The 461,373-nt window shown below is 63.0% G+C and carries 357 protein-coding genes, 10 tRNA genes, 5 pseudogenes and 1 riboswitch (2 of these 373 only partly in view); of the genes and pseudogenes, 253 read left to right on the top strand and 119 right to left on the bottom strand.

From position 1 onward, the window contains the following. Window positions 1-570: the beginning of a magnesium transporter MgtE N-terminal domain-containing protein gene (locus LA343_RS09460; RefSeq protein ID WP_025403087.1), read on the bottom strand. 762 nt of this gene lie to the left of the window's left edge; 570 of the gene's 1,332 nt are visible here — the first part of the coding sequence; the start codon lies at window positions 568-570; its stop codon lies off the left edge, out of view. Between the two features lie 133 nt (window positions 571-703). Here LA343_RS09460 and LA343_RS09455 point away from each other — a divergent pair, with 133 nt between their 5' ends. Both LA343_RS09455 and LA343_RS09450 read left to right on the top strand, forming a co-directional pair. Beyond that, window positions 704-913, top strand: coding sequence for a hypothetical protein (locus LA343_RS09455; protein WP_224208528.1), 210 nt, complete (start codon window positions 704-706; stop codon window positions 911-913). Between the two features lie 158 nt (window positions 914-1,071). After that, window positions 1,072-1,665, top strand: coding sequence for a hypothetical protein (locus LA343_RS09450; protein ID WP_025403085.1), 594 nt, complete (start codon window positions 1,072-1,074; stop codon window positions 1,663-1,665). 100 nt (window positions 1,666-1,765) lie between these two features. Here the strand turns inward: LA343_RS09450 and LA343_RS09445 are convergent, their stop codons facing one another. The 3 genes from LA343_RS09445 to LA343_RS09435 all read right to left on the bottom strand — a co-directional run bounded on the left by LA343_RS09445 (window position 1,766) and on the right by LA343_RS09435 (window position 9,983). Continuing rightward, entirely contained in the window at window positions 1,766-5,488 is a 3,723-nt protein-coding gene (locus LA343_RS09445; RefSeq protein ID WP_025403084.1) for a multifunctional oxoglutarate decarboxylase/oxoglutarate dehydrogenase thiamine pyrophosphate-binding subunit/dihydrolipoyllysine-residue succinyltransferase subunit, read from the bottom strand. A 220-nt stretch (window positions 5,489-5,708) separates the two neighbouring features. Continuing rightward, on the bottom strand, window positions 5,709-9,203 hold the full coding sequence (locus LA343_RS09440) for an ABC transporter ATP-binding protein (protein WP_052337568.1): 3,495 nt from the start codon (window positions 9,201-9,203) through the stop codon (window positions 5,709-5,711). Window positions 9,204-9,230: 27 nt separating this feature from the next. Next, window positions 9,231-9,983: a hypothetical protein gene (locus tag LA343_RS09435; protein ID WP_025403082.1), complete on the bottom strand. Its 753-nt coding sequence runs from the start codon at window positions 9,981-9,983 to the stop codon at window positions 9,231-9,233. Window positions 9,984-10,036: 53 nt separating this feature from the next. Between LA343_RS09435 and LA343_RS09430 the strand changes: the two genes are divergently transcribed. Both LA343_RS09430 and LA343_RS09425 read left to right on the top strand, forming a co-directional pair. Continuing rightward, the gene (locus LA343_RS09430) at window positions 10,037-11,551 is read left to right on the top strand and encodes a carboxylesterase/lipase family protein (protein ID WP_039911490.1); all 1,515 of its coding nucleotides are present in this window, start codon (window positions 10,037-10,039) and stop codon (window positions 11,549-11,551) included. Between the two features lie 206 nt (window positions 11,552-11,757). Beyond that, on the top strand, window positions 11,758-12,606 hold the full coding sequence (locus LA343_RS09425) for a hypothetical protein (protein ID WP_025403080.1): 849 nt from the start codon (window positions 11,758-11,760) through the stop codon (window positions 12,604-12,606). On the opposite strand, the gene LA343_RS09420 is transcribed toward LA343_RS09425, so the two are convergent. Next, complete coding sequence (locus LA343_RS09420; protein ID WP_025403079.1) at window positions 12,603-13,025, bottom strand: hypothetical protein; 423 nt, start codon at window positions 13,023-13,025, stop codon at window positions 12,603-12,605. The genes LA343_RS09425 and LA343_RS09420 overlap by 4 nt on opposite strands. Before the next feature lie 234 nt (window positions 13,026-13,259). Between LA343_RS09420 and LA343_RS09415 the strand changes: the two genes are divergently transcribed. Next, a complete protein-coding gene (locus LA343_RS09415) occupies window positions 13,260-14,564 on the top strand; it encodes an NAD(P)/FAD-dependent oxidoreductase (RefSeq protein WP_025403078.1) in 1,305 nt (434 codons plus the stop codon). Window positions 14,565-14,675: 111 nt separating this feature from the next. Then, window positions 14,676-16,889 carry a DEAD/DEAH box helicase gene (locus tag LA343_RS09410; RefSeq protein WP_025403077.1) on the top strand — a complete coding sequence of 738 codons (2,214 nt, stop codon included), beginning with the start codon at window positions 14,676-14,678 and terminating at the stop codon, window positions 16,887-16,889. 111 nt (window positions 16,890-17,000) lie between these two features. Here the strand turns inward: LA343_RS09410 and LA343_RS09405 are convergent, their stop codons facing one another. The 3 genes from LA343_RS09405 to putP form a co-directional block, all read right to left on the bottom strand. Beyond that, complete coding sequence (locus LA343_RS09405; RefSeq protein ID WP_025403076.1) at window positions 17,001-17,486, bottom strand: hypothetical protein; 486 nt, start codon at window positions 17,484-17,486, stop codon at window positions 17,001-17,003. Between the two features lie 152 nt (window positions 17,487-17,638). Then, the gene (locus LA343_RS09400; RefSeq protein WP_025403075.1) at window positions 17,639-18,280 is read right to left on the bottom strand and encodes an HNH endonuclease family protein; all 642 of its coding nucleotides are present in this window, start codon (window positions 18,278-18,280) and stop codon (window positions 17,639-17,641) included. 68 nt (window positions 18,281-18,348) lie between these two features. After that, complete coding sequence (gene putP, locus LA343_RS09395; protein WP_025403074.1) at window positions 18,349-19,923, bottom strand: sodium/proline symporter PutP; 1,575 nt, start codon at window positions 19,921-19,923, stop codon at window positions 18,349-18,351. A gap of 270 nt (window positions 19,924-20,193) precedes the next feature. On the opposite strand from putP, the gene LA343_RS09390 reads away from it, so the two are divergent. From LA343_RS09390 to LA343_RS09375, 4 genes are read left to right on the top strand one after another with little or no spacing between them, the layout of a single operon-like run. Beyond that, window positions 20,194-23,424 carry a DEAD/DEAH box helicase gene (locus LA343_RS09390; protein ID WP_025403073.1) on the top strand — a complete coding sequence of 1,077 codons (3,231 nt, stop codon included), beginning with the start codon at window positions 20,194-20,196 and terminating at the stop codon, window positions 23,422-23,424. Window positions 23,425-23,426: 2 nt separating this feature from the next. Beyond that, window positions 23,427-24,668 carry an SWIM zinc finger family protein gene (locus tag LA343_RS09385; RefSeq protein WP_025403072.1) on the top strand — a complete coding sequence of 414 codons (1,242 nt, stop codon included), beginning with the start codon at window positions 23,427-23,429 and terminating at the stop codon, window positions 24,666-24,668. Next, the gene (locus LA343_RS09380) at window positions 24,665-25,888 is read left to right on the top strand and encodes a metallophosphoesterase family protein (protein ID WP_025403071.1); all 1,224 of its coding nucleotides are present in this window, start codon (window positions 24,665-24,667) and stop codon (window positions 25,886-25,888) included. The genes LA343_RS09385 and LA343_RS09380 overlap by 4 nt, the downstream gene beginning before the upstream one ends. A gap of 57 nt (window positions 25,889-25,945) precedes the next feature. Then, window positions 25,946-28,846, top strand: a complete 2,901-nt coding sequence (locus LA343_RS09375) for an AAA family ATPase (RefSeq protein WP_025403070.1) — start codon at window positions 25,946-25,948, stop codon at window positions 28,844-28,846. An 80-nt stretch (window positions 28,847-28,926) separates the two neighbouring features. Here LA343_RS09375 and LA343_RS09370 read toward each other — a convergent pair. Beyond that, window positions 28,927-29,002: transfer RNA gene (locus tag LA343_RS09370), tRNA-Arg, on the bottom strand. Window positions 29,003-29,279: 277 nt separating this feature from the next. Between LA343_RS09370 and argS the strand changes: the two genes are divergently transcribed. The 5 genes from argS (at window position 29,280) to thrB (ending at window position 35,882) form a co-directional block, all read left to right on the top strand. Continuing rightward, window positions 29,280-30,950 carry an arginine--tRNA ligase gene (gene argS / locus LA343_RS09365; RefSeq protein WP_025403069.1) on the top strand — a complete coding sequence of 557 codons (1,671 nt, stop codon included), beginning with the start codon at window positions 29,280-29,282 and terminating at the stop codon, window positions 30,948-30,950. A gap of 4 nt (window positions 30,951-30,954) precedes the next feature. Next, a complete protein-coding gene (lysA, locus tag LA343_RS09360; protein WP_025403068.1) occupies window positions 30,955-32,352 on the top strand; it encodes a diaminopimelate decarboxylase in 1,398 nt (465 codons plus the stop codon). A gap of 93 nt (window positions 32,353-32,445) precedes the next feature. Next, window positions 32,446-33,780 carry a homoserine dehydrogenase gene (locus LA343_RS09355; protein WP_025403067.1) on the top strand — a complete coding sequence of 445 codons (1,335 nt, stop codon included), beginning with the start codon at window positions 32,446-32,448 and terminating at the stop codon, window positions 33,778-33,780. Between the two features lie 147 nt (window positions 33,781-33,927). Continuing rightward, the gene (gene thrC / locus LA343_RS09350) at window positions 33,928-34,959 is read left to right on the top strand and encodes a threonine synthase (RefSeq protein ID WP_052337669.1); all 1,032 of its coding nucleotides are present in this window, start codon (window positions 33,928-33,930) and stop codon (window positions 34,957-34,959) included. Then, window positions 34,956-35,882 carry a homoserine kinase gene (gene thrB, locus LA343_RS09345; protein WP_025403065.1) on the top strand — a complete coding sequence of 309 codons (927 nt, stop codon included), beginning with the start codon at window positions 34,956-34,958 and terminating at the stop codon, window positions 35,880-35,882. Before thrC ends, thrB begins: the two co-directional genes overlap by 4 nt. 6 nt (window positions 35,883-35,888) lie before the next feature. Here the strand turns inward: thrB and LA343_RS09340 are convergent, their stop codons facing one another. Both LA343_RS09340 and LA343_RS09335 read right to left on the bottom strand, forming a co-directional pair. Next, window positions 35,889-36,590, bottom strand: a complete 702-nt coding sequence (locus tag LA343_RS09340) for a DedA family protein (RefSeq protein ID WP_052337567.1) — start codon at window positions 36,588-36,590, stop codon at window positions 35,889-35,891. A 126-nt stretch (window positions 36,591-36,716) separates the two neighbouring features. Next, window positions 36,717-38,465 carry a long-chain fatty-acid--CoA ligase gene (locus tag LA343_RS09335; protein WP_025403063.1) on the bottom strand — a complete coding sequence of 583 codons (1,749 nt, stop codon included), beginning with the start codon at window positions 38,463-38,465 and terminating at the stop codon, window positions 36,717-36,719. Window positions 38,466-38,760: 295 nt separating this feature from the next. On the opposite strand from LA343_RS09335, the gene rho reads away from it, so the two are divergent. The 17 genes from rho (at window position 38,761) to LA343_RS09250 (ending at window position 55,099) form a co-directional block, all read left to right on the top strand. Beyond that, a complete protein-coding gene (gene rho / locus LA343_RS09330; protein WP_025403062.1) occupies window positions 38,761-40,611 on the top strand; it encodes a transcription termination factor Rho in 1,851 nt (616 codons plus the stop codon). A 2-nt stretch (window positions 40,612-40,613) separates the two neighbouring features. Next, window positions 40,614-41,690, top strand: coding sequence for a peptide chain release factor 1 (gene prfA, locus LA343_RS09325; protein WP_025403061.1), 1,077 nt, complete (start codon window positions 40,614-40,616; stop codon window positions 41,688-41,690). 4 nt (window positions 41,691-41,694) lie between these two features. Then, complete coding sequence (locus LA343_RS09320) at window positions 41,695-42,723, top strand: N5-glutamine methyltransferase family protein (protein ID WP_224207497.1); 1,029 nt, start codon at window positions 41,695-41,697, stop codon at window positions 42,721-42,723. Between the two features lie 63 nt (window positions 42,724-42,786). Further along, a complete protein-coding gene (locus tag LA343_RS09315) occupies window positions 42,787-43,446 on the top strand; it encodes an L-threonylcarbamoyladenylate synthase (protein ID WP_025403059.1) in 660 nt (219 codons plus the stop codon). Between the two features lie 110 nt (window positions 43,447-43,556). Next, on the top strand, window positions 43,557-44,720 hold the full coding sequence (locus tag LA343_RS09310) for an MraY family glycosyltransferase (RefSeq protein ID WP_025403058.1): 1,164 nt from the start codon (window positions 43,557-43,559) through the stop codon (window positions 44,718-44,720). A gap of 4 nt (window positions 44,721-44,724) precedes the next feature. Further along, window positions 44,725-45,192 (top strand): Cg1360 family ATP-synthase-associated protein, encoded by a 468-nt coding sequence (locus LA343_RS09305; protein WP_025403057.1) that lies wholly within the window; start codon window positions 44,725-44,727, stop codon window positions 45,190-45,192. A 485-nt stretch (window positions 45,193-45,677) separates the two neighbouring features. Next, window positions 45,678-46,478: a F0F1 ATP synthase subunit A gene (atpB, locus tag LA343_RS09300; RefSeq protein ID WP_025403056.1), complete on the top strand. Its 801-nt coding sequence runs from the start codon at window positions 45,678-45,680 to the stop codon at window positions 46,476-46,478. 97 nt (window positions 46,479-46,575) lie between these two features. Next, on the top strand, window positions 46,576-46,821 hold the full coding sequence (locus LA343_RS09295; protein WP_025403055.1) for an ATP synthase F0 subunit C: 246 nt from the start codon (window positions 46,576-46,578) through the stop codon (window positions 46,819-46,821). Window positions 46,822-46,875: 54 nt separating this feature from the next. Further along, window positions 46,876-47,436 carry a F0F1 ATP synthase subunit B gene (locus tag LA343_RS09290; RefSeq protein WP_025403054.1) on the top strand — a complete coding sequence of 187 codons (561 nt, stop codon included), beginning with the start codon at window positions 46,876-46,878 and terminating at the stop codon, window positions 47,434-47,436. Window positions 47,437-47,441: 5 nt separating this feature from the next. Further along, complete coding sequence (locus LA343_RS09285; RefSeq protein WP_025403053.1) at window positions 47,442-48,260, top strand: F0F1 ATP synthase subunit delta; 819 nt, start codon at window positions 47,442-47,444, stop codon at window positions 48,258-48,260. Between the two features lie 54 nt (window positions 48,261-48,314). Continuing rightward, a complete protein-coding gene (atpA, locus tag LA343_RS09280; protein ID WP_025403052.1) occupies window positions 48,315-49,952 on the top strand; it encodes a F0F1 ATP synthase subunit alpha in 1,638 nt (545 codons plus the stop codon). Window positions 49,953-50,010: 58 nt separating this feature from the next. Further along, on the top strand, window positions 50,011-50,991 hold the full coding sequence (locus LA343_RS09275) for a F0F1 ATP synthase subunit gamma (RefSeq protein ID WP_025403051.1): 981 nt from the start codon (window positions 50,011-50,013) through the stop codon (window positions 50,989-50,991). Window positions 50,992-50,993: 2 nt separating this feature from the next. After that, window positions 50,994-52,439 (top strand): F0F1 ATP synthase subunit beta, encoded by a 1,446-nt coding sequence (gene atpD, locus LA343_RS09270; protein WP_025403050.1) that lies wholly within the window; start codon window positions 50,994-50,996, stop codon window positions 52,437-52,439. A 13-nt stretch (window positions 52,440-52,452) separates the two neighbouring features. Next, window positions 52,453-52,827 (top strand): F0F1 ATP synthase subunit epsilon, encoded by a 375-nt coding sequence (locus LA343_RS09265; RefSeq protein ID WP_025403049.1) that lies wholly within the window; start codon window positions 52,453-52,455, stop codon window positions 52,825-52,827. Window positions 52,828-53,067: 240 nt separating this feature from the next. Beyond that, entirely contained in the window at window positions 53,068-53,511 is a 444-nt protein-coding gene (locus LA343_RS09260) for a DUF2550 domain-containing protein (RefSeq protein ID WP_025403048.1), read from the top strand. A gap of 18 nt (window positions 53,512-53,529) precedes the next feature. After that, complete coding sequence (nucS, locus tag LA343_RS09255) at window positions 53,530-54,255, top strand: endonuclease NucS (RefSeq protein ID WP_025403047.1); 726 nt, start codon at window positions 53,530-53,532, stop codon at window positions 54,253-54,255. A gap of 10 nt (window positions 54,256-54,265) precedes the next feature. Next, a complete protein-coding gene (locus tag LA343_RS09250) occupies window positions 54,266-55,099 on the top strand; it encodes a tetratricopeptide repeat protein (RefSeq protein ID WP_025403046.1) in 834 nt (277 codons plus the stop codon). A gap of 6 nt (window positions 55,100-55,105) precedes the next feature. Here LA343_RS09250 and glgB read toward each other — a convergent pair whose 3' ends face one another. Together glgB and LA343_RS09240 are read right to left on the bottom strand one after the other, a co-directional pair. Continuing rightward, the gene (gene glgB, locus LA343_RS09245) at window positions 55,106-57,271 is read right to left on the bottom strand and encodes a 1,4-alpha-glucan branching protein GlgB (RefSeq protein WP_025403045.1); all 2,166 of its coding nucleotides are present in this window, start codon (window positions 57,269-57,271) and stop codon (window positions 55,106-55,108) included. Between the two features lie 11 nt (window positions 57,272-57,282). Then, on the bottom strand, window positions 57,283-59,301 hold the full coding sequence (locus LA343_RS09240) for an alpha-1,4-glucan--maltose-1-phosphate maltosyltransferase (RefSeq protein ID WP_025403044.1): 2,019 nt from the start codon (window positions 59,299-59,301) through the stop codon (window positions 57,283-57,285). 73 nt (window positions 59,302-59,374) lie between these two features. Here LA343_RS09240 and LA343_RS09235 point away from each other — a divergent pair, with 73 nt between their 5' ends. From LA343_RS09235 to LA343_RS09200, 8 genes are all read left to right on the top strand, one after another. Continuing rightward, the gene (locus LA343_RS09235; protein ID WP_039910950.1) at window positions 59,375-60,250 is read left to right on the top strand and encodes an ABC transporter ATP-binding protein; all 876 of its coding nucleotides are present in this window, start codon (window positions 59,375-59,377) and stop codon (window positions 60,248-60,250) included. A 97-nt stretch (window positions 60,251-60,347) separates the two neighbouring features. Then, entirely contained in the window at window positions 60,348-61,286 is a 939-nt protein-coding gene (locus LA343_RS09230; protein WP_039910949.1) for an NUDIX hydrolase, read from the top strand. A 24-nt stretch (window positions 61,287-61,310) separates the two neighbouring features. Beyond that, window positions 61,311-62,519, top strand: a complete 1,209-nt coding sequence (locus LA343_RS09225; RefSeq protein ID WP_025403041.1) for a THUMP-like domain-containing protein — start codon at window positions 61,311-61,313, stop codon at window positions 62,517-62,519. A 178-nt stretch (window positions 62,520-62,697) separates the two neighbouring features. Continuing rightward, window positions 62,698-63,486, top strand: coding sequence for an electron transfer flavoprotein subunit beta/FixA family protein (locus LA343_RS09220; protein WP_025403040.1), 789 nt, complete (start codon window positions 62,698-62,700; stop codon window positions 63,484-63,486). A gap of 30 nt (window positions 63,487-63,516) precedes the next feature. After that, window positions 63,517-64,470 carry an electron transfer flavoprotein subunit alpha/FixB family protein gene (locus tag LA343_RS09215; protein WP_025403039.1) on the top strand — a complete coding sequence of 318 codons (954 nt, stop codon included), beginning with the start codon at window positions 63,517-63,519 and terminating at the stop codon, window positions 64,468-64,470. A 1,026-nt stretch (window positions 64,471-65,496) separates the two neighbouring features. Continuing rightward, a complete protein-coding gene (locus LA343_RS09210; protein ID WP_039910948.1) occupies window positions 65,497-66,678 on the top strand; it encodes a cysteine desulfurase family protein in 1,182 nt (393 codons plus the stop codon). 29 nt (window positions 66,679-66,707) lie between these two features. After that, window positions 66,708-67,940, top strand: coding sequence for a tRNA 2-thiouridine(34) synthase MnmA (gene mnmA / locus LA343_RS09205; RefSeq protein WP_025403036.1), 1,233 nt, complete (start codon window positions 66,708-66,710; stop codon window positions 67,938-67,940). Between the two features lie 161 nt (window positions 67,941-68,101). Next, window positions 68,102-69,019: a hypothetical protein gene (locus tag LA343_RS09200; RefSeq protein WP_224209150.1), complete on the top strand. Its 918-nt coding sequence runs from the start codon at window positions 68,102-68,104 to the stop codon at window positions 69,017-69,019. A 29-nt stretch (window positions 69,020-69,048) separates the two neighbouring features. Here LA343_RS09200 and LA343_RS09195 read toward each other — a convergent pair whose 3' ends face one another. Beyond that, entirely contained in the window at window positions 69,049-69,798 is a 750-nt protein-coding gene (locus LA343_RS09195; protein ID WP_025403034.1) for a hypothetical protein, read from the bottom strand. A 222-nt stretch (window positions 69,799-70,020) separates the two neighbouring features. Here LA343_RS09195 and LA343_RS09190 point away from each other — a divergent pair, with 222 nt between their 5' ends. The 3 genes from LA343_RS09190 (at window position 70,021) to LA343_RS09180 (ending at window position 72,361) form a co-directional block, all read left to right on the top strand. Continuing rightward, a complete protein-coding gene (locus LA343_RS09190; RefSeq protein WP_025403033.1) occupies window positions 70,021-70,575 on the top strand; it encodes a thiol-disulfide oxidoreductase DCC family protein in 555 nt (184 codons plus the stop codon). Between the two features lie 227 nt (window positions 70,576-70,802). Beyond that, the gene (locus LA343_RS09185) at window positions 70,803-71,813 is read left to right on the top strand and encodes a formamidase (protein ID WP_025403032.1); all 1,011 of its coding nucleotides are present in this window, start codon (window positions 70,803-70,805) and stop codon (window positions 71,811-71,813) included. A gap of 242 nt (window positions 71,814-72,055) precedes the next feature. Next, entirely contained in the window at window positions 72,056-72,361 is a 306-nt protein-coding gene (locus LA343_RS09180; RefSeq protein WP_025403031.1) for a hypothetical protein, read from the top strand. Between the two features lie 16 nt (window positions 72,362-72,377). Here LA343_RS09180 and LA343_RS09175 read toward each other — a convergent pair whose 3' ends face one another. Genes LA343_RS09175 through LA343_RS09160 form a run of 4 tightly spaced genes read right to left on the bottom strand, consistent with a single transcriptional unit; the run spans window position 72,378 to window position 89,024 of the window. Next, entirely contained in the window at window positions 72,378-74,804 is a 2,427-nt protein-coding gene (locus LA343_RS09175) for a 3'-5' exonuclease (RefSeq protein ID WP_025403030.1), read from the bottom strand. Between the two features lie 38 nt (window positions 74,805-74,842). Next, window positions 74,843-81,406, bottom strand: coding sequence for a DEAD/DEAH box helicase (locus LA343_RS09170; protein WP_025403029.1), 6,564 nt, complete (start codon window positions 81,404-81,406; stop codon window positions 74,843-74,845). A gap of 9 nt (window positions 81,407-81,415) precedes the next feature. Beyond that, entirely contained in the window at window positions 81,416-85,981 is a 4,566-nt protein-coding gene (locus LA343_RS09165; protein ID WP_025403028.1) for an Eco57I restriction-modification methylase domain-containing protein, read from the bottom strand. Between the two features lie 34 nt (window positions 85,982-86,015). Beyond that, on the bottom strand, window positions 86,016-89,024 hold the full coding sequence (locus LA343_RS09160; RefSeq protein WP_025403027.1) for a DEAD/DEAH box helicase: 3,009 nt from the start codon (window positions 89,022-89,024) through the stop codon (window positions 86,016-86,018). A gap of 332 nt (window positions 89,025-89,356) precedes the next feature. Between LA343_RS09160 and LA343_RS09155 the strand changes: the two genes are divergently transcribed. Next, complete coding sequence (locus LA343_RS09155) at window positions 89,357-90,010, top strand: DUF421 domain-containing protein (protein ID WP_224209149.1); 654 nt, start codon at window positions 89,357-89,359, stop codon at window positions 90,008-90,010. A 35-nt stretch (window positions 90,011-90,045) separates the two neighbouring features. On the opposite strand, the gene LA343_RS09150 is transcribed toward LA343_RS09155, so the two are convergent. From LA343_RS09150 to ligA, 4 genes are all read right to left on the bottom strand, one after another. Beyond that, complete coding sequence (locus tag LA343_RS09150) at window positions 90,046-90,996, bottom strand: hypothetical protein (protein ID WP_025403025.1); 951 nt, start codon at window positions 90,994-90,996, stop codon at window positions 90,046-90,048. A gap of 303 nt (window positions 90,997-91,299) precedes the next feature. After that, window positions 91,300-92,589 carry a hypothetical protein gene (locus LA343_RS09145; protein WP_144084498.1) on the bottom strand — a complete coding sequence of 430 codons (1,290 nt, stop codon included), beginning with the start codon at window positions 92,587-92,589 and terminating at the stop codon, window positions 91,300-91,302. A gap of 679 nt (window positions 92,590-93,268) precedes the next feature. Continuing rightward, on the bottom strand, window positions 93,269-94,099 hold the full coding sequence (locus LA343_RS09140; protein ID WP_025403023.1) for an aldo/keto reductase: 831 nt from the start codon (window positions 94,097-94,099) through the stop codon (window positions 93,269-93,271). Between the two features lie 115 nt (window positions 94,100-94,214). After that, window positions 94,215-96,287 carry an NAD-dependent DNA ligase LigA gene (gene ligA, locus LA343_RS09135; protein ID WP_039910947.1) on the bottom strand — a complete coding sequence of 691 codons (2,073 nt, stop codon included), beginning with the start codon at window positions 96,285-96,287 and terminating at the stop codon, window positions 94,215-94,217. A 311-nt stretch (window positions 96,288-96,598) separates the two neighbouring features. Here ligA and LA343_RS09130 point away from each other — a divergent pair, with 311 nt between their 5' ends. From LA343_RS09130 to LA343_RS09105, 6 genes are all read left to right on the top strand, one after another. Further along, window positions 96,599-98,458: an HNH endonuclease signature motif containing protein gene (locus LA343_RS09130; protein WP_025403022.1), complete on the top strand. Its 1,860-nt coding sequence runs from the start codon at window positions 96,599-96,601 to the stop codon at window positions 98,456-98,458. Between the two features lie 717 nt (window positions 98,459-99,175). Next, window positions 99,176-100,948: an acetyl/propionyl/methylcrotonyl-CoA carboxylase subunit alpha gene (locus LA343_RS09125; RefSeq protein WP_025403021.1), complete on the top strand. Its 1,773-nt coding sequence runs from the start codon at window positions 99,176-99,178 to the stop codon at window positions 100,946-100,948. A gap of 113 nt (window positions 100,949-101,061) precedes the next feature. Then, complete coding sequence (locus LA343_RS09120; protein ID WP_025403020.1) at window positions 101,062-102,750, top strand: acyl-CoA carboxylase subunit beta; 1,689 nt, start codon at window positions 101,062-101,064, stop codon at window positions 102,748-102,750. A 122-nt stretch (window positions 102,751-102,872) separates the two neighbouring features. Next, a complete protein-coding gene (locus LA343_RS09115; protein WP_025403019.1) occupies window positions 102,873-112,415 on the top strand; it encodes a type I polyketide synthase in 9,543 nt (3,180 codons plus the stop codon). Then, complete coding sequence (gene acpS / locus LA343_RS09110) at window positions 112,415-112,930, top strand: holo-ACP synthase AcpS (protein ID WP_025403018.1); 516 nt, start codon at window positions 112,415-112,417, stop codon at window positions 112,928-112,930. Before LA343_RS09115 ends, acpS begins: the two co-directional genes overlap by 1 nt. Before the next feature lie 512 nt (window positions 112,931-113,442). Further along, the gene (locus LA343_RS09105; protein ID WP_182840945.1) at window positions 113,443-113,580 is read left to right on the top strand and encodes a hypothetical protein; all 138 of its coding nucleotides are present in this window, start codon (window positions 113,443-113,445) and stop codon (window positions 113,578-113,580) included. Between the two features lie 19 nt (window positions 113,581-113,599). Here the strand turns inward: LA343_RS09105 and LA343_RS09100 are convergent, their stop codons facing one another. From LA343_RS09100 to LA343_RS09080, 5 genes are all read right to left on the bottom strand, one after another. Beyond that, window positions 113,600-114,217 (bottom strand): response regulator transcription factor, encoded by a 618-nt coding sequence (locus LA343_RS09100; RefSeq protein WP_025403017.1) that lies wholly within the window; start codon window positions 114,215-114,217, stop codon window positions 113,600-113,602. Then, complete coding sequence (locus tag LA343_RS09095) at window positions 114,214-115,473, bottom strand: sensor histidine kinase (RefSeq protein ID WP_025403016.1); 1,260 nt, start codon at window positions 115,471-115,473, stop codon at window positions 114,214-114,216. Before LA343_RS09095 ends, LA343_RS09100 begins: the two co-directional genes overlap by 4 nt. A 13-nt stretch (window positions 115,474-115,486) precedes the next feature. Beyond that, a complete protein-coding gene (locus tag LA343_RS09090; RefSeq protein ID WP_025403015.1) occupies window positions 115,487-116,242 on the bottom strand; it encodes a hypothetical protein in 756 nt (251 codons plus the stop codon). Window positions 116,243-116,323: 81 nt separating this feature from the next. After that, on the bottom strand, window positions 116,324-117,352 hold the full coding sequence (locus tag LA343_RS09085) for an ABC transporter ATP-binding protein (RefSeq protein WP_025403014.1): 1,029 nt from the start codon (window positions 117,350-117,352) through the stop codon (window positions 116,324-116,326). A gap of 104 nt (window positions 117,353-117,456) precedes the next feature. After that, window positions 117,457-117,993, bottom strand: a complete 537-nt coding sequence (locus LA343_RS09080) for a hypothetical protein (RefSeq protein ID WP_144084497.1) — start codon at window positions 117,991-117,993, stop codon at window positions 117,457-117,459. Window positions 117,994-118,149: 156 nt separating this feature from the next. Between LA343_RS09080 and LA343_RS09075 the strand changes: the two genes are divergently transcribed. Further along, window positions 118,150-118,854 (top strand): 3'-5' exonuclease, encoded by a 705-nt coding sequence (locus LA343_RS09075; protein WP_025403012.1) that lies wholly within the window; start codon window positions 118,150-118,152, stop codon window positions 118,852-118,854. Window positions 118,855-118,913: 59 nt separating this feature from the next. Beyond that, on the top strand, window positions 118,914-120,446 hold the full coding sequence (ilvA, locus tag LA343_RS09070; protein ID WP_025403011.1) for a threonine ammonia-lyase, biosynthetic: 1,533 nt from the start codon (window positions 118,914-118,916) through the stop codon (window positions 120,444-120,446). 6 nt (window positions 120,447-120,452) lie between these two features. Here ilvA and LA343_RS09065 read toward each other — a convergent pair whose 3' ends face one another. Further along, window positions 120,453-121,118 carry an ACT domain-containing protein gene (locus LA343_RS09065; protein WP_025403010.1) on the bottom strand — a complete coding sequence of 222 codons (666 nt, stop codon included), beginning with the start codon at window positions 121,116-121,118 and terminating at the stop codon, window positions 120,453-120,455. 62 nt (window positions 121,119-121,180) lie between these two features. Between LA343_RS09065 and gatC the strand changes: the two genes are divergently transcribed. The 8 genes from gatC to LA343_RS09025 all read left to right on the top strand — a co-directional run bounded on the left by gatC (window position 121,181) and on the right by LA343_RS09025 (window position 129,494). Beyond that, window positions 121,181-121,486, top strand: a complete 306-nt coding sequence (gatC, locus tag LA343_RS09060) for an Asp-tRNA(Asn)/Glu-tRNA(Gln) amidotransferase subunit GatC (RefSeq protein ID WP_025403009.1) — start codon at window positions 121,181-121,183, stop codon at window positions 121,484-121,486. A gap of 79 nt (window positions 121,487-121,565) precedes the next feature. Beyond that, the gene (gatA, locus tag LA343_RS09055; RefSeq protein WP_025403008.1) at window positions 121,566-123,071 is read left to right on the top strand and encodes an Asp-tRNA(Asn)/Glu-tRNA(Gln) amidotransferase subunit GatA; all 1,506 of its coding nucleotides are present in this window, start codon (window positions 121,566-121,568) and stop codon (window positions 123,069-123,071) included. A 126-nt stretch (window positions 123,072-123,197) separates the two neighbouring features. Next, window positions 123,198-123,872: an NUDIX domain-containing protein gene (locus LA343_RS09050; RefSeq protein WP_144084496.1), complete on the top strand. Its 675-nt coding sequence runs from the start codon at window positions 123,198-123,200 to the stop codon at window positions 123,870-123,872. Next, a complete protein-coding gene (locus LA343_RS09045; protein WP_025403006.1) occupies window positions 123,869-125,278 on the top strand; it encodes a DHA2 family efflux MFS transporter permease subunit in 1,410 nt (469 codons plus the stop codon). The genes LA343_RS09050 and LA343_RS09045 overlap by 4 nt, the downstream gene beginning before the upstream one ends. A gap of 315 nt (window positions 125,279-125,593) precedes the next feature. Beyond that, the gene (locus tag LA343_RS09040) at window positions 125,594-125,938 is read left to right on the top strand and encodes a FeoA family protein (protein WP_224207535.1); all 345 of its coding nucleotides are present in this window, start codon (window positions 125,594-125,596) and stop codon (window positions 125,936-125,938) included. A 100-nt stretch (window positions 125,939-126,038) separates the two neighbouring features. Then, entirely contained in the window at window positions 126,039-128,036 is a 1,998-nt protein-coding gene (gene feoB, locus LA343_RS09035) for a ferrous iron transport protein B (protein WP_052337664.1), read from the top strand. 90 nt (window positions 128,037-128,126) lie between these two features. Then, window positions 128,127-128,420: a FeoC-like transcriptional regulator gene (locus LA343_RS09030; protein ID WP_081737333.1), complete on the top strand. Its 294-nt coding sequence runs from the start codon at window positions 128,127-128,129 to the stop codon at window positions 128,418-128,420. Window positions 128,421-128,465: 45 nt separating this feature from the next. Next, the gene (locus tag LA343_RS09025) at window positions 128,466-129,494 is read left to right on the top strand and encodes an ATP-dependent 6-phosphofructokinase (protein WP_025403003.1); all 1,029 of its coding nucleotides are present in this window, start codon (window positions 128,466-128,468) and stop codon (window positions 129,492-129,494) included. On the opposite strand, the gene LA343_RS09020 is transcribed toward LA343_RS09025, so the two are convergent. Both LA343_RS09020 and LA343_RS09015 read right to left on the bottom strand, forming a co-directional pair. Further along, window positions 129,491-130,234 carry an anti-sigma factor gene (locus LA343_RS09020; protein ID WP_081737332.1) on the bottom strand — a complete coding sequence of 248 codons (744 nt, stop codon included), beginning with the start codon at window positions 130,232-130,234 and terminating at the stop codon, window positions 129,491-129,493. The two genes, LA343_RS09025 and LA343_RS09020, sit on opposite strands and share 4 nt — an antisense overlap. Beyond that, window positions 130,227-130,787 (bottom strand): sigma-70 family RNA polymerase sigma factor, encoded by a 561-nt coding sequence (locus LA343_RS09015; protein ID WP_025403001.1) that lies wholly within the window; start codon window positions 130,785-130,787, stop codon window positions 130,227-130,229. Before LA343_RS09015 ends, LA343_RS09020 begins: the two co-directional genes overlap by 8 nt. Before the next feature lie 295 nt (window positions 130,788-131,082). Between LA343_RS09015 and LA343_RS09010 the strand changes: the two genes are divergently transcribed. Continuing rightward, window positions 131,083-131,775 (top strand): fasciclin domain-containing protein, encoded by a 693-nt coding sequence (locus LA343_RS09010; RefSeq protein WP_025403000.1) that lies wholly within the window; start codon window positions 131,083-131,085, stop codon window positions 131,773-131,775. A gap of 81 nt (window positions 131,776-131,856) precedes the next feature. On the opposite strand, the gene LA343_RS09005 is transcribed toward LA343_RS09010, so the two are convergent. Beyond that, entirely contained in the window at window positions 131,857-132,789 is a 933-nt protein-coding gene (locus LA343_RS09005) for a DUF4261 domain-containing protein (RefSeq protein WP_025402999.1), read from the bottom strand. A 117-nt stretch (window positions 132,790-132,906) separates the two neighbouring features. Here LA343_RS09005 and LA343_RS09000 point away from each other — a divergent pair, with 117 nt between their 5' ends. The 4 genes from LA343_RS09000 (at window position 132,907) to LA343_RS08980 (ending at window position 138,935) form a co-directional block, all read left to right on the top strand. Further along, window positions 132,907-133,896, top strand: a complete 990-nt coding sequence (locus LA343_RS09000; RefSeq protein WP_025402998.1) for a bile acid:sodium symporter — start codon at window positions 132,907-132,909, stop codon at window positions 133,894-133,896. 69 nt (window positions 133,897-133,965) lie between these two features. Next, the gene (gene gatB / locus LA343_RS08995) at window positions 133,966-135,483 is read left to right on the top strand and encodes an Asp-tRNA(Asn)/Glu-tRNA(Gln) amidotransferase subunit GatB (RefSeq protein ID WP_025402997.1); all 1,518 of its coding nucleotides are present in this window, start codon (window positions 133,966-133,968) and stop codon (window positions 135,481-135,483) included. A gap of 48 nt (window positions 135,484-135,531) precedes the next feature. Further along, window positions 135,532-137,118: an ABC transporter transmembrane domain-containing protein gene (locus LA343_RS11790; protein WP_025402996.1), complete on the top strand. Its 1,587-nt coding sequence runs from the start codon at window positions 135,532-135,534 to the stop codon at window positions 137,116-137,118. Continuing rightward, window positions 137,115-138,935, top strand: coding sequence for an ABC transporter ATP-binding protein (locus tag LA343_RS08980; RefSeq protein WP_025402995.1), 1,821 nt, complete (start codon window positions 137,115-137,117; stop codon window positions 138,933-138,935). Before LA343_RS11790 ends, LA343_RS08980 begins: the two co-directional genes overlap by 4 nt. Here LA343_RS08980 and LA343_RS08975 read toward each other — a convergent pair. Continuing rightward, a complete protein-coding gene (locus tag LA343_RS08975; protein ID WP_025402994.1) occupies window positions 138,932-140,002 on the bottom strand; it encodes a glutathione S-transferase family protein in 1,071 nt (356 codons plus the stop codon). The genes LA343_RS08980 and LA343_RS08975 overlap by 4 nt on opposite strands. 834 nt (window positions 140,003-140,836) lie before the next feature. On the opposite strand from LA343_RS08975, the gene LA343_RS08970 reads away from it, so the two are divergent. Beyond that, complete coding sequence (locus LA343_RS08970) at window positions 140,837-142,351, top strand: DoxX family membrane protein (protein ID WP_025402993.1); 1,515 nt, start codon at window positions 140,837-140,839, stop codon at window positions 142,349-142,351. A gap of 21 nt (window positions 142,352-142,372) precedes the next feature. Here LA343_RS08970 and LA343_RS08965 read toward each other — a convergent pair whose 3' ends face one another. The 3 genes from LA343_RS08965 to LA343_RS08955 all read right to left on the bottom strand — a co-directional run bounded on the left by LA343_RS08965 (window position 142,373) and on the right by LA343_RS08955 (window position 144,988). Further along, a complete protein-coding gene (locus LA343_RS08965; protein WP_039910942.1) occupies window positions 142,373-143,164 on the bottom strand; it encodes an ABC transporter permease subunit in 792 nt (263 codons plus the stop codon). Beyond that, a complete protein-coding gene (locus LA343_RS08960) occupies window positions 143,161-144,126 on the bottom strand; it encodes an ABC transporter ATP-binding protein (RefSeq protein ID WP_025402991.1) in 966 nt (321 codons plus the stop codon). Before LA343_RS08960 ends, LA343_RS08965 begins: the two co-directional genes overlap by 4 nt. A gap of 175 nt (window positions 144,127-144,301) precedes the next feature. After that, on the bottom strand, window positions 144,302-144,988 hold the full coding sequence (locus tag LA343_RS08955; RefSeq protein ID WP_224209148.1) for a LysE/ArgO family amino acid transporter: 687 nt from the start codon (window positions 144,986-144,988) through the stop codon (window positions 144,302-144,304). A gap of 127 nt (window positions 144,989-145,115) precedes the next feature. Here LA343_RS08955 and LA343_RS08950 point away from each other — a divergent pair, with 127 nt between their 5' ends. Beyond that, the gene (locus LA343_RS08950) at window positions 145,116-146,027 is read left to right on the top strand and encodes an ArgP/LysG family DNA-binding transcriptional regulator (RefSeq protein ID WP_025402989.1); all 912 of its coding nucleotides are present in this window, start codon (window positions 145,116-145,118) and stop codon (window positions 146,025-146,027) included. A 60-nt stretch (window positions 146,028-146,087) separates the two neighbouring features. On the opposite strand, the gene ilvD is transcribed toward LA343_RS08950, so the two are convergent. The 3 genes from ilvD to LA343_RS08935 form a co-directional block, all read right to left on the bottom strand. Next, on the bottom strand, window positions 146,088-147,944 hold the full coding sequence (ilvD, locus tag LA343_RS08945; RefSeq protein ID WP_039910941.1) for a dihydroxy-acid dehydratase: 1,857 nt from the start codon (window positions 147,942-147,944) through the stop codon (window positions 146,088-146,090). A 4-nt stretch (window positions 147,945-147,948) separates the two neighbouring features. After that, a complete protein-coding gene (locus LA343_RS08940) occupies window positions 147,949-148,557 on the bottom strand; it encodes a PH domain-containing protein (protein ID WP_025402987.1) in 609 nt (202 codons plus the stop codon). Between the two features lie 93 nt (window positions 148,558-148,650). Continuing rightward, a complete protein-coding gene (locus LA343_RS08935; protein WP_025402986.1) occupies window positions 148,651-150,474 on the bottom strand; it encodes a mechanosensitive ion channel family protein in 1,824 nt (607 codons plus the stop codon). Window positions 150,475-150,938: 464 nt separating this feature from the next. On the opposite strand from LA343_RS08935, the gene LA343_RS08930 reads away from it, so the two are divergent. From LA343_RS08930 to ilvC, 3 genes are all read left to right on the top strand, one after another. Continuing rightward, window positions 150,939-152,801: an acetolactate synthase large subunit gene (locus LA343_RS08930; RefSeq protein WP_025402985.1), complete on the top strand. Its 1,863-nt coding sequence runs from the start codon at window positions 150,939-150,941 to the stop codon at window positions 152,799-152,801. After that, window positions 152,801-153,307, top strand: coding sequence for an acetolactate synthase small subunit (gene ilvN / locus LA343_RS08925; RefSeq protein WP_025402984.1), 507 nt, complete (start codon window positions 152,801-152,803; stop codon window positions 153,305-153,307). The genes LA343_RS08930 and ilvN overlap by 1 nt, the downstream gene beginning before the upstream one ends. A 121-nt stretch (window positions 153,308-153,428) precedes the next feature. Further along, window positions 153,429-154,445, top strand: a complete 1,017-nt coding sequence (gene ilvC, locus LA343_RS08920) for a ketol-acid reductoisomerase (protein WP_025402983.1) — start codon at window positions 153,429-153,431, stop codon at window positions 154,443-154,445. Between the two features lie 467 nt (window positions 154,446-154,912). Here the strand turns inward: ilvC and LA343_RS08915 are convergent, their stop codons facing one another. Then, window positions 154,913-155,398 (bottom strand): VanZ family protein, encoded by a 486-nt coding sequence (locus tag LA343_RS08915; RefSeq protein ID WP_052337662.1) that lies wholly within the window; start codon window positions 155,396-155,398, stop codon window positions 154,913-154,915. Between the two features lie 327 nt (window positions 155,399-155,725). Here LA343_RS08915 and LA343_RS08910 point away from each other — a divergent pair, with 327 nt between their 5' ends. Together LA343_RS08910 and serA are read left to right on the top strand one after the other, a co-directional pair. Further along, entirely contained in the window at window positions 155,726-156,955 is a 1,230-nt protein-coding gene (locus LA343_RS08910) for a GTP-binding protein (RefSeq protein WP_025402981.1), read from the top strand. Between the two features lie 100 nt (window positions 156,956-157,055). Continuing rightward, window positions 157,056-158,645 (top strand): phosphoglycerate dehydrogenase, encoded by a 1,590-nt coding sequence (gene serA, locus LA343_RS08905; protein ID WP_025402980.1) that lies wholly within the window; start codon window positions 157,056-157,058, stop codon window positions 158,643-158,645. Window positions 158,646-158,725: 80 nt separating this feature from the next. Here the strand turns inward: serA and efeB are convergent, their stop codons facing one another. Both efeB and efeO read right to left on the bottom strand, forming a co-directional pair. After that, window positions 158,726-159,982, bottom strand: coding sequence for an iron uptake transporter deferrochelatase/peroxidase subunit (gene efeB / locus LA343_RS08900; protein WP_025402979.1), 1,257 nt, complete (start codon window positions 159,980-159,982; stop codon window positions 158,726-158,728). Window positions 159,983-160,009: 27 nt separating this feature from the next. Then, entirely contained in the window at window positions 160,010-161,206 is a 1,197-nt protein-coding gene (efeO, locus tag LA343_RS08895; RefSeq protein ID WP_025402978.1) for an iron uptake system protein EfeO, read from the bottom strand. Window positions 161,207-161,477: 271 nt separating this feature from the next. On the opposite strand from efeO, the gene LA343_RS08890 reads away from it, so the two are divergent. Further along, the gene (locus LA343_RS08890) at window positions 161,478-162,497 is read left to right on the top strand and encodes a 3-isopropylmalate dehydrogenase (RefSeq protein WP_025402977.1); all 1,020 of its coding nucleotides are present in this window, start codon (window positions 161,478-161,480) and stop codon (window positions 162,495-162,497) included. 66 nt (window positions 162,498-162,563) lie between these two features. Here the strand turns inward: LA343_RS08890 and LA343_RS08885 are convergent, their stop codons facing one another. From LA343_RS08885 to LA343_RS08865, 5 genes are all read right to left on the bottom strand, one after another. Beyond that, window positions 162,564-164,084, bottom strand: a complete 1,521-nt coding sequence (locus LA343_RS08885; protein ID WP_025402976.1) for an alkaline phosphatase D family protein — start codon at window positions 164,082-164,084, stop codon at window positions 162,564-162,566. A gap of 326 nt (window positions 164,085-164,410) precedes the next feature. After that, complete coding sequence (locus LA343_RS08880) at window positions 164,411-165,982, bottom strand: hypothetical protein (protein WP_025402975.1); 1,572 nt, start codon at window positions 165,980-165,982, stop codon at window positions 164,411-164,413. Window positions 165,983-166,077: 95 nt separating this feature from the next. Continuing rightward, complete coding sequence (locus LA343_RS08875; protein ID WP_025402974.1) at window positions 166,078-167,076, bottom strand: ornithine cyclodeaminase family protein; 999 nt, start codon at window positions 167,074-167,076, stop codon at window positions 166,078-166,080. A 9-nt stretch (window positions 167,077-167,085) separates the two neighbouring features. After that, window positions 167,086-169,164: an NADPH-dependent 2,4-dienoyl-CoA reductase gene (locus LA343_RS08870; protein WP_224209147.1), complete on the bottom strand. Its 2,079-nt coding sequence runs from the start codon at window positions 169,162-169,164 to the stop codon at window positions 167,086-167,088. A gap of 52 nt (window positions 169,165-169,216) precedes the next feature. Beyond that, window positions 169,217-169,750 carry a PadR family transcriptional regulator gene (locus tag LA343_RS08865; protein WP_039910938.1) on the bottom strand — a complete coding sequence of 178 codons (534 nt, stop codon included), beginning with the start codon at window positions 169,748-169,750 and terminating at the stop codon, window positions 169,217-169,219. A 175-nt stretch (window positions 169,751-169,925) separates the two neighbouring features. On the opposite strand from LA343_RS08865, the gene LA343_RS08860 reads away from it, so the two are divergent. From LA343_RS08860 to LA343_RS08845, 4 genes are read left to right on the top strand one after another with little or no spacing between them, the layout of a single operon-like run. Then, complete coding sequence (locus tag LA343_RS08860) at window positions 169,926-171,806, top strand: DUF294 nucleotidyltransferase-like domain-containing protein (protein ID WP_025402972.1); 1,881 nt, start codon at window positions 169,926-169,928, stop codon at window positions 171,804-171,806. Further along, window positions 171,807-172,478, top strand: coding sequence for an exonuclease domain-containing protein (locus LA343_RS08855; protein ID WP_039910937.1), 672 nt, complete (start codon window positions 171,807-171,809; stop codon window positions 172,476-172,478). 30 nt (window positions 172,479-172,508) lie between these two features. Next, on the top strand, window positions 172,509-173,315 hold the full coding sequence (locus LA343_RS08850; protein WP_025402970.1) for a fumarylacetoacetate hydrolase family protein: 807 nt from the start codon (window positions 172,509-172,511) through the stop codon (window positions 173,313-173,315). Window positions 173,316-173,328: 13 nt separating this feature from the next. Continuing rightward, window positions 173,329-174,891, top strand: a complete 1,563-nt coding sequence (locus tag LA343_RS08845) for a PucR family transcriptional regulator (RefSeq protein WP_025402969.1) — start codon at window positions 173,329-173,331, stop codon at window positions 174,889-174,891. Here the strand turns inward: LA343_RS08845 and LA343_RS08840 are convergent. Further along, on the bottom strand, window positions 174,888-176,345 hold the full coding sequence (locus LA343_RS08840) for an aldehyde dehydrogenase family protein (protein WP_025402968.1): 1,458 nt from the start codon (window positions 176,343-176,345) through the stop codon (window positions 174,888-174,890). The two genes, LA343_RS08845 and LA343_RS08840, sit on opposite strands and share 4 nt — an antisense overlap. Before the next feature lie 73 nt (window positions 176,346-176,418). Next, window positions 176,419-177,753, bottom strand: a complete 1,335-nt coding sequence (gene gabT / locus LA343_RS08835; RefSeq protein ID WP_224209247.1) for a 4-aminobutyrate--2-oxoglutarate transaminase — start codon at window positions 177,751-177,753, stop codon at window positions 176,419-176,421. A gap of 293 nt (window positions 177,754-178,046) precedes the next feature. Here gabT and LA343_RS08830 point away from each other — a divergent pair, with 293 nt between their 5' ends. From LA343_RS08830 to LA343_RS08820, 3 genes are all read left to right on the top strand, one after another. Beyond that, window positions 178,047-179,570 (top strand): amino acid permease, encoded by a 1,524-nt coding sequence (locus tag LA343_RS08830; protein ID WP_182840948.1) that lies wholly within the window; start codon window positions 178,047-178,049, stop codon window positions 179,568-179,570. 265 nt (window positions 179,571-179,835) lie between these two features. After that, window positions 179,836-180,432 (top strand): hypothetical protein, encoded by a 597-nt coding sequence (locus LA343_RS08825; protein ID WP_144084494.1) that lies wholly within the window; start codon window positions 179,836-179,838, stop codon window positions 180,430-180,432. Between the two features lie 214 nt (window positions 180,433-180,646). Beyond that, window positions 180,647-182,179, top strand: coding sequence for a hypothetical protein (locus LA343_RS08820; protein ID WP_025402964.1), 1,533 nt, complete (start codon window positions 180,647-180,649; stop codon window positions 182,177-182,179). Window positions 182,180-182,243: 64 nt separating this feature from the next. Here the strand turns inward: LA343_RS08820 and LA343_RS08815 are convergent, their stop codons facing one another. Together LA343_RS08815 and LA343_RS08810 are read right to left on the bottom strand one after the other, a co-directional pair. Further along, window positions 182,244-183,386, bottom strand: a complete 1,143-nt coding sequence (locus LA343_RS08815; protein ID WP_025402963.1) for an isochorismate synthase — start codon at window positions 183,384-183,386, stop codon at window positions 182,244-182,246. A 48-nt stretch (window positions 183,387-183,434) separates the two neighbouring features. After that, entirely contained in the window at window positions 183,435-184,217 is a 783-nt protein-coding gene (locus LA343_RS08810) for an SDR family oxidoreductase (RefSeq protein WP_224209146.1), read from the bottom strand. 51 nt (window positions 184,218-184,268) lie between these two features. Here LA343_RS08810 and LA343_RS08805 point away from each other — a divergent pair, with 51 nt between their 5' ends. The 6 genes from LA343_RS08805 (at window position 184,269) to LA343_RS08780 (ending at window position 187,978) form a co-directional block, all read left to right on the top strand. Next, the gene (locus LA343_RS08805) at window positions 184,269-185,087 is read left to right on the top strand and encodes a TIM barrel protein (protein ID WP_025402961.1); all 819 of its coding nucleotides are present in this window, start codon (window positions 184,269-184,271) and stop codon (window positions 185,085-185,087) included. A gap of 24 nt (window positions 185,088-185,111) precedes the next feature. Beyond that, on the top strand, window positions 185,112-186,602 hold the full coding sequence (gene gltX, locus LA343_RS08800; protein WP_025402960.1) for a glutamate--tRNA ligase: 1,491 nt from the start codon (window positions 185,112-185,114) through the stop codon (window positions 186,600-186,602). Window positions 186,603-186,746: 144 nt separating this feature from the next. Further along, a tRNA-Gln gene (locus LA343_RS08795) sits at window positions 186,747-186,818 on the top strand. 1 nt (window position 186,819) lies between these two features. Further along, a tRNA-Glu gene (locus tag LA343_RS08790) sits at window positions 186,820-186,892 on the top strand. A 33-nt stretch (window positions 186,893-186,925) separates the two neighbouring features. Next, window positions 186,926-187,573, top strand: a complete 648-nt coding sequence (locus tag LA343_RS11785) for a TetR/AcrR family transcriptional regulator (RefSeq protein ID WP_025402959.1) — start codon at window positions 186,926-186,928, stop codon at window positions 187,571-187,573. A gap of 45 nt (window positions 187,574-187,618) precedes the next feature. After that, entirely contained in the window at window positions 187,619-187,978 is a 360-nt protein-coding gene (locus LA343_RS08780; protein WP_025402958.1) for a hypothetical protein, read from the top strand. 25 nt (window positions 187,979-188,003) lie between these two features. Here LA343_RS08780 and LA343_RS08775 read toward each other — a convergent pair whose 3' ends face one another. From LA343_RS08775 to kdpF, 6 genes are all read right to left on the bottom strand, one after another. Next, window positions 188,004-188,681, bottom strand: coding sequence for a response regulator transcription factor (locus tag LA343_RS08775; RefSeq protein WP_039911463.1), 678 nt, complete (start codon window positions 188,679-188,681; stop codon window positions 188,004-188,006). A 165-nt stretch (window positions 188,682-188,846) separates the two neighbouring features. After that, window positions 188,847-191,456, bottom strand: a complete 2,610-nt coding sequence (locus LA343_RS08770; RefSeq protein ID WP_039910931.1) for an ATP-binding protein — start codon at window positions 191,454-191,456, stop codon at window positions 188,847-188,849. A gap of 131 nt (window positions 191,457-191,587) precedes the next feature. Further along, the gene (kdpC, locus tag LA343_RS08765; RefSeq protein ID WP_039910930.1) at window positions 191,588-192,187 is read right to left on the bottom strand and encodes a K(+)-transporting ATPase subunit C; all 600 of its coding nucleotides are present in this window, start codon (window positions 192,185-192,187) and stop codon (window positions 191,588-191,590) included. 28 nt (window positions 192,188-192,215) lie between these two features. Next, a complete protein-coding gene (gene kdpB / locus LA343_RS08760; protein ID WP_025402955.1) occupies window positions 192,216-194,309 on the bottom strand; it encodes a potassium-transporting ATPase subunit KdpB in 2,094 nt (697 codons plus the stop codon). After that, window positions 194,306-195,958 carry a potassium-transporting ATPase subunit KdpA gene (kdpA, locus tag LA343_RS08755; RefSeq protein WP_025402954.1) on the bottom strand — a complete coding sequence of 551 codons (1,653 nt, stop codon included), beginning with the start codon at window positions 195,956-195,958 and terminating at the stop codon, window positions 194,306-194,308. The genes kdpB and kdpA overlap by 4 nt, the downstream gene beginning before the upstream one ends. Next, the gene (gene kdpF, locus LA343_RS11865; protein WP_025402953.1) at window positions 195,955-196,047 is read right to left on the bottom strand and encodes a K(+)-transporting ATPase subunit F; all 93 of its coding nucleotides are present in this window, start codon (window positions 196,045-196,047) and stop codon (window positions 195,955-195,957) included. Before kdpF ends, kdpA begins: the two co-directional genes overlap by 4 nt. Before the next feature lie 261 nt (window positions 196,048-196,308). Here kdpF and LA343_RS08745 point away from each other — a divergent pair. Continuing rightward, window positions 196,309-196,381 (top strand) — tRNA-Glu (locus tag LA343_RS08745). A gap of 239 nt (window positions 196,382-196,620) precedes the next feature. Here LA343_RS08745 and LA343_RS08740 read toward each other — a convergent pair. After that, window positions 196,621-198,465 (bottom strand): HNH endonuclease signature motif containing protein, encoded by a 1,845-nt coding sequence (locus tag LA343_RS08740; protein ID WP_025402952.1) that lies wholly within the window; start codon window positions 198,463-198,465, stop codon window positions 196,621-196,623. A gap of 402 nt (window positions 198,466-198,867) precedes the next feature. Between LA343_RS08740 and LA343_RS08735 the strand changes: the two genes are divergently transcribed. After that, window positions 198,868-199,503, top strand: coding sequence for a GNAT family N-acetyltransferase (locus tag LA343_RS08735; RefSeq protein WP_025402951.1), 636 nt, complete (start codon window positions 198,868-198,870; stop codon window positions 199,501-199,503). A gap of 32 nt (window positions 199,504-199,535) precedes the next feature. Here LA343_RS08735 and LA343_RS08730 read toward each other — a convergent pair. The 6 genes and pseudogenes from LA343_RS08730 to LA343_RS08705 all read right to left on the bottom strand — a co-directional run bounded on the left by LA343_RS08730 (window position 199,536) and on the right by LA343_RS08705 (window position 202,178). Beyond that, window positions 199,536-199,795, bottom strand: a pseudogene (locus tag LA343_RS08730) (Txe/YoeB family addiction module toxin). A 51-nt stretch (window positions 199,796-199,846) separates the two neighbouring features. Continuing rightward, the gene (locus tag LA343_RS08725) at window positions 199,847-200,050 is read right to left on the bottom strand and encodes a type II toxin-antitoxin system Phd/YefM family antitoxin (RefSeq protein ID WP_263436683.1); all 204 of its coding nucleotides are present in this window, start codon (window positions 200,048-200,050) and stop codon (window positions 199,847-199,849) included. 54 nt (window positions 200,051-200,104) lie between these two features. After that, window positions 200,105-200,578 carry a hypothetical protein gene (locus LA343_RS08720; RefSeq protein ID WP_025402950.1) on the bottom strand — a complete coding sequence of 158 codons (474 nt, stop codon included), beginning with the start codon at window positions 200,576-200,578 and terminating at the stop codon, window positions 200,105-200,107. Next, on the bottom strand, window positions 200,575-200,787 hold the full coding sequence (locus tag LA343_RS08715; protein WP_025402949.1) for a helix-turn-helix transcriptional regulator: 213 nt from the start codon (window positions 200,785-200,787) through the stop codon (window positions 200,575-200,577). Before LA343_RS08715 ends, LA343_RS08720 begins: the two co-directional genes overlap by 4 nt. A gap of 111 nt (window positions 200,788-200,898) precedes the next feature. Next, window positions 200,899-201,609 carry a phosphatase PAP2 family protein gene (locus LA343_RS08710; protein WP_025402948.1) on the bottom strand — a complete coding sequence of 237 codons (711 nt, stop codon included), beginning with the start codon at window positions 201,607-201,609 and terminating at the stop codon, window positions 200,899-200,901. A 77-nt stretch (window positions 201,610-201,686) separates the two neighbouring features. Beyond that, window positions 201,687-202,178, bottom strand: coding sequence for a hypothetical protein (locus LA343_RS08705; RefSeq protein ID WP_025402947.1), 492 nt, complete (start codon window positions 202,176-202,178; stop codon window positions 201,687-201,689). A 17-nt stretch (window positions 202,179-202,195) separates the two neighbouring features. Next, window positions 202,196-202,313: riboswitch (SAM riboswitch) on the bottom strand. A 172-nt stretch (window positions 202,314-202,485) separates the two neighbouring features. Between LA343_RS08705 and LA343_RS08700 the strand changes: the two genes are divergently transcribed. Together LA343_RS08700 and LA343_RS08695 are read left to right on the top strand one after the other, a co-directional pair. Then, on the top strand, window positions 202,486-203,844 hold the full coding sequence (locus LA343_RS08700) for a hypothetical protein (RefSeq protein WP_025402946.1): 1,359 nt from the start codon (window positions 202,486-202,488) through the stop codon (window positions 203,842-203,844). Between the two features lie 201 nt (window positions 203,845-204,045). After that, window positions 204,046-204,189: pseudogene (locus LA343_RS08695) on the top strand (carboxymuconolactone decarboxylase family protein); the annotation flags it as partial. A 14-nt stretch (window positions 204,190-204,203) separates the two neighbouring features. Here the strand turns inward: LA343_RS08695 and LA343_RS08690 are convergent. Beyond that, window positions 204,204-205,520: an ISL3 family transposase gene (locus LA343_RS08690; RefSeq protein ID WP_025401756.1), complete on the bottom strand. Its 1,317-nt coding sequence runs from the start codon at window positions 205,518-205,520 to the stop codon at window positions 204,204-204,206. A 129-nt stretch (window positions 205,521-205,649) separates the two neighbouring features. On the opposite strand from LA343_RS08690, the pseudogene LA343_RS08685 reads away from it, so the two are divergent. After that, a pseudogene (locus tag LA343_RS08685) lies at window positions 205,650-205,901 on the top strand (carboxymuconolactone decarboxylase family protein); the annotation flags it as partial. On the opposite strand, the gene LA343_RS08680 reads toward LA343_RS08685, so the two are convergent. Beyond that, complete coding sequence (locus LA343_RS08680) at window positions 205,814-207,070, bottom strand: YihY/virulence factor BrkB family protein (protein WP_081737328.1); 1,257 nt, start codon at window positions 207,068-207,070, stop codon at window positions 205,814-205,816. The pseudogene LA343_RS08685 and the gene LA343_RS08680 sit on opposite strands and share 88 nt — an antisense overlap. Window positions 207,071-207,212: 142 nt before the next feature. Here LA343_RS08680 and LA343_RS08675 point away from each other — a divergent pair, with 142 nt between their 5' ends. Beyond that, window positions 207,213-208,808, top strand: coding sequence for a peptide MFS transporter (locus LA343_RS08675; RefSeq protein ID WP_052337562.1), 1,596 nt, complete (start codon window positions 207,213-207,215; stop codon window positions 208,806-208,808). A gap of 18 nt (window positions 208,809-208,826) precedes the next feature. On the opposite strand, the gene LA343_RS08670 is transcribed toward LA343_RS08675, so the two are convergent. Further along, window positions 208,827-209,918, bottom strand: a complete 1,092-nt coding sequence (locus LA343_RS08670) for a M24 family metallopeptidase (RefSeq protein WP_025402942.1) — start codon at window positions 209,916-209,918, stop codon at window positions 208,827-208,829. Between the two features lie 92 nt (window positions 209,919-210,010). Between LA343_RS08670 and LA343_RS08665 the strand changes: the two genes are divergently transcribed. After that, window positions 210,011-211,528 (top strand): peptide MFS transporter, encoded by a 1,518-nt coding sequence (locus LA343_RS08665; protein ID WP_052337561.1) that lies wholly within the window; start codon window positions 210,011-210,013, stop codon window positions 211,526-211,528. A 52-nt stretch (window positions 211,529-211,580) separates the two neighbouring features. Here the strand turns inward: LA343_RS08665 and LA343_RS08660 are convergent, their stop codons facing one another. Then, window positions 211,581-212,303 carry an IclR family transcriptional regulator gene (locus tag LA343_RS08660; RefSeq protein ID WP_025402940.1) on the bottom strand — a complete coding sequence of 241 codons (723 nt, stop codon included), beginning with the start codon at window positions 212,301-212,303 and terminating at the stop codon, window positions 211,581-211,583. A 50-nt stretch (window positions 212,304-212,353) separates the two neighbouring features. On the opposite strand from LA343_RS08660, the gene leuC reads away from it, so the two are divergent. Both leuC and leuD read left to right on the top strand, forming a co-directional pair. Beyond that, entirely contained in the window at window positions 212,354-213,775 is a 1,422-nt protein-coding gene (gene leuC, locus LA343_RS08655) for a 3-isopropylmalate dehydratase large subunit (RefSeq protein WP_025402939.1), read from the top strand. 64 nt (window positions 213,776-213,839) lie between these two features. Next, window positions 213,840-214,436 carry a 3-isopropylmalate dehydratase small subunit gene (gene leuD / locus LA343_RS08650; protein WP_025402938.1) on the top strand — a complete coding sequence of 199 codons (597 nt, stop codon included), beginning with the start codon at window positions 213,840-213,842 and terminating at the stop codon, window positions 214,434-214,436. A 33-nt stretch (window positions 214,437-214,469) separates the two neighbouring features. Here the strand turns inward: leuD and LA343_RS08645 are convergent, their stop codons facing one another. After that, window positions 214,470-215,519 carry an NUDIX hydrolase gene (locus tag LA343_RS08645; RefSeq protein ID WP_025402937.1) on the bottom strand — a complete coding sequence of 350 codons (1,050 nt, stop codon included), beginning with the start codon at window positions 215,517-215,519 and terminating at the stop codon, window positions 214,470-214,472. Window positions 215,520-215,717: 198 nt separating this feature from the next. On the opposite strand from LA343_RS08645, the gene LA343_RS08640 reads away from it, so the two are divergent. Continuing rightward, entirely contained in the window at window positions 215,718-216,722 is a 1,005-nt protein-coding gene (locus LA343_RS08640) for an NAD(P)H-dependent glycerol-3-phosphate dehydrogenase (protein WP_025402936.1), read from the top strand. A gap of 68 nt (window positions 216,723-216,790) precedes the next feature. Continuing rightward, window positions 216,791-217,885, top strand: a complete 1,095-nt coding sequence (locus LA343_RS08635; RefSeq protein ID WP_025402935.1) for a D-alanine--D-alanine ligase family protein — start codon at window positions 216,791-216,793, stop codon at window positions 217,883-217,885. Window positions 217,886-217,984: 99 nt separating this feature from the next. Here LA343_RS08635 and LA343_RS08630 read toward each other — a convergent pair whose 3' ends face one another. Continuing rightward, window positions 217,985-218,953, bottom strand: coding sequence for a DUF3515 domain-containing protein (locus tag LA343_RS08630; RefSeq protein WP_025402934.1), 969 nt, complete (start codon window positions 218,951-218,953; stop codon window positions 217,985-217,987). Window positions 218,954-219,087: 134 nt separating this feature from the next. On the opposite strand from LA343_RS08630, the gene LA343_RS08625 reads away from it, so the two are divergent. From LA343_RS08625 to lysX, 15 genes are all read left to right on the top strand, one after another. Then, on the top strand, window positions 219,088-220,071 hold the full coding sequence (locus tag LA343_RS08625) for a thiamine-phosphate kinase (protein WP_025402933.1): 984 nt from the start codon (window positions 219,088-219,090) through the stop codon (window positions 220,069-220,071). Window positions 220,072-220,163: 92 nt separating this feature from the next. Further along, on the top strand, window positions 220,164-220,826 hold the full coding sequence (locus LA343_RS08620) for a uracil-DNA glycosylase (RefSeq protein WP_025402932.1): 663 nt from the start codon (window positions 220,164-220,166) through the stop codon (window positions 220,824-220,826). A 10-nt stretch (window positions 220,827-220,836) separates the two neighbouring features. Beyond that, complete coding sequence (locus tag LA343_RS08615; RefSeq protein WP_025402931.1) at window positions 220,837-222,345, top strand: DAK2 domain-containing protein; 1,509 nt, start codon at window positions 220,837-220,839, stop codon at window positions 222,343-222,345. 3 nt (window positions 222,346-222,348) lie between these two features. Beyond that, a complete protein-coding gene (locus tag LA343_RS08610; protein ID WP_025402930.1) occupies window positions 222,349-224,526 on the top strand; it encodes an ATP-dependent DNA helicase RecG in 2,178 nt (725 codons plus the stop codon). An 88-nt stretch (window positions 224,527-224,614) separates the two neighbouring features. Further along, window positions 224,615-224,857 (top strand): acyl-CoA carboxylase biotin carboxyl carrier protein subunit, encoded by a 243-nt coding sequence (locus LA343_RS08605; RefSeq protein WP_025402929.1) that lies wholly within the window; start codon window positions 224,615-224,617, stop codon window positions 224,855-224,857. Then, a complete protein-coding gene (gene rsmD, locus LA343_RS08600) occupies window positions 224,854-225,420 on the top strand; it encodes a 16S rRNA (guanine(966)-N(2))-methyltransferase RsmD (RefSeq protein WP_025402928.1) in 567 nt (188 codons plus the stop codon). Before LA343_RS08605 ends, rsmD begins: the two co-directional genes overlap by 4 nt. 125 nt (window positions 225,421-225,545) lie before the next feature. Next, window positions 225,546-226,028 carry a pantetheine-phosphate adenylyltransferase gene (gene coaD, locus LA343_RS08595; protein WP_025402927.1) on the top strand — a complete coding sequence of 161 codons (483 nt, stop codon included), beginning with the start codon at window positions 225,546-225,548 and terminating at the stop codon, window positions 226,026-226,028. Between the two features lie 120 nt (window positions 226,029-226,148). After that, entirely contained in the window at window positions 226,149-226,895 is a 747-nt protein-coding gene (locus LA343_RS08590; RefSeq protein WP_025402926.1) for a DivIVA domain-containing protein, read from the top strand. A gap of 4 nt (window positions 226,896-226,899) precedes the next feature. Next, window positions 226,900-227,481 carry a YceD family protein gene (locus LA343_RS08585; protein WP_025402925.1) on the top strand — a complete coding sequence of 194 codons (582 nt, stop codon included), beginning with the start codon at window positions 226,900-226,902 and terminating at the stop codon, window positions 227,479-227,481. After that, window positions 227,471-228,208: a ribonuclease III gene (gene rnc, locus LA343_RS08580; RefSeq protein WP_025402924.1), complete on the top strand. Its 738-nt coding sequence runs from the start codon at window positions 227,471-227,473 to the stop codon at window positions 228,206-228,208. The genes LA343_RS08585 and rnc overlap by 11 nt, the downstream gene beginning before the upstream one ends. Further along, window positions 228,201-229,079: a bifunctional DNA-formamidopyrimidine glycosylase/DNA-(apurinic or apyrimidinic site) lyase gene (gene mutM, locus LA343_RS08575; protein WP_025402923.1), complete on the top strand. Its 879-nt coding sequence runs from the start codon at window positions 228,201-228,203 to the stop codon at window positions 229,077-229,079. Before rnc ends, mutM begins: the two co-directional genes overlap by 8 nt. 174 nt (window positions 229,080-229,253) lie before the next feature. After that, the gene (locus LA343_RS08570; protein WP_025402922.1) at window positions 229,254-230,714 is read left to right on the top strand and encodes an alanine/glycine:cation symporter family protein; all 1,461 of its coding nucleotides are present in this window, start codon (window positions 229,254-229,256) and stop codon (window positions 230,712-230,714) included. Window positions 230,715-230,785: 71 nt separating this feature from the next. Continuing rightward, window positions 230,786-234,295 (top strand): chromosome segregation protein SMC, encoded by a 3,510-nt coding sequence (smc, locus tag LA343_RS08565; RefSeq protein ID WP_025402921.1) that lies wholly within the window; start codon window positions 230,786-230,788, stop codon window positions 234,293-234,295. 9 nt (window positions 234,296-234,304) lie between these two features. Beyond that, window positions 234,305-237,811, top strand: a complete 3,507-nt coding sequence (locus tag LA343_RS08560) for a hypothetical protein (RefSeq protein WP_025402920.1) — start codon at window positions 234,305-234,307, stop codon at window positions 237,809-237,811. 3 nt (window positions 237,812-237,814) lie between these two features. Then, window positions 237,815-240,952 carry a bifunctional lysylphosphatidylglycerol synthetase/lysine--tRNA ligase LysX gene (gene lysX, locus LA343_RS08555; protein ID WP_025402919.1) on the top strand — a complete coding sequence of 1,046 codons (3,138 nt, stop codon included), beginning with the start codon at window positions 237,815-237,817 and terminating at the stop codon, window positions 240,950-240,952. Between the two features lie 61 nt (window positions 240,953-241,013). On the opposite strand, the gene LA343_RS08550 is transcribed toward lysX, so the two are convergent. Further along, a complete protein-coding gene (locus tag LA343_RS08550) occupies window positions 241,014-242,336 on the bottom strand; it encodes an alpha/beta hydrolase (RefSeq protein WP_025402918.1) in 1,323 nt (440 codons plus the stop codon). 91 nt (window positions 242,337-242,427) lie between these two features. Here LA343_RS08550 and ftsY point away from each other — a divergent pair, with 91 nt between their 5' ends. The 3 genes from ftsY (at window position 242,428) to ffh (ending at window position 247,433) form a co-directional block, all read left to right on the top strand. Continuing rightward, window positions 242,428-244,044 (top strand): signal recognition particle-docking protein FtsY, encoded by a 1,617-nt coding sequence (gene ftsY / locus LA343_RS08545; RefSeq protein WP_025402917.1) that lies wholly within the window; start codon window positions 242,428-242,430, stop codon window positions 244,042-244,044. Between the two features lie 395 nt (window positions 244,045-244,439). Beyond that, window positions 244,440-245,759, top strand: coding sequence for an ammonium transporter (locus LA343_RS08540; RefSeq protein ID WP_025402916.1), 1,320 nt, complete (start codon window positions 244,440-244,442; stop codon window positions 245,757-245,759). An 84-nt stretch (window positions 245,760-245,843) separates the two neighbouring features. Further along, window positions 245,844-247,433 (top strand): signal recognition particle protein, encoded by a 1,590-nt coding sequence (gene ffh, locus LA343_RS08535; protein WP_025402915.1) that lies wholly within the window; start codon window positions 245,844-245,846, stop codon window positions 247,431-247,433. A 27-nt stretch (window positions 247,434-247,460) separates the two neighbouring features. Here ffh and LA343_RS08530 read toward each other — a convergent pair whose 3' ends face one another. Next, window positions 247,461-248,225 carry a hypothetical protein gene (locus LA343_RS08530; RefSeq protein WP_144084493.1) on the bottom strand — a complete coding sequence of 255 codons (765 nt, stop codon included), beginning with the start codon at window positions 248,223-248,225 and terminating at the stop codon, window positions 247,461-247,463. Between the two features lie 185 nt (window positions 248,226-248,410). Here LA343_RS08530 and rpsP point away from each other — a divergent pair, with 185 nt between their 5' ends. Then, entirely contained in the window at window positions 248,411-248,905 is a 495-nt protein-coding gene (gene rpsP / locus LA343_RS08525) for a 30S ribosomal protein S16 (protein WP_025402913.1), read from the top strand. Between the two features lie 110 nt (window positions 248,906-249,015). Here rpsP and arsB read toward each other — a convergent pair whose 3' ends face one another. Continuing rightward, entirely contained in the window at window positions 249,016-250,119 is a 1,104-nt protein-coding gene (arsB, locus tag LA343_RS08520; protein WP_025402912.1) for an ACR3 family arsenite efflux transporter, read from the bottom strand. A gap of 137 nt (window positions 250,120-250,256) precedes the next feature. On the opposite strand from arsB, the gene LA343_RS08515 reads away from it, so the two are divergent. From LA343_RS08515 to trmD, 4 genes are all read left to right on the top strand, one after another. Next, complete coding sequence (locus LA343_RS08515; RefSeq protein WP_025402911.1) at window positions 250,257-250,589, top strand: ArsR/SmtB family transcription factor; 333 nt, start codon at window positions 250,257-250,259, stop codon at window positions 250,587-250,589. Between the two features lie 129 nt (window positions 250,590-250,718). Further along, a complete protein-coding gene (gene gdhA / locus LA343_RS08510; protein WP_025402910.1) occupies window positions 250,719-252,062 on the top strand; it encodes an NADP-specific glutamate dehydrogenase in 1,344 nt (447 codons plus the stop codon). 121 nt (window positions 252,063-252,183) lie between these two features. Beyond that, on the top strand, window positions 252,184-252,765 hold the full coding sequence (gene rimM, locus LA343_RS08505; protein ID WP_025402909.1) for a ribosome maturation factor RimM: 582 nt from the start codon (window positions 252,184-252,186) through the stop codon (window positions 252,763-252,765). Between the two features lie 3 nt (window positions 252,766-252,768). Then, window positions 252,769-253,641, top strand: a complete 873-nt coding sequence (trmD, locus tag LA343_RS08500; RefSeq protein WP_025402908.1) for a tRNA (guanosine(37)-N1)-methyltransferase TrmD — start codon at window positions 252,769-252,771, stop codon at window positions 253,639-253,641. Window positions 253,642-253,665: 24 nt separating this feature from the next. Here trmD and betA read toward each other — a convergent pair whose 3' ends face one another. Beyond that, a complete protein-coding gene (betA, locus tag LA343_RS08495; protein WP_025402907.1) occupies window positions 253,666-255,462 on the bottom strand; it encodes a choline dehydrogenase in 1,797 nt (598 codons plus the stop codon). Window positions 255,463-255,859: 397 nt separating this feature from the next. Between betA and betT (LA343_RS08490) the strand changes: the two genes are divergently transcribed. The 12 genes from betT (LA343_RS08490) (at window position 255,860) to LA343_RS08435 (ending at window position 272,003) form a co-directional block, all read left to right on the top strand. Continuing rightward, the gene (gene betT, locus LA343_RS08490; RefSeq protein ID WP_025402906.1) at window positions 255,860-258,070 is read left to right on the top strand and encodes a choline BCCT transporter BetT; all 2,211 of its coding nucleotides are present in this window, start codon (window positions 255,860-255,862) and stop codon (window positions 258,068-258,070) included. A 106-nt stretch (window positions 258,071-258,176) separates the two neighbouring features. Beyond that, the gene (locus tag LA343_RS08485; RefSeq protein ID WP_039910927.1) at window positions 258,177-259,763 is read left to right on the top strand and encodes an aldehyde dehydrogenase family protein; all 1,587 of its coding nucleotides are present in this window, start codon (window positions 258,177-258,179) and stop codon (window positions 259,761-259,763) included. A 201-nt stretch (window positions 259,764-259,964) separates the two neighbouring features. After that, entirely contained in the window at window positions 259,965-262,166 is a 2,202-nt protein-coding gene (betT, locus tag LA343_RS08480) for a choline BCCT transporter BetT (protein ID WP_052337560.1), read from the top strand. A 53-nt stretch (window positions 262,167-262,219) separates the two neighbouring features. Further along, window positions 262,220-264,676 (top strand): Tex family protein, encoded by a 2,457-nt coding sequence (locus LA343_RS08475; RefSeq protein ID WP_025402904.1) that lies wholly within the window; start codon window positions 262,220-262,222, stop codon window positions 264,674-264,676. Between the two features lie 151 nt (window positions 264,677-264,827). Beyond that, window positions 264,828-265,169, top strand: a complete 342-nt coding sequence (gene rplS / locus LA343_RS08470) for a 50S ribosomal protein L19 (protein WP_025402903.1) — start codon at window positions 264,828-264,830, stop codon at window positions 265,167-265,169. A 237-nt stretch (window positions 265,170-265,406) separates the two neighbouring features. After that, window positions 265,407-266,213 carry a signal peptidase I gene (gene lepB / locus LA343_RS08465; protein ID WP_039911453.1) on the top strand — a complete coding sequence of 269 codons (807 nt, stop codon included), beginning with the start codon at window positions 265,407-265,409 and terminating at the stop codon, window positions 266,211-266,213. A 134-nt stretch (window positions 266,214-266,347) separates the two neighbouring features. After that, window positions 266,348-266,971 (top strand): ribonuclease HII, encoded by a 624-nt coding sequence (locus LA343_RS08460; RefSeq protein ID WP_039911452.1) that lies wholly within the window; start codon window positions 266,348-266,350, stop codon window positions 266,969-266,971. Window positions 266,972-266,989: 18 nt separating this feature from the next. Then, window positions 266,990-267,298, top strand: coding sequence for a DUF2469 domain-containing protein (locus LA343_RS08455; protein WP_025402900.1), 309 nt, complete (start codon window positions 266,990-266,992; stop codon window positions 267,296-267,298). A gap of 203 nt (window positions 267,299-267,501) precedes the next feature. Then, the gene (locus LA343_RS08450) at window positions 267,502-267,879 is read left to right on the top strand and encodes a YraN family protein (RefSeq protein ID WP_119664772.1); all 378 of its coding nucleotides are present in this window, start codon (window positions 267,502-267,504) and stop codon (window positions 267,877-267,879) included. A 6-nt stretch (window positions 267,880-267,885) separates the two neighbouring features. Beyond that, complete coding sequence (locus tag LA343_RS08445; RefSeq protein WP_025402898.1) at window positions 267,886-269,550, top strand: YifB family Mg chelatase-like AAA ATPase; 1,665 nt, start codon at window positions 267,886-267,888, stop codon at window positions 269,548-269,550. Window positions 269,551-269,652: 102 nt separating this feature from the next. Then, complete coding sequence (dprA, locus tag LA343_RS08440) at window positions 269,653-270,954, top strand: DNA-processing protein DprA (protein ID WP_081737327.1); 1,302 nt, start codon at window positions 269,653-269,655, stop codon at window positions 270,952-270,954. Between the two features lie 92 nt (window positions 270,955-271,046). After that, the gene (locus LA343_RS08435; RefSeq protein ID WP_025402896.1) at window positions 271,047-272,003 is read left to right on the top strand and encodes a tyrosine recombinase XerC; all 957 of its coding nucleotides are present in this window, start codon (window positions 271,047-271,049) and stop codon (window positions 272,001-272,003) included. Here the strand turns inward: LA343_RS08435 and LA343_RS08430 are convergent. Beyond that, complete coding sequence (locus tag LA343_RS08430; protein WP_081737423.1) at window positions 272,000-272,674, bottom strand: M23 family metallopeptidase; 675 nt, start codon at window positions 272,672-272,674, stop codon at window positions 272,000-272,002. The genes LA343_RS08435 and LA343_RS08430 overlap by 4 nt on opposite strands. A 578-nt stretch (window positions 272,675-273,252) precedes the next feature. Here LA343_RS08430 and rpsB point away from each other — a divergent pair. From rpsB to LA343_RS08405, 5 genes are all read left to right on the top strand, one after another. Beyond that, window positions 273,253-274,104: a 30S ribosomal protein S2 gene (gene rpsB, locus LA343_RS08425; RefSeq protein WP_025402894.1), complete on the top strand. Its 852-nt coding sequence runs from the start codon at window positions 273,253-273,255 to the stop codon at window positions 274,102-274,104. Between the two features lie 176 nt (window positions 274,105-274,280). Further along, window positions 274,281-275,099, top strand: a complete 819-nt coding sequence (gene tsf / locus LA343_RS08420; protein ID WP_025402893.1) for a translation elongation factor Ts — start codon at window positions 274,281-274,283, stop codon at window positions 275,097-275,099. Between the two features lie 260 nt (window positions 275,100-275,359). After that, window positions 275,360-276,079 carry a UMP kinase gene (gene pyrH, locus LA343_RS08415; RefSeq protein WP_052337657.1) on the top strand — a complete coding sequence of 240 codons (720 nt, stop codon included), beginning with the start codon at window positions 275,360-275,362 and terminating at the stop codon, window positions 276,077-276,079. A 136-nt stretch (window positions 276,080-276,215) separates the two neighbouring features. Continuing rightward, window positions 276,216-276,773: a ribosome recycling factor gene (gene frr / locus LA343_RS08410; RefSeq protein WP_025402891.1), complete on the top strand. Its 558-nt coding sequence runs from the start codon at window positions 276,216-276,218 to the stop codon at window positions 276,771-276,773. A 120-nt stretch (window positions 276,774-276,893) separates the two neighbouring features. Further along, window positions 276,894-277,745 (top strand): phosphatidate cytidylyltransferase, encoded by an 852-nt coding sequence (locus tag LA343_RS08405; protein WP_025402890.1) that lies wholly within the window; start codon window positions 276,894-276,896, stop codon window positions 277,743-277,745. 33 nt (window positions 277,746-277,778) lie between these two features. On the opposite strand, the gene LA343_RS08400 is transcribed toward LA343_RS08405, so the two are convergent. After that, the gene (locus tag LA343_RS08400; protein WP_025402889.1) at window positions 277,779-278,147 is read right to left on the bottom strand and encodes a LapA family protein; all 369 of its coding nucleotides are present in this window, start codon (window positions 278,145-278,147) and stop codon (window positions 277,779-277,781) included. A gap of 218 nt (window positions 278,148-278,365) precedes the next feature. Here LA343_RS08400 and rlmN point away from each other — a divergent pair, with 218 nt between their 5' ends. Both rlmN and LA343_RS08390 read left to right on the top strand, forming a co-directional pair. Then, window positions 278,366-279,478 (top strand): dual-specificity RNA methyltransferase RlmN, encoded by a 1,113-nt coding sequence (gene rlmN, locus LA343_RS08395; protein WP_025402888.1) that lies wholly within the window; start codon window positions 278,366-278,368, stop codon window positions 279,476-279,478. 246 nt (window positions 279,479-279,724) lie between these two features. Further along, window positions 279,725-280,453, top strand: a complete 729-nt coding sequence (locus LA343_RS08390) for a VIT1/CCC1 transporter family protein (protein ID WP_025402887.1) — start codon at window positions 279,725-279,727, stop codon at window positions 280,451-280,453. A gap of 123 nt (window positions 280,454-280,576) precedes the next feature. Here LA343_RS08390 and LA343_RS08385 read toward each other — a convergent pair whose 3' ends face one another. Further along, window positions 280,577-280,990, bottom strand: a complete 414-nt coding sequence (locus LA343_RS08385) for a DUF2631 domain-containing protein (protein WP_025402886.1) — start codon at window positions 280,988-280,990, stop codon at window positions 280,577-280,579. Between the two features lie 199 nt (window positions 280,991-281,189). On the opposite strand from LA343_RS08385, the gene dxr reads away from it, so the two are divergent. The 3 genes from dxr (at window position 281,190) to ispG (ending at window position 284,930) form a co-directional block, all read left to right on the top strand. Further along, window positions 281,190-282,380, top strand: coding sequence for a 1-deoxy-D-xylulose-5-phosphate reductoisomerase (gene dxr, locus LA343_RS08380; RefSeq protein ID WP_025402885.1), 1,191 nt, complete (start codon window positions 281,190-281,192; stop codon window positions 282,378-282,380). Further along, window positions 282,365-283,600: a M50 family metallopeptidase gene (locus tag LA343_RS08375; protein WP_025402884.1), complete on the top strand. Its 1,236-nt coding sequence runs from the start codon at window positions 282,365-282,367 to the stop codon at window positions 283,598-283,600. The genes dxr and LA343_RS08375 overlap by 16 nt, the downstream gene beginning before the upstream one ends. Window positions 283,601-283,769: 169 nt before the next feature. After that, the gene (ispG, locus tag LA343_RS08370; protein ID WP_025402883.1) at window positions 283,770-284,930 is read left to right on the top strand and encodes a flavodoxin-dependent (E)-4-hydroxy-3-methylbut-2-enyl-diphosphate synthase; all 1,161 of its coding nucleotides are present in this window, start codon (window positions 283,770-283,772) and stop codon (window positions 284,928-284,930) included. Window positions 284,931-284,935: 5 nt separating this feature from the next. Here the strand turns inward: ispG and LA343_RS08365 are convergent, their stop codons facing one another. Beyond that, the gene (locus LA343_RS08365; protein ID WP_081737325.1) at window positions 284,936-285,712 is read right to left on the bottom strand and encodes an ABC transporter ATP-binding protein; all 777 of its coding nucleotides are present in this window, start codon (window positions 285,710-285,712) and stop codon (window positions 284,936-284,938) included. Between the two features lie 93 nt (window positions 285,713-285,805). Then, complete coding sequence (locus LA343_RS08360; RefSeq protein ID WP_025402881.1) at window positions 285,806-286,795, bottom strand: ABC transporter permease; 990 nt, start codon at window positions 286,793-286,795, stop codon at window positions 285,806-285,808. 79 nt (window positions 286,796-286,874) lie between these two features. On the opposite strand from LA343_RS08360, the gene LA343_RS08355 reads away from it, so the two are divergent. Genes LA343_RS08355 through LA343_RS08330 form a run of 6 tightly spaced genes read left to right on the top strand, consistent with a single transcriptional unit; the run spans window position 286,875 to window position 293,160 of the window. Next, window positions 286,875-288,263, top strand: a complete 1,389-nt coding sequence (locus LA343_RS08355; protein WP_025402880.1) for a sensor histidine kinase — start codon at window positions 286,875-286,877, stop codon at window positions 288,261-288,263. Next, on the top strand, window positions 288,264-288,902 hold the full coding sequence (locus tag LA343_RS08350) for a LuxR C-terminal-related transcriptional regulator (protein WP_025402879.1): 639 nt from the start codon (window positions 288,264-288,266) through the stop codon (window positions 288,900-288,902). It begins immediately after the preceding gene. Between the two features lie 22 nt (window positions 288,903-288,924). After that, on the top strand, window positions 288,925-290,778 hold the full coding sequence (locus tag LA343_RS08345; RefSeq protein ID WP_025402878.1) for a penicillin-binding transpeptidase domain-containing protein: 1,854 nt from the start codon (window positions 288,925-288,927) through the stop codon (window positions 290,776-290,778). 19 nt (window positions 290,779-290,797) lie between these two features. Beyond that, a complete protein-coding gene (map, locus tag LA343_RS08340) occupies window positions 290,798-291,664 on the top strand; it encodes a type I methionyl aminopeptidase (RefSeq protein ID WP_025402877.1) in 867 nt (288 codons plus the stop codon). Between the two features lie 39 nt (window positions 291,665-291,703). Continuing rightward, on the top strand, window positions 291,704-292,372 hold the full coding sequence (locus tag LA343_RS08335; protein ID WP_224207584.1) for a carboxymuconolactone decarboxylase family protein: 669 nt from the start codon (window positions 291,704-291,706) through the stop codon (window positions 292,370-292,372). Next, window positions 292,369-293,160, top strand: coding sequence for a DUF5808 domain-containing protein (locus LA343_RS08330; RefSeq protein ID WP_025402875.1), 792 nt, complete (start codon window positions 292,369-292,371; stop codon window positions 293,158-293,160). Before LA343_RS08335 ends, LA343_RS08330 begins: the two co-directional genes overlap by 4 nt. 51 nt (window positions 293,161-293,211) lie before the next feature. Here the strand turns inward: LA343_RS08330 and LA343_RS08325 are convergent, their stop codons facing one another. The 3 genes from LA343_RS08325 to LA343_RS08315 form a co-directional block, all read right to left on the bottom strand. After that, complete coding sequence (locus LA343_RS08325) at window positions 293,212-294,069, bottom strand: SDR family oxidoreductase (RefSeq protein WP_025402874.1); 858 nt, start codon at window positions 294,067-294,069, stop codon at window positions 293,212-293,214. 72 nt (window positions 294,070-294,141) lie between these two features. After that, window positions 294,142-295,641, bottom strand: a complete 1,500-nt coding sequence (gene mtr / locus LA343_RS08320) for a mycothione reductase (RefSeq protein ID WP_025402873.1) — start codon at window positions 295,639-295,641, stop codon at window positions 294,142-294,144. 91 nt (window positions 295,642-295,732) lie between these two features. Further along, window positions 295,733-296,911: an alpha/beta hydrolase gene (locus tag LA343_RS08315; protein ID WP_025402872.1), complete on the bottom strand. Its 1,179-nt coding sequence runs from the start codon at window positions 296,909-296,911 to the stop codon at window positions 295,733-295,735. 293 nt (window positions 296,912-297,204) lie between these two features. On the opposite strand from LA343_RS08315, the gene mqo reads away from it, so the two are divergent. Beyond that, on the top strand, window positions 297,205-298,680 hold the full coding sequence (gene mqo, locus LA343_RS08310) for a malate dehydrogenase (quinone) (RefSeq protein WP_025402871.1): 1,476 nt from the start codon (window positions 297,205-297,207) through the stop codon (window positions 298,678-298,680). Between the two features lie 16 nt (window positions 298,681-298,696). Here mqo and LA343_RS08305 read toward each other — a convergent pair whose 3' ends face one another. Continuing rightward, complete coding sequence (locus LA343_RS08305; RefSeq protein WP_025402870.1) at window positions 298,697-300,241, bottom strand: protein adenylyltransferase SelO; 1,545 nt, start codon at window positions 300,239-300,241, stop codon at window positions 298,697-298,699. Between the two features lie 35 nt (window positions 300,242-300,276). Between LA343_RS08305 and cobA the strand changes: the two genes are divergently transcribed. Further along, window positions 300,277-301,098 (top strand): uroporphyrinogen-III C-methyltransferase, encoded by an 822-nt coding sequence (gene cobA / locus LA343_RS08300; protein WP_081737421.1) that lies wholly within the window; start codon window positions 300,277-300,279, stop codon window positions 301,096-301,098. Here the strand turns inward: cobA and yaaA are convergent. Then, the gene (gene yaaA / locus LA343_RS08295) at window positions 301,095-301,886 is read right to left on the bottom strand and encodes a peroxide stress protein YaaA (RefSeq protein WP_039910924.1); all 792 of its coding nucleotides are present in this window, start codon (window positions 301,884-301,886) and stop codon (window positions 301,095-301,097) included. The genes cobA and yaaA overlap by 4 nt on opposite strands. A 110-nt stretch (window positions 301,887-301,996) precedes the next feature. Here yaaA and LA343_RS08290 point away from each other — a divergent pair, with 110 nt between their 5' ends. Continuing rightward, entirely contained in the window at window positions 301,997-303,778 is a 1,782-nt protein-coding gene (locus tag LA343_RS08290; RefSeq protein WP_025402867.1) for a proline--tRNA ligase, read from the top strand. A gap of 62 nt (window positions 303,779-303,840) precedes the next feature. Here the strand turns inward: LA343_RS08290 and LA343_RS08285 are convergent, their stop codons facing one another. Continuing rightward, window positions 303,841-304,956 (bottom strand): DUF4439 domain-containing protein, encoded by a 1,116-nt coding sequence (locus LA343_RS08285; protein ID WP_081737324.1) that lies wholly within the window; start codon window positions 304,954-304,956, stop codon window positions 303,841-303,843. A 67-nt stretch (window positions 304,957-305,023) separates the two neighbouring features. On the opposite strand from LA343_RS08285, the gene rimP reads away from it, so the two are divergent. From rimP to LA343_RS08245, 8 genes are all read left to right on the top strand, one after another. Next, window positions 305,024-305,566, top strand: a complete 543-nt coding sequence (gene rimP / locus LA343_RS08280) for a ribosome maturation factor RimP (protein WP_025402865.1) — start codon at window positions 305,024-305,026, stop codon at window positions 305,564-305,566. Between the two features lie 123 nt (window positions 305,567-305,689). Then, complete coding sequence (nusA, locus tag LA343_RS08275; protein WP_025402864.1) at window positions 305,690-306,688, top strand: transcription termination factor NusA; 999 nt, start codon at window positions 305,690-305,692, stop codon at window positions 306,686-306,688. A 168-nt stretch (window positions 306,689-306,856) separates the two neighbouring features. Then, window positions 306,857-307,186: a YlxR family protein gene (locus LA343_RS08270; RefSeq protein WP_025402863.1), complete on the top strand. Its 330-nt coding sequence runs from the start codon at window positions 306,857-306,859 to the stop codon at window positions 307,184-307,186. A gap of 178 nt (window positions 307,187-307,364) precedes the next feature. Next, on the top strand, window positions 307,365-310,463 hold the full coding sequence (gene infB / locus LA343_RS08265) for a translation initiation factor IF-2 (protein ID WP_025402862.1): 3,099 nt from the start codon (window positions 307,365-307,367) through the stop codon (window positions 310,461-310,463). A gap of 286 nt (window positions 310,464-310,749) precedes the next feature. Continuing rightward, window positions 310,750-311,241, top strand: a complete 492-nt coding sequence (rbfA, locus tag LA343_RS08260) for a 30S ribosome-binding factor RbfA (protein ID WP_025402861.1) — start codon at window positions 310,750-310,752, stop codon at window positions 311,239-311,241. A gap of 118 nt (window positions 311,242-311,359) precedes the next feature. Continuing rightward, window positions 311,360-312,640, top strand: a complete 1,281-nt coding sequence (locus LA343_RS08255; RefSeq protein ID WP_039911437.1) for an MATE family efflux transporter — start codon at window positions 311,360-311,362, stop codon at window positions 312,638-312,640. A 357-nt stretch (window positions 312,641-312,997) separates the two neighbouring features. Continuing rightward, a complete protein-coding gene (locus LA343_RS08250) occupies window positions 312,998-313,888 on the top strand; it encodes a metallophosphoesterase family protein (RefSeq protein ID WP_081737419.1) in 891 nt (296 codons plus the stop codon). An 11-nt stretch (window positions 313,889-313,899) separates the two neighbouring features. Further along, window positions 313,900-314,616 (top strand): 4'-phosphopantetheinyl transferase family protein, encoded by a 717-nt coding sequence (locus LA343_RS08245; RefSeq protein ID WP_025402858.1) that lies wholly within the window; start codon window positions 313,900-313,902, stop codon window positions 314,614-314,616. Here the strand turns inward: LA343_RS08245 and truB are convergent. Then, a complete protein-coding gene (gene truB, locus LA343_RS08240; RefSeq protein WP_039910923.1) occupies window positions 314,613-315,563 on the bottom strand; it encodes a tRNA pseudouridine(55) synthase TruB in 951 nt (316 codons plus the stop codon). The genes LA343_RS08245 and truB overlap by 4 nt on opposite strands. A 165-nt stretch (window positions 315,564-315,728) precedes the next feature. Between truB and LA343_RS08235 the strand changes: the two genes are divergently transcribed. Then, on the top strand, window positions 315,729-316,733 hold the full coding sequence (locus LA343_RS08235) for a bifunctional riboflavin kinase/FAD synthetase (protein ID WP_025402856.1): 1,005 nt from the start codon (window positions 315,729-315,731) through the stop codon (window positions 316,731-316,733). 241 nt (window positions 316,734-316,974) lie between these two features. Next, entirely contained in the window at window positions 316,975-317,244 is a 270-nt protein-coding gene (gene rpsO / locus LA343_RS08230) for a 30S ribosomal protein S15 (RefSeq protein ID WP_025402855.1), read from the top strand. A 259-nt stretch (window positions 317,245-317,503) separates the two neighbouring features. Here rpsO and LA343_RS08225 read toward each other — a convergent pair whose 3' ends face one another. Continuing rightward, entirely contained in the window at window positions 317,504-319,405 is a 1,902-nt protein-coding gene (locus LA343_RS08225) for an HNH endonuclease signature motif containing protein (protein WP_025402854.1), read from the bottom strand. Window positions 319,406-319,931: 526 nt separating this feature from the next. On the opposite strand from LA343_RS08225, the gene LA343_RS08220 reads away from it, so the two are divergent. The 3 genes from LA343_RS08220 to LA343_RS08210 are packed head-to-tail and all read left to right on the top strand — an operon-like array spanning window position 319,932 to window position 325,022. After that, window positions 319,932-322,085 carry a hydantoinase/oxoprolinase family protein gene (locus LA343_RS08220; RefSeq protein WP_025402853.1) on the top strand — a complete coding sequence of 718 codons (2,154 nt, stop codon included), beginning with the start codon at window positions 319,932-319,934 and terminating at the stop codon, window positions 322,083-322,085. A 41-nt stretch (window positions 322,086-322,126) separates the two neighbouring features. Beyond that, window positions 322,127-324,466 carry a hydantoinase B/oxoprolinase family protein gene (locus LA343_RS08215; protein WP_052337556.1) on the top strand — a complete coding sequence of 780 codons (2,340 nt, stop codon included), beginning with the start codon at window positions 322,127-322,129 and terminating at the stop codon, window positions 324,464-324,466. Window positions 324,467-324,518: 52 nt separating this feature from the next. Then, on the top strand, window positions 324,519-325,022 hold the full coding sequence (locus tag LA343_RS08210; RefSeq protein WP_025402851.1) for an acetone carboxylase subunit gamma: 504 nt from the start codon (window positions 324,519-324,521) through the stop codon (window positions 325,020-325,022). 86 nt (window positions 325,023-325,108) lie between these two features. On the opposite strand, the gene LA343_RS08205 is transcribed toward LA343_RS08210, so the two are convergent. Further along, window positions 325,109-327,514, bottom strand: coding sequence for a helix-turn-helix transcriptional regulator (locus LA343_RS08205; RefSeq protein ID WP_144084491.1), 2,406 nt, complete (start codon window positions 327,512-327,514; stop codon window positions 325,109-325,111). A 517-nt stretch (window positions 327,515-328,031) separates the two neighbouring features. On the opposite strand from LA343_RS08205, the gene LA343_RS08200 reads away from it, so the two are divergent. From LA343_RS08200 to LA343_RS08130, 15 genes are all read left to right on the top strand, one after another. Then, on the top strand, window positions 328,032-330,329 hold the full coding sequence (locus tag LA343_RS08200) for a polyribonucleotide nucleotidyltransferase (protein ID WP_025402849.1): 2,298 nt from the start codon (window positions 328,032-328,034) through the stop codon (window positions 330,327-330,329). A 193-nt stretch (window positions 330,330-330,522) separates the two neighbouring features. Further along, on the top strand, window positions 330,523-331,287 hold the full coding sequence (gene dapB / locus LA343_RS08195; protein WP_025402848.1) for a 4-hydroxy-tetrahydrodipicolinate reductase: 765 nt from the start codon (window positions 330,523-330,525) through the stop codon (window positions 331,285-331,287). A gap of 2 nt (window positions 331,288-331,289) precedes the next feature. Beyond that, the gene (gene thyX / locus LA343_RS08190; RefSeq protein ID WP_025402847.1) at window positions 331,290-332,042 is read left to right on the top strand and encodes an FAD-dependent thymidylate synthase; all 753 of its coding nucleotides are present in this window, start codon (window positions 331,290-331,292) and stop codon (window positions 332,040-332,042) included. Between the two features lie 162 nt (window positions 332,043-332,204). Next, window positions 332,205-333,107, top strand: a complete 903-nt coding sequence (dapA, locus tag LA343_RS08185) for a 4-hydroxy-tetrahydrodipicolinate synthase (protein WP_025402846.1) — start codon at window positions 332,205-332,207, stop codon at window positions 333,105-333,107. Between the two features lie 7 nt (window positions 333,108-333,114). Further along, window positions 333,115-335,373 carry a ribonuclease J gene (locus LA343_RS08180; RefSeq protein ID WP_025402845.1) on the top strand — a complete coding sequence of 753 codons (2,259 nt, stop codon included), beginning with the start codon at window positions 333,115-333,117 and terminating at the stop codon, window positions 335,371-335,373. Window positions 335,374-335,394: 21 nt separating this feature from the next. Beyond that, window positions 335,395-336,132, top strand: coding sequence for a TIGR03085 family metal-binding protein (locus LA343_RS08175; RefSeq protein WP_081737418.1), 738 nt, complete (start codon window positions 335,395-335,397; stop codon window positions 336,130-336,132). A gap of 81 nt (window positions 336,133-336,213) precedes the next feature. Then, window positions 336,214-339,444 (top strand): FtsK/SpoIIIE family DNA translocase, encoded by a 3,231-nt coding sequence (locus LA343_RS08170; protein WP_025402843.1) that lies wholly within the window; start codon window positions 336,214-336,216, stop codon window positions 339,442-339,444. A 211-nt stretch (window positions 339,445-339,655) separates the two neighbouring features. Next, window positions 339,656-340,711, top strand: a complete 1,056-nt coding sequence (locus tag LA343_RS08165; RefSeq protein ID WP_025402842.1) for a TerC family protein — start codon at window positions 339,656-339,658, stop codon at window positions 340,709-340,711. A 154-nt stretch (window positions 340,712-340,865) separates the two neighbouring features. Continuing rightward, window positions 340,866-341,420, top strand: coding sequence for a CDP-diacylglycerol--glycerol-3-phosphate 3-phosphatidyltransferase (gene pgsA, locus LA343_RS08160; protein WP_025402841.1), 555 nt, complete (start codon window positions 340,866-340,868; stop codon window positions 341,418-341,420). 3 nt (window positions 341,421-341,423) lie between these two features. Beyond that, window positions 341,424-341,981 carry a CinA family protein gene (locus tag LA343_RS08155; protein WP_025402840.1) on the top strand — a complete coding sequence of 186 codons (558 nt, stop codon included), beginning with the start codon at window positions 341,424-341,426 and terminating at the stop codon, window positions 341,979-341,981. 71 nt (window positions 341,982-342,052) lie between these two features. Beyond that, the gene (locus LA343_RS08150) at window positions 342,053-342,409 is read left to right on the top strand and encodes a helix-turn-helix domain-containing protein (protein ID WP_025402839.1); all 357 of its coding nucleotides are present in this window, start codon (window positions 342,053-342,055) and stop codon (window positions 342,407-342,409) included. Window positions 342,410-342,576: 167 nt separating this feature from the next. Next, the gene (locus tag LA343_RS08145) at window positions 342,577-343,437 is read left to right on the top strand and encodes a PspA/IM30 family protein (protein ID WP_025402838.1); all 861 of its coding nucleotides are present in this window, start codon (window positions 342,577-342,579) and stop codon (window positions 343,435-343,437) included. A gap of 102 nt (window positions 343,438-343,539) precedes the next feature. Then, window positions 343,540-343,746 (top strand): DUF3046 domain-containing protein, encoded by a 207-nt coding sequence (locus LA343_RS08140; RefSeq protein WP_025402837.1) that lies wholly within the window; start codon window positions 343,540-343,542, stop codon window positions 343,744-343,746. A 263-nt stretch (window positions 343,747-344,009) separates the two neighbouring features. Beyond that, on the top strand, window positions 344,010-345,125 hold the full coding sequence (gene recA / locus LA343_RS08135) for a recombinase RecA (protein WP_025402836.1): 1,116 nt from the start codon (window positions 344,010-344,012) through the stop codon (window positions 345,123-345,125). Further along, window positions 345,118-345,741 carry a regulatory protein RecX gene (locus LA343_RS08130; RefSeq protein ID WP_025402835.1) on the top strand — a complete coding sequence of 208 codons (624 nt, stop codon included), beginning with the start codon at window positions 345,118-345,120 and terminating at the stop codon, window positions 345,739-345,741. Before recA ends, LA343_RS08130 begins: the two co-directional genes overlap by 8 nt. Here the strand turns inward: LA343_RS08130 and LA343_RS08125 are convergent. The 5 genes from LA343_RS08125 to LA343_RS08105 form a co-directional block, all read right to left on the bottom strand. After that, window positions 345,738-346,190 (bottom strand): DUF6918 family protein, encoded by a 453-nt coding sequence (locus tag LA343_RS08125; RefSeq protein ID WP_025402834.1) that lies wholly within the window; start codon window positions 346,188-346,190, stop codon window positions 345,738-345,740. The two genes, LA343_RS08130 and LA343_RS08125, sit on opposite strands and share 4 nt — an antisense overlap. A gap of 133 nt (window positions 346,191-346,323) precedes the next feature. After that, a complete protein-coding gene (locus LA343_RS08120) occupies window positions 346,324-347,262 on the bottom strand; it encodes an amino acid ABC transporter permease (RefSeq protein WP_025402833.1) in 939 nt (312 codons plus the stop codon). Next, a complete protein-coding gene (locus LA343_RS08115; protein ID WP_025402832.1) occupies window positions 347,262-347,948 on the bottom strand; it encodes an amino acid ABC transporter permease in 687 nt (228 codons plus the stop codon). Before LA343_RS08115 ends, LA343_RS08120 begins: the two co-directional genes overlap by 1 nt. 39 nt (window positions 347,949-347,987) lie before the next feature. Beyond that, the gene (locus LA343_RS08110) at window positions 347,988-348,878 is read right to left on the bottom strand and encodes a glutamate ABC transporter substrate-binding protein (RefSeq protein WP_025402831.1); all 891 of its coding nucleotides are present in this window, start codon (window positions 348,876-348,878) and stop codon (window positions 347,988-347,990) included. Between the two features lie 88 nt (window positions 348,879-348,966). Continuing rightward, a complete protein-coding gene (locus LA343_RS08105; protein ID WP_039911428.1) occupies window positions 348,967-349,695 on the bottom strand; it encodes an amino acid ABC transporter ATP-binding protein in 729 nt (242 codons plus the stop codon). 120 nt (window positions 349,696-349,815) lie between these two features. Between LA343_RS08105 and miaB the strand changes: the two genes are divergently transcribed. Then, window positions 349,816-351,366, top strand: a complete 1,551-nt coding sequence (gene miaB, locus LA343_RS08100) for a tRNA (N6-isopentenyl adenosine(37)-C2)-methylthiotransferase MiaB (protein WP_025402829.1) — start codon at window positions 349,816-349,818, stop codon at window positions 351,364-351,366. Then, the gene (locus tag LA343_RS08095) at window positions 351,359-352,129 is read left to right on the top strand and encodes an Rv2732c family membrane protein (RefSeq protein WP_025402828.1); all 771 of its coding nucleotides are present in this window, start codon (window positions 351,359-351,361) and stop codon (window positions 352,127-352,129) included. The genes miaB and LA343_RS08095 overlap by 8 nt, the downstream gene beginning before the upstream one ends. A gap of 58 nt (window positions 352,130-352,187) precedes the next feature. Here the strand turns inward: LA343_RS08095 and LA343_RS08090 are convergent, their stop codons facing one another. Beyond that, complete coding sequence (locus LA343_RS08090; RefSeq protein WP_025402827.1) at window positions 352,188-353,621, bottom strand: DUF349 domain-containing protein; 1,434 nt, start codon at window positions 353,619-353,621, stop codon at window positions 352,188-352,190. A 205-nt stretch (window positions 353,622-353,826) separates the two neighbouring features. Here LA343_RS08090 and miaA point away from each other — a divergent pair, with 205 nt between their 5' ends. Further along, the gene (miaA, locus tag LA343_RS08085; RefSeq protein WP_025402826.1) at window positions 353,827-354,756 is read left to right on the top strand and encodes a tRNA (adenosine(37)-N6)-dimethylallyltransferase MiaA; all 930 of its coding nucleotides are present in this window, start codon (window positions 353,827-353,829) and stop codon (window positions 354,754-354,756) included. Between the two features lie 100 nt (window positions 354,757-354,856). Continuing rightward, window positions 354,857-355,780, top strand: coding sequence for a diaminopimelate epimerase (gene dapF, locus LA343_RS08080; RefSeq protein WP_052337656.1), 924 nt, complete (start codon window positions 354,857-354,859; stop codon window positions 355,778-355,780). Between the two features lie 32 nt (window positions 355,781-355,812). Here the strand turns inward: dapF and LA343_RS08075 are convergent, their stop codons facing one another. Continuing rightward, entirely contained in the window at window positions 355,813-356,637 is an 825-nt protein-coding gene (locus LA343_RS08075) for a hypothetical protein (protein WP_025402824.1), read from the bottom strand. A 71-nt stretch (window positions 356,638-356,708) separates the two neighbouring features. Here LA343_RS08075 and hflX point away from each other — a divergent pair, with 71 nt between their 5' ends. Then, window positions 356,709-358,214 carry a GTPase HflX gene (gene hflX / locus LA343_RS08070; RefSeq protein WP_025402823.1) on the top strand — a complete coding sequence of 502 codons (1,506 nt, stop codon included), beginning with the start codon at window positions 356,709-356,711 and terminating at the stop codon, window positions 358,212-358,214. A 24-nt stretch (window positions 358,215-358,238) separates the two neighbouring features. Next, window positions 358,239-359,588: a uracil-xanthine permease family protein gene (locus LA343_RS08065; protein ID WP_025402822.1), complete on the top strand. Its 1,350-nt coding sequence runs from the start codon at window positions 358,239-358,241 to the stop codon at window positions 359,586-359,588. Window positions 359,589-359,620: 32 nt separating this feature from the next. Here the strand turns inward: LA343_RS08065 and LA343_RS08060 are convergent, their stop codons facing one another. Together LA343_RS08060 and lexA are read right to left on the bottom strand one after the other, a co-directional pair. Next, window positions 359,621-360,475 (bottom strand): DeoR/GlpR family DNA-binding transcription regulator, encoded by an 855-nt coding sequence (locus LA343_RS08060; protein ID WP_025402821.1) that lies wholly within the window; start codon window positions 360,473-360,475, stop codon window positions 359,621-359,623. Window positions 360,476-360,660: 185 nt separating this feature from the next. Then, entirely contained in the window at window positions 360,661-361,452 is a 792-nt protein-coding gene (lexA, locus tag LA343_RS08055) for a transcriptional repressor LexA (protein ID WP_039911423.1), read from the bottom strand. A 668-nt stretch (window positions 361,453-362,120) separates the two neighbouring features. Between lexA and LA343_RS08050 the strand changes: the two genes are divergently transcribed. Both LA343_RS08050 and nrdR read left to right on the top strand, forming a co-directional pair. Further along, a complete protein-coding gene (locus tag LA343_RS08050) occupies window positions 362,121-362,429 on the top strand; it encodes a hypothetical protein (RefSeq protein WP_144084490.1) in 309 nt (102 codons plus the stop codon). Between the two features lie 85 nt (window positions 362,430-362,514). Further along, the gene (gene nrdR, locus LA343_RS08045) at window positions 362,515-363,042 is read left to right on the top strand and encodes a transcriptional regulator NrdR (protein WP_025402820.1); all 528 of its coding nucleotides are present in this window, start codon (window positions 362,515-362,517) and stop codon (window positions 363,040-363,042) included. Between the two features lie 16 nt (window positions 363,043-363,058). Here the strand turns inward: nrdR and hrpA are convergent, their stop codons facing one another. Next, window positions 363,059-367,141, bottom strand: coding sequence for an ATP-dependent RNA helicase HrpA (gene hrpA / locus LA343_RS08040; RefSeq protein ID WP_025402819.1), 4,083 nt, complete (start codon window positions 367,139-367,141; stop codon window positions 363,059-363,061). Between the two features lie 198 nt (window positions 367,142-367,339). Here hrpA and LA343_RS08035 point away from each other — a divergent pair, with 198 nt between their 5' ends. After that, complete coding sequence (locus LA343_RS08035) at window positions 367,340-369,343, top strand: neutral/alkaline non-lysosomal ceramidase N-terminal domain-containing protein (RefSeq protein WP_025402818.1); 2,004 nt, start codon at window positions 367,340-367,342, stop codon at window positions 369,341-369,343. 281 nt (window positions 369,344-369,624) lie between these two features. Continuing rightward, a complete protein-coding gene (locus LA343_RS08030) occupies window positions 369,625-370,596 on the top strand; it encodes a hydrogen peroxide-inducible genes activator (RefSeq protein ID WP_025402817.1) in 972 nt (323 codons plus the stop codon). Between the two features lie 32 nt (window positions 370,597-370,628). Here LA343_RS08030 and LA343_RS08025 read toward each other — a convergent pair whose 3' ends face one another. Both LA343_RS08025 and LA343_RS08020 read right to left on the bottom strand, forming a co-directional pair. After that, the gene (locus LA343_RS08025; protein ID WP_025402816.1) at window positions 370,629-373,184 is read right to left on the bottom strand and encodes a DEAD/DEAH box helicase; all 2,556 of its coding nucleotides are present in this window, start codon (window positions 373,182-373,184) and stop codon (window positions 370,629-370,631) included. Window positions 373,185-373,188: 4 nt separating this feature from the next. Next, window positions 373,189-374,292 (bottom strand): PAC2 family protein, encoded by a 1,104-nt coding sequence (locus tag LA343_RS08020; protein WP_025402815.1) that lies wholly within the window; start codon window positions 374,290-374,292, stop codon window positions 373,189-373,191. On the opposite strand from LA343_RS08020, the gene LA343_RS08015 reads away from it, so the two are divergent. Further along, window positions 374,271-375,971, top strand: coding sequence for a DUF4192 domain-containing protein (locus tag LA343_RS08015; RefSeq protein ID WP_081737320.1), 1,701 nt, complete (start codon window positions 374,271-374,273; stop codon window positions 375,969-375,971). The two genes, LA343_RS08020 and LA343_RS08015, sit on opposite strands and share 22 nt — an antisense overlap. Here LA343_RS08015 and galE read toward each other — a convergent pair. The 6 genes from galE to LA343_RS07985 all read right to left on the bottom strand — a co-directional run bounded on the left by galE (window position 375,928) and on the right by LA343_RS07985 (window position 381,821). Beyond that, the gene (gene galE, locus LA343_RS08010) at window positions 375,928-376,959 is read right to left on the bottom strand and encodes a UDP-glucose 4-epimerase GalE (RefSeq protein ID WP_052337554.1); all 1,032 of its coding nucleotides are present in this window, start codon (window positions 376,957-376,959) and stop codon (window positions 375,928-375,930) included. The two genes, LA343_RS08015 and galE, sit on opposite strands and share 44 nt — an antisense overlap. Before the next feature lie 54 nt (window positions 376,960-377,013). Then, window positions 377,014-377,736 carry an iron-dependent transcriptional repressor DtxR gene (locus tag LA343_RS08005; RefSeq protein ID WP_025402812.1) on the bottom strand — a complete coding sequence of 241 codons (723 nt, stop codon included), beginning with the start codon at window positions 377,734-377,736 and terminating at the stop codon, window positions 377,014-377,016. A gap of 147 nt (window positions 377,737-377,883) precedes the next feature. Next, window positions 377,884-378,921 carry a sigma-70 family RNA polymerase sigma factor gene (locus tag LA343_RS08000; protein ID WP_025402811.1) on the bottom strand — a complete coding sequence of 346 codons (1,038 nt, stop codon included), beginning with the start codon at window positions 378,919-378,921 and terminating at the stop codon, window positions 377,884-377,886. A gap of 168 nt (window positions 378,922-379,089) precedes the next feature. Continuing rightward, window positions 379,090-379,539, bottom strand: a complete 450-nt coding sequence (dtd, locus tag LA343_RS07995) for a D-aminoacyl-tRNA deacylase (protein ID WP_025402810.1) — start codon at window positions 379,537-379,539, stop codon at window positions 379,090-379,092. Window positions 379,540-379,659: 120 nt separating this feature from the next. Beyond that, entirely contained in the window at window positions 379,660-381,303 is a 1,644-nt protein-coding gene (locus LA343_RS07990; protein WP_025402809.1) for a DUF7782 domain-containing protein, read from the bottom strand. A gap of 5 nt (window positions 381,304-381,308) precedes the next feature. Then, window positions 381,309-381,821: a DUF3099 domain-containing protein gene (locus LA343_RS07985; RefSeq protein ID WP_224207596.1), complete on the bottom strand. Its 513-nt coding sequence runs from the start codon at window positions 381,819-381,821 to the stop codon at window positions 381,309-381,311. A gap of 59 nt (window positions 381,822-381,880) precedes the next feature. On the opposite strand from LA343_RS07985, the gene LA343_RS07980 reads away from it, so the two are divergent. The 3 genes from LA343_RS07980 (at window position 381,881) to LA343_RS07970 (ending at window position 384,457) form a co-directional block, all read left to right on the top strand. After that, the gene (locus LA343_RS07980) at window positions 381,881-382,123 is read left to right on the top strand and encodes a DUF3039 domain-containing protein (RefSeq protein WP_025402807.1); all 243 of its coding nucleotides are present in this window, start codon (window positions 381,881-381,883) and stop codon (window positions 382,121-382,123) included. 90 nt (window positions 382,124-382,213) lie between these two features. Continuing rightward, a complete protein-coding gene (locus LA343_RS07975; protein WP_025402806.1) occupies window positions 382,214-383,923 on the top strand; it encodes a DEAD/DEAH box helicase in 1,710 nt (569 codons plus the stop codon). Window positions 383,924-384,064: 141 nt separating this feature from the next. Then, window positions 384,065-384,457: a hypothetical protein gene (locus LA343_RS07970; RefSeq protein ID WP_025402805.1), complete on the top strand. Its 393-nt coding sequence runs from the start codon at window positions 384,065-384,067 to the stop codon at window positions 384,455-384,457. A gap of 156 nt (window positions 384,458-384,613) precedes the next feature. Here the strand turns inward: LA343_RS07970 and LA343_RS07965 are convergent, their stop codons facing one another. Both LA343_RS07965 and ppgK read right to left on the bottom strand, forming a co-directional pair. Next, the gene (locus LA343_RS07965; protein ID WP_025402804.1) at window positions 384,614-386,491 is read right to left on the bottom strand and encodes an RNA polymerase sigma factor; all 1,878 of its coding nucleotides are present in this window, start codon (window positions 386,489-386,491) and stop codon (window positions 384,614-384,616) included. A gap of 241 nt (window positions 386,492-386,732) precedes the next feature. Continuing rightward, entirely contained in the window at window positions 386,733-387,572 is an 840-nt protein-coding gene (gene ppgK / locus LA343_RS07960) for a polyphosphate--glucose phosphotransferase (protein WP_081737417.1), read from the bottom strand. Between the two features lie 239 nt (window positions 387,573-387,811). Between ppgK and LA343_RS07955 the strand changes: the two genes are divergently transcribed. After that, entirely contained in the window at window positions 387,812-388,864 is a 1,053-nt protein-coding gene (locus LA343_RS07955; protein WP_224209145.1) for an inositol monophosphatase family protein, read from the top strand. 146 nt (window positions 388,865-389,010) lie between these two features. After that, on the top strand, window positions 389,011-389,307 hold the full coding sequence (locus tag LA343_RS07950; protein WP_025402802.1) for a DUF4193 domain-containing protein: 297 nt from the start codon (window positions 389,011-389,013) through the stop codon (window positions 389,305-389,307). 20 nt (window positions 389,308-389,327) lie between these two features. Here the strand turns inward: LA343_RS07950 and LA343_RS07945 are convergent, their stop codons facing one another. Continuing rightward, a complete protein-coding gene (locus LA343_RS07945; protein WP_025402801.1) occupies window positions 389,328-389,822 on the bottom strand; it encodes a DUF3093 domain-containing protein in 495 nt (164 codons plus the stop codon). Between the two features lie 161 nt (window positions 389,823-389,983). Here LA343_RS07945 and dut point away from each other — a divergent pair, with 161 nt between their 5' ends. The 5 genes from dut to dxs all read left to right on the top strand — a co-directional run bounded on the left by dut (window position 389,984) and on the right by dxs (window position 395,828). Beyond that, on the top strand, window positions 389,984-390,442 hold the full coding sequence (gene dut / locus LA343_RS07940) for a dUTP diphosphatase (RefSeq protein ID WP_025402800.1): 459 nt from the start codon (window positions 389,984-389,986) through the stop codon (window positions 390,440-390,442). Between the two features lie 182 nt (window positions 390,443-390,624). Continuing rightward, window positions 390,625-391,407 carry a DUF3710 domain-containing protein gene (locus tag LA343_RS07935; RefSeq protein WP_025402799.1) on the top strand — a complete coding sequence of 261 codons (783 nt, stop codon included), beginning with the start codon at window positions 390,625-390,627 and terminating at the stop codon, window positions 391,405-391,407. Between the two features lie 56 nt (window positions 391,408-391,463). After that, on the top strand, window positions 391,464-392,120 hold the full coding sequence (locus LA343_RS07930; RefSeq protein WP_052337655.1) for a DUF3159 domain-containing protein: 657 nt from the start codon (window positions 391,464-391,466) through the stop codon (window positions 392,118-392,120). A gap of 44 nt (window positions 392,121-392,164) precedes the next feature. Beyond that, on the top strand, window positions 392,165-393,667 hold the full coding sequence (locus LA343_RS07925) for a class I SAM-dependent RNA methyltransferase (protein WP_025402797.1): 1,503 nt from the start codon (window positions 392,165-392,167) through the stop codon (window positions 393,665-393,667). Between the two features lie 235 nt (window positions 393,668-393,902). Further along, window positions 393,903-395,828, top strand: coding sequence for a 1-deoxy-D-xylulose-5-phosphate synthase (gene dxs / locus LA343_RS07920; protein ID WP_025402796.1), 1,926 nt, complete (start codon window positions 393,903-393,905; stop codon window positions 395,826-395,828). Window positions 395,829-395,873: 45 nt separating this feature from the next. On the opposite strand, the gene LA343_RS07915 is transcribed toward dxs, so the two are convergent. Beyond that, window positions 395,874-396,494: a DUF3000 domain-containing protein gene (locus LA343_RS07915; RefSeq protein ID WP_025402795.1), complete on the bottom strand. Its 621-nt coding sequence runs from the start codon at window positions 396,492-396,494 to the stop codon at window positions 395,874-395,876. 72 nt (window positions 396,495-396,566) lie between these two features. Here LA343_RS07915 and hemE point away from each other — a divergent pair, with 72 nt between their 5' ends. The 3 genes from hemE to hemQ all read left to right on the top strand — a co-directional run bounded on the left by hemE (window position 396,567) and on the right by hemQ (window position 400,133). Beyond that, a complete protein-coding gene (gene hemE / locus LA343_RS07910) occupies window positions 396,567-397,730 on the top strand; it encodes a uroporphyrinogen decarboxylase (protein ID WP_025402794.1) in 1,164 nt (387 codons plus the stop codon). Window positions 397,731-397,828: 98 nt separating this feature from the next. Beyond that, on the top strand, window positions 397,829-399,274 hold the full coding sequence (hemG, locus tag LA343_RS07905) for a protoporphyrinogen oxidase (protein WP_039911406.1): 1,446 nt from the start codon (window positions 397,829-397,831) through the stop codon (window positions 399,272-399,274). Window positions 399,275-399,425: 151 nt separating this feature from the next. After that, window positions 399,426-400,133 carry a hydrogen peroxide-dependent heme synthase gene (gene hemQ / locus LA343_RS07900; protein ID WP_025402792.1) on the top strand — a complete coding sequence of 236 codons (708 nt, stop codon included), beginning with the start codon at window positions 399,426-399,428 and terminating at the stop codon, window positions 400,131-400,133. A 54-nt stretch (window positions 400,134-400,187) separates the two neighbouring features. On the opposite strand, the gene msrB is transcribed toward hemQ, so the two are convergent. The 7 genes from msrB to LA343_RS07865 all read right to left on the bottom strand — a co-directional run bounded on the left by msrB (window position 400,188) and on the right by LA343_RS07865 (window position 402,715). Further along, window positions 400,188-400,607: a peptide-methionine (R)-S-oxide reductase MsrB gene (gene msrB, locus LA343_RS07895; RefSeq protein WP_025402791.1), complete on the bottom strand. Its 420-nt coding sequence runs from the start codon at window positions 400,605-400,607 to the stop codon at window positions 400,188-400,190. A gap of 167 nt (window positions 400,608-400,774) precedes the next feature. Further along, window positions 400,775-402,058: a glycosyltransferase family 87 protein gene (locus LA343_RS07890; RefSeq protein ID WP_025402790.1), complete on the bottom strand. Its 1,284-nt coding sequence runs from the start codon at window positions 402,056-402,058 to the stop codon at window positions 400,775-400,777. A 133-nt stretch (window positions 402,059-402,191) separates the two neighbouring features. Then, window positions 402,192-402,267: transfer RNA gene (locus LA343_RS07885), tRNA-Gly, on the bottom strand. A 3-nt stretch (window positions 402,268-402,270) separates the two neighbouring features. After that, window positions 402,271-402,342 (bottom strand) — tRNA-Cys (locus LA343_RS07880). Window positions 402,343-402,396: 54 nt separating this feature from the next. Beyond that, window positions 402,397-402,472, bottom strand: a tRNA-Gly gene (locus LA343_RS07875). A 35-nt stretch (window positions 402,473-402,507) separates the two neighbouring features. Beyond that, window positions 402,508-402,579 (bottom strand) — tRNA-Val (locus LA343_RS07870). Window positions 402,580-402,639: 60 nt separating this feature from the next. Further along, window positions 402,640-402,715, bottom strand: a tRNA-Gly gene (locus tag LA343_RS07865). Window positions 402,716-402,856: 141 nt separating this feature from the next. Here LA343_RS07865 and LA343_RS07860 point away from each other — a divergent pair. The 15 genes from LA343_RS07860 (at window position 402,857) to LA343_RS07790 (ending at window position 415,885) form a co-directional block, all read left to right on the top strand. Further along, window positions 402,857-402,928 (top strand) — tRNA-Val (locus tag LA343_RS07860). Between the two features lie 212 nt (window positions 402,929-403,140). After that, window positions 403,141-403,740, top strand: coding sequence for a copper resistance CopC family protein (locus LA343_RS07855; protein WP_025402789.1), 600 nt, complete (start codon window positions 403,141-403,143; stop codon window positions 403,738-403,740). Between the two features lie 23 nt (window positions 403,741-403,763). Then, entirely contained in the window at window positions 403,764-404,072 is a 309-nt protein-coding gene (locus LA343_RS07850; RefSeq protein WP_052337551.1) for a hypothetical protein, read from the top strand. A 113-nt stretch (window positions 404,073-404,185) separates the two neighbouring features. After that, window positions 404,186-404,848, top strand: a complete 663-nt coding sequence (locus LA343_RS07845; RefSeq protein WP_025402787.1) for a copper chaperone PCu(A)C — start codon at window positions 404,186-404,188, stop codon at window positions 404,846-404,848. A 3-nt stretch (window positions 404,849-404,851) separates the two neighbouring features. Further along, the gene (locus LA343_RS07840; protein WP_025402786.1) at window positions 404,852-406,060 is read left to right on the top strand and encodes a Dyp-type peroxidase; all 1,209 of its coding nucleotides are present in this window, start codon (window positions 404,852-404,854) and stop codon (window positions 406,058-406,060) included. A 146-nt stretch (window positions 406,061-406,206) separates the two neighbouring features. Further along, window positions 406,207-408,201, top strand: coding sequence for a threonine--tRNA ligase (thrS, locus tag LA343_RS07835; RefSeq protein WP_025402785.1), 1,995 nt, complete (start codon window positions 406,207-406,209; stop codon window positions 408,199-408,201). A gap of 128 nt (window positions 408,202-408,329) precedes the next feature. Next, on the top strand, window positions 408,330-408,893 hold the full coding sequence (locus LA343_RS07830; protein WP_039911401.1) for an HIT family protein: 564 nt from the start codon (window positions 408,330-408,332) through the stop codon (window positions 408,891-408,893). A 73-nt stretch (window positions 408,894-408,966) separates the two neighbouring features. Next, the gene (pgsA, locus tag LA343_RS07825; RefSeq protein WP_025402783.1) at window positions 408,967-409,638 is read left to right on the top strand and encodes a phosphatidylinositol phosphate synthase; all 672 of its coding nucleotides are present in this window, start codon (window positions 408,967-408,969) and stop codon (window positions 409,636-409,638) included. Between the two features lie 36 nt (window positions 409,639-409,674). Beyond that, a complete protein-coding gene (locus LA343_RS07820; RefSeq protein WP_025402782.1) occupies window positions 409,675-410,679 on the top strand; it encodes a phosphatidylinositol mannoside acyltransferase in 1,005 nt (334 codons plus the stop codon). Window positions 410,680-410,696: 17 nt separating this feature from the next. Continuing rightward, window positions 410,697-411,851 (top strand): glycosyltransferase family 4 protein, encoded by a 1,155-nt coding sequence (locus LA343_RS07815; RefSeq protein ID WP_025402781.1) that lies wholly within the window; start codon window positions 410,697-410,699, stop codon window positions 411,849-411,851. Next, window positions 411,848-412,327 carry a hypothetical protein gene (locus LA343_RS07810; RefSeq protein WP_025402780.1) on the top strand — a complete coding sequence of 160 codons (480 nt, stop codon included), beginning with the start codon at window positions 411,848-411,850 and terminating at the stop codon, window positions 412,325-412,327. Before LA343_RS07815 ends, LA343_RS07810 begins: the two co-directional genes overlap by 4 nt. A gap of 132 nt (window positions 412,328-412,459) precedes the next feature. Continuing rightward, on the top strand, window positions 412,460-413,362 hold the full coding sequence (gene pdxS, locus LA343_RS07805; protein WP_025402779.1) for a pyridoxal 5'-phosphate synthase lyase subunit PdxS: 903 nt from the start codon (window positions 412,460-412,462) through the stop codon (window positions 413,360-413,362). A gap of 141 nt (window positions 413,363-413,503) precedes the next feature. Further along, a complete protein-coding gene (locus LA343_RS07800) occupies window positions 413,504-414,397 on the top strand; it encodes an acyl-CoA thioesterase (protein WP_025402778.1) in 894 nt (297 codons plus the stop codon). A gap of 77 nt (window positions 414,398-414,474) precedes the next feature. After that, entirely contained in the window at window positions 414,475-415,083 is a 609-nt protein-coding gene (gene pdxT, locus LA343_RS07795; protein WP_025402777.1) for a pyridoxal 5'-phosphate synthase glutaminase subunit PdxT, read from the top strand. A 49-nt stretch (window positions 415,084-415,132) separates the two neighbouring features. Then, window positions 415,133-415,885, top strand: a complete 753-nt coding sequence (locus tag LA343_RS07790; RefSeq protein ID WP_025402776.1) for a YebC/PmpR family DNA-binding transcriptional regulator — start codon at window positions 415,133-415,135, stop codon at window positions 415,883-415,885. A gap of 83 nt (window positions 415,886-415,968) precedes the next feature. On the opposite strand, the gene LA343_RS07785 is transcribed toward LA343_RS07790, so the two are convergent. After that, window positions 415,969-416,433 (bottom strand): DUF3817 domain-containing protein, encoded by a 465-nt coding sequence (locus LA343_RS07785; RefSeq protein WP_025402775.1) that lies wholly within the window; start codon window positions 416,431-416,433, stop codon window positions 415,969-415,971. A 90-nt stretch (window positions 416,434-416,523) separates the two neighbouring features. Between LA343_RS07785 and ruvC the strand changes: the two genes are divergently transcribed. The 9 genes from ruvC to LA343_RS07740 all read left to right on the top strand — a co-directional run bounded on the left by ruvC (window position 416,524) and on the right by LA343_RS07740 (window position 427,267). Next, on the top strand, window positions 416,524-417,090 hold the full coding sequence (gene ruvC / locus LA343_RS07780; RefSeq protein WP_081737317.1) for a crossover junction endodeoxyribonuclease RuvC: 567 nt from the start codon (window positions 416,524-416,526) through the stop codon (window positions 417,088-417,090). Beyond that, entirely contained in the window at window positions 417,087-417,716 is a 630-nt protein-coding gene (ruvA, locus tag LA343_RS07775) for a Holliday junction branch migration protein RuvA (RefSeq protein ID WP_025402773.1), read from the top strand. The genes ruvC and ruvA overlap by 4 nt, the downstream gene beginning before the upstream one ends. A 128-nt stretch (window positions 417,717-417,844) precedes the next feature. Next, window positions 417,845-418,903, top strand: coding sequence for a Holliday junction branch migration DNA helicase RuvB (gene ruvB / locus LA343_RS07770; protein ID WP_025402772.1), 1,059 nt, complete (start codon window positions 417,845-417,847; stop codon window positions 418,901-418,903). A gap of 64 nt (window positions 418,904-418,967) precedes the next feature. Further along, window positions 418,968-419,354, top strand: coding sequence for a preprotein translocase subunit YajC (gene yajC, locus LA343_RS07765; protein WP_025402771.1), 387 nt, complete (start codon window positions 418,968-418,970; stop codon window positions 419,352-419,354). Between the two features lie 150 nt (window positions 419,355-419,504). Then, window positions 419,505-421,352 carry a protein translocase subunit SecD gene (gene secD, locus LA343_RS07760; protein ID WP_025402770.1) on the top strand — a complete coding sequence of 616 codons (1,848 nt, stop codon included), beginning with the start codon at window positions 419,505-419,507 and terminating at the stop codon, window positions 421,350-421,352. Continuing rightward, on the top strand, window positions 421,352-422,620 hold the full coding sequence (secF, locus tag LA343_RS07755; RefSeq protein WP_025402769.1) for a protein translocase subunit SecF: 1,269 nt from the start codon (window positions 421,352-421,354) through the stop codon (window positions 422,618-422,620). The genes secD and secF overlap by 1 nt, the downstream gene beginning before the upstream one ends. A gap of 11 nt (window positions 422,621-422,631) precedes the next feature. After that, window positions 422,632-424,272: an ABC transporter substrate-binding protein gene (locus LA343_RS07750; RefSeq protein WP_081737416.1), complete on the top strand. Its 1,641-nt coding sequence runs from the start codon at window positions 422,632-422,634 to the stop codon at window positions 424,270-424,272. A gap of 136 nt (window positions 424,273-424,408) precedes the next feature. Continuing rightward, window positions 424,409-424,984: an adenine phosphoribosyltransferase gene (locus LA343_RS07745; RefSeq protein ID WP_025402767.1), complete on the top strand. Its 576-nt coding sequence runs from the start codon at window positions 424,409-424,411 to the stop codon at window positions 424,982-424,984. A 3-nt stretch (window positions 424,985-424,987) separates the two neighbouring features. Then, window positions 424,988-427,267, top strand: a complete 2,280-nt coding sequence (locus tag LA343_RS07740) for a RelA/SpoT family protein (RefSeq protein ID WP_025402766.1) — start codon at window positions 424,988-424,990, stop codon at window positions 427,265-427,267. Here LA343_RS07740 and LA343_RS07735 read toward each other — a convergent pair. Next, complete coding sequence (locus LA343_RS07735; protein WP_039910917.1) at window positions 427,264-428,139, bottom strand: peptidylprolyl isomerase; 876 nt, start codon at window positions 428,137-428,139, stop codon at window positions 427,264-427,266. The two genes, LA343_RS07740 and LA343_RS07735, sit on opposite strands and share 4 nt — an antisense overlap. Before the next feature lie 92 nt (window positions 428,140-428,231). On the opposite strand from LA343_RS07735, the gene LA343_RS07730 reads away from it, so the two are divergent. From LA343_RS07730 to LA343_RS07715, 4 genes are all read left to right on the top strand, one after another. Next, window positions 428,232-429,005 carry an MBL fold metallo-hydrolase gene (locus LA343_RS07730; RefSeq protein WP_025402764.1) on the top strand — a complete coding sequence of 258 codons (774 nt, stop codon included), beginning with the start codon at window positions 428,232-428,234 and terminating at the stop codon, window positions 429,003-429,005. Window positions 429,006-429,020: 15 nt separating this feature from the next. Continuing rightward, complete coding sequence (hisS, locus tag LA343_RS07725; RefSeq protein WP_025402763.1) at window positions 429,021-430,313, top strand: histidine--tRNA ligase; 1,293 nt, start codon at window positions 429,021-429,023, stop codon at window positions 430,311-430,313. A gap of 230 nt (window positions 430,314-430,543) precedes the next feature. Then, window positions 430,544-432,712, top strand: coding sequence for a bifunctional metallophosphatase/5'-nucleotidase (locus LA343_RS07720; protein WP_025402762.1), 2,169 nt, complete (start codon window positions 430,544-430,546; stop codon window positions 432,710-432,712). Between the two features lie 58 nt (window positions 432,713-432,770). Beyond that, window positions 432,771-435,632, top strand: coding sequence for an ExeM/NucH family extracellular endonuclease (locus LA343_RS07715; protein ID WP_081737315.1), 2,862 nt, complete (start codon window positions 432,771-432,773; stop codon window positions 435,630-435,632). On the opposite strand, the gene ypfJ is transcribed toward LA343_RS07715, so the two are convergent. Beyond that, window positions 435,629-436,597: a KPN_02809 family neutral zinc metallopeptidase gene (gene ypfJ, locus LA343_RS07710; protein ID WP_025402760.1), complete on the bottom strand. Its 969-nt coding sequence runs from the start codon at window positions 436,595-436,597 to the stop codon at window positions 435,629-435,631. The genes LA343_RS07715 and ypfJ overlap by 4 nt on opposite strands. Window positions 436,598-436,841: 244 nt before the next feature. Between ypfJ and aspS the strand changes: the two genes are divergently transcribed. From aspS to pyrF, 22 genes and pseudogenes are all read left to right on the top strand, one after another. After that, complete coding sequence (gene aspS, locus LA343_RS07705) at window positions 436,842-438,683, top strand: aspartate--tRNA ligase (RefSeq protein WP_025402759.1); 1,842 nt, start codon at window positions 436,842-436,844, stop codon at window positions 438,681-438,683. 32 nt (window positions 438,684-438,715) lie between these two features. Then, a complete protein-coding gene (locus LA343_RS07700) occupies window positions 438,716-439,924 on the top strand; it encodes a phosphotransferase (RefSeq protein WP_025402758.1) in 1,209 nt (402 codons plus the stop codon). Further along, window positions 439,917-441,287: a replication-associated recombination protein A gene (locus LA343_RS07695; protein ID WP_025402757.1), complete on the top strand. Its 1,371-nt coding sequence runs from the start codon at window positions 439,917-439,919 to the stop codon at window positions 441,285-441,287. Before LA343_RS07700 ends, LA343_RS07695 begins: the two co-directional genes overlap by 8 nt. Before the next feature lie 93 nt (window positions 441,288-441,380). Then, window positions 441,381-444,044, top strand: coding sequence for an alanine--tRNA ligase (alaS, locus tag LA343_RS07690; protein WP_025402756.1), 2,664 nt, complete (start codon window positions 441,381-441,383; stop codon window positions 444,042-444,044). 76 nt (window positions 444,045-444,120) lie between these two features. Continuing rightward, on the top strand, window positions 444,121-444,603 hold the full coding sequence (ruvX, locus tag LA343_RS07685) for a Holliday junction resolvase RuvX (protein WP_025402755.1): 483 nt from the start codon (window positions 444,121-444,123) through the stop codon (window positions 444,601-444,603). Window positions 444,604-444,718: 115 nt separating this feature from the next. Next, window positions 444,719-445,873: an endolytic transglycosylase MltG gene (gene mltG, locus LA343_RS07680; protein WP_052337548.1), complete on the top strand. Its 1,155-nt coding sequence runs from the start codon at window positions 444,719-444,721 to the stop codon at window positions 445,871-445,873. 19 nt (window positions 445,874-445,892) lie between these two features. Next, window positions 445,893-446,786 carry a shikimate dehydrogenase gene (locus LA343_RS07675; RefSeq protein ID WP_025402753.1) on the top strand — a complete coding sequence of 298 codons (894 nt, stop codon included), beginning with the start codon at window positions 445,893-445,895 and terminating at the stop codon, window positions 446,784-446,786. A 100-nt stretch (window positions 446,787-446,886) separates the two neighbouring features. Next, on the top strand, window positions 446,887-447,342 hold the full coding sequence (locus tag LA343_RS07670; RefSeq protein ID WP_025402752.1) for a hypothetical protein: 456 nt from the start codon (window positions 446,887-446,889) through the stop codon (window positions 447,340-447,342). Between the two features lie 30 nt (window positions 447,343-447,372). Beyond that, window positions 447,373-448,617 carry a chorismate synthase gene (aroC, locus tag LA343_RS07665; protein ID WP_025402751.1) on the top strand — a complete coding sequence of 415 codons (1,245 nt, stop codon included), beginning with the start codon at window positions 447,373-447,375 and terminating at the stop codon, window positions 448,615-448,617. A 10-nt stretch (window positions 448,618-448,627) separates the two neighbouring features. After that, window positions 448,628-449,167, top strand: coding sequence for a shikimate kinase (locus LA343_RS07660; protein WP_025402750.1), 540 nt, complete (start codon window positions 448,628-448,630; stop codon window positions 449,165-449,167). Then, complete coding sequence (gene aroB, locus LA343_RS07655; protein ID WP_025402749.1) at window positions 449,157-450,251, top strand: 3-dehydroquinate synthase; 1,095 nt, start codon at window positions 449,157-449,159, stop codon at window positions 450,249-450,251. Before LA343_RS07660 ends, aroB begins: the two co-directional genes overlap by 11 nt. Before the next feature lie 37 nt (window positions 450,252-450,288). Continuing rightward, the gene (gene aroQ / locus LA343_RS07650) at window positions 450,289-450,756 is read left to right on the top strand and encodes a type II 3-dehydroquinate dehydratase (protein ID WP_052337547.1); all 468 of its coding nucleotides are present in this window, start codon (window positions 450,289-450,291) and stop codon (window positions 450,754-450,756) included. Window positions 450,757-450,776: 20 nt separating this feature from the next. After that, window positions 450,777-451,925, top strand: a complete 1,149-nt coding sequence (locus LA343_RS07645) for a M24 family metallopeptidase (protein WP_025402747.1) — start codon at window positions 450,777-450,779, stop codon at window positions 451,923-451,925. Window positions 451,926-452,127: 202 nt separating this feature from the next. Next, a complete protein-coding gene (efp, locus tag LA343_RS07640; RefSeq protein ID WP_025402746.1) occupies window positions 452,128-452,691 on the top strand; it encodes an elongation factor P in 564 nt (187 codons plus the stop codon). Further along, a pseudogene (locus LA343_RS11860) lies at window positions 452,684-452,779 on the top strand (hypothetical protein); the annotation flags it as partial. The gene efp and the pseudogene LA343_RS11860, both read left to right, overlap by 8 nt. Window positions 452,780-452,805: 26 nt before the next feature. Then, window positions 452,806-453,273, top strand: a pseudogene (gene nusB / locus LA343_RS07630) (transcription antitermination factor NusB); the annotation flags it as partial. A 330-nt stretch (window positions 453,274-453,603) separates the two neighbouring features. Further along, entirely contained in the window at window positions 453,604-454,167 is a 564-nt protein-coding gene (gene pyrR, locus LA343_RS07625; protein WP_025402744.1) for a bifunctional pyr operon transcriptional regulator/uracil phosphoribosyltransferase PyrR, read from the top strand. 5 nt (window positions 454,168-454,172) lie between these two features. Continuing rightward, window positions 454,173-455,135 (top strand): aspartate carbamoyltransferase catalytic subunit, encoded by a 963-nt coding sequence (locus LA343_RS07620; protein ID WP_025402743.1) that lies wholly within the window; start codon window positions 454,173-454,175, stop codon window positions 455,133-455,135. Window positions 455,136-455,238: 103 nt separating this feature from the next. Then, the gene (locus LA343_RS07615) at window positions 455,239-456,627 is read left to right on the top strand and encodes a dihydroorotase (RefSeq protein ID WP_025402742.1); all 1,389 of its coding nucleotides are present in this window, start codon (window positions 455,239-455,241) and stop codon (window positions 456,625-456,627) included. Between the two features lie 92 nt (window positions 456,628-456,719). Continuing rightward, window positions 456,720-457,880: a glutamine-hydrolyzing carbamoyl-phosphate synthase small subunit gene (gene carA, locus LA343_RS07610; RefSeq protein WP_025402741.1), complete on the top strand. Its 1,161-nt coding sequence runs from the start codon at window positions 456,720-456,722 to the stop codon at window positions 457,878-457,880. 62 nt (window positions 457,881-457,942) lie between these two features. After that, window positions 457,943-461,272 (top strand): carbamoyl-phosphate synthase large subunit, encoded by a 3,330-nt coding sequence (gene carB, locus LA343_RS07605; RefSeq protein ID WP_025402740.1) that lies wholly within the window; start codon window positions 457,943-457,945, stop codon window positions 461,270-461,272. Beyond that, window positions 461,269-461,373, top strand: the start of a protein-coding gene (gene pyrF, locus LA343_RS07600) for an orotidine-5'-phosphate decarboxylase (RefSeq protein ID WP_025402739.1). Its footprint extends 846 nt past the window's final position; 105 of the gene's 951 nt are visible here — the first part of the coding sequence; its start codon is at window positions 461,269-461,271; its stop codon lies off the right edge, out of view. The genes carB and pyrF overlap by 4 nt, the downstream gene beginning before the upstream one ends.

Below are 461,373 nucleotides of genomic sequence, written 5' to 3'. Positions count from 1 at the left end.
GCTCAGGGCATTGGCCACGTCGGCGCTGCGCATCGTTTTGAAGCTGGCGATGAGCTCGGCGTTTTGGTCCACGGCGCCCGTGCCGGAGGCGTGAAGGCCCTGGATGTGCTCCAGCGGCAGCACCACCATGTTTGTTCGGCGGCCTAGGCGGCCACGCTGTGCCACGGCGACGTTGCGGATGCCCCATTCGCGCGTGCGTCCACGGCTGAGCTCCACGTCGATGATTTCCACGGCCTTGCCGTGCAGCTCGGGGTGTTTGGGATCGTCCGTGTGCACCTTCGCGCCCACGAGGTCATCCATCACGCTGAGCTCGCCGGAGCGGGACTTAAACGGGCGGAGGTTGACCGAGCTGGACACGGTGGTCACCTCCGTGGAGGTGATGTTCGCGATGCGGAGCATGGGCAGGAAGATCTTGCGTTTGTTGGAGATCTCCACCACAAGGCCCAGGGCAGTGGCCTTGTCGCCGTTGATGGTGACCACGACATCGCGCACGCGTCCCACGGTTTCGCCGTCAGGTCCTAGCATCACCAGCCCTGCTAGTCGGCCTGCATACACACGGTTATTCGTCATGGTTTATTAGGTTACTTTATGGTTCCAGATTCGCACCTCAGAGGTGCGCTGCAGGGGCTGTGGGCACACGTGGGCCGGGAGCGGATGCTTGTCGCAGGCTCGATCGCCCGGTTCGGTGGGTAAGATGTGTCGCATGCGAGTTTTGGGACGTCTCATTGCCGGGGGCCTGGTTGGCTTCGCCGTGATCCTCTTTGCGATCGGCCATTCGCAGTGGCCGGCGCACGCGGTGGCGGCCGTGGTGTCGGTTCTGGCGGTGGTGTTGGGATCCCGCCGGGGAGCCGGGTTGTGGAACGTGGTCCCCCTCATCGCACTGGTCGTGGTGTTTTTCGTGTCGTGGTTCTAGCGCTCAGCGGTGGTTGCTGTCGCTTGATATTCGACGCCCAACCGCGCCCACATCATCACTCCGCCTGTCGGGCAACCAGGTGGGGTGTCACGACAGCCGAACGACGGTAGAACAACGGCGCAATAGCTCAGAGACAACGATAGGAGATCAAGGAGACAATGAACCTCAAGCGCACACTCACCGCGAGCGTCCTTGCTTTGGGGGCCGTGGCGGTGAGCGCCGGGGTCGGGGCTTGTGCTTCCGCACCGGAACAGGAGCTGGTGCTAGGGGTGCCCGAGATCTCCGCGGGGGGCGTGCCGATGCCCGAGTCGGTGGAGGCGAAGTTGGAGAAGCGCTATCACGATGCGCTGGAGAGCCCGGACGTTGCCGTGGCCACGGAGACCATCGCCCCGTCCGAGCGCGTGGACGATATCAGAGGGGGAGCGGTGGACGTCACCTTCGGCTGCGTGGGCGAGCTCCTCGAGCAGCTGGACGCCACGAAGGCCGACCAGCTCAAACAGCTGTATGCGCAGAAGAAGAACCCGGATCCGGCGAAGTGGCGAGATATCGTGCACTCCTCAATGCTGGGCTCGCTTCCTGCGGACGTGGGTGCCTCCGATCCGGGGATTTCCCAGCCGTGCCCGAGTGATGGCCTGCCGCAGAACCTCGTTGCGCTGTACAACAAGGAGGCCATCGACCGTTGGGACCGCACTGATTTGAACAACATCGCAGGTGGGGTGACGGATAAGATGATCGGCGTTAAGAAAGACTAAGACGCGTAGAGGGCCCCGGTATTTTACCGGGGCCCTCGCTCGTGGTGCTTGCAGCGCTCACCGCGCTTACCGCGCTCGGTGGAGCGCGGGAAGTTGAGGCTTACTTCTCGAATGCTTCCTCGAGCAGCTGCTTCTGCTCGAGCTGGTGCACCTTCGCAACACCCGTTGCCGTGGAGGACTGGGCGCGGCGGGAGACGCGCTTCAGCTTCAGGCCGGGGATAACCTCAGGCAGCTGCAGTGCCAGGAAGGGCCAGGGGCCCTGGTTGGCGGGCTCGTCCTGAACCCAACGCACCTCAGCGTTCGGGTAGTTATCCAGGGCATCCTTGATGCGGTTGTGGGGGATGGGGTGCAGCATCTCCACGCGGACGATGGCAACATCATCGCGCTTGTCAGCCTGACGCTTCTTCTCCAGATCCCAGTAGATCTTGCCGGAGCACATGAGGACGTACTTGATGTCCTCGTTCTTGCCGGACTGGTTCGGATCGTCAATGACGGACTGGAACTTCTTCACCTCGGTGAAGTCTTCCACGGAGGAGACCGCAGCCTTGTTGCGCAGCATCGACTTCGGGGTGAAGACGATCAGCGGGCGCTTGAGGCTACCCAGTGCGTGGCGGCGCAGCAGGTGGAAGTAGTTTGCCGGGGTGGAAGGCTGAGCGATCGTCCAGGTGCCCTCGGCGGACATCATGAGGAAGCGCTCGATGCGGGCCGAGGAGTGGTCCGGGCCCTGGCCTTCGTAGCCGTGCGGGAGCAGCAGCACGAGGCTGGAGATCTGGCCCCACTTGGCCTCACCGGAGGAGATGTACTCGTCGATGATCGTCTGGCCGCCGTTGGCGAAGTCGCCGAATTGTGCCTCCCAAGCAACGAGAGCATCCTGGTTACCCACGGAGTAGCCGTACTCGAAGCCAATGCCTGCGAACTCGGTCAGCGGGGTGTTGTAGGCATCGAAGCGGCCACCCTTGCCGGCCTCCTCAGCAAGCACCTGCAGCGGGTTGTAGATGTCGTGATCCTCGTGATCGAAGAGCACGGCGTGGCGCTGGGTGAAGGTACCGCGCAGGGAATCCTCACCGGCCAGGCGCACCAGCTTGCCGCCCTCGACGAGGGAGCCGAAGGCCAGCAGCTCGGCAAAGCCCCAGTCGATGTGACCCTTGCGGGACATCTCGTGGCGGCGCTTGATCACCGGAGCCACACGCGGGTGCGGGGTGAAGTAATCCGGCACGTCGAAGAACAGATCGCCGATCTTCTCGACTAGCTCGCGGTTGACCGAGGTGTCCAGACCGTGCGGCAGCTCCTGGGAGCTGGTGATGCCGCTCTGCTCCTTGGGCTTGGCACCCTTTTCCGCCTCGCGCACTTCGTTAAACACAGCCTCCAGCTGATCGTGGAAGTCACGCTTGACCTTCTCAGCGTCCTCTTCGGACAGGTCACCGCGGCCGATGAGAGCCTCGGTGTACTGGTCACGAGAGGTGGGCAGGTCGGTGATGATCTTGTACATCAGCGGCTGGGTCATCGACGGATCGTCGGCCTCGTTGTGACCGCGGCGGCGGTAGGTGAAAAGGTCGATGAACACGTCCTTGCCGAAGCGGTTGCGGTAGTCCACAGCCAGCTGAGCAACCCACACCACGGCCTCCGGGTCGTCGCCGTTGACGTGGAACACGGGGCAGTCAAAGCCCTTGGCGAGGTCGGTGGCGTAGTAGGTGGAACGGCCGGCATCCGGCGTAGTGGTGAAGCCGATCTGGTTGTTGACCACGATGTGAACAGTGCCGCCCACGGAGTAGGCGTTCAGCTTGCTCATGTTGATGGTTTCCTGAACCACACCCAGGCCGGCGAACGCCGCATCGCCGTGCAGCAGCAGCGGCATGACGGTGTGGTGGCCACCCAGCAGATCGTCCTTGGCGCGGGCGATACCTTCCATCACCGGGTTGACAGCCTCTAGGTGGGAGGGGTTGGCAGCCAGGGTGATGTCGATTTCGCCGTCGCCGAACATCTGGTGGTAGTGGCCCTTCTGGCCCAAGTGGTACTTCACGTCGCCGGAACCACCAGCGGCGCCCGGGTCGGGGTTGCCCTCGAACTCGGTGAAGATCTTGGAGTAGGGCTTGCCCACAACGTTCGCCAGAACGTTGAGGCGGCCACGGTGAGCCATACCGATGACGACCTCGTCGAGGCCTGCGCCGGCGGCGCGGTCGATGGCGGCATCCATCATCGGGATGAGGGTCTCAGCACCCTCCAGGGAGAAGCGCTTCTGGCCCACGTACTTGGTCTGCAGGAAGTTCTCGAACGCCTCGGCGGAGTTGAGCTTCTGCAAGATGTACTTCTGCTCGGCCTGGGTGAATTTCGGCTGGCCACCCTCGATGCGCTCCTGGAGCCACAGACGCTCCTCGGAGTCCATCACGTGGGTGTATTCCGAACCGACCTTGAGGGTGTAGGCCTTGCGCAGAGTCTTGAGGACCTCGCGCAGGGTCATGGTTTCGCGTCCTGCGAAACCGCCAACGTGGAAGGTGCGGTCGAAGTCCCACAGGGTCAGGCCGTGGGTCTCGATGTTGAGGTCAGAGTGATCCGGGCGGGGCAGACCAGGCTGAACCCAGTGCAGCGGGTTGATGTCCGCGATGAGGTGACCGCGGGAGCGGTAGGACTCGATGAGCTGCATAACGCGGGTGGACTTGTCCACGCCGATGTTCGGCAGATCCTGCGACCAACGCACGGGTGCGTAGGGCACGCGCATGGCCTGGAAGATCTCATCCCAGAACTCGTCGTTGATGAGCAGGCGGCTCATCGTGCGCAGGAACTCGCCGGACTCTGCGCCCTGGATGATGCGGTGATCGTAGGTCGAGGTGATGGTCACCAGCTTGCCGATGCCCATTTCGCCCAGGCGATCCTCGGATGCACCGGCGAACTCTGCCGGGTAATCCATAGATCCGACGCCAATAATCGCGCCCTGGCCCTTAGTCAGGCGAGGGACTGAGAGACGGGTGCCGATGCCACCGGGGTTAGTCAGCGAGATCGTCACGCCGGAGAAATCGTCCATCGTGAGCTTGCCCTCGCGGCCACGGCGGACGACGTCCTCGTACTTGTCCACGAACTGGTCGAAGCTAAGGGTCTCGGATTCCTTAATGGCGGCAACCACGAGGGAGCGGTTGCCGTTCTTGCCGACCAGGTCGATGGCCAGGCCCAGGTTGATGTGCTCCGGGGTCACCAGGGTGGGCTTGTTGTCCACCAAGGCGTAGGAGTTGTTCATATCCGGGTGGGCCTTGACGGCCTTCACCAGTGCCCAACCGATGATGTGGGTGAAGCTAATCTTGCCACCGCCGCGAGCCTTGAGGGTCTCGTTGATCATCGAGCGGTTCTCGAACATCAGCTTGGCGGGCATGTCGCGCACGGAGGTCGCGGTGGGGATCTCCAGCGAGATGTCCATGTTCTTCACGACGGCCTTGGCGGCACCACGAATGGGGTGTTCGCCAGGTTCGGGAGCCTCGACGGGTGCCTTGGGTGCGGGCGGGGCGTTGCGCTTCGGTGTGGGGTTCACCCGATTCTCCTTCTTGGTGTTCTCAGCATTCTGGGCATTCTGGGAACCACGAGCGCTGGTGCCCTTGGTGCTGGCACCCCGGGTTGCGCTGGAGTTTGCCTTCGATGCCCGTGCTTCGGCTGCCTTCTTAGGTGCCGGAGCCTCAGGAGCTGCGGAAACGATATCGCCGGACGAATCGCTTTCAGCGGGTGCGTTGTTAGCAAAGTACTTACGCCAGTCTGCGTCCACAGACTCGGGGTCTGCCTTATACTGCTGGTACATCTGGTCGACCAGCCATTCGTTTTGACCGAAATTCGCGCTGCTCACAGCAGGTCCTCGCCTCTTTTCTTCATGACTTCAGTCTCGCCGTCCCACCCTACTACAAACGCGCACGCGACTGATGGTGCGGTCGCGGCGTGCGGTGAGCTCCGAGAAGCCCGATGAGCTCCGCTGTGCTCCGCTGAGCACCGAGGCGCTCCGATGCGCTAGGTGAGGTGGCACTGAGTGTCGTTTTTGTGTGTGTAGTTTTTCTGACTTGATCTTTTATCTACGTTACGTCGGATTCCGCTATCGTGCTCGAACCGGTGTTGTCCGTTGCTTTCCACAATCGCGCGTACTCCCCATTTCGTTCCACCAACTCCGCGTGCGTTCCAGTTTCGACGATCTGGCCGTGCTCCATCACCACGATGTGGTCGGCAGTCTGGGCAGTCTTGAGCGTGTGAGCCACGATGAGGGCCGTGCGCCCCTGCGCCGCCGCCCGCAGCGCCGCGATGACGGTCTCCTCCTCCTCGTCGGAGAGGTGGGCCGTGGCTTCGTCGAGGAGCATCACCGCTGGTTGGATCAGTTCCGCGCGAGCCAGGGCAACGATGTGCTGCTGGCCGGCCGACAGGGCTGGGTGCCCAGGCCCCACTGGTGCGTCGACGCCTCCGGGTATCGTGCTGATGACCGCGCTCCCGCCGATCCGATCGATGGCGGCGAGGATGTCGTCCCTGGCGGCGTCGGGTCGACCATAAGCGATGTTGCTGGCAACAGTGCCCGCGAATAGGTGTGGCTCCTGCGGGGCGGTGCCGATGCGGCCGCGCCAGCTGGGGACGGTGAATCTTCTGATTGTAGATCCATCGGCGGTGACGCGGCCGGACTGCGGATCCATGAAACGGGCGACGAGGCGCACGACGGTGGACTTACCCGCGCCTGTTGCCCCCACAATGGCGGTGACGCCAGTGAAGGTGTGCGTGAGGTCGATGGTGGGTCGGCTCATTGAGGGTATCTCGGTCGCGGCAGACTCAGCAGGCTCAGCAGATTCAGGAGAGTTCCCGCCGTAGCTAAAGCGCACGCCATCGAAGCTGATAGCGGGCTGGGAGCCCACCCGATCGGTCGTGGCCGGCACCGCGCCGGGTTCCGACACGACGGACGGGGAGTGGGAGAGGAACTCCTCGATGCGCTCCACGCTTACGCTTGCCTGCTGGAACTGATCGAAGATCTGCGAGAGCTGCTGGATCGGCCCGAAGAACATTGTGAGGTACAGGCTGAACGCGATGACCGCACCCTGGGTCGTGTCGCCGCGGGCCACCAGCGAGGTCCCCACGGCCAGGATCGTGGCCTGCGCGAGCTGAGTGAGCAGGTTCACGCCGGGGAAGTACAGGCTCACGGCCGACTGAGCCAGCGTGCGCAGCCGCACGTAGCCGGCGGATTGTGTACGCAGCCGCCGCTCCACCACGGGGCCGTAGTTATAAGCCTGGGTGGTCGGCAAAGCCGTCAGAGCCTCCTGGAAGGTGGCGTTGACTTCCGAGACTTGGGCGCGGGCGCGTCGATACAGCCGCGAGGAAATCCGCCGGAAGATCCACGTGGCGATGACGATGGCCGGCACGAAGGCCAAGACGATGGCCGTGAGCGTGAGGTCAGTGGCGAAGAGCATGACGGTGATGCCCACCAGCATCGTAACCGACGCGATCGTTTGAGACAGCCCCGATTGCAAGAACGACGACAACGTGTCGATGTCCGTGGTCAGGCGCGTCATGATCTTGCCCGCAGGCCGCGATTGGAACCAGGTGAGATCCATCGACTGCATGTGCCGGAACATCCGCGTGCGCAGCGCGAAGAGGAGCCGCTCGCCGGTGAGGGTGGTGAGGATCGCGTTGGCGCTCATCGCCGCCCAGCTCACGAGCACCACGCCCAGGGCGATGAGGCAGGTGGTGACGAGAACCCGGACGTTACCCGCGGACACGCCTGCGTCGAGGGCATGGCGCACAAACGCGGGTAGGGCAATGTCCGCCGCGGAGGACAGCAGCAATGTGCCCACCACGAGCGCAATGAGCACCGGCGCCATCCGCAGCAGCGCCCGCAGGCTGAACCTGCCCTCGAACTCATCCACGCGCGGGTCGATGCTGTACGCCGGGGCAGTGGGGATCCAGTCGGTCGGCACTGCAGTCTTAAAACTGGCCGCGGCTTCCTGCTCTTGCTCCTCTGCCTGCTCCTGCAACGGAGCCGCAGGTAGGTCAATGAACCGATCGATGTCCCACCCGGCAGGGGTATCGCGGTGACTGATGTACACCACCGTCGGCCGGCCCACTTCCGCCCGAAGATTCCGCAAAATCCGCTGCTCGGTGGTGGAGTCGATGGCTGAGGTGGCGTCGTCGAAAACAATAAAACCAGGGGAACGCAGCAACGCCCGCGCCAGTGCGATGCGCTGCCGCTGACCACCCGAGAGGGTGAGCCCGCGCGGGCCCACGACCGTGCCGAGGCCACCGGCCTCCGTGATGAACTCATCGGCGCAGGCCAGGCGGGCGGCGCGCCAGACTTCGTCGTCGGTGGCGGGGTAGCCCAGGCGGATGTTCTCGGCGATGGTGGCGGAAAACAGGAATGGCTGGTCGAACACGAGCACCGGGCGGTCCTCGGGGCGCAGGTCGAGCAGCGGGGTGCCGTCGGGGAGGGTGAGGTGGGCGGCGTCGTTCGCATCTACCCCCGAGATGGCGTGGGCGAAGCGTGTTTTACCCGACGCCACCGGCCCGCGAACCATCACCGATTCGCCGGCCGTGATGTCGACCTCGATCGGCGGGGTGCCGGGGGCGACCGGAACGGTCCCACGGATGCCGTAGGCCCCGGAGCGCTGTTCGGTTCCGACCGGGCGCGGCGGCGCATCGATGAGCTCGAAGACGCGATCCACGCTCGGCGCGGTGGTGTGCAGCGACACGAGCATGCCCGCGGCCAGGCGGCTGAGCCTTGCCAACATCGTCACGTACGTGGCGACCGCGAGGAACTCACCGGCGGAGATGCGTCCGTGGAACACCAGCCAGCCACCCACCGCAATCGTGGCGACCATCGCGATGTTGGGGATGGAGGACAGCGCGGGCTGGAACCTTGCAGTCAGCCGGGCGACGAGCATATTGATGGAAAACTGCGTGCGCGCCAGGGCGGTGTAGGTGGCCTGCTCGCGCGGCTCCTGGGCGAAGCTCTTGACGACGTGGGCGCCGGTGACGACTTGCTCGACCTCCGAGGCGACCTCGGCGGCCTGCTGTTTCGACCAGCGGGATGGCTCGTACAACGCGGTGCGGGAGAGGTAGGCGACCCACAGCAAAATGGGGATGTGCAGGCTCACCACGATGGCGATGGGCCAGGACATCCACCAGATCACGCCGAGGATGAGCACGAGCTCCAGCACGGATCCGGACATCAGCGGCAACATGACCAGCGTGGTGTTGATCTGGTTGAGATCGGAGATGGACCGGGAGATCACCTGACCGGTGGCCAGGGTGCCACTGGATGAGTTCACCGAATTGTTGACGCCCGAAAACATCCGCATCCGCAGCATGTGCTGGGCCCGCACGGAAAACGTACCGGAGAGGAAGCGACGGCCGCCCTGAAAGAAGAACCGCGCGACTGCGGCGGCGATGAGGCCGGTGATGGCGCCGTTGCGGCCGTCGAGGGCACCGCCCGCGAAGAGAGGAAGGGCGATCTCCACCGCGGGCATGAGAACAGAAAACACCACGACCGCGGCGAAGATCCATGGGTGCCTCGCGGCGGCGAGGGCGACGATTCTGCGCACGGCGTGGTGTGTGGTGGGCGGGTGGTGTTAGTTGGTGGACTCGGTGGACTCGCTGGCCCCGGTGCGGTTCAGCTCGTCGACGAAGGCGTGAACCTGCTTGATCATTCCATCCGCGATAGTACGGTTGGCCTTGCCACCGAGGACGGCGCCGATGCCGAAGGGGAGCAGCTTGCCGAAAATCGACCGGCCGAAGCGGCGGCGAACCTGCTTGAAGGCGAAGCGGCCGAGGATGCTGTTGACCTGGACCATGTCCTTGCCCTTGACCTTGGTGAGGCCGCGGAGGGACTTCACGCCGGCGAGGGCGTTTTCCTCCGTGAGGGCGCTGATAAGGTCCTTGCCGGTGGCGCCGGAAACGGCGATGAGCACGATGGTCTTGCGGTGCTCCTCGTCCGAGATGTCCAGGCCGTGCAGCTTGGCGGAAGCCAGGGCATACAAGGAGCACACCTCGAGCAGAGCGACGGACTCACCGGCGATGCCTGCCAGAGACATCATGGTGCCGATGCCGGGAACGGCGGCGAGGCCGCCGGTGCCCACGCCGGAGCCGGTGGCGATGGTGCGGAAGCGCTTGTCCAGGGCCTCCTGGTGCTCGAACACGGACTTACCCGGGTTCTTGTCCTGCAGCTTCTTAACGTAGGACTCGATGACGGGAGCTTGAACCTTCACCGCGCGGTCGACACCAGTGAAGAAGCGGCCTGCGATGGGGCCACTGGGGTAGGACGACCTATCGGTGAGGTCACGACTGGACTGATCGTCCTTTTCTTTCTTTGAGAACAAAGCCATAGGCGCACAATAGAGCACGACTGCGAAAAACATTTAGTTTTACACTGGTGAGCGTGAGTACAGCAGATCCCCTCGAAGTCGAGACAGATGGCGGCACTCTCGCCGGAGTCCGCGTCAATGGGGTTCGCACGTGGCGCGGAGTTCCCTACGGAACCGCCGAACGCTGGAAGCGCCCGGTCCGTGTGCAGTGGAAGGGAGTGTGGCCTGCCGAGGACTATGGGCCCGTGGCTCCCCAGACCACGTACACTTGGAAAGACGAGGTTGTGGGCAACGAAGACTGCCTTAACCTGGATGTGGTGCGGCCGGATACCGATGAACAACTGCCGGTTGTGGTGTATCTGCACGGCGGGGGATTTTTCGCCGGGGCATCACACACTGCTGTGCTGCGGGGATTTAACTTCTCTAAGGAACTCAACGTTGTCTACGTTGCGGTGAACTTTCGCCTTGGGGTGCTGGGGTACCTAGACATGAGTGCGCTGGGCGCTGGCGATTCGGACACGTGCGAGCCGAACCCTGCTGTGCACGATCACCTCGCCGCGCTGCGGTGGGTACAGCGCAACATCGCGGAGTTCGGAGGGGACCCGGATAACGTCACCGTGATGGGGGAATCGGCCGGCGGTTCCGCTGCCGCGGTGCTCATGGCGGTTCCGGAAGCGGAGGGGCTGTTCCACCGGGCGATTGTGCAGTCGGCGCCGGTGATGACCGTTCATTCACCCGAGCAGTCCACCGTGTGGGCGAGGAAGCTGGCTCAGTACGCAGGGCTTGTCCCTAGGACGTGCTCGATCGCCGACCTTCGAGCATTGCCGGTGTCCGACCTGGTGCGCGCAGGCCAGCAGATGCTCTGGCGCGGCGGGGGCTTACGCGAGCTCAACCCGTGCTTCGGCACGGCTGTGGATGGCAAGACCCTGCCGGAGGGGCCGCTGCACCAATTTCAACACGGCCACCAGCACAAGATGCCGCTGCTCATTGGCACGAATAACGATGAACTATCGGCGGCGCAGATGCTGTATCTCACGAAGTCGACGAGGGCGCGGGCGGCGCGAACGATGCTCAACGCGCACGATCCCGTGCTGGCCTCCGAGATTGAGCGGGCGTATGGCGACTTGGGTGAGCGCGGCTCGTTCGCGCTGATGCTCACCGATGCGATCTTCTGGGCACAGTCGGTGCGACTGGCCGAGCTGCACAGCACGACCGGTGCGGGGGTGTGGATGTACCGGTTCGATTACGCCCCGGCGCTGCTGCGCAAGCTGGGCGTGGGGGCCATGCACTCGATGGAGCTATCGGCGCTGTTTGGGGATTCGCAATCGTCGAAGGCGCGGATCTTGCTGGGTAAGGAGCAAAACATTGTGACCACCCACATGCAAAGTGCGTGGCGGGACTTCGTGTGGGGCCAAGATCCCGGATGGCAGCATTACCACGCGCTGAGCCGGGCTACGCGAATCTTCGAGTTGGAGCCGCACACAGTCAATGATCCGCGCCGGGAGTTTCGCCTGTTGTGGAAGGATTTCGCGATGCGTGGCTGGGTGGGTGAGGAAAGCTCGATTGCCATGCCGCGGCCGGGGCGTTAGCCGACTGGCACGTGCGTTGCTGAGTGTGTGGCTGAGCATGTACTTGAGTGTGTGCCTGAAAGGGATGTGTACCAGCAGTGACAGCTTGCCCGCACCGGGTTAGCATTGCGTCCACACGCAGAATCGGGCGCAACACAGTAGCCTGAAGGCGTACCGTTAGTCAGCCAATCATGAGCAGGGGAAGACCCCCAAGAGGAGACACTAGCGTGGGATTTTACGAAGATCTGGCAGAAGCTTTGGATCGGGAGGGGATCGAATCCCGCGTGAACGACGATATTTTGTTCGTTCCCATCGCTCCTGAACTGGAAGTGCAGTTTCATGAGATTGACGCGCCGGGCATGGCTCCTAGCCTGGCCGCCGCCAATGTTTTTCTCGCGAGCCCTGATGATGACCTCGAGGATGATCACGAGCCTGCGTTCGTGAGCGTGGTGTTCTCCGTCGATGCTGCGGTGGCTGAGGTTGCCAAGCACGTCACGACGGATCAGATCGTCACTGTGCTCCACGAACTCCTCGAGGGGAACGACGAGCGCGTGGCTGACCTGGAGTTCTCTCAGGATCCGGTGGAGCCATTGCTGGTCCACGCGGAGGTGGGAACGTCCTCGAGCCTGGAGGTTCAGCTGGTCGCAGCCGATACCGTTCCCGAGGCTCACGTGACCTTCACGACGTTTGGTCAGGAGTTCGAGGACATCGTTGATCAGGCGATCAGCGAGATCTGGGACGACGATTCGGATGTGTCGGAGTACGACCGCGAAGTCATCCTGCGCAACGTTGTTTTCGACGCCGCAGAGACCACCAGTGAAGTTCTGGAACTGGGGACGTTTACTGACTTTGACCAGCTCTTCGATGTCATCGCCGCCGCCCAGGTCTTGGCGGAGCAGTGGGAGGAAATGCTCGTACCACTGGACGATTACTTCGACGAGGACGATGACGACTTCGACCCTGAGTTTGACCCCGAGCTTGATGATGACTTCGACGTCGACGAAGAAGACGACGACCGAGACAGCGGTGACTGGGACAACGACGATGACGAGTTCGAGGAAGAGGCCCGGCGCTAGGCTGCCCAATCCTCCTCGGAGGGATTTCGGCGAAGATCGCTACTGCTCATGAGCGCATTCCAAGTGCTTTCACGCGCTTGATCGTCGGTGGCCACCCACGCGCCCCTAGTGATGTCCGCAAGCATCCACCGCGCCTGCTCCCGCAGCCACTGAGGGTACTCGGCGGTCAGGGTCACCAAGAACAGGTCATCATCCGGCGGGGGAGTGTGTGCCAGCCGCTCCCACATGAGTGGTGAGATTCGGCGGCGCGAGACATGCACAACGAGTTTCTCCCCGCCTACGGAGAGCTCGAGGCTTGGTGCCCGCCATCCCGGGGTGATGCGGATGCGACTGCGCGGGTGGCGCAGCATGGCGGTGGCTTGCGCAGCCATGGTGGCGAGGTCTTTGAGGTGATAGGTGGCGGAATTGAGCTGAGCCATTGGGGCTACTCCCTTCGGATGTGGAACCTTGTTCGCGCCTCACGCTAGACACCAGTGTGGACACACACGTTCGATAACAACCGAGTTTAGAACAAAAATTCGAAAGCGTTTTTACGAACCGTGCATTATCTCCATGCGATAGCATGTTTTCGTTGCCGAGTAGACGGCTGAGTACAACAGGTCAGTGAACGAATCGATGTGCACCGCAGTCGTGCGCGGGGAGAGCGAAGTCAGATGAGCGACGTTGCGGTAATCGGCGGCGGACTAGCAGGATTGGCAGCAGCTCGAACGCTGCGCCGCGCGGGCTACCGATGCACGGTGTTCGAAGCCGCGGACACCGTTGGTGGCCGCATCCGCTCTGAAAAATTCGACGACATCACCGTGGACAACGGCCTGCAGCTCATGAACGCTTGGTACCCCGCGGTCAAGGAACTCCTCCAGCCCGGCGAGTACGCAGCCCTTAACCTCAAGCCGTTCAGACCTGCGTTCCAGACGCTCACGGACAAGGGACTCGCGATGTTCTGCGATCCCATCCGCGCCCCGCACCTCATCCCGCCCTTCATGCGCTCAAAGTTCGGCTCGGCGCTCTCTGTCCGCGATATGTTCGGCATGCGCAAGTGGATGACCTCCGAGATTAAGCACCGCTCCAGCCTAGAGATGCGCAAGATCCGCCCGTCTCGGGTAGCTCGAGATGTCTCCGTCTCCGAATCTCTCGACGATTTCGGCATCAACCGCCAGATGCGCAAGCTCGTCCTCGATCCGCTGATCGAGGCCTTCCTCTTCGACCCGCACGGTGAGTCGTCGGCGATTTTCGCCAAGTGGATGCTCGCTTCTCTGCTGCGCGGCACTTTGGCCGTCCCGGATAACGGCATGGGTGAACTGAGCGCCACGATGGGCCGCATCCCGGGCGCTCGCATTGAGCTTAACTCCGAGGTTACGAACGTGAAGGATTCCACCGATGGTGTGGATATCCACGTCGGTGGCAGTGGACTCATCGAGCGCTTCCCCTATGCGATCGTCGCCGTGGATCCGGCGGTGGAATCCCGGTTCGTCTCGCTGCCGCAGCCGGCGTCGAATGATGTGGCGACCTGGTGGTTCGTCAGCGATGATCCCATTAGCGACAATCCCATGATCGTGGTCGATGGCGCCCGCCGCACCCCGATCTCGGCGGCAACTGAGCTGACCGCAGCCGCGCCGTCGTACGCACCCGAGCGGCACCTTGTGGCTGCGAACGTGGTGGCGAAGAAGGAAGCCGAGCTGCCCTCGGACGAGGACATGAAGGGGCATCTGGGCACCCTGTTTGGCGTGGACTCTTCCGGTTGGGAGCTGGTCACGCGCCAGTTTATCGCCGACGCCATTCCGGTCATTCCACCTCAGCGGCGCACGCCTGCTGGCAAGCTTCTTCACGCGGGGGAGTTCATCGGTGAGCGCACGGTGGTGGCGGGTTCGCAGCATGCGACTCCCACGATCGACGGGGCGTTGCGCAGCGGTCAGCAGGCGGCGAAGGCGATCATCAAGCGGCTAGAGAATACTGAGTAGCGCCGGCGTAGCGCTGAGGTAGTGCCGACGGGTTCTTCTGCGGGGTCGATTGCGGCCGCGCCACACCGGTGGAGTCGCTTTATTCGTTCGCTGGGCGTAGGCTGGTTCGCAATGAGTGATACTGAAAACGTCACCGGCGACGTAAACATGCCGGTTAATGACGAGTCGGTATCTCAGAATGAACTGCAGGGAGAGGGAAGCGCGAACGCCCCTCTTGATGTGACTGATGTGCTGGGGGAGAACCCCCAAGTGACTGGTGAGGCAGTGGAGTCTGAGAACGCCGAAACGCAAGTTCCAGAGACAGAAGAAGAAGACAACAACGGGGGTGAGACTCAGCGCGTGAATGACAGCGTAGCTGAGGAGACCAACGGACCATCATTCGATGGCCTCGGTCTGCCAGACAACGTTCTTGAGGCCGTCAAGAAGGTCGGCTTCGAGGTACCCTCCCCGATTCAAGCAGAGACCATTCCGGTGCTCATGGAAGGCCACGACGTGGTCGGCCTTGCGCAGACCGGTACCGGCAAGACCGCGGCGTTTGCGCTGCCGATCTTGTCCCGCATTGACGTATCGAAGCGTCACCCGCAGGCACTCGTGCTTGCCCCGACCCGCGAGCTAGCGCTGCAGGTCGCAGAGAGCTTCCAATCCTTCTCCGAGCACCTCGGAGGCGTGCATGTGCTGCCGATCTACGGCGGCCAGGCTTACGGCGTGCAGCTGTCCGGGCTGCGCCGCGGCGCCCACATCGTCGTGGGTACTCCGGGCCGCGTTATTGACCACCTGAAGAAGGGCAGCCTGGATATCTCCGAGCTGCGCTTCATGGTGCTCGATGAGGCCGACGAGATGCTCAACATGGGCTTCCAGGAAGACGTTGAGCGCATTCTGGAAGACACCCCCGCAGAGAAGCAGGTAGCCCTGTTCTCCGCAACGATGCCTGCGGGTATCCGCCGCCTGTCGAAGCAGTACCTCAAGGATCCGCAGGAGATCACGGTCAAGGCTTCCCAGCGCACCAGCGAGAACATCGAGCAGGATTACCTGCTGGTGAATCACCGCAACAAGCTGGACGCACTGACCCGCATCCTCGAGGTCACTGAGTTCGAGGCGATGATCATGTTCGTGCGCACGAAGAACGAGACCGAGGAGCTGGCCGAGCGCCTGCGTGCCCGCGGTTTCAATGCTGCTGCGATCAATGGCGACATCCCGCAGAACCTCCGTGAGCGCACCGTTGACCAGCTCAAGGACGGCCGGTTGGACATCCTCGTGGCGACCGACGTGGCCGCTCGCGGCTTGGATGTGGATCGCATCACGCACGTGTTCAACTACGACATTCCGCACGATACGGAAAGCTACGTGCACCGCATCGGTCGCACCGGCCGCGCTGGACGTTCCGGCCGGGCGATCCTGTTCGTGACGCCGCGCGAGCGCCGTCTGCTCAAGGCCATCGAGAAGGCAACGAAGTCTCGCCTCAACGAAATTGAGCTGCCGACCGTCGAAGCCGTCAATGAGGCCCGCAAGGAGAAGTTCCGCGACACCCTCACGGAATCCCTGGGCGACGAACAGCTGGGCGTGTTCCGTCAGCTCGTGAAGGACTACGGCGAGCACAATGACGTGGAGATGGCAGACATCGCCGCAGCATTGGCAGCGCAGATCCAGGCTGGCGAGGACTTCCTCATGAAGGAGCAGCCCAAGGCTGAGCGCCCACGCCGTAACCGCGAGGATCGCTACGGCGATGACAACCGCTCCGGCGGCGGCGCCTACAAGCCCTTTGACGAGCGCTTCAACAAGGAGGCTCCGAAGGTCACGGACCGCAACGGCAATGAGCTCGCTGTTTACCGGTTATCCGTGGGGCACCGCCAGCGCGTGCGTCCGGGTGCCATCGTGGGTGCCTTGGCCAACGAGGGCGGGTTGAACTCGCGCGACTTCGGCCGCATCAATATCTTCGCCGAGCACTCCCTGGTGGAGCTTCCCGCAGATCTGCCGAAGGAAGTGTTCCAGGCGCTCGATCAGACTCGCGTGTCCGGCCAGCTCATCAATATTGAGCCTGATCCGGGTGCACCGGAGGGCCGACCGGGTTCGCACAAGCGTCGCAACGATCGCCACGACAGGCACGACCGCCATGACCGCGGTGACCGTCGAGATCGCCGGGATGACCGCGGAGGCCGTGATTACCGTGGCGACCGTGGGGATCGTGGCGGCTTCCGTGGCCGTGGTCACGACCGGGATGATCGGGGAGGCCGCGGCGGTGGTTTCCGCAGCAACTCTCGCTCTCAGCGGGGCGATCACCGAGGCGACAACCGCGGTGGGGTTCGCGGAGGCCGTAAGAACTACTAAATAGTTTCTGCTGAAAGCGCACAGCAGAGGGCGGGGTGGGCACGATCGTTATCGTGCCCACCCCGCCTTTCGTATGGAATTGTTAAGGGTGGTTGGTAAAGGCTGCGTGTTTTAGAAGAACATCAGGATGGCCGTGATGAGCCACAGCAGGTTGAAGATACCGCCGAACATTGCAGCCTGACCGGGAATCTTGGAGACATCGCTGCCCTTGGCCTTGTCGACCTCCTTGGCGGATGCCGGGGCATCGCCATTGGGCACTGCGTTGAGGGCCACCAGACCCACACGCTGGCGGGGGATCACGAGGGCAACGAGCAGACCCCAGGCCACGATGCTGAGAACCAACGCAGCGTGGAACTGGCCCTCCTTCGCGGCACCGTCAACGGTGAACATGGCGATCAGGCCAAGAACCGGCACCAGCAGGGAAATGAAGCCATAGGTGCGGGTCAAGCGGGTAGCCAGCTGCAGGGCGCCGAGCTGGGAGGCGTCTCCGGACTGGGCCTTGCGGAACAGCGGAGCGTAGAGGGACGTAGCAATGGCGACCGGGCCGATCAACAGGATGGCGGCGATCACGTGGAGAGCAACAATAAAATGAGCCATACCCATAACCATTCCAAAAAGTATAGGGTTTTGCAGCTTCCCCACGCCGAGGGGAGCCTTTTGGTCGCCGTGTGGCTGGGGCACATCGTGGGTTTGAGCTCATCCGGCTGATCTAGCTAACCCGGCTGACCCCACGCCTCAGCGCGCCGCCCCTATATCCCGCAGGACGTCCGCGCAGCCTCCATGTCCGCCCGCGGCAACATGAGGTGATAGTCGGCCACCACGCGTACGAACGCAGTGGAGTAGGCGCACACGTCGTAGGTAGGCAACCATTCGGACAGCGTGGCGTCTGACTTCTCGCGGTTGACCGCAGACGAGGTGACAATCAAGTTGCGATCCAAATCGTTGGCAAACTCCATTCTGGTGCGCTGATCCCACGACCACGCACCCAAGTCCCACGCCGCGGCCAAGGGCACCAAGTGGTCGATGTCCACGGCATCGGCACGGATCGTCTCGCCCGTGTACGGGTCAGGTGCGGTCGCCTCCGGCGGGGGAGGCGCACACCCTGACCCGCCAAACAGCTCGCGGAGTTCGTGCTGTCTGCTCGTACACATCATTCCATCCCGCACGCGGTGGCCCCACCCGTGGCCGAAGCGCTCCCGGGAATACCCCAACACGCGAACGCGCATATCGATGAGCTGAACCCTGTCGAGGTCTTCGGACAGCTGAGCTGCGAGCACCTGGTGGGGGCGGCTGGAGGGGGAGCGTTGTGGCGTCGAGAAAAAGAAGAGAACGAAGAGAACAATGAGGGCGGCCACGAAGGCCACAAAAGGGGAAAAGAAAACCCGCCGCATGCAGCCTTAGACTGCAGCGACGGGAAGAAGGTTCACACCCTCTTAGGGAAGGGCGTGGGAACTGAGGGTTACACCTTTTCGGCGGCTTCCTCGAAGTCCATGTTCTTCTTTGAAGCGACCTTGGACAGCTTGGCTGCCTGGTCGAAGGTGTCGGTGATCTCCTTGGACGGAGCCTTGGTCATGTTGGTCACGATGACCATGGCCAGGATGTTCAGCAGAACACCCGGGATCATCTCGTACAGACCCCATGGCTTGTCCATGAGACCGAACTGCGGCAGGCCACCCCACAGGAAGGCAACCACAGCGCCGGTGATGAGGCCGGCGGCCGCACCAGGAGCGTTGAGCTTGCGCCAGTACAGCGCCGCCACGATGACCGGGCCGAAGGAGGAACCGAAGCCGGCCCATGCGAACTGAACCAGCGACAGGATGCCGGAATCTGGGTTCAGGGCGATGATGCCCGCGATGAGGGCAACAATCAGCACGGAGATTCGGGAGAGGTTCTTCAACCGGGCGTCGGATGCGTTGCGGTTGAACAGGCCCTTGTAGATGTCCTCGATGAGGGCGGAGGAGACCACGAGAAGCTGAGAGGAGATCGTGGACATGATCGCCGCGAGAACCGCGGTGAGCACCAGACCAGCCAGCAGCGGGTGGAACAGGATGCGACCCATGTCGAGGAAGATCGTCTCGAATTTGTTGGTATCGACGATGGCGATGGACTCGTCCATGCCGAAGAATGCCGGGCCGATGATGGACACCATCACAGCGCCGACGAGGCACAGGAACATCCAGCTGATGCCGTAACGCATACCCGCGCGGGCATCGGAGGGGCTGCGCAGCGCCATGAAGCGCACCACGATGTGCGGCTGGCCGAAGTAGCCCAGGCCCCAAGCGAGGTTGGAGATGATGGTGACGAAGGAAACGCCTGTGATCAGGGAGAACCAGTGCGGGTTCGGCTGGATCTTGCCAACGCCGTAGGTGTTTTCCAGCTGGTAAGTCCAGATCGCACCCGGATCGTCCATGGTCAGCAACGCCACGACCGGCACGGTCAGCAGGGCGATGAACATGATGCAGCCCTGAACGGTATCGGTGAAGGATACGGCCAGGAAGCCACCGATGAAGGTGTACGTCACGGTCACGGCGGCGATCACGATCATGCCGGTGAGGTAGTCCGCGCCGAAGGTGGACTGGAAGTAGCGGCCACCAGCAACCATGCCGGAGGAGACGTAGAAGGTGAAGAACACCAGGATGATCAGGCCGGCGGCAACGCGCAGCACGTGGCTGCGGTCGTTGAAGCGGTTCTCCAGGAACGACGGGATGGTGATGGAGTTGTTCGCCACCTCCGTGTAGGAGCGCAACCGCGGTGCGGTGATCATCCAGTTGGCGGCAGCACCGATGAGCAGGCCGATGGCCATCCAGATCTCGGAGAATCCGAGCATGTACAGTGCGCCGGGCAGACCCATGAGGAGCCAGCCGGACATGTCAGAGGCGCCTGCGGACATTGCTGCCACGAAGGGGTGCAGGTTGCGGCCACCGAGCATGTAGTCTTCGTACTCGTCAGTCTGCTTATAGCTGTAGAGGCCAATCAATAGCATGGCGATCAGGTAGATCACCATGGCTATGACAAACCATGTTTGATCGGTCAAGTGTGTCCACTCCTCTTAGGTTTCAGCTTGATCAGTCAGCATGATGGTGGAAACGCGCTACCACCAAAGCCGTGTGTGGCCTGGTGTGGCCATGTGGCTGCAATCGCTGCTGGGCGATCGAGCGCCACAAGGCATGCATGTGGTGCGCGCAACATCAAGTCACAACGATAGCGAATGTGTCACGGAGTGCAACGGGTATAGGTAAGAAAAAGTGAATGTTCGATTTTTTTTGGGGTGGGGTTGTCCGGTCGAGGTGGTAGAAACACAGTCATGGATTACAGTCACCAACTTCACGTTGTGGTGCCCGTGCGGGGTGGGGTTCAGCTGTGGGTGGAACGTGTCGAGGGTCGGCAGGTGATTACCGGCCCCGGTGATCTGAAAAAGGGGGATTTGCCTGCGGTTTGTCTCAACGTTGTGCGGGGTAGGCCGTGGCGCGTGCGCGGAAAAGTAGATGTGGCCACGCCGAAGGGTGTGATCAAGACGCTGCCGGTGCCCACGGTGGCACTCACTCCGGAGGATGCGATTCCCATCCTCGGTAAATTATGTGAGTATGCGAATGGCTACGCCGGAGCTGTGCCAGGGCTCAGCCCGGAAGTAGTTTTTCTGTTAGATCTATTCCGATTCGTCGATGACACCGTGCGCGCCGGGCGCGTGATGCTGCGCATGGAACATGTCGACGGACAATGGTTCCCGCACTGGACACTCTCCACGGCCGGCGACCACCACTTGGTGGTGCAGAAGTTCCGCGACTCGGTGCCTGAGGTACTGGTGCGCAACGGCGGGGCAGACGTGGTCGAGCGCTTCGCCGACGAGTTCGCACATTGGTTAGCGGTGAGCTACTTGCGCCGCGCCGAGGGAGAACGCGGGGACGTGTCCTCCGCGTTCATCCGCAGCCTTGTCACGGGCGCACCCGCGCGCCGCATGAACCCGGACACGGTGGTCAAACTCAATCAATGGCGCGAATCCGCCCGCATCGCTGCGAGCCAGATCGTCTTCGTTCTTTCTTCTCCTGACGACGCCATTACGTTGTCTACCCTCGAGCCCGATGAGGTAACCCCAGCGGATGTCTCGTGGCGGTTGGACATCGCCATGTCCGTCAACGATGGGCCCGTGGAGCCCGTCATTCCCGCGGAGGTGCGGCGAGAAGATAAAGAGCGCATCGACAAAGCCCTGCGCGAGGCGCGCCGGGCATGGCCGGAGCTGGGCGAACACTTCGAGGCCGTGGATGGGTGGCTCAACACGGGTGTGTGGTTCCCGCCGCCGAATGTCATCACGGGCTCAGGGATGAAAGACCGCGTCTTGAGCATTGGCATGGACATGGACTTTGTCGTGGAGTTCCTCGACAAAGGCGTGCGGGAATTGCAGAAGGCCGGATTCCGGGTGATGGTGCCGCGGGCGTGGGCGCGGGTGAAGCCGGATGTCACGGTGACCGCCACTCCCGTGGGGCAAGGGTCGGGTAGTTCCAAGGTGGGGCTGGACCAGCTCGTGGATTTCTCGTGGAACGTGAGCGTGGGCGGCGAGCGGCTGGATGAGTCCGCGCGCCAGGACTTATTGAATACAGCCACAAGAATCGTGCGGCTCAACGGCACCTTCGTCTTTGTTGACGATGCAGCACTGGCCGGGGCGCGACGGTGGTTCCGCGATGTTGCTGAGGCCGTGAATGAAGGTAAAGGTAGCAAAGGTAAGGGAGAGGGCGGCGGTGATGGTGGAGGTGACGCCGAGGCGATCGTTGACGAGCTGATGGGTGGCAGTGGCCAGGTCACGCTGCGGGACATCATGGAGGCCGACGCCTTGAGCGCGGCCGACCGTGGACACCACGATCATGACTTCAGCTTGGTTGCCGAGGGCTGGGCTTCCCGGATTCTTGGGGAGGGCCCGCAGATCGACCCGCCGCGGCCTGTGGAGGTGCCGGCCACGGTGGTCACGCGGTTGCGGGATCACCAGCGGCGCGGCCTGAACTGGCTGGTGTGGATGCACGAGCACGGCCTGGGTGCAGTGTTGGCCGATGACATGGGACTCGGCAAGACCCTCCAGGTCCTGGCCCTAGTGGCCTGGGAACGCGAGCAGAACGAGGTAGCAGGGCCGACGTTGGTCATCGCTCCCACGACGGTGGTGCAGGCGTGGAAAGACGAGGCAGCCCTGCACACGCCGAGCTTGCGCGTGCACGTGGATCACGGCAGTAGCCGACCACGCCCCGCTGATTTCCTGCGGCTCATCGACGGCACGGAGGACGAGCCACCCGTGGACATCGTGGTGACCACCTACGGCACAGTGCATCGCAATCAAGAGCGCTACTGGGCGGTGGCGTGGGGCCGTATCGTCGCCGACGAAGCCCAGGCGATCAAGAACCCCAATGCGAAACAGTCCCGGGCCGTTCGCAACATTCCCGCCAAGCACCACCTCGCACTCACGGGCACGCCCGTTGAGAATCGCTTGGCGGACTTGTTCGCCATCATGGACTTCGCCAACCCTGGGATCCTTGGGTCCCACTCGGCCTTCCAGCACCGGCTCGCCGTGCCCATTGAGCGGCACGGCGATGACTACGCGCGCCAGCGACTGCAGCGGTTGGTCCAGCCGTTCATCCTGCGCCGGTTGAAGACTGATGCCGCGGTGGGTCTGAATCTGCCGGAGAAAAGCACCATCGTGGAGAAAGTGCCGCTATCGCGCGAGCAGGCTGCACTGTACGAGGCCTATGTTCATGACCTTGAGGAGAGGTTGTCTCGGCGGAAGGAAAAGCGCCGCGGTGCGATTCTGGGTGCGCTGGTTCGCTTCAAACAAATCTGTGACCATCCAGCCTTGTTTGCCGGCGATGGTAGCCCGCTGATGAAGAACGGCCGGCACCGGTCCATGAAGGTCAAGCGCATCTTCGAGATCGTCAACGAGGCCCTGCTGGAGGGGCGGCGCGTGCTGTTGTTCACGCAGTTCCCGTCCTTCGGCAGACTGCTCATCCCAGAGATGGAGCGCGAGTTCGCCATGGACATTCCCATGCTGCATGGTGGTTTGAGCAGGGCGCAGCGCACGCGGCTCGTGGAAGAATTCCAATCGGAGAACGGCCCGAAGGTCATGGTGTTGTCCGTACGCGCTGGCGGCACCGGCATTACGCTGACCAAGGCGTCGGTCGTAGTGCACATGGACCGGTGGTGGAACCCGGCTGTGGAGGATCAAGCCACCGACCGTGCGTACCGCATTGGCCAGGAGAAGGACGTAACTGTGTACAAGCTCGTCGCCCAAGGCACTATCGACGAGCACATCCACGACATCATCTCGGGCAAGCGTGAATTGGCCGGTGACATCGTGGGAATGGGCGAGGGGTGGATTGCCAACTTGGACGACGATGATCTCTCTGAGCTCATTCACCTGCGCGTGGCCTCGAAGGTGCACCAAACTCAGAAGAGAAGGAGCCGGTTCAGTGATACGGATGTGGCTCCGGACGCAGCTCCGGATGCAGCTCCAGGAGCGTCCGCAGAGCCAGACGCTACCGCCGAGGAGGAGGATGAATAGCCATGAGTGACCGCACACCGCCCGGCAACGGGGACGATAAGCGCACCACGGCGGGCCAGCGGAAGCAGTCCGGGCAGCGCAGCACCCGGTGGGGTGACAACGTTGTCATGGCCGATTTCGGTTCACGGCGGCGCGCCGAGCATCGAGCGCAGCAGCGCGGGGCATCCGGCGAGGATGTTGGTGGCGGAGTGCACCAACGGGCCACCGAGCGCGAGAGCTGGGCGGCCTCGGTCCTCATGGAGGCCATCGCCTCCGGGACGGATTCCGGTCGCTTGGCGCGCGGCAGGGAATACTACCGAGCCGACCGGGTGGTGAGCCTCGAGCTCGATACCAACGTGGCGGCCGCGTTCGTCTCCGGCACGCAGTTGGAGCCGTTTAGCGTAACTATTCGCCTGTCGCCGCTGGGGCAGAAGGCCCGCGCGGAACTCTTCGGCGAGTTCGTCTCGGATACCTCCCACGTGCGCTCGTTGCTGGCGGGCAGCGCGCCGGGTCTGGAGCTCGCGGATCGTTTGTTTTCCGCCCAGCATGTGTCGCGGGTGACGTGCACCTGCCCGGACAAGACTCCAATCTGTAAGCATGTTGTCGCGGTGGCTTACGCCGTGGCTGAGCGCATGACGGAAGACCCCATGCGCATCATCCGCTGGCGTGGTCTGGACCCGGATGCCATCCTGCAGCCACTCCGGGATTACAACGGGCCGGGAGTGGTTCCGCTGACTACTGGCTTGCTCGGCCGGGTGTCCGATGATTCTGCGGGGAACGGTGATCCCGCTGGAGCCAATGGCACTGGTTCTGCCGGTTCCTCCGTCACCGACATCTCTGGCCACTCTGGCGGTTCCGACCACTCCGGCGATGCGTCCGCCTTGTCTCTTAGCGACAGTGAACCGGATCTGGTTGACCAGAAGGACTTCTGGGGAGACCCCGATGCACGCGTGACGTGGTCCCCGCTGGCACCCGAGTCGGGTTTGGAAAAGGGCCGGCGCCAAGACCTCATGAACGCTCTGCGCGGCGTGAGCTGGTCCACCGTCGACCAAGTGAAAACTCTGCACGAGCTGGAGCTGTGCTACGAGGACCTCATGGATGCCGATCCCTTATTCGAACACCCCGCTGCATCCGAACAGTCGTTGTCCACCCGCGCTGCTACTACTGAAGAGGACAGCAGCGACAGCGAGCGCAGTAACAACAGCGACCACAGCGACTACAGCACTGACGTAGAAAGCGACGACCCCGAAGAGGACCACCGATGACAGATTCCACCACCGTCCGAATCTTGCACACCTCAGACTGGCAGTTGGGCATGACGCGATGGTTCCTCGAAGGCGAGGCCCAAGCCCGCTTCACCGAGGACCGCATCCAAGCCGTGGGTACGCTGCTGCAGATCGCCGAGGATAAGCAGTGCGATGCAGTGGTCGTTGCCGGGGATGTCTTCGATGACAACTTGCTTGCCCCTAGCGTGTTCTCCCGCACCATCCAACAGCTCGCCAACGCGAAGGTTCCGGTGTTCCTGCTGCCCGGCAACCACGACCCGCTCGACGCTTCCAGTGTGTATCACCGGGATAACCTTCTTCAGCTCGACGCCATCACGGTCCTTGATGACTCCAGCGTTCATGAGGTACCGCCTCGGGCTGGTGGCCTCCCGGTCGAAATCGTCGGCGCCCCGTTGACCTCGAAATCCGCCGATGAGGACCTCGTGGCCAAAGCGCTGCGAAACCTCGATCCCATCACGGATGCCCGAGCCCGTGTGATCGTGGGACACGGTGCCGTGAGTAGCTTCGGCGGCTCCGATGCCTTCGACGTCATCGATATCCCCACTGCCACCCAGGCTTGCCGCGACCGGATTGCGGACTATGTAGCGCTGGGTGATACGCACTCCACTCAGGCGCTGAATAGTGATGAAACAGTGTGGTACTCCGGTAGCCACGAGGTCACCGACTTCCGCGAACAAGACGGTGGGGGAGAGAACAACTCGGGCAACGTGCTGCTCGTCGAGATCACCGTTGATGCCGACCGTCCAGAGCGTCAGGCGACAGTGGCGACCACCCAGATTCCGGTCGGGACATGGACGTTCCAAGCAGTGGATGCGCAGGTGAACTCCTTGGACGATGTCAACGCATTCCTCGACGATCTACGCCAACTACCCAATCACAGCACCACCGTGATCAAGTACGGACTGACGGGAACGCTCTCCATCGCAGCGGCGGCAGCACTCGATGAGGGCATTGACGAGCTCAAGCCCGGGTTCGCCGCCCTCTATCCGAGGCACAGCCGCACAGACGTGCAGGTCATTCCGGATGACGAGGAATTCTCCGAGGGGTTGCTAGGCCAAGGCTTCGTGGGCCAGGCAGCGCGTGAACTCCGTGACATGGCCCAGTCGGAATCCTCCGGGGGAGATGCGGAACAAGCCCGCATCGCCCAAGACGCCCTGCGCCTGCTGCTCCGGCTCAGCCACAAAGCCAGCAATTCCTAGCACCCCAACCTTTGTCTTAGCTCCCGAGAACTCTTTTTCCGAGAGGACGCGCTTCCCATGACCCACAGCACCCGACCTGATCACTTTGCCCACCAGACTCACACTGCAGCTGCAGGGCTGTGTCTCAACAGGCTCGAGGTCAGTAACTTTGCCGGTATCTCGCATGCAGTGCTGGAACCGCAGACTCGTGGCGTCACCGTGATCCACGGTCCCAACGAGGCTGGAAAGTCCAGTTTGCTCCAAGCCTTTGAACTGCTGCTGAGCGACACCAAGCCGAAGACGACCGCCAAGTCAGTGGCAAAGTTCTTTCCCGTGGGGGAGGACGTCAAGCCGGTGATCACGGCCGATCTGACCATCGGCCAGTACGAACTGCGCTACCAAAAGTCGTTTCAAGACAAGCGCGTGACGTTGAACATCACGTCCCCACGGGTGGAAAACCTCGTGTCGGATGATGCCATGCGTCGATTCGCCGAGATCATGGAGCAGCACGTCGATACCGATCTGCGGTCTGCGCTGTTCGTGGAGCAGGGCAGGGACGTCAGCAAGATTGACCTCACCGGCATCGCCACGCTCACCGAGGCACTGCACAGCGCAGATGGAGATGGTCCCGAACGCGGGGATCTAGCGCCTGTCTCGACTCAGGTGAGCGAGGGAGTGGCCGCTGAACTCGTCAAGCTCGTGGACCGCGAAGATTTCTCTTACCGGGATCGCACGAAATCCCGCCGACCCAAGGGCGACTTGAAGAAAGCTCTGGATAATGCCGAACACGCGGCCGACGTGTTGTTTGAAGCAGAGCGCGTTTACGCAGACGCCCAAAAGGCGATCTCAGACTTGGACCGGTTCTACACTCGCCGAAACGACATTCGGGCAGAAAAACCGGAGGCGCACCGAGCGGTGGAACAGTGCCAGGAGGCGCTCAAGGAGGCCCAGCAGCGTGCCACGGCCTTGGATACCGCAACCCAAAAGCTGCGCAGCGTGCAGATGGAGCTCGACCTGCAGGAAGAAAAGCTCATCCGGCGGCAGGAGAACGCGGCGAAGCTCGAAGCCGTGACTCAGCAGGCCCAGACCGCGCGGGAGACGATGGACGCGGCGGTAGCAGAAGCGGCAGCGGAAGCCGATAAGCGGGAGGCCGCGACGGCCGAGTGGCAGGCTGCCCAAGCGGAAGCCCAGCTTGCCCAGGCGGTGTACGAGGTCGTGGGAATGACCGAAGACGTCCGCGCTTTGGCGGCACAGCACGAGGAACTCGGTGCCCAGCGCGAGTCGGTCACCAAGATCTACAAGGAGATATCGGAAAAGAAGCGCCAGGTTGATAACGATCCCGCGACGGAGCAGAACGTGGCCGCTGCGCGCGACGCCGTTGCCAAGCTGCACGAGGAACAACGAGTCCGCGAAGCGGTATCCACCAGCGTGCGCGTCGATGGGCCGGCCGGATCAACCTTCACCCACGATGGCCGCGAGGTTGATCTGGGCGATAAGGGAACCCAGCTGCAGCTCACCCAGCACACCACGCTTGGTCTGGGGGACTACCAGGTGACGATTTCCCCTGCCAGAGATCAGTCAGCGCAGGACTCATCGGTGGAACAAGCGGCAGCGGCGTGCGTTCGGGCTTTCCGCGTGTTCCGGCCAACCGGTGTGGACATCGATGCCGACAGCAGCGATGGTGATCTTCGCGAAGCCCTGACCACCATCGCGGAGTTGGCGGAAAACCGCGCGGCCATGGAGGACGAGATCCGCGCCCTGGAATCCCGTGCCACGTCGATGACGGGCGGGCGCACCCAGGATCAGCTCAAGCAGGCTGAGACCCAAGCTCTATCTGCCCTCACCGAGGCTCAGCGAACCGCTGCTGCCCAGGCTGAAGCAGTGGTGGATCGTGCAGACAAGGCAGAGGCCGCAGGGGCGGAAGTCGATACCACCGTGGCGAGCTTTGTTGCCGATTTGCGCCAGGCTGGGGGAGAGGACGACGCACTCGTTGCGGTTCTCACCGAAAAGGATTCAAGCTTGCCGGAGGCAGCCACAGTGAAAAGGTGGCGTACCGCATCTTCGGAGGCAGCCCAAGCTGCCGGTGATCGTCGTGAGAAGGTTCTGGCATCCCCGGCCACCACCACCGCAGCGCAGGCCACGGCACGGTGCGAGAGCTTCGAGGAACGGCGCGACGAGCTGGCGCGGGAACTGGCAGCCGAACGCGAACAGGTCAGCGACGATGATCTCGCCGCAGCGGTCGCCAAGGCCGAACAAGACGTTGCCCAGGCCAGCGTCACGTGGGAGGACGAGGTGCGTCGCAATGAAGGCCAGGATGACCTCGAAACCGTGAAGCTGAGCCTCCAGGGCGCGGAAAGCAGGGTCGCTGGACTGCTCAATGAGGAGCACCAGCTCGATATCAATATCGCCAAGACCACTGAGAATCTCGGCAACGCAACCAACGCTGCCGATACTTTGGCAGAGGCGCGCAGCGAGAACGAGCGGGCGCAGCGCACCTTGGCCCGCATCACCCGGCAGGCCGATGCAGCCGCCCTGCTGTGCGAGGTCCTCCTGCAGGCCCGGCAGGAAGCGAAAGAACGCTACTCTGCCCCCTACCGTAAGGAGCTGGAAAGCCTGGCCCGCCTCGTGTTCGGCACCGCCATTGATGTGGATGTGGATGACAATTTCCAGGTCTCGAACCGCTCCGCCGATGGCAAGAACCTGGTCAAGGATCAGCTGTCCGGTGGCGCGAAGGAACAGCTGGAGATCCTGCAGTTGCTCGCCACAGCACGGTTGGTGGGCGAGGGGGAGTCCGTACCCATCTTCCTCGACGACGTCCTGGGCTTCAGCGACGAGCAGCGCGCGGAGAAGATGAACCTCGTGCTGGGCAAACTGGGGCAGCGCAACCAGATTGTCATTTTCACCTGCGACCGGCAGCGCTTCGATCGCATCCCCGGAGCCCAGACCGTCGCTATCGACACCGTGACGGGTGTGGAATAGCTCGGTTGGGCGTCAGAAAAAGAAAAAGAGAATAAGCAAAAAGGCCACCCTGCCTGGGCAGGGTGGCCGATCGATGTGCGTGGTGCCCCCGGCGAGATTCGAACTCACGACCCCTGGTACCGGAAACCAGTGCTCTATCCCCTGAGCTACGGAGGCAATGCAACAAGCCGTACCAAACCGAACAGTTCTGAACACAGCTAAACAGGGCTGAACAGCAATGAACAGTGTCGAATCGGTACGAAGTGAGAGTGTAGCACCGTCTCAAAGATCGCTGACAATCGGCAGCGCGAAAGCGAGTGCCCGGCACCCGTCGCGCCCCGTGAGCTGCAGAAGAGCTGGGGGCGCGCTGGAGTGGGCCAAGAGCCGGGCCAAGAACAGGGCGGGAGCAGGGCTAGAGCAGGGGAATGTCTCAGCGACTGTTATTGTGTAGCACGTGACTCCTGCAGAACTTTCAACCCTCATCGCCACCGAAGCCCGCGCCACCCTCGAGGCGCATGACCTGGACGCATCCGTCGTGCCAGACGCACCCACGGTCGAGCGCCCGCGCAACCCTGAGCACGGGGATTACGCCACCAATATCGCCATGCAGGTGGCGAAAAAGGCCGGAACCAACCCGCGCGAATTCGCCACCTGGCTCGCCGAGAAGCTCGCGGCCAGCGATGGCATCGACGAAGCCTCGGTCGCAGGCCCCGGCTTCATCAACATCCGCCTCGCCGCGGCCGCTCAGGGCAAGATCGTCGAGGAGATCCTCGCTGCAGGCACCAACTTTGGCTCCGGCGATGAGTACGCAGGCAAGAAGATCAACCTGGAGTTCGTCTCCGCCAACCCCACTGGCCCGATCCACCTCGGTGGCACCCGCTGGGCCGCCGTCGGCGATTCCCTGGGCCGCATCCTTACCGCCCGCGGTGCCGACGTCACCCGGGAGTACTACTTCAACGACCACGGCGCCCAGATCGACCGCTTCGCCCGGTCGCTGCTCGCCGCCGCCCACGGCGAGCCCACGCCGGAAGACGGATACGGCGGAGCCTACATTCACGACATTGCCGCTCAGGTCGTCGCCGACAACCCCACCTGGGAGGGCCTGCGCGCCGAAGACGCACAGGAGCTGTTCCGCGCCGAGGGCGTGAAGCTGATGTTCAAGCACATCATGGACACCCTCGCGGAGTTCGGCACCGAGTTCGATGTGTACTTCCACGAAAACTCCCTGTTTGAATCGGGCGCCGTGGATCGCGCCATCGAGAAGATCAAGGCCAGCGGCAACCTCTACGAAGCAGACGGCGCGTGGTGGCTGCGCTCCACCGAGTTCGGCGATGACAAGGACCGCGTGGTCATTAAGTCCGATGGCAACGCCGCGTACATCGCAGGCGACATCGCCTACATCGAGGACAAGATCGAGCGTGGCCATGACCTGTGCATCTACATGCTGGGTGCCGACCACCACGGCTACATCGCCCGCTTGCGCGCCGCCGCAGCGGCCATGGGATACGACCCGAACCAGGTGGAAGTCCTCATCGGCCAGATGGTCAACCTCGTCAAGGACGGCCACGCCGTGCGCATGTCCAAGCGCGCAGGCACCGTCATCACCCTCGACGACCTCGTCGAGGCCATCGGCGTGGATGCCGCCCGCTACGCACTGATCCGCAGCTCCGTGGACTCCTCCCTGGATATTGACATGGACCTGTGGGCCTCCCAGTCCAACGACAACCCCGTGTTCTACGTCCAGTACGGCCACGCCCGCCTGTGCTCGATCGCACGCAAGGCTAAGGAAGCTGACGTGACCTACGAAGGCGCCGACCTGTCGCTGCTCACTCACGACCGCGAGGGCGACCTCATCCGCACCCTCGGCGAATTCCCCAGCGTGGTTGCCACCGCCGCCGAGCTGCGCGAACCGCACCGCGTGGCCCGCTACGCCGAGCAGCTGGCCGGCACGTTCCACCGGTTCTACGATTCGTGCCAGATCCTGCCCAAGGCCAACCAGGACTCCGAGCCCACCGCCGAGGAGCAGGCCGTGTTCTCCGCACGCCTCGCCCTGGCTCGCGCCACCCGCCAGACCCTCGAGAACGCCCTGGGTCTGTTGGGCGTCTCCGCACCCGAGAGGATGTAACCGGATGGATCCGGAGACCCACCTGCCGCAGGTCCCGCTGCGCACCCGCACCGCGAATACGGAAGAGTTCAACTCCATCCCCGGCCACGTCTATCCCGCGTCTACCGCGCGTCGTGTGGATGGCGCCGTGGAGATCGGGGGAGTCACGCTCACCGATCTCGCCGAGGAGTTCGGAACGCCCGCCTTCGTCCTCGACGAGGACGAGTTCCGCACCCGCTGCCGCACGATGGCCGAGGCCTTCGGAGGCGGCGAGCGCGTCCACTACGCCTCCAAGGCGTTCCTTTCCCGCACCGTCGCCCGGTGGATTGCCGAGGAGGGGCTGTCGCTGGATGTTGCCTCCCAGGGAGAGCTCGAGGTCGCCCTCGCCGCCGACTTCCCGGCCGAGCGCATCACCGTGCACGGTAACAACAAGTCCCGTGCCTTCCTCACCCTCGCCGTGCGTTCCGGGGTGGAACTTGTTGTGGTCGATTCCCTCCAGGAGATCGAAAATCTCGCTGAGGTCGCCGAGGAGTTGGACCAGACCCAGGACGTGCTCGTTCGCGTCACCCCCGGCGTGCATGTGGACACCCACGAGTTCATCGCCACGAGCCACGAGGATCAGAAGTTCGGCTTCTCCCTGGCTTCCGGCGCCGCTGAGCACGCCGCACTGGCCTGCGCCGCTGCCGAGGGGATTCGCCTGCGTGGCCTGCATTGCCACGTTGGTTCCCAGGTCTTCGACGCCGCCGGTTTCGCCCTCGCGGGCGAGCGCATGCTGGGTCTGTGGTCGCGCTTGTTGGAGATGGTCGATCCGTCCGACGCCCCTACGTTCGACATCCTCGACTTGGGCGGCGGGTATGGCATTCCGTACATGCCCGATCAGGAAGCGCTCGATGTCTCCGCCGTGGCGTCCGATCTGCGCGCCAAGGTGGCCGAGGCCGCCGAGGAAGCGGGTGTGCCGACCCCCACCCTCAACGTGGAACCGGGCCGTGCCATCGCCGGTCCGTCCATGGTGACCATTTACCGTGTCGGCACGGTCAAGGACGTGGAGGTTTCCGCCACCCAGGCACGCCGGTACATCTCCGTCGATGGTGGCATGAGCGACAACATCCGCCCGGCCCTGTACCAAGCTGAATACGATTGCCGCATCGTCAACCGCCAGGTGGAGGGCGAGCTGTTGCCCTCCCGCGTGGTGGGTTCTCACTGCGAGTCCGGCGACATCCTCGTCAACGATGTGCTCATTCCGGCTGATGTGCGCCCCGGCGATCTGCTCATGCTGGGTGCCACGGGCGCGTACTGCTATTCCATGGCGTCGCGCTACAACATGATGGCCAGGCCCCCGGTGATCGTCGTGTCCCAGGGCTCGGCTCGGGTTATGATTCGCCGGGAAACCCTAAGCGACATTCTGGCGCTGGAGAACTTCTAGCCCATACCCACCCGGTGTCCCAGCGGTCGAGCTGGTGAACCGCATAGTCTACAATGGGCAAAACTCGCACTTGAAACACAACTTTGGAGCGTTATGACTGAGACCGCACAAGCTGCTTTCAAACCCGGCAAGGGTGCTGGCTCGACCGTGGGCGTGGCCCTGCTGGGCATGGGTACGGTCGGAGCAGAGGTGCTGCGCCTGCTCGGTGAGCGGAGCGACGAGTTCACCGCCCGCATCGGCGGCCCCCTCGAGGTTCGGGGAATTGCAGTCGGCGATCTGAGCAAGCCCCGCCCCGGCGTGGACCGCGACCTCCTCACCGATGATGCCCTCGGCCTGGTGAAGCGGGACGATATCGACCTCGTCATCGAGGTTATCGGCGGCATTGATTACCCACGCCAGGTGGTCCTCGCCGCCCTGCGCGCTGGCAAGTCCGTGGTGACGGCCAACAAGGCCCTCATCGCCGCCCACGCAGACGATCTCGCCGCCGCCGCGGACGAGTCCGGTGTGGATCTGTTCTTCGAAGCCGCCGTGGCTGCAGCCATCCCGGTGGTCGGCCCGCTGCGCCGCTCCCTGGCCGGTGACAAGGTTAACCAAGTCATGGGCATCGTCAACGGCACCACGAACTTCATCCTCGATGCGATGTACCACCGCGGCGCCAGCTACGAGGAGATGCTCGCTGAGGCAACCGAGCTGGGCTACGCGGAGGCCGATCCGTCTGCGGACGTCGACGGTTACGATGCCGCCAGCAAGGCCGCCATCCTGGCCTCACTGGCGTTCCACACGCGCGTGTCTGGCGAGAACGTCCACACTGAGGGCATCCGCGACATCAGCGTGGAGGATATCGACGCCGCTAAGGCCGCAAACTCCACCATTAAGCTCCTCGCGATCTGCGAGCGTCTTGTCGACGACGAGGGCAAGGAATCCGTCTCGGCTCGCGTGTACCCGGCTCTGGTGCCGACCAGCCACCCGCTGGCCAGCGTGTCCGAGTCCTACAACGCCGTGTTCGTCGAGGCCGAGTCCGCAGGTCGCCTCATGTTCTACGGCAACGGCGCAGGTGGTGGCCCCACCGCATCTGCTGTGCTGGGTGACGTTGTGGCCGTGGCCCGCAACATCGTCCACGGCGGTCGCGGCCCCGGCGAGTCTACCTACGCCGAGCTGCCCATCGCCGATTTCGGCGACGTCTCCACGCGCTACCACGTAGACATGCAGGTCGATGACCGCACGGGTGTGCTGGCCGAGGTCGCCTCGGTGTTCGCGGAGCAGGGTGTGTCCCTGAAGACCGTGCGCCAGGAAGAGCTGCGCGATGGCGCCCGCCTGGTCGTTATCACCCACAGCGCCCGCGAGGCGGACCTGGAGAACACCGTGGACAAGCTCAAGCAACTCGATGCGGTCATGGCCATTAACTCCGTGATCCGCATGGAGGGCTAGCGGATCGGTGCCCTGGGGTGCCGGCGTGCAAGAATAAGAACGAGAATTTCAACCCTAAACCCCTAGAATCCCTAAGACTAGGACAAGCGAGTAAGGCGAATCGTGAGCAACAACAAGGTGCTAACGCACTGGACCGGTCTGATCAACATGTACCGCGAGCGGATGCCGTTCGCGAAGGATTGGGAGCCCATCACCCTCAACGAGGGCGGCACGCCGCTGCTGCGGGCTAACCACATCTCCGAGCTCACGGACTGTGACGTGTACTTGAAGATCGAGGGCGCCAACCCCACCGGTTCCTTCAAGGACCGTGGCATGACCGTGGCCGTAACCGACGCGTATCACAAGGGCCAGAAGGTGCTCATGTGCGCCTCGACCGGTAACACGTCGGCCTCCGCTGCGGCCTACGCCGCCCGCGCGGGCCTGAAGTGCGCTGTGCTCATCCCCGAGGGCAAGATCGCCCAGGGCAAGCTGGCGCAGGCCGTGATGCACGGCGCCCAGATCATCCAGGTGCGCGGCAACTTCGACGACTGCCTGGAGATGGTGCGCAAGACCACCACCGAGTTCCCCGAGATCGCACTGGTGAACTCCGTCAACCCGATGCGCATCGAGGGCCAGAAGACGGCCGCCTTCGAGATCGTCGATTGTTTGGGCGACGCCCCCGATATCCACGCGCTGCCGGTGGGCAACGCGGGCAACATCACCGCGTACTGGAAGGGCTACAGCGAGTACGCCGAGGACGGTGTCTCCACCCAGCGCCCGATGATGCTCGGCGTGCAGGCCGCAGGCGCGGCTCCGCTGGTCCACGGCGAGCCCGTGCTGGAGCCGGAGACCATCGCCACCGCCATTCGCATCGGTAACCCGGCTTCCTGGCAGCAGGCGGTTGCCGCCAAGGAGGAGTCCGGCGGTAACTTCCGTGCCCAGACCGATGAGCAGATCCTCAAGGCATACCACCTGGTGGCGTCGAAGGAAGGTGTCTTCGTGGAGCCAGCATCGGCATCGTCGGTGGCAGGCTTCCTGGACGCACACTCTAAGGGCGAGATCAAGGCCGGTTCGCGCGTGGTGTGCACCGTCACCGGCCACGGCCTGAAGGATCCGACGACCGCGCTGGCCGAGATGCCGGAGCCGACCGTCACCGATGTGGATACCCACGCGATCGCTGAGGCGCTGGGGCTGGAATGAGCGTAGAGATCCCGGTCGGCCGGAAGGCCAGCGTCAAGGTACCCGCATCGTCGGCGAACCTGGGTCCCGGGTTCGACACTCTCGGCCTGGCTTTGAGCCTGTACGACCACGTTGAGGTTGAGGTTGTGGAGTCCGGCCTGGAGGTTGTGGTCTCCGGCGAGGGCGAAGGCGAAGTCCCCCTAGACGAGCGTCACCTAGTGGTCAAGGCTCTGCGCGCGGCGTTGAAGGCCGCGGACGTTACCGCTCCGGGACTGCGCGTGGTGTGCACCAATGCCATCCCGCAGTCTCGCGGCATGGGGTCGTCGGCGTCGGCGGCCGCCGCAGGCGTGGCGGCGGCCAATGGCCTGGCTGATTTTGCGCTGGATAATGACACGATGGTGCAGCTCGCATCGACGTTCGAGGGGCACCCAGATAACGCTGCGGCGTCTATCCTCGGCGCAGGCATCGTGAGCTGGACGAACACCCCCATCGACGGACGCACGGCCCCGCAGTACTTCGCCCGGCGCATCGAGGTGCACCCGGATATCAAGGCCACGGCGTTCATCCCCGATTTCCACGCCTCCACGGAGGCCGTGCGGCGGGTGCTGCCCTCGGACATCAGCCACTTGGATGCGCGTTTCAATGTGTCGCGCACGGCGGTCATGACGGTGGCGCTGCGTGATGATCCCTCGCTGCTGTGGGAGGGCACGCGGGACCGGATGCACCAGACCTACCGCGCCGAGGTGCTGCCAGTAACCGCGGAGTGGGTCAATCGACTGCGCAACCTGGGGTACCCGGCGTATCTCTCCGGCGCCGGTCCCACCATCATGGTGCTGTCCACCAACCCGGTGGAGCGTTCGCTGGTGGAGGAAGCTCAGGGGCGCGGCATGAAGGTGCTGGAGCTCGATGTTGCGGGCCCCGTCACCGTAGAAGTCAGCGGCTAGCTCGCGCTAGTTCTCACCAACGGTTCGTGCTTGTTGTGCTTGGGCGCGGCGCTCCTCGCGGGCGTCGCGCCGTTTTGCTTGCCAGCCCTTCGCCACGCCGTACACGCCCGGGATGACGGACAGGGCCACGATACCCAGGAAGATAGCCTCGATGTTGTTGCGCACGAAGTCGATGCCACCTAGCAGGGACCCCAGGTAGACCACGCCGGAGCCCCACAGCACGCCACCGATGACGTTAAAGGTGATGAAGGTGCGGAACTTCATGCCCGCCATACCCGCGACCAGCGGGGCATAGGTGCGCACGATGGGCACGAAGCGACAAATGATGATCGTGACGGGCCCGTATTTGTCGAAGAAATCCTCGGTTTGCTTGAGGTAGGCCTGCTTGAAGAACCGTCCGTCTGGGCGGTTGCGCAGCCGGGGGTGGAAGGTGTGGCCGATCCAGTAGCCGACCTGATCGCCGAGAATCGCGGCGATGGGCGCTGCGACGAGGACTACCCACAGCGGGGCGAAACCATCGGGCTGGGAGGCCAGCAGACCGGCGGTGAACAGCAGCGAATCGCCGGGCAGGAAGGGGAACAGCAGACCCGATTCGATAAAGACCATGATGAACATGGCGGGTAGCACGGCGGCGCCGAAGGGACCGTTCTCCGAGAGCAGTTGGATGGGATCGGTCCACGCGGGACCCATGGCCATGATGGTTGTCATGTCCGAGAACATTACTCGGGTAGACAACGATCGAACGAGTTGAGATAGTCTGCCCTGCGATCTTCATGGAGACTTCTTAGCTACCTCGGTCTGCGCTGACAGCAGATTGCCAGCCTGCGCACGCACCTAGAGCTTAATGATCTCGAACTCCCCGCGCTGATAGTGCTTCCGCAGGTCTTTCTTGTCGAACTTGTCCACGCTGGTCTTGTCCACATAATCCACGAACGTCCAGTATTCCGGCAGCATCCACCGCGGCACCTTCGTTCCGAGGTGCCGGGCCAGCTCAGCGGCCATCTCCGGCGTGCGCGGCGCGCCTTCCTGCATGTGCACCACAGCCAGAGGGCGTTGGCCCCATTTCTCGTCCGGAATGCCGATGACCGCGGCCTCCACCACGGCGGCCGGTTCCATGAGGTAGTTCTCCAGCACCGCCGAGTAGATCCATTCGCCACCGGAACGGATGAGGTCTGCCTTGCGGTCGTGAATGGTCAGATAGCCGTCGCGGTTGACGGTGGCGATGTCGCCGGTGCGCAGCCACCCGTCCTCGGTGAACCGGTCGTGTGCATCATCCACGTCGTCGCCGCGGAACACGGAGGCTTCGCCGGACTCGTCTTCTGGGATGTCCTGGGAGGGGGAGTGGTAGTAGCGGCACGTCACCGTGTTGCCGCGCACGTGGAGTTCTCCGGAGTTGCGGTCGTTGGCGTCGAGTACCGTGCCGTCGTCGTCCACGATGCGGTATTCCAGGCCCACCTGGAACCGGCCCTGCGACATGCGGTAGCGTGCCCGCGCCTCGCCGTCCACTCCCGCGGGTGGGTGTGCCACGGTGCCGATGGAGGCCGTTTCGGTCATGCCCCAGCAGTGGATCATGTCCACACCGAAGCGTTCCTCCCACGCAGCAATGAGCGCCTGCGATACGGGCGAGCCGCCCGCGTAGATCTCCCGCAGGCTCATCTTCTTCGGTTCGTTGTGCCCGTAGTAGACCATCAGGCTCGTCCACACTGCCGGCGAGCCGTGTGCCTGCTGTGGCATGGCGCTGGCGATGACGTGCGCCAGATGCTCCGGGCTGGTGCTGCGCCCGGTGAACACCATCGGTGCGCCGGACATGAATGCGGCCAGCGGCACGCCCCAGCTCAGCACGTGGTAGATCGGCACGCAGCACAGGAATGTGGTGCCGTTGCGGATGCCGAAACTATCGGCGGTCCGCAGGTCTAGGGAGTGCAGCCACAGTGAGCGGTGCGAGTACACGACGGCCTTCGGCGCGCCCTCGGTGCCGGTGGAATAGCACATCGCGGCCGGGGAGGTCTCGGGCAGCTGCGGCCAGTCGTAGACGCAGCTGCGCCCGTCCATCGCCGCTTCGTAGCTTTCCACGGCGGGGGCCACAGCGCTTGTGCTTTCCTTCCCGTAGATGTCTGCCACGACGTCGCGTACGTGGCCCAGCTTGCGCATCGACGGGCCAGTCACCACCAGCGCCTCCACGGACGGGCACTGGGGCAGCAGCGGTACGAGTTGCTCCGCGTAGGCGGGGTCCATGACGAGCACCTTCGGCTGCGCATGGTTGATGATGTGCGTGATCTGATCGTCCATGAGCAGCCGGTTGATGGGGTTGAATACCGCGCCCATGGAGGCCACGCTGAGCATCGTTTCCAGATGTTCCGTGCAGTTAGATAGCAGCGTGCCCACGCGGTCGCCGATCTCCACGCCGAATTCGTCCGCGAGGGCGTTGGCAAACGCCGCCGCGCGCGTCGCGATCTCGCCGAACGTGGTGTTGTCCGCGTGGTCGTCGAAGTAGGTGGATACCACCGTGTTGCGGTGTGTGTTGGCTCCGTATTGCAGGATGCGCGCTACGGAGAGGGGGATCTCCTGCATCGTGGACTTCATGACTTCTCAGCCTACCGTGGGTGGTGCTATTGTTAATTACATCTTCGTAAAACCCGCTCGTTCGGGTTTGAGTATCGGAGTTTCGTTGCGGGGTATGATTCGTCTCGGTTGCTAGTTTTTTTGCCCGACGCCCCTACGTGCTCCACAGCCGTACCGCCCGTTCGTGGGTTGCTGGCGTGGGGTATCTCGTGAAAAGAACATTCTCAATAATCCATGCTTTTTACACCGTGTGTGTCGCCTGCCGGAAAGTTCCTGGCAGCCGCGAACCGGGGAGTGTAAACGTGAAAGGACTTTCGTGAGCCTGTCCGATATTTTGGCTCGGGGCCAAGCCAATGGCCTTGCATCCTTGAAGTTGCCAGAGCTGCGCCAGATCGCCGCCGCCCAAGGATTGAGGGGAACCTCCGGGCTGCGCAAGGGGGATCTCATCGCAGCTATCGAATCCGCTGGTACCGGCGGGGGAGCGCCTCGTCAGAAGCCCAAGCAGGAGCCGAAGCAGGAGTCTCGCCAGGGCGACTCCAGCAATGCCGCTGATGCTGGGCATGCAGATTCCGCAGGGGATCAGCCAGATCGCCAGCAGCAGGAGCGCCAGGACCGTCAGGAGCGCCGCGAGCGCCACCGGAACCCGAACAATCGTGGTGACCGCTCGAATGACCGTGGTGGGGATGCCGACGTAGCGGCGTCGAACGATAACGATAATTCCGGCAACTCCAGTAACTCCAATAACTCCGAGAACAACGGCGAGCGCAACAACGATCGCAATAACGACCGCAACAATGATCGCGGCCATGATCGCAATGGGGAGCGCGGCAATCGTCGCAACCGCAGGAACCGTCGCAACCGCCGCGGGCGCGGCCGTGACCGGGATAACAACCGCAATGATCAGCGGGACAGCAACCGCGATAACCGCGATAACCGGGACAACCGGGACAATAACCGCGACAACAATAACGATCGCGACAACCAGGCCTCGGAGAACCTCGCGCCGGTCGCGGGCATCCTCGACTTCGCGGACGCCAACACGGCCTTCATCCGCACCACCGGCTACCACGCCGGAAGCACGGACGTTTACGTGCCGATCAACACCGTGCGCAAGTACGGCATGCGCCACGGCGATGCGATCACCGGCACCATCAAGCCGCGCAACAATAACAACAACAATCAGGGTGGCGGCCGCGGGCGGAACCGCCAGAATTACACGCCGATCCACCAGGTCGAGACCGTCAACGGCCTCACCCCGGAGCAGGCTGCTCAGCGCCCGCACTTCTCCAAGCTCACCCCGCTGTACCCGAACCAGCGCCTGCGCCTGGAGACTGAGCCGAAGATCCTCACCACGCGCGTGATCGACCTCATCATGCCGATCGGCAAGGGCCAGCGTGCGCTCATCGTCTCCCCGCCGAAGGCCGGTAAGACCACGATCCTGCAGGACATCGCCAACGCGATCGCCACGAATAACCCGGAGTGCTACCTCATGGTCGTGCTCGTGGACGAGCGCCCCGAAGAGGTTACGGACATGCAGCGCAGCGTCCACGGCGAGGTTATTTCCTCCACGTTTGACCGCCCGCCGGGAGAGCACACCGCCGTGGCCGAGCTCGCCGTGGAGCGCGCTAAGCGCCTCGTGGAGCAGGGCAAGGACGTGGTGCTGTTGCTGGACTCCATCACCCGCCTGGGCCGTGCGTACAACAACAGCTCGCCGGCTTCCGGACGCATCCTGTCCGGTGGTGTGGACTCCAACGCGCTGTACCCGCCGAAACGTTTCCTCGGTGCGGCCCGCAACATTGAAAACGGTGGCTCGCTGACGATCATCGCCACCGCCATGGTGGAGACCGGCTCGGCCGGCGACACCGTGATCTTCGAGGAATTCAAGGGCACCGGCAACGCGGAGCTCAAGCTCGATCGCAAGATCGCGGAGCGCCGCGTGTTCCCGGCCGTGGATGTCAACCCCTCCGGCACCCGCAAGGACGAGCTGCTGCTCGGCCCGGAGGAGGCGCGCATCATGCACAAGCTGCGCCGCATCCTGTCCGCCCTGGATTCTCAGGCCGCCATCGATCTGCTCATCAAGCAGCTGCGCAAGAACAAGACCAACCGCGAGTTCATGATGCAGGTCGCATCCTCCGCTCCGTTGGCCGGTGAGGACGAGGAGGACTAATCATGGCTGATACCCCATCAATGATCGACGACATCCTGGCCGAGTACCAGGGCCTGGAAATGCAGCTCAGCGACCCCGAGCTGCACAATGACCCGTCGGCTGCGCGCAAGGTGGGCAAGCGATTCTCCGAGTTGCAGCCCATCATCCAGACCTACGATCGCCTGCAGCAGGCCCGCGAGGATCACGAAGCTGCCCAGGAAATGGCCAGCGAGGACAAGGAATTCGCGGACGAGGCCAAGCGCCTGGAGCAGGAGATCCCCGAGCTGGAAGAAAAGCTCACCGATCTGCTGGCTCCGCGCGACCCGCACGATGGCGATGACATCGTCATGGAAATCAAGTCCGGTGCCGGCGGCGAGGAAGCCGCCCTGTTCGCGGGCGAGCTGGCGCGCATGTACCAGCGCTATGCCGAGCGCCACGGATTCTCCACGGAAATCCTGGGCCTCAACGAAACAGACCTCGGTGGCGTGAAGGACATGACCCTGTCCATCCGCTCGAAGCAGCCCAGCCGCGACGGCGCCTGGTCTGAGTTCAAGTTCGAAGGCGGCGTGCACCGCGTGCAGCGCGTGCCCGTGACCGAGTCGCAGGGCCGCATCCAGACCTCCGCCGCCGGTGTGCTCGTCTACCCGGAGCCGGATGAGGTCGAGGACGTGGAGATCGACGACAAGGACATCCGCGTGGACGTCTACCGCTCCTCCGGTAAGGGCGGCCAGGGCGTGAACACCACGGACTCCGCCGTGCGCATCACTCACCTGCCCACCGGCGTGGTCGTGACCTGCCAGAAGGAACGCTCCCAAATCCAGAACAAGGCGCGCGCCATGCAGGTGCTGGCGGCTCGCCTGCAGCAGATGAAGGAAGAGGAAGCGGAAGCCGAGGCCGCAGAGGGTCGCGCGGCACAGATCCGCACGATGGATCGTTCCGAACGCATCCGCACCTACAACTTCCCCGAATCTCGCGTGTCTGATCACCGCATCGGTTACAAAGCCAACAACCTCGACGCCGTACTCGGCGGTGACCTCGAGGCCCTGTTCGCGGCGCTCAAGGACGCAGAGCGCGCGCGGCGGCTGGAGGCGGAGGGCTAGGCCTTTGAGCCCCGAACACACCGATCAGACTGATAGCACTGAGATCACAGAGCTCACTGATATCACAGTGTCCCAGGCCACTCGGGCGGGGGCGAGCCTTCTCGCCGCCGCTGGGGTGGCCTCGGCCGATGTGGAGGCGCGCCTGCTCATGCGCTACGCGCTGGCCAGCGCCGACTCGGCGCCGCTGAGCCCCGTCAGCGCCACCGCGCTGTTCATGGCCGCGGATGACCCGGCGCCCGATACCTTCGAGCCCTGGCTGCAGCGCCGCGTGCGCCGCGAACCCCTGCAGCACATCGTGGGCTCCGCACCCTTCGACGGCCTGGACTTCTTCAGCGCCCCTGGTGCGTTCATCCCACGCCCGGAAACCGAACTCCTCGTGGAATGGGCAGCCGAGCAGGCCTTCGAGCTGGTGCGCTACCAGCGGGCGTCGGCGTTGCGGGCCTCGCTGTTTAGCGACTCAGTGACGATCGTGGATATCTGCAGTGGACCCGGGACCATCGCGCTCGCGGTGGCGCACCGACTAGCGCCCCTGGTGGACGAGGGGATTCGGGTGGGCGTCGTCGGATTAGAAAAATCCCCCGAGGCCATCGACTTGGCGAACAAGAATGCGGCCGCGCTGCCGATCGACCCGCGCGTTGACGTGCGCTTCCTGCCGTTCGACGTGGCACACCCGCTGCGCGCGGGCAAGAAGGCGCTGGTCGGAACGGCCGACGTGGTGGTCAGCAACCCGCCCTACGTGCCCGCCGATGCCGACGTGAGCCCCGAAGTCCACGCCGACCCGCCCGAGGCGGTGTTCTCCGGCGACGACGGGCTCGAGCTCATGCCGAAGGTTGTGGAGCTGGCGGCGCTGCTATCGGCCCCGCATAGCGCAGTGGGCATCGAACACGATGATTCCAACGGCGAGGGCGTGCAGAAGCTCATGCACGAGGCAGGCATGATCGATGTGCAGCAGCACGATGATCTTGCCGGGCGCCCGCGTTTCGTGTCTGCCCATGTGCAGCGTGATCCCGCCTACATCCCGCCGCAGGTCTAAAGTAGACACAGGTAAAAATAGAACCGGCTAGCTTTCCCACCAAGCTTCCACGAAAGGTCACGAATGTCCCAGACAGTCGACGCCACCGATCCGCAGTCGCGCGAGCACGCCATCGACACCGCCGTGGACGCGGTCAAGGCGGGCCGACTCGTTGTTATGCCCACCGATACCCTCTACGGAATCGGTTGCGACGCCTTCGACAACGAGGCCGTCAACGCATTGCTGCGCGCCAAGGGGCGCGGCCCGGACATGCCGGTGCCGGTGCTCGTGGGCAGCTGGACCACCATCGAGGGCCTGGTGCGGGAATACACCTACAACATGCGCCGGCTCGTGGAGGCCTTCTGGCCCGGCGGGCTGTCCATGGTGGTGAACCAGGCGCCAAGCCTGCCGTGGAACTTGGGGGATACCCGTGGCACCGTGATGCTGCGGATGCCGATGCACCCCGTGGCCATTGAGCTGCTGCAGCGCACCGGCCCGATGGCCGTCTCGAGCGCCAATATTTCCGGCCAGGCCCCGGCGACGAATGTCCAGATGGCGAAGGATCAATTGGGCTCGGACGTGAATACGTACATTGATGGGGGAGAAGCCACCGTGGGCGTGGCCTCGACCATCGTGGATCTGGCTTCCGGTCGGCCCCGCATCTTGCGCGAAGGGGCGATCTCTGCGGAGAAGATCAGCCAGGTGCTGGGCATCAGCTCAGCAGAATTGCGGGGGCAGGTCTAAGGCCACCGCCCATGTCCATATCCGTCCTCTCCGATGCAGCGCACACTGCTGGTGCGGCTGGCACTGTTAGCGTGCCGAGTGCGGCTAGCACATCCAGCGCTGCCGACACCATGCTGCTGGCCCAGCCCAGCATCGGTGCCGGTGTGCCGCTGCGCGAGCTGGCGCTGGTGATCCTCATCGGCTGCACCGTGACCTATCTTGTCACGGGTGTAGTGCGCAGCCTCGTCGTGCGCTACGGTCGCATCGCCGCCCCCCGCGAGCGCGACGTGCACACCGTGCCTATCCCGCGTCTCGGCGGTGTGGCGATGTTCACCGGCTTCATCGTGGCCGTGGTGGTGGCCGGGCAGTTCCCGGCTTTGACGAGGGGTTTTCCACCAGTCACGCCTGATATGACCGCGGTCATCTCCGCGGCGTTCATCATCGTGGTGGTCGGTGTGGTTGACGACCTTTACGATATCTCGTGGGTCCTCAAGCTCGGCGGGCAGGTCATCGGTGCCATCACCATGAGTTTGCTCGGATTGAGCTGGTACCTGCTGTACGTCCCCGTGGGAGGCGGCACCACGCTCATTCTCGACCAAGTACAGTCCACGATCTTGACCACGGTGCTGACCGTCGCGATCGTTAACGCCATGAACTTCGTCGACGGTCTGGATGGCCTGGCCGCCGGGCTGGGGCTCATCGCCGCTGGCACAATCTTGGTCTATTCGATGACCATCCTCCACGATCAGGGCGGCACCGTCTCCGCGTATCCGCCGGCGATCATCTCGGCGGGACTGGCAGGAGTGTGCGCGGGCTTCTTGCCGCACAACTTCTCGCCGGCGCGGATCTTCATGGGAGATAGCGGGTCCATGCTCATCGGCCTGTTGCTATCTGCCGCGTGCGTGTCTGCCTCGGGTCGCATCAACATGTCCCTGTACGGCACGGCTGACGTCTTCGCTCTGCTGTCTCCCGTCATCGTGGTGATGGCGGCGCTGTCCATCCCCATGCTGGACCTGCTCATGGCCGTGGTGCGCCGCGTCCGCCGGGGCGAGAGTCCCTTCGCACCGGACAAGCAGCACTTGCACCACCGATTGCTGCAGATCGGGCATTCCCAGCGCCGCGTGGTGCTGGTGATGTACAGCTGGGTGATCGTGGTCGCCTTCGGTGCGGTGGGCTCCACGGTGTTGCCACCGGGAGTTACGGCGGTGGCCTTCGGAACCCTCATTCTGTTGGCCCTCGTTGGCACTGTGGTACCGCTGTGGCGGGAAAACAAGAACACCTCGGGTAGGCTGTGAGACCGTGACTGAGAGCCAGAACCCCCAAACCCGCCCGACCACGCCCGGCCCGGAGATCAACGATGTCTCCAAGGTGGACGATCATCAGTGGCCGCTCAAGCGCGCGGCACGCAATGGCACGATCGTCGTGGGCCTGATCATCTTCGCCTCGCTCGTGGTGTGGGGAGCCGTGGCCGATGGGGAGGGCCTGTGGGGCGCCCTGATCGGCGGGGCCATCGGTGGCGGCTTCATGCTGGCTACGGTGGTAGTGATCCTGGTGACGTCGAATACCAGCCCCACCACGACGATGGCCGTGGTGCTGGGAAGCTGGCTGCTCAAGGCCGCGGTGGTGCTCATCGCCCTGCTGGCGCTGAAGAACCTGGAGTTCTACAACCACGCTGCCCTGGCGACCACGGTGATCCTGACCCTTATTGGCGCTCTCGCCACGGAGATTTATGCGGTGACCAAGGGTCAGCGCCTCTACGTGGGTTAGTAGCCCCAAGGTTAGTAGCCCCGACGCCCACAGCCTGCGAATTCAGGCAGGCCGGTGGGGGACTCGAGGTGGGGAAGACAATCAAAGGACACAACGGTCGGGGGTGATTGGGGGGAAGATCACACTATGGGTCAACGGCGGGTGCTGGGGATGTTTGCGCAGTTCATAGCGGGTGGAGGGGGCAACGTTAGGGGAGGAAACGCACATTTGTCTCCGTAGGGCCGTTGGAACGCCCGCTGAAAGGGGGAGATCGCTGGGAGTTGCTTGGCAGCTAGACCCGTAAAGCTGATAATGTTCTTTAGGGCCACAATGCACTCTGCCAGTTTCCTGGCAAAACGGGTGCATACAGAAGGCGCCTACCGGCTCCACCAGGACGTGCGACGGAGTCCAAGGGTCGGTAAACAAGTACCTCCATCGCACCGCTGACTTTTCAAGTTCACGCGGCCCAATCACGGGAGAGAACGCTGAGCGTAACAACCTTGGCCATGAAGGGCGAGTTTCACGTCCCTTCATTGGAACACGAATTCTTCCCGGGGCAACTGGATCCGAACAACCTCTGGTTGGACAACTTCGCAGGTGGTGCGTTCGCTCTAGACCGCATCATGCTGATCCGCATCCTGATGATGGCGCTGGTCGCAGCGTTCTTCTTCTTCGCGATGCGGAAGCCGAAGCTGATCCCACGAGGTGTACAAAACGTTGCGGAAATCGCACTCGATTTCGTGAGGATCCACATCGCGGAGGATATTTTGGGGAAGAAGGAAGGGCGTCGTTTCCTTCCGATCATCACAGCGATCTTCTTCAGCGTGCTGGCCGTCAACCTTCCGACGATCATCCCGTTCCTGAACATCTCGCCATCCGCCCGCATCGGCTTCCCGCTGACGCTGGCCGTGATCGCATACGTGGTGTTCATCTACGCGGGTGTGAAGCGTTACGGCTTCGGCAAGTTCGTGAAGTCCTCGCTGGTGATCCCAGGGCTACCACCATTTCTTCACATCATCGTGGTGCCCATTGAGTTCGTCTCCACATTCATCCTTCGTCCGCTTACGTTGACCATCCGTCTGATGGCCAACATGCTGGCCGGACACCTCATCCTCGTCATGCTGTTCGCTGCTACGAACTTCTTCTTCTGGCAGCTGAATGGTTGGACCTTGCTGGCTGGCGGCACGCTGCTCTTCGCCGTTGCATTCACCTTCTTCGAGCTCATGGTTATCGTTCTGCAGGCATACATCTTTGCCCTGCTGACTGCCGTGTACATCGAGCTGTCCCTGCACGCTGACGAGCACTAGCCACCGGGTACCCAGAAAAACTCATGCACAATACGATCAAAGAGAACAAACGGACATAACCCCCTTTGATCGTTTCCAGAAAGGTAATGGAAAACAAATGAACGACATCCTCGTACTTGCTCAGGAAACCACCACCGCCCTGACCGGCCTGGGCGCTGTCGGCTACGGCCTGGCTGCCATCGGCCCCGGCATCGGCGTGGGCCTGGTTGCCGGCAAGACCGCTGAAGCTATGGCTCGTCAGCCCGAGATGGCTGGCCAGCTGCGCACCACCATGTTCCTGGGCATCGCCTTCACCGAGGCCCTGGCCCTGATTGGTCTGGTCGCTGGCTTCCTGTTCGCTTAATCTGCGGCGTTTCACTAAAGAACAACACCCGCACACGAGCGAAAGCTGGAGACTATGACGAACCTATTTTTCATGGCAGCTGAGAAACTGCCAATGGAGGAGCAGATTAACCCTCTGCTCCCTCCGCTGTATGACATCGTCTGGTCCATCATTCCCTTCGCAGTAGTCCTGATCGTCTTCTGGAAGGCAGTCCTTCCGAAGTTCCAGGAAGTGCTGAATCAGCGCGAGGACCAGATTGAGGGCGGCATCCAGCGTGCCGAGGCAGCTCAGGCTGAAGCTAAGGCTGCGCTTGAAAAGTACAACGCCCAGCTCGCTGAGGCCCGCACTGAGGCCGCACAGATCCGTGATGACGCACGTTCCCAGGGACAGAAGATCATCGCTGATATGAAGGCTCAGGCTACCGAAGAGTCTGCACGCATCGTCGAGTCCGGCAATAAGCAGCTCGAGGCACAGCGTGCAGCTGTTGTCTCCGACCTGCGTAAGGAGATGGGGGAGAACTCCATCAACCTGGCTGAGCGCCTGCTGGGCGAGCAGCTGTCGGATGACGTCAAGCGTTCGGGCACTATCGATAACTTCCTTGCTGGCTTGGACAACGTCAGCAGCGCTAGGAAGTGATCGGTATGCACGCAGCGAGCCGAGAGGCACTTGAGCGCCTCGTCGAAACCCTGAACAAGGGACTGAACGAGTCCGCCGAGCAGGTGGGTACCGGAGCCACCACTGGCACCGAGCTCTTCGAATTTGTCGACGTGCTCGACCGTGAGCGCGCCCTTCGGGTTGCGCTCGTTGACTCCGCGAAGTCTGCCGACCAGCGCGTATCCTTGGTTAAGGAATTGCTGGCTGGGAAGGTATCGAACTCCACCGAGGAGATCGTGTCCGCTGCTGTGTCCCAGAATTGGTCAAACTCCCGTGACTTCCGCAACGGACTTGTGAAGCTGGGCCGCGTGGCTCTGCTTCGTTCCGCTGAGGGACAGGGCCAGCTTGACCGGGTTCAGGACGAATTGTTCCGCCTCGCACGCATCGTGGAGAACGAGCCTCAGCTCGAGCTCCTCCTGGCTGATCGTTCGGCATCCGTGGATGCCCGCCGCGATCTGCTGGCCAAGGTGCTGTACGGCAAGGTCACGGCAACGACTGAAGCGCTGGCACTGCAGGCCATTGGCCGTTTGCGCCAGCGTCCAGTCGAAGCACTTGATTCTCTGACCGATGAGGTCGCTGCATTGGAAGGCCGCGAGGTTGCTCGCGTCCGCTCCGCAGCTCCTCTGGGCGAACAGCAGCAGTCCCTTCTGGCTGACAAGCTGGAAAAGATTTACGGTCGCAAGATCGCTGTACACACTGAGGTTGATTCCAGCCTCCTCGGTGGTGCCGTGATCCGCGTCGGCGACGAAGTGATCGATGGAAGCACCGCAGGCAAACTGCAGCGCTTGCGTCGTTCCCTCGCCTAAGCAGACCACAGACAAGTCGTAAAGCTGGAAGACGAAACCGAGAGCAGGAAGAACATGGCGGAGCTGACGATCTCCTCCGATGAGATCCGTAGCGCGATTGCGAACTACACCTCGAGCTACTCCCCGGAGGCCTCCCGTGAGGAGGTCGGCGTGGTCACGACGGCAGCGGACGGCATTGCCCAGGTGAGCGGCATGCCTTCTGTGATGGCCAATGAGCTGCTCGAGTTCCCAGGCGGCGTGATTGGCGTCGCACAGAACCTCGACACCGACCACGTCGGCGTCGTGATCCTGGGTAACTACGAGTTGCTCAAGGAGGGCGACGAGGTCAAGAGGACCGGCGAGGTCCTGTCCATTCCGGTTGGGGATAAGTTCCTCGGCCGCGTTATCAACCCACTGGGTCAGGCCATCGACGGCTTGGGCGACATTGAAGCTGAAGAGGAGCGCGTCCTCGAGCTTCAGGCCCCATCCGTTCTGATGCGTCAGCCCGTCGAAGAGCCCATGCAGACCGGCATCAAGGCTATCGACGCAATGACCCCCATCGGCCGTGGTCAGCGTCAGCTGATCATTGGTGACCGCAAGACCGGTAAGACCTTGGTCTGCATCGATACCATTCTGAACCAGCGCGATAACTGGGAGTCCGGCGACGAGAAGAAGCAGGTTCGCTGCATCTACGTCGCAATTGGTCAAAAGGGCTCCACCATCGCGTCCATCCGTAAGACCCTCGAGGACAACGGCGCTCTGGAGTACACCACCATCGTGGCTGCTCCGGCATCTGACTCCGCGGGCTTCAAGTGGCTGGCACCCTTCGCCGGCGCTGCACTGGGTCAGCACTGGATGTACCAGGGCAAGCACGTTCTGGTGATCTACGATGATCTGACCAAGCAGGCCGAGGCATACCGTGCCATCTCCCTGCTGCTGCGTCGCCCACCGGGCCGCGAGGCTTACCCCGGTGACGTCTTCTACCTGCACTCCCGTCTGCTGGAGCGTGCTGCGAAGCTGTCCGACGATCTGGGCGGCGGTTCCCTGACCGCACTGCCGATCATCGAGACCAAGGCAAACGACGTTTCCGCCTTCATCCCGACCAACGTTATCTCCATTACCGACGGCCAGGTCTTCCTGGAGTCCGACCTGTTCAACCAGGGCGTCCGGCCTGCAATTAACGTTGGTGTGTCCGTCTCCCGTGTGGGTGGTGCCGCACAGACCAAGGGTATGAAGAAGGTTTCCGGTTCTCTGCGTCTGGACCTGGCCGCATACCGCGACCTCGAAGCATTCGCTGCCTTCGCGTCCGACCTGGACCCCGCTTCCAAGGCTCAGCTGGAGCGCGGTAAGCGCCTCGTCGAGCTGCTGAAGCAGACCGAGACTAAGCCGCAGTCCGTCGAGGATCAGATGGTGTCCATCTACCTCGCCGGCGAGGGCGAATTCGATGATGTTCCGGTTGAGGACATCCGCCGCTTCGAGAAGGAGCTGTGGGAGTACCTGCACGCCAACGCATCCGGCGTGTACGACCAGATTGCTGGCGGCAAGCCCTTCGACGATGAGTCCAAGGAAGCCCTGGCGAAGAACGTTGACGAATTCAAGCGCACCTTCCAGACCACGGACGGCTCGCCCGTCATCAACGAGCCCGAGGCTCGTCCGCTTGGAGACGACGAAGTTTCCAAGTCGCAGATCACTGTCTCCCGCAAGTCCAAGTAACCCGCGGAAGGTAAGTGAGCACAATGACCATTAACGGACAAGTTAGGAGGCGATAGCGATGGCCAGTCTTCGCGAACTGAGGACACGTATTAAGTCCGTGAACTCAACCAAGAAGATCACCAAGGCGCAGGAGCTCATCGCCACCTCGAGGATCACGAAGGCCCAGGCCCGCGTGGATGCCGCTCAGCCGTACGCTGACGAAATCACTGCGGTGGTTCAGCGTCTGGCTTCCGCTAGCACCTTGGATCACAAGATGCTGCAGGAACCGGAAGACGCTTCTCGCGCAGCTATCCTCGTGGTTTCGAGTGACCGTGGCATGTGCGGTGGCTACAATAACAACGTCTTCAAGAAGACGGCAGAGCTGCGTAAGCGTCTGCAGAACCAGGGCAAGGAAGTTGTCCTGTACGTCTCCGGTAACAAGGGACTCAGCTACTACAACTTCCGTGGCGAGGACATCGCTGGATCGTGGACCGGGTACTCCCAGGACCCCGAGTACAGCGCAACGCACGATCTTCGCCGCCACTTGATCGAAGGCTTCTTGGCCGGATCCGAGGGCCACGCTGAGTGGCGCGAGGGTCTGAACGTGCCGGAAGGCGAGAGCATCCAGGGCTTCGACGAGGTGCACATCGTGTACACCAAGTTTGAGTCCATGCTGTCGCAGACCGCTGAGGCACACCGCGTGCTGCCGATCGAGATGGTTGTGGAACACGAGAAGCTGGAGCTGGGCGATGACATGGTCTCCGACAAGGTGGACCACGTTGGCGCCGAGGTCGAGTTCGAGCCCGATGCAGATTCCCTGCTGAAGGCACTGCTGCCGCAGTATGTTTCCCGTGGCATCTTCGCAGCAATGCTGGAATCTGCAGCATCTGAGTCCGCCGCCCGCCGTACCGCTATGAGCGCCGCTACGGACAATGCCACCGACCTGGTCAAGCAGCTTTCGCGAGTTGCTAACCAGGCACGCCAGGCACAGATTACCCAGGAAATCACAGAGATCGTCGGTGGCGCTTCCGCGCTCGCCGATAGCGGAGAAAGTGACTAATTATGACTACAGCAATTCAGGAGCAGCCCAACGCTGCACCGGCTGTTGCGGGCCGCGTCGTGCGAGTCATCGGCCCAGTCGTCGATGTGGAGTTCCCACGCGGTGAGCAGCCGGCTCTGTTTAACGCCCTGACCGTCGAGGTCACCCTCGAAGCAGTGGCAAAGACCATCACCCTTGAGGTGGCACAGCACCTCGGTGACAACCTCGTGCGCGCTGTGTCCATGGCCCCCACCGACGGCCTCGTCCGCGGTGCTGAGGTCAAGGACACCGGCAAGCCGATTTCCGTGCCCGTCGGTGACGTCGTGAAGGGCCACGTGTTCAACGCCCTGGGCGACTGCCTCGACGAGCCGGGCTTGGGCCGCGACGGCGAGCAGTGGGGCATCCACCGCGAGCCGCCGGCATTCGACCAGCTGGAAGGTAAGACCGAGATCCTGGAGACGGGCATCAAGGTCATCGACCTGCTGACCCCATACGTGAAGGGCGGCAAGATCGGCCTGTTCGGCGGTGCAGGTGTGGGCAAGACGGTGCTGATCCAGGAGATGATTACCCGTATCGCCCGCGAGTTCTCCGGTACCTCTGTGTTCGCCGGTGTTGGTGAGCGTACCCGTGAGGGTACGGACCTCTTCCTCGAGATGGAGGAGATGGGCGTGCTGCAAGACACCGCGCTTGTCTTCGGCCAGATGGATGAGCCCCCAGGAGTCCGTATGCGCGTGGCTCTGTCCGGCCTGACCATGGCGGAGTACTTCCGCGATGTTCAGAACCAGGACGTGCTGCTGTTCATCGACAACATCTTCCGTTTCACCCAGGCTGGTTCTGAGGTTTCGACCCTGCTGGGTCGTATGCCTTCTGCCGTGGGCTACCAGCCCACCCTGGCTGACGAGATGGGTGTTCTGCAGGAGCGCATTACCTCCACCAAGGGTCGTTCCATTACGTCTCTGCAGGCCGTGTACGTGCCCGCCGACGACTACACCGACCCGGCTCCGGCGACCACCTTCGCCCACCTGGATGCGACCACCGAGCTTGACCGCTCCATCGCATCGAAGGGTATTTACCCCGCTGTGAACCCGCTGACCTCTACCTCTCGTATCCTCGAGCCGGGTATCGTCGGCGAGCGTCACTACGAGGTTGCCCAGCGCGTGATCAACATTCTGCAGAAGAACAAGGAACTGCAGGACATCATCGCCATCCTGGGTATGGACGAGCTGTCGGAAGAAGACAAGATCACCGTTCAGCGCGCACGTCGTCTGGAGCGCTTCCTGGGCCAGAACTTCTTCGTTGCGGAGAAGTTCACCGGCATCCCGGGCTCCTACGTGCCGCTGGAGGACACGATCGACGCCTTCGAGCGCATCTGCGACGGCGAGTTCGACCACTACCCAGAGCAGGCCTTCAACGGTCTCGGTGGCCTGGACGATGTCGAAGCCGCTTACAAGAAGATGAGCGACAAGTAGAGGGAGTAGGCACATGGCTGAGATTGCCGCGCAACTGGTTTCCGTGGAGCGGGCGCTGTGGACTGGTACCGCAACGTCTGTGACCGCGCAGACCACTGAAGGCGAGATCGGCGTGCTCCCCGGTCACGAGCCCCTTCTCGGCCAGCTGGTCGAGAACGGTGTGGTGACCATTCGGACAAACGATGGCGAGAAGCTGGTGGCAGCCGTGCAGGGTGGTTTCCTGTCCGTCTCCAGCGACAAGATCACCATTCTGGCGGACTCTGCTTCGTGGGCCCGTGAGGTCGACGTTGCGGATGCCCAGTCCCGTGCTGAATCCGCTGAGGATGAGCGGGACAAGGCTCTGGCTGAGTCCGAATTGCGCGCTGTGAAGCGACTCGAAAGCAACTAGGAGCACTTCGCTCCTGGCGCTTCGGGTATCAACCGATAAACCCACACAACCTCCCCGCATACCTCTTTCGCAAGAGGGGCGGGGAGGTTGTGTGTTTTGGTCACCCCATATCAGCCTTCCCTCAATTGGAAGATCTGTCAGCAACTTGTAGATTGAAGAGATACACCTCAAGACTCAAGACTCCGCCCTTCGGCGCCGCACCGAGCGTCCGAAGCATGACCGAGGGAATGGTAGGGCAGTATGACGTGGCTGTGGTATCTCCTCCTCGCGCTGGTCTGCGCGGCAATGCTGTCTGCCGCCTGGCGCTTTTTCACACTGCGTTCGCGCGGATTTCCCGTGGTGATCCGGAGCCTGCCCAATCCCGATGGTCGGCACTGGCGCCACGGGGTTTTGATTTATAGCGACCGTTCCGCCAGGCTCTACAAGCTCCGCAGCCTCCGCCTGGACTCGGACGTTGTCCTCACGCGCCTCGGGCTGTCCATCGACGGCCGCCGCCAGATGACCGCCCGCGAGGCGCATTTCCTGGAGCCTGATCTCCACATCGTGCAGCTCGATCACCGTGGTCGGAAGTGGGAGATGGCCGTGGATTCCAGCGGCGATACCGCCCTTGTGGCGTGGCTCGAGTCCGCGCCGTCCGCCCGCCGCGATAGCAATAGCGCGTATAACCATCCTCGCCCGATGTAGCGTGTAACCTCTATTCCCATGCGTTTAGTCATCGCCAGTTGCAGTGTGGATTATGTCGGGCGTCTCGAGGCGCACTTGCCTAAGGCCGACCGACTCATCATGGTCAAAGCCGATGGATCGGTCTCGATTCACGCCGACGACCGCGCCTACAAGCCCCTGAATTGGATGACCCCTCCCTGCACCCTCACGGTGGTCTCCCCGGAGGATGATCTTACGTCCGACGCCACCCTGATCTACCCCGAACTCGATAACGATGGGGTGAAACAGTTGTGGATCGTCGAGAACACGAAAGGTGAGCAGCTTCGCATCCAGATCTTCGCTATCCACTCGGACACGTCTCACGAGCTGGGGGAGGACCCGGGCTTGGTCAAGGACGGCGTGGAGTCTCACCTCCAGGAGCTCCTTGCCGAGCAAATTGAGCTGCTGGGGGAGGGCTACACGTTGGTGCGCCGCGAGTACCCCACGGCGATCGGGCCGGTGGATATCTTGTCGAAGGATTCCACGGGTGCGACGGTCGCGGTGGAGATCAAGCGCCGCGGCGGCATCGACGGTGTGGAGCAGCTGACCCGCTACGTGGAGCTGCTTAATCGCGATGAGCTCCTTGCCCCTGTGACGGGTGTGTTCGCCGCCCAGGAGATCAAGCCGCAGGCCCGCACGCTGGCTGAGGATCGTGGCATCCGTTGCGTCACCCTGGACTATGAGGCTATGCGGGGCACGGACTCCTCGGAGTTCCGACTCTTCTAGGATGGGGGACATGAGTAATCAACCTTCCGCCCCTTCCCGCTTCGCCGCCGGTGCCATTGACCTAGGTCAGGTCAAGGCGAAGGCAGAGACTGAGTCTTCTTTGCCGGATCGCGTGGCAACCATTAGCCCCAGCACCTTTGAGCAGGACGTGGTGATCCGCTCCACCCAGGTGCCGGTGATTATCCTCCTGGGCTCGGCTCGTTCCGAGGCCTCGGAAAATATGCGCATGGCTTTCGAATCGCTCGTGGCGCAGTCGGAGTCCATCGAGTGGCTGTTCCGCTACGCCGATGTGGATTCCACTCCGGAGGTCGCCCAGGCCTTCGGTGTGCAGGCCATCCCAACGGTCATCGCGCTGGCCAATGGTCGGCCGATGACGAACTTCGAGGGCGGTCAGCCGACGGATCAGCTGCAGCAGTGGGTTGCGGCGGTTGTGCAGGCTACCGCGGGCAAACTGCAGGGGCTGCAGGCTGAGGAGGCCTCTGATCCTCGTCTGGACGCTGCAGCAGACAAGCTGGCCGCCGAGGACTACGACGGCGCCATCGCGGATTACGATGCCATCTTGTCCGCAGAGCCCGGCAATGCCGACGCACGCTCTGCACGCGCCAATGCCATGCTTATGCGCCGTGCGGCTCAGGAGGGGGACAATCCTTTCGCGGAGGCCGACCAGCTCATCCTGCAGGGCGATAAGACCGCAGCGTTCGACACGCTCATCGACAAGATTGCAGCGAGGGGCTCGGACGCGGCAGCCGCCAAGGAGCGCCTGCTCGAGCTGTTCACTCTCTTCGAGGCCGGGGACTCGGAAGTCATCGCGGCCCGCACGAAGATGGCCTCGGCCCTTTTCTAAACCGCGCTAGCTGTTCGCCACGAACCACCGCGCGCTGTGCGCCGGGATCGTCATCGCCGCGCTGGCGCCGAACCCGTGGGAGCTGATCTGCTCGGCCACAAGGTCCACTCCGGTCTCCCGGTCGGCTCCTTCAAACGTGTGCGAGTCGGTGTTGAGCACCTCTTTCCACGTCCCGGCCTGGGGGAGGCCGATGCGGTAGTTCTCGTGGGTGGAACCCGAGAAGTTGATGACGCATGCGAGGTTCTGCCCCTGGTGGCGTCGAATAAAGGAAAGAACGTTGTTGGTCGCATCATCGTTGGCGATCCACTGAAAACCATCGGGCGTGTGATCGTCGGCGAGAGCAGGCAGAGACGTGTACAGGTGGTTGAGCGTGCGCGTCAGCGACTGCAGGCCGCGGTGGTATTCGCCCTCCCAGCCCTCGAGGTTGTCCCAGTCCAAGCCCTTGGACTCGTTCCACTCCTGGACCTGGCCGAACTCCTGGCCCTGGAACAGCAGCTTCTTACCGGGGTGCGCCCACATGTACGCCAGGTAGGTGCGCACCATCGCCGCGCGATCCCAGCTGGAATCGGTGGGCATGCGCGACCACAGCGTGCCCTTGCCGTGGACCACTTCATCGTGGCTGATCGGCAGCACGTACTTCTCCGAGTAGGCGTACACCATGGAGAACGTGATCTCGTTGTGGTGGTGGCCGCGGTGGATCGGATCGCGCTGGATGTACTCCAGCGAATCGTGCATCCAACCCATGTTCCACTTGTAGCTAAAGCCCAGGCCGTTCGGGTCGGTCACGCCGGGCCAGGAGGTCGATTCCTCCGCGATGGTCACGGCTCCGGGGCAGGTGGCGTGGACGGTGCGGTTCATCTCCTGCAGGAAGTTCACTGCTTCCAGGTTCTCGCGGCCGCCGTGGATGTTGGGCAGCCAATCGTCGCGGGAGTAGTCGAGGTAGAGCATGGAAGCCACGGCGTCCACGCGCAGGCCGTCGATGTGGAACTCCTGGCACCAGTACAGCGCGTTGGCCACGAGGAAGTTGCGCACCTCGTTGCGGCCGAAGTCGAACACGTAGGTGCCCCAGTCGGGCTGCTCACCGCGGCGCGGGTCGGGGTGCTCGTAGCAGGCCTCGCCATCGAAGCGGCCGAGCGCCCAGGCATCCTTGGGGAAGTGGCCGGGCACCCAGTCCATGATCACGCCCACGCCGGCCTTGTGGAGGCTGTCGATGAGGAAACGCAGGTCGTCCGGGCTGCCGAAGCGGTTGTTCGGCGCATAGTAGCTGGTGACCTGGTAGCCCCACGAGGGCTCAAACGGGTGCTCGGAGATGCCCATGAGCTCCACGTGGGTAAAACCCATCTCCGTGACATACTCGGTGAGCTGCTCGGCGAGCTCACGGTAGGAAAGACCCTTGCGCCAGGAGCCCAGGTGCAGCTCGTAGATGCTCATGGGGCTGGTCGGTTCCTCCGACGCCGCCAGGGGCGCGAACCGCGATCGCGTCCGCATCCAGGCATTATCCGCCCATTCGAACTGCGTGGGGGCCGCGATGATGGAGGCGGTGTTCGGCGCCGGCTCGGCGAGCTGTGCCATGGGATCGGCCTTGTCCAGGTGCACGCCATCGCCGGTGGTGATGGAGTACTTGTAGCGCTGGCCGGGCTGCGCTGTGGGGATCCACAACTCCCAGATGCCGGAGGAGCCGAGGGCGCGCATGGGGTGCTGGTGGGGGTTCCAGCCGTTGAAGTCGCCGATCACGGCTACGCCCGCGGCGTGGGGAGCCCACACGGCGAAGGCCACGCCGCCGCCATCGTCCTTCGAGAGCGGATGCGCGCCCAGGACTTCCCAGAGGCGCTGGTGCGTGCCCTCGCCGATGAGGTGCAGGTCTACCTCGCCGACCGTGGGCAGGCGGCGGTAGGGGTCGGCGACCGTGGAGGTGGAGCCATCGTCCCAGGTGACGGTGTAGGTGTACTGATCCACGAACGTGTCCGTGGTGAGCTGGAAGATCCCGTTGCCCACTTGCTCCATGGGCTCTGCGGCGCGGCCGTTGATACTCACGGCCACGGAGCGCGCCCCGAACTGGATGGTGGTGATGACGGTGGATCCATCATCGGTCTCGTGCGCACCGAGCACGTCGTGGGGTGCGTGGTGGCGGCGCTGCTCTAACCGTTGGACATCGTTGGGATTCAGGGTCATACCTTTTAATTCTACGCGCGGGGATCGTATTCGTCGGTGCGGAACTGTGTGGCCTCGCGCTCGTTGTCAGCCACGGTGGGCAGCTGGAAGATGTGCGCCACCTGGAAGTCGGGGTCGAGGCGAACGTAATTGCGCTCCGACCACTCGTAGGTGTTGCCGGACGGCAAGTCGGTCACGTCGTAGGTTGCCCCGGGGAGCTGGCCGATGGCCTCCGGGTTTACGATGACCTCGCCCTCGGTGATGCTGCGGGAATCGAGGTTGACCACGACGAGCACTGCGTTGCCGGTGACCCCATCGATCTTGGAGTAGGCCAGCAGGTTGTCGTTGGTGGTCTCGTGGATGTGCAGGTTGCGCTGCTGCTGCAAAGCGGGGTTGGCACGGCGCCACTCGTTGAGGCTGGTGATCCAGGGAGCCAGGGTGTCCTCGGTGTCGAAGTCACGCGGGCGCAGCTGGTACTTCTCGGAATCCAGGTACTCCTCGGATCCGGCGTGGATGGGCTCGTACTCGTAGAGCTCGTAACCGGAGTACACGCCCCACAGCGGGGAGATCGTGGCAGCCAGTGCGGCGCGGATGGCGAACATGGCCTTGCCGCCGGTCTGGAGGGATTCGTGGAGGATGTCCGGGGTGTTGACGAAGAGATTGGGGCGGAACACGTCCGCGTAATCGGCAACGTCCTGGGCAAACTCCTCCAGCTCCTCCTTGGTGGTCTTCCACGTGAAGTAGCTGTAGGACTGGGTGAACCCTGCCTTGGCCAGGCCGTACAGACGCGGCGGCCGGGTGAAGGCCTCGGCGAGGAAAACCACGTCCGGGTCGGTCTCGTGGACCGTGGCGATGAGCCACGCCCAGAAGTTGGTGGGCTTGGTGTGCGGATTATCCACGCGGAAGATGCGCACGCCACGGTCGATCCACACGCGAATGACGCGCAGGATCTCGTGGTACAGACCGTCCGGATCGGTATCGAAGTTCAGCGGGTAGATGTCCTGGTACTTCTTCGGCGGGTTCTCCGCATAGGCGATGGAACCATCCGGCAGCACGCTGAACCACTCGGGGTGAGCCTTGGCCCACGGGTGGTCCGGCGCGCATTGCAGGGCGAAGTCCAGCGCCACCTTGAGGCCCTGATCCTCGGCGGCAGCCACGAACTCCTCGAAGTCCTCCACGGTTCCCAGCAATGGGTTTACGGCATCGTGGCCGCCGTCCTCGGAGCCGATGGCCCACGGGGAGCCGACATCATCCGGGGTGGGGGTCAGCGTGTTGTTCTTACCCTTGCGGTTGATCGTGCCGATCGGGTGGATCGGCGGCAAGTAGACCACGTCGAAGCCCATGCCTGCGATGCGCGGCAGTTCCTTCTGTGCGGTGGCAAAGGTGCCGTGGACCGGCTCGCCGTTGTCATCCACACCACCGGTCGAGCGGGGGAAGAACTCGTACCAGGATCCCACGCCGCTGGCGGTGGGCTCGACAAGGATCTCGTATTCCTCGCCGCGGGTGAGCAGGTCGCGCACCGGGCGCTTGTGCAAGGCCTTGGCGACCTCGGGGGACAGGGCGGTGGCGATGCGCTCGTCCACGCTCAGCGACTCATCACGCAACTGCTCGATGGTGGTCTTCAGCAGGTCGCGGTGGGAACGGGAGGTCTTTTCCAGCGCGCGCTCGAAGAAACGGGCACCGGATTCCAGGTCGTTGGCCAGCGCCTCCGCGTCTTGGCCTGCGGCGACCTTCTTCTGGATAGCGTTGAACCACGTGGCGGCCGGGTCCGACCAGGCGTCGACACGAAAAGTCCACAGGCCAGGCACGTCGGGAACAAAAACGGCGTGCCGGCGATCCACCTCAACCGGGTCGGGGGTCATGGTGATCTTCGCGCGACCGCCCTTGGCGCCAGCGGGGCGGCGCACCACGAGGGTCGCGGAGATGGCATCGTGACCCTCGCGCCACACCGTGGCTGAGATCGGAAATGCCTGGCCCACGAGGGCCTTGGCGGGGGTGGCCCCGTGGGAAATGACGGGATGGACGTTGTCAATGCCAAGACGGCCGGTCATGCTGATGACGCTCCTCAAATGCAGTGTCTGTCTGCAGTGTCTGTCACCCCATAGCTTAGGTGAAACTGGCACTATGGGTGGGGTGAGCGACGACGTGACAAACCTGATTTCTGCCCCCGCTTCGCAGGCTGCGGCCGCCGAAGACCTCATCATCGACATGCGCGGCGTGTCCGTGGTCCGCGAGGGCCGCGAGATCCTCGCGCCGCTGGATTGGCAGGTGGAGCTGGACGAGCGTTGGATCATCATCGGACCCAACGGAGCGGGCAAGACCACCCTCATGCGCCTCGCCAGCGCGCAGATGTTCCCCACCACGGGCACGGTCACGCTCGTGGGGGAGCAGATGGGCAAAGTGGATCTGCGCGAGATCCGCACCGCCATCGGCATGAGCTCCTCAGCGCTGGCACACCGCGTGCCCGGAGACGAGCTGGTCAAGGACATCGTCATCTCCGCCGGCTACGACGTGCTGGGCCGCTGGCGCGAGGAATACGACAGCATGGACGAAGAGCGCGCCATCGACACCCTGGAATCCATCGGCGCCTACCACCTCGCCGAGCAGACCTGGGGGACCTTGAGCGAAGGCGAGCGCAAGCGCACCCTCATTGCCCGCGCGCTCATGACCGACCCGGAGCTGCTGCTGCTCGACGAGCCGGGTGCCGGGCTGGACCTGGGCGGGCGCGAGGATCTCGTGGGCCTACTGTCTGACTTGGCGGACGATCCGGACTCCCCGGCTATCGTCATGATCACCCACCACGTGGAGGAGATCCCGCCGGGATTCACACACGGCATGTTGCTGGACGAAGGGCACGTGGTGGCGCAGGGAATGTTGGAGGACATCATGACGTCCGACAACCTCACCCGCACCTTCCACCAGCCGATTGAGGTCACGCAGGACGACGGCCGGTGGTTCGCGCGCCGCACGCGCCGTGGAGGAAGTCACCGATCGCGGTAGACTTTCTCAAGTATGGCGCTGCGGAGTGTGGTGGCGTCGAGAAAAAAGATAAAGACAGACGCAGAACGCAGACACAGACACAGCAGGAAGGATCACGATGGCTTCGCCAGACACCAGCGGTTCACCCGGCTCTGGGCGCTTGGGGCCGGTCGCGCCACGGCACGCCTCCACGGTGATCCTGCTGCGCGATACCCTCTCCGGCATCGAGGTCTACGTGCAAGAACGCGCCTCCACGATGGCGTTTTGCGCCGAAATGACCGTGTTCCCCGGCGGCGGCGTGGATTCCCGCGACATGCCCGGCGATGTTGATGGCGACGGCCACGATTCCCCCGACCTGCGCTGGCAGGGCCCAGACGTGAAGTGGTGGGCCAGCCGTCTGCAGAAGTCCGAGTCCATGGCTCGCGCGCTCGTGTGCGCTGCCGTGCGCGAAACCTTCGAGGAGGCCGGCACCCTGCTGGCCGGCTACGAGGACGGCTCGCTGGTGGGCAACACCGTCCCGTTCCAGACCGAGCGGCATCAGCTGGAGAATCACGAGCTCAGCTTCTCCGATTTCATGGACCAGCACGAGTTGGTGCTGCGCTCCGACCTGCTGCGCCCCTGGGCGAACTGGGTCACCCCGAAGGAGCAGCCGATCCGCTACGACACGGCCTTCTTCGTGGCGAACATGCCGGAGGGTCAGCAGACCCTCGCCGACACCCGCGAGGCCACCTCGACCGGTTGGTTCCGCCCCTCCACGCTGCTGGACGGCTGGCGCTCGCGGAAGATCTCGCTCATGCCGCCGACGTGGGCGCAGTTGAAGCTGCTGGATACGTTCCGCACGGTCGACGAGGTGCTGGATTTCAGCTCGAGCTTGTCGGTCGATCCGGTGCTGGAGGAGCCCGTCGACGAGCCCTACATGGCCGAGTATTACCTCATGGAGACGCAGATGTACGGCGCCCCGCGCCGCCAGTTCGCGCCGGGCATGAAGTTTGCGGTGGATCCGGCTGACCTGCCCGCGCACCCCTTCGAGAACCGCCCGGGTTCCTACCTGCAATAGCCTGTAATAGCCTGTACTAACCGCATGTCGTTAACCGCATCCGAGCTGAGTTTTGTCCTGGCTCATCCTTCCTCTTTATCCGACGCCGCCAGCCTCCCCCTGACCAAGAAATCCATGGTCGCGGATGTCGCGCATCTCAAGGAGACCTACGGCGATAACGCCCGGGCGCTGGTGGAGGTGGCACTGGCGCGTCGCTCGGCGGCGGCGAAGTTCAGCGCTGCGCGGGCGGAGCAGTGGATCATGGACTCCGATTCCGTGCAGCAGGCCACGCCGCAGGTCGTGGCGGAGTTCCGCGCTGCGCACTTGCTGTCGCTGGGGGTGCGGGATGTCGTGGACGTGACGTGCTCGGTGGGCACGGAGTTGGCGGCGCTTGCGGCACCGGCGGCACCGGCGGCGCGGGTGAGTGTGGGCGCCGGGTTCCAGCGGATCATCGGCGGGGACCTCGACCCGCAGCGTGTCCGCATGGCGCGACACAACGTGCCCGACGTTCCCACCATCGTCATGGACGCACTGCACCCCGCCCTGAGCACAAGCGTTCTCGCGCCGGGCACCGTGGTGCTCGCGGACCCAGCCCGGCGCACATCCTCCGGGCGCGTGACAAAACTCAGCGACCTGCGCCCCCGCCTGGAGGACCTCGCGGCGGTCTACAGCGAGCAGGGGATTGACACCGCCATCAAGTGCGCCCCCGGCATCGATTACACGGAGTTCGACGGGCAAGTAGACGTGGTCTCCGTCGACGGGAACGTCAAAGAAGCGTGCCTTTACACCCCCGGGTTATCCCAGTGCGGACGGCGGGCGGTGATGCTGGGGGTGGCGTCGGGACAACAAGAAATTATCGACGACCACATGCCCGAACAGGACAAAGTCGCTGAGGTCGGGAAATACATTGTGGATCCCGACGGGGCGGTGGTGCGCGCGGGGCTCGTGCGGCACTACGCGGCGAAGTATGGGCTGTGGCAGCTGGACGAGCGGATTGCCTACCTGACGGGGCCTGCGGTGCCACCGGGGCGGCGCGGATTCGAGGTGCTCGAGCAGGTGCCGTTCAAGCACGTGCGCAAGGCACTGGTGGCGCGGGGGATCGGTGCGGTGGAGATTCTCGTGCGCGGCGTGGACATTAATCCGGACGAGGTGCGCAAGAAGTGGAAGCTCAAGGGGAGCGAGGAGGCGTCTGTGGTGGTGACGCGGATAGGGGACAAGGCGTGGGCGTTTATCTGCCGGGCGGTGCGGGGCTAGGTTGGAGGCGCTGGGGTGGGGAGCAGATGTGGGAATGTGGGGCGCTTGGGTGGGACGCAGATGTGGGGCGCTTATGTGGGGGTAGTTCTAAAACAATAAAGGCCGGATTGTGGTTGAGGTCACGTATAGCCGGTAGGATGGGCGCTGAATAACATCACCCAAGCAGGAAGGCCAACGAATGTCGAACATCGTTGTTCTGGTCAAGCAGGTGCCGGACACCTACTCCGAGCGCAAGCTCACCGATGATGACTACACCCTGGATCGCGACAGCGCAGACGCTGTGCTGGACGAGATCAACGAAAACGCTGTGGAAGCTGCACTGCAGCTCAAGGAAGCAGATTCCTCCCGCAACGTGATCGTGCTGAGCGTCGGCCCGAGCCGCGCCACCGAGGCACTGCGCAAGGCACTGTCCCTCGGCGCAGACGAGGCCAAGCTGGTCATTGACGATGCCCTGGCTGGCTCCGACGTTCTGGGTACCGCATGGACCCTGTCCAACGCGCTGAACCAGATCGAGGACATCGAGCTGATCATCTGCGGTAACGCATCCACCGACGGCGGCTCCGGCGCAGTGCCCGGCCTGCTGTCCGAGTACCGCCAGATCCCGGCTCTGACCCACATGGAAGAGATCAACCTCGAAGACGGCAAGGTCACCGGCAAGCGCGTGACCGACGAGGGCGTGTTTGGCCTGGAGGCCCCGACCCCCGCGATCGTCTCCGTGACCGAGAAGTCCAACACCCCGCGCTTCGCTGCCTTCAAGGGCATCATGGCTGCCAAGAAGAAGACCATCGAGGAGCTGTCCCTGTCCGACATCGGCGTGGACGCTGCCAACGTTGGCCTGGAAAACGCAACCACCTCGGTGTCCGGGGTTACCCCGAAGCCGCCGAAGAGCGCTGGCGAAATCATCACCGACGAGGGAGACGGCGGCACCAAGCTGGTCGAGTTCCTTGTCAAGGAAAAGCTGGTCTAGAAGCTGGTTGAAGGGAAGAGGGAAAAGAATATGACCAACGTATTGGTACTTGTCGAGCACGGCGAGGGCGAACTGAAGAGCCCCACCGCAGAGCTCATCACCGCTGCCCGCACCTTCGGCACCGTCGGTGCCGTGGTGGTTGGTGCCCCCGGCACCGCCGAGAAGCTGCAGGGCGCATTGGCCGAGGCTGGCGCTGAGACCATCTACGCCGCCGAGTCCGATCAAGCAGAGAACCTGCTGATCACCCCGTCCGTGGACGCGCTGTCCGGCCTGGCAGCTCACCTGCAGGTTCCGGTTGTCGTGGCCGCCACCGCAACCGGCAACGAGATCGCCGGTCGCGTGGGCGCCCGCGTTGCTTCCGGCGTGCTGTACGACGTCTCCGAGCTCGGCGAGGGCAACACCGCCAAGATCGGCATCTTCGGTGGCGAGTACACCGTGGATGCTTCCGCTGCTGGCGCATCCCCGGTGTTCACCTGGCGTCCGGGCTCCATCGACCCCGAGCCGCAGTCCGCTGCTGGCGAGGTGCAGGCCGTGGAGCTGCCCGAGGCCGGCCCGACCGCTGTGACCATCACCAGCTTCTCCCCGGCTGAGCAGGGCGACCGCCCCGAGCTCACCGAGGCTAAGATCGTGGTCTCCGGTGGCCGCGGCGTTGGTGGCTCCGAGGGCTTCGCCGACGTGGTCGAGCCCCTGGCCGACGTTCTGGGTGGCGCCGTGGGTGCTTCCCGCGCCGCCGTGGACGCCGACTACTACCCGGGCAAGTTCCAGGTGGGCCAGACCGGTCAGACGGTCTCCCCGAACCTGTACATCGCCCTGGGCATCTCTGGTGCCATTCAGCACAAGGCAGGTATGCAGACCTCCAAGACCATCGTTGCTGTGAACAAGGACGAAGAGGCTTCCATCTTCGAGATCGCAGACTTCGGTGTTGTGGGCGACCTGTTCAACGTTGCACCGCAGGCAACTGAGGAACTGAAGAACCGCAAGTAAATCTGGGGCCCTGGGGCCTTGGGTATCCGGGTTCCCTGGTTCTTCCTGGGGCCCTGGGTTCCTGGATCCCCGGGTTCCCTGGTTTCGTGGGCGCCGGTGCTGACCTCCCGTTTCGGTGGGAAGGTCAGCACCGGCTTTTGCATGCTCGGGTGCGTGGATGTTCGGGTGCGTGGATGTTTGGATGCCCGGGTGCGCGGATGCTCGGGTGCGGACTCCAATGAAAACCCATCGGGCCCAGGTACCCTCGGACCGGTGCCCTTGCGGCTCCTGTTCGGCCCCCGACCGACACCACCCTGTGGCCGCGAACCCGACTTCGCGGCTGTCCGAAGTTTTGTCAAGGCAGCGCGTTGAAATTTGCCCAAAAAATGTCTCTGAGCATTGACCAAAATCGACTCTAAGCCTTGACTAGAATCCAGGCATGAGAATCGTATGAGAAGTGCCCCCGCGCAGGAACCCCTCGCCTACGTAGAAGCCGTCCTCAACCGGGTCCGCCTCATCCCCGAATCCAACTTCACCCGCTACGGCGGATAGGGTGACCGATTCTCGCTTGCTCCAATCGATGCCGTCCACAGTATCTCCGCGAAACACATTGGTACGTCGGGGTTCGACGCTACAACGGCCTTCACAGACTTCGGCATTGACTCGGCCGATGATCTCCGCTCGTGGAGCGGGGGCGTAGGAAATCTGCCTCGTGATAGCAGTGCATTCGCACAGGCCAAGGGGGCATAGACAAAGTTCTACGGCTTGGGCATCGACCTTCGTGCATTCGATCACGCCGTGTGGTTGTTCGAGCAAAGCGCTTAGATAGGTACCCTCGCCCGTGCCGTATTTCGCAAGACGGCGATTCTTAGAAAATAGAGCCATGGGGTCACTGGAACGTTTATGGACATCGGTAGAAACACTGAATGACCATGGATTCGAGTCTCGGAGACCGCTGCCCTAGCCACCAACACCAACTACACCACCCAACCCACCAACCCCGCCACCAACACAACCCCCGCCACCCCGCCAACTACACTTGAACCAATGAGCCCGCGCCTCTACATCGACAACGCCGCCTCCCAACCCCTCCGCCCCGAAGCACAGGAGGCCATGGCCCGTGCCGCTGACCTGCTCAACCCCGCCGGCCAGTACGCCTCCGGCCGCAACGCCCGCCGCGCCCTCGAAGACGCCCGCGAGCAGATCGCCGAACTCCTCGGCGCCGACCCCGCGGAGGTCATCTTCACCGGCTCCGGCACCGAGGCCGACAACATCGCAGTTCAGGGCCTCGCGTTCGGCTCCAAGGCCCACCGCGGCGCCACCGTGATCGCTAGCTCGGACATCGAACACCCTGCCGTCATGGAGGCCGTCGACTGGCTCACCTCAGGACCCATGGGGTTTGGTTTTCGGCGTTTGCTTCTTCCCGTCGACGCCACCAGCCGTGTCCCCGCCCAGCAATGGATCAGAGCTCACGGCAGCACCACCGCCCAGCCAGCGCACATCGCCCTGCTGACCTGCATGTGGGCGAACAACGAGACGGGCGCGCTCCAGCCCGTCCACGAGCTCGCGCAGTTCGCCCGCGAGCACGGCATCCCCTTCCACACCGATGCTGTCCAGGCTGTCGGGCACATCCCGGTGGACTTCCACGCACTCGGCGCGTCCACCCTCGCCGCCAGCGCCCACAAGTTCGGCGGCCCCAAGTCCACCGGGATCCTGCTGGCCCGCCGCGATGCGGACATCCTCAGCCCAGTACGCGGCGGTGGGCAAGAGCGAAAGCTGCGCTCCGGTACGGTCAACGTGCAGGGGGCTGTGGGCAGTGCGGCCGCTTTGGCGTCGGCGATAAAGGAGATGGAACAAGCAACCGCGACCCAGACCGCGGCGCGCGAGCGGCTGCGAGCTGCGGTGGAGAGCATCGAGGGCGCGCGTATCTGGACGCCGCGGGAGCACAGCCTGCCGGGACACCTGCACGTGAGCTTCCCGGGCGCGGAAGGGGATTCGCTCATCATGCTGCTGGATGCGGCGGGGGTGGATGCCTCCACGGGGTCGGCGTGCAGTGCGGGCGTGAACCGCGCGAGCCACGTGCTCACCGCGATGGGCGTGCCGGTGGATGTGGCGCGCGGGGCGCTGCGGCTGACGATCGGGGCGGACATTACGAATGAGCAGGTGGATTACCTCGCTGGCATCCTCCCGCGCGTGGTGGAGCAGGCCCGGGCGGCCGGAATGGCATAGCACCCCCGCACCCGAGTAGGGTGCATCTCATGCGAGTTGTAGCAGCTATGAGTGGAGGAGTGGACTCGGCGGTGGCGGCCGCCCGCGCGTTGGAAGCCGGGCACGAGGTCATCGGCGTGCACCTTGCGCTGTCGCGATCCCCGGAGGCCGTGCGCGCGGGCTCGCGCGGCTGCTGCTCTTTGGAGGATTCCGCGGATGCCCGTCGCGTGGCCGATAAGCTGGGCATTCCGTTCTACGTGTGGGATTTCTCGGACCGGTTCGCCGCGGATGTGGTCGATGACTTCGTGGATTCCTATGCCATCGGCGAAACGCCGAATCCGTGCCTGCGCTGCAACGAGAAGATCAAGTTTGAGGCTCTGCTGGACCGTTCCATCGCTCTGGGCTTCGATGCCGTGGTGACCGGGCACTATGCGCGCCTGCACGATGGGGTGATGCGCCGCGGGGTGGATGCGAACAAGGACCAGTCGTACGTGCTGGGCGTGCTCACCGATGAGCAATTGGCGCATTGCATGTTCCCAGTCGGTGACACGGTGAAGCCGGAGATCCGCGACGAGGCCAAGGAGCACGGCTTCGGCGTGGCGACCAAGCCCGATTCGCACGATATTTGCTTCATCCCGGACGGCCAGACCCAGGCGTTTTTGGGGAAGAGGATCGGCCTGCGACCTGGCATGATGAAGGATCAGGACGGCTCCGTGGTCGCCGAGCACGATGGCGCGTACGGCTTCACCATCGGCCAGCGCAAGGGCCTGGGGCTTCCGCGCGAAGGTCTGGATGGGAAGCCTCGTTACGTGACGGATATCGACGCCGCAACGGGGACCGTCACCATTGGTCAACGCGAAGATTTAAGGACTGGCTCCATCACGGCCGATCGGCTGAAGCGCCTCGATCCGGCTGTTCATGGCCGCGAGTTCTCGTGCGACGTGCAGGTGCGCGCGCACGGGGGCGTGGTTCCGGCGATCGCGCGCCTCGTGGACGATCCGGACCCGGTCACGCCCGCGGGGCGGGAGAAGAAGCCGGGGGAGGCGCCGTGGCGCTTGGAGCTGGAGCTGCTGGAGCCCCTCGAGGGTGTGGCGCGCGGCCAGGCGGCGGTGGTGTACCAGCCGGATCCGGAGGGGGATATTCTGCTGGGCTCGGGCACGATCCGCGCGACGGGTCCGTGGGATGCGTCGCGGCAGGACGCGCAGGCTGAGCACGCTGGACAGGACGCGCAGGCTGAGCGCGCCGGGGTGCCGCAGGCGCAGCGCGTGCAGCAGGGGAACTAGCGGTGCGACTCGGCTGGTGGGAGAACACTGTCACGAACCACGCGGATGTGCGGTCGGCCTTTGCGTCTGCGCTCACCCGTTCGGTCGACGTGGACGAGGACATCGGTGCACCCCCGAACGTGAGTGTGGTTCGGCTGCGTGGGGGCGTCGGGAGAGAAAAGTTGGCTACCACCCTGGCCATGGCGCAGGTTCCGGTGCGGGCGAACGCGCGGGGCTGGGAGCTGACGGCTCACCCGAGTCTGGAATCGCGGCGCACGGCTGGGTGGCTGCGGGAGGTCTCGGACGCTGCCGAGGAGATGCTGCCCGGGCGGGTGGATCGGCTCATGGTGCACGTCGATGGGCCGTGGAGCGTGGGCGCGAGCGTGGAGTACCGCGGGCATGCGATGATTGAGGACCGCCCGGCGTTTCGGGACATGGCGCTGCACCTGGGCGAGGGCGTGCGTGAGTTCGCGCGGTTGGGGGAGCGGATCGGTGCGGACGTGGTGCTGGCGGTGCACGAACCGCGGGTGGTTGAGGTGCTGCGTGGTCTGGAGGGGGCCACGGAGTTCGACCCGGTGCGGGCTGTGGACCGGGAGATCGTGGCGGGGGTGTGGCAGCGGTTCCTAGATCAGGTCGGGGTAGGCGCGGATGCCGGCGTGACCGCCGCGGTGCTGGATTGCGAAGGCTTCGTGCCGGAGGAAGTCGCGGACGTGCTGCCGGGCATCGGTGCTGGGGGTGGCGGGTTTGCGCGCGTCGTGGTTCCGTCCGCGCAGTTGGACAGCGCCGCGGGGAAGGACCTCATCGGCGGGCTGCTGGGGCAGTTGATCCCGCAAGGAAGGGGGATCGGCTGGGCGGATTCGCGCGCTGGTGGCGGAAGTGGCGGCGGCGCTGGCGCCGGCACTGGCGGCGCCGACGTAACTCAAGACGCCGAAGATATCGCCAAGGCGGTGCTGCGGCAGTGGTCGCAGTGGACCCTGCCGGCAGATGCGCTGCCTGGGGCGGTGGACGTCGTCGTGCCCGAGGCAACCCGCACCATCGCCGAAGCCAGTATGGCGGCGGCGAGCTCGCGGCTTGTGGCGTCGCTCCTGTGGAAAAACTAGGAGCAACGCCACATCTGACCATGCACTGACTAGGTGCGGGTGGGGGTGGTGTCGCCTTCGGCGGGGATGAGGCGGTCCCCGGCTTCGGTGAGGACGAGGCCCTCGGTGTCGACGTAGCGGCTGAACTCGGTCGGGTCGTTGAGGCGGCTGCTGACGCCGAAGAACTCAGCGGTGATGGTCATTTCCAGCTCGTCGATGCCGAGCTTGTCGGTGTCCTCGGAGAGGTGGATACGGAAATCCGTGACCCATCCGCGCTGGTCAGTGACCTCGACGGAGACCTTGTCGTAGCGGTAACGCACGCCGTCGAAGGCGATGCAGGCGGCGATGGGCTTGGCGAAGCCTTCGCCCTCGAACTTCTTGCCGGTGAGGTTGCGCAGCTCGCGGGTGTCCAGCGGGATGCTGCCGACGGTGACCTTCAGCGCGGGGTTCGCATCGGAGGCGTCCACGGAGGAGCGGTCGCAGTCGGCGTCGAGGTAGAGGTACAGGGAGGGCTCGCCCTCGGTGGTGACTTCCTCTACGACAGCTGCCGACCAAGTGGCGTTCGCGGGCTCGAAGAGCTGCTCGGTGAGGTCGATGGCGAGATCCTCGTGCTTGTCGCCGTGGCGGAGCTTGTGGACCTTGCCGGCGCCGGTGCCGGGCTCGTGGTGGCCGAGGTGGTGGTCGTGGTGCTCGTGGTGGCCGAGGTGGTGGTCGTGGTGCTCGCGGTGGTGGTCGCTGTGGCCGACCTGCTCGTGGCGCACGTGGTTGGTCTCGTGCTCGTTGTGGTCATGGTGAGTCATGGGAATCCTCCTTGGCGATGACTACGGATTATTCGCTGTTTTTTCGTTGTGGTTGCGTTAGACCGGTCGTGCAACCGGTAGGAAAAACTCCTATATCCAGGGTAGGCGAAATTGCAGCAGCACGTCGGTGGGGTGGGGAGCGCACAGGGTGATGGGTGCTAGTTTGAGGAGTGCTAGCCATAGCGCTGGGCAGATTCGTGAACCGTTGGTATGGAGGGCCGCATGGACATCGCAGGAATTGGGCAGAGCTCCGCTGCAGGGTTGCCGCTCTCGGCCGACCGGCGCGGCGTATCTGGGGGTTCTTTTATCTCCGACGCCAAACCCTCAGCCGTGTTTTTCTTCGACGGCGATTGTGGGTTCTGCCAGTGGTCCGCGGAGCACTTGCGGCGGATTTGCGCTGGTGCAGGTGGCGATTCTGCGCCGATGAGGATTGAACCGGCGTGGAAGGATGCTGCGCCTTCTGACGTCGCGCCCCACATCGAGCGGTTCGCCGTCTATCGCCCGGCGTGGGATGAGAGCCCCGAAAGTGCTGAGAGCGCCGAGGGTGCTGAGAGCGCCGAAGATGCTGGTGAGGCCCGCCCTACCGTTTACTTGGGACACAAGGCCATTGGAACCGCCTTGCGACGCCACGGACGCACGAAGCTGTGGCGGCTGGCAGGGCGGGTGATGTGCTTCCGTCCGATATCCCCGCTGTTCAGGGCGGTGTATCGCCTGGTGGCGAACAATCGGCATTGGCTGGGGCCGCTCGTTGGTGTGGAGGCATGCACGGTGCGCTAGGAAGCGCGGTCCGCGGAGAACAGCACAGAGGCTGGAACCGTTTCTTTTCAGAACGCGCACATTCGGCAGATCCATCGATGGGCCTGGGTATAGAAGACGTTTTTTTACTCAGAGGTGCTTTCTGCGTGCGATTGCAAATTCATAATCTCGAAACATGGTGTTAAGAACACTGATACAGTTCCGGATAAATATAGGAAACAACAGCTTCCCAATCTAGGAGTTTCACTATGAGTAGCACCGGTAGCGTTTCTGCCTCTCCCGATGGTCTTTTGACCGCCCTAATTCAGTATCCAGTACCGGTTGTCAATGGCCCAGACGATATCAAGATTAACGTCGACAAAATCTGCGAGACCGTGGCAAATACCAAAGCTGGATACCCAGATCTCGACCTCATTGTCTTCCCTGAGTACTCATCGTCAGGACTCAATACGAAGATCTGGTCCTACGACGAAATGCTCATTGGTCTCGACTCCCCCTATGTAGATCAGTTCAAAAAGGCATGTATCGAAAACGATGTGTGGGGCGTCTTTTCCATCATGGAGCCGAACGAAGAACCGGGAAATGCACCCTACAACACAGCAATCATCATTGATAATGAAGGTAAAATCGCGCTTCATTACAGGAAGCTTCAACCTTGGGTTCCTATCGAGCCTTGGCAGCCCGGAAATCTTGGAATGCCGGTTTGTGATGGCCCGAAGGGGTCCAAGCTAGCAGTGTGTATCTGTCACGATGGAATGTTCCCAGAACTTGCACGCGAAGCAGCTTACAAGGGAGCGAACGTCTACATTCGAATCTCTGGCTACTCAACTCAAGTCAATGATCAGTGGATTCTGACAAATCAGTCCAATGCTTGGCAGAACCTGATGTACACCTTGAGCGTCAACCTTGCTGGGTACGACAACGTCTTTTATTACTTCGGTGAAGGAACCGTGTGTAACTACGATGGCACGGTTTTGGCCCAAGGGCACCGAAATCCGTGGGAGATTGTTACCTCTGAGGTATTTCCAGCTACTGCCGATTCGGCGAGGAAGAACTGGGCACTTGAGAACAACATCTTCAATCTCGGGTGCCGGGGTTACGTGGCTGTTCCCGGAGGGGAAAAGGAAAACTATCTCACATGGGTCAAGGATCTTGCTGAAGGTAACTACAAGTTGCCTTGGGATGGTGAAGTACGTGTCCGAGATGGTTGGAAATACTACCCGGAAGGCGGCAAGTACGGGCCCATGCCGAAGGGCTGACTCGAAGAGTGGCCCTGTTGTGGTTTCACCAACAGGGGGGCGTGAACTGCCGCTGTGTTCGGCCGGGTAGCAGAGCGGTCAAAGATGAAATTCGTTGAATAACTGTTGAGTCGCATCCGGCTTAACGCTGACTAGAATTTGACTGAATACCGACGGCAGATCCGCCCAAAACCCACCACCGAACCCGGGAGACCCACGTGCCACAACGCCCCGCACAGCGCTCAGACTGGAAGTGCCAGCCGATGCCGAAACAGCACACGCAGTTCACACTCGAGCGCACCTTCGCTGACGACGAGCTTGCATCCCTCCGCCTCGGGCTGGTCCCGCGTGACATGGACGACCGCTGGTTCGTTTTCCAGGAGGAAGATTGCGTTTACTTGCATCGTTCGTGGACCGGCGACTGCATTTTCCTTCTTCATCTCGACGCCACCAACCAGCGTCACACCGTCACCGTTAACGCGGATCCCAAGCAATTCAAGCGCACGGAACCCGAGGAGGCGGAAATGCTGCTTACGGGCGTGTTGCAGAACCTCGTGTTCCGTCGCTGAGGCGCCGTCTTCTCCGTTAGGCTCCCTCGACTTCCGGCAGCAGCGGCGAGGCCTTGCTGCTCATCGTCACCACCAGCTCGTCACGCGCGCGCGATGCCGCCACATACAGCAGCGCCCGTTCACGCTGCAGCGCGTCCTTTTGCTCCGCCTCCGGCTGCGCGGCGTAGCCGCCCACGCGAGGCATTGCCTTTTCCGAGACCGACGCCAAGATCACGTGCGTGAACTCCATGCCCTTCGCATTGTGCATGGTCATCACTGACACATTCGCATTGAGTGAGCTGAGGCCGGCTCGTTGCGTCGTCACCTCAATATCGTGGGATTGCAGGTGGTCGGCAAGTGCGTTTACCCCACGGCGGGAGCGGGTCAACACGCCGATGTGTACCGACGGCAGATCGGCGCCGAGCCAGCCCTTCACGATCCGGGTGATCTCCTCGTATTCGTCCTGCGACGTCGCCGCATGCACCACCTGCGGCAGCGGACCCGTGCGCACCGAACGGTAGCCGGTCAAGGAATCCACGTCACCGCTCGAATCCACCCATTCTGAATTTTCCAGGATGGCCGACGCATACGCCAAGTTTTGCGCCGTCGTACGGTAGTTCAGGCGGAGGCGGCGGGTTGCCCTGCCCCGGGTGACGATCCCGTAGTGGGAGAGCGTCAGGCGATTACCGTAAATCCGCTGGTGGGAGTCCTCGGCAAGGAAGATGTCGTTGGGGCCAGGGGCCACGGACGCGCGGATGAACCGCCAATGTCCGGCGTGGAAATCCTGGGCCTCGTCGATGAGGATGTGGTCGAAGAACGGTTGATTCCGTGCCTCCAAGATATGCGCGGCCACCACCGCCATGGCCGGGAACGTCAGCGAGGACTTCAAGGTGCACTTGCGGATGAACGACTGCACGATCTCCCACACGATCTTGCGCTCGCTACGGCCCAGCGGGGTGCCTCGGCCCGCCCGCGAGACCCGCAGGTACTCCTTCTTCTCCGTGATGGAGTTGGTGAGGATCACATCGTTGAACTCGTCTTCGAGGAACTTGGGGTGGCGCTTGTCGTCGGGCAGGCCCTCGCCGTTGAGGCTGGCGGCTTCCTCCCAGAGGTCCTGCGCCGGCTTGCCCTGCAGGACATTCGGCTGGAAGAAGGTGGTGATCCCCAGTGCATCCTTCAAGGCTTGCTGCAGTTCGACCCGATGGGCGTACCGGATGAAGCGGTTGATGGTGGCGTCGATACCAGCGATCCACATGCCAGGCGCGCCGGGTTGCGATGCTTCGGTGTACATCGGGTCGAGCAGCGACATTTGGGCCTTGAGCTGGTTGGCCAAGTCCCTGGTGAATGTCGTGAGGAAGATGCGGGGCTCGCGGGACTCGACGGTGTTCGGTCCGGATTTCGGATCAGCCTTCGCCTTACCTTTGTCGGCCAGGTACTTCGCGCGGTGCAGCAGCACGACAGTCTTGCCGGTGCCCGCGCCGCCAAGGACGCGTGCGGATCCCTGATGTTCGCCGAACGCGGCGGCCCGCTGCGAGGGGTGCAGGTAGGTGCGCCACTCCGCGAAGGTGCCGTGCTCCAGGATCTTCTTGAGGTCTTCTTCGCTGGGGTCGATCCACTGGTCGGACTTGCGGACGGTTTCGATGATCGCATCCGAGTCTGCGCTGACCTCCCGGTCGGGTTCTGCGCGGGAGACGTGCAGGTCGAGGTCCTCGATGACTTCGTCGATGGACATGCCTGCGACGAGCCCGAGTACGGCGTCGCGCTCCCATTCCAGGCAGGTGGAGAGGGCGGCATCGAGGTCGTTTTCGTCGGTGGCGCCTTCGACGTCTGCCACGACCGTTGGGGACAGTCCCAGTTCGGTGAGCAGATCGTCCCTGGTGATGCCCCTTTCCCGGAGGATGTCGCGGGGCGGTGGGGTGGGAATCGCCACCTTGGTGGTTTCGACTGCCGCTGCCGACGCATCGCCAGCCGTGCCAGCCGTGCCAGCCGTGTCAGCCGCGGAAGCCGCGGAAGCCTCAGCCGCCCGCTGCTGCTCCTCATACATCTGCTGCGCCAGCAAGTCCGCCGCGCGCTTCTTGGCGCGAGCGTCGACCAGCGCGTCGAACTCGGCTTTGCTCATCTTCGCGCCGCCGACATTTTCCGTAGTGTCGACCGTCACGGCACCGTTCGTCCGGTCGAGGTTCACCGTGGCTTTGCGTGCGTAGTCGATCGCATCATCGTGATTCATGATCGCGATGAGCAGGAACTGGCGTTCCTTCGTACCATCCAGCTCCGCAAGCACTGCGCGGTATTTGTCGTTGACGCGGCCTGTCCGCATGCGCGGGTCGGCCATGTTCTTCATCGGCTCGATGTGCAGCGAAGGATTGCTGGGGTTGTCCTGCAGCTTGCGGATGAACTCAAACGCCTGCTTTTCCAGCCCGGGGTGGGCCTTGAAATTCCTGCTGATAATAACGTTGCCGTGCATAGCCTCGCCCTTCGTCGTATTGCCAATTGGTTATCGTGTTACTCGCCTGTGCCTAATCGCCGCAGCACCTCGGGCACCCTGTCACCTTCTTGGTCCCCGTCTTCGCCGCCGACCTCGGAGACTTCCACGGCCACCCACGGTTCGCTGAGTTGGTCGCCGTCGCCGTCGAACACCAGCGCCACGAGCTCGCCAGCACTGCCGCCAGCATCAACACCGTCGCCAGCACCTTCGCCAGCCGCACGCCACGTCACAATCGTCGCCACGCCATTAACCTCCGCGCCCACGTCATCCGGCGGCCGCACCCCAGCCTCCGCAAGCACGCGGATAGCCGCGGTGACGTCCTCTTCGTCGTCGAACTCGGTGAGCGCGTCGTCCCACATATCTGCCAGATCCGGGTGGGTCTTGTGCTCGACGCCACCACGGTCCCCACCAGCATCCCGCTCCGGGACTTCCACGGCGTCCTTCGCGGCGTCTTTGACAGTGCCCTCCGCAGCGCCCTCCGCAGCGCCGGTGGAACGCACATCAACTGTCGCCCGCGTGGGGTCCAGCAGCACCAGGTTGCTGAGCTGCAGGAACTCGTTCCAGATCTCCCTGTTGCTGCCACCGGAGCTCACTAGGAAGTCCATTTCCAAGTGATTGTTCACGTTGCGCAGGTCGATGGATGGCCCCATGAACCTCGGGCCTTGTTGTGCCATGGAGGCCATGGTGTGCAGCGCGGAGATGCCGCCCAGCTGCCGCCACGGGGCGGTGGGGCGCCTCAGCATCTCCAGCAGCTGCGTCATGGGATCGCGCAGCAGCAGCTCGTGGTCGGTGTCCTGAATGGTGAACAGGGTGTTGATGCGCTGCCGGTTCGCGTGATCGAACCATCGGGGTGCGCGCCCCGATCCGGCGCCGCGTGCCGTGTCTTTCCTGGCCTGCAGATCCTGCATGGTCATGGACCACGGCTCGATGCCTTCCTCGGTGAGGCGCTTGCGCTTGGCCATGTCGCTGGCCACGGAGTTGTTGTACTGGCTGGCGTGGAATTGGTATCCGTCCAGATACACGGCCAGTTTGTTCACGCTGGCGTTGTCCGTCTCGAAGTAGAAGTCCGGGCGGGTGAAGCCGAAGTCTTTTTGTTCTTGCATGAACCATTGGTGCGACGAGCCGGGGAAGCTGATCGTCCACCGCGCGTAATTGCCCATGGTTTGCTCGGTCACCGTGGCGTCCATCTTCTTGAGATCGGCGCGGAGCTGTTCGAGGAACATCACTTCTAGCTGCGTGCGGTCGGAGAGTTCGGGAGCGGTGGAGGTCAGCCGCTTGTCCCAAACGTCCTCGGCGGTCAGCGGGTCCGAATCGACCTCTGGGTGGAGGTCGTCGAGCAGGATCTTCGCGATGGCGGACATTGCCGATTCGCGGGAGGTCTTGTCCACGTCACTGCCCGCGGTAAACGGCAGCAGGCACTCCGGGCACGCCAGGCGTTGGTCGTGCTGGCAGGAGCATTCCGCCAGCTTCGTGTAGGCCTTCACCAGCAGCCGGCGGATATCTTTCGATGAGGTGAATTGCGCCAGGTAGCCGGTGCCGCCGGGGATCGTGTCGTGTAGCAGAAGCATGGGGCTGACCTTGCCGTGCGTGCTGGCGTAGACCCGTGCCACGTCGAGGTGGTCGGGGTTGCCGCCGAGTGCCAGTTTGAATCCCATGCGCACGGCGGCGATGAGGCTCGTGGTGGCGTTGTCGTCTGCCGCAGAAATGCTCGCGGGCAGGTGCATGAGCACGCCTTGGGTGGTGAGCCGCCGGCCGAGCGCGAACTCGATGGCGTCTTCCTCATCCGCGGTGCGCAGGCTGCACCACGGCTTGTGGTCCTGCCACCGGTTCGCCCCGGCTTCGGAGTCTTTGTATCCACATTCGCGGCACACGCGGAACAGTGGCGCTTCCACGTCCTCGCCGCACAGTGTTTCGCGCACGCCGCCGACCGCGCGCCCCAGGTTGAGCCAGCGCATCTCCACGGATGGGACGTAGCGGATGCCGAAGCCGGTGCCGGTGAGGAACCAGCTTTCGCCGTAGCCGTTGTCCGGCACCACCATGGATAGCGCTTGTTCGAAGCGCACGGACGAGCGGTCATCGCGCGCGTCTGTGATCGCCGAGCGGGAGTAGTCCACGGACGCGTAGACCTTGGACATTTCCACGACCTTTTTCACCTGTGCCGCATCGGCGAAACGCGGCTCGCCACAGGTGGGGCAGGGCTCGGGTGTGCTCTCTGGGCCTTCTACCCGCGAGTAGGAGCAGGTGGGGCACAGCCGCCACGTCTGCACTGCGGATTTTTCCGGCCCCAGCTCCACCGAGTCGACGGTGGCGGCGATGCCCTGCACGTAGAAGGTCGCATCGGGCGCCAGCTCGAACAGGGCGGAGGAGATGCCGCGCGAGTACTCCCGCGCGCTCGTTTCGATCTGCCCCGTGTCGGCATCCGTCCTGGAAATGGACAGGTGAAACTCCACGGATTCATCGAGCAGCGTGAAGTTAGGCAGCAGCCCCCAGCGTTCGAGCGCGGCGATCCAGTATTCGTCCTCGAATTCCTTGCGCAGCTGCTTGGTGAGGAACCCCCACGCGGCCCTGGTGCTGCGCAGTTGTTGTTCCATCTCTTCGTCGAAAGTGCCGCCGCCATCGGCCGCGGCCTTTTCCAGGTCATCGAGGATGGTGCCGACTGCCGCGCGGCGGTCCTTAATGAGCTGGCGGTTGGCGTGCCAGTCCTGCTTGCTTTTTTCTATCGACGCCGCCGCGTGTCCGTTCGCCCATGTGCGTAGTTCGTCCGTAACGGCGTCGGACGCGAAGGGCGACAACGAGGTGATGAAGGCATCGAGCAATTCGTCCACACCCTTACCCAGCCGGGCGATGAGGGCGTTGATGACGGTCGATTCGCTCGTGGGGTGCGTGCCGAACACGGATGTTGCGCGGTGGGTGGGGATGCCGAGGGCGGCGAAGTCCATCGTGTCCACCACGTAGGCGAGGAACTGGCGGTGCAGGATCTCGCGGGCGGAGAGGAACGCGGCCGGCGGTTGGACCACACCATTAATCGTGTCTAGGGGGCGTTCCAGGCGGGCCAGCGCCTTGCCGCGTCCGCGGATCACGGCGATGACCAGCGAGTTACCGGTCAAGCGGCCCGCGCGGCCCACGCGCTGCACGTAGGAGGCCACGGTGTCCGGCAGGGAGGCGAGCATGACGGTGGAGAGGTCGCCGATGTCGATGCCCATTTCCAGGGTCGGGGTGGCCACCAACACGTTCGGGGCGTTGGGGGCCTGGGACTCGGCGGGGGCTTTGAACTGGTCTTCGATCTCTAGCCGCTCGGCGGGGTCCAGCAGTCCGGTGTGCTCGCGGGCGATGACAGTGCGCGAATCCCGGGAGCCGTACAGGCTGCGGTAGTAGTTGTCGGGGTTGTTGACGATCTCGAAGTGTCCCTCACAGCCCAGGGAATGGCAGGGCGTGCCGGCGAGGATCTCCCGGCCGCGGTGGTCCACGCCGAAGCGGCGGTGGCACACGCTACATTCCAGGATCTGCGGGTGGTCCTCTTGCTGGATGAGGATGCGCTGCGGGCGCAAGAAGTACATCGTTGCCCCGGAGTTGCTGGTCAACGTGTCGAGGATGTTGTTGTTGGCCAGGGCGCGGAACAGTGCGGTCACCAGGTGCGAGGCCTGGTGGGTGGGCACGGACAGGTGGGAGGCAGTCCAGCGGGCGAACCAACCGCGCGGGTCGCCCACCGGCAGGGTGGAGGCGGACAGCCTCTTGTTCTTGAGCTGCTTGCCGTCGCGGGGGAAGTGCGGGGCGCCGCCGATGGGGAACTTCGGCACACCCTTGGCTGCGGCTTCGCGGCGGTGGAGCATGTAGGAGTTGCCGTCGTCCTGGATGAAGGTGTGGAGCAGGTCGGCGTAGATGCCGCCGGATAGGCGCATGTATTCCAGCACGCCGCGGGCCCAGGCCAGGGGAGTGCCGGAACCGGCGAGGGTCTCGCCGGTGGCCGGGTCCTTGTCGAGGAACAGAACGTCCAGGTTGCTGGCGGCCTCGGTGGCCAGCTCGGCGAGCTCTGACTCGTCCACGTCCACGCCCACGGAGAGCGTGCCGGTGGAGACTAGGGATCGGGTTAGGTCGGCGCGGTCGCCGAACTCCAGGGCAATGTCGAGTTCCAGCACGCGGGCGAGCTTGTGCTCGGCGTCCTCGCGCTGCGCCGTGGTGGCGGCGGGGTCCCAGAAGGGCTCAAAGCGCTTGTTTTCCGTGACCCAAGGTGGCAGGAGCTCGAAGCGGGCGCGGTCGGGTACCGCATCGTTATTGGCCGAGGCGATGAGCAGAGCCGGCAGCTTATCTAAGGTGGTGCGCCCGCCCGCCATTGCTCGGGTGACGGCGTTGGTGCGCCCACGGAAGGCGAAGGTGCGGGCGCGGGATTGCATGAAGCCCGCGCGGTGGGCGGCATCCTGCACCGAGTCGGTGAACACGAGGGACTTCTTCTCGGAGGCATCCAACTCATCCATGCCGAACAAGTTGGAGACGGCCACAGACAGCAGCGTGGCCACCGAGGAGCCGAGGTAGCGGATAGCATCGCTTTCGCCGCAGGAAGGGCACACGTCCTGGCGTGCCTTTTCGTCGGCGGTATCGGGGGAGTAGGTGAGCACGGGCACCACGCCGCCCAGGTCCTCGGATTCCTCGTCCGGCTGCGTGGTGGTCAGCGCGGAGTTGGGCAAATCCAGCCAGGCCAGGATGGAATCGTCATCGGCCACGCGGGTGTGGCCGGTGCGGGCCTCGCTGGAGGCATCGATGAGCGGGCGCTGCAGGGAGGGTTTGCGAAGTCCCTGGTAGCGGATCTTTTTCACGTTGGTTTCCACGAACTCATCGCCGGGCTGCATGGCCGTCATCCAACCGGAGCGCCCGCAGTTGCGGCAGTAGCAGGCGGGCAGCCAGTTGCCGGTGGCGGTGCCGTTGTCTGACCAGCGGAACATCTCCGGGCCGGTCACATCCAGTTCCACGGCGCGGTCGATGCGGGAGACTTCGCGGACCCACAGGTGCGTTTCCACCCCGGGGAACTTCTTGCCCTCGCGGCCGTGCAGAGCGCCGAAGGTCGCGCGCAGGTACGCGATCTCGCTGAAGGTGTGCGCCAGGAATGTCACGGCGCCCTCGCCGAGCTGGCGGCGCTGCTCGTCGGTGAACACGATTCTTTCCAGGGTGCGCGCCGGGTCGCCCGAACCACCCGTGCCACCTGCGCCGCCGACGCCAGCTGTACCGGTGAGCGCCGCCGATGCGCTGGCATCGCCGAGAGCGACAGGTCGGAGGGTGGTGCGCAGGACGGTGAGGATCCACTCGTTGTTGGCGGCAGCCGCCACGGCCTCGTCGATGCTCGGCGTGGCGGTGGGCAGGCCGAATAGCTTGTCGCACAGCACGCGGTGCACGGTGTCGCTGTGCGCATCCGCCTCGCCGTCCCCGGCTCCGGCCCCCGCCTCGCCGTCCCCGTCCCCGGATCCGGCCACGGCCTCGCCGGCACCGGCACCAGCCCCAGTCCCGGCCTCAATCGCCGCGTTGATCTCCTGGATCAGCGCCACATCCGGCGCACCGGTCGGCTCCGCCGTGATCCCGGTGAACTCCGCCATCGCCTCCCGCCACTGCGGAATGGTCAGCATCGTCTCGCGCACCACCGCGCCGGGCTCCAACGGCTCGCCGAAGATGGTGTGCGCGAAGTCGAGCATCTCGCTCGGCGTGTCTCCGCCGCTGTTGTCCCCCAGGGTGGCGGACGTTGCCACCGGCGTGATGCGCCCGAGGGGTCGGGTGCTGTCGGCGTCGGAGAGAAAACCTTCCGGCTGCAGAGCCTTGATGGTCAGGCCCATGCGCCGTAGTAGCAGCGCCACGTCGGTGCCTTGGGCGCCGTCGTAGGTGTGGAACTCGTCGAGGACCACGTATTGCAGGGAGGTGGCGGAGCGCTCCCACAGCGGGCGGTCCTCGCCGCGCAGCAGCAGCTGGTCCAGCATCTTGTAGTTGGTCAACAGGATGTCCGGTGGGGCATCGCGCATGGTGTCGCGGTCGGTGATGAGCCCCGCGTCGCTGACGGTCTGGCGGGCGGTGGTGCTAGCCTCGCCGGTGTACAGTCCGGCGCGGATGCCGCGGAGTTTCGGGTCCGTGGTGAGCAGCTCGGCTAGGCGCGCGGCTTGGTCGTTGGCCAGGGCGTTCATGGGGTAGAGGATCAGGGCTTTGATCCCGGTTGTGCCGGTGGTGCGCAGGCAGTGGTCGATGATGGGGTAGAGGAAGGATTCGGTTTTACCCGAGCCCGTGCCCGTGACCACCAGGGTGGGTTCTGGCCTGCGGGGTTGTCCTTTTTCGCTCGACGCCAACCTCCGGAATGCCTCGGCCTGGTGCCGATACGGTGTGAATCCCTCGGGCAACCACCCCAGTGCGTCCTCCCAGTCGGTGGCTGGTGCGTAGGGCAGGCGCGTGCGCACGTAGGGGCCGTGGAACATGCCGCCTTCGGGGTCGGTGAGGAAGTCCTTGAGGCTGGTGGCGGTGGTGTTCTCGGCCAGGGAGAAGCTGGTGGCGAGGTATTCGCTCAAGCCGCCGACGACGTGTCCGGAGGCGTGGGTGGGGATGAGGCTGGGCATGGGTTTTCCTTACAGCTCCTGGGCGAAGCGAGCGTAGGCCTCGCGCAGGTCGGCTTCGCGATCCAAGGGGGCGAAGGGGTACTCGAAGGTGTACGTTGCTTCCGATTGTGGGTGGGTCCAGGTGCGCTCGGCCTCGGTGAGCTGTTGGCCGGGCTTGAGCTTGGCCTCGAGCTTCACGATATCCTTGGGGACTTTGCGGCCGTTCGCGTCGTAGAGGTCCTCCTGGTCGTAGCGGCGCATGACGGGGAACTGGGTGCGGTAGATCATGCACAGCTCGTCGGCGGTCACGCCGAGGGAGAGGGCCACGATCGCGTCGATCTCGTTCTGGGCGTGCCAGCGCTCCTTGGCGTTGCGCAATGGCGTATTGGGGGTCCACTGCTCGCCGGTGATCTGCTCCCACAGCGGCGCGTAGGCGCGGGTGAGGCAGTTCAGGCGCAGGTAGTTGCGGGCGGCGGTTGGCCAGAGGGCGTTCTCGGTGCCGAGGGGGAGGGATTCAAAAACTGGTCCGTAGATGTTAGCGAGACCTTTCGAGCGCAGGAAAAAGTCGACAAGGAAGGAACTGGAGGTCGCTGCTCCCGACAAAGAATGCGCATTCTCCACTGGGCCAGCAGAATGTATACCGTTTGCGTGGCATGCCTTCGGTGGGAGAAGTGCCGGATATAACGTTCGAAAACCAGTGTTTGCGGCCATTGTTCTCCACGCGACGCGAAAATGATCGGTAACTGGGGTTCGCCCCGCTGTCGTCACCCAATAGCCGTAGGAAGTCTTGTAGTCTACTTTATCTTGATTCGGCAGATAGGCCGTGGCAGGGATGAAATCTTCGGAGCATTCTTCGATGTCAACCCCAGACCAGTCCTTGCTTGATCGCATGCTTTCATTGGGCTGCTTAATCATTGGGGTGGAGACACCGAGGTGGGTCCCCTGCAGGATAACGTCAGACCACGACTCTGCGTGCTGCCAGGAGGTATCGAAGTAACCTTTCTTCTTGTCGATCGACTCGTCCCACCCGCGGGAAAACTGGAGGCCAAGAGACTTCATGCGTGGTGCTGCAGCGAGCTTCTCAAGCACAGTAGCCGCCTCCGTGTTGACGGTAAAGACGGAACGTGTTTCGAGCAGTGGAGTGTCTGGGTCTTCTAAGATTATTTTCCAAGTGTTCAAGGTGGCGTTAGTGACCCTAGTTATGCGACTCCGGTGAGGGCGGAGATCCCATTTTCCTTCATCTGTTTTGAAGGCGGGAACGGGGCCAGAACCGTCATGAATTAATGATTCCGTAATTACTTTTGGATGATGAACTGCGGATGCTTGAATGAAATATATTTCCGATCTGGGAAAGGCGTAAATATCAACGTTGAAGTTTTTCTCGTCCGTTCCGATATCGAACAGGCCGAGTTTATTTGTAATATTCCACGAGCGCCGGAGGCGCCGGTATGCTTCAGCGCGCAAGATGGTAGCCTTCTTATCTGTGAAATGAGTTCCAGGGTGGATGAGCGAAATTATGCCATTCCTGTTTGTGTTCATCCAGCTCCGCTCGATGAAGGCTCGATATGAGTTGGGCTGACCGGAAAGGTGCGGATATCTCGCAGTATCTCGCAGGACGGCGGCGGTGGCAGAAGTTTCTCCAATGCCCCTGAACAGCGTGCATAGGACTTCTGGCTTTTCGATTAGGGCTTTTCGCCGTTGTTCTTTGACCGAAGTTGCCTCGTTGGAGAGCGAAAACCACGGGTCGTGCTCCGAAAGCAGCGCATCCACGTCCGTACGCGGCCTCACCCACGGCGGGTTACCCACCTGGAAGTCAAAGCCGCCGTTCGCCATCACCGCAGCGAAGTCCAAGTCCCAGTGGAAGAAGGACTGCTCCTCGCTCACCCGCTCCACAATCCGCAGCCACGGGTGGGCCGCCAGCAGGGCATCGTGCTTCAACGCGCCCGAGGCGCCGAACTCCACGCTTTCTGCGAAGCCCAGATCGTTCCAGTTCATGTCAAAGCCGAAGCCCAGCGTTGCCGTTTTGTTTTCGTCGAAGGCTGAGTTCTCGTGACCCAGGGCGTCCCGCAGCATCGCCAGCCACTCCTCGTGATCCGGCAGCGCATCAATCTCGCTGAGCGGCCAGAACCACAGCGCATTCCACGCATTCATCACCAAGCGCAGGCGCTGGTAGGACCCATCGAGGTTCTCGAACAGCTCTTTTTCAATCTCGGCCCGGGTGACCGCCTGCGTGTCCGCAACCGGCGGCTGACCCCATACCCGCACCCCGCGGCGGATCTGGCTTTCGGCGATCTGCAGGCGCACCAGCGCGAAGCGCCACAGCATCTCCACCCGCTCCGCCAGCGCCTTGAGCTCGGTGACCTGGCCCGCGCGGAAGCCCAGCTGCACGGCCTTGCGCCAAGCCTTCATGGCCCTGACCTCCTCCGGGGCCATCTGCTTGAGGTCCTTCGAATCACTAGCCGCGCCCCATCCCGGGGAGGGCACCAGGAAGTGATGCACCCGGCCGGCCAGCTTTGGGTTGTGCTGCTTCGGCAGGATGTACTCCGCCACGGTCTCCACACTGTGGTGCGTCGGCTGCTCGGGCAGGTACTTCTTCGTGGTCAGGTTCTCAGCCGTCACCGTGGAGCGGGTGGCACCGATCAGCGAATTACCGTGACGCAGGTGCAGGCCGAACCACGGGGCCTTCAACTCGGCCGTCATCGTATTGAGCCACAGCGAAATCTCCGCCAACTCCACCGCCGTGCGGTTCAAGTCCACGCCGTAGACCTGGTGCAGCGCGATGGAAGCCTTCACCCGCTGCAGCTCCTCGGTCAGGTTCTCCGCCGGGATCTGCTCGCCCAACTCCTCCTGCTTGAGGGTGATGTACAGCTCCGCAAGCTGGTTCACGGCCTCCACCGCGAACGCGCCCGAGCCCATCGCGGGCTCGCAGATGCTCAAACTCAACACATCATCCGCACAGGTCACGCGCGATTCCCGCAGCTCCTCAATGGCCTGCCCCACCGTGAACTCCGTAATCACCGGTGGCGAGTAGAACGATGCCGAACGTTCCCGATCCCGCGACGACTGCCGGTAGACGAACGACCCCGGCGCGTACCGCCGGTTGCGCGTGCGCACGCCCATGGCATCCTCCACCTGCTCCTGCACGATGCTGTCCGAAGGCAGAGTCTCCGCCAGCGCCACCGGAACCACCCACGAGCCCTTAGAGGCATCGCCGTGCGGGGCGACCTCCAGCAGCTCCTGATCCGCGATGAAGCCCGTGTAACTCATCAGGCCCTCATACACCTGGCCCAGCTGGGTGACACCCAGCGTGGCGTACGAGACGAAGCCGCGCTCCCGTCCGCGAGTCTCGCGGGTGAGCAGCAAGTTCTGCAACACCTTATGCAGCGCCGCATTGGATAGGCCCGTGCGCGTGATGTACTCCGTGGCGCTGTCCTTGAACAGATCCGCCGCGAGGTTCCTAAACTGCAGTCCGTCCTCGCCCGCTTGGGCGTCGAACAAAGGAGCCGACTCATCCATGGGATCGTGGCCCTGATCCACCAACCGGAACAACACATCCAGGCTGTCATACAGGTACGTGCCACGGGCCGCCCGATCCGTCGGCGGCTCCACCAGAATCTGATCGCGCAGATTCGCCAGGCCATAACCATCGTCGTACTCCGGCACGCCCGTGGGCAGGATGTTCAGCTCCGGCGAGGCCTCCGCGAACAGCAGGAACAAAATGCGGTAGAGATACCGCAGCGACTGCTTGGCCAGCTCATTACCGTTGACGTCCGCCGTGGATAGGCCCTGCTCCCGGTAGCGGCGGAGCACATCATTGCCGATGATCTCGATGGATTCCTTAATCGCCTGGCGCAGATCCTCACTGACCTTCACCGCGTGCTCGCGGGACTCGGCGAGCGTATCCGCCCACCACGTGGTGCCATCGGCAGCCTGGGCAATGTGCTCCCACGCCAGCGCCGCAGCCACCTGCATGAGCTCGCCCTTGGCCTTCGTATCGTTGCGCTCCGCGGCCAGGGACACATCCACGCCGAGGTACCGGCCGAGTGGCCACGACTCCCGCTCCGCGAGCACCACCCACGCCCCCGCGATGAGCACCACGAACGCCGGTGGGGTGTCCGCCAGGAACAACTCGGTAACCAACTTCGTGGCCGTCCAGTCCACCGGTTTGCCATCTAGTTCGACGCCACACCGCGGCATCGCCTCCACCAACTCCTCGATACCGGTGATGGGATCGATGCGCACCACGGCGGCCTGGTGCTGCAGCGCTGCCGACAGGGACAGCGTGGAGGACCCGAGCGCGAGCCGCTGAGTAGTCGGGGCCGGGTAGCCGAAGGCGGCCTCGATGGCTGCGGCGGCCTCGTCTGCGGAATCGGTGGAGTCCGCGGAGATGGTGGAGAGCACCGTTTGCAGCTGGTTGCGCCGAGACGACAGGCGGGACCAGGGGCTGGTTTGGGCGGCGGCCTTGTCCTCCGCCTTCCACTGCTTGACTGCTGCTTCGGCGCGCTTGCCGAAGGACTCGCCCTTGGATTCGTCGTTGGTCAGGTAGTAATCGCTGATCCACTCATCAACGTTGGCGATGGAATCGAAAGAAGCCATGAGATGTCCTGTCGGGGGTTAAGCGGTGCTGAGGTTAAGCGGTGCGGGGGATGATGACGGCGAGCGGGCGGATCAGCGAGCGCTCCGGGATGGTTGCCTTGAGCATCTCCCGCTGCTTGTCCACCACCTGCTTCGAACGGATGAGGGCCTGGTTGCCGCGCGAGATCGAGGCCTCCCAGCGGTCGGCTCGCTCCAGCCATTCATCCACGCGGCGGCGGGCTTTCTCAGTGCCGTTTTCCTTAATCACATCGAGCTGGTGCTCCGCGGCGGCCAGGCCCGCGGAGATCAGACGGCGGGCCTCCGGGGGCACGGTAAGTTGCCCGGTGGAGATCGCCTGCTCATCGAGGCCGATGGTGCGCAGCCAGCGCACCGGTTCCACCGAATCAACCGTGGCAGCGGGCATGCCTTCTTCCACATCCAGGCCGAATGGGCCCGGGGTGGCGATGAGGAACGACCGAGTGATCACCCGCCCGCGCGAGCTCGTCAGCGTGGCCATCATGAGCACCGTGAGCTGATCCACGTCTGCGGCGAATGCGGGGATCTCGGACTTGGTCATGGCGGACAGCGCCCTATCCGCCGCCCAATCCGTCACCGGATGCAGCGGACCCAAGAAGTGCGCCTTCGGCCACGTCTTGGAATCGCTGTTGCGCGCATCCTGCAACTGCGACTCGCCACGCGCCACGGAGGTGGCCAGCATGAGCCGGTCCTTGACATGCCGATACTCCACGTAGTCCTGGGGGAGTAGGTCGAACCTTCGTTGCAGATCCGGCGGCGGAGTCAGCTCCAGGGTGCGGTTGTCGTTGATGCTCAGGGCCACACCGCCGCGGGCTGGGGAATCGGACGGCACATCGTGAAACGCCTCCGCCAGCGCATCCACCAGGTATTCTTGCTCCCCGGCGTACAGGCTGGCTGCGCGCGGGGTCTCCGATTGAGGCTCGCTGACACCCTCTGAGGAAGACAGCCACGCCAAAAACGCGTCTACGCCCTGGTCGGGTAGTGCGGACGTGGCGGCGTCGGACGAAGACGACGAGCTTGATGATGAGCCTGATGATGCGCTTGAGGGCGCATCGCTCATCGCCGCCTCCTGCACCGCCCGAGCCTGCGCCAACATCTCCCCCGGGGAGCGGACAGTCGAGTCGAGATCGCGGAGGCCGCGGAGTACGTCGCGGATCTGATCCTCCTCGCCGCGGATCGTGTGTTGGCCCATCAACGACGCCGCATCGCCCAACATCTCGTGCGCCTCATGCTCGCGCTCCACGAGCTTCTGCAACACGTGCGTCTCGCCCACGCCCTCGGCCGGGTCGAGCAGCAAGGTGGTGATCTGCGGCGGCTCGGTCTGGCCATAACGATCGATGCGGCCATTGCGCTGCTGAATGCGGATCAGGGACCAGGGGATGTCGTAGTGGATGAGGTGGTGGCACTGGGTGTGGAGGTTCACGCCCTCGCTGGCGACGTCTCCCGTGATGAGCACGCGCAGGGGAGTGTCGGCGCGCTTGAACTCGTCGATGAGCTCCATCTGCTCGATATCGGACATGCCGCCGTGCATGATGCGGACCGCGCCGGTGGGGAGCTTGAGATGCTTGGCGAGGTTCTCCTCGAGGAAGCGCAAGGTGGCGACGCGCTCGGAGAAAATCACCGCGCGGGTCGGCGACTTCTTGCCCACGCCGATGTCCTGGAGGTAGTCGACGAGCTGCCAATACTTGTTGGAGGTCTCTGGAGTGATGCGGCTGTTGAGGTCGCGGAGGTGGTGGAGGGCGGCGATCTGGTTTGCGTCGGTGGAGTTGGTGTTGTTGTTGCTGTTGCCGCCGAGCGTGTCCAACCGGTTGTTGATCGTCTCCGCCAGCGCCGCCGGAGAGGACAGATACGCCTTCACCAACGTCCACGGGAACAGGTCCCCGCTGAGCTTCGTGCCGAGCCACGTATCGCTGAGCTCCCGCGCCACCGCTGTTTCTTCGTTCGACGCCTCAACGAGGATATTCTTCGGTTCCTCACGGATGGCCCACTTATCTCCGACCACAGATGCCACCTCGGGGGAGTTACGGTGGCGGCGGAGAATCAGATCCTTGGCGGCCTTCTGGTCGATGATGCCGTCCGGGGAGACAGAGAGGGGATCGAGGAGGCGCAGAATCTCCTTGAAGGAATCCGGGTTGCCGTTGTGCGGGGTGGCGGAGGCCAGGATCAGCGCGTCAGTGCGCGGAGCGAGGGTGCGGATGAGGCGGTTGTTCTGGGTACCGGAGTTGGTGGCGTTGTGGATTTCGTCGACGATGACGATGTCCCAGCTCACCTTCTCAAGCTGCGCCATGTACTTGGCGGACTTGAGCGTGTCCATGGAGACGATGACGCGGGGGAAGTACGTGAAGGGGTTCTTGCTGGCGGGCAGCTTCTGGCGGACCTTCTGGATGCCCTGGGAATCGAGGCGGACGAGGGGAATGGCGAAGCGGGTCCACAGCTCCTGTTGGAACTGCTCGAGGACATGCTTGGGAGTGACCACGAGGATGCGTTCGCCGCATCCGCGGCGGATCAACTCGGCGGCGATCATACCAATTTCCAGGGTTTTGCCGAGGCCAACGGCGTCGGCTAAAAGGAGTCGGGGCTGCGCGCGATTGGGGTTGAGGGCGTGGCGGACGGCGGCGAGTTGGTAGTCGAGGGGGTCGGCGAGCATCCGGTCGGAGACGTCGGGGTGAGGGTGGTGGAGCGGCACCGGGGTTTGGCGGATGGTGGACTCGAGCCAGAGTTTGGAATGGCGGAAGCCGGGGGAGTTGTCGGCGACAGGCGTGACGGCGGCGGGGTCGAAGACGCGGATGTCGTCGAGGGCGGTGAAGAAGGTGGCGGTGGTGTCGCGGACGTAATCGGAGAGTCCGCGGACTTTGACGCGGAATCCGTCGGTGGTGCGGGCGACGTGGGTGACGAGCCACGACTCGTTGCGAACTTCGACGGTGACGCCGGGGGCGAGTTGGTCGAGGCTGGTTGGTGCGGCGGGTGCGGCGGCGGCGCTGGTGGGGCGATCGGCGGGTGCGGCGGAGGAGAAGGGCGCGTCAGTCATAGGTTTTTCAGTGTAGTTAAGGGGCCAAGTGCCGGGGGAGCTATCGGAACTGATGGTGTGAACTGGTGGCTTCGAAAGGGGGTACCGAGGATCGCCGATCCGGATTTCGGACCGGGTCACCTAAGTGGATGAGGCGAACTGCGATCCGGATTTCGGATCGGAACGGATCTCAAAGGCTGGGCTGAGGGTAGCTGGATTGCTTGGTGGTTCGGCCTCAATTATAGCTTTGACCTGCGACAACGCCTGATCCTCCAAGCCCTTATTAGACTATGTGTTTTAATTTAGAAAAGTCGCTTAGATCCATTGTCGCTCGAGCGATGTAGTTGTTGAGCTTGTCCGCACGTGGCGACGTCGGCGTGGGGCTCGGCGTCGGTCTCGGCCTTGGCGCGAGCGTCGGGGTGATCGTCGGCGGGAGCATTAACGTTGGCGCTGCTGAACTGCGCGAATCGTGCATACTGTCACGTATGTGGTTTTCAGGGATGGATCCGATTGTGCGCATTCTGCTGGTTGGTGGGGCGTCGTATTTCGCGCTGCTCATCATGCTGCGGGTGACGGGCGCGAGGTCGCTGGCGAAGTTCAACGCATTCGACTTTGCGGTGACCGTGGCTGTGGGCTCGATGCTCGCGACTGCCGTGACCTCGACCGACCTGGCTTTCAGCGCTGGCGTGGTGGGCATCGGTCTGATGCTGGCGCTGCAGTTCATCGTGGCAAGGCTGATCCGAGATCGGCAGGGGCTGCGGGCGCTGGTGACGGCGTCGCCGGTGGTTTTGGTGCGCGACGGCGAGATGATCCCCGAGGGGCTGAAGGCTGCCCGGCTGGGTGAATCCGACGTCTACCAGGCCGCGCGGCAGGCCGGGCACGGCGGATTGGATGCCATCGCGGCGATGGTGCTGGAGACGGACGGCACCGTCTCGACAATCACGCGCGACAAGGTGGGATCGGGTGCGGCGTTGGCTGAGCTGGGGAAGCGGGAGCGGCAGCGGTAACCCGATCCGAAATCCGGACCGAGCCCTGCCCACCTCTACCGAGGCTGCGGCAGGAAGCCCGCGACCGGCTGCGGGACCAGCACGTTCTCCGGGATCGTCGCGATGATCGGGTCCGTGACGGGAGGCGCGATGTGGCCAATCTGCTGCTGCGCCACCAACCGCGCCGGGTAGTTCACCATGCCCAGACCAGAGGAGCCGAGGATGCCGGGGGCGACTGGTGGCGTCGGGGTGGAAATACCCGGAACGAACGCTGCCTGGACATCGCCAGTGAGCTGCGCAGCCGGGCCGTTCGTGGCAGCGGCCACCGAGAAATCCGTGCCGTAGGAAGCGGACGCGTGGAAGGACCGGCGATCATCCGACCAGCCCCACTTCGTACCGATCACACCAGGCAGCGTGGCGGTTCCATAGTTCTGCGCGTAACCGTCGGCCGCTACCGGCGACGCCGTAGCCAGCGCAACCAACACCGGGTCAGTCAGGTTCTGGCGCTTCTTCGCCTCGAGGTACTTCACGCTATCGGCCGTGGAGGTCGTCGAATTGCCCCAGTGAGCTGCGCCGTGAGTGTCGTTGAGGCCGTAAGCCCGGGCGGTTTCGTTAATGGACTGAGGATACTTGGCGTAGAGCTGCGAGGCGATGCGGTCATCCGACGTGCGGAGCATCTGCGTGGCCTGCGCCTTTTCCTCGGGCGTGCCGTGGGCGTAGACGTAGTCGGCGATGTACATCTTCACGATCGACAGGCCGGGGCGCGACTCGTGCTCGTTCGCGGTGCCGGCGTGGAATCCGGTGGGAGTGTGCTCGAAGGAAATCTGGGTGCGAGCTGGGGTGTTGATGGTGCCGTTCGGGTTGAGGTTCGGCACTGGGGCAGCGGACGCGGTGGTGGCTAGGGCCGGACCCGCGGACAGCGCGAGGGCGGCGGTGGCCGTGGCGGTCGCTGCGCGGCGGGAGGAGGTGGTGGCCGCGCGATGTGAGGTGCGCGGCGCGAGGGTCACGTTTGCGAACGTAGCTGGGCAAGTCTTGGAAGCACGGTGAGAGGCAGTCATTGTTTCAGTATTTCACGGAGAGTTTCTGATCGGGGCTGAGAGGCGGGAGAACAACTCGAAAGTGGGTGAGGCGTTGCTGTGGGGCTGGGAGCGTTAGTGCTCTGGTGGGGTTGTGGTGGCTGTGGTGATGTGGGGGCTTTAGTGCTGTGGGGCTGGGTTGCATTTCTTGGTGAGTTTCTGGGTTGTGTCTCTCAGTTATGCTTTTCGGTTGCGTCTCCAGCCGGTTGCGTCACTAATGGAAGTGTCACGCCTCTAGTTGGAGAGCGAGATCAAATGCGGCTTATATATTCCCTTGTTGAGGATGAGCTTTTCCAGATAGTGCGCAGCTTGAAGGACGGAAAAGAAGGAGGCTCCCACAGGAGGCAAGACTGCATCATCGGCGATGAAATCTTCGGCGATCGGCACCGAAAAATCCCAGGAAAATCGCCGAACCACGATGTACACAGCCATGGATGCTTCAAACTCGGCTGTTGTGATTGGAATGTACCTGTCCAAGCGATCGGATGCATTTTGAAAGAGATCTTCCGGCTTGCGTCGGCGGTATTCGTCGTGCTGCGATTGCATCCAGGGGGCGTTGTAAGCGGTGGTGGCCAATGCGATGCCGAATAGCGTGTACAGCAATTTTAGAGCCGAGTTGCGGGGATCTATCCAGTCGATCCCGGAGAGCATTGGTCTATCCATCGGATCTTCCGCGGATCCGGCATCAATCTTGCCGCACACCACTTCGTTGGGAACCACAGCGGGAAACTCAATGCGGTACAACGGTGGCCATTCGACTCCATACGGTGTTACCTTTTTGAGCGGCTGCGAATTACTCGGCGTGAAGGACAGCGGTATGACTGACACCGGAAAAGTGGATTCGCTGCTGAACCCTTGCACGGGGTACGAAACGCTGGTGCGTAGTCCGAGCTCTCCAAGTTTGTCGTTGATCTGGGATGCGACGCGAATAGGATCAAGGACACACTGCGAAAAGCGCCCGCGATTGTTAGCAACAGCGGTGTATGGGTCCGCCTGCTCCGCGGTCAGTCGGCGGGAGTTGAGGGGTTCGACGTCCTCGATGTCATACACGTAGGAGGTGGGGCCCTTCGGGTGGGCGATGACGATTCCCCGGGCTCCGATTTTCGTGCCAAAACCTAGCTGGTGCCACTTACTCGGACTGAGAGCGGTGGTTGCTGTTGGTTTCTGCGTGAGCGCGAGCACGGCGTTGTACAGGCTCAAGCTGGACAGAGCGCACAAGTGAGTGACGAATGTGCGTATGTCCTCGTTACTTTGCGCTGCCTTCAGCTTGCGTAGTTTGTCCGCTTGAATATCCCGTTCGAGTTGCGCGGCATCAGGGTCGTCTTGTCGGTCGTCTACTCGATCGTTGCGTTGTTCGCGTTCAAGACTTTGCGTTTGGCCAGGTTGAGGGTGCTGCGGTTTGAAAGCGGGGTCATGGTCCTCAAGGTATGAGATGAGGGCAGAGGGGGAGTCGACCGACTCATGGGCCCAGTCGAACCTGGGGAGCTTGCTGGAGAGCGTGTGGAATAATGCGCGACTCGTCATGGTGGCTTCGGCTTTCTCTCGATGGCGGGTTTAATCGCGTGTCAGTGAAGATATGGACGTGAAGTGGCGGTCGAGTGTGAGATTGTGTGGCGAACAGAGGAGTTAGGGAGGTTCGGGAGGTTGTGGTTGTGTGCGGTGATTGAGCACTTTAGTGACCGAGGTGGACAACGGGCGCTGCCCGGATCCCCTTAATGGTTCATAAGTTCTATATCGTGTATAAGTCAGTGAAGGTTCAGTTCGAGTGCGGGAGCCACAACGGTGGCCGAGCCCCACAAGCTCCACCATCTTCACAAGCCTGACGAGCCCCACAAAGCGCAATCCCCACAAGCTCTCAGTGCCAACCAGGCGAGTAATATCCCCGGGCCAACCATGCGGTCAAAGCCCGGTGCCGACCAGTGAATGTTCTCCAGCGGATCCGGATTTCGGACCGGAATCTTAGCCGGAAACACAAGAACCCCTCGATCCCGCTGGGCCCGAACTCACGGGGCCCGATCTCCCGGACCCGAACTCACGGGGCGCGATCTCCCCGGGCCTCGGACCATCGTCGGATTCGAGGAGCCGAAGAGGCGGTCGGGCTGGTGGCGTCGCAACGAAAGAACAGCCAGAAAGCAGCGCGCACGCGAGCTGAACGAAGCCTCACAACGCATCCCCCCAGAGTCTCGCCTACCTAGCGCTGCATCTAGAACTCCTCGTACTCCGCAGGATCCTGGTCCTTGCGCCGGCCGTCCGGGCGCCCCAGCGCCGAAATCGCCGCAACTTCGTCGTCAGTGAGGTTGATGGTGAGCGAACGCAGGTTCTGCTCCTGGCGCTCCCGCGACGACGCCTTCGGAATCGCCAGCGCACCAATGGCGCGGTGCCACGCGAGAACAACCTGTGCGGGTGAGGCGTCGTGAGCCTCGGCGGCGTCCACAATCGGCGCCTGCTCGAACACATCGCCGCGCGCCAGGGGGCTCCACGCCTGGGTGATGATCCCGTGCTTGCGGTGGTACTCCAGCGCGTCCAGCTGAGGGAAGTACGGATGAAGCTCAATCTGATTCACAACGGGAAGCTCGCCGGTGGCCTCGCGGATCGCCTCTAGGTGCTCGGGCAGAAAGTTGCACACGCCAACGTGCCTGATCAGGCCCTTATCGCGTGCCTCCATAAGCCCACGGTAAGCCTCCACGTAGTGGCCCTGCTTCGGATTCGGCCAATGAATGAGGTACAGGTCGATGTAGTCCAGACCCAATCGGAACAGCGATTCCTCCACCGTCTGCACAGCTTCCTGCTGGTAGCGGCCGGGAAGCTTGGATGTCACGATGATCTCTTCGCGGGGCACCCCTTGGTCGACGCCCCTACGAATCCCCTCGCCAACGGCTCCCTCGTTCTCGTAGTTGTACGCGGTATCGATGAGACGGTAGCCGGCCTCAATGCCGGAGAGTACGGAACGGGCGCCCGACTCGCCTTTGAGTTTGTAGGTGCCGAGTCCGAGCTTGGGGAGCGAGAAACCGTTCGCGCCGGTGAATGTCTCCATAACAAGATCCTTTCGCTTGTGGCGGGGTGGGGAGGTGGGGAAGTGGGGGGAGGCGGGAGAGGTAGGGAAGTCGGGCAGCGCAGGAACGATCACGGGGCCGCACAACCTGGGTAGCTTACTGGATTGAGCTCGCGCCCCCTTCCAGAAGCGCCGTAAACTCCTCTTCATCCAACACGCGCACTCCCAGATCCCGCGCCTTCGTGAGCTTCGACCCGGCCTTTTCTCCCGCGACTAGGAAGTCAGTCTTGCCGGACACACTGCCCGATGCCTTACCGCCGCGTGCCTCAATGGCCTCCTTAGCTTCGGTGCGGTCGAAACCTTCGAGAGTGCCGGTGACCACGATGGTGAGCCCGGAAAGCAGTTCGGCATCTGCTGCGGGGGCAGCGCCCTCCGCGTCTGGGTCGTCGGCGGGTTGTTCCATGCGCACACCCGCGGCGGCCCATGTGTCGATGATCTCTTGGTGCCAGTCCACCGTGAACCATTCCCGTACCGATTCGGCAATGATGCTGCCCACACCGTCAACCGCGGCCATTTCTTCAACGCTGGCGCCCCTGATGGCGTCGACCGATTCGAAACGCTTGGCCAACGCCTTGGCGGCGGTGGGGCCGGCATGGCGGATCGATAGGGCTACAAGCACGCGCCATAGATCAACGGACTTGGCCTGCTCCAGGTTCTCCAGCAACGTCTCGCCAGCCTTGTTGAGCGTGCCATTTTTCGAGGAGTAGGCAGATGTTGCCGTGAGATCGTCGGCGGTGAGGTTGAACAGCCGCGATTCGTCGGCGAGCACGCCAGAGTGGATGAGATCGTAGGCTGCCTTCTCGCCCAATGCGTCGATGTCGAACGCCCCACGGCCGGCGAGGTAAGTCAGGCGACTATACAGCTGACCAGGGCAGTAGCGGGTGTTTGGGCAACGCCAGTCGGCATCGCCTTCCTTGCTGGGAGCCAAGGCGCTGCCGCACTCCGGGCACACGGAGGAGTAGATGAACTCCCGCTCCTCGCCGGTGCGGGCATCCTCAACGGGGCCGAGGACCTCGGGGATTACTTCGCCGGCCTTTCGGATCATGATCTGATCACCGAGTTTCACACCCTTGCGGTGCGCCTCCGAGGGGTTGTGCAAGGTCGCCATGGTGACCGTTGATCCAGCGACGTACTTCGGCTCCATCACGGCGTACGGGGTGGCGCGACCCGTGCGGCCGATGTTGACGCGGATGTTGCGCAACTGGGTCATGGCCTCTTCCGGCGGGTACTTATAGGCGATGGCCCAGCGCGGTGCGCGGCTGGTGGTGCCCAGACGCTTTTGTTCATCCAGGGCATCGACCTTGATGACCACGCCGTCCATCTCGTGGGCGGCATCGTGTCGGTGCTCGCCCCAGTACTCCACCTGCTTGATGACTTCCTTGGCACTGTGGACCTGCTGCGTATAGGGGCTGACCGGCAGTCCCCATGCGGAAATTGCCCGGTAGGCCTCATGTTGAGATTGCGGATCGAACCCTTCGCGGGCGCCAATTCCATGGCAGATCAGGCGCAGTGGACGCTTGGCCGTGTCCTCGGCATTCTTCTGCCGCATCGCACCGGCGGCGGCGTTGCGCGGGTTGGCGAACATCTTCAGCCCCTCGGCCTGGCGCTGCGCATTCATCGTGGCGAAATCTTCCACGGTGATGAACACTTCGCCGCGGATCTCGACGAGCTGGGGCACGGGAAACTCCTCGGTTCCGTGCAGCTCATCGGGGATATCGCCGAGCGTGCGGGCATTGTGAGTGATGTCCTCGCCGGTGGTTCCATCGCCTCGGGTCAGCGCTAGTTCGAGCTTGCCGTCGACATAGAGCAGGTTGATGCTGGCGCCGTCGATCTTCAGCTCCGTGAGATAGGTCTCCGCTGGGGTGCGCTGAAGCCAGCCATCGAGCTCGTCTTCGTCGAAAACATTGTCCAAGCTGAGCATTCGCTCGCGGTGGTCAACGTTTCTAAACGGGCTCGAGGTTGGTGGGGCAGGGGCCACTTCCTGCGTTGGACTCGTGCCAGTGACAACTTCAGGGTGCTCGCTTTCGAGCTGCTGAAGTTGCCGCAGGAGCTTATCGAAATCCTCGTCGGAAATGGTGGGCTCACCGTAGTAATAACGGTCGCGGTGCATGCGCACCTGCTCGGCGAGTTGTTGCCACTGCTCGGCTGGGTTGTCCTGGGAAGTACTCACGGCTCAAAGTGTAGTGCTCGGTGAGACATCGCTGCCATGAACTGTCGGTCTGCTGTGGTCGGTCATTGTTTCCCCTCCTGGGCCAACGTGGGCATGACCTGCCCGTTTGTGGCCTAAAAAATTTTTGGTGATGAACTCTTGTGTGGTGCGTGGAACGTGTGTACTATAAAAACTACAAGATGTTCGAGATGTTCGCAAGGGGTAACCAAAAAAACGTCGCGGAACTGCGATTATATCGAACGTCTTGGACGATCGCCGTAAAGGATTCGACAGCACTTACTAAATAGAATTTTGGGGTTTAAGGGGGATCAATGACATCCGCACAGCTCATCGTAGACAGCACAGAGGACAACGCAGACGCCAACACAGTAGGCAGCGCAACGATCAACCAAGCCCGCACGATCACCGAACTCGTGCAGGATGTTGAGCGGTCATTGCAGCTGATCACGGATGCACTTATCGCTTCGCCAGCTGATCTTTTTCGACGCCACGAGCACGAGCTGCGGCAGCTCATTCGCGTCACCAATCGCACCGATACTCTCCACGCAGCGTTCGCCTTCGCCGCGTCCGAGGCCCAGGCCTCCCGCAAGGTCGGCTCCGTCCACACCGCCGACTACCTTGTTCGCGCGCTGGATATCTCCAGGTACCAGGCAAAACAGTGGCTCAGCTTGGGCATGAAACTCTTCGCCGCACCACCGCCTGCCACCATCGCACCTCCTTTATCCGACGCCACAACGGACCCCGATCGCCCAGACGCACTGGATGGTCACGACGAGCTGGCCGAACGGCGCAAGCAGCACGAACTGCATCAGAAGCAACTTCGTGACCAGGCCGAGGCACGCCGCCGCGCACGGGATCTGTCCAACGCAAAGTTGTCTGAAATCAACCGCGAGCTTGAGCACCTCGATGACAGCCTTAAGTCCCAATGCCACGAGGACCTGCTCAACGAGGCCACGAAGAAGGCTGAGGAGACGTCTCTCTCTGACCTGAAGCTCTGGCTCCGTTCCAAGGTCAGGGAGGCGAACCGGTCTGTTGGGGATCCTTTCGCTGATCTGCGCGCCCGCAAAGTCACGTGGTCGCAGCCGGATGAGCGCGGCAACGTTCGACTCAACGCTGTGCTGCCTCGTACGGGTCATGCCTTGCTGGAGGTGTTGCTGGCCCCGGCGCGGCTCGTCGCCTGGGAGAAGAAGAGGGGGATCGATGTTGAGGAGGACAAGCGGTCGCTGCCGCAGCGCAGGGCGGATGCGCTCATGGCGATGTTTGAGAAGTGGGCCGAGGAAGGCGATGCGGCGGCCAGCGGACGGACTCGAGGCTTAGCGTCGCTGGTCATCGCCATGTCGGCGAAGGATCTCACCCAGCTGCCGGAGGGGTGCTCCGATCCGGGCGATGCTGCCGATTCCGGCGATTCCGGCGATGCGCCGGCTGGGGCTAGCACGCGGTGGCTGCCGACGAACACCAACGCCAAGCTGAGCCCACTGGATGTCCTACGCCTCGGTTTGGCGCAGCACGACCTGGGGGTTGTCGTCGAACCAAAAACTGGGCGCGCGCTGGATTCGGCGAAGGTGAAGCGCCATGCGTCGGTGCAACAGAAGCTCATGTTGGTCGCTGAGCAGTTGTGCTGTGCCTACCCGGGGTGCAACCAGTCGGCGTGCGAGTCGGATGTGCATCATGTGCTGGCTTGGGCGCGTGGGGGAAGGACGGATATTGAAAATCTGACGCTGCTCTGCCGCCATCATCACCGTATGAATAGGGATCAACGCGATGGTGGCCTGGGGATGGGGCACGCGGAGGTGGACCCGGTAACGGGGCGGGTTGGGTGGCGCGAGGCGCGCGCCCGTGCCGATGCGGATGATGCGGAGCCGCTTGCGCTTCCGGGAGTATTGGATGTGGGCGAGTTGGGCGTGAATTCGCCGACGCGGGGTGGGACTGATGGTTCGAGCGCGTCGGATTGGACTGATGGTTCGAGCGCGCCGGGTGGGTCGCGATCTGCAGGGCATCAGAGTCGTTCGCAATTGAATAGGCATCCGCGGTTGAGCGACGAGGTGGCGATCAACGGTTCCACGACCGCGCGCGAGGCGCCGGGGATGCGTGTGATGGGGCAGGAATGGGAGAGCGATGAGGTCCGGCTGGCCTACGAAGCCGGGGAGATTGCGGGGAAGGATCGGCGCTGAGTCGGCGAGACGTGCCGGTCCGAAATCCGGATCCGAAAACCCGATCCGAAATCCGGACCGAGACTGCAAGCGCTTCACCGTGAGTGTCGTAGCGAGGGGCGCGCCGAGAGCGCCGGTCCGAAATCCGGATCCGAAATCCGGACCGGCCGGGCGAATCCGGGTGAACCCGTCCGAATCTGTGGCGAATAACTGGCGAATAACTGGCGAGTTTGCGGACACACCGCGCCGGAGCAGGCACGAAAGGCCACCACTGTGCGTGCGATTCGCGGCGAGCAAGAGTGACAAAGCAGGCAAAAAGAGGCGAAAAGAAGCGACAAGGCAAGCGACACGGAAGACGGCAAGGCAGGCGATAAGTGGCAAGAAGTTATGAAAAGACAAGTGGGGACAATGAATTTACATCTTTATCGAGATCAGTAACGCACGGCCCGGAATGTAGCGCCAGTCACACCGACACCGCGATTGAGACGAGCCCGCGGGGGCAAAGGTGCGAGCGGGTTTTATAGCTATAAAGCCTCCGGACATCGCACACGTCGTAGCGGGGAAACCCGCACGGAGCTGCATGGGTGATGCGCGCGACCCCGCGGCAGGGAGCGGGAGGCGCCGTCCGAGGCGGGGGAGGGGGCGACACGACACGAACGAGCCGGTCTTAGACCTCGCCCCGCAGGCTCCTACTGTGTGCCGCACCCAATTCGGAACCCAATCACACGAAGGGCGCACATGATCCAGAAGATAGTGGTAGCCAACCGAGGCGAAATCGCAGCTAGAATTATAAGAACCGTCCACGACCTCGGTCTTCAGGCCGTCGCAGTCTACGCAGAAGCAGACGCGAACTCCCCGGCCGTCGAACTCGCCGACGAAGCCTACTGCCTCGGCGGCGGCACCCTCGCCGAGACCTACCTCAACGTCGACAAGATCCTCGAGATCGCCGAGCGCAGCGGCGCCGACGCCCTCCACCCCGGCTACGGCTTCCTCTCCGAGGTCGCCTCTTTCGCCGACGCCGTTACGGGCGCGGGACTCACATGGATCGGACCGTCCGCCGAGACCATCAACCAACTGGGGGACAAAATCAGCGCCCGCCGCACCGCCATCAGCGCCGGCGTGCAGCCCGTTCCGGGCACCAACGAATCCACTGACATGGATGCGGTCAGGTCATTCGTCGAGGAACACGGCCTGCCGATCGTCGCCAAGCGCTCCGACGGCGGCGGCGGGCGAGGCATCGAGATCCTCCGCACCGACCAGGACCTCAACGAATTCGAGGCCCGCCACGCCGGCGCCGACATCGACGCGTACTTCCTCGAGAAGTTCGTGGAAAACGGCCGGCACGTGGAAACCCAGTGCATGGCGGACGCGAAGGGGAACTTTGCCGTCGCCACCACCCGCGACTGCTCTGTGCAGCGCCGCAACCAAAAGCTCATTGAGGAAGCACCCGCGCCGGAGCTGAGCGAGAATGTGCAGGCCACGCTCGCCGAATGGTCGGAAGCCCTGTTCCGCACCACGAACTACCAGGGCCTCGGCACGTGCGAGTTCCTCGTCAAGGGCGAGGACGTGTACTTCCTGGAAGTTAACCCCCGACTGCAGGTGGAGCACACCGTCTCCGAGGAGATCACGGGACTCGACCTGGTAATGCAGCAGATCCGCATCGCCAATGGGGAAGAGCTCGTTGCGATTCCGGAGCCGCGCGGGCACTCCATCGAACTGCGCATCACCAGCGAGAATGCGGAACTGATGCCGACTGCGGGCGTCATCACACACCTCGACTGGCCCACCGGCCACGGCGTGCGCATCGAAACCGGCGTCCGCGAGGGCGATACCGTCAGCCCCGAGTTCGATTCCATGATCGCCAAACTCATCATCACCGGCACCGACCGCGACAACTGCATCGCCCGCTGCCACCGCGCCCTGCGCGAGCTCACCATCGTGGGCGTATCGACCCCCATCGACCTGCTTGAGGAGATCCTGGCGCACCCCGACTTCCGCAACATGAACATCGGCACGAAGTGGATGGAGGAGGAGTTCCTACCCAACTCGAGCTGTGCCGCTGAGTTCGCCGACGGAGCTGGAGCTAACGGAGCTGGTGCCCACGCAGCCGGTGCCGCCGCTGGTGAGGGGTGGACGCAACGGCGGGATGTGGTCGTCGAAATCGATGGCAAACGCCACACGATGACCCTGCCCACCGAGATCTTCGCCGCAGGCCAGCGCCCCGAACAACCCCGCCGAAGCGCCCGCGCCACCAATCAGCCCACCGTGCAACCCGATGGGGCAGTCGATGCCCAAGGCATTCTCGCCAGCCCCATGCAGTCGATCGTGGTGCGTATCCCCGTGGAGGTCGGCCAACAAGTCAAGGAAGGCGATATCTTGCTGGTCCTCGAGGCCATGAAGATGGAGAAATACATCCACTCGACCGTGGACGGAACCGTGGAGGAAGTGCTCGTGGACGTCGCCGCGAACGTGCCCGCCGGAACGCCGTTGCTCAAGCTCGCCGTCGCATAAACCCGGCGCACCGCAGCTCACGAAGAGCTCGCGTACAGCACGCGCACAGCACGCGTACAGAACACCGCAGCACACGCGCAGCACACCCAGCGACCAACAACCAAGGAGAAACAATGGGAATCAAGTCCCTCCGCAGCCTCGTAGCAGACGCCCTCACCCGCAAGGATCCCAAAGACCCCAAGCACACCAAAGGCACCCGCCCCACCCACGGCAGCGCCGAGCCCCTCGTCCCCGGCCAATCCCTCGACGGCAAAGACAACACCGACGTACACAGCACCCGCGTCGATTACCACAGCATCGAGCAGCAAGCCGAGGAAAAGGCCGCCGCCTTCCAGCACGCCAAGGGCAAAAAGACCGCCCGTGAGCGCCTCGAGCTCCTCCTCGACGATGACTCGTTCGTAGAAATCGGGCGCTTCCGCGGCGGCCACGCCTCCGAAGGCTTTCTTGGTGCGTCCGTCATCACCGGATTCGGAGAGATCAACGGCCGCCCCGTCGCCGTGTACGCCCAGGACTTTAGCCTCAAGGGCGGCACCCTCGGCTCCACCGAAGGCGCCAAGATCTGCGAACTCATGGACAAGGCCATCGCCCAGCGCATCCCGATCGTCTCCATGCTCGATTCCGGCGGCGCCCGCATCCAGGAAGGCGTGATGGCCCTTGCCCAGTACGGCCGCATCTTCCGCCGTTCCTGCAAGGCCTCTGGCCTGATCCCGCAGATCTCGATCATCCTCGGCCCCTGCGCCGGCGGTGCCGTCTACAGCCCAGCGCTTACCGACTTCGTGGTGATGACCCGCGAAAACTCCCACATGTTCGTCACCGGCCCGGACGTGGTCCGCGCCGTCACCGGCGAGGATGTCACCCCTGCCGAGCTCGGAGGAGCCGAACTACACAACGTCCAATCTGGCGTCGCCCATTACCTCGGCGAAGACGAGGAGGACGCGATCGACTACGCACGCAGCCTCCTCAACTACCTCCCCAGCCACTGCGACGAGCTCCCGCCGCACTACGCGTACACCACCTCCACCACCGACGAAACCGCCGCCGCGGGTGTCGGCGAGATGGTACCGAGCGACTCCCGCCAGCCCTACAACATGGTCGAGGTCGTCGAGGCGCTCGTGGATCACGGCGAGTTCGTGCAGGTCCAGGAGTATTTTGCGCCGTCGATCGTCATCGGTTTCGCGTGCATCAACGGCGGCACCGTGGGCATCGTCGCCGACCAGCCGAACCACAACGCCGGCACCCTCGACGTGGATGCCTCCGAGAAGGCCGCCCGGTTCGTCCGCTGCTGCGACGCCTTTGGCATCCCCGTGGTCACGCTCGTGGACGTGCCCGGATACCGCCCCGGCACCGACCAGGAGCAGGCCGGCATCATCCGCCGCGGCGCGAAGCTCATCTTCGCCTACGCCAACGCCACCGTGCCACTCGTGACCGTGACCCTGCGCAAGGCCTACGGTGGCGCGTACATCGTCATGGGCTCAAAGTCGATCGGCGCCGATTTCAGCTACGCCTGGCCCGACGCCGAACTGGCTGTGATGGGCGCCGACGGTGCCGTGAACATCCTGCACCGCCGCGAGATCAAGGCCGCCGGCCCGGACAAGAAGGCCATGGCGGCCAAGGCCAAGGAGCTCGCGGATGAGTACGCGGCGAAGAACATCAACCCGAACCTGTCGGTGGCATCGGGCGAGCTGGACGGGATCATCGAGCCCTCGCAGACGCGCCAGGTGATCGCGGAGGCCCTCGAGGTTCTCAAGACGAAGGATCGTACGCACCCGGGTCCGAAGCGGCATAACAACGGTCCGCTCTGATCGACGTATCGGTCCCGTCGGCAACATCCAGCAACGCCGGCATTATCCAGCAACACCAGCCTCATTCAGCACCGCCAGCCTCATTCAGCACCGCCAGCATCATCCAGCAAGAAAGACTATCCATGGCATCCACCGCATCCAGCTTCCTCTCACGCCTCAACGATCACCCCTTCGCACTCCTATTCGCCGGCCAATCCAACCCCTGGCAGCCGCTTCTCGCCGAGCAGGATCAGGACCCCTCACTCAGCACCGCCCTGCGCGACCTCGTCGCCGAAACCCGCGACATCCTCGCCCCCGTCGCCGCCGAGCTGACCTCCGCCGGCGCCGGCCTCCCCGACGTCGACCGCTTCCTCTCCGCCGCCGACGCCATCGACCCGGCCGTCTCCGTCCCGAGCATCACACTGTCGCAGTATGGCCAGCTCACGGCGCTCTTTTCCCAGTTCGACGCCACCAGGCGCCCCGCCCTCCTAGGCCATTCGCAGGGCATCTTAGGGGTGGCCGTCGCCGAGGCGATGCTGGATGAGCGCGCAGAACTCACCGCCGCCCAAGCCCTCGCCGTCGCGTGCCTCATCGGCGCCGCCACCTCCCGCGCGTCCCGCTCCTACACCGCCAAAGCCGCCAAAACCGCCAACACAACCAACAACGCCAACCGCGGCGCCGAGAATGTCCCGATGATCGCCCTCTCCGGCTGCACGCCGCAGGTCATCGAGCGCATCCTCGAGGCCGCCGATTCCTCCGCCGCCATCGCCCTGCGCAATGGCCGCGACCGTTTCGTCGTCTCCGGCACTCCCGCCGACCTGGAGCGCGTCCGCCGCGCCGCCGCCGACGCCATGGCCGCCGACAAGGCCGAGCTCGCCGCGAAGACCCGCGGCGGACAGCCCCTCACCATCGAGATCGCGCCCCTCGAAGTCAGCGCTCCGTTCCATCACCCCCTGCTCGAGCACGGCGTGCACACCACCGTCGCGTGGGCGAAAAAGTGCGGGATTGGTGGCGTCGCCGAAAAACTAGCCCGTGGCGTGATGACCGATCGAATCGATTGGCCGGCCCAGGTCAACGCGGTGATCGATGAGGGCGTGGAGTGGTTCGTCGACCTCGGGCCCGGCGAGATCGTCGGCGTGCTCACCGCAGACATCGCCGAGGGCGCGGCCGGTGTGGTGCCCGCCCACAACCTCACCGAGATCGACCGTCTCGGCGCGCTCGGCCAGGAACAGACGTGGGTGAACTGGTCCGATTTCCAGCCCCGCGTGGTCGAGGTCAACGGCACGAAGACCGTGGAGACCGCTTTTACCCGCCTGACCGGCAACTCGCCGATCCTCCTGGCCGGCATGACCCCCACCACCGTGGACCCCGAGATCGTGGCCGCGGCGGCCAACGCGGGTTACTGGGCCGAGCTCGCCGGCGGTGGTCAGGTGACCGCGGAGGTGTTCGACCAGAACCTCACCAAGCTGAAAAGCCAGCTGGAACCGGGCCGAGCGTGCCAGTTCAACGCCATGTTTATGGACCGCTACCTGTGGAACCTGCAGTTCGGCGGCCAGCGGATCGTCTCAAAGGCGCGGCAATCCGGCGCCCCGATCAACGGCGTGGTGATCTCCGCGGGCATCCCGGAGCTGGACGAGGCGCCCGAGCTCATCACCGAGCTCCACGAGCAGGGCTTCGAGTACGTGGCCTTCAAGCCCGGCACGGTGGCGCAGATCCGCCAGTGCCTCGCCATCGCCGAGGCCGTGGATTCCGCGATCATCCTGCACGTGGAGGATGGTCACGCCGGCGGCCACCACTCGTGGGAAAACCTCGATGACCTGCTGCTGGCAACGTATGGGGATATTCGACGCCACCCCAATGTCGTCTTGTGCGTCGGTGGCGGCATCGGCAGTCCAGAGCGCGCGGCCGACTACGTGAGCGGGCAGTGGTCGGCTGTGCATGGCATGCGGCCCATGCCGGTGGACGGCGTGCTCATCGGCACCGCGGCCATGACGGCCAAGGAGGCCAAGACCACTGAGGCGGTGAAGGACCTGCTGGTGGCGACGAATGGCTTGGGCGATACGGACTCGGTGGACGAGCCGGGTGCTGTTGATGGTTCCGTGGATGGCACTGGTTGGGTCGGTTCGGGTGCGTCGGTCGGGGGAGTGACCTCCGGCCTGTCGCACCTGCGTGCCGACATGCACGAGATCGACAACTCCGCCGCCGCCTGCGCCCGCCTCATCGCCGAGGTCGAGGGTGACAGCCAGCGCGTGGCTGCACGCCGCGACGAGATCATCGCCGCGCTGAACAAGACCGCCAAGCCGTTCTTCGGCGAGCTGGGGGAGATGACCTACGAGCAGGTGGTGCGCCGCTTCGCGGAACTGTCCTACCCGTGGGTGGATGGTTCGTGGTCGCTGCGGTACTGGGAGCTGCTGCAGCGCGTGGAGGCCCGTCTGTCGGATGCCGACCACGGCGAGGTGGAGACGCTGTTCCCCTCGGCTGCGGACGCCGAGGATGCCCACGCCGCAGCGGATACCCTGTTGCAGCACTATCCTGCCGCCGCCAAGCTGACGCTGACCCCGCTGGACGTGGCGTGGTTCGTGGCGCTGTGCCGCAAGTATCCGAAGCCGATGGGCTTCGTGCCCGTCATCGACGATGACCTGCTGCGCTGGTGGGGTCAGGACTCGCTGTGGCAGGCGCAGGACGACCGCTATCCGGCCGACGCCGTGCGCGTGATCCCCGGGCCGGTCGCGGTCGCGGGCATCAAGACGAAGAACGAGCCGATCGCGACGATCCTCGGCCGCTTCGAGGATGCGGTGGTGAAGCGTGTTGCCGGCGAGGCTGAGAAGGCTGGTGAGCACGCGACCGAGCACGCAACTGAGCACGCAACTGAGAAGGCTGCTGAGCACGCCGTGTCCCGCCTCGCTTCGGCGGAGACCATCGAGGACTACCTCACTGCCGTGCCCTTCATCTCCTGGACCGGCCACATCATGGACAACCCGGCCCACATCCTCGACTCGGAGCGCTTCACCCTCACCATCGAGGACACCGAGAACACAGAGGACCCAGAGGACACAGAGGACACCGAGAACACTGCACGTCCGTCCGCAGCCACCCTCACGATCCACCTCGACACCTTCTGGGACGGCTCAAACGCCGACGTCCACGCCGTCCACGAGCTCGTCGTGCCCCTGCTGCTCCCGGAGTCCATCGCCACCGGTGGTCTGCCCGTCGTCGACGAATCTCGCCTGCCCGAATCCATGTTCAGCCTCTTGGCAGGCACCGCGGGCGTGGGAAATGTTGGCGTCACCGGCGATAAAATCGACCACCTGCCCAGCATGGAATCGAGCGATCGATCCGAGTTCGGCGAGGCGCACTACAGCTTCCACGTCTCCGAGAACCTCGGCCCCGATCACACAGCCGCCACCGGCGCGGCACTGCCCGGCACGCTCGGGGGCATGGTTCCGGATGCCCTCCTCGGCCCCTGCTGGCCCGCCATCTACGCCGCGCTCGGCTCCGCGCAGGTCGAGGGCTACCCCGTCATCGAGGGCCTGCTCAACGCCGTGCACCTCGACCACACGGTGGACTTCGGCAGAGTGCCGTCGCTGCCTGCCGGTACCCGCGTGGATGTGATCAGCTGGGCGTCGGCCGTGGAGGAATCGTCCTCCGGCCGCGTGGTCCAGGTCAACCTCGTGCTGTCTGCGGACGGGGAGGAGTTCGGGCGCTTCACCGAACGCTTCGCGATTCGTGGTCGCGTCTTTGGTTCGACGCCACCAGCCGACCCGCCCTTCGCTGGAAACACGGACCGTGACGTGGTGGACACGCCGCGGTCGACCCTGTCGCGCGTGCTGGTGACCGCGCCCGCCGATATGACCCAGTTCGCGTGGGTCTCCGGCGACTTCAACCCGATCCACACCAGCCACGCGGCCGCTAGGGTGGCCGGGTTGGAGGCCCCGCTGGTGCACGGCATGTGGCTGTCTGCCACGGCCCAGCACGCGGTGGCCCAGCTGGGCTACCGCCTGACCGGCTGGACTTACCGCATGTTCGGCCTGGTGGATCTCAACGCCGAGGTGGAGATCCAGGTGGAGCGCATCGCCCGGCTCGGCGGTGGTGGTGTGGTGCTGGAGGTGACTTGCCGCATCGACGGCGAGCTCGTCTCCCAGGCCACCGCCACCACGGACGTGCCGGTGACCGCGTACGCATACCCGGGCCAGGGCATCCAGTCCAAGGGCATGGGCTTGTCGGAGCGGACGAGCTCGCGGGCCACGGCAGAGGTGTGGGAGCGTGCCGACGCGCACACTCGCGAGGCGCTGGGCTTTTCCATCCTGGCGATCGTGCGCGACAACCCCACGGAGATCTCCGCCAACGGGCAGGTGTACCGCCACCCGGACGGCGTGCTGTACCTCACGCAGTTCACCCAGGTGGCGCTGGCCACGCTGGCGTTTGCCCAGACGGCGCGCCTGCGCGAAAGTGGGGCGCTGGCGCGGGATGCGTACTTCGCGGGACACTCACTCGGTGAGTACAACGCGCTGAGCGCGTACGCCCAGACCATTGATCTGGAAACCGTCCTGGAGCTGGTGTTCCACCGCGGGTCGACGATGCACAACTTGGTGCCCCGCGACGAGCGCGGCCGGAGTAACTACCGGATGGGTGCTCTGCGTCCGCATAAGTTGGGCGTCGACGAAAATCACGTGGCCGAGTATGTGGCAGAAGTGGCGCGCGAGACGGGTGAGTTCCTAGAGATCGTGAACTACAACCTGGCCGGCCAGCAATATGCGGTGGCCGGTACGGTCGCCGGTATCAAGGCGCTGGAGAAGCACGCGAACGCGCGGGCCGCGGAGGTAACCGGCGGCAAGGCATTCATGCTGGTGCCGGGCATTGATGTGCCGTTCCACTCGGCTGTGCTCCACGATGGCGTGCCGGATTTCCGGGAGCGGCTCAACGAGCTGTTGCCGGAAGAGTTTGACTACGAGGTCCTGGAGGGGCGCTACATTCCGAACCTCGTGGCACGCCCGTTCGAGCTGACGCGCGAGTTTGCGCAGTCGATCCTGGACGTGGTGCCGAGCGAGGCGGTGCGCGATGCGCTGGAGCACTGGGACGAGTGGCAGCCGGGCGAGCTGGCGCGGTTGCTGCTGGTGGAGCTGTTGTGCTGGCAGTTCGCCTCGCCGGTGCGGTGGATCGAAACGCAGGCGCTGCTGTTTAGCAGCGAGAACCGCGGGGGAGTCGCGGTGGAGGACTTCGTGGAGATCGGCCTGGGCGCGGCGCCGACGCTGGCCAACCTGGCGGCCAAGACGCTGGGGCTGTCGCGCTTTGCGGATAGCGAGGTGCGGGTGCTCAACGTGCAGCGCGACGAGAAGCGGGTGTACGCGGAGGACGTGCAGACGATTGAGCTGGATGAGGCTGATCCGGAAAGCGGATCGGGCGATGGTGCTCAGGCTTCGGCGGGCGGTGCTGGTGGTGCTGTAGTGGATCCGGAAAACGGGCCGGCCGCCAACCCGGCGCCCCTCGCCGAGGCCCACCCATCGCCGGCGGCTGGTGTACAGCCTGGTGGCGTCACCGACGCACCCGACCTGCCCTACAAGGCCTCCGACGCGATCCGCACCCTCCTGGCCTTCGCCAACAAGCTGCGCCCCGAGCAGATCGGCGACGCCGACACCACCGGCTCCCTTACCAACGGCGTGTCCTCGCGGCTCAACCAGCTGCTCATGGACATGTCCGCCGAGCTGGGGCTCTCCAGCGTGGAGGGCGCTGCCGAGGCGGACGTGGCAACACTATCCGCCACCGTCGACAAGGCCGCGTTCAACTACAAGCCCTTCGGCCCCGTCCTCGGCGAGGCCATCAAGGACCGCGTGCGCAAGCTGTTCGGCGCGGCCGGCGCCAAGCAGTCCTTCATTGCCGAGCACGTGAGCAGCGAGTGGGGCCTGGGCGACGGCTGGGCCGCGCACACCACCGCCCAGATTCTGCTGGGCTCCCGCGAGGGCACATCCGCGCGCGGCGGTGAGCTGGCCACGTTGCCGGATCAGGCCGCGTCCATGGCCGCGGTGAAGGAGCTCATCGATGAGGCCGTGGCGCAGGTTGGCGCCGCGCACGGCATTCCGGTCGCTAAGCCCACCACCGGTGGCGGCGGGGCGGTTGTGGATTCCGCCGCGCTCGACGGGTTCGCGGAGACCATCACCGGCCCGAGTGGCGTGCTCGCCAGCACGGCCCGCCACGTGTTGAACGTGCTCGGTCTCGACACCCCGGAGGCCGCGGACTTCGATCACAGCGAGCAGGAGGACACCGACCGCATCCTGGCTGCCGTGTCTGCCGAGCTGGGGAGCTCGTGGCCGTCGCTGGTTGCTCCTTCGTTCGACGCCGCTAGGGCCGTCCTCCTCGACGACCGCTGGGCGAGTGCCAGGGAGGACATTGCCCGGATCGCGCTCGGGGAGCTGCGGTTGGTTGACGGTGGTGCTGATGCTACTGATGTTGCTGTTGCCGATGCTGCAAGTGGTGTTGATGGTGTGGCGCTGTCGAGCTTTGTCGGTGCGGGTGCCGCGGTGGCGGCGCATGCGCGCTGGTGGGCGGACAACCTGGGCAGTGAGTCGCACGATGACGCGAATGGTGATGGTCACGTACAGGACCCCGCACAGGCCCACGCAGAGGCCCACGTGAAGGCCGACGAGAAGAGGGCCGCGCTGCTCCGCATCGCCGAGGCAGCCGAGGCAGCCGAGGCACAGGAAGCGGCGGACGATGCTACAGACGGCGCAACCGATCTGTCTGGCACCGTCGCCGTCGTCACCGGCATGGCCCCCACCTCCATCGCGGGCGCCGTGGTGGCGGACCTGCTCTCGCGGGGCGCAACCGTGGTCGCCACCGCCTCCCGTGTGAGCCCCTCCCGCCTGGCCTACGCCAAGCAGCTCTACCGCACCCACGCCCGCCCCGGCGCGGCACTGTGGCTCGTGCCAGCCAACCTCGCCAGCTTCCGGGACGTCGACGCCCTCGTGGAGTGGATCGGCAGCGAGCAGTCCGAAACCGTCGGCTCCGAGCGCAAGCTCATCAAGCCGGCCCTGGTGCCGGACCTGTTCTTCCCCTTCGCCGCCCCGCCCGTCATGGGCTCGGTGGAGGACGCAGGCGCCGCAGCGGAGCACCAAACCCGCCTGCTGCTGTGGAGCGTTGAGCGGTCCATGACCGCGCTGGCCAAGATCGGCGCCGACACCGACGTCGCCCACCGCCTCCACGTGGTGTTGCCCGGCAGCCCCAACCGAGGCACCTTCGGCGGCGACGGTGCCTACGGTGAAACCAAGGCCGCCTTCGACGCCATCGTCAACAAGTGGTCCGTGGAACCGTGGGCCACGCGCATCACCCTGGCGCATCCACGCATCGGCTGGGTGGCAGGCACCGGGCTCATGGGAGGCAACGATCCCCTCGTGGCCGCCGCCAAGGACAAGGGCATCCGCGTGTGGACCCCCGAAGAGATCGCTGCCGAGCTCATGGACCTGTGCACCGACTCCGCCCGCGAGCAGGCACGGACCACCCCGATCGAGGCGGACCTCACCGGCGGGCTGGACGGATTCTCCCTGACCAGCCTGGACGCGCCAGAGGAGGGCAGCGTGGTGGCGTCGGAGGAAGAAAAGGCCACAATCCAGGCACTGCCGACGCCCGCCCAACAGCACCAACCCGCGATGAGCTGGGGCAACACCACCGCAGAGCTGGATGAGACCGTGGTGATCGTGGGCATCGGCGAGGTCAGCGCGTGGGGCAGTGGCCGCACTCGATGCGAGGCCGAATACGGCATCCACGCGGATACCACCGTGGATCTCACAGCCGCGGGCGTGCTTGAACTCGCGTGGATGACGGGCCTACTGACCTGGAAGGATACGCCCAAGGCGGGCTGGTACGACCAGGATGACAACATGGTCGACGAGGCCGACATCTTCGAGCGCTACCGCGACGAAGTGATCGCCCGGGCCGGTGTGCGCACGTTCGTGGCTGATGGGGCGATTGAGACGGACGCTACGGACGCTGCGGGTACGAGTGTGCCGAACAGCCCGCTCAGCGTCGAGATGTTCCTCGACCGCGACGTGACCTTCACCGTCGACAGCGAAGACGACGCCCAGCGTTACGTCCAAGCCGACCCGCAATTCACCCGCGCCGAACAGGTCGGCGACGAGTGGCGCATCACCCGCCTCGCCGGCAGTCGCGCCCGAGTGCCGCGCCGCGCAACCCTCGCCCGCAAGGTCGGCGGCCAGTTCCCCACGGACTTCGACCCGGCGCGCTGGGGCATCCCGGCCGACATGGTCGAGTCGCTGGACCGGATGGCCGTGTGGAACCTCGTGACCACCGTGGATGCGTTCCTGTCCGCAGGGTTCAGCCCCGCCGAGATCCTGCAGGCCGTGCACCCCTCGGACGTGGCGATGACCCAGGGCACCGGCTTCGGCGGCATGACCAGCATGCGCAAGCTGTTCGTGGATCGCTTCCTCAACGAGGACATCCCTTCGGACATCCTCCAGGAAACACTGCCGAACGTGGTCGCCGCGCACACCATGCAGTCCTTCGTGGGCGGTTATGGCGCGATGATCCACCCCGTGGGAGCGTGTGCCACCGCCGCGGTGTCCGTGGAGGAGGGGCTGGATAAGATCGCCTGCGGCAAGGCCGACTTCGTGGTCGCCGGTGCGGTCGATGACATCTCGGTGGAGTCGATCTCCGGGTTCGCCTCGATGAACGCCACCGCCGATTCCGACGCCATGGCGGCCAAGGGCATCAACGAGCGCTTCTACTCGCGGGCGAACGACCGGCGCCGCGCCGGGTTCGTCGAGGCCCAGGGCGGCGGCACGGTGCTGCTGGCTCGCGGATCGGTCGCGGCGAAGCTGGGTCTGCCGGTCTATGGCGTGGTGGCGTATGCGCAGTCGTTTGCCGACGGCATGCACACCTCCATCCCGGCGCCTGGTCAGGGCGCGCTGGCGGCGGCTCGTGGTGGTCGGGACTCGCGGTTGGTGCAGGCGCTCGACCGATTGGGCGTGGATGCGGACGACATCGCCGTGGTCTCGAAGCACGACACCTCCACGAACGCCAACGACCCGAACGAGTCGCGGCTGCACACCCGCCTGGGCTCGGCGATGGGTCGCGCGCAGGGTAATCCGCTGTTCGTGGTGTCGCAGAAGACCCTGACGGGTCACGCGAAGGGCGGCGCCGCAGTGTTCCAGATCGCCGGGCTGTGCGACATGTTCCGCACGGGACGCATCCCGGCCAACGCGTCGCTGGACTGCGTGGATCCGGAGATGGCGGTGGCGGAGAACTTCGTGTGGCTGCGCTCGCCGATCCAGTTGCCGCAGATCCGGGCGGGTCTGCTGACCTCGCTGGGCTTCGGGCACGTGTCGGCGCTGGTGGCGCTGGTTCACCCGGGCGCGTTCTTCGCTGTGGTGGAACGTTGTTTGGGATCCGACGCCGCTACGTCCTGGCAGCAACGTGCCACCGAGCGGCTGCGCGCGGGCGTAGCTCGCAGGGAGGCCGGGATGCTGGGTCACGCACCGCTGTTCGCACGGTTGGAGGGGCGGCGGTTTGCGGAGGACGCCGGGGCCGGTGCCGGTGCTGGTGCTGGTGCTGGTGCCGGTGCCGGTGCCGGTGTTGGTGACGGTGCCGGGAGTGGCGCCGGGGCCGGTCAGCACCGCACCGAGGCCGAGATGCTGCTCGACCCAGAGGCACGCCTCGGACAGGACGGGCTGTACTGATGATCCTCGGACTGGGCGTGGACCTCGTGTTCGTTCCGGATTTCGCCCGGCAGCTCGAGGTCCCGGGCACCCGCTTCCTCGAGGTGTTCACGGGCGCGGAACGGCGTGCGGTTGAGCGGCGGGCTGCTGATCGTCGAGTTGATAGCGGCGGAAGCGCTGCACACCATTACGCTGCGCGGTGGGCCGCGAAGGAGGCCTTCATCAAGGCGTGGTCGGTCGCGATCGCGGGGCAGGCTCCGCCGATCGCGCCGTCGGATGTGGTGTGGCAGGAGATCGAGGTCTACTCGGACGCCTGGTCGCGCCCCCTCCTGCGCCTGCACGGGGCGGTGGCCCGCGAGGTGACGCGCACGCTCGGTCCACTTTCCGGATCGACTGGGCAGAAAAGCGGACCGCACGAGCAGAAAAGCGGACCGGCGGATCAGAAATCCGGATCGGAATCCGAAATCCGGATCCACCTGAGCATGTCCCACGACGGCGACGCCGCAACCGCCACCGTCATCATCGAACAGGTCTGATCGCCCACCGCGGTCGCCATTACCCCGAGCGCCTCCTAGGTGTCCGGCGTTTCGCCAGACCGATCGTGGCCATAGCGCCCGATCGGTCTATTTTTATGACCAAAAATCGGCCATCAGTGATACTTCAATAATTGTCGAAACATGCTTTAACCTGCGGTTTTATGTGTGTCGCGCGTCACATGTGACCAGTGTGACGAAGGAGGAGCGGGGGTAGCAGTGCGTGCGGAATTTATACATTCCCCTCACCACCGGCTACGCGACTACCTGGATGGACGGCGTTTTAGTTATGACCGCATAGGGGGCAGCGAGGCGGCGCGCCCGAACCACCACGTCTGGCACGGCGTCCGACGCGCTGCCTAGCGTGATTCGTATCGCCGAGCCCCCAGATGACGGACTCGGCCACCGAGATTCATGAGCATGACCCGGCCACCCAGACTACGAGCTGGACCCGGCCACCGAGCCCCATGAACATGACCCGGCCACCCAGACCACGACACGAGAAGGACCCCACAATGATCTTCCCTCCGCAGATGTTCACCCGTGACTACACCATCGCCGACGAAGCCAACGCCTACATCTTCGGCGATGACGGCGCCCTGGTTATCCCCACCGACAACTCCAACCGTCTCGAGGATGACATGCTCATCTAGCAGCATCTTCTGCAATCGCTCACAACCATCCGCGATCGCGAGCCACGCGGGCAGCCTCATAGCGGTTGCCCGCGTTTGTCTTTGCGATGATGCTCGATAGGTGATTGCGCACCGTCCCCATACTCATTTGCAGCCTCTCGGCAATCGCCCGGCTATCCGCACCAGTCAGCGCCTCACGCGTCACCTCCACCTCTCGCGGCGTCAGCGGCGATTCCACCGCGCTCAATGCGTCCTGCACGAGCTCCGGGTCGATCACCGTTAATCCCTGGTGCACCCGCCGCACCGCCTCCGCCAACTGCTCTGGTGGGGTGTCCTTCACTAGGAAGCCCCTCGCCCCGTTCGCCAGCGCTGTTTTTACGTATCCCGCGCGGCCGAACGTCGTGACAATGAGGCACGCACATTCCCGCTCAGCACGCCTATTTCGCTCCGCGATCGCCTGCGCGACATCAAGGCCACTCATGCCCGGCATTTCGATATCGACGAGGGCGGCGTCGACACGAAAACGATCAATCGCATCCACGACGTCCACACCGGAACCGCATTGCGCGACCACCTCGATGTCGGGTTCGAGGTCCAGCAGGGCGGCCAGAGCCCCGCGCACCAGTGATTGATCGTCGGCGATGAGAACGCGGATCATGGCTGACCTCCCCGATGTGTGGTCTGTGTGGTCTGTGTGGTCTGCGTGGTGGGTGTGGTCGGCGAGGTGACGCGACCAACCGGGATCGACACAGTGATGGCTGTGCCCCCGCCGTCCGGGGTGGTGATGGTGAGCTCGGCCCCGGCCGCAACGGCACGCCGCCGCATCCCACGCAGTCCATTGCCCTCCACCTCACTCCTGGACAGCTCCCTTTCCGCCACCGCAATCCCGCGGCCGTTGTCACAGACAACCAGCCGATTGCCCTCCACCGTGATCGTGCACGCACTGGCGCCCGAATGGCGGACGATGTTCGTCACGGCCTCCCGCAGCACCCACGCGAACAGCTTCGGGTCGGCCACGTTACTCGACGCCACCACAGTGCACTCCACCCCAGCCGTCTCGAGTGCATCGCGGGCGCGGCTGATCTCGGTGGTGATATCGCGGCTCAGCGAATTCGTCACGGTTGCCCGTACTTCTTCGAGGCTGTGCTTGGCAATATCCGCCACGGACCTCATCTCCTCTGCGGCCCGCGCGGGATCGCGGTCCACGTAGCGAGCGGCAACCTCCGCCTTGAGCTTGATGATCGTCAGCGAATGGCCCAAAAGATCATGCACGTCCGTGGCCATCTTCTCGCGTTCCAGCGAGCGCTCCAGTTCGGAGGCGAGCTTGCGCCGGCTGTCTTCGCGTTGGTTCAGCACGCCGAGCGCCGCAATGAACAGGGGAGTGGCGAGAGTCCACATCAGCAGCCAGGCGCCGCTTTCCGCAGTGAACGTGTCTGAGCCGGGGGTCGCAAGTCCCAGTACTATTCCACCAACCGAGCTCACCGCGATGATGAACGGCACGAGCCGGAAAATGGTCGGAATTGGGCGCAGGAACGATACGAACGCCACGAGGTATGGGGTGAAGCAGACCACGGCCACTCTCAGCGCGGGATACATTGCTAGGGCGATGACCAGCAGTACGGCGAACGCGCTCCAGAAACGCCGATTGACCGACCACCCGCGGGGATAGTAGCTGTGCGAGCCGAAAGCGAAGCCGTAGAAGATGCCGAAAACAATCGCCAGGGTCACCCCGTAGAGTTTGAGTCCCAACGGCTGCCCCGATGTGATCAGTGCGGCGAACGGCGGGATCAAAAACACGAGCCACATGCTCGCGTAGAAGGAGGTGTACTTAGAAAAGCCCGTCAGTGGTCGCGACCAGGTACCCGGCCGAGCTGTCTGCGCCGCGACCCTGCGGCGCGGTGACTGTTCCTTCACGTGTGCCTCGCTTCTAGATCCTCGTCTTATCCCGGCGATTGAGCAGCACGACCGCGAGACCGAAAATGGCCGCCCACGCCGCAACGTTGACTACAGCATAAATGAGTGGATCCGTGAGCGTTCCCGGATCACCGGAGATTGCCTGCATCCCATCGCTGAGTGGATACCTGGCCAGGGCACCCGCGCCGTAGGCCGGGGTGAAACGCACGACGTCCATGAAACTCTCCGGCAGCGGAGTGAAAATATTGCCCGCGAACGCCAGCACCACCATTGACGACGACGCAATCGATATCGCCGTCGAGGACCGCAGCAGCTGCGCCCACGCGATGCCGTACAACCCGAACGGGATCGACACCGCCACGGTAATTAGCCCAGTGGCAATCCACGTGGATAGTGGCATCTGCGCGCCGCCGACCACCCCGGCGATATACACCGCGATCACGGGCAAGGCGGCTCGGACAATGAGGGGTACTAGTTGCGACGCCAACAGCTGGCCCTGTGTCAGAGGCGTCAGCGCTAGCTGCCGATTCCACCCCGACACACCCTCCACCACGGAGGTGCTGGCTCCGCCGATGGCACCCACTGCACCGGCATACAGCGCCATGCCGATCATGATGTAGGCGTTGACGTTACCGCTGTTGAGCGGCTGATCACCGTAGGACTGCGTGGCGCCGAAGATGATGTAGAAGAAGATCGGCAGCGCGATGGAGAAAAACAGCCCGGCTTTATCCATGAGGATTCTGCGCAGATTGAGGAAAACGAATGACATGATGGTGGGCCTTTCACTGAAAATGAGACGGCTTGTGACTGGGACTCGTGACTGGGATTGGCGACTGGGGACGGTGAGGGCTTAGCGAGAGTTCGATTCGGTCAGCGTGACAAAAGCGTCATCGAGCGAGGAGGCGGCAATGCGCAGATCCCGTGCCGCCGTGTGGTTGAGCAAGTAGCGGGCGAGGGCATCGGAATCCGTCGTGGTGAACTGCCACGTGTCGTGGCCGAGCTCGTCGACGGCTGACACCAAGCCCGAAACGTTCGGGTCCATGTGCTGCAGGAAGGTGGGCGGTGTGGTGGCGTCGGGCGAAAAACGAGCCTGAATGGTGTACGAGCTGGTCATATTGCGAATTTCGTCCACGGTTCCGTCGGCGAGGATGCGGCCCTGGGAGAGGAGGACGATGCGGCTGGCGAAGTCCTGCGCCTCCTCGAGGTAGTGGGTAGCGAACAGGATGGTGGTGCCGTGGCTCGCCTGGACCCTCATGGACTCCCAAAAGTGGCGGCGTGCAACGGGATCCATGCCGGCGGTGGGCTCGTCCAGGATGAGGAACGTGGGCGCGCCGATCAGCGCGAGGGCGAATCGGAGGCGTTGTTGCTCGCCGCCGGAGCATGCTTGGACTTTGCGGCTGCGGATGCGGGTGAGATCCGCGCGTTCCAGGATCTGGTCGAGTGGTTGTGGGTGAGGGAAGGTGGAAGAGATGAGGCGGATCGTCTGCTCGATGGTGAGGTCGGGCAGCAAACCGCCCGTCTGCAGGACGGCGCCGACCTGGGAATGGGCGATCGCGCGACGCGGGGAGGTGCCGCAGACGCTCACGGTGCCCGACGTGGGGGTGGTCAGCTCCAAGATGAGATCAATGAGGGTGGACTTGCCGGCGCCGTTGGGGCCGAGCAGGCCGATGATTTCGCCAGGGGCGATGGTGAGAGAGACATCGTCTAAGGCTGTGAGGGCGCGGGCTTTAGATTTGCGGGCGGTGGAAGTGCGGGCGGTGGAGGATCTCGTGGGGAAGGTTTTGGTGATTCCGGAAAGAGTCGCGATGTGCGACGCTGAATCTCGGGGCGGGGAAGGGGGAGTGTTGGCGGGCGTGTCGGCGGGGTGTTGAGGTGTCATGAGGTCATTACACGCGCGCCGGGAGATGAGGACGTAGGGATAATGTCACCATTTGGCCATGACAATTGTCATGGGCATGGGGCTCGTTGTGGGAAATCGGAGAGTCAGCGGAGATGACGTCGGGAGGCTCTGCGGCGCCGGCCGAAAAAGGCGTCGTGTCTAATCCCCGCGACCAGGCAGGCGAGTGCGGTGGGGATCTCGATGGGCCAGAGGCTCAGGGCGTTAAAGACGCTGTCCCTTCGTGTTCCGAAGAGCCAGGAGGTCAGGAGATCGGTTACGGCGTCGCCGAGAACGACGACTCCTAAGGCAATGAGCAGGTAGCGGGCGATATTGTTGTGAAAGGCGAGGGTGATGGCGCTGCCGGACAGCAGAAGAAGCTCGAGGGAATCGAGGCTGAGCCAGGCAAATTGGGCGCTGCCGTGGAGGGTGTCGCTGAGCACCACCATCCAGCCTAGGAGCGCGATCGCGGCGAGGGCGAGGGCCGCGATGGCGCGGGTGCGCGTGCGGTGCGGATGAGCAGCAAGCTCACGCTCCCTGGCGCGGAGACGGCGCAGGGGGTGGCGCAGGAAGCTGAGTGTGGGGCCGTGAGCAGAGCGGCGTGTGGGACCGTGAGCAGAGCGGCGTGTGCGGCGGCGGGGCATGGTGTCCATTATGGTTGAGCGGCTCCGCGCCGGGGTGGGGATTGACTGTGAGAACGCTGCCGTGCGGGCGAGAGATACGGGTAGTGAGCTGCACGTTCGATATTCTCATGCGGGGAGGAGATCGTGTTGTCCGGGCGGCGATATAGTGTGGGAGCCATGAACGACAGCACCGCAGGCGCCACCTCGCAGAACTACGCTCCGCACTTCAACCCCAGCCACATGCTCAGCTTCGACCTGGAAACCACGGGTCGCGATCCCCACACCGCTCGCATTGTGACCAGCGCGATGGTAACGATCAACGGCAAGCAGAAAGACGAGCTAGAACTTCTTGCCGATCCTGGGGTGGAGATCCCCAAGGAGGCGGCGGCCGTCCACGGCATCACCACCGAATACGCCCGCGAGCACGGTCAACCACACGACGAGGTACTTGCCGAAACCATCCGGAGGATCCGGGAGGGCTGGGACAACGGCGCCACGCTGATCGTGTACAACGCTGCCTACGACCTCACCGTCTTGCGCACGCTGGACCCGAACTTCACCGTGGACGGTCCGGTTTTCGACCCGTTCGTGGTCGACCGCGCCAAGGACCAGTACCGCAAGGGCAAGCGCACTCTGGAGAACGTGTGTGAGCATTACGGCGTGCCGCTGACAAATGCGCACGAGGCCACCGCCGATGCCGTGGCGGCTGCGCGCGTGGCGTGGAAACTCGCCCGTCAGTTCCCGGAACTTGTGGAGATGATCTCGGACGAGCTCATGCTGGCGCAATCGACGTGGCATTACGAAACGCAGTCCCGGTTGCAGCAGTACTTTGACGACAAGGGCATGGACCGCAGCGTCAATACCTCGTGGCCGCTGCAGTAGTGGCCACTACCAGGTGGGGGATGGGTGAGCACAGCCCGAGAAGCCTATAATGATGTCTCATGTCTGTAACCGGCGCTGAGTACCTCAAGAAGATCGTAGCCGCACCCGTCTACCGCGCGGCCATTCACACCCCATTGGAGACGATGGAGAGGCTGTCCGAGCGCATCGACAACACCGTGCTCATCAAGCGCGAAGACCTCCAGCCCGTCCACAGCTTCAAGATCCGCGGCGCCTTCAACCGCATGGCGCAGCTCAGCGAGGAAGAGCGCGCCAGGGGAGTCGTCGCTGCCTCCGCAGGCAACCACGCCCAGGGTGTTGCGCTGTCCGGCCGCGAGCTCGGGATTCGCACCATCATCGTCATGCCGGTGACCACCCCCAGCATCAAGATCGATGCTGTCCGCGGATTCGGTGGCGAGGTCCTCCTGCACGGCGGCAACTTCGACGAGGCCAAAGCCAAGGCCATGGAACTGTCCGACAAGGACGGCATGGTGTGGGTCGCTCCCTTCGACGACGAAGCCGTCATCGCCGGCCAGGGCACCATCGGCCTGGAAATCTTCCAATCCCGACCGGACGTTGACCGCGTGTTCGTCCCCGTCGGCGGTGGCGGAATCGCCGCGGGCGTGGCCGTGTTGCTTAAGGAACTCAACCCCGACATCACCGTCGTGGGCGTGGAGCCGGAAGAGTCCGCCTGCCTCACCGCAGCGCTGAAGGCCGGGCATCCCGTGGACCTCGACCACGTCAGCCTCTACGCCGAGGGTGTGGCCGTGAAGACCATCGGCCAGGAAACATTCCGCATCTGCCAGGAATTCCTCGACGAAGTCATCACCGTAAGCTCCGATGAGATCAGCGCGGCCATCAAAGACATCTTCGACGACACCCGCGCCATCGGCGAACCCGCCGGCGCGGTGGCCTTGGCTGGTCTCAAGCGCTACGCCGCCGAGCGCGACATCCACGGCGAAACCCTGGTGCACATCCTCTCCGGCGCCAACGTTAACTTCCACTCCCTGCGCTACGTCTCCGAACGCGCCGAACTCGGCGAAGGCGGCGAGGGCATCTACGGCGTGACCATTCCCGAAGAAAAGGGCGCGTTCCTCAACTTCTGCAGCATCCTCGGCGGCCGATCCGTCACCGAGTTCAGCTACCGCGTGGGAACCCGCAACAGCGGCGAACCCGCCCGCATCTTCGTGGGTGTGAAGCTCAAGGACGGCATCGAGGAGCGCCGCGAGATCGCCCGCGACCTCGAGGACGCAGGATACGGCGTGGTGGATCTCTCCGAGGACGAGGTCGCCAAGGAGCACGTCCGCTACATGATCGGCGGCCAACCGCCCGTAGACGTGCAGGAAACCACGTTCAGCTTCGAATTCCCAGAGCACCCCGGCGCCCTGCAGCACTTCCTCGAGGTGCTCGGCACCCGCTGGAACGTCACCGCGTTCCACTACCGCAGCTTCGGCATGGACTACGGCCGCATCCTCGCCGCCTTCGAGGACGTCTCGGGCGACCCTGAGTTCCAGTCCCACCTGCAGCAACTTGGTTATCACGCCACGGACGTCACCGATAGCCCGTCTTACAAGTTCTTCATGACCAACAACTAGGTCTAATCAGCACTCGAAGAACGCGCCCACGATGGTGCCCAACTGCCGCAAGTGCTCCACCTCGCTGATGAGGTAATCCGGGCCCCCTGGTCGACCGATGACAAGAATGAGGGACGTATTGCCTATGGGCGTCGCCGCTAAGGCAGAGTCCATGACGGTCCAGTTTTCGGGGATCCACGTATCCTTCTCCGGGTGCAGCACCCGGGCGTACTCCACCAGGGGAGCATCGTATTCCGCACCATCATCTTCCGGCGCGGCCGGGGAGGCCGCCACGCGGTGGGTCCGGGGATCCGAATCGAGCACCACAGCCCACCCGGCGGTCATCGTCTTCGGCAGCTTCTCCATGAGGATCTCGAGCGCCTCGCTGTACGATCGGCGCTTCTCCGCCACACCGGCCAGCATCTGCACCTGGCCGCGGCGATCCACCGTGCCGGAATACGGCCGGATCGAATCGACATAAAAACCGTCGAGCTCCTGCGTGGCAGTGATCAGAGCGTCGGGCAGATGACCCGAGGGCAGGCTCACGATGATGTCGTCGATGACCGTGCCATCGGCATCATTGCCCACGATATCCACACCGCGGATGTCGCCACTGACGGTTCCCAGCGCCATGGCGAGTAAGCCGAGGGAGCCGGGGACGTCGGGCATACGGACACGCATCAGAAAGGACATGCCACCGATACTAGCCATACCTGTGCACGCCAGTGTCCAGTTGGGCGACTACAGTGGTACGCATGTCTGAGATTTCGCGCGAAGATGTTGCCCACTTGGCCCGCTTAGCACGCCTGCGCCTAAGCGAAGAAGAACTGAGTGAATACTCTGTCCAGATTGATGGAATCGTCGGCCACGTGGCCGCCATCCGGGAGGTCGACACGACCGACGTCAAGCCGCTGTGCCATCCCACGGAGAACGTGGATGGTGCCGTGTCTGTGATGCGCGAGGACGTGGTGATCCCCAGCCTGACCCCCGAGCAGGCTCTCGACCAAGCCCCGCGCAGCTCCGAGCAGCGCTTCGAGGTTCCGCAGATCCTCGGCGAATAGAGTTGTTCTACACAGCATCCGTAGCCGTAGCACTGAGCTTTAACACGTATAGCGTTTAACACCCATAGAGAGATCTCACATGTCTGACAACAAGTACCTCGTTGGTGCCAGGGACGATTCCGACTTCACCACCTGGACCGCCGCAGAGCTCGCCGAGAAGATCCACTCCCGCGAGATTAGTTCCGAGGAAGTCACGCAGGCCCACCTCGACCGTATTTCGGATATCGACGCCGACATTCACGCGTTCCTTCACGTCGGTGGCGATGAAGCACTCGCAGCTGCCGTGAATGTGGACAACGCGTTGGCCAACGGCGAACAGCCGACCTCACCGCTGGCGGGCGTGCCCCTGGCGCTCAAGGACGTGTTCACCACCACCGATGCGCCCACCACCTGCGCCTCCAAGATGCTAGAGGGCTACATGAGCCCCTACGATGCCACCGTGACGCTGCGCCTGCGCGCCGCCGGCATCCCGATCTTGGGCAAGACCAACATGGATGAGTTCGCCATGGGCTCGTCCACCGAGAACTCCGCGTACGGCCCCACCAAGAACCCCTGGGACCTGGAGCGCACCCCGGGTGGATCCGGCGGTGGTTCCTCGGCCGCGCTGGCCTCTGGCATGGCGCCGCTGGCGATCGGCACGGACACGGGTGGTTCCATCCGCCAGCCCGCCGCGCTGACCAACACCGTGGGCGTGAAGCCGACGTACGGCACTGTTTCCCGCTACGGCCTGGTGGCCTGCGCATCCTCCCTGGATCAGGGCGGCCCGACCGCCCGCACGGTGCTGGACACCGCGCTGCTGCACGAGGTCATCGCGGGCCACGACTCGCACGATTCCACCTCCTCGACCCGCCCCATTGCCCCCGTGGTGGAGGCCGCCAAGGCCGGTGCCAGCGGCGATCTGACCGGCATGAAGCTCGGCGTGGTCAAGCAGTTCCAGCACAACGATGCGCTGCAGGATGGCGTGCTGGCTGCCTACGAGGCCAACCTGGAGCAGCTCAAGAGCCAGGGCGCCGAGCTGGTGGAAGTCGACTGCCCGAACTTCGACCACGCCATGAACGCCTACTACCTCATCCTGCCCTGTGAGGTGTCCTCCAACCTCGCCCGCTTCGACGGCATGCGCTACGGCCAGCGCCGCGGCGACGATGGCACCCACTCCGCCGACGAGGTCATGAGCATCACCCGCGAGGAGGGCTTCGGCCCCGAGGTGAAGCGCCGCATCATGCTGGGCACCTACGCCCTGTCGGTGGGCTACTACGACGCCTACTACCTGCAAGCACAGCGCGTGCGTAACCTCATCGCGCAGGACTTCGCCAAGGCCTACGAGACCGTGGACGCCATCGTGGCGCCGACCACGCCCACCACGGCCTTCAAGCTCGGCGAGAAGGTGGACGATCCGCTGTCCATGTACCTGTTCGACCTGTTCACCCTGCCGCTGAACCTGGCTGGCGTGTGTGGCATGTCCGTGCCGGGTGGCTTGGCTTCTGACACCAACCTGCCGACCGGCCTGCAGATCATGGGCCCGGCGCACGGCGATGATCGCCTGTACCGCGTGGGCGCTGCGTTTGAGGCGGGTCGCGCCAAGTAGTCGCGCGCAGTAATGGCGCGCAATAGTCGCGCCAAGTTGTCGCGCGGAGCAATAGCGCTGCGGCAACTGGGCTGCCCGCCCATCCCCGCATCCATCGGCGTCTCACGCGCGAGTAGGGTGGGGCGCATGGATATGTTCACGGGTGATGGATGGGCCATTTCCCCCGACGGCTCACGCCGCTGGGGCACACTGGGGGCAGCTGGATTATTCCTGCTGACACCCGACCGGCGCGTGCTCATGCAACACCGCGCCAAGTGGACCAATAGGGGAGGAACGTGGGCCTTGCCCGGCGGTGCAATCGACGTGGGCGAGACACCCGCTGAAGGGGCCCTGCGCGAAACGTGGGAAGAAACGGGCGTGGTGGCGTCGGATGTGACAATCCTCAGCGAGCTCATCACAGCCCGGCAACCGGTCTCGGAGACGAAATGCCGCCGCCCAGTGTTGCCCGAAGAAATGCCCATGTTCGAGCACATTGACCGGATCGTGGAACGCACCGGCGATCCCGTCACCGCGCTGCAGGACAATCCCGTGATCCACCCGGACCACGGCAGCCGCGGCGTGTTCGGCCTCGGCGCGCGCTACTGGTGGGAGTTCAACAATCCCGAGATCACCGAGTGGACGTACACCACTGTGCTGGCGACATGTACTCATGCCTTGGAGCTCAACCCCACGGCAGAATCCTTGGAGCTGGAATGGTGGCCGCTCGACGAGCTGGAGAAGCTCCCGCTCATGCCCGAGTTTGCTGCCAGCCTGCCGGAGATCCGTGAGGCAATGGATCAGCTATTGGACCAGCTGCAGTGAGCGGGGCGCGCACCACGGAGGGTACGAATTACCCGGCGCTCCCGCTGCCACTGGGCGATGCTTGGCGCGCTCTGCTCGCCTTGTGCATCGGTTTTTTCATGATCCTGCTGGATCAAACCATCGTGGCGGTGGCGATGCCGGATCTGCAGACCGACCTCGGCGCCAGCTACGGCCAGGTCATCTGGATTAACTCCGTCTACCTGCTGTTTTTCGCCGTGCCGCTGTTGGTCACCGGGCGCATGGGCGATCGGTGGGGCCCGCGCAATCTGTATATCGGGGGTATGGTGGTCTTCACGTTGTCGTCGCTGGCCTGCGGTTTATCGCAGGGCGTGGGGTGGCTCATCACCGCCCGCGCTACGCAGGGCCTCGGCGCCAGCCTGCTCGTCCCGCAAACCATGAGCGTGATCAACCGCGTGTTCCCCCGCGAGCGCCGCGGTTCGGCCCTTGGAGCGTGGGGCGCGGTGGCGGGTATCGCGAACCTCGCCGGACCACTGCTGGGTGGGCTCATCATGAGGGTGGCGAGCTGGCACTGGATTTTCTTCATTAACGTCCCGATCGGCGTGGTGTCTGTAGCGCTGGTCTCCCGCTGGGTGCCGCGGTTCAAGCTCACGCCGAAGCCCATCGACGGGGTTTCCATCGCCCTGTCCATGACCGCCATGACCTGCCTCATCTTCGCCATCCAGGAGGGCACCCGGGCGGACTGGAGTTGGTACATATGGGCTCTGATTGTCCTGTCGGTCGTCTTGATCGTTGTTTTTATTCGACGCCAAGAGGCCGTCGCCGCCACCGGCCGCGATCCGGTGATTCCACTGGAGCTCTTCCACAGGCGGGATTTCTCGTTCGGCAATATCTCCATCTTCACCATGGGCTTCACGATCACCGGCATGATGGTGCCCGTGATGCTGTACCTGCAGCAGGTGCACCACTTGAGCCCGATGGGGTCGGCGTTGACGATCATGCCGATGGCGATCCTCGGTGGCTTGCTGGCCCCGGTGGTGGGGCGGCTGACCGACCGGATGGATCCCCGTCCGCTGGCGATGATCGGTTTCGGCCTCATGGCGCTGGGCGTGGGCCTGTTGGTGGTGGTGATGCGCCCCGGCTTCGAGCCGTGGTGGGTGACCATCGTCATGGTGGTGCTGGGCTTGGGAAGTCCGTTCGTGTGGGCACCCAATTCCACGATCACGCTGAGGGACCTGCCGCCGAAAAATGCGGGCGCTGGCTCGGGTATGTACAACACCACGCGCCAGACGGGATCCGTGCTCGGCGTGGCGGTCATCGGCGCGGTGCTGCAGTCGCAGGCCGCGGCGGGGGATGTGGGAAATGCGTTTGCGTACTCGCTGATTCCTGCGGCACTGGTGTTGCTGGTGGGGCTGTGGGGGAGTGCTCAGTCGCGCAATCCCAGCTAGCGCGCCGGTGCGTGTGCTAAGACTGCCACGGGTGCCTGCCGCGGGTGTGTGTTGGGGGTGCGCGCTGGGTGCTGCACCCGTATGAGGGATGGTCGTGAGAGATATTGGCGACAAGGGGTGTCTTAGTGCTGCCTCACCTGCGTAATATGAGTGCAGACAAAGATAAGTAAGTGCATGTTAACCAAAGTAGGTTAGAGTATTGCTTATGTAACCCTGCGGTTGCAGCCCTGCGGTGGAACGACTGCAGTGCCGATGCACAGCGGAGTGGGAAGTGTTCGCACGCCCCGAAGCGACCACGAGTGAAGGACAAGAGCTGTGAATCTGTTGCGGATGAAGGCTGATCGGAACGCTGCTGGTCTGGCGACCATGGAGCGCCCGGCAATGCAGCGCCCAGCTGCGGAACGCTCGCCGATCGAATGCCCGACGCGGCGCACCCTTCGCGATGTTCCCGTCGGACAGGCAGCAGTGATCAAGTCCTACCAGGACGCCGGGCAGGGTCGGCGCCAACAGGCGCGTCGGCTCGCTGAACTCGGGCTGCGTCCCGGGGTAGAGGTCACGATCGTTCAGAAGACCTCGGGCGGAGGCCGGGTCATCAAGCTTGGACAATCCCGCTACGCGCTAGATGCCACCGTGCTCGCCAAGTTCCCCGTCGAGGCCTAGAAGGGTTGAGCAATAGAGGCCTGAGCAATAGGGGCTCGAGCAATAGAGGCTTGAGCAACAGAGAAAAGAGTTTGCTGTGAAGCAGAAACCATCCATGTCGATGGCCGGGCCATCCTGCCACTCCACACAGTCCTTGGCCCCCAGCCCGCCCGGCACCCCAGTCATCGCACTCGTTGGCGCACCCAATGCGGGCAAGTCGACGCTGTTCAACGCCCTCACGCGCTCCAAAGCGACCATGGGAAACTGGCCCGGCACGACCGTCGAGATCTCCCGCGGACGCTGGAAGACTAGCGAGCAGCTGTACGACGTCATCGACTATCCCGGCGCCTACTCACTGGATCCGCAGAGCCCCGATGAGGAATTCACCCGGGAACACCTCGTCGATAGGCCGCAGTCAGAACGCCCTGACCTCGTCATCGTCGCCGTCGATGCCTCCAACCTGGCCCGCGGGCTGTACATGGTCGCCCAGCTCGCCGAGCTTCCCTACCGGCTCGTGGTGGTGCTGACGAAGGTGGACGTTGCGGCATCCCACGGCGTCACTGTCGATGCTCAGGCCCTCGAGCACGCGATGGGTCTGCCTGTCGTTGCGCTCGATCCGCGGCGTCGAACATTGGGAGCTATCGAAGACGTGGTGGAACAGCAGCTGAACCGCCCGTTGGAGAGCGTGGTTCCCGTGCGAGACGCCGGTACCACCGACGGCGATGCCACGAGCGATGACCTCGACTTCCTCGCAGCCGACGCCCGCTTCGAGTGGGTCGACCGGATGGTGCAAGCCAGCACCACCGAGGACACCCCGCGCCGATCGTTCAGCGACGCAATCGACCGGGTGGTGCTGCATCCATTCGCCGGATCAATCGTCTTCCTCGCCGCAATGTGGTTGGTCTTTCAGATCACCACCACCGTGGCCGCACCACTGCAGGATGGGCTCGACTCGTTCTTCAACGGCACCGTCGCCACGTTCGTAGAAAACGCCTTCGACGCCGCACATATCACGAACGGAATCGTCCGTGGTTTCGTCATCAACGGCCTGATCGGTGGCGTGGGCATGGTGCTCACGTTTGCCCCGCTCATGGCCATCATGTTCCTGTGCCTGGCGATCCTCGAGGACTCGGGATACATGGCACGCGCCGCCGTGGTCGCCGATCGCGTCATGCGATCCATCGGCCTTCCAGGCAAGGCGTTCCTGCCGCTCATCGTGGGCTTCGGCTGCAACGTGCCGGCGATCTCCGCTACACGCGTGCTCTCCGACGCCCAGCATCGCATCATGACATGCCTGCTCGTGCCGTTCACGTCCTGTTCGGCCCGCCTCACCGTCTACGTGATGATCGCCACGATCTTCTTCCCCTCGAACAGCGGCACCGTGGTGTTCGCCATGTACGTCATCTCGATTCTGCTGGTGGTCGTGGCCGGACTCCTGCTGCGCAACACTTTGTGGAAAACGATGGGTTCCGAACCGTTGGTCATGGACCTTCCCGTCTACCAGCTTCCAACGCCCCGCCTGGCGCTGTCCGTGACGTGGATGCGGCTCAAAGGTTTCCTCAAGACCGCCGGTGGCATCATCGTCGCGACTGTCGCAATCATCTGGGCTCTGCAGTCCGCGCCCGTGGTATCGGGTTACAGTTTCGCGGACCCGGATCTAGAGCCACGCGATAGCGCCTACGGTGCAATCTCCCAGACCATCGCCCCGGTTTTTGAACCCGCCGGCTTCGGATCATGGTCGCTGACAGGCCCATTGATCACGGGCTTTGTGGCCAAAGAGGCCGTCATCTCCACATGGGCACAGACCTACTCGGTCGCCGATCCCACTGCGGATGATGCTGCGGACGGTGCTGCCGGTGGTCCCGGTGCCCAAGCCGCCGGGACGCTCTCCGAGAAGGTTCGCCAGGACTTCGACGCCGCCTCACACGGGCGCACCATCCCTGCCGTGTGGGCATACATGGTGTTCCTGCTGGCCTACACGCCCTGCGTTGCCACACTGGCGGCCCAGCGCAGAGAAATTGGGCTGAAGTGGACAGCGTTCGGACTGGTCATGCAACTCACGGTCGCGTGGCTGCTCGCGGTTGCCGTGTTCCAAGGACTGAGCGCGATCATGGCCTAGTTAGAGCTCAAGACTCCCGAAGCTCGGAAGGAAACACGAAGGTAAGCAAGGGAAACACGAAGGCAAAATAGAGGAAGTGCTGACAAGACAATGAGTGGTCCGCTAGCCCGCGTGCGCCAAGCAATCGAAAGCGGTGCGAAGAGCCGAAAAGAGATCTGCGAGCTCTCTGGGCTCCAACCCAGCATGGTCGATGTCGCCATCGAACATCTGCAGCGCATGGGAATGCTCGTGCAAGAAAGCCTGGGGTCAAGCTGCGCTGGCGGGGGATGCTCCAGCTGCCCATCGGGCAAATCCGATGGAACCCCCGGCTGCGGCGGACCTGGGACAACGAGTAGGGGACCGGTGGCGCTGGTGCTGACGGCGTCGCCGCGACGAAACCCCTAGACCGTCACCGCGTGAGATGTTTCGACAACCGTTAGGATGGAAGCCATGCGAATTGCGACCTTGACCAGTGGTGGAGATTGCCCCGGATTGAACGCTGTGATCCGAGGTATTGTGCGAACAGCGGCAGGCAAGGGGCACACCGTCGTGGGATTTGAGGACGGCTGGGAAGGCCTCCTCGAAGATCGCCGAATGCAGCTCTACGACGATGACCACATCGACCGCATCCTGCGCCGGGGCGGCACCATCCTGGGTACCGGGCGCCTGCACCCAGACGATTTCAAGGCGGGCATCGATCGGGTCAAGGCTAACCTCGCCGATGCGGGCATCGACGCGCTGATCCCGATCGGCGGCGAGGGCACGCTCAAGGGCGCACGGTTCCTGCACGACAACGGCGTGCCGGTGATCGGCGTGCCCAAGACCATCGACAACGACGTCAACGGCACCGACTACACCTTCGGTTTCGATAGTGCCGTGGCCGTGGCGACGGACGCCATCGACCGGCTCCACACCACCGCCGAATCCCACAACCGCGTGATGATCGTGGAGGTCATGGGCCGCCACGTGGGCTGGATCGCGCTGCATGCCGGCATGGCCGGTGGCGCGCACGAAATCCTCATCCCCGAATTCCCCTTCGACATCGAAGACGTGTGCCGCCGCATGGCGCGGAGGTTCCAGCTCGGCGAGAAGTACGGCATCATCGTGGTCGCCGAAGGCGCCCTGCCCAAGGAGGGAACGCTCGAGGTCGGTGAGCGTGAGGTTGACCAGTTCGGCCATGAGAAATTCCAGAACATCAGCGGGCTGATCGCCCGCGAGATCGAAAACCGCCTGGATACGGATGTGCGCTCCACGGTCCTGGGGCACATTCAGCGCGGCGGTACGCCGACCGCCTTCGACCGCGTGTTGGCCACCCGCTTCGGCGTGAATGCCGCCAAGGCCGCGATCCGCGGTGAGTTCGGCAAGGTGGTGGCCCTCAAGGGCCAGCACATCGAGATGATCGGCTTCGAGGAAGCAGTGGGCACCCTCAAGGAGGTGCCGCTGCGCCGCTACGACACCGCCACCTCGCTGTTCGGCTAGCCCTCCAAGTTGAAGTCCACCAGCGTGGTGCTGGAGGGAGTCTCCGACCCGCCGGCGGGCTCGAGGGAGATCATGAACTCCTTGGCACCCCGCAGGTCAGGAACCTCGGCCTGCATCTCTGGGGTGACATCCTCGGTTTCCATGACGCCTACCGACTGAGCGGGTTCCTCGCCCTTGCGCACCCACATCTGGTAGGCCGTTCCCGGGGCGGGGGCCGGTACAGAATTGAGCGTCAAGGTTCCGGTTCCGCCGCCCGGTACGTAATTGAGCTTCACCGTGCCACCGGCGACTTCTGCCTGCTCCGTCACCGCCTGGGCAACGGGTGGCTCGGTGGCGTTGTCCTTGCCAAATGGCAGGGGAACGAAGCTGATCACCAAGGTCAAGATCACCACGGCTGCGGCGGAGAAGGTGATGAAACCGCGGCGCGGCGGGCCGGGCTGGGTGCCGGAAGGTTGGGATTTGGCGGGCTGGGCGGGCTGGGCTCTGGAATCGCCAGCGACGGCATTCAACACCGCCGAGCGCAGCTCCGGCGGAGCCGGGGCCTGCGCCGTAAGACCAAGGTCAGCGGCATCATCGGCGAACTCGGCCACCCACCGATCGAAGTCGGGGTAGGCAGCACGGCACGCGTCGATGGTGGGCTGGTCTTCGGCGTCCACGGCATTGAGAGCCACCAGAGACGCCCACGACTGGGCATCATCCTTCGAGATCTGCTCGTCAGTGAAGTCCATTCGATCACTCATAGCTCGCCAAACACCTCCTCAAAGCCAACATTCCGTCGCGGATCCGCGTCTTGATAGCCGACAGTCCTGAACCAGTCTGCGCCGCAATCTCCCGGCCGGTCATTCCTCGGTAGTACGCGAGGTTGACCGCCTGGCGTTGCAACTCCGTCAGCGAGTCTAGACACGTGCGGACCGACTGTGCCTCCTCAGCATCCGCGTAAATATCAGCGGGGGTCTCCGGGCGCACCACAGCCTCGCGCTGCCCCACGACGTGGAGCCGCCGGCGCGATGCCTCCGCGCTGCGGACCGCATCCACGGCTTTGGAGTGTGCCTGTCGAAGCACCCACCCGGAGGCGGTGCCGAGTGTGGCGTCGAACCGAGAAGAATTGTGCCAGATCTGAAGCCAGACGTCTTGGGCAACATCGGCGGCCAGGTCCCGATTGGCGAGAACCTTGAGGCACACGCCGTACACCCGATCGCCGAAACGATCGTAGAGCTCGGCAAAGGCCTCACGGTCGCCACGGCTGACGTGGGAGAGGATGTCGGCATCCGAGCTCACTGAGTCGGTGTCCATAAACGGCACCAGACCTCCTGGGGAATCGGGGACAGCGGCGGAAGGGCTCCGTGACCCCATTGAACCAGAAACGTGCACGGGCAGTGAAACTTTTGCGCTGGAGGGGTGGGGGTGATGGCGCTGCGGGGTAGGGCGCGGGGTGTGCAGCGGGGAGTACGGCGAAAAAATTTCGCCACCCCACCCAACCACTCAACCCGCCGCACCGAATGTAGCCATGAAGGGGTTCCCACGACACCCCAGACCACAACAATTCAGACGGTCAGCCGACCATTGATGCCAAGGAGGCCTCACCACCATGACCACCCGTGGAATCACCCTGAAGACCGCCGCCCTCGCGGGCATCGCCACCCTCTCCCTGGGGCTGGCCGCATGCTCCGACGACAACAGCGCGGATGTCTCGTCCGCCACATCCGCCGCCGGCTCCGCCGCATCCGAAGCGACCTCCGCAGCGGCTTCTGGTGCCTCCGAAGCCACCGACGCTATGTCCAACGACAAGGGCGAAGACCTCGTCGGCCCGGGTTGCGCCGCCTACGCCGACGCCCACCCGGACGGCCCCGCATCCGTTGCAGAGCTGAAGAACCAGAACATCGTGGAGGCCGTGGGCAACGTCCCCGAGCTGTCTACCCTCGCGCAGGCCCTCAGCGGCAAGCTCAACCCCGAGGTTGATCTGGTGCCCGTTCTCAAGGATGGCGAGTGGACCGTCTTCGCGCCCACCGACGATGCTTTCTCCAAGCTCGACGCCGCCACGGTCGACAAGCTGAAGCAGGACCCGGAGTTGCTGAAGTCCATCCTGACTTACCACGTCGTTAAGGGGCAGGCTGCCCCGGCTGATGCGATCGGCACCCACACCACCGTTAACGGCAAGGACGTGACGGTGAAGGAATCCGGCAGCCACATCATGGTCAACGATTCCAAGGTGGCGTGCGGTGGTATCAAGACCAAGAACGCCACCGTGTACCTCATCGACACGGTGCTGATGCCGAACTAGCTCCGCACTAGTTCGCGCTGGCTAGCACTGGCTAGCACTGGCTAGCACTGGCTAGCACTGGCTAGCGCCAGTGTGCGCAGGCTAGCTCTCCGAAATCTCCAGCCGCAGTGCCGGGATATCGTCCCCAGCCGGGTGAGAGCCTTCGACGATCGAGATGGAGGGACCACCCTCCGCGAGACCGAGGGTGTCACCCGGCTGCATCGTTTCCCCGTGAATGATGTAGTTCGCCACGCTCAGCACCAGGTGGTACAGCTCCGTCGGATCCATCGTGGATTTTTCCACGGTAATCTCCGGGTGGCCCAGTGACAGCAGGCCCATGGTGCAGGCGTTGGCCACAGAGCCGCTTGCGGCTTCAGACTCCCCGGAGTCCCCAGTATCCTCAGAGCCCTGAAAATCCTCGATCATCACCCACGCCGAGCACAGCGACATCACGTATTCGTTGTTGCTCACGGCCTCGTGGAAGAACTGCGCCGCAAAGGTCACATCCGTGGCCGTGGAATGTACGGCCTTCGCGCCCTCAAGAGTGGCCAGGGCTGCCGTGAGCTGAGAGTGCAGCACGCACGCCGCCATGCGGGGCTGGCGGAACTTCTTCTCCAGCTCAAGACATTCCTCATTGGGCAGCAGGGCCACCATCATTTGAGCCTGCACATCGTCAACGACCGAGCGGTCACCCGTTTGAATCGGGTGCAGCCGGTACATGTTCTCGGGGTCCTGTGGGGGAGTGTCCGTCAGCATGATGCTGATGAGGTGGTTACCGTCGATCTCGCAGGTCACTCCGCCGGAAGGATTATCCTGGATCTCGCCGAGTCGGTGACCGCAAGAGTTGCGCAGGATCTCAGCGATCTGCTCCTTCTGCGGGAGTTTCTCCATGAGCACCACGTTGAGCAAGGGGCCGTTGACAAGGTCCGCGTCCACGCTGTTGGGCGTGAGCTGCCACTGCTGTTCCTGCTGGCCGCCCTGTTCCTGCTGGTTGGTTGCGTCGTCGGAGTTGTTTGCGGCGTTGTCTGTAGCCATTCGCTCGTGCGCCTCCCGGTGCTCATCGCGGCCGAGTAGTCTTCCACGGCCCGTCGTGTGCCTGCCAGCCTACAGGCCACCCCGGTGCCCGTAGTGGCGTCGCAATAAGATAGCCCCATGACGGCTCAAGACTCCACCCCCACTGAAGACCCAACCCCAAACCCAGACTCCACCACAGACCGGCAGGCCCTCATCGCCTCGCTCGGCTTCCCCCTCCTTGTTCTCCTCGGCGGCCTCATCGGTTTCGCGGCCCCATCCGCCGTCACCTCGATCTCGTCGTGGGTGACCCCGCTGCTCGGCGTGATCATGTTCGGCATGGGCCTGACTCTCAAGCCCCACGACTTCGCCCTCGTTGCCAAGCGCCCCCTGCCGGTGATCATCGGCGTGGTCGCGCAGTTCGTCATCATGCCCCTGCTCGCGCTCCTTGTGGTTGTCGCGCTCGACCTGCCCAACGAGATCGCCGTGGGTGTGATCCTCGTGGGCTGTTCACCCGGCGGTACCGCATCGAATGTCGTGAGTTATTTGGCGCGTGGCGACGTCGCCCTATCCGTCACCATGACCTCCATCTCCACCCTGTTGGCGCCACTGATCACCCCGGCGCTGACCTTGTGGTTGGCCGGCGAGCTCATGGAGGTGTCGGTGTCCGCGATGGCACTGTCCATCGTCAAGGTGGTGCTCGTTCCGGTTGTCGCCGGCCTCCTGGTTCGGCTGTTGTTGCCCTCTATTGTCGACGTCATTACGCCCGCCCTGCCCTGGATATCCGTCATTGCCATCTCGACCATCGTGGCAGTGGTCGTGGGAGGATCGCGTGACAATATCGTCAAGGCCGGTGGCATTGTGCTGCTGGCGGTGATCCTGCACAACACCTTGGGCTACCTGCTGGGATACCTCACCGGCCGCGTGACCGGTCAGCCTGTGCCGGTCCGGCGCACGATGGCTGTGGAGGTCGGTATGCAGAACTCGGGTTTGGCCAGCACGTTGGCGATGGCGCACATCAGTCCGCTGGCGGCGTTGCCGGGCGCTGTGTTCTCGGTGTGGCACAACCTCTCCGGCGCGATGCTGGCGGCGGCGTGCCGGTTGTCGGACGCGAGGGCGGGAAAGAAGTAAGCCCGCAACCAAAGACGCAACTAAGCCCGCAACGCACCGTTGTCTCGGTGGCGTACTAGTATGGTGCGCATGACTGCCCCAGTGTATGACTACTCGGATGATGTAATGGACTTCGACGAAGTGCTGGAGCGCTTCGAGCCCGTCATGGGCATGGAGGTCCACGTGGAGTTGGCCACGAAGACCAAGATGTTCTCCACGTCCTCTGCGCACTTCGGCGCGGAGCCGAACTCGCACGTTGATCCCTGCAGCCTGGGGCTGCCCGGTGCCCTTCCCGTGGTGAACAAGCAGGGCGTGGAGTGGGCCATCAAGATCGGACTGGCGCTGAACTGCAAGATCGCTCCGTTCTCCCGCTTCGCCCGGAAGAACTACTTTTACCCGGATCAGCCGAAAAACTACCAGATCAGTCAGTACGACGAACCCATTGCGTACGACGGCTACCTGGACGTTGTCCTTGAGGACGGCACCGAGTGGCGCGTGGAGATCGAGCGCGCACACATGGAGGAGGACACGGGCAAGCTCACCCACATCGGTGGCGCTACGGGCCGCATCCACGGCGCCACCAGCTCCTTGGTGGACTGCAACCGCGCCGGTGTGCCGCTCATCGAGATCGTGACCAAGCCCATCGAGGGCGCTGGCGAGCGTGCACCGGAGGTGGCGAAAGCTTACGTGTCCGCCCTGCGTGACCTGGTCAAGGCCCTAGGCGTGTCCGATGCCCGCATGGACCAGGGGTCCATGCGCGTGGACTCCAACCTGTCTCTCATGCCCAAGGGCACCACCGAGTACGGCACCCGCACCGAGACGAAGAACATTAACTCGTTGAAGTCCGTGGAGCAGGCCGTGCGTTTCGAGATGCAGCGCCAGGCCGCCTGCCTCGTCAACGACGTGGAGATCGTCCAGGAAACCCGTCACTACCAGGAGGCAGACGGCACCACCTCCAAGGGGCGTCCCAAGGAGACCATGGCGGATTACCGCTACTTCAACGACCCGGACCTGCCCGCCGTGCTGGCGCCGGAGGAATGGGTGGAGGAGATCCGCGCGACCCTGCCGGAAATGCCGTGGATCCGCCGCGCCCGCATCCAGAAGGAATGGGACCTCAAGGATGAGGAGATGCGCGACCTCGTCAACGCTGGCGCGCTCGACCTCATCGTGGAGACCGTCGAGGCCGGCGCCTCGCCGGCCGAAGCCCGCTCGTGGTGGGTTGCCTACCTTGCGCAGAAGGCCAACCAGGAGGGCGTGGACCTCGAGGGTCTGAGCATCACCCCGCAGCAGGTCGCTCGCGTGGCCGAGCTGGTCAGCGAGGGCAAGCTCACCAACAAGCTGGCCCGCCAGGCCGTCGATGGTGTGCTCGCAGGTGAAGGCGATGTGGACAAGGTCGTCGCCGACCGCGGCCTCGAGGTCGTTCGTGATGACGGCGCCATCGAAAAGGCCGTGGACGATGCCCTCGCCGCCAACCCCGACATTGTGGAGAAGTACCGCGCGGGCAACAAGAAGGTCACCGGCGCCATCGTCGGCGCGGTCATGAAGGCCACCAAGGGCAAGGCCGATCCCGCCCAAGTCAACCAGCTCATCGCCAAAAAGCTGAGCTAAACCAGCAGAAAATCCCCGAGCAGCGGGGTTCTGCTCGAGGAGTTTTTTGTGAATACCTGGTCCTGGTTTGCCCCGGACACCCCACCCAGCGGCAGCGATTCCCTGCGGCCGCAGCGGTGGAAGTCTCCGCGCCGCTTGGCGCTCGATGCCACGTTCTCCCACCGCCTCGCGGTGACGTGCGCGATCATCGGTTCGCTTGCGGACGCCGCCGCGGGGGCCGTCGTGGCCCAGGTCGTCGGTCGCGCCTCGGACGCCGCTTTCGGTGACGGCGCGATCGGCGCCGTGGTGATCGCATGCCTGCTGCTCGTCGGCCTATTCTTCATCTCCTGGCTCGGCAGCATCACCGCCGAGTCGCTCCTGTTCCTCGGCGAGCAGCGCACCATCCACGACTTGCGCCTGTTCACCGTCCGCCGCCTGCTCGGCAGCAACGCCAACCTCAACTCCGGCGAAGTCCTCAGCACCGTCGATGAGGACTCCAACCAGCTCGGCCAGTTGAAATTCCTCTTCGATTTCCCGCTGGTCATGGCCGGTTTCGTGGTGAGCTCGTCGGTGGTGTTGTGGGAGCTATCGCCGCTGGTCAGTGCGCTGCTCATCCTCGGCGCTGTGTGTACCGCGCTGGCATCGGCGGCCACCGCCAAACCCATCGCTCGGGTGTCGGCACAGCGCCGCAAGCGCGAGGCCATTACCGTGTCGCTGGCCACCGACGCCGCCCAAGGAGCCCGCGTCCTCAAGGGTCTCGGCGCCATCGAGACCACTAAGCGCCGCTTCGATGCCGCCGCCGATGACGCCCTGAGCGTCATGATCCGCGACGCCCGCATCACCCAATTCCTCACCTTCGTCCGCCAGCTCGTGCCCACCGCCTTTACGGTGCTCATCATGGTCATCACCGGCGTGTGGGCCTTCAACGGCCAGATCACCCCTGGCCAATTCCTCAGCGCGGCCCTGCTCGTCCCGCCCGGCCTCACGGTCATGGGCATCTCCCTGGGCCTGCTCACGGACTTCTGGGCGCGCGGCACCACCGCGGCCCGTCGCATGCTCGCATTGCTGTCCGCTATCGAGGATCCGACCGACTCCGACGCCACCAGCCACCCCGATCCCCAGGCCACCCCTGGTGCCCCGGAGGTGGTTCCGGGGTTGAATGTGTGGGTCACGCACTCGGCTGAGGGCCACCACAAGACTCAACAGTGGACCCAACACCTCGCCGCCCGCGACGGAGTGATTGCCGTGCCGCACCGCGTGGCGGTGTTCGAGGGCATGCTGGCGGACAACATCTGGCCCTTGGGGGCGCCGGGCAGCGCTGAAGGCAGTGCTGGTAGTGCTCAGGGGACAGTCGAGGGCATCCTCGAGGCCGCGCAATGCTCCGACATCGTCGCCCGGCTCGGCGGACTCGACGGGCTCGTGGGGGAGAGTGGCCTCACGCTCTCCGGAGGCCAGCGCCAACGCGTGGCCCTAGCGCGAGCCCTGGCTACTGAAGCTCCCGTGCTCATCCTCGACGAGCCCACCACTGGGCTCGACGCCGTGACACTCACCCGAGTCGCTGACAACGTGGCGCGGTGGCGTCGAGACAAAAAGACAATCGTGATCACAACATCCCCGGCATGGGCCGCGCAAGCTGACAAGGTGGTGACCCTATGAGTCGCACAAACACGCAGGCTGAGGCCGAGCAGCTTACCGCGGATCACCTGCCGCCGGTGCCGCTGGGCGAGGCGTTTGGCTACCTCACGGAGCTGCCGACGAAACCACAACCGCGCTGGTACCTGGCGTGCGCGGTGACGTTTGCGGCAACGCTCGTGGCCATGATGGCTTCCTCCAATCTGCTCGGATTCTCCGTGAACCTCATGAACGGCGGGTCGCTGCCGGTGATCGGTGGGGGAATGGGTGCCTTCGTGGTGCTGCTCGTGCTCGTGGCCGTGGCGCTGCTCGTGGAGGCGGCGGGCCGGTCGGTGGCCGGGTTCCTCATCGTGGCGAAATCGCGCATGCTCAGCGTGGACCTGCGCCGCCGCGCCCTCTACGCGGTCCTGCACGCGCCGGTGCCGGAGATCGTGCGGCTGGGCTCGGGCAACGTCATCACCCGCCTGACCGGCGACATTGACCGGGTGGTGCGCACCATCAGCACCACCGGCGTGCGCGTGGTGATCACCGCGCTGATGTTCCCGTTCACGCTGGTCTCGATGGTGCTCATCGACTGGCGGTTCGTGGGTGTGTTCGTGGCGGTCACGCTGGCCCTGGCTCCGGCGGTGCGGCGCGTGCTGCGGGAACTGCCGACCGCCACGAACCTCATCAACTCCGCAGAAGCGCAGCGCAACAACATGACGCTGGACACCATCCGGGGCCTGCCCACCCTCCAGGCGCTGAAGCTGGGGCCGTGGGCGGAGAAGCGGCTGGAAAAGAGCTCGTGGAACACCGTCCGCGCTACGGCTCAGCAACGCCCGATCTTCGTGCGGCTCATGGGCGCGGGCCAGGTGGGGTACGGCATTCTGCTCATCGGCACGCTGCTGTTCGCCACATGGATGGTGCGGGCCGGGTACGTCGATGCCGGTGCCGCCACCGCCGCCACGGTGCTGGTCGTGCGGCTGGAGATTCACGTGTTCAACGTGCTGTTTTTCGCAGGCCAACTGCAGGAGGCTGCGGTGGGACTGGGTCGCGCGGTGGCGCTGGCAAAGATCAACGAGGGATCCTCCTGGCGCCGCGATCCCGCAACGCAGATCACAGCGCCGCCGAGGATTCGCATGGACAAGGTGCGCTTCGCTTACCCCGGCGGGGCGGATGTGATCCCGGAGTTCACGCTGGACGTGGCGCCGGGGACCACCACCGCGATGGTCGGTACCTCCGGCGCGGGCAAGTCCACTGTGGCGGGCCTCATCGCGGGCATGCTGGAGCCCGTGGAGGGGCATATCTACATCGACGATGTGGACGTCACCGAAGTGCCCAACACCTGGACCACTGCCACGGTGACTCTCCTGAGCCAGGAGGTGCACCTCTTCGCCGGCCCGTTACGCGAAGACTTGCTCATGGCCGATGCCGCGGCCAGCGATGCGCAGCTGCTTGAGGCGCTGACAAGGGCCGGGCTGCACCCGGACTCGGCGGCGTGGCAGCGCAACTTCCCGGACGGGTTAGACACACGCATCGGTGCGGGAGCCCCCGAACTCCCACCCGAGGTAGCGCAGCAGATCTCGCTGGCACGAGTGTTCCTGCGCGACCCGCAGGTGCTCATCTTGGACGAAGCCACCGCGGAAGCTGGCAGCGACGACGCCAAGGCGCTCGAAGCCGCAGCCCAGGAGGCCACGAAGGGTCGCACCAGCTTGGTGGTGGCGCACCGGCTCGACCAGGCGGTGAGCGCCGATAGGATCCTCGTGATGGAGGCCGGTCGGATCGTCGAGGACGGCACCCACGACGAGCTCATGGAACGCGGCGGTGCCTACGCCACGCTGTATTCCACCTGGCGGGGTTAGTCAGCGGACTGTTCGTCACCTGTGGCGGAATCGCCTGTCACGGAATCGCCCGCCACGGCATCTTCCGTCACACAATCGCCCGTCACGGTATCCTCCGGGCGAATCGGCCCGGGCGCCGTGCCCGCCCCGAAGGGGCTGCCGCCCAGCTTTTCGCGGCCGTGCTCGGTACGGAAGATTGCGGGATCCGGACCCACGGGCACCACGCCGGTCGGGTTGATGTCCTGGTGAACCAGGAAGTAGTGGTCCTTGATCTGCTGGAAGTTGGTGGTGTCGCCGAACCCCGGTGTCTGGAACAGGTCGCGCAGGTAACCCCACAGGTTCGGCATCTCGGAGATTTTGTTCCGGTTGCACTTGAAGTGGTTGTGGTACACCATGTCGAACCTGATCAGGGTGGGGTAGAGGAATACATCGGCAAACGTGATGCGATCGCCCATGAGGTACCGCCGGTCGGCGAGGCGCTCTTCGAGCTCGTCGAGGGTCGCGAACAGGGTATGGAATGCGTCCTCGTAGGCCTCTTGCGTGCCTGCGAATCCGGCCTTGTACACGCCGTTGTTGACGTCGTGGAAGATGTGCTTGGTCAGCGCGTCGATCTCGTCCCGCTGCTCGGCGGGGTAGAGGTCCGGGGCGCCGTCGCGGTGGAACTCGCCCCATTCCGTCTGGAAGTCTTTGACGAGTGTTTGGAAGTCATTGGTTACGGCCATGCCGCTGTCGATCTCCACGAGGGTGGGAACCGTGATGCCCTTGGGGTAATCGGGGTAGCGCTTGATGTAGGCGTCGCGAAGCTTCCCGATCTTCAACACGGGGTCGATGGAACCTTCGTAGAGATCGAAGGTCCAGGATTTCCAGTCGTGGGTGGGGCCGCAGAGCGCCTGACTGATAGCACCGTCGAGTCCGAGGAGGCGGCGGGTGATGACGGCGCGGTGGGCCCACGGGCAGGCGCGGGCGGCGACGAGTCGGTAGCGGCCCGCCTCGACCGGCCACTGGCGCTCGCCTTCGGGGTTGGCGACTACGCGGTCGTCGATGTAGTCCATGTCGCGTTCGAATGAGCCGGCTGCTACATAGGCCATGGCTAGATCCTCTCGATGGTGTTTTGGTGCTGCTTGTCTCGGTGCGGTCTCTTATCCGACGCCACAACGTTTGCGTTGTCTCAATGACCCCATTATAGATGACATATCAACTATGTGCATGTGCTGCGCTGCCTTGGGTGGCTATGTCGCCTTCGCCTGGCGTTTTGCCGGTGCCGCCTCCGTCTGGTGGGGCGTTGACGGCGCCTTTACCTCACGTTGCGTCTGTCATGGGGGTGGTTTGTGAGCTTGTCTATCGCCAGCCTCGTGCATGTGCAGCCCCATCTCCCTATGTAGCACATGTGCAGCGAAAAGATTGCCCGAAATGCACATTTTTGAGCCCTCAACGTACCCCTTCGGTACATAATTTGGCTGCATATCTGCTACCTATGTTGCTGGATGAGGAGATGCCCGTGCCGCTGGGTGTGGGAAAGTCTGTGCCGCTGGGTGTGGGGATTCGTGAAGCAGATGGGAAGGATGGGGGGATGGAGTGAGGGCGGGAAGAGGTCGTTTCATGGCGTGCGTTGGTGCTCAGTTTGGGTGTTGCGGTGGCTTGGCGTGCATGCGAGTTTTTGTGCCCCTGACATGCCGACATGCCGTGTGAGGTGCGCGGCGCGGAGGGAGAGTCGGAATAGGCTGGAGTGCGTGAATACTCCAAAGAAGCCAAACCGACCCCAGTCAGATGATGAACTCTTTGACCCCCGGGCTTTCGATGATGAGGCAGCAGACATTGACGTGCCTGTGTACCGTCGGGAGGCGTCGGAGGGGACTGTGCCAGCAGGGAAGGAGCCTGCAGGCCACAAGCCTGCGAAGAGTGCCCCGGTAGGCAAAAGGAATGTGGGCAGGACCTCTGCAGGAAAGAAGTCTGCGGAGAAGGAATCCGTTGCAAAGCAACCGGTAGATAAGAAGCCGGCAACTGCGAAGTCTGCTGCCGAGAAGTCTGCCAACCTCGGCAAGGCAGATAAGGCTGCAAAGCCTGCATCGTCCAGCGCAGCTCAGAAATCTGCCGAGTCTGAGAAGCCCGGCAAGGCTGGGAAGGCCGAGAGGGCTCAGAAGGCTCAGAAGGTTGAGAAAGTTGGCAGCTCTGCCGAGGCCACCAAGGTGAATAAGGCTGTGGGTGAGCCCAAGGCGGGCAAGCCTACGGAAAAGGCCACAGTGGGCAAGCCTGCGGGGGAGTCCAAGACGTCCGGCGGGTCTGAGGGTGACAAGCCTAAGCGGCGCGACATCTACGAGGTTCTGGGCCGTGCGCGGCCTCAGCGCATCCAGGCCAAGCCTCAGCCGAAGGAGGCCCTGCCTAAGGAGTCGCAGGACGAGCATGGAGCCCGTGATGCCGCCGCAGGTGCCGCAGGCGCGGCGGGTGCAGCGGGTGCAGCGGGTGCAGCAGGTGTTGCTGCGGCAGGCGGCACCGGTGCGCGAGCTGGTAAGGACACCGGACCGGCCGATCGTACAGTGAAGCCCATTCCGGCAGCGGGGCGTGGTAATGGTGCCGATCCGTCATTCGACCCCAACACTGCCACGGCAGCCCAGCCCGGATCCGCGTCCGGGAACCCGGCCGGTGCGAAGTCTGGTGCCGATAATGGACGCGAGGAGCTGTCCTTCCTCAAGCGCAACGAAACCAAGCCCGTCCCCGTAGCAGGGGCAGCAGGTGCTGCTGGTGTTGCCGGAGCTGCGACGGCCGACCGCGCTAATGCGGCTCAGTCAGCCGGTAAGGCCGGGGACGATGCTCACGGTGTGAAGGCTGACAATGGCGCCACTCCCGAGAACGTGGAGATGGTCAAGACGGATGGCGCGGAGACAGCCGAAACAGCAGAGACCACCACAAAGGAGGCACAGCCCAAGCGCGGCACGCTGAGCTTCGGATTGCTGTTGCTCCGCCTGGTTATCGGCGGACTCCTACTCGTGCGCGGCCTGCAGACCCTCTTCGCCTTCGGCGGGGATCCGGGGCTTGACGTGCTGCAGCAGCAGTGGTCGGACTACAACGGCGCGCAGATCCTTGCCGTCGTGGTTCCCGCCGCCGAGGTGGTCGCCGGTGGTCTGCTAATCCTTGGCCTGCTCACACCATTTGCCGCAGCTTTGGCTGCGGTCGTGGCGGGCTTTATGACCCTCAACGAGTTCAACAACTACCAAGGCACCCTGTGGCCCTATGGCCTGAGCCCCTACATCCAAATGTGGGTCCTCATCGGCACCGGCACAATGGCGACGATCTTCGCCGGTCCCGGAAGCATTTCGCTGGACCGCAACCGGGCATGGAACACCCGCCCGCTCGTCTCGGCGTGGATTTTCGCCATCGTCGCCGTGGCAGCGACAGTGGTGCTGTGGCTGGCCATCGGCGGCGGCAACCCCTTCAACTAATGCCCAACACACCCCGGCGTGTCAGCACACGTCGCGCCGGGTGAAAGCGGCATAACCCAGCGCGAACAGTACTGCGCACAAGCCCGCCAGCAGACCCATTCCGCCCCAGGCATTGCCCGTCTGCAGCGGGGAATCACCATACGCCCAGTGGTAGGGGGAAAAGTAAGACAACCAGTTGAGGTTGGTGGTGGTCCGTGTGATGGCGTCGAATATGTAGGACACCACAGTGAGCGCGGCGCCGGCACCGTTAGCCCAACTCGGGCGCCCCGTCATGGCGCCGACGGACAGGGCCGTGATGCCCGACGTCAGCGCTAGCATTCCCCACACGCACGTGGTGATCACAATGTGACTCGGCGCGAGGCCGAGATCGGACGGGCCGTTGAGAATCAGGATGGCGGTGGCCGCGATGACGCACAGAACGACAACGCGCACGGTGAGAGCGAGCAGACTTTCCAGGGCGTAGCGCCCACGCCCGACAGCATGGGTGAGAATCATCTCTAGCCGTCCTGAATCTTCGGCTCCGGCAATAGCCTTGGATCCCCAAGAGATGCAGGCGATGGCGGCGAGCACGTAACCCAGCAGCCCGAAGAACGTGGCCTGGGTGTAGCCGGCGCCCGTGGCGATGGAATCCATGCCGAAGAAGCCGGACATCTGCTGGGGGAGGGAGTCAACCATCTCCGTTAGGGCGGGAGAGTGGATGCTCGGATAGATCGGCAAGTACACGCATAAGACAGCGATGAGTGCGAGTGACCAGGCGATGAGGCCGCGGATGCCGTCGCGCAGCTGCCAGCGGAGGATGGGCAAGGTGGTCATGATGCGCTCTCCGAATGTCCGTAGAGTTCCAGCACGGATTCTTCGAGGTCCGGCTCCTCGAGGGCAAGATCGCGGATGGTGTAGTTGGCGAGGGCTTTGATGGTGGCGTCTGGCTCGCCGCGCAGGAGACCGGAGACCTGTACGACGTTGGATGAGGGGTCCGCCTCCGCGCTAGTCGCAGTGCCAGTCGTAGCGCCAAAGCGGCGAACCACGAGATCCGACAGCCCATCGCATTGCTCCAACTGCACGCTGAGCTGCTCGGGATCAGCGCCAGCAACCACAGCACGAATCCGAGACGTACCCGCCAGCCGGAGCGATGCAACATCACCGTGCGCCACGATTGAGCCCTGCGCCAGCACCGCAGCGGCATCCGCCGTGTACTGGACCTCCCCGAGGATGTGCGAGCTCAACAAGACAGTCTGGCCATTATCTTGAGCCTCACGGACCAGCCCCATGAATTCACGCTGCATGAGCGGATCCAAGCCGCTAGTCGGCTCGTCGAGGATGAGCAGCTCAGGGGAGTGCATGAATGCCTGGATCAGGCCCAGCTTCTGTCGGTTGCCCTTCGACAGCGAGCGGACGGGCCGGGCGAGATCCAGGTCCAGCCGTTCGGCAAGGGCGTCGATCCTGCCCGGCGGCACCCGCCCACTGATGCTGGCGAACCGCTCTAGCAGGGAGCGCCCGTCGCAGCGCTCGTGGAATTGCACTTCCCCCGGCAGGTATCCGATCCGTCGACGTAACGCGGGGCTCGCCGACTGTGGGGCGCTCCCCAGCACTAATATTTCCCCACTATCAGGGCGAATGAGATCCACCAGAATGCGCAGGACCGTGGACTTGCCAGCGCCATTCGGGCCGATAAGGCCGTAGATGCTGCCGCGCTCGACAGTCAGGTCAATGCCACGCACAGCATGCACCGCGCCGAAAGATTTGTGGAGGCTGTGCGCCTCAATCACTGGTGTCATGATCGCCCTGCTCTGCGCTGGCTGCGCTGGCTGCGCTGGCTGTGCGCCAACGTTGTCGCCGTCGCCGCGCCGACTCTGTGCCGACTCTGTGCCGACTCTGTGCCAGCTATCAACCAACGCGCCAATCGCCTTCTAAGGAAAGCTTAAGCCGGGTCATCCGAGAGCGTCAACGGTGCTACATCGCGAACGCGATGCGCGCCGCAACAGTCAAGATCATCACACCGATGCCGATATTGATCCACGACCACACCTTCGGGCGAGACAGCGGACCGGCCAGTGCCCGCGCACCATAGCCCAAAACTGGGAACCACAGCGCAGTAGCGCACAACGCGCCCGCGCCGACCGCAATAGCCATGTCGCCGAACTGGTTGGCCACGCTGCCCAGCATGATGCCGTCAATGTACGCGCCGGGGTTCAACCAACTCATCGCCAGCGCCGCCATGACCGGGCCGGTAACGGACACAGCAGCCTGTCGGGTGTGCGAGGATACCTGCACCTTCGTGGCCACCTGGCCGGAGCCGGTGGAATCGTAATCACCGCTCACTGTCACCCGGGGCTCATCGGTGCCACCGAAAGAGGCGGGGGCATTTGCGTACGTTGGGGCGTCGGACGCAGAGAGGGATTGTGGCGACCGGGCATCGCGGAAACAGGTGTAGGCGAACCAGAGGAGGTACGCCACGCCGCCCCACCTCAGCAGAGTCAGCAGCCACGGGGCTCGCTCAACCACGGCCCCCACGCCGAGGATGCCGAGTGCCACGAGCACGATGTCGCTAATCATCACGACAGCGAGCACCGGGGCCAGCGCGTGTTTGCGCAGGCCTTGCTTAATCACCAAAGCGTTCTGCGGACCAATCGCAACCATAAGCGAAATCCACAGAACGAAACCCTGAATCATAAGATGTAGCCACTGATTTTCCATGAGTCTTAGCGTAAATTTGACACTCAATGAAGGCAATCTAAGCGATCTAAAGATACGTTAGAATTGCTTCATGGCCTACCGACACCTGGACACGCTCCTCGCCATCGTCGATCTTGGAAGCTTCGACGCCGCCGCCTCCGCCCTGGGCATCAGCCCCAGCGCGGTGAGTCAACGCATCAAAACCCTGGAGTCCGAAGCGGGCCGTGTGCTCATTCGACGCAGCACACCGCCCACGGCGACCCCGGCTGGGGAGATCCTCGTGCAGACCGCGCGGAGGATGCAGCTGCTGCAGCGGGAAGCGTCGCTGCACCTAGGTGGAAATCTCAGCGCCGTGCCGCTGACCGTGGCCGTGAACGCGGACTCGCTGGGCACGTGGTTCCAGCGCATCCTGCCGGACGTGGGAGCCCTGACCACCATCGACCTGTACATCCGCGTGGAGGACGAGAAACACTCGCTGCGGCTGTTGCGACGCGGCGACTGCATGGCGGCCGTGACCACGGAAGGCAGCCCCGTGGCCGGGTGCCAGAGCGAATACTTAGGCATTCAGCGCTACGTAGCGGTGGCGGCGCCGAAGGTCGCGGCACTGCTGGATAGTGGGGAGCACACGTTCGCTACGCTGCCGGCCGCGAGGTTTGGCTCGAAGGACCACATGGAGGAAAGCTTCCTTGAGGAGCACTGGGAGGAATTCGATTCGGGCGTGCACGGCCCGGGGAGGAGCCCCGAGCGCCGGTACGAGAACAGGCGGGAATCGCGGGTGCCCTCGTTCGAGGCGCTGACCGCCGCCATGGTGGCGGGAACCGGGTGGGGAATGGTGCCGGAACGCCAAGCGGCCCCGCTCATCGAACGGGGCCTGCTGGTGTGGCTCATGGAGGGCAAGTACCTGGACGTGCCCCTGTACTGGCAGCGCTGGAAGGTGGAATCTCAGCAGCTGGAGCAGCTCAGTGACAGCATCCACGCCGCGGCGGCGGTGGAGTTGCTGTAGGCAGGCGCGGAGCCTTGGACTCGGAGCTCAGGGTGCAGGGCTCTGGGCTCGCGGCTCTGACTAGAGCTCGTAGTCGACCTGGCGCACCGCGCCCTTGTCCGCGCTGGTGGCCATCGCGGCGTAGGCGCGCAGTGCCTTGGTGACCTTGCGCTGACGGGTGGTGGGCTTCCACGGACGCTCGGAGGCCTCCATCTCCGCCCGGCGCTCGGCCAGCTCCTCGTCGGAGATGTCCAGGGTCAGTCGGCGGTTGTGCACGTCGATGGTGATCGGGTCGCCGTCGCGGACCAGGCCGATAGCGCCACCGTGGGCAGCCTCGGGGGAGATGTGGCCCACCGAGATGCCGGAGGATCCGCCGGAGAAGCGCCCATCCGTAATCAGTGCACACTTCTTGCCCAGGCCAGAGCCCTTGAGGAAGGCGGTCGGGTGCAGCATTTCCTGCATACCCGGGCCACCGGACGGGCCTTCGTAGCGCACAACGATCACGTCGCCGGGCTGCACCTTCTTGTCCAGGATCACGCGCACGGCGTCCTCCTGCGACTCCACGACCAGAGCCTTGCCCTCGAAGTGCCATAGTTCCTCGTCGATGCCGGCGGCCTTGATCACGGCACCGTTTTCGGCGAGGTTTCCGCGCAGGATCACCAGGCCACCGTCTGCGGTGTAGGCATGCTCGACGTCCCTAATCACGCCCTTTTCCGCATCCGTGTCGAGGTCCGACCAGCGGTTGTCGGTGCTGAAGGGTTCGGTGGTGCGGACTCCGCCGGGAGCGGCGTGGAACAGCTCGATGGCTTCCTCGCTGGCTTCGCCGGAGCGGATGTCCCAGTGCAGCAGCCATTCCTTCAGTGTGGCGGAGTGCACGGAGTGCACGCCCTCGTTGAGCTTGCCGCCGCGGTACAGCTCGCCGAGGATCGCCGGGATGCCGCCGCCGCGGTGGACGTCTTCCATGTGGTAATCCGAGTTCGGGGAGACCTTCGACAGGCACGGAACGCGCTTGGACAGCTCGTCGATGTCGTGCAGGCCGAAGTCCACCTCGCCCTCCTGGGCGGCGGCGAGGATGTGCAGCACGGTGTTGGTGGAACCACCCATGGCCATGTCCAAGGCCATGGCGTTCTCGAAGGCTTCGCGGGTGGCGATGCTGCGGGGCAGCACGGATTCATCGCCTTCGCCGTAGTAGCGCTTGCACAGCTCCACGATGGTGGTGCCGGCCTTGGTGAACAGGTCACGACGGGCGGCGTGGGTGGCCAGCGTGCTGCCGTTGCCCGGCAGGGACAGACCCAAGGCCTCGGTGAGGCAGTTCATGGAGTTTGCGGTGAACATGCCGGAGCACGAACCGCAGGTGGGGCAGGCGGCCTGCTCAACCTTGAGCAGGGACTGGGCATTGACGGCCTCGGAGGCAGAGGCGGAAATGGCGGTGATGAGGTCGGTGGGGGCCTGTGCCACGCCGTCGACCACCACGGCCTTACCGGCTTCCATGGGGCCACCGGAGACGAACACGACCGGGATGTTCAACCGCATTGCGGCGTTGAGCATGCCGGGGGTGATCTTGTCGCAGTTGGAGATGCACACCAGGGCGTCGGCGGCATGGCCGTTGACCATGTATTCCACGGCGTCGGAGATGACCTCGCGGCTGGGCAGGGAGTAGAGCATGCCGGCGTGGCCCATGGCGATGCCATCGTCCACGGCGATGGTGTTGAACTCGCGGGGCACACCACCGGCGGCGCGGACGGCGTCTGCCACGATCTCGCCGACGTCCTTGAGATGGACGTGGCCAGGGACGAACTGGGTGTAGGAGTTGGCGATGGCGATGATCGGCTTGTCGAAATCGTCATCGGACATGCCCGTGGCCCGCCAGAGCGCACGCGCACCTGCCGCGTTACGGCCCTGGGTGGTGACGGATGATCGCAATGGGATGGCGTTCATGAAGTTAGTGCTCTTTCTTGGAATTGTCCTGGGATGCTGCTGCTTCTGCTTCAGCTTCTGCCTCGCGGCGCCGCGCGGCCTCGTATTCGGCGTATTCGTCCTTGTCCATCAGCACGGCGTAGCCGTCCTTGTGAACAACCTGAACCTTGTCTTGCGCCGCCATGCGTCCCGGGGTCACCGGGTCCGGAATGCGGCCGTCGCTGGCCTCGTGCAAAGCGACGAGAGAATTAAACGTCACACCGGGCAGCCAGAACTGGGTGTCATCCTGACGAGCGGCGAACGCGCGGCCTCGCTTACTAAAGCGGATGGACTGAAAATCGTCCCAAGCCACGGACTGGGAGCGGCGGAAGAGGTACTTCGCCTCAATCCCAGAGCCGCCCACGATGGTACGCGCTCGCAGCACCCACACGATGAAGAGGATCGGCACAAGCGGAACCCAGAAGAACCATTCCACCTTGTAACCCGTGAAAATCAGGCAAATGAGGAACATGAGAAACCCGCCGAGGATGTGCTCTCGGCTGGGTCGCAGGACGGTTCGTCCGGTGCTGTCGGACGCCTGCGGAACCGGCCGCTGCGAGGGCTGGGGTGTGGGATCGGAATCCTGAGAGCTCATGATTGCTATTTAATCAGTTCCTCCGCGAGCCCATCTAATTCACCCTCGTTCCGCCCTCGGTTGCCCTAGCTGGTCAGGGCCAGCTGGTCTGGGTCAGCTGGTCTGGCTTGCCGCCGAGCTCGGCTGGGCGCTGCCAGTACCTGTCTGCGCCCCACCATTACCGCGCCCCGCTGCGTTGGGCTGGCGCTGGGAGCCTTGCTGCTGGGTCGGTTCATCCTGCTGCGGCTGCTGCTGGCTCGTGGTCGGCGAGGTGGTTTGCTGTGGCTGTTGTACGTTGCTGGGCTGCTGCGTGCCGCTCGTATCAGTGGGTGTTTGGGTGGCCGGGGCCTGCTCACTGGTCGGTTCTGGGGTGGTCGACGCCTCACTGGGCTTGTGCTCCTGGGTCGCCACGGGTTTGTCATCGCGCCAATGATCGGGGGAGAGGACACCCGCGCTGGCCCCTTCGGGGTTGCTTGAGGCCAGTGCCAAGCCGCCCGTGAGAATGAGGCCGAGGATGAGGCCCGTGGTGGACGGGCGGATACGACCACCGATGCTCAGAGCATTCTTGAACTTGGAGTCGTAGGTGTCTCCACGCCACACGCCGTTCCAGATGTCGTCATCATCGGTGGAGTCGTTGGAGTTAGTGGAGTCAGTGGAGGCGGTAGCGTCGGTAGCGTCGACCGGCGCGGTGACGTCGGACGGGGAGCCCGGGCCGTCGTCCTTGTCGGGCGCGGATTCCACGGCGGCTGCGTCTTCCGCCGGCTTGTCCTGAGCGTCGGCTCCTGCGCTGGCCCTAGTGCTGGACCCAGCCTTTACATCAGACTTCGAGTCAGCCTTGGCTCCCGCTGCAGCCGCAGCCACTCCCGCAGCACCCGCTGCTGCTCCCATTGCGGCCGAGCTCTTTCCAGAATCCGCTGACCCGGTGGACTTCGAGGTCTGATCAGCTCGCTGGAACACCTGCGTGGGCGCGTCGCTGGAGACATCCTGCTGGTTGGGCTTCACCGAATCGTGCTTCGAGCCAGCGGAACCGGTCTTCGTACCTTCGGATGCGCCGGGGGATGCGATCGTTTGGGCGTCGCCGAAATCGGCTTGAGCGAAGGCCGAGGGCAAATCGTAACGATCCCAGAACACGTTAAGCAGGGCGGAGCGAATGACGCGCTCCACAGCCCACTGACGAGCCGGGTTCACCACGACCATGGTGCGGAAGTTCACCTGCCACGACTGGCCAGCGGCGGTCGGGGCAACGAGCTTGGTGGCGGGCAGGATCTCGACCTCGCCGATGACATCGTCCTTGATTGAGGGATCGTGGATGGCCTCGGACGCGGTGTGGTTGACGCGCTCCAACAGATCATCCATGGACTCGCCGGACTGCAGCGGAATGGCCAAGTCCACCACGGCGCGCGACCAATCCTGCGAGAAGTTCGTAATCACACCCGCGGAGCCGTTTGGAACCGTCACGACCTCGCCCGAGGGAGTGCGGATCCTCGTGGCGCGCAAGGTCAAGGCCACGACCGTGCCTTCGATGTCACCCGAGGTGCCGTCGAAGCTCACGTAGTCCCCCACACCAAACTGGCGCTCTGAGATGATGAAGAAACCGGCCAGGAAGTCCTGGATCACCTTCTGCGCGCCGAAACCAACGGCGGCGGAGACCACGGTGGCGGGAAGGGCGGCGCTCATCGCGGGCACACCGAGGTTCGTCAGGGCCAGCAGGATGACGATGAAATAGGCGACAATCTGTACGACGTAGACCATCGCGCCGACCAGCGCGAGGCGGGCCTTCTTCGCTTCCGCGCCAGCGTGGCCGCGGTTGGCGACGATACGAATGGTGAGGCGGCCGATCCTCGGGATGAGGATGGCCACCAACGTGAGGGCAATGAGGGGTATGCCGTGGGCGACGAACCACTCCCACAGTCTGAAGAAGTAATAACTGAAAGCCATGAGAGCGGAGTGTAGACCACAAATCTGATAGCTCACTGGGAGAGGTGGCTCGGTGGTGGATTGGTGGCGGCTCGACGGCGGCGAGAGATGGCGAGAGCTTGCGAAGGATGGGGTATGTGTATGCAGGTGGGCTGGGTTTTTACACTCGTAGAGCCAAGGGTAAGTGTCCACTAGGTGAGATAAAAAAGTCATTATTTGGGAAATTGGTGGTCACATGGCTTGACTTGGTGGCCCGATGCCGATATTCTCATGGGCATGACTTCACACCTCATTATTCGAGTACTCGTAACTGAGGGGCGCCCCTAGCACCCTCGGTAGCTCGAACTCAGGCGCCCCCGGATACCGACCCACCAGTCGGCTACTCGGGGGCGCTTGCGGTTGAATAGTTGAAGCCAGGATCCTGAGGCACACGCCTGAGGGGCCGCATCTCTTGCCAGAACTCATACCAAGGAGCGAAAGAAAACGTGACGAACACTTCACGCTCGCAACCCAGCCCAGCCACAGTGGCGCAACAAAGCCGCGGCAAGAAGTCGGAACGAATTAACGGTGCTCAGGCCGTTGTTCGCTCCCTGGAAGAACTCGGCACCGACGTAGTGTTCGGCCTGCCTGGCGGAGCTGTCCTTCCCCTCTATGAGGCACTGTACGATTCCACGAAGCTCAATCACGTGCTCGTGCGCCACGAGCAGGGCGCAGGCCACGCAGCCACCGGCTACGCCCAGGTGACTGGCCGGGTGGGCGTGTGCATCGCCACCTCCGGCCCGGGTGCCACGAACTTGGTGACCCCCATTGCCGACGCCAACATGGATTCCGTGCCGATCGTCGCCATCACCGGCCAGGTGGGCAAGAACCTGTTGGGCACTGACGCCTTCCAGGAAGCCGACATCCGCGGCGTGACCATGCCGATCACCAAGCACAACTTCATGGTGACCCGCCCGGAGGATATCCCCGGAGCCATCGCCGAGGCCTTCCACGTGGCATCCACCGGTCGCCCCGGTGCGGTTCTCGTGGACATCCCCAAGGATGTGCAGAACCAGGAGATGGATTTCGTCTGGCCGCCGACCTACGAGCTACCCGGCTACCGCCCTGTCACCACGCCTCACTCGCGCCAGATCGAAGAAGCCGTGCGCATGATCAGCGCGGCCAAGCGTCCGGCGTTGTACATCGGCGGCGGCGTGATCAAGGCTGATGCCCATGAGGAGCTCAAGCGCTTCGCCGAAGCCAACGACATCCCCGTGGTGACGACGCTCATGGCCCTGGGTGCGTTCCCGGCCTCCCACGAGCTCTACATGGGTATGCCCGGCATGCACGGCAGTGTTCCGGCCGTGGCCGCGCTGCAGCGCTCTGATCTGCTCATCACCATCGGTGCGCGCTTCGATGACCGGGTGACCGGCCATGTGGATAGTTTCGCACCCGACGCCAAAGTCATCCACGCCGACATTGATCCTGCGGAGATCGGCAAGATCCGCGACGCAGATGTTCCGATCGTTGGCGATGCTCGTGAGGTGCTTACCGCACTGCAGGACGCGATGGAGAACCTGGACCTGAAGAAGCCGGCGACGAAGGGATGGCTGAACTACCTCAACAAGCTGCGCGAAGACTTTCCGCGCGGTTACGAGGAGCAGCCTAATGACAAGCTGGCTCCCCAGTTCGTCATCGAAACCCTGTCCCGGATCGCAGGACCGGAGGCCATTTACGTGGCCGGTGTGGGCCAGCACCAAATGTGGGCAGCGCAGTTCGTGGACTACGAAAACCCCCGCACGTGGCTGAACTCCGGTGGCCTGGGAACCATGGGTTACTCCGTGCCCGCGGCCATGGGCGCCAAGGCCGGTCAGCCCGACAAGACCGTGTGGGCCATCGACGGTGACGGCTGCTTCCAGATGACCAACCAGGAGCTCGTGACCTGCGCGGTGGAGAACCTGCCCATCAAGGTCGCCTTGATTAACAACGGCAACCTGGGCATGGTGCGGCAGTGGCAGACGCTGTTCTACGAGCAGCGCTACTCCCACACCAACCTGAAGCCCGGTGAGAAGTACCTTCCGGACTTCCTCATGCTGGCCGAGTCCATGGGCTGCGCGGCGTTCCGCGTCACCAAGGAAGAGGATGTGGAGCCGACCATCCGCAAGGCTCAGGAAATCAACGACCGCCCGGTGGTCATCGACTTCATCGTCGGTGAGGACGCCCAAGTGTGGCCCATGGTGGCGGCCGGCACGTCCAACGAAGAGATCCAGTACGCACGCAACTTGCGCCCGCTGTTCGACGAGGACTCCTCCGCAGCGGAGACCCCGGCAGATATCCACGAGGTCACTCAAGAGGGAGAGCAGAACTAATGGCCGAGATCCAAACCCTGTCCGTGCTGTGTGAAGACGTGGACGGCATCATTTCCCGCATTTCCGGCATGTTCACGCGCCGGGCGTTCAACATCATCTCCATCAGCTCTGGCCGCACCGAGGTGGAGGGCGTCAACCGCATCACCATCGTGGTGGAGGCCGAGGAGAAGACGATCGAGCAGATCACTAAGCAGCTCAACAAGCTGATCCCGTTGATCAAGGTCTCCCGCCACGACCCTGAGGCGATTGTGTCCCGTGGCCTGTTGCTGGTGAAGGTCTCGGCGGACAACTCGAACCGAACCCAGGTTGTGGAGTCCGCGAAGCTCTTCCGCGCGCACGTGGTGGATGTGGGACCCGATTCTCTCATCATCGAGTGCACGGGTACGCCGTCGAAGCTGCAGGCGTTGCTGGATGTGATGGAGCCCTTCGGCATCCGTGAGCTCGTTGAGTCCTCGCTGACGGCGATCAGCCGTGGACCGAAGGCGATGTACCCGACGCGCTTCTAGCTGCACTTTTGCACTGTGCTTGATGCGGGGTGTCACTATGTGGGCACCCGCGTCCCACTATTTGAAACTAGAGCTGCTATAAATGTAGGCAGTCAACGAAAGGAAACCGAGGAAACCCATCATGGCTATTGATGTTTTGTACGACGCAGACGCAGACCTGTCCATCATCCAGGGCCGCAAGGTAGCTGTTATCGGCTACGGCTCCCAGGGGCACGCGCACTCTCAGAACCTGCGCGACTCCGGCGTGGAGGTTGCCATCGGCCTGCGCGAGGGCTCCAAGTCCCGCCCGAAGGCTGAAGAGGCCGGCTTCAAGGTCATGACCAACGCTGAGGCCGCCGAGTGGGCAGATGTCATCATGCTGCTGGCTCCCGATACCTCCCAGGCCTCCATCTACGAAAACGACATCGCCCCGAACCTCAAGGACGGCGACGCTCTGTTCTTCGGTCACGGCCTGAACATTCACTTCGACCTGATCAAGCCCGACGAGAACATCACCATCGGTATGGTCGCTCCCAAGGGGCCAGGTCACCTGGTTCGCCGTCAGTTCGTCGACGGCAAGGGCGTGCCCTGCCTCATTGCTGTTGACCAGGACCCCAAGGGTGAGGGCAAGGACCTGGCCCTGTCCTACGCCGCAGCCATCGGTGGCGCTCGCGCTGGCGTTATCCCCACCACCTTCGAAGCTGAGACTGTCACTGATCTGTTTGGCGAGCAGGCCGTGCTGTGTGGTGGCACCGAAGAGCTGGTCAAGACCGGTTTCGAGGTTCTCGTTGAGGCTGGCTACGAGCCGGAGATGGCTTACTTCGAGTGCCTGCATGAGCTGAAGCTGATCGTGGACCTGATGTTCGAAGGCGGCATCAAGAACATGAACTACTCCGTGTCTGACACCGCTGAGTTCGGTGGCTACCTCTCCGGTCCGCGCGTCATCGACGCCGACACCAAGAAGCGCATGAAGGACATCCTGTCCGATATTCAGGACGGCACCTTCACCAAGCGTCTCGTTGCCAACGTTGAGGGCGGCAACAAGGAGCTGGAGGAGCTGCGCGCTTCCTACAACGATCACCAGATCGAGAAGACCGGTGAGAAGCTGCGCGACCTGATGAGCTGGGTTAAGGTCGACGCCCGCGCAGAGACTGCGTAAGGGGAGTTTCCCAGGCGCTCTTTTGAAGCGCCCTTTTGAAGCGGCCTTTGGTAGCAGCATTTCGAAGCGCGCTCTTTTGAACGGCTATTCAGAATCGTGCTGTCTCAGCGCATCGCTTGAGTGCTCAGCGACACCGCCCCAGTGCACCGCTTGAGTGCTCAGCGACACCGCCAGAGCGGGTCGCAACCTCATCACGCCCCTGGCGCCTCGTGCGCCAGGGGCGTTTTGGCGTCTTAGACCTAGCATGTGCTTGGAATCGACCCCGAAATCGACACGGTAGCAGATGTGAAGCGAAAAGATTGCTCGAAATGTACATTTTCGGGCTCCAAACGTACCCCTTCGGTACAACATTTCGCAGCACATGTGCTACATGGGGGGGTAGAGGGCCCGCGGGACCTGGCCCCGCGGGATTTCAGGCCCGCGGATTCTGGCCCTGCGGAGCCTGCCCTGCGGAATTCTAGCCTCGGCTAGACGTCCACCACCTTGTTGGGATCGCCAAGCCGGTCGCCCAATCCCACCAGGATCGCAAAAATCACACCCAGCGCAATCGCGAGCCACACCCACACCTTGTGGAAGCGAACTCCACACAATTTCGCCACTCCGGCACCAATAAGAGCACCGAGGGTGTTCATCATGAGGTCGTCGATATCCGTGTAGCCCAGAGCGAACACATATTGCGCCGTCTCCATGAGAATGCTGGCAAACGCGCCGATGATGACCGTGTTCCGGATCGGATGCTGCCCGCCCATTCGGTAAAGCAGCACGTAAATCAGGATCCCGAACGGCACGAAGAATGCGATGTTTCCGCCGAACTCAAAGACCGGGCCGAACCACGAGTGGGTACTCCGCAGCTCATCGAACGGGATGAGCGACAGGCCTCGACGTCGCTGATTCGCCGGATTCCACAAATAGCCGATGCGGTAGAACGCCTTGAGTGTCGTCAGCGCCACCATGACCGCCGTGTAGGACGTCAACGCGACAAGAATCCACACCGGCTTCACCGACTGGTCGACGGTATCTCGGGAGGCCGTTGTGTGGTTCCGTGTGTGAGCTGGAGTGTCGGCTGGAGTGTCGGCTGGTGAGGGAGTCATAGTCCTCGCTGCTTCTGACGTGTGTTGTGGGCGCTCTGTTGCCTGAGTATCGCAACTGTAGCAGCCTCTGGGCCGTCGAGCCTGGCCACTGCCAGCCGCAACAGTTCGTGTCAAACAGCCGCCCAAGCTCCGCACTCCAGACGGCACCCCAAGTGAAAACCGTTTCCAACAATGGGTTAGGTTATCGACATGAACGATTCGCCGAACTCGCCCCAGCAAAATCCAGCCCAGCAAACCCCAGCCCAACCAGCCCACTCAGCCCGCCCAGCCCAGCCAACCCCCGTCACCGTCCTCTCCGGCTTCCTCGGCGCCGGCAAAACCACCCTCCTCAACGACGTCCTCGCCAACCGCCATGGCAAGCGCGTCGCGGTCATCGTCAACGACTTCTCCGAAGTCAACATCGACGCCGCACTCATCGCCGGCGAAGGCCACCTCACCCGCGGCGAGGACCGCTTCGTCGAGCTCACCAACGGCTGCATCTGCTGCACGCTGCGCGAAGACCTCATCGAGTCCGTCGGCACGCTCGCCCGTTCCGGCCGCTTCGACCACATTCTCATCGAATCCACCGGCATCTCCGAGCCCATGCCCGTCGCCGCCACCTTCGAATGGACGTGGGAGGACGGCACCCGCCTCGCCGATATCGCCCCAATCGACACGATGGTTACTCTCGTCGACGCCACCAGCTTCCTCACCCATATCAGCCAGAAACGTTCTTTATTCGACGCCAACATGCCTGCCACTGCCGATGATGAACGGATGATTGCAGATCTCCTCGTCGACCAGGTGGAGTTCGCGGACCTCATTTACATCACTAAATCCGATCTGGTCTCTGAGGCGATCTATCACCGGGTGGAACAGCTCGTGCGTCGGATGAACCCGCGGGCAAGGGTGGAACGGATGGTCGATGGCGAGGTGGTCGTTGGGGAGGCTGGGGGTGGCGTCGACGATGGGTGCGGCGAGGATGTCGGCGAGGATCGAGGCGAGCGGCGCATCCCAGCGACCGAGGCGATCCTCGGCGCACACCTCTACAGTGAGGCGACGGCGCGCACCTACGAGGGATACCTCGACGAGCTCGCCAATCCGCACACTCCCGAGACGGAGGAATACGGCATCAGTTCCGTAGTCTTTCGAGGGGATCGGCCCTTCGATCGGCAGCGGCTAATCAACGTCCTACGTAGTACAAGCGGTCTAGTTCGCTCCAAGGGCTATTGCTGGGTGGCCGATCAACTCGAGATGGTACAGCTCTGGCACCAGGCTGGCCCTGACCTGCGCATTCAGCCGGTGGCGTACTGGAAGGGCACCGATCGGACCCCTGTAACGGAGGTCGTCCTCATCGGCGTCAACATTGATGGTTATGCGATCATGCGCAAATTGGGGGAGGCCATGCTGAGCGATGAGGAGTTAAAGGATATGCTGTAATGCGTCGCACGCCACACTTGGGAAGGCGTGGTCCTCATCCGAGTTGGCGCGGTCGTTCCAGCTCGAATGGGCAGCATTTTCCACTTCAGGAGAAACTTTCGTGAGCAACACCCGTCCGGTAGTCCTCATCGCCGATAAACTTGCCCAGTCCACCGTAGATGCGCTGGGAGATTCCGTAGAAGTCCGCTGGGTCGATGGCCCCAACCGCCCCGAACTGCTCAAGGCAGTAGCAGACGCAGACGCGTTGCTCGTTCGCTCCGCCACCACGGTGGACGCCGAGGTTCTCGAGGCAGCGCCCAAGCTGCAGATCGTCGGCCGCGCCGGCGTGGGCCTGGACAACGTGGACATCGACGCCGCCACCGCCCGCGGCGTGATGGTCGCCAACGCTCCGACCTCCAACATCCACTCCGCCTGCGAGCACGCCATCAGCCTGCTGCTGTCCACCGCCCGCCAGATCCCCGCTGCGGACAAGACCCTGCGCGACGGTGAGTGGAAGCGTTCCTCCTTCAAAGGCGTCGAGATCCTCGGCAAGACCGTCGGCATCGTCGGCTTCGGTCACATCGGCCAGCTGTTTGCCCAGCGCCTGGCGGCCTTCGAGACCGACATCATCGCTTACGATCCCTATGCCAACCCGGCACGTGCAGCCCAGTTGGGCGTCGAACTGGTAGAGCTCGAAGAGCTCATGAGCCGTTCCGATTTCGTCACGATCCACCTGCCCAAGACCAAGGAAACCGCGGGTATGTTCAACGCGGACCTGCTGGCTAAGGCCAAGAAGGGCCAGATCATCATCAACGCCGCCCGCGGCGGACTGGTCGATGAGCAGGCGCTGGCCGACGCCATCAAGTCCGGCCACATCCGCGGCGCAGGCTTCGACGTGTACGCATCCGAGCCCTGCACCGACTCCCCGCTGTTCGAGCTCGACGAAGTTGTGGTCACCCCGCACCTGGGCGCATCCACCGTGGAGGCGCAGGATCGTGCAGGTACGGACGTTGCGGCGTCTGTGCTGCGTGCCCTGGCTGGCGACTTCGTGCCGGATGCTGTGAACGTTTCTGGCGGTCGCGTCTCTGAGGAAGTTGCTCTGTGGCTGAACCTGGCCACCAACCTCGGCCGCGTGGCAGCCGAGCTGCTCAACAGCGCACCGACGTCCGTGAACGTCACCGCCCGCGGCGAGCTGTCCAGCGAGTCCGTCGACGCGCTGGGCCTGGCTGCTCTGCGCGGCGTGTTCAGCGGCGTGATCGAGGAGCAGGTGACCTTCGTCAATGCTCCGCAGATCGCCGAAGAGCGCGGCGTGCACCTGGAGGTCACCACCTACGACGAGTCCGTGAGCCACCGCTCCGTGCTGGAGGTTCAGGTCGTGGGCGCCGATGGCGCCACCGCCACCGTCGCCGGTGCGCTGACCGGCCTGGAGCGCGTAGACAAGATCGTGCGCATCAACAACCGTGGCCTGGACCTGCGCGCGCAGGGCTCCAACCTGTTCCTCGTGTACCCGGATCAGCCCAGTGCCCTGGGCAAGGTCGGCACCACGCTGGGCAGTAACGGCATCAACATCGACGCCGCAGCGCTGTCCCCGAACACCGGCGAGGAAAGCGCCACGCTGGTGCTGCGCGTGGACAAGGAGATCCCGCAGGAGCTCCTCGCTGAGGTCAAGGAGCAGCTCAGCGCCGAGAACGCCTTCCTGCTGGACTTCTAACCGCTAGCTCGGCGCCCAGATCGGCGCCGGCGAGCGCGAGTCACCAACAAGAGCTCAACAGCGCAACCCCCAAGGGGCGATCAGCCAAACAGCTGGTCGCCCCATTTCTGTCCTTCCCGCAGCCCAGCCGGGCACGCGAACACTGCTGAGGACTCATAGCGCACGTATTCGTTCATCTTGTCGTTGCGGGATAGAGCCATCTGCACCGGAATGAACCCGGTCGCTGGATTAGCAACGAAAGCGATGAAGAACAATCCCGCCGAGAGATGCCCGAAGTTATCGGATCCCTCGATGAAGTTGTAGGCCCGGCGCAGCATTCGCGCACCGTTGTTGTTGCGCGGGTGCGCCAGGAAGGTGTGGGAGGTCGTGGGGATGGCAGGGGATCGCCCCATGACCAGATCGAACGGTACGTCTGCGAACTCGTCGTTGGTGCCGAGCGGAGCGCCATTGCCCTTGTATCGGCCGAAGGTATCCTGCTGGTCTTTCATTGATTGCCGGTCCCACAGCTCCAGCAGCATCCGAACACGGCGGGCGCACAGGTAGCTGCCGCCGTTCATCCACCCGGGTTCGTCGGACCACACGTGTGAGTCCATCTCGCCGGATTCTTCGGCGTGGATATTACGTGTGCCGTCTTTGAAGCCGAAGAGATTGCGCGGTGTTTGCTGCTCAGTGGATGTGGAGCTGGCGCGACCGTATCCCAGCTGCGACCAGCGCACATCCACCACACCGGAGCCTGCGCGTACGAGGTTGCGGATGGCATGAACCGCCACCTGAGGGTCGTTGGCGCACGCTTGTACCACGATGTCGCCATCGCATAGGCGGTCCTGTAGTTGGTCGCCGGGGAATGTGGGCAGCACGTCCAAGTTTTTTGGTCGACGCCCATCCAGGCCGAATCTCCTATCAAACAGCGATGGGCCGTAACCGATGGTGATGGTCAAGTTGGCGGCACCCAGGTCCGTGGCCTCGCCGGAATCCTCGGGTACCGTATACAGACTTGCCTCGGTCTCTGGCCGTGAAGCGCCGTGGGACTCATCATTGCCTGCTGCGGGTAGGCCCTGTGTCATCCGGGCGGACATGTCAGTCCACCGGTCAAGCATTGCCTTGAGCGCGGCGCGATCCTTCGTGGTTACGTCGAGCGCAATGATGTGCAGGTGCTCCTGCTGCGAGGTATCAATGCCGGCTTGATGCATGCCGTAGAAGGGCACAGTGTCTGATGGGGTTGCGCCGGCTCGATCCGTGGCGGCCCAGACCCCGGTTCCTGCTGCAAGAGCGCCAGCGCCTGCGCCGAGGCCTAGGCCGGTGAGAAACGTTCGGCGGGATGGGGTGTTGTTCGTCATCGTAAAGCTCTCCCTGTAGTGCAGGGGTTAGTTCTGCTGAGCAACAACACCCTGCACTTCGGCTACTGCTTCGGTGAGGTGGTCAAGCGCACTGGATAGATCCTTGCGGCCTTTGGCGTCGACCTTGTCGTAGGAGATGAAGCCATCGCCCTGGCGGTATTTGTCCAACTGCTTCTGTACGGCGTCGAAGCGCTTGTTGATCTCCTTGAGCTTGCCGGGGGCGCGCTGCTCCAGGGGAGTCTCCAAGGAGTTAATTGCTGCGCGGGAACCGTCCAGGTTGGCTTGGAAATCCCACAGGTCCGTGTGTGCGAACACGTTCTCTTCGCCGGTGATCTTCGAGGTCGCGATCTCGTCCAGCAGTTCCTGTGCGCCCGTGGCGATTTGCACGGGGGTGATCGTGAATTCGTCAGAGTTCACGGCGGTGTTCAATTCCTTGATGTCCTTGCCGAGCTGATCTGCAGTCTTCTTCGTTTCGGCAGTGATCGCATTGTTGTTCCAGAGGTCCTTTTCGATCTTGTGGAAGCCACTCCACTCATCGCCCTCGGCCAGGTCGGCTTCGCGGAGGTCAAGGCGTGGGTCGAGATCGTTCGGCAACGCTTCGGCTACGGGCTCGATACGCTCGTAGGGCGTGCGAGCCACCGGGAAGAGTTGCTTGGCCTTGGCAATATCGCCGGCGTTGACGGCCGCGACGAAATCGCCACCTAGTTCCTGGAGATCTTGCACTTGGGCGCGGATGTAATCCTTGTACGATGACACAGCCTCCGCGAGCGCGGAATCGGAATTTGCGGAGTTCACTGCCTCGCCGGAAACCTTCAGTGTGGTGGCCAGTGCTGACGTCTCAGCATTCTTCGTGCCCTGTGTATTGGACGCTCCGGGCTTACATTGGGCCACGTAGTCGCCCGGCTCGCGCAGCTCCACGATGAGGGTGCGGGTATCACCGGGTTCGATATTGGAAACCTCGCCTTCCACGCGCCCGGCCTTTGTGAGCACGTAAAACTCGTTGGCTTGCGACCCCTCGTTCTTTACGCTGAAGGTTGCCGGGCCGGTCGGCAGCTCGGTGGTGGCAACATTGCATGCATTATCGGACGCGGTGACTGCAATCGCCTCGCCAGCCTTGGCCGATTGTGTCGACCCTGTCGACTCCGTACCCGAATCGTCGCCACAGGTGGCTAACATTCCGGTCAAGACCATGATGGGGATGGCAACGGCAGCGGTCTTTTTCATTGGCATAGGGGACATAGGGGACATGGGGCGTCATTCTCCAGGCTCTTTGTGGCGCTTACTGCATACCTATGATCAGTGCATGAGGATCAGATATGTAAGGTAAGCGTGGGCTTAGTTAGATTCGGGTTGCCTTATTGAACTATGGGAGATTGCCGGCATGCAAGGGGAGTGACTGGAGAGGGTAGTGGAGGGGGTGCGTGTGCTCGTTCGGGCACTCGAGCCGCGTGATACACTGCAAATGTCCAACAGGTGAGATAAAGGAGTCCATGGAATGAAACTCGCGGTGATTGCAGGCGACGGTATCGGCACCGAGGTAACCGCCGAAGCCCTCAAGGTGCTCAACGCCGTTCGCGACGACGTCGAAACCACCGACTACGACCTCGGCGCCCGCCGCTACCTGCGCACCGGTGAGGTCCTCACCGACGACGACCTAGATTCACTGAAGCAGCACGATGCCATTCTGCTCGGTGCCATCGGCGACCCGCGCCAGGTTCCCGCGGGCGTGCTAGAGCGTGGCCTGCTGCTGCCCCTGCGCTTCAAGCTGGAACACGCCGTGAACCTGCGCCCCTCCAAGCTCTACCCCGGCGCATCCTCCCCGCTGAAGAACCCCGGCGAGATCGACTTCGTGGTGGTCCGAGAAGGAACCGAGGGCCTCTACGCCGGCAACGGCGGCACCCTGCGCGAGGGCACCGAGAACGAAGTGGCCTGCGAGGTCAGCCAGAACACCTGGCTCGGCGTGGAACGCGTGGTCCGAGACGCCTTCGAGCGCGCCATGGGCCGCCGCAAGAAGGTCACCCTCGTGCACAAGACCAACGTGCTGGTCAACGCAGGCGGCCTGTGGCAGCGCGCGGTCGATACTGTCGCCGCCGAGTTCCCCGAGGTCGAGGTGGATTACAACCATATCGACGCAGCCACGATCTACATGGTCACGGATCCCTCGCGCTACGACGTGATTGTCACTGACAACCTCTTCGGCGACATCCTCACCGACCTTGCAGGCGCTGTGACCGGCGGCATCGGCCTGGCCGCCTCCGGCAACATCGACCCCACGCACACCTACCCCTCGATGTTCGAGCCGGTCCACGGCTCAGCACCGGACATTGCAGGCCAGGGGATTGCCGATCCGTGCGCGGCGATCCTGTCGGTGGCGCTGATGCTGCGCCACCTCGGCGACGAGGCGAATGCGGAGAAGATCGAGAAGGCCGTCCTCGAGGAAGCAGCTTCCCGCGACGGCTCGCAGATCAAGACCGCCGAGGTTGGCGACCGCATCGCTGCTGCAGTCAGCAGCTAGCCAGCTGATGTGCTGGCCCCGCGCCGCGGCTAGCAACTAGGAGCTAGCCAGTGAGCTCTCCGGCAGCTACTGGGCCTCGATCGTCGTGGACCAGAGCTCGGCTCCACGGGTCGTGAACAGACCGACGCTCAGGGCGCGCGTGGCGGCGTCGATATTAACCTCCCCGAAGTGCTGGTAATCATTGAGGGGAGAGGAGTTCTGCTGGTCCTTGGGCGGGTGGTGAATGAACTCCACAGACGGGCCGAAGGTGCTGTCCATTTTGTTCGGCCCGAACGCACCGGCGTTGAGGGGACCGGTGACGAACTCCCAGAACGGGGAGAAATCCTGGAAGCTCGCGCGATCCGGGCTGTAGTGGTGAGCCGCGGTGTAGTGCACATCGGCGGTGAGCCACACGACGTTCTTCACCTTCTTGATGCCCGAGAGCACGCGGCCAATCTCGGCCTCGCGACCCGTGGCAGCGCCAGGGCGGCCGTTGGACACACCCTCCTGGTCCTCGCCGTCTGGGACAATGATGCCCAACGGCAGGTCGTTGGCGATGATCTTCCACGTGGCGGTTGAGGCGTTGACCTCGCGGATGAGCCACTCCGCCTGCTTGTCACCGAGGATGTGACCCGGCTGGTCGGGGGCGGTGCGGGCTAGCGGGTTGGCGTCCTTGTACGAGCGCATGTCCAGCACAAAGATGTCCAACAGCGGCCCGTAGGAAACCTTGCGGTACACACGACCGTCCACCGCCATCGTGGGGTCCAGCGGCTGCCACTCGTGGAAGGCCTGGAACGCGCGGCTGGAGAGGGTATCGACATCCTTGACGGTGTACTTGTCGCTATCCAGCACCTCGCCCGGGTACCAGTTGTTCACGGTCTCGTGATCGTCCCACTGCACGAGCTGGGCCACATGCGCGTTGAATGCGCGGTAGTTAGCGTCCATGAGGTTGTAGGCGTACTGGCCGCGGAACTCGGTCAGTGTTTCCGCGACCTTCTTCTTCGCCTCCGACGTCAGGCTGGTGTAGGTGCGGCCATCATCGAGGGTCTTTGTCGCGGTGATCGGGCCGTCTGCGTAGCAGGTGTCGCCGGAGTGGATAAATAGGTCCGGGTTGCGCGAGGCCATCGTGGCGAAAGCGTACATGCCGCCGATCTCGGGGTTAATGCCGTAGCCCTGGCCTGCCACGTCGCCGGACCAGTGCAGGCGGATGTCCTTGTGCGCGGTGGGTGCGGTCACGAAGCTGCCGACCTCGGGGGCCGAGAGGATGCCGGTTTCTGCATCCTGAGCCATCACTCGGTAGTGCACCCGCTGCCCCGGCTCCATGCCGATTAGGCGCACCCGGCCCGTCCCGTCTGTATCGGGGGTCATGAGCTGGGAGGACTCGAAGCGGCGAACCTTCCGGAAGGAGGGATCGGCACTGGTCTCCACGATCATGCGCGACGGGCGATCGGCGCGAGTCCAGATGAGGCCACCATCCGCGCGGACATCACCAGCGGCGACGCCGTGAGTGAGTTGCGGGCGATTCGGGATGAGGCCGGTGGAGCTGCCGATGCTGCTGCCGAGGCTTCCGGTGCTGCTACCGAGGTCGAGGGCGGACGCACGGCTCATGGCGTAACCTGAGCCCACAAGTCCGGCACCGAGGATGGCGGAAGCGTTGAGGAAGGCCCGGCGGGATGGGGTGGCGACGCGCCGCGACCGGACACTCGGCTGCGAGGAGGGTTGCGCAGAAGAGGGCTCCGAGGACGAGGAAGAAGGAGTCTGTTGAGAAGTCACCCCAAAAAAGTAAAACCGCCACTTTAAGAAAAAGTGACGGTTACTCAAACCTTCGTTGAACTGTGTGAACCATGCGAACTATGCGAGCTGCGCCGGCCTTGCCCCAGCATTGCTCCCGCGAGGCGGGCGCCCCATGTGGTCGCACCAGCTTGCAGCGCTCCTTACTGGTAGCTCACGAAGTCCGGAGTCGGCTTCACATCCATCGTCTGCTGCGGCGTGAACATCGGCTGGTCCTCATCGATGAAGTTCTTCCAGCCCAGCGCGATCTGTGGCGGCAGCTCGGCGCGCACGACTTCCCACGTGTCCATCTTCGTGCCCGGGGCACCGTGGCCATCGCAGTGCACGAGCATCTTGACGTTGTTCGTGCCGGTCGACATGTTCTCCCGGTTGCGGATCATCTGCAGCTGGAACTGGTGGATCATGAGCAGCTTCTGCTCGCCTTTCTCCTTGGCCACCAGCTGGTCGAGCCAGTCCACGACTTCGTTGATCTCTTCCACCTGCACGTGGCCGACCTGGCTCAGCGGAACCTGGCCGGGCTCAAGGCGCCACTCCGGATCCAGCGCCACGCCCACGTTCGGCAACTTGATGAGGTCCTCGTAGAACTTCACCTGCGTCAGCAACGTCTCCATGCCGGGTTGCACGTCGATGATCGCGTAGCCGCCCGCGTCGGTGATGGCCTTGACCCATGGTTCAATCTCGGCGGGGTCCGTGTAGTTCGAGTACGAGCCGTCCGGACCCGGCTCCTGGGCCGCGACCGTGGCGATGATCTCGAATGCCGGAATGACAGGAGTGTTCACCAGGTCGTTGTACTGAGCCGCCATCTCTTGGGCACGTTCCACGGCGGCGTTGACATCCTGCTCGCCCATGACACCCAACGCGGGACCACTCGGGTGCCCGTATAGAGCGATGATGTGGCGACCGGGGAAGACCAGTCCGCCGCCACCCGGCTGCTGGCGCTCCACGGTGCGGGCCAGCTCCTTGCGCTCCGCCATTTCTTCCTTGGTGCCGAAGTTCTGGCTGAGTCCCACCATCTTGTTATCGCTGCGGGATGCTTCGATGCTCTCGCTGGAGGCGCGCGGATCGGCAGCCAGCAGCGATAGGACGGTGAAGCCCGAGCCCGTCGCGTTGGCCTTGGCCACCGGGGTGGTCTCCGGCCCGGCCAGGGCGGTGCCGCTGACGCCGTCCTTCACGTCGTTGGTGGGGGCGTCCTTCGGCCATTCCGTGTCGGCCTCGTAGTAGGTCACGCCGTTATCCTCGGCGCCGTCCTTCTTGTCTTTATTGTCGACGCCACCCCGCGTTAACCCGCCCAGCAGCACTACATGGGTAGCCTTCAGGGCGGAGACCGTGGAGTCAATTTTTTCCTTGCCCTCGGGGGATTGCGGATCCTCCACCACGATCACCGGAACGTGGTTCTGGGCAGCGAGGTCGAGTGCCTCCTGATCCGCCATGGGGGCGACGGCGAGGGTATCGGACTTGCCGAACAACTGAGTAGCAGCATCGGATCCGCTGCCATCGTCGTTGATCACGGCGCCGTCGTCAACGGGGCTTCCCTTATCCTTGCCGTTTTTGTCCTTACCGCCGATTCCGCCATTGTCGTCCGAGCATGCAACCAGCCAGCTACCACCGAGTACAGCGCCACCAGCTACGAGGCTGGTCTTGAAAAAGGATCGGCGGGAGATTCCCCTGCGGGATGGCGGGGTGGGATGGGACAGATCAGAAGAATCGGTAGACACGGCGGAAAGAACCTCCAGCTAAAATCAGTAGCAGCGAAACGCAATTGCGTTAGACACTATCGGTTTTTCGGGAATACCGAAATTCCTTCCGCGCACTATCCCCAGTTTGTTCCCACATTGTTATCTTCGGCGAGCTGAGTGATCGAATGTGCTGCCCAAAGATCTTGCGCGCCCACGCCTACTGTTTTGTAATAGACAATTTCTTCCGGAGAGGTGCGACCTGCGAGTTTGCCGGTGATGACCTCGCCAATTGATCCATCAATTTGCGCCCTGTCGAGTGCCCCACTGTCGAGGGGCACGATGAGATCCCCGCTTTCTTCAATCGCAGCCTCTACGTCATCACAGTAAATGCGGTCTGCGGCGGCAATAACGTCTTCTCCGCATTCCTGCATGTGCGGTTGGAAAGAACCCACTCCGGAGATCGTCACCCCTGGGGCGAGATTCTCCGCTGTGAACACTGGGGTAGCGGACGTGGTCACCACCGTGATGAGATCTGAGTCAGTGGTGGCCGTAGTGGCGTTGGACCAAGGCTCGAAGCTGCCGGAGAACTCCATGCGAGTGAGCACATCCCACGACTGCAGCGATGCGATGAATTCGCGGGCGCGATCGAGGGAGCGGTTGACAATGCGTATCGTCTGCAGCTTCGGGCAGGCGGCGATCATGGCCAGTACCTGCGCCGGGGCCTGTCCGCCCGTGCCGATGACGGTGCCAATGGTGGAATCGGGGCGGGCCAGGTAGCGAAAGGCCACTCCGGAGGCCGCGCCCGTGCGGATCTGAGTCAGAGACGCGCCGTCGAGGAAGGCCCGGGGCTGGGAGGTATGGGTGTCGTAGAGCTGCACCGTCGCCGGAGAGGTGGGCAGACCGTGGGCGCTGTTATTGGGGAAGATGCCGATGGTTTTCACGGCAATGGCCCCCACATCGTCGGAGGCGCTGGGCATGACCAAGAACGTCCGGTTCTCACCGAGTTGCATGGCCGTGCGCAGCGGAGTGAGAGTCCGCGGCTCGCTTACCGCAGCGAAGGCGGCCGCGCAGTCGTCGATGGCGCGGTCCATGCTGTAAAGGGACCAGATGTCGGACGCGGAAAGCAGCTTCATACCGCCATGCTAGTTGTCACCGTCGATCGCGGCGGCAGTTTCCGTGCCCTGGCGGATGGCGCGCTTGGCATCGAGTTCGGCGGCTACGTCCGCGCCGCCAATGACGGTCGTGTTCACACCGGCGGCTTGCAGGGGCTCCACGAGGTCGCGCACGGACTCCTGGCCCGTGCACAAGATGACATTGTCCACATCGAGCACGCGGCGGTCTGTGACGGCACCTTCCTCGTTGCGGAAGGACAGGTGCAGGCCCTCGTCATCGATCTTGTCGTAGGTGGCGCCGCAGATCTGCTCCACTTGCTTCATCTTCACCGCTCTGCGGTGCACCCAACCGGTGGTCTTACCCAGTGACTTGCCCTGGCGGGTGGGCTTGCGCTGGATCATGTAGACCTTGCGCGCCGGGGGAGTGGGGCGTGGCGTGGTGATGAAGCCGGGGACCTCCGGGTCGTCATCTACGCCCCACTCCTGCTCCCACTCCTTGAGGTTGAGGGTGGGCGATTCGTCAGTGGTGAGGAACTCGCTGACATCGAAGCCGATGCCGCCCGCGCCCATGACCGCCACGGTCTTACCGGGGGTCTTGGAGCCCAGCACGCACTCGGCATAGGTCATGACCTTCGGGTGGTCGATGCCTTCGATGGAGGGGATGCGCGGGGTCACGCCGGTGGCCACGATGACGTGATCGAAGCCCTTATCAATGAGCTCTTGGGCGCTGACCTTCGTATTGAGGTGCACTTGCACGCGCTGGATCTCCAGCTGAGTGGTGAAATAACGGATCGTTTCGGAGAACTCCTCCTTGCCGGGGATGCGCGCGGCGATGGAGAACTGCCCGCCGATGGTGTCGCGCGCCTCGAACAGATCAACGCGGTGGCCGCGCTTGGCTGCGGAGACTGCGGCAGCCAAACCGGCCGGGCCGGCGCCGACCACGGCCACGCGCTGGGCGTGCCGGGTGGGTGAGAGAACCAGTGTGGTCTCCCGGCCCGCCTGCGGGTTGACCAGGCAGGAGACCTTTTTGCCCACGAAGGCGTGGTCCAGGCAGGCCTGGTTGCAGCCGATACACGTGTTGATCTCGCGGGAGCGGTCCTGGGCGGCCTTGCGCATGAAGTGCGGGTCGGCCAGCAGTGGGCGGGCCATGGAGATGCCGTCCACGAGCCCGCGCTCGAGGATTTCCTCGGCGACCTCTGGGGTGTTGATGCGGTTGGAGGCGATGAGGGGGATGGAGACTTCGTCGCGCAGCCGCTCAGTGAACTTTACGAAGGCGGCGCGCGGTACGGAGGTGACGATGGTGGGGATGCGGGCCTCGTGCCAGCCGATATCGGTGTTGATGGCGTCCACTCCGTGTTCCTCGGCCTTGCGGGCCATCAGCGCGATCTCATCCCACGTTTGGCCCTTATCCACGAAGTCCGCGATGGACTGGCGCAGGATGATGGGGAAGTCGCGGGGAACCTTGCGGCGGATTTCCTTAATGACTTCCACGAGGAAGCGCTGCCGGTTCTCCGTGTTTCCGCCCCACTTGTCCGTGCGGTCGTTGGTGTGGGGGCACAGGAACTGGTTGATGAGGTAGCCCTCGCCGCCCATGATCTCGATCGCATCGTAGCCAGCCCTGCGTGCGAGCTTGGCGGATTCGCCGTAGCACTTGATGACGTGCCGGATCATGGCATCGGTCATGCGCAGGTGCTGGAACGGGTGGATCGGGGAGGGCTCGGTGCCCGGTGCCACCTTGAATGGGGTCACGCCGTAGCGGCCGGCGTGGAGGATCTGCATGGCGATGCGGCCTCCGGCGGCGTGCACGCGCTTGGTGATCTGCTTGTGGTGCAGCACATCCGCGTGGTTGGTCATCTTCGCGCCCAGGGGCATGAGGCGACCGGTGCGGGAGGGTGCGATGCCGCCGGTGACGATCAGGCCGATGCCACCGCGGGCACGCTCCGCGTAGAACTCACCGAGCTTCGGCGCGTCCCAGGGGCGTTCTTCCAGCCCGGTGTGCATTGAGCCCATGACGGAGCGGTTCGGCAGGGTCATGCCGCCGATGCGCAAGGGGCTGAACAGGTGCGGGTAGGGGGTGGTGTTGGCGGGTGGGGTGGCGGGGGCGTTCATGGGGGTCTCTTCTCTTGGGTCTTGTGGGTGCTAGTCGGGTGCTAGTCGAGTGCTAGTCGGGCAGTGCGGCGAGGATCTCATCGCACCAGTCCACGAAGGCTTCCTCGGTGCGGATGCCGCCGCGGAGCACGAGGTATTGGTGCAATTTCCTGCCCTGCAGCTGATCGGGGTGGGGAAATTGAGTGTGGAGATATCGGTGGTAGAGGTCGAGCTGTTGCTGGTGCAGCTTTCGGTGCTGCGCCACGTTCGCGCGCATGGTCGCAGGGTCGGTGTGCTCGGCCCCGCGCAGCTTCACGCCGAAGTCGTTGCGCAGTTGTGGCAGCTCGGTGGGGGAGCTCACCCAGTCGCTCAATGCTTGATGGCCCGCTGGGGAGAGCTCGAAGACGCGCTTGTCCGGCTTGCCTTCCTGGTGGACGTCGGTGGGTGTGATGTATCCATCGGCCTCCAATTTCTTCAAGGTGCGGTAGATCTGCTGGTGCGAGGTGGACCAGAAGTGGCCGATGGACTTATCGAATTGCCGGCTGAGCTGGTATCCGGTGCCGGGTCGCTCCGCGAGGGAGACCATGATTGTGTGTTCCAAGGCCATGTGATGCAGGTTACAACCTCCCACGATCTTATGCAACAACGTGAGTATGCGCGTTGGTGAATATGGCTGACTCGTTGTGTACCTCTTGCGTGGTTCGTGTGTTTGTTTGTGTGTTTGACGCCACCATGCCCCCAAAACCCCATTGTTTTATAAGGCTAACGGTTATTCTGAGTCCATGAGCGTAGAGCTAGAGGCCATCCGCGATTTCCTCGCTGAACACGACCCGTTTGCCCACCTCCCAGCGGACACGCTATCCGCTGTGCCCCACATGATGACGATGAGTTACGTGCGCCGCGGCACCCACATGATCGAGGCAGGCGCGGTCAACGATTGCCTGTGGGTCATCCGCTCCGGCGCTGTCGACGTGCTGGATAATCAGGGAATCCTGCTGGACCGCCGCGAGGCCGGCCGCAGCTTCGGCTACTCCACCCTCGTGGGCGCCCCGGAATCGGAGTACACCATGATCGCCGTGGAGGACTCCCTGCTTCTCAGCCTGCCCAAGGCCGACTTCCAGCGCATCGCGGAGAGCAGCCCCGAATTCTTGCGCAGCTACGCCGGACAATCCGCGCGTATTCACGCCGCGGCCCTCCAACTCCACTCCGCGGGCCAGGGTGGGGCTGGTAGTGCTAAAAACTCTGACGTGCTGCGCACCAGCCTCGGGCAGTTCGCCATCCCCAACCCCGCAAGCACAGCGCCGACAACCACCATCCAGGAGGCGGCGCGGTCGATGGGGGAGCGCAACGTCAGCTCACTGCTCGTCATCGGGGAGGAAGGTGAGCTCCTCGGCATCATCACCGACCGAGACATGCGCCGCTGCGTGGCCGATGGCACGGACATCACCCAGCCGGTCGAGACGATCATGGCCCGCAACCTCACCACCGCCACCAGCGACACCCTCGTGTTCGAGGCCATGCTCATGCTCACGGAGAAGATGATCCACCACCTGCCCGTCGTCGACGAGGGGCAGGTCACCGGAATCATCGCCTCGGCGGACATCATGCGGTTGCTGCAAAACGACCCGATCTACCTCACCGCCGATCTGTCCAACCGCCGCACTCCGGAGGAGATGCGCAGCGTCTTCGACTCCGCGCAGGCCGTGGCCGGCAGGTTCCTCGAACGCGGAGCAAGCGCCAGCGAGGTGACCGGCTTGCTCACCGTTGTCGCGGACGCCATGGCTCGCCGGCTGCTCACCCTCACCGAGGAGGAACTCGGGCCACCTCCCGTCCCCTACGCATTCGTGGTTCTCGGATCGCAGGGCCGCAAAGAAATGGGATTCGCCAGCGACCAAGACAACGCCCTCGTGCTGGATGATTCCTACGATGAATCCGCACACGGCAGCTACTTTTCCGCGTTGGCCGAGTACGTCTGCCGCGGCCTCGCCGATGCTGGCCAGGCGCTGTGCCCAGGCGACATGATGGCCACCAACCCGCAGTGGCGCATGACGGAATCGCAGTGGAAATCGACCTTCTACCAGTGGATCACTGCACCGGAACCAGACGCCCTGCTGCACGCACAGACCTTCTTTGACATGAGGCCAATCCACGGCGAAGCCCGATTGGCAGAATCGGTGCATGCGCAGGCTGTGGCGTCGGCGCAAGGATCCCCGAGACTCCACGCCCACCTGGCGGGGTTGGCGGCGCACCGTGAACCGCCGCTGGGCATCTTCCGCGGGTTGGTGGTGGAGCGCTCCGGCGACTACCGCAACACCCTCAACATCAAGAAGGGAGGTTCGCACGCAATTGTGCAATGTGGCCGATTGTTCGCGATCGTCGAAGGCAAGGAATCGCTACCGACTGTGGCGCGGCTGAGGGCGGCTGCGGGCACCCCGGCGGTCTCGGAACGCTCGGCGGAGGATCTGATCAACGCCTTCCAATTCCTCACTGCGGTCACGCTGAAACATCAGGCGGCACAGCTGCGCGCCGGGGAGGAACCGGATTACCACATCAACCCGAATAGCCTGTCGAAGATGGATCGCGAGACACTGCGCGATGCGTTCCACATCATCAAGTCCATGCAGTCGGCCCTGGCGCTGAAGTTCCCGGTGCGGAGTGTGTAAATGGGCTGGTTAGATGCACTGACGCGGAAGAGCTCGCGGAAACCCACCGGCCCGCTGGCGGACTACTACGCAGCCACAGCGCCGGGGCCCGACACCCCGCTGGACGAGCTGCCGATGCTGGCCGTCGACGTGGAAACAACCGGGTTGAACCCAGCCAAAGACCGCATCTTGAGCATCGGATGGGTGCCCCTCGATGGCCGCGCGATCACCCTCGGCGGCGCGGCGTATCACGTGGTCAAGCCCGAATCGGGCGACGGCTCGGTGGGTCATTCGGCAACGATCCACGGGCTCACGGACGACGACGTCGCTACGGGCCGACCGCTTTCAGACGTCCTGGGCGAGCTGCTGGCCGCCCTGGCCGGGCGGGCAATGCTGGTGCACTACGAGCCGATCGAGCGCGAATTCCTCACGGCCGCGTGCCGCAAGCTGTACGGATCCGGACTGAAAGTGCCGACGGTCGACACGCTGGAAATCGAGCGCCGACACATGGAACGGATGGCGACCTTCCCGCGCGGCGAGGACCTGCGGCTGCCGCGCATCCGGCAGCGCTACGGCCTTCCGGCCTACGGATCGCACAACGCTCTGGGGGATGCATTGGCCACGGCCGAGCTGTATTTGGTTTTGGCTGATCGGGCCAATGGACACACGCTGAGGGCTATGCAGGTGAGATAACTCCGGGAAGCTCCGGTAGTATCGCTTTACATGCGTATTGCCAGAATTGCACACCCCGAGGGCATGGCCTTTGTCGCCGTGGAGGGTGGTCAGCCGGACGGAACCGGTGCCACCTGCCGCGAGATCGCAGGCCACCCGTTCGGTCAACCAGAGTTCACCGGAAAGTCCTGGCCGATTGAGGACGTTCGTCTTCTCGCGCCGATCCTGCCCTCCAAGATCGTGGCAGTGGGCCGCAACTACGCCGACCACGTCCAGGAAGTGTTCAAGAAGGGCGCAGAGCACCTGCCGCCGACGATCTTCCTCAAGCCCCCGACAGCCGTGATCGGCCCCGAGGCTCCGATCCGTATCCCCGAGTGGGCCACCCGCGTGGAGTTCGAAGGCGAGCTGGCCATCGTCATCGGCAAGCCCTGCAAGGATGTGAACCGCGCCAACTGGAAGGACGTGGTGCTGGGCTTCACCATCGTCAACGATGTGTCCTCCCGTGACCTGCAGTTCGCCGACGGCCAGTGGGCGCGTGCGAAGGGCCTGGATTCCTTCTGCCCGCTGGGTCCGTGGATCGAGACGAACGTGGGTGGCATGGAGATCGACAACCTGCCGATCAAGGCACACCTGACCCACGACGGTGAGACCGCCACGAAGCAGGACTCGAACTCCAACCAGATGATCAAGAACATCCCGGAGATCGTGGAATGGGTATCCCAGGCGTTTACGCTGCTGCCCGGCGACGTGATCTGCACCGGCTCCCCGGCGGGCACCGCCGAGATGGTTCCGGGCGATCGCATCGAGATTGAGATCCCGGGTCTGGGCCACCTCGCCAACCCGGTGGAGCGCTACTAGGGGCTGCGGCCGCATGCAGCTGACCGTTGCTTCCCTGGCTTCCCGCACCGACTTGGGGCTGACGATTCTCAGTGCCCGCGATGCCGCACTGACAACGCCCATCGAATGGGCGCATGCCATCGACAGGGACGATTCGGACAAGTGGATCGCCCCCGGAACATTGGTACTCAGCTCCGGTTATCACATGCCCGAAGCCACCGATACCGATGCGATACGCTCCCGCATCGACGCGCTTCAGTCGGCCGGTGCCTGCGCTTTAGCGCTGGACACCGGGGGACGCTGGGCACGCATCCCGCAGGTCATTGTTGACCACGGTGAAGAAATGGGATTCCCCATCATCGCCGTCGCTGCCGAGGCTCCATTTTCTGCGGTGGTGCGCGCTGTCGCCGAGAACATCACATCCGCGCGAGTCAACAGGCTATCGGCACTTCTCGATCAACAGGGCAAGGTCACGACAACGCTACTGCGATCAGGACTCAGATCAGGACTCAAGGGCGCGGTCGACCAGGTCGCTACCTATCTCGACGCCGCTGTCGTGATCGTCGACAATCTCGGGGCCGTCCGCGCGTCCTCGGTTACGGGGGAGAGCCTAGACAAGGCTCTGGTCGACAAGGCCCTGGTCAAGCCTCCCTACACGCGCCAGGTAGCCAGGTCGCCCATTAATCCACACGGCATACGGATGATCCAGCCACTCACCGGCGCGGTCGTGGGGCAGGGAGCCATCATCGTGGACTCGCGGCGCCTCCTCGATGAAACTGACCGGTTGCTTGTGAGCTTTCTCGCCGCCGTGGTGTCCCTGTCACAATCCAGGTCTTTGACCGTGCATCGAGTTGAAGAGAAGCTGCGCAGGCAGGCACTGCGCAGCGTCATTCAAGGGATCACCCCGGCCCAGGAAAACCTCGAGCTGTTCGATCTTGCCGAAGAATCCCTCGTCACGGGGGTGTACATCACCGGAGAGAGTGTTGACTTGGCTCGTCTGAATAGCGAACTCCTGGGATTGGGAGTTCACTTCTTGACGACCCAAGACGCTGAGGAAAAACTCGCAGCCCCAGGGAATGACAGCCCTGCGATCGGATGCTATGCCGTCCACGATGGGCGAGCGGACGTCCCGCGTGCCCTGTTCAACCGCCTGCGCACCACCTACCCGCGCATGCGGATCGGTGTGGGGGAGCGCACGGAACTTCGGCAGGCCGCCTTATCGCTGACACAGGCGAAAGCCGCAGCGCCCCCACCGAGCTCACGAGTGCGTGTACGGACTATCGCGGAACTTCCCACGTACGAAGCCATCGTGGAGACACTCTCGGACAGCCACGCCGCTCAGATTCTGACTGGCGGGGCATTCCGCACTCTGCAGGATTACGATGCCGTGCACCGGACGGACCTCGTGGCTGCGGCATCTGCGTATATCAACACCAACGGGACATTCGAAGCGATGGCCCGAGTTCTCGATGTTCATCGCCAAACTGCACGCGCTCGGGCGCAACTGATCGAGGAAATCCTTGACTGCAGCTTGGAGGATCCAGACTTGAGAGCTGAGCTGTGGCTGGCGATGCGCATTGCCAACCGTTCCTCCTAGCGGGGCTGCCTACCCAGGTACAGCGTTGTGGTGTGGGTAAAGAACTCGCGGGCAGCGCGGCCCTGTTCCTTGGGGCCCAAACCCGATGCCCCAGCGCCACCGAACGGTACGTGCGGATCCGCACCGGCAGTTTCCGAATTCACGTGCAGAATGCCGACATCGAGATGATCGAGGGAATCAAATGTCGCATTGAGGCTGTTGGTAAACACCGCAGCCGACAATCCATAATCGCCTTCGGCAGCGGCCTTGAACGCTTCGTCATCATTGTCCGCTACGAGCAACGCGAGGACCGGCGCAAAGAGCTCTTCCTGCCACAACTCATTGCCAGTCGAATCGATGCGGACGACCGTTGGCTCCAAGAAGTACCCACCGTCACAGCCGGGGATCCTGGGGATAGCGCCCCCTGCAAGCACACGTGATTGATCGCCCGCGTTACGGTCCACAGCGGCCAAGGCGTTGTCGCGGGATGTGGCGTCGATCATAGGGCCCATGGAGATACCGGATTCGAGAGGATCGCCGGTCCGCCTTTCCTTGAGCTGCGCCAGGAGTTCCTCGGTGAATTCCTCCGCGATGTCCTTGACCACGACAACGCGCGAGGTGGCGGTGCATTTCTGGCCCGTCGAATTGAACGCCCCGTTGAGGACCTGTGTGGCGGCGAAGGGCACATTGGCATCAGCCAGGACGATCGCTGGATTCTTCCCACCCATTTCAGCCTGAACCGGGATGCCGTGCGCCGCGCACTGGGAGGCGATGGCGCGGCCAACGCGCGTCGAACCCGTAAACGTCACAGCCGCGATGCGCGGATCAACCAGCATGGCCTCTGCCTGCGAACTCGGTGCAATGACCAGATTGATCACGCCTTTCGGCAATCCGGCCTGTTCCAGGGCCTGCGTGATGCGGACCGCCAGGAGCGGGACCGCGTGGGCTGGCTTCCACACAATGGTGTTGCCATGGATGAGTGCCGGGGCGGCCTTCCACGCGGGAATGGCGATGGGAAAGTTGAATGGGGTGATCATCGACACCACACCAACGGGCGTGCGGACAACTTCGATGCGTTCGCCGGGGCGCGGAGAATGGTAGATCTCCCCGGCCTCGCGGATGGCCTCGGAGGCTTGGAAATCGAAGATGGCTGCTGCTCGGTTGACCTCGCCAATGCCTTCCGGGAGAGTCTTGCCCTCCTCGAGGCTGAGCTCGCGACCCCAGTCTTCTGCGTTGCTGCGGATAATGTCTGCGGCTTTGGTGAGGATGTCCGCTCGGGCGGCCATGGGTTCGGAAGCCCAGTGGCGCTTGGCCTCGTGGGCTGCAGTGATTGCCGCTTCCACCTGTTCGGATGTTGCGTAATGCCCGGAGGCGACCACGTCGCTGGGGCGCGTGGGGGACGTGGAGACGAGTTCCTTGCCTTCGCCGGGAATCCATTCTCCGTTGATGAAGTGGTTGAGTTCGATTGGTGCCATCGAAAGAAAAGCTCCTTTGCGGTTGAGAGTGAGCGGAGGGCTAGCCGAGAGTGAACGGAGGGGGAGCGGAGGGTTAGCGAGCCAGCTCGGTGACCAGGATGTCGAGGGCTTCGTTGAGCAGGTCGTCGGAAATTGACAGCGGGGGCAGCAGGCGCAGCACGTTGCCGTGGGTTCCGGCGGTGAGGACGAGAACTCCGTTGCGTTCACACGCTCGGGCGACATCGGCGACCTTGGCAGGGTTCGGATCCCCGGCGCCGTGCGAGTCACCCGTGCCAGTAACGATTTCAGCGGCGATCATTGCGCCACGTCCGCGAACCTCTCCGATGAGAGGATTGGTCTCTTGCGCAGCCGTGAGCTTGGCGGTAATGATCTCGCCAATGTCGGCGGCACGCTGGGGGAGGTTCTCCTCTTCGCACTGGCGCAAAACCTCGAGCGCAGCAGCGCAGGCTACGGGATTGCCTGCATAGGTTCCGCCAATGCCTCCGCGGTGGGCGGCATCCATGATGTCGGCGCGGCCAACCACAGCTGCGATGGGGTAGCCGCCTCCGAGGCCTTTCGCCAACGTCATGATGTCCGGCACCACACCGTCGTGCTCCACCGCGAACATGGTGCCGGTGCGAGCAATGCCGGTTTGGACTTCATCGGCAACGAAGAGGATGTTGCGGTCACGGCAGAACTCCGAGAGCTGCTTGAGGAAGCCCTGGGGTGGAACGATGAAACCGCCTTCGCCTTGGATGGGCTCCATGACGATACACGCGATGGAATCCGCTCCCACCTGTGAATCCACGATGAGTTCGAGTTGCTTTAGAGCCTCTGCGCCCGCATTGTCAGGACCGCTGGGCCAACGGAAGGGGTAGGGGCTGGGGGCGCGGTACACTTCGCCGGGGAAGGGTCCGAAGGACTTGCGGTAGGGATTGTTCTTCGCCGTCATCGCCATTGTCATGTTGGTGCGTCCGTGAAAAGCATGGTCGAAGACGATCACCCCAGCCTTGCCCGTGAAGGCGCGGGCATATTTCACGGCGTTTTCGAGAGCTTCGGCACCGGTGGAGAACAGCGCGGCGCGCTTATCGTGATCACCAGGGGTGAGCTTCACGAGTCGTTCGGCGAGGTCGAGGTAGGGCTCGTACGGATGGTTGAGGAAGCATGTGTGTGTCAGCCGCTCGGCCTGGGCGTTTGCTGCTGTCACGACCCGGGGGTCGGCGTTGCCCACGGTTGTGGTTGCGATGCCCGAGCCGAGGTCGATGAGGCGGTTGCCATCGACATCCTCGACGATTCCTCCGCCCGCTCGAACTGCCCATGTTGTTTGTGCGCTACCGAGCCCTGCAGGAAGGACCGAATGAGCTCGCGCAGTCAGTTCTTGGGAGCGCGGTCCGGGGATCTCAGTGTTGAGGTGCCGGGACTGGGGCAGTTGTTCGTGGCTCACGGTGGAGCTCCTTTCAAGGCTGGTGGTTGAGCGGGGTTGGCCTACATCGGCGGGGCGCGGTACACGCGTTGTCGAGTGATTTGTGTACCAAAACTTCGATGCCTAAACATCACTCTGATTGACTATGTGTGATTTAAGCCATCATCAAAACGGAGGAATCGCTGCTCAAATTTCAACAATCTGGTGATTTGTCCACCGTGTGTCGGGGTCTACTGTGTCCCATAACACATTTAGCTAGGAAACTACTTGTGTCACTAGGTTTCACATGGGAGGAAGACATGTCCGCACCACAACCAGTTCAGGATCCGCGGGGTGACACCCCGTCCGGTTCGATATGCGCCAATGGCGGAGCTGCCCCAGAGGAGTTGAGGACCGACCTGTCGAAACGTCACCTCACCATGATTTCCATGGGAGGCACGATCGGCGCCGGTTTCTTCGTGGGCCTCTCCGGCCTGATTGTCGTCGCAGGCCCGGCGGCTGTTGTGACCACAGCGATCGCGGGCCTCATCGTCTATCTGGTGATGCGCATGCTGGGAGAGATGGCTGTAGCCAGGCCGTCAACTGGTTCCTTCGTTGACTATGCCCGCATGGCATTCGGTCGGTGGGCCGGGTTCGCCACGGGCTGGATGTACTGGTACTTCTGGGTCATCGTGGTCGGCATCGAAGCAGTTGTCGGGGGCAAGTTGGTCGCTCTGTGGTTGCCTTCTATCCCCCAGTGGCTCACAGCCGTTGTCATCATGTCCATCATGATCGGCGTGAATCTGCTGTCCGTGAAGAGCTTCGGCGAGGCGGAGTATTGGTTCGCTGGCATTAAGGTCGCGGTGATCGTTGCGTTCATGGTCGCAGGATTCGCCTTCCTGGCCGGTGCATGGACGGGCAACGTTGGCGAGGCAGCCCACGTATCCAATCTTTGGACTCATGGCGGGTTCGCGCCGAATGGTGTCGCTGCGATCTTCGTTGGCGTCGTGACCGTGATCTTCTCGATGACGGGCGCTGAGCTCGTGACCATCGCCGCTGCCGAGTCTTCCCACCCTGCCGATGCGATTCGCCGAACTACGCAAACAGTCGTTGTTCGTATCCTTGCTTTCTTCGTGATTTCCACGTTCCTGTTGGTGGCGATTCTGCCGTGGGATCAGTACGTTGCCGGCTTGTCGCCATTTAGCTCGGCGCTGGAGGCGATGGGTGCTCCCTATACTGCGGATATTCTTAACTTCATTGTTTTGGTCGCTGTGCTTTCCTGCCTGAATTCCGGCCTCTACACCGCATCGAGAATGATCTTCACCCAGGGGCGCAATGGTGATGCTCCGGCGTGGATGACTCGCGTCAACAAGCGCGGAGTTCCTACCGGTGGCATCCTCTTCTCTGCGCTGGTCGGCTTTATCTGTATTGCGGCTGGCTACGTCTGGCCGGATACGATCTTCCTCTACCTGGTTAACTCTTCTGGTGCGGTTGTGCTTTTCGTCTACATCCTCATCGGTGCGTCGCAGATCAAGCTGCGCCCCAGGTTGGAGCGCGAGGCGGCAGCCACTGGCGGTTTGACGTTCAAGATGTTCGGCTGGCCGTATATCCCGGCTTTGGTGACTGGTTTGATTGTTGTCATTCTCGCTGCAATGGGCATTCGAGAGTCCACGAGGGTTGAGTTCTTGCAATCCATGGTGAGTCTTCTCGTCTTCGTGGGAATCGGCATCTACCTGCAGAAGACCGGAATTAAGGGTCGTTACGAGGGGCTTCCGGCGAACTTGCCAAAGGGTGTGGACGAAGAGGATTACTCCCCGGGTCGTATCTACGAGGACGTGGATTAGCCGCATGACTTAGCACCAGCCAAGCCCCCGCTGTGCTTGGCCGTGCGAGCGTCCCCCGATACCGCTATTGTGACCTTAACTGTGTTGTGTAGCAGTATCGGGGTTCTAGGGGGTTTTCTTGGGGATTACACGTCTGACCAGCGGTGTTCTCGCTGCTCTATTGTCCGTTTGTCTGGTTGGTTGCTCTATATTCGACGCCACCACGCGGCCACCTGCCACCACCAAACGTTCGGTATCCACAGCCAACGACTCGCAGGCCGGAGCTGTGGATAACCCTGACAAACCGGTGGTGACGGACGACGGTCGTATGCTACAACCACAGGGGCACGAGGGAATCTGGTTCGAGACCGAGCCGGACGACCCGTGGGGGAAATACGTTTGGCGGTCGCAGAAGTTTGTGGGGGATCCGTTGGAATTGCCAGTGCTGGGGGAGTCAGAGATGTCAGGTACTAAGTTCGAAGGCCTGTCGGACTACTGCAACTCAGAGGTCAAGCAGAGGCTCGAATCCATCGGTTTTGAGAAACGTAGACCTCTTGAATACACCAACCTGATGGAATGTGGATTCAGGATCTCGCCGGAAGACTTCTTTGCTGATACCCACTTTTGGATTTCTTTTTGGCATACGGCCACCTGGAAGGTTGGCAAGGAATTTGCCGACGATGAAATTCCAAAGGGTTGGGGAATGTCGGATACCTACACCTTGCCAACTTCATATGGGGGACATGAGTGTGTATCGCTACTGGAAGAATCCGATGGGCGTGCGATCTACTTATCAACATCAGAACTAGGTGCACCAGCAGAACTTGAGTCTAGCTGCAAGAGAATTTCATACATGCGCCAACTAGTCGACAACATTTCATAAAGATGGGGGAAATATGCTTAAGCTTTCAATAGATTTACTACGGTCCATTTCTGAGGAACTTGACTTAGCGGAAACAGCCATCCAATCCTTTTCCAGAATTTGGGTAAACTCCGCACAACCATACACGGGTTCGCCTGCTGTGAACCTCGCGTTCGGTGTTCACCAAAGCTTGTGGGCCTCGCAGCCAGGGTGCGGTCTGAAGGCCTGTGAATATTTGGGCAAGAACATCGGATGGGTCACCACCCACCTCCGGCAACAAACGGATTGTTTGGATGATCAGGAACGGGATAACCAGCACAGCTTTGATTCCATCAACTCCGACGCGCCACGGTGCGAAGACCTCAGCACAATGGTGGCCGATACCCGACCGCAAGACACCATCCATAATTTCATGTACACCGACCCGGTCACCGCCGCCGAAGCGACGATGCCGCTGCAAGCACTGATCGCCGCGTTCAGTACCGACGATGCCGCACCGCTGGCCATATCCAGCGACTGGGCGAAAGCATCTACCCAGTTATCGTCGATCATGGATCAGCTCGACGCCGCTGGCCGCCAACTCAGCGCCACAACCATAGGCACATCATTCGACATGGCACGAGAAGCCATCGACTCCGTGGTCCGCACCGGACGCATCGTCGCAGCCAACGCCCAGATCATGTCCACCACCGTCGCTCAATTCCCCACCATCCGTACGGCCAACCTCGCGGCCCTACACGCCATCGAAGCCTCCACCGCGACCATCACCGACCCCGCGGCGAAACTGGCAGCGGAACAATCCGCCGTCGCCACGTTCGTCTCCACCCAGCTGCAGCCCTCCCTCGAGCTCGTTCGCCCACCGATTATGAACCTGGGGGTGCCGATCGTTGGCCACACCGGTGGGGGAGTGCTGACCACTTCCACTGTCGGGCAGGGTTCCACGGTCACGCCGATTAGCCAGATCACGGGTCTGACCACCACGGCCGCCAGCACCGCCACCCATGCGTTCGGGCAGGCCGCGGATGCCGCGGCCGGGTCGGCTGGTCGGGGTAACGAGGCGGCGGTGGCGGCCTCGGCGGCCCAACCCGCCCCGGTTGCAAGCACCCCTCAAGCACCGTCGGTGACGGGTGCCGCGCCGACGGCACCGGCGGCATCCGGTGGACTGTCGCAGCCGGCCCCCTCCCCGGTGGTGTCCCCGCAGTCTGCTGGTGGTTTGATGGCGCCTGCGTCTGCCGGTGGGGTGGGTGCCACCGGTGGCGGTGTGGCTTCCCGGCCTGGGGTGGTGACCGATGGTGGTGGTCGGGCTTCGGGTCAGCGGTCTGCCTCGTCGCCTGCACCCAAGTTTGGTGGGCAGGGTGCATCTCGTGGTGGTGTGGGGCAGCGGTTGCCGCAGTTGCCGCAGCATGCGCGTCAGGCGGTGATGGCGCGGGAAGTCTCCCGGCAGATGGCTCAGCGCGTCAGCACCGGCACCGGTCCTGGTCTTGGCACCGGCTCTGGCCCTGGCGCGGGGATGAGTGTTGGTGGTGGTTCTGCTGCGGGTGCTGTTGGTCCGCGGGGTGGTTTCGGTCGGGTGTCTGGCACAACCGGCTTCGGCACCGGCGGTGCTGGTGCTGCTGGGTTCGGTGCCGGTGCTGGTGGCCGGGCGGCGTCGCGGTCTGGTGGTGGTCGGGCGGCGGCTGGGTTTAAGTTCGGCCCGGAGGATCGGGCGTATTTCACCCGGTTGTTGATGGGCAAGTCCGCCAAGACGGTGCGCAAGATCATCCGGTAACCAACCCCTACAGGCTCCGGGCGATCAGCTCCTTCATGATCTCGTTCGTCCCGCCGTAGATCCGCTACACGTTGCGCATCGCAGCGGGCACGTTGAGCGCACGCAGCACCGTCTGCAGCTTGGCGGTGGTTTCCGCGGCCTCGTCCTCCGGGGAAGAGTCAGCCACGATGCCGCCGCCAGCCCACGCCCGCGCCGACGCGCCCTCCACCACACAGCACCGGATCGCCACCATGAACTCGCCGTCGCCGTCGGCGTCGCACCAGCCGACTGCGCCCGCGTAAAACTCCCGTGGCTGTTCGACCTGTTCGATGATGCCGATGGCGTCGTCGGTCGGAGTACCACCAATGGCAGGAGTGGGGTGCAACATCAGCGCCAAATCCAAAGCGGAGAACCCATCGTCCTTGAGGGTGCCCTCCACGCGGGTGCCCAAGTGGATCATCTCGTTCGTCTCGTGGATCTCCGGATACGGCGGGATCGAGAGCCTAGAGCACAGCGGCTCGAGCGTGCGTCGGTAGTGGTCCACCACGAACTGATGCTCGACCTGGTCCTTCATGCTGCTCAGCAGGCTGCGCCCAGTCGCTTGATCGCGCTCCAAGTTGCCCGTCCGCGCCGCCGACCCAGCCAGCGGGAACGCGCTGACCTCGCGGCCCTTCTTACGGATCAGCATCTCCGGCGAGCTGCCCACGAACATCGAATGCGCGTGCTCCTCCCGGCCCGTGGCGCTCAGATCCACCGCGAAACCATCCCGGTGCGCGGACAAGTCAATCAGCCGGGCGGCGATGAGAAGCGGGTCCACCTCGTCGGCGAATTCCACATCCACGGCCCTGGCCAGCACGACCTTGTCCAACCGGGTCTGCTGAATCGTGGACACCGCCGCCGCCACCGTGGCGCGGTGCTCCGCCAGTGTCGTCACCGCCTCCACGGCCTCCACTTGCAGGGATTCCGCAGCCTTGGTGCCGCGGAAGTACGCCGGCGGTTCCAGCGGCCCCTCGGTTCGCACAACCTTCTCCGGCACCATCAGTGCAGCGCGGTGGGACGTATCGAAAGGAATGGCGCCAACAATCAGCTCGGCTTCCTGGCTCCGCAGCGCCGTGGAGGCTTCGAAAGGATCCGGGTACGTGGTCACGCGACCCTGCGTGCGGATGCTCCGGTCAGGGCGGGATAGCAGGAAGTCCGGGGCGGTTACCGGTCGCTGCTCGTGGGTCATGCGGGCAAGTCTACTTGGGTACCCCGCCCTGACCTCAACTGCTCCCGCCTAACCCCGCCCCAGGTACGGCATCCCCGCGGCGGTGATCGTCAACTGATCCACGCTCACCTCCGGCGGCATGTTCGCCACGGTCACCACCGCCTGGGCCGCATGATCGGCGTCGAACATCGGCTCCGTTCCCGTGAAGTTTGCCAGCAGCTCCGTGCGCGCATTTCCGATATCCAACTCCGTGGCGGTGATGTTGTACTCCCGCCCGTCCAAGGCGATCGACGTGGTCAGGCTCGCCATCGCCGCCTTCGACGCCGCATATGCCGCAGCATGCGGCCGCGGCGCGTGGCCAGCGATCGAACCGTTATTGATGATCCGACCGCCCCCGTGCGCGGCCATCCACCCAAACGCCGCCTGGGAGCACACGAAGGCCCCGCGGAAGTTGGTCGCCATGGTGGCGTCGAATGCGGAGAGATCCACCTGATGCAGCGGAGCCTTCGGCCCCGGGATGCCCGCGTTGTTGATGAGCACGTCGAGTCTCCCCAGCTCGCCGGTGATGCGGTCGAATGCGTCGCGCACCTGCGCTTCGTCGGTGATGTCGCAGGTCACGCTCACGTGTCCACTGCCGTCGCAGAGCTCCAGTGTCTCGGTGAGCGTAGCCTCGGTGCGCCCCAGCACCGCCACGGTCCAGCCATCGGTGGCCAGAGCCCGTGCGAATGCCCGCCCCAGGCCCGCCCCAGCTCCCGTGATCACGGCCACTTTGCTGTGCGGTGTTGGCTCCATCGTTGGCTCCATCGCTGGCTCTGTCGCTGCGTCTGTCGCTGCATTCATGGTTGCGTCCATGGTTGTGTAGTGTAGCCGCGCCGTCCCCGCGACCTCGTACAATTGGCTCCCATGACCGCCGAATCATCGCCCGCGCTCACCGCCCTCAACTGCTCCATCGGCTATCCCTCCTGGCAGGCCGGACTCGCCGACGCCAGCTCCCGCGGGTGGCGCCGCGTGGAACTCTGGTGGCCCTTCGCGACCCCGGAACCGTCCGCCGCCGAGATCGCCGACCTCACCGGCACCCTGCACAGCCACGGCCAGCAGCTCGTCGCGATGAACCTCTGGGCTGGCGATATGCCCGCCGGCGAGCGCGGCATTCTGCATCGTGAACCCCTGTCCACGGCTCATCTCTCCGCGGTTGCCTCTATATCCGACGCCACCAGCCTGCCCCGCTGCAACCTCGTCGTGGGCCGCAGTGGCCCCCGCCTTACGGACGCGCAGGTGGAGCGCTTCGCCGAAGCCAGCGCATGGCTGGCCGAGCGGTGCGACGTGACGGTCATGGCGGAGCCGCTGTCTGGCATGAAGGATTATCCCGTCCGCAGCATCGGCGATGCCCGAGCACTATTCGACGCGGCGCCGCAGGCTGGGCTGTTGTTGGACATCTATCATCTCGCCGCAAACCACGCCACAAACCACGCCGCACACCACTCACAATCCCGAGCAGCGGGCGCACTGGCCACTCCAGAAGAGCAGGAGGAATTTTGGAAGCTGGTGGCGTCGGATATGGACGAGCTCGGTGAAGGGCCAGAGCACGTGCAGGTGGCGGATCTGCCCGGCCGCGGCGCACCCGGAACTGGCACCCTGCCGCTGGGGCGGTGGGTCGAAGACCTGCGCCGCCGGGGATACCGCGGCGACATCGTGGGCGAGTACCTGCCCGAAAGCCAATGAGAAGCACGGGTAAACTACACAACCATGAGTGAAGTTCGCGTACGTTTCTGCCCATCACCCACCGGAACCCCCCACGTTGGAATGGTGCGCACAGCGCTGTTCAACTGGGCCTACGCCCGCCACACCGGCGGCAAGCTGGTCTTCCGCATCGAAGACACCGATGCGAAGCGAGACAGCGAGGAAAGCTACCAGGCCATCATCGACTCCCTGCGCTGGCTCAACCTCGACTGGGACGAAGGCGTGGACGTGGGCGGCCCGCACGAGCCCTACCGGCAGTCCTGGCGCATGGACATCTACGCGGACGTCCTAGACAAGCTGAAGGAAGCTGGCGAAGTCTACCCGGCCTACTCCACCCCGGCCGAGGTCGAGGAGCGCCACAAGGCCGCGGGACGCGACCCCAAGCTCGGCTACGACAACTACGACCGCGACCTCACCGACGAGCAGATCGCCGCGTTCGAGGCCGAGGGGCGCCAGCCCGTGTGGCGCCTGCGCATGCCTGAAGGCCGCACGTACGAGTGGGAGGACCTCGTGCGCGGCCACATGAGCGTGGACGGCAAGACGGTGCCGGACTTCGTGGTGGCGCGCTCCAACGGCCAGCCGCTCTACACGCTGGTCAACCCGGTGGACGACGCCCTCATGGAGATCACCCACGTGCTGCGCGGTGAGGACCTGCTGCCCTCCACGCCGCGACAGATCGCACTCTATGAAGCGCTGGTGCGCATCGGCGTGGCCAAGCAGGTCCCCGAGTTCGGCCACCTGCCGTTCGTGATGGGGGAGGGCAACAAGAAGCTCTCCAAGCGCGACCCGGAATCCAACCTGTTCAACCACCGCGACGCCGGCATCATCCCCGAGGGCATGCTGAACTACCTGTCGCTGCTGGGCTGGTCGCTGTCCGCAGATGAGGACATCTTCACGATGCAGCAGTTGATCGACAACTTCGACGTGGCGGACGTGAAGCCCAACCCGGCTCGGTTCGACCAGAAGAAGCTGGAGGCGATCAACGCCGATCACATCCGTCTGCTGGAGCTGGACGACTTCACGGCACGGCTGCGTGCGTACCTGGAGGAGTACAAGGACTTCCCGAACGACTACCCGGCAGATAAGTTCGCCTTCGCTGCGGAACTGGTGCAGACGCGCATCAAGATGCTGGGCGACGCCGATGGCCTGCTGCGGTTCCTGGTGACCTCCGACGAGGACTTGGTGCTGGACGAGAAGTCTGCGAAGAAGAACCTTAAGGAAGACGCGGTTGAGGTGCTGCAGGTTTCGATTGAGAAGCTCGAGGCGCTGGGGGAGGAAGAGTTCGTGACGGAAAAGATCGAATCGGTACTGCAGTCCACACTGATCGAACAGATGGAGCTGAAGCCGCGCAAGGCCTATGGTGCGCTGCGTGTGGCCATTTCGGGCGCTGCGGTCTCCCCGCCGCTGTTCGAGTCCATGGAGCTGCTGGGGAAGGCATCGACGGTGGCGCGGCTGAAGAAGGCGCTGGAGCAGACGCCGTACCAGGCGCAGGCTTAAGGTGCTGCGGGGGTCTGCGAGGTTCTGCGGGGTTTGCGGGGCCTGACCTGCTGATTTGCTTGTAATTCCCGAATCTGGTTATATTAACCCTCGTTGCGAGCGAGGCTCAACCGGAAACGGGAAGGCCGAGCTTAACGCGAACGATGGCCTATGGTGTAATTGGCAACACTACGGTTTCTGGTACCGTCATTCTAGGTTCGAGTCCTGGTAGGCCAGCGCCCCGTTCGTCTAGCGGCCTAGGACGTCGGCCTCTCACGCCGGTAACACGGGTTCAAATCCCGTACGGGGTACATTTGAGCAGCACGGTCTGCCTGAGGATCACAATGATCCATCGGGCAGACCGTGCTGCTTTTTGCGTATTGCTTGTGTGTTTGGCGGGGTGGGGGATTCGATTGGGGTTCTGTGTGGGGTCAGGGGTCATTTTTCGTTCTGTAGTCCCCGAGTCCACTGGGTTTCCGTACTTCACCGGGTTTTCGTTCTTCACATGGGTCTTCGCATGGGTTTCGAAATTTTGTAGGGGCTTCGCGCATAGGAGGAATCTCACCGAAGTTGTTGACAGTTCGTTCTGGAATAAATATTCTGAAACTATGGGACGGCCACGGGAGTTTGACGAGAAGACGGTACTAGACGGAGCCATCAGGCTCTTCGGGGCACGAGGCTTCGACTCGGTTCCAGTGGACACCGCCCTTAAGGAAATCGGCCTCAACCGAGCGAGCTTCTACAAGATCTTCGGATCAAAGCACGGGCTGTGCAGGTCGGCTTTGGAGATGGTCGTCGAGGGAACCACCCAGGCGGTGTCGGAAGAGGAGATGCGGGACTTCCTGCTCGTCGTTCTCGTTGAATTGGCACCGACGGATCAGCGGCTCTACGACCTCTCTCTCAGAGCTGCAGGGCGACTCTTTGGCGATGATTCAGAATCTCTCGGCGATCACGTGCTGTCCCGGGCACGTCGACTATTGGACACCCACTGACACCCCGGCGGCAACACAAACAAACGCAAGCGACTGGAGATGATCATGAATGACAACGCGATTCGATTGACCGAGCGATCTCTCATCGTGGAACCCCTCGGACTGAACAAGCTCTGGTCCTTCACCAGGCAGATCCAAGTTCCATGGGAGCACGTCCGTGGGGCAACGCATGACTCTGGCGTCAAATATGAAGGAAAAGGATGGCGAGGGCCTGGCTTGCGGATGGGGCAGAAGCTGGCGGGGACCTTCCACGCGGATGGGGAACGGCAGTTCTGGAATGTCAACGGCTACGAGAACGCCGTGGTGATTGAACTGGCGAGCGAGCGATTCTCGCGGCTCATCGTTTCCGTTGATGACCCGGCGGAGTGTGCTCATCGGATCAGCAGTCGGGCGCGGGCCGAATAAGGCGCGTATCGATTAGCCTGCAGACCTACAGCACCATCCGATAACCCACACCCAGTTCCGTCACCAGGTACTGCGGGTGCCCCGGGTCCTCCTCCAGCTTCTGACGCAGCTGAGACATGTACACCCGCAGGTAATTGGTCTCCTTGGAGTAGGCCTGCCCCCACACCGCCTGGAGCAGATCGGTCTTGTTCACCAGCTGTCCACGGTGGCGCAGCAAATATTCGATGATTCCCCATTCGCGCGGGGTGAGGTGCACGTCCTGGCCTTCCACCGTCACGGTGGAGTTCTGCAAGTTGAACACCACGCGCTTGTCCGAAGTCGTGATGATCGGCTTTTCCTCTTCCTTCTCGGCAGGCGCGCGGCGCAACACCGCGCGCACTCGGGCGAGCAGCTCACCGACCGAGAACGGCTTGGTGATGTAGTCGTCGGCGCCTTCATCGAGGGCATTGATCTTCCCCGGCTCGTCGTGCCGCGCGGAGACCACGATGATAGGCAGCTCGCTCCACTTGCGCACCGAGCGCAGCACCTCCAGGCCGCTGAGGTCCGGCAGGCCCAGATCCAACAAGATAACGCTGGGCTGCCACGAGCCGACGATCTTCAGCGCCTGACTGGCCGTGGTGGCGACCTTGATGTCGTAGCCCCTAGCTTTAAAGTTCACCATGACGGCGTTGGCCAATGGGACATCGTCCTCGACCAGCAGCACCCGGTCGGCCTCTTTGCCCTGGGGCGGTTTGACCTGGGCCGGTTTGCCCTGGCCCGCTATACCCTGACCCGGTTTCTCGTGTCCCTTCACAACATCTCCTTCACAGCATCTCCTTCACGAAAGGCTCCTACGAATGCCTCTTGTGAAAGCCTCGTCATCACGAACCTATTCAGTGCCATCAGCGGCGGGCAGGGTGAGCACCAGGGTAGCGCCGCCACCAGGGGTGTGCTCTGCCCGCACGCTTCCGTCCATTGCTTCCGCAAAGCCCTGGGCCACCGCCAGGCCCAATCCGAGTCCCACGGAGTTCGCATTCTGGTCGCCCAACCGTTGGAAGGGCATGAAGATCTCTTGGATCTTATCGTCCGGGATTCCCGGCCCGTGGTCGATGACCGAAATCTCCACGGTGTCACCCACGGCCTGCTCCTTAATAAGCAGGTCAGAATCCGGCGCGTACTTCCGAGCGTTGATCACAACATTCGACAGTATCCGCTGCACCAAGCCCGCGTCGCCGCGCACCGGCCGCGCATCGTCTGGCAGCTCCACTGTGATGTGGCTGGCTGCTTCGGGGAGCTCGGCGCACACGGCCTCGATGACCTCGGCCACGTCCACCGCGCGGTTGCGGATCGTCACCGTGTTCGAGTTCAGCCGGCTCATGTCCAGCAGGTTGCCGATCACCGTTTCCAGCCGATCCGTCGAGCTCTCAATCGTCTCGATGAGCAGCTGCCGCGATTCGTCGTCGAGCTCGATGTCATCCATCGTCAGGCCCGACACGGCAGCCTTGATCCCGGCGAGGGGAGTGCGCAGGTCATGTGACACGGCCGTGAGCAGCGCCTTGCCCACCCGGTTGCCAGCCTCCAATGCAGCGGTTGCGCGCCGCATGGCGTCGATCTCCTGGCGGTCGATGATTGCCGTGATGCGGGCACCGTGGGCCTCAATCATCGAGAACTGCTGCGGGCTCAGCTCACCACCGCCCACGAGCAGCCGCAGCCCGTCGCCCACACCCACGTGTGTGCTTTCGCCAGCCCACGGGGTGCTGATGCCATTCGGGTCGGTCGTTTCCAGCGTCACCCACATCTTGCGTTCGGTGCTGTAGCGCTGCAGATCCACTCGGCGCAGCCGGAACGTCTGGCACAGGCGGTTGAGCAGCTGGGGAATGTCATCGCCGTCGTGCACCACGCCGCGCGCCAAGTCGGAGAGCACCATGGCTTGCCCCAGGCGCTGCGTTGCCAGGGCACGCCGCCGCTCGGACAGCTCCACCACCCACGCCACCGCGGCGGCGATGATGAAGAAGAAGATAATCTGCGTGAGGCTTTCCGGTTCCGTCACCGTAAACGTGTGCGTCGGTGTGGTGAAGAACCAGTTCGCCAGCAGCGAGCCGATCACCACCGCCGCCAACGCGGGCAGCATGCCTCCCGCTAGGGCGGCGAACACCACAATGGTAAGGAACCCCAGCAGCAGCGCACCCAGATACGATTGCTCCAGATTCAGGGGAATCGCCGCCGCCGTGAGCAGGAACGGTCCGGCCAGCGCGATGATCCAACCGGTCACCAGTCGCATCACGCTGAACCGCCCGGTGGTTTGCAGGCGTTTCTTCTCGGTCTTCTTTTCCTGCTCCAGCGTGGACACGATGTGCACGTCGATGGGCCCGGATCCGTCGATGATCCGGCCGCTCAGGCCACCGCCGAAGATGCGGCTGATGCGCCCGCCGAGGCCGATGACCAGCTGCGATGCATTCACCGCCCGCGCGAACTCGAGCAGCGAGTCTGCCACGTCGTCACCAACGACCACGCGCCATTGTCCGCCGAGGGAGTCGGTCAGTTCTTGCAGCCGCCTCAGCCGCTTCGGGGTGTCGGTGGCGAGCGCGTCGTCCTCACCGGCCACGTGCACCACGATCATTTCGCGTCCGGCCACGCGACCGGTCACGCGCGCGCCGCGTCGAATGATGGCCTCCGACCCGGAGTCGCCTTGCACGGCCACGACCACGCGCTCACGCGTTGGCCAGTGTTTTTGCTCGTTGTTGGTCTTGCGGTAGGTCTCGAGGACCTCCTCGACCTTGTCGGCAAGCCACAGCAGCGCGAGTTCGCGCAGCGCCGTGAGGTTGCCGACTTTGAAGTAGTTATTCAGCGCTGTTTCGGCTTGCTGTTGGCGGTAGACCTCGCCGCGCGCCAGGCGGATGCGCAGCGCGTCGGGGGTGAGGTCTACGAGCTCGATTTCGTCGGCGTCGCGCAGCACCTGGTCGGGCACGGTTTCGCGCTGGCGGGTGCCGGTCACGGCGGCCACCACGTCGTTCAGCGACTCGAGGTGCTGGATGTTCATGGTGGAGATGACGTTGATCCCCGCGTCGAGCAGGGTGTATACGTCGTGCCACCGCTTCTTTTCTGGCTCCGCCAGTTGATCCGACGCCACACCACGCCCCTCCGCCTGGTCGCCCTCGGTGCTCGCGGCGGAGCTGTCCGATGACGCAGCTGCGGCGTCTGGGCTCACCACGGTATGCGCCAACTCGTCGACGAGAATGGTGTTGGGGTGCGCGGCCAGGGCGGCGTCGACGTCTAAATCCGTATAGGTGCCCCCGCGGTAACTGAATTCTTTGCGCGGCAGCACGGGAAGGCCGTCGATGAGCGACTTGGTCCGTTCGCGACCGTGGTCTTCGACGAGACCCACGAGGACGTCGATGCCGCGGGATTGCAGGTCGTGGGCTTCGTTGAGCATGGCACAGGTCTTACCTACGCCGGGGGCGAAGCCTAGGTACACCTTGAGCGTGCCACGCTTTGTCATTGTTGAGAAGACTCCTTATCTCCTGCGCAGTGTTCTGCGTGTTCTGCGTTGCGTCCGGCGCCGTGTCCGGCCGCGTGCCCGAGTGCGCACCACCTATCCTGTGATGCGCACCGTGAGAGTACGTGCCGCTGTTACTTAGCGGCGCCTGCACCCCGGGCGTTTCTAATATCTAGGTTGAGAGTAACCACATTCACCGGGGTACCGCGATCGGATCCGTTGAACGAGGTCTGCTCGTTGTCCTTCACCAGCTTTTCTACCGTGGCGCGGTCCAGTCCGCTCTCGCGGGCCACACGGTTGACCTGAATGTCAGCGTAGGCCCGGGAGATCTGCGGATCCAGACCGGAACCGCTGGCAGTCACGGCATCCTCCGGAACCTGATCCTCCTTGACGTTTTCGCGCTGGGCGATTTCCGCGCGGCGCTCCTTCACCATTGCCTGGTACTCGGGATCGTAGGGGGACAGGTTAGATGCGGAAGAGGACATGGCGTCGTAGCCATCGTCGCCGGCGGCCGAGGGGCGCGGCATGAAGTAGCCGGGCTCGGTCACGGCCTGGGCGATGAGCGAGGAGCCCACGACCTTGCCGGAGGAATCGGTGACGAAGGAGCCGTCTGTCTTGTCCGACACGACGCGCCCGACACCGAAGATCACGAGCGGATAGATGACGCCCAAGAGGACTGTGAGCAGCAGGAATGCTCGCACTGTCGTGGAGAGCAGTCGAGTTGAAGTTTTCATGATGAACCTTTCTGTGCTGTTCGTGTCTCTAGAGCCCGAACACGCCGGACAGCAGCAGGTCGATGATCTTGATGCCCACGAAGGGAACGATCACACCGCCCAGGCCGAAGATGGTCAGGTTTCGAGAAAGCAGCGAGGCCGCCGAACCAGCGCGGTACTTCACGCCCTTCAGCGCCAGCGGGATCAGTGCGATGATCACGAGGGCGTTGAAGATCACGGCGGACAAGATGGCGCTCTCGGGGGAGTGCAGACGCATGATGTTCAGCTTGTCGAGGCCAGGGAAGGCCACCACGAACATGGCGGGGATGATGGCGAAGTACTTGGCGATATCGTTGGCGATACTGAACGTGGTCAGGGCACCGCGGGTGATGAGCAACTGCTTGCCGATTCCCACGATGTCGATGAGCTTCGTCGGGTCCGAATCCAGATCCACCATGTTGCCGGCTTCCTTCGCTGCCGTGGTGCCGGTGTTCATCGCGACGCCCACATCGGCCTGGGCCAGTGCGGGAGCATCGTTGGTACCGTCACCGGTCATGGCCACGAGGCGGCCCTTGGCCTGCTCCTTGCGGATCAGAGCCAGCTTGTCCTCCGGGGTGGCCTCAGCGAGCACGTCGTCCACGCCGGCTTCCTTGGCGATGGCGTGCGCGGTCAGGGCGTTATCGCCGGTGATCATCACCGTGCGGATGCCCATCTTGCGCAGCTGCTGGAAGCGCTCGGTCATACCGGGCTTGACCACGTCCTTGAGGTGGATGACACCCAGCACACGGCTCGACTCCGGATCGGACTTGTGGTTCGCGCCGCACACCTCGGCGACAACCAGTGCGGTGCCACCGTTGTTGGAGATGTCGTTGACGATCTCGTTGGTGCCCTCCGGGATGGTGCCGCCGGCCTTCTCCACCATGCCGCACACCTCGGAGGCTGCGCCCTTGAGCACCTTGCGGTCCTGGTCGGGCAGCTCGATGCCACTCATACGGGTCTGGGCGCTGAACGGGATGAACGTTGCCTGGGCGTAGTCGGACTCGGGGATGGCGGAAGTCGTCTTTTGAGACAGTGCCACGATGGAGCGGCCCTCTGGGGTTTCATCGGCCAGGGATGCGAGCTGGCAGTCATAAGCCAGCTGCTCTGGGTCGGTCTTTCCAGCGGGGACGAACTCGGAGGCCTGGCGATCACCGATGGTGATGGTACCGGTCTTGTCCAGCAGAAGGGTGGCGACGTCACCGGCGGCCTCAACCGCGCGACCAGACATTGCCAGCACGTTGTGCTGCACGAGGCGGTCCATACCAGCGATACCAATGGCGGACAGCAGCGCGCCAATGGTCGTCGGAATCAGACACACAAGCAGTGCCACGAGCACCACGGGGGACTGCTCGGCGCCGTTGAAGGCCGCCATCGGGGCCAGGGCGATGACCACGATAAGGAAGATCAGAGTCAGCACGTGCAGCAGGGTGCCCAGGGCCAACTCGTTCGGCGTCTTCTTGCGCTGGGCGCCTTCGACCAGGCCGATCATGCGATCCATGAAGGACTCGCCGGGGCGGCTGGTGACCTTCACGGCCACGCCATCGGACAGCACGCGGGTACCACCGGTGACAGCGCTGCGGTCACCGCCGGATTCGCGGATAACAGGGGCGGATTCGCCGGTAACGGCGGACTCGTCCACGGTGGCTGCACCGAAGATCACGTCACCATCGGCGGGGATGATTTCACCCGCGGTTACCAGAACGATATCGCCCGGGGTGAGGGCATCGCCTGCGATGTCTTCCGTGTGGCCGTTGCGCCCTTCCGGTCCTTCCAGTGCTTTTTGCAGGTTGCCCGGGGCGGCGTCGCCAGTGAACTTCACAGCCGTGGTCTCGGTACGAGACGCACGCAGGGAATCGGCCTGGGCCTTGCCGCGACCTTCCGCGACGGCCTCGGCGAGGGTGGCGAACAGAACAGTCAGCCACAGCCACACCGTGATCGACCACGTAAACAGCGACGGGTGAGCGATGGCCAGGATAAAGGTGAACGCCGCGCCCACTTCCACCAAAAACATCACGGGGACGTTGATGAGGGACTTGGGGTTCATCTTCTTGATTGCCAGAGGGAGAGCCTGACCCAGCTGGCTGGGGGAGAAGGTGTTTGTCATGACAGGGCCTCCGTGAATGGACCAAGAACAAGCGTGGGCAGGAAGGTGAGGGCACCGATGATGATGGCCACACCGACGATCACGCCGACGAACTGAGGACGGTAGGTGGGCAGGGTGCCGGCCGTCTCTGGAGCGGGCTTCTGCTTAGCGAAGTCGCCGGCCAGGGCCAGTACCATGACGATGGGCACGAAGCGGCCGAGCAGCATCGCGAAGCCCAGGGACATGTTGAACCACCACGTATCAGCGCCGAATCCGGCGAAGGCGGAACCGTTGTTGTTGGAGGCACTGGTGAAGGCGTAAACGATGTCGCTGAAGCCGTGCGGTCCACTGACGGACACGGAGTCCAGGGTGCTCGGGAGCATCGTGGAGATGCCGACGCCGAACAGAACCAGCGTGGGCATGACCAGGATGTACAGGCACACCTTGGTGATTTCCTTGACGCCGATACGCTTGCCCAGGTACTCAGGCGTGCGACCGACCATCAGGCCGGCGATGAACACGCTGAGGATCGCGATCATGAGCATGCCGTAGAGGCCGGATCCCACGCCGCCGGGGCTGATCTCACTGAGCATCATGTTGAGGATGAGCATGCCGCCGGCCAGTGGGGCGTAGCTGGAGTGGAAGCTGTCCACAGCACCGGTGGAGGTCATGGTCGTGGAGTTGGCGAAGAAGTTGGAGGGCAGCACGCCGAAACGTACTTCCTTGCCTTCCATGCCGCCGCCCTGAACGAAGGTGAGGGCGTGCTCGCTGGAAGCGATGACGGCGAAGGATGCCACGAAGAGGATGGCCATGGCGGCCAGGATGGCCCAGCCCTGTCGCTTGTCCTTCACCATGATTCCGAAGGTGCGGGTCAGGCTGACCGGGATGAGGAGGATGAGGAAGATCTCCAGCATGTTGGTCCACATGTTGGGGTTCTCGTAGGGGTGAGCGGAGTTGGCGTTGAAGTAGCCACCGCCGTTGGTTCCAAGTTCCTTGATGACCTCCTGGGAGGCGACGGCGCCGCCGGGGATGGTCTGCTGGCCACCGGTGATGGTGGTGAAGGTCTCGGGTGCGTTGAAGTTTTGGATCACGCCGTTAGCGAGCAGGATGATAGCACCCAGGGTTGCCACGGGCAGCAGGATGCGCAGCACGGTGCGGGTGAGGTCCACCCAGAAGTTGCCGATGGCGCCGTCGCCGGCGCGGTTGGCGAGGCCACGCACGAGCGCGATGGCCACGGAGATGCCCACAGCGGCGGAGACGAAGTTCTGCACGCCCAGGCCGGCCATCTGGGTCAGCTGGGTCATGGCTTCCTCACCGGAGTAGGACTGCCAGTTGGTGTTGGTCGTGAAGGACACGGCGGTGTTCCAGGCCTGATCGGGATCCACGGCGGACATGCCGTGGTTCAGGGGCAGGAACTGCTGCGTGCGCTGCAGGAGGTACAGGAAGACGACTGACACGGCGGAAAAGGCCATGACGGATGCGCTGTACTTGACCCAGTGCTGTTTGCCGTCGGCCTTGACGCCAATGAGTCGGTAGAAGCCACTCTCGATGCGGGTGTCTTTCGGGTTGTTCAGGGCCCAGGCCATGTACTTGCCCATTGGCAGGTAGAGGGCGGCGAGGGCGATGATGACAACTGCTACAGGGATCCACCCTGTCCATGCGCCGCTCATGAGAAACGCTCCGGGTTAATCAGAGCGACCAACAAGTAAATGATCGCGAGAATTCCGAGGATGGCACCGATGATCAGTTCCCAGCTCATAGGTTATCCACCGCCTTAGCGATGGCCTGGACGACGATAAATGCCAGGCACGTCACCACAATCAAGATGATGTCAGTAAGCATGAGGGACACTAAACCAGCGCGTGGCTCGATCATTTGATGGCGTTAACGCTTTCTTAACAACCCCCTGGCAAAGTGCTGGGGAAATGCTCGAATGTTGGGGTGCTGGGTAGGTGCGAATAGAGGGTCTGAACAGCGGATTAGGCGGGATAGTGGTGCCCGTGTATTGTTCTTCTGGCATGCCCCGTTCGTCTAGCGGCCTAGGACGTCGGCCTCTCACGCCGGTAACACGGGTTCAAATCCCGTACGGGGTACAGGGTATGTATGGCACGGTGCGCCTGGATTTCACTTCTGATTTCTAGGCGGGCCGTGTTCTTTTTTGTCTGGTTGTCTCGTTTTCTCTTGAGACGCTTTCGCTCGACCTGTTCTCTCTTGCGATGTTCACTTGCATTGTTGGCGTCTGCGTCCGGATTCCGGATCGGCTCGGATCGGCTTGGTTCGGGTTTGGGGTGGGGTGATGCCCGGTGCCGGGTTGCTGGGTGCTGGTGGTTGGTCATGATGCTCGATCACTGTGGCGTGTTGGGGGTTGTGGTGGGTCGAATAGTGCTTGAACCTCCTCACTTCCCCAAGCTTGGTCCGGCACTTTGGCGCCGGGGGCTTGGCTGGCGGTGGTGGACGTATTGACCACCACCGTGTCATTCAACCGAGGGTGCGGGCGCGGACGTGCGCGCGGGCTAGACCCTGAGGGATCGATGGACGGTGATGGATCGGTCGGTGGTGGGGTTGTTGGTGGTGGTGCCCCGGGCAGGTCCGGTAAGCCCTCGTGGTGGTGGCGGGCTTCGCGCCAGCCGACGCGTCCGGATTCCGGATCAACCTCGGCATGGCCCATGCCCACACCACCATCATGCTGATCACGGTTCATCCGGTGATGCGTCCGGCACAGCAGGGTCAGGTTGTCGATAGTTGTGCGTCCTCCATGGGACCAAGCTTTGATGTGGTGAACATCGCAGTCCACCGCTGCCCGGTTACACCCCGGGTAGGCACAACACAGTTGCTCAGCAATGAGCATGAGCTTGTGTTCCACCGTGGCGTGCCGCTTCATCCGCGCGGCAGTGAGGGCGCGTCCGGAATCCGGATCGAGTACCACCCCGAGGTCATGTTCAGCCAAACCCAGTCGGAGAATGTCGATCGGGTGCAGCCGGGCGTTGGTGTTGGTGGGAAACCACACACCCGGTGCATTCAGCGATTCGGCAGTGTGAGGTGCCAAAGGTGCCGAGTCAACGGCTCCGCTCGAGCTGCTGCCGGTAGTGCCGATGGTGGTGGCACCGGCACCGGCGTCATCATTGGTGGTGGGTAGTGTGGTGAGGTCTTTCGCGGACATCGCCACCACTAGGGAGGCCAACCCCCGTGTGCGTGGGGCGGTGGCGGCGTCAGCATCCTCGGCCCAGGTTTCCAACATGGACATGAACACATCCGCCCGGCGTTGAGCCATGGTCCTACGATCCTCGTCTATGTTCACCCCACGACTGCGATCGAAGGCCGCCAATCGTGCCGGGGACATCAGGGTTTCCAACAATGCATGCCCAGTCCTAGGTAGCACGGCGGTCACACGCACATTGCCATGGGTGTCGGCGGGTGACCAGAGGAGTTTACGTGCCCGGTAGTCAGCGGTTGGATCCACCACGCTGCTATTCAACGTGCGAACTTGGGTGCGCAGGTGGAGTTTCAGGTCGTCGACGGTGGTGGTTGTTGCCATGGCGGTGGCGTTGTCGAACAAGATGTGGTGATGCTCGTGGTGCAGGCTGGGGTGGAGGTATTCGAGTTCGCGGTTGATCTCCGCCAGTTTCGCATCGCTAAGCTTCCGGGCTTGTTTGCGTGCCTGTGTCTGGGCGGCCAGGTGTGCTTGGTGGGCTTCGTGTGCCCGGCGGCGTTCGGCGAGTTGGTCGGCACGACTCTGGGCATCGTCGGTGTCATCGTCGTCATTGTTGGCTGCGTCATCCTCAGGGGTGGTGGTGGTCTTATCTGCGGGTGGTTCGGGTGGTTTGTACAGGCTTATCCCAAGGTTGATCCACTGGCGGGCTTGGTACTCGGAAGTGTCCAACAACCTGGCGAGGTAGGTCGATGTGCGTGTCGTACCTGCCGCGCGGGAGACCTGCGCCTCATGGGCAGCGTAAGCGAATGCGGCATACAACGTGTCGGTGTGGCTGATGGTTTTCAGCAGTCGGATGATGTCGGTGCGGTGGGTGTGGAACAGCTCGGCGGTGGGGGTGGTGAGGATGTCGGTGACCGCTGTCATGGATGCTTCGATGACATCAACATGAGTTGATAAGTCACTAGCGGTATCGTTTGTGTGTTCGTCTGCACTGATCGACTTATCGGTGTGTGGTGTGGTGGTCATGGTGACCTTCCCCCTGGATGATTCCCCTACAAAGTTCCTACTGTACCCGTGGCACCACTTGGGCTATAACCCGACATAGCTGGCATTTATCCAGCAAATCCGAGCTGGGCTTGGTGTTTCCCGTGGTGTGGTGTCCCCGTGTTGTGTTGTTGCCCTCCATAGTACAGGTGTGTGCGACATCGAACAAGAGGTTTCGGAAACAATTTCGAAAAATATCTTGCTTCTCTACGCAAGCCGTTGGGGAGCTGTGGGCCTAATCCTGTCCGGGCCCGGAACGGCATTGGGAACGCGGCACGGGCCGAACGAAGGATGCAGGGCGGTGCAAGGTCATTTAAGACGACGCGAGGCGGAGTGATCTGAAAACGTGCGAAGCAGCGCCCCTCCGACCGATAAAGTGATCGCATGAACGTCAGCAACTCGAACGCATCGCAGAGGAAGAAAATCAACCAGGTCAACCAGATCAATCACGTCAACCAGATCAACCAAATCAACCAGATCAATCTGAGGTTTCCGACCGAAGCGGACGAGGTAACGGTAAACGCCCTCGACGCCGTCTTCGCGAAGGAGAACTTCGATTTTTCCTTGCGGCATCGTGTGGCCGGGGCGGCTGGTGGCGTCGAACCATGGGGCGAGTATTTGCAGCGCCTACGGGACGAAGCTCGCGGCACGAATCTTCCCGAGGGGCGGGTGCCCGCGGAGTTTCTTCTCGCTGAGGTGGATGGCGAGATCGTCGGCCGGGTGAGCATCAGGTTTGCGCTCAACGATTATCTCTATCGGTTCGGAGGGCATATTGGGTATGGTGTCGCTCCTCGTTTTCGACGCCAAGGTCATGCCACAGAGATCCTGCGGCAGGCAATCGGCCGTGTACGCGCGCGCTGGCAGCAGGGGGATATTCCGGGTGCAACCGGGGATGGAAAGATTCTCGTGACCTGCGATGACGAGAATGTGGGATCCTTCAAGACCATCGAGGCATGCGGCGGAGTATTGGAGAACCGCGTGGACAATGACGGTGCTCTGGTGCGGCGCTACTGGATCTAGGAATTGAATCCCGATACATAAGCCAAGGAGGCTTATCTGTAGTGGTAACGGCAGGACGCGATACGGATCTCGCTCTCCGTTGCCTTGTACACTAGGTGATGCTCATCGGTAATTCGTCGCGACCAGTAGCCAGACAAGCCATGTTTCAGCGGTTCTGGTTTCCCGATGCCCTCGTTGCCATTGCGGTCGACGTCTTTGATGAGTTGATTAGTGCGTTTTAGCGTTGTGCGATCCTGGGCTTGCTACCAGAGGTAGTCCCCCCCAAAGCGTTCTCATCCCAGACCAAGAGCATGCCAATCCTCGATGAGCGAGTGCTCGCTGCCTTGGTTTGCCTCGAGTCTGTTTATCGAGTCGAAAAGTCGACGGGCATTGCCGGGGATCGAAGCAGGTAGGCGGTCTCTTTGAGGGACTCGTATTCTTCTAAGGACACGATAACGACCGATTCGTGGCCCGCGCGGGTGATGATCGTTTCCTCGCGGTCATTCACCACGTCATCGAGCACTTTGGCGTGGTTGGCCCGTGACTCGGTGTAGTTCATCGTTTTCATTGCAGCCTCCTGTGCAGGAAAATGTACGGAATGGCTGGGGCTATAGCAAGGGGGTCAAGAACCGGAGGCGTCGTCCAGCTTGCGGTTGATTCGTGCCTCATCTTTGTCGTGCTGCCGTCGCTTGATGTACGGCGCAAGGAGTAGAGCTGCCATCGCACCAGCAATCGCGGGAAGCCATACGGACGCGCCGTCGTGCTCGCGGATGCCGAGAATCAGGATCCAGATGACGCAGAGAGCGAGGAACAAAGCGTTTGAAGCCCTCAACCCGGGGGAGAAGGGTGAAAGAGTCTTCTCCTGGGGAACGTCAGAGCGCAACTTGTGAGCATAAGTCCACTGGGCTGCGCCGAAAGCGATGAAGGGGATAAACGACAACCAGGGATTGGTCAGTAGGAGAGCGAGAACGATGCACGTTCCGATGGTGAGGAACTTGTTGAGATGAAAGGCGTAGGTGCTTGCTTCGAGGAACTTGCGGACGTAGAACTCGTCACCGAATGCACGTTCCGTGACGTCAATGCTGCGCTGGATCATGGGTTGTCACCTTCGAGGGGAAAGAGGGAATCGACAGGAGTGTGGAGGGTCCGGGCGATTCGAAGTGCGAGATATACCGACGGGGCGTAGCTTCCCCGTTCGATGTTTGCGATGGTCTGGCGCGAAACCCCAGCAGCCTCTGCAAGGGCTGCCTGGCTCAGACCAGCTGCCCGCCGGTGAGCCTTCACGAGGTTACTGAGGTCGTCCATGCCCCGAAGTGTAAAGAGAAGTTGACAAAGTGTCAAGGATAGTTGTCATGTGAAGTTGGTGATCGGCGATAGGGAGGTCGCTATTCACCGAAGGAAGAGGAGTCTGCTTCCCTAGGACGCCTGGGGTGTGGGGCGGCTGGTGGCGTCGGAGGAAAGAGAGGAACGACGGGTAACAGCATGGGAGCGTGCGGACGCTGGGAGAATCGGGATGAGAGCCAGCGCGGTGCCGGTGCCGATGAGCGTGCCCGCGAGAATGTCACTGAACCAGTGAACTCCGAGGTATAGTCGCGACGCCGCCACGGTGGCGATGGTGAGGGCAGCGATCGCGAGAACGAGGAGTTCGAGGCGTCGGTGGTAGCCGCGGTAGCTCAAGAACAATACGATGCTGACCGCGAGAGCCGCGACGGCGGTGGCGTGGCCGGAGGGGAAGCTGAAGTCGGTCTCAACCAGGATCTGGTCGAGGCGCGGCGGGCGAGTGCGCTCGAAAATGCGCTTGAGTACCTGGGTTATGGCGCCGGATACCGCGACGGCGGCGACGATGTACAGTCCGTTCTTCCACTGCTTCGTCCACCACCAGGCGACCGCGCCGGCAAGGAGAGAGAAGACAATCGCCGACACGGGATTGAAGAGTGTCGTGGCAGCCTTCATGATGACGGTCGCCCACGAGGAACGGTGTTCGATGAATTCGGCGAGGACGTCGTTATCGCCGTCCACGACAAACCACCAACGGGTGAGCATGCCAATAAGAAGGGCAATGGCAATGAAAGTGATGCCGACTGCCACAGACCAGGTGCGACCGAACCTCAACACGGTGGAAACCACACTCGCTAACGTGAACTAGGGGATGGGGAGAGGAGATGGGTTGAGGTTAGCGGTCGAAGATGGGGGCGGGCTGGGAGTTAGCTCTTTTGTCGCTCGGAATTTTCCTCCACTCGGCGAAGGAATAGATTGATTCCCTTGGCGTTGAGCGAGAATGTCACGATGCTGTGACCAGGTGAAGATGTAACTTTGAAGCCATCCAGCGTATTTGCCATGTCCACGAGCGTGCTTAGTAGGGGCGCGAAAGGCGACATTCGGAGGGTAGTCTCTGTGTGGGAGGAGATTTTCACAATTCCGGGAGATGACAGTGCGACTGTGACCGGTACGGGGCCCGCTTCAAGAAACTTGCAGTACTGGCGGAACTGTGCGTACCAGCTCTTCGGCTCGGCGCAATCGGGCATGCCATCTTCGGGAGCGATGGTGTCCGCGTGGGGTATCTTTCGAATGTCGTGAACGACGCGGGTGATAGGGGATTCGTTGATCAATAGCGTACCCGGTGCTTGGACGTCGCCGTCCTTGAGGAAATACTCATTGAGCAGGAATTCGCGGAGAATGGGGTAAGTGTCACTCATTGGTGCACCCTTTCGATGAAACGAGCTTCCTTCTGGGCTTGTGCAACAGAAGGCCGATCTTCCCTTGGGGGCACCGTGTTCGTCACGCGGTTGCCAGCCAACCAGCCAAGGGGCTTGTGGTTGAACTTCTTGATCGCGAGACGAACTATACCGCTCTGTCTACTTTTGCGCAAGTTTGCTCGTCTTCGTGGTGTTTGAACTGCGGTGTTCGAATGTTGCTTCGAGGAAGCGCACCGGTGTCTTATCCCTGTTGTAGAGTCGGATTCATCACTTTTTCGGTGCTAATTTTTCTCGACGGGAGATGCGCGTGAGCAGCGACGATGTACAGGTTTATAGCGATGGCGATGGCATCGCGGTGTTTGGTGAGGAGTCGCAGGTAGACGCCTTTTTGGAACGCTGGAAAGGGGATCTTTTACAGAAATTTCCCGAAAAGAAGCTAGACCAAGCTATTAGGGGAATATCTCTCAGTATGAACGTGCTCGGCGAAGCAACGGCTGCTTCCGGCAAGTGGGTGAAATTGACTGCCGACTCGGCAGCCGATTTCGATAAGTATGGCCCCTCATTGAGCAAGCAAAACGGGTTAATGTACGGGGTAGTTCGAAACCCTAAAGGTCAGATTGTCAAGCACCTCCAATTTGAAGATCCAGCCAAACTGGCCCTCAATCCTGCTCAGATGCTGAATGTAGGAGGGATGCTAACTCAAATTTCGCTCTATCAGCAGATGAGAGACATCTCCAAACATCTCGAATCCATTGAAGATAAATTGGATTACGTCCTCAAAGACCTCAAGGGTTCACTGTTCGCCGAGCTCGAAGGTGCAACCGCAAGCATCGATAAGGCTATGGTGCTCCGCGAGGAAACTGGTCGTGTCAACGAAGTGACTTGGTCGCAGGTTCAGGGAGTGCAGAGCTCCATTTACCTTATCCAGTCCAAAGCTCTTCGCCGTCTAATGAATTTGGCGGACACCCTTGAGGCCGACGCAAGCGTTGCCGACAGGCTAACTGCCATCGGCGGGGTCGAGGGCGAACTTACCGACCTATTGGCTGCATTGTCGGAGACGTTCCGGCTACAGGATGCTTTCTACATCGTCGAGCTTGACCGCGTGATGGAAACGGACTCCGACGATCTGGAAAGTCATCGTGAAGCTGTCCAACGCTCGCGAAAAGAAAGAGTTGAGAAGGTTACTGAGGTGACAACTCAACTGCTGGAACGAATCTATGCCTCAGGCAAGGTTTCGCGGACAGAGCGGCTAAGGATGCTCAAGAAGCCTGAACTACTCATCGAAAAGTGCAACTCTGCAGCTGATGAAGTTGTTCAAACCCAAGTCTTACTGGGTGCCGACACAACGCACGAGGAGCTTGAAAGCCAAACCTGGACGGATGCACTTCGTGAAGTACGAGATGGTGCTCTGAATACCACACGCAAATGGGGTGAATCTGCGGCTGATGGCATCAACGAGGCGAAGGACGACTTTAACGTCATGCGCGCGAAGAGAATCAGAAAAAAGCTCGAGAAGATCGAGGGCAAGACCAATCGTGACGCAGACGCAGATGAGCAAGCAGAGGCGGCTGAGCCGGAACCCGTAGAAACTACAAAGCCTAAGAAGCTGGGCTGGAAATCCAAAAAGGAGAACCAGCCTGAGAAAGAACAGCCCGGAGACTCCTAGCCCGCAAATCAGCTCATGAATTCAACCCTCAGGGCTAGGGTTGAAGGCATGAACGATACGCCAAACGACAAAACTCACGCGCAGTCCCACTCGAAGGCCGACTCCGCCACGGCCACTGATACGGCCGCTAACTCAGCCACCGACACGGCCGCCGCGAAGGCCGATCTCTACGAAGCCGGCATCCAGGTGCGGCGCGAGGTCATGGGCAATGACTTCGTCGACGCTGCTCTCCAGCGCAACGCTGGATCCGACGGGGAAGAACTGCAGAAGCACATCACCGCCACAGTGTGGGGATCGGTGTGGACCCGCGAAGGACTTTCCCGACGCGACCGCAGCCTGCTTAACAGGCTCTTCACGATTTAGAGTGCGTTGATCCGGTTGTGTATCTGGCCGGAGTGGATCAGTGACCGCAAGATGTAGTGGTTGAGATTCCTGAACCCCAGAGCAATCCCGCGTAGATGCTCGAGCCGTCCGTTGATCGCCTCGACCGGACCGTTGGACGCCCCGATATCGAAGTACGCCAGGACATCCTCACGCCGACGCCACAATGTCCGACCCAGTTGCGCGAGCTCTTCCAGCCCCTTCGGTAGGCCCTTACGAATGCTGTTGATCACCCTGCTCATGAGCTTCTTGCCCTCCGACTTCTGCGGATGCCCGTAAGCCGCAATCATGTCCTGATAGAACATCCAGGTCACCTCCAGGGCCACGTATTCGTCATCGGTGGCCCACAGCATGTCCAGGCGCTGCTTCTGCCGCTCGGTGAGGTAGTCCGTCCTGGTCAGTAGCGTGCGACGGTGCTTGTACAGCGGATCGTCCTTGCGGCCCCGGTGTCCGGTGGTCTCTCGTTGGAGCCGTTGCCGGCATCCGGTGAGTTTGTCGGCTGCCAGATGCACCACGTGGAAGGGGTCCATGACCTTGGTGGCATCCGGGAGCATCTGATCGACGGCTGAGGCGTAACCGGTGAAGCCGTCCATGGTCACCACCTGCACATTTTCCCGGAAAGCAGGATCGCGTTCCTGCAGCCAGGTGCGCAGCACCTGTGCACTGCGGCCGGGGCGCATGTCCAGCAGTCGGGCAGGGCCACGGCCGTCGACCAGGGGCGTGAGGTCGACGAGGATGGTCACCAGACTGGATGGCTGACCTGACTTTCGGGTGTGTTTCCATACGTGCTCATCCACCCCGAGGATGCGCACCCCGTCCAGATGCGGAGAGTCGTCGTAGACAAGCTTGCGGCAGGCCTCGAGGGCGACCTGATTGACCAGCTCCCAACCCACGCCGAGTGCCTTGGCGGTGGCAGACACGCTCATCCGGTCGACCGCGAGGCGCTGGAGGATCCAGCGGGTCACCCGGTGGGTGAGTTTCGCTCCGTCATCGGCGCAGCTCAGTGTGGCCTGGAAGATCTTCCTGCCACAGGAGGCATTCGTACAGGTGAAGCGGGGCACGCGGACGTGCAGACGGGTCGGGAACCCGACCACCGGCAGATCGACGAGACGGCGAAGGACGTGGTCGCGAAGCTTCCCGGATTGTGCGCAGTCAGGGCAGGTGTTGCTCGCGGACACGGGTGTGGCGTCGATGATGGTGATGTTTCCGGCGTCGGCGGCACCGGTGATCGTCAGGCCGATCTCGGCGGTGCGGCAGATGGTGTCGGCGACGAGGTTGCCAGTAGTAGGCTGCACAGTAGGGTCCTGGTTCGGTTGGATGGAAGCGTCGTAACTCTCATCTTGTACCGGCCAGGACCCCTATATGTTGTGCCACCCCGAACCCCACCCCGCGGTCAACTACGCACTCCGAAACGTGAAGAGCCGCTTAACATCGGCATGCTCGTAGCCCTGCGTGCCACCGAGGAACTACGCGGACACGTCAAGGGCGGCCTCGCCAACGGCCTGACCCGCGAGGAAATCACCGAAGCCGTCATCCACACCTCCGGCTACTGCGGAGCTCCGGCAGCGCTATCGGCCATGAAGGTGGTTCAGGACGTGCTCGTATCCGAGCTCGGACCCAAAGATTCCGAAGAATCCTCCGAATCCCCCGATTCCCCCGCGGGCTCCGCCGAATAGCCACGACGGAACGCCCGCGCCTTCTCCCGGAGCTGATCGTCAATCTCATTATTGACGTCCGCGCCCACGGACGACCGCGGTGGAACCTGGATGATATCTTCCGATGCCAGTCCGGCGGCGAGCTCCCGGGAGCGGGTCATTTCGGCGTCGAGTTTAAGACCGAAAAGCAAAATTGTATTGGAAATGACTAGGCCGAAAAACCCACCAATGAGGCCGCCGAGCGCCCCGTACATGCCGATGTGAAGGAAATTGTTCACATACGTGCGCACCACCAGACCCACGATGGTGATACCCACGAGCGCGAAGGCCGAACCCGTTGTCAGCCAGCGCATCCGCCCATACTTCACATTCGGGGCAATCGTGAACAGAACCGCGATCAATACAATCGACAAACCGAAAATCACCGGCCAGCGAAGATAAGCCCACACCGGCAGCAGACTATCCAATACAAACGACGTGAAGCCTTCCCAATGCAGCGGCTGAGAAATAGCGTTGAGGACCGGCGTGAGAAAATCAGCCTGCAGGAAGAATGCCGCAGCAATAATCACCAATCCCACCACCAGCGCGATGGTCAAACCCCACATCACCAACCATGTGCGGATGAGACTCCGGCCCTCTTGGCGCCCATACAACGCATTCGCACTGCGGGAGAACGCCCGGACATACGCCGAGGAAGAAAACAGGGCAATAGCCACCGAGATGACCAGCGTGATCACTGATTGCTGCGTGGACCCTAGGATTGAATCAATGATCTTCCGGGCCTCCTCGGCATACATTCCCGGGATGTTCTGGTTAATGAAATCCTCAGTAATGCCGCGGACCTTGTCCCGATTCTGCGCCAGCACCAGCGACGCAATCGAATAGAAAGCCAGCAGGGTAGGGATGGCGGTCAGCAGGGTGTAGAAACTCAAAATAGCCCCGCGATCCATTAACCCGCGGTAGAAAACCTCCACGTAGAGGCGCCGACCAATCAGTCGCCACGCGCGAGCGGGCACGAAGCGGTGTGGGCGGGTGACGGTGTCGTAGTACTCCGCAATCGGCATGGCACGCACGCTCGCGGCACCGTTGATCGGGACGATGTGCGGCTCGGCGACCTTCTGGCCGTCCTTCTGGCCGTCCTTCGTCACGGGCGCAGCGGTGCGGGAATCGGGAGTTTTCTTCGGAAGCATCCCGTCTAACCTACCTCTCAGAGTTTTCCCAGCTCGGCAGCGAAGCGCCCACAGCGCCCACAACGCTCGTATTTCTCACCAATATCGACAAAAACGGGTGACTGGCTTCACCAATGCCCAATGGATGTGATGGAATTAGCCAATGACCTCTCAATCACATCCGGAGGATTCCCCCGCACCTAACGGGCCCTCCACATCCGACTCGGACACAACCGCCGGCCCAAACTCCGGCGCAACCGCCGACACAACCCCTAGCGCAACCGCCCACGCAGCCAGCGCATCCGCCACTCACAATGAGCAGACCTTCTTCGGCCACCCCTGGGGCCTAGCCAACCTCTCCGGTGTGGAGATGTGGGAGCGCTTCAGCTTCTACGGCCTGCAGGCCCTCCTTGTGTACTACCTGTACTACTCCGTTACCGAGGGCGGCCTCGGCATGAACGAGGCCACCGCCGTTTCCATCGTCGGTGCCTACGGCGGTCTCGTGTACCTGACAAGCGTGGCCGGCGCCTGGGTCGCCGACCGCATCCTCTCTGCTGAACGCACCCTGTTCTACTCCGCCGTGCTGGTGATGCTCGGCCACATCAGCTTGGCCATTCTGCCTGGCTTCATTGGCGTGATCTTCGGCCTGGTGTTCATCGCCGTGGGCTCCGGCGCGCTGAAGACCACCTCTCAGGTGGTGCTGGGCGATCTCTACGATCGCGATGACCGCCGCCGTGACGGTGGCTTTTCCATCTACTACATGGGCGTGAACATCGGTGCCTTGGTGGGCCCGCTGATCACCAACGCACTGTGGGGTTGGAAGGGCTTTCACTGGGGCTTCGGTGCCGCTGCTGTGATGATGGCCATTGGCTTGGTTCAGTACACGGCCATGCGCAAGCAGACCATCAAGGATGCCGGCCACGAGGTTGCCAACCCGCTGCCACGCAAGAAGTACCTCCCCGTGTTCCTCGGCGCTGCCGCTGCAATTGCTGCCTTTGTGTTGCTATTCACTACGGGTGTGCTGCACGTCCAGCAGCTCTCCAACATCACCGCCCTCATCGCCGTGATCGTCGCTGCAATCCTGTGGGTTCAGATGTACCGTTCCGATCTCACCACCGCCGTAGAGCGTTCCCGCCTCATCGGCTTCATCCCCATGTTCGTGGCGTCGGTGGCGTTCTGGTCGCTGTTCCAACAGCAGTTCACCGTGATTGCCCTGTACTCCGATCAGCGCCTGGACCGTAACGTCTTCGGCGTTGAGCTTCCCCCGGGCGTGGTGCAGTCCATCAACCCGCTGTTCATCATCCTGTTCGCCGCCGTATTCGGTGCGCTGTGGACGAAGCTGGGCGATAAGCAGCCTTCTTACGTCACCAAGTTCGCCATGGCCCTCGGCGTGATCGGCGTGGCCATGTTGCTGTTCATCCCGTTTGCTGGTGGCGGCGCGAACTCCACCCCGTTCTGGGTCATGGTGCTGATTCTGTTCCTGTTCACGATGGGCGAGCTCATGCTCAGCCCCGTGGGTAACTCCATGACCACATTGTTGGCTCCCCAGGCATTCCCCACCCGCATGTTCGCCCTGTGGCTGCTGTCCATCAGCTTGGGCACGGCTCTCTCCGGCAGCTTGGCGGGCTTCTACCATCCGAACGTCGCTTCCGAAGAGCGCACGTACTTCATTGTGATGTTCGCGGTCACCGTGGGCCTCGGAGCGCTGATGCTCCTGGCCCGCAAGTGGATCCTCAAGAAGTTCGTGGACGTCCACTAAACCTCGTTGTCAGATCCTTCACCCCACGCGCACAAGCTCGTGGGGTGTTGTGTTGATGGGCTCTACCTTATCCGACGCCACCAGCACGATATCTTCAATGCGTGCACCCCACTGGCCGGGGATGTAGATGCCCGGCTCGATGGAGAAGGCCATGCCCTCGTCAATGACGAAGTCATTGCCGGCGATGATGAATGGTTCTTCGTGGCACGACAGGCCGATACCGTGGCCCGTGCGGTGAATGAAGTACTCGCCGTAGCCGGCCTCGGTGATGATGTCGCGGACGACCTTGTCTACGTCTCCGGCCGTCACGCCGGGCTTGGCGAAGTCCAGCCCTGCCTGCTGGGCGCGCTGCAGCACGTCGTAGATCTTCTGCTGCTCATCCGTGGGCTCGCCGACCACGTAGGTGCGCGTGCAATCGGAGTGGTACCCGCTGGCCAGGGTGCCTCCGATATCGACGACCACCACGTCGCCCTCCTCAATGACGCGATCGGAGTGGTCGTGGTGCGGGTCGGCGCCGTGGGGACCGGAGCCGACGATGACGAAATCGACCACCTCGTGCTTCACAAGGATGAGCCGTTCCAGTTCCTTGGCCACATCGTTTTCGGTCACACCTGCGCGCAGCAAGGATGGGACTTGGCGGTGAACCTCGTCGATGGCTGCGCTGGCGCGGCGCAGCTCGGCCAGCTCCTCGTCGTCCTTGCGGACGAAGGCCTGCGCCAGCACCTGGGTGGCGTTGACGGTGGAGATTCCGCGGGACTGCAGCTCCAGCAGGTGGTCGGCGGTCATGGCCGCGCTCACCGCGTAGGAACCTTCGGCGATGTAGCCGTAGGGGTCGTCGCCGTCGTTCCAGCCGATGATCTCCATGCCGAGCTTGCCGGCCACGGACTTCTTCAGATCCGCAGCATCCACGCCGGGCACGATGATGCGTGCGGCGTCGGCGGTAAGAACCAGTGCGGTGAACCGCTCGTGGGTGTGGATGGCGGATGAGATCAGGTACTCCATGTCCGGACCGGGGGTGATGATCACGCCATCGAGGCCAGCCTGTGCGGCGGCCTCGCGAACGGTGGACAGACGCTTGTTAAACGTATCGATGGGGAAAAATTCACTCATGGATCCCAGCGTACGCGCCGGGGTGGTGGCGCCCGTCGGGTTAGTGGGTGCTCACTGCGCAGGTACCAACTACGGTGTGGTGAAATGACGCCATGACCTCCGCACACCATACGGACACGCCGCCGAGTTCGGCACGGTCCGGTTCAGCACCTGCCAGCCAAGCACAGTCCCGTTCGTTCTTCGGCCACCCATGGGGGCTCGCCAACCTCTCCGGCATCGAGATGTGGGAGCGCTTCAGCTACTACGGTCTGCAGGCGCTGCTGCTGTTCTACTTGTACTACTCGGTCAATGAAGGCGGGCTGGGGCTCGACAAGCCCACGGCCGTGTCCATCGTTGGGGCCTACGGCGGTTTGATGTACCTCACCAGCGTGGCCGGTGCGTGGGTCGCTGACCGTATCCTGTCTGCGGAGCGGACGATGTACTTCTCCGCCATCTTGGTGATGATCGGCCACCTCAGCCTGGCATTTATTCCAGGATTCACCGGTCTGACCATCGGCCTGGTGAGTGTGTCCTGCGGCGCCGGTGCTCTCAAGACCACCTCGCAGGTGGTGCTCGGCAACCTCTACGACCGGGACGATCCGCGCCGCGATGGTGGATTCTCCATTTACTTCATGGGCATTTACATCGGCGCGTTGCTCGGACCACTCATCACCAATGCGCTGTGGGGCTGGAAGGGCTTCCACTGGGGCTTCGCCGCAGCCGCCGTGCTCATGGCCATTGGTCTGATTCAGTACACAATCATGCGTAAGGGCACGATTGCCGCCGCTGGTCAGGACGTTGCGGATCCGCTGTCGCCCCGCCGGTACGTCCTCATCATCCTCGCCACCGCGGCTGTGGTGGCGGTGTTTGTCTCGCTGTTCGCCTCCGGTGTGCTGAAGCTCTCCCAGCTTTCCGACATCGCTGCCATGATCGCGATCCTCGTGGCCGTTGTCCTGTGGTTGGAGATGTACCGCTCGCCGCGCACCACCGCTAAGGAGCGTTCCCGCCTCATCGGCTTCATCCCGATGTTCGCCGCCTCGGTGGCGTTCTGGTCGGTGTTCCTGCAGCAGTTCACGGTCATTGCCCTGTACTCGGACGAACGCCTCGACCGAAACCTGTTCGGCATTGAGTTGCCCCCGGGTGTGGTGCAGTCCATCAACCCGCTGTTCATCATCCTGCTCGGCGCCGTGTTCAGCACGGTGTGGACAAAGCTGGGGGACAAGCAGCCTTCGTATGCCACGAAGTTTGCGCTCGCGCTGGGCATCATCGGCGCTGCCGTGCTCATCTTCATCCCGTTCGCCGGGGGAGGGGCGAACTCCACACCGATGTGGGCGCTCGTGATCATCCTTGCCCTGTTCACCATCGGCGAGCTGCTTATCGGCCCCGTGGGCAACTCCATGGTCACTCGCCTGGCTCCGGAGGCGTTCCCCACGCGCATGTTCGCACTGTGGCTCATTTCGGTGAGTGCGGGGTCGTCGCTCTCCGGTACTTTCGCCGGCTTCTACCACCCGGAGGACGGCGCGGCGGAGCGCACGTACTTCCTCATACTCTCGGTTGTCATGATCGCCCTGTGCGGGCTCATGTTGCTGGCCCGTCGCTGGGTCGTGCGGAAGTTCGTGGACGTGCGCTAGGCCGCAAGGCTGTGCCTACTCGAGCTTGCCCACTCGAGCTTGCCCACTCGAGTTAGGCCAAGAACCCCTCGAGGCGACGAGCGGATTCCTTCAAATCAGCGCCGAACTTCGCGGCCGGCGAGCTGCCCATCCGGTCCACCGGGCCGGAAATGCTCAGGGCGGCGATGAGCTGGCCGTTGGCGTCGAAAATAGGAACAGACGCAGAACCCAGGGAGGGGTCGCGTTCGGCGGACGACTCGGAGATGCCGGTGCGGGCGATCTCCTCGAGCTCGCGGGCGGTATAGGCGGCGGTGGGGAGCACCTGTTCGCGCAGCGAGGGCGGGCCGAACGCGACGAGAGCCTTGGCCGCGGACCCTGCGGCGAGCGTCATGCGGTGACCGACGGGTACGGTATCGCGGAGGCCGCTGACCGGCTCCGCGTTGGCCACGCACACGCGCTCGAGGCCGGAGAGGCGGTAGAGCTGCACCGACTCGCCGGTGCGGCGCATGAGCTCGGGGAGGATGTAACCGGCGGCGTCCTCGAGGCGGGAGTCTTGGCTCGGGGCCATCTCGGCCAGCGCGGGGCCGGTGGTCCAGTTGCCGGAGGAGTCGCGCTCGATGAGGCGGTGCTTTTCCAGCGCAACGGCGATGCGGTGCGCGGTGGCGCGGGGCAGACCCGTTATCGTGCAGAGATCGGAGAGGCTGCGCGGCTCGGCGGCGATCACGTTGAGGATGTAGACCGCGCGGTCGAGCACCTGGATTCCGCTAATGGCGGGTATGTCTGTGAACTGTCCCATGATTTGATACTATACATTCCATTCAGTGGAACGGTACTAGAGGAGAGATTGTGACAGACAAGCCTTTAACCCTGGCAGAAAAGGTCTGGCGAGACCACGTCGTCAAAGCCGGTGACAACGGCGGACCCGACTTGCTCTACATTGACCTGCACCTCGTGCACGAGGTTACCTCTCCGCAGGCCTTCGATGGCCTCCGCCAGGCCGGCCGCCCGGTGCGCCGCCCAGACCTCACCATCGCTACCGAGGACCACAACGTGCCCACCGTGGGCGTGAAGACCGGCGACCTGCTCGAGATCCAGGAGCCCACCAGCCGCCTGCAGGTCTCCACCCTGCGCGACAACGCCGAAGAATTCGGCATCCGCCTGCACTCCATGGGTGACATCGAACAGGGCATTGTGCACACCGTCGGCCCGCAGCTCGGCCTGACGCAACCGGGCATGACCGTGGTGTGCGGCGACTCTCACACCTCCACCCACGGCGCATTCGGATCCATCGCCATGGGCATCGGCACCTCCGAGGTCGAGCACGTGCTGGCCACCCAGACGCTGCCGCTTAAGCCCTTCAAGACCATGGCGATCGAGGTCTCCGGGGAACTGCAGCCCGGCGTGACCTCCAAGGACCTCATCCTCGCCATCATCGCGAAGATCGGCACCGGCGGCGGCCAGGGCCACATCATCGAATACCGCGGCGAAGCCATCGAGAAGCTGTCGATGGAAGCGCGCATGACGATGTGCAACATGTCCATCGAGGCCGGTGCTCGTGCCGGTATGATCGCGCCCGACGCCACCACGTTCGACTACCTGAAGGGCCGCCCGCATGCCCCACAGGGCGAGGACTGGGACAAGGCAGTGAAGTACTGGACCTCGCTGCGCACGGACGATGACGCGGAATTCGACACCGTCGTCCACATCGACGGCTCGGCGCTGACCCCCTTCGTCACCTGGGGCACCAACCCCGGCCAGGGCCTGCCGCTCGGCGAATCCATCCCGCAGCTGGAGGACTTCACTAACGACTCCGACCGCGCTGCCGCCGAGCGCGCCATGGAGTACATGGACCTTGCACCCGGTACTCCGCTGCGCGAGGTCAGAATCGACACGGTGTTCCTTGGCTCCTGCACCAACGCCCGCATCGAGGACCTGCGCGCCGCCGCGGAGGTCATTAAGGGCCACAAGGTCGCCGATGGCGTGCGCATGCTCGTGGTGCCCTCGTCCGCACGCGTGAAGGCGCAGGCCGAGGATGAGGGCTTGGACGCCATCTTCACCGAGGCCGGTGCGGAATGGCGCACCGCAGGCTGCTCCATGTGCCTAGGCATGAACCCGGACCAGCTCGACCCCGGCGAGCGCTCTGCATCCACCTCGAACCGCAACTTCGAGGGCCGCCAGGGCAAGGGCGGCCGTACCCACCTGGTCTCCCCGCCCGTGGCAGCGGCAACCGCAGTGGTCGGCAAGCTGGCCTCACCCGCAGATCTGTGACGCGACCCAGACCGATAAGTTTCCTGCCCAACAGGGCTCACTAGATATCCAAGGAATCACCAACATGGAGAAATTCACCACCCACACCGGCGTGGCCGCCCCGCTGACCAGGTCCAACGTGGACACCGACCAGATCATCCCCGCCGTGTACCTCAAGCGCGTGACGCGCACCGGGTTTGAAGACGGCCTGTTTGCCGCCTGGCGCAAGGACCCCGAGTTCGTGCTGAATCAGCCGCAGTACGAGGGCGCGTCGATCCTCGTCGCTGGCCCGGACTTCGGCACCGGCTCTTCCCGCGAGCACGCCGTGTGGGCGCTCATGGACTACGGCTTCCGCGTTGTGCTGTCCAGCCGCTTCGCCGACATTTTCCGCGGCAACTCCGGCAAGGCCGGGCTGCTCGCCGCGCAGCTGGAGCAGTCAGACATTGAGCTGATCTGGAAGCTGCTTGAACAAAACCCCGGCGCCGAGATGACCGTGAACCTCGAGGATCGCACCGTCAGCCTGGATACCTACACCTTCAACTTCGAGGTGGATGACTACACGCGCTGGCGCCTCATGGAGGGCCTCGATGACATCGGCCTGACCCTGCGCGACGAGGACGCCATCGAGGCGTTCGAGCAGAAGCGCCCCAGCTTCAAGCCGACCACGCTGCCGGCCCGGTAGCCGGGACGGTCGCTACTTGGAGAATGCTGGTCGCTACTTAATAGCCAGCGGGCTGGCCAGGTAGTCCACGCCCAGCAGTTCGTCCCCCTTGTAGTGCAGCACCCAGGTGCTGGACTTCTTCACCCGCATATCCTCGATCTCCAAGCCGTTCTTGCCTGCCACGCGAGCGAGAACGCCGGGGATAACGCTGCCCTGAGCCACGACTACGGACACCGGCGTGCCGCGGGTGGCCTTGGCGAACGCATCCACGGCAATATCCGGGCTCAGGCTCCAGCCCGCATCGCCCAAGTTCTTCTCCACGGTAATGGGAAGATCCAACTCCTGGGCCAGCGGGGTAGCAGTGTGCACACAGCGGTCCGGGGCGGCGGACGAAATCGCCTGCGGGCGGTAGCCGGACAGCTCGCTGACCAGCAGTTCCGACTGGCGGCGCCCCTTCTTGGTCAGTGGGCGCAGGTCGTCATCGCCAGCCCAGCCCTGACGATTGTGGGCTTTAGCATGGCGCACGTACAGCACCCGACGATCGCACCCGAGCTTGATCATCTTCAGAGCGGCGTCGAGAACATCCTTATCAATGTCATACGAGCACAACTCCTTGGCCTCGTCCGGGGAGACCCAGCGCAATTCGTCGGCCTCGTCGTTGGCTTCGAACTCTCCGTCGGTGACCTCGGCGGTCCAGTAGTAGACCACCTTGGTGCGGTTGCCCACGGGGTAGTGAACGTAGCCCAGCAGCCAGCCGAGTGTCACCGTGAGGCCGGTTTCCTCCTCGATCTCGCGGATCGCAGTGCCGGCCAAGTTCTCTCCCGGATCGACCTTGCCCTTGGCCAGCGACCAATCGTCGTAGCGCGGACGGTGGATGAGGGCCACCTCGATGGCGGAACCCTTAATCTTTCCCGTGCTCTTCGACTTCTTGGCATCCGTGACATTCTTGCCGTCCGTGAACCGCCACAGCACCGCACCGGCGGCGAAAGTGGGGCGCGCGAACTCCTCCGTGGGGCGGGAACCGATGCGCGTCACGTGCCCACGACCGTGGGTGGAAAGAGACAAAGAGGTGGAAAGATCGCCGGTTCCGGTGTGAGAAATCACGGGTGAAAGTAGCCTTCCAATGAGACGAAAGATAGTGAAGCAAAAAGATGTCGCGGGCAGAAACAGTTAGACTGTTGCACAGCGTCGCAGAAAACATCGTATAACTGCACGCCATCGTATAACGAAGTCAACGATGCCGTGAACACACGCGAATGCGACCACAGGCGCACACGCAGCGAGAGGGAAGACGAAAACAAGATGGTACAAGTCGCGGTTATGGGCGCAGGGTCGTGGGGAACGACCGTTGCCAAGGTCTTCGCGGACGCCAACAACGGCGTGCGCCTTTGGGCCCGCCGAGCCGAGATCGCCGAGGACATCCGCACCAACCACCGCAACAGCGCCTACCTCGGGGATGTCGAACTCCCCGAATCCGTCGACGGCACCAGCGACCCCGAAGAGGCACTATCCGGCGCGGACATCGTGGTTCTCGGCGTGCCCTCGCAATCGCTGCGCGACAACCTCAGCCAGTGGAAGGACCTCATCCCCGCGAGTGCCCCTGTGGTGAGCCTCGCGAAGGGCATCGAGCACTCAACCGGCATGCGTATGTCCCAGCTCATTGCCGATGTAGCCGATATCCCCTCCGATCGCGTTGCCGTGCTGACCGGGCCGAACCTCGCCAAAGAGATCGCTCAAGGCCAACCTGCCGCCACCGTCGTGGCATGCGAAAACATGGACCGCGCGCAGCTCATCCAGGCTGCCGTCGCCGCGCCGTACTTCCGCCCGTACACCAACACGGACGTCATCGGCTGCGAGATCGCCGGCACATGCAAGAACGTCATCGCCCTGGCCAGCGGCATCGCCGCCGGAATGGGCTACGGCAGCAACACCGCCGCCACGGTGATTACCCGCGGGCTTGCCGAGACCACGCGCTTGGCGCTGGAACTCGGTGCCGACCCGCGCACGCTCGCCGGGCTCGCCGGCATGGGCGACCTCGTTGCCACCTGTACGTCGCCGCTGTCGCGCAACCGCACTTTCGGCGAGCGCCTCGCGAAGGGGGAGACCCCGGAGGAAGCCGCCAAAGCCACCAAGGGCCAGGTCGCCGAGGGCGTGGTCAGCTCCCAATCCGTGCAACAGATCGCACGGGATCATGGTGTGGACATGCCCATTACCGACGCCGTTGTGGGTGTCTGCCACGAGGGCGCGGACGTGACCGAAGCAATGATGGGCCTGCTCGGCCGCAGCCGCAAGGCGGAAGTCAACTAGCGTCTGCCTGCACGCTAGACTGGGGTGCTGTGACTCAAGCGCCTAACGAAGCCCCCCAGACCGACACCGTGTCCGACCAGTCCGCGTGCGACGGACACGGCCCGATCACCGTCGCCGTGGTCTACGGTGGTCAATCCACCGAGCACTCCATCTCGTGCATCTCTGCCGCAGCGGTGATCGATCACCTGGATCGCGACAAGTACACGGTCGTGCCCATCGGCATCACCCGCGAGGGCGTGTGGGTGCCGGGCACGGTGGATACCGACAGCCTGCGTGCGCAGGGCTCCGTTCTGCCCGAGGTTCGCCAGACCGGTGCCAGCGTGCAGCTCGTGCTCGGCTCCGGCGGCACGATGGTCTACGCCTCCGGCCCCAAGGCAGGGGAGACGTTCGCCACCATCGACCTGGTCTTCCCCGTGCTCCACGGCATGAACGGCGAAGACGGCACCATCCAGGGTCTGTTCGACCTTGCCGGCGTTCCCTACGTGGGCAACGGCGTAATGGCGTCTGCCGCCAGCATGGACAAGGAAATCACCAAGCGCCTAGCCCGCGAAGCCGGAATCCCCGTAGGCCGGGAGGTCATTCTCCACGAGGTGCGTGATCTTACCGACGCCGAAAAGGACGCCCTGGGTCTTCCAGTCTTCGTCAAGCCCGCTCGCGGTGGCTCGAGCATCGGGGTCTCCAAGGTGGATGCCTGGGAGGACCTCGACGACGCCCTCAAGATGGCCTTCGACAACGACACGAAGGTGCTCATTGAATCCATGATCCACGGCCGGGAAGTGGAGTGCGGCGTGCTGCAGTACAAGGACGGCACCGTGGTGGCATCCGTGCCCGCCATGTTGGAAGGCACCGAGGACGGAGCCGAGGGCTTCTACGGATTCGAGGCGAAATACATCGACTCCACCACGTCCGCCAGCATCCCGGCGCCGCTGGACGATGAAACCACGGACAAGGTACGCGATTACGCCGTGGCTACCTTCCGCGCGCTGTGCTGTGAAGGCCTAGCCCGCGTGGATTTCTTCGTCACCGACAATGGCCCCGTGCTCAACGAGATCAACACCCTCCCCGGGTTTACCCCGATCTCGATGTACCCCAAGATGTTCGCCGCCGAGGGCATCGACTTCGCCCAGCTCGTGAACATCCTCATCGAGCGGGCGCTGCGCTAGATTCCTGGCGCTAGTTCCCAGCGCTAGTCTCCCGGGCGCTGCGCTAGATTCCTGGCGCTAGTTCCCAGCGCTAGTCTCCCGGGCGCTGGTCTTCCGGCGCTAGTTACGCTCTGTCGACTTCATGGTGTCCATGATGACCGTGGACACCTTCGTGATTACCATATCGCCCGCGCTCTGTGGCATCGCCAGGGCGACGATCTCCTCATGCCCCAGTGCAAACCACCGGCCGGAGGTCGACCCCCGGGCCACACCGGGCTCGGAGAACCACGGGACATCATCGACCTGGGTCAGCTTCGTGCCCGGCTGATAATCCTTGGGCATGGCCACGCCACAGCGCACCACCACGGGCTCCAGGCCCTCCGCAATGTAGGTCGCCGACAGCTTCGGCGCATCCTTTTCCTCCGTACGCTTCCACTGCTCCATGGAGTCCGGCAGCGCGGAGAGGAACTTCTCACACACCTGCTTCGTGTTCTTGTTCGCCGCCTGGTTACCGTCCGCAACACCGGGGAGATCCGACAGCGGGTAGGGCTTCGGCTTCGGAGCAGTCGCCCTGTCGGAGTGGGCTGCAACGGATTCACCAATAGCGGTGAGTGCGTCACCGACCTCGGCTTCGCTCGTCACGGCGACAACCGGCGAGGCACCCACGGAGTACCACGAGGTCAGGGAGGATCCTGGCGTCGCATCCGAAACCTCGAACCACGACGCCCCGCCGGCCTCGGACAGCGACGAGAGCACCGTGAACTGATCGGGGACGATCACGCCACAGCGCACAGTCAATTCCGTGCCCTCGGAGTTGCGGTAGGCACCAGCGCCCTCGGGAGCAGGTTGGGAGAGCTCGACCTTCTTGAACGCCCCGGCCTTCTCCGGCAGCCCAGCGACGATGTCGGAACACTGCTGCGAGGACGCCTTCGGGGCATCCACGGGCCCCATAGACACGGGGCTGTAGGTCTGGCGGTCACCGGCGATCTTGGCGGCAACAATCACCACTGCAACGAAGAACACTGCCACCACGATGGCCAGTAAAATCTGTACGCGCGGGGTAGTGTTAGCGGGGGCCTGATCAGTCATGCCTACAGATCATAGATTTAGCCCCTGCCCACGCCCATATCGGTGCGGGAACCTACCCCCACCAGAGCTATGCAGCGTGAGCTAGACCACAACGACCCACGTAGAACCCCGACGCAACGAGGACGAGGACAACCATGCGGGAGCAGACCACCGTCGCCGAGGCAGGCGAGGCCGCGACCATCGCGGCGATTAGAGCCGCCGCTCCAAGCAGTATCAATGGTGACGATGCCGCGGTGCTTGACCTGCACAGCGCTAACTCCCGACACGTGTGCTCCACCGACATCCTCGTGCGCGACCGGCACTTCACCTTCGCCTACTCGACCCCCTGGGAAGTGGGCGTGAAGGCCGTCACGCAGAACTTCGCAGACATTCAGGCCATGGGTGCCCGCCCCACCGCCATCTTGCTGGCCATCGCGACGCCGGGGGACGTGCCGCTGACATCCGTCTCCGAGATTGCGCGGGGTATCAACGACGCGGCAGCACCCTGGGCGGCGGAGCTCGTCGGCGGAGACATCGTGCTGTCCAAGGATTTGGTCATCTCGATCACCGCGATGGGCGAGATCGCCGGGCCGGCGGATGCGCTCACGCTCGACGGCGCGGGCGTGGGGCAGCGCGTGGTGGCGGCCGGGCCAATCGGCTACAGCGCAGCCGGACTAGCCATCTTGCGGCATTACGGATCACGGCGCAGCGTGCCGAGCAACGATGCGATCCTCAACGAACTCGTGGAATGGCACTGCGCACCAAGACTCGAGCCGGGTCGTGGATCCGTGGCACGGGCGACGGGAGCGAGCGCGATGACTGATAACTCCGACGGCCTCGTGGCCGACCTCAGCCACATCGCCAGCCGGTCGGGGGTGTGCATCGACCTAGACCCGCACGCCATCGCGCCGGATAAGAAGCTGCGTTACGCGGCGAACATCACCGGCTGCGATCCGTGGGAGTGGGTATACACCGGGGGAGAGGATCACACGTTGCTGGGAACGACGGACGCCCGGCTGCCCAGTGGGTACCGTTATATCGGAACGGTGCGCAGTGTCTCTGATGAACTTCAGGATCCTCTGCTGGTGACCGTCGACGGCGGACCCGCCCCGTACACCGGCGGCTGGCAATCCCTGTAGCAGTGCGCTCCGAATGGACGCCGAATAGAAAACGTTCCACGATCACGACCACGAACCACGTGACCACACGAGAAAGCGAGCATTGCCCTTCAATGGCTGCGGAAGACTACCTGCGCCCCCTTCATCCGGACTGGAACCTCCCCGGCGTGGAAGAAATGCTGCAGGACGTGGAACAGCGAGCTGCCCAAGGCGAGCACATCCTGCCGGAACAATCCCGCATCCTCCGCGCTTTCGAACTACCGCCCTCACAAGTCAAGGTGGTGATCGTCGGCCAGGATCCGTATCCTACGCCGGGCCACTCCGTGGGCTTGGCATTTTCGGCGGAGCTGCCGCCCGGGGTGCCGCTGCCGAAGTCGCTGGTGAATATCTACACCGAGTACTCCGAGGACCTCGGCCTGCCGCGTCCGACCAGCGGTGACCTCACCCCGTGGTTCCGCCAGGGCGTGCTGCTGCTCAACAGAGTCCTCACCGTTCGGGCCGGTGCCGCTGGGAGCCACCGCAATATTGGATGGGAGAAGATTACCGACGCCGCCATCGCGCAAGTCGCCCAGAACGAGCAGGTCGCTGGAATTCTCTGGGGCCGCACGGCGCAGCAGTTCGCGCCGACCATTGGGGCGCACCGGTGCGTGCAATCTCCGCACCCGTCACCTCTGTCTGCCTACCGCGGATTTTTCGGCTCCCGGCCGTTTAGCCGGGCAAACCAAATTCTCGCGGAACAGGGTGCTGATCCCGTGGATTGGAACCTTGGACGTTAGGGTTAAGACCATGGCAGAAAACCTCGACGGCCCCCTCATCGTGCAATGGGCGCGCCGGGCCGCCAAGGGATTGCGGGAGAAGCAGTCGGAGATCAACAGTCTCAACGTTTTCCCCATCCCTGACTCGGACACGGGCTCCAACATGGCTCACACGATGACTGAGGCGTGTGAGTCTTCGGAGAGCGTGGACGAGCACAACACCGCTGAGGTTACCGCCGCCCTGGCATCCGGAGCGGTGCGCGGGGCCCGGGGAAACTCCGGGGTGGTGCTGAGCCAGGTGCTTCGCGCTTTGGCGGATACCGCTGCTCGCGGGCCGGTCAACGGTGCCGCGGTGGCGGCGATGCTGCGCCAGGCCGGCGGGTTCGTGCGCTCGGCGATCTCCAGCCCGGTGGAGGGGACCGTGGTGAGCGTGCTGGATGCGGCGGCCCGCGGAGCGGCAGCGGGCAAGGAATCTCTGCGCGACTCTGTGGCCCGCGCTTTGGCGTCTGCGGAAGAGGCGCTGGAAAACACTCCCTCGCAGCTGCCGGTGCTGGCCAAGGCTGGTGTAGTGGATGCGGGTGGTCGCGGGCTCGTGGTCATTCTGCAGGCGCTGTACGACGTGCTCGATACGGCGGAAGGCGTGGATGCAGAGGGCGCGCACTCGAGCACAGATGCTGGCACAGACACTGGCAGAGTCTCTGGCACAGACGCGAGCACGGACGCTCCCGTGCACGCCCGCTCTTGCGAGCTGGAAGTCATGTTCTTCTTCGAGGCAGATCCCAGCTCGGATGCAGTGGCTGAACTCCGGGAGTTCTTGGAGGATCACGGCAACTCTGTCATCATCGGCCCCATCAGCGACTCGGAAGCCACCGTCCACGTCCACACGCGCGCCGCAGGCCCGGTTATCGAAAAGGCATTCTCCCTCGGTACCGTCACCCGCCTGCGGATTGAAGTGCTCCCAGAGCGCGACGTAGACCAAGAACAGCTGCCCGCCATCCCCATCATCGCCTTAACGAACGCCAAGGGCGTGGCGGCCGTCTTCGAGAAGGCGGGTGCCGTCTCCCTGACCTGGAACAACGACCAAGAGGCCGACCACCAGGCCCTTGAGGACGCACTGTCACAGACCGGCTCCGGTAACGTCGCGATCCTCACCAACGGCTTCGATACTTCTGGCCTGGCGGCAACTGACCGCCGGCTGGACATCATCGACACGAAGGCCTTCGTGGGAGGCCTGGCAGCCTTGGCAGTGCACGACCCAGCAGCCGAGTGGGACGATAACGTTGAGGAGATGCTTGACGCCGTCGCCGCCCAACGATCCGTCAGCTGCAGTGCCGAAGCGTTGGAGCAAACCCTCAACGAATTGCTCGCTGATGGGGGAGAGCTGGTGACGATCCTGTGGTCCGGGCCGGACATGAACACCCAGCGCATCGAGGAGGTCAAAGAGACCTTCACGGAGCTGTACCCCGACCTGCTCATCGACGCCTACCAGGCCGATGGGCTGGGCGCCGGCGATACGGCAGTGCAGATCGGAGTGGAGTAACCCATGCTGGGCTGGCAGGACCCGCGGCCGCTATCCCGCGTGGTGGGGGCCGATCGCGGACGACGTTTGGCAGACAAGCCGGGACTAAAGACCATCACCGACGCCGTGCTCAACTACCCGCGCGACTATGTGCGCCTCGGGTCCACCCAGTCTCTTGACGTTTTCTCCGTGGGAGAGGCCTACACATGCGTGGCCAAGATTCTGTCGGTTCAGCGGCGAGACAACAATTCGCCCCGGGGTCCACGCACTATCGTGACGTTCCGCTTTACCGACGGCACCATGGAGATGGAATCCGCACTATTCGGAAACCCCGCCATGCACCAGGCCTTCCTACAGCCCGGCACCATCGTGTTGCTGCACGGAAAGCTGGATATCTTCCGGGATCGATGGCAGCTGAAAAACCCCAGCTACGTGACCATGTTTCCCGCCGAGGGTGCGAAGTTCGGCGCCTTCGGGCCACTGAAGACAATCGTGGACGTGGCCGGCTCTGAGTTCGCCGCCGAAGAGCTGCTCACCAAACCGTGGCTGCCCAGCTACAAGCGCCTGCCGGGAACTTCGACCGCCGAGCTCATCGGCGTCATGGATAAGGTGCTCACCGCCATGGATCATGTGGGCGAGGTGCTGCCGCACAGCTCGGAACCCAATGCCGCAAAATCCAATGTCCCCGCGTGGCCGAATGACCCCGAGGGCGAGCCGATGGTGGATTTCGATACCGCCCTGCGCCAGATCCACCAGCCACCCGAAGACGGCCCCTACCGCGCGCAATGGCGGTTGAAGTTCAACGAGGCTCTCGAGCTGCAACTCATCATGGCGCTGCGCCGCGCCGATGCCACGAAGCGCACGGCGCCCGCCCTCGCCCCAGGCGAGCTGACCGCCGGGGTACGGGCGAGCCTGCCCTATGAACTCAGCGCCGGGCAGGAGTCCGCGATCGGCACGATCAGCGCAGCCCTCGACAACACCCACCCGGCCAACCTCATGCTGCAAGGAGAGGTGGGCTCGGGCAAGACTGTCGTGGCCCTGCTGGCCATGCTCCAGGCGGTGGACTCCGGCTTCCAATGCGCCTTCATCGCACCGACGGAAGTCCTGGCCGTCCAGCACGCCCGCACACTCATGAGCCTGCTCAGCGGGCACAACGTGTCCGTCACCGTCCTCACTGGCTCCCAGAAGACGGCCGTGCGGAAAAAGAATCTGCTCGATATCGTCAGTGGTCAAACAAACATCGTGGTGGGCACCCACGCCGTTATTCAGGACGCGGTGGAGTTCTACAGCCTTGGCCTCGTGGTTGTGGATGAACAACACCGCTTCGGCGTGCGCCAGCGCGACAAGTTGAGAGAAGACGCGCCGGTGGACCGCACTCCCCACATGCTCGTCATGACCGCCACGCCCATCCCGCGCACCGTGGCGATGACAATGTTCGGCGACCTCACACCCGTGCGCCTTCCCGGGCTTCCGGCAGGCCGCGGAACGGTGAGCACCACTGTGGTTCCGGAAAGCAACCAACGGTGGTTTGACCGCATCTGGGAGAGGATGCGCGAGGAGATCGACAGTGGCCGCCAGGCCTTCGTGGTAGTCCCCAAGATTGACGGCGAGCGGGGCGTGCAGTGGTGGTACGACCGCCTGCTTTCCGACCCGCTCGCCGGATATCACGTGGCCATCCTGCACGGCCGCATGTCCGCCGAGGACAAAGACGCCGTGATGACCGACTTCGCCGCCGGCCATATCAACGTGGTGGTGGCCACCACGGTCATCGAGGTCGGCGTGGATGTTCCCAACGCCACGATGATGGTCATCGTCGACGCCGAAAACTTCGGCATGTCCCAACTGCATCAACTCCGTGGCCGAGTGGGCCGAGGCAGCGGAGACGCGGTGTGCCTGCTGCTTACCACGGTCCCTCCCGATAGTCCCAGCTACCAGCGGCTGGCCACGGTGGCCCACACCCACGATGGCTTTGAGCTCGCGGAAATGGACCTGCGCAACCGTTCCGAGGGCGACGTGCTTGGTCAGAGTCAATCCGGTGCCCGCGCGCGCCGGGCCACGCTGCTGGACTTGGCCACGGATGCCGACATCATCGAGCAAGCCCGCGACTACGCCGGGGAGTTGGTGGCCTATGACGAGGATTGGGCTCGGGCGCTGGTTGCCGACATCGAGATCGAGGACCAGGACTACATCGAGCGCAGTTAGCTGCGCGGTTGGTCCAGGGTGATTGGTCCAGGGCGGTTGGCCCAGGGCGTTCGGGCTTGATCGGGCACTGGCTTATACAATCGCAGGCATGAGAATCTGTGCTCCCTTCGCGGGAATTGTTCACTACGCGGTGGCCGAGGGCGACCAAGTGGACACCGGTGCGGAATTGGCCACGGTGGAAGCAGTGAAGCTCGAAGCTCCCGTGCTGGCGCCCGGCCCCGGCATCATCCGGCATGTGGCACTGTCGGATTTTTCCAATGTTAGCGGGGGAGACGTTCTGCTCGAGATTGAGGCACTACCCGCACACGAATGGAAGGACGATCTCCAGTGACGCGCATTATCTCCGGCACCGCCCGCGGCCGGCACATCAAGGTGCCCTCGGAGGGCACGCGCCCCACGAGCGACCGCGCACGCGAGGGGCTGTTTTCCAGCCTGCAGGTGCGCTTTGGATTCACCGACGAAGTCGTGCTCGACCTCTTCGCGGGGTCGGGAGCGTTAGGGCTCGAGGCGGCGTCGCGCGGCGCGCAGGAAGTGACCCTGGTGGACAACAACGCCAAGGCCGTGGCCGTCATCAAGGACAACGCCAAGGTGGTTCCCGATGCCGATGTGCGCGTGGTGGAAGCCAAGGCGTCCGTGTTCATTGCCGGTGCCACGCACAATCACTACACGATGGTCCTGGCTGACCCGCCCTACGAACTGGCCGATGAGGCGGTCGTGGAGATGCTCAACGCGCTCATTCCGTTGCTGACCGACAATGCAGTAGTGGTGGTCGAACGGCACAGCCAGTCACCTGAGACTGCCTGGCCCGACGGCTTCGAGCCCACCGGGCAGAAGCTCAAGAAGCGTACGTTCGGCATCGCCCGTTTCGACATGGCCATCTGGCGGGGCGTGTAACTGAGCATCTAACCAAGCGCCTAACCGTGCACTCAACCAAGCATCCAGCCCACTGCTGCAGGCGGCCGAAGAGTTCTCGCCCGGCGAGCTGTGGAAAGCCTGGCAAGGCGTGTACCTTGGTTGCCATGAAGGTAGTCTGCCCTGGATCATTTGACCCCGTCACCATGGGGCATCTCGACATTTTCACGCGAGCAGCCGCGACGTGGGACGAGGTCGTGGTCTTGGTGACGTACAACCCCAACAAGAACGGTCTGTTCAGTGCCGAAGAGCGGGTGCGCCTCATCGAGGAATCCCTGGCGGCGCTCGACAACCCGCCCAGCAACGTCACCGTGGACACCTGGGACCGGCTGCTCGTGGACTACCTCGTCGACAACAACGTCAACGCCCTCGTCAAGGGTCTGCGCAGCTCCCTGGACTACGAGTACGAGCTGCCCATGGCACAGATGAATCACAGGCTCTCCGGGGTGGACACCTATTTCCTGCTCACCAGCCCGCAGTACGGCTATGTGTCCTCCACACTCTGCAAGGAAGTTGCCAAGTACGGAGGCGACGTTCAGGGACTGCTCCCCGAACCTGTCGTTAAGGCCGTGGAGGCGAAGTTCGCTTAGACGTCGAACGGGAAAGGAAGCCCACGACGGGCGGGGCACATGTGAAACATGTGAACGAAGTTGCCCGTTGTGGTGTGTCTTGACCAACGCAACCGGGGGAATCGTGGCACAGTAGGTGGCATGTACAAGACATTCCAGGGTATGGACGACCTTCAGCAGATGGTGGAGCAGGCATACAGCGTGCCCATGACCTCTAACTGCATGGTTCCGCGCCGCGAGGTGTTGGACATCCTCGACGAAATGCGCAACGCGATTCCGATCGAAATGGACGATGCCCAGGATGTTCTGGATCATCGCGACAACATCATCGCCGACGCGCAAGACCAGTCGGATGCCATGATCTCCGACGCCGAAGCCGAGCGCGAAGCAATTATCGCAGACGCCCGCACCCGGGCCGAAGAAATGATCAGCGATGCCCAAGAGCGCGCCAGCACCACCGTGGCCCAGGCCGAAGACCAGGCCGACCGCCTCGTCACCGACGCCCGACGCGAATACGAGCAAGTGACCTCGCGCGCCGCCGCTGAGGCCGACCGCCTCATCGACGAAGGCAACGCCTCCTACCAGCGCTCCGTGGACGAAGGCATCGCCGAGCAGCAGCGACTCGTCTCCGAGTCCGAGGTGGTGCGCAACGCCGAAGCCGAGGCCAAGCGCATCGTGGAATCCGCCCACGCCGATTCCGATCGCCTGCGCACGGAATGCGACCGCTACGTGGACTCCACCCTCGCAGAGTTCGAGGAATCGCTGACCACCACCTTGCGCACCGTCAATCGCGACCGCGCGGCGCTGCGCAAGGGCGCCGGAGCCTCGGGATACCACTCCGATCGCGACCACGGTTACCGTCACACGCGCGAGGCGGGTAGAAATTAAGGGTATGAGCAACCCTTTCGTTCTTCCTGTCCATGACATCGCCGTCGGGGCCACCGAACCCGTCGATACGTCCGGCGCATCACCGATCCGCTGGGGCGGCAACATGCTCGCCGTGGAAGAAGGCGCGCCCGTGGAGGTTCACGGCACCCTAGCGAATATGGGTGAGGCCGTGCTGGCCAACGTCCAGGTCACCGGCGAAGCCACGGGCACGTGCGCCCTGTGCCTGCAGGACATCACCACCACGTTCGCCTACACCATCTCTGATGTGTTCGGCTTCCACGCCGACTTCATCTCTGGGGACGAGGCCGAAGAAGACGAGGACGAGCCGCTGCTCGTCGAGGACAACGCGGTGGACATCACTCAGCTCGTGGTGGACGAAGCCGGCCTCAACGCGCCGTTTAGCCCCGTGTGCGCTGACTACGACCAGACGTGCCGCGACGACATCCCGGCGCCCGATGGTGTGTCCGAGGAAGTCGCCGCCGAGAAGAAGACTGATCCCCGGTGGGCAGGCCTGGAGAAGTTCCAGGTAGGGGACGCGGCCGACGAAGCAGAGCAAGCACAGCAGGGAGGTAAAGGTGGCGCGTAAACGGCGCCTCACCGGCGAAGCAGCCCTCAACGCGGCCTACTCCAAGACCGATCACGCCCCACTCCTGGAAGCCTGGGGCGTGGATCTACCAGACGATCTGCTGCGCCTGGCCCTGACTCACCGCTCCTTCGCGAACGAAAACGACAACCTGCCCGATAACGAGCGCCTCGAGTTTTTGGGCGACGCCGTGCTGGGGCTGTCCGTCGCCGAGCAGCTCTACCGCCAGTTTCCGGACCGCAGCGAGTCAGACATCTCGAAGATGCGCGCCGGCGTGGTGAATAGCCACGCGCTGGCCTCGGTGGCTCGCGAGTTGGACATGGGGCGGTACATTCTGCTCGGTCGCGGCGAGATGCGCACCGGTGGCGAGGACAAGACCTCCATCCTCGAGGACACCGTCGAGGCCATCCTCGGTGCGATCTATCTGCACCATGGCTTCGAGGTCGCCCGCGCCACGGTGTTGCGCATCTTCGCCTCTCGGATCACGGAGGCTCCCACGACGGGTCTGACGATGGACTGGAAGACCGTGCTGCTCGAGGCCCTGTCCGAGCAGTCGCTGCCGACCCCCGAGTACGAGACCTCGGCCACCGGCCCCGCCCATGACCAGGAGTTCCACAGCGTTCTCACGGTCGAGGGTCGCCTGACCACGAAGGGAACCGGGCACACCAAGAAGGAAGCCGAGCACGCCGCCGCCCGCGCTGCGGTGGGGGAGTTGCGCAAGCGTGCCTGAGCTCCCCGAGGTTGAGGTGGTCCGCCGCGGCCTCGACACGCACCTCGTGGGCCGCACCTTCACCGATGTCGAGGTGCTCCACCCGCGCGCGGTCCGCGCCCAAGAAGGCGGTTCTTTGCGGTCTTTTTTGGTCGACGCCACAGTCGACGCAACCTCACGCCGTGGAAAGTACCTCTGGTTGGATCTGTCCACCGGTAAGAAACTGTATGTTCACCTGGGCATGAGTGGTCAGATGCTCGTGGGAGCCCGCAACCAAGTTGTGTCACCTCACGTACGTATTAGGGCTCACCTGGACGATGGAACGGACCTGACGTTTGTCGATCAACGCACGTTCGGCCAGTGGCGGGTGGTGGACGGTGTCGCCGATCCGTATGGGGCTCCTGGCCGAGCCGCCCGTGTTTCCAGCACAATCCCGACCACGATTCCTACCACGGTCGCTCATATTGCGGCTGATCCGCTGGAACCGGTCTTTGACCTAGACGCCGTGGCGCGCCGCATCAAGACCAAGAACACCGAAATCAAGCGGGTGTTGCTCGACCAGACCGTGATATCCGGGATTGGAAATATCTATGCGGATGAAGCCTTGTTCCGCGCGGGTGTGCGCCCGCGGCGGCGAGCCAGCGCGCTGAGCCTGGCGACGATCCGCAGGATCATCCTCGCGGCTGAGGAGGTCATGCGCTCCGCGCTGGATCAGGGCGGCACCAGCTTCGATTCGCTGTACGTCAACGTCAATGGTGCCTCGGGGTATTTCTCTCGCAGCCTGAACGTTTACGGGCAAGAGGGTCGGCCATGCCGAGTGTGCGGCACGCCGATCAAACGCGTGCAGTTTATGAACCGGTCTTCCCATTACTGCCCGACGTGTCAGAAGTAATCGCGTCAGTGATCCACGTCAACGATGACGACGCGTTCACGTCAGTGATTACGTTGCGGCACAGTCCGGGGCCTCGGGCGTGGTTGATTCGTACATGATTCTTGTGGGCAAAACCCAAGGTTTAATTGCGGAAAATGGGATAGTTTTGCCAGCCGTGGGGTAACCTGCCTGCTTATGGACGCTATTGAAAGTTTTATTGTTGACACAATCAACAATAACGTGTGGAAGGTCATCCCCTTCCTCCTGCTCGGCGCGGGTATCTACTTCGGTATTCGCACACTGGTCGTGCAGATCCGCATGATCCCGGACATGTTCCGGGCCGTGACCGAAAAGCCCCACACCAAGGGCACCAAGGATATTTCCGCCTTCCAGGCCTTCTCCATCTCCGCGGCCTCCCGCGTGGGCACGGGCAACATTGTGGGCGTGGCCATCGCACTGACCCTCGGCGGTCCGGGTGCGGTGTTCTGGATGTGGATGATCGCCATCGTCGGTGGCGCCACCGCGTTCGTGGAGTCCACCCTGGCTCAGTTGTGGAAGGCTCGAGACAAGGATGGATACGTCGGCGGCCCGGCCTACTACATGACCCGCGGCCTGCGCGCCCGCTGGCTCGCTGTCATCTTCGGCATCGCCATCACCATCACCTACGGGTTCGTCTACAACGCAGTGCAGACCAACTCCATCGTCGATGCGATGAACACCAGCTTCGGTTTCGACGGGGTAGCCCCCAAGGCGATCATCGGTGCGATCATCGCCGCCATCACCGCCGCGGTGATCTTCGGCGGCGTGCACCGCATCGCTCGCGCCACTCAGCTCATCGTCCCCTTCATGGCGATCGCCTACATCCTCCTCGGCATCGTGGTGCTGGCCATGAACATCGATCAGGTGCCGGATATGTTCGGCCTCATCGTTGGCCACGCACTCGGCTTCAAGGAGGTCGGCGGCGCCGCCGTGGGTGCCGCCTTCATGAACGGTATGCGCCGCGGCCTGTTCTCCAACGAGGCCGGCCAGGGTTCGGCCCCGAACGCCGCTGCCACCGCAGCCGTGTCCCACCCTGCGAAGCAGGGCCTGGTGCAGACCCTGGGCGTGTACTTCGACACCCTCGTGGTCTGTTCCATCACCGCCTTCATCATCCTGCTGTCTGACCCCGCCTTCGGCGAGGGTGTGGAGACCGCCAACCTCACCCAGAACGCTCTGGCCGCACAGGTGGGCGATTGGGGCATCCACTTCATCACGTTCATCTTGTTCTTCCTGGCATTCTCCTCCGTGCTGGGCAACTACTACCTTGCCCAGGCCAACGTGGAGTACTTCACGAAGAACCCGAAGGTCCTCACCATCTTCCGCCTGCTGGTCGTCGCGTGCGTCTTCGGCGGTTCGCTGGGAACCGTCCAGCTCGTGTGGTCCCTGGCAGACACCTTCGCCGCAACGATGGTCATCATCAACCTCATCGCGATCATTCCGCTGGGTGGGGTGGCCATCAAGCTGCTCAAGGACTACTCCACACAGAAGGCCCAGGGCAAGGATCCGGTGTTCCACCGGGACAGCCTGCCTGAGCTGAAGAACGTGGAATGTTGGGACGGCACCGATCCGGAATGCCAGCCCGGTGGCCACGCGCGCTTGGAAAACATCTACCGCTAGCACCGCTCAAGCACCACAGAATCCCCGGGGTTCAGCGCAAGCTGCCCCGGGGAAACTGTTAGAATTTCGCAATGCACTTGAAGTCGTTGACCCTCAAAGGATTTAAGTCCTTCGCGTCCGCGACCACCCTGAAACTCGAACCCGGCATCTGCGCCGTCGTGGGCCCCAACGGTTCCGGCAAGTCCAATGTCGTGGACGCCCTCGCCTGGGTCATGGGCGAGCAGGGTGCCAAAACCCTGCGTGGCGCGAAGATGGAAGATGTCATCTTCGCCGGCACTGGCGACCGCAAACCCCTCGGCCGCGCCGAGGTCACCCTCACCATCGACAACAGCGATGGGGCTTTGCCCATCGATTATTCCGAGGTATCCGTCACCCGCCGCATGTTCCGCGACGGCGCCAGCGAGTACGAAATCAACGGCTCCAAAGCTCGCCTCATGGACATCCAGGAGCTGCTCAGCGACTCCGGCATCGGCCGCGAAATGCACGTCATCGTGGGCCAGGGTCGCCTCGCCCAGATCCTCGAGTCCAAGCCGGAGGAGCGCCGCGCCTTCATCGAGGAGGCCGCCGGTGTGCTCAAGCACCGCCGCCGCAAGGAGAAGGCTCAGCGCAAGCTCGTCAACATGCAGGCCAACCTGGATCGTCTACACGACCTTACCGACGAGCTTCACAAACAACTCGGGCCGCTGGCCCGTCAAGCCGACGCCGCCCAGAAAGCATCTGCCGTTCAGGCCACTATCCGGACCGCGCGGGTGCAACTGACCGCCCACAACGTCATGCAACTATCCAGGGAACTCGAGGACACCACCTCGCACGCCCGCATCGCCGCAGAGAAGGCCGAGCAGATCAAGGCGGAGCTCGAGGAAGAATCCGAGGCGCTGTCCACCACCGAGGAGGAGCTTCGCACCGCCCTCGAAGAAGCCGAGGCCGCCAAAAACCTCTGGTACCGGCTATCCGCAGTTTCGGAGAAGAACGCGGCCACCTACCGCATCGCCGCCGACCGTGCCCAGCAAGCCCAGCAAGTCGAAGCCTCCCAGTGGAACGGCCCCGACCCGCAGGAACTCATCGAGCGCGCCGAGCAGGCCGAGGAAGAGCAGCTGGAACTCGAGGAAGCCGTGGACATGGCCCGCGAGACTCTGGAGAACCTGCGGGAGGACGTCCACGCCAAGGAGGAAGCTGCTCGCGCCGCTGAACGGGAACACCTTGCCCAGGTCCGGGCCATTGCCGACCGCCGCGAAGGCATCGTGCGCCTTCTGGCCCAGCACGAGTCCGCAGAGTCCCGCCGCCACACCCTCGCTGCCGAGCTCGAGCGACTCTCCGCCACCACCGACGAACACCACGAAGCCCTCCAGGCCATCGCTGAGGAACTGGAAGAAGCCCGCGACGCCCACGTGGATAACTCCGCGCAAGGCCGCGACCTGGCCGAGCGGACCGCACAGGCTGAACGTGAGGCCGCTGGTGCGGAGCAGCGTGCCGAACAACTCCGCGCCGAGCAGCTCCAACTGGAGCGAGACATCGCCACCGACGAAGCCACCATCGCCGCGTGGAGCGAGCGGCTGACCCCATCGGATGGCGCCGCCGTGGCGCTGAGCGCTGCCCGCGACAGCGGGGTAGAGGCCACCGCCCTGGCCGAAAGTCTGCACACCACCGATGGTTGGGGAACGGCCGTGGCCGCCGTCCTCGGCGAGGCCGCGACCAGCGCCCTCGTGGTGAACTACACCGCCGAGATCATTGACGCCCTCACCGAGGCCAAGCAGGGCCGCGCCGTGCTCATCGCCCCCAGCGATGCACCGACGTACCGGCTGGATGCCTCGCCCGCAGCGGGGCAGTGGTTGCTCGATCACGTGCGCGTGCCCGATAACCTGCTGCGCCCCATCACAGCACTCCTCGTCGATGTTGTGGCCGTGGACACCGCCGAACAGGCCCGCAGCGTGGTCGCCGACGACGCCCGCCTGCGCGCCGTGACGAAGGAGGGCACCGTCTACGGACCGGGCTGGGTCGCCTCCGGCTCCGGGGCAGCCACCCCGGTGGAACTGGCGGACCGTGTGGAGGGGCTGCGTGGTGGCGTCGAGAAAAAGAAGCGACAGCTCGCCGACCTGCAGGCAACCCTCGACGGAGCCCTAGAGGCCGCCAATGACCTGCGCACTGCCGTCGCCGCGGCGCGCGCCGCCGAGCGAGAATACCGGGCCCGCGAGGACGCAGCGACGAAGCGCGTTCAGGCGCTGGACAAGCAGTACGAGGCGGCACGTCGCCAGCTCGAACGCACCCAAGCCCAGCAAGCCAACGCCGAAAAACGTCTCCAGGAGGCCAGCGACGAACTCGCCGAGCTGGCCGACCGCGTGGCCCGCGTCGACGACGAGGAGCGCGAGGACGAGCCCTCGACCGCGCACCGCGATGCCGCCGCGGCCGAGCTCGCACAGATCAAGGCGATGGAAGTCGAAGCACAACTGGAACTGCGCACCGCCGAGCAGAAGGCCGAAGCGACCCGCGGCAGGGCAGAGGGACTGCGGCGCCAAGCCCGGCAGGAAGAAGCCGCACGGGCCCAGCACGAGCAGGCCCGTGCCCGCCGCGCCGCAGCCCGCACCATCGCCATCGCTGTGCGCGACCAAGCCCAGCGGGTGGGCCAGCGCATCGCCGATGCGCTGCACCGGGCGGACGACAACCGCACGCTCAAAGACCAATCCCACAAGCAGTGGCAGTCCACGATGAGTCAGCAACGCGACCGAGTTTCCGCGCGGAGCAACCAGTTGCAGCGCCTCGGTGATGCCTCCCACCAGGCCGAGCTGGCCCGCACCCAGGCGCAGGTCAAGATCGAGCAGGCGTTGAACACCGCCATGGAACAACTCGGCATGAGCGCCGAGCAGCTGCTGGCCGAGGACCTGCCCGAGGATTTCGACGCCGCAGCAACCAAGGCCGAGCTCAAGAAGGCAGAAAAGACCCTCAACTCGCTGGGCAAGGTCAACCCGCTGGCGCTGGAGGAGTTCAAGGCGCTGGAAGAACGCTACAACTTCCTGGCCCAGCAACTCGACGACGTGGAGCAGGCGCGCAGGGATCTGCAGGACGTGATCGTGGATGTGGACAACACCATCCTGCAGCTGTTCACGGATGCCTGGAAGGAAGTGGAGGTGGAGTTCCCCAAGGTCTTCGCCACCCTGTTCCCGGGTGGTGCGGGCCGACTGGTGCTCACCGACCCAGATGACATGCTCACCACAGGCATCGAGGTCGAGGCCCGGCCGCCGGGCAAGAAGGTCAAGCGACTCTCGCTGCTCTCCGGCGGCGAGAAGTCTCTCACGGCCCTCGCGATGCTCGTGGCGATCTTCAAGGCTCGGCCCAGCCCGTTTTACGTGATGGACGAGGTGGAGGCCGCGCTGGACGATGTGAACCTCCGGCGACTCATCGCCCTGTTCGAGGAACTGCGCAAGGATTCGCAGCTCATCGTCATTACCCACCAGAAGCCCACGATGGACGTCGCCAACGTTCTGTACGGCGTGACCATGCGCGGAGACGGCGTGACACGGGTGATTTCTCAGAGGATGGTGAAAGCGGACAGCCCACACGGCGCCGACGCGAATGCCACCGCGTAGGATGGTCGCGTGAGTTCAAGCCCAATTTCAGATCCCCAGGACACTCTTCTCCCGTGGGCTTCCACCACGGAAGCCACCCTCGCAGCCCAGTATTCGGACGTGGAATTGTTCGTTGAACTGGATCTCAATGGCGATGAACTAGAGCGGCTCACGCGCTTCTACGGCACCTTCCTGTCCCGGCAACTCGCCGCGGGCTCCGCAGAGGAAGCATTGCTGGAAGCGTGCCCGGCGCTGACCGTGGCCGCACTGCTCGCCCGCGCTGCTCGACTCAACGAAATCAGCGAACTTCCCGCCGAATACTGGTCCGGGCTCGGTATCGAACCGACGCCGCACCGGGTCAGCCTCATCGACGGGCGCTACGCCGACCTGCTGCGCGCGGCCGGACTGGACCCGCTCGATGCCGCAGCGGCTGGGCCGGACGGCGAACTCGGCAGGCTCTTTGCACACGTGGGCATCGCCTCCGACTGGACACCCGAGCTCATCGAGTTCATCGACGCCCGCCGCATGAACGACGAGGCGGAGGAAGACGCCGCGGTTGAGGCAGCCGCAGTGGTCAAGGACTTTGCAGAGAACCACACCCAGATCGGCCCGATGTGCTCCACCCTCCCGGAGCTGGCCACCACCCTCATTACGCCGATCGTGCTCATCGTCCGCCACGCCGCGGAGCACCCGGACACGTGGGAGTACACGCTGCCCTCCACTGTGACGAAGAGCCTTCCGCCGCTCATCCAGGAAGACGTCATCGAGGAACTCCGCGAGCGCCCTGCGGGCACGATGGACCGCCGCCACTCGGTGGGTGTGGCGCACCGAGAAGACCAGCCGCGTGTGCAGCTCGACGTGGAACGCAAGCGCATCGTGCTGCGCTTGCCGGCCCAGCACTTGGAGGACACCCCTGGTGCTGAGATCCGCTGGCGCCTGGACTTCGACGGCCGACCGGCCGCGTTCCGCACCTCTCGTTCGGATGACCCCAGCCGATCCGAATCCGAGATCATGGACATCCCGATCCGCCAGCCGCTGCGTGACATCAGCGTGCGCAACACCGCCGACGGCCAGCACTGGGGCTTGTCGCTGGTGAATTCCACCAACCCCGGCCTCATCTTCACCGTGCGCGGCGCCGACCTGACCGGGCGGGTATCCCTGCACCACGAACAGGTCTACGTGGTGGCCCCGCAGGACTCCACGGCCACCGATCCCGTCCGCGGGGAAACCATCCCGGTACTCAGCGAAGCGGAGATGAAGACCTGGGACGGGTGGGTGATCCGCCTGCTCGACCTCAGCGAGGCACTGAGCCTGCACCTGCAGCGCCCCGGCGATCGCCAGCCCTCCGTGTCCAACGTGCGCGCCGTGGACCCACGCCAACGCGTGCAGTTCCTTGAGCCCGAAAATGCCCTGAGGGACATCACCACAGCCAGCGGCAAGGCGCTGCACACCAGCAGCCTCCAGGTGGAATTCCCTGCCACCGTCTCCGGGGCGGTGGAGATCTGGTTCCTGTCCGTCTCCGCCTATGCCGGCCCAGGCGAAGTCGGTGAAGAGGTTTCCGAGGAGGAGCCCCTAGAGGTGCCCGCCGAGGGTGGCGTGTTCGACGTCTTCGACCCCGACGCGTGGGACAGCCCCTGGGTGGGCGAATACCTTGTGCGCCTGCGCGGGCCCCGCAACGAGTCCTTCCGCCACGAATACGCCCTGGTGGAGGGATTGCGCGTGGAATCCGAGATCCAGGGGCCGGCCACGAGCACACGCCTTCCCGTCAGTGCCGGCCTGAGCCCCGTGACCGTGCGCCTGCTGCCGGGGGAGAAGCCCTTCGAGCGCATCGCCCCGCTCTCTCTCGGCTCGGACGAGCGCTACGCCGACACCGTGGTGGAAACCGATGCCGGCGATGCCCTGCCCGTGCTCGTCAGCCCGCCACGCCTGCAATACCAGCTGCTGCTTCGCGGCGAGGATCCGATGTGGCGCACGGATGCCATCGACATCTCCGCAAGCTGGATCAACACCGAGTCGCGCTTCCGCATCCGCCCCGGCACCACCATCGGCGATCCGCGCGTTGTCATCCGCAACCATCACGGATCTCCGGTGCGCACCATGGCATTGCACACCCTGGATGGGATCACGTGGTGGACGGATTTCCGCGCAGCGGCGTCGTCCTTGGCAGTCATGGCCCAGGGCAGCATCGAGCTGGAGTTCGTGGACACCCGCCGGGTCAGCGTTCGCCTCGCACGAATCCTTCCCGACTTTGAATGGACTGCGGCGATCAACGATGGCACCTTGACCATCGAGGCGCCGGAAGCGGAGGTTGGGCGGCTTTCTGGTCTCGACGCCTGGGTGTGGCCCAACACCGCGCCGTGGTTGCCTGCTCGCGTGGTGAACCTCGATGGCGCGGGCAAGGCCGACCTGCCCGAGGATCTCGTTGATGCTGGCGAGCTCAGCGTGCAGCTATTCAACCGGGATCGCTTTAATCACCTGCGGGCCCCCGTGGCAGCGGGGCAGCGCAGCGTGGTGGTGCCCGCAGAGGGCTTCTACGGCGCCGGCAGCGCAGACTCGGAAGGTGATCCGTGGCTGCAGCTATCCGCGTTCCTGGCTGGGCAGGACGTGGAGATCCCCACCGATCGGGCCGTGCTTTCTACGCTGTGGGATGTGCAGGCCGGTTGGCTGCAAGGCCGCTTCGAGGTGCTGGATAAGCTGCGCGAGGCGCTGGTGCACAACCCGCGCGAGTCCGTTCACGCTATGAGCGAGTCGCTCGTTCCGGCGGCGGATCGCCCAGCGCAGTTCATCGCCTCCGGTCTGGTGCACTCCAAGCTCACCGGGGGAGTGGAGCAGCGCAGTGATTCCCCGTGGATCGCCGCCTTGGAGATTCTGGGCGACCTGTCCTTGGCGGGTGAGGATTCGGCGGAGGCCAAGGATCTCCGCAGTGAGTTGAAGTCCATCGCGGGCGCACCCGTGGCACAAACGGTGGAGACCGGCCGCGATGTCTCACTCGATACGGCGTGCATCGATAGCACCACCGTGCAGATTGCGCACATGGATCCGGCGCAGCAGAAGGCGGTGCTAGATATGTTCTTCGGCGGTGCCGGCGTGGTGCCGGGTGCGTTGAGCGAGGAGAACAGCCGCCTCATCGCAGTGTTTGACACGTTTACTCACCGCGAGGAGCTCTCTGACCTTCTCGGGGACCCCGACCTAATGAAAACTGCTGTCACTTTGTTGCGTAAGGTGAAGGCAGCAAACCGGCAGCTCTACCTCTCGGCGCGCGTACGCTTCGACCGTTTGGAGGGCGTGGACACCGACAACCCTGATAACCGCTGGGCACTCGCCCCGGTGATCTCCATGGTGTTTGCACTGGCCACGCGCATGTACGCACACGGGCGCATGTCGAGTTTGGGCAAGCTGAGAAATGCCTATCCAGGTTGGGCACACATGGCGCGCCTCGTGCCCGATCTGGTCACGGGCGATATCGTCATGGCTGAAGCGATGGTGCTGGGGGTGTTTGGCCCAACAGAACCCGCAGAGGCAGCGGAAAAGGAGTAGGTCGTGCCCGCGAAGAACACAATCTTCCCCAAGGTCGCCGGAAGTTTAGTGTGCATCTACGCACTCATTGCCCTCGTCTTCGGCGCCGGGCACTATTTCGGTTGGCACACGTGGCACATCGAGGCTGTGTTCGACGCGCTCTTTCTCCCCATGCCGGCCTCCTCCCTGGCATGGTCGGTGGCACTATTGGCGCTCGGCTTGGGCCTGTACACCGCCAAGCGTGTGGCCTGGATCGTTGCCGTGGCCGCGCTGGCCCTGCTGAACTTGGGCAACGCGGTATACCTCAGTTATCTGCTCGATCCGATGGTGGAGCAGGACTGGATTACCATCCTGTTCTACTGGGGCGTGGGCATTCAGTTCTTCCTGCTGCTGCTCATGCTGTGGCACCGTCGCGCCTTTGCCGCTGCCACGATGCGCGGCAACATTGTCAAAGCCCTGCTGGTCTGGCTGGGTGGCACCGTGCTGGTGTTCCTCGCCGGTCTCGCCCTCGTTAATCGTTTTCCCGGCTCACTCGTCGGCGAGGAACGCGTGGTCTGGGCGATTAGCCACTCCGCGGCATTTTCGTTGGTCTCCCGGAACATCGAGGGTGGTCACGCGCCGTGGTTCGTCACCATCATCATCTCTGTTCTCTCCACGGTTGTGCTGCTGCTTGCCGGCTTCGTTCTGTTGCGCTCGCAGCGCGGCCAAAATTCGATGGGTAATCGCGACGAACAAGCCCTGCGCGGGCTCATCGAGCGCTACAACGCCAACGATTCCCTGGCCTACTTTGCCACCCGCCGCGACAAATCGGTGGTGTTCGAGCCGAAGGGCAGGGCCGCCGTGACCTACCGTGTGGAGGCCGGCGTGTGCTTAGCCTCCGCTGACCCGGTGGGGGACCCGGACTACTGGGATGCCGCCGTGGAAGCATGGCTGCAGCGCGCGACTAATTACGGCTGGCTACCGGCGGCCATCGGCGCGTCCGAACGTGGTGCCCGCGTCTATGAAAAGCACGGCCTGCTGTCCCTTCACCTGGGCGATGAGGCCGTCATCGACACCAACGAGTTCCACCTCTCCGAGCTCAAAGATGTGCGCCACGCCCGGTCCCATGCGCAGAAGAAGGGCGTGAAGGTGCGCATTCGCCGCCACGAGGCCCTGTCGGCTGAAGAAATGGCGGAGGTGGAAAAGCGCGCCGATGCGTGGCGCGACACCACCGAGGAGCGCGGCTTCTCCATGGCACTCGGTCGCTTGGGTGATCCGGAAGATGGCATGTGCATCCTCGTCGAGGCTCACATCGGCGATAAACCCGTGGGCTTGCTCTCTTTCGCGCCATGGGGCCCAGCGGGTGCGTCGTTGGACCTCATGCGCCGCAGCCCCGATGCGCCCAACGGCGTGATCGAGACCATGGTCGCCGAGCTGTGCGCGGACGAGTCGATCCGCCGCGTGTCCCTCAACTTCGCCGTGTTCCGCAAGCTGTTTGCCAGCGAAAACGAGGTGGCGGTGTCGAAGATCCGCCGCGTTGCCCGCTCGATCCTGGCTTACCTGTCCAAGTGGTGGCAGATGGAAACCCTCTACCGCTCGAATCAGAAATACGATCCGCTGTGGATCCCGCGGTACCTGTCCTATCCGTCCTCCCTGTCGATCGCCCGGGTATCGATCGCCGCTGGTGTGGCCGAGGGGTTCTTGCCCGAGATTGGTTCTTCCGATCGACGCCGCCACGCCCTGTACGACCAACCAGAAGCTGTTCTGGCGATCGAACATGTGCGCCGCGCTGCAGCGGGCCAGAAGAAGCGCGATTCCGAACAAACGGTTGTGCGGGTGACCAAGGCCCGCGCGATGCAGCGCGAAGGCGTGGATCCCTGGCCAGAGGCCGTGCGCCCCACCCACACCTGCGCCGGCGTGTTGGAATGCGACGAAGGCACTCCGGCCCGGGTCGCAGGCCGGGTCGTTGCCCGACGCTGCTTCGGCGGAGTGACCTTCGTGGATGTGCGCGATGCCTCAGGCATGCTGCAGTTGATCCTGGAGGACCGCATGGCCGTGGACCTCGGTGACCTCATCGCCGCCTCCGGAACAGTGGGGTACTCTCGCACGGGGCATAAGTCTTTACTCATCACCGACTGGACCACCGAGGCGAAATCCCTGCACCCGCTGGTGCGCCGTGGGGCGGGCATCGTGGACCTCAACGCCAAACTTCACGCTCGCTCGGCCGTGCTGCACGCCTTCCGGCTGGAACTGGTCGACCGTGGGTACGCAGAAGTGGAGACTCCCGTGCTTCAAGCCGTCCATGGTGGCGCGAACGCGCGGCCGTTCGTTACCCACATCAACGCGTATAACCAGGACCTCTACCTGCGGATCGCCCCCGAGCTATACCTCAAGCGTCTGTTGGCTGGAGGCGCAGAGCGCATCTTTGAGATGGGGCGGGTGTTCCGCAATGAGGGCGTGGATGCCACGCACAACCCCGAGTTCACCGTGTTGGAGGCCTACGATGCTCACGGTGACTACGACTCCATGCGTCTTGTCACGCAGAAGCTCATCCAGCGCGCAGCCCGCGCCGTCAACGGGGAGGAGGCTGTGCCGGCGCCGGACGGCTCGATGGTGAGCATCGCTGGCGATTGGCCAGTGAAGACCGTGCACGGTGCGGTGTCGGAGAAGGCCAGCGAGGCGCTTCATCGGGACGTGACGGTTGCGCCAGAGTCTCCCAAAGACAGCCTGTCCGAGCTGTGCGTAGAGCTGGGAATCGAGATCAAGCCGGGCTGGGACGCGGGCGAGATCGTCCTCGAGATGTACGAACACCTCGTGGAGGCAACCACCCAGGAGCCCACCTTCTACACCAATTTCCCCACCAGCGTGTCCCCGCTGACTCGAAAACATCGCAGCATTTCTGGCGTCACCGAAAGGTGGGACCTAGTGGCATGGGGAGTTGAGCTGGGCACGGCCTATTCGGAGCTGACCGATCCGCTGGAGCAGCGAGCGCGCCTAGAGGCGCAATCGCTCAAGGCCGCGGGCGGGGATCCCGAGGCGATGGAAGTGGATGAGGCATTTCTGCGGGCGTTGGAAAACGGCATGCCTCCTACAGGTGGCCTGGGCATCGGCGTGGATCGGGTGATCATGCTGGTGACGGGGAAGACAATCCGCGATGTGGTGGCCTTCCCGCTGACCACCTAGCAATCGCAGGGCAGCGCGGAGGGGAACCCCTTTTGCTGGGGCCTCCTCCGGGGTGTTTTCGTTAGCTTTGGCGGGGTAGGGGGTGCCCAGGGAGCACCTGGGGCGTGATACCGGACCATTCGCCCACAACGGGGAAGAATTTCTTCATCGCCGCGCGCCAGGTGATGAAGTTGTGGCCACCAGGGACAGTCTCGAACGAGGTCTCCATACCCGCCTCGCGGGCTAACTTGTTGAGAGTCCGCAGATCCTTCTGCGCAGTGCTGTCCTCCACGCCGGCAACGAAGAGCCCGCGATGGCCAGGATAGCGACGGGTTTTCAGCAGGTCTTCGGGGTTGTGCTCGCGGAAGTTTTGTTCCGAGTTGTTGAAGAAGTCGCGCACGGTGGAGGCGTGGCTGTCGCCATCATTGGGGGTTATCTCTCCCGAGAAATCGAGGAAGTTGCCATAGGAGTTGGGGTTGTTGACGATGGTCTGCAGGGCGCAGGTACCGCCGTAGGACAGTCCTCCGATGGTCCAGTGCTGGCGGTCAGGCGTGGCGCTGAACTCTTCCGAAATCCATTGCGGAAGGTCTTCGGAGAGGAAGGTTTGGATATTACCCTTGGCGGAATTTGTGCATACAGGGTTGTCGAACACCCCGCCTGTGGCATCCGCAGTGACGACGATGGGAGAGACCCCGCCGTGGTTGCGCTGGTAGTTGTGGGCTGCGAGTCCCACTTCACCCTGGCTAAACCACTGGTCAGTGGTGCCGGGAATGCCGTGCATGAGCACCAGTACTGGAAGCTGGGGGCGCGGATTGGTGAACCATGCCGGAGGAAGGTACACGTAGGACTCGCGCGGGTGAAATTTGGACTTGGGGGTTGGGGGTGTACCGGTGACGACCGTTCCTTCCGCAGCGATGGGCTGCAGAATCTTCGGCTTCCATTCGGCCAGGGGCACACTCGGCGCACTCTGCAGGGCGGAGACTTTCTCCTCCTTGTAGGGAGTCTCCATATCGAGGGAGTTGACGTCCGGGAACAGCGCGTAGAACTGGTTCGTCACAAGAAGGGAGGAAAGAACGGTCAGCAAAGCCGGGATAAGCGTCCAAGACTTCTTCCACGTGGAAGCAATCGTCCAAATGGACAGGAAGAGAGCAAGAATGGCGAGGGTTGCGGACGCGACCGCCCCCACGCTGAGCTGATCCGAAGGAACTCCAAAGCCTAAGAGGATCTCCACGTAACTGCCCACGCCCAGAACCACGCCGGCGATCACGGCGATCACGAGGGCCTTCACGCGGTGGTGCCGTGGCAGAGCGATCACGATGATCAGCAGGCAGATTGCGAGGAGTGCCCACGCGAGGGCTGCGACGGCTGGACTGATGAGTGAGTATCCACGGATATGATCGAGCACGCCTCGATAGTAGAGGAACGGCCTGTGGCTTTAAGACACCCGGGGGACCAGGTTCCAACATGGTGAGGTGATATCTGCTTCACTAGAACTTATGAATAGCACCGTTTTGTGGATCATCATTGGCGTTGTTGTCCTTGTGATCATTGCGGCGATCATCATTGCCGTTGGTCTCAAGCGCAGCAAGGCCAAGCAGATCTCCTTCGAGAAGAAGGATGAACTCGAACAGAAGAAGCCCTCAAGTGGCGATTACCAGGCACAGGGCGGCTTCAACTTCACGGCGGGTGGCGCTGGGGCTGCAGCAACGCCGGGGGCAGCAGGGTCTGGCGCTACCGCGGAGAAGGAACCCGTTCTTCGTGATGGACAGGAACTGAAGCAGCCGGAGCCTAAGGCCGAGCCCGGCAAGGCCAAGCCTGCCTCGGACTCGGACGTGACGGACTCGCCCACAACGGCTGCTGCGAGCCCGTCCCCAGCTGTCGCTCCGGTAGAGCCAGCAGAGCCAGCTGAACCAACAGAACCAGCAGAACCGAAGGCACCCGCGCCGACCGAGCCAGCCGCCGCGCCTGAGCCGGAAAAGCCCGCCGAGCCTAAATCGGCTGACGAAGAGGGCGAGTCTGACAAGCCGGTAGCCGAGCCCACGCAGAAGCCTGCAGCACAACCACAGCAGAAGACGGTTGCGGAGCCGGTAGCGGAACCCCAGCAGCCGCAGAAAGCACCGGAAGCTGCTCCTGCCACCGAGACCACCACGGCAACCCCAGCCGTCACCCAAGAGCAGGCACGCGAGGACATCGCCCCGGTCGAAGGCCGCCTCGGCAAGCTCCGCGGCAGCCTGTCCAAGTCCCAAAACGTCATCGGTCGCGGCGTGCTCGGCATCCTCAGCGCCGGTGACCTCGACGAGGACGCGTGGGAGGAAATCGAAGACACCCTCCTCATGGCCGACCTCGGCACCAAGACCACGCTGGCCGTGGTGGAGGATCTGCGCGAGCGCATCGCCGTCAATGGTGTCTCCAGCGAGGCCGAAGCCCGCGCCATGCTCCGCTCCGCGCTTATCGACGCCTGCAAGCCGGATATGGATCGCTCCATTAAGGCCATGCCCTACGACGGCAAGCCCGCGGTCATCATGATGGTCGGCGTGAACGGCACCGGTAAGACCACCACCACCGGCAAGCTCTCGCGCGTTCTCATCGGGATGGGCCACAAGGTCCTGCTCGGCGCCGCCGATACGTTCCGTGCGGCCGCAGCCGACCAGTTGGAAACCTGGGGGCGTCGAGTAGGGGCCGAAACCGTGCGTGGCGCGGAAGGGGCCGATCCGGCATCCGTGGCGTTCGACGCGGTGGCCAAGGGCATCGAGAAGAACGTGGACGTGGTGCTCATCGACACCGCTGGTCGTCTCCACACCTCCGTGGGCCTCATGGATCAGCTGGGCAAGGTCCGCCGTGTCGTTGAGAAGAAGGCCAAGGTCGATGAAGTCTTGCTCGTTCTCGACGCCACAGTTGGTCAAAATGGCCTCATACAGGCTAGGACGTTCCGGGAGGTTGTCGATATCACGGGCGTGGTGCTCACCAAGCTCGATGGCACCGCCAAGGGTGGCATCGTGTTCCAGGTCCAGGAGGAGCTGGGTGTGCCCGTGAAGCTCGTGGGACTTGGCGAGGGTGCCGACCACCTCGCGCCCTTTGAGGTTGAAAGCTTCGTGGACGCACTGCTCGGTTAGCGACACTCAAGCGACCCGGCTCGCGCCGGGGAGCTAGCCAGAAGTGGCGAAAGCGCGCTACCCATAACGGGTGAGCGCGCTTTTGTCGTGCCTAGGGGCGCTTTGTCTAGGATCCTTGAAGCCGCGCCGGGGAGCGTTTCATCACCTCAAGGCATCGAATATCTGCACATATACGTTTGTGTGCAAAACATGTAACACAACGGTAACCGAATTGTCGCGATAGTTTACATCCCGGAAATCATCTATGACTTTAGAAGAAACATCCAGAGGTTTAGATAGAACTCGCACGCAAGCCGTGGTGGAAGCGATACGGCATCCCTAGCAGTTTTGACTGAGACAGCGCGGGAAATCTCCACACCTTGCATGACCTAAGGAAGATTCAAGAGGAGTTTCAGATGACCCCCGAAGAGACGATGGCCGCCAGCGGTAATGCGTCATGGATGCTGATCAGCGCCGCCCTGGTGCTGCTCATGACCCCAGCATTGGCACTGTTTTATGGTGGCATGTCGCGGCAGAAGTCCGCGCTCAACATGATGATGATGTCCTTTGCCTCCATGGGCGTGGTAGGCGTGGTGTACATCCTGTGGGGCTGGTCGATGTCCTACGGCACCGAATCGATCGGTGGAGTGTTCAGCAACCCGCTGCAATTCTTCGGACTGAAGGATTCCATCACCGACGCAGCCGGTAATTACATCGTTGGCGCTAACGGATACGCCAACATCATCGACGTGGCCTTCCAGATCACCTTCGCCATGATCACCGTGGCCATCATCACCGGATCCCTGGCCAATCGCGTGAAGTTCCGCACCTGGATGGTCTTCACCGCAGCTTGGGTCACCTTCGCGTACTTCCCGATGGCCCACATGGTGTGGGGCGGCGGCCTGCTGGGGCACAGCGAGGACAGTATCGCAGCCAAGCTCTTCGGAACCGTCGTGGAGGACGGCAAGACTGTTGCCGCCATCGCCCCCATTGACTTCGCAGGCGGTACCGTGGTCCACATCAACGCTGGTATCGCTGGCCTAGTTCTGGCTCTGGTTATCGGCCAGTCCCACGGCTTCCTCAAGGGCAAGGACCGCCCGCACAACCTCCCTCTGGTCATGCTCGGCGCCGCTCTGCTGTGGTTCGGATGGTTCGGCTTCAACGCCGGTTCGGCCTTCGCCGCCAACGGCCTTGCCGGCCTGGCATGGATGAACACCACCGCCGCAACCTGCACCGGTATGCTCGGCTGGCTCACTGTTGAGCGCATCCGCGACCACCGCGTGACCTCCCTAGGTGCCGCATCGGGTGTTGTGGCAGGCCTCGTCGCCATCACCCCCGCCGCGGGTAGCCTCACCCCGATGACCTCCCTCATCGTCGGCTTCATTGGTGGCTGCCTCGCCGCCATGGGCGTTGGCCTGAAGTACCGCTTTAAGTTCGACGACTCCCTGGACGTCGTTGGCCTGCACCTCGTTGCGGGTGTCTGGGGCACCCTGGCCTGTGGTCTGTTCGCCGACAAGATCGGCCTGCTCACCGGTGGTGGCGTGGATGGCCTCAAGCTCCTGGCCGTCCAGATCATCATCGCCGCCTTCGCCGCCGCATACTGTGCGATCGTGACCACGATCATCGCCCTGATCCTCAAGGTCACCCTGGGCTGGCGCATCAGCCACGAGGAAGAAACCGCAGGTATCGATACCTCCCTGCACGGTGAAACCGCATACGACTACGAGATGAGCTAGATTCTCGAAACTGATCTCCCTCACTGTAAGGTGGGGGAGATTGTTGTATCTGTCGTTAATTTGAGTTAGGGAGACACGAACAGCGTGTTTGAGTCACTTTCTGATCGCCTATCAGGAGCCCTGAAGGGCCTCCGCGGTAAAGGCCGTCTGACCGAAGAGGACATCAACACTACGGCGCGAGAGATTCGCCTTGCGCTACTGGAGGCCGATGTCTCCCTCCCCGTTGTTCGTGCGTTCATCAAGCGGATCAAGGAGCGCGCCCAGGGGGCAGAGGTTTCCGAGGCGCTCAACCCGGCCCAGCAGGTCATCAAGATCGTCAACGAGGAGCTGCAGAACATTCTCGGTGGCGAGACCCGCCGCCTGAACCTGGCCAAGAACCCGCCCACGATCATCATGCTCGCCGGTCTGCAGGGTGCAGGTAAGACCACCCTGGCCGGTAAGCTCGCCCGTTACCTGTCCAAGCAGGGCCACACCCCGATGCTCGTGGCCTGTGACCTCCAGCGCCCGGGTGCGGTGCAGCAGCTGCAGATCGTCGGTGAGCGCGCCGGTGTGAAGACCTTCGCCCCAGATCCCGGCACCAGCCTGGATTCCCACGAGCATGAGATGGGCACCAGCCACGGTGACCCGGTGGACGTTGCCCAGCGCGGTATCGAAGAGGCGTACCGTTCGCAGCACGATATCGTCATTATTGACACCGCCGGCCGCCTGGGTATCGACGAAGAGCTCATGCGCCAGGCGCGAAATATCCGCGATGCCGTGGAGCCGGACGAGGTCCTGTTTGTCATCGACGCGATGATCGGCCAGGATGCCGTGACTACCGCCGAGGCCTTCCGCGACGGTGTGGACTTCACCGGCGTGGTTCTCACCAAGCTCGATGGCGACGCCCGAGGTGGTGCCGCCCTGTCGATTCGTGAGGTGACCGGCAAGCCGATCATGTTCGCCTCCACCGGCGAGAAGCTGGAAGACTTCGACGTTTTCCACCCCGACCGCATGGCCAACCGCATCCTCGGCATGGGCGATGTGCTCACCCTGATCGAGCAAGCCGAGCAGGTCATGGATGCGAAGAAGGCCGAGGATTCGGCCGCGCGCTTGGCATCCGGTGAGCTGACCCTCGAGGACTTCCTGGATCAGATGATGATGATCCGGAAGATGGGGCCGTTGGGCAACATCTTGAAGATGCTTCCGGGTGGTTCCCAGATGTCTCAGATGGCCGACATGGTCGATGAGAAGCAGCTCGACCGCATTCAAGCCATTATTCGGGGTATGACGCCGCAAGAGAGGCAAGACCCGAAGATCCTCAACGCATCTCGCAGGAAGCGCATCGCCAATGGTTCGGGTGTGAAGGTCGCCGAGGTCAACCAGCTCGTTGAACGCTTTTTCGAGGCGAAGAAGATGATGGGCAAGATGGCCGGCCAGTTCGGCATGGGTGGGCGCTCCGCAACGAAGAAGCAGAAGAACCATCGCAAGGGCAAGAAGGGGAAGAAGGGCAAGAATAAGAACATGAACCGGCGCCCTCAGGGAATGCCGGGGATGCCCGGAATGCCTGGCGGGGGTATGCCCGGAATGCCTGGCGGCGGCATGCCCAACATGAACGACTTGGAGAAGATGAAGGATCAGCTCCCCCCGGGCTTCGACAATGTCGATCTGAGCAAGCTGAACTTCGGCAAGAAGTAGCGGGCTAGAGGCCGTGCGACCTGAGGGTCAGTTCTGCGGAGCTGGCCCTTCGCTTTTTTCTGAAGACGAGTCCGCGGCTGGAGTCTCGGACCGGATGGGCAGGATTCCCACCGCGAGTGTGATGGCTAGCGCGAAGATGGTGGAGAAGCTGATCAGCACGTAGGGGACTGGGCGGAAGGGCGTGGTGAAGGCGGGGTCGTAGAGTGCCGGTGCGAAGAACCACACGATAATCACCCCGGCTATGCCAAGGACTATCCGAAGCGCTTTATTGGGCATCCGTTGCAGCAGGCTGCCCATGGCTGCACCGACAGCGGCTGCCGCCAGGTAAACCACCCATACGCACAGCAGTCCGGTCCAGTCAAAAACCGATTCCTCAACCCACGACTCGGCAGTAAGGTAGGGGCCGCCCGCGTACCTGTTGCCCAGTTCGGCCAAGGGATCAATATGGGACAGTAGGGCATTGGGGTCGCTGTTCGTCCAGTACACCAAGAGCCGTCCAATCGCGTTGGAGAGGGCGAACAATGCAGAGATCCCGAAACTCCACAGCGCAACCTTGAGCCCCCATGATGATCGTGGTTCCTCGGAGGCGGTATCGGCGGGAGTGCGGACGGCCAAGAAAGCCACCAGTGCTGCCGAGAACGCTATGCCCAGATCCGTAATCAGGTAACTATCGATTCCGAACAAGCGTGGCAGAAGGAGCAGCGCGACGAAGATGACCCCGATCACGAGGGTGCTTCTGCGCAACCCAGGACTCGTTGAGCGCTGTGCATCGTTGGTGCTGGATGTGGACATAACTCACAGTGTGCCATTTTGGTCATGCGAGCGCGATCCATTAATATCGTTGGGGTTGTCTGCGTAACACCGTCACCGACCACGGTCGGCCGGTGGTCACACGCAGGGTAAACATCGAAGGGCTGAACCGGCTCGCACCCGCGAGTGTCCGAACTGCCCAGTGACCACAAGAAAGTGAGGGCCACATGGCCGTTAAGATCAAGTTGCAGCGTATGGGTAAGATCCGCACCCCCGAGTACCGCGTGGTTGTGCAGGATGCCCGTACCCGTCGTTCCGGCAAGGTTATCGAGAACCTGGGCATCTACCAGCCCACCAACGAGCCTTCCGTGATCCGCATCGACTCCGAGCGCGTGCAGTACTGGCTGGGCGTTGGCGCACAGCCGACCGAGCCCGTTCTGGCACTGCTGAAGGTAACCGGCGACTGGCAGAAGCACAAGGGCCTGCCGGGCGCTGAGGGCACCCTGAAGGTTGCCGAGCCCAAGAAGTCCAAGCTGGACCTGTTCAACGAGGCTCTCACCGAGGCTGCCGATGGCCCGACCGCTGAGGCTATCACTGAGAAGAAGCGCAAGGCCAAGGAAGAAGCCGAGGCAGAGGCTGCTGAGAAGGCTGCCGCCGCTGAGGCCGAGGCTGCTGAGTCTGAGGGCGAGTCCGCTGAGGCTTCCGAGGATAGCGCTGAGTAAGGCTGAGTAGAGCCAAGCGAGGCTGACTCTTTTCTCAAAGCCCCATGCGTGGGGCTGTGCACGAGCACAGCGTCACGCATGGGGCTTTGTGCTGCCCATGGCAGTGATACTCACTGCAGCGATTGCAGCGATTGCTGGGGCAGCGTGGGATCCCCGGCGAACAACTTGGGGCCCAGCCACCGCATGACGTACACCAGACCCACGAGAACGGGCACTTCCACCATGGGGCCGATCGTCCCGGCCAACGCCTGCGCAGATGATGCTCCGAATGTTCCGATAGACACGGCGATGGCGAGCTCGAAGTTATTGCCCGCAGCGGTGAACGACACCGAGGCGGCCTGGGCGTAGTTCATTCCGGATGCCCGAGACACCCCCAGAGCGAAGAAAAACATGATGACAAAGTAGAGGAAGAGTGGGATGGCCACCTTCGCCACGGTCCAGGGCGCCGCCGTTATGGCGTCGCCTTGAAGGGTGAAAAGAAGAACAACGGTGAACAACAAGCCAATGAGCGCGAGGGGCGAGACAGCGGGGAGGAAAGTGTTGGTGTACCAATCGCGGCCGCGGGTGCGCTCGAGGATCACCCGGCAGAGCACGGCCGTGAGAAGGGGAATGCCGAGGAACACGCCGACGGACACGAGGATGGAGGCCAGTGTGAAGTCCGCGGATGCGGTATCGAGTCCAAGCCAGCTAGGCAGAATCTCCAGGTAGAACCAGCCGAGGAAGCCGAACATGGCGATCTGGAACAGCGAGTTCAGAGCGACCAGCACGGCGGTGGCTTCGCGGTCGGCGCAGGAAAGATCCGACCAGATGAGAACCATGGCGATGCACCGGGCGAGCCCCACGATGATCAGACCAGTGCGCAGCGCGGGGGAGTCGGCGAGGAAGATCCAGGCCAGGGTGAACATTAATAGAGGCCCGACCAGCCAGTTCAGCGTAAGGGAGACTGCCATAAGACGGCGGTCGGTGGCGATCTTCTTCGTTTGATCGAAACGCACCTTGGCCAGCGGCGGGAACATCATGATGAGCAGGCCGATGGCGATGGGGATGGAGACGTTGCCGACCTCGAAGCTATCGAGAACTTCTTTAACACCTGGAAAGGTCGAGCCGATGAAGAGCCCGGCAGCCATCGCGGCGAGGATCCAGACGGGCAGGAAGCGGTCGAGCAGTGACAGCGAAGGTTGGGAAGGTTGGGAAGGTTGGGTGGAGTGGGGCATGAGTTTTAGGGGAGAAACCTTTGTTGTTCGGTTGGAGCTCAGGTTGGGGTCCAGTGGAATACCCCAGCCCTAGGCCTGCGAGCGTCGTTCGCCCTCAGCTTAGTATAGATGTCCATCAATACAAGTAGGATGGTTCCATGACTGCATCGTGTACACCTAACGAGTGTTGCTCGCTCATCGCCGGGCCACTGAGCGAGAGCGAGGCAACGTCAGCTGCGTCCCTGTTCAAGACCCTCGGCGATCCCACACGGCTGCGCATCATCTCCTACATCGCGTCCGAGGGATGCGAGCCGATGAACGTGAGCGCCCTTGCTGAGGCGCTGGAGTTGACCCAGCCCACAGTGAGCCATCACGTGCGCAAGTTGTGTGAGGCGGGCCTGGTGCAGCGTCATCAGGTGGGGCGCAGCGTGCAGCACATCATCGTCCCGGAGGCTTTCCAGACGTTGCAGACGGTGCTGGCCATCGGGTAGCTAGCGGGTGTGACCCGGAGATCGTTTCACTTGGCAACAGATGTACCCTGGATGGTGGACGATCGTCGAAGCGCCCGGCGTGCGATCCGAGCCGCGGGCGTCATCACCGCTAGGAGAAGACCACACAGCATGAATGTCGAAGCGACTGTCAACGGGTACTACGAGCAGATCCTGAAGCGCAACGCCGGGGAACCAGAGTTCCACCAGGCAGTCGCCGAAGTTCTCGACAGCCTCAAGTACGTCCTCAGCAAGGATCAGCACTACGCCGAGTTTGGCCTGATCGAGCGGATGACTGAACCTGAACGGCAGATCATCTTCCGTGTGCCGTGGATCGACGACGCCGGAAATGTCCAGGTCAACCGTGGATTCCGGGTACAGTTCAACTCCGCCCTGGGTCCATACAAGGGAGGCCTGCGCTTCCACCCATCGGTGAACTTGGGCATCATCAAGTTCCTCGGCTTTGAGCAGATCTTTAAGAACTCCCTGACCGGCCTGCCCATCGGCGGCGGCAAGGGCGGCTCTGACTTTGATCCGAAGGGTAAGTCCAATCGGGAGATCATGGCTTTCTGCCAGTCCTTCATGACAGAGCTGCATCGCCACATCGGTCAGTTCCGGGACGTCCCCGCTGGCGACATTGGAGTGGGAGGCCGCGAGATCGGCTACCTGTTCGGCCAGTACCGCCGCCTGGTTAACCAGCACGAGTCTGGAGTTCTTACGGGTAAGGGCCTGAACTGGGGTGGCTCGCTGGTGCGCACCGAGGCTACCGGCTACGGCACCGTCTACTTCACCCAGGAGATGATGGGTGCCCACGGCGAACGGCTCGACGGCACGAAGGTGATCGTCTCCGGCTCGGGCAACGTGGCGATCTATGCTGCGGAGAAGGCCCAGGAGCTCGGTGCCACCGTGGTGGCGATGTCCGACTCGTCCGGCTACGTTTACACCCCAGAAGGCGTGGATATTGAGCTGCTCAAGGACATCAAGGAAGTGCGCCGCGAGCGCATCTCCGTCTATGCCAAGGAGACCGATCACGTGAAGTACGTTCACGGCGGCAACATCTGGGAGGTCGAGGCGGACGTCGCGCTTCCCTGCGCCACGCAGAACGAGCTGGACGGCGAATCCGCACGTCTGCTGGCCGACAACGGCTGCCGCTACGTGGCTGAGGGTGCCAACATGCCCTGCACCGCTGAGGCCGTAGAGGTCTTCCGTAAGCGCAAGGTACACTTCGCTCCCGGCAAGGCGGCTAACGCTGGTGGCGTGGCAACGTCCGCACTGGAGATGCAGCAGAATGCCTCCCGTGATTCCTGGAGCTTCGAGTACACGGACAAGCGCCTGCGCGACATTATGCGCAACATCTTCAAGGCCTGCGACCGCACTGCGGCTGAATACGACAAGCCGGAGGATTACGTGGTGGGCGCCAACATTGCTGGCTTCCGCAAGGTTGCTGATGCAATGCTGGCCCAGGGAGTCATCTAGGCAGGTTGCAGCATGTGCAGGCGATCTTGACTGCACCGTTTACTTCGCCCCCGACCCATTGAGCAATCCCCTGACCGCCTCACTGTTCGTCTCCCTGCCCCCACTGTCTACACTGTCAGTCATGCAGGAAGTTCACATCGGGCGCGTTATCAAGCCCCACGGGGTCAAGGGGGAAGTGGTGGTCGACCCCACCACTGACACCCCAGAGCAACGCTTCGCCATCGGCGAAGTTCTCACCGGCAAGCAGGCAGGAAAACAGCGCGAGCTCACCATCGCCACCATGCGCCCGCACCAGGGCCGCCTGCTCATTCGGTTTGAGGAAGTTCCCGATCGCACCGCGGCCGAATCCCTGCGCGGCCTGCGCTTTTATGCTGCGCCCATCATCGATGACGACGATGCTTATTACAACCACGAGCTCGAGGGCCTGCGCGTCCTCACAGTCGGGGACGTCGATGAGACCACGGCCCACAATCGCGCCTATGAAGGCGAGCAGCCGGAGCCCGAGGACATCGGCGTGGTCACCGGCGTGCAGCGCACTCCCGCCGGCCAGCTCCTTGAGGTTGCTGTGGATCAGGACGTTGACCTGCCCACCGCTGGGTCCACCATCCTCATTCCATTCCGCCACGCCATCGTGCCGATCGTGGATCTGGACAACGAAGCGATCGTCATCACCCCGCCCGCCGGCCTACTGGAGCTGAGCTAGCCCATGCGCATCGATGTCGTCACGATTTTCCCTGAGTACCTCGAGCCACTCCGCCACGCCCTGCTGGGCAAAGCCATCGAGAAGGGCATCCTGCAGGTCGGCGTGCACAACTTGCGCGCCTGGACGCACGACGTGCATCAGGCTGTGGACGATTCCCCCTACGGAGGTGGGCCCGGCATGGTCATGAAGCCGGGGGTGTGGGGCCCCGCCTTGGACGATGTCGCCGCGCACACTGGTCCCGCCGCTGATGCTGTTGACCTCACATCGTCGACGCCCCACCGCATCACCCCCACCAAGGCCGATGGAGGTATGGGGCAGGGGGATGCTGGTGGCGTCGAGAAAAAGGACAAGAAAAAGCCCCTGCTAGTCGTACCCACGCCGGCGGGAAAGCCGTTTACCCAGGATATGGCCGAGCGTTGGTCGGCCGAGGATCACTTGGTGTTTGCGTGTGGCCGTTATGAGGGTATCGACCAGCGCGTGTTCGAGGATGCTCAGGAGCGCTATCGCGTTGAAGAGGTGAGCATCGGCGATTATGTGCTCATCGGTGGGGAAGTGGCCGTGCTCGTGATGGCGGAGGCCGTGGTGCGGCTGATTCCCGGAGTGCTGGGCAACCAGGCCAGCCACCAGGAAGATAGCTTCCAAGACGGGCTGCTGGAGGGGCCGAGCTACACGAAGCCCAGGTCGTGGCGCGGGCTGGATGTGCCGGAGGTGCTGTTCAGCGGCAACCACGGGAAGGTGGCTCAGTGGCGGCGGGAGCAGTCGCTGGAGCGAACGCTGCGCAACCGGCCGGATCTCATCGAGGAGCTGGAGCGCCGTGGAGATATGAGTGAGGCCGACCGGACGTATCTCCAGTCGGCCTCGGAACCAGACGCTTAGCGAGTCGTTAAGACCCGCTAGTTCCTAGTGATCAGCGCCAGGGATGGCGTGCACGTGATCGCGCACCTTCTCGCCCTCGGCGTACAGGGGCATGTCCTTCTTCGCCTGGTAGAAGGGCAGGTTGATCGGATCGAGGGGCTTGACGCCCTTGATCAGGTCAGCGGCCTTCTCGGCCAGCATCATCACGGGGGCGTAGATGTTGCCGTTGGTGATGATCGGCATCACGGACGCATCGACAACGTAGAGGCCATCGACACCGTGGACCTGCATGGTCTCCGGATCAACCACGGCCATCTCGTCCTCGGCCGGGCCCATCTTCGCGGTGCAGGAGGGGTGCAGTGCGGTCTCGCCGTCATTGCGGACCCACTCTAGGATCTCCTCGTCGGTCTGCACGGCTGGGCCGGGGGAGAACTCGCGGGTGCCGTGCTCTGCCATCGCCTCGGTGGCCATGAGCTCACGAGCCTTGTGCACAGCCTCGACCCACTCGCGGCGATCCTGCTCGGTCTTGAGGTAGTTGAACAGCATCTTCGGCTTGACGTGCGGGTCCTTGGACTGGATGCGCACCCAGCCCTTTGTGTCGGAGAACATCGGGCCCACGTGCCACTGGAAGCCGTGCTTGACCTTCGCCGGGGTGCCGTCGTAGCGCACGGCCATCGGCAGGAAGTGGAACATGAGGTTCGGGTAGTCCTCGTCGTCGTTGGACCGCACGAAACCGCCGGCCTCGAAGTGCGAGGTAGCCACCGGGCCCTTCTTGGTCAACAGCCACTGCAGGCCCATGAACGGCCAGCGCCACTTGTGCAGGTAGGGCTGGGAGGAGTACTCGGTGTCGACCTCGTACTGGATGTAGACCTCGAGGTGGTCCTGCAGGTTCTCACCAACGCCAGGCATGTCCTTGACGACCTCGATGTCGAGGTCCTCCAGGAGCTTCTTCGGACCGACGCCAGAAAGCTGCAACAGCTGCGGGGTATTGATAGCACCGCCACAGAGAATCACCTTATCGGCGTAGACGCGGTGGGTCTTGCCCTTCCACTCGTACTCCACGCCCACGGCCTTGGTGCCCTCGAAGAGCACGCGCGTGGTGAACGCCTTGGTGCGCAGGTCGAGGTTCTTGCGGCCCATGATGGGGTGCAGGTAGCTGCGCGCAGACGATGCGCGGGAGCCGTGCTTGATGTTGCGGTCGAAGGGGGCGAAGCCTTCCTGGCGGTAACCGTTGACGTCATTGGTCAGGTGGTAACCGGATTCCTGGATGGACTTGAACAGGGACTGGAACAGCGGGCTGGTTGCCGGGCCACGGGAGAGGTACAGTGGGCCGTTGTGACCACGGCGCGGGTCGTTGGGCTCTGCGGCGGCTGCGGTTTCCATCTTGTTGAAGTACGGCAGGCAGTGCGCGTAGTCCCAGTTCTCCATGCCGGGCAGGGCGCCCCACTTCTCGTAGTCCATGGGGTTGCCGCGCTGGAAGATCATGCCGTTGATGGAGCCGGAACCACCGAGCACCTTGCCGCGGGCGTGGGGCACGCGGCGGCCGTTCATTTCCGGCTCGGGCTCGGTCTCATACATCCAGTCGTAGTGCTTGTTGCCGATGGGGAAGGAGAAGCCCGAGGGCATGTGGATGTAGAGGTCCCAGATGGAATCCATGCGGCCGGCCTCGAGAACCATGACCTCGCGGTCGGCGTCCTCGGTCAGGCGGTTGGCCAGCACGGAGCCTGCGGATCCGCCACCGACGATCACGACATCGCGACGGCGATCCTCCACGACCTCGCCGCGGGTGTCGTTGCGGCCGGTGCGGAACCTCTTGGGAACAACCTTGTCGAAAATACTCACCAGATGTGCCTCCAATGGCGTAGCTAGGGCAGTCCTTGTGAAGCCTCGTATGACGCGAGGGGAGGGGGCTGCCGACGTGTTTTGATTGTCCGTCAAAATGAGCGCTGAATAGTTGCTCCATGTTTGCTCTTTGTGGAGCGGGAACATTCGAGCGCGAACTCTTACAAGTATGCCAAAAGATTTCTTTGTATGCTAGGCACCAGGTCAGGGCGGGTAAAGTTCTACCTCACTAGTGAGGTTTAGTGTTTTTCAGCTTGCTCGATCCAGTTTTTCACTTGAAGTTTAGGTGACAGGTACGTGTATCCTACGTAACGTACTTTCGATCACGGGGTTTATCGATGGTTCCTCGTGCATTGCTCGTGCGTCGAAAATTCTGATATCCGCTTGAGAGGAATAGATGAGCCGTAGAGAACGAGAAGAAAGCAATCCCGCCGAGAATCCACCAGGCGAGCCATCAGCAGCATCCACCAACGATCGCGGCTCCAAGATTCGCAGCCGCGTCCTCGTGGGCAACTTCGACGTCAACGATCGAGACGCATACATCTCGGGTGAGGTGACTCCTCCCAAAGCCAACTGGCCTGTCTTCATCATTTCCGCCATCGGAATCGTGGCCATCGCTTTGTGGGCAGTGATCGCTCCCGACAACGCCAACCAAATCCTGGGCGACATCACCACGTGGATCTCCACCAACCTCGGTTGGTTCTACATCCTCACCGCCACCGTGTGCGTGGTCTTCATCCTCGTCGTCGCCTTCTCGAAGTCCGGTAACCTCCGGCTAGGCCCCGACCACTCGCGTCCGCAGTTCCGCCTGTTTTCTTGGTCGGCGATGCTGTTCGCCGCGGGCATCGGCGTGGACCTCATGTTCTTTTCCGTAGCCGAACCCGTCACTCAGTACCTCACCCCGCCCGAGGTTGCTCCAGAGTCGAAGGAAGCCGCCGAACAAGCCGTGGTGTGGGCACTGTTCCACTACGGCATCACCGGCTGGGCAATGTACGCCCTCATGGGCATGGCCTTTGGCTACTACGCCTACCGCCTCAACATGCCGCTGGCCATCCGCTCTGCCCTGTATCCACTGATCGGCAAGCGGATCCACGGACCTGTGGGTGACGCCGTGGACATCGCCGCCGTGCTCGGCACCATCTTCGGCATCGCAGCCTCCCTGGGCATTGGCGTGGTTCAGCTGAACTACGGCCTGAGCCTCATCTTCGGATGGGATGAATCCGTCACCGTCCAAATGGGGCTGGTCATCGTCGGCGTCGGCGTGGCAACGCTGTCCGCCGTCTCCGGCGTCGACAAGGGCATTAAGCGCCTGTCCGAGTTCAACGTGTTGCTGGCCATCGGCCTCGTCGCCTACGTCGTCATTACCGGAAAGACTTCTTTCCTCTTCGACGCCCTCGTGATGAACATCGGCGACTACGTCTCCTCCTTCCCGAGCATGACGATGGACACCATGGCGTTCTCCAACGACCCGGAGGCCACCAAGGCATGGATGGGTGCCTGGACCCTGTTCTTCTGGGCATGGTGGGTCGCCTGGGCACCCTTCGTGGGCCTGTTCCTCGCGCGCATTTCCCGTGGCCGCACCCTGCGCCAGTTCGTCGTGGGCACCATGACCATCCCGTTCCTGTTCATCCTGGCTTGGATGAGCTTCTTCGGTAACACGGCTTTGGACCGCGTCCGTGGCGGAGACACCGCCTTCGCCGAGGCGACCGCCGCCCGTCCGGAACAGGGCTTCTACGACCTGCTCTCTGACATGCCCGCAGGCGGATTCCTCATCATCCTCGCCACGATGATCGGCCTGCTGCTCTACATCACCTCGGCCGACTCCGGCGCACTGGTGACCGCCAACTTCACCTCGAAGATCGAGGACAGCCGACAGGATGGCCCCCGGTGGTCCCGCATCTTCTGGGCCGCCCTCGTGGGTGTGCTGACCCTCGTGATGCTGCAGATCGACGGCGTAACGACCGTTCAGTCCGCCACGATCGTCATGGGTCTGCCGTTCTCGATCGTCATGTACCTCATCATGCTGGGGCTGTGGCGCTCCCTGCGCCTGGAAAACCTCAACGCCGATGCCCGTACGATCTCCATCCACTCCGCCATGTCCGGCCGTTCGGCCTCGTCCGGCGACAAGCAATCGTGGCGTCGTCGCCTGAACCGCGCATCGACCTGGCCCTCCGCAGACCAGGCCAGGAAGTTCATGGCGGGCGTGGCCATGCCTGCCCTCGAAGCCGTGGCCAAGGAGCTCAACGAGCAAGGCATCGAGGCCACACTCGTCGGTTCCGAGGTTCCGGATTCGCCCGTGGGGCAGTTGGACCTGTACGTCCCGCTGGGCGATGAGCAAGACTTCCGCTACCAGATCTATCCCATGGAATACCCGGTGCCGGACTTCACTCGCCGCGCCGGCGGCCGGGACACGTACTATCGGCTGGAGATCTTCGACCGTACCGGATCGATGGGCTTCGACGTCTTCGGCTACACCACGGAACAGATCATCGACAACGTATTGGACCTCTACGAACGCCACATGGAATTCCTGCACATGCAGCGAGATCTCCCCGGCACGTCCGATCTCTCCGACGGTGCAGATCCAGTGCGCAACTGGGAAGAGTAAGCCGCGCCCATTCGCACCCGACCGCACCCTTCATCCCGATTCCCGCTAGTTTCCGCTAGTTTCTCGACCAGTTTCCTCACATTTCGATAGGAGCATCACAGACCTTATGTCTTCCACCCAGTCCACGCTGTTCAACCCAGCAGAGTGCGAACTTCTCAAGGGCGTGCACGCCAACCCAGAGCAGCCCGCCAGCCTGTTCATCAACGGCGAATGGGTCCCCGCAACCAAGGGCGAAACCCGAACCATCATCAACCCTGCGGATAACACCACTGTGGGCGTCGTATCCGAAGCCTCTGATGAAGACACGAATAAGGCCATTGCCGCCGCCCGCACGTCCTTCGACTCGGAGGTATGGTCCAGCGTGCCCGCCGTCGACCGCGGCAAGCTGCTCCTCGGCGTGGCCCAGAAGATCCGGGAGAACAAGGATCTCTTCGCGGCCGCGGAATCCGCCGATACCGGCAAGCGCTTCCCGGAGTCTCAGGCGGACATGGACGACATCGCCAACGCCTTCGACTACTTCGGCACCCTCGCGCAGCACGCCGCGGGCCGCGTTGTTGATCCCGGCGATCCCAATGTTCGTTCTCGTATCGACGCCGAACCAGTCGGCGTGTGCGCACTCATTACTCCCTGGAACTATCCGCTGCTGCAGGTGTCCTGGAAGGTCGCCCCGGCACTGGCAGCCGGCAACTCGTTCGTGCTCAAGCAGGCCGAGCTGACCCCGCACACCGCGATGCTGCTCATGGCAGTCCTCGACGAGCTGGGCCTGCCCGCCGGCGTGGGCAACCTCATCACCGGCGCGGGCGCTAACTGCGGCAACCCGCTTTCGGAGAGCCCGGATGTGGACATGGTCTCGTTCACCGGCGGCCTGCAGACCGGTCGCCTCATCGCCCGCAACGCCGCAGAGTCGGTCAAGCGCGTGGCGCTGGAGCTCGGCGGCAAGAACCCCAACGTGATCTTCGCCGATGCTGACTTCGATGCCGCTGTGGACAACGCCCTCAACGGTGCATTCGTCCACTCCGGCCAGGTGTGCTCGGCTGGTTCCCGCATCGTGGTCGAAGAATCCATCCACGACAAGTTTGTGGAAGCACTGACCAAGGGCGCGGAGAAGATCAAGCTCGGCGGCCCCCTCGATGAAGCAGCCGAGACCGGCGCGCTCATCTCCGAGGATCACCGCAAGAAGGTCGCGGATTACGTCGACCACGCCCGCGAGCAGGGCGCCACGGTGCTCACCGGTGGTCGCATCCCCACCGACGAGGACAACAACGGCCCGCACTCCACCGGCAACACCGACCTGACCGGTGGCGTGTACTACCTGCCCACCATCCTGGACAACTGCACCCAGGAGATGGACTGCGTGCACGACGAGGCCTTCGGCCCCACGGTGACCATCGAGACCTTCACCACCGAGGAAGAGGCGGTGGCCATCGCCAACGACACCGTCTACGGCCTGGCTGGTGCGGTGTGGACCTCCGATGCAGGCAAGGCCGAGCGCGTGGCCCGCAAGCTGCGCCACGGCACGATCTGGATCAACGACTTCCACCCCTACCTGCCGCAGGCGGAGTGGGGCGGCATGAAGGCCTCCGGCATCGGCCGTGAGCTTGGCCCCACCGGACTGGAGGAATACCAGGAGCACAAGCACGTGTACACCAACATCGCTCCCGCTGTGACCGGCTGGTTCGGCGGCAACAGCTAGGAAGCACGATTGTGCGGTGAATTCCGCTCGTCGCACCACATGGAAAACCCACCCATGTGGTGCGATTTTTGTGTAAGAGGTTCCTTAACAAATCGGGTATGCGATAGTCATTAATGGTAAAGGCCCCGTGAGGGGCTTAATCGCGAGCTCGTGGCGGCGCTGACGTGTGCTACGAGCCCACCTTTGTGAAAGGAACCTCTTTTGTCTGCCGACAGCAGTGCACAGAGATCTTCCGCCGCGCCACGAGCGATCGTGGGCACGTATTCGGCCGGAAGCAACACGGACAAGAACTCAGAGAAGCCCCGCGCCAATTGGGTGGTCGTGGGCGTCACCCTCACCATCACCCTGGCCGTTGCCATCTGGGCGATGGTCGAGAAGGACAGCTTCGATTCCAGCATTGGAACCATCACCTCGTGGCTCACGACCAACCTGGGTTGGATGTACGTGGGCACCGTTGCCCTCGCGATGATCTTCATGGTCTGGGTGGCAGTGACCAGCGCCGGAAACATCCGCCTAGGCCCCGATCACTCCAAGCCGCAATACAGCTTGTTCTCTTGGTCCGCCATGCTCTTCGCTGCCGGCATCGGTATGGGAATCATGTTCTACGCGGTGGCCGAGCCGCTCGCACAATACGCCAACCCGCCGGTGGGTGATGGCCAGACTGAACAGGCTCTGCAGAACGCCGTGGTGTGGACGATGTTCCACTACGGCATTTCCGGCTGGGCGCTCTACGCACTCATGGGCCTCGCTTTTGGCTACTACGCATACCGGCTGAACATGCCGTTGACCATCCGCTCCGCTCTGTATCCCATCATCGGTCGGCGCATCCACGGTGGCATCGGAAACTCCGTGGACATCGCGGCGATGCTGGGCACTATTTTCGGCGTAGCGGCCTCGCTCGGTATCGGTGTGGTGCAGCTTAACTACGGACTGAAGGTGTTGTTCGACCTTCCGGAGAACAAGGCCATGCAGATCGCACTGATCGTGCTCGCCGTAGGTGTCGCCACCATCTCGGCAGTCTCCGGCGTGGACAAGGGCATCAAGCGGTTGTCCGAGATCAACGTCTACCTCGCTGGGCTGCTCATTCTGTTCGTGCTCGTCACCGGCCGCACCGGATTCCTCCTGGACTCGCTGGTGAAGAACATGGGTGATTACCTCTATCAGCTCCCACAGTGGACCTTCGAGACCTTCAGCTACAGCCAAACGCCGGTGCAAACTCAGGAGTGGATGGCCAACTGGACCCTGTTCTTCTGGGCCTGGTGGGTGGCCTGGGCGCCGTTCGTGGGCCTGTTCCTTGCCCGCATTTCCCGCGGCCGTACGTTCCGTCAGTTCGTGGTCGGAACCCTGTTCGTGCCCTTCCTTTACATTGCGCTGTGGGCCTCCTTCCTCGGCAATGTGGCCATCGACCGAGTGCGCGAGGGCGACACGAACTTCCTGGAGACCACAGTCGATAGCCCGGAGCGGGGCTTCTACATGCTCCTCGAGGGCATGCCCTGGGCACCCGCCATCATTGCCCTGGCGCTGGGTGTCGGCATCCTCTTCTTCGTCACCTCCGCTGACTCCGGCGCGCTCGTCATGGCGAAGTTCTCATCCTTCTCCGACGAAGCGCAGCAGGATGGTGCACCGTGGATGCGCGTGATGTGGTCGGCTTGTGTCGGCATCCTTACTATCGCCATGCTGCAGGTCGGCGGCATCGGAACGCTGCAGATGGCCACGCTCATCATGGGCTTGCCCTTCATGGTCGTGGTGTTCCTCATCATGCTCGGCCTCGTGCGATCCATCCGCCGAGAAAGGGCACAGCTGGAGTCGCGCGGCGTGGCTCTGCATTCTGCAATCTCCAGCCGCACCGGCGACGGCGGCGATTGGGAAAAGCGCCTCGATCGCGCGAACTCGTGGCCCAACGATGCCGAGGTCAACGAGTACGTCCTCAACGTCGCCAAGCCCGCCCTGGAAGAAGTCGCTTTGGCACTGGACAAGCGCGGTTACCACACCACGCTGCTGCTGGCCGACGCCTCCGATGCCAATGCCAAGCAGCTAGACCTGTCCGTGGACTTCGAAAAGGAAGCCACCTTCCGTTACCAGCTCTACCCCGTGGTGGAAAAGACCCCGGACTACGCTCCCGATACCCTCCTTGCGCACTACTACCGCCTCGAGGTTTTCGGAGCGAATGGCTCTTTGGGCTTCGATGTGTACGGCTACACCAAGGAACAGCTCATCGGAAACGTGCTGGACCTGTTCGACCGGCACCTGGAATACCTGCACATGCAGAAGGACATTAACGGCGAGGCCGACCTCACCGCCTACTCCCGCAAGGCACCGGGCTGGGCGGAGGACTTCCAGGACAGCGACAGCAGCGACGTCAGCGAAGCTCCCGCAGCCAAGAACAATAAGGCAGGCAGCTAGTAACCCGCACCTCATGCGGTCGCGGGGGAGCGGTGGTCACTAGGATGGGCGCAATGCAAGACAGTCCAACCCGTGACACCGCGAAGACAGCAGCGCCCACCGCCACCAACGAACAGATCGCGCAGACCATTGCCAGCGAACTGTCTGTGGATCCGGCCCGCGTCCGAGCAACCATCGCCCTGCTCGATGAAGGCGCCACTGTCCCCTTCATCGCCCGCTACCGCAAGGAAATCACCGGTGGTCTCGACGACACCCAGTTGCGCTCCCTCGAGCAGCAGCTGCACTACCTGCGAGAGCTCGAGGACCGTAAGGCCACGATCCTGCGCAGCATCGAGCAGCAAGGCAAGCTGACCGACGAACTCCGCCGCAGCATACTCGAGGTCACCACGAAGGCTCGTCTCGAGGATTTGTACCTGCCATACAAGACCACTCGCCGCACCAAGGCCACCATCGCCCGCGAAGCTGGGTTGGAGGAGCTCGTCGACGAGATCCTCACCGGCACATCCACTGACCCGGCCGAGCTCGCGGAGAAGTTCATCACCGAGGGCTTCGCGGATGCAACGGCAGTGCTCGCGGGTGCCCGCGCCATCGTCATCGACAACGTGGCCACCGATGCCGACCTCGTGGGGGAGATCCGCAACGAGTTTTACGAGCGCGGCCACCTCACTGCCTCGGTCGTTGAGGGCAAGGAAGCAGAAGGCGCGAAGTTCCGCGACTACTTCGAGTTCGACGAGCCCTTCACCTCACTGCCGAGCCACCGCATCCTCGCTCTGCTCCGCGGCGAATCCGAGGGCGTGCTGTCGCTCACCTTCGGCCCGGGCGACAACACAGCCGATGCCACCGCTACCACAGACGGCGCCGAGTTCTACGAAGGCATCATCGCCCAGCGCGCCGGCCTGGAGCCGCAGGGCGATGCCGCGGACAAGTTCCGTGCCACCTGCGTGCGCTACGCCTGGCGCACCAAGCTATCCATCAGCTCCGCCGTGGACGTACGCATGCGCCTCAAAGAGCGCGCCGACCAGGCAGCCGTGGACGTGTTTTCCACCAACCTCAAGGATCTCCTGCTGGCAGCCCCCGCTGGCCAGCGCGCCACGATGGGCCTGGACCCGGGATACCGTAACGGCGTGAAGTGCGCCGTGGTGGACCCCACCGGCAAGGTGCTCGATACCGTCGTGGTCTACCCACACACCGGCGGCGCCAAGTGGGAGCAGGCCCGCACGATCCTGTCGTCCATGGCCGCCAAGCATGGTGTGGAACTCCTCGCCGTCGGTAACGGCACCGCCAGCCGCGAAACGGAAAAGCTCGCCCGCGAGATCGCCGACCTCATCGCCCAGGCCGGCGGCACCAAGCCCCAGCCGGTGATCGTCAGCGAATCCGGCGCGTCCGTTTACTCTGCCTCAGAGGTCGCCGCCGCCGAGTTCCCGGAGATGGATGTCTCCCTGCGCGGTGCCGTCTCCATCGCCCGGCGCCTCCAGGATCCATTGGCGGAGCTGGTGAAGATTGATCCGAAGTCCATCGGCGTGGGCCAGTACCAGCACGACGTCAACCAGACCCTGCTCGCCCAGGGCCTCGACTCCGTGGTCGAGGACGCAGTGAACTCCGTGGGCGTGGACGTCAACTCCGCCAGCGCCCAGCTGCTTCAGCGCGTCGCGGGCATCACCACGACCATCGCGGACAATATCGTGGCCTACCGCGACGACAACGGCGCCTTCACCTCTCGCAAGGAGCTGCTCAAGGTGCCGCGACTCGGCCCCAAGGCTTTCGAGCAGTCCGCCGGCTTCCTGCGCATCAACAACGGCTCCAACCCCCTGGACGCCTCCGCCGTGCACCCCGAGGCCTACCCGCTCGTCGACCGCATCACCGCCGCCACCGGCCTGGACGTGCCCCAGCTCATCGGCAACTCGCAGGCCCTGCGTTCCGTGCGCCCCGGCGAGGTCGCGGATGAGCAGTTCGGCATCCCCACGGTCACCGACGTGCTTGCCGAGCTGGATAAGCCCGGCCGCGATCCCCGCCCCACTTTCGCTACCGCGCAGTTGGCCGATGGCATCGAGGAGATCAAGGACCTTGCTCCGGGCATGGTTCTCGAAGGCACCGTCACCAACGTCGCCGCTTTCGGTGCGTTCGTCGACATCGGTGTGCACCAGGATGGCCTCGTCCACGTCTCCGCCATGTCGGATCGTTTCGTCAAGGACCCCCACGAGGTCGTGTCCTCCGGCCAGGTCGTCAAGGTCAAAGTCATGGAGGTCGATGTGACGCGCAACCGCATCTCCCTGTCGCTTCGCCTCTCGGATGAACCCGGTTCCTCCGATTCTCGACGCCCCACCGGGCGCACTGCACCGGCCACCGGTGCGGGTAAGTCCAGCCGGGGCGCACGTCGTGGCGTCGACAAGAACACCAACCCCAAGGGGCAGCGACGTGGCCACGGATTACAGGGATCACAGGGATCGCGCGGGGCAGGGCCAGCAGGCTCGATGGCTGAGGCTCTGAAAAAGGCCGGTTTCGGCAGGTAGTCACGTGCCGGCGACTCGCCGCGATTTGGCTTCGCGGTGGATCGGCTGGCATACTACTTCAGTTATTTATGTTGTGGGTACGAACCCGTAGGCGCACCTCAGGGTGAAAAGCCGCGTGGATCCTCTATTCAGACGAGCAAAGGATTTTTGCATGCACATTCTCGATAAGGTTGATGCAGCACAGCTGCGCAGCGACATTCCCGACTTCCGTCCCGGCGACACCGTTGACGTTCACGTCAAGGTCATCGAGGGTACCAAGTCCCGTATCCAGGTGTTCCGTGGCGTTGTGATTCGCCGCCAGAACTCCGGCATCCGCGAGACCTTCACCGTCCGTAAGATCTCTTTCGGCATCGGTGTGGAGCGTACCTTCCCGGTGCACTCCCCGAACATCGATCACATCGACGTTCTGACCCGCGGCAAGGTTCGCCGCGCGAAGCTGTACTACCTGCGCAACCTGCGCGGCAAGGCAGCCAAGATCAAGGAGAAGCGCTAAGAAATCGCGTAGCCAGCGGCACAGTCTGCTGGCTTTCTTCTTATTTCGGCCCTGAGTTGTGGACCAGTACAGGGTCGAACATTCCCAACCCAGCTAGTAGAAAAAGCAACTTTCTGCGGCTGGGTTGTGGTGTATGGGGTGCCGAGGTGTCGACTGGTAGGGTGATTCCTTGTGACTGAACCCAACTCAGAGCAACCGGATCCCCAGCACCACGCCTCGCTCGATCAGCAGGCGCAGCTGAACAGGGACGCGCCGCGCCGCGCTGCGGATAGCCAGGACCAGAATGGCAAGAACGGCGAGAACGGCAAGAGCGGTAAGAAAGAGAAGAAGCAGAAGAAGACGTACCCGTGGTGGGTGGAGATGCCCATCATCATCCTCGTCACTCTGCTCGTTCTCGGCGCGTTCAACACGTTCGTGGGGCGGCTGTATCTGATTCCATCCGAGTCCATGGAGCCGACGCTGCACGGTTGTGCCGGGTGTACCCCGGACCGGATCTACGTCAACAAGCTGGCCTACCTGGGCGATAAGAGCCCGAAGCCGGGTGACGTGATCGTGTTCGTGGGAACGGACAGTTGGAATGAGGGATTTACCACCAAGCGGTCGAAGAACGAGGTGGTGCGCGGGCTGCAGAACTTGGGCAGCACCATCGGTATCGTCGCCCCCGATGAGAACACGCTGGTCAAGCGCGTGATCGCCACAGGTGGTCAAACTGTGCAGTGCCAGGCCGGAGACCCCGGCATCATGGTCGATGGCAAGAAGATCGACGATTCGTACACCATGAAGCCGCCGGTGAACCCCATTGATCCAACCACGGGTTCCGAGGCGTGCCAGGGTGACTACTTCGGACCCGTGACCGTGCCGAAGGATTCGCTGTGGATGATGGGCGATAACCGCACCAATTCACTGGATTCGCGTGCGCACATCGGCGACGAGCACCAGGGCACCATCCCGGTATCGAACGTGGTGGGCAAGGTGGAGGCCATCGTGCTTCCGATTAACCGGATCGGTCTGGTGAAGTCGCTGCCGATCCAGGGCCAGAACTAGGCCTCTGGGTCGGTCAGCGGTCGGTCAGTGGACGGTCTGTAGACGATAGATGACTGGGGAACTGTTCGATGGAATCTGATCATCCCGCTCGCCCCATTCGGCATAGCGTGCGCACCATGCCCCACGCGCGCTCAATGGAGCAAGCTCTTTATGCCTCGGGCATGGGCCCGGTTGCGGGCGTGGATGAGGCCGGTCGTGGTGCGTGCTGCGGGCCGATCAGCATTGCCGCCTGCATCCTGCCGCCGCGTCCGCTGCCCGAGTTGGACAAGCTTACGGATTCGAAGAAGCTCAGCGAAAAGACCCGCGAGGGGCTGTACGAGGTCATCCGGGAGGTGGCCACCAGCTTCTGCATCATTCATATCTCTGCGGCGGATATCGACGAGTGGGGTATCCAGCATGCGAACCTCTCCGGCATGCGCCGCGCCGTGGCTGGGTTAGATGTGACGCCGGGGTATGTGCTGACCGATGCCATGAAGGTTCCGGGCTTGACCGTTCCGCATCTTCCCGTGGTCAAGGGCGATCTGCTGGTGCGGTGTATCAGTGCGGCGAGCGTGCTGGCAAAGGTCTCGCGTGACCGGGTGATGCGCGAGCTGGATGAGCAATTCCCCGGCTACGGCCTTGCCGGGCACAAGGGCTATGGCACGAAGGCGCACATGGACGCGGTGAGTCTGCACGGCGGAACGCCTTATCATCGCTACACTTACAAAAATGTGGCCGCGGCGCATCGCCAGTGGCAGTTGACTCGATTGTCTCGATGAAAGGTTGAGTTTGAAGCCGTGAGTGCCGAAGAACTAGACGACTATGAGGCCAACGTTGAGCTGTCCATGTACCGGGAGTATCGGGACGTAGTCAGCCAGTTCTCCTACGTGGTGGAGACTGAGCGGCGTTTCTACCTAGCCAACGCCGTGGAATTGATCCCTCGTAATTCCGGCGGGGAGGTTTACTACGAGGTGCGTATGTCCGACGCTTGGGTGTGGGACATGTACCGCCCGGCCCGTTTCGTGCGCTATGTCCGAGTGATTACGTATAAGGACGTCAATATCGAGGAACTCGATAAGCCTGAGCTGCAGCTTCCCGACAACTGAGGGGCCTAGTCGCCCGTTTTTTGGGGCTTCCCGTAGGTGCGTGGCGGTACCGCTCGCGGGGTCTCGATAAGAGTTATCCACAACCCAGCCGTTATCCACAGGCGGCTGGGTTTTTGCATGCGCAGGCAAGGATTGGCCGGGGTGGGGTGGGCAATACTGTGAGCCGTCAATGCTTCGGCTTTCAGTGGAGGGGAACGACGGCTATGGATAAGCCAGCAGTAAAGCAAGGATCTGCCCGCAGGCGCGGGATGTCCGGGGAGAAGATCGCCGCGCGCTACCTCGGCGGAATGGGTTACGAGATTCTCGATAGAAACTTCTACACGCAGTTCGGGGAGATCGACTTGGTGGTGCGCGACCCCAATGGTGCGGTGGTGTTCGTGGAGGTGAAATACCGGCGCAGCACGGTTGATGGCGGGGGAGTGGCCGCCGTGACCTCGCGCAAACTTGCCAGGATCCGATTGGTCTCCGGTCTCTGGTTGGCCCGCTATCGCGATCTCTACGGCCCGGCGGAGGATATCCGCATCGACGTCATCGACGTAGGCCCTGAGGGCGTGCGGGATCACCTTCTAGGAGTGTGGTGATTCCCGATGGGCGTGGGACATGCATACGCCATCGCGCTGCAGGGAGCCGAGGGCAAGGTGGTGACCGTCGAATGCGACGTGTGCCGCGGACTCCCCGGCATCAGCGTGGTTGGCATGGGGGATGCGGCGGTGGTTCAGGCCAAGGACCGGATCCGGTCCGCGCTGCGCAATACCGGTGTGCAGTGGCCGGGCTCGCGAACCGTCATGAGTTTGTCGCCCGCGGCGATGCCGAAAAGCGGTAGTGGATACGACGTCGCAATGGTGTGCGCGATGCTGCTCGCCAGCGGTGCCACGGGTGTGACTGAAGCGGTGCGCGAGCGGGTTCATTCCGCCGTGCTGGTCGGGGAATTGGGTCTCGACGGCAGCGTGCGCCCCGTGCCTGGGATCTTTCCGCGTGTGGCAGCCGCAGCAGCTCACGGGTTCCGGCATGTCGTGGTGCCGGAGGCCTGTGCAGAGGAGGCCCGCCGCGCTGTTGAACTGCTGAATGATGAGCCGAGTCCCGGCCCGGAGGCCGGACGAGCGGGACAACTAGGACAACCAGGACAATTGGGACAGTTTGGACAGCCTAGACAGCCGATGGTGCACCTGGCATCTCACCTGGGGCAGGTCCTCGATTGGATGCACGGCGGTCAGCTACCCAGGCCAGTTCCCGGGCAGGCTTTGCCGCCGGGCGGTGCTCCGGGAGATATGTCGGATATGTCGGACATGTCCGACGTGGTTGGGCAGTCCGAGGCCGTGCATGCCGTGGAGGTTGCCGCAGCGGGTGGGCACAACCTCATGCTCACCGGACCACCCGGGAGCGGAAAGTCGATGCTGGCTGAACGCCTGCCCGGAATCCTGCCGCCGATGACCCGGCGCGAGCAGCGCGAGGCCGCAGTGGTTCACTCCATCGCGGGGACCAAGGGAGATCTTTCCGCCATCTGGAGAGGCACGCGACCGTTCGTGGCCCCGCACCACTCCATCACCCATGCCGCAATGATTGGCGGTGGTGCGATTCCTGTTCCCGGCGCGGTGAGCCTGGCCCATCACGGGGTGTTGTTTATCGACGAGGTGGCGGAAGCGCGCCGGGAGGTTCTCGATAGCCTGAGGACACCGCTGGAAAAACGGCGGGTGGAGATCATTCGCCAGCGCCAGATCATGACCTTCCCTGCGCAGTTTCAACTGGTGCTTGCCGCCAACCCGTGCCCGTGCGGCGCGGAGCTAGCCAGCGAGTGCCGGTGCCCGTCCGGTGCGCGCAGACGGTATCAGGGAAAGATCTCCGGTCCGCTGCGCGATCGGATCGATGTGTTTGCCAGGACGCGAAGTGTGAACAAGTCTGCGAGCGCATCATCTCGCGCCGAGGCGAGCAGCATCATTGCCGAGCGAGTCTGTGCTGCCCGCGATCGAGCGCTGCAGCGGTGGGCGCGGGTTTCGCGTGAACTCGGTGGGGAACGGGACTTTCTCAATTCGACGATCCCCAGCACGATTCTGCGCGACGATTTCGCCCCGGATGGAAACGGCACGACCGCCTTGGAAGGTCTGGTGATGAGCAGGGAGCTGAGCCAGCGCGGAGCAGATCGCGCGCTTCGGGTCGCTTGGACTCTGGCCGACCTTGCCGGAGCCGATCGGCCGGGGCTGGACCATGTCCTCGATGCGGTCGATCTCTTCCGCGACGGTACTGAGCTGGACTGACACACCACAACTCCACCGCATCACAACACCACTGCATCGCCACACCACCGCACCAACACCGCACCAACACCGCACCAACACTGAACAGCGAGGAACACAGCAATGACCCCTGACACTTCTCCCCAGACACCCGCCGATGGCTCCGCAGAGACCCCAGTTGATACGAGCTGGTTGGATTCTCCTCAGCGCAGACAGCTCGCGTGGATATACCTCCGCCGGGTCGTGGAAGCCTCCCGCGCCGATGTCCTCCACGCCCTCTGGCCAGACGGCTGGTGGAATGGGGCTGGGGAGCCTGCTGGCGTCGAACAATTAACAGAAGGCCTGGTGCGGCGACGGGGGCCGAGCGAGGCCCTGCTCGCGGCAACCGAGCGACGCTATCTCGCAGATCCGCGTGAGGATGAGCACCGAGCGCGGCGGCAAGGGTGGCGCCTGGTGACCCCAGATAGCGATGAATGGCCGGAGTCTCTCACCGAGGCATTCGTGCGCATGGGGGAGGGAGGGCAAGCAGACGATACTGTTCGTGGTCAGGCCGAGGCTCCCTTTGCCCTGTGGGTGAACGGTCGGACGAGGCTGGATGAGGCGATCCGCCACAGCGTGACTGTGGTGGGAACGCGGGCTGCATCACGCTATGGCCAAGAGGTTTGCGAAATGCTGGGCGGGGGATTGGCAGCACGGGGCTACACAATCATCTCCGGTGCGGCGGAAGGCGTCGATACGCTGGCGCACCGCCAGGCGCTAGCCCACGGCGCGCCGACCGTGGCGATCCTCGCATGCGGCCTCGACGTGGCCTATCCGCGCAAGAATGCCGAGCTCCTCAAGCAGATTGTGGCCAGCGGGGGACTCGTAGTGAGCGAATACGCGCCGGGCACGCCCCCGGCGAGGCATCGCTTCCTCACGCGCAACCGTTTGGCAGCGGCGATGGGGCAGGCCACTCTCGTGGTGGAGGCACCGTATCGTTCGGGAGCCCTTAACACGCTGAATTGGGCTGAGGGGATGAGCCGGCCCACTTTGGCCGTGCCAGGTCCCATCACGGCGGTGAGTTCGCAGGGGTGCCTCGACCGATTGGCCACCGGCAGGGCTCAACTGGTGCGCAGCGTGGAGGATATTCAAGCAGCGATCGAACCACTGGCGATGCAGATGGAGCTGGGGTTCGATGCGGGCAACGCTGGGGGAGGAGCGGCAGCACCCGCCGGTGGTGGGGCTGGTCTGATGAGTTGGCAGCACGTGGCAGTCTTCGATGCGGCCGGAACGGCGCGCGATCACTCGGGAAGTCTGGCGGATATTCAGGAAGCCACGGGAATGGACACCAAGCTCATCGTCACACTCGCACGCAAGCTGGAGAAGATGGGAGCGTTGCAGCGGGAGGGGGCGCGCTGGCGCAAAGTGCCGGGCGTGCGAATCTAGGTGATGGCAGGCGACGCTCAATCATGCAACGGTGTTGCATCGGTGATGCTACGTGCTATTGGGTGATACAGGCACTGAGGTAGCCTTAACCCATGGCACAAAACGGTGAGACTGCGCAGGACGCGAGCTCGGGGAACTCCGAGAGCTCTGCCGTCTTTACCCAGCTCATGGCCGAGTACGAGTCCTATTTAAGGCACGTCAAGGGCCGCAGCGAGAACACCATCACCGCGTACCACCGAGACCTCGTGGCAGCCACCGAGGGGCTCACCACGGTGGAGGAATTCACCCTAGACCGCGCACGCTCCGTGCTGGGCTGGGCCGTGGATAACGGAGCCAGCCGAGCCACACTGGCACGGCTGGCCTCCAGCATGCGCGGATTCGGCGACTACCTCGCCCACAAGGATCTCGTCGAAGCCAACCCTGTCGCCTCGCTGAAAGCCCCTACACCGGCGTCCTCCCTCCCACGCGTGCTCAAGGTTCAACAAGCGGAGGCCATGCTGAACCGCGCCCGCGACCTCGCGCACGGCTCAGAAGCCACAGCGGTGGACATCCGAGATTGGGCCATGACCGAACTGCTCTACGCCACGGGGATCCGAGTGGCCGAGCTCGTCGGGCTCGATTGCGCCGACCTCGACTTCGAACGCAACCTCGCCCGAGTGACTGGCAAAGGCAACAAAACCAGAATGGTGCCCTTCGGATCCACGGCCAAGCGCGCGGTCAACGAATGGCTAGCCGCCCGGAAGGATCTGGTCGCGCCGGGCAAGACCGACGATGCCCTGTTTCTCGGGGCTCGCGGCGGGCGGATCGACCAGCGACAAGTGCGAACTGTGGTCAATCGCCTGACGAGCGAGGCCGGCGTGCCGAAGCTCTCCCCCCACGGCATCAGGCACTCCACGGCCACAGCAGTGCTTGAGGGCGGCGCGGATCTGCGCACCGTCCAAGAACTCCTCGGCCACTCCTCGCTGTCGACCACGCAGATCTACACCCACGTGGGCACGGAGCGCCTCAAGGCCGTGTTCAACCAAGCTCATCCTCGCTCGGGCGCCTAAACCGACGTACGTTTCGGCGCTGGGTCTGGCGCTGTGTCCGGAACCGAGTCCGGCGGAACCAGCCGGACTCGCGCGTCTCCCAAGAGCGTGAGCGGATCAACATACGAACTGCTCGATCCCCACTTCGCGCCCCACGACAATCCCGGGCTCCTGCGGGCTGTCTCAGGTAAGGCGTCCGCGTCCGCGAGATGACCGATGACAGCCCCGCGCCGCACATGCTGGCCTACAGCGACAGTCGCATGCACGGGCTCGTAGGTGGTTCTCAACCCGTCGGAATGCTGGATGGACACGATCGGCGTTCCCGCCACCACTCCGGCAAACGCCACCACTCCACCCCGGGAGGCAGCGATTTTCTGGCCCGGGGCAGCGCGCAGATCCACACCTCGGTGCCCCGGCTTCCAATCCTCCTCGGGAATGTCGCTGCCACGAAGTACGAGACGTTCTACCTCGCCCCGGGCAACGCCGGGGAGGGGCACCTGGTGCGTTCGGACCGGAGAACGGGCGGGATTCTGCGCCGGCCGGAGTCCAGGCGCGGCACGTGCCGGGGCGGAAAAGGGAGTGGCCACGCACACAGGCGCAATTACGTTGGACACAATCACTAGGACGGCAACCACCGTTATCCAGGCGGATTTTCCCACGACCGATTGGGGCCGACGCCACAGTTCGCACATGTTCATGCCGCCGATGGTGCCGGGTGTGGCGTCGAACAAAAAAGAGCACAATCCGAGCAACTGTGGACGGGCAACGATTATCCACACGCCGAGGCGGGGAGAAGTTGGTTGCAACCCGCAGACAGTAGTAAGCTCATCGGTGCAGTATGCCTGAACTCGGCTCCGCCAGAACCTGCCGCATCCAGTGTGGCAGCGAAGGCGGGACAGCGGCACGCGAAGGTCGTGTCGAAGGATGGGTACTGACTACGCGTAGATAATTCGCACCCCACAGTACGACCTACCGGTACGGTCCCGGAAGACAGGTGAGTGCTCGCGGGACGGTGCTCAGAAGGCATCGTCACGGCAAGCGCAACCCACACCGGGCAAGTAGAGTAAGTCACAGCTAGCAGGGGATATCTGCCAGGACGGTTCACAAGCCGCGCCGAGAGGCTCGTCGAGTGGATCGTAGAGAAAACCGTCAAAACCCCAAGACTTTGAAAGCGAGGAAGGGGCGGGAAACGGTCGGCCACGAACACGGTCGGCCACACCGGATGGGCACAACGAAGCCCGCCGGACGCGAACACCGCCCCTGTAACACTATGGCTGTTGTTACTATGCGCGAACTGCTCGATGCAGGTGTCCACTTCGGTCACCAGACCCGTCGTTGGAACCCGAAGATGAAGCGCTTCATCTTCACCGACCGCAATGGCATCTACATCATCGACCTGCAGCAGACCCTGACCTACATCGACGAAGCATACGAGTTCGTCAAGGAGACCGTTGCCCACGGCGGCAACATCCTCTACGTGGGCACCAAGAAGCAGGCCCAGGAAGCCGTGGCCACCGAGGCTGAGCGCGTGGGTATGCCCTACGTCAACCACCGCTGGCTCGGCGGAATGCTGACCAACTTCCAGACCGTTGCCAAGCGTCTGCACCGCCTCAAGGAGCTGCAGGCCATGGAGGCTGCCGAGGACGGCTACAAGGGCCGCACCAAGAAGGAAGTCCTCATGCTGACCCGCGAGCGCAACAAGCTGGAGCGCGTCCTCGGCGGCATCGCTGACATGACCAAGGTGCCTTCCGCACTGTGGATCATCGACACCAACAAGGAGCACATCGCTGTCTCCGAGGCACACAAGCTCAACATCCCCGTTGTCGCTGTGCTGGACACCAACTGTGATCCCGACGTTGTCGACTACCCGATCCCGGGCAACGACGACGCCATCCGCTCCGCAACCCTGCTGACCTCCATCATCTCCTCCGCAGTTGAGGCCGGTCGCCAGGCACGCGCCGAGCGCCAGGAAGCCGCTGCGAAGGAAGCTGTTGGCGACGCACAGGCACCGGAGGCCAACGCTGAGGCTGGCAACGCTGCCGAGTCCACCGAGGCTCCGGCCGCTGCAGACAACGCTGAGGCTAACGCTGACGCTAAGACTGAGGCTCCGGCCGCAGAGTAAGGCCACACCTGGGCAACGACCGGAATAATCCGGTCACTGCACAACTCTGAACAATCAGCGCCTGCGCCCCGCACACTGGCTCGCCCGTGTTTCCGACGGGCACAGGCGCTGTCTGTCACTTAGGCTTGTACCCACAAGCCCATACAAAACTTCCATCAGAAGGAGGATCGCCCCACATGGCGAACTACACCGCTGCAGACGTTAAGAAGCTCCGCGAGATCACCGGCGCTGGCATGATGGACTGCAAGAAGGCCCTGGAAGAAGCCGCAGGCGACTTCGACAAGGCCATTGAGATCCTGCGCATCAAGGGCGCCAAGGATGTCGGCAAGCGCGCTGAGCGCAGCGCATCCGAGGGCCTCATCGCCGTCTCCGGCAACACCATGATCGAGGTCAACGCCGAGACCGACTTCGTTGCCAAGAACGCCGAGTTCATCAACTTCGCTAACAAGGTCGCTGAGGCCGCTGCAGCAGCCAAGGCCAACTCCCGCGAGGAGCTGGAGGCCGTGGACGTTGACGGCGAGAAGGCCATCGACGCTCTGCAGCAGCTCTCCGCAAAGATCGGCGAGAAGCTCGAGCTGAAGCGCGCCACCACCATCGAGGGCGACAAGGTTGCCGTGTACCTGCACCAGCGCTCCTCCGACCTGCCCCCAGCAGTGGGCGTGCTCGTTGCTTACGAGGGCGACGACGAGGCCGCCGCTAAGGCAGCAGCCATGCAGGTTGCCGCACTGAAGGCCACCTACCTGTCCTCCGAGGACGTTCCGGCCGAGACCGTTGCCAAGGAGCGCGAGATCGCCGAGGCTACCGCCCGCGAGGAAGGCAAGCCCGAGAAGGCTCTGCCGAACATCATCGAGGGCCGCCTGAAGGGCTTCTTCAAGGATGTCTGCCTGCTGGATCAGCCGTCCGTCACGGAGTCCAAGAAGACCGTCAAGCAGGTCATGGACGAGGCCGGCGTGACCATCACCGGCTTCAAGCGCTTCGAGGTCGGCCAGGCCTAAGCACCCAAGCACTACTTCAAGCGCTCGAGAGTTTCAGCGCTTGAGAGCTTGAGTAAACGCCGCGGTTGAGCGTGTTTAACCGGCACTGAACGCCACCTACCGCCCGCATGGGCGTGGGTGGCGTTTGTCGTGTCTGCGACCCTGTAGGATGTCCAGAGGAACCGGTGTCCAGAGGGGCCGGATGAATAGCCGGCTGCATAGTCGATGAAGGAGTTTTTGCGTTGAGCACTGTCGAAAACCGTGATGGATTCAAGCGAGTCATGCTGAAGCTGGGCGGTGAAATGTTCGGCGGCGGGCGAGTGGGCATCGACCCCGACGTGGTGCAGAACGTGGCCCGGCAGATCGCCGAGGTTTCCAAGTCCGGTGCTGAGGTCGCTGTGGTTATCGGCGGTGGCAACTTCTTCCGCGGCGCGGAGCTGCAGCAGCGCGGGATGGACCGCGCCCGTAGTGACTACATGGGCATGCTCGGCACGGTCATGAACTGCCTTGCTCTCCAGGACTTCCTCCAACAGGAAGGCGTGGATTGCCGTGTGCAGACCTCCGTCAACATGGCCCAGATCGCTGAGCCGTACCTGCCGTTGCGTGCCGACCGCCACCTGGAGAAGGGCCGCGTGGTCATCTTCGGTGCAGGCATGGGCATGCCGTACTTCTCCACGGACACCACCGCCGCCCAGCGCGCACTGGAAATCGGCTGCGAGGTGCTGCTCATGGCCAAGGCTGTGGACGGCGTGTACTCCGACGATCCCCGTACCAACCCGGACGCGGAGCTCTTCCACGAGATCACCCCGCGCGAGGTCATCGAGAAGGGCCTCAAGGTCGCCGACGCCACGGCCTTTTCCCTGTGCATGGACAACGACATGCCGATCCTCGTGTTCAACCTGCTCACCGAGGGCAACATCGCTCGTGCAGTCCGCGGCGAGCGCATCGGCACCCTGGTTGATTCCAAGGTCGGCTCTGCTGAGATGGTCAACGACAAGTAGGGACGCACAGCAGCGCGCAGCGGTATGCAGCGACAAGCGGATCACACGGAGTAGCCCGGCTATCTGCCGGTCTACTTCACAAACACTTCACGTTCACTGACGCCCACATCACCCTAAGGCTGGTAGATTCATAACCATGATTGACGATATCTTGCTGGAGTCCGAGGAGCGCATGACCAGCTCCGTAGAGCACGCTCGCGAGGACCTGATGACCATCCGCACCGGCCGTGCGAACCCCTCCATGTTCAACGGAGTTATCGCCGAGTACTACGGTGTGCCGACCCCCATCACCCAGATGGCGACCATCAGCGTTCCCGAGCCCCGGATGCTGCTCATCAAGCCTTACGAGATGTCCACCATGGGTGAGATCGAAAACGCGATCCGCAACTCCGATCTCGGTGTTAACCCCACCAACGACGGCCAGGTGCTGCGTGTGACTATTCCGCAGCTCACCGAGGAGCGCCGCAAGGAGCTCGTCAAGGTTGCCCGCTCCAAGGGCGAGGATGCCAAGATCGCCATCCGCAACATCCGCCGCAAGGGGATGGAAGGCCTCCACAAGATCCAGAAGGACGGCGAAGCCGGCGAGGACGAAGTGAAGGCTGCGGAAAAGGAACTCGAGAGCATCACCCACAACTACGTCACTCAGGTCGACGCCGTAGTGGAGAACAAGGAAAAGGAGCTCATGGAGGTTTAGGGCTCACCTGCCCTCGAGTTTTCCATCGTGAGCCGCAGCAACGATCAATACAGCGCCGATCACTACAGCGACGACCAATAGACGACGGATCGACCACAGACCGAGAAGGATTCTGAAACAGTGGCCCACCCTAAGCCCAAAAACTCCGCTGGTCGCAACCTCACGCAGGCCATCACAGTGGGGGTGCTGCTGGGCGCTTTGGTCATCGGTGCGCTCATTACTACGTGGGGCTGGTACCCCCTCGTCGCCGCAGCGATGGGCTTGGCGGTGTACGAGGTGTGGCGTCGCCTCTACGAGGCCGGCTATGTGCTGAGCCTCGTTGTTCTCGTGGTCGGCAGCCAAGTCATGGTGTGGCTGTCGTGGCCGTTCGGCACGACGGGCCTTGTCGCCGGTTACGCCACGTCGGTGCTCCTGCTCATGATTACCCGGCTGTTCCATCACGGCCGGTCCTCCCCGCCGCACAACTACGTTCGCGACACCGCGGTCGGGTGTTTCATCCTGACGTGGATCCCGCTGTTCGGCTCGTTCGCCGCGATGTTGTCCCGCATGGAGCGCGACAATGTGGATGGTTGGGCCTTCATCGTCACGTTTATGCTTTGCGTGGTGGCCTCGGATGTTGGTGGCTACGCCTTCGGTGTGTTCTTCGGCACCCATTCCATGGCGCCGGCGGTGAGCCCGAAGAAGTCGTGGGAAGGCTTCGGTGGCTCGGTCGTGACCTCCGTGGCGGTGGGCATCGCCTGCGTGACGCTCTTGCTGCATGCCCCGTTCTGGATCGGCATCCTGCTGGGCGTGGGCCTGGCCATCTGCGCCACGCTCGGTGACCTCGTGGAGTCGCAGTTCAAGCGCGATCTCGGCATCAAGGACATGTCCCACATGCTCCCCGGCCACGGCGGTCTCATGGACCGCCTCGACGGTATGCTCCCCGCCGCCATGATCACCTGGGTGGTTCTGAACATGATCAGCGGGGTCTAGCGCGGTCTGGCGAGGTCCAGCGAGCGCTAGGTGCTAGCGCTTGACTTGCTTGCGCAGCTGCATGATCCGGGCGCCGCCCACGATCACCATGATCAGCGCGCCCACAATCGCGGCGATGAGCATGCCCACGCCGATGGGGAAGTTCATCGTCCAGGCGAAGAGCTGCAGCTCCACTTTCTGCTGGTTCTGCAGGATGAAGACGATAAGGAGGATGAGCAGCAGCAAACCGACCGTCAGGCTTACCCATGTGGTGCCCGCCACGGAGCCTTTGACCTTGCGCTTCTCGTTCTTCGCCGGCTTTTTCTCGTTCGACGCCCCTACGTTCGGCATAGCCTTGGTGCCGTCGATGGGATCATTACCGGGTGCGTGGTTTTTCGCTGGTTCTTTGTAGGGGTTAGTCATGGTTCCTATTGAACTCTATGAGTGGGATAACTGCCAACGTGATGGGCAGCGTTTTCGGCAAAAGCTCTCTGGTTTGTTGTCGCGGCTTTTTCCATGCAGAGCTTACTGTGTGGCAGCCACGTGCCATCGCGTGTCCCGGTAGGTGTTTCACTAGGTGTTACAGCACCAGCGTCTCGACTGTCTCTCAAGGGGCTAGGCGTGCAATAATGGTCGCCACCATGGCTGAACCAGTAAAACTTCAATTCGCAGCCCCCAAGCGGGGAATGCCCCCAGTCCACTTCGCAGACCTGAGCGCCGACAAGCGCATTTCCGAGGTGGAACAGTTGGGTCTCCCCAAGTTCCGCGCCGACCAGATTGCGCGCCAGTATTACGGTCGCCTCCAGGGCAACCCGCTGGACATGACGGACCTGCCGGAAGGCAAGCGCCAGGCGGTCAAGGATGCCCTCTTCCCGGATCTCATGATGCCCCTGCGCAACATGGAGGCCGATGACGGAGAGACCCGCAAGACCCTGTGGCGCCTGCACGATGGAACCCTGTTGGAGAGCGTGCTCATGCGTTACCCCGGCCGAGCCACCCTGTGCATCTCGTCCCAGGCGGGCTGCGGCATGGCCTGCCCGTTCTGTGCGACCGGCCAGGGCGGTCTGGACCGCAACCTCTCCGTCGGCGAGATGGTGGAGCAGGTCCGCTATGCGGCGGCAGCCATGCGTGACGGCGAAGTAGCAGGGGAGGAGGGGCGCCTGTCCAACATCGTCTTCATGGGCATGGGCGAGCCCTTAGCTAACTACAAGCGCGTGGTGGATACGATCCGCAAGATCACGTCGCCCGCGCCGGAGGGCTTCGGCATTTCCCAGCGCAACGTGACGGTCTCCACGGTGGGCCTGGCTCCCGCGATCCGTAAGCTCGCCGATGAAAACATGACGGTTCGCCTGGCCGTATCGCTGCATACGCCAGATGATGAACTCCGCGACGAGCTCGTCCCCGTGAACAATCGGTGGTCTGTTGATGAGGTGTTGGACGCGGCCCGCTACTACGCGGACACGTCTGGGCGTCGAGTATCGATCGAATACGCGCTGATTCGTGACATGAACGATCAGCCGTGGCGGGCCGAACTGCTAGGCAAGAAGCTTCGCGGTGCGCTGGGATCAAAGGTGCACGTCAACGTGATTCCGCTGAACCCCACTCCGGGGTCTAAGTGGGATGCTTCCCCGAAGGAGCGGCAGGACGAATTCGTGCGCCGCGTGGAGGAGCAGGGGGTGCCCTGCACCGTGCGCGATACGAAGGGGCAAGAGATCGCCGCTGCCTGCGGTCAGCTCGCCGCTGAGGAGAAATAGACTTCGTTGCGTATGCTGTAGGAAGTCTTCATTGATGGGGGACGGTGACTCGTCCACGCGGTGCGGGGTGACTACCCACTCCGCATACCTACAAGTTCCCGGGTAACTCAACTCTCGTGGGAACCCATCGAAAGACAACTGCAGTGGGCAGGCACAGCCGTGACTGGCTGGCCTACCCGTGAAGCGAGATTGTGCTGAGTAAAGCACTTCCTCGCTTCTCATAACGACGATAAGAATGGATTCAACATGTCTATTTCAGAAGCAGTGGTGGACGGTCACAACAGTGAACCGCACCACAGCAGCTTCGGCTCCAAGCTGAACTGGCTCCGCGCCGGTGTGTTGGGCGCTAACGACGGCATCGTGTCCACCGCATGTATCCTGCTCGGCGTGATCGCCGCAGGCAGCGAAACCTCCGCCATCATGCTTGCAGGTGTGGCGGCTGCGGTGGCAGGTGCCGTATCAATGGCTCTGGGTGAGTACGTGTCCGTGTCCGCTCAGCGTGACACTGAGCGCTACTACATCGACTTGGAAAAGCGCGAGCTCAAGGAGATGCCGGAGGAAGAGCACAAGGAAATGGTGGACATCCTGCGTGGCTACGGCATCACCGATGCCACAGCCGATAAGGCGGTCTCCGAAATGGAGCAGAATGATCCGCTGAAGGCTCACCTGCAGCTGGAGCTGGGCATCGATGACGAGGAACTGACGAACCCTTGGGTTGCCGCAGGTGCCTCCGCGTTCGCCTTCACGGTGGGTGCTCTGCTGCCGATTCTGTCCGTCTTGGCTGCGCCGAAGTCTGCGCAGGCAATCGTGGTGACGGTTGTGACCCTGCTGACCCTGGCGCTGACTGGTTTCATTAGCGCGAAGCTCAGTGGCACCAAGGTCAGTCGCTCGGTGCTGCGACTGCTCATCGGTGGCGCCCTTGGTTTGGTGATCACCTACTTCGCAGGTGCACTGTTCGGTTCGGCGGGCGTTTAGACCTCGCACACAAAACCCACAGAACACGCAAAAGCAGCTCCCGCGTCAGCGGGAGCTGCTTTTGCGCTGTGGGCGTCGAGATTGAAAAGACTCGAGACCCGAGGGCCGAAACCCTAAGAACAATTAGTCTCGGGAGAGGGATTCCTTGCTGCGAGCGTCCATGTTCCACGAAGCCAGCTGCTCGTCAGAGAGGTTAGCGTAAGCGCCGGTCAGGTTCTTCTGGTCGGCTGCCCACTGCGGCTCGATGTGGCCGATCGGCTTGTTGTGGCTGGTCACGGTCTGGCGCTGGGTCAGCTTCGGGCGGAACGCGAAGATGGCGGTACCGATGAAGGTGAGGACAGCCAAGGTGATCAGCCAGATGTTCTCAACGTGACCCTCGTGGTTACCGAACTGCAGCAGCAGTAGGAAGATGCCACCGAGGATTCCGGAGATGATGATGCTACGGCGAGTCAGTTCGCTCCAGCCCCACGCTGCAGACGGGACGTCCGCCGTGGAGACGCCGTCAAAAACTTCAACTTCCTTCGAGTGGGTCGCCACCGTTTCCTCCTGATGTCACAACAGTTGTATTGCACATTATTGTGACACAAATCCGGCCAGAATTCGCCATCGGCACCCATTTGGGGTGTGAATTTTTGGGTGTCCACCTGAGTGGTGCCTGATACGTGTGCAGGAAAAGCCTGGCAGCATGCGATCCGCGACCAATGGCGTTCACAACTCGTTCGACATTCGTGGAACAATAGATCGGGTGAAGATCAAAGTTGTCGTACTGGGAAGCACGGGATCCATCGGCACACAGGCCTTGGAGATCCTCAAGGAGAACACCGAGCGGTTTGAGCTGGTAGGGATCGCGGCGCATGGCTCTAAACCGGAGTTGTTGCTCGAGCAGATTCACTCCTTCGGACTCCCTGCGGAGCGCGTGGCCGTGGCCTCGGAGCGCACGGCCGATTGGATCGACGCCGAACTCGGCGGCCGCAGCATCCGCGGTGCTGATTCTGCCCGTCAGCTTGTGGAGTCAATCGGCGATGAGCTGGAGAGCAATGATGTGATCTTGAACTCCCTCGTTGGCTCGCTCGGGCTCGATGCGACCCTCGCGGCACTGAAGACCGGTGCCCGGCTGGCCCTGGCCAACAAGGAATCCCTGGTGGCTGGTGGGCAGCTCGTGCTGAAATCGGCGCAGCCGGGTCAGCTCATTCCCGTGGACTCCGAGCACTCAGCGATGGCGCAGTGCCTGCGCGCAGGCAAGTCCAGCGAAGTGGATACGCTCGTGCTCACCGCCTCGGGTGGCCCGTTCCGTGGCTGGACCCGCGAAGAGCTCGAGCCGGTCACGCCACTACAGGCCGCAGCGCACCCCACGTGGTCCATGGGGCAGATGAACACCTTGAACTCGGCCACGATGGTCAACAAGGGGTTGGAACTCATCGAGGCATCTTTGCTGTTCGGCATCCCGCCGGAGCGCATCGAGGTCACCGTGCACCCACAGTCCATCGTGCACTCCATGGTGACCTTCCTCGACGGCGCCACCATCGCCCAGGCCTCGCCGCCGTCCATGAAGCTGCCCATCGCGTTGGCTCTAGGCTGGCCGGAGCGTATCAGTGGCACACAGCGCAAGCTCGACTTCACCCGCGCAGCCACGTGGGAGTTCGAACCACTCGATGAAGAGGTATTCCCCGCCGTCGAGCTCGCCCGCCAGGCTGTGACTGCTGGTGGCACCATGCCTGCCGTGTACAACGCAGCCAACGAAGAGGCCGCCGTGGAGTTCCTCAATGGCAGCCTGAAGTTCCCGTACATCGTGGACACCGTTGCGGAGACGATGGAGCACTGCAGCCACCTGTCCGCAGCACCAAGCAGCCTTGAGGACGTCCTCGCCGCCGAGCGCGAGGCCCGCAGCGTGGCTCACGAGAGGATGGCTCAGTGGCTTTCGCACTAGGCATCGTTCTCTTTGCCCTGGGCATTGCCGTCTCCATCGCTTTGCACGAAGCGGGGCACATGTATGCAGCCCGCATGACGGGCATGCGCGTCCGCCGCTACTTCATCGGCTTCGGTCCCACGGTCTGGTCCACGCATAAGGGCCACACCGAGTACGGCATCAAGGCCATTCCCCTCGGTGGCTTCTGCGACATCGCCGGCATGACCAAGCTGGATGAGATGACCGACGAGGAACGTCCGTACGCCATGTACGACCGCTCCACCGCGGCGCGTATCTTCGTCATGCTGGGCGGCATCATCATGAACGTTCTGCTGGCGCTTGTCATCATCTACTCGGTGGCCCTCGCTTGGGGTCTGCCGGACCGCAGCGTGGAATTCACGCCGACCGTGAAGACCACCCAGTGCAGCCCTGCATCTCAGAATGCTGATGGATCGTTGAAGCCATGTTCCGGCGCGGGCCCCGCAGCGGAGTCGGGAGTTCGCCCCGGCGATACCTTCGTGAGCGTCAACGGTGTGGCGACCCCCGATTTCCCAACCCTGCGCGACGAGCTGCGCACCCTCGATCACGGCGACGGCAAGAAGCCCGGCGACACGGTCACCGTCCCGGCAGTGATTGATCGCGATGGCAAGCAGCAGACCATCGACCTCAAGGTCCAGTATGTCGAGCGGCTCAACACCGCAGGCAACCGCATGACCGTGGGCACCATCGGTATCGCGCCGGTGATCCCCGAATTCCGACTGCTGCAGTACAACCCCGTAAGCGCGGTGGGGGGCACGGCCTCCTTCACCGGTTCCATGCTTAAGGACACGTGGAACGGTCTCATTGCTCTGCCGGAGCGTTTCCCCGGCGTGGTGTCGTCGATCTTCGGCGGTGACCGTGCGGATGATTCCCCGATGAGTGTGGTGGGTGCTTCGCGGGTCGGCGGGGAGATGGTGCGCTACGACATGTGGATGAACTTCTTCCTCGCGCTCGCCAGCCTGAACCTCTTCCTTGCCGCATTCAACCTGGTTCCCCTGCCGCCATTGGACGGCGGCCACATTGCGGTGGTGATTTACGAGCGGATTCGCGACTTTTTCCGGAAGCTGCGCGGACTGGCGCCTGGTGGCCCGGCGGATTACACGAAGCTCATGCCGATCACCTACGCGGCAACACTGGTGCTGCTTGTTTTCGGCGCTACCGTCATCATCGCCGATGTGGTGAACCCGGTGAAGATCTTCTAGCGGGAGATCTTCTCACCGACGATCTACTCAACCTACGCAGGGAAGAACTTCGACGGGGCACGTCCCACCTAAGAACAAGCGCGTAGAATAAGGAATTCGACGGCCTCGTTTCCGTTCACCAATAGATCCAGAAGCGTTCTCAACAACGAAAGGTGCCTTGGTTCACACAATGTCCGGCATTTCTTTGGGTATTCCTGACGGCCCACCACCCGTACTCGCTCCGCGCCGCAAGACCCGGCAACTCATGGTCGGCAGCGTGGGCGTGGGTAGTGACTACCCAGTGTCCGTTCAGTCCATGACCACCACGAAGACGCACGACGTTAACGCGACGCTGCAGCAGATCGCACAGCTGACCGCCTCGGGCTGCGACATTGTGCGCGTGGCATGCCCCAAGACCGTCGACGCTGAAGCGTTGCCCGCCATCGCGAAGAAGTCTCCGATCCCCGTCATCGCGGACATTCACTTCCAGCCGAAGTACATCTTTGCCGCCATCGACGCCGGATGTGCAGCCGTTCGCGTGAACCCCGGCAACATCAAGGAATTCGACGGCCGCGTCAAGGAGGTCGCCAAGGCCGCTGGCGATGCGGGCATCCCGATCCGCATCGGCGTGAACGCTGGATCGCTGGATAAGCGCATCATGGAAAAGTACGGAAAGGCCACGCCTGAGGCGCTCGTGGAATCTGCCGTGTGGGAAGCCGGCCTGTTTGAGGACTGCGGCTTCGGCGACATCGCCATCTCCGTGAAGCACAACGATCCGGTCATCATGGTGGAGGCCTACCGCCAGCTCGCGGAGAAGACCGACTACCCGCTGCACCTTGGCGTGACCGAGGCTGGTCCCGCATTCCAAGGAACCATTAAGTCCAGTGTGGCTTTCGGTGCGCTGCTGTCGCAGGGCATCGGCGATACCATCCGCGTGTCGCTCTCCGCCGATCCGGTAGAGGAAATCAAGGTGGGCGATCAGATTCTGCAGTCGCTCAACCTGCGCCCCCGCAAGCTTGAAATCGTATCCTGCCCGTCCTGCGGCCGTGCCCAGGTGGATGTGTACAAGCTGGCTGACGAAGTCACCGCCGGCTTGGAGGGCATGGAGTTCCCGCTGCGCGTGGCCGTCATGGGGTGCGTTGTCAACGGCCCCGGCGAGGCCCGCGATGCCGATCTCGGCGTGGCTTCCGGCAATGGCAAGGGCCAGATCTTCGTCAAGGGCGAGGTCATCAAGACCGTGCCGGAGGATCAGATTGTGGAAACCCTCATCGAAGAAGCTATGCGCATCGCCGATGAGGAAGGCCTGGAAGCCATCGAAGGCGCCAAGGCCGACGTGCGCGTTACCCGCTAGCTGCCCTAGCTGTCGTCCTCGATCTTGCCATCCACCAAGGTCAGGATGCGGTCGAGGGTTGCTAGCTGCTCCTCATCGTGGGAGACGTACAGGGCGGGGATGTTGGCCTTGTGCGCCATCTCGCGGATCATGTCCGTGACTTGAGCACCGGCCTGGGTATCGAGAGCTGCGGTGGGCTCGTCGATGAGCAGCAGCTGCGGATTATTCATAAGCGCCCGAGCCAGGTTGACGCGAGCCTGCTGACCGCCGGAAAGGTCACCGACCTTGCGGTCTTTCATGTCACCCAGCCCCACGCCATCGAGCAACGTGGCGGCCTTGTCCTTGTAATCATTCCAACGCTGGCCGCGAATGGGGAAGACCTTACCCAACCGGGGCATCAGGAGCAGCTGTTCCTCAACGGTGAGGGCGGGGAGTAGGTTGGCCTGCTGGAACACGATGCCCAGGTGGTCGCGGCGGATCCTCGCGGCCTCGGCGCCGGTGGCGGATTCGAGGTTGATGACCCCGTCGGGGGTGTGCAGGGTGGCGGTGCCGGAGGTCGGCGGCGTGAGGCATCCGACGATCGCCAGCAGGGTAGATTTGCCGGAACCGGAAGGACCCGTAATGCCAACGAGTTCGCCGGCGGCGACGTCGAAGGTCACCCCGTCGAGGAGGCGGCGAGTTTGGGAACCGTCTTTGATGTCTAGCGTGATGCCGTCGAGCGACAGTGCTTGCTGGGACGATGCGTCTTGGGATGCGTGCTTAGATGGCGTCGCATCGCCCGTAGCGCGGTGGTGGTGTGTCATGTCGAAAAGTCCTTTGACTCAGTTGAAAAGTGATTATGTGTTCAAAGTCAGTGCGAGCTGTCGGTGTAAGCTGCGAGGCCTTAGCCCCTGCGGCTAAGCGGATTGCAGCGCGGTCCGCGGTGACACACTCAGAACCGGCTTGATGCTCACTGCGGCGCCGAGGATACCGGCGGCAGCCAGAATGGCCGCGGGTCGAAGCAGCGTAGAGGCGTCGAGAACGATCGGCATCGCCGATCCAGCGAAGCTGCCAGCCACCCAGGTGATGAGTACGCCGCTGGTGATACCCACCAACAGGACGAGCGCCGCCTGGGATAGCGAGTCGGCCACGAGAACCTTGCGGGATGCGCCGAGGGCGGAGCTGATTGCCACGCCGCGCAGTCGCTGCATGGTCCAGACGGTGAAGAAGGCGCCGAGCACGAGTGCGGAGATGACGTATAGCAGGGTGATCATCATGTTGAGGCTGGTCTGCTCGCCCGAGTAGGAGGCCGAGGCATTCCAGCGGTCCTTGCCCTGGAGAACCTTCACGTCCCTCATGTGATCGACCACGTCCATGGCCTTGGAGTTCGACGTATCGACCGTGGCCGCGGTGCTCGTACCCGGCAGGCGGAGCACCAGGTTGGGGGAGGCGAGGATGACCGGCTGGTGATCCAGGTACAGCTCGGTGTCCGTGAACGTCACGTTGGGGATCTGGGGATCGGACTTGTAGGTCTGCTCAGCGGCGGACTTCAGCGCCTCGGGCACCTGCACAGTGCCGGGGGCCAGGCTGGGATCGGAGAGCAGGATGACCGTGTCCGAACCTACCCGGTCGCGTGCCATGTAGAGGGCTTGGCCACCGGCCTGCTCGATCTCGGTCAGTTGCTGGTCGTTCAGCCGGGAGGTGGAGAGGTTGGTCACACCGTTATCTTGGAGGACGAGGGCTTTGTTGCTGCCCAGTTGGTTCTTCAGCGCCGAGACTGATTGGTAGGCCAGCCCAGCTGCGAGGGAGCTCAGGAACGTCACGAGCACGGTGATCATGCCGACGGTAATGATGATCAGCGCGGTGCGCCCCTTGGCTGCACGTAATTCTTTGATTCCTTGGAACATACTGTTCATCCTGCTCGACTCCGCGCGCGGGGGCATCGAGCAAAGGGGTTGTCTTCATCTCCTACTAAAGTTGGATGACATGAGTCACAGTTCGGAATCCCGCTTCCTGCCACGCCTCGGCACGCACCGTCGGCGAGCGCACGCCACCGCGTTGAACAGCGCTGATGGCCACGATGGTTCCGAGCGCGTCGATCGGCTCGATCGCTTGTGGACTTACCTCGGCCACGGGTTGCACATCCTCGTCGCGATCCTCGTGGCGGTAGTCATCGCGAAGCAGGGTATGGACTGGCGCATCGTGTTGTTCATCCTGGTGTACATCTCTGGCGCGTGGGTGCGGCCGCGTTGGCTGTGGTTCGTTGCGGTGGTGGTGGCGTGGGCTCTGATGGTGGCGGTGTGGCCGAGCGCCTCGTTCATTGCTTTCGCACTGTTTTTCCTGGCGATCGGCATGTTGCCGCCGAAGGTGGGCGTGCCGGTGGTCGGCGTGCTCACGGTCATCACGGTGGTGGCGATTGCGCGTTTCAACGGCTTCGAAATTGGTGGTGTGATCGGCCCGGTCGTCGGCGCTCTCGTGGCGGTGGCGCTGGGGTTGGGCTTTCGGCTGCTGCGCCGGGAGGCTCGGGCCCGCGCTGAGGCGTCGCACCACGCTGGTGAGATGGGGGAGCGCGCCCGCGTTGCTGCCGATATCCACGACACGGTCGCGCAGGGTCTGAGCTCGATTCACATGTTGTTGTTCTCTGTGGAACGCCGGTTGTCGCCTCTTTTATCCGACGCCACCACGCAGCCCCCCGCCGAGGATCTCTCGCGGGCTATTGAGGAGATTCGCCTGGCACGAAAAACCACGGAGGAGAACCTGGCGGAGACGCGCCGCATCATCGCTGCGCTTCAGCCCGCCCCGTTGGAGCAGGCCGACCTCACGGTGGCGCTGGCTCGGGTTGTGTCCACCACTCCCATGGGTAAGAGCTTCGCGTTGACTGTAGACGGTCAGGCGTACCCGCTGCGGGCTGATGTGCAGGAGGCGATCGTGCGCATGACGCAATCGTTGGTCTCCAACGTGGTTCGGCATGCCCACGCGAGTGCGGCCCGGGTGACGCTGACCTACCAGGAGGATCAGGTGAGCCTGGATGTGGTGGATAACGGCACTGGTTTTGACGTGAATTGGGATGCAGTGAATCAGGACTCGACTCTCGGCTTGGCTGGTGTGCGCCGCCGGGCGATGGGGGTGGGTGGCACAATGACCATCGAGTCTGAGCCCGGTGAGGGGTGTGGTGTGGCCATTTGTATTCCCGCGTACCGGGCGGTTGATCGCGCCGGTGGTGGGGATTCTGGTGGAGGCAATGCTGGAGACACGGCCGAAGTCGTGAAGGACGGGAACGACCTGAGCGAGAGTGACGAGGCGGCCAGGGTAAGTGAGAAAAACAAGACAAGCGAGACAAGCGGGCCGAAGAAGTCGAAGGGACGTGAGGCGTAGATGATTTCCGTCATGATTGCTGACGATCATCCGGTGGTTCGAGCGGGCCTGGCGGCCCTGCTCGATGGAGCTGAGGACGTCCGCGTTGCCAAGGACGTCTCGCAGCCGCGGGATGCCGTGGACTATGTGCGTGAGCACCCCGGCGAGATCGACGTGGTGCTCATGGACCTGCGCTTCGGCGAGAAGGTGGGCACTGGACCATCGGGTGGAGTGTGGGCTACCGAGCAGATCCGAGCTCTGCCGCAGGCGCCGCAGGTTCTTGTGGTGACAAACTACTCCACCGACGGTGACGTGGTTGGAGCTGTCAGCGCCGGAGCCGTGGGCTACTTGCTCAAAGACTGCGGACCGGACGAACTGATCAATGGCGTGCGTGAAGCTGCGCAAGGGCACAACGTGATGTCCACACAGGTGATGGGCAAGCTCCTCGGCAGAATCAACAAGCCCATGGAAAAGCTCACCAGCCGCGAGCTGGAGGTTCTGCAATTGGTGGGGGCCGGGCGATCCAACCGGCAGATCGCCCACGAATTGGTGCTCACCGAGGCGACCGTGAAGTCACACGTGGGCAATGTGTTCTCCAAATTGGGCGTAAGCAATAGAACTGCGGCGGTGAACGTGGCGCGGGAGCGCGGAATCTTGTGATCGGGCGGGTAATCTCACATCCATGTTCAAGTCGAAGACCGTGTTGTCTGCTGTAATGGCGAGCGTTGTGGTCAGCGGACTTGCCGCGTGCACACCCCGCCCGGATACCGCCGACGATGCCGCGGGTGATTTCCTCACCCGGCTGTCGCAGCGCGACGATGCCGCCGCAGAAACCGACAATCCCGCGCAGGCGAACTCGGCGATCGACGAAACCTGGAAGGCCCTGCAGGCACAGGGTCTGCGCACCGAGCTGAAGAACGTCTCCACCAACGGCAACCAGGCCTCCGCGACATACAGCATGGACTGGACGCTGCCGGATGATCGGGACTTCTCCTACGACTCCACGATGATGCTCACCAAGACCGATGGTGACTGGACCGTGCGCTGGCAGCCCGCTGTGTTGCACCCGGACCTCGGCGCCAACCAGCACCTTGAGCTGCGCAGCGTGCCGGCGAAGATGGCCAACGTGGTGGGATCCGATGGTGCCGTGCTCCTAGAACCCGGAACGCAATGGCGCGTGCTTGTCGATACGACGAAGACGAAGAACCTCGATACCACCATGCGACGCATCGCCAATGAGCTGGATGTGCTGCACGCCAAAGACCCGGCCGTTCCACAGATCAATGTGCAGGACAAGATTCAGGAAGCCAGCAAGGTCAAGGGCGACTTTTCCGTGGCGATCCTGCCCGCCGGTCCCGGCGCGGAGATGAAACAGGCCATGGCGGGTGATAACGCCGTGCGGATGAACGAAGAGGCCGCCCTGGTTCGCCCCGATCCGAACCTGGCGCCGGATATCCTCAGCCGCGTGTCCAAGCAGGTCAGCGACGACCTCGTGGGCAAGAACGGCTGGAAGGTCGTGGCGGCGACCAACGAAGGCTCCGAGGTGACCCAAGTCGCCGGAGCACCCGCGCAGCCCGCGGGCAGCGTGCACGTCAGTATCTCCCGTGCTGTGCAAGACGCCGCGCAGAAGGCCGTGGATACCCGATCCGATGCCAAGGCCATGATGGTGGTGCTGCGCCCATCGACGGGCGAGATCCTTGCGGTGGCGCAAACCCCCAAGGCCGATGAAGACGGCAACCCGGCGCTGATGGGCCAGTACCCACCGGGCTCGACGTTCAAGATGATCACCGCCTATTCCGGCCTGGATCATCAGGGGCTTAGTCCTGACTCCACTGTGGGATGCCCGGGCAGTCAGGATATCGGTGGCCGCATCGTGACGAACTACAACGGGTTCTCCCTGGGCAACACCGCCTTGCAGAACGCGTTCGCAAAATCCTGCAACACCACGTTCGCTGATATCTCCACTCAGCTGCAGCCAGGTCAGCTCAAGACCGAGGCGGCCAAGTTTGGCCTGGGCACGGACTTCGCCATCGACGGCCTGCAGACCGTCACCGGCGACGTGCCGAAGGGTGATGTGATGCTGCAGCGCACGGAAGCCGGTTATGGCCAGGGCCTGGATCTGGCTAGTCCGTTTGGCATGTCCTTGGTGGCGGCGTCTGTGGCGGCTGGGAAGATGCCTGTGCCGTATCTCATTGCCGGTGAAAAGCACGCCACGAAGGTCAACGGGGAGCTACCTCAACCGCTGAACCCCGAACACCTCGACCAGCTACGCCAAATGATGCGTGCCGTGGTGACAAACGGTACGGCCTCCGCAATCGCAGGCGCCGGCGAGGTGTACGGCAAGACCGGTGAGGCCGAAATCAACGGCGGATCTCACGCCTGGTTCGCCGGCTACCGCGGAGACCTAGCTTTCGCCACCCTCATTGTGCTGGGCGGGGGATCGGAGCACTCGGTGGCGATCACAAACAAGTTCTTCGCCAACCTCGATGCGGAGAATAATCCCGACCAGCCGGGCGCTGCGGGGCCTCAAAACTAGCCGAGTACTATCGGGGGCTATGACACGAGCACCTTTGACCCCCGGACAACCAACCCCGATTCGCGGTGTTCCGCAAAAGATTGCACGCCCCGAGTACGCGTGGAAAGACTCGGTACGAGAGAACATCGGCGAACCGTGGGTCCAGGATGCCGAAACCATTGAGAAGATGCGCGAGGCAAGCCGCATCGCCGCCGAAGCGCTGCGCGAGGCCGGCGCGGCCGTCGCCCCCGGTGTGACCACCGACGAGATCGATCGCGTGGCTCACGAGTACATGCTGGACCACGGCGCTTACCCGTCCACGTTGGGCTACCGGCACTTTCCGAAATCCTGCTGCGTGAGCCTCAATGAGATTATTTGCCACGGCATCCCGGACACCACCGTGATCGAAGATGGTGACATCGTCAACATCGACGTCACCGCTTTCAAGAATGGCGTCCACGGCGACACCAACGCCACCTTCCTCGCCGGTAACGTCTCCGAGGAACACCGCCTGTTGGTGGAACGCACGAAGAAGGCCATGTGGCGCGGCATCAAGGCCGTGAAGCCTGGTCGGGAAATCAACGTGATCGGCCGCGTTATCGAGGCCTATGCCAAGCGATTCGGCTACAACGTGGTCCAGGACTTCACCGGCCACGGCGTGGGACCCACCTTCCACAACGGTCTGGTGGTGCTGCACTACGAGAATCCGCGCGCCCACACCGAGCTGCTCGAGCCCGGCATGACCCTGACCATCGAGCCGATGATTAACCTCGGTGGCCTGGACTACGAAATCTGGGATGACGGCTGGACCGTACAGACCAAGGACCGGCAGTGGACCGCCCAGTTCGAGCACACCCTCGTGGTGACCGAGGACGGCTACGAGGTACTGACCGACCTCGGTGAATAGCACCCTGCCGCGGGGCATGCGCGGCTAAACTACGTTTCCATGGGAAACAATCACTCGGTGAACCGCAACCATGCCGACACCGCTGCCGACACTGCAGCCGTCACCGATTCCGGCACTTCCGCGTCCGGCTCCCGAGATCGCCACGACGCGCACGACCGCGCAGCACAGTCGGGCGGTCCAGGTCCCGCGGGGAGGCGAGAACTCGGACCCATCAACGGCGCGATCACCGCGATCGGCGCCCGGGTAACGCGCCGCAAAACCCTGGGAGTGTTCGCCACGCTGGGCCGCGCCAAGCGGCTGTTCCGGGGATGGCTGTTGTACTCCGCGATGATGATGCCCTTCGGCTATCTGGGAAGACAGGAATCCGAGGCCATCATCTTGCGCGTGGCCTTCCGCCGAGACAGTGCGTACGAAGCCGATCAACACCGTGATCTTGCGGCCAAGTCTGGCGTCGACCCCGAAACGATTGAGGCGATGTTCCGCGACGATCACGGACAGACCGGTCGATTGGGAATTCTTCTCGACGCCACCGACGAGCTCATCGCCACCAAGAAGCTCCGGGACTCCACGTGGGAGCAGCTGCGGGGGATCCTGAGCGCGCGAGATCAGGTGGCGTTTGTCATACTGGTGACCAACTACGATGGCTTGGCCACGGCATTGGATGTGCTGGGAGTGCCGGTCGACGAACGGCGAGATGGGAGCGAATGAGTGTGAGCGACGGTGAGCGCGACAATGATCTCGGAGTAGCGCTGCCTCGAGCCTCGATCGGGTGGTGGTGCTATATCGTTGCGGCGGTGAGCATTGTGGTGTCCGTCGCTGTTGTCGCTGCCCACTGGTCGGATATCCCGGAGGTCATCCCCACGCACTGGGGCCCGAAATTGGAACCCGACGCGTGGTCGGACAAGTCGCTCACCAGCGTCTACGGAATGAGCATCGGCAACCTTGTGTTCCTCCTCATCGGCGTGGCGATCTCCGGTGCGGTGGTGAGTATGCAGGCGAATAACCCGACGGCGAGCGGCGAACTTGCGAAGGTGCGAGCCCGGGCGCAGGCGCGGGTGGATCACATTGTTTTGAGCATCATCGTGTCGTTGATCTGTCTGGGATTGTCGTTGATGCAGGTCACGTCGGTTGTTCCAGCTTTCCAGAGGTACGACACGTTCTCGTTTTTCTTGATGCTGGGTTGTGCATTCGGCAGCCCGATCGCCGCGCTGGTCTACGCCGTGCGGGAGCTGGGCAAGGTCAATGATGCGCTGAGATCATCCCCGGCTGCCCAGGATAGCTCCGGGGCGCGCGAGATGGCCGAGATGGACAAGATGGACAAGCACTACAAGTGGGGGATGTTCTACTACAACCCGGATGACCCCACCGTGCTGGTGGAGAAGCGCTTCGGCGTGGGCATGGATTTCAATTACGCCACGTGGCAGGGCAAAACCTTCGTTGTGGTGATACTGGCCGTCATCATTATGTGTGTAGCGCTCCCGTTCATCCTGCCGTAGCCGCGCCGGCTCTCGCGGTGGTGCGGTGGCACTGACATGTCAGCGACTATTTCACCGGTCGGTGCTGGCCCACCGGAAACCGCGGTTGAGCAATCGCATGAACCCCGCGTATGCCCACGGAATATTCACCTGCGCCCATCGGCCGAAGCGGATGTCTGCGCTTGTGGTGATGAGGAACTTGCCTTTCGTCACTCCCTTGCGGATCGCGCGGGCTGTCTGCTCGGGCGTGACCGCGTGGCGCTGGAAGAGCTTCGTGGCCTTTTCCACCCGTGGGTTGGCGCGATCCACTCCATGAATGTCGATGCTGCGCACCAGGGGAGTATCCACCGCGCCCGGCGCGACCACGTGCACATCGACCCCGTGGGGACGCAGGTCGAAGCGCAAAACCTCACACATAGCGATCACCCCTCCCTTCGACGCCGAATATGCCGCGTGCCATGGCAAGCCGATGATGCCGGCCGCCGAGCTGACGCACACGAAGGCCCGGCGGGCCGATGCATCCTCTCGCTGGGGCTGATCCGTCATGTGGTGAACGAACGCCTCAACCATGTGGACGGTACCCATGAGGTTGACGTCGATGACGCGCTTCCACTTCTCGTGCGGAAACGTCCTGGCATCACCCCAGATGGCAATCCCCGCGACATGATGCACTTCATCGGGAGCACCGAAGTTCTCGACGGCCCGATCCGCCCACTCCTTGACGGCATCGACATCGGTGACGTCAAGGACTGTGGAATCGAGGATGCGCCCACCGGCGTCCCGAGCCATCCGCACGGTGCCTGCCAGCCCTTCGGCGTCGCGATCCGAAAGAACCAATCCCGCCTGATCTTCGGCGAAGCTCAGCGCGAGTGCGCGGCCGATGCCGGACGCGGCTCCGGTGATGACGATGACACGAGGGGCAGAGGGCACGGGTCCTCCCACAAGTTCAGTGTCACTTGGGGCCCAAGCGACGAGGATGTTTTGGGGGCAATACCTCCTACTCTAGGGGTTCATGCCATCCGGGTTGGGGGAATTGAATTCCAAGCCCAGAAGGGCGTTCTCGAACAGCTCGGAGAGTGCGGGGTGGGGCCAGTACTGATTTTTCGCCATGAGGCGCACGTCGATGTCGAAGTTCAGCATCGTCACGGCGAGCTGCAGCAGGGTGGTCGCCTGCGGGCCCATGATGTGCGCGCCGAGCAGCTTGCCCGAGTCTGCGTCCGCGATGAGTTTGCAGAAGCCCGTGGAGTCTTCCATGGCCCAGCCGTAGGCCACGTCGGAGTACTCCTGGACCTTGACCGTTACGTTCTCGACCTTGTCGCGGGCCTCGGCTTCCGTCATACCCACCACGCCGATCTGCGGATGGGTGAAGATACCTGATGGGACGAAGCGGTGGTTGAAGGTGCGCAGATCGTCCGGGTGGGCGAGGTTGTGGCTGATGACGCGCTGCTCGGCGTTGGCCACGTGCTTGAGCTCGATATCGTTGGCGGCATCGCCTAGCGCCCACACACCCTCAGCGGACGTGCGTCCGTACTCGTCGACGATGATGCGGCCATTATCGGCGACGTCCACGCCGCCGGCCTGTGGGTTGAGTAGATCTGAATTCTTGGTGCGTCCCAGGGCGACGAGCAATTCGTCACCGGCGACCTCGGAGCCGTCGCTGAGGCTGAGGATGACCTGCCCGCCCTCGTGCCGGGCGCCGGTGACATCCACACCGAGCTTGTTCGTCCACTGCTCCTTCGCCACGGCGTTGAAACGCTCCACGACCGTTTCATCGAGCTTGCGGAGGACATTGGGGGAGCGGTTGATGACGGTGACTTTTGTTCCCAGTCCGCTAAAGATGTGCGCAAACTCCACGGCGATGATGCCGCCGCCCATGATGATGAGGCTGTCCGGGAGCTTGTCCAGGCGCATGATGTCGTTGTTGGTGTGGTACGGGACCCCGGAGTCCGCGATGACGTCCGGGATGAACGGCCGGCCGCCGGTGGCCAGCACGATCTGATCACCCGTGATGGTGACGGTGTCGCCCGCTTCGGCGCTGGTGGTGCTGGCGGAGTCCACGTTCGTGGCGATCGTCAGGGTCTTCGGGCCACTAAAGGATGCGGTGCCGTCGAACAGTGTGATGTTGGGGGTGCGGTCGCCGCGGCGGTACTCTTTGCCACCCTCGGAGATGGGATCGATCCGATCGCCGAAGATGCGCTGCTGCAAGCCCTTCCAATCGACGTCGGTGAGCTTACCATCCAGGCTCAGCCGCTTAAGGTCATTGACTTCCCGGGCGACGTCAGCCGTGTACACGAACATCTTCGTGGGGATGCAGCCCACGTTGATGCACGTGCCGCCGAAGATGCCCTTTTCTACGATTGCGATCTTCTTGTTCTCATTGGACTCATTGGGAATCGAGTTGCCGGAGCCGGTGCCGACGATGATGAGATCGAAGTGCTCGGCGGATTCAGAAGACCCAGCGGACGCAGCAGACGCAGCGGGCGCGGTGTCGGGGGATGTCATGGAAAACCTTTCGTGGATCGAGCGTGGTGTCATCGAGCAGATTGACCTTGAGCGGATTGACCTTCAGCGACAAGTCAAGGGACTGCCCGGTTTAGGCCGTGCCCCAGTGATAACGGAAAACATCCGCCAACCATTCCTGGGCGGAGGCAAGGGCACGGCTGCGCACCGGTTCGGGGGAGAGGAAAATATCGTGCAGAGCGTTATCGCACACCACCACATTGGCTGACGGCGACGCATCCTGGGCGTGCTTCCACATCTGCTCCGGCTTCAAGACCAAGTCCGCCTGGTAAGACTTCTCGGATAGCCGCCGCGCGAAGTGGTGCTTGTCGCTGGTCATCACCAACGTGGGAACGCCCGTGCTCCCCGGGGTGAACTGTAGGCGCCGGATCTCCTTAGCCACGCCCGCCAGCCACGACACGTACTTTGGCCGTGGCTCGAGCGGCTTCAACTCGAGGTTGTAGTCCCACTCACCGGCCTCGCTGGCGTGCAGTGAGCGCCCATACACAGGGTTGATCCCACCCGGAATCAGCATAGTGGGCTTCACCCGTGCCACCGCCGGAATGAGAACGTTGATAGCGAACCGCGTGGCGGCGTCGAATTGTAAACCGAACCACGGCGAGTTCAACACCACAGCCGTAAGGTGCTCGTGCAGCTCGGCGGCGGCGCTGCGGGAGCCAGCCAGTGCGTCGGCGAAAGCGCCGAGGTGCTTGTGCTTGGCGTGGGGGCCAGCGGCCTCATTGAGCCTGCGGGCCCACATCGTGACATCCAATCCGCCCGTGGAGTGCCCCACGGCGACGACGGAACCGTGAGCGGCGGCGAGCAGGGAATGCACGAGGGTGATGTCCTCGTCGTAGAGGGACTGGTCGGTGACGTGGTGCCACGTTTGCCCCTCGCGCCATGCGCGACCGCACTTGCGAAGATCCACGCCGTAGGGGGCATAACCGGCCTCGTAGAAGGACCGCGCCACGTGCGCCTGGAAGAAGTAGTCCGTCATGCCGTGAACGAAGAAGATCGCGGGGCGCTGGTAGAAGTCAGTATCCTGCGCTGAATCCGGTGCTGAAACCTGCGATGAATCCTGCGCAGCCCCCGAATCCTGCGGTCGATAGCGAACGAGAACGCAGCGCACGTCCGCCTCACCATCGGGGTCGCTTCCCATCTCGATATCGTGGCGGCCGAAGCCTTCGCCGAGCTCATCGGGTCCGAAATCCAGATCCGCAACAGATGCTGAGAGGGGATCTGCAAGAACGTCGCGCAACGTCAGAGTAGTCATGCCTCACATGCTAGCGACGATGGAGACGGAACGGGACAGAGTAGGGGACCGCAGCCAATTATTCCGACAGAACTCGCGCGGAATTCCAGCAGAATTCCGGCAAAACTCCGCTAAGACGCCGGTAAGACTCCGCTAAAACTACGAAAAGGGGTAGGTTGCGTTGATTCGTCTTTTGAAGGGCGTAGAGTAAATGTGACCCTCAAGACATCTGAAGGCATCTCAACGACAAGAAACATTCTGATAGCTGCGCCCCGGTCAGCGGCGCAGCTATCCACCGAAGGAATGAATACATAGTGGCATCAAAAGATTCTGTAGACGTACTGCTCGTCGGAGCCGGAGTAATCTCCGCGACCCTGTCCGTCATGCTCAAGGAACTGGAACCGGACTGGAACCAGCTCATCGTTGAGCGTTTGGACGTCCCCGGCGCCGAGTCCTCCTCCCCGTGGAACAACGCCGGCACCGGTCACTCCGCTCTGTGCGAGCTGAACTACACCCCGCAGGTCAACGGCAAGATCGACATCTCCAAGGCCGTGGGTGTGAACGAGAAGTTCCAGGTCTCCCGCCAGTTCTGGTCCTTCCTGGTGGAAGAGGGAATCCTGGGCGATCCCTCCGAGTTCATCAACCGCGTGCCCCACGTGTCCTTCGCGCAGGGCATGGATCAGGTTGACTACCTTAAGGCCCGCTACGAGGCCCTCAAGGGACACCCGCTGTTCCCGAACATGCAGTTCAGCGACTCCGAGGACAAGTTCTCCGAGTTCCTGCCGCTCATGGCTAAGGGCCGCGACTTCAACAATCCGGTTGCCATCTCCTGGTTCGAAGACGGCACCGATATCAACTACGGCGCACTGACCCGCCAGTACCTCGACGCCGTGACTGCCCGCGGCACCGAGGTCCGCTACGGCACCGAGGTCAAGGACATCACCCGCGACGGCTCCCGCTGGAAGGTCACCACCAAGAACCTCCACACCGGTGATACCAACGTGATCTCCGCGAACTTCGTGTTCATCGGCGCCGGCGGTATGGCTCTGCCGCTGCTGCAGAAGTCCGGCATCCCGGAGATCCGCGGCTACGGTGGCTTCCCGGTGTCTGGCGAGTGGCTGCGCTGCACCAACGAGGAGCTCATCGAGCAGCACGCCGCCAAGGTGTACGGCAAGGCCTCCGTCGGTGCTCCGCCGATGTCCGTGCCGCACCTCGATACCCGCGTGATCGACGGCAAGAAGGGCCTGCTGTTTGGCCCCTACGCTGGCTGGACCCCGAAGTTCCTCAAGAAGGGCTCCTACCTCGACCTGTTCAAGTCTTTGCGCCCCACCAACCTGCCTTCCTACCTGGGCGTGGGCATCCAGGAGATGGGCCTGACCAAGTACCTCATCGAGGAGGTTCTCAAGGATCAAGCTGCCCGCGTGGAGTCCCTGCGCGAGTACATGCCCGAGGCACGTGCCGAGGACTGGGAGCTTGTTACCGCCGGCCAGCGCGTCCAGGTGATCAAGCCCATCGGCGCACCGAAGTTCGGTTCCCTGGAGTTCGGCACCGCATTGGTGAACTCTAACGATGGTTCCATCGCCGGCCTCATGGGTGCATCCCCCGGAGCTTCCATCGCTCCGTCCGCCATGATTGAGGTGCTGGAGCGCTGCTTCGGTTCCCGCATGGGCGAGTGGTCTACGCGCCTGAAGGAAATGATTCCTTCCTACGGCACCCGCCTGGCTCGCGAGCCCAAGCTGTTCAACGAGCAGTGGGAGCGTTCCCAGAAGGCCCTGAAGCTGGCCAAGTAGGCCAGCGAACTGCGGTTTACGTTCCGCAGTAGGTCGTGAAATCCGCCCGATCCTTCGGCACCGCCGACAGGATCGGGTTTTTCATGCCCGCGCTCGTTGCCACGGCGGGAAGATCCCCCGTCACCGTGAATGGGTGCCGCACGGCATCGACGATGCGCAGGTAATCATCGGCGGCATCCAGCCCCTCATCGTTGATTCTCTGCATCGCCGCCTTGAGCGCGTGATTGCGCGGGATCACCGCCGGATTGCGCTGCAGCATCGTCTCCGTCGTCGGGTGCAACGCCCACCACCTGCGCAACCACTGATCCGCAGTGTCTCCCGAGAGGTGCGCACGCACGGGGCTCGTCTCCACCGCCGTGGTCTCGGCCAGCGCCCGCAGCGTCGCGGTGTAATCCGGCTGCTGATGCGCGGCGAGCGTGAGGAAAGCACTGATCAGCGAGTCCTTGTCCGCATCGCTGGCGTGCTCAATGCCCAGCGCCTCGGCCATCTCTCGGGTCCAGGCTTGCTGGTAGGCCTCCGGGTACTCGTTCATCACCGCGGTAAGTTGCTCGACGCCACCCCCTGCCGCCTTCCCCGAATCACCCGCAGGAAGACCCGAGGGCGCGTCGACGAGGGGGACAAGGGTTTCCGCTAGTCGAGCCAGATCCCACCCCATCACCGTCGGTTGCTGGTCGTAGGCATAGCGGCCGGCTGTGTCAATGGAGCTGTAGACCGTCGATGGTGCGAAGTAATCCATGAAGGCGCAGGGCCCGAAGTCGATGGTCTCCCCGGAGATCGTGATGTTGTCCGTGTTCATGACTCCATGGATGAATCCGAAGCGCATCCACTTCGCCACCAAGTCTGCTTGGCGGTTCATGACGGCCCGGAAGAGTTGCACGAAGCGATCAGGTCCGGCGGCGAGCTCGGGGTAGTGGCGTGCGATCGCATAGTCCGCGACCCGGCGGGTGAGCCCCATGCTGGAATCCTGGAAGCGGTTGATATCCAACAACGCGGCGTATTGGAACGTGCCGATGCGCAGGTGGGAATCGGCAACGCGCACTAGGATGGCCGCGCGTTCCGCTGTGGTGCGGTAGACGGTAGCGCCGGTATCGATGACCGCGAGCGCGCGGTTGCTCGGAACCCCCAAGGCATGCATGGCCTCGCTGAATGCGTATTCCTTCAGCGCTGGTTCCAGGGGGCACAATCCGTCGCCGCCCCGGGCCCAGACCGTGCGCCCAGATCCTTTGAGGTGAATGTCGCGGAGCCGGCCTGTGGCGTCGGCGATTTCGCCCAAGAGCATGGCACGACCGTCGCCGAGGCGCGGGCTCAGCGAGCCGAACTGGTAGCCGGCGTAGCCCTGGGAGATCGGCTGGGTCCCCTCGGCGAGGTTCGCGCCGCAGAGAAAGTCGATGCCCTCGCGAGTGCGCAGCCAGCTCGGGTCGATGCCGATTTCCTCGGCCAACTCGTCGTTGCACACCACAAGCTGCGGGTTCGGGCACGGCTGCGCTTGAGCCGCGACCGACAGCTCGGGGAGAGCGTCGAGGAAGTCGTGCTGGAGCGTCGGTGGGGTGAGGTTGTTCATAGGCACCCAGTGTACGGTCGCTAGAGTTAATGGCCATGACGGAACAAGCAGCACAGCGGGGCCCAGAGAAGACGGGGCACGCGGATCAAGCGGATTCTGGCCACGCCATCCTCATCGGCGGAGGTCCGGGCGCGTGGGATCTCATCACTGTTCGCGGCATGCACGCCCTGCAGCGCGCGGATGTAATCCTCGCCGATCATCTTGGCCCCACCGCTGAACTCGACAAGTTGTGTGATGTTAGCACCAAAACCGTCATCGACGTCGCCAAGCTGCCCTACGCCAAGCAGGTCAGCCAAGACAAAATCAACGAGCTCCTCGTGACCTACGCCCAGGAGGGTAAGGTCGTCGCACGGCTTAAAGGTGGCGACCCGTTCGTCTTCGGCCGCGGCTTTGAGGAAGTGCAGGCCTGCGCTGAGGCCGGTGTGCCCTGCGAAGTCATTCCAGGTGTGACCAGCGCAGTGTCTGTTCCCGCGATGGTGGGCATTCCCGTCACGCAGCGGGGCATGGTGCATTCCTTCACCGTCGTATCCGGCCACCTACCGCCAGGCCACCCCAAGTCGCTCATTGACTGGGACAAGCTTGCGGTCTCTGGTGGCACGCTGAGCATCATCATGGGGGTAAAGAACGTTGCAGCGATCGCGGATGCACTGCTCACTGCGGGTCGGGCAGCGGACACCCCAGCGGCTGTGATTCAGGAAGGCACCACCGACAAGGAACGATTCTTCCGCTGCACGCTGGGCACGCTCGCCGCCACCTGCGCAGACAATGCGATTAGCAACCCAGCGGTGTACGTCATTGGGGATGTCGCGGGTCTCGACGCCACCTCGACGCCTACTGCCTCGACGCCAACCGCCTAGCGTTCCACCACCAGAACGATCTCATGGGCGTTCTTCTCGCTCCGCTCGGCCAGCATGCCCGCCCGCTCCGCTATGGCCATGAGGTCGGGGATGGCTGGTGGCGTCGAACGAGAAAAATCACCAGCGGCCAGAGCGAGCTCGCGTGCGAACAGACCCTTGTAGTGCTTGTTAAAGTGGCTCACCACTTTGCGCGAACCATCGGGCTGAACGGACTCCACGCGCACCGTCACCGCGGACTTTAGGCGACCGAGCTGCTGGTACGTGCCAGAGCGCAGGTCCACCACCAACTGCTGATTGGCCACGTCGGTGAGCACATCGGTAATGGCTGACCCCCAGCGCGACTTCATGGTTGGAGCCTTCGAGCCTGGTTTGACGGAGGACTGGGTGGCGGAGAACTTGGAGCCACCCGAGAGACGGTAATGCGGGATCGGATCGCTTGCCATGACCAGGCCGAACAAGGCAGACCCGACGGCCAGGTGGCCGAGGCTGGTGTGTGGAAGAGAAGGCGCATCGAGCGCGTCGTAGAGCACGCCCGTGTAGCGGCGAATCGCGGGCATGGTGGGGGAGTCGAACAACTGAGCATTAGCGGTGACTTCGTCGGCGAGCTTTGCGGATAGCCCCAGCGCTTCCTGAGCACGCTGGGGATCATCGGCACACAGGTGCTGGAGATCGGTGGCGATGTCAGTGCGGCGAGGGGTGAGGTCCGGGAAGCTCAAGGCGTGGAGGTCAAGGGGAGAGCCATCGCCGCCACTGGCTTTGGTTTCCGACGGGGGCAAGATGATCAGCATGGGCTACAGCCTAAACAATTGGCTGGCTGGTTACCCACCCTGGTAACCCCACCCTGGTAACCCCACCCTGGTGCCGAAAACTTGCTCTATACACGGTAAAGTCGGGAGCCATGATCACTCGGATGTCTCAATTCTTCCTGCGTACGCTGCGCGACAACCCCGCAGACGCAGAGGTACCCAGCCACCAGCTACTCGTTCGTGCCGGATACATCCGCCGCGTCGCCCCGGGCGTGTACAGCTGGCTGCCCATCGGCCTGCGCGTGCTGCGCAAGATCGAAGCCGTGGTGCGTGAAGAAATGGACGCGATCGGCGGACAGGAGCTCGCTTTCCCGGCGCTGCTGCCACGCGAGGCCTACGAGGCGACGGGCCGCTGGACCGAGTATGGCGACGCCCTGTTTAGGCTCAAGGACCGCAAGGGTGCCGATTACCTTCTGGGCCCCACCCACGAGGAAATGTTTGCCTCCGTGGTGAAGTCCGAGTTCAACTCCTACAAGGACTTCCCGGTCATTCTGTACCAGATCCAGACCAAGTACCGCGACGAAGAGCGCCCCCGCGCCGGTATTCTGCGCGGCCGCGAGTTCGTGATGAAGGACTCCTACTCCTTCAACATGGACGACGAAGGCCTGGAAAAGTCCTATCAGCTGCACCGCACGGCGTACCAGAATATCTTCAACCGCTTGGGCATTGAATACGCCATCTGCTCTGCGACATCCGGCGCCATGGGTGGTTCGGCGTCCGAAGAGTTCCTGGCTGTCTCGCCCACGGGTGAGGACACGTTCGTGCGCTCCACGGAATCTGACTTCGCCGCGAATGTTGAGGCTGTGGTGACGCCCGTGCCGGAGGAACGCCCAATCGAGGGGCTGGCCGAGGCCAAGGAATACGAAACCCCCAACGCCGAGACCATCGAAGCGTTGGTGGACTGGGCAAACCAGGAGGGCGTGACCATCGACGGTCGGGCAGTGGAAGCCGCCGACACCCTCAAGTGCATCGTGGTCAAGGTGAGCAAGCCCGGTACCGACGAGGAAGGCAAGCCCTTCGCACCGGAACTGACCGGCGTGCTGGTGCCCGGCAACCGCGAAGTGGACATGAAGCGCCTCGAAGCAGCCATGGAACCCGCCCAGGTGGAGCTGGCTAGCGAAGAAGACTTCGCCAAGAGCTCCTTCCTCGTCAAGGGCTACGTGGGGCCGCTGGCGCTGCAGGAAAACGGCGTGAAGGTGCTGGCTGACCCGCGCGTGGTCAAGGGCAGCAGCTGGATCACGGGTGCCGACAGGAAGGAAACCCACTTCGTAGGCGTGGTCGCGGGCCGCGACTTCACCCCGGATGGGACCGTGGAAGCCGCCGAGATCCTGGAAGGCGACGCCTCCCCGGATGGCAAGGGCACGCTGACCCTGGCACGCGGCATCGAGATCGGCCACATCTTCCAGCTCGGCCGCAAGTACACCGAGGCGTTCGACGTGCAGATTCTCGACGAATCCGGCAAGCGCGCGGTGCCGACCATGGGCTCCTATGGCGTGGGAGTATCTCGCCTGGTGGCTGTGGTCGCCGAGCAGATGCACGACGAGGCAGGTCTGCGCTGGCCCCAGTCGGTGGCGCCGTTCGACATTCACGTGGTCATCGCCAACAAAGATGCCGCGGCGGGCGAGGCTGCGACCAAGCTTGTGGAGCAGCTATCCAGCGCCGGCCACGAGGTGCTGTTCGACGATCGCCCGAAGGTATCCCCGGGTGTGAAGTTCAAGGACTCCGAGCTTCTGGGCATGCCGCTCGTGCTGGTGGTGGGCCGAGGGTTCGCAGATGGCGTGGTGGAGCTGCGCAACCGGTTGACCGGCGAGAAGGTGGAGATCGCTTACGATCAGGCCGTCGCGGAGATCAGCAAGCACCTGGCGAAGGCCTAAGGGGTCAGCCGTGGGGATGGCCTAGGGGGGGCTGGGACCTGCAGGGCTGGGGGCCGCGGGACCTAGCCGCGGCTGATGACTGAGAGCGGATCCTCCCCAAGGATGCTCTCCAGCGCCGCCTCGCCACGGGCGTTGATCCCGCACCAACGCGCGAACAGAACACGACCTTCAGCGGTCGGCGCCTGGGATGCCAACTGACGCAGTCCCGCCGTGATCGGCAGCAGCGCCGCGTGGTAGAACGACGCAGCCTGAGACGGGTTGGACGGTGCCTGTTGCCCCTCCATCGGCCGGTAGCCCGGCTCAGGCTCTGGCACTGCGGCCTTGTTGGCGTTGAGCATGTCGATGAGATCGTCACGCAGCTCGCGCAGGCGGGTGGTGATGGTCGCCAAGACTGCCCGGTGGGCTCCGCCGTCGGCTGCAAGCACCAAGCCGGAGGCGTAGATCGCGGAGTACGTCAGACGTAGCAGCGCTGTGATGTTGTCCGTGGACTTAGTGCTCTCACCGACCTTCTCCACGTCGATGTCCTCGAGTCCCTTCATATCAGCCGTATCTTGGCTGGTGGTGAAGGCCGCGTACAGTCCGGTGAGGATCGATACCTGTGTGGTGTACTCATCGGCACTGAGGTCCGGCTGATCTTTCTGGTTCAGCGCAATGGCATCGAGATAGGCGGTCTGCGGATCCTTCGCGGCCGAATTGTTGCCGCTGTTTTTTGAGTCTCCTGAACCACCGGCAGTGCCGGTCGCGTCCGTCGAGCCCGCAGCGCCCGACGCCCCCGACGTGCCGCCAGCCCCCTGCTGATCCGTGGTCGTGCACGTTGCCGGGTGGTTGCCCTCATTGTCCACGCCGCACTGCCGCAAGACTTCATCGTTGATGGCGGTCGCTTGGGCGTTGTAGAACTTTTCCAGCCCCGCCGCCCCTTGGTCCTTCGCGGTGGCAGCGGCCGACTGCAGAGCGGCCTCCACTCCACGCAGCACGGCATTGGGCTCCGGGCTGCTGGAGAACACGGACGTGATCGAGGATGAGTCGCACGCTACCAACGTGATCGCCGCGGTGGCGGTGACCCCCAAACCCAAAAAGCCCCTCCGGGACACCACACGCCCGCTCCGAGGCGCCACGCTGCGGGCGGATTGGGCGGATTGTGCGGGATCGTGTTGCGGGGAGTCTTGTGAGGGCATCATCAATCACAGCATCTTACTCTGCATCCAGACTCTCCACCCAGCCCGGCACACGCTAGAGTTGGCACTTATGGCATTTCCAACCAAAGAACAGGTCCACGCAATCGTCGAGCCCGTGGTGGGGGAGTTCACCCTTCTGGTTGAGGAGATAAAAATCTCTAAGGCCGGAGCCAAATCCGCGGTCCGCATCGCCGTGGATGCGGCCACCCCCACCCGCGACGTTCCCGATCTCGACGAGCTCGAGGAAGTCAGCAAGGCCCTGTCGGAGGAGCTCGATCGCGCCGAGGACAACGGAATCGTGAACTTTGGTCCGGGATACACCTTGGAAGTCACCACGCCCGGAGTGGACTTTCCCATGACCCAGCACCGCCACTGGCGCAAGAATATCGGCCGGCTGGTCAAGCTCCCCGGCGGCAAGAAGGCCCGGGTTGCGCAGGTTAGTGACGATGCCGTGGCTCTGGTGACGTCGAAGAAAAAGAACGCAATCGTCACGATCCACCCACTCGGCGAGGTCGCTGGTTCCGTGGTTGATATCGAATTTTCGACGCCACCCCAGCGCGAAACCGATCTCGTGGGCCTGGAATGGGCTGCCTATGAGGCAATCACCGGCTGAGTCACCGGCTGAGTCCTTGGCAGATTCAGTGGTTGATTCACCGGTTATCTGCGGGCCGGTGGTAGGGTCTTGTCGAGTAGCAGTCGAGTATCAACTCGGAAAGTAACATCTCAAGGAGAACAAGTGAATATTGATATGGCGGCCCTGAAGGCAGTGGAACGGCAGGAATCCGTTCCCATGGACGAACTGCTCCAAGGCGTCAAAAGGGGGCTGCGCGAGGCATACCGCGCCATGAGCCACTACGAGGGGTACGTGGACGTTGACATCGACCCGATCAGCGGGGAAGTGACCGTCTACCAGGTCGAAAAAGACGAAGAAGGCAACGTCACCGGGCGGTTGGACGACACCCCCAGCGATTTCGGCCGCGCAGGCGCTCTGGCCGTCCGCGAGGCCGTGCGCTACCGCATCACGAGCGCGCGGGTACAAAAACGCTACGACGAATACTCCGAACTGCGCTACAAGACCGTCTCCGGCGTGGTTTCGCGCGATGCCCGCGCCAACGAACGCGGCGTGACGGTCGTGCACCTCGGCACCGAATTCGACGGCATTGACGGTCAGATCCTGCCCGCCGAGCACATCCCCGGCGAGAAGCTGGAACACGGCATGCGTGTCAAGGCGTTCGTCACGGATGTCATCAACAACGGCAACCGCAATGTGCAGGTGAACATGTCACGCACGCACCCCGAGTTGGTCCGTGGCCTGTTCTCTCTGGAAGTACCCGAGGTTGCCGACGGGTCGGTGGAGATTGTTGGCGTCGCCCGTGAAGCAGGCCACCGGACGAAGATCGCTGTGCGATCCACCGTCAAGGGCCTCAACGCCAAGGGAGCCTGCATTGGACCGCGTGGCCAGCGCGTATCCAACATCATGAAGGAAATCAACGGCGAGAAGATCGACATCATCGATTACTCCGATGATCCGGCGACATACGTGGGTAACGCCCTGAGCCCCTCCAAGGTGGTGAGCGTGACCGTGACTGATCCCGATCAGCAGATCGCGCGCGCGGTGGTGCCGGACTATCAGCTCAGCCTCGCGATTGGCAAGGAAGGGCAGAACGCCCGCCTAGCCGCGCGCCTGACCGGCTGGAAGATCGACATCCGCCCCGAAACCGACACGCCGAGTTAACCCTTTCGGCGCCATCCGCGTTAGACTGAATGATGGCCTTAAGCTCACAAGCAGCTTAAGCACAGGCTTTGCGTGCCCTCCCTGCGCCGGGAGTAACTTCTCGGCGGGACGCGCGCGAGGACACTGGTTGACACCGTGTTGACAACGTTCGTGTGGAAGGTGGAATGCGTGACGGACCGTCACAAGCACACACCTCTACGCACGTGCATCGCCACACGGCAGCTTCAGCCGCAGCACACGCTGTTGCGTTGTGTTGTTGAAGTTGCTGAACGTGATGATGGCCATGATGGCCAGAACACGCTGTTGATCGTGCCAGACCCGAAACGGCGCAAGCCGGGGCGGGGAGCATGGATTCAACCAACCCTCGACGCGTGGGAGATCGCCGAAAAGCGTCGGGCATTCGCCCGAGCGTTGAAGGTGTCCGCCTCCGCGGCGGATGCGAAACCTGTACGTGACTACATTGCCTCTCAGAGCAACACAGAAGAGCCGGTGGAATAATCCACCCGTGGTCAGTGGTTGAAACACAGAGGACATGGACAATTGCGTCGAACAACAGAAAGAACCCGAACACTGATGAGCGCACGATGAAGCAGCATCAGCGATGAGTGACAACAAGTACGGGGGCCGTACGTAGCTGGGTAACCGGCCTACGGCTCCGCAACCAAGAAGGAGAGTAGTGGCCGGAAAGCTACGCGTTCACGAGTTGGCCAAAGAACTCGGCGTAACAAGCAAGGAACTGCTCGCTACGCTGAAAGAGCAAGGCGAGTTCGTCAAAACAGCTTCCTCCACGGTGGAACCACCCGTGGTCAAGAAGATGAAGAAGTACTACGGTGTGGGCCAGGAGAGCACCCAGGCTCAGCCGGGCGCTGGCGTGCCCGGAGCAGGCAAGAAGCCCGCTGCCGGTGGACCCAAGCCCGGACCGAGTGCTGTCGCCAAGGCTGGCACCAAGCCCACCACCTCGGTGAAGCCGGGCCAGGCTGGCCCGAAGCCGGGTGCTGCTGGTGCTAGTGCTGGTGCTGCGGGCGCTCAGGCAGGTGCCAAGCCAGGTGCGAAGCCGGGCGCTGCTGGCGCCGCCGCCAAGGGTGCGAAGCCTGGCTCCACGCCGGGCGCTAAGAAGACGGGAGCTACCCCTGCGTCGGCCGCTGGTGCCGCTCAGGGTGGTGCCGCCCGTCCGGGCCAGGCTCCGCAGCCTGGCGCCAACCCCGCAGCTGCCGCCCGCGCGGCGGGCAAGCCGGGTTCCGGTGCTGCGGGCGCAAAGCCTGGATCCAAGCCGGGTGCACAACCTGGTACTCAGCCGGGTGGTCAGCCTGGTGCACGGCTCGGTGCCAAGCCGGGTGCCGGCGCGGCCCCGAAGCCGGGTGCTGCAGGTGCCCGCCCGGGCGCATCGAACGCCCCCAAGCCAGGTGCTGGTGGCCCCAAGCCGGGCCCGAAGCCGGGTGGTCGCGCTCCTCGCGTTGCCAACAACCCGTTCTCCTCGTCCGCTGGTTCCGAGCGCCCTGCTCCGCGTCCCCGCGGTGGTCAGGCAGGCCCGAACGACATGCCCCGTCCGGGCGGTCGCGGCGGTGCTGCCAAGGGCGGTCCGCGCCCAGGTGGACGTCCCGGCCCCGGCGGACGTGGCGGTCAGGGCGCACCGAAGCCCGGCGGTAAGCAGGGCGGTGCCCGCGGTGGTGCAGAGCGTCAGGGTGGAGGACGTCGTCCGTCTCCCGCAATGATGCCGTCGCATCCGAACCCGGGTCAGATGCCAGCGAAGTCGGACAACAACTTCGGCGGCGGTCGCGGCCGTGGTGGCGGACCGGGTGGCCCCGGTGGTCCCGGTGGCGGTCCGCGCGGTGGCCGTGGTGGTCGTCGCGGTGGCACCGCAGGTGCATTCGGACGCCCCGGTGGCGCTCCTCGCAAGGGACGCAAGTCGAAGCGGCAGAAGCGTAACGAGTACGAGGCAATGCAGGCACCTTCCGTTGTTGGCGGCGTGAAGCTGCCCAACGGCAAGGGCGCTAAGATTCGCCTCGCACGCGGTGCTTCTCTGGCTGACTTCGCCGAGAAGATCGACGCCGATGCAGCAGCATTGGTGCAGGCACTGTTCAACCTCGGCGAGATGGTGACCGCAACTCAGTCTGTCTCCGACGAAACCCTGCAGCTGCTGGGCGACGAGATGGATTACAAGGTTGAGGTTGTCTCTCCTGAGGATGAGGACCGTGAGCTGCTCGAGTCCTTCGACCTGCAGTTCGGCGAGGACGAGGGCGAGGACGAAGACCTCGCTCAGCGTCCTCCGGTGGTGACCGTCATGGGTCACGTCGACCACGGTAAGACGCGCCTGCTGGATACCATCCGTAAGGCGAACGTCGGTGGCGACGAGGCCGGTGGCATTACCCAGCACATCGGTGCATACCAGGTGGCAGTGGACATGGAAGGCACCGAGCGTTTGGTGACCTTCCTGGATACCCCGGGTCACGAGGCCTTCACGGCTATGCGTGCTCGTGGTGCGAAGTCCACGGATATCGCCATCCTCGTGGTTGCTGCTGATGACGGCGTGATGCCGCAGACGGTGGAGGCCATCAACCACGCGAAGGCCGCAGACGTGCCGGTCGTGGTTGCTGTGAACAAGATCGATAAGGAGGGCGCTTCCCCGGAGAAGATCCGTGGCCAGCTCACCGAGTACGATCTGGTGCCGGAAGAGTACGGTGGCGACACCATGTTCGTGGACATCTCTGCGAAGCAGGGCACGAACATCGATGCGCTGCTCGAAGCGGTGCTGCTGACTGCAGATGCGTCTCTGGATCTGCGAGCAAACCCGGACATGGACGCACAGGGCGTGGCCATTGAGGCTCACCTCGACCGCGGCCGTGGTCCCGTGGCCACCGTGCTGGTGCAGCGCGGTACGCTGCGCGTCGGTGACTCCATCGTGGTCGGCGACGCCCACGGACGTGTGCGCCGCATGATCGACGAGCACGGCAACGACGTCACCGAGGCCGGTCCGTCCCGACCGGTGCAGGTGCTGGGTCTGACCAGCGTGTCCGGCGCAGGCGACAACATGCTGGTGGTCGATGAAGACCGCACGGCACGTCAGATCGCCGATCGCCGCAACGCACGTCGCCGCAACGCTATGCAGGCTAAGAACCGCAAGCGCGTGTCCCTGGAGGATCTGGATGCGGTGTTGAAGGAAACCAACACCCTCAACCTCATCCTCAAGGGCGACAACGCCGGTACGGTCGAGGCTCTGGAAGACGCGCTGCTCAAGATCGAGGTGGACGACGAAGTAGCCCTCAACATCATCGACCGCGGTGTCGGTGCTGTGACGGAGACCAACGTCAACCTGGCAGCGGCCTCCGACGCCGTGATCATCGGCTTCAACGTGCGCGCCGAAGGCAAGGCCACCGAGGTGGCCAACGCCGAGGGCGTGGACATCCGCTACTACTCGGTGATCTACAAGGCCATCGAGGAAGTCGAAGCCGCTCTGAAGGGCATGCTCAAGCCCATCTACGAGGAGCACGAGATCGGCAAGGCGGAGATCCGCCAGATCTTCAAGGCATCCTCCGTCGGCCTCATCGCAGGCTGCATGGTGGAATCCGGCAAGGTTCGCCGCAACGCCCAGATCCGTCTGGTGCGCGATGGCAATGTTGTCGCCGAGAAGGCGAAGATCGAGTCGCTGCGTCGTGAAAAGGACGATGTCAACGAGGTCTCCGCTGGCTACGAATGCGGTATGGTTCTGTCCTACCCGGACATCCAGGTGGACGACATCATCGAGGTCTTCGAGCTGGTTGAGGTGCCCCGCACCTAAGCCGACTTCGGCACAGCGCCCCGCGAGATCCGAGGGTTGATCCTTTAGACAGCCCTTGATCATTCGCGGGGCTTCGTGTTGTGTCGATGCGCACGCAAGGGCACGTGCGTTTGCACGCTAACCTCGACACCATTAGGCAGTTAGGCAGTCGCCCAACCCATTTCGAGGCATCTCGAAGATTGAGCGTCGAGACCACGATCACCAAACCGATTTCCAGACTGATTACCAGATCTTAAAGACCCTAATAACCTTAAAAAGACCCCAACACTTAGTGAGGATGAAACCCATGGTTGACCACGCCCGCGCAGCACGCATGGCAAAGCGCATCCAGACGATTGTCGCTACCGCCATCGAGCGGGAGATTAAGGATCCCCGCCTGGAGTTCGTGACGATCACGGACACCCGGCTCACCGGCGATCTGCACGACGCCACGGTGTTCTACACCGTCCGTGGCCGCACTGTCGATGCCGAGCCCGATCTCGCGTCGGCCGAGGATGCCCTGACCAAGGCTCGCGGTCGGCTGCGCAAGATCGTCGGTGACCAGCTCAGCGTGCGTTTTACCCCCACGCTGACCTTCTCGCTCGACACCGTTCCGGAGGCCTCCGCGCACTTCGAGGAGATCCTCGCCCAGGCCCGTGCCAAGGATGAGCAGCTCCGCGCCCAGGCGTCCGGCGCAACCCCCGCGGGCGACGCCGACCCGTATCGCAAGCCCGGGGACGAGCACACTGAGCACACTGAGCACGCTGAGCACACCGAGCACACGGCCGAAGAGCGCTAGACCCTTGGCACACCCCGCCTCCGCCGACGAGAATCACGACGGCACCCGCGACACCGACGCCCCCGGCACCCACGACCCCAACACCGATGCGTCCGAGGTCCGCGCCGACACGCGCACCATCCTCGGCCTCGCCTGGCCCGCCCTCGTGGTCCTCGCAGCCACCCCGCTGTATCTGTTGTGGGATACGGCAGTCGTCGGTCGTCTGGGCGCCCTCGACCTCGCCGCGCTCGCGGCCGGCGCCACGGTGCTCAGCACGGTCACCACGCAGCTGACGTTCCTGTCCTACGGCACCACCGCCCGCGCCGCGCGCCACTACGGCGCCGGCCGCCGCTCCAGCGCGATTTACGAGGGCGTGCAGGCCTCGTGGGTCGCCGTGGGGGTCGGTGCGGTGCTCGCGGCTATCGTGTTTAGCTTCGCGCCGCACATCATGGGCTTCTTTTCGTCCGACGCCACAGTCGTGCACCTCGCCACCCAATGGATGAGGGTGACGTGCCTGTCTGTCATCCCAGCCCTGCTGGTCATGGCCGGAAATGGGTGGTTGCGCGGCATGTCCAACACCCGCTTGCCGCTCTATTTCACCCTGGCGGGCGTGATTCCGATGGCCATCACCGTTCCCTGGTCCGTGGGGTGCTACGGGATGGTCGGTTCTGCCTATGCGAATGTGCTTGGCGAAAGCATCATTGCGGCCTGCTTCCTTGGAGCATTGGTGGTGTACTGGCGTCGCGAAGGGGATGGCCGTCCCTTGTCCCCGCAGTGGAACGTCATCAAGGCGCAGCTGACGATGGGCCGCGACCTCATTGCGCGCAGCCTGAGCTTCCAGGTGGCCTTCATCTCCGCTGCGGCCGTGGCTGGCCGCATGGGGTCGGCTCCACTGGCGGCACACCAGATTCTGCTGCAGTTGTGGAACTTCCTCACCTTGGTGCTGGATTCGGTGGCCATCGCGGCGCAAGCGTTGGTGGGTGCGGCCTTGGGGGCTGGGTCTGCGCGGCATGCGAGGCGCGTCGGAAATATCGTGCTGAGGTTCTCCGTAGCGGCGTCGGTGTTATTGGCCCTGTGCCTAGGAGCCGGAGCGGGCGTGATTCCGCGGTTGTTCACCCAAGATCCGGCCGTGCTGTCTACGATGGCGGGGCCGTGGTGGATGCTCGTTGTGCTGGTGCTCATGGGTGGCGTGGTGTTCGCGCTCGACGGCGTGCTGCTCGGCGCGGCAGACGTGGCGTTTCTGCGTACGGCGACGATGGTGTCCGTCATCGTTGGATTCATCCCCGTGGTGTGGATGGCTTATATCTTCCACTGGGGTCTGGTGGGGGTGTGGTGTGGCCTGCTGGGCTTCATCAGCATCCGGCTCGCTGCAGTGGTGTGGCGCTACCGGGGCAGCGCGTGGACGGACAATGCGTTGTGAGATGCGCTGTACCCCCGCGCCGTAGCCTCCGGAGAAGCTTTTGCGCCCCATAGTTCACAATAGTCAAGTATTTTCACTATAGTCACAGGAAGTATGGTGATTTTTCCGACGCGCGCCACAGCGTACTGTCGCTAGGCGCGTGATGGCCTAGGAAATGACTCGACCGCGAATGATGTGAAGGAGGTGCCGCCCGTGCCAGCAGCTGCAGTGGCTGAGACTGCTACAACAACCAACACCGCCAACACAGCTAGCACCGCCAACACAGCCAACACAGCCCTAGCGCGCGGGCGGCGCGCCACTGCACGTCCCGCACGTTCCGCACGCCCCGCGACGAGCCGACCGTGCACGCTCTGGGCCGTGAGCGACCTCCACGTTCATTCGCAGGGCAACGCGGACATCGTCGATAAGTATCTGCGCCCACCTAACCCCGATGACTGGCTCATCGTGGCAGGAGACGTGGCCGAGGATATCGACACGGTGGTGCGGACGTTGGCGAAGCTGCAGCAGCGCTATGCGCACGTCATTTACACGCCGGGGAATCATGAGATTTATGCGCGCTCGGATGATCGCCTCAAGGGGAGGGCCAAGTACGACGCGCTGATCCACGCCGTCCAACGGCTCGGCGTCACCACGCCCGAGGATCCCTACGTCACCTTCGGCGACCACACGATCGTGCCGCTGTTTACGTTGTATGACCACTCGTGGCGTGCGGAGGGAACCACTCGAGACGAGGCCCTGGCCGCCGCGCAGGAATCGGGTGTGGTGCTTACCGACAGCTTTACGGTGGAGCCGTACGTGGACGTGGAACTGTGGTGCCGGGATCGCCTGAAATACTCGGTGCGGCGGCTCGCCAGCGTTTCCACGCCGACGATTCTGGTGAATCACTGGCCGCTAGCTCGGGAAACCCTGAAGAATGTTCGCTATCCGGAAATCGGGTTGTGGTCAGGAACGAGGCACACTCAGAACTGGCCTTTACGCTATCGAGCCAGTACCGTGATCTACGGTCACTTGCATATTCCTGTGGAAATCTTTGTGAAAAACGTAACGCATGCGGAGGTCTCACTCGGTTATCCACGGGAGTGGAAAAAATCTTTGCCACCCCGCGTGGATAAGAAGCTGTGGCCCTACCCGGTTCTTACCCGCACGCATGACCAGCACCGCCCAACCAACCTAACCAATTCAGCCAGCATAGCCAGCCCAACCGACACAACCAGCACAACCAACACAGATAAGGAGGTGACCCCGTGAGAAGCGCAACGATGTTCGGCTGCACCGCCACCGACTACGCCGGACAGGATGTCCGCACCGTCATTCCCAACTCGATGTTGCCCACGGGCACCCGCTGTGTTGAGGTGCACTCGGCGTCCGGTGATCTGAGCAATTTCTACGAGCTCTGCCCCGAGGAGCAACAGCTCGTGGCCAACGCCGTCGACCGCCGCAAGGCTGACTTCGGCGACTCTCGCTGGTGCGCGCACCGCGCCATGTCCGAGTTTGTGGTGGACCAGCCCATCATGCGCGGCGAGCGCGGCATGCCCGTGTTCCCCGACGGCGTGACCGGCTCCCTGACGCATACCGAGGGCTTCCGCGCCGCGATCGTCGGCCGGTCGAGTCGGTGGCGCTCCCTCGGCATCGATGCCGAACCCGTCGGCCCGCTGCCTGAGGGTGTGTTCAACACCATCGCGCTACCCGGGGAGCAGCGTCGCATCCGTCGCACCACCCGTCACACGGGTTTGCGGGATCTCGACAAGGTGCTGTTCTCTGCGAAGGAGGCCACGTACAAAGCGTGGTTCCCGCTGACCCACCGGTTCCTCGACTTCGACCAGGCCGATATCGACATCCGCCCGGATGGCACGTTTGTGTCTTACCTGCTGGTGCGCCCCGTGCCGGTGCCGTTCATCCAGGGCCGCTGGGCTGTGCGCGACGGCTTCGTGGTCACTGTCGCCGCTGTGGCCGCGGGGCAGGCAACTCGTCGCTAGTCGAGCCCGTGGGGACGGGCCACGAACACCGACGCCGCCCTAGCGCCCTTCTCCTTCAGCAGAGCATAGGCATGTCCCGTGGGCGTGACGACCGCGTAGACACCCCGCTTGCCCACTGGCTCGAGCCATTTGCCCAGAGCCACGTTGGTGGCCTGCTCCTCGGTGATCTCGCGGGTGGGGAAGCAGCGGATCATGGCGTCGTCGAGACTCAACGACAACTGCGGGTTCTCGGCGAGTTGCTCGAGGGTCTTCGCCTCTGCGATGTCGAAGGGGCCGACCGACGTGCGGCGCAGTTGGGTGAGGTGCCCACCCACGCCCAATTCGGCGCCGACGTCGCGGGCGATCGCGCGGATGTAGGTGCCGCTGGAGCAGTGTACGGAGATGACGACATCAATTGCTTCCGGGGCTTTTGTGGTGTTCGCCCCGTTTGCCCCGTTCGTCGTGTTCGTCCCGCCGCTACCGTCCGCCGCAGCGCCGCCAACACGAGTGATCGAATGCACCTCCAAGGAATGCACGGTCACGGGGCGGGCGGGGATGTCCACTTCCTGCCCCTCCCGCACCAGTTCGTGAGCCCGCCGGCCGTTGATCTTAATGGACGACACGCTGGTGGGTTTTTGCTGAATGTCGCCGACGAGCGCGGCACAGGCGGCGCGGATGCTGTCGTCGTCGAGACTACCGAGCAATTCGGGAGCGGCCGTGGAGAGCACGTCCCCCTCGGCGTCGTCGGTGACTGTCGACGCGCCGAGACGCATCGTGGCTTCGTAGCGCTTATCGTGGGTGACCACGTGCGCGAGGAATTTCGTCCCGCGTTCGACGCCGACCACCAGCACTCCCGTCGCCATCGGGTCGAGGGTGCCGGAGTGGCCGACCCGGCGGGTGCCCATGATCCGCCGCAACCGCGCGACGACGTCGTGCGAGCTCATCCCGCTGGGCTTGTCGACGATCATCACGCCGGAGCGGCCGAGGATACTTGCTGGTTGGCCGTGTGCTTGCTCGTGTGACTGGCCGTGTGCTTGCTCGTGTGACTGGGCGTGTGCTTGCGTGCGTGATTGTGCCGGGGGCGGGGTGGGGGTGTGAGCCATAGCCATAGGGTATCGGCTAGCATTTGGTCTGTGAGTATCTGGTACGGACTGGACAGGGTTCCCGAGCATGTCGGGGCCAACGGAACTGTGGTGACCATCGGCGTGTTCGATGGCGTGCACCGTGGCCACCAGGAGCTGGTGACCCGCACGGTGGCGACGGCGCGTGACATGGGCGTGCCGAGCGTCATGTTCACTTTCGATCCGCATCCCACGGTGGTATTCCGCCCGGAGTCCGTTCCGCCGCTGCTGGGCACGGTGTCCCAGCGTGCTGAGCTGGCCCAGCAGATGGGTATCGACAACGTGGTTGTGGTGGCCTTCACGAAGGAGATTTCCAGCTGGTCGCCGGCCGAGTACGTCGATCATGTGCTCGTGGACCTGCTGCACGCGAAGGCCGTGTATGTGGGGGAGAACTTCACCTTCGGCCACAAGGCTGCGGGCACCACGGACACCCTCGCCGAGCTCGGTGCTGAGCGTGGCATCGATGTGCACGTCGTGCCGCTTCTGGAGGAATCGAGTCCATCCGACGCCACCGCGTCCCCCCACGTCGTATGCTCCACGTGGATCCGGCAGGCGCTGGCCGACGGTGACATTGCGGGGGCGAACCACGCGCTGGGTCGGCCCTTCACCGTGGAGGGGGAGGTGACGCACGGCGCGGGCCGTGGTGGTCGCGCGCTGGGGTTCCCCACAGCAAACCTGTACTTCCCGGAGAAGTACGCCCTTCCGGCGGACGGTGTGTATGCCGGCTACGTGACGGTCTTGCCGGGCAAGGGCGCGCCTGGACAGAAGGTGGGGACGATGCCCGTGGGGGAGAGGCTGGCTGCCGCGATCTCGGTGGGCACGAACCCGACCTTCGGGCATGAGCCGCGCAGCGTGGAGAGCTTCATCCTCGATCACGAGGCTGACCTGTACGGGTTGGACACTCGTGTGGAGTTTGTGGAGCGGCTGCGTGGGCAGGAGACGTACACCTCGATGGAGGAGCTCATTGAGGCGATTGGCCGGGACGTGGCTAATACGCGGGCTGCGCTGACACGGTGAGCATGACGTAATGGCGCAGTGACGCACTGACGCACTGACGCACTGACGTAATGACGTAATGAGGCTCGGGGAGAAAGGGGTGTGGCTTTTGGCCGCTGTGGGGTGTCGGTGGTAGTGTTGCTAAGTCTGCGACTGTGGTCTGCGGTAGTCGCATGCTCATCACACGCCGAGGTCTGACCGGCGGCGCTGTGTATGGACAACTTTTCGCGCGGACTGAAACAACTACCAAGGAGATATTCTTATGGCTCTTTCCAAGGAGCAGAAGGCAGAGACCCTCAAGGAGTTCGGCCTCCACGAGACCGACACCGGTTCCCCCGAAGCTCAGGTTGCGCTGCTGACCGTTCGTATCCGTCAGCTGACCGAGCACCTGAAGTTCCACAAGCACGATCACCACTCCCGCCGCGGCCTGCTGCTGCTGGTTGGTCGTCGCAAGAGCCTGCTGAAGTACCTGGCTGAGAACAACGTTGACCGTTACCGTTCTCTGATCCAGCGCCTGGGCCTGCGCCGCTAGTCTTGCCGCTAGCTAGGCGACTAGTCCAGCACTAGCGCTGTGCGGGGTGTTGCCTCGCGGCATTGCCCCTCCACCACGCCATCCTCGTATTTTCGGGGTGGCGTGGTTTTTCTTGTCTCGGGGCTAACGAGTCTGTTTGCTTGGTGTGCTGGTGGTGGGATGGTTGCGTCCGGATTCCGGATCGGCTCGGTTCGGATTGGCTTGGTTCGGGTTTGGGGTGGGGTGGTGCTCGGTGCTGGTGCTAAGTGCTGCTGGTTGGTCATGATGCTCGATCACTGCGGCGTGTTGGGGACTGTGGTTGTGGTGGGTCGAACAATGCCTGAACCTCCTCACTTCCCCAAGCCTGGTCGGTCACTTTGGCGCCGGGGGCTTGGCTGGCGGTGGTGGACGTGTTGACCACAACCGTGTCACTCAACCGCGGGTGCGGACGCGGGCGTGCGTGCGGGCCCGACCCTGAAGGTTCGGTGACCGGTGACCCAGACGGTGATGGATCTGTCTTTGGTTCAGTATCTGGTGGTGGTGCCCCAGGCAGATCCGGTAAGCCCTCATGAGTGTGGCGGGCTTCCCACCAGCCGACGCGTCCGGAATCCGGATCAACCTCGGCATGGCCCATACCCACACCACCATCATGCTGATCCCTATTCATCCGATGATGCGTCCGACACAACAACGTCAAATTATCAACGGTCGTGCGTCCCCCACGGGACCAAGCTTTGATGTGGTGAACATCGCAATCCACCGCAGCCCGGTTACACCCCGGATACGCACAACACAGCTGCTCAGCAACGAGCATGAGCTTCTGCTCCACCGTGGCGTGCCGCTTCATCCGCGCGGCAGTAAGGGCGCGTCCGGAATCCGGATCGAGCACCACCCCCAGATCATGTTCAGCCAACCCCAACCGGAGAATATCGATCGGGTGCAGCCGGGCGTTGGTGTTCGTGGGAAACCACACACCAGGTGCATTCAGTGACTCTCCGGATACCGGTGGTGGGGAGCCAGTGGTACCGCTGGTGGCAGGTGCTCCGGATTCAGCTCGGATCGTGGGGCTGGCTTTCACGCCAGGGTCCGCATCAGCATCAGTGGTGTTGGTGGGCAGTGTGGTGAGATCCTTGGCCGACAGTGCCACCACTAGGGATGCCAACCCCCGTGTGCGTGGGGCGGTGGCGGCGTCAGCATCCTCGGCCCAGGTTTCCAACATCGCCATGAACACATCCGCCCTGCGTTGAGCCATGGTTCTACGGTCCTCGTCCGTGTTCACCCCACGACTGCGGTCGAACGCCGCTAATCGTGCTGGGGACATCAGCGTTTCCAACAATGCGTGCCCTGTGCGGGGGAGTACGGCGGTGAGGCGGATGTTGCCGTGGGTGTCGGCGGGTGACCAGAGGAGTTTGCGTGCCCGGTAGTCAGCGGTCGGATCCACCACGCTGCTATTGAGTGTGCGGACTTGGGTGCGCAGGTGGAGTTTGAGGTCGTCGACGGTGGTGGTGGTTGCCATGGTTGTGGCGTTGTCGAACAGGATGTGGTGATGCTCGGTGTGCAGGCTGGGGTGGAGGTGTTCGAGTTCGCGGTTGATCTCCGCCAGTTTCGCATCGCTAAGCTTGCGGGCTTGTTTGCGTGCTTGTGCCTGGGCAGCCAAATGTGCTTGGTGGGCTTCGTGTGCCCGACGACGTTCGGCTAATTGGTCGGCACGACTCTGGGCATCGTCGGTGTCATCGTCGTCATTGTTGGCTGAGTCTTCCTCGCCGTCGGTGGTGTTGTCGCCGTCAGTGTTATCTGTGGGTGGTTCGGGTGGTTTGTACAGGCTTATCCCGAGGTTGATCCACTGTCGTGCTTGGTATTCGGAGGTGTCCAACAACCTCGCGAGGTAGGTCGAGGTTCGTGTCGTGCCCGCCGCGCGGGAGATGTGTGCTTCGTGGGCAGCATAAGCAAACGCCGCATACAACGTGTCGGTGTGGCTGATGGTTTTCAACAGGCGGATGATGTCGGTGCGGTGGGTGTGGAATAGCTCGGCGGTGGGGGTGGTGAGGATGTCGGTGACCGTGGCCATGGATGCTTCGATGACATCAACATGCGTGGCCAAATCAACGACACTGTCACTGTCGGTATCGTTTGTGTGTTCGTCTGTTCTGATCGACTCTTTGGTGTGTGGTGTGGTGGCCATAGTGATCTTCCCCCTGGATAATTCCCCTACAAAGTTCCTACTGTGCCCGTGGCACCACCGGTGATAAACTCCGATATACCTGCTAAAAGCCAGCATATCCGGATGTTTCTTGGTGTTTCCCCGTGGTGTGGCGTCCCCGTGTGGTGTTGTTGGTTTCTATAGTACAGGCGTGTGGGACATCGAACAAGAGTGTTAGGCAACATTTTCGAAAAATATTGACACGCCCTGGTCAGATCGAAAAGATACATCGGGCGCACAAATGCCTGTGCAGGCACTACCTGCAACCACCCGAACCCAACCCAACGAACGGGAGGCTGGTGGCGTCGAGGAAAAAGAGGCCAACCCCCTAGGGTGCAACGCCCCGAAAATCCAACACCGAAGGGTGGCCACCGGGTGGGGTGGGTGGTAGCCGAAAACCACCCAGGTGGGTAGTGGATAACCCTCCTTCGCGCGCCATAGTGTGAGTTGCATCACAGCCTCGTGGGTGAAGGAACCGCGGGCGTGATCTCGTGAAACGGAGGAAGGTATGGCTCCCGAATCTGCCGCCCGCAGGGTTGAAGTGCTTGGCATCGACGCCGGCGGGACTATGACCGACACGTTCTTTGTCGACAACAACGGCGACTTCGTCGTCGGCAAAGCACAATCCAACCCAGACGATGAGTCCGTGGCACTGCTGAACTCCAGCGCCGACGCACTCGTGGGCTGGGACATCGACAATATCGACGACGCAATCGGCCAACTCATCACCGGTGTGTACTCCGGTACGGCCATGCTTAACCGTGTTGTGCAGCGCAAAGGCCTCCGCTGTGGCCTGATCGTCAACGCAGGAATGGAAGATTTCCACCGCATGGGCCGAGCAATCCAGTCCCACCTCGGCCTGGCCTACCCCGACCGCATCCACATCAACACGCACTGGTACGACGAACCGCTCGTGCCACGCGACCTTACCCGAGGCGTTGTGGAGCGCGTTGACATGTTCGGCACCGTGGTGATCCCGCTCCGCGAGGACACTGCCCGCCAAGCAGCCCAGGAACTCATCGAAGCCGACGTTGAAGGCATCGCGATTTCCCTCCTGCACTCCTACAAGAACCCCGAGCACGAGCGCCGCGTCCGCGACATCGTGCTGGAAGAAGTAGAAAAGTCCGGAAAGAAGATCCCAGTCTTCGCCTCCGCCGACTACTATCCGGTGCGTAAGGAAAGCCACCGCACCAACACCACCGTGCTGGAGGCCTATGCAGCAGAGCCCTCGCGGCAGACGCTGAAGAAGATCTCCAACGCCTTCCGCGAGCACGGCGCCAAGTTCGACACCCGCGTGATGGCCACCCACGGCGGCACCATCTCTTGGAAGGCCCGCGAGCTGGCTCGCACCATCGTGTCCGGACCAATCGGCGGTGTGATCGGTGCGAAGTATCTCGGCGAGACGCTGGGCTACGACAACATCGTCTGCTCCGACATCGGCGGTACGAGCTTCGACGTGGCTCTCATCACCCGAGGCGAGCTGTCAATCCATAACGACCCCGACATGGCCCGCCTGGTGCTGTCCCTGCCGCTGGTCGGCATGGACTCCGTCGGCGCCGGTGCTGGTTCCATGGTGCGCCTCGATCCCTACACCAAGGCCATCAAGCTGGGTCCGGATTCCGCCGGCTACCGCGTGGGCGTGTGCTGGGCTGATTCCGGCATCGATACCGTCACGGTCTCCGACTGCCACGTGGTGCTGGGATACCTGAACCCGGATAACTTCCTTGGCGGTCTTATCACTCTCGACGTCGACCGCGCACGCAACGCCATCAAGGAGCAGATCGCCGATCCACTGGGCCTCAGCGTGGAGGAAGCCGCCTCCGGCGTGATCGAGATTCTCGATACCGAACTTCGCGACTACGTGAAGTCCCTGGTCTCCGGCAAGGGCTACTCGCCAGAGAGCTTCGTCTGCTTCTCCTACGGCGGTGCCGGCCCGGTACACACCTACGGCTACACCGAGGGCCTGGGCTTCCAGGACACCCTCGTTCCCGCCTGGGCCGCTGGCTTCTCCGCCTTCGGATGCGCATCCGCAGACTTCGAGTACCGCTACGACAAGTCCCTCGACCTCAACATCGATGAGGATGCAGCCGACGACGAGAAGGCTGCCAACGCGAAGGTTCTCCAGGACGCCTGGTCAGAGCTCACCGAGAAGGTCCTTGAGGAATTCGAGCTCAACGGCTACAAGGCCGAGGACGTGACCCTCATCCCCGGCTACCGCATGCAGTACCGCGGCCAGCTCAACGACCTGGAAATCGAGTCTCCCATCTCGAAGGCCTCCAGCGCCGAAGACTGGGACGCCTTGGTGGACACCTTCAACGACACCTACGGCCGCGTCTACGCAGCCTCCGCCCGCTCCCCAGAGCTCGGCTACTCGGTGACCGGCGCCATCCTGCGCGGCAAGGTGGACATCCCCAAGCCGCAGATTCCGGAAGAGGAACTCCAAGGCAAAGAGCCGCCAGAGGAGTCCCGCCTGGGCACGCGCCGCTTCTACCGCAAGGGCGAGTGGAAGGAAGCGCAGCTGTACCAGATGGAATCGCTGCTGCCAGGCAACGAGATCACCGGTCCCGCCATCATCGAGTCCGATGCCACCACCTTCGTGGTCCCCGATGGCTTCGAAACCTACCTCGACAAGCACCGGATCTTCCACCTCAAGGAAGTCTAAGCCCCTACCTCTAGGGACCCCCAAGGGAAGGAAAGACACTCATGACCACCACAATTGGCACTCCTGCCGACAACTCCGTGGACTCCGGGCCCAAAGAAGGCATCGTCTACGGAGGTGAGACCCTCAAGGCTCACCGCGACCGGATCATGGAAGCGACCCGCTCCACGGGCCACTACGCAGGCCTGAAGGACAAGGACCTCCGCGCCTCCAGCCCAATCCAGTACAACAAGATCTTCTCCCGCCTCCGCGCCGGCCTGGTGGACGCTCGCGAAACCTCCAAGAAGATCGCAGCATCCCCCATCGTGGAGCAGGAAGGTGAGCTCTGCTTCACCCTCTACAACGCCTGCGGCGACTCGATCCTGACCTCCACCGGCATCATCATCCACGTGGGCACGATGGGCGCGGCCATCAAGTACATGATCGAGAACAACTGGGAAGATAACCCAGGCGTGGAAGATGGCGATATTTTCTGCAACAACGACTGCCTCACCGGCAACGTGCACCCCTGTGACGTGCACACCCTGGTGCCCATCTTCTGGGAAGGCAAGCTCATCGGCTGGGTCGGCGGCGTGACCCACGTGATCGACACCGGCTCGGTGGGCCCGGGCTCCATGTCCACCGGCCAGGTTCAGCGCTTCGGTGACGGTTACTCCATCACCTGCCGCAAGATCGGCTCCAACGACACCCTGTGGCGCGACTGGCTCCACGAGTCCCAGCGCATGGTCCGCACCACCCGCTACTGGATGCTCGACGAGCGCACCCGCATCGCCGGTTGCCACATGATCCGCGACCTCGTGTACGACGTCATCGAATCCGAGGGCCTGGACGCCTACTGGAAGTTCGCCTACGAGTCCGTCGAGCACGGCCGCGAGGGCCTGCAGAACCGCATCAAGGCGATGACCATTCCGGGCACCTACCGCCAAACCGCCTTCGTGGATGTGCCCTTCAGCCACGAAGACGTGCGCCTGCCCTCGGACTTCGCCAAGGTCGACACGATCATGCACGCGCCCTCCGAGATCACCATCCGCTCGGATGCCACCTGGAAGATCGACTTTGAGGGAGCCTCCCGCTGGGGCTGGCACACCTTCAACGCGAACCCGGTGAGCTTCACCTCCGGCATCTGGGTGATGATGACCCAAACGTTGATCCCCTCCGAGATGATCAACGACGGCGCGGCCTACGGCACCGAGTTCCGCCTACCCAAGGGCACATGGACAAACCCGAACGATCGGCGCGTAGCCTTCGCCTACTCCTGGCACTTCATGGTCTCCGCCTGGTCCGCACTGTGGCGCGGTCTCTCCCGCGCCTACACCGGCCGCGGCTACCTCGAGGAAGTCAACTCCGGAAATGCCAACACCTCCAACTGGCTGCAAGGCGGCGGCTTCAACCAGTACGACGAGATCCACGCCGTGAACTCGTTCGAGTGTGCAGCCAACGGAGTGGGCGCCTCCGCCACCCGCGATGGCATCTCCCACGCAGCGGCCATGTGGAACCCGGAAGGCGATATGGGCGACATGGAGATCTGGGAGCTCGCCGAGCCCCTGGTCTACCTCGGCCGCCAGATCAAGGCCGGCTCCGGTGGTGCAGGCAAGTACCGCGGCGGCTGTGGCTTCGAGTCGCTCCGCCTGGTCTACAACGCCAAGGACTGGACCATGTTCTTCATGGGCAACTCCAACATCACCTCCGACTGGGGCCTCATGGGTGGCTACCCGGCAGCTTCCGGCTACCGCTTCGCCGCCCACGACACCAACCTCAAGGAGCTCATCGAAAGCGGCGCGGAGATTCCGATCGGTGGCGACACCGATCCGGAGAACCCGAAGTACGACGCCCTCATCCCGGACGCGCAGATCAAGCGCGACAAGCAGGCCGTCACCACTGAGGAAGCCTTCAAGGACTACGACCTCTACCTCAACTACATGCGCGGCGGCCCCGGTTACGGCGACCCGCTCGAGCGTGACCCGCAGGCCGTGATCGACGACATGAACGGCGGATACGTTCTGCCCCGCCTGGTCGAAACGGTCTACGGCGTCAAGGCCACCGAGAATGACGGCGTGTGGGAACTCGACGAGTCCGGCACCGAGAAGCTGCGCGAGGACATCCGCAAGGACCGCCTCGCCAAGGCCAAGCCGGTTTCCGAGTGGATGAAGGAAGAGCGTCAGCGCATCATCGACAAGAAGGCCGCCATCCCGGTCCAGCTCATGTACGCCCAGTCGTTCAAGCTCGGCCAACGCTTCCGTAAGGAGTTCCGCGACTTCTGGGACATCCCGGAGGACTGGGACCTGCTGGAAGAAGATCTGCCGGTGCCAAGCTTCGGCCGCGATCGCGCCATGGACATCTCCGAACTGCCGGACGTCCACATGGTGAAGTTCGTCGAAGAGTAAACCCCCACCAGCGCCACCACCCCAAGCCACTACTCACAAGGAGACTAGACCAATGGCTTACACCAAGGAAAAGGTCAGGGACCTCGTCAACGGCAAGATCGACGACGATACCTACCAGCAGATGCTCAGCTCTCCGAAGGACATTGAGCGCTTCCCGATGTACCTGGAGATCCTCCAAGAGCAGGTCCCCTGGGACGACAAGATCGTGCTTCCCCTGGGCCCCAAGCTCTTCATCGTCCAGCAGCCAGACGACAAGCGTTGGGTCATCAAGTCATGGTCCGGCCACGTGTTCTGCGACTGGAACGAAAACTGGAAGATGCACGCCCTCATCCGCGTCCGTGAGACCGCCGCGGACATGGAGGAGATCTACCCGCGGCTCATGGCCCCGTCCACGGACTGGCAGGTCATCCGCGAGTACATCGACCCCACCTCCGGCGACCTCCTCGAGGTGGAGGCCCCGGTGCCGTGGTACCCGGTGATCCGCGACTTCGAGCCGGATATCGACACCTTCTACAAGGAGTGGGTCGGCATCGATATCCCGGAGCGCTCCAACTAACCCCGCACCTCTAACCCCCCTCTAACCCCCCCTCTAACCCCCGAGCAGCGACAGCCACTCAGCACCGTCGCCGCCCGGGGGTTAGCCTATGCGTGGCCATCTAGATCGAAGCCTGCATCCTCCGCCGCACGCACGCAGTCATCGCGCCGGGACACATCGAACTTCACGAACAGGTTCTTCAGATACCACTTCACCGTGTTCACCCCGAGCCTGATCCTGCGGGCAATATCGCGGTTACTCAGCCCCTGGCGCACCAGCGCGAGGATCTCGATTTCGCGGTCGCTCAGTTCCACGTACTCGGTGTCGTCCGTTGCGGCGTCGGATATCGAAGGTTCTTGTTCACGGTCGACGCCACCAGCATCCCCATCCCCAGCCAGCCCAGGGGACTGACCGGAGTCCTCGGCGCTGAAGGGATAGGCGGGGGCAGCATCAGCCTGGAGCGCGGATGGGTCGGGCAGTAGCGTGCGTTCGAGGTGCACGTGGGTGGCGAGGCGGTGCAGTCGCAGCTTGTGTGCCACCTGGAGAGCTTGGTCAAGCACAGCATTGGCGTCGTCGAGGCGGTTGCGGTCGGCGTAATAGCGAGAAAGCGTGAGGTAACCGGCGATCATGAAATCGACCACGCCGCCCTCGGTGCGCAGCTCGCAGTAGTTGCGGCAAAGCTTCTCCACGTCGTACCACTCACCCGGGCCGTGGACGGTGAAGTCCTTGCGGGCGTAGGTGAGGGAGGCGACAACGGCGCCAGCGAGGCGTGCGGCGTGGGAATACGAACCGGCTTGGCTGCAGGCCACTTCGTAGCCATGGAGGGCGTAGCTCTGGGCGCGGGTGACGTCGTTGGCGTCGCGGTGAGCGAGGGCGCTGTAGAGCAGGCCGTAGACCACTGAGAACGGCCCGGTGGTCGCGCGGTGATAGGGGTGCGCCCAGCGCTGCACCTTGAGCGCCCCGACCGAATCCCCGGCGCGGAGGTGCACGAACGTGGCAATATTCGCGGCGACGGACACCACCCACGGGCGCAGGGAATCCGCGTAAGGGAAGCAGACATCCTGCATGGGGGCGATGTCCTCTACGGCATCGGCGTACATGTCGATGCAGGCCTGGATGACGGAGGCCTCGATGCTTTGGGATTGGGAGAAGCCCTCCTGGGACATGAGGTCGAGGAAATACTGGGCGTCCGCAGCTCGGTGGAGCAGGCAATTGGCCCACGCGAGCGCGAGCTGCAGTTCCGTATCCGACTCGCGGACGTGGGCGGGGACGAGCTCGCACAGCGCGATGAGCGAGGACATGCGGGAGTGTTCCACGAGGTTCATGGCGTGGGTGCGGACGATGTCGATGGCGAGCTCGGGGTCCGGGGCCTTGTTGGCCTGATGGACGGCATCAAATGGTTGATTGTGGGCGCTGAGCCACTGCGCGGCGGCGATGCGCGTGTCGTGGAGCCGTTGGGGATCCACCACGGCGAAGCGTCGGCGCAGGGTAGCGGCGAACATGTGGTGGAAGCGGTACCACTCAGAGTTGTCATCAATGGCTTGGAGAAACAGGTTGCGCCGGGAGATGTCGGAGAGCAATAGAGAGCCGTCGCTTCGGCCTGTAAGTGCGTTGACGAACTCAGCGTTAATCCGCTCTGGGACGGAGATGACGTGGAGTATCTCGAGCAGATCTGGCGGCAGGCCGTCGAAGACCACCTCGGCAAGATACGTGGACACCTCGCCGGGAGCGGTGGCGAGCATGTCGAGGAACTCGTCGGTGTCTTGGGCATCCTGGTACGCCAACAGGGCTAGCTGGAGCCCAGCCACCCAACCATCGGTGGCTTCCAAAAGGCGGGCGCGAGCGGCGGAATCAAAGCGTGTGGCGGGGGAGTCGTGAACGAATTCTGCGAGCTCCTCGGGGTCGAAGCGCAGGCTTGCCGCACCGACTTCGCGAAGGCGTCCGTCCAGCTTCAATTTACGCAAGGGCAGCGGGATGCGCTGCCGGGAGGTGATGAGGATGGTGACTTGCTCGCAAGGGTGATCGACGAGCCATTGCAGGATCTCCTGGCAACGCGGTTCCTTAATGAGGTGCCAGTCATCGAAGACGAGAGACAGGTTGGCTTCAGACTGATGAATCCAATCGACAATGGGCGGCAGGCCCCAGCGGGCGATGTCATCGGTGTGCTCTTCGAGGGCGGCGCCGAGATGTTCCGCGCAGCCGGGGATGGCGGAGTCGATGACCTCGATGAGGTGGGACATGAACCGGATGGGTGCGTTGTCGTCTTCGCCCACACCCATCCAGGCGGTGACGGAGGTGGGGTGCGGCTGCGCGGTGTGCTCTCGTCGCTTGAGCCATTGTGCCGCCAAGGTGGACTTGCCGTACCCGGCCGGGGCGGTGACGACGATGAGCGGTGGATCGTCCGACAAAAGCCGGTTGAGGATCCGATCGCGGTGGACCTCGTTGCGGACGGGCGCGGGCGGGCGTGATCGCGCCACAGGTACATGAAACCCCTGCTGCGCGGAAGAAGTCACGGCGATAACCTCCGATGGCGAGTCCACAAATTTGTGATGTGCAGCACAGGCTACCCGCACGTGTGCAGCGGGGGAGACGATCAGGATTTTTCTTAGGATCGGTCGACAAGTGTTACACCGAAAGGGGAAAAAATTCGCCAGGGAGAACCGGAAGATTTAGCGTTGAACAGCAAAAATGGTGGAGAGCGGATGATTGTCTGCGGGGGAGTCTCCACCGATGGGATGTGTCCGATTGGCCAAGCTCACCCACGCCGACGTTAAGGAAAGGTGGGGATGCTGTGCAGAAAACACAAGTAGTCGATTGTGTTTTCAGAACTGTTGAGGGCTCGTCCAGTCAGGGGCGAGAGGGGGCAAGCGTGGTAGGATTGCTGCTGGTAAAAACCGCACAACATCTCTTAAATACCTTCGCTACAAACGCTTCAGCACCGGCATCGACGACCTGGATGGCTGAGAGGCGAGGGGAAGACGTGAAGCGAGCTCCGCGGAGCGCGCAGAAAGGCGATTCATCGCACCCGTTATGAGTCAGAAAAACTCGAAGATCACCGCTGAACTTATTGATCCCGACGCTGGAGTGTGGGAAGCAGCCGCCACCATCGACAATGGCGACTTCGGTACCCGCACCATCCGCTTCGAAACCGGCCTGCTGGCCCGTCAGGCTGACGGCGCAGTGACTGCCTACCTGGACGAGGACACCATGCTCCTGTCCACCACCACCGCCTCCCGCAACCCGCGTGAGGGCATCGACTTCTTCCCGCTGACCGTGGACGTGGAAGAACGCATGTACGCAGCTGGTCGCATCCCCGGCAGTTTCTTCCGCCGCGAAGGCCGCCCGGGCACGGACGCCATCCTGGCCGCCCGCCTCATCGACCGTCCGCTGCGCCCCACCTTCGTGAAGGGCCTGCGCAACGAGGTTCAGGTCATCGTGACCGTCATGTCCGCCGACCCGCAGGATATGTATGACGTAGTTGCGATCAACGCTGCATCCGCCTCCACCCAGCTCTCCGGCCTTCCTGTCTCCGGTCCTGTCGGTGGCGTTCGCATGGCGCTGGTTGCTGACGACAAGCACAAGAAGGGCCAGTGGGTTGCCTTCCCGACCCGCGAGCAGCAGGAGCAGTCCGTCTTCGAGCTCGTGGTGGCAGGCCGCGTGACCGATGAAAACGACGCCTCCTCCGCCAAGCACTCCCGCGGTCGCGGACGTGGCCGCGGCAAGGCTTCCCAGCAGCCCAACGTGGCCGTCATGATGGTAGAAGCTGGCGCAACGGAAAACGTTGTAGAGCGCATCGCCGAGGGCGCGCCGGCTCCCACCGAAGCCGTGGTGGCCGAGGGCATCGAAGCAGCCAAGCCGTTCATCGCCACCTTGTGCGAGGCTCAGAAGGCACTGACCGACGCCGTAGACGCCGAGGCCCGCAGCTTCGACCTCTACCCGCCCTTCGGCGAAGACGTACTGTCCGCCGTTGAGTCCGAGACCGAGGACACGCTGGCCGACATCATGTCCATCGCCGACAAGCAAGAGCGTGACGAAGCACTGGCGAACAACATGCAGGAAACCGTGGACAACCTGCTTGACGAGTTCCCCGAGCGTGAAGCGGAAATCCGTGCTGCCCACAATGACGTGACCCGCAACCTGGTTCGCAAGCGCATCCTCGAAGATGGCTTCCGCATCGACGGCCGCGATCACACCACCATTCGCGACCTCGGCATCGTGGTGCAGATGGTTCCGCGTGCCCACGGCTCCGCACTGTTCGAGCGCGGCGAGACCCAGATCCTGGGCGTGACCACGCTGGACACCCTGAAGATGGAGCAGCAGCTCGATTCCCTGGGTCCGGAGACCTCCAAGCGCTACATCCACCACTACAACTTCCCGCCGTACTCAACCGGAGAGACCGGTCGTGTGGGCTCCCCGAAGCGCCGCGAGATCGGCCACGGTGCTCTTGCCGAGCGTGCCCTGACCCCGGTCATTCCCTCCCGCGAGGACTTCCCGTACACCATCCGCCAGGTCTCCGAGGCGCTGGGATCTAACGGCTCCACCTCGATGGGGTCCGTGTGCGCCTCCACGCTGAGCCTGTACAACGCCGGTGTGCCACTCAAGGCACCTGTCGCCGGCATCGCCATGGGTCTGGTGACCGGCAAGGTCGGTAACAAGGACAAGTACGTCACCTTGACCGATATCCTCGGCGCCGAGGATGCCTTCGGTGACATGGACTTCAAGGTTGCCGGTACCGAGGACTTCGTGACCGCACTGCAGCTGGATACCAAGCTCGACGGCATCCCCTCCGACGTGCTCAGCGAGGCCCTCGGCCAGGCTCGCACCGCTCGCCTGGAGATCCTGTCCCTCATGGCAGATGCCATCGACTCTCCGGACGACATGAGCGAGTTCGCACCGCGCATCACCACCGTGACCATTCCCCAGGCCAAGATCGGTGAGGTTATCGGGCCCAAGGGCAAGACCATCAACCAGATCACGGAGGAGACCGGCGCCAACATCTCCATCGAGGATGACGGCACCGTGTTCATCTCCGCTGTGGGTGGCCCCGCCGCAGATGCAGCGATTGAGAAGATCAACGCCATCGCCAACCCACAGATGCCCAAGGTTGGCGACCGCTTCCTGGGCACCGTGGTGAAGACCACCGCCTTCGGTGCCTTCGTATCGCTGGTTCCGGGCAAGGACGGCCTGATTCACATCTCGAACCTCGGCGGCGACCGCCGCATCGAGCGCGTTGAGGACGAGGTCTCCGTGGGAGACAAGATCCAGGTTGAGATCGCAGATATCGACAACCGCGGAAAGATCTCCCTGGTTCTCGTCGACGAGGACTAGTGAGACAATGAGGGCGAGTCATCCAGGTGATGGCTCGCCCTTTTGTTGCACAATAGCGGGCACAGGTATGCACGTGTAGGTACATGTTTGCACAGGCGCGCGAATGCACCGCATGCACCGCATGTATCGCATGCACACTGCCAATTAGCACTAGTAACTGCACATATTCACACGTTTAGAGGAGTTTTAGCCCATGGGTTCCCAGGCCACAAAGGTTGGCGTACTTGGCGCACACGGTCGCGTTGGCACCGCCATCGTCGCCGCGGTGAAAGAGGAAGAAGGCCTTGAACTAGCCGCTGCCGTTGATCACGGCGACGATCTCCAGGTACTCGTCGACAACGGCGTGGAGGTGGTCGTTGACTTCACCGTCCCGGATGCCGTGATGGATAACCTCGAGTTCTGCATCAGCCACGGCATCCACGCCGTGGTGGGCACGACCGGCTGGACCGAAGAGCGCTACAACACCGTCCGGGAATGGCTGGACAAGTCCGAGGGCACCGGCGTGCTGGTGGCCCCGAACTTCGCAATCTCCGCCGTGCTGACCATGAAGTTCGCCGAAATGGCAGCACCGTTCTTCGAGTCCGCCGAGGTTATCGAGCTGCACCACCCGAATAAGAAGGACGCCCCCTCCGGCACCGCAGTGCACACCGCAGAGGGCATCGCCCGCGCCCGCGAAGCCGCCAACATGGGGGAGCAGCCGGACGCAACCGAGCAGACCCTCGACGGCGCCCGCGGCGCAGATGTCGACGGTGTGAAGGTGCACGCGGTCCGCATGACCGGCATGGTGGCTCACGAACAAGTCATCTTCGGCACCCGCGGCCAGTCGCTGACGATCAAGCAGGATTCCTATGACCGCGAATCCTTCGTCCCCGGCGTGCTCGTCGGCATCGACAAGATCGCTGACAACCCCGGCCTCACCATCGGTCTGGAGAAGTTCCTCGGCCTGGAGAACAAGTAGCCATGGCCACCATTGCGGAATTGCAGGTTGACCTCATCGGTCACACAACCTTCGATCCGCCCGCCGACGTACCGTGGAGCACAGACGCCGAGGACGGCGCTGCGCTCGTCGAGTTCGCCGGGCGAGCATGCTACGAAACGTGGGACAAACCCAACCCCCACACGGCTACGAACGCGGCGTACGTGCGCCACGTTATGGACGTCGGACACACTACGCTGCTCGAACACGCCAGCGCCACGATGTACCTGCGCGGAGTGTCACGCTCGTGCGGGCATGAAATCATGCGCCACCGGCACTTCAGCTTCAGCCAGCTGTCGCAGCGCTACGTGCCGGCCGAAGAAGCGCGCGTAGTGATTCCCCAGGCCATCCGAGAAGACGAGAAACTCACCGAGCTGTTTCTCCAATCCGCGGATGTTGCCTACCAGGCCTACGAGGAGATCCTAGAGGGCGTGACCTCCACGCTCGACGGACACTCCCACGTGGTCATGCGGAACAAGCAGGCCCGGCAGGCCGCACGTGCGGCATTGCCCAACTGCACGGAAACGCGCTTCGTCATGAGCGGAAACTTCCGCAGCTGGCGGCACTTCATCGCCATGCGAGCAGCAGAACACGCAGATCCGGAGATCCGCACGGTCGCGGTCACGTGCCTGCGCCACCTGCAACGCATCGCGCCGACGGTCTTCGACGATTTCTCCATCACGCCGCTCGTCGATGGCGGGGAAATGGCAACCAGCCCCTACGTCAGCGACATGTAGCGGACTCCAGGGCCGGTGAGGCTGGTGGCGTCGAATAAAAAATGGCTCCACACAACCGAGCTAGCCGACAATTGCACACATACTGTGAGCAAACGGAACAAACGGAGCAAACGATAGCCCAAATACGCCCAAATCGCGGGCAGGAAGGTAACCTGGGTAGTCATGAGTACAGGTAATGCAGCAACAAGGGGAGCCGAGCACTTCGGCACAGTTTCTCTTGCGATGGTCACGCCCTTCAAGAAGGACGGAACCGTCGACTTGGATACCGGCGTCTCGCTCGCGGGGCACCTGGCGGACAAGGGCTGTGACTCTCTGGTTCTCGCCGGCACCACCGGCGAATCACCCACCACGGGTGTGACCGAGAAGTTGGACCTGCTCAAAGCTGTGCGTGCGGAACTCGGCGACCGGATCAAGCTGATCGCCGGAAGTGGTTCCTACGACACGGCCGCAGCCGTGGAACTGTCTCGCGCATCCCAGGATGCCGGTGCCGATTCACTGCTCGTGGTGACTCCGTACTACTCCCGTCCCAACCAGGAAGGGCTGTACCAGCACTTCACCACCGTCGCTGACAACGTGGACATTCCCGTGTGCCTCTACGACATTCCCTCGCGATCCGTCGTGCCCATTGAGGCCGACACGATCCGCCGGCTGTCCGCACACCCGAATATCCAGGCTGTCAAGGACGCCAAGGGTGACCTGTTCGCAGCCATGGAACTGATCGAGCACACCGATCTGGCCTGGTTCTCCGGCGACGATCCGCTGAACCTTCCATTCCTGGCGATCGGCGCCACCGGCTTCATCTCGGTCATCGGTCACGTGGCTTCCCAGCAACTGCGGGACCTGCGCGACGCGTACGACGCGGGAGATATTGCGAAGGCCCGGAGCATCGCGGTGGCGCTGCAGCCATTGCAGAAGGCACAGGCGCGTCTCGGGGGCGTGACATTTGCGAAGGCTGCACTGAAACTTCGAGGAATTGACGTGGGATCCCCGCGTCTTCCCATTATTGAACCAACCGCCGCTGAGATGGATCAGCTGGCACAAGACCTGCAGGACGCAGGGGTATAGGGAAAGTATGACTGAACAACGATCCCGGGGCCGTAAGGTCACCCGGAAGGCGGCTCCGCCGAGCGCGGAAACTGCCGCATCTGCAGAAGCAGGCAACAACGGAAATAACGGCAACGGCGGCAACGGCGCGCCCTCGCACTCCGACGTGGCAACCGTGTTCAACGACGGCGGCGCCGCTGCCCGCGCCAACGATGGTGCCCAGGGCGGCGACAACGCCGACAACGGTAGCAACCACAACGCCAACCACAATGACGGTGGCAACGGCGGTAATGGCGGCAACGGCGGTGGCAACCGCAGCCGCAACCGTCGCTCCCGTGGCCGTGGCCGCAACGGCGGCAATAACGGTAGTAACGGCAACGGCGGCCAGAACAACGGCAACAACAACCGCGGCGGCCAGAACAACGGCAACGGCGGAAATGGTGGCGGCAACAACCGTGGCCGCAATAATTCCAACAACCGCGGCAGCAAGAACAACAACCGCGGCGGCAACGATCGCCGCAAGGGCGCGCTCAAGGCCATGCAGGGCGCGGATCTGACCCAGCGCCTGCCCAAGCCGCCGAAGGCTCCGAAGGGCGGCCTGCGCATCGTCGCGCTCGGCGGTATCTCCGAGATCGGTCGCAACATGACCGTCTTCGAGTACGACGGCCGACTGCTCATCATCGACTGCGGCGTGCTGTTCCCCAGCTCCGGCGAGCCGGGTGTGGACCTGATCCTGCCTGACTTCAGCTACCTGGATGACAAGTGGGATCGCGTGGAGGCCCTCGTGGTCACCCACGGTCACGAGGACCACATCGGCGCTATCCCGTGGATGCTCAAGCAGCGCGCGGATATCCCGATCATCGCCTCGCGCTTCACCTGCGCACTTATTGCCGCGAAGACCCAGGAGCACCGTCAGCGCCCCAAGCTGATCGAGGTCGATGAGAACTCCCACGAAAACCGTGGACCGTTCGATATCCGCTTCTTCGCCGTCAACCACTCCATCCCGGACTGCCTGGGCATCGCCCTGAAGACCGGCGCTGGCCTGGTGGTCCACACCGGCGACATCAAGCTGGACCAGACCCCGCTGGACGGTCGCCCGACCGACCTGCCGGCACTGTCTCGCTTCGGTGACGAGGGCATCGACCTGTTCCTCTGTGACTCGACGAACGCCACCACCCCCGGCGTGTCCGGTTCCGAGGCAGACATCGCCCCGACCCTCAAGCGCCTCGTGCGCGATGCCAAGCAGCGCGTCATCATCGCGTCCTTCGCCTCGAACGTCTCCCGCGTGCAGTCCGCCGTGGATGCGGCCGTGGCGGCCGGGCGCAAGGTGGCCTTCAACGGCCGCTCGATGATCCGCAACATGGAGATCGCCGAGCGCATGGGCTACCTCAACGCGCCCCGTGGCACCGTGGTGACCATGGACGAGGCCGCGAAGATGGCCCCGCACAAGGTGGTTCTCATCACCACCGGTACCCAGGGTGAGCCGATGGCAGCCCTGTCCCGCATGGCCCGCCGCGAGCACCGCCAGATCACCGTCCGCGATGGTGACCTCATCATCCTGTCCTCCTCGCTGGTCCCCGGCAACGAAGAGGCAGTGTTCGGCGTGATCAACATGCTCGCCCAGATCGGCGCAACCGTGATCACCGGCCGCGATGCCAAGGTGCACACCTCCGGCCATGGCTACTCCGGTGAGCTGTTGTTCCTCTACAACGCAGCCCGCCCGCGCAACGCCATGCCGGTTCACGGCGAGTGGCGCCACCTGCGCGCCAACAAGGAGCTGGCCATCAGCACCGGCGTGAACCCGAACAACATCCCGCTGGCGCAAAACGGCGTGGTCGTGGACCTCGTCGATGGACACGCCAAGGTTGTGGGCCAGGTGACGGTCGGTAACCTCTACGTCGACGGCGTCCGCATGGGCGATATCGACTCCGAGGTGCTCGAGGACCGCACCGCCATGTCCGAGGGAGGCCTGATCTCCGTGACGGTTGTCATCGACAACCGCACCGGTCGCCCACTGGAGGCTCCCTCCGTGCAGGCCAAGGGCTTCTCCGACGATGCGCGTGACATGCTCAACGAGATCCGCGAGATGGTGGATAACGTAATGCTGGACCTCGCGGGCGAGGGCGAGAACGACCCGTATCGCATGGCTCAGGCCATCCGCCGCAAGGTCGGAAAGCTCATTTCCGACAAGTGGAAGCGCAAGCCGTTCATCGTTCCCACCGTGGTTCCGATGACCAGCGAGATCGTGGAGGAGCTGGACGAAGAGGAGTCACGACCCTCCGTTTAATCCTCCGCTAGTCTGGTGATTATGACTTCTGATAATCGACACAACGGCCATAATTCACCAGGCACCCCTTCGGTCCGTTCAGCAACGACCGCTCAGCGTGAGCGGCAGCAGCTGGCGGACCTTTTGCTGTCCCTCGGCCCGGACAAGCCGACCCTGTGCGAGGGCTGGAATACCCGCGACCTCGCCGTACACCTCGTCCTGCGCGAGTACCGCCCGGACGCCACCGCGGGCATGTTCATCTCATCGTTGTCCGGTCACCTGGACAAGAAGACTGCCGAATACGAGAAGAAGCCCTACGCCGAATTGGTCGAGGCTTACCGCAGCGGCCCTCCCGTGTGGAACCCCATGCGCCTGGGCGACAAGTTCATCAACGCGGCGGAGAACTTCGTTCACCACGAGGATGCCCGTCGTGGGGGAGGGGAGTACACCCCGCGTGACCTCCCCGCCGAGGAGCGCGACGAGCTGTGGAAGGTTGTGCGTCAGGTCTCCCGGTTCTTCCTGCGGGATAGCACCGTGCATGTCATTCTGGAGCGCACCGACGCTGCCTCTTCCTCGTCGTCTTCCTCCTCTTCCTCGTCGACGCCATCAGCCAGCAATCCCGTCCACCGCGCAGGTGCTAACGCCTCCGCTGAGGTCCGAGTGGCCGGCGAAGCCGGCGAGCTCCTGCTGTGGCTGTTCGGGCGTGACGATGCAGCTCAGGTGGAGATCACCGAGTCCGAGCCTGGAGCCAAGGACGGCGTAGTCAAGCGTGTAGCCTAGACGCTCTGCCGCTAAAAAATCTTTACCTGAAACGCGTGTTGCACATGTGACCAATGTGGCTTGTCCGGTTAAGCTAGACCCATGTCTGTCTCTAGTCGCACGCGCACGTCAGGATCCCGAGGGCAAGGTCACACGAAGAGCTACTCCTCGGGCACGTCGTCGCGCCCGCAGACCCGAAGGGCTGCAGCGGGGTATGACGACTTCGAGAGGACCGGTAGCGCGTTCAAGCCCGTCGGCTCCTCGCTGGGCTCTGCCTTTGGCGGAGCAGCGCGCGGTATCGGCAGCCTGACCCGCAAAATGTTCCGCCCGAGCCGCGGTGCCGCAGGAGCTCCGGACGGTTACAACGACGGCTACGGCGACGCCTACGACGACGTCGCCGAGCTCATGGACGCCCCCACCACGCAGCTCAACACGCGCGGTGGCTCGGGCAGTGCTGGTGGTGGCTCGGGACGGAAGCGCCGACGCAAGCCCGCTGCCGATCCCAATTACGATCCCCGTCCGTCGAACTCCGGTGCCGATGACGGGGACGAACCGACTCACGACGACGATTCTGCCGACGCCCCAGAGGCCATCCGCCTCGGCGGCGAGCGGGACGGCGCAGCCCTCGCGGTCTTCGCCCTCGCGGTTGTCCTGGCCGGAACCGTGTGGTTCAAGGTCGGCGGCACCGTCGGTAACCTCGTCGCATCTGCCATCACCTGGGTCATCGGTGCTGGCGCGTTCATCGTCCCCATCGCGCTCGTCTTCGTCGCGTGGGTCCTCATGGTGGGCGTCACCACCACCCAGCGCTCTCGCGGGCGCCTGTGGTTGGGCGTGGGCATCATCGTGCTCGCCGTGTTCGGGATCATCCACATCATCGCTGGTCTTCCCTCCGACGCCGAAGGCCGCAGCCACGCTAGTGGCATGCTCGGAGCCATCGTGGGCGGTCCGATGGAAGTCGGGTTCAGCAAATACATCGCCATTCCGTTGCTGCTGCTCGCCGTCGTGTACGGGGCGCTGCAGCTCACCGGCATGACTTTTACCCAAGTCTTCGGAGCGCTGAAGAACTTCCTGGGCTTCGGTCACCTCGGCGATGGGGCTGATGAGGACTTTGCCGAGGGCACTGGGGACGGCGTTCTCGACGAGGAGGACGATGATTACGGCTACGTCGATCGCCACCTCGAGCGCCAGATGCGCGGCGCGCGCACTCGCCGCCCGTCGCGCGCTACTCCCATGGATAACTACCCCGTGGACAACGGCGCTGATCACTACGGTGACCAGGACGCAACCCTGGTTCTTGGAGCCCAGGGTGGCCCGCAGGCCCAGCCTGAAACTGCGGGTCGGACAAGCGGTGTGGCGTCGGATAAAAAGGCGGACAAGAAGCCAGTACGCAAGCGCCGCGCACCGAAGCAGCCCCCGATGGACGACGTGGCCGAGCTGCTCGAGGACGAACCGCAGCAGTCGGCGCAGCCACAGCAGCCGCAGAAGCCTCAGCAGCCCGCGCAACCGCAACGCTCGGCAGCGCCGCGCATCACGCCGGCGGCCAACGATCGGGCTGCGGTGCGGCAGGCGATCATCGCCCGCAGCGGCATCGATGCGTCCGCAGTGCCGGCCTCCACGCCCAAGTCGGAGGAGGAAAAGAAGGCTGCAGCCAGCACGGAGGTCGCTCCTCGGGAGCCGGAGGGCACCTACGAGCTGCCGTCCAGCGACCTGCTCATCCCCGGCGATGCGCCGAAGACCCGAAGCGAAGCCAACGATCGGATGATCGAGGCGATCACGGACGTCTTCGAGGAATTCAACGTGGATGCACAGGTGACCGGATTCAGTCGTGGTCCCACAGTGACCCGCTATGAGGTCGAGCTGGGGCCAGGCGTGAAGGTCTCGAAGATCACGAACCTGCAGTCCAACCTGGCTTACGCTGCCGCCACCGACAACGTTCGGCTGCTCACGCCCATCCCCGGCAAGTCCGCTGTGGGTATCGAGGTGCCCAACTCGGACCGCGAGATGGTTCGGCTCAGCGACGTACTGCACGCCCCGAGCGTGGTCGGTGACCACGACCCGATGCTCGTGGGCCTGGGCAAGGATATTGAGGGTGATTTCGTTGCCCACTCCATCCAGAAGATGCCGCACTTGCTGGTCGCGGGTTCCACCGGCTCCGGTAAGTCCGCGTTCGTGAACTCCCTGCTGGTCTCGCTGCTCACGCGCGCGACCCCGGACGAAGTGCGGTTGATCCTGGTGGATCCGAAGATGGTGGAGCTCACGCCCTACGAGGGGATTCCGCACCTCATCACGCCGATCATCACCCAGCCGAAGAAGGCTGCCGCTGCCTTGCAATGGTTGGTGGAGGAGATGGAGCAGCGATACATGGACATGAAGTCCAGTCGCGTGCGCCACATCAAGGACTTCAACCGGAAGGTGAAGTCCGGGGAGATCACCACGCCATTGGGTTCGGAGCGCGAGTACCGGCCGTACCCCTACATCGTGTGTGTGGTCGACGAGCTGGCGGACCTCATGATGACCGCGCCGCGCGAGATCGAGGATTCGATCGTGCGCATTACGCAGAAGGCTCGTGCTGCCGGCATCCACCTGGTGCTGGCGACGCAGCGTCCGTCCGTGGACGTGGTCACCGGTCTGATTAAGACGAACGTGCCTTCGCGTCTGGCCTTCGCCACGTCGTCGCTGACTGACTCCCGCGTGATCCTGGATCAGGCTGGTGCGGAGAAGCTCATCGGCATGGGCGACGGCCTGTTTATCCCGCAGGGCGCGGGCAAGCCGAAGCGCATCCAGGGCGCGTTTGTCACGGACGAGGAAGTCTCCGCAGTGGTGGAGGCTGCCAAGGATCAGGCAGAACCCAACTACACCGAAGGCGTGACCGAGGACAAAGCCGCCGAGGCGAAGAAGGACATTGATCCGGATATCGGAAACGACCTCGAGGATCTGCTGCAGGCCGTGGAGCTTGTGGTGACCTCCCAGTTCGGCTCCACATCCATGCTGCAGCGCAAGTTGCGCATCGGCTTTGCGAAGGCAGGCCGACTAATGGACCTGATGGAAACCCGCGGGGTGGTCGGCCCCTCCGAAGGCTCCAAGGCGCGTGAGGTGCTGGTGAAGCCTGAGGAGCTGGAGACGATGCTGTGGATGATCAAGGGTGCCGACCCCGCTGATGCGCCCAAGGAGGTCATGGGCGAAGACGGCAGCGGTGACGGCAGTGGCGACGGCGAGCTCGACAACGATAGCGCTGGCGGAAACGGCGCTAGCGACAGCGATGGCACCGCTGGCGCCAGGGATGGAGTGCGCGTGGTTCGCGCCAACCCCTCCACAGCTGGCGGCGCGTTTTAGGTATACCGCCACCTGATAGGTGTAGGATTATGCCCATTGGAGGGGAGTATCCCTACACCATCGACACTGATCGTCAGCACGGCAGTCCATCCGCCCCGCGCGGAGGGCTCCCGGTCGTGTCGGCCCCAGCGGTTCACTGAACTGTCGTGGGGTGGGAGAGACCTCCGGTCTATTTGTTCACCCCATATCCAGACCGGAGGGCCATAACTTCATGGAAGTAAATGCATTGACGTGGATCATCACCATCGTGGTGGTGATCGGATTTTTCATCTTCGACTTTTACACGCACGTAAAAACTCCCCACGAACCCACGCTGAAAGAGTCTGCGTGGTGGTCGGTGTTCTACATCGTCCTCGCAGTGATTTTCGGCGCGTTTCTGTGGTTGACCTGGGGCGAGCCCGGTAACCCGCACCAACACGGCATCGAGTTTTTCGCGGGCTACGTCACCGAGAAGGCGCTGAGCGTCGATAACCTGTTTATCTTCGCGCTGATCATGACGTCCTTCCAGATCCCCCGGAAGTATCAGCAAAAGGTGTTGCTCATCGGCATCGCGCTGGCTCTGGTGTTCCGCGGTATCTTTATCGCCCTCGGCGCTGCTGTCATCCAGGCATGGTCGGATGTGTTCTATCTCTTCGGCCTGTTCCTGCTGTGGACGGCCGCCAAGCTGGTGTGGGACGAGATCGCAGACAAGGAAGAGACCGATCCGCAGGACATGCTGGTGGTGCGGATGATCCGTAAGTTCATCCCGGTGCACAACGAGTACCGTTCCGACCACCTTTGGTTCCGGGAAAAGGGCAAGCTGATCCTCACACCGCTGTTTATCGCTTTGCTGGCCATCGGTTTCATCGACGTTCTCTTCGCCCTCGATTCCATCCCCGCTATCTACGGCATCACCAACCAGCCCTACATCGTGTTCACCACGAATGCCCTTGCTTTGCTGGGTCTGCGCCAGCTGTACTTCCTGCTGGACGGCCTGCTGGATAAGCTCGTTTACCTGTCTTATGGTTTGGCGGTCATCTTGGGCTTCATCGGTGTGAAGCTCGTGCTCCATGCGTTGCACGAAAACAAGCTGCCGTTCATCAACGGCGGTGAGCATGTGTCAGTTCCCGAGGTTCCCGTCGAGATGTCGCTCATCGTCATCGTTGGTGTGCTCGTCCTCACCGCTGTGCTGAGTCTGACGGTGGGCAAGAAGAAGTACGCCTCCGAGCACCCCGACGAGAAGTCTTCCCAGGCGGAGAACACCACATCTGAAGCCGCCCAGTCTTAGAACTCCGGTGTGAACATTCCCGGCCGCAGGCGGCTTTCCTCGTGGCGGGGGATCCTCACAGATAAATCACAGCGAGGGGAGTAGTATCGGCATCGTGCAACAGCCACAGACAACGACTTCGACCACTGGACGGATTTCCCCCTTCGGGAGGTTCGTGCGGCGATCGAGCCTTCCGAACATCCTCACCACGGTTCGGATCGTTCTCATTCCGGTCTTCCTCTGGCTGATTTTAACCTCCGGTTCGTGGGCCGACGGGGGATCTGCGCTCACCCACCGCTGGTGGGCCCTGGTGGTGTTCATCCTGCTGATGTTCACCGACCAAATGGACGGCCATTTGGCCCGCAAGTACTCGGTCATCACCGACTTCGGCAAGCTGGCGGATCCCATCGCGGACAAGGCGCTCATGATCAGCGCCTTCGTGAGCCTCAACATCCTCGGCGAGTTGTGGTGGTGGGTTACTGCCATCATCGTGGTGCGCGAGCTCGGCATCACCATCTGGCGCCTCGTGCTCGCCCGGCAGGGCAATGTAGTACCGGCCTCGAAGGGCGGCAAGCTCAAGACTGTCCTGCAGACCCTGGCGGTCGTCCTGTTCATCCTGCCGTTCGGTGGCGTGATGACCTGGGTCGCTGGAATCGTCATGGCGATCGCCGTGGTGCAGACCGTGGTGACCGGCGTGCAGTACATCCTTGATTCCCGCCGGGCGAACTAGGTTATGGAATCCCAGCAGGACTCGAATCAGGCGAGCGGTCATTCCGGGGATGCGGTGGCGTCCGCTGCCGATGTTGTCCGCGAACTCAGCGCCCGGTCGCTCACCGTCGCCACCGCCGAAAGTCTCACCGCTGGTTTGTGCGCGGCGACGCTCGCCAGCGTCCCCGGTGCTTCCGCCGTGCTGCGGGGTGGCCTGATCGTCTATGCCACGGAGCTCAAGGCACGCCTTGCTGGCGTCGACGACGAACTGCTGCGTGACCGCGGGCCGATTGATCCGGATGTCGCCGAGCAGCTGGCTCGCGGGGCGGCAGACAAATGCGGCGCTGATATCGGCGTTGGATTGACCGGAGTTGCCGGCCCCGATCCTCAAGACGGTCACGACGTCGGCGAGGTCTACGTGGGTGTGTGGTTTCAGGGTGTTGCTACGCATCGCGCCGTGGACGTTTCAGGCATCCTCGACGCCGAGAGTTCCCAGCAGGGCGGCGCGGCGACGCGTGAGAAAATTCGCCGAGCTGCTGTCGATTTTGCGTTCCGAGTAATTCTCGAGACGGTGACGGGGTAGTCTGGCACCACAGCCACGTTGGATAACGGTGGTTGGGAACAAATCGAGCAGGCGAGCCGTTGGAGTAAATGATGACTCAACAAACGATGCTAATGGGACCGAAGCTGGCGGAGAAGCCTTCGCCCACCTTGCCTGCAGAAGAGCCGCTGCTGCGCGAGGCGCTAGGAGCAACACTGCGGGAATACCGCGGGGAAAGCGGCTTTACGCTGCGCGAGTTGGCTGCGCTTGCGAACGTCAGTCCGGGCTACCTTTCGGAGCTGGAGCGGGGACGCAAGGAAGTGTCCTCCGAGCTGCTCGCGAGCGTGTGTCACGCGATGGGCGTCAGCGTCGCGTCCGTGATCCTGGAGGCCGCGTCGATGATGGCTCTCGACGCCGCCGCGGCCGAGCTTGCCGCCAACATGGCTACGCGCGCGGTGTCAAGCAGCTAAGCCCCATGGGGCATGCGGGAGCGGCCGTGGCGTCGCGCTCGATTGCTAAGATGTCAGTGTTTACGCTGATCGGTGATCGCGTTGATCAGCGTCCACATTGATGGGGCTCTCGTAAGCCCGCTGCACACCTTCCACCAGAATTCTTTTTTTGAGGAGCACAACAGCTCATGGCCAACCCTTTTTCCAAAGCATGGCACTACCTCATGGCCTTGTTCGACAACAAGATTGAGGAAAACGCTGACCCCAAGATCCAGATCGAACAGGCCATCCAGGAGGCTCAGCGTCAGCACCGCGAGCTGTCGCAGCAGGCCGCGGCGGTCATAGGAAACCAGCGTCAGCTGGAGATGAAGCTGAACCGTCAGCTCGCCGAGGTGGAAAAGCTGCAGGCCAACACCAAGCAGGCGCTCAACCTCTCCGACAAGGCTCGTGCAGCGGGCGATACCCAGAAGGCGACGGAGTACGAGAACGCCGCTGAGGCATTCGCCGCGCAGCTGGTGTCTGCTGAGCAGTCCGTGGAGGATTTGAAGTCCCTGCACGATCAGTCGTTGCAGCAGGCCGCGCAGGCCAAGCAGGCCGTGGAGCGCAATGCGATGCAGCTGCAGCAAAAGGCTGCCGAGCGCACCAAGCTGCTGAGCCAGCTCGAGCAGGCGAAGATGCAGGAGAAGGTGGCGGAGTCACTGCAGTCTATGAACTCCGTATCGAACACCTCCACTCCGAACTTGGATCAGGTGCGCGAGAAGATTGAGCGCCGGTACGCCAACGCGCTTGGGCAGTCCGAGCTCGCCCAGAACTCGGTGCAGGGCCGCATGATGGAGGTCGAGCAGGCCGGCATCCAGATGGCTGGGCACTCCCGCTTGGAGCAGATTCGTGCGGAGATGAACGGTTCAGGCCAGCAGGCTGTGGGCGGAAGCAACGCACAGCAATCGATCGAGCAGGGCAACCAGCAGTTCAACCAGGCTAACCCGGCCAACACTCAGGCCTCGGAGGATGCCGTGGCGAAGCGCATGCGCGAGCTCCGTGGCGAGTAAGAGCTCTGCGCCACTGTGTCGCTGTGGCAGGGGCACTGCGGCGCTGCTGCAGGATGGTCCATCCGCCCGCCACTGGGCGACAATCTGTGAAGGGGTAGTGCTATGAGGCGTACGGAGTTTGATCGGCTCGTTGACGGCGAGTTCGGGTCGAGCTTCTCCGCGTGGATCGGCGACACGCACGTGCTCAGCGAGCTGGGGGATACGGCGGAAAACCTAATCGAACGTGGGGTTGATCCCCGCGATGTATGGCTAGCGCTGTGCGATGATTTCGACGTTCCAGCTGAGCGACGTTTGGGCGAGGATATCTGAGCATAGACACACCGATTCGATAGTCGTTCTTTCGAACAGAAGTTCGTGTATAGTGTGTCGTGTACGAGCGATGTCCCATCGGGGTACTAAACATAGTGATCGTGAACGTTAGCGCCAACAATGTGGTCTAACCGTTCTGTTACGACAGTCGAAGAACGTTAGAGCACAAGCTGCGCAGTCAGCAACTGCGAGCGCTTGCGTCAATGAGCTAAAAACGAGCTAAAAACGAGCTAGCAACGAGCTACTAAGGAGCATCTGCATCCATGCCACCCAAGAAGAAGACAACCACCACCGGTTCTAGCGGCGATCGGTCGAAGGCTCTCGAGCTGGCCATGTCCCAGATCGAGAAGGACTTTGGCAAGGGCGCGATCATGCGCTTGGGCGATGATAAGCGCCCGCCGATCCAAGCCATTCCCAGTGGCAACATTGCTATTAACGTTGCCCTGGGCATCGGTGGTTTTCCCCGCGGTCGCGTGGTCGAGGTATACGGTCCGGAGTCCTCGGGTAAGACCACTGTGGCGCTCCACGCCATTGCCGAAGCTCAGCGCGCCGGTGGTATTGCCGCCTTTATCGACGCCGAGCACGCGCTGGATCCGGAATATGCTCGAGCTCTCGGCGTTGATACCGACGCGCTGCTCGTTTCTCAGCCCGATACGGGCGAGCAGGCCTTGGAGATCGCGGATATGCTGATCCGCTCTGGCGCGATCGACATTATTGTTGTCGACTCCGTTGCTGCTCTGACACCCAAGGCCGAAATCGACGGCGATATGGGTGATTCGCACGTGGGTCTGCAGGCCCGACTGATGAGCCAGGCGCTGCGCAAGATGACGGGTGCGCTGTACCAGACTGGCACCACCGCGATCTTCATTAACCAGCTGCGCGAAAAGATCGGCGTGATGTTTGGCTCTCCGGAGACCACCACGGGCGGTAAGGCTCTGAAGTTCTACGCATCGGTTCGCTGCGATATTCGCCGCATCCAGGCGTTGAAGGATGGCCAGGACGTCGTGGGTAACCGCACGCGCCTCAAGGTCGTGAAGAACAAGGTTTCCCCGCCGTTCAAGATCGCCGAGTTCGACATCCTCTACGGCGAGGGCATCTCGCGCGAAGGCTCCATCATCGACTTGGGCGTGGACGCCGGCATTATCAAGAAGTCCGGCGCATGGTTCACCTACGACGGTGACCAGCTGGGCCAGGGCAAGGAGAAGGCCCGCGAATACCTGAAGTCCAACCCCGACATCGCATCGGAGCTCGAGGATCGCATCATGCGCGAGCTCAAGGTGGGTAAATACGCCAACCTCAAGGATGAGGATCAACAGCCGACCAGCGAGGATGATCCCATCGATCTGGCTCCAAGCTTCGATGACGATGAGGATGAATAGGCCATCATCGTCCGAACAGCGGGCTGGCCAGGAGTCTGAGCAGCAGGCTAAGCTCGCGGCGCTCAGTGAGGCGATCGCCAACTACCAGGCTGGGGACAACCCCATTATCGATGAGGGTAAAGAGGAAGCTCTGGCGCCGATCAAGCGCAAAGCGACTCGGCTGATCAACCATCGACCTCGCTCGGAGCACGAACTGCGCACGCGACTACTCGAGGATGATCACGCCCCAGAACTCGTGGACGCAGTCGTGGCGCGGTGTGTCGACAACGGCATGATCGACGATGGCGTGTTTGCCAGAGAGTGGGTTCGCCAGCGGTCGATGAATCAGAAGAAATCAGTTTCCGTGCTCCGCCGGGAGCTTCAGGCCAAAGGCGTGGCAGCACGGCACATCGAAGCAGCGCTCGCTCAGGTCGATGACGACGATCAACATCAGATCATGGTCGAGCTCATCCGTAAGAAGGCTCACGCCATCAAGCGGGCCCCGAAGGATCGGCAGGAATACCTCAAGTTTCTCCGCCGCATCACCGGCGTGGCCGCGCGGCGAGGCTTCCCAGAGGGGGCGGCTGTTAGGGAAGCCCGCGAGGCCCTCGACAACCGCATCTCAGAACTGAGCTAGGCGGGAGAGACGTGCTTTTCCAGCGTGTCGCCCAGCGCTGGAATGTTGTCCTTCACGATGGAGGACACTTTGCCGCGGACGGGACCGTAGATCTTGGACACCGCGGGGTTGTTGACGCTCTCTGCCTTGCTATCCGCCGTCTTGAGGATGCCCTCGGCAACTTCGTCGCGCCGTTGACCGAGGAAGTCCCCGAAGCTGCCAGCGTCCGATCCCTGAGACGTGTACTCATCCCAGTACGGCTCCAGCTCGCGTGCGATATCGGGAAGCAGACGATCGGTTCCCTTGGACACAATGTCGGCATCCAGCTTCTTCGCTGCAGCGTAGGCGCCCTTGACCAGCTTGCCGCTGAGACCCGACTGGCTCTCCACCGTGTCGTTCGCCAAGGTGGTGAGGTCCTGGACGGCAGCCTCGCGGTTGGTCTGGGTCAAAGAGTCAACAAAGTTACCCATGTGTTCAATCTTTCTCTCACTACTGTGAGGTCGGAATACAAAGAGGGAGGCACCGGGCTAGCGAAGCTAGGGTGCCTCCCAGACGATCCCAGGATAGCGTCCTGAGGGCGTCGAAGTGGGAACCAGAAAAGATCTAGTCCGTAATGTTACGAAGATCTCGGTGAGACGGGTCGCGCCAATCCACGTTGACCTCGTCCTTGGTCTCCAGGCCCACATCCTTCTGGTGCGGAACCTTGGCCACGATGTTGCGACGCGCACGGCCGGCGCGCAGCTGAGACTCGATACGCTCCGCCAAACGAGACAGTGCGTAGTTGAGGATGATCATGATGATCGCGACCACAACCATCGCGGCGAGGTAGTTCTTGTACCATGATGCCGCCTGCAGCGACGAGCGGACAACCTCCACGTAGCCAATGAGGTAACCCAGCGCAGAGTCCTTTAAGGCGATGACCATTTGAGAAATCAGCGCAGGAAGCATGGATGCTACGGCCTGAGGGAGCAGAATGCGGAACATCGTCTGCGACCGGGACAAGCCGAGGGCCAGCGCGGCCTCCTCCTGACCGGACGGCAGGGACTTAATGCCTGAGCGCAGAATCTCGGCGATCACCGAGCCGTTGTACATCGTCAGGCCGAACACGACCGCGGCGAAGGCCAAATATTGGGTTGGCACCAGGCCGTACAGTGCGAACACCTGGTACGCGAAGATCATGAGCAGCAGCACCGGGATGGAGCGGAAGAACTCCACGATGACCGCGCAGGGGACGCTCACGTACTTCTTGTGCGACAACCGACCGAGCCCCAGCGCTCCACCAATGATGAGGGCCAGGATGATCGAAAACACCGCCGCTTTGATGGTGCCCCACAGACCGGGCAGCACGTAGGTGGTCCACATTTCTGATGTGACGAACGGGTGCCACTTCTCGGCGGTGAACTGGCCGTTGGCGTTGAGCTGTGCACCGACCAGAGCCAGCACGCCAACCACAACGATGATGGTGACCGCGGTGAGAATGCGGTTGATGCGCACCCCGCGTGGGCCGGGAGTGTCATAGAGAACTGTTGCGCGTGCGGACATTAGCGCTTCACCGCCAATCGTTTACCAGCTGCACCGAAGATCAAGCCGGTCGGCAGCGTCAGAATAATGAAGCCCAGGGCAATGATGCCGAAGATGACGAACACCTGGTCGGCGTGGTTCTCCACGCTCGTCTTCATCAGCAGTGAGGCCTCAGCCACGCCGATGACGGATGCAATGGTGGTGTTCTTCGTCAACGCGATGAGCGTATTGCCCAGCGGCACGATGGCACCGCGCAGAGCCTGGGGGAAGATGATGTAACGAAAGTTCTGCATGAAGCTCAGACCCAACGATCGCGCCGCCTCGGCCTGGCCGAACGGAACGGTGTTGATGCCGGCGCGCAACGACTCCGCCACGAACGACGACGTGTAGAGGATGAACGCCAACACCGCCAGGCGGAAGTTGTTCTCGGTGGTGAACGTCGGCCCCTGTGGCGCCAACGTCACGTTGAGGTTCACGTACAGTCCCAGCGACGCGAACAGGACGATCAGCGTCAGCGGGGTATTGCGGGTGGTGTTGATGTAGAACGTCGCGATCGTGCGCAGGATGCCCACCGGGGACACGCGCATGGCCGTGAGGATCGTGCCAAGGATCATGGATCCCAGGGCGGACCAGAACGTTAGCTTGATCGTTGTCCAGAATGCTGGCCACAGGTCAGGGGCCATATCGGACCACAATTCGGTACTCATGATGGAAGCGACCTCCTTTCGTGAAGAATGCTTGTCGGTCTACTTGTTAAGGAAAGAGAGATCGCCGATCTTGGGCTTTTGGCCAGGGGCGATGTCGTTGGCGAGGTTGCGCTTGATGATCTCCACGTAGGCACCAGAATCGTACATGTCATTGAGTGCCTCGTTGATCTGCTTCACGGCCTCTGGCTGACCCTTGGCGAGTCCGATGCCGTAGTTCTCATTCGTCCAGTAGGAGCCATCCGGCTTTTTCAACTCCACGACCTTCATCGTGCCGGGGTACTGCTGAGCAAAGCCCGCCAGAATGGTGGCGTCTGTGGACAGGGCATCCACCTTGCCGCGAGACAGTGCCTCCACGCAGGCCGAGTATGTATCGAACTCCTGCAGCTGCACCTCGGGTAGCGCCTTCTTAATCTTCTGCGCCGGGGTGGATCCCGTCACCGAGCACACCTTCGTATCCGCGTTCATGTCTTGCAGACCACCGATGGGATCGTTCTTGCGCACGAGGATCGCCTGGTGCGTCACCAGGTATGGTCCCGCGAAGTCCACCGAGCGGTAGCGCGAGGCGCTGATCGAGTAGGTGGCGGTGATCATATCGACCTCACCATTGTTGATGAGGGTCTCGCGCTGTGCGGACGGGGTTTCGCGCCACTTCAGCTTGGGCTCTGCCCAACCGTTCTTCTTGGCGATGTAGCTCACCACGTAGCGTGCCACGTCCGTATCCACACCCTCGAAGTGCTTGCTGGGAGTGCGCACGCCCAGGCCGGGCTGATCGAACTTGGTGCCGAGAATGATCTCGCCGTTTTTAATGGATTCCAGCACGCTGCGCGGCTCGTTTGTACCGCATGCAGCCAGGGCTGTCACGCTCACTACCGCACACACAGCAGCGATGAGCTTGCGCCACCAACTATTGCGGCGTGGCCTGCTGGCCATCCATGACCGCGTCGCAGCGCGTTGTCCTTGTTGCCTATTCATCTTCCAGATGTCCTTGCTTGTTTGCTGCCCACAGTGACGCAGGGCTCTAGTGACCCAGAATCTTGCTGAGGAAGTCTTGTGCACGGTCGGATTGCGGATTCGTGAAGAAGCTTTCCGGATCGGTGTCTTCCACAATGGAGCCCTCAGCCATGAACAGCACACGGTTGGCCACCTTGCGCGCGAAGCCCATCTCGTGGGTCACGCACACCATGGTCATGCCGCCAGCCGCGAGGTCGGCCATGACGTCCAGGACCTCGTTGATCATCTCGGGATCCAGCGCAGACGTGGGCTCGTCAAACAGCATCACCTTCGGGTCCATGGCCAGTGCCCGGGCGATGGCCACGCGCTGCTGCTGACCGCCGGAGAGCTGAGCGGGGTACTTGTCCGCCTGGGCGGCAATGCCCACGCGCTCCAGCAACTCCTCGGCGCGCTTGCGGGCCTCAGCCTTGGACTGCTTGCGCACCTTCATAGGGGCAAGAGTGACGTTGTCCCGAATCGTCATGTGGCTAAACAAGTTGAACTGCTGGAAGACCATTCCCACTTCGGCCCGTAGCCGGGCTAGGTCTTTGCCTTCTTCGGGCAGTCGCTCACCATTGATATAGATCTCTCCATCGTCGATGGTTTCGAGCCTATTGATGGTGCGGCACAAGGTCGACTTGCCTGAGCCGGACGGGCCAAGTAGTACGACCACTTGACCAGTAGGAATTTCCAAATTGATGTCTCGCAGTGCGTGGTAATCGCCGAAGTGCTTGTTGACACCTCGTAGGGAGATCATCGACTGAGCCGGTGTGTTTTCTGACATAGTGGGAACACTAATGCATCGCATGTCACTTTTAGGAAAGTCGCAGATTGGGGTTTTCGTGTTCACCCGAGGGGAGGGGTAGGATCGACTGCTGTGACACAGACGATCCAGACCCCATCTTCGACCGATAAAACCGCACGTAGCTACGAGGTTCGCACCTTTGGCTGCCAGATGAACGTCCACGATTCGGAGCGGTTATCGGGGTTGCTGGAGGAATACGGATACGTCCCCGCCGGAGCCGATGAAACCCCGGATGTTGTTGTTTTCAACACTTGTGCCGTGCGTGAAAACGCCGACAAGCGCCTCTACGGCACCCTCGGTCAGATGAAGGCAGTCAAGGATGCTCACCCCGGCATGCAAATCGCTGTGGGTGGCTGCATGGCGCAGAAGGACAAGCAGACCATCGTGGATAAGGCTCCGTGGGTCGACGTTGTCTTCGGTACCCACAACCTGGGTTCGCTGCCCACGCTGCTGCAGCGCTCGGCGCACAATCAGTCCGCCGAGGTGGAGATCGTCGATTCCCTCGAGCAGTTCCCTTCCATCCTCCCGGCCAAGCGCGAATCCGCCTACGCCGGATGGGTGTCGGTGTCGGTGGGGTGCAACAACACGTGCACCTTCTGCATCGTGCCGTCGCTGCGGGGTAAGGAACAGGATCGACGCCCAGGTGACATTCTTGCCGAGGTGAAGGCTCTGGTAGATCAAGGCGTCACCGAGGTCACGTTGCTGGGGCAGAACGTCAACGCATACGGCGTGAACTTCTCCGACCCGGATCTGGAACGTGATCGGGGAGCGTTCGCCAAGCTGCTCCGCGCCTGTGGTGAGATCGAGGGGCTCGAGCGGCTCCGATTCACTAGCCCACACCCGGCCGAGTTCACCGACGATGTCATCGAGGCGATGGCCGAGACCCCGGTGGTATGCCCACAGCTGCACATGCCGCTGCAATCGGGCTCCGACAAGGTGCTCAAGGATATGCGCCGCTCCTACCGCTCCAAGAAGTTCCTGGGGATCCTCGACAAGGTCCGCGAGCGCATCCCGCATGCCGCCATTACCACGGACATCATCGTGGGATTCCCCGGCGAGACGGAGGAAGACTTCCAGGCCACGCTCGACGTGGTGGAGCAGGCACGCTTCTCCAGCGCGTTCACCTTCCAGTACTCCCCGAGGCCCGGAACCCCAGCTTCGGAGATGGACCAGCAGATCCCGAAGGCCGTGGTGCAGCAGCGCTACGAGCGCCTTCTCGAGCTGCAGGAGCGCATCAGCGAGGAAGAAAACGCTCGGCTCGTCGGCACTACCCAGGAGCTGCTCGTGCAAGCTGGCGGTGGCCGCAAGAACGACCAGACCCACCGCATGTCCGGCAGGGCTCGCGATGGCCGCCTCGTCCACTTCGCGCCCACGCCGGAGATTCGTCCCGGTGATGTAGTGACTGTGGAGATCACCGGTTCATCGCCGCATTTCCTTATCGCCGATGGTGGTGTGCTGAGCCACCGCCGCACGAAGGCAGGCGACATGTACGACGCGGGGAGGACTCCGACGACGGCGCCTGTAGGCGTCGGACTAGGGTTGCCAACAGTGAAGAAACCAGGCAGTGAGCAGGAGAACACCCCTGCGACGAGCTGCGGAACCGGAGGATGCGGTTGTGAGTAACGCCGACAAGCACACCGAAAATACTGCGAACACCGCGAATACTGCGCAGACTGGGGCGGCCGGGGAGAAACGCGATCGCCTAGCCGCATACCGCAGCGACCTCAAGGGCGCGGAACGGGATGCCGCCAAGAGCGTGGACTACACGAAGGCGCTGCCGTTCCTTGCCGTGGGTCTCATGCTGCCGATGGTGGGGCTGTTCATGCCGCACTCGGGGCAGGTGCATGGCTTCGACGTGCTGTTCTACAGCAAAACCGCGGAAATGTACGGCACGACGATGCCGGAGCGGATCTACTCCTGGCTGTGCGTGACGGCGCTGCTGCTGACGGTGGGCACGATTGTGTCCCGCTCGTGGATCGTGGCCTGGGTGAACTGGGCGTTCGCCGGCGTGGCCTGGTGGTACAGCATTTTCGCAATCTGGATGCGGCAAAGCCGTCCCGTGACCGACCCCGGCGAAGGGCCGGGATTCGGCCTGATCATGTGCATCATCGGGCTCACGATCCTCTTTGTGACCCTGACCGCGCTGCTGTTCCGTCGCACGGCGTTCCAGAAGGCTATTGCCGAGGCGCGGCGTGAGGAAAAGCTGCAGGCAGCGCAGGCGGAGGAGTCTGCGCAGCGGATGCGCACGGGCATCCAGCCGCGCGAGACGGTGGAGATCGTCGACGACCGGCGGGCTAGGGCGAAGGCGCGCCGCCGCCGGGTTGAGGAGTACAACCGCCGGAAGGCGGAGGAGTCTCAGCGAGAGGAGACCTCGGGGGAGTCCTAGGGGGAGTCCTAAGGGTGATTCTTAGGGCCTTAGCTCCTCCACAGTGAGCGCTCGGTCGCTAACCTTCCACAGCCTGGGCGGCGGCATCCGCCCATTCCTTCCACTGCGCGGCTTGGTCACGCAGTTTTTTCGCTTTGTCGGTCTTACCCTTAGCCTCGGCGGCCTCCGCTTCAGCGGTGAACTGATCCACCTTGGCTTGGAATTGAGCCACGCGGGCCTGTGCCTCCGGATCGGTACGCTTCCACTGCTCATCGGCGGCTTCGGACACGCGGTCTTCTAGCTCGCCGATCTTGTCCTCGAACTCGCGGACGCGGTCGCGGGGAACGTAGCCGATGGCCTCCCATTTATCCTGCAGTTCGTGCAGGGCATTGCGGGCCTTATCGAGGCCGTGGGCCTGCGGATCAACCTGATCCCGGTATTCGTCGATGAGCTTCTGCTTGGCCTCCGCGTTGGCCTCGAACTCCTCATCGCGCTTGGCGCTATCTGCCTTGCGGGCGTTGAAGAAGACGTCCTGGGCGGCGCGGAACCGAGCCCACAGTTCGTCGTCCACGTCGCGGTGCGCGCGACCGGCCGCCTTCCACTGGTCCATGAGATCCCGGTAGGCCCGAGCCGTAGGACCCCAGTCGGTGGAGTGCTGCATCGCCTCAGCCTTCTCAATGAGGGCTTCTTTCTTGATGCGTGCGCTCACGCGGTTCTTATCCAGTTGGTCGAAGTGCTCCTCGCGGCGGCGGTTGAACGCATCGCGGCCTGCGGCGAAGCGAGCGTAGAGCTCATCATCGGTGGCCTTGTCCACGCCCTTGATGCCACGCCATTCGTTCATCATGGCGCGCAGGCGATCACCGGATTTCTTCCACTCCGTGGAGCTCTCGCCAATGTTCTCCGCTTCTGCGGCCAATTCCTGCTTGCGCTGCGTGGCCGCGGCCTTGCGGTCGGCCTTATCCTGCTCGGCCTGGCGCTCGGCTTGATGCGAGTTCGCCACTACGTCCTCGGCGCGCTGCTGCAGGGCAGGGATATCACCGATGATCGCGGCAGTGGGGAGGTCGGCGATGATGCGCTGGGCGTCCTCCCGGATGCGTTGGGCCTCCTCGGGGTGAGTCACCAAGCGTGCGGCGAGGACGGCGACCTGCGTGGAGACGTCGTCGTAGCGCGCGCCGAAGTGTGCCAAGCCTTCTTCGGGGCTTCCGGCCTGGTATTGCCCGATGGCGCGGTCGCCATCCGGGGTGGTGACCCACGCTGTGCCGTCCGCATCAACGCGGCCGAACTTCGCCGGGTCGTTGTGCGGAACCTGAGGAGCGGCGGCCTCTGGCTTCGGGGCGCCGGATGCGGACTTCGCTGAGCCAGCAGGCTTGGGAGCGGGGCGCTGAGTCGAGACCTTCTGGCCTGGGCGAGGGCCGGGACGTGGACCCGGCTTGGGAGCAGGCTTCGGCGCAGCCTGGGACTGCGGGGTTGCCTGGGACTGCGGGGTTCCGTTGGGCTTCGCGGGCTCTGACATCGTTGGACTCCTGACAAGCTAAGACACGAACCATGCGCGATCACTCGCGCCATTCTTTTCAGTATTACAGAGCACGGCCCTGCGTGGGGCGGCTTTAGCGCCGTACCCCCGCAACTGTGTACCCCCCGAGCTTTCGCGAGCCCTGTGACCTCACGTGCCCACCCATCGACACCGGAGGTCTCTGGGGTTTCTACACTGGGGAGCTATGAACGATTCGCCACGCTCCACCCGCCCGATCGCGGTGGTGGGCCCCACGGCGTCCGGGAAGTCTGCGGTCTCGCTCGCCTTGGCCGAAGAGCTATCCGGCGAAGTGGTCAACATCGATTCGATGCAGTTGTATCGCGGCATGGATATCGGCACCGCCAAGCTACCGGTCGATGAGCGCCGCGGCATTCCCCATCACCAACTCGACGTGTGGGACATCACCAAGCCCGCGAGTGTGGCGGAGTATCGCGCGTCTGCCGTCGCGGACGTCGAATCAATCATGAACCGCGGCAAACGCCCCATCATCGTGGGTGGTTCCATGATGTACGTCCAAGCTCTCGTCGACGAGTGGGATTTCCCGCCTACCGATCCGCATGTTCGGGCGCGGTGGGAGCAACAGCTGGATCGCATCGGCGTGCATGCCCTCCACGATCACCTTGCCACGGTGGACCCGGAAGCCGCGCGCATCATCGAGCGCAACGATCCTCGCCGCACCGTCCGGGCTTTGGAGGTCATCGAACTCACCGGCCGTCCGTTTGCCGCGTCCCAACCTCCTAAGAATTCGACGCCACGCTGGAACCTGCGCCTGGTCGGGCTATGGGCTGATGCGGACTGGCTGAACCCCAGGATTGAACAGAGGGTCCGCGAGATGTTCGATGCCGGTTTCGTCGATGAGGTCCGGGGGCTCATTGAGCAAGGGCTTGTGCGTGAATCCACGGCGGGCAAGGCTATAGGGTACTCGCAGGTGTTGGATTACTTGGAAGGGGAGTGCAGCCTGGACGAGGCGATTGAGGCAACGGTCATGGGAACGCGGCGCTATGCCCGGCGGCAGCGCAGTTGGTTCCGGCGCGACCCTCGTATCGAATGGCTCGATGCTGCGGCTCCCGATGTGGTGGATCGGGCGCTTAACCTCGTGCGGGACGAGAGCTAGCACGTTCGAATACGGTCCGCCGTGAATCTTCATGGAAGTGGGGGAGTAAGGCACGCGGGGGAACGGTGAGCGATGCACGGGGATGTCTAGGATGGAGGCCATGACTGACACTGGGCTGAACACTGGGCTGAACACAGCGTTTATCAAGGCACACGGCACCGAGAATGACTTTGTGGTGCTTGTCGATCCGCGCGCTCAACTGGATCTCACCGAAGACCGGGTACGCGCGATCGCTAACCGCCGCGCAGGCATCGGCGGCGACGGCGTCATCCGCGTAGCCACCGCCGAGACTCTCCTTGCAGCCGGGGTTTTGGAGGAGCTGCCCGAGGGCGTGAACCCCGAGGAGTGGTTCATGGATTACCGCAACGCGGACGGCTCCGTGGCCGAGATGTGCGGCAATGGCGTGCGGGTGTTCGCGCACGTTCTCGTGGCCGAATCCCTCGTCACCGGCGGCTCCGCCGAGACCGGGCCGACGGACTCTGACCCTCTAGTCTTCGGCGTGGGTACCCGTGCGGGCCGCAAGGAGGTTCGGGTCTTCCACGCCGATGCCACTTCTGCAGACGTGCAGGTGGACATGGGCGCACCGGAGGTGCTGGGCCTGTCCACCGCGTTCGCCGGCGATATGAAGGTCGCGGGACTAGCAGTGGACATGGGCAACCCACACCTCGCCGCCGTGGTGCCGGGGCTCGATGCCCAGACGCTCGATACCCTGCCTGTCGCCGAGGAGGTGCGTTGGGATCCGGAGTTCTTCCCCGCTGGGGTGAACCTCGAAGTCGTGACCCCAATCAACGATGGGGCTGTTCACATGCGCGTGCACGAGCGCGGTGTGGGCGAGACCCGCTCGTGCGGCACGGGCACCGTGGCCGCTGCGGTCGCCGCCCTCGCCGACGCCAACCAGGCCGCCGGTACCGTGCGGGTCAATGTTCCTGGAGGAACGGTCGAAGTAGAGGTGGGCGAGGGCTTCTCCACCCTCCGGGGCCCATCTACAATCGTGGCGCGGGGCACCACCAACCTCGTGAACTAGGGCGTTGCAGACTGCACTAGGTCGTTCCAGCCCTAGTGGCCGCCGCAGCCGCAGCTACCACTGCCGCAACCACCCGGGCTGCACCCCGGTGCGGCCATTGTGGTGGCGGTGAACTGCACAAGACCGTCGAGGATGAGGGGCGAATCGAGTGTCACCCACTCAGCCGAGGAATCGCTCAGCTTCGCCACGATGTCCTCGGGCAGCCCCTCCAACGCACTGTCATCGACAACAACGGTAAAGTCGAACGGCTGCTGCACGGTGAACGCCCAGAACGTCTGGCCCGTCAAAGAGTTGACTCGCCGCGACACTAGCGTCGTCTCCACCGCGATGCGCGCCGCAGCGTGCGGAGCCTTCGCACCTGAATTGATATCGGTCATGCCGAGCGAATCCACCACGCCGAGCTTCGAGCCACCTGCGGTGGCGAAATCTGCTGCATTGGCGTGTACCCGCAGATCACTGGCGAGCGCCGAGAGCTCCACTTGCTGGTATTCGAGCGTTTCGGCGTCGAACAACAAAGGACCCTGAGCAACGGTGGCCGCGACGGAAGCGACTACCGGGGCGGACTGACCGCTGGTCTGCAGTGCGGGGGAGTCGGCGACGATATCGATGACGCCCACGACGTCGTTGACCATGGATAGGTGGCCGGTGGTTCCCACGCCGCCGAAGAAACTGGCGAAAGCCCCGTAGGGCTCCACGGCGAGGATGACGAGGCGGGCGCCGGAAGGATCGTCGAACTGGAGGACCTGGCCGTCGCGGACCTCGCCGGAGACGGTCAGGGCACCGGTGGCGTGAGCGGCCTCCAAAGCGTCCTGCCACCTGGGGTAATTCAAACCAACGCTGGTGAGTTCAGGAATCATGACTACCACTCTAACGCCGCATGCACCGTGGCTAGCTTTTGTGCAGGTGAGGGTGTAGAAATTGATAGGTAATGACAGATTTTTCGCAACATAACTTTACTGAGCGCGACGCTGCTAACAGCGACGACTACTACAGCGACGACTACTACGACGCCGTGCACGGCGCCAACCAGAACCCCCGCCACGACCCCACGGTCGGCGAGCTCGACCTCGAAGCCCGCAGCAGCCTCCGCCGTCTGACGAGGGGTGTGAGCTCCTACACCGACGAGCAATCAGACGGCTACGACGTTGAGTACCGAAAGCTACGCCTCGAAAAGGTCGTGCTTGTCGGCGTGTGGACCGAGGGCACGGTCGCACAGATCGAGGCGCGCCTCGAAGAGCTCGCAGCGCTCGCCGAAACGGCCGGCTCCGACATCGTGGACATGCTCTACCAACGCCGCGACAAGCCAGATGCCGGAACGTACATCGGCCGCGGCAAGGTCGAGGAGCTGAAATCCATCGTGGCCGAAACCGGTGCGGATACCGTGATCTGCGACGGTGAACTCAGCCCCGGCCAGATGATTGCGCTGGAAAAGGCGCTCAACGTCAAGGTCATCGACCGCACCATGCTCATCCTGGATATCTTCGCCCAACATGCGAAGTCCAAAGAAGGTAAGGCACAGGTGGCGCTGGCCCAGATGGAATACCTCATCACGCGCGTGCGTGGTTGGGGTGGGGCGCTGTCTCGGCAGGCCGGTGGCCGTGCCGGATCTAACGGTGGCGTGGGCCTGCGTGGTCCCGGTGAAACGAAAATCGAGGCCGATCGCCGAAGGCTGCGCTCCGAGATGGCGAAGTTGCGCAAAGAAATTGCCGGGATGAAGACCTCCCGCGACATCAAGCGTGAACGGCGCGACCGAGCCGCGATCCCGCAGGTGGCCATCGCAGGCTACACAAATGCCGGCAAGTCCAGCCTTATCAATGCGCTCACGGGCGCCGGTGTGCTGGTTGAAGATGCGCTGTTCGCCACGCTGGACCCCACGACCCGGCGGGCCAGCTTGGCCGATGGGCGCACCGTGGTGTTCTCCGACACCGTGGGGTTCGTTCGGCACTTGCCCACGCAGCTAGTCGAGGCGTTCCGTTCGACGTTGGAGGAAGTGCTCGCCGCCGATGTGGTGCTGCACGTGGTCGATGGCTCCGATCCGTTCCCGCTGGAGCAGATTCAGGCGGTGAACAAGGTCATCAATGAGATTGTCGAGGAAACGGGCCGCCCGGCCCCGCCCGAGATCATGGTGGTCAACAAGATCGACAAGGCTGATCCGCTGGTCCTCGCCGAGCTTCGGGCCGCGATCGACGACGTTGTTTTCGTCTCGGCGCACACAGGCGAGGGGATCAAAGAGCTCGAGGCGCGCCTCGAGGTATTCCTGAACACCCTGGACAAGCAGGTCACCTTGCACGTGCCGTTCGACCGCGGCGACGTGGTGGCCCGGCTCCACGAACTCGGCACTGTGCTGGACGAGCAATACGACGAACAAGGCACCCGCGTGGAGGTGCGGGTTCCTGCCGCGGTCGCGAACGAGCTGGCGAGCTTCGAGGTCTGACCTGCCCTGGGCTAAGCTACGCCCATGACGCAGAGGAACATCGCGGGGAACTCCGCGAGGAACATCGAACAGCACGAACACCGCGGCCGCTTCTTTGGCTGGGATGTGCACGGCGATGGCAAGACCATCGCCCACGGCCAGGTAGTCACCCCGGAGCAGCGGCTGAGTTGGCCACGCACCATCGGCATCGGCATGCAGCACGTTATCGCCATGTTCGGTGCCACGTTGCTGGTGCCCATGATCACCGGGTTTCCCACGAACACCACGTTGTTGTTCTCTGGCATCGGAACCATCCTGTTCCTGCTGGTCACCCGAAATCGCCTGCCTTCCTATCTGGGCAGCTCTTTCGCGTTTATCGCGCCGTTGACGGCCACGCAGGCGCAGGGCATGGGCGCTCAGCTGGGCGGCATCATTTGCGCGGGTGCGCTTCTGGTTCTCATCGGCGTGATCGTCTCCATCGCTGGTCGCCGGGTGCTGGACGCCGTCATGCCGCCCGCAGTCACCGGCGCCATCGTGGCTCTCATCGGCCTGAACCTAGCCCCGACGGCAACGAAGAACTTCCAGGAGCAACCCCTCATCGCCTTCGTCACGCTCGTGGCGATCGCCGTGATCACCGTGGCGGGTCGGGGCATGGTCGCCCGGTTGGGCATCCTCCTAGGTGTTGTGGTCGGTTGGGTGTTCGCTGCGCTCACGGGTGGGGTCGACGACGCCGCCAAGCAAGCCATTGCCGATTCGGCATGGATCGGACTGCCCACGTTCCACAGCCCGGAGTTTTCGACGTCCGCGATCCTGATCACGCTGCCTGTGGTTGTTGTCTTGGTGGCGGAAAACGTGGGGCATGTGAAGGCCGTGGCGACGATGACGCAGCGCAACCTTGACGATCTGGCAGGCCGGGCGCTGATGGCTGACGGTGCATCGACGATGCTGGCCGGTAGCTTCGGCGGATCGGGTACCACGACCTACGCGGAGAACATCGGTGTGATGGCAGCGACGAAGGTCTATTCTTCCGCCGCGTATTGGGTGGCGGCCTTTACCGCCATTGTGCTGGCCTTTGTTCCAAAGTTCGGGGCGATCATCTTGACGATTCCGGTGGGCGTGCTTGGTGGCGCAACGATGGTGCTGTACGGCATGATTGGCCTGCTGGGCGTACGTATCTGGCAGGACAATAACGTTCAGCTGACGAACCCGGTGAACCTGACGGCAGCCTCCGTGGCCATCATTGCTGGTATTGGCAACCTGACCTTGACCGTGGGCTCTGTGTCCCTGGAGGGTATTGCGTGGGGTTCGGTGGGCATCATTGTGGGATACCCGATTCTCAAGTGGCTGTATAACACCGTGGGTGAGGCTAGCAAGGACCCGATGCTGCGGAGCTAGCTCGGGGGGCCAACGTGCGGCTCAAGGGCGGTTTAGCTCGCGGCGGTTTCGGTGCTGGTGGAGTTTGCCGACTTGCCTGTGTCTAGGGGGTCGGCGAAGACGACCTGGATTCCTTGGTCCTCCAGGGCGTGAACGTAGCCTTCCGGCGCTGCTTGGTCGGTGACGACGTGGCTGAGGTCATCGAGGGTGGCGAAGCTGACGAGGTAGTCGAGGCCGAATTTGGTGGAGTCACAGAGGGCGACGACGTGGTCAGCGTTGGTTACCATGGCGCGCTTGATCGCACCTTCTTGGGCATCCGGGGTCGATAGTCCGTGATCCATCGTGAGCGCGTTTGTTCCGACGAAGGCGACGTCTGCGTGGAGAACGCCGAGGTAGCGGGTGGCGATGTCGCCAACGATGGCTTGCGATAGGGGGCGGACGTGACCGCCGATGAGTTGAACCTCGCAGCGTGGGGAATCCGCCAGGGTGGTGGCGATCGTGAGCGAATTGGTCACGATGTTGAGCTTTGGCGCCATGAGGTCAGGGTCTTGGGTGCTGTTGGCTTCTGCGATGGCGCGGGCGAGCATGCCGGTGGTGGTGCCTGCGTCGAAGAATACGGTGCTCCCATCGGGCGGGAGCACTTTGAGAGCCGCTTTCCCGATGGCGCGTTTCGCGGCGAGGGAGGACTTCGACCTAGTTTCCAACGTGGTGAAGTCTGTGCGGTAGTTGTGCGCGGGAACCGCTCCACCGTGGACTCGGTATAGTTCGCCTTCACGATCGAGGATGGCGAGATCCCTGCGGATAGTTTCAGCCGTGACGCCGAACTTCTCGGCCAGCTCCACCACCGTGACGCGACCGTGGACGGCGGCCAGGGATGAGATTTGCCTACGGCGCTCGGCTGAATTCACGGACTAAACACTCCACAATGGCTGGATCGAACAAGGACCGGACTTATTCTAACGCGATCAGGGGAGCCTAATGCCCGCAGCAAGGGGCTTCATGTCCGAATCTCACCCCATGCGGGGCTATGATTGCGGGGTCGTCGCACGTCGACCCCGCCGGGGCGTCGTCGTGCCCCGTGGCGCGCTGTGCGCTAAATCTTGCGCAGGACCGCAGCCACCTTACCGAGGATTTGTGCGTCTTCGGCCGGGATGGGTTCGAAAAGCTCGTTGTGGGGAACCAACCACAGCCCCTGAGAATCTTTCTGGAATTCCTTGACGGTGGCTTCGCCATCGATCATGGCGGCAACAAAGTCGCCGAACTCAGCCACGGCCTGAGAACGCACGACAACGAAGTCGCCATTCAGAATGCCCGCATCTTGCATCGAATCGCCGACGACCTGCAGCAGGAAGAGCTCGCCGTTACCAACCAGCTCGGCCGGAAGGGGGAAGTGAGCCTCGACATTCTGCTCGGCAAGGATCGGGTTGCCTGCGGCAATCTGACCCACGACCGGCACATACGTTGCCGGTGGCAGCTCCGCACCGTCATCGAGCTGAGCGCGCTGAGCAGGCTTGGAGACCTGACGCCCAGGCTTGGGGCGGGCTGCGATGTCCTCATCGCTACCGGAGTAGGAGCGGACGTCAACCGCGCGAGGACGCTTCTCCTCACGCCGGAGGTACCCCTTCGCCTCGAGCTGGTTGAGGTGGTACGACACAGACGACGTGGAGTGAAGCCCCACGGCATCGCCAATCTCGCGAATGCTTGGCGGGTAGCCACGCAGCACCGTGGAATCCTGGATGACTTCGAGGATGCGGCGCTGACGGTCGGTGAGTCGGCTCTTCTTGCCGGCACGGGCTGCGGCTCGGTCGGCTTCCTTCTCGGCCTCGGACTTCTTCGGCCGGCCTGGGCGCCGACGGGGAGGTGTCTTTTCTGTGTCGGATGGGATTGGAGCGAGTGGGTTGGGCTGGGTGCTGGTCTCGTTCGTCTTGTCAGTGCTCACTGTTCTTCGTGGTCCTTGTCGTCGCTTGTGTGGGTTGGTTGAGGGTCGATTAGTTGAGGTCGTGGGCTCACGTGACGTGCAACGGTCTGGTGGTCGGTTCCTGTGCGGGACGTGTGTGCTTCGTCCGGCTAGTGACCTCAGCCTACATGATCGTTGCGACAATGTTGACCAACACGTTCGAAAAAATTGAAAAACTGTTGATTGAAACCGAACGGGTGTGCTAGATTCATGTTCGAAAGAAGATTAGAACAGAACATCTAAAAAGATGCTCGTTTCGGTTCCGCTGTCCACCCTGGATGTTTAACTAGCGTAGCAAGTTGAAACGGCAAGCAGCGTGGATGCGAACCCGATTGAGTTAAGGGAATGCGAGCAATCCCGTCAGTGTTGAAGTGCATCACCACCCAATGAAATTTAAGGACATCGCAATGAATAACCTCACGATCAACGCCAAAACCGCTAACTTCTCGAATGGCTCGGAGGCCGCCCGGAGGGGTGTCGTTCCTCCGTCTCGCACCAATCGAGGAGCGGTGCCACGTGTTCCCAGCGTGGTGAAGCCACGGTGGGAAGATGTTGGTAGCAGTAGTGAATCGAACACGCGAGGCAGTGGTAAGGTCGTGAACCCCTCCCGCGCCTCACTGCAGCGATCAGAGCGTATTCGAAAGAACCCGCAGTGGTCGTTCGATAGGGGAACGCGGTCGCGACTGAGCTACCGGGCTCGCTCCATCGCTCAATCCCCTGGAGCTGTGCTCGTAGCCACGCTCACCGTTGTACTAAGCCTGGGGCTGAGCCCTCTCGTTCTCGACGATCTTCCCGAGGGGCCGAGCCAGGTCGTGAGCTCCACGGCGGGCTCGGCACAGGGCGACGCAGCGCAACACGTTCCCGCTGCGGGCGACGGCGCCAATAGTTCGGCCCCACGGCAGTAGGTCACGAGTGGAAGGACTCGCACCGCCCGGAACACCAGACAATGAGCGGATTCGGGAAACCCACAATTCGCTATAACATGGAGACGTGTTGTGCCCTTCATGTAGCTCCGATTCCTCTCGCGTTGTTGACTCGCGCACTGTAGAACAAGGCGTTTCGATTCGCCGCCGTAGGGAATGCAGCCAATGCCATACCCGCTTCACCACCATCGAACGATCCGTTCTTCTCGTGACAAAGCGCAATGGAGTCACCGAAGAATTCAGTCGTGACAAGGTGATTAAGGGCGTGCGACGCGCCTGCCAGGGGCGAGAAGTATCTGACGATGCCCTCAAGAGGCTTGCTCACGAAGTAGAGCAGTCGATCCGTGTGCAGCACGGATCGCAGGTTCAAGCCAATCAGATCGGCCTAGCGATCCTAGACCCGCTCCGGAAGCTCGATGAGGTTGCGTACTTGCGCTTCGCCTCCGTCTATAAGTCCTTTAACTGTGCCGAGGACTTCGAGCAGGAAATTGAATCCCTTCGCGCGCATCGAGCTCACAGGGCTCTACAGAACGCCGCCGAACAGGTGGCTCCACCACAGGACGTACAGGACGAACAGAACGCAGAGAGCAACTGAGCTGGCAAACCGGCTGCTAGCCGCGAGCGCTCAGAGCCTTATCGAGCTGCTTGCGGATGCGTTGCAGAGACACAGACTGTGCCGTGCCCAAGTTCTGGGCGAACAAGCTCACCCGGAACTCCTCGATCATCCACCGAACCTTCTTCATCTGGGGAGAGGCCTGCCTATTTTGCGGAAGCTTGCGCAACGTCGCCTCATACATCTGCTCAGCCTCACGAACTTGGTCGTCCAAGTCCGCTTCCTTATCGGGATCGGACGACATCAGCTCCAGCCGCGCTTGCATCGCAGCAACATACCGGGGAACATGCCGCATTGCCGCCATTCCATTGCGCGCAATCGCATGTGGACCTAGATAGAAATCCAACTGCTTTCGCATGTCATCGATGGCGTCGCCAGTCCACGACGCTAACTCGGCGCGCATATCGGCCACAGCGAGCACAGCCGGAGCCACAGCCACCACATACTGACGCACCTTGCCTGGCCCCTCAGAACGCGCGGCCTCGATCATGTCGTCGCAGCGATCCGGATCCTTAATGACCGGCCCCTTTGCAATCAACATGTCGCGACACACCACAGCAACAATGTCCTCAATCAACCCCCCGGGGCCATTGGGAAGTGAATCCATCGCCACCCGCTGGCGCAGCGAAAGACCCTTCACCATCTGGTTGGCGTTCACCGAGCACGCCCTCGTCATGAGAGTCAGTACTGCCTTGAACTGTTGTGCGTCAGCTGCCTGCTTCGTGGGGAAGGCCTTCAGCACCACGGACGATTTCTCTAGGACGATCGCAGGGAAGGTGTGGACAGTCTGTCCGTCAATGACCGTCTCGACCGTATCCGGCACCACGCCGATACCTTCAGATGTCCATGAATCGCTGCGGGCCAGGACACCACCCAAGCCACTGCCGCCGGACGCATCGCCGCGGCCCGAGCTGTCCTTGCCACCAGAGGAACCTCGCGAGCCGCCCTGTGCGGGCCGAGTGCCTTGCTCGCCCCCTGCACCCCGTGAGTAGCGCTTGCCGCGTCCACCGGAGCCGCCCTGCCCACCATGCATGGAAGCATCGGATGGACTGGGGCCTGCACCCAACGCTCCGGATCGAGCTGTCGCCTGCGCAATAGCCTGCGTGACCTGGCCCGATAGACGATTCTGCAGTGCCGCGAGATCCCTATCCTTATCAACGACCTTGCCACGCCGATCGATCGCCGCAAACTGCATACGCAGGTGGTTCGGAACCTTCGACCAATCGAAATCGGACGGGGAAATGCCCGAACCACCCAGCATCCGCAATGCGTCGGCGAGCGCGAGATCAAATGCGCCCTCGTAGGGAACCATCTTTTCCAAGGCCTTGCGCGCGAAGTCAGAAGCGGGAACAACGCTGGTGCGCAACGGCTTAGGCAACGAGCGGATGAGCGCCACTGCGAGCTCTTCACGCATGCCTGACACGAGCCACTGGGTCGCCTGTCCATCAACATTCGCAAGCAAGGGCAGGGGAACTCGCATGGTAATGCCGTCGTCGGCATCACCAGGCAGGAAGACGTAGCTGAGGTCGAACTCCAGGCTGCCCTGGCGCCACACGTCGGGAAACTCCTCGGCCGCAGCCGCGCCCTCCGCGCTGCTAATGAGCGCGTCGAGGGAGAAGTTTAGCTTCTCCGGATCCTTGTGACGAGCCTTCTTCCACCACGAATCGAAGTGACGCGCGGAGACAATTGATTCGGGCAGGCGGGCGTCATAGAAGTCGAACAGCGTTTGGTCGTCGACGATAATGTCCCGGCGACGGGCCTTATCCTCCAACTGCTCGGCCTCGGCGAGAAGCTTCTGATTGTCGTGAAAGAAATGATGACGAGTCTTCCAGTCGCCCTCCACGAGCGCATGGCGAATGAACAGTTCTCGCGCCAGCTCCTTATCGACACGGGAAGCGTTGACCGTCCTGCCTGCCACGAGGGTCAACCCCAGCAACAACGCCTTCTCGTCCACCACAGCGGCACCACGCTTGCTCGACCATCGCGGTTCCGAATAGGTGTACTTCACCATGTGTGGAGCCTCGGCCTCCACCCAGGACGGATCGATGGGACCGACCGTGCGGGCGAAGACCTGGGACGTCTCCACGAGTTCTGCAGCCATCACCCACTGAGGCGGCTTCTTGGCTACATACGACGACGGATGAACGACGAAATGTGTATTACGGGTGCCCGTAAATTGCCTACTAGACCCCTCGCGCATGCCGACGTGGGTGAGCAGACCGGTGAGGATGGCTTTGTGCACCTGATCCTCATCGATGGAATCGGGTTCGAAGACCAGCTCGCGGACGTGCGGAATATTGGGGATCTTCCACGAGAGATCTTGAATCGTCGTGAGCAACTGGCGCACCAAATCCATCCACTCGCGAACGCGCATGTAGTGGATGAATTCATCACGGCACAGCTTCCGGAACTGATTACCGCTGAGCTGCCGGCGCTGCTCTTGCAGGTAGTTCCACAGCTTTAACACACTGATGAAATCCGAGTTTGCAGCGAACCGAGCATGCATCTCATCAGCCTGTTGCTGCTTTTCCAACGGTCGCTCGCGAACATCTTGGATGGACAACGCCGCAACAATCACGGCGATCTGTTCCACCACGTTATTGCGGTGACCTGCCTCCAGCATGCGCGCCAGCCGAGGATCAGTGGGAATCCGGGATAGATCCTTGCCCACTGGAGTGAGGGCCGCTTCCTTGTCAGGGGTGAGGGCGCCGAGCTCTTGCAGCAGCATCACACCGTCGCGGATGGATTTGCGGTCAGGCGCCTGGAGGAAGGGGAAGTCCTCAATATCCCCGAGCCCCAGGGCGGCCATGGCCAGAATGACGCTGGCCAGGTGAGTGCGCAAGATTTCCGGATCGGTGAACTCCGGGCGTGCCGCAAAGTTCTCTTCCGAGTACAACCGGATCGCAATGCCATCAGCGATACGCCCTGAACGGCCGCTGCGCTGCTTTGCAGAAGCCTGACTGATCTCCTCCACCGGAAGCCGCTGCACCTTCGTGCGGTGCGAATACCGGCTGATGCGTGCATAGCCCGTGTCCACCACATAGTGAATACCGGGAACCGTCAGAGACGTCTCGGCGATGTTCGTGGCCAGGACGATTCGACGCTTGGGTCCGGGGTTAAACACCCGGTGCTGTTCCGCATTCGACAACCGACCGAACAGTGGCAGGATATCGACCTGGGAGCGCCCGCGCCCTCGGAACTCAGATTCCAGAGCATCGGCCGCGTCTCGGATTTCGCGCTCACCCGAGAAGAAGCACAGGATATCGCCATCGCCCGCCCGCATGAGCTCCCGGCACGCGGAGACCAAACCATCGAGCGGATCAATCTCAGTGCGAACGATGTCGCCGGTGGCCTCGTCTTCCCGCTCGGTGACTAAAGGCCGGTAACGAATCTCCACCGGATATGTGCGCCCAGACACCTCGATAATGGGCGCCGGTTTGCCGTCCGCATCTGCAAAATGCTTCGCGAAGCTCTCCGGGTCGATCGTCGCGGACGTGATGATCACCTTGAGATCCGGGCGTTTCGGTAGCAAACGCTTCAAAAAGCCCAGGAGGAAGTCAATATTGAGGCTTCTCTCGTGCGCCTCGTCGACAATGATCGTGTCGTAAGCACGCAACAACCGGTCGCGCTGGATCTCGTTAAGAAGCACGCCATCGGTCATCAGCTTCACGGCGGTGTTCTTCGACACCGTGTCATCAAAACGGATCTTGTAGCCCACCACGGAGGATGGATCGCCAATCGGAGAGCCCAGCTCCTCAGCTATGCGCTCGGCCACGCTGCGGGCGGCAATCCTACGAGGCTGTGTGTGGCCAATGACCTGCGAGCGCCCCCGGCCGAGGTCGAGGCACATCTTCGGGATCTGGGTGGTCTTACCTGAACCCGTTTCACCGGCGATGATCACCACCTGGTTGTTCTCGATCGCCTCCATGATGTCCGCGCGGCGATCGGAGACCGGGAGATCCGGATACGTCACCGGGGGAATGGAGCGCTCCGGAGCAACGCGGCGCTGCTCCATGGACTGACCACGGGAACGGGAGCGGCGTCCGCCACGACGGCGACGGTGGGACGGGTTAGTAGACATCACTTATGGAAGTTTAACAACCCGAAAAAATCGTTAACGCCACCAACCTGATTAGTTTTTGCCAATATAACAATCTACGGGCCGTTGGTGCCCGCGAAGGTACGAAGTCTGAAATGAGATCCTGAGAAAAGATCCTGAAAAGAGATCACTGTGAATACAACACACCGGACTATTAGCCGTAGAAACTTTTTCGCCGGGATGGCAGCCGTCTCCGGAACCGTGATCTGGGCGACGAGCGGGGCCGGCCTGGTGGCGTCGGCGGAAGAAAGGCCCACTACCAACCAGGGGAGCGGGCAGCTTCTCGTCGGCCGAGCGATGGCGGATATCACCGGCGAACCCTGGGGCGCCGGGATGTTCGGTTATGCGGTGGGGGATCAAACCTCCGTGGGTATCCAGCGCAGGCAATACGCTCGAGCGTTTATCTTCGCTGCGGCGGACGATCCGGCCAGCGCTGTGGTCCACGTGACGCTCGATGTTGGATTGATGTTCCAATCCATCCACCTAGAAGTCCTCCGCAGGCTGCGCGGGATATTCGGTGATCGGTACGGCCAGCACAATGTGCTGCTCCACGCCACGCACACACATGTGGCTCCCGGAGGAACTTCGCAACACCTCATGGTCGATATCACCCACGGAGGGTTCCGCCCACGCACCTTCGAAGCGACCGTAGCCGGAACTGTGGATGCCATCGTGCGGGCCCACGGCGACCTGTCGCCGGCGGAGGTCGTGGTCACCGAAAACACCGTGGAAGATGCCGGCCGTAACCGCTCCAAGCAGTCCTTCGATCGCAACCCGCCGGAGGACAGGGCTGCACTGCCCGGTGGCGTGGACAACCGATGCGTCACCCTCCATGTCTCCAAGAACGGCACGGATGTGGGCCTGATCAGCTGGTACTCGATCCACCCCACAAGCTTCGGACCGGAATACCGCCACATCTCTGGCGACAACAAGGGGTATGCCGCGTGGGCGACCGAGCAGAGCAGGGGAGTCAACCACCGCGAACCCGATCACGCCCCATTCGTGGCCGCGTTCGCCAACTCCACCCCTGGAGACATCACTCCCAACCACGGGCTCGTGCCGGGAAGTGGCCCCGGTGCCACCGACAATGAATCCGCACGGATCTTGGGCGAGCGGATGATGGCTCCCGCAACCAACCCCAGCGGAGGGCGGAACCTCGGCGGACTCATCGATGGAGTGTTCCAGTGGGTCGACTGCCCCAATCTCACAGCAGACGCGCGGTTCACCCCGGATGGCAAGCAGCATCGGCTAGGGCCTGCGATCCTCGGGGCGGCATTCGCGGCCTCCTCGCAAGAAGACGGCGGTGGCGTGTCGGAACTGCACCTCAACGAAGGGGAGCGGGGCGGCAACCCATGGATCGCCGAGGCCAATAAGGTGCTGGTGCCACCAGAGGTCATGGAGGTCCACCGCCCCAAAGACAACCTGCTGCCCATGGGCTACATCCCAGGAATGATCCAGCAGACGCACCCATTCTTCATCCACCGCATCGGAGGGCTCGTGTTGGCCAGCCTCGGATTCGAGCCCACCATCACCTCGGGGCTGCGGATCAGGCGCACCATCTCGGAGGCGCTGGGAGTACCCATGAACGCCATCGTTGTGCAGGGATACACAAACTCCTACGGTCACTACATCACCACGCCCGAAGAATACGAGGCGCAAAATTACGAAGGTGGTGCCACCATCTTCGGCACGTATCAACTCCCCGCCTTCCAAGGGGTGTTCGACCGGTTGGCAACAGCACTCAAGGATGGGCGAAAGATGGATCCGGGAAGCCCTGCCGGTGACCTCACGGGGTTGATCCCGAACGCTCCGGGAGGCTACACGTGGGTCGATATTCCGCCGTTGGGTAAGCGGTTCGGCGATATTCTCCGGGCGCCACAAGAGGTCGCCGCCGGGCAGCAGGTCTCCGTGGAGGTCGTGGGTGCCAACCCGAACAATAACCTGCGCCATGGTGCCGGATACCTCACTATCGAGGATGCCAGCGGAGTGATCATTGCCGACGATTCCAGTGAATCCACACTATTGACCTTTAGCAATTCTTTTGGCACCACGACGGTGACTATTGATTGGTCCACAATTGGAGTGAAACCCGGTCGTTACACAATCAGGTATCGCGGTGACGCAAAGGGGGCATTCGGGCCGTTAAGACCGTTCGAATCGGTCATTGAGATCCCCGTGCACTAGCCACAACCCCCGTGCACTAGCCGCATGGGCTGGCGCTAAGAATCCGCTAACGCACCGCCATTGGCTGGGTTACGTCTGCTAGAGCAGCGGCGGGCCCGATGATCGCACTCGACTTACGTCGCCTGCGTTGCCGCGTTCGGTATCACGCCGCCATTGCATAGCGAACACAGCGGCACAACAGTGACCTAGAAAACATTTCTTGGACACCGAAACAGAGAATCCCTTTCTAAAATTGAGGGTGTGCTGCAACTGTGGAGGGGCACTAAGGTAAGGTGACTTTCGTGACACAAAGAGAATATCGACCAACGATTGCGCAACTCCGCACCTTTGTTACCATCGCGGAGCACGGCCACTTCGGAACGGCAGCATCCCATCTGGGTATCTCCCAGCCTTCGCTGTCCCAGGCGCTGTCTGCGCTGGAGAACGGCCTTGGCGTGCAGCTCATTGAGCGCTCGACACGCAAGGTCATCATCACCCCCGTTGGCCATAGCTTGCTGCCGTACGCGCAGTCCACCCTGGAAAGCCTTGAGCACTTCGTGACTCACGCCCGCGGCGCCACCGGTGGACTTGTGGGTTCCCTGGCCATCGGCATGATCCCCACGGTCGCTCCGTATCTCTTACCCGATTTCCTCCGCGCCGTGCCCAGCATCGCTCCCGACCTGTCGCCGCGCATCATTGAGGAAAAGACTCCGCACCTCATGGATGGCCTGCGGCAGGGAAAGATCGACGTCGCCGTCACCGGCATGCCTGGCGAGGGCGGCGGGCTGCAAACGGTCGATCTGTACACCGAGGAGTTCGTTCTCGTGGTCCCCAGCGGCCACCCCCTGGCCGGTCGTCGCGACCTCACTGTCGACGAGCTATCGACCGTGGATATGTTGCTTCTCGACGACGGCCACTGCCTCCGCGACCAAGTCCTCGACCTGTGCCGACACGTGGACATGGCTAACGATCCGCGGTACTCCGTGACTCGCGCGGCCAGCTTGTCCACCGTCATCCAGCTCGTAGCTGCAGGCCTGGGGTGCACCCTCGTGCCGCTGTCCGCGATCGGCGTGGAGTGTCAGCGCCCCGGTATCTCTCTGGCCACCTTCAGCGGTGGTGCGGTGCGTGCCGGCCGCACCATCGGCATGGCCTTCCGCACCAGCTCCACCCGCCTAGACGATTACGCCGCTCTTGGTGAGATCGTGGCGAAGTCCTTTGATGAGGTTGCCGCGCGCAGCCGCGAGGTTCTCGAGCAGCAGCTCCAGCAAGCCTAGAAGCTTTAACAGTTCTAGCAGCTCCAGCGGCTCTAGCCCGCGACGACCCGCAGCTCCGCCAGCCGCACCTCGCCGGCCTCATCGGTGGCATCCAGATCCACCACGCCCTCAAAGGCCCAGCCGTGGTCGCCCTCCGGATCGTCGAGGATTTGCCGCACCGTCCACAGCCGGGGATCGGACTCGTCCACCCCGATAATCACCATGTGAGACGAGCGGGCTTCGGCGTCGAGACCAAGATCGGCGTACTCATCGAAGTAGTCATCCATCGCTGCGGGCCAATCCGGCGGGCTCTCCAAGTAGCTGTCCAACTCGGCGAGCTCCCGCTCCTTTTCGAAGGCGAAAAGTTCCACGTGGCGGAAGAAGTGGTTGCGTACCATGCGTTTGAGTGCCCGCGGGTTGCCGGACAGCGCGTTGGTGTCCTCGACACCGTAGGCGTGCTCGCGGACCTGCTCTTCGCTGAGCGGGGCGTCTGGGTCGCCCATCATCACCCACTCGTCGATGAGCGAGGAATCCACCTGGCGAATGAGCTCTCCCAGCCACACGAGGATGTCGCTGAGCTCCTCGGTGCGGTAGGGCTCCGGAACTGAGTGCTCCAATGTGCGCCACGCATCGGTGAGGTAGCGCAGCACCACGCCCTCTGAACGGCCCAGGCCGTAGGTGGCGATGAGGTCGGAGAACGTCATCGCCTTTTCGATCATGTCCCGCACCACGGACTTCGGGCTGATTGTGAAGTCACGCGCCCAAGGATTGCCCTCCACGAACGTGTCGTAGGCGTCCTCGAGCTCCTCGGCCAGCGGCTGCGGCCACGTAATATCCTCGACGATCGCCATGCGTTCGGTGTAGTCGACACCCTCGGCCTTGAGCGCCGCGATCTCCTCACCGCGTTCGGCCTTTTGCTGCGCGACGAGGATCTGCCGCGGATCTTCCAGAACGGCCTCGAACGTGGAGATGATATCCAGCGTGTACGTCGGCGATTCGGGATCGAGCAGCTCGAGCGCTGCCAGCGCGAAGGGCGATAGCGGCTGGTTCAGCGCGAAATCCCGCTGCATCTCCTGGGCCAGCCGCGCATCCTTGCCACTGGGCGTGTCCGCAGCATATTCTTCGACGACGCCAGCATTGAGCAATCCCCGATACAGCTCGATGGTTCGCAGGATGGTCTTGTTCTGCTTGGCGCGGGTGTCGTGATTTGTCCTGATGAGGTGGCGCAGCGCCTCGAACGTCCACTGCTTGCGGGCCACGACGTTGAGCAGCATAGAGTTGCTCATGGCGAACTGGCTGACTAGTTCCTCGGGTTCTGCGGTGGTGAGGCGCTCGAACGTGGATTCGCTCCACGTGACCTGGCCGTCCGGTGCGGACTTCTTCCGAAGCTTCTTGAGCTTCTTGGGATCGCTTCCTGCGCGCTGACGCAGGCGGAAGTTCTCAATTTCGTGCTCTGGGGCTTGGATGACCACGGTGCCCTCGGAGTCGTAGCCCGCGCGGCCGGCGCGGCCGGCAATCTGGTGGAACTCGCGGGATTTGAGGATGCGGCTCTTGATGCCGTCGTACTTGGCCAGCCCGGTAAACAGCACGGTGCGGATGGGCACGTTGATTCCCACTCCGAGAGTGTCCGTGCCGCAGATGACCTTGAGCAGGCCCTGCTGTGACAGCCTTTCGACAAGGCGGCGGTACTTGGGCAGCATGCCCGCGTGGTGAATGCCGATGCCTTGACGCAACAGGCGGGAGAGCACCTTGCCGAAGGCTGATGTGAAGCGGAAATCCCCGATGCCCGTGGCGATGGCCTCTTTGTCCTCCTTGGTGACCAGCTTGATGCTGGTGAGGGCCTGGGCGCGCTCCACCGCCTCGCGCTGGCTGAAGTGGACCACGTAGATGGGAGCCTTACCATCGTGAAGGAGATCTTCCACGGTCTCGTGAATCGGGGTGTAGACGTAGTGGAAGTCAAGGGGAACCGGGCGGGTGCTGCCGGAAACGAGAGTGCTGGTGCGCCCCGTGCGCTCGTGCAGGTCGTTCTCTAGCCACGTGGTATCGCCGAGGGTGGCGCTCATGAGCAGGAATTGGGCGCGGGGAAGTTCCAAGAGGGGAACTTGCCAGGCCCAGCCGCGATCGGGTTCGGAATAGTAATGGAACTCGTCCATGACGACCTGATCGATGTCCGCATCGGCACCGTCGCGCAGGGCAATGTTGGCCACGATCTCAGCGGTCGCGCAAATGATGGGGGCGCCACCGTTGACGGTGGCATCGCCGGTCATCATGCCGACGTTTTCTGGGCCGAAGGTTTCGCACAGGGCGAAGAACTTCTCGTTGACCAGCGCCTTAATGGGGGCGGTGTAGAAGCTGCGCTGCTTGCGCGCCATGGCGATGAAGTGGGCGGCGATGGCAACCATCGACTTGCCCGAGCCCGTGGGGGTGGCGAGGATGACGTTATCCTTCGCCACAAGCGCGGTGGCGGCTTCCTCCTGGGCAGGGTAGAGGCTGATACCCCGATCGCGGGTCCAGCGGAGGAAGGACTCCAGGATGGCGTCGTCAACGAGGGACTCGGGGACCTCGTCGAGATCGGGGAGAAGTTGTGCCAGGTCTGCCGCTATGCCCACGTATCTACTCGTGCTCCTCGTGTCCGGACGGGCCGGTCTCGTCCGGGTTGTCTGTGCCTGTGTCGGTGGTGCCATCGGCGCCATCATCGGTGCCGGTGTCAGAGGCACCGGCTTCAGCACCGCTCACACCCTGCAGGAACGCCTCAAACTCAGCGCCGAGCTCATCGCCGGTGGGGATATCCTGACCGGGTTCCAGGAGGTTGTTCTCCTTGGTGCGGCGCAGGCGCTCCACCTCAGCATCGTACTGGCGCTCTAGAGCACCCACGACCGTGGCGATCTCGTGCGATTCCTCCACCTGCTCGGCAAGTTGCTGCTGCACCCGCTCCATGTCACCCTCCAGCGCACGCACGGGGATGCTGCGGTCCGCAACATCAGCGAAGGCGCTCAGCAGTGCATGGGTGGCCTCCGGGTAGTCGGAGGCAGCGATGTAGTGCGGCACGTGAGCCGTGAAACCAATCGTGTCGAAACCGTGCTTGGTCAGCGCGATCTCGGCCTCCAGCGCGGCGGCGCCGGGGATGATCATCCGGCTCGTCCAGGAGTGGTAGTCCTTCATCAGGTCGGAATCCGACGCATGAGCAGACACCACGAGGGGGCGCGTATGCGGAACCGTCATCGGGGCGGAAAACAGCGTGATAACGCGGTCCACGTTGACGCGACGCGCCAACTCCACAACAGCATCGCTAAACGCCTGCCACTTAAGATCGGGCTCTGGGCCGCTGAGCAGCAGGAACGGTCGCCCATCGGTGTCGGTCAACAGGTGCAGATCCAGCGACAGCTCTTCATGGTCAACGACCTTGGAGTTGTCGATGGTCACGCCGGGGCGCCGCGAGCGGTAATCGATGAGTTCGTCCACCTTGAACGTTGCCACGGGCTGGTTGTCCAGTGCCTGTAGTAAGTGCGTGCTGGCCTGGGAGATCGCCTGACCGGCATCCGCGTAACCATGAAGCGCAACGACCATCGGCATCTTCACCTGGGAACCTTCGGCAGAGTTTGCCGAATAATCCCCCTGAGCTGCAGCATTGAGGCCCATAGGGGTGGGGTATTCGAGTTCGTACATCCGGTTCGTGGGCCGGTCGCCGTGTCCGGATGGTTCGAAGTTATTCCACATCGTCTCGCACTCCCTTTCAGACGAAACATTGTTTGATCAGACTACCAGCCGTACCGGACAACCGAGGTTATCCACAGGCTGATAGTTATCCACAAAAACGGTCGGTTGATGCTGTCATCGAGAAGGTGTTGACCACTCCGCCCGCCATCATGTGGGGCATGACTTCATCTTCTTCATCAAGTAACCCATTCAACCCGCAGCGCCCAGCAAATATTCCGCAGTGCACAGGGGAGGAGCACTGCGCGGATAGGGCGCAGCAGATTCACTTTGGAACTGATCTCGGTGGCCTGATCGCATCAATCCCCACGCTGCTTGGGTTTCCACCCTGTGAGTCCCTCATTGCCATCGGACTCAGCCCCCGAGACATGGATTCGCCCAGTCGGTTGAAGGTGGGCCCGCTTGTGCGCATCGACATTGGAGATCCAACGATCGACGACATGGCAGACGCCATCGCAGACAATGCCTGTGCACCGACCATGGACAGCGATCTGAGCTACGGAAAAGCCGCAGTGGGACAAGTGATCCTCGTCGCTGTCGCCGCAGATAGTGACACTGCAAATCACAGCCTGCAGATCGCCCTTGACGCTCTGCATAGCAGGGGAGTCTCGACCGTCCTGGCCGTCTACACCCCAACTATTGCCACGGGGGATCCATGGATCGACGTCCTCAGTGGCGATACCGGCACTATCGGCAATGTGGAATCCAACCCCGTACGAGATATCGCGACCCTCAACCGAGCCCGGGTGATGCAGGACAGGGAGGAGATGGAGCAGTGGCTGGATAGCAGCGAGCCCCTCGCGGAACTAGCAGCCACCCAGTCGATTCTGCATCGGCTGATCCCACCGGAGACTGCTGATGTGGCCTGCGTGATTGGTGTCTCGGAGGCGCTCGGCCGGATTGAGGCGGGAGAATGCTCTGCCGAGGACATGGTTCGTGATCAGGTGGTGGTCTCACAGCTTGTCCGGGCGTGCCTTGATGCGGATCTCCACACCTACATTGTGGCGTGTTCAGCGGGGCACCACTCGGCCGCCATGAGAGATCTACTTGCCGAATGCGTGCGCCGCGGCAGCGGCCCCATCCGTCGGCGCATGATGGTCATTCTCGCACTTGTTCTCACCGTCAACGACGAGGGAACATTGGCGTTCCACACACTCGGGCGTGTTTGCGAGGAACTCCTCATGGCGGCAGCTACCGATTCCTGCCCTGATTTCGGCTGTGACGGTCAGCATGCCCGGAATCCCATTGATGCCGCTTCAATAGATATGGCCGAACTTGCCTTCGCTGCTCATCGAGCCGGCTTCGCCAAGAAGCTGATCAATCTCATCATCGCGCAGGCACTCGAGCTGATCCATCACATGAAGGTGGACCTGGAGATCATCGACGACCTTGCCACCGACTCAGACGAGCCCCCGTTCCATCGCTGCGGATTCCGCGACTTCGTCGCGATCGCGCAGAGATACGGCGACACCTCGTGGCCGGAAGCAGAGTTGCCTCATCGTGACGGCGCCCTCGTGCTCCCGGTGCTGTCGCACGAATCCTTCTGTGAGGAACTCGTCCACGACATCGCCCCAGCCGTGTGGCCTGACGTCTACACCAGGCTGCATCAAGCAGTCGACGACTTCGACTGGGAGCGCATTAACTCCGCGCTGAATGGGACCGATCTCCCAGGTCCTGCGTAAAGTTCCACGCATCTGACACGATCGTGGTGAGGTCCGAGCGGGTAGGGTTCCACCCCAGCTCCGACATTGCCTTCTCCGACGAGGCAATGAGCACCGCAGGATCACCGGCACGGCGAGGTGCTTCCTCTGCTGGGATTGGGTGCTCAGTGACGTCGCGACACGTCTCGATAACCTGGCGCACGCTGAAGCCATCGCCGCTGCCGAGGTTAAAGATGCGGTGTTCACCCGGAGTATTGGACTGCGCGGCGAGCACGTGGGCATCGGCCAAATCGCGGATGTGAATGTAATCGCGCACCGCAGACCCATCCTCGGTGGGGTAATCGGTACCGAAGATCTTGATGTTGTCTCGCTGACCCAGCGCCACCTGGAGCACGAGCGGGATGAGGTGCGTTTCCACCTTGTGGTTCTCTCCCACATTGCCGTAGGCGCCAGCCACGTTGAAGTAACGCAGGCTTGTTGCTGCCAGCCCGTACGCGTTGGCGTAGGAGGTAATGATGTTGTCGATGGCCAACTTCGACGCACCATAGGGGTTGGTGGGGCGGGTCGGCATGTCTTCGGTGATCGGCGTCTTCTCCGGTTCGCCGTAGGTGGCGGCAGTGGAGGAGAACACGAGGTTGTTCACCCCGTGCTCGTGCATGGAATCCAGCAGACCGAGGCTGGTGACCACGTTGTGGTGCCAGTACATCGAGGGCTTCTCCACGGATTCGCCGACCAGCGACCGCGCTGCGAAGTGGAACACCGCAGCGATGTCGTTGGATGCAAAGACGTCGTCGATGACATCGTTGATGTCGCCTTCCACGAAGTCTGCTCCCTCGGGCACTGCGTAGCGATTACCTGTCGACAGGTCATCGACCACGGTGACCCGGTAGCCGAGTTCCAGCAGCACGGTGGCGCAGACGCTGCCGACATAACCAGCACCGCCGGTCACCACGATGTGGCAACCGGCGGGCAGAGAAGTGGAGTCTTGGGAATTGTCGTTGTCGCTCATCACACCGTCAACGCTACCAAAAGGCGCGAAAGACGAGCGGAGCATCTCAACAAGCTAGCTGAGCACCTCCACACGGATCGCGTGCCCCAGCTCGTCTGGCAACTCGATGGTGCCGTTGTCGTTCGTCAACGAGATTCCATCGTCGGTCGTCTGCAGCGTCACCACACTGCCGGGGTTCATGTCCAAGTTGGAGAGCTTCGCCATGAGCTTGTGCTCCACCTGGATGATCTCGTTGATGCTCAGCAGGCGGACCTTCAGCGGGGACGTGGAGTCCACATCGGCCGCGCGGGTCATCGCGTTGGGATCGTCACTGGACGCATTGTTCAGGATGCGATCCCGCTCCGATGCGGGAGCTTCCTCAACAAGGGTGTCCAAGCCAGGAATCGGGTTGCCGAACGGTGACGTGGAGTAGTTGTCCAATACCTGGACCAGGCGAAGCTCAACTTCCTCGCCCATCACGTGCTCCCAGCGGCACGCCTCGTCGTGAACCTTCTCCCACGGCAGACCAATAACGTCGGTAAGAAGGCGCTCCGCCAGGCGGTGCTTGCGCATCACAGCGGTGGCCAGCGAGCGACCCTCGGGGCTGAGCTTCAGGGAACGATCACGGGCAACCGTCAGCAGGCCATCGCGCTCCATGCGAGCCACAGTCTGGCTCACGGTGGGACCGGACTGGTCGAGACGCTCGGCGATACGCGCCCGCAGCGGGGTGATGCCCTCTTCTTCTAGCTCGTAGATGGTACGAAGATACATCTCAGTTGTGTCAACGAGATCCCTCACCTGCGCAACAACCTTTCTTTACACATAAAACACTTGAAAACTAACGATACACGGCATTTTTTACCTAGTGAGGGCGGACACCACAGAGAAACGCCTAAGTTCTCCGCAGTGCCCGCCCCAGGATCCGCCCTAGAGCGAAATCAATCGCTACACGGCGTACTCGCGCAGCTTGTCAGCGCGATCGCCTTCGCGAAGCTTCGCCATTACCTCGCGTTCGATCTGGCGCACGCGCTCACGCGACAGCCCGAAGCGGCGGCCGATCTGATCCAGCGTGCGGGGCATGCCGTCATCCAGTCCGTAGCGGAGCTTAATCACGTCCTGCTCGCGCTCCTCCAACGTGTCCAGCACGGCACGCACATCGGAGTGGCGCAGCGAGGCAACCACCGCAGATTCCGCATCCGCAGCCTCGGAATCCTCAATAAAGTCGCCCAGCGGAGCTTCCTCGTCAGAGCCAACCGGCATGTCCAGGCTCACCGGATCGCGGGACTGCTTGAGCAGCATCTCGATCTTGGATTCCTCGATGCCGGATTCCTCGCTGAGTTCCTCGTTCGTTGCCTCACGGCCGAGCTGCTGGTACATCTCTCGCTTAATACGCGAGAGCTTGTTGACCTGCTCCACGAGGTGCACAGGCAGGCGGATCGTGCGCGACTGATCTGCCATGCCACGGGTAACAGCCTGACGGATCCACCACGTGGCGTACGTCGAGAACTTAAAGCCCTTGGTGTAATCGAACTTCTCCATCGCGCGGATGAGCCCCAGGTTGCCCTCCTGAATGAGATCGAGCAGGGGCATGCCGCGGCCGGTGTACCGCTTCGCCAAGCTCACTACGAGGCGAAGGTTGGCCTCCAGCAGGTGCGACCGCGCGGCCTTGCCTTCGCGGGCCAGTACCTTAAGGTCGCGCTTCTTAGCGCGGGTCAGAGAATCGGACGTCTCAAGCAGGTGCTCGGCGTACAGGCCTACCTCGATGCGCTGGGACAGCTCAACCTCATCCTCTGCGGTCAGCAGGGCAGTCTTACCGATGCCGTTGAGGTACACGCGCACTAGATCCGCTGACGGATTCTCGTTGTTCCCCCTCCGTCGACCCTTGTCTTCAGTCTTGCTGTGGCTACCTTGGCTATCGTCCTGAGAGGATTCGTTCGTGGACTCGTCGTTCGTCACATCATCGTCGAACATGGAGCTGCTCATTGTCTCAGCGCCTTCCTGGGGGTCGGAAGTTGGGATTGTCTATTGCGTCTAACGGCTCTCTACTCAAGATTGTTCCCGCAGTGCCCCACCAACCTCGACTCGGCTCACCCCCGTTTACGGGTAACGCCCGCGAAAGAGGCGGAAATCACAGCTGCTAGCCGGTTTCTTCTAGCATTCCACCAGCACGGTAAAGGGTCCTTCATTGACTGATGAAACTTGCATCATTGCGCCGAATTTCCCCGTCTCCACTCGTAACCCCCGATCTTGGAGCCCAGAAACGACCTTTTGTATAACCGCTTCCGCGTCCGGCCCGGGTGCCGCCGCGGACCACGACGGCCGCCGACCCTTCTTCGTAGCACCCATGAGCGTGAATTGGCTAACCACCAACACCGGTGCTCCGGCGTCCTCCGCCGAGACATTTCGCGGGCTCTCGTAATCGTCACCCTCGGGCAGCAAGCGCAGCTCGGCGATCTTGCGCACCATCGTCTCCCACGCGTCGGGCGCGTCATCCACGCCGACTCCCAGCAGCACCATCAGCGCTGGCCCGTCGACGTGCCCCACCACGTCGCCGTCCACTCGCACGGTCGCCTCGCTCACGGTCGATACCACTGCCTTCATTGCTGCTCCTTCGTTGTTGGGGTCGCTGTCTCGGTTACTGTCTCGGTTACTGTCTCGGTCACTGGTTGCTTGCTATCTCGTCGGCATCGTTTACTCCGACGCCCAACCCATCCCACGCACCTAGGACGGTTCATGGCTGGTGGCGTCGGCGAGAAGATCGGTGGGAACGATGATGCCGTGACGGATGAGATCCACCGTAATGGGCACGATGGCGGTGGCGAAGGCGGTTTCATCGAGGTCGTGCACGGCGCAATAGAGTGCGATGACGTCGCGCAGCGGCAGGCCTTCGGGGTGCACGCCCGAGACGATGGCGAGCACGTGCTCGTCGATATCGTGGCTGTAGCAGGGGCCCTCCGTGCGGCTGATGCGGCGCGCAACACGGGTGAAGCCCTGGCCGGCCGAGGTATCGGCCATGGTGACGTCCTCCACGGCGACGCCCGGGCGCACCGCGTAGTGGGCATTCAACACGTCCTCAGCGGAGCGGCCTGTGACCCAGGCGGTGCGCCGGAACCATTCGTCGACCTCGTTGCCCAGGTACGTGCCCGCGGGCAGTGGCCAGTCTATGAGTTCCGCGTGCACTTCGGTGGCGGTGTCCGCTTGGGGCTCGAGTTTTTCCATGTGGACGTATCCCAACCCAATTCTTTCGACGCCATGGTCGGCGAAGAAGTCCAGCCACGCCCGAGTGCGGGCGCGACCAGTGGGCGTGCGGGGATCGACAGACTCGTCGCGGAGCCAGGTGGAGATGTAGGTGGCCACGTCGACTTCATCGCGCTGCACGACCCAGGCGCGGATGCCCGTGGCGGGCAGCCAACCGAGCGTGCGCGATCCGACGGTTTCGCCTGCGCTTAGCGCCCAGCCCGCTAGTAGATGCGCGTGGCCGCCGGGGGAGAGGTGCTCCGCGGCGTGGCGGACGACGAGCGCGCTGGCGCCGTCGAGGGCTAGGCCGGAATCGCGGTAGATATGGCCTTCGACAGAGGTGCTGTCTGCCGCGGCGGGCCCAATGACGAACGGCGGGTTCGAGATGATCACGTCAAACGTCTGCCCACCGACTGGCTCGAACCAGGAGCCCTGGCGCCAGTCAATGGTGGCGGTGCCTTGGTCTGCGGCACGGGCGAAGTCTAAAGCACGGTCGTGGATATCCGTGGCCGTGAACTGGACATGCGGGTAGAGCTGGCCGAGCAGCAGCGCCAAGACACCGGAACCCGTGCCGAGATCGAGCACACTCTGGGCGGAGCCGTGGTCGGTGACGAGCGGGGGAATGACGTTGAGAAGAGACAGGGGAGCATGGCCCACTCCAGGGACGTGATGGGGGCCGGGGATACGCACATCGAGGGAAGCATCGGGGTCGGAGGCAACGAGTACTTCGGCATCCCCGCGGCGCGCATCTCCGTGACCTGGTGCAGAGACCGGTCGGATATCAATGTTGAGCTGCAGCGCATCGTCGGAGGTACGGACGAGCGCGAGCTCGTCATGCAGCCGACCCATTAGTTCGTCGCCGATGATGGCGTTCCAACGCTGGTCGGACAGGGGCTGACGCAGATAGACGCCGGCGATCACGTCGGCATTTGCGTCGTCATTGGGGTCCGGTTCGCCGTGTTCGAGGCACCATAGGGCGGCCTCCGGGGATCCATCGGCTGCCGCGGCAACGCCCTGCGCTCCAAGGGCACGGTTAATGCTGTCGGAGCCGTAACCCAGCGTGCGGAGCAATCGGATGAACTCGGCCACCGCAGGACCCGGCGAGCAGAGCTTGTTGTCATCGGCCATGGCGGTTAGTCGTCTCCTTGGGAGGGCGGGGGCGTGATCTCGTCGTAGTCAATGTAGCCAGGGGAGTCGGGGTGATCGAGGCTGTCGGGGCACTTCTCCACTGTGTTTCCTGTGTCTCCATTCGTTGCAGCGCCAGACCCAAGTTCGGCGCGCGTGGAGCCTCCGAGCTCGGCTCTGGCGGCGGCCTTGCGTTGTTCCCGCGCCAGGCCAGGTTTGTAGACCTTGTGACTTTCGGTGGCACCTTCACCCGGCTGATTGGCGATGAGCACGGCAATCCACGGCAACGGCACACTGATGAAGGCGATGATGACGGAAACAGCGAGGTTATGGGTGAGCCACATGACGATGCCCGCCAGCACCAAGACCGGAATACGGGATAGTTGCAGCCACACATAAACGCGCCGTCGGTGATGCCAATTTTCCAGCGGCGAATGGCGTGCATCAGTGATCAGTTGGGCATCACGCTTTTTTCGGCGAACGCCGACCTGCCCGAAGAGATGCTTGTTGCCAGTAGCCATACGCTCAACGCTAGTACGGAAGTGGAAAACAAGGGCATTGAGGGGCATGATGGGTAACCGTGAGCAACCCAAGCACGACAACCATTGAGCGCCCAGACGTCCACACGGACACCACCACCGATGACGACACCCCAAAGTTCTTCCACTACGTGAAGAAGGATCAGATCGTGGAATCGGCTGTGATGGGCAAACTTGTGGTCGCCCTGTGCGGCGAAACGTTCCCGGTGCGCAAGCAAGCCAAGCCCGGCTCTCCGGTGTGCCCGGATTGCGAGGCCATCTACAAGGGGCTGCGCAAGAAGTAGTAGCTGTCGTAACGAACAGCCACGAGAGTTCAACCGCCAGGGAAGACAACCAGAGAAACCACCAGAGAAAACGCTGAAGAATATCGCTGTATGAAACACCTCCGCCAATGGCAGCAGGAGGCACTGACCAAGTACATCGACGAGCAACCACGCGATTTCCTCGCAGTAGCAACGCCCGGTGCGGGTAAGACGACGTTCGCCCTCACCGTGGCTCGCATGCTGCTTGATGCTCGCGTGGTTGAGCGCATTGTCATCGTGGTGCCTACCGAGCATCTGAAGATCCAATGGTCCCAGTCTGCGGCTGGGCAAAACATTGCCTTGGATGCGAACTTCACCAACTCCTCGCCGTTCAATAGCTCCTACGACGGCGTGTGCGTGACCTATGCCCAGGTGGGGATGAAGCCGACCAAGCACTACCAGGTCGCCACGGTGAAAAAGTCACTGGTGATCCTCGACGAGATCCACCACGCCGGCGACGCCCGCAGTTGGGGTGATGGCGTACGCATGGCCTACGCCCACGCCACCCGGCGCCTCGCGCTCACGGGTACCCCGTTCCGCTCGGACGATTCCCAGATTCCCTTCGTCCGCTACGAGGAGGTACCCGACTCCGGCGGTGCATTGCAGTCCAGCGCGGACTACACCTACGACTACGGCAAGGCCCTCAAAGATGGCGTGGTTCGCCCGGTGGTCTTCTTGGCATATTCTGGCCAGGCTAGGTGGCGCAACTCCGCCGGCGAGGAGTTCGAGGCCCGTCTCGGTGAACCACTCAACCCCGAGCAGACCGCTCGTGCCTGGCGGACGGCCCTTGATCCACGCGGGGATTGGATCCCCACCGTGCTGCAGGCCGCCCACACCCGGCTATTGCAGCTGCGTGAGCATATCCCGGATGCCGGAGGCCTAGTAATCGCCACGGACAAAACCACCGCGCGCGCGTACGCCGCGATGCTTAAACGCATCAGCTCCACGCCCGTAACTGTGGTGCTCTCCGACGAAGCCGGCGCTTCCGATCGCATTAAGCAATTCTCCGACAGCACGGATGAATGGATGGTCGCCGTGCGCATGGTCTCCGAGGGAGTGGACGTGCCCCGCCTCGCGGTGGGCGTGTACGCCACCTCGTCCTCCACACCACTGTTCTTCGCCCAGGCCATTGGGCGTTTCGTCCGTTCCCGCCGGCCAGGGGAATCGGCATCCGTATTCTTGCCGAGCGTGCCGGTTCTGCTGGATTTGGCGTCGAAAATGGAAAAGCAGCGCAACCACGTTTTGGGTAAACCGGACCGACCGAACGAGGGATGGGACGACCAACTTCTCGCCGACGCCAACAGGGAGGAAAACGAGCCAGGCGAGGAACGGGGCTACGAGTCGGTCGGTGCAGAGGCCGAGCTGGAGAGCCTCATCTACGACGGGTCCACCTACGGCACCACGGTGGCTGGCTCCGCGGAGGAACAGGCGTACCTGGGCCTGCCGGGATTGCTCGACGCCGACCAGATGCGCACCCTCCTGCGGCAGCGACAGGCCGAGCAGATAGAGGCGCGGGCACGCGACGAGAAGGAGCGGCGTGAGAAGGTGGAGCAGGCGCCGGAGGGTAGTGCCGCCGACGCGCGTAATAAGCGGATTGCCAGCGAGGAGCTGCCCGCGCTACGCAAGGAGCTCAATGCGCTCGTGGCGATGACGTCCGCCCGCACGGGCAAGCCACACGGCGCCGTGCACAACGACGCGCGGCGCAACTGCGGCGGCCCGCCCACGGCGCTGTGCACCGCGCAGCAACTGCGGGACCGGATCGCGTACCTTCGCGCGTGGTAAACGCCCGGCTGATTGCTAAGATCAACGGGGTAGACGGGGGAATCCCCATCCTGAGTCGCGCTGCTGAGCCATGTGGAACGTCGCGCGACAAGTGCAGCGAGAGACTAAAGAAAGACACTGAAGAAAGACGAGGTAGCGCAGGTGGCAGGGAACGGTAAGAACGCGGGCCGTAATTATTCCGACTTGGATCGTTCCCAGGCTCGGGAGGACGCTCGGCGGGTCATCACGCCGCAAAAAGTCTCCGGGTTGAGTTTGGCGGCGTTGATTGTCGGCATTCTGTGCATTCCGGCGTCGATCATGGCGGTCATCGGCATCGTGGTCGCGATGGTGGGCATCGTGGTCGGCGTGACGGCCGTGGTGGTGGCCAGCCGGCGCGGTACACAGCGCAGCTACGCCATCGGTGGGCTGGTCCTGAGCATCGTCGCCATGGCGATCGCTATCTTCTTCACGCAGGCTGGCTTGAGTGCGGTGCAGGGCTGCGATGGCCTGCGCGGCGAAGAATTCCAGCAGTGTGTGCGGGATAACCAGCAGTAGGCGTTCGCTGATCTTTTAGCGATAGACCAGCTGATCTTTTAGCGATAGACCAGCGGGCCCCAGGTCGGGACATGACCTGGGGCCCGCTGCATTTTTTCTTGGATATCTCAGAGCCCGCGTTTATTGCCTCAGTCGGTGACGTTGACCCCTAGGCAACTAGTCCAAGTAGTCGCGCAGCACCTGGGAACGGGACGGGTGGCGCAGCTTGGACATTGTCTTCGACTCGATCTGGCGGATACGCTCGCGGGTAACGCCGTAGACCTGACCAATTTCGTCTAAAGTCCTCGGCATACCGTCGGTGAGGCCGAAGCGCAGCTTCACCACGCCTGCCTCACGGTCGGATAGGGTGTGCAGCACATCCTGGAGCTGATCCTGCAGCAGCGTAAAGGAAACGGCATCCACGGCCACAACGGCCTCGGAATCCTCGATGAAGTCGCCCAGCTGGCTGTCGCCTTCGTCGCCGATGGTCTGATCCAGGGAGATTGGCTCGCGGGCATACTGCTGGATCTCCAGCACCTTGTCCACGGTGATGTCCATCTCGCGGGCCAGCTCCTCCGGGGTGGGCTCGCGGCCAAGATCCTGGAGCAGCTCGCGCTGGATACGACCGAGCTTGTTGATGACCTCCACCATGTGCACGGGGATGCGGATGGTACGAGCCTGGTCAGCCATGGCACGGGTGATCGCCTGGCGGATCCACCACGTGGCATAGGTGGAGAACTTGTAGCCCTTGACGTAGTCGAACTTTTCCACGGCGCGGATGAGGCCCAGGTTGCCTTCCTGAATGAGATCAAGGAAGGCCATGCCGCGGCCGGTGTAGCGCTTGGCCAAGCTCACTACGAGACGGAGGTTGGCCTCCAGCAAGTGGTTCTTCGCACGGCGACCGTCGCGCTCGATCTCTCGGAGATCTCGACGGTTCATCGGGGAGAGCTTCTCACCCGACTCCTTGATCTCCTGGAGGCGGTACTGTGCGTAGAGGCCAGCCTCCACGCGCTTGGCGAGGGAGACCTCCTGCTCGGCGTTGAGCAGGGCGACCTTGCCGATCTGCTTCAGGTACGCGCGCACCGAGTCTGCGGATGCGGTGAGCTCAGCGTCCTTGCGCGCCTGGCGCAGGGCAGCGGACTCGTCTTCATCCCACACGAAACTGCCGTCTTGTTCGTCGGAATCGCTGTCAGAGTCGTCCTCATCGTCGTCATCATCGGACTCGTCGATCTCGTCATCTTCGAGATCGTCATCCAGATCGTCGTCGAGGTCCTCGTCCAAGTCCTCGTCCAGGTCGTCGTCCAAGTCTTCGTCGTCGAAGTCCGGGTCGACATCATCCACGTCGACATCATCGTTGTCGAGATCGTCTGCGGGATCGTCCGCATCGATGACGTCGTTGACCTTGCCCGATGCCGAACCGCCGTTCGCAGCAACGCCAGTGGTGGCATCGGGGGTCTCTACGATCTCATCCTCGTCGGTGCCCTTCCCAGCAGAAGCGGCCGACGTTGCCTTCTTGCGACCGGCCTTCTTCGCAGTGGTCTTCTTCGCGGACGTTTTTTTAGCAGCCGTCTTCTTGGCAGCAGCCTTCTTAGCCGTTGCCTTTTTCGCTGCGGTCTTCTTGGCAGCAGTCTTCTTCGCAGTGGACTTCGTTGACGACTCTACGGAGGAATTTTCCGAAGACGTTGCTGCGGTCTCAGCAGCGTCGGAGGCCGTTGCTTGGGCAGCAGTTGCCTTCTTTGCAGCCGTGCGCTTCGCCGTGGTTTTCTTTGCCGCAGTTTTCTTTGCTGCGGTCTTCCGAGCAGTGGTCTTCTTGGCAGCGGTCTTCTTCGCCGCCGTCTTCTTGACGGGGGTAGAGCTGTCCTGGTTGTCGGGCACGCTGCCGGTCTCGCTGGCGGTGGCGGAGCTGGTTGAGGATGGTGATGAGGCTGGCTTCGTCGAAGTCGCCTTCTTGGCTACCTTCCGAGTGGCCTTGCGTGCTGCGGTCTTCTTGGCGACCTTGCGCACGCCAGTGCCCTCGGAGGTTTCGCTGTTGGCGTTCGAATCTTTCGCTGCCACTGAAGCCCTTTCACTCGTTGTACACAGTGCATTTCAGAACCGGCTCAGCAGTTCTGCCCTAAGATCAAGTCCTGCTGACCAGAGGTACGGTCGCAGCCACTCTTTGCACGTCGGGAAGGTGTAAAACCCGCGTTCGCGGTAATCGACCGCCCATTATAACCCACAATGCAGCAAACTTGTTCCCAAAGTGGGGGTTTGTTGGTAGGTTAAGAGATTTGGTTAACCACATAAACGTGGCGCACTAGGGCTTTACTCCATCGCGCACGGCCAGCGCCGCACCGATAATGCCAGCCTGGTTACGCAGCTTGGCGGGGATGACTTCCTGCTCCACAGTCAGGCGAGGAACCCACTTCTCGGCCTTGCGGGAAATGCCGCCGCCCACGATGTAAATCTGCGGGCTGAACAGCTCGCCGTACATGTGAAGCACCTCGTCCACGCGGGCGGCCCATTCCTTGTAGGACAGCTCCTCGCGATCCTTTGCCGCCGAGCTGGCATACCATTCCACGTCGCCCTTCTTGGAGTAGTGCAGGTGCCCAAGCTCGGAGTTGGGGAACAGGTGGCCGTCGTTGAGCATGGCCGAGCCAATGCCCGTGCCGAAGGTCAGCATCATGACCGAGCCCTGCTTGGCGCGGGGATCACCCAGCTGAACCTCGGCGATGCCAGCCGCGTCGGCATCGTTGAGCACCGCGATGTCGCGCTCGCCGAGGTGCCGACGGAACAGCTCCTGCAGGTCCGTGTCGATCCACGACTTGTCAATGTTCGCCGCCGAACGTGCCACCTGGTTTTTCACCACGGCGGGCACAGTAATGCCGACGGAGCCATCCCAGTCGGCCATCTCCATAAGTTGGCGCACCACATCCGCCACGGCATCAGGCGTGGAGGGCTTCGGGGTGAGGATCTTGAACCGCTCCGTGACCAGTTCGCCGGTATCCAGATCCACCACAGCTCCCTTGATCCCGGATCCGCCAATGTCGACACCGAAACCGAGGTTGCGGTCGGTAGCTTTACTCGACGCCGAAGCCGATTCGGCAGCAGGGGCGGAACTGGTAGGGGCAGTGTGCGTCTGATCGTGGTCGGTCATGGTGGTCATGATACCGGCAAACTATTGCGATGCGTTGGGTGGTCGCGCGCGTCCCTAAGAAGTCCGGAAAGTTGGCCGAAGAGATGGCGGTGGGAAGTTATGGCAAATGGTGCCATGCTGGGGGCATGACTCATTCCTCGTCGCAAGATTCGTCTCCACACGCAGTCCCCTCTGGAACATCTTCCGTCTCCGCTTCCGGATCTAGCGGGCACGGCGGTTCCGCAGACACCGTTGGCGCCGTGGCCAGGGGGTCATGGTGGGTCCTCGATGGGAACTGTACGAATGGGCGCATGGTGGCGTCGAGGATAGAGGCAACAAAGGAGGATCAACCGGGAACAAGCACGCCAGCACAGCTAGAAAGTATCGCGTTGACGGTGGGGCTGGAAGCGGCCGAGCTCGTGCGGACGATGCGCGCGGACAAGGCCGATGCCGCGGGTGCGGTGCACGCTGCGGCGACGAAGTCGTCGGCGGTCGATCCGGTCACTGAGGTGGATCAGGCGAGTGAGCGTCTGATTCGGCGTCGGCTGCTTGAGGAGCTGCCGGGGTCCACGGTGCTGGGCGAAGAAGAAGGTGGGGGAGAAGACCAGGACGATAGCTCTGCTGATCGGGTGATGTGGGTGGTCGACCCGATCGATGGCACCGTGAACTTCATGTACGGGGTGCCGGCCTATGCAGTGAGCATCGCGGCGACGGTCGACGGATTGCCCGTTGCGGCTGCCGTGATCGACGTGGCGCACGAGACGAGCTACGTTGCCCACCTGGGCGGGCCCGCTCGGAAGATCATTGGGCAGACCGAGACGGTGCTGCGCATCAGCCAGGATGCGGCGGAGGCGACAGGGGCAACGGAGGCAGCGGTCGCAACGGACGCAGTCGACGGCGAATCAGCCGGGGGCTCAGATGCCGACCAGGGGAGTACCGACGCCCTGGCGACGGCGTTGGTGGCGACCGGCTTTGCTTACCTGGCACCGCGGCGTGAGGCGCAGGCGGAGCTGCTCACCCATGTGCTGGGCAAGGTCCGGGATATCCGGCGAATGGGCTCTGCCGCGCTTGATCTGTGCCACGTGGCCAGCGGCGAAGTCGATGCGTATTACGAGCATGGTTTAGGGCCGTGGGATCATGCTGCAGGTGTGCTCATTGCGGCGCGAGCGGGGGCGATGGTTCTCATGCCGAATCTGACGGTGCAAAGCAGCGAAGGATTGCAGGTCATGGCCGCAAAACCGGACGTTTTCGCGGGGCTTGGGCAGCTCCTTGATCGGCATACAACGGGGGGAGCCCTGTACCCCGTTTCATAACAAAGTCCGAGTTGGAGGTGACAAGACCGGAACTAGTGCTCTACGATCCGCGAACGACGAATTACACATCACCACGTCCTCGGAGTTTCGGGAGTTTTCCGGCTCGAGGGCATGTGTGAACCGGTCACCTTCGAAGGAGGACTACCGTGGCCACCGATTACGACGCCCCTCGCCGCCGCGCTGAAGACGAGGTTGAAACCGACTCGCTCGAGGGACTGAAGGCCGCTGAGAAGGCCGAGCCCGCCGTCGACGACACCGATGACGGGGAAATTGTTGAGCCGTTCGACGTCCCCATGGCGGACCTGTCCGGTGAGGAACTGTCGGGAACCGTCATTCCCCGCCAGCAGGACGAATTCACGTGCAGCGTGTGCTTCCTGGTTCAACACCGCAGCCGCATCGCCGAGGTCAATGGCGATGAATACGTGTGCGTTGACTGCGCATAAGAGCTGATCCGCAACTCGGATCAGTAGATCGGCCGCCCGAGTGCCTCGAGGAGTTCGCGTGGCTCCTTCGAGGAGATCAGCCAGTACGGCGTGGGATCATCCGGGTCGTCGAGAACGATCATCGCCATTGTGGGGATCCACGCCTTATGCACCACATACGCTGCCGGATCGAGCTGACGGCCCATGGCGGCCTGCTTGGCAGTGGGGGGAATGACTAGGCTCCGGCTCACCACATCAGCCGGTAGCGATGCCGGACCCACATGCAGCCACACCGTTCCATCCGGCTCCTTAACAACCTCCACCGTGGTGCGGGACAACGCCAGCATCGCCCAGATAGCGATGGCGCTGCAGATTACGGCAGCCACGTACATGACCCAGGTCGGGCGGCCCATTTGTGCCTGCCAGGAGATCAGCGCGACCACAAGAGCGGCTCCCAGCCACCAGGTCAAGGGCACTCGTTGACGCTCCGAGTACAACACCGTGCGTCCCGTCGCTGCTGGCGACTCAGATGACACTGGAACTCCTCTGGGTTGGAAGTGGGGTTGGAATGAACCTAACTCTCGCTAGTTTATCGACTGGCGCGCGGTTTCCAACTCTCGGGTGCTCGCTCTGGGTAGTTGCTTCAGGTACTTGCTTCGGGTGGAGCCGATCGGCGGAACTTGTACAGTAGTGACCTATGACTGACAACGCAGAACAGCCGGTGAAGATTGTCCGGCTCGACAAAGATCTGCCGCTGCCCAGCCGCGCGCACCCAACCGATGCGGGCATCGACCTCTACACCAGCGAGGACGTTGAGCTGCAGCCCGGGCGCAGGGCGTTGGTTCCGACCGGAATCGCCATGGCTCTGCCGGCGGGCACAGTGGGCCTCATCCATCCGCGCAGTGGTCTGGCTCTGCGCCACGGCCTGTCGATCGTCAACACTCCCGGAACGATCGACGCCGATTACCGCGGCGAAGTCAAAGTGTGTCTGATCAACCTCGATCCCGACCAGCCCATCACCCTGCACCGCGGCGACCGCATCGCCCAGCTCGTGATCCAGCAGGTCAGTCTTTGCGACGTGGAGGAAGTCACCGACGTTGCCGATCTGGGCGAAACGGTCCGCGGCGCCGGGGGATACGGATCCACAGGGGCTTAGGGGCCGTAGGGGTTGACGCTGCACGTTTCAACCGCCAACGGGCTCTGGCGGGAGCTGACGGGCAATCAGTGAACGCTAGAAAGCATTCGATGGTTCACGACCGCTAGGCTCGATAGGTAGAGCTGTAACAGTACAAAAGCCACTCACAACAATTAGCTACAACAAAGGTAGGCGAGAACACCATGTTCGGACGCAAGAAGAAGAACGAGCCCACACCAGACCAACCGCAGGCACAGTCGGCTCAGGAAACGGTTCAGGAAAGCCAGCAGGTACAGCAGGCAACCGCCGCCTCCGCAGACGCTGGTGCTGGAGCTGCAGCGCAACAACCGGTGCACGACCCGATCAACGGAGAGTTCGGCCCCTTCGATGGTGATGAAGTGGACTTCCGCGAGTACGACTTCTCTGATTTTGCCAAGGGTGGCCTCGATTTGGCATCGATGATGGTGCCCGTTCCACACGAGGGTGAGGTTCAGGTGGAGATGGGCCCGCAGGGCCCGCAGATGATCCACATCGTTACCCCCTACGGTCGTGTCACTCCCGTGGCTTTTGCTGCACCCCGCAATGATGACCTGTGGGCAGAATCCGTGCCAGAGATCATCGAGGGCATGGGCAAGGATGGCCTCACCGCAACGGTGGAGCAGGGTCCTTGGGGCGATGAGATCGCCGCGGTGGCAGGCAACGGCGCCATGCGGATCATCGGTGCATCCGGTCCGCGGTGGATGCTGCGCGTCACGCTGGCCGGCCCGAGCGATAGTGCCGAGGACCTCGCCAAGATGGGCCGAGAAATCGTGGCTCGGACCTTCGTCAACCGAGGTTCTGACCCGATCCCCGCAGGATCGCCGCTGCCGGTTGAGATGCCGCAAGCTATGGCAGAGGAGTTGCAAAAGCAGATGGCAGAGCTCGCCGCCCAGCAGGAACAGCAGGGCCAGCAGAACCCCTCGGCCAACCCAGAGCAGAACGGCTAAGACACCAGGTGCACGACCACAAGAACAACTCCGAGCAGCCCACGTTGCTCGACCAGATGGGCGGGCTGTCCGGGCTTGTGTCCTCCACGCTTCCGGTCCTTGTCCTTGTCCCCATCAACAGCAAGTTTGGACTGGGACCAGCCTTGGGCGCGGCGCTAGGCGTCGCCGTGCTCATTCTCATCTGGCGGCTCGTCCGCAAGGAGAATCTGCAGCCAGCCATCTCTGGATTCTTCGGCGTGGCCATCTGCGCCGCCATCGCCTGGTTCATGGGTGATGCGAAGGGCTACTTCGCCTACGGCATCTGGTACTCGCTCGTCGCCGGCATCGTGTTCATCATCTCGGTGTTCGTCCGGTGGCCGCTCGTGGGCGTTATTTGGCGTGGCATCAACGGCGAAGACCAGCGGTGGCGCACGAATAAACGTGCCGTCCGCGCATTCACTATCGCCACATTGAGTTGGGCCGTGGTGTTCCTGGCCCGCTTCGGCGTGCAGCAGTGGCTGTACGCTTCGGACGCCACGAACGCACTCGGCTACACGCGTATTGCCATGGGCTGGCCGCTGACCGTCATCGTGATGCTCGTCACCGTCTGGGCGGTTAAGGCCGCCAACAAGGCAGAGGGCAAGCACCACGCTGCAGAGCCTGTCGCCGAGGACGGCCCGCTCGAGCAGGTGGAAGAGGCCCTCGAGCACCCAGATTCGCGGCGCCACACTTAAGGCGCAGATCGAGGTCCCACACCACCATCGAATGAGGAGCAGATATGGCTAGCAACGATGACACCGCCGTGGTCGATCTCGGCAACCCAGCACATGGTGGTTCGGTCATCGCCCGGATCGATGGGCAGGTCGTGTTCGTCCGCGGGGGAGTGCCGGGTGAAAAACGCGTCACGATCGCGTGTGATGATGCTCCCGTCGCGGCGTCGAAAAAATTCCGAACCGCAAAGGTGGTCAGCGTGGAACGCCCCAGCCGCCACCGTGTGCCGGGGCAATGTCCTGCCGCGGCTGCCGGTGCGGGGTGCTGCGATCTTGACTTTATCGACGCCGAAGGCAGCCTCGAGTACAAGAAGATGGTGGTGCTCGATCAGCTGCGCCGCATCGGCAAGCTGGAGCTTGGCGAGGATCAACTCGAGGGGATTCGGTTGGACCCGCATACGCACTGGCGAACCCGCACGCGGCTGGGTACGGAAGTGACCGAGACGAGTGGCGCGAATGGTCAGGATGTCCGGGACGTCCAGGACGTCCGGGACGTCACAGTGGGCCTGCGCAAGCCGAAGAGCAGGGAACTGGTCAGCGTGGACGATGCCGCCTGTACGCAGTGGACCGAGGAACTCACCGATGGGGTGCGCCGCACCCTGCCGGAGATGATCGGCGCGGCACAGCGCTCCGCCGAGGCGAGTGGGAAGACCAACCCAGAGATCGCTGTCGCAGTCGGCGACGATGGTGAGTGTGGCTTCGAGGTTGTGGAAACGACGACCACCCGGCGTGCGAAGCGAGGCCGAGGACGTGGCCAGCGCAACCGAGACCGGCGCGCACGCACGGTCACGAGCACAACCACCACCATTCGCCCACTCGGCGACCTGCCGACTACCGTGACCCGAACGCTGCGCCTGCCGCAGCAAGGAACAGCGCTTCCGGGTGCGTCGGAGAATGAGAACTCCGGCACCACCGTGACGTGGCGGCTGCCCGCCCACACCTTCTGGCAGGGCCACCGCGCCGCCGCCGAGGCTTATGCGCGCTGGGTCGATGCCGTCATTCCGCCGTCGACCTCCGACGCCGCTACGGGCTGGGATCTCTACGGCGGCTCAGGCGTGTTCAGTGCCGTGCTTGCCGGGAAGGTCGCAGAGGTCGCGTGTGTCGATGTGGCCTCCGCTGCCACGCAGGTAGGGGAGAGCGCGCTGCGCGAGGCCGGGATCAAATCCGTGCGATTCGTGGATGCGGACGTGGCGCGGGCGCTGCCGACGTTGGCTGAGGACGTGGCCGGTGCACCCGGTGAGTCCACGAACGTGGAGGGCACTGAGCCACACGGCCGAGAGCTTCATGCGGTCGTGCTCGACCCGCCGCGGACGGGAGCGGGAGTGGACGTTGTGCGAGCCATCGCCCAGTGCTCACCCCGGCACGTGGTGCACATCGGGTGTGACCCGGCGACGGCGGCGCGAGATCTGGCGGCGTGGGTGCAGCAGGGGTACCGGATTGAGCGCATCGCGGCGGTGGACGCGTTCGGGCTGACCCACCACGTTGAGGTGCTGGCATACCTGGTTCGGTAGCGGCGCGAAGCTGCAATTTCCACTTAATAACCGCAAGATTCCGCGCTTTTCTGGCAAACCATTAGGATTGAGCTAATACACGGCCTGCCACTGATCCATGCACTACCGGCCTAGGATGGTGGTGGCGCCGAATGCACACCCGCACAACATGATCCGCTCTTTGGGATAAGCCTCACCGGCTTCACCGGCCATATCGGCACCAGGGGCGGCGACGGACGGAGTTGAATCACACCCAATGGGCATCTTAGAGACGGTTTCCTCCCCGGCTGATATCAAAGGTCTCAACGCCGAGCAGCTGGAGGAATTGGCAGGTGAGATCCGGCAATTCCTGATTCAGAAGGTCTCCGCTACCGGCGGTCACCTGGGCCCGAACTTGGGCGTGGTGGAGCTGACGATTGCGATGCACCGGGTGTTTGATTCACCCACCGACCCGCTGATCTTTGACACGGGTCACCAGTCGTACGTCCACAAGATTCTCACCGGTCGGCGGGATCTGTTCGACGGACTTCGGCAGAAAGATGGCCTGTCCGGATACCCGGATCGTGCGGAGTCCCCGCACGACTGGACGGAGTCCTCGCACGCCTCGGCCGCGCTGTCTTACTCCGACGGCCTAGCCAAGGCCTTCGAGCTGACCGGTCAGATGCACCGGCACGTGGTCGCCCTCGTGGGCGATGGTGCCCTTACCGGCGGCATGTGCTGGGAGGCTCTCAACAACATTGCTGCGGCCAAGAAGCGCAGCGTGGTCATCGTCGTTAACGACAATGGCCGGTCGTATTCGCCCACCATCGGTGGCCTGGCCGAGAATCTGGCCGCGCTGCGCCTGCAGCCCGTCTACGACAAGGTCATGGACTCCGGTAAGTCCGCCCTCGGCCGGATGGGCTGGGTCGGTGACCGGGCGTTCCAGGTCATCCACGGACTCAAGGAGGGTGTGAAGCACACCGTCATTCCGCATGAGATGTTCCCCGAGCTGGGCCTGAAGTACATCGGCCCCGTGGATGGGCATGACATCCAGCAGGTGGAAAACGCACTGCGCTACGCCAAGGATTACGGCGGCCCGGTCATCGTTCACACGGTCACGCAGAAGGGTAAGGGCTTCGAGCCGGCCGAGACGAACGAGGCCGATCAGATGCACGCCACGGGCATCATCGACCCCGTCACCGGAAAGCCGATGGCTAAGAAGAACGCTGCGGACATCAGCTGGACCAAGGTGTTTTCCAACCACCTCATCGAGCTGGCCGGCCAGCGCGATGACATCGTGGCGATCACCGCAGCCATGGCTGGGCCGACTGGTCTTGCCGAATTCGCAAAACACTACCCGGACCGCACCTACGACGTTGGCATCGCTGAGCAGCATGCGATGACGTCTGCTGCGGGCCTGGCGCTGGGCGGTCTGCACCCTGTGGTGGCGATCTATTCCACGTTCCTCAACCGTGCATTCGACCAGCTGCTCATGGATGTCGCCCTGCTCAAACTGGGCGTGACGATTGTGCTCGACCGCTCCGGCATCACCGGTTCGGACGGTGCCAGCCACAACGGCATGTGGGATCTATCCATTACCGGCATCGTGCCCGGCATCCACATTGCCGCACCGAGGGATGCACAATCGCTGGAGCGTGCGCTTGATCGGGCTGTTGATATCGACGACGCCCCCACGGTCATTCGCTTCCCGAAGGGCAACGCGCCCGCAGAAGTGCGTGCCTTGAGCGAGGAAGAGGACTTCGATTACTTGGGGCAGTCCGCCCCCGGCGAGACCGCGACCGCGGATGTGGATCCGGACACCCAGCGGGTCCTCATTGTCAGCTACGGAGCATTGACCGATCAGGCGCTCGCTATGCGCGAGGCGCTGGCGAAGGCCGGCCGCACAGCCACGGTTATCGACCCGCATTGGATCATCCCCGTAGCGGACTCCATCGTGGAGCTCACGAAGGACGCGGATCTCGTCATCACGGTGGAAGATAACGGCGTTCACGGCGGCGCAGGTTCACGCCTGCGGCTTGCCATGAGCGAGGCCGGGGTGGATACGCCGGTGCGTCACATCGGTATCCCGCAGCGCTTCCTTGCCCACGCCTCCCGAAGCGAGGTTCTCGAGGGATTGGGCATGGACACCGACACCGTAGCCGCGCAGGCCGTGACGTGGGCGGACGAGATCGCCAGCCGCTAGGAGTGGCTAAGAGCCTTTAAGAGCGCCCAAGAACGCGGCGCCGACCTAGCCGTGGTGCGCGCCGGCGTGCAGGCTGGTAACGCCCTCGGGCGGCAGCCCTGCCACGTTGGAAAGCACCTGCGCGAAGGCCTTGACGTGCGCAGAGAGGTCGGATCCGGTGGCAGTCCACGAGGCTCGCATTTCCAACTGGAAGGCGCGTGGGGGGCCGCCGATCTCGCCGTAGCGCACGGAAGCGGTGGACGTGACGGTGCCACCGAGGTCGATGTAGTCGCAACCGGGGGCGTCGAGCTCCTCGGTCAGCCAGTCCCAAGCCACGTCCGGGAGTAGCGGATCAGACGCCACTGACGCATCCATATCGGCCTGAATGTAGGCAACGAGGCGCATCTTCTTGCCGCGCCAAGCCTCTTCGCCCTCGGGGTCGTGCAGCAGAATGAGGCGACCGAATGCGTCTCCTGCAGCATCGGGGGTGGGCTGAGAATACTCGGAGGGCATCGCTTGATCGTCCTCGTCCTCCCGAATGACCTCCAGCCCGATGGCGTGGCTGAGCGGTGCGAGGTTGCGGGGCGGTCGGATGTCCGCGATGCTGATGCCGCTGCGCACCTTAGCCTCGGACATGGACCGGACGGCTTCCTCGAAATACTCTGGGGTGTCAGTCTCTTGGCTCACAAGCCCTAAACCTAGCCTTTAAGGTTTTGGGGGTTTGTTAGGCGCGCCGTGGGCGCTGGCATAATAGACCGCATGACTGAAGGTACTTCGAACCCCGCCGAGAATCTCGCGCCCTCCGCAGATGCCGTAGACACGGCGGCCTCCCGCCGGCGCTCCGCCCACGATGCGCCGTTGCTCGCCGCCGCCCGCGGGGACAAGCCCGCCCACCGCCCCGTGTGGATGATGCGCCAGGCCGGCCGCTCCCTCCCAGAGTACCGAGAGATCCGCAAGGACATCGGCATGCTTGACTCATGCTTTAACCCGGAGCTCCTCGCGGAGATCACGATGCAGCCGGTCCGCAGACACAATGCAGACGCCGCCATTTTGTTCAGCGATATCGTGGTACCGCTCAAGGCCGCTGGAGTGGATCTCGACATCGTTCCCGGTCGTGGCCCCGTGGTGGAACACCCCATCCGCACCCTCGAGGATATCGACAATCTACCCATGGTCGAGCCCGATCAGCTCACACCCATCGCCGAGGGAATCGGCGGGGTACTGGAGCAGCTCCGTAGCGACCAAGTGCTCATCGGCTTTGCAGGCGCTCCTTTCACCCTTGCCTCCTACCTCGTCGAGGGGGGCCCGTCCAAGAACCATGAGGTCACTAAGGCTCTCATGTACACAAACCCCGAGACGTGGCACGCCCTGATGCGCAAGCTCACGCCGCTGATCGTTCGCTTCCTCCGCGTGCAGGCCGAGGCGGGCATCGATGCTCTACAGTTGTTCGACTCCTGGGCCGGTTACCTCAGTGCCCGCGACTATCGCGAGTTCGTCCGCCCGTACTCCCAGCAGATCTTTACCGCCATGCGTAGCTACGGCATCCCAATGATCCACTTCGGCGTGGGTACGGGGGAGTTGCTGGGGGATATGGCCATCGCCGGGCCAGATGTGGTGGGAGTAGATTGGCGAGTGCCGATGGATTCCGCCGCCGCTCGCGTCTACGGCGCTCTCGAGGCCGATGCCCCGGACGGGCAGCCTGACACCCGCATGAGGGCCTACCAGGGCAACCTCGACCCGGCGGTGCTGTTTGCCGGGCCGGATGTCATCGCGTCGCAGGTCAAGCGGATCGCCGCTGAGGCTGATCGGGCCATCGCCCGTGGCCACTCTCGCGGTCACATCTTCAACCTCGGTCACGGCGTGCTTCCGTCGACGGACCCAGATTCCATTACTCGCGCTTTCGAGGAGATCCACCTCTCATGACGTCTCCAGATACGTCCCCCGACACCAGCTCGCTTCACTCCGGCGCCCACGCACCCACGCAGCTGCGGGCCAACCTGTTTAGCTGCTCGTTCGAGAAGATGGACACCTCCCGGTTCGGGTCTCCCCGCATCGCCGTCATCGGTGGTGGCATCGCGGGTCTGTCCGCCGCGTGGGAGCTGCGCCGCCAGCTCGGTCCGGATGCCCGCATCGCCCTTATCGAGGCTTACGGTCGCTTAGGAGGCAAACTCAAGACCGTCGACTTCGCTACCGGCCCGGTCGACGTCGGCGCCGAGGCATACCTGGGATTCCGCGACGATTTTACTGACCTCGTTCGCTCGGTCGGACTTGGTAATCAGCTGCGCAGCCCGTCCACCCTGTCCAGTGGTGTTTACGCGGATGGCCGCATCGTGGACATCCCGAAGAACACGCTCATGGGTATCCCGGCCAGCGGTGCGGCCGTCGCAGAAGTTGTGGGTGAGGACGCAGCACAGCGCATCGACGCCGAGCGCTCCGGCCAGCCGATGACGTGGTCACCGGACCAGGACACCACCGTGGGCCAGCTCGTCGCCGCCCGCCTCGGGCGGGTGGTCGTCGACCGGCTCGTCTCACCGCTGCTCGGCGGCGTGTACTCCTGCTCCGCGGACGATCTTGGCGTGCGCGCAACCATGCCGGAGCTGGCGGCCGAACTCGATGCCCAGGGCGCTGATGGTCGCTCGTTTTATCTACTCGACGCCATTACGGCCATTCTCGACCGCCGTGCTCAGAAGCGCCCACAGGCGGATTCCGCCACCGATGGGGAATCAGAGGCCTCTCGGAAGCCAGTGTTCCAAGCCCTCGCCGGCGGCTATGGCTCCCTCGTGGATGCCCTCGAACGCAATGCTGACCCCGAGGTGCTGCTCAACACCGGCGTGGAGTCGATCGGCCGGACTAACAAAGGTTGGTACATCGAACCCATCGGAGAGTTCGATGCCCTCGTGGTCGCCACCCCGGCGCCAACGGCTGCCGTGCTGCTGCAGGACATGGCCCCCACGGCCGCCGATGTGCTGCACGGAGTGGAACTCGCGAGCTCTGTGGTGGTGGGGATGCGTTTGGCGTCGCCCTTGGGTCTACCCGAAAGGACGGGAGTGTTGCTGGGAACGGATGCTCCCACCGAGGCCAAGGCCTTCACGTTCTCGTCGATGAAGTGGCCGCACCTGGCCGCGCGAGGGGGAGCGGTGCTGCGGGCCAGCTTCGGCACGTTCAACGAGCCTTGGTACCTGGAAAGTGATGACCGCGCACTGCTGAGCTTTGCGCTCGAGGACCTGCACCGCATCACCGGCGAGCGCAAGCGACCGGAGGAGTTCTTCGTACAGCGCTGGTGGGGCGGTATTCCGCGCTACGGCGTGGGCTACATGGACGCCATGAACGTGGCCTACCAGGAGATCGAGAATATCCGCGGGTTGGCTCTGGCCGGAGCGACGATCAACGGTGTGGGCGTGCCCGCAACGGCGGCGTCCGGCGTGGCCGCGGCACGGCAAATCATCCAAGAAATGCAGCAATCGTAGGCCGCTGTGCCCAGCTAGCCCTGGGTGGTGGGATATCTCACTCCGCTGCCCGGGGCTGGTCGGCGGTTTTGCCGTCTACTGGCGGGTATGTTGGGTGGGGTAGCTTTCTTCATGATCTTTAGAAAGGCAGTGAAAGACCAGAATGTCTGATCTGAGCAGGGAACAAATCCGTGAGCTGAACCGGGTAGTGCAGTACGCGAACTACTCCGCGTTCAAGGTCGAACCGGGAGTACTCGGGGACCGTGCCGAGGTGGCCGCGGATTTCCAGAAGTTCCTCGATTCTTTTGAGGGCACCGACCTGGTGGTGCGCGGTGTGTACGATCTCTCGGCACTGCGCGCCGAGGCCGACATCTTGATCTGGTGGCACACGGAAAAGATGGAAGACCTGCAGGCCGCCTACCGCCGATTCCTCAAGGAGACGAAGCTCGGCCAGGCCTGCGAGCCGTTCTGGACGAACACCGGCCTCCACCGCCCCAGCGAGTTCAACAAGGCCCACCTGCCCTCGTTCATCATGGGCGAGGACCCGCAGAAGTGGATCTGCGTGTACCCGTTCGTGCGCAGCTACAACTGGTACACCATGGAAGCTGCGGAACGTGCGCGCCTGCTGCGTGAGCACGGCCAGGCAGCAGCGGGCTTCGACGAGGTGCGCGCCAACACGATTTCCGCCTTTGCCCTCGGCGACTACGAGTGGCTGCTGGCTTTCGAGTCTCCGACCTTGGAGCGCATCGTGGAGCTCATGCACAAGATGCGTTACACGGAGGCCCGCCACCATGTACGCGAGGAGATTCCGTTCTTCACCGGCCGCCGGATCAACGGCAGCGCGGAGGAGCTCACCGAGTTTATCGAGTCCTTGGCCTAGAACTCCTTGGCTTAGGGCCCCTTGGTTTTGAGCCTCGGCACGCGCTGGGAAGCGTTACGAGGCGCTCTCGGTATCGAGAGTTAGGCAGATGCTGTTGATGCAGTAGCGCAGATCTGTGGGGGTATCGTAACCTTCGCCCTCGAAGACGTGGCCAAGGTGGCTCTCGCAATTCGCGCACAGCACCTCGATCCGGCGCATACCGAGGGAATCGTCCACGCGAGTAATCACGGCGTCCGAGTCAGCCGGATCGAAAAAGCTCGGCCAGCCGCAGTGCGAGTGGAATTTTTCGGTGGAGCGGAACAGCTCCGCGCCACACGCACGGCAGCGGTAGATGCCCTCGGTCTCCGTGTCTGTGTATTCGCCCTTGAACGGGGCTTCCGTGCCGGCTTGGCGAAGTACTGCATATTCCTCTGGGCTCAGGCGCTTCTTCCATTCAGCGTCACTGAGTGAGCGGAAGTCCTGGACTTCCGACATCGGGGAGAGCGACGGCCCACTCTGCTCATTCTGTGCGGTCTGCTCGGTTTGCTCAGCCTGTCGAGCTTGTGGTGTGTCTTGGTGGTTCACGGTGGGTATCCCCTTCGTCGACGTGGTTTGTGGAGGTATGTAAGTTACGGAAGTACGGACGTGCGGATACTACTGGGCTAGCGGGAGTCCGCCAGGGTGTGAGAGCTGTCGCGGCTGGTGTTCTTCGAACCGAACAGACCATACGTGCTCACATCACCCAGTGCGGGCGATCCTTCTCGGCGCTCCATGATCGCCCACACCACGGCTACCGTTGCAGCAGTAACCACTAGTAAAGACCAACCAACTGTGCCACGGGCATATTCCGCGATGCGGCCATAGACTCCCCACCGATCGGAGAACCACGAGTCCAAACTGGTACATAGGTACACCCCGACCCACGCCACTGGATTGTGCATGATGGAGCGCGAGCGAACCACGGTGAAGAACATGGGCAGCAAAAGCATCGAGTAGTACATCTGCCCCAGAGAGCTGACGAGGAACACCCCAGTCAGCAGCACGCCCGCTGTTGTGGTGGCCCACATGAGTTCGTCGCGATCCTTCCACCGCAACAGAACCACGATGGCTACGATGACGAACGCTGCGGCGAGAACACGCCACAGGAGGATGGACCAGTCGGGGAATCCGAAGTGCACCCCAACACCGGAGATTGACGAGTTGGCGTAGTCGCGAACCTCACCGAGGTAGGGAACCAACTTGGAGATGTAATCGCCGGGCGAGACCATGAGTGGCAGTGCCGCGAGGTTGAACAGGATGGGCACGACGATGCCGGTGATCACGTTGACCCATTGCCGCTTGACAAAAGGTAGGAACAACAGTGGCGCGAATTGCGGCTTCACAGTGATTGCGAGTCCCAAGACGATGCCGGAAAGAATCTGCCGCCGAGTCAGCAACAACCACAGGAACAGCACCTCGGCGAGCAGCAGGAGGCCATTGATGTTGGAGAACAACAGGGTGTTCTGCACCGCCTCCGTCGCGAAGGTGAAAAAGATCGCCGCTGGGAATACACCAGAGCGCAGCGAGAAGCGGAACAGCTTGGTGAGGATGGCAATGGCGAGTACCACGGCAATGCCATTGGCAATGATGTACACGCTTCGGCTTGCGTCGGCATTCGGCAACCACGCCAGCGGGCTGAGAAGGAGAGTGCCGCCGGGGGAGTAGAGGTAGTGCGGGTCCACCGTGGAGTAGTCCTCGCTGTAGACCGGAACTCCGTCACGGAACCGGTGCAGGGCGGTGATCACGGTGGTGAAGTCGTCCGTGACGTGGTGGTTGTGTGGAACCAAGAACACCTTGTGGACGAACGTGGCTATGGCCAGCGGCCAGAAGATCCACGCACACAGCAGGGAGATGCGCGTTCGATCCAGCGCTGAGGACGTCGTATAAGTGGTTTTTGCGGCAGTCATCGGCACTTATCGTAGTGGCGAGTGTGGCGGGAAGACTGCATGCCACGCCCGTGTATGACGAAACCCGCCTCCGAGCGGATCCCTAGAGGGGAATGCTCGGGGCGGGTTGATCGCTGTGATCATAAGGTGATCGTGGAGCGGATGACGAGACTCGAACTCGCGACCCTCACCTTGGCAAGGTGATGCGCTACCAACTGCGCTACATCCGCGTGAGGTGGAAACGGGAATCGAACCCGTGTAGACGGTTTTGCAGACCGTTGCCTAAGCCACTCAGCCATTCCACCATTCCGCACGCTACATACACGTGCATGACCCCCGCACTGATCAGTGGGGGATCGTGGAGCGGATGACGAGACTCGAACTCGCGACCCTCACCTTGGCAAGGTGATGCGCTACCAACTGCGCTACATCCGCAATAATCCAATGACCACCAGGTGATCGTGGATCTGTGCGCGATACTGGGATCGAACCAGTGACCTCTTCCGTGTCAGGGAAGCGCTCTCCCGCTGAGCTAAACGCGCGGTGCACAATTCCTTTTTTAGCGTACTCGATAGATAACGAGAACCCTAAAACGAGGAACGTGGAGCGGATGACGAGACTCGAACTCGCGACCCTCACCTTGGCAAGGTGATGCGCTACCAACTGCGCTACATCCGCATGCAACTTGCTGCTGCGAGAACAAACAGTAGCCTGCCTAAGCGCATTCCCACAAATCGCCAGGTCAGGCGCATTACATGGTTGCAATTTTTATTTTGCAGCGATGGGGTGGTACATTTCAACGGTGCCTGAGGCACACACGGTCCTATAGCTCAGCGGGAGAGCGTTCCGTTCACACCGGAAAGGTCACTGGTTCGATCCCAGTTAGGACCACACGAGAGGGAGCTCCCACCAGGGGCTCCCTCTTTTTGTGTATCTGGCCTCGGTCTCGCCGTGTCGCAGTTTGTCACAACGACGTCGGGCTGTGACTGATGTCACACAGTGGGCTGGGAACTATTCAGCTCCCCGCTACGACTACTCCTACAGTGCCGGAGCCCTACGCGCCGGCACTGAGGTCAACTCTGATCGAAAGGTTGAATGTATCCATGCGTTTCCTTGGGAACTCTTTGACGAACTCGTCTCGACGCCACGCTGCGGCCATCCTGTCCGCAGCAGCCTTTGCGGGCGCAAGTTCGATCGGCTTCGCGGCGCCAGCCCTCGCACACGATGCGGTTCTCAGTTCCCAGCCGGAGCAGAATGAGACCATCAAGCAACTGCCCCACGAGATCATCTTGAACTTCTCTGGTGAACCCCAGCAAGGCTTCAACACGATTTCCGTGAGCCGGGATGGAAACGTCTTGTTCCGCGGTGAGCCCCGCGCAAAGGGTCAAGAACTGATCCTCGACGTGCCGGACAATGTTCGCAGCGAGCCTGGTGAGTACACCGTGGGCTACCAAATCACCAGTTCGGACGGACACGCTACTCGCGGCGGATACCAATTCACGGTCGATAACCCTGATAGCTCGGCTGCCGCCAAGGGGTCTGACGACGCCAAGGCAGACACCACCGCTACCTCCACAGAGGGGGAGCAGGGGGAGTCAAACTCGAGTGTCCCTTCGTGGCTTTTGCCCGTGGGCGGTATCGTCGTAATTGCAGGTGCGCTAGTGCTCGCTATTAAGCGCTATCGCGATATCAAGAAAGACTGACTCGTTCTAGAGGAGACTCCGTGATGAAGTTTCGTACCGCAACCTCCGCAGCGCTGGCGCTGACCGCTGTGCTCGCACTGTCTGCATGCTCCCCTCCCGGCCAGAAGCCGACCGACGAGCGTGTTAACACGGCAACGACCGGCCCCGCAGAGCCGGATATCTTCACCACGGACAAGGCCTTCGCTGGTCAGGCAACCGCCACCACAACGGAGACCACCGATGCCAACGGCATGGTCGTTGGTACCGAACAAAACAGCACGGGTGCCACCGCTGGCGTCATGCCCACGGAAACCACCGGTGCAGCTGCTACGTCCACAGCAACCGGCAACTAGAGGCGTTCTTCACCTCACGCGCCCTAGTGCCTATAACTAGGGCGGGATCACTCTCCTTGCAGGTGTGCTCGGACTCGTAGCGGATGAACCTACTACAGAAGGAAACAATCGTTATGCGTACTCGTACAACTGCTCGTCGTCCCCTTGCTATTGCAGCGCTAGGACTCAGCGCCGGCCTCGTGCTGGCGGGCTGCTCCGATTCGAGCGATGACAAGGCTTCCGACGCTTCCTCGGCAGCAAGCTCCGCTGTCGAAAGCGCCAGCGAAAAGGTTTCGGATGACACCAAGACCGAAGGCGCACTCAAGCTTGAGGACGGTTACGTCACCGCCAAGAGCACCGAGAAGAAGATGACGTCGGTCATGGGCACCCTCAAGAACGACACCGACAAGGAGATTCACATCGTCTCCGTCAGCGGCAACATCAAGGGGGCTCGCTACGAGATCCACCAGACCGTCGACGGTGTGATGAAGGTCAAGGAAGACGGCCTGATGATCCCGGCTAAGGGCGAAGTCACCCTGAAGCCCGGCGGCGATCACATCATGATCATGGATGTGCCGCAAGAGCTCGCCGCAGGCGATACCGTCAACCTTGTTCTCAAGGATGCCGATGGCAAGGAGTACCCGCTGAACGACATCCCGGTTCGCGTTCAGCAGTCCAGCCACGAGCACTACGATGGCAAGGACAACGGCAACGGCGCCGGCATGTCCGAGGGCAACCACGAGAACATGCAGCACGGCGAGGGCCATGAAGGCCACGAGGGCCACGAGGGCCAGTAAAAAATGCGTGAGAGCGGAAAAGCAGACGGTCGCTCTCCGATGACGCTCTCCCGCCGAGGCTTCTTCGCAGGCCTCGGCGCGGCGGGAGCCGCTTCTGTCTTCACGGCAGCTACCGCATCGGGAACCGCGACTGCAACGGAACAAGACAACGCAGATGTAGCGGCGTTGAAAAAAACAATAGACTTCGACGGACCCCACCAAGCCGGCATTCGAACGGCACCACAAAGCCATGCGCTGCTCATTGCCTACGACTTCAAAGACGGCGAAGAAAACAAGCAGAACATGGAGCGCCTCATGCGCATCTGGACCAAAGACGCACGGTCCATGACGCAGGGCGAACCAGCGCTGGCGGATCTCGAAGGTGAGCTGTCCAAGATACCAGACAACCTCACGATCACCGTGGGATGGGGCCCCACCCTCATCGACAAGCTCAAGCTGAGCTCCAAGGTTCCCGCGTGGGTAAGCGAGCACCGCGACGGGTTGCCCGCGTTCAAGGGCGATAAGCTCGACGACGCCTGGGGACAAGCAGACCTCTGCCTGCAAATTTGCGGTAACGACCTTACTGCGGTGAACCACGCAGCTCGCGTGCTCACCCGCGGCGGACAGGACTACGTCACACCCGTGTGGTCCCAACGTGGCTTCCTTGATGCCGTGCCCGGCCAAACCCCACGCAATCTCCTCGGGTTCAAAGACGGCACCGCCGTTCCCCGCACCGACGATCAGTACAACGAAGAGATCTGGGACGACCAGGGCGGCAGCGCGATGGTCGTGCGCCGCATCGTCTACGACATGCCCGCGTGGGAAGCCCTCGATCGTCAAGGACGAGAAACAGTGTTCGGCCGCAAGGCGGATACGGGCGCGCCGCTGTCTGGCAAGGGCGAGTTCGACAAGGTCGATCTCAATAAGACCGACGACACCGGCATTCCACTCATTGACAAGAACAGTCACGTGGGCATCGCCGCCGGCGAAGGCACACGGCTGCGCCGTCGCGCGTACAACTTCGATGACGCCGTGACGCCCAAGGCCGAGTCTGGCCTGATCTTCATCTGCTTCCAGAAGGATCCTTCGACCGCGTTTACGCCGCTGCAGAAGCGCTTGGCAGCCAGCGACCGACTCAATCGGTGGATCACCCACGTGGGCTCGGCCGTGTTCTGGAACCCGCCGGGTACACAACAGGGGTCCTACTGGGGACAGAAGCTGCTCGAGGGGTAAACTCTGGACAGTTACGACTGTCACCAGGTATGTGACCGTCACTGAAGACGTCCAAAAGGAGTACGGAAGCTGTGAACAGCCCCGATATTGATGCCCACGCCCCTGTGTCCTTCATCGTTCCGGCAGGGGAGACTGCCGGAACGGCGATGCGTCCGCTGGAACTGCCCAACAAGGGACCCCAAGCGATCGTCGCCGTGAAGGATGCCACCGGACAACTGCGAGACCTGGCATGGTCTCCAGAGACCGATACCGAGGTCACGGCTGTAGCTTCCGACACCGAGGATGGCCGCTCGGTCATCCGCCACTCTTGCGCGCACGTCCTTGCCCAGGCCGTGCAGAAGGAGTTCCCCGGCACCAAGCTGGGTATCGGTCCGGCCATTGACAACGGCTTCTACTACGACTTTGACGTCGCAGAGCCGTTCACGCCCGAGGATCTTTCCAAGATCGAAAAGACGATGAAGAAGATCATCAAGTCTGGGCAGAAATTCACCCGCAAGGCTTACAGCAATGTCGACGAAGCCCGGGCTGAATACGTCAACGAGCCGTACAAGACCGAGCTCATCGATGACAAGGGCAACGTCGACCCCGACTCCGATGAGGCCACCGAGGTGGGATCGGGAGAACTCACGGCGTACTCCAACGTCAACCCGCGCACCGGGGACGTCGAGTGGTACGACCTCTGCCGCGGACCCCACGTGCCCACGACCCGCTACATTCCCGCCTTCGCTCTCACGCGTTCGTCGGCGGCATACTGGCGCGGCGATCAGTCCAATGCCGGACTGCAGCGCATCTACGGCACCGCCTGGGAATCCAAGGAGGCCCTGGACGCCTACAAGACGATGCTCGAGGAAGCCGAGAAGCGTGATCACCGCAGGCTCGGTCAGGAGCTGGACCTGTTCAGCTTCCCGGATGAGATCGGCTCCGGGTTCCCGGTGTTCCACCCGGACGGTGGCATCGTGCGCCTCGAGATGGAGGAGCACTCCCGCCGCCGTCACATCGCCTCTGGCTACTCCTTCGTGAACACGCCGCACATCACCAAGGGCGATCTGTTCCAGAAGTCCGGTCACCTGGACTTCTACGCCGGCGGCATGTTCCCGCCCATGCAGCTCGACGGTGAAGTCGACGAGCAGGGCAATGTGACGAAGCAGCCGCAGGACTACTACGCCAAGCCAATGAACTGCCCGATGCACAACCTGATCTTCGCATCGCGCGGCCGTTCCTACCGCGAGCTGCCACTGCGCCTGTTCGAGTTCGGAACCGTGTACCGCTACGAAAAGTCCGGCGTGATCCACGGTTTGACCCGCGCCCGTGGCTTCACCCAGGACGACGCCCACATCTACTGCACCGAGGACCAGCTGGAGAAGGAGCTGACCACGGTGCTGGAGTTCATCATCTCCCTGCTGCGCGACTACGGTCTGGATGATTTCTACCTGGAGCTGTCCACGAAGGACCCGAACAAGTTCGTGGGATCGGACGAGATCTGGGAGCGTTCTACCGAGATTCTGCAGCGCGTCGCCACGCAATCTGGCCTGGACCTGGTCCCGGACCCGGCTGGTGCAGCGTTCTATGGTCCGAAGATCTCCGTGCAGGCCCGAGACGCCATCGGCCGCACCTGGCAGATGTCCACGGTGCAGCTGGACTTCAACCTGCCCGAGCGCTTCAACTTGGAATACACGGCACCCGATGGCACGAAGAAGCGCCCGATCATGATTCACCGAGCGCTCTTCGGTTCGATTGAGCGGTTCTTTGCTGTGCTGCTGGAGCACTACGCCGGCGCCTTCCCCGCATGGCTGGCACCGCACCAGGTGGTGGGCATCCCCGTGGCGGACGAGTTCAACGAGTACCTCGAGCGCTTCGCTGATGACCTTCGCGCCCGGGGTATCCGCGCGGAGGTGGATACCTCCGACGACCGCATGCAGAAGAAGATCCGTACCCACACCACGTCCAAGGTGCCCTTCATGATCTTGGTCGGTGGCCGCGACGTGGAAGCGGGTGCAGTGAGCTTCCGCTTCCTCGACGGCAGCCAGATCAACGGTGTGCCCCGCGAGAAGGCACTGACCATCATCTCTGATTGGATCAGCTCGCGGCGCAACGAGCAGCCCAGCAAGGAATTGCTCGAGCAGCTGGTACCCACCCAGTAGGCAAGCGCCAGCGCGGGCAGTTCACGAATGAGTGCCCGCCCTGCGCGGAGGTCAGAAAGGTTTGGAGCGAGGACATGGCTGAGGATAAGGCTGAGGATAAGGCCGAGAACGAGGACGAGGGTAAGAGCATGGGCAAGGACTATGTGGATACCGGCCTGGGCGACACACCTGACCTCAGCGATGGTCTGCTCCGCCTGTGGGCTCCGTACCGCTCCAACTACATCACGTCTTCGGAACGCTCGGAAGACCCGTTCGCTAGCTTGCCGGAGAAGTCCGACGAGGAGGCGTTGATCCTCGCTCGGGGAGAGCACGTCTACGCGGTGCTCAACCTGTTTCCCTACAATCCGGGCCACATGATGATTGTGCCCTTCCGCTCGGTCGCGGATTACACCGAGCTCACGCCTGAGGAAACGTGGGAGCTCGCCGAGTTCACCAAGATCGCTATGACCACTCTCCGGTCGGTATCGCGGCCCGATGCCATCAATATTGGTCTCAATCAGGGAAAGGCCGCAGGCGGTTCAGTGCCGAAGCATCTGCATCAACATATCGTGCCCCGGTGGGTTGGTGATGCTAATTTCATGACAGTGATGACGGGAACAAAAGTTCTTCCGCAGACTTTGCGCCAGACGTGGGAGTTGCTGTCCACGGCGTGGAAGCGCGTCGCGGAAGAACATCGCCAATCCGCCACGTAAGAATCCACGACAGTGGAAACTATGTGAAGGAGTTCAATGGTGAGTTGGCAGAACGAGGGAGAATGAGAGACGCATGCTGAGTGTGCACGGTAGGAAGCCCGCATCGGTGGTCATTGAACCGGTGGCACGCACCCTGCATAAGGCAGGAGTGAGCCCCAACGTCGTGACCGTGGCAGGCACCGCCATCGCCATCGTCTTCGCTCTGTGGCTCATCCCCACTGGCCACCATTTTACCGCCGCGGTGCTCATTGGCCTAACAGTGGCAACGGACATGGTCGATGGCACCATGGCTCGAATGCGCGGGGGCGGCACCAAATTCGGCGCCACCTTGGATGCCACGTGTGACCGGCTGTCTGATGGCGCTGTCTTCGGAGCACTGGCTTTCTGGTGTGCCCTCCAGCAACCGCAGGAAATGGTGCTCATGGCGCTGAGCCTGGTCATTCTCGTGGCCAGCCAAGTCACCAGCTATGTCAAGGCGAGGGCGGAGGCGTCCGGGATTAAGGTCGTCGGTGGCCTCATTGAGCGACCGGAACGGTTGATCATCGGTCTCGTCGCTGTGGGGCTCCATGGTCTCGGTATCCCACATATCCTCGCTTGGGGACTGTGGATCCTCGCCGCCGGATCCGTCTACACGGTGATTGAACGCCTCGTTATCGTGGCCCGGTCGGAGGTGGGTACTGAACACATCGCGGCCCCGGAAGGCGCGCGTGAGTTCAGCCAACCCGAAGACGGTGCAGACCGTTAACCCTCAATAGCGCACAGCCCACAAGAAGAGAGTCGAATGTTCACAGCTTTCAAGGAACAACTTAGCGCCCTGGGATACAAGGCTGGCTGGAAGTTCACAGCCGCCTTGCCGGATCCCGTTGCGCGGCGGCTGTTCGACCTCATTGCGGATATTGCCTCCGACAAGGGGAAGGGCCCAGAGCAGCTACGCAAGAATCTTGCGCGCGTGGTTGGCCCGGAAAATGTCACCCGAGACCTCGTTCGCCGCTCCATGCGCAGCTACATGCGTTACTGGCGAGAAGCCTTCCGCCTGCCAAAGCTGGCCTCTCCGGAGTTCGCCGCCGGGATTGATAAGGACATCGTGCCCGGCGGAGAAGACCGCGTGCGTGCAGCGTACAACAAGGGCAAGGGCTTGATCCTTACCTTGCCGCACTCCGGCAACTGGGATATGGCCGGTATGTGGCTAGTGCAGAACTTCGCGCCGTTTACGACTGTGGCCGAGCGGTTGAAGCCCGAGAGTCTCTTCGAGGCATTCGTGGAGTATCGGGAATCGCTCGGCTTCGAAATCATTGCCCTCACCGGTTCCGAGGTACCACCTCTCGCTCGCATGGAGGAAGTACTCCGCGGAGGTGGAATCGTGTGCCTCATGGGAGAACGCGACATGAGCGGACACGGCGTGGATGTCGAGTTTTTCGGCGAGACCACTTCCTTGCCCGCCGGCCCAGCATTGCTTGCGCAACGCACGGGTGCTGCGCTCATTCCCGTCGGCATCAGCTTCCGAGGCGGTAGCTCTGATCCGGCTGGTGGCCCAGAGCACTGGCACTTCGACGTCGGTGACGTGCTTGACGCCGACCGTCCCCTGAGCGACATCGTCCAAGACATCGCCGATCACTTTGCCACGTTCATTGCTGATAACCCCGAAGACTGGCACATGCTGCAGCCCCTATGGCACGCGGACCTCTCCGAGCGGCGCCGCGCTCGCATGGCAGAAGTTCGGGCGGCTCACGGCGGACACGCTGAACATCAGCAGCACCCGCATCGTGAGCGAGGGGAGAAGCAGTGACACCAGCCCCATCGCGCCTGCGCATCGGCATGGTGTGCCCGTACTCTTTCGACGAACCGGGTGGCGTGCAGATCCACGCCATCGAATTGTGTGAGGAGCTCCGCCGACGCGGCCATCACGTCAGCCTCATCGGTCCGGGTAAACATGACGAGGATCTTCCGCCTTTCGTGGAACTCGGTGGGGCCAGCGTGCCGATCCGCTACAACGGTTCGGTCGCCCGCTTAAGCTTCGGGCCACGCACCTTGCGCCACATCCGGCGCTGGATCCGCAAGGGCAGCTTCGACGTGCTGCACATTCATGAGCCCAACTCGCCGTCGTACTCGATGATGAGTCTCACCCAGGTTCACGGCCCCGTGGTCGCCACCTATCACGCCTCTGCCAACGAATCGAAGCTGCTCAAGGTTGTGCTTCCCATCCTGCGGCCGCTGCTTGAGCGGATTCAGGGAGGCATCGCAGTTTCCGAGGAGGCGCGCCGTTGGCAGGTCGAAAACCTGGCGGGCGATCCGGTGCTCATTCCCAATGGTGTGGATACCGGTCAATACGTCCATGCCGAACCCATGGAGTGCTTGGATTCCACCCGCCCCCGGATGATGTTCCTCGGTCGGTTCGACGAGCCGCGCAAGGGGCTGCAGGTGCTGCTCGCCGCACTACCGGTCATCGCCCAATCCGTTCCTACGGTCGAGCTCATCGTGGCAGGCGGGGGAGAAGTAGAAGCCCTCGAGCAGCGCCTCGATAGCCTCGGCATCTCGCACACAACCGGCTGGGGTGAGTCCAGCGCAACGGTGCGGATCGTTGGCCGCATTAGTGATGAAGACAAGGCCCGGTGCCTCGCTGCCAGCGATATCTATGTAGCGCCGAATACCGGTGGCGAGAGCTTCGGCATCGTGCTCGTTGAGGGCATGGCCGCCGGCGCGGCCGTGCTCGCCAGCGATCTAGCGGCCTTCCGCGCCGTGGGCGCCAACGGGGAAGCAGCCATGCTCTTCCGCAACGAAGATTCGGATGACCTCGCCAGGAAAGCTTTGGAGCTACTCACCAATGATGCCGCCCGAGAGGATCTTGCCGGCCGGGGCCAGCAGCGTAGCCGAGAGTTCGACTGGTCCACCGTGACCGACAAGGTGGAACAGGTCTACGACGTGGTTACCCGCACGGGTCGAAAGGTGTGCCTGGGATGATCACCTTGCCTGTCTGGGTTGTCGCCCTCCTCATTCTCGCCGTTGTGTTGGTCGTTGCGGCCGTGTGGGCGTCTGCCTTCGCCTCTCGTCTCAACCGCCTGCACGTGCGCACAGACGCCGCCCGCATCAGCTTGGAAGGCGCACTGCGCGCTCGGTCCGCTGTGATCTCCACGCTGCAGCCAGAACTGTCCCAGCAGGTTGCGCACGTCAACCGCGTCGCTCTGCGCGCCACGGATATGGGTGCGCGCTCCGGCGCCGAAAACGAGCTCCTCAGCCAGCTCGATAGCGACATCTTTTCGCAAGCGGCGTTCGTCGATGCATCCACGCGGGTTGATCTTGCGGCCCGTTTTTACAACGACGCCGTTGCGGACACCCTTGCCGTGCGGGCACGGCCGGTCGCGCGCGTCCTCCACCTCGCAGGTCGAGCGCCTCTGCCGGAGTACTATGAGTCCATGCAAACGGGCGAGCTGGCCTAGCCGAGGCTGTAGAAGTTCATACGAGCTCATAGCAGCCCCAATAGCTGTTCCTGGCAGTAGACAGGTTAGACTAGTCCACGTCATAAACGATGAAGTGGTTTATACCCCTAGAAGACGGGAAGTTGAAGAAACGTGACGAGCGAAAACAACGCGTCTAACACCGGCACCGGTCGCGTCAAGCGCGGTTTGGCCGACATGCTTAAGGGCGGCGTGATCATGGACGTGGTCACCCCTGAGCAGGCGAAGATCGCCGAGGACGCAGGTGCTACCGCAGTGATGGCCTTGGAGCGCGTGCCAGCAGATATCCGTGCCCAGGGCGGCGTGTCGCGCATGTCCGATCCGGACATGATCGAGGGAATTATCAACGCCGTCTCCATCCCCGTTATGGCCAAGGCACGCATTGGTCACTTCGTGGAGGCTCAGGTGTTGCAGTCTTTGGGCGTCGATTTCATCGACGAGTCCGAGGTGCTGAGCCCTGCCGACTACAAGAACCACATCGACAAGTTCGGCTTCACCGTGCCGTTCGTCTGTGGGGCTACCAACCTGGGCGAGGCGCTGCGCCGAATCAACGAGGGCGCGGCCATGATCCGCTCCAAGGGAGAGGCCGGCACCGGTGACGTGTCCAACGCCGTCACCCACATGCGCACCATCCGCGCTGAGATCAACCGCCTGAGCTCCATGGCTGAGGACGAGCTGTACGTCGCGGCCAAGGAACTGCAGGCCCCGTTCGAGCTAGTCCGCGAGGTTGCGGCCAAGGGCAAGCTTCCGGTCGTGCTGTTCACCGCCGGTGGCATCGCCACCCCGGCCGATGCTGCGATGATGATGCAGCTCGGCGCCGAGGGCGTGTTCGTGGGCTCCGGCATCTTCAAGTCCGGCAACCCCGAGCAGCGCGCCCGCGCCATCGTTCAGGCAACGCAGCACTACGACGATCCGGAGACGATCGCCAACGTCTCCCGTGGTCTCGGCGAGGCCATGGTGGGCATCAACGTCGACGAGATCCCGCAGCCGCACCGCCTCGCTGAGCGCGGCTGGTAAGAAGTGAGCTGACAGAGCTGATGCGGTAGCCCTAGGCTGGTGAGAGTCCTCACCGGCCTAGGGCATACGTTTCTCGGGAAGCAATCGGTAAGCAATAAGGAACCAGTTAGGGACCTAGTAGGGACAGTAAGGAAGGTAACAATGGTGGAAGGCAACTCCGGCGCCAAGCTCAGGATCCTCGACGTCCTCGACCTCGAGCACATCGACCGCGACATCTTCCGCGGTCGCGAGATCCCCTCGCAGCTGGCCCGCACCTACGGCGGACAGGTCGCCGCGCAAACGCTGGTGGCCGCGACCAAGACGGTGGGCCCGGAGTTCATGGTGCACTCGCTTCATGGTTACTTCGTGGCGCCCGGCAACCCGGACATTCCCACGGTCTTCCTCGTCGATCGGGTCCGCGACGGCCGGTCCTTCGTCTCGCGATCCGTAAAAGCCGTGCAGAACGGCAAGGCGATCTTCGTGATGCAGGCTAGCTTCCACATCCGCGACGATGTCGGCCCCGAGCATTCCGACCTTATCCGCGAGGTGCCACCGCCCGAGGATGTCGCTCCTGCTGGTCGCGACGCCACCCCAGTCTTCCACGCCTTTGAAGAGGAATGGGCTGACTGGGACGTCCGCATCGTGCCGCCGGATCAGTACGAACACAACAAGTACACCGCATCCCAGCAGGTGGTGTGGTTCCGCACGAAGCATCGCCTGCCCGATGACGAAATGTTGCATGTCTGCACCCTGGCCTACATGTCGGACATGACGCTGCTGTCTTCCGCACTCGTGCCGCATCGGGATCAGAAGGTGCAGGAGGCCAGCCTGGACCACGCAATGTGGTTTTTGCGCCCCTTCCGCGCTGACGAATGGTTGCTCTACGACCAGATTTCACCGTCGGCCCACGCAGGGCGCTCGCTGACCCACGGCAGAATCTTCAACCAGAGCGGCGACCTCGTTGCGGTTGTCACCCAAGAGGGGTTGACCCGCACCCTGCGCGATGGGGCGCAAAACATCCCGCTGAAGGACCGGCAGCTCGGGCAGAAGAAGTAAGTAGAACTAGGCAGCACTAGACAGCACTAGACAGCACTAGACAGAAGTAGACGGAAGAAAGCGGCAGAAAAGCAGACATGGCTGACACTCAACAGTCCACCCAGCCCCTCGTCATCGGTGTGATGGCCGTGCAGGGCGGGTTCGCGGAGCACTGCGCCACCATCGAACGGCTCGGGCACGAGGCCCGGGTGGTGCGCCGCCCGCAACACCTTGAGGGCCTCGACGGCCTCATCCTCCCCGGCGGCGAATCCACCACCATGTCCAAGCTCCTGGAAATCGGCGGAATGCTCGATCCGCTGCGCGAGGCCATCTCCGGTGGGCTGCCCACATTTGGAACGTGCGCGGGGCTCATTATGCTGGCCACGGAGGTGCTGGACACCCGCCCGGACGCGAAAAGCTTGGCGGTCCTTGACGTTGCGGTGCGCAGGAACGCGTTTGGGCGTCAAGTAGATTCTTTCGAAACGACCCTGCCATTCGGCGACATCGACACGCCCGTCGATGCGGTGTTCATCCGCGCGCCGCGGGTCGAGAGGGTCGGCGATGGGGTAGAGGTCGTCTCCCAATTGCCCGATGACACGATCGTGGCGGTGCGGCAAGGCCACGTGCTCGGCTGCAGCTTCCACCCGGAGCTCACCGAGGACGATCGCGTGCACGAATATTTTCTGCGCATGATAGACAACCGCTAAACTAGACACTTATTAACGACGAATAGAACTCCAACCACGAAAGAGGACTATGTCCGGCCACTCTAAATGGGCAACTACCAAGCACAAGAAGGCTGCCAACGATGCCAAGCGCGGCAAGGAATTCGCCAAGCTTGTGAAGAACATCGAGGTCGCAGCCCGCACCGGTGGTGGTGACCCCACCGCGAACCCCACGCTGCAGGATGCGATCACCAAGGCCAAGAAGTCGTCCGTTCCCAACGACAACATCGAGCGCGCCCGCAAGCGTGGCTCCGGCGAAGAAGCCGGCGGTGCTGACTGGGAAACCATCATGTACGAAGGCTACGGTGCCGGTGGCGTGGCCATGCTCATCGAGTGCCTGACTGATAACCGCAATCGCGCTGCAACCGACGTGCGTACCGCGATGAACAAGAACGGCGGCAACATGGCGGATGCCGGTTCCGTGGCGTACATGTTCACCCGCAAGGGCGTGGCCATCGTGGACAAGGGCGACCTCACCGAGGACGACCTGCTCATGGCAGTGCTCGACGCGGGTGCGGAGGAAGTCAACGACCTTGGTGAGAAGTTCGAAGTCGTGTGCGGTTCTTCCGATATGAACGCGGTGCGCGATGCACTCAAGGAAGCCGAAATCGACTACGACTCGATCGAGCCCGATTTCCGTGCCTCCATGGAGGTGCCGGCGGACGTGACCACCGCCAAGAAGGTGTTTAACCTCATTGACGCACTGGAGGAATCCGACGACGTGCAGAACGTCTTCACCAACATGGATGTCTCCGACGAGGTCATGGCGCAGCTGGATAGCTAGATTCGTCGCAAAGAATCAAAAGGAAGGCCCTCAGCCACGGTGATCGTAGCTGAGGGCCTTGATGTCGTTCTATCTAGCTGTGTCTAGTTCTTGAACCATTCCACGGGGTTGCCGAGGGACAGCAAGATGAGGAAGACAACGGTCACGCCGACGATGACAATGATGGCTGCGAGGACCGGGCGGTTGACGATGAGGGAAAGTACACGCTCTGGGAAAGTCTTAGGAGTCTCGGCTGCCGGGCCATAGAATCGCCACGGTCCACGCAATAGGCCGGTTGCCTCGGTGGACTTTTCGAATGGCAACGTGGCAAAGGGAATGATGGAGCTGAGCAGCCCGAGCACGCCCCGACCCGCAGGCCACTTGTTATTGACCCAGAGCATGACCGTGATCACGCAGAAGCACAGGAACGTGAAGCCGTGAATACCGCCCGCAATGCGGGTCGCCACATCGGTGACATTGGTGTATTTGAGGACCATCGAACCGATCAGCAGGGCCCAGGTGATCATCTCAGCGAGCGCGATGCGGGAATACAGGGTGCGGGGAGTCATAGGGACAAAGGTATATCACCGCAGGGAATCTGGCCTAGTTGGGGTTTCACGCTGAGCACCTTGGAACATGTGTGCTAAATTGTCACTACTATGACGCACCGGGAACAACGAGACTGCAGTGACCAGCGGACTACCGGGCCTCGATCATTGGAGGGGCTGCGGGTGATGGGAATCGACCCCGGCCTAACCCGATGCGGCCTGTCCGTGGTTCAGGCCGGTCGAGGGCGATCCGTGATCCCCGTGGCGGTGGGGGTGGCCCGCACCCCAGCGGACGAAGACTTGCCCAAGCGGTTGCTGCGACTATCCAATGCCGTTGAGGAATGGATGGATGACTATCAGCCGCAGGTTGTTGCTCTGGAGCGCGTTTTCGAACGATCCAATGTGTCAACCGTCATGAACACGGCTCACGCATCCGGTGTGCTCATGCTGGCCGCGGCCCGCCGAGGCATCGACGTGCACATGTACACCCCGAGTGAAGTCAAGAAGTCCATTAGCGGGAATGGTCGCGCAGATAAGCCACAGATGACGAAGATGATCACCAGGATCCTGGGATTGTCTGAGGCACCCAAGCCCGCAGACGCAGCCGACGCACTCGCCCTAGCCGTGTGTCACTGCTGGAGGGCACCGATGAACCAACTTGTGAAAGGACAACGATGATTAGCTCGCTGCGAGGCACAGTCATTGATAAAGGCCCCGACTACGTTGACATTGAATGCGCCGGCGTGGGGTACCACTGCCTGGGCACCGCCGAGACCATCGCCGGGCTGCCCCGTGGCGAGGAAGCATTTGTCTACACCACACTTGTTGTGCGAGAAGACTCCCATACTCTGTATGCGTTTGCGCGCCCCGAGGAGCGCTCCACATTCGCCGTGCTGCAGACAGTGTCCGGGGTGGGTGCCCGCGTGGCTTTGGCGATCATGTCTGTGCTCACCCCCGAGGCGCTCTACGCTGCGGTGAGCTCCGGTGACTCCAAAGCCCTGCAGAAGGCACCCGGTGTGGGCAAGCGCTTGGCCGAGCGCATGGCCGTGGATCTCAAGGGAAAGGTGCCCGAGGTTCCGACCGGTTCGACGGGAAACGAGCCCGAGGCGGGAGCCGCTCAACTACAGCTGCCGAATACTGATGTGCAAGACCAAGTCGCGGAAGCGCTCATGGGGCTCGGCTTTCCAGAGACCAAGGCCACCCGTGCGGTGCAGGCGGTACTACAGCAGTGGCCGGAGAACCGCGCCGCAGAATCGTCATCGTTGCTGCGGGCGACCCTCAACTATCTCGGGGGGCAACGGTAACAACTCGCGACAGTCGCCCCGGCAAACGGCATAGTGAAAGGTCAGCCGATAGAGTGTCGCTAGAGTGACAGTAGCCATAACGGTAGTAACACCCCAGTCCACGAGGAAGGATCAAGGCAGAAAACACCATGTCCGATGTTGAGCGCACAGAGTTCGAGATCCCGCAGAGCCCTGCGGTCAATGCGGATCTGAGCTCCACCCCGCTGCCGGGGGATCAGGACGTTGAGACGTCACTGCGACCAAAGTCGCTGACGGAGTTCATCGGTCAGCCCAAGGTGCGCCAGCAACTCGATTTGGTGCTGGGTGGTGCGCGTTCTCGTGGCGTCGCCCCCGACCATGTGCTGCTCGCCGGGCCTCCCGGTTTGGGCAAGACGACGATGGCAATGATCATCGCACAAGAACTGGGCACGTCGTTGCGCATGACGTCCGGCCCGGCGCTGGAGCGCGCGGGCGACCTCGCCGCGATGCTCTCCAACCTCATGGAAGGGGAGGTGCTGTTCATCGACGAGATCCACCGCATGGCTCGGCCTGCGGAGGAGATGCTGTACATGGCGATGGAGGACTTCCGCATCGACGTGATTGTGGGCAAGGGGCCGGGCGCCACCTCCATCCCGATCGACATTGCACCGTTCACTCTGGTGGGCGCTACGACGCGCGCTGGCATGCTCACCGGACCGCTGCGCGACCGATTCGGCTTTACCGCGCAGATGGAGTTCTACGACGTTGAGGACCTCACAAAAGTGGTCACCCGCGCGGCGGGAATTCTGTCCGTCGATATCACCCACGACGCAGCAGTGGAGGTCGCCTCTCGGTCGCGCGGCACACCCCGCATCGCCAACCGGCTGCTGCGGCGCGTGCGCGACTTCGCAGACGTTAATGCTGATGGTCGCATTACGCTCGATGTAGCGCGGGCTGCACTCGTGGTGTTCGACGTCGACGAGGCCGGACTGGACCGGCTCGACCGCGCCGTCCTGGGAGCGCTGGTTAAGGGACATGGGGGAGGGCCGGTAGGTGTGAACACCCTCGCCCTCGCGGTCGGTGAGGAGCCGTCCACGGTCGAGGAAGTCTGCGAGCCGTACCTGGTGCGTGCCGGGATGATCTCGCGGACACCGCGTGGACGGGTGGCCACGGCAGCGGCGTGGCGGCATCTCGGTCTGGAACCACCCGAGGGGACGATCGGAAACTGAGTCGTCGTCTGCGGTCTAGCACCCGCTTCGGGCCGGCGAGAGAAACTATGGCACACTGAACAATATGGAAATTATCTTTGTTCTCCTGATCATCCTTGTGTTCGTTGGTCTGCCGCTGTTCCAGATGCGTAAGCAGAACCAGCGGATGCGCCAACTGCGCGAGTTCCAGGACTCCGTCCAACCTGGCATGGTCGTGAAGACCACCTCCGGTGTGCACGGCCGCGTAGCCAACGTGGGCGAGACTACCGTGGATCTGGAAGTTGCCCGAGGCATCGTCACCACCTGGGACAAGGCTGCGATCTTCGAAACCGTCGATGCGGTAGACGCTGGCTCTGCCCAGGCTGAGACCCTCCAGCGTGGACAGAACGAAAGCGCTGCAGATCAGTCCGCGCCGAAGAATCCCTTCGACGACGAGCACCCCTTCAACGAGGGCGAAACCAAGTCTCAGTAGTGGGGCATGATCGTCGGTACCACACACTCGTGGTCCGGCGGTCTTTTCTTATGCCTTTCTTTTCAGTTTCCACCCCACCCGCTACGATCACTAGGTCAGCTATTCGCATAGATCTATCGATCATTGCTCGATCGCCCCAGGAGTACAGCTGTGGCACAAAAGAGTAGACGCGCAGGTCAAGCAGGACAGTTTGCCTGGCCCAAGCGCGCACTTGCCCTATTTTTCGTCATCTTCCTTGTCGTCCTTGGACTCATCATGTTCACGGGCAATAAGTCTTTCGCACCCCGGCTTGGTATCGACCTGCAGGGCGGTACCCGAGTAACCCTCGTCCCACAGGGACAGGAACCCACCAAGGACCAGCTGAACCAGGCTCGCGACATCCTGGAGCGCCGAGTGAACGGCATGGGTGTCACCGGTGCCTCGGTGGTCATCGACGGCAACGACCTGGTCATCACGGTTCCCGGCGAGGATGCCGCGCAGGCTCGGGCCATTGGCCGTACCTCGCAGCTGTTGTTCCGCCCCGTTCTTGGGCCGAGCCCCACGACGGACGCCTTCCCGAAGGTGGCCGAGGACATGGCCAATCAGTGGGTCAAGGCGGGAATCATCAGCCCCCAGGATGCCAACGATCGTCTCAAGAAAGTCGCCGAGGCACTGCCGCAGATGGGTATCAAGGATCCGCCCAAGGAACTGACCGTCACCGCTACCGCACCCGCCAAGCCCAAGGACTCCATTGAGGAGCAGGCCCGCCGCGATGAGCAGGTCAAGATCCTCAAGGCGGATCGCCAGAGCGATAACCCGGATAAGCAGTTCGCCGCAGCCACGCTTCTCAATTGCGGAAGCCCCGACCCGCTGGCTGGTGCAGATGACCCAGCGAAGCCACTTGTGGCGTGCTCCGAGCAGGGGCCCATGGTGTTGGGTCCCGCTCCGCTGCTGGTGGGGCAGCAGGACAAGCCGGGCGGCCAGCGCCTCACCGGCGAAATGATCGACACCGATTCGCCCATCACTGGCGGACTTGATCCTAACAATCAGCAAATGTCCATCACCTTCCGCTTTAAGACCGGTGAAGCCACCCCCGGTGGCGAAACCTGGTTCAAGTTCGGACAGGAGATGATGAACCGCCAGGTGGCGATCACCCTGGACTCCGAGGTGATCTCCGCACCCCGCATCCAAAGCCCCACGCCTCCGGGTGAGACCACCCAGATCACGGGCAACTTCACCGACCAGCAGGCCAAGGATCTCGCCAACAATCTGCGCTACGGTGCGCTGCCGTTGAGCTTCGTTGGCGAAAACGGTGAAACCGGTGGAACCGCCACGACGATTTCGCCGACCCTCGGCGCTGCGTCGCTGAAGGCCGGTGTGATTGCCGGCATTGTCGGCCTGGTTCTCGTCTCCCTGTACGCGCTGGCGTACTACCGCGGGCTTGGCTTCGTGGCGATCTTCTCGCTCATCGCGGCCTTCAGCTTGGTGTACGGTTCGATTGTCCTGCTGGGGCGGTGGATCGGTTACTCCCTGGATCTCGCCGGTATCGCTGGCCTCATCATCGGCCTGGGCACCACCGCAGACTCGTTCGTCATCTACTTCGAACGCATCAAGGATGAAATTCGGAACGGCTTCAGCTTCCGATCGGCCGTGCCGCGGGCGTGGAAGCGTGCCCGCTCCACCATCGTCACCGGTAACATCGTGTCGCTCATCGCCGCAGTGATTCTGTACTTCCTCGCTGTGGGCGACGTGAAGGGATTTGCCTTCACCCTGGGACTGACGACCTTCTTCGACCTGGTCGTTGCCTTCCTCGTGTCCGCTCCGCTGGTGATCTTGCTGTCTCGACGCAAGGGCTTCGCTAACCCGAAGATCAACGGCCTCGGTTCCGCCTTCCGCGCGGCAGACCGCGCCTATGGCAAGAATCAGCGTGCCGTCAGTGCGGGCGCTACACATGCCACCGAAGCCACGGACGCCACGGATTCCACGCACCCCGCCGCTTCCGGGGAGGAGAAGAACTAATGAGCGCCAACACCGCGAATACCGCGAATACCGCGAACACATCCAGCACCGCCGGTTCAGAGGCAGCGCAGCCCAAGGAAGGCTTCTGGGCCAAGGTCTACAACGGCGATGGCGATTTCAAGATCGTCCAAAACCGCAAGCGATGGTACACCGTCCTCATCGGCGTGCTCGTCGTGTGCCTCGCTGCCATCCTCATCCGCGGCTTCTCCCTCGGCATCGACTTCGAGGGCGGCACGAAGATCTCCATGCCGCCGTCCAACGGTGCTACGACCTCCAGCGTCGCCGAGACCTTCCAGGAAGCCACGGGAGTGGAACCCCAGGCCACGCAGACGGTCGGCTCCGGCGATGCAAAGAGCATCGAGATCACCTCGTCGCGCCTCAACGAGCAGCAGATCCAGGAAGCCCGCGCCGCCCTTTACAAGGCATACAAACCGACCAACGGCGCAGGCGAAGTCACTCCGGACGCGATTAGTGACTCCACCGTCTCCGAGTCGTGGGGTAGCACCATCACCCAGCGGATGCTGCTAGCACTCGGCGTCTTCCTCGTCGTCGTGTTCGCCTACATTGCCATCCGGCTGGAACGCGACATGGCACTGGCAGCCATCGCCTGTCTGGCAATCGACCTCACTGTCGTGGCTGGCATTTACGCCCTCGTCGGATTCCAGGTCTCCCCGGCAACGGTCATCGGCCTGCTGACGATCCTCGCGTATTCGCTCTACGACACCGTGGTTGTTTTCGATAAGATCCAAGAGAACACGGCAGGGTTGTTCAATTCGACCCGAGCCACCTACGAGGAACAAACGAACCTCGCCGTCAACCAGACGATCATGCGCTCCATCAACACCTCGCTGTTCTCGGCTGTGCCGATCGCGTCGCTGCTCATCGTCGCGGTCTGGATCATGGGCGTGGGCACGCTCAAGGACCTCGCCCTGGTGCAGTTCATCGGCGTGATCGCCGGTACCTTCAGCTCTATCTTCTTCGCGTCTCCCTTCCTGGTCTCGCTCAAGACCCGGCGCAGGAAGTACCGCGATCACGAGCAGCGCGTCATGCGTGCCCGCCAGCTCGCTGAAGACGAAGAGCACGACGCCGAGGCCGCCTCCGACCACACAGAGACCGTCACTCCCGCTTCGTCGAGTGGCGACGCCGCCACGGTGGCGTCGGACAAAAAGAAATCGGTGGCCAGCCCCAACTCCGCCGTGCCGCAGGCTCCGCAGCACGATGAGCCGGGTCATGGTGTTGCTGGACAGTCGTGGCGCCCGGGTATGTGAGGCGGTCGATCGTGAACAAGGCGAAAGCAGCGGTAGCAACCCTGGGTGCACTCGTATTGGGGGCGGGAGTTGTGGCCTGCTCCAGCGAGGAGAACGCAGAGCAGGCGATGCCGAAAGAGTTTGGCTACATCCTCCCCGAGGAGATCGTGACAACGAACGCGGGAACCGCGCTGGGGGTTGCGACGGACGCAGTGAAGCTGTCAGCGCGACTCTACCCGGGAGCGTTTATCGCAGGCCCCGACCAGCAACTGCTTCCCAACCCGGATCTCGTGACCGCCACGCGATCACCACAGGACACCAAGCAGGTCGATTACGTCATCAATGACAAGGCCACCTACTCGGATGGCAAGCCTGTGGTGTGCGACGACTTTTTGCTCACCCAGACGGCGAGTGCGCACACCGATCTATTCGGCGCGGACATGCCGCTGTTCTCGCAAGTACAAAGCATTGACTGCACCGCGGGCTCCAAGACCTTCTCGGTGCACTTCAACAACGGCTTTGGCGATCGATACCGGGAGTTGTTTTCGGCAGGTACCGTTCTTCCCTCGCACACAGTAGGCGAAAAGGCCGAGATCCCCGACGTTGTTGCCGCGATTCGCAGTGGGAACACAACCCAGCTGGCGGCACTCGGCGAGGCGTGGCAGAAGACGTTCACAACGGCAGAGACTGATCCCTCGACGGTGCCCACCAGCGGGCCATACCGGATCTCCGCCCGCGGTGAGGAGGGAGATCTTGTCTTCGACACCAATCCAGAATGGAAAGGTGTGAAGCCTGCCCAATCACCGATCCACGTGTGGCCAAACACTGTGGACATCAAGAAGCTCGTGGAGAACAACCAGGTTGCCGTGGCTGACCTGGACCTGGACGAGAAGCCCACTGAGCTTGGACTGACCGAACCGGATTACGTGACCACCACTCTGGATTCCTCGCGAGTGGATACTCTGCGCGTGGCCCCTGCCGGGCCGCTTTCCACGCCAGCTCAGCGGCATGCCTTCAACGGTTGCGTGGATCGCAATGCCATTGCCGAGGCCCTAAAGAAGTTCTCCGGCGCCAATGTGCATCCCACCGGCCTGCGCGTGGTGCAGCCGACCCACCCGCTCGCCTCGCAGCTGCAGGACATCAACGACACCAACTCCAAGGTGGACATTGAAGGGTTCAAAGGCTTGCTGCAAGGCGCCACGGTTCGAATTGGCTACTTGGAGGCTACGGCTCGCTACAAGATCATCGTCGACAGCATCGCTGAATCCTGTCGCGCAGCTGGCGTGACGGTGGAGGGCGTGCCGGTGACTCCAGAGAACTTCGGCAGCTTGGGCGTGGACTACGACATGATGCTGGACACCCGTAGTTCCTTCGGCCGCAACTCCACGACCAACGCCAACGTTGGTTCTCAGCTCAAGGACATCCGTGCTGCCGAGGCCCAGCTGGCCACCGAGGCCATCACCATTCCACTGGTGACCGAGCCCCGCACCATCGCCGTGGAGGAGCACGTCCACAATGTCATCGACAATGCCGGTGACGGTGGAGTCAGCTGGAACATGGATAGGTGGGACGAACAGGCTGCCACGATCCACGAGGACCAACCGAGCCAGCAGCCGTCCGACTCGCCGACCCAGCCCTCCTCGCCGCCCCCAGGTGCTGGCAATCCTGCCTAGGGCTGGGGCAGTGTTTACCCCCGCAACTGCGGGGGAGCGCTAAAGTAAGACCCACCCGCGTAATAATCCACGAAATAAACTACGCAGTGCGTACACGACGAACGCCCACAACTCTGACTTCTTAGAGGACCGACTGTTGACACCACCCGCAGGAGACACTCCCACGACGCCCAACGCAGCTGAGGCCATCCGCTCGCTTATCCGCGTGGTTCCGGATTTCCCAAGTCAGGGGATCATCTTCGAGGACCTCACTCCCGTCCTTGCCGATCCGATCGCGTTCCGAGCCGTGGTGCGCGACCTTGCTGACCACTGCCGCGCCGACGATGTGGACTTCATCGGCGGGCTCGACGCGCGCGGATTCTTGTTGGGCAGCGCAGTGGCCTACGAACTCGGAATCGGAATCTTGGCAGTGCGTAAGGGCGGCAAGCTGCCCCCACCGGTGCACCGGGTGGAGTACGACCTCGAGTACGGCTCCGCCGCGCTGGAGATCCCCGCCGATGATTCGATTCCGCTGCGCGGCAAGAAGGTGTTCCTCATCGATGACGTGCTCGCCACCGGCGGAACCCTGCAGGCTTCCCGGTCGTTGCTGGAGAAGGCCGGAGCCACAGTGAGCGGCCTGGCCGTGGTCCTAGAAGTTGAGGGGCTCAACGGACGCGACCTGTTTAAAGACCTGCCGCTCTACGTTGTGGCCCACCAGGGAGAGGGCCGATAGGTCATGACGAACGATAAAGGATCGCTGTGGATGGCCGCGCGCATCGCGCGCAGCCTCACCGGCACGGCCAAGCCCAAGATCAACCCCGTGTTGGGCCCCCTGATCACTATTCACCGCCGCTACCACCCCCGGGCGGATCTGGAACTGCTCAACCGAGCGTATGCCACGGCCGAGCGACTGCATGATGGCGTCACCCGAAAATCCGGCGAGCCGTACATCACGCACCCGCTGGCAGTGGCGACGATCGCGGCAGAAATCGGCATGGATACCACCACGCTGGTGGCGGCGCTCCTGCACGACACGGTGGAGGACACCGACTACAGCCTCGACGATCTCACCCGGGACTTCGGAGAAGAGGTCGCGCGCCTCGTTGATGGTGTGACGAAGCTGGACAAGGTCGTGCTCGGGTCCGCAGCCGAAGCCGAAACCATCCGCAAGATGATCGTGGCGATGGCCAACGATCCACGCGTGCTCGTTATCAAGGTCTCTGACCGCCTGCACAACATGCGCACCATGCGCTTCCTGCCGCCGGAGAAGCAGGCAAAGAAAGCCCGCGAGACCCTCGAGGTCATTGCGCCGCTGGCTCACCGCCTCGGCATGGCCACGGTCAAGTGGGAACTCGAAGACCTCGCCTTCGCCATCCTGTACCCCAAGAAGTACGAGGAAATCGTGCGGCTGGTGGCCGATCGGGCGCCGAAACGCGATCAATACCTCGCGCGGGTGAAGCAGGAAATTGAGCTGTCGATGTCGCGGTCCTCGGTGCACGCCGAGGTGGTTGGCCGCCCGAAGCACTACTGGTCGATCTACCAGAAGATGATCGTCCGTGGCCGCGACTTCGACGAGATCTTTGACCTCGTGGGCGTGCGCATTCTCGTGGACACGGTCAAAGACTGCTACGCCGCCGTGGGCGCGATCCACACGTTGTACCAGCCCATGCCGGGCCGGTTCAAGGACTATATTTCCTCCCCGCGGTTCGGCGTGTACCAGTCGCTGCACACCACCGTCATCGGACCGGATGCCAAGCCCCTCGAGGTGCAAATTCGCACCCATGAGATGCACCACAACGCCGAATTCGGCATTGCGGCGCACTGGCGATACAAGGAAACGCGCGGCACGCACGGTGGCGACAATCAGGAAGTCGACCAGATGGCGTGGATGCGCCAGCTGCTGGACTGGCAGAAGGAAGCCGCCGATCCCAACGAGTTCCTGGACTCGCTGCGCTACGACCTGTCCACGAACCAGATTTTCGTGTTCACCCCGAAGGGCGACGCGATCACGCTGCCAACGGGCGCCACGCCGGTGGACTTCGCCTACGCCGTGCACACGGAAGTGGGGCACAGGTGTATCGGCGCGAAGGTTAACGGCAAACTCGTGGCGCTGGAATCTCAGCTCAAGACCGGCGACAAGGTAGAGATCTTCACGTCGAAGGATCAGTCCGCGGGTCCGTCCCAGGATTGGGCCAAGTTCGTGGTTTCCCCGCGCGCTAAGTCGAAGATTCGCCAGTGGTTCGCCAAGGAACGCCGCGAGGAAGCGGTGGACAAGGGCCGCGACCTGCTGGCAGCCGAAGTGCAACGCGGTGGCGTGGCCATGCACCGGTTGCTCACCCACGATTCCATGCGGGCTATTGCCTCGGAGCTGCGGTACGCGGATGTCGATGCGTTGTACGCGGCGATCGGCCGAAATGACGTCACCGCTGGCCACGTGACCCACCTGCTCATGGAGCACTTCGGCGAGGAAGAGGAGACCGAGGACTCGGTTGTCACCAGCTCGCCGGTGGTTTCGCGGGTCTCACGCAACGCCCGGACTCCGCAGGAGGGCCGCGGCGATGGCTCCGGCATTCTCGTGCAGGGTGAGGCGGATTTCTCCGCGAAGCTGGCCAAGTGTTGCACGCCGGTGCCGGGGGACCAGATCTTCGGCTTCATTACTCGCGGCGGCGGGGTGTCCGTGCACCGCGTGGACTGCACGAACTCGGAGAAGCTGCATCAGGAGCCGCAGCGGATCATCGAGGTCTCGTGGGCCAGCAGCTTTACCAACGCTGTGTTTACGGTGACGATCCAGATCGAAGGGCTCGACCGCAATGGGTTGCTCTCCGAGGTGACTCGGGTCGTCTCTGAGCAGAAGGTGCCGATCGTGGCGACGAACTCCCACACCTCGCAGGACCGCGTGGCAGTGATTCGTTTTACCTTCGAGGTGTCGGATACGAAGCAGCTCGGTTACACGATGAACCAGCTGCGCAACGTCGAAGGAGTCTTCGACGTGTATCGCGTCACCACGGGCGGTTAGTTCATCTGTGCCGACTCGATGGTGACGGTCTCGCTGGGCTTACCGTCGCCTTCCGGTGCCTTCTCCAAGATCTTGTCCAGGGTCTGCAGACCGGACTCGGAGATGGTGCCGAAGATGCTGTACTTCGGCGGCAGGGTGGTATCACCGGTGACGAGGAAGAACTGCGATCCGTTCGTGTTCTCACCGGAGTTCGCCATGGCCAGGGTGCCGCGGGGGTAGGTCACGGGCTGGTTGACGGCATCGCCTTCCACACCGTTGGTGGGGTACTCGTCTGGGAAACTGTAGCCGGGGCCGCCGGTGCCGTTACCGGTCGGGTCACCGCACTGCAGGATCGTCATGGACGAGGACTTCACGGAGCGGTGGCACACCGTGTTGTTGTAGTAGCCGGCCTTGACCAGGTGCTCGAAGGAGAACGTTGCGCAGGGGGACTTGGAGTTCTCCAGCGTGAGCCCAATATCGCCGTCGTTCGTCTTCAGGGTGACGTTTTCGGTGCCGGTGGCAGGAACGTCCTTGCCATCCGGGGCGTTCACGGGCTTGGCGGCTTCGCCGTCTGCCTTGAACTCACAGTTGACCGTCTGGCCATAGGGCTTGAGTGGTCCGGCGGGCAGGGCCGCGTTCTGGGTCTGCGGTTCACTGGTCTGCTGGTCGCTCGAGTCGGCGGTGTTGTCCTGATCCGGCTGGTACGTCGCGGCGTACCAGATGCCGCCGACCAGAACCACGAGGACAAGGAGCGTGGCCACAATGACTCCGAGCGGCGCGGCCTTGGCCTTGCGCTCGCGGGACTTCAGTGACTTTTCCAGATCGTCGAGAGCAGCGTCGCGGCGATCTTTGTTGGGATAGGTTTTCTCAGGCTTGTCAGACACGCCCACCATTATGCCTTACAAACATTCCATGTCGGCGCACCCCTGCAGCCATTCCGGCGATTACGGCCACGTTGGTTGATCCTTGGCTAGTCTCGGTAGCTATGAACACTCCACAGAGCTCTTCGAATCCAGAGTCGGTTTTTCCCGGCTTGCCCGCAACCACGGACATTCTTGGTTTCGCTGCCGGCCCGTTGGATACCAACTGCTATGTCCTCATTGATCGTTCGTCGCCCGACGCCATCTCGGGGGATTCATCCTCGAATTCCGCTGAGGGTGTCAAGGAGGGTGTTACGGCGGGTGTCGCGGCAGGCCAACCTGCGGGTCGAGCCGTAGTCATCGATCCGGGAATGGGCGCCAAGGCTGTCATCGATGAGCTGGCCGACGAGTACAACTTCACCGTGGACTCGGTGGTGCTCACCCATGGCCACATCGATCACATTCGAGACGCCGGTGCCTTGGGCGTTCCGGTCTATGTTCACCCGCTCGATCGGTTCTTCCTGGAGGAGTCGCTTGAGGGCTCTCCGTTTTCCGAACTGTTCGACGTGGCGAACATGGTGCAGCCGGAAGACATCCGTGATCTGGAGGACACCGTGGAGATTGGGGGAGTGACTTTCGACGTGCACCACACACCAGGGCATTCACCGGGGCATGTGATGCTGCGCGTTGGCGGCCTGATTATCGGCGGCGATGTGCTGTTCCGTGGGGGAGTAGGCCGGACGGATCTTCCCGGCTGTTCCCCGGAGGACATGCTGTTGACGTTGAAGAAGATCACTGCGGAGTTTGCGGATGATGACGTGGTGCTGCCCGGTCACGGCCCGCAGACGACCATGGGGACGGAAAAGCGCACCAATTCCTTCTTGCACGCTGTGCAGTAGCTAAGGTTGTTCACTGTGAATAGCAGTGAAACGACCCAGAAGAAGTTTAAGGCTCTGAGCGCGCCCAAGGGCGTGCCGGACTACGTGCCGCCGACATCGGCGGAGTTCTTCGCGGTGCGCAACGCTTTCATCGGCGCTGCACACACTGCGGGGTATGAGCACATCGAGCTTCCCGTCTTTGAAGAGACGGCGTTGTACGCGCGCGGTGTGGGTGAATCCACCGACATCGTGAGCAAGGAGATGTACACCTTCGAAGATCGCGGCGGCCGCTCCGTCACGCTGCGCCCCGAGGGAACCGCTGGCGTTATCCGCGCGGTTAATGAACACAATTTGGATCGTGGCCAGTTGCCCGTGAAGTTGGCCTACAGCGGCCCGTTCTTCCGTTACGAGCGCCCACAGGCGGGTCGTTATCGTCAGCTGCAGCAGGTCGGCGTGGAGGCCATCGGTGTGGATGACCCGGCGCTGGATGCCGAGGTCGTTGCGCTGGCTGATCGCTGCTTCCGCTCGCTGGGACTCACCGGCTTCCGTCTCGAGCTGACCAGCCTTGGCGATTGGGATGATCGGCCGGCCTACCGGCAGAAGCTGCAGGATTTCCTGCGCACGCTGCCGTTGGATGAAGAAACACAGCACCGAGCCACTATCAACCCCTTGCGCGTGCTCGATGACAAGCGCGCCGAGATGCAGGAGATGCTTGCCGATGCCCCGCTGATGGTGGACAACTTGAGCGACAGTTCCCGCGAACACTTCGAGACCGTCACGGGGCTGCTCGATGACTTGGGCGTGGAATACACGATCAACCCCCGCATGGTGCGTGGTCTCGATTACTACACGAAGACCTGTTTCGAGTTCGTCCACGATGGCCTGGGCGCACAGTCCGGCATCGGTGGCGGCGGTCGCTACGACGGCCTCATGAAGCAGCTCGGCGGTCAGGATCTGTCGGGTGTGGGCTTCGGGTTGGGCGTCGACCGCGCCCTGCTGGCCTTGGAAGCCGAGAAGCTGCAGGCCTCGTCCGGGCGCAGGGTAGACGTGTATGGCGTCGCACTAGGAGCCCAGGCCAAGGCCAGGATGGCGAAGGTCATCAATGACCTGCGCCAGGCCGGGGTGTCCGCCGACATGTCCTACGGCGATCGTGGACTCAAGGGTGCGATGAAGGGTGCCGACCGGGCCGGTGCGCTGTATGCGTTGGTCCTCGGCGAATCCGAGCTGAACAACGGCACGATTGCCGTGAAGGATCTGCAAGCGCACGATCAAACCGATGTTGATATCACCTCGGTAGTTGGCGAATTGCAGAGCCGCCTGGGCCAGTAGTTCTATTGCGAGCCCGCTATCCGCCCGGCACGCCAGGCTGCGGGTCTGCCCGGGCGGGCACTCGTTGCACCCCGCACGGGGGTATCAACGGTTAACGCCCGGCGAACACTTCGCTACCGGAACGTAAAAGCCCCAAGACGTCTCTGCGGGAGGCCGAACTCTGCACTGACAGGCGTGAACCTAACTGGTTAGCTCCACCTAGTCGTTTCACTTATGGAGGAGTTCACCCTATGTCTCGTCGCCTGTCCCGAGCCGCCTTGGCTCTCGTCATCACGCCGACCCTGGCTGTGCCCGGTTTCGCAGTCCCCGCATCGGCGGCCGAAGCGGATCAGACCACGATCAATATTCTCGGTATCACGGACTTCCACGGACACATCTCACAGACCAAGGGCCGTGATGGCTCGGTCGCGGAGATCGGCGCCAACGCCCTGTCGTGCTACATCGACAACGAGCGCGCCGCCAACCCCAACACCAGCTTCGTGTCCGCCGGAGACAACATCGGTGGTTCGGCCTTCGAATCGTCCATCCTGCAGGACAAGCCGACCATCGAGGTGCTCAACGCCATGGGGCTCGACGCTTCGGCGGTAGGAAACCACGAGCTCGATAAGGGCTGGAATGATCTCAATGGCCGCGTCGGTGTGCATGGAGACAAGCTCGCGAAGTTCCCCTACCTGTCGGCAAACATGCAGGGAGCGGACATCGCCCCGACCACGATCGTGGAACGCGACGGGGTCCGCATAGCTTACGTGGGTGCCATCACCGACACCACGAACACACTGGTGAGCCCAGCAGGCATCCCTGGCATCACCTTTAGCGAGCCCATCGCCGCCGTCAATGCCCAGGCTGCTGCCCTGAAGAACGATGGCAAGGCCGACGTGGTGATCGGCCTTGTGCACGAGGGCGTGGAGCCCACTGGTTTCACCAAGGACGTGGACGCGGTCATTGCTGGCCACACCCACAAGCAGCGCAACGAGCCGGGCCAGCCTCCCGTGGTGCAGCCCGGAAACTACGGCAACGCTTTGGCCGATATTGACGTGGTGTATGACAAGGCCGACAAGAAGGTCGTCAGCGTCACCACGGCCAACCACACCGCCGCCGAGATGGCCGCGGCGTGTGGCGATAAGGCCAACCCTGAGGTGGCACGGATCGTCAGCGCCGCCAAGCAGGCCGCGGAGGCCGAGGGACAGAAGGTCGTGGCCACCCTCAGTAACGATTTCTACCGTGGCTCCAATGCCACCGGTGGCAGCGGAAGCAACCGTGGCACCGAATCCACGCTGAACTCGCTGCTGGCGGATGCCACCCTGGAGTCAGTCAACGCGGGCACCGACCTTAACGCTGAGATCGGTGTCATGAACGCTGGCGGCGTGCGCGCCGACCTGGAGAAGGGCGATGTCACGTTCTCCGAGGCGTACGCGGTACAGCCGTTCAACAACACCCTGGCCACCGTGGACATCACTGGCGCGGAGTTCACCAAGGTTCTCGAGCAGCAGTGGCGCGAGTCTAACGGTGGGCGGCCGACCCTCATCCTTGGGCTGTCCAAGAACGTGCAGTACTCCTACGATCCGACCGCTCCCATTGGCTCGAAGGTCACCGCGGTCTATGTCAATGGCCAGCCCATTGACCCCGCGAAGACCTACCGGGTGGCTGGCAGCACCTTCCTCCTCAACGAGGGTGATGGCTACACCGGCTTCAACACGGCCTCGGGCGCCAATACGATCCGGGATACCGGCATCGTTGATGTGGATGCCTTCAACCAGTACCTCGCCGCCAACGGCGACGTGCAGCCGCGCACCAACCAGACCAGCGTGGGTGTGACATTCCGCAAGGGCGATGCCACCGTCGCGGCCACGGAGCTTCCGGGCGGGCAGAGGATCACCGTGGATCTGAGTTCCCTGAGCTATACGACCCCTGGCGAGCCCCAAGCTAAGACCGCCACGGTCGAGTTCGGCACCCCGCAGGCGGGGGTTGGAAACGCCGGAGATGCTGTGAAGTGGACCGAGCCGGTGAGCGCCCCGGTCGATAACACCATCACGGACAACAACAACGAAACCGGCCAGGCCCGCCTCGAGGCCACCGTCCCAGCTGGGGCGACCCTCATGCGCGTGCGCACGGACAACGGCACCGACTTCGAGATGCCGATCAAGGTCACCGGCGGAACCGGTGAAGGCGGCGGTAACGGCGGCAACAACCCCGGTGGCGGTACCGGTAGCACTGGCAGCACCGGCGGCATCAACTGGGATGTCATCGGCTCCAGTCAGTCCCCGGACCAGGCCCGCCAGACCGTGTGGAACCTCCTGTTCGGCGGTGCACTGTCCGCCATTGCAGCCCTCGGTCTGTTTACGTGGGCCCGCGACCACGGCTTCCTGCCCGCGTGGCTCCAGCGGATGATCCAGCGCTAACCCCCAGAAACCTCGCGATTCACCGTTCCACCGTCTCCCTCCCACCCCAAGGAACCCCATGCCCCTGCATTCCCGCGCGCAGCTGTCCCGCGCCGCCACCACCGTTCTCAGCATTTCTGCCGTGACCCTCTGCGCCACGGTCGTTCCCACCGCCTACGCCACGCCCGCCGCAGACAACGTCGTCATCAGCGAGGTCTACGGCGGCGGTGGAAACAAGGGCGCTGAGCTGACAAACGACTTTGTCGAACTGTACAACCCCACCTCGGCGCCGATCTCCCTCGACGGTTGGGCAGTCCAGTACCTCTCATCGAAGGCCACCCAAGCCAACCACACCATTCCCCTCACCGGTTCCATCGCGGCTGGTGGACACTACCTCATCCAGGGCGCGAAGGGCAGCGGCGGCTCCACCTCCTTCAACTCTGACCTGCAGGCCGACTCCCTTGCCATGAGCGGCTCCAGCGGTTCGATCGTGCTCACCAACAACACCGACACTTGGGCCGAAGGCTCCGCTGCCGTGGACATCGTCGGCTATGGCAGCACCAAGGTCGCCGAGGGCGCATCGGCACCGGGCACCTCCAACGCCGACTCCGTCTCGCGCAACGCGGCCGGTACTGACAGCGATGACAACGCGGCGGACTTCACCAAGGGTCTCCCATCGCCCCAATTCACTGGGGGCGACGCCACCACGCAGCCCAGCAACCCGGGCGGCGATGGAGGGGACGGCGGCACAGACCCCGGAAACCCCACTGACCCAACCCCAGGGGACAAGACTCCCATCGACGCGATCCAGGGCACTGGTGACGCCTCGCCGCTCCTCGACAAGACCGTCACAACAACCGGCTGGGTCACCGCCAACTACCCCGAAGGCGGCCTCAACGGATTCGTCATCCAAATGGGCGGAACCGGCACTGCAGCCCGCGCGGCAGGGCAGGCCTCCCAGGCGATCTTCATCTACTCCCGCGATCAGCACCCCTCCGCCCTGGACAAGTGCGTTGTGGTCACCGGAAAGGTGGGAGAGTTCAAGACATCCACGCAGCTGGCGGCGTCGACCATAAAGGAATCCGACAACCCGGCGGTCGATTGCGGTGAGAAACCCCGGCCGATCACCGATGCCATCCCCACCGATCCGGCGCAGCGCGAAGCCAACGAGCACATGCTGTTCCAACCGTCCGGCGACTACACCGTGACCAACAACTACGAGCTGTCCAGCTACGGCTCGGTAGACCTAGTCGCAGGGGACAAGCCGCTCTACCAGGCCACCCAGATGGTGGCCCCCGGACCGGACGCGGTGGCGTACGAGGAGAACAACAAGCGCCAGGTCATCACTCTCGACGACGGCTCAACGCGCAACTACTTCACCAGTGACCAGGCCAAGGACGTGCCCCTGCCGTACTTGAGCTCGGCCGAGGGGATCAAGTCCCTGCGCACCGGCGACGTGGTCCACTTCCAGCAGCCCGCGGTGCTGAGCTTCAACTTCGACAAATGGGGGCTGCAGCCCACCGGCGAGATCACTGGGGCGACCGGCAGGGGAGCGCTACCCATTGAGTGGGCGGATAGCCGACCGGCGGAAGTCAACGGACCGGAAAACGTGGGCGGAGACCTGTCCCTGGCGAGCTTCAACGTGCTCAACTACTTCACGGACCTGGGCAAGGACGAGCCGGGGTGTAAGGCGTACCGCGACCGCGACGGCAACCCTGTGACCACCGACTACTGCACCGTCCGTGGTGCCTACACGGAGCAGGCCTTCCACGACCAGCAGGCCAAGATCGTGCGCGCGATCAACACCCTCAACGTGTCCGTGCTGGGCCTGGAGGAGATCGAGAACTCCGCGAAATTCGGTCACGATAGGGACGCTTCCCTGCGCAACCTCGTGGATGCCCTCAACGCCGCAGGGGGCAACTGGAAGTACGTGCCAAGCCCGGCGTCCTTGCCGGGTTCGGAGGACGTGATCCGTACCGCGTTTATCTACAACCCGGACAAGCTCAGCCCGGTGGGCGAGTCGCGCATCCTCGACCACGAGGCATTCACCGACATCGCGCGGCAGCCGCTCGCTCAAGAGTTCCAGGTCGCCGGAGCAGGGCGCATGGTGGCGGTCGTCAACCACTTCAAGTCCAAGGGCTCGGTGGCCCGCGGGGATGCCGACACGGGCGATGGCCAAGGCAATAATGCCCGGCTGCGCAAGGAAATGTCCGTACAGCTGACGCAGTGGCTGAAGGAGCAGAAGGACTGGGCCGAGCTGCCGCAGTTCGTCATGGGTGACCTCAACTCCTACGCGAGGGAAGACGCCCTGCGGGTGCTCGAAGATGCTGGGTTTAGCAACGTGGAGGATAGGTTCGACGCCGGAAGTTCGTATCAGTACGCCGGGCGCGTGGGGTCCCTCGATCACGTTCTGGGCAACGCGGCCGCCATGAAGCTGGTGACCGGTGCCGACGTGTGGGACATCAACTCGGACGAGGCGACGAGCTTTGAATACTCGCGGCGCAACTACAACGTGGTGGATTTCTATGCCCCGGATGTGTTCCGCAGCTCCGACCATGACCCCATCAAGGTGGGGTTGACGGCGCCTACTGCGCAGGGCAGTGACGGCGGTGACGGTCACGGTGACGGCGGCAGTGGCGGCAATGGCAATGGTGGGGATACCGGCCAGCCGGGTCAGCCGGGCACGGGTGGAAGCAGTGGCAGCGGTGGTAGTGGCGGCACCGGTGGCGGTTCGAACGGCGGCTCAACCGGTGGTGTGACGGGCAGCGTGCAATCTGCCTGGGATTCCATCACCTCCCTGCCGCGGCCTGCCCGCGCGGCAGTGATCGGTGGAATCATCGGAGCATTCCTCGGCGGGGCAGCTCTCGGTGGTCTCCTTGGCGGGCTCTTCGGCTTCGGTGCGAACCGCGGGTTTTTCTCGTTTCTAGACCGCTGGTTTTAGCGGTTGAAGTCCTGAGCGCAGGACTTCATGGTACCGCCCTGGTAGCCGCGCACGAACCAGTCGACGCGCTGCTTGGCGGAACCGTGCGTCCAGTTATCGGGGTTCACCTTCTGGCCCGCAGACTTCTGGATCGCGTCGTCACCGATGGACTGCGCTGTTTGGATGGCCTGCTCGACCTGCTCCTGGGTCAGGGGTTCGAGTACCGCGTTCTGTCCCTTGTCTGCGTGTGCTGCCCACAGGCCCGCGTAGCAGTCCGCTTGCAGCTCGAGCTTGACGGCGTTGGAGTCAGCACCGGGATTGTTGTAATCGGAAAGCCCCAACGTTCCCTGCAGGTCCTGGATGTGGTGGCCGAACTCGTGGGCGGTCACATACATCTGTGAGAACGAGCCGTCGGATCCGCCCATTTGCTTGAGCTGATCGAAGAACGGTACGGACATGTACACCGTCTCATCGCGTGGGCAATAGAACGGTCCGGTCTGGGAGATGTTGGACGAGCCGCACCCGGTCGATACGTTTCCCTCAGCGATTACGAGCTGTGGCTTGGTGTATTGGATACCAGCCTCCTGGGGCAGTGCCTGCGACCAGAAGTTGTCGAGGGATACACCAGTGGCCAGAAGTCGGCAGTCGTCATTGTTATTGGCATCCTGTGCCGTACGGCAATGAGCGAAATCGCCGCCGCGTCCGACCTGGGTGCCACCTTGGTGATTGGCAGAATTCTGCGCCTGGTGGTTGGCGTGGTCGTTGCTGCCAGTGAGCGCACCGAATCCGCCACTGAAGAAGAACACAGCCACACCGGCGATGAGAATGCCGGGGATGCCGAAGCGCCGGCCGATGCTGCTAAACAGCATCGCCATGAGGAAGTTGCCTCCGCCTCCTCCGCCGCCGCGGCCGAAGTTCGATCCGCCACCGGAGCCACCGCTAGAGCCGCGATCTGAATAGTCACCCAAGTTATTGTTGAACGTCACGCGTTAATCGTGCCACATGAGAGCAGGAATCTACTGCTAAGCGCGCGAATTAATATACGTGTCCAGTAAGTCGATCGTCGAGCTGCGCAGTGCCGAATGGACGGTAGTGTTCGTGGCAGTGTTCGTGGCTGTGCTCACGGCAGTGCTCATGGCAGACTTCTGGGGGCGTCCAACTCACTGTCATCTTCACCAGGTATGCTGGTGGGTTGATTGAGAACTCTATGTGAAAGGGAACACTACTAACGTGTTGCGGACTCATCTTGCAGGCGAACTGCGCCCCGAAAACATCGGACAAGAAGTAACCCTCACCGGCTGGGTTGGCCGTCGCCGTGACCACGGCGGCGTGATCTTCATCGACCTGCGCGACCGCTCTGGTGTGGCTCAGGTGGTCTTCCGCGAGTCCGAGGTCGCGGCGCGTGCCCACGATCTGCGCAGCGAATACTGCATCAAGGTCAGCGGTGTCGTGGAGGCGCGTCCGGCTGGTTCCGAGAACCCGAACCTGGCCTCCGGTGGAGTAGAAGTCAACGTGTCGGAGCTCGAGGTCCTCAACGAGTCCGCCGCGCTGCCGTTCCAGATTGACGACCCCGCCACCTCCGGCGAGGTAGGCGAGGAAACCCGCCTCAAGTACCGCTACCTCGACCTGCGCCGCCGCACCCAAGGCGATGCCCTGCGCCTGCGTTCACGCGTCAACGCCGCTGCCCGCCGCGTGCTCGCGGAGCACGATTTCACTGAGATCGAGACACCCACGCTGACCCGCTCCACCCCGGAGGGTGCCCGCGACTTCCTGGTTCCCGCCCGCCTCAAGCCGGGCAGCTTCTACGCCCTGCCGCAGTCTCCCCAGCTGTTCAAGCAGCTCCTCATGGTCGCCGGCATGGAGCGCTACTACCAGATCGCTCGTTGCTACCGCGATGAGGACTTCCGCGCAGACCGCCAGCCCGAGTTCACCCAGCTCGACGTAGAGATGAGCTTCGCGGACCAGGAAGACGTGATCTCCCTGGCCGAGGAAATTCTGGTTTCCATCTGGAAGGAAATCGGTTACGAGATCCCCACCCCGATTCCGCGGATGACCTACGCGGAAGCCATGCGCCTGTACGGCTCCGATAAGCCCGACCTGCGCTTCGACATTCAGATCACGGAATGCACCGACTTCTTCAAGGACACCACCTTCCGCGTGTTCCAAAACGAGTACGTCGGCGCCGTCGTCATGGACGGTGGCGCATCCCAACCGCGCCGCCAGCTCGACGCTTGGCAGGAGTGGGCCAAGCAGCGCGGAGCCAAGGGCCTGGCTTACATCCTCGTCGGCGAGGACGGCGAGCTGTCCGGCCCCGTCGCCAAGAACATCACCGATGCTGAGCGCGCAGGCATCGCCGACCACGTCGGCGCTAAGCCCGGCGACTGCATTTTCTTCGCCGCTGGCGATACGAAGTCCTCGCGTGCCCTGTTGGGCGCAGCTCGCGGCGAAATCGCCAAGAAGCTCGGCCTCATCAAGGAAGGCGACTGGGCTTTCACCTGGGTCGTCGACGCACCTCTGTTCGAGCCCGCCGCCGATGCCACCGCATCCGGCGACGTTGCCCTGGGACACTCCAAGTGGACCGCAGTGCACCACGCCTTCACCTCGCCGAAGCCCGAGTGGCTCGATAGCTTCGATGAGAACCCGGGTGAAGCCACGGCCTATGCCTACGACATCGTCTGCAACGGCAACGAGATCGGTGGCGGTTCGATCCGTATCCACCGCCGCGACGTCCAAGAGCGAGTCTTCAAGGTCATGGGCATCACCGACGAGGAGGCCCAGGAGAAGTTCGGCTTCCTGCTGGACGCCTTCGCCTTCGGCGCCCCGCCGCACGGCGGCATCGCTTTCGGCTGGGACCGCATCGTTTCGCTGCTGGGCGGGTTCGATTCCATCCGCGACGTCATTGCGTTCCCGAAGTCCGGCGGTGGCGTGGATCCGCTGACCGATGCTCCTGGCGAGATTTCTGCCGCGCAGCGCAAGGAATCCGGTATCGATGCTAAGCCGAAGAAGGCTCAGCAGAACCAGCACGATAAGCAGAACCAGCCGAGCGCGAAGCCCCAGCAAGAAAACTCGTAAGAAGCTCCACCCTCCAAGGGAAAGATAAACCAGTGCATTCAGTTGACTCCACCGTTGAGGCGGCCAAGCACCTGCTGGCCGCACGCTTTGGCGGATCACCAGAACTCACACACCCCGAGGATCTCGGCGGCAGCGGCAACGCGCTAGTGCTCCGCTGCCGGGTTTCTCCCATTCCGTTCCTGCAGGAGCGGACGGTGGTCGTGAAGCAACTTCCACCGGCTGAACCCGGCCGGGACGAGCTCACCCCGGACGGGTTGGCTCTGCTCCGAGAGGTCGTTGCCTACCAGTACACCAACACGCTTAACGAAAAGTCCCGCCCCGGGCCACTGCTGCTGGCCTACGATCTGGAGCAGCGTCTGCTGATCCTGTCGGATGCTGGCGATGGCACCAGTTTCACCGACGTCCTCACCCTGCAGGGCGAGGAGGAACGCCGCTTGGCTGTGCGTAAGCTTGGCCGCGCTCTCGGCCACATGCACGCCACCACGTGTGGCGGCGCGGAGTCTTACCGGACCTTGCTGCGCCGACAGTGCCAGAAGCTCCACATCAGCCCGGAGACTGTAATGGAAACGGACATCGACATCGCGGCGCTCATCCGCCAAGGTGTCGAGCTTGTTCGGTCCAACGGTCTCGACGTCGACGAGACCGTGGAGCATTACGCCGAGGAAGCAGCGCATCGCCAGTCCCGCACTGACCTGCGCGCTTTCACTCCGTTCGATATGACCCCGGACAACATCATGCTCACCAAGCACGTGGTGTTCCTGGACTACGAATGGGCCAGCTTCCGTGACGTAGCCTTCGATGTGGCCTGTGTTGTCGCAGGCTTCCCGCAAGATAACTCCACCCCGGCACTGACCACCGAGGAGACGGACGAGTTCGTGGCTGCTTGGCGCGCGGAGATTGCCTCCACGTGGCCGGAGACTCGCGACGATAAGTCACTCCACGACGCGATGATGTCCGCTCTCATCGGCTGGGCATTCCTGTCGCTGATGATGCTCTACTACGGTCGCTCTACCGAGGAGCAGCTCGTGCGCGACGAGAACGGCCAGCCCACGCCCACGGTGACGTCGCTGCGCCACCTGCCCGCAGACCAACTGCAGGACCTCGCCACCACCGTGGACGCGATCCTTCGCTATTCCCGCGAGCACAAATACCCGCGGTTTGCTTCGGTGGAGAAGTTCGCGCAGAAGCTCCTGCGCATCCTGGGCAACCTCGAAGCACACCCGCTGACCCGACATGGCTGATCTGTTCGATCTCAACGACGAACCGCCACGGTCTGGCGCAGCCGACTATTTTCATCCCGGCAGCCACGCGCCGCTGGCGGTGCGCATGCGCCCCCGGTCGCTCGACGAGGTGGTGGGGCAGGAGCACGTGCTCGGCCCTGGTACACCTTTGCGCCGCCTCATCGACGGCCAGGGTGATACGTCCGTGATCCTCTACGGTCCACCCGGGACGGGAAAGACCACTATCGCGAGCCTCATCTCAGGGGCTTCCGGTCGCCGATTTGAGGCGCTGAGTGCGCTCAGCTCCGGCGTCAAAGAGGTACGAGCCGTGATCGAGGCGGCCCAGAAGCGTCTGGTCCACGGCGAGCACACGGTGCTGTTCATCGACGAGGTCCACCGGTTCTCGAAGACCCAGCAGGATGCATTGCTTGCGGCTGTGGAAAACCGCACGGTGCTGCTGGTCGCTGCTACCACGGAGAATCCGTCGTTTTCGGTGGTCTCGCCGCTGTTGTCCCGGTCGTTGCTGGTCCAGCTTCGTTCGCTCGACGACGCCGCCATCCGCACCCTCCTTCAACGCGCCATCTCGGACCCTCGGGGACTTAATGATTCGGTGCGGCTCACTGACGAGGCGCTGGATCAGCTCGTTGCGTTGTCGGCAGGCGATGCCCGCCGGTCGCTGACCTACCTGGAGGCAGCCGCGGAATTCGCCGGATCGTCCGATGCCGACTCGGGCACGCCCGTCGTGGATCTGGCGGATATCACCCGCTCGATCGACAAGGCGGTGGTGCGCTACGACCGCGACGGCGACCAGCACTATGACGTGACCAGTGCGTTTATCAAGTCCATCCGTGGCTCGGATCCGGACGCCGCGCTACATTATTTGGCGCGGATGATCGAGGGTGGGGAAGACCCACGCTTCATTGCCCGACGGTTGGTGATCCACGCCAGTGAAGACATCGGCATGGCCGACCCCACGGCTCTGCAAACGGCCGTGGCGGCCTATCACGCGGTGAGCTTCATAGGGATGCCGGAGGCGCGGCTCACGTTGGCGCAGGCAACGATTCACTTGGCGACAGCGCCGAAATCCAACGGTGTGATCGCGGGTATCAACGCGGCCATCGCTGACGTGCGCGCGGGCAAGGGCGGCGCGGTGCCGCCGCACCTGCGGGATGGGCACTACCAGGGTGCCAAACAACTGGGCAATGCGGTGGGCTACAAGTACCCGCACGACGATCTGCGCGGTGTTGTGGCGCAGCAGTATCTTCCCGATGACCTGCAGGATGCGCAGTATTACGAGCCCACTGACCACGGCCACGAGCGGGTCATCAAACCCCGCCTGGCATCTCTGCGGGCTATCGTTCGGTCATTTGGTCGGCGCGGGTAGAATGCCACATGTTCACGTTATAAACGACTAATCAGTGGTCTGACTTAGACAACTGTCACAACTGTCCTAGGAATGAGCGAGGTTTTTACACACATGCAAACGCATGAGATCCGCAAGCGCTTCATCGAGCACTTCACGAAGGCGGGCCACACCGAGGTCCCCAGCGCCTCGCTGATTTTGGACGATCCGAACCTGCTGTTCGTCAACGCAGGCATGGTGCCTTTTAAGCCCTACTTTTTGGGCCAGCAGACGCCTCCGTTCGATACGGCGACGTCGATCCAGAAGTGCGTGCGCACCCTCGACATTGAGGAGGTGGGCATCACCACCCGCCACAACACGTTCTTCCAGATGGCGGGCAACTTCTCTTTCGGCGATTACTTCAAGGAAGGGGCTATCACTCACGCCTGGAACCTGCTGACCGGCTCGCTGGATGATGGTGGATTCGGCCTTGACCCGGAGCGCCTGTGGGTGACGGTCTTCACCGAGGACGATGAGGCTGCGGAGATCTGGGAAAAGAAGATCGGCGTGCCGGCCGAGCGTATCCAGCGCCTCGGCATGGCTGATAACTACTGGTCCATGGGCGTGCCCGGCCCCTGTGGCCCGTGCTCGGAGATCTACTACGATCGCGGCCCGGAGCACGGCAAAGAGGGTGGACCGATTGTGGACGACACCCGCTACATCGAGATCTGGAACCTAGTGTTCATGGGCAAGGAGCGCGGCGAGGGCATCGGCAAGGATGACTTCGAGATCATCGGCGATCTGCCCAAGAAGAACATCGATACGGGCATGGGCGTGGAGCGTGTGGCCTGCATCCTGCAGAACGTCGAGAACGTCTATGAGACTGACTTGCTGCGCCCGGTTATCGACGTCGCCGAAAAGCTGACGGGAACCCGCTACGGCGCAGACCACGAAAGTGACGTTCGATTCCGTGTGATCGCGGATCACTCGCGCACGGGTCTGATGCTCATGCTGGACGGCGTGACCCCCGGTAACGAGGGCCGTGGGTACATCCTGCGCCGCTTGCTTCGCCGAATCATCCGTTCCGCACGTCTGCTTGGCGCCACCGGTGAGACGATGGAAACGTTCATGGACACCGTGCGCCAGACGATGACTCCTTCCTACCCGGAGATCGCCGATAACTGGGAGCGCATCCGGTCCGTCGCAGTGGGCGAGGAGACGGCGTTCCTCAAGACTCTCGAGTCCGGCTCGCACATGTTCGACACTTGGGTGGATGGCGCCAAGCAGCGCGGCGAGACGGTCGTGCCTGGCGACGTGGCGTTCTCCCTGCATGACACGCACGGCTTCCCGATCGACCTGACCACCGAGATGGCTGCCGAAGCAGGCCTCACGGTCGACCAAGAGGGCTTCCAAGAACTCATGTCCGAGCAGCGCGCCCGCGCCAAGGCGGACAACCGCGCGAAGAAGCTCGGCCATGTGGACCAATCCCTGTACCGCCCGTTCGTCGACAACCACCCGACGGTTTTCACCGGTTACACTCAGCGCGAGGACGAGTCCACGATTTTGGGTTTGGTCGTTGACGGTGAGCTTGTGGACAAGGCCAGCGAAGGCCAGCAGGCTCACGTGATCGTGGATCGCACCCCGTTCTACGCCGAGGCCGGCGGTCAGATGGCCGATCGTGGCTCGTTCACGGGTCCGTCCGGTGCGGCTCGGGTGGACGATGTTCAGAAGATCGCCAAGAAGGTTTGGGTGCACTACACCACGATCGCGGGTGGCGAGCTGGCCGTGGGCCAGAAGCTGCACGCAAAGGTCGATGATGCGTGGCGCCACCAGGCCCGCCAAGCCCACTCCGGCACGCACCTCATCCACGCCGCGTTGCGCGAGGTTCTCGGCCCCACAGCCGTGCAGGCCGGTTCGTTGAACAAGCCAGGTTACTTGCGTTTCGACTTCACCTACGGCCAGCAACTCACGGAGGATCAGCTGCGCCAGATCGAGGAGATCGCCAACGGCGCGGTCGATAGCGATTACGCTGTCAACACCATCGAGACGTCCCTTGATGAGGCACGCGCGATGGGTGCCATGGCCCTGTTCGGCGAGAACTATGGCGACCGCGTGCGCGTTGTCGAAATCGGCGGTCCGTTCTCCATGGAGCTGTGCGGCGGTATCCACGTGGAGCACTCGTCCCAGATCGGCCCGGTTGCCGTGCTGGGCGAGTCCTCGGTCGGTTCCGGTGTGCGCCGCATCGAGGCCTACACGGGCATGGATTCCTTCCGCTTCCTCTCGGACGAGAAGTCGGTCGTGGCCGGCCTCGCGACAAGCCTCAAGGCTCAGTCTGCGGAAATTCCCGAGCGTATCGACGCCCTCACGGCGAAGCTGCGGGCAGCGGAAAAGCAGATCCAACAGTTGCGCAACCAACAGTTGGCGAGCCAAGTGGGTGACTTGGTCAAGCAGGCCCAAACTATCGGTGACATCAAGGTGCTCGCCCAGCGCCTTCCCGATGGTGTGGCTGCCGGTGACCTGCGCACGCTCGCTCAGGATGCCAAGGGCCGACTGGGCTCCGAGGCCGCGCTGGTGCTGTTCGTCTCCCGTGCCGACGGCAAGGTTCCTTTCGTTGCAGCTGCTACCGAAGCCGCAGTGGACAAGGGTGTGAAGGCCGGCGACGTGGTCAAGACTTTCGGCGAGAAGGTCAATGGCCGGGGCGGCGGTAAGCCCGCCATGGCTCAAGGCTCCGGTTCCGACGCAGCAGGTATCGAGGCTGGCTTGGAGGCAGTGCGCTCCCTGATCCAGCAGCTCGGCTAAACGCTGGCGTTTGTCGTGAAGCCCGCGCCCCCGATCGTTTTCGGTGGCGCGGGCTTTCGCCGTTAAGGTGGGGGACATGACTGACACTGAGAAGCCGGATGCTGCCACCGACCCGGGGCGAGGCCGGCGCCTGGGCTTGGATGTGGGAACGGTACGCATCGGCGTGTCGATGAGTGATCCCGACGGAATCTTGGCATCCCCCGTAGAGACCGTGCAGGCGGCAGTGGATGGATCCGACGTTGCCCGGGTCATGGAGATCATCCGGGACAACTTCATTGTGGAAGTGGTCGTGGGCCTGCCCGTGGCACTGCGCGGCAACCATACGCATAGCACGCATCTCGCCGAGGAGTTCGCCGCTGACCTGCGGGAAGACCTTGAAGACGCAGGGCTGGAGATTCCTGTGCGCATGGTCGATGAGCGGATGTCCACGATGGCGGCGACGCAGGCTTTCCGGGCGTCCGGGGTGAGCTCGAAGAAGGGGAGGAGCAAGATCGACCAGGCGGCTGCGGTCCATATTTTGCAGGGGTGGCTCGACGCGCGCCGTAGGGTCGTGTTCTAAATAACGGTTCGGTCATGGAATAATAACGGATCGAACATAGGGTAGAGTCAACGAACTCTTGGTTCGATAACACAGACCCTCATTCTTGACTGTAGAGAAAGGCCATTACCAAGGCATGGGAATGAAGCGAAGCATGCAGCCGAAATATCGTCGGCGCCGCCAGTGGGCCGGCGCTTTGGCGATCGCTTTGGTGGTCTTGCTGGTCGGCGTTACCGGTTATGTGTGGTACGAGCGCGAGGTTGCAGGTGTCCGTGACTACGAGGGCACCGGTAATGGCACCGTGGTGATGATTCGCGTTGAGCCGGGCGATTCTGTCGACAGTCTCTCTCGTCAGCTCGTCGATAAAAAGGTCGTCGGTTCGCGGCGAGCTCTCATGGCCGAGGCGGAGAAGATGCAGCCCGATCTCCAGGCAGGTTACTACCCGCTGCAGCAGGAGATGTCTGCCAAGACCGCCTTGGAGTACCTCACCTCCGATGAGCACCGCCGCGGTGTGGTCGACATCCCGAACGGCAGCACCTTGGATAACGTCAACGTGGTTGGCGGTGAGTCCCGCCCCGGCATCTACACGATGATCTCCAAGCAGTCCTGCGAGGAGAAGGATCACTGCGTGAGCGTGGACGAGCTCAAGCAGGCCGCCGCAACCACCCCGCCCGCCGACTTGGGAGTGCCTGAGTGGGCACAAAAGCAGGTCGCCGCCCGCGGCGACGACCCGAAGCGCATTGAGGGCCTCATTTCCCCCGGCGTGCACCTGTTCGATCCGAGCAGCTCTCCGAAGGACATCCTCAAGACTCTCCTCACCACCTCCGCCAAGGAGTACGAGGACACCGGCCTGATCAGCGCGTCGAAGACCGTGAACCTGACTCCGTACGAAATGCTCACCGCAGCATCCCTCGTGGAGCGCGAGGCTCCGGCCAACGACTTCGACAAGGTTGCCCGCGTCATTCTCAACCGTCTGGCTATCGGTCAGAAGCTCGAGTTCGACTCCACCGTGAACTACTCCATCGATGAGGTCGAGGTCGCCACGACCAACGCCGACCGTAAGAAGGAAACGCCGTGGAACACGTACGCGAAGGAAGGCCTGCCCGCCACGCCGATCGCATCTCCCGGCCTGCAGGCGCTTCACGCGATGGAGCACCCGGCTGAGGGCGACTGGCTCTACTTCGTCACCGTCGACAAGGATGGTCGCACCGTGTTCAACCGTGACTTCGCCGCCCACGAGAATGCGATCCAAGAGTCCATCAACAACGGTGTGCTCGATTCCAAGCGCTAGGAAAGGATAGGCTGCCCCCGTGACTGAACTTTCGTCTCACGCCGACGTTCTGACCGCTGAGGAGTTCGCCCACCTTTCCGGCCCCCGGTGCGCCGTGCTCGGTCAGCCCATCGAACATTCGCTGTCGCCGGTGCTGCACACCGCGGGTTACGAAGCCCTCGGGCTGGACTTCACCTACGCCCGCATTGAAGCTGGCCAGGCGCGCGATGTCCGCCACCTCCTCGAGGCTGCAGACAGCAACGTCCGTGGCTTCTCCGTGACCATGCCCATCAAGTCCGATGCCCTCGAGCTGGCAGACCTCGCTACCACCCGCGCTCACGAAATCGGTGCGGCTAACACGCTGGTTCCCACCGAGGACGGGAAGTGGCTCGCGGACAACACGGACGTTGATGGCGTGACAGCTTGCCTGGAGTCCGTGCGCAAGCAGGGCGTGGAGCTCGACGGTACGCAGGCCGTGGTGGTCGGTAATGGTGGTACCGCCCGCCCCGCCGTCGCAGCGCTGGCCGCTGCGGGTTGCACACACGTGACGGTCCTCGCCCGTTCCGAGCGGGCGCTGAACCTGCAGGCGCTCGTGGAATCTTTCGGCATGGAGTTTTCGTGGCACCGCTTCGACGAGCCTGGCCTGGCCGCCAGCACGCGGTCGGCCTCCGTGGTGATCTCCACGGTCCCGGCCCACGCCGCGGAGAACTTGTGCGAGGATCTGTGCCACGCCCGTGCGATTATCGACGTGATCTACGATCCGTATCCCACCCCGTTGCTCACAGCCGCCCGGGACGCTGGCATTCCACACGCCGATGGTCTACGCATGCTCGCAGGCCAGGCTGAAGAGCAGTTCCGGCTGTTCACCGGCCACGAGGTCCCTTCTGGCCTCATGCTCGCCACCGTGTTGCAGGCCAAGGCGGAGGCCCATTAGCTCGCTGTCACCGCCACAAGGCATCGGATTCCCCGTGTTATCCACAGCGCAGTGACCCACCCCTTGCCCGCCTCATCCCCGTGACCCTATCGTGATCGGCATGATGGCGGGTTTTCTCATTGGCGCCGGGGTGGCGTGGGCTGTGGTGGTCGTTATCGCCGACGCCACCAGCCACCGCATCCCCAACACCCTCTCTGTGCCAGCAGCAGGTGTGGCCGCAGCGGTCGCGCTGAGCGTGGGGCATCCATGGGCGATTGCAGGCGGTGCCGCCTGGTGGGGCGTCGCAGTCGGGTTGTGCCGGTGCAGTCCGCGCCTGCACGCTGGGGCTGGGGATGCGAAGTTGGGGTTGAGCCTGGGCACGGTCGTGGCGCTGGTTGATCCGGTGGGATTGTGGCTCGCCCTGGGGGCCAGCGGAGCACTGCAAGCCCTTGGGATGCTGTGGTGGGGGAGACGGTGGGGCGTCGAAGGGAAAAAGTGGATCCCACGAGCGCCGATGGCACCGGCGATGATGGCGGGAACGGTGGTGGCGCTGATCTACCCCCTAGCAGTGGGGTAGACAACGGCGTTGTCGCAGGCACGAAGTATGATGTTGGGCATGCTTCGATGGACTACTGCCGGTGAATCGCACGGCCAAGCCCTCATCTCCGTTGTCGAGAACCTGCCCGCTGGGCTCAGCGTGACGCGCGAGGATGTCTCGTATCAGCTGGCGCGGCGTCGCCTGGGATACGGCCGCGGTGCTCGGATGAAGTTCGAGGCGGATGAGGTGACGTTCATCGGCGGCGTGCGCCACGGCAAGACCCTTGGCAGCCCAGTGGCCGTGATGATTGGCAACACGGAGTGGCCGAAGTGGACCACGATCATGTCTGCCGATCCCATCGACCTCAGCGATGAAGAGGTGGCCAAGGAGATGGCCTCCGGGCGCGGCGCGAAGCTGACCCGCCCGCGCCCCGGCCACGCCGACTTCTCCGGCATGGTGAAGTACGACCACGAGGAAGCCCGCCCGATCCTGGAGCGCTCCTCTGCCCGCGAAACCGCCGCGCGCGTGGCGGCTGGTACGTTCGCCCGCGCTGTGTTGCGCGAGGTCCTGGGCGTGGAGGTGTTCTCCCACGTCATCTCCATCGGCCAGTCCGCGCCGTACCAGGGACCAGTGCCGTCCTTCAACGATCTGACTGCCATCGATGAGTCCCCCGTGCGCGCCTTCGACAAGGCTGCGGAGGAGGACATGATCGAGCAGATCAAGGCGGCGAAGAAGTCTGGCGATACCCTCGGCGGAATCGTCGAGGTGGTGGTGAAGGGGCTGCCCATCGGTCTGGGGTCGCACGTTTCCGGTGACGAGCGCCTAGACTCGCAGCTCGCCGCGGCGGTCATGGGTATCCAGGCCATCAAGGGCGTGGAGATCGGCGATGGCTTCGAGGAAGCCCGCCGCCGCGGCTCCGAGGCGCACGACGAGATGGAGGCGAACCCCGAGGGTGGCGTGACCCGCGCGACCAACCGCGCCGGTGGTATCGAGGGCGGGATGACGAACGGGGAGACCCTCATCGTCCGCGCCGCGATGAAGCCGATCAGCACCGTTCCACGTGCGCTCAAGACAGTCGATATGGCCACGGGTGATGCCGCCACCGGCATCCACCAGCGCTCCGACGTGGTCGCCGTGCCCGCCGCTGGCGTGGTGGCCGAGACGATGGTCGCACTCGTGCTGGCCCGCGCCGTGCTCAAGAAGTTCGGCGGCGACAGCCTCGAGGAGACCCGCCGGAACTACCAGGCCTACCTGGACTACTGCACCGAGAAGCTGGGCTGGCCCGGGGACTCCCAGGGGGAGCAGGAGAAGTAGGGGTACCACGATGAAACCACGGGTTGTCTTGGTCGGTCTGCCGGGAAGCGGCAAGACCACGATTGGTAAGCGGTTGTCCAATGCCCTCAGCGTGGGGTTGGTGGACACTGATCAGGTGCTGGAACAGCGGTTCTCTAAGCCGTGTGGCGATCTGCTCACCGAGGTTGGGGAACCGGAGTTTCGCCGCCTCGAAGCCGAAGCCGTAGCCGAGGCCCTGCAGACCAACGGTGTGGTCTCGCTGGGCGGGGGAGCGGTCACCACTGAATCCACCCGGGAGCTGCTGCAGGATCAGTGGGTGGTGTACCTCAACGTCTCCATCGACGAGGGCGTGCGCCGCACTTCCCGTAGTGATGCCCGCCCGCTGCTGCGCGTCAAGGACCCTCGGCAGAAATATCAGGAGCTCTTCGAGCAGCGCTCGGAGTGGTACGAGGAGGTCTCCAACTTCATGGTGCATTGCGATGGCAAAGAGCCGCAGCGCGTTGTGGCAGACATCCTCATGTTCCTCGAAGACATGGCCGCCGAGGAGGGCGACAGCAACTATGACAGCTAACACGCATACCGCGAGCATCCCCGTCCGTTCCGCTTCTCCCTACGAGGTCTTTATTGCTCACGGCACCGAGTTCGCGGTGCGCTCTATTCTCGACGCCACCCCGCGCGCCCAAACCTATCTGCTGATCTTCCAGCCCGCCCTGCGCGAGCGGGCCGAGCTCGTAGCGGCAGGTCTGCGCAAGGCCGGTTTCCACGTCAGTGAGCACGAGATCGCCGACGCCGAGGACGGCAAGACCATTGACTCCGCCGCTGCCTGCTGGCAGTCGTGCGCCGAAGCCGGATTGACCCGCCAGGACGCCATCGTTGGCATCGGTGGTGGTGCGGCTACCGACCTGGCCGGATTCATCGCTGCCACGTGGATGCGTGGCATCGACGTGGTGCACTACCCAACCACGTTGCTGGCGATGGTGGACGCCGCGGTCGGTGGCAAGACCGGTATCAATACGGACGCGGGTAAGAACCTCGTCGGCAGCTTCCACGAGCCCGCGGCGGTCATCGTAGACCTTGACGTGCTCGACACGCTGCCGAAGAACGAAATCGTGGCGGGCTCAGCGGAGATCGTCAAAGCCGGATTTATCGCCGACACCGAGATCCTGCGCATCTACGAAGCTGATCCGGCTGCAGCTCTGGATCCGAAGGGGTCGCTGCCGGAGCTCATCGAGCGCGCGATCAAGGTCAAGGCGTCCGTGGTCTCCCAGGACCTCAAGGAGTCCCACCTGCGTGAGATCCTCAACTATGGCCACACCTACGGCCACGCTGTGGAGCACCACGAGAACTACCGCTGGCGCCACGGCAATGCCGTAGCCGTGGGCATGATGTTCGAGGCCGAGCTTGCCAAGGCAGCTGGCTTGCTCGATGACGCTGCGGTGGAGCGCCACCGGGAGATCCTTAAATCCATTGGTCTGCCAACCTCCTACGATGGGGCAGACCTGGATACGCTGCTGGTCGCCATGGGCCGGGACAAGAAGAACAAGGCCGGCGTGATTCGCTTCGTGGTGCTGGAGTCCGTCGGGCATCCCACGAGGTTGGAGGGACCTAGCCGGGAGCTCCTTGACGCGGCGTACCAGGCTACGGCTACCGCATAACCACGGCTACCGCATTATCACTAGGAACGAGATACCCATGACTGACGCACCTGCCAGCCCGCAGCACTCGGATCGACCAACCGTGGTTGTCCTCAACGGTCCCAACCTCAATCGCCTCGGCAAGCGCCAGCCCGACGTGTACGGACACACAACCCTGGCCGACGTGGAACGCGACCTGCGCGCCGATGCCGAGAAGCTCGGCGTGGCAATCGACTTCTTCCAAACCAACCATGAGGGAGACATGCTCAATCGCATCCACCAGGCGGCGGACGCAGGCGAGGCCGTGATCATCAACCCCGGCGGATGGACGCACACCTCCGTGGCGCTGCGCGACGCGCTCGCGGAGATCGCAGACGGCGCAGGGTACATCGAGGTGCACATCTCCAACGTCCACGCCCGCGAGGAGTTCCGCCACCACAGCTACCTCAGCGCTCAGGCGAAGGGCATCATCGTGGGGCTGGGCACCTACGGCTATCACGCGGCCCTGCACGCATTGGTCCAATAAGACGGTTAGGCTGGGAAGCTATGACTTCCCAATCTTCTGCATCTTCCTCGACCACCAATTCCCACGACCCTGCCGATCAGGGATCTGCGAGCACCCAGAACCGCACTGAGGTGTTCGCGGCACGGCGGCGTCGACTGGTCGAAGAACTCAGCAAGTCAGATCACCCCGCGTTGCTGGTGACGGACCTGAAGAACATCCGGTACCTCACCGGGTTCTCCGGCTCGAACGCCGCGCTGCTGGTGAGCACGTCCGGGCACCACACCATCGCCACGGACGGTCGGTACGATACTCAGATCCGCATCGAAACCGGTGAACCGGATGACCTGACCATTGCGGTCAAGCAACAGGTCTTCGAGGTGATGACGAACGCGGCGGGGGAGCGCGGCTTCGCCGTGGAGCCATCAATGCCCGTGGGGCGCGCCAACGCGCTGGGCAACCCGGAGGTAGTGTCCGGCCTGGTCGAAGAACTGCGGCTGATCAAAGACAGCGGCGAGATCGCCGCGCTGGCGGAAGCAGGGGAGCTGGCCGACACAGTGTGGCAGGAGTTCATCCGCGACGGCGGTATCCGCGAGGGGATCACGGAAATAGAGGCCGCAGCGGACCTGGAGTACCGGTTGCGCAAGGCGGGCGCCGACGCGCTGAGCTTCGACACCATCCTGGCCTCCGGTGCGAACGGCTCCAAGCCACACGCCGGCGTGTCCAAGGACGTGATCGTGCCTGGCCTGGTGACCGTGGATTTCGGTGTGTACCTGGACGGCTACGCCTCGGATCAGACGCGCACTGTGTGCGTGGGGGAGCCGGACGATCTCTCGCGCTCTCTGTACGACATCGTCTACCGCTCCCAGAAGGCCGGCGAGGCAGCGGTGAAGCGGGGGGCATCGCTGCGCGGTGTGGATACCGCGTGCCGCGAGATCATCGACGAAGCCGGCTACGGCGAATACTTCGTGCACTCCACCGGGCACGGCGTGGGCCTGGACGTCCACGAAGCACCGCGGGCCGCGGCTGGGGTTGACCCCGCAGACGAGGCGAAGGAGGGGATGACCCTCACGGTGGAGCCGGGCATCTACCTGCCTGGCAAGACCGGATTGCGTATTGAGAACACGTACGTGGTGACTGCGGATGGCGCGCGGAGCCTCAACCCGTCGCCGACGGAGCTCATCGTGGTGTAGCGGTGGTCTTGCGGAGTGGACCGTCGAAGCGTGCTCGGGCCAGCCGCTCGACGGTGTGGATCACGGGTTTCGGCCTGCCAAGTGCTAAACTGGCAGACCGGTTCTGTTCGACATTTCGACTTTTCGCAGACAGGGACAGTCGTCGTGGACTGACCTGAGCACTACATAGCAATTCTTCAAGCAACACAAGGAGCTTTCGCCCGTGGCAACTACCGCAGATTTCAAGAATGGCCTCGTCCTGAAGATGGACAACAAGCTGCAGCAGATCTTGGAGTTCCAGCACGTGAAGCCCGGCAAGGGTCCCGCATTCGTGCGCACCAAGCTCAAGGATGTTGTCTCCGGCAAGATCGTGGACAAGACCTTCAACGCTGGCGTGAAGGTCGAGACCGCTACGGTGGACCGCCGCGACATGACCTACCTGTACAACGACGGCACCAACTTCGTGCTCATGGACGACAAGACCTACGACCAAGTCGAGCTCGCTCCGCACCTCATGGGTGACGGTGCCAAGTTCCTGCTAGAGAACACCCAGGTTCAGGTTTCCTTCCACGAGGGCGAGCCGCTGTTCGCTGAGCTTCCCGTGAGCGTTGAGCTCAAGGTGGAGCACACCGATCCGGGCCTGCAGGGCGATCGCTCCACCGGCGGCACCAAGCCCGCCACCCTGGAAACCGGTGCTGAGATCCAGGTGCCGCTGTTCATCGAGACCGGCAACGTGCTCAAGGTGGACACCCGCACCGGCGAGTACCTCTCCCGCGTCAACAACTAAGTCGGCTGCGAAGGCGGCTGCAGTCACGGTTTCCGCCGCGGCCGTAGCGCCCCTCTTCTTTCCCTTTCTTCTCCTCAAGCAGTACTGAGCATTAACGAGCATCCAAAGCACACTGTGAGCACATCCAAGCAGAACTTTAAAAGGCACGGCTCGCGCTACAAGGCGCGCCGCCGAGCCGTGGACATCCTCTTCGAGGCCGAGTTTCGAGACATCGACCCGGTGTTGATCCTGGAGGATCGCATCGAGCTGTCCCGCAACCAGGACAACCAGGTCAAGCCCGTACCGGAGTACACCCAGGACATCGTTCCCGGAGTCGCCGTGCACCTGGATGCCATCGATGATGCCATCGCGTCGAACCTCTCCAGCGACTGGCGTCTCGACCGTATCCCCGCCGTGGATCGCGCCGTCCTGCGCGTCACCGCGTGGGAGATGTTGTACAACCCCGAGGTCGACAACCCCGTGTCCGTCACCGAGGGGGTGGAACTAGCCAGCGAGTACTCCAACGATCAGGCCCCGGCCTATGTGCACGCCGTACTGGACGGCATCCTGAAGACGGCCGATCTGCGCCTCGCTGATGCCGCAACCACGGCACGCGAGAACGACGATGACTCGTACCTCGATAACCTCATTGTTTCGTCTGAGGGCACGGGATCCACAGAGTCCACAGAGTCCACAGAAGCCACAGCACCTACGAACCCTGCGGCGAACGATGAGTTGCCGAACGAGGACTTAACGAAGGACTCATCGGAGGACTCCACGAGGGAAACAACCGAGGAGAACTAGCCCCCACCCACTTCGGTGTACCCAGCCTGGGCACGCCCGGCGAACCCCGCCCGGCGTGCTAAACTCTTTTCTGACCAGAGTTAGACATCCTTTAACAGACCGCACAGAGAGGCGGGAAAGGAGGTCACGATGAACTCGACAGATCAAGAGTCGCAGACCACCCTGCTGGATCAGGGGGATGTGGCCCGCACTGTCGCGCGCATCGCGCACCAGATCATTGAAAAGACGGCACTCGATGGTGAACAGGCCCGCCGGGTCGTTCTCTTGGGGATCCCATCGGGGGGTGTGCCGCTCGCCGGCCGCTTGGCCGACAACATCAAGAACTTCTCCGGCGTGGACGTGTTCCAGGGGTCCCTTGACATCACCCTGTACCGCGACGATCTGCGCCAAACCACGCACCGGGCATTGAAACCCACGAAGATCCCGACCGAGGGTATTGATGATGCCATCGTCATCCTCGTCGACGACGTTCTTTATTCCGGCCGTTCCATCCGCGCCGCTCTCGATGCGCTGCGCGATCTCGGCCGCCCCCACAGCGTTCAGGTCGCAGTTCTCATCGACCGCGGCCACCGCCGCCTGCCGATCCGCGCGGACTATGTGGGTAAGAACATCCCCACCGCAGCTGTCGAAGACGTATCCGTGGAGCTCGCCGAGCTCGACGGCGAAGACCGCGTGGTCTTGGAAAGGCGCTAACACCGATGAAACACCTTCTCAGCATCGCTGACCTCAGTAAAGACGAGATCATCGGCCTCATGGACGAAGCGGATCGCTTCGCGGAGGCCCTCGCGGGACGGGAAATGAAGAAGCTGCCCACCCTGCGCGGTCGCACGATCTTCACCATGTTCTACGAGAACTCGACCCGCACCCGCTCCAGCTTTGAAACCGCCGGAAAGTGGATGAGCGCGGACGTCATCAACATCTCCGCTTCCTCCTCGTCGGTGAAGAAGGGCGAATCCCTCCGCGATACCGCGCTGACCCTCAAGGCTGTTGGCGCGGACGCCATCGTCATGCGCCACCCATCCTCCGGCGCCGCCCGCCAGGTCGCCAACTGGCTGGGTGATACCGCCGTCATCAACGCCGGCGACGGCGCAAACCAGCACCCCACCCAGGCCCTCCTTGATGCCGTCACGATGCGACGCAAGCTCGGCTCCATCGCCGGGCGCAAGGTGGTCATCATCGGTGACATCCTGCACTCTCGCGTCGCCCGTTCGAACGCCCAACTGCTGTCCACCCTTGGCGCCGAGGTTGTCTTCGTCGCCCCCGACACCCTCGTACCGTTCGGGGTGGAGAAATGGGGTACCACGGAGCACCCCGTTCGGGTGTCTTCCCAGTTCGACGCTGAAATCCGCGATGCCGATGCAGTCATGATGTTGCGTGTCCAGGCCGAGCGGATGAACGGAGGCTTCTTCCCCTCCCACCGGGAGTACGCCACCAGGTTCGGCCTATCCCAGGCCCGCAAGGACCTCATGCGCGACGATGCGATCATCATGCACCCCGGTCCCATGCTGCGCGGCATGGAAATCAACTACGACGTAGCCGACGCACCCCAAGCCGTGGTGCTCAATCAGGTCACCGCCGGCGTGCATGTGCGCATGGCTGTGCTGTTCACCCTGCTGGTCGGCACGGATGCCCCGGCATCAGCCACCGGGCATCAGGGATAGGCGGGGAACAGACATGAGTGACATGAGTGACATGAGTGACATGAGTATGGAAGAAACGACGACCCAGGCGCCGCTGAAGACATCGAAGACAGGGATCACCGATATGACGCATACCACCGCGACTAGCAACTACCCGGCCACCGGCGATCTCGCGCCACACCCCACGGGTGCGGACAACGAGGTTTTGCTCACCGGCGTGCTCATCTACGGCGAAGGCGAGCCGACCGATGTCCTGATCCGCGACGGCGTGATCGCCGAGATCGGCGCCGACCTCAGCGGCAAGCTCAGCGATGGGGGAGAGACCATCGACCTTAACGGCCAGGTTCTGCTGCCCGGTCTGGTGGACATGCACGTTCACCTGCGCGAGCCCGGCCGTGAGGATACGGAAACCATCGCCACCGGCTCGGCGGCCGCCGCCCAGGGCGGTTTCACCGCGGTGTTCACCATGGCCAACACCGCGCCCGTCATGGATAACCCCTCCATCGCCGAGCCCGTCTGGTTCAAGGGCCAGCACACCAACCTCTGCGACGTCCACCCCGTCGGCTCGATCTCCAAGGGCCTGCGCGGCGAGGAACTCACTGAGTTCGGCATGATGGCCGACTCGGACGCCAAGGTGCGCATGTTCTCCGATGACGGTAAGTGCGTGGCCGACCCGCGCCTCATGCGCCGCGCCATTGAATACTCCAAGGGCATGGACGTGCTGCTCGCCCAGCACTGCGAAGAGCCCCGTCTGACCGAGACTGCCGTGGCCCACGAGGGCGACACTGCCGCCCGCCTGGGGCTGTCCGGCTGGCCGCGCGTCGCCGAGGAATCCATCGTGGCTCGCGATGCGATCATGGCCCGCGATTACGGTGGCCGTCTGCACATCTGCCACGCCTCCACCGAGGGAACCGTGTCCCTGCTGAAGTGGGCCAAGGAGCAGAACATCCCGCTCAGCGCCGAGGTCACCCCGCACCACCTGCTGCTCACCGACGAACGGTTGGAAACCTACGATGGCGTAAACCGCGTGAACCCACCCTTGCGCGAGCAGCGCGACGTCGATGCGCTGCGACAGGCACTCATCGACGGCATCATTGACTGCGTGGCTACCGATCACGCTCCGCACGGTTCCGAGGAGAAGTGCTGCGAATTCGACAAAGCACGCCCCGGCATGCTCGGCCTTGAGACCTCCCTGGCGCTCATCGCCCAGATCTTCGTTCTCAACGGTGATCAGGACTGGCGCTTCGTGGCCCGCGTCATGTCCGAGCGCCCCGCAGAGATCGTCAAACTTCCCGGACACGGCCGACCCATCGCCGTGGGCGAGCCCGCCAACCTGTGCGCCGTGGACACGAATGCACAGTGGATTGCCAGGGGAGAGGAGATGGCCTCCAAGTCCCGCAACACGCCGTACGAGGGTATGGACATGCCCGTGAAGGTCACCACCACCTTGTTGCGCGGCAAAGTCACCTGCCGTGATGGCCAAGCACAGACCTCCACGACGGCGGGCGCATAGTGGCGTCGAACCAAAAGACGGACCAAGAGACGAAGCAACAGACGGACCGAAAAGAAACGATGAGCAGCCAAGCAGCACAGAAAGAAGATTCCATGACCCGCACTCCCGCCGCCCTCGTCCTCGCAGACGGACGCATCTTCCGCGGCCGCGCCTTCGGCGCCCAGGGAACCAGCCTCGGCGAGGCCGTGTTCACCACCGCCATGACCGGCTACCAGGAGACGCTCACCGACCCCTCCTACCACCGGCAGATCGTCGTGGCCACCGCCCCGCAGATCGGCAACACCGGGTGGAACGATGAGGATGCCGAGTCCCGCGGCGACAAGATCTGGGTCGCAGGCTTCGTGATCCGCGATCTCTCCCGCGCCGTGAGCAACTGGCGCGCCAATCGCAGCCTCGAAGACGAGCTCAAGGCGCAGAATATTATCGGCATCCAGGGAGTGGATACCCGCGCAATCGTGCGTCACCTGCGCGACAAGGGCTCCGTGGCCGCCGGTGTGTTCAGCGGCGATGCTGTGACCAGCGACGAGGAGATGTTGGCCAAGGTCAAGGAGCAGCCGTCAATGGCGGGTGCGGACCTCTCCGGTGATGTGAGCACCGATGACGTGTACGTGGTCGACCCCGAGGGCGACGTGAAGTACACCGTGATCAGCTTCGACATGGGTATTAAGACCAACACCCCGCGCGAGTTCTCCAAGCGCGGCGTGCGCAGCGTAGTGGTTCCCTCCACGACGAGCTACGAGCGTGTCCAAGAGCTGATGAAGGAATACAACGCGCAGGGTGTGTTCGTCTCCAACGGTCCCGGCGACCCCGCCACCGCCGACGCCACTGTGGCCGAGGTACGCAAGATCCTCGAGGCCGACATTCCCTTCTTCGGTATCTGCTTCGGCAACCAAATCCTCGGCCGTGCGCTGGGCATGGACACCTACAAGCTGAAGTTCGGCCACCGCGGCACAAACGTGCCCGTGCTCAACCACCTCACCGGCAAGATCGACATCACCAGCCAGAACCACGGCTTCGCCCTCAAGGGCACGGCCATGGAGGAGTTCGATACCCCCTTCGGACCGGCCCGAGTGACCCACACCTGCCTCAACGATGACACCGTCGAGGGCGTGGCACTGACCAACGGTCGGGCATTTTCTGTGCAGTACCACCCCGAGGCGGCCGCTGGCCCGCACGATGCCAACCCGCTGTTCGACCAGTTCCTGGAGCTGCTCAAGGAAGAAGCAGCAGCAGAAAAGACAGCAGGCAAGTAACAGACTCCTGCATCACGTCACCATCAGCGAATCTTTAGATCTTTAACGAAGGATATTTTTTCATGCCACGTCGCGAGGACATCAACCACGTACTGGTCATCGGGTCCGGCCCCATCGTCATCGGCCAGGCTTGCGAATTCGACTACTCCGGCACGCAGGCGTGCCGCGTGCTCAAGGAAGAGGGCCTGCGGGTCACCCTCATCAACTCCAACCCGGCCACGATCATGACCGACCCGGAGTTCGCCGACCACACATACATCGAGCCCATCCAGCCGAAGTACATCGAGAAGATCTTCCAAAAAGAGCAGGAAGAGGGCCACAAGGTCGATGCCGTGCTGGCGACCCTGGGTGGCCAGACTGCCCTCAACGCCGCTATCCAGCTCGATCGCCTGGGCATCCTCGATAAGTACGGTGTGGAGCTCATCGGCGCGGACATCGACGCGATCGAGCGCGGCGAAGACCGCCAGAAGTTCAAGGACATCGTGGAGAAGATCGGTGGCGACTCCGCTCGGTCGCGCGTGTGCCACAACATGGACGAAGTGCACGAGGCCGTCGCCGAGCTGGGCCTGCCCGTTGTGGTGCGCCCCTCGTTCACCATGGGCGGGCTGGGATCCGGCCTGGCCTACACCCAGGAGGACCTCGACCGGATCGCCGGCGGTGGACTGGCTGCCAGCCCCGAGGCCAACGTCCTCATCGAAGAGTCCATCCTCGGCTGGAAGGAATTCGAGCTGGAGCTCATGCGCGACGGCAACGATAACGTGGTCGTGGTCTGCTCCATCGAAAACGTCGATGCCCTCGGCGTGCACACCGGCGATTCGGTGACGGTCGCCCCATCCATGACGCTGACCGACCGCGAGTACCAAGTCATGCGCGATCAGGGTATCGCCATTCTTCGCGAGGTCGGCGTGGATACCGGTGGCTGCAACATCCAGTTCGCCATCAACCCCACCGACGGCCGCATCATCACCATCGAGATGAACCCGCGCGTGTCCCGCTCCTCGGCCCTGGCCTCCAAGGCCACCGGCTTCCCGATCGCAAAGCTGGCCGCCAAGCTGGCCATCGGCTACACCCTCGACGAGGTGCGCAACGACATCACCGAGGTCACCCCAGCCGCCTTCGAGCCCACCCTGGACTACGTGATCGTCAAGGCTCCGCGCTTCGCGTTCGAGAAGTTCCCCGGTGCGGACGACACCCTCACCACCACCATGAAGTCCGTGGGTGAGGCCATGGCCGTGGGCCGCAACTACATCACCGGCCTCAACAAGGTCATGCGCTCCCTGGAATCCAAGGAAGCGGGCTTCTGGACCGTCTCCGACGATGCAGTGGCAGGGGAGCGGGCCGACGATAAGAAGGCCGTGCTCGAGGATCTGCGTCGCCCGACTCAGGGCCGGATGTACGACGTTGAGTTGGCGCTGCGCCTCGGCGCCACCGTGGACGAGGTCTACGAGGCGTCCGGCATCGATCCGTGGTTCCTCGAAGAACTCAAGGCTCTGGTTGATTTCCGCCAGGTGCTGGTGGATGCCCCTGTGCTGGATGTGGAGCTGTTGCGCGAGGCCAAGTACATGGGTCTGTCCGACCGCCAGATCGCCGCGCTGCGACCCGAGCTCGCCGGTGAAGACGGCGTGCGCGCCCTGCGCTGGGCCCAGGGTATTCGCCCCGTGTTCAAGACCGTGGATACCTGTGCTGCCGAGTTCGAGGCTAAGACCCCGTACCACTACAGCTCCTACGAGCTGGATCCGGAGGCCGAATCCGAGGTCGCGCCGCAGAAGGATAAGAAGAAGGTCCTCATCCTCGGTTCCGGCCCGAACCGCATCGGCCAGGGCATCGAGTTCGACTACTCCTGTGTGCACGCCGCACTGGAGCTGTCCCGCGTGGGTTACGAGACGGTCATGATAAACTGCAACCCGGAGACCGTCTCCACCGACTACGACACCGCAGATCGCCTCTACTTCGAGCCGCTGACCTTCGAGGACGTCATGGAGGTCTACCACGCCGAGTCCGAGTCCGGCGAGATCGCCGGTGTAATCGTGCAGCTCGGCGGCCAGACCCCACTGGGATTGGCGCAGCGCCTGGCCGACGCCGGTGTGCCCGTGGTGGGCACCAGCCCAGAGGCCATCAACCTGGCCGAGGACCGCGGCGAATTCGGCACCGTGCTGGATAAGGCTCAGCTGCCCGCTCCGGAGTACGGCACCGCCACCAGCTTTGCCGAGGCACGCGAGGTTGCCTCCCGCATCGGCTACCCGGTGCTGGTTCGCCCCTCATACGTTCTGGGTGGTCGCGGCATGGAGATTGTCTACGACGAGTCTTCCCTGGAGGACTACATCACCCGCGCCACCGAGATCACCAGCGATCACCCGGTGCTTGTGGACCGCTTCCTCGATTCCGCCATTGAGATTGACGTGGATGCTCTCTGCGACGGCGAGAACGTTTACCTCGCCGGCGTGATGGAGCACATCGAGGAGGCCGGTATCCACTCCGGCGACTCCGCTTGCGCTATCCCACCGATGACCTTGGGCGATGAGGACATCCAAAAGGTCCGAGAGTCCACCGCAGCCCTGGCCCACGGCATCGGCGTGAAGGGCCTGATGAACGTGCAGTTCGCCCTCAAGGATGACACCCTCTACGTCATCGAGGCGAACCCGCGTGCTTCCCGCACCGTGCCGTTCGTCTCCAAGGCCACCGGCGTGCAACTCGCCAAGGCTGCTGCGCGCATCATGCTCGGCGCATCCATCCCGGAGCTCATTGAGGAGGGCATCCTGCCGGGCGATCGCGACGGCGGTTCCCTGCCGCAGGGCCACCCGATCGCGGTGAAAGAAGCCGTGATGCCGTTCAACCGCTTCCGCAGCCCCGAGGGCAAGGTCCTGGATTCCCTGCTCAGCCCGGAGATGAAGTCCACCGGCGAGGTCATGGGTCTCGACGACGACTTCGGCAGCGCCTTCGCCAAGTCCCAGGAGGGAGCGTTTGGCTCCCTGCCGACCTCCGGCACCGTCTTCGTGTCCGTGGCCAACCGCGACAAGCGCACGCTGCTCCTGCCGATCCAGCGGTTGAAGTCCCTGGGCTTCAACATCCTGGCCACGCACGGCACCGCGGGCATGTTGCGCCGCAACGGTGTGGAGTGCGAGGTCGTGGCCAAGATTTCCGAGGCACAGAATGGCCAGGACCGTACGGTCAACGACTACATCCGCGACGGTGCAGTTGACCTCATCATCAACACCCCGGCCGGATCCGCGGGCGCCCGCCACGATGGATACGACATCCGCGCTGCAGCGGTGAACATGGGCGTGCCGTGTGTCACGACAGTTCAGGGCACCGTCGCCGCAGTGCAGGGTATCGAGGCCCTTCAGGGTAAGGAGTCCACGGTGCGCCCGATCCAGGAGATCGATCACTCATGAGTGGTACGGCTAGCACGGCGGGCCCGACAAACACTGCAAGCACTGCAAGCCCAGCATGCACAGCTCATGACCTGACCTTCGGCCAGCGCTTCCTCGAGCGC

This window comes from Corynebacterium falsenii (genome assembly GCF_020099275.1).
In the GTDB taxonomy this organism is placed as follows: Bacteria; Actinomycetota; Actinomycetes; order Mycobacteriales; family Mycobacteriaceae; genus Corynebacterium; species Corynebacterium falsenii.
Note: the sequence above shows the minus strand (reverse complement) of the source record. Positions and strands in the feature narration are given on the sequence as shown.

Coding starts and splice junctions, on each gene's coding strand:
- LA343_RS09455 (WP_224208528.1), top strand. CDS start 704: ATGCGAGTTTTGGGACGTCTCATTGCCGGGGGCCTGGTTGGCTTCGCC.
- LA343_RS09450 (WP_025403085.1), top strand. CDS start 1,072: ATGAACCTCAAGCGCACACTCACCGCGAGCGTCCTTGCTTTGGGGGCC.
- LA343_RS09435 (WP_025403082.1), bottom strand. CDS start 9,983: ATGGCTTTGTTCTCAAAGAAAGAAAAGGACGATCAGTCCAGTCGTGAC.
- LA343_RS09420 (WP_025403079.1), bottom strand. CDS start 13,025: ATGGCTCAGCTCAATTCCGCCACCTATCACCTCAAAGACCTCGCCACC.
- LA343_RS09415 (WP_025403078.1), top strand. CDS start 13,260: ATGAGCGACGTTGCGGTAATCGGCGGCGGACTAGCAGGATTGGCAGCA.
- LA343_RS09410 (WP_025403077.1), top strand. CDS start 14,676: ATGAGTGATACTGAAAACGTCACCGGCGACGTAAACATGCCGGTTAAT.
- LA343_RS09405 (WP_025403076.1), bottom strand. CDS start 17,486: ATGGCTCATTTTATTGTTGCTCTCCACGTGATCGCCGCCATCCTGTTG.
- LA343_RS09400 (WP_025403075.1), bottom strand. CDS start 18,280: ATGCGGCGGGTTTTCTTTTCCCCTTTTGTGGCCTTCGTGGCCGCCCTC.
- LA343_RS09390 (WP_025403073.1), top strand. CDS start 20,194: ATGGATTACAGTCACCAACTTCACGTTGTGGTGCCCGTGCGGGGTGGG.
- LA343_RS09385 (WP_025403072.1), top strand. CDS start 23,427: ATGAGTGACCGCACACCGCCCGGCAACGGGGACGATAAGCGCACCACG.
- LA343_RS09380 (WP_025403071.1), top strand. CDS start 24,665: ATGACAGATTCCACCACCGTCCGAATCTTGCACACCTCAGACTGGCAG.
- LA343_RS09375 (WP_025403070.1), top strand. CDS start 25,946: ATGACCCACAGCACCCGACCTGATCACTTTGCCCACCAGACTCACACT.
- lysA (WP_025403068.1), top strand. CDS start 30,955: ATGGATCCGGAGACCCACCTGCCGCAGGTCCCGCTGCGCACCCGCACC.
- LA343_RS09355 (WP_025403067.1), top strand. CDS start 32,446: ATGACTGAGACCGCACAAGCTGCTTTCAAACCCGGCAAGGGTGCTGGC.
- thrC (WP_052337669.1), top strand. CDS start 33,928: ATGTACCGCGAGCGGATGCCGTTCGCGAAGGATTGGGAGCCCATCACC.
- thrB (WP_025403065.1), top strand. CDS start 34,956: ATGAGCGTAGAGATCCCGGTCGGCCGGAAGGCCAGCGTCAAGGTACCC.
- LA343_RS09340 (WP_052337567.1), bottom strand. CDS start 36,590: ATGACAACCATCATGGCCATGGGTCCCGCGTGGACCGATCCCATCCAA.
- LA343_RS09335 (WP_025403063.1), bottom strand. CDS start 38,465: ATGAAGTCCACGATGCAGGAGATCCCCCTCTCCGTAGCGCGCATCCTG.
- prfA (WP_025403061.1), top strand. CDS start 40,614: ATGGCTGATACCCCATCAATGATCGACGACATCCTGGCCGAGTACCAG.
- LA343_RS09315 (WP_025403059.1), top strand. CDS start 42,787: ATGTCCCAGACAGTCGACGCCACCGATCCGCAGTCGCGCGAGCACGCC.
- LA343_RS09310 (WP_025403058.1), top strand. CDS start 43,557: ATGCTGCTGGCCCAGCCCAGCATCGGTGCCGGTGTGCCGCTGCGCGAG.
- atpB (WP_025403056.1), top strand. CDS start 45,678: ATGAAGGGCGAGTTTCACGTCCCTTCATTGGAACACGAATTCTTCCCG.
- LA343_RS09295 (WP_025403055.1), top strand. CDS start 46,576: ATGAACGACATCCTCGTACTTGCTCAGGAAACCACCACCGCCCTGACC.
- LA343_RS09290 (WP_025403054.1), top strand. CDS start 46,876: ATGACGAACCTATTTTTCATGGCAGCTGAGAAACTGCCAATGGAGGAG.
- LA343_RS09285 (WP_025403053.1), top strand. CDS start 47,442: ATGCACGCAGCGAGCCGAGAGGCACTTGAGCGCCTCGTCGAAACCCTG.
- atpA (WP_025403052.1), top strand. CDS start 48,315: ATGGCGGAGCTGACGATCTCCTCCGATGAGATCCGTAGCGCGATTGCG.
- LA343_RS09275 (WP_025403051.1), top strand. CDS start 50,011: ATGGCCAGTCTTCGCGAACTGAGGACACGTATTAAGTCCGTGAACTCA.
- atpD (WP_025403050.1), top strand. CDS start 50,994: ATGACTACAGCAATTCAGGAGCAGCCCAACGCTGCACCGGCTGTTGCG.
- LA343_RS09265 (WP_025403049.1), top strand. CDS start 52,453: ATGGCTGAGATTGCCGCGCAACTGGTTTCCGTGGAGCGGGCGCTGTGG.
- LA343_RS09260 (WP_025403048.1), top strand. CDS start 53,068: ATGACGTGGCTGTGGTATCTCCTCCTCGCGCTGGTCTGCGCGGCAATG.
- nucS (WP_025403047.1), top strand. CDS start 53,530: ATGCGTTTAGTCATCGCCAGTTGCAGTGTGGATTATGTCGGGCGTCTC.
- LA343_RS09250 (WP_025403046.1), top strand. CDS start 54,266: ATGAGTAATCAACCTTCCGCCCCTTCCCGCTTCGCCGCCGGTGCCATT.
- glgB (WP_025403045.1), bottom strand. CDS start 57,271: ATGACCCTGAATCCCAACGATGTCCAACGGTTAGAGCAGCGCCGCCAC.
- LA343_RS09240 (WP_025403044.1), bottom strand. CDS start 59,301: ATGACCGGCCGTCTTGGCATTGACAACGTCCATCCCGTCATTTCCCAC.
- LA343_RS09235 (WP_039910950.1), top strand. CDS start 59,375: ATGGGTGGGGTGAGCGACGACGTGACAAACCTGATTTCTGCCCCCGCT.
- LA343_RS09230 (WP_039910949.1), top strand. CDS start 60,348: ATGGCTTCGCCAGACACCAGCGGTTCACCCGGCTCTGGGCGCTTGGGG.
- LA343_RS09225 (WP_025403041.1), top strand. CDS start 61,311: ATGTCGTTAACCGCATCCGAGCTGAGTTTTGTCCTGGCTCATCCTTCC.
- LA343_RS09220 (WP_025403040.1), top strand. CDS start 62,698: ATGTCGAACATCGTTGTTCTGGTCAAGCAGGTGCCGGACACCTACTCC.
- LA343_RS09215 (WP_025403039.1), top strand. CDS start 63,517: ATGACCAACGTATTGGTACTTGTCGAGCACGGCGAGGGCGAACTGAAG.
- LA343_RS09210 (WP_039910948.1), top strand. CDS start 65,497: ATGAGCCCGCGCCTCTACATCGACAACGCCGCCTCCCAACCCCTCCGC.
- mnmA (WP_025403036.1), top strand. CDS start 66,708: ATGCGAGTTGTAGCAGCTATGAGTGGAGGAGTGGACTCGGCGGTGGCG.
- LA343_RS09195 (WP_025403034.1), bottom strand. CDS start 69,798: ATGACTCACCATGACCACAACGAGCACGAGACCAACCACGTGCGCCAC.
- LA343_RS09190 (WP_025403033.1), top strand. CDS start 70,021: ATGGACATCGCAGGAATTGGGCAGAGCTCCGCTGCAGGGTTGCCGCTC.
- LA343_RS09185 (WP_025403032.1), top strand. CDS start 70,803: ATGAGTAGCACCGGTAGCGTTTCTGCCTCTCCCGATGGTCTTTTGACC.
- LA343_RS09180 (WP_025403031.1), top strand. CDS start 72,056: ATGCCGAAACAGCACACGCAGTTCACACTCGAGCGCACCTTCGCTGAC.
- LA343_RS09175 (WP_025403030.1), bottom strand. CDS start 74,804: ATGCACGGCAACGTTATTATCAGCAGGAATTTCAAGGCCCACCCCGGG.
- LA343_RS09170 (WP_025403029.1), bottom strand. CDS start 81,406: ATGCCCAGCCTCATCCCCACCCACGCCTCCGGACACGTCGTCGGCGGC.
- LA343_RS09165 (WP_025403028.1), bottom strand. CDS start 85,981: ATGGCTTCTTTCGATTCCATCGCCAACGTTGATGAGTGGATCAGCGAT.
- LA343_RS09160 (WP_025403027.1), bottom strand. CDS start 89,024: ATGACTGACGCGCCCTTCTCCTCCGCCGCACCCGCCGATCGCCCCACC.
- LA343_RS09145 (WP_144084498.1), bottom strand. CDS start 92,589: ATGACGAGTCGCGCATTATTCCACACGCTCTCCAGCAAGCTCCCCAGG.
- LA343_RS09140 (WP_025403023.1), bottom strand. CDS start 94,099: ATGGAGACATTCACCGGCGCGAACGGTTTCTCGCTCCCCAAGCTCGGA.
- LA343_RS09130 (WP_025403022.1), top strand. CDS start 96,599: ATGACATCCGCACAGCTCATCGTAGACAGCACAGAGGACAACGCAGAC.
- LA343_RS09125 (WP_025403021.1), top strand. CDS start 99,176: ATGATCCAGAAGATAGTGGTAGCCAACCGAGGCGAAATCGCAGCTAGA.
- LA343_RS09120 (WP_025403020.1), top strand. CDS start 101,062: ATGGGAATCAAGTCCCTCCGCAGCCTCGTAGCAGACGCCCTCACCCGC.
- LA343_RS09115 (WP_025403019.1), top strand. CDS start 102,873: ATGGCATCCACCGCATCCAGCTTCCTCTCACGCCTCAACGATCACCCC.
- acpS (WP_025403018.1), top strand. CDS start 112,415: ATGATCCTCGGACTGGGCGTGGACCTCGTGTTCGTTCCGGATTTCGCC.
- LA343_RS09105 (WP_182840945.1), top strand. CDS start 113,443: ATGATCTTCCCTCCGCAGATGTTCACCCGTGACTACACCATCGCCGAC.
- LA343_RS09100 (WP_025403017.1), bottom strand. CDS start 114,217: ATGATCCGCGTTCTCATCGCCGACGATCAATCACTGGTGCGCGGGGCT.
- LA343_RS09090 (WP_025403015.1), bottom strand. CDS start 116,242: ATGTCATTCGTTTTCCTCAATCTGCGCAGAATCCTCATGGATAAAGCC.
- LA343_RS09085 (WP_025403014.1), bottom strand. CDS start 117,352: ATGACACCTCAACACCCCGCCGACACGCCCGCCAACACTCCCCCTTCC.
- LA343_RS09080 (WP_144084497.1), bottom strand. CDS start 117,993: ATGCCCCGCCGCCGCACACGCCGCTCTGCTCACGGTCCCACACGCCGC.
- LA343_RS09075 (WP_025403012.1), top strand. CDS start 118,150: ATGAACGACAGCACCGCAGGCGCCACCTCGCAGAACTACGCTCCGCAC.
- ilvA (WP_025403011.1), top strand. CDS start 118,914: ATGTCTGTAACCGGCGCTGAGTACCTCAAGAAGATCGTAGCCGCACCC.
- LA343_RS09065 (WP_025403010.1), bottom strand. CDS start 121,118: ATGTCCTTTCTGATGCGTGTCCGTATGCCCGACGTCCCCGGCTCCCTC.
- gatC (WP_025403009.1), top strand. CDS start 121,181: ATGTCTGAGATTTCGCGCGAAGATGTTGCCCACTTGGCCCGCTTAGCA.
- gatA (WP_025403008.1), top strand. CDS start 121,566: ATGTCTGACAACAAGTACCTCGTTGGTGCCAGGGACGATTCCGACTTC.
- LA343_RS09050 (WP_144084496.1), top strand. CDS start 123,198: ATGGATATGTTCACGGGTGATGGATGGGCCATTTCCCCCGACGGCTCA.
- feoB (WP_052337664.1), top strand. CDS start 126,039: ATGGCCGGGCCATCCTGCCACTCCACACAGTCCTTGGCCCCCAGCCCG.
- LA343_RS09030 (WP_081737333.1), top strand. CDS start 128,127: ATGAGTGGTCCGCTAGCCCGCGTGCGCCAAGCAATCGAAAGCGGTGCG.
- LA343_RS09025 (WP_025403003.1), top strand. CDS start 128,466: ATGCGAATTGCGACCTTGACCAGTGGTGGAGATTGCCCCGGATTGAAC.
- LA343_RS09020 (WP_081737332.1), bottom strand. CDS start 130,234: ATGAGTGATCGAATGGACTTCACTGACGAGCAGATCTCGAAGGATGAT.
- LA343_RS09015 (WP_025403001.1), bottom strand. CDS start 130,787: ATGGACACCGACTCAGTGAGCTCGGATGCCGACATCCTCTCCCACGTC.
- LA343_RS09010 (WP_025403000.1), top strand. CDS start 131,083: ATGACCACCCGTGGAATCACCCTGAAGACCGCCGCCCTCGCGGGCATC.
- LA343_RS09005 (WP_025402999.1), bottom strand. CDS start 132,789: ATGGCTACAGACAACGCCGCAAACAACTCCGACGACGCAACCAACCAG.
- LA343_RS09000 (WP_025402998.1), top strand. CDS start 132,907: ATGACGGCTCAAGACTCCACCCCCACTGAAGACCCAACCCCAAACCCA.
- gatB (WP_025402997.1), top strand. CDS start 133,966: ATGACTGCCCCAGTGTATGACTACTCGGATGATGTAATGGACTTCGAC.
- LA343_RS08980 (WP_025402995.1), top strand. CDS start 137,115: ATGAGTCGCACAAACACGCAGGCTGAGGCCGAGCAGCTTACCGCGGAT.
- LA343_RS08975 (WP_025402994.1), bottom strand. CDS start 140,002: ATGGCCTATGTAGCAGCCGGCTCATTCGAACGCGACATGGACTACATC.
- LA343_RS08965 (WP_039910942.1), bottom strand. CDS start 143,164: ATGACCACCTTGCCCATCCTCCGCTGGCAGCTGCGCGACGGCATCCGC.
- LA343_RS08960 (WP_025402991.1), bottom strand. CDS start 144,126: ATGACACCAGTGATTGAGGCGCACAGCCTCCACAAATCTTTCGGCGCG.
- LA343_RS08955 (WP_224209148.1), bottom strand. CDS start 144,988: ATGGTTGCGATTGGTCCGCAGAACGCTTTGGTGATTAAGCAAGGCCTG.
- LA343_RS08950 (WP_025402989.1), top strand. CDS start 145,116: ATGGCCTACCGACACCTGGACACGCTCCTCGCCATCGTCGATCTTGGA.
- ilvD (WP_039910941.1), bottom strand. CDS start 147,944: ATGAACGCCATCCCATTGCGATCATCCGTCACCACCCAGGGCCGTAAC.
- LA343_RS08940 (WP_025402987.1), bottom strand. CDS start 148,557: ATGAGCTCTCAGGATTCCGATCCCACACCCCAGCCCTCGCAGCGGCCG.
- LA343_RS08935 (WP_025402986.1), bottom strand. CDS start 150,474: ATGGCTTTCAGTTATTACTTCTTCAGACTGTGGGAGTGGTTCGTCGCC.
- ilvN (WP_025402984.1), top strand. CDS start 152,801: ATGGCCGAGATCCAAACCCTGTCCGTGCTGTGTGAAGACGTGGACGGC.
- ilvC (WP_025402983.1), top strand. CDS start 153,429: ATGGCTATTGATGTTTTGTACGACGCAGACGCAGACCTGTCCATCATC.
- LA343_RS08915 (WP_052337662.1), bottom strand. CDS start 155,398: ATGGTGGCGCTGACGACACTCAAGGCGTTCTACCGCATCGGCTATTTG.
- LA343_RS08910 (WP_025402981.1), top strand. CDS start 155,726: ATGAACGATTCGCCGAACTCGCCCCAGCAAAATCCAGCCCAGCAAACC.
- efeB (WP_025402979.1), bottom strand. CDS start 159,982: ATGACGAACAACACCCCATCCCGCCGAACGTTTCTCACCGGCCTAGGC.
- efeO (WP_025402978.1), bottom strand. CDS start 161,206: ATGAAAAAGACCGCTGCCGTTGCCATCCCCATCATGGTCTTGACCGGA.
- LA343_RS08890 (WP_025402977.1), top strand. CDS start 161,478: ATGAAACTCGCGGTGATTGCAGGCGACGGTATCGGCACCGAGGTAACC.
- LA343_RS08885 (WP_025402976.1), bottom strand. CDS start 164,084: ATGAGCCGTGCGTCCGCCCTCGACCTCGGTAGCAGCACCGGAAGCCTC.
- LA343_RS08875 (WP_025402974.1), bottom strand. CDS start 167,076: ATGAAGCTGCTTTCCGCGTCCGACATCTGGTCCCTTTACAGCATGGAC.
- LA343_RS08870 (WP_224209147.1), bottom strand. CDS start 169,164: ATGAACGCCCCCGCCACCCCACCCGCCAACACCACCCCCTACCCGCAC.
- LA343_RS08865 (WP_039910938.1), bottom strand. CDS start 169,750: ATGGCCTTGGAACACACAATCATGGTCTCCCTCGCGGAGCGACCCGGC.
- LA343_RS08860 (WP_025402972.1), top strand. CDS start 169,926: ATGAGCGTAGAGCTAGAGGCCATCCGCGATTTCCTCGCTGAACACGAC.
- LA343_RS08855 (WP_039910937.1), top strand. CDS start 171,807: ATGGGCTGGTTAGATGCACTGACGCGGAAGAGCTCGCGGAAACCCACC.
- LA343_RS08850 (WP_025402970.1), top strand. CDS start 172,509: ATGCGTATTGCCAGAATTGCACACCCCGAGGGCATGGCCTTTGTCGCC.
- LA343_RS08845 (WP_025402969.1), top strand. CDS start 173,329: ATGCAGCTGACCGTTGCTTCCCTGGCTTCCCGCACCGACTTGGGGCTG.
- LA343_RS08840 (WP_025402968.1), bottom strand. CDS start 176,345: ATGGCACCAATCGAACTCAACCACTTCATCAACGGAGAATGGATTCCC.
- LA343_RS08830 (WP_182840948.1), top strand. CDS start 178,047: ATGTCCGCACCACAACCAGTTCAGGATCCGCGGGGTGACACCCCGTCC.
- LA343_RS08815 (WP_025402963.1), bottom strand. CDS start 183,386: ATGACCCACGAGCAGCGACCGGTAACCGCCCCGGACTTCCTGCTATCC.
- LA343_RS08810 (WP_224209146.1), bottom strand. CDS start 184,217: ATGGACGCAACCATGAATGCAGCGACAGACGCAGCGACAGAGCCAGCG.
- LA343_RS08805 (WP_025402961.1), top strand. CDS start 184,269: ATGACCGCCGAATCATCGCCCGCGCTCACCGCCCTCAACTGCTCCATC.
- gltX (WP_025402960.1), top strand. CDS start 185,112: ATGAGTGAAGTTCGCGTACGTTTCTGCCCATCACCCACCGGAACCCCC.
- LA343_RS11785 (WP_025402959.1), top strand. CDS start 186,926: ATGATCCATCGGGCAGACCGTGCTGCTTTTTGCGTATTGCTTGTGTGT.
- LA343_RS08780 (WP_025402958.1), top strand. CDS start 187,619: ATGAATGACAACGCGATTCGATTGACCGAGCGATCTCTCATCGTGGAA.
- LA343_RS08770 (WP_039910931.1), bottom strand. CDS start 191,456: ATGACAAAGCGTGGCACGCTCAAGGTGTACCTAGGCTTCGCCCCCGGC.
- kdpC (WP_039910930.1), bottom strand. CDS start 192,187: ATGAAAACTTCAACTCGACTGCTCTCCACGACAGTGCGAGCATTCCTG.
- kdpB (WP_025402955.1), bottom strand. CDS start 194,309: ATGACAAACACCTTCTCCCCCAGCCAGCTGGGTCAGGCTCTCCCTCTG.
- kdpA (WP_025402954.1), bottom strand. CDS start 195,958: ATGAGCGGCGCATGGACAGGGTGGATCCCTGTAGCAGTTGTCATCATC.
- kdpF (WP_025402953.1), bottom strand. CDS start 196,047: ATGAGCTGGGAACTGATCATCGGTGCCATCCTCGGAATTCTCGCGATC.
- LA343_RS08740 (WP_025402952.1), bottom strand. CDS start 198,465: ATGACCACCACACCACACACCGATAAGTCGATCAGTGCAGACGAACAC.
- LA343_RS08735 (WP_025402951.1), top strand. CDS start 198,868: ATGAACGTCAGCAACTCGAACGCATCGCAGAGGAAGAAAATCAACCAG.
- LA343_RS08725 (WP_263436683.1), bottom strand. CDS start 200,050: ATGAAAACGATGAACTACACCGAGTCACGGGCCAACCACGCCAAAGTG.
- LA343_RS08720 (WP_025402950.1), bottom strand. CDS start 200,578: ATGATCCAGCGCAGCATTGACGTCACGGAACGTGCATTCGGTGACGAG.
- LA343_RS08715 (WP_025402949.1), bottom strand. CDS start 200,787: ATGGACGACCTCAGTAACCTCGTGAAGGCTCACCGGCGGGCAGCTGGT.
- LA343_RS08705 (WP_025402947.1), bottom strand. CDS start 202,178: ATGAGTGACACTTACCCCATTCTCCGCGAATTCCTGCTCAATGAGTAT.
- LA343_RS08680 (WP_081737328.1), bottom strand. CDS start 207,070: ATGCTTCCGAAGAAAACTCCCGATTCCCGCACCGCTGCGCCCGTGACG.
- LA343_RS08675 (WP_052337562.1), top strand. CDS start 207,213: ATGACCTCTCAATCACATCCGGAGGATTCCCCCGCACCTAACGGGCCC.
- LA343_RS08670 (WP_025402942.1), bottom strand. CDS start 209,918: ATGAGTGAATTTTTCCCCATCGATACGTTTAACAAGCGTCTGTCCACC.
- LA343_RS08665 (WP_052337561.1), top strand. CDS start 210,011: ATGACCTCCGCACACCATACGGACACGCCGCCGAGTTCGGCACGGTCC.
- LA343_RS08660 (WP_025402940.1), bottom strand. CDS start 212,303: ATGGGACAGTTCACAGACATACCCGCCATTAGCGGAATCCAGGTGCTC.
- leuD (WP_025402938.1), top strand. CDS start 213,840: ATGGAGAAATTCACCACCCACACCGGCGTGGCCGCCCCGCTGACCAGG.
- LA343_RS08640 (WP_025402936.1), top strand. CDS start 215,718: ATGGTACAAGTCGCGGTTATGGGCGCAGGGTCGTGGGGAACGACCGTT.
- LA343_RS08630 (WP_025402934.1), bottom strand. CDS start 218,953: ATGACTGATCAGGCCCCCGCTAACACTACCCCGCGCGTACAGATTTTA.
- LA343_RS08625 (WP_025402933.1), top strand. CDS start 219,088: ATGCGGGAGCAGACCACCGTCGCCGAGGCAGGCGAGGCCGCGACCATC.
- LA343_RS08620 (WP_025402932.1), top strand. CDS start 220,164: ATGGCTGCGGAAGACTACCTGCGCCCCCTTCATCCGGACTGGAACCTC.
- LA343_RS08615 (WP_025402931.1), top strand. CDS start 220,837: ATGGCAGAAAACCTCGACGGCCCCCTCATCGTGCAATGGGCGCGCCGG.
- LA343_RS08610 (WP_025402930.1), top strand. CDS start 222,349: ATGCTGGGCTGGCAGGACCCGCGGCCGCTATCCCGCGTGGTGGGGGCC.
- LA343_RS08605 (WP_025402929.1), top strand. CDS start 224,615: ATGAGAATCTGTGCTCCCTTCGCGGGAATTGTTCACTACGCGGTGGCC.
- coaD (WP_025402927.1), top strand. CDS start 225,546: ATGAAGGTAGTCTGCCCTGGATCATTTGACCCCGTCACCATGGGGCAT.
- LA343_RS08590 (WP_025402926.1), top strand. CDS start 226,149: ATGTACAAGACATTCCAGGGTATGGACGACCTTCAGCAGATGGTGGAG.
- LA343_RS08585 (WP_025402925.1), top strand. CDS start 226,900: ATGAGCAACCCTTTCGTTCTTCCTGTCCATGACATCGCCGTCGGGGCC.
- LA343_RS08570 (WP_025402922.1), top strand. CDS start 229,254: ATGGACGCTATTGAAAGTTTTATTGTTGACACAATCAACAATAACGTG.
- smc (WP_025402921.1), top strand. CDS start 230,786: ATGCACTTGAAGTCGTTGACCCTCAAAGGATTTAAGTCCTTCGCGTCC.
- ftsY (WP_025402917.1), top strand. CDS start 242,428: ATGAATAGCACCGTTTTGTGGATCATCATTGGCGTTGTTGTCCTTGTG.
- LA343_RS08540 (WP_025402916.1), top strand. CDS start 244,440: ATGACCCCCGAAGAGACGATGGCCGCCAGCGGTAATGCGTCATGGATG.
- LA343_RS08530 (WP_144084493.1), bottom strand. CDS start 248,225: ATGTCCACATCCAGCACCAACGATGCACAGCGCTCAACGAGTCCTGGG.
- rpsP (WP_025402913.1), top strand. CDS start 248,411: ATGGCCGTTAAGATCAAGTTGCAGCGTATGGGTAAGATCCGCACCCCC.
- arsB (WP_025402912.1), bottom strand. CDS start 250,119: ATGCCCCACTCCACCCAACCTTCCCAACCTTCCCAACCTTCGCTGTCA.
- LA343_RS08515 (WP_025402911.1), top strand. CDS start 250,257: ATGACTGCATCGTGTACACCTAACGAGTGTTGCTCGCTCATCGCCGGG.
- gdhA (WP_025402910.1), top strand. CDS start 250,719: ATGAATGTCGAAGCGACTGTCAACGGGTACTACGAGCAGATCCTGAAG.
- rimM (WP_025402909.1), top strand. CDS start 252,184: ATGCAGGAAGTTCACATCGGGCGCGTTATCAAGCCCCACGGGGTCAAG.
- trmD (WP_025402908.1), top strand. CDS start 252,769: ATGCGCATCGATGTCGTCACGATTTTCCCTGAGTACCTCGAGCCACTC.
- betT (WP_025402906.1), top strand. CDS start 255,860: ATGAGCCGTAGAGAACGAGAAGAAAGCAATCCCGCCGAGAATCCACCA.
- LA343_RS08485 (WP_039910927.1), top strand. CDS start 258,177: ATGTCTTCCACCCAGTCCACGCTGTTCAACCCAGCAGAGTGCGAACTT.
- LA343_RS08475 (WP_025402904.1), top strand. CDS start 262,220: ATGCAAGACAGTCCAACCCGTGACACCGCGAAGACAGCAGCGCCCACC.
- rplS (WP_025402903.1), top strand. CDS start 264,828: ATGCACATTCTCGATAAGGTTGATGCAGCACAGCTGCGCAGCGACATT.
- LA343_RS08460 (WP_039911452.1), top strand. CDS start 266,348: ATGGAGCAAGCTCTTTATGCCTCGGGCATGGGCCCGGTTGCGGGCGTG.
- LA343_RS08450 (WP_119664772.1), top strand. CDS start 267,502: ATGGATAAGCCAGCAGTAAAGCAAGGATCTGCCCGCAGGCGCGGGATG.
- LA343_RS08445 (WP_025402898.1), top strand. CDS start 267,886: ATGGGCGTGGGACATGCATACGCCATCGCGCTGCAGGGAGCCGAGGGC.
- dprA (WP_081737327.1), top strand. CDS start 269,653: ATGACCCCTGACACTTCTCCCCAGACACCCGCCGATGGCTCCGCAGAG.
- LA343_RS08435 (WP_025402896.1), top strand. CDS start 271,047: ATGGCACAAAACGGTGAGACTGCGCAGGACGCGAGCTCGGGGAACTCC.
- LA343_RS08430 (WP_081737423.1), bottom strand. CDS start 272,674: ATGTGCGAACTGTGGCGTCGGCCCCAATCGGTCGTGGGAAAATCCGCC.
- rpsB (WP_025402894.1), top strand. CDS start 273,253: ATGGCTGTTGTTACTATGCGCGAACTGCTCGATGCAGGTGTCCACTTC.
- tsf (WP_025402893.1), top strand. CDS start 274,281: ATGGCGAACTACACCGCTGCAGACGTTAAGAAGCTCCGCGAGATCACC.
- pyrH (WP_052337657.1), top strand. CDS start 275,360: ATGCTGAAGCTGGGCGGTGAAATGTTCGGCGGCGGGCGAGTGGGCATC.
- frr (WP_025402891.1), top strand. CDS start 276,216: ATGATTGACGATATCTTGCTGGAGTCCGAGGAGCGCATGACCAGCTCC.
- LA343_RS08400 (WP_025402889.1), bottom strand. CDS start 278,147: ATGACTAACCCCTACAAAGAACCAGCGAAAAACCACGCACCCGGTAAT.
- rlmN (WP_025402888.1), top strand. CDS start 278,366: ATGGCTGAACCAGTAAAACTTCAATTCGCAGCCCCCAAGCGGGGAATG.
- LA343_RS08390 (WP_025402887.1), top strand. CDS start 279,725: ATGTCTATTTCAGAAGCAGTGGTGGACGGTCACAACAGTGAACCGCAC.
- ispG (WP_025402883.1), top strand. CDS start 283,770: ATGTCCGGCATTTCTTTGGGTATTCCTGACGGCCCACCACCCGTACTC.
- LA343_RS08365 (WP_081737325.1), bottom strand. CDS start 285,712: ATGACACACCACCACCGCGCTACGGGCGATGCGACGCCATCTAAGCAC.
- LA343_RS08360 (WP_025402881.1), bottom strand. CDS start 286,795: ATGTTCCAAGGAATCAAAGAATTACGTGCAGCCAAGGGGCGCACCGCG.
- LA343_RS08355 (WP_025402880.1), top strand. CDS start 286,875: ATGAGTCACAGTTCGGAATCCCGCTTCCTGCCACGCCTCGGCACGCAC.
- LA343_RS08350 (WP_025402879.1), top strand. CDS start 288,264: ATGATTTCCGTCATGATTGCTGACGATCATCCGGTGGTTCGAGCGGGC.
- LA343_RS08345 (WP_025402878.1), top strand. CDS start 288,925: ATGTTCAAGTCGAAGACCGTGTTGTCTGCTGTAATGGCGAGCGTTGTG.
- map (WP_025402877.1), top strand. CDS start 290,798: ATGACACGAGCACCTTTGACCCCCGGACAACCAACCCCGATTCGCGGT.
- LA343_RS08335 (WP_224207584.1), top strand. CDS start 291,704: ATGGGAAACAATCACTCGGTGAACCGCAACCATGCCGACACCGCTGCC.
- LA343_RS08330 (WP_025402875.1), top strand. CDS start 292,369: ATGAGTGTGAGCGACGGTGAGCGCGACAATGATCTCGGAGTAGCGCTG.
- mtr (WP_025402873.1), bottom strand. CDS start 295,641: ATGACATCCCCCGACACCGCGCCCGCTGCGTCTGCTGCGTCCGCTGGG.
- LA343_RS08315 (WP_025402872.1), bottom strand. CDS start 296,911: ATGACTACTCTGACGTTGCGCGACGTTCTTGCAGATCCCCTCTCAGCA.
- LA343_RS08305 (WP_025402870.1), bottom strand. CDS start 300,241: ATGAACAACCTCACCCCACCGACGCTCCAGCACGACTTCCTCGACGCT.
- cobA (WP_081737421.1), top strand. CDS start 300,277: ATGACGGAACAAGCAGCACAGCGGGGCCCAGAGAAGACGGGGCACGCG.
- yaaA (WP_039910924.1), bottom strand. CDS start 301,886: ATGCTGATCATCTTGCCCCCGTCGGAAACCAAAGCCAGTGGCGGCGAT.
- LA343_RS08290 (WP_025402867.1), top strand. CDS start 301,997: ATGATCACTCGGATGTCTCAATTCTTCCTGCGTACGCTGCGCGACAAC.
- LA343_RS08285 (WP_081737324.1), bottom strand. CDS start 304,956: ATGATGCCCTCACAAGACTCCCCGCAACACGATCCCGCACAATCCGCC.
- rimP (WP_025402865.1), top strand. CDS start 305,024: ATGGCATTTCCAACCAAAGAACAGGTCCACGCAATCGTCGAGCCCGTG.
- rbfA (WP_025402861.1), top strand. CDS start 310,750: ATGGTTGACCACGCCCGCGCAGCACGCATGGCAAAGCGCATCCAGACG.
- LA343_RS08245 (WP_025402858.1), top strand. CDS start 313,900: ATGTTCGGCTGCACCGCCACCGACTACGCCGGACAGGATGTCCGCACC.
- truB (WP_039910923.1), bottom strand. CDS start 315,563: ATGATCGTCGACAAGCCCAGCGGGATGAGCTCGCACGACGTCGTCGCG.
- rpsO (WP_025402855.1), top strand. CDS start 316,975: ATGGCTCTTTCCAAGGAGCAGAAGGCAGAGACCCTCAAGGAGTTCGGC.
- LA343_RS08225 (WP_025402854.1), bottom strand. CDS start 319,405: ATGGCCACCACACCACACACCAAAGAGTCGATCAGAACAGACGAACAC.
- LA343_RS08220 (WP_025402853.1), top strand. CDS start 319,932: ATGGCTCCCGAATCTGCCGCCCGCAGGGTTGAAGTGCTTGGCATCGAC.
- LA343_RS08215 (WP_052337556.1), top strand. CDS start 322,127: ATGACCACCACAATTGGCACTCCTGCCGACAACTCCGTGGACTCCGGG.
- LA343_RS08210 (WP_025402851.1), top strand. CDS start 324,519: ATGGCTTACACCAAGGAAAAGGTCAGGGACCTCGTCAACGGCAAGATC.
- LA343_RS08200 (WP_025402849.1), top strand. CDS start 328,032: ATGAGTCAGAAAAACTCGAAGATCACCGCTGAACTTATTGATCCCGAC.
- dapB (WP_025402848.1), top strand. CDS start 330,523: ATGGGTTCCCAGGCCACAAAGGTTGGCGTACTTGGCGCACACGGTCGC.
- thyX (WP_025402847.1), top strand. CDS start 331,290: ATGGCCACCATTGCGGAATTGCAGGTTGACCTCATCGGTCACACAACC.
- dapA (WP_025402846.1), top strand. CDS start 332,205: ATGAGTACAGGTAATGCAGCAACAAGGGGAGCCGAGCACTTCGGCACA.
- LA343_RS08180 (WP_025402845.1), top strand. CDS start 333,115: ATGACTGAACAACGATCCCGGGGCCGTAAGGTCACCCGGAAGGCGGCT.
- LA343_RS08175 (WP_081737418.1), top strand. CDS start 335,395: ATGACTTCTGATAATCGACACAACGGCCATAATTCACCAGGCACCCCT.
- LA343_RS08170 (WP_025402843.1), top strand. CDS start 336,214: ATGTCTGTCTCTAGTCGCACGCGCACGTCAGGATCCCGAGGGCAAGGT.
- LA343_RS08165 (WP_025402842.1), top strand. CDS start 339,656: ATGGAAGTAAATGCATTGACGTGGATCATCACCATCGTGGTGGTGATC.
- LA343_RS08155 (WP_025402840.1), top strand. CDS start 341,424: ATGGAATCCCAGCAGGACTCGAATCAGGCGAGCGGTCATTCCGGGGAT.
- LA343_RS08150 (WP_025402839.1), top strand. CDS start 342,053: ATGACTCAACAAACGATGCTAATGGGACCGAAGCTGGCGGAGAAGCCT.
- LA343_RS08145 (WP_025402838.1), top strand. CDS start 342,577: ATGGCCAACCCTTTTTCCAAAGCATGGCACTACCTCATGGCCTTGTTC.
- LA343_RS08140 (WP_025402837.1), top strand. CDS start 343,540: ATGAGGCGTACGGAGTTTGATCGGCTCGTTGACGGCGAGTTCGGGTCG.
- recA (WP_025402836.1), top strand. CDS start 344,010: ATGCCACCCAAGAAGAAGACAACCACCACCGGTTCTAGCGGCGATCGG.
- LA343_RS08130 (WP_025402835.1), top strand. CDS start 345,118: ATGAATAGGCCATCATCGTCCGAACAGCGGGCTGGCCAGGAGTCTGAG.
- LA343_RS08125 (WP_025402834.1), bottom strand. CDS start 346,190: ATGGGTAACTTTGTTGACTCTTTGACCCAGACCAACCGCGAGGCTGCC.
- LA343_RS08120 (WP_025402833.1), bottom strand. CDS start 347,262: ATGTCCGCACGCGCAACAGTTCTCTATGACACTCCCGGCCCACGCGGG.
- LA343_RS08115 (WP_025402832.1), bottom strand. CDS start 347,948: ATGAGTACCGAATTGTGGTCCGATATGGCCCCTGACCTGTGGCCAGCA.
- LA343_RS08110 (WP_025402831.1), bottom strand. CDS start 348,878: ATGGCCAGCAGGCCACGCCGCAATAGTTGGTGGCGCAAGCTCATCGCT.
- LA343_RS08105 (WP_039911428.1), bottom strand. CDS start 349,695: ATGATCTCCCTACGAGGTGTCAACAAGCACTTCGGCGATTACCACGCA.
- LA343_RS08090 (WP_025402827.1), bottom strand. CDS start 353,621: ATGTCAGAGCCCGCGAAGCCCAACGGAACCCCGCAGTCCCAGGCAACC.
- miaA (WP_025402826.1), top strand. CDS start 353,827: ATGAACGATTCGCCACGCTCCACCCGCCCGATCGCGGTGGTGGGCCCC.
- dapF (WP_052337656.1), top strand. CDS start 354,857: ATGACTGACACTGGGCTGAACACTGGGCTGAACACAGCGTTTATCAAG.
- LA343_RS08075 (WP_025402824.1), bottom strand. CDS start 356,637: ATGATTCCTGAACTCACCAGCGTTGGTTTGAATTACCCCAGGTGGCAG.
- hflX (WP_025402823.1), top strand. CDS start 356,709: ATGACAGATTTTTCGCAACATAACTTTACTGAGCGCGACGCTGCTAAC.
- LA343_RS08065 (WP_025402822.1), top strand. CDS start 358,239: ATGACGCAGAGGAACATCGCGGGGAACTCCGCGAGGAACATCGAACAG.
- hrpA (WP_025402819.1), bottom strand. CDS start 367,141: ATGTCTACTAACCCGTCCCACCGTCGCCGTCGTGGCGGACGCCGCTCC.
- LA343_RS08035 (WP_025402818.1), top strand. CDS start 367,340: ATGGCAGCCGTCTCCGGAACCGTGATCTGGGCGACGAGCGGGGCCGGC.
- LA343_RS08015 (WP_081737320.1), top strand. CDS start 374,271: ATGGTTCGAAGTTATTCCACATCGTCTCGCACTCCCTTTCAGACGAAA.
- LA343_RS08020 (WP_025402815.1), bottom strand. CDS start 374,292: ATGTGGAATAACTTCGAACCATCCGGACACGGCGACCGGCCCACGAAC.
- galE (WP_052337554.1), bottom strand. CDS start 376,959: ATGAGCGACAACGACAATTCCCAAGACTCCACTTCTCTGCCCGCCGGT.
- LA343_RS08000 (WP_025402811.1), bottom strand. CDS start 378,921: ATGAGCAGCTCCATGTTCGACGATGATGTGACGAACGACGAGTCCACG.
- dtd (WP_025402810.1), bottom strand. CDS start 379,539: ATGAAGGCAGTGGTATCGACCGTGAGCGAGGCGACCGTGCGAGTGGAC.
- LA343_RS07990 (WP_025402809.1), bottom strand. CDS start 381,303: ATGGCCGATGACAACAAGCTCTGCTCGCCGGGTCCTGCGGTGGCCGAG.
- LA343_RS07985 (WP_224207596.1), bottom strand. CDS start 381,821: ATGGCTACTGGCAACAAGCATCTCTTCGGGCAGGTCGGCGTTCGCCGA.
- LA343_RS07975 (WP_025402806.1), top strand. CDS start 382,214: ATGAAACACCTCCGCCAATGGCAGCAGGAGGCACTGACCAAGTACATC.
- ppgK (WP_081737417.1), bottom strand. CDS start 387,572: ATGACCGACCACGATCAGACGCACACTGCCCCTACCAGTTCCGCCCCT.
- dut (WP_025402800.1), top strand. CDS start 389,984: ATGACTGACAACGCAGAACAGCCGGTGAAGATTGTCCGGCTCGACAAA.
- LA343_RS07935 (WP_025402799.1), top strand. CDS start 390,625: ATGTTCGGACGCAAGAAGAAGAACGAGCCCACACCAGACCAACCGCAG.
- LA343_RS07930 (WP_052337655.1), top strand. CDS start 391,464: ATGGGCGGGCTGTCCGGGCTTGTGTCCTCCACGCTTCCGGTCCTTGTC.
- LA343_RS07925 (WP_025402797.1), top strand. CDS start 392,165: ATGGCTAGCAACGATGACACCGCCGTGGTCGATCTCGGCAACCCAGCA.
- dxs (WP_025402796.1), top strand. CDS start 393,903: ATGGGCATCTTAGAGACGGTTTCCTCCCCGGCTGATATCAAAGGTCTC.
- hemE (WP_025402794.1), top strand. CDS start 396,567: ATGACTGAAGGTACTTCGAACCCCGCCGAGAATCTCGCGCCCTCCGCA.
- hemG (WP_039911406.1), top strand. CDS start 397,829: ATGGACACCTCCCGGTTCGGGTCTCCCCGCATCGCCGTCATCGGTGGT.
- msrB (WP_025402791.1), bottom strand. CDS start 400,607: ATGTCGGAAGTCCAGGACTTCCGCTCACTCAGTGACGCTGAATGGAAG.
- LA343_RS07890 (WP_025402790.1), bottom strand. CDS start 402,058: ATGACTGCCGCAAAAACCACTTATACGACGTCCTCAGCGCTGGATCGA.
- LA343_RS07855 (WP_025402789.1), top strand. CDS start 403,141: ATGCGTTTCCTTGGGAACTCTTTGACGAACTCGTCTCGACGCCACGCT.
- LA343_RS07850 (WP_052337551.1), top strand. CDS start 403,764: ATGAAGTTTCGTACCGCAACCTCCGCAGCGCTGGCGCTGACCGCTGTG.
- LA343_RS07845 (WP_025402787.1), top strand. CDS start 404,186: ATGCGTACTCGTACAACTGCTCGTCGTCCCCTTGCTATTGCAGCGCTA.
- LA343_RS07840 (WP_025402786.1), top strand. CDS start 404,852: ATGCGTGAGAGCGGAAAAGCAGACGGTCGCTCTCCGATGACGCTCTCC.
- thrS (WP_025402785.1), top strand. CDS start 406,207: ATGCGTCCGCTGGAACTGCCCAACAAGGGACCCCAAGCGATCGTCGCC.
- LA343_RS07830 (WP_039911401.1), top strand. CDS start 408,330: ATGGGCAAGGACTATGTGGATACCGGCCTGGGCGACACACCTGACCTC.
- pgsA (WP_025402783.1), top strand. CDS start 408,967: ATGCTGAGTGTGCACGGTAGGAAGCCCGCATCGGTGGTCATTGAACCG.
- LA343_RS07820 (WP_025402782.1), top strand. CDS start 409,675: ATGTTCACAGCTTTCAAGGAACAACTTAGCGCCCTGGGATACAAGGCT.
- LA343_RS07810 (WP_025402780.1), top strand. CDS start 411,848: ATGATCACCTTGCCTGTCTGGGTTGTCGCCCTCCTCATTCTCGCCGTT.
- LA343_RS07800 (WP_025402778.1), top strand. CDS start 413,504: ATGGTGGAAGGCAACTCCGGCGCCAAGCTCAGGATCCTCGACGTCCTC.
- pdxT (WP_025402777.1), top strand. CDS start 414,475: ATGGCTGACACTCAACAGTCCACCCAGCCCCTCGTCATCGGTGTGATG.
- LA343_RS07790 (WP_025402776.1), top strand. CDS start 415,133: ATGTCCGGCCACTCTAAATGGGCAACTACCAAGCACAAGAAGGCTGCC.
- LA343_RS07785 (WP_025402775.1), bottom strand. CDS start 416,433: ATGACTCCCCGCACCCTGTATTCCCGCATCGCGCTCGCTGAGATGATC.
- ruvC (WP_081737317.1), top strand. CDS start 416,524: ATGACGCACCGGGAACAACGAGACTGCAGTGACCAGCGGACTACCGGG.
- ruvA (WP_025402773.1), top strand. CDS start 417,087: ATGATTAGCTCGCTGCGAGGCACAGTCATTGATAAAGGCCCCGACTAC.
- ruvB (WP_025402772.1), top strand. CDS start 417,845: ATGTCCGATGTTGAGCGCACAGAGTTCGAGATCCCGCAGAGCCCTGCG.
- yajC (WP_025402771.1), top strand. CDS start 418,968: ATGGAAATTATCTTTGTTCTCCTGATCATCCTTGTGTTCGTTGGTCTG.
- secF (WP_025402769.1), top strand. CDS start 421,352: ATGAGCGCCAACACCGCGAATACCGCGAATACCGCGAACACATCCAGC.
- LA343_RS07740 (WP_025402766.1), top strand. CDS start 424,988: ATGACGAACGATAAAGGATCGCTGTGGATGGCCGCGCGCATCGCGCGC.
- LA343_RS07735 (WP_039910917.1), bottom strand. CDS start 428,139: ATGGTGGGCGTGTCTGACAAGCCTGAGAAAACCTATCCCAACAAAGAT.
- LA343_RS07730 (WP_025402764.1), top strand. CDS start 428,232: ATGAACACTCCACAGAGCTCTTCGAATCCAGAGTCGGTTTTTCCCGGC.
- LA343_RS07720 (WP_025402762.1), top strand. CDS start 430,544: ATGTCTCGTCGCCTGTCCCGAGCCGCCTTGGCTCTCGTCATCACGCCG.
- LA343_RS07715 (WP_081737315.1), top strand. CDS start 432,771: ATGCCCCTGCATTCCCGCGCGCAGCTGTCCCGCGCCGCCACCACCGTT.
- LA343_RS07695 (WP_025402757.1), top strand. CDS start 439,917: ATGGCTGATCTGTTCGATCTCAACGACGAACCGCCACGGTCTGGCGCA.
- alaS (WP_025402756.1), top strand. CDS start 441,381: ATGCAAACGCATGAGATCCGCAAGCGCTTCATCGAGCACTTCACGAAG.
- ruvX (WP_025402755.1), top strand. CDS start 444,121: ATGACTGACACTGAGAAGCCGGATGCTGCCACCGACCCGGGGCGAGGC.
- mltG (WP_052337548.1), top strand. CDS start 444,719: ATGGGAATGAAGCGAAGCATGCAGCCGAAATATCGTCGGCGCCGCCAG.
- LA343_RS07670 (WP_025402752.1), top strand. CDS start 446,887: ATGATGGCGGGTTTTCTCATTGGCGCCGGGGTGGCGTGGGCTGTGGTG.
- aroC (WP_025402751.1), top strand. CDS start 447,373: ATGTTGGGCATGCTTCGATGGACTACTGCCGGTGAATCGCACGGCCAA.
- LA343_RS07660 (WP_025402750.1), top strand. CDS start 448,628: ATGAAACCACGGGTTGTCTTGGTCGGTCTGCCGGGAAGCGGCAAGACC.
- aroB (WP_025402749.1), top strand. CDS start 449,157: ATGACAGCTAACACGCATACCGCGAGCATCCCCGTCCGTTCCGCTTCT.
- aroQ (WP_052337547.1), top strand. CDS start 450,289: ATGACTGACGCACCTGCCAGCCCGCAGCACTCGGATCGACCAACCGTG.
- LA343_RS07645 (WP_025402747.1), top strand. CDS start 450,777: ATGACTTCCCAATCTTCTGCATCTTCCTCGACCACCAATTCCCACGAC.
- pyrR (WP_025402744.1), top strand. CDS start 453,604: ATGAACTCGACAGATCAAGAGTCGCAGACCACCCTGCTGGATCAGGGG.
- LA343_RS07620 (WP_025402743.1), top strand. CDS start 454,173: ATGAAACACCTTCTCAGCATCGCTGACCTCAGTAAAGACGAGATCATC.
- LA343_RS07615 (WP_025402742.1), top strand. CDS start 455,239: ATGACGCATACCACCGCGACTAGCAACTACCCGGCCACCGGCGATCTC.
- carA (WP_025402741.1), top strand. CDS start 456,720: ATGACCCGCACTCCCGCCGCCCTCGTCCTCGCAGACGGACGCATCTTC.
- carB (WP_025402740.1), top strand. CDS start 457,943: ATGCCACGTCGCGAGGACATCAACCACGTACTGGTCATCGGGTCCGGC.